We start from the raw sequence: 448,947 nt of genomic DNA, 5'->3' as shown, positions 1-448,947 counted from the left end.
TGAATCGGCCCGGGCCGCGGCTGGTGGACACGCTCGAGGCGCTGGCCCCGATCGTCCAGCCCGACCTGTTCGACGAGGAAACGCCGCCCGTCGCGCTCGAGGAGATCGCGGTGCCGTTCGAGCGGTTGACCGAGCGAGCGGGGCTCGAGGCGGACGCCTGACTCGATCGATGACGTCCGAACGCAGTTCCGACGCCGAACTCGTCGTTCCAAGCGAGATTCGGAATCGAATCCTCGAGCGCGCCCGCGACGGCGTTCCCGAGGAGATCTGCGGAGTTTTCGGCGGTGACTTCGAGCGCGAAGGTCGGAGTCGCGTCCGCTCGCAGTATCCTGCGACCAACGTCGCCGAGACGCCCCGCACGCGCTACCGGATCGATCCCGAGGAACAACTCGCGATCTTCGAGCGCCTCGAGGCTCGCGGCGAGGAGATCGTCGGCTTCTACCACTCCCATCCCCGCGGGCCGGCGCAGCCGAGCGCGACCGACGAAGCGCAGGCGACGTGGCCCGATCGGTCGTCTCTGATCGTCTCGCTCGAGCCGCTCGAGGTCAGCTCGTGGCGGTGGCGGGAGGACGGTGATGACGAGCGATTCGAGCGCGAGCGGATCGTACTCGAGTGAACGCCGACGGCCCTGACGGGTTTCCTGCTACCGTGGCCACAGGGAGCGCCACACCCTCCCCAGCCGACTCACTCGCTCCGCTCGTTCGTCCCTCGCACGATTTCGTGCCGTGGTTCGTTCGTCACTCACCACGGCACAGCGCGCGCCACCGCACGTATCTCGGCTGGATCGGTTACGACGCGTCCTCGAGCACGTCCGGAACCCACCCCTGATTCGGATCGTCCGTCTCGCGCATCCACCCGATCAGCCGCTCTCGCAGTTCCTCGCGTACGTCGGCGTAGTCGGGGTGGTGGATCAGGTTCTGCAACTCGGCGGGGTCCGCCTCGAGGTCGTACAGTTCGTCGATATCGGGGCCGTTGTAAACGTACTTGTACCGGTCGGTGCGGACCATCCGCTGGGTGTAGAGGCCGAACTCGTCGCCGTGGTACTGGGCGAAGGTGGAGTCGGGCCACCCCTCGGGTACTGCGTCTGCGTCCCCGCCGGCCTCGAGAAGCGGCACGAGACTCCGAGCGTCGAAGCTCTCGGGGACGTCGACGCCGCCGATTTCGAGGAACGTCGCGGCCAGATCGTGGAGGTGGACGGGCGCCTCGCAGGTGGATCCGGGGTCGACGACCTCAGGCCAGCGCACCTGCAGCGGGATCCGGTAGGTGTCGTCGTACATCAGCGGTCCCTTGTTGAACTGCCGGTGGTTCCCGACGAAGTCGCCGTGATCCGAGGCGTGGACGACGGCCGTCTCGTCGGCGACGTTGTGATTCTCGAGCGCCTCGAGGATCCGCTCGAGCTGGTCGTCGATCAGCGAGACGAACCCCCAGTACTTCGCGGTGGCCTCGGCCCAGTGCTCCCAGTCGAAGCCGTCGGCGCCGCGGTAGCGGTAGTAGTTCTCGTGGACCTGCGGCTTCCCCTCGTAGGTCTCGGCGTAGCTTTCGGGCGGCTCGATTTCGTCGGGGTCGTACATCGAGGCGTACGGCTCGGGGACGACGTAGGGGTGGTGGGGGCCGTAGAAGTCCGCGCGGTGGAAGAACGGCGCGTCGCCGTCAGCCCCCTCGCTCGCGCCGCTCTCGTCACCGGCGTGGGCCTCGATCGCGTCGATCGTCCGCTCGGCGAGGAACCACGCGCGGGTCTCCTCGACGTCGACCGGCGTTTTGGCGGCGACGAACGTCCCCGAACTCGTATCGCGCGGATCGTCCCCGGTGTAGAGTTCCTCCTCGAGGTCGACTTCGCCGAGCGGTACCCCGCGCTCCGCGCGGTACTCGCGGAACGCCTCGTCGATGTCGTCGTGGTGTTTGTCGCTGCCGCCGAGATAGGCAAAGCCGAAGTCCTCGGGCGTCTGGTCGCGGCCGACGTGCCACTTGCCCGTGTAGCTGCACTCGTAGCCGCTCTCGGCCAGCGCCTCGGAGAACGTCGGCAGCTCCGGCGGCAAATTCGGCCGGATCGCGTCGGCCTCGTGGCTGTTGTTGAGCATCCCGTGGCCGTGGGGAAACCGGCCGGTCATGAGCGAGGCTCGAGCGCTCGTACAGATGCTGATCGGCGTGAACGCCCGTGAAAAGCGCATCCCGTCGCTCGAGAGCCGATCCATCGCCGGCGTCTCGACCGGCGGCCCGTCGGGGGCGCTGCAGTCGTAGCGCTCCTGGTCGGTCAGGACGAACAGAACGTTCGGGCGGCTGTCGGCCATCGGGCGTCGTACGCTGGCGTCGCCATTAATGGTGGGGCCTGCGTCGGGGACGCGATTCCCTCAGGGGACGAAGATGGAGAACGATCCCGTCGCGCGAGCGACCGACGCGCCCTCCTGCTGGACCTCGGACTCGAGGAAAGCGACGGAACCGCCCCGTCGAACGACGGTGGACTCGCAGGTCACCGTCCCCTCGGTCACCGGTTCCAGGTAGCTGATCTTGATCTCGATCGTCGCACAGCGCTCGTCGGCCGTCATCTCGGACTGCAGGGCGGCCGCCATCCCGGAGTCGGCCATCGTGTACGCGACCCCGCCGTGCAACACGTCGTTCGGATTGGTCAACCGGTCGGAGACGGTCAGCGTGCCGCGGCTGTAGCCGTCGCCCGCGTCGGTGAACTCGAGTCCGATGAGCTCCGAAAATCCCGCGTCGTCCTCTGTCATCGTCTCGGTATCGCCCGCACACGCTCTTCAACATTCTCCTCGCCAGGACCGACTGCGTTCTCCCCGCGAGGACCGACTCCGCGATGCGCTCCTCGTCTACCCACCCACTCGATTCGTCTTCCCGCTCACTCGAAGTCGTCGTACGTGGGCCGCTCGAGGTCGCCGGGGAACTCGTCGACGGGCACCTGCGTCTGGTCGCCCGATTCCATGTCCTTGATCGTCACCTCGTCGTTCGCGAGGTCCTGCTCACCGGCGACGACGACCGTCTCGGCGTTGACCGAGTCGGCGTAGTTCAACTGCGCGCCGAAGGAGCGCCCGGCGACGTCGGTCTCGACGACGTGGCCGCGCTCGCGGAGGTCGCGGGCGATCCGGGCCGCCTCGGGCCGCGTATCGCCGATCTGGAGCACGTAGTAGTCCGTGGTCACCGCCTCCTCGGGCCAGACGCCCGCGCGCTGACAGAGCAGCGACAGCGTGGCGTGGCCGGGTGCGACGCCGACCGCGGGCGTCGGCTGGCCGCCGAAGCCCTCGATCAGGTCGTCGTACCGACCGCCGCCGAAGATCGACCGCGAGACCTCGCCGGCCGAGTCGAAACACTCGAAGACGACGCCGGTGTAGTAGTCGAGTCCGCGGGCCGTCTCGAGCGAGATCGTGCAGTACTCGCGGGCGCCGAAGTCCGCGGCGGCCTCGAGCACGTTCTGGAGGTTCTCGACCGCCGCGGTGACGCGATCGGTGTCGGCAACGGACTCGACCGCCTCGAGGTCGCCGCTCGAGACGAGGTCGTCGAACTCGGCGGCCTGGTCGGCAGAGAGGCCGGCGCCGATTAGCAGGTCGTGATACTCGGCCTGCGAGATCTTCTCGGACTTGTCGACCGCGCGGATGGCCGCCTCGGTGTCGACGTCGGCGTCGTAGCTCTCGAGGACGCCGCCGAGGATGTCGCGGTGGGAGACGCGGAACTCGAAGTGCTCGCCGGTCAGCCCGAGGTTCGTCAGGGCGTCGGCGGCCCACGCGAGGATCTCGGCGTCGGCTTCTGGCTCCGAAGAGCCGAAGATGTCGACGTTGGTCTGGTAGAACTCCCGCTGACGGCCCTGCTGGACCTGCTCGTAGCGCCAGAAGGGGCGCGTCGAGAACCACTTGATCGGCTTCGAGAGCTCCTGTTGCTTGGCGACGACCATCCGCGCAACGGTCGGCGTCAGTTCGGGCGTCAGCGTCACGTGGCGTCCGCCCTGATCCTCGAAGGAGTAGAGTTCGTCGACGATCTCGTCGCCGCTCTTGTCGGTCCACATCTCGGCGCGCTCGACGGCCGGCGTGCCGATCTCGCGGAAGCCGTAGCGGCGAGCGGTGTCCTCTATCGCGTCGATGGTCTCCCGCCGCGCGGCCATCTCGCCGGGATAGAAGTCGCGAAAGCCCTTGATCCGGTCGTACATGGAGAGTCGTTCGAGAACGGCGAACTTCTATCCTTCCGTTCGGAGACGGGGTCCACAGCACCGGTCGAATAGTTTGGTTCGGCGGACAGTTCAGTTATTTTGACTCAAACGGGGCTGAGCTTCTCCCGTAACTTGATACCCTCTTGCGTCGAGCGTATCCGTGTGCAACGCGTCGCCGACGACGATTGGGTCGCCACCATCAGCGATCAGCTACCGGTATCGCCGCTGTCGATTCTGGGGCTCGTCCTCGCCGCGACCATCGGCATCCGCATCGCGGGCGAGACCCTCTCGACGAAGACCCTCCTCGAGAGCATCTTCCCCCTCGCGACCGCGACGGCGGTCGTCCTCGTCGACCGCTTCCTCGTCGCCCAGGACGTGGCGGCGCGGGACCGCCTTACCGTCTTCGCGTACGGGCTGGGGGGCTTCCTCGCGGCGTTCGTCGTCGCGGCGCTCCACCTCTACATCGCCTACCTCGACGGGCTCGGCGCCCGCTCGCCGCTGTACCTGCTGTTGATGAGCGGGACGATGGGCGTCGGCGCCGGCACCGTCGCCGGCGTCTACGATATCAAACAGCGGGCCGCGACCCGCGAGGCCCGCCGCCAGAGCGAACGCCTCGAGGAGTTCGCGAGCGTCGTCAGCCACGACCTGCGGAACCCGCTGGGCGTCGCGCGCGGGCGCCTCGACGCCGCGTTTCAGACCGGCGACGCCGACCACTTGATGGAGGTCGACGCCGCTCTCGAGCGGATGGACGAACTGATCGAGGAGTCGTTGTCGGTCGCCCGCAGCGGGACGCAGGTCGAGGAGACCTACGAGGTCCCCCTAGCCGAACTCGCCGGTGACGCCTGGTCGTCGACGGCGACCGGCGACGCGAGTTACGAGGTGGTCGACCACCGGACGCTACAGGTCGACCCCCTCCGCGCGAAACAGCTCTTCGAGAACCTCTTTCGCAACGCGATCGAACACGGCCGCGAGGACGTCCACGTCCGCGTCGGTCCCCGTCCCGGCGGCTTCTTCGTCGCGGACGACGGTCCGGGCATTCCCGAGGACGAACGGGACAAGATCCTGGAACAGGGGTACTCGACGTCCGAGGAGGGGTCGGGACTGGGGCTCGCTATCGTCCGCGCCATCGCGGACGCCCACGGCTGGTCCGTGACGGTTACTGAAAGCGAGGACGGCGGCGCTCGATTCGAGTTCACTCGGTAATCGACTCGGTCACACAGTAACCGACTCGGTTTCGGCTTCGCCCGTCGGGAGAACGTCTCCGAGTCGAGTCACTCCTTTTCTCGGCGGACGCCGGTCACGTACGTCTGCGTGTGATCCGGGAAGAGTTCGTCGACGACTCCGGGCCCGTACTCGTCGGCGATGATCGCCCGGAGTTCCGCCTCGTAGTCGGCCCGATCGATCTCCTCGCTTGGGCCGACGGTCACCTCGAGTCGGGCGTCGACGAGTCGGTCGACGGCGGTGCGACCGAACCCCGACAGGGGCGCGATGTAGTCGACCTCGTGGCGGTCCTCTAAGCTCTGGGCCTGGGCGCGGGAGACCGTGGGGACGCGGTCGTCCCGGCGGGTGCCGTCGGCGATGGCGTCGTACTCCCGTTCGGCGAGTCGCTCGAGTGCGTGCCGGTGGACCTGCTGGATGCCGTTTCGCGGGAAGCCGTCCTCGCGGATCCGGGCGGCGGCCTCGCGGGCGACGTCGGGGTCGAGTTCGAGGCGATCGAACGCGAAGCCCATTGCCGCGGCGGTCTCGCGGGCGTGTTTCCAGTCGTCGCTGATCCCGAAGTGGCCGGTGACCAGCGTGACGTCGTAGAACTCCTCGAGGAGAAGGGCCGCGAGGGTCGAATCTTTGCCGCCGCTGTAGAGCACGCCGAGCTCCATCAGCGGCGCTTGATGTCGAAGCTCTGGGAGTCGGGCTTCAGCTCCTGGAGGAGCTGTTTCATCTTCTCGTCGTCGATCTTCCCCTGGATGCGACCGCTCCGAGCGAGGGTGACGACCTGCCGTTCGACCTGCTCGCCGAACTGGGGTTTGCTCATCTTGACCGTGTTGAGCCGCTTGCGCGCCTCGTCGGTCAGGTGCTGGCGCAGGACCGCCTTCTTCTGGGCCTCGGCCTGTTGCTGGGCCGCCTCCTGTCCGGCGTCGCCCTGCTGGCCCTGGGCTTGCTCCTGTAGCTGTTCCATCTTCTGCTGTCGCAGCTCCTCGAGTTTCTCCTCGTCGGGTGAGCCACTCATAGCTATCGACGTGTTCGGTTGCGGAGCGGAAAATGATTTCGGACGGTCGTCGAGACTGCCGTCGCTGGAGGGGGTGTTTCGGGAAAACTGGAATCGATCCCGCGTTACGCGTAGCGCTCGAGTTCCGGACGGTCGAGGTCTTCGAGGACGGCGCCGGCGGTGTCGTCGAGGAGGCTCTGTCCCTCGGGGGTGATGCGTCGCCCCTCGCCCTCAGCGGTCTCGACGAGGTCTTCCTCCTCGAGTTGCTGGAGGATCGTTCGAATGAGGTTCTTCGAGCCGTCGGCGCGCTTGGCGGGGGCGACCTGGTAGCGGTTGGAACCGCCCTTCGAGCCGCCGTACTCCGTCGACAGTCGCTCGACGCCGATCGGTCCGCGGTCGGAGACCTTCCGCAGGAGGCTCGCGGCGCGTCGCGCCCAGAACTTCTCCTGTTCGGGCGGCAGTTCGCGGCTGACGCCGCTCTTTGCGAACTTGCCCCAGTCGGGTTCGTCGAGCCGTTCCTCGAGATCGTCGGCGACCGCCTCGATGAGGTCGTCCGCCGGAACGTCGTACATCGTAGCCATTGGCGTGTGGTTTCCGTCCGCGGCATTTAAGGCCATCGTTGTCCCGCGCAGCGGGGGCGTGCCGATCGTTCGCAGGGGTTTCAGCGACGGGCGAGCACAGCGCCGTCTCGAGACGCGGAGGCGCCTCGGTCCGGTCCGTTTTTCGTCTTGGGCCCGAAACGGAGAGGCATGGACGAGCGCGCCGCCCTGACGCTGCTCGAGGGCGAACTCGAGGCCGCCGGCGACGACGCCGCCGTCGTCGACGGGCTCGTGCTCACGACGGACATGCTCCACGAGCGGACGGACTTCCCGCCGGGAACGACCCGCTACACGGCGGGCTGGCGGGCCGTCGGCGCGTCGCTGTCGGACGTGGCGGCGATGGGCGCCGAGGCGACGGCCGCCGTGGCGGCCTACGCGGCCCCCGAGTTCGATCCCGACGAACTGCTCGCCTTCGTCGGCGGCGCCCGAGACGTCTGCGAGCGCGTCGACGCCGAGTACGTCGGCGGCGATCTCGACAACCACGACGAGTTCACCGTGTCGACGACTGCCGTCGGCCGCGCCGACGACCCCGTTCGCCGGAGCGGCGCCCGGCCCGGCGACCGCGTCGTCGTCACCGGCACGCTGGGCCGGAGCGCGGCCGCACTCGAGTTGTTCGAGCGCGGCGCTCGAGCGGACGGAAGCGAAGCCGACGATATCGACGAGGAGACCCTCGAGCGCGCGAACGAACTGTTCCGGTTCGAACCCCGCGTCGCCGCAGGCCGAGTACTCGAACCCCACGCGACGGCGATGATGGACTCGAGCGACGGCCTCGCCCGGTCGTTACACCAGTTAGCGGAGGCCAGCGACTGCGGGTTCGCCGTCGAGGCGGAGCGGATCCCGGTCGCCGACGCGCTGCTCGACGTCGCCGACGGCGAGGACGTCCTCGAGCGGGCGCTCACCTTCGGCGAGGACTTCGAACTCGTCGCGACGGTACCCGACGCGGCGCTCGAGGCGACTCGAGACGCGACCGACGTCGAACTCTCGGTGATCGGTTCGGTGACCGAACCCGCGGCGGGGATCACGGTGGACGGCGACCGACTCGCGGACCGCGGCTACACGCACTGAGCCCGGTTCCGCAGTGAACGACGACGAACGCGACGACGGGGCCGGACCGACGGGTTACTGGACGATCGAGATCGGAACCGGCATGAAACAGAGCAGCCCGAGGCCGAACGTGACGACGCCGACGGCGAACCGCCAGGTGCCGAGCCGATCGTCGGTGATCGGATGGGCCGCGCCCGCCGACGCGAGGATGACGGCCAGAACGCCCCAGAAGACCCAGATGAACACCGTCTGGACGCCGTAGCCGCCGACGTAGTAGAGGTAGCCGGCGAGGGCGAACAGCGCGCCCGGAACGAGGGCGCTGATCGTCTCGTGGAGGTCGCCGGCCATCGCCCGGAGGATGTGACCGCCGTCGAGTTGGCCGACCGGGATCAGGTTGAGGAAGGTGACGAACATGCCGACCCAGGCGCCGATGACGACGGGATTGACGTTCCGCGTCGGGTCGTCGCCGTACAGCGGCCGATCGAGCGCCACCGCGAGGAACTCGAGCAGCGGCGGGATCCCCAGCTGAAACGCGGTCTCGTCGCCGTCCGGGACGAGCGGCTCGGGAACGATCACGGGCGGCATGTGGAGGCCCACGATGGCGACGGCGACCGTCGCGGCCAACCCGGCCAGCGGCCCGGCGACGCCGATGTCGAACAGCGCCCGTCGATCCGGCATGCGCCCCTTCAGTTTGATCACCGCGCCCATCGTCCCGATGATCGTCGGGACCGGAATGAAGTACGGCAGCGAGGCGTCGACCTGGTGGTAGCGGCTCATCACGTAGTGTCCCAGTTCGTGGACGCCGAGCACCGTCAGCACCGCGGCGGAGAAGGGCCACGCGCGAACGATGTCGGCCGGATTGCCGATCGGATCGATCGCCGGATACCACCAGAACGCGCCGACGAACAGCGTCGAACAGATCGTCGCGAGCAGCAGCAGGATGTTCGTCCACGGAATGCCGTCGATCCCGACGCTGATCGGCTCGGCGACGATGACGTACTCGCCGTGCCGGGTGGTCAACTCGGGCTCGTATCCTGCCTTCCTGAAGGCGGGCCACAGCTCCCGGATCGCCCGCTCCGGATGGATCCGGGGATCGCCGTAGTACACCAGCTGATCGTCCTCGGTTCGCGTCTCGTAGACCCGAAACACCGACTCGATACGCTCGAGTGACGGGCCGTCCCGCGGGGCCGACTCGTCGGTCCGCGAGGGTCCGAACCGGGGCGATTCGGCGTCGTCCATCACCGGTGATTCAGGGCCGCGTCGTATAAATCGACTGCTGTCGGCGGGCGTGACTATCTCCGATACAGAACGGTAGCGGTCCCGATGGGACCGGCAGCAAAAACGGGGAGGAAGCGGGGATACCGCCGCGTGTGGCCGGGTAGCGTCGGTGACGCGCCGGCACGCAGGGCGGACGGTCGGGAGGCGCCGCCGAGTCGGAGGTCAGGAGGACCGGCGGCTGCGACCGCAGGGTGTCCGCGGTGTCGCGTTCAGGCCGGAGCGACGCGCCACGTGGTCGCGCTCGTGTACGACCACTTCTCGATCTCGAGGTCGGTGACCGAGTCCGAGAGTTTGACCATCAACGCGCCGATCTCTTTGGGGGACATCCCGACGTCGTCCGCGATGAACTTGCCTTTGAAGTACAGCTCTCCGTCTTCGGCACGTTCGCGAAGGTAGCGCTTCAGGCGGCGTTCTTTGCTTTCCGTGGAGGGTTGGGCTGTCGTGCTCATCGACATCCATCCGTTGTTGGGTATAGATGTTATAAAGGGCGGATGGTTAGCGGCATTTCGTTTGTGTTCAACGATCTGGGGGGTAATCGACGTTTTATTCTCGAATCATTGAATATTTATTGAACGCTGAGAGTGACCTAGACGTTTTATAACCGTCTCTAACCTATTATCGTGCCCCGAATAATCCAGATTCATAGAACGTCGCGTTCCGAGACGGTTGACCTATTTTGAACGAAATATTCACGAAATCAAGTATTACGATCGCTCGTGGACCCAGAACTCGTCCTCGACCGTCACCTCCTTCTTGAACAGCGGAACCTCGTCTTTCAACCGGTTGATCCCGTCCTCGACGGTCCGAAACGCCTCCTCGCGGTGCCCCGCGAGCACGACGACGAAGACGATGTCCTCGCCGTCCTCGACGATGCCCGTGCGGTGGTAGAGTTCGACCTCGAGAACGCCGTCGCGGGCTTCGAGATCCGTCTCGAGGGCCGCCATGCGCTCGTCGGCGACGCCCTCGTACTTCTCGAACTCGAGGTACTGGGTGCGCGCGTCGTCCGCGTCGTCTTTCGCGCGGACGCGGCCGGTGAACGTGGCGATCGCACCCGCGCGGTCGGCCGCCGGCGACCGCTTGACGCGCTCGACCAGCGACTCGAGGGTCTCGTAGGGCTCTCGCGCCGCGAGTTCGGCCGCGACGGCGTCCGGGTCGAGGTCGCCGGGCGCCTCGGCGGCCGCGAGGACGTCCTCGCCGTCGGCGTCGGCCGCGCCCACGACGACCGTCGGATGTCTGAGATCGTCGATGCCGACCACGACGGCGTACTCGCAGTCGGTCGCCAATTGATCGAGGGCGTCGCCGACCGTCATTCCCGTCCCGGAGGCGGTCCAGTCGCCGTCGGCGCCGAGATCGTAGCTGACGTCGCCGCCGACCGTCGTCGAGTCGTGGACGGCCGTCCCGTCCGCGATCGTCGCGTCGTACTTGACGACGCCCACCCGTCCCTCCCGCTCGAGTCGATCGACGAGGCGGTCGAGGACCCGCTCGAGGGCATCGCCGCCGGCCCCGCGATCGAGAACGCCGAGTACGTGCATGCACGACTCATGGGGGCGTCGGACTTTGTAGCTGTCGACGAAAGCCCCGACTCGCTGCGCGCTCGCGCGCAGCGAGTCGCCCCTTTCAGTCCCGCCCGGGAGCCGCGGCCAGTCAGCTATGCACGGAGCCGCACCCGGTCAGCTATGCACGGAGCCGGAATCGGGCGGCGCTCGTGGTGTCGCTCGAGTCGTCGGGCCGCCCTCGCGCGCAGTGACAACCAGTTCTCTCGACGGTAGCTGTTGCGCTCAGTGACCACCACCGTGCTCGAGGAGCCGTCGCGCACGGTGTCGCTTCGATTCCGACGGCCTCGAGACCGCCCCGCGTGTTGGAGGGGGACACGCGCGCCGGTCCGGAGTTGGCAACCCTTAAGATAGCAACCCGGTTACACCGGGGTAGTATGAAAGTGGTCGTCTCTATCGGCGGGAGCGTGCTCGTGCCCGAACCGGGCGCGGATCGGGTAGCCGAACACGCGGCCGTCGTCGAAGACCTCGTCGCGGACGGCTGTCGCGTCGGCGCCGTCGTCGGGGGCGGCGGCGTCGCCCGGGAGTACATCTCGGCCGCTCGCGATCTGGGGGCCAACGAGATCGAACTCGATCAACTGGGTATCGACGTCACCCGACTCAACGCGCGCCTGCTGATCGCCGCGCTCGGCGAGGAGTCCGTCACCGCGCCGGCCCTCGATTACGAGGAGGCCAGCGAGGCGCTCCGTCGGGACGACGTCTGCGTCATGGGCGGCGTCGCGCCGGCCCAGACGACCGACGCCGTCGGCGCCGCGCTCGCGGAGTACATCGACGCCGACCTCCTCGTCTACGCGACGAGCGTCCCCGGCGTCTACAGCGACGATCCGAACGAGAACCCCGAGGCGACCAAGTACGACTCCCTCTCCGCGACGGAACTGGTCGACGTGATCGCCGGCCTCGAGATGAACGCCGGCGCCTCGGCGCCCGTCGACCTGCTGGCGGCGAAGATCATCGAGCGCTCGGGAATGCGCACGATCGTCTTAGACGGCACCGATCCCGACCGGATCGCCCGCGCCGTCCGGTACGGCGACCACGACGGGACCGACATCATCCCCGAGGGCGCCGGCGAGGAACCGACCTACTGGGCCAGCGACGAACGATGAGCACCGAACACGATGACGCGACGGAGCCCGATGCCGGCGCGGACGCGGAGAGTCCCTATACCCTCCAGCACGAGGATGGCGACGACGCACGACACGCCTTCTGGGCCGATACGGTCGCGGACCGCGTCGAAGCGCGAGAGCCTGACGAACCGATCGTCGTCAAGGGCGGCATCTCGCCTTCCGGCGTTCCCCACCTCGGGAACGTCAACGAGATCATGCGCGGCTACTACGTCGCGGAAGTCCTGCGCGAGCGCGGTCACGAGGTCCGCCAGGTCTTCACCGCCGACGACCGGGACCCGCTGCGCAAGCTGCCCCGCACCCTCTGTGACCTCGAGGGCACCCTCGTCGATCTCGGCGAGGTCGACGCGGGTGCGCTCGGGCGCAACCTCGGCGCTCCCTACACCGACATCCCGGATCCGTTCGGCTGCTGTGACTCCTACGGCGACCACTTCTCGACCATCATCCAGGACAGCGCCGACGCCGTCGACGTGCCGATCGACCTCGTCTCGAACACGGAGATGTACGAATCCGGCGAGTTCGAGGCCGTCACGCGCTTCGTCCTCGAGCACCGCGAGCGCGCACGCGAGGTCCTCTCGCAGTACCAGGACAAGGTCGACGCGGACGGCGACTACGTTCCCTTCAATCCGATCTGCGAGGACTGTGGCAAGATCACCGAGACGGTGACGAGCGTCGACCTCGACGCCGGCGAGGCCGGTACCGTCGACTACCGCTGTACCGATATGGACGCCGGCGACCGGACCATCGACGGCTGCGGCCACGAGGGCACCGCCACGCTGCGGGAGGGGAAACTTCCCTGGCGCTTCGAGTGGCCCGCCCAGTGGCAGGTGCTGGGCGTCGACTTCGAGCCCTTCGGCAAGGACCACGCCGAGGGCTCCTGGCCCAGCGGCCAGGACGTCGCCCGCAACGTTCTCGAGATCGAACCACCCGTTCCGATGGTCTACGAGTGGTTCACCCTCGAGGGCGAGCCGTTCTCCTCTTCGGAAGGGAACGTGATTCTGGTCTCGGACGTCCTCGAACTGCTCGAGCCCGAAGTGCTGCGGTACTTCTTCGCGAAGGACCCCGCGAAGGCGCGGGACTTCAGCATCGAGCGCCTCGATCAGCTGGTCGACGAGTTCGACCGCCTCGAGGCGATCTACTTCGACGAGATCGAGGCCAGCGAGGACGAGACGGCCTTCGCGAAGCGGGTGTATCCACTCGTAGTCGAGGAACCGAGAGAAGAACGCATCCGTCTCCCCTACACCTTCGCCGCCGTCCTCGGGATGTTCGACGATCCCGACCTTCGCGAGGAAGTCGCCCGCAAGGAGGGTCACATCTCCGACGACGCGCCCGAATGGGCGGTCGACCAGGCCCTCGAGCGCGTCGAGCAGGCCCGCAACTGGGCGCGCCGAACCGGAAACGAGTTCGACTACGAACTCAAGCGCACGGAGATTCCGGATCACGAGTTCGACGCGGCCACCGAGGCGGCCCTCGATGACCTCGCCGACTTCGTCGAGTCGGCCGTCCCCGTCGACCCCGACGAACTCCAGGGCGAGATCTACGAGACGGCCAAGCGCCACGACGTCGACGTCGGCGACTTCTTCGGCGCGGGCTACCGCCTGTTTTTCGACGAGGAACAGGGGCCGAAGCTCGGCCCGTTCCTCGCGAAGGTCGACCGCGAGTTCGTCGTCGCCCGCCTGCGCCGCGAACGCTGAGGCGACGCGGACCGCCTCGAGGCGACCGCGCGACCCGATACGCGGGCGACGGCACAGTCAAAAGCCCTTTGAGAACGCCTCCCGGAGATACGAGCGATGGATCACGGTTTCCTCGCTGTCGTTTCGGTTCCCGAACTCGCCGGTTCGGAGACGCTGACGTGGGTCGCCGTCGGCCTGCTCGTCTACTGGTTCGCCATCGTCGCGCTCCAGCGCGCGGATCTCCTCCCGGAGTACGTCGGCACGCAGGGGCCGATTCTGACCTTTCACACCAAGCGCGGGCGGGCGTTTCTCGACCGTCTCGCGGGACCGACGCGGTTCTGGCGCGCGTGGGCGAACGTCGGCGTCGGCATCGCCATCGTCGTCATGGTGGCGATGTTCGTCATGTTCCTCTTCGCGGGGATCTCGGCGATCCTCTCGCCGCAGCCGCCAAGCGACGTCCAGCAACCGCGCAATATCGTCCCCTTCCCCGGCGTCAACGACTTCCTGCCGCTGTCCGCGACGCCCGGAATCGTCTTCGGGCTGCTGGTCGGGCTGGTCGTCCACGAGGGGGGTCACGGCCTGCTCTGTCGCGTCGAGGACATCGAGATCGAGTCGATGGGCGTCGCGATGCTCGCGATCATCCCGATGGGCGCGTTCGTCGAACCCGATCAGGAGGAGAGCAAGAACGCCTCCCGAGGGGGCCAGACGCGGATGTTCGCGGCCGGCGTCACCAACAACTTCGCGGTGACGATCATCGCTTTCGCCCTGCTATTCGGCCCGATCGCCGGCTCGATCGGGGTCGCATCCGGCGCCGCCGTCGGCGGCGTCGCACCCGGCTCCCCCGCCGAGACAGCCGGCATCGAACCGAACGATCGAATCACCGCCGTCGGCGGAACGCCCGTCGAAACGAACGACGACCTCGAGGAGGCCGTCGGGACCGCCAACGGCGAGCAACTCGAGGTCGAGATCAACGGCGAGCGAACCGCCACCGTCGAGCGAACGCTGCTCGTCACCACGGCGATGGAGGACGGACCCGGCGGACTGGCCGCCGGCGACAAAATCGTCGCGGTGAACGGCGAGCGTGTCGGCACCGAAGCCGCCTTCTTCGAGGCCGTCGGCGACGACGCCACCGTCTCGCTGACGATCGAGCGCGACGGCGACGAACTCGAGCGCGAGGTGCCGATCGGCGCCGCCGTCGACGTCGCCGAGGACGGTCCGCTCGAGGAAGCGACCGGTCCGACCGACGACACGCTCGTCGTCACGCGCTTCGACGGCGAGCGCGTCTACTCCAACGACGACCTCGACGCGCTGCTCACGGAGAGCGAACCGGGCGCGGAGGTTTCCGTCGCGGGAGTCATGAACGGCGAACGCGTCGAGTACGCGGTGACCCTCGGTGAGCACCCGAATCAGGACAGCGGCTTCCTCGGCGTCTTTCAGAACCCCGGCACGTCCGGCTTCGAACTCGACCCGATCGGCGTGCAGTTGTATCCCGCCGGGACGTACCTGTCGGTCCTCGGCGGCGACGGAGGATCGTCCACCGCCTTGACCGACTCCTTCCTCGGAAAGATCGGCGTGGCGGTCATGCTCCCGGTGAGCGGCGTCGCCGGCTTCCTGCCGTTCAACTTCGCCGGCTTCACCGGCGGCGTGGAGAACTTCTACGAGGTCGGTGGGGCGCTCGCTCCACTGGGCGATAGCACGGTCTTCTTCCTCGCGAACCTGCTGTTCTGGACCGGCTGGATCAACGTGCAACTCGGCTTCTTCAACTGCATTCCGGCGTTCCCGCTCGACGGGGGTCACATCCTCCGAACGAGTACCGAAGCGATCGTCTCGCGGCTCCCCTTCGAGACCACCCGCGGCCACGTCCGCTCGGTGACGACGACCATCGGGCTGACGATGCTCGTCAGTTTCCTCGCCGTGCTGTTCCTGCCGTTCCTCCGCTAGCTCCGATCCCGGCAAGCGGGGGACCGCATCGCCGGGACCGTCCGCGAACCGACCCGCGTCGAGGCCGCGTCGCTGCCATCCTCGTCCCACGCTGGTCGACGACCCCGACGCCGGGGCCGCGACCTCGGCCGTCGCGGTCACCAACCGCTCGTCCTCCCGCCGTTCGCGCTCTCGATGACGTTCCTCCCGCTGGCCGGCGTCGTCGTCCTGGCGGCGATCGCGCTCGCAATCGCGGGCGGGCTGGTCGCCGAACTCGCCGTCTTCTTCGCCGCGTTCCTCGCGATACAGACTCTCGCTGCCGCCGTCGCGCTTTCCGTCGGCGGGAACGACCGGCGACTCCTCCTGCACGCGCCGCTGCTGGTGGTCGGGTTCAAACAGCTCCTCGACGCCATCGCCGTCAAGGCGCTGATCGACGTCGCCCGCGGCGTGTCGGTCCGCTGGACGAGCGCCGAACGGGCGGACCATCGCTCGAGCGCCGGCGATCAGGAGTCGCCGTCGACCGCCGCCTCCGCGTCGTCGTCCTCTCGGTCCGCGTCGACCCCGTGGCGCTCGTAGAACTCGTCCGGCGTCGCCTCGACGCGCTCGAACTCGCTGTCGAAGTAGTGTTCGTGGTGGCGGACCATCTGTTCGACGATCCACGCGCTGAACGTCTCGTCGAAGCGCCACTCGCCGTCGTGGTCGGGAATCTCGAACCGCTCGTCCGTCGAGAACGCCGCGTAGACGTGGAAGAAGCCGAGGATGACGTCGGCGAAGTCCCGGGCCTTCTCGGTACAGTTCTCCCGGCGGTCCGCGAGTTCCGCGTGACCGTCGTCGGTGAGTTCGAAGTACTTCCGATCGGGTTCGTCCTCGCGTTCGATCCGTTCGGTCCACCCCTTCTCCTCGAACTTGTAGAGGATGGGGTAGACCGAGCCGTAGGAGGGCTCCCAGTGACCGCCGCTGATCTCTCGGATCTCTTTCAGGATCTCGTAGCCGTACCGGGGCTTCTCCTCGAGTAACTCGAGGACGAGATAGGCGATGAGTCCTTTCGGCGGCCCACTTTTCCGCATGTGGACGCCGTTTGACCGGGCGTACGTAAATGGTTTCGGTCGCCGGAATTCGCCGCCGGCGCCGTCGTGCGGGTCGTCGCGAGAACCGGCGGCCGGGGTGCGATCGGTGCTGGCGCGAAACCCGGTCCTTCTTGGCGTCTCCACCCCAACCCGCGAGTATGGAACGACGACAGCCGCCACAGACCGAAGAGGGCTGGTACGTCCTGCACGATTTCCGGTCGATCGACTGGGACGCCTGGCGCGACGCGCCGGAGCGTCGTCGGTCGCAGGCGATCGAGGAGGGCGTCGACTTCCTGACCGGCGCCGAGTCCGTCACCGACGCCGACGAGGGGGACTCGGCGACGTTCTCGGTGCTGGGCCACAAGGCCGACCTGCTCGTCTTGCACCTGCGGCCGACGCTCGGCGACCTCGACGCGCTCGAGCGCCGGTTCGAGCAAACTGCGCTGGCCGAGTTCACCGAACGGGCCGACTCCTACCTCTCCGTCACGGAGGTCTCGGGCTACATGTCCCAGGAGTTCTTCGAGGACGACTCGGAGGTCGAAGACGCCAGCATGGCCCGCTACATCGAGTCGCGACTCACCCCGTCGATTCCGGACGCCGAGTTCTGCAGTTTCTACCCGATGAACAAGCGCCGCGACCCCGAGGACAACTGGTACGACCTGTCCTTCGATGAGCGCGCCGAACACCTCTCGAGCCACGGCGACATCGGCCGGGACTACGCCGGGAAAGTTACCCAGATCATCTCCGGCAGCATCGGCCTCGACGACTTCGAGTGGGGCGTCACGCTCTTCGGCGACGATCCGACCGACGTGAAGGACCTGCTCTACGAGATGCGCTTCGACCCCTCGAGTTCGCGCTACGCCGAGTTCGGCCGGTTCCTCTCGGCCCGCCGGTTCCCGCCGGCGGACCTCCGCGCGTTCCTCGCCGGCGACCCCGTCCCGCACGAGGGCGAGGACGCCCACGGCGGGCACCCCCACGCGGGCAGCGAGCACGGCGGTCACCACCACGGCTCCGACGACCACGCGCACGGTGACTCGAGCGGACACGCCCACGGCGGGTCGGGCGACGGCCACCACGGCGCCGACTCCGGTAATGAAAGCGGCGACGACGGAGACGTCCGCAGCGAACTCGAGGAACTGGGCGTCTACGCGGGCCAGCCCCACGGCGAGGACGTCCACGCGGTCGTGCTCTACTCCGCTGCCGACCCCGACGAACTGTCCGAGGAGGTCGACGGCCTCCGGGGGAACTTCGACCACTACGACACGCACGAGAAGACGGCCGTCTACGAGGCGAGCGAGGCGGCGGAGCCGCCTCGGAATGGCGAGCGGGGAACCCGCGAGCGCGACGACGACGCGGAGACGGCGATCGTCAGCCTCTGGGAGACCGAGCGCGCCGCGAACACGGCCGCCGGCTTCCTCGCCGAACTGCCCGATATCGTTCGTCAGGCGGGCGATGACGAGGGCGACTCCTGGGGGACGATGGGCATGTTCTACACGGTCAAGCCCGAGCACCGCGGGGACTTCGTCGGCGCCTTCGAGGACGCCGCCGACCTCCTCGCGGGGATGGACGGTCACCGAAAGACCGACCTCCTCGTGAACCGCGAGGACGAGAACGACATGTTCATCGCCAGCCGCTGGGACGCCCGCGAGGACGCGATGCAGTTCTTCCGCAGCGACGCCTTCTCGGAGGCCGTCGAGTTCGGCCGCGACGTCCTCGCCGACCGGCCGAGACACGTCTTCCTCGCCTGAGCGGATGCAACGCGTTTTCCTCGTCGCTCCCTCCCGTTCGGTTCCGTGACCCGAACCTACGGTTCGTCGTAGAAGAAGTACGCAGCGACGCCCGCGATTCCCAGCGCGAGCGTGACGTACGGCCAGTTCCCGGCGTCCCGATCGGTCACCACGGCGTGGCCGGTGACGAATATCGCGAAGCAGACGTGGGCGACCAGCGTCGCGGCGAGGAACGCGGTCAGTTCCATCGTCCATGGACTCTCGCGGCCCGGTGAAAGCCGTTTCGGACTCATTCGTCGGTCGATTCTTGCTGGGGAAAAGTACACCACTACCGTCATCGAAGGACTCCAGTAGTGAACCGACGTGGGTTTCTCGCTACCGTGCCGTCGCTCCTGCTCGCGGGCTGTGCGGCCCGACTCGGTATCGCCGACCGCGTCGAGGTCGCGGAGAAGGCGATCCGGCTCTATCCGCGTGGCGACGACGAACCGGCAGACGTGGCAGTTCGCCGGTACGATCCCGCCGACGGCCCGTTCTACCTCGAACTCCACGACGACCTCGAGATCGATCCCGACGAGCCCCTCGTCATCTCCGACTCGCTCGCCGAGAAACTCGAGGCCCACTTCGAGGGCGTCGAGTATCGGATCAGCGTCTGCGAACCCGGGAGCGACGACTGCCGACTGACGACGGTCGCCCGGTTGGACTTCAACGAGGTCGAAGTCGGCGATATCATCGATCTCGTCTCCCGGAGTTCCGGCGCGCGGCTGGTCGAGGTCCACGAACGCCGCGCCGATCGCGACTAGTCGTCGCTGTCCCGGCAGTGCCGTCGATCCGCACACCGATCGATACGCCGTCGGTAGCGTCCGGCGTACCGTCACCGAATCGCGGCGATTCCGCTACGTGCTGACGCGGCGATTCCGCTCCGCGCTGGCGGAGCCTGACCGAGTACAAACGGGGTCGTCAGAAGTCGTGGTCGGGGTCGTCCTCGACGGCGCGTTTCATCGACTCGCGACGGGACTTGGCGTCACGGCCGGTCGCCTCGAGCAGGAAGTCGTTCTTGGCGTCGACGGCCTCGCCGGCGGCCTCGAGTTCGTCCGGACCGAGTTCGGTCGGGTCGCGTTCGTAGAACTCGACGGCGAGTTTGTCCTTCTTGCCGGAGTACTCGACCGTCCCGACGACGACCTTCTCGAAGACGGGGTTGTCGGGTTCGCCGATCACGAAGAGGTCGCTCCCCTTGAACTCCTCCGTATCGGTGATGGGGCCGAAGTAATCCTGGACAGTGGCCTCCATATCGGGGATTCGCTCCTCGAGGTACTCACCGCGACGCATCTTGTACTCCTTCATGGATTGGTGATGCACGGCGGCCGGTTTACCTCTTTTCATAGCTAACGTTCCGGAGATTCGACAGTCGGCGCTCGAATCGAGAGCGTCGACTCGAGGAGACGGTCGATTCGCGGCCGGCCGAAGCGAATTTTCACGGCACCGAATCGGAGCCGGTGACGGTCGCGAGACGGCGTCAGCGCCGTTCGCGCTCGCCGAGGTAGCCCTTCCGGCACTCGGGACAGATGTCGCCGGCGCGCAGCGAACCGCGGTCGCCGGCCGCGACGTACTCACACCGCGGGCAGTAGAACTCGGTGGGCACGTCGTCGCGCGGGCCGTCGCCCTGGCCGGGCGGCGTCGCCGACGTCGCACGCTCGATTCCGCTTCCGGCACCCGTGCCGTCGGTCGACCCGGTCCGTGCTGGCTCGCTTCCGCTCGCTGCGGGTTCGGTCGTGGTCGACGGATCCGCGGTCACCGATCTGGCGTCGGCCGCCGCGGGGGACTCGCCCGAGTTCCCGATCGGATTCGAGTCGTCCTCGAGGACCACCGCGTCGTCAGTGGCCGGGTCCGGGTCGTCGTCGACCGGGTCGTCGGTGGGGGCGTCGGCCGGGGCGTCGTCGTCGGGCCAGTCGGTCGGTTCGTTCTCGCTGCCGACCGGCGGACCGACGTCGTCGGAGTCGGGCCACTCGCCGTGGTCGCGGTCGCGGTCCGGCTTCGGATCCTCGTCGTCGTCTTCGAGGATCTCGCCGTCGTCGGTCACCGGGTCGCCGTTCTCGTCGGTCGGGACGTCGAACTCCTCGTCGTCCGTATCGGCCGCGGCGGCGGTCGCCGGAGCCGCCTCGTCGGCGTCGATGAATTCGGCATCCTCGTCGGTGTCGGCGTCGGGTTCGCCGTCCGCGGCGTCGGCGGCTGATTCGACGGCGTCCGCATCGCCGTCGGTCGTGGACTCGAGTTCGGGTTCGTCGGGGCGCAAATCGGCGTCCGTTCCGGCAGAGAGGCTCGTTACTTCGGTGTTCTCGCTGATGACGTTGCGGTCACCACAGCGGTCACACTCCTCGTACTCCTGGACGGTTACGACGACTTCGCTGCCCCGTTCCTCGCGCTCGCGGTCGACTTCGGTCTCCCCGTAGTCGTGTCCGAGCAGCGAACATCGAAGGGCCATAGTCACACCGTACCCAGTCACACCATAAAAAACGTACTGCCTCTCGAGACGTCCGGTCGCGTCGACCAGTCGCCGCGACGCCGACGGTTCGACCGACCCCGGCGACCGATCGAACGACAAACGTCAAATCCCCGGTCGTCGAATGGGGAGACGGATGAGAGCAAAGCGGGAGTACCGGGACCGGGCCGAGACGGAGGTGGCGGTACTCGACGCGCTCGTCGACCGGACCGAGGAAGGAATGAGCGTCTTCGAACTCCGCGCGGCCGTCGAGGTCGACATCGACGAACTCGAGGACGCCCTGTCGACGCTGAAGGACGACGGCCTGATCGTCGTCGAGTCCGGGGGGAGCGACACGGTGATCAAACCCGACGACAGGGTCATTCCCGAGGCACCGACCGACGAGCCCGACGACCAGTCGATCGTCGACTGGCTCCGCGAGCGGCTTCCCTTTTGAATCGAAACGCCTGATACGCTCAGGGCACACTGCATACGCATGACCGTCATCGAGTCCATTCACGCGGATCACGGGGCCACGTTCGGCGAGCGGGACGGGCGCAGGATCGTCGAACACTTCGGACGGCCCGAACGCACCCACCGCGCGGTCCGTAACGGCGTAGGCCTGATCGAGATGGCCTACGGCGTGATCGTCGTCGAGGGCGAGGACCGACTGGAGTACGTCGACAACGTCGTCTCGAATCGCGTGCCCGACGAGGACGGGCGAGGCTGTTACGCGCTCGTCCTCGACCCGCAGGGCGGTATCGAGGTCGAACTCTACATTTACAACGCGGGCGAGCGCCTCCTCCTCTTCACGCCGCCCTCGAAGGCCGACCCGCTGGCCGAGGACTGGTCCGAGAAGGTGTTCATTCAGGACGTCGAGATCCGCGTCGCGACCGACGACTACGCCATCTTCGGCGTCCACGGGCCGACGGCCACCGAGAAGGTCGCCAGCGTGCTCAACGGCGCCGCATCGCCCGACGAGCGCTACACCTTCGTCCGGGGGACGATGGGCGACGAGGGCGTGACCGTCGTCCGCACCGACGCGCTGACCGGCGAGGAGAGCTACGAGGTGATCTGCGCGGCCGACGACGCCGAAGCCGTCCACGACACCCTCGAGACGCAGGGGCTCAACGCCGCCCCCTTCGGCTACCGGACCTTCGAGAGCCTCGCGCTCGAGGCCGGGTCGCCCCTCTTCGAGACCGAACTCGAGGGGACGCTCCCCAACGTGCTCGGCCTGCGCAACGCGCTCGACTGGGAGAAGGGCTGTTACGTCGGGCAGGAGGTCGTCTCCCGCGTCGAGAACCGCGGCCAACCCAGCCGGAAACTGGTGGGGTTGACCCTCGAGACCGGTGCGGGCGGCGAGACCGAATCGTCAGCGGTCCCCGACGCCGGCGCGGCCGTTTTCGACGGCGACGCGTCTGTCGGCGACGTGACCCGCGCCGGCGAGAGCCCGCTGCTCGAGGACGTCATCGCGCTCGCGCTCGTCGACTACGGCCTCGAGAGCGAGGCGCTGACGGTCCGCGTCGGCGGCGAGGAGGTCCCCGCGACGGTAACCGAACTGCCGTTCATCGAGGGATCGGATCGGTCGGATCGACTGCCGCAGTACCAGTAGCGGATCAGCAGCGGGCCAGTAGCGCGCTGCGTTCGAACTCGAGCGCAGAGTCGACGGTCGTCCCCTCGCGTGATCGAGTTTCGAGTCGAAACGCTTTCGCCGCGGTGTGGGGTACGCCCCGTCGTGACGACCGATTCCCCGGAGCGGCCCGATAGCCGACGGAGTTGGCTCGTGGCGCTCGTCGGTGCGCTCGGCATGGTGTTCACGTTCGGGACGCCGCTCTCCTACGGCATTTTCCGGGAGCCGTTCAGCGAGGCGTTCGGCATCGCGCCGGTCACCCTCTCGAGCGTGTTCTCCGTCATGCTGTTCACCTTCTTCATCGGTTCCGGGGCGGTTGGCGTCTTCGCCGCGCGGATCCCGGCGCGGGCGGTGATCGTCACCTGTGCCGCGACCGCGGGGCTGATCGCCCCGTCGCTGTACGTCGCGGAGTCGTACCTCGGGCTGACCGTCGTGTTCGCGCTGCTCGGCCTCGCGCTCGGGACGGTGTACGTGTTGCTCGCGTCGATCGTGCCGCGATGGTTCGACGAGCGCCGCGGCGCCGCGACGGGACTGATCTTCGTGGGTAACGGGCTCGGCCTCTTTCTCCTGCCGCCGATCTGGCAGTCCGTCATCGCGCGCTTCGGCGTCCGCCGGGGGTTTCTCCTCGTCATGTCGGTGACCGCAGTCGCCTTCCTCCTCGCGGGACTCGCGTGCCGGCGCCCGCGGTGGGCGGACGGCTCGACCGCGACGACCGGCGAACTGCTCGAGTGGGTCGGTGAACTGGCCGGAACGCGAACGTTCAAACTGCTGTTCGTCGGCATCGCGCTCGCGTTCTCGTGGTACCAGCTGCTCGCCGCGTTCGCGATCGACCTCTTCGCCGCCCGCGGGCTGTCCGCGTCGGCCGCCTCGACCGCGTTCGGCCTCGTCGGCGGCGTGAGCATCATCTCGCGGATCGGCGGCGGCTACATCGCCGACGAGGTCGGCGCCAGACGGGCGTTCCTCGCCTCGCTCGGCTGTTCGGTCGCCGGCGTGGTACTTCTGTTCGCCTCGCAGCTGTCGGTGCTCGCCGTCGGCGTCTTCCTGCTCGGCCTCGGGCTGGGCGGCACCGCGACGCTGTACATCCCGCTCCTGATGGGGATCTACGGCACCGACAAGGACACCGCGATCGTCGGCCTCTTCAACGTCGCGGCGGGAATCAGCGCGCTGGCCATGCCGCCCCTCGGGACCGCGAGCGTCGCGTACACCGACGGCTACGCCGTCGCCGTGGCGCTCACGTTCGCCGTCACCGTCGCCTCGTTCTGCTTGATCACCGTCGGCACCCGGCCCGGCTGACGCGCCCCGCTGTTCGGGGCGGCCGCCGGGACTCGAGCGCCACCGGAACTGGCCAGCCACATCCTCAAGGCCGGCGCTACTGGATCTCCGATATGGGCTCGCGTAGCGACACCCCGATAGATTCGACCACCGACTTCGAGGAACTGGCCGCCCGCCTCCGCACGCAGTCGGACAACGCCCCCGGTTCGGACACCGAACGCGTGACGATCCGGTCGCTCGAGGCGGTCGACGCCGACGCGCTGTCGGAGTTGCTCGAGGCGGAGGAGAGCGAGGGTACCGCGCCCGGTGAGCTCGTCTTCGTCCTCTCGCGGGCCAACGCCGAACTGCTCGTCGAGCGGGAGTTCGACGTCGACGACGTCGACGAACTCGAGGACGTGCTGGGGCGGGCAGTCCAGGTCGAAGACGAGATGCCCGACGACACGATCCTGCTGCTGGACCCGGACGCGGTCGACGGCGAGGCGATCGACGACCCCGACGCCATCGCCTGCGGGATCGTCGGCACCGACCACTGACGGATTCCCGTCGCGAGCTGCCGTCGATCCCACGCCCGTCCCCCGCATCACCCCGTCCACTGCCACCCCCGGTACTATCCGCGGATCGATTGTCACCACAGTATGCGCTATCTGGAGGTCACGGTGCCCGAGGGGAAGCGACGGGCCGTGCTCGACATCCTCGAGGAGGAGGGAATCAACTACGTCGTCAGCGACGAGACCAGCGGGCGAGGGTACGCCGCCGTCGTTCGGTTTCCCGTTCCGACGCGGGCGGTCGAGCCGCTCCTCGATCGGCTGAAGCGGGCCGGCATCGGCGACGAGGCGAGCGTCGTCGTGATCAACGCGGAGACCGTCCTCTCCGAGCAGTTCTCGTCGCTCCGGGATCGGTACAGTCGGGGCGGTCAGCTCGGCGCTCGCACCTCGAGGCAGGTGTTGCGCACGAAGGCCGACGAACTCACGCCGCCGTTTACGATCTACGCGGTCATGCTGCTGATCAGCGCCGTCGTCGCCACGGCCGGGTTGCTGGCCGACTCGCCTGCGGTCGTGATCGGCGCCATGGTCATCGCGCCCCTGCTGGGGCCCGCGCTCGCCGCCAACGTCGGCATCGTCACCGGCGACGACCGGCTCAAGTCGACGGGTTTCCGCTACCAACTGATCGGCGTGGCGATAGTCGTCCTCGCCTCGATCGGGCTCGCGACGCTCGCCCGGTTCGCCGGCCTCGAGCCCGGCGGAGTCGACATCGTCGTCGCGACGGAACTCGAGGAGCGGGTCGCGCCCAACCTGTTCTCGCTGGCCGTCGCGCTGGGCGCCGGGATCGCCGGTATCCTGAGTCTCACACGAGGGTTCTCCGAGGCCATCGTCGGCGTCATGATCGCCGCGGCGCTCATTCCGCCGTCGGCGGCGGTCGGGATCACGGTCGCCTGGGGGATGTCCGGCGCGGCGATCGGCGCCGCGGTCCTCGTGATCGTCAACCTCCTGTCGATCAACCTCGCCGCGCTGGCGACGCTGTGGGTCGCCGGCTACCGTCCGCAGGGGCTGTTCGAGGTGTCGCCGACCCGGACGCCGACCTACACCTACGCGGCGATCTTCGGGGTCGGCCTGCTGGTGCTGGCCGCGCCGCTGGCGGGCGTCACCCTGCTCGAGTTCCACACGACCGAACTCGAGTCGTCGGCCGAAGCGGAGGTCGAAGCGGTGCTCGCGGAACCCGAGTACGACGACCGCGAAGTCGACGACGTCGCGGTGGAACTCGACGGCAACTATCCGATCCAATCGGTCGAACGGGTCGTCGTCACGGTCTCCGGGCAGGACCCGAGCCCGGAGTCGGGGCTGGCCGATCGGCTCTACGAGGCGATCCAGCCGCACAGCGACGAATCGCTGATCGTCGAGGTCCAGTACGTCGTTGCCGAAGAGCGTGGCGACGGCGACGAGACGGATGCACAGCGCGTGACGATTCGGACCGCCGACGGGACGTAATTACTCGCGCTCGCTCCATCCCACCCCGATCGTGACGCCGATGGCGACGCCGATCGGCAGCCAGAGCGCCAGGTTGTCGGTCGTGGTACCGATGACGACCCCGAGGATATGCCGACCGCGATTCCCACTCCGAGTTTCTCGCCGTCAGTATCGTCGTCCCGATCACCCGCCCGTCCCGTGTCGTGGTCCGCCATACACCGGTAGTGGGCGGGATACTAGCTTTCACCGGTATCGGAGTGGAGCGGCTGGCGCTGGAGAACGGCGCTGCGAGGAGGCGAGTGCCGTTCACGGGCTCGCGCCTCGAGATTTGCCCCTCCCGAATTGATGGACTGACAACTATCATGGTGTTGGGGATACAACACCTTCACATGCCCTGTTCCACCGTACGGAATCGATACGTTTCCCGGTCGACGTGGACGACGTTGAGCTGTCGGGCGTTGGCGCTGCTGACGTCCGTCGCGATTCTCGCGGCCGCGGCGTCGGTACTGGTCGCGTCGATGGGAATGCCCGAGGACGTGGCCGCGATCGGACTCGTCACCGTCGGCACCATCGCGCTAGGTCTCGCGCTCGTTCGGCTCTTCGTCCACTTCGAACGAAACGGACTGCCGTCGCTCGAGTAGTACGACGGAGCGCCGCCGCTCGAGCCCCGATCCTTCTGCGACCGCGCGTTATTCGGCGTCCGAATCGGGCCGATACCGCCGACTCACGACCTTCCAGCGCCCGCGGTGGAACAACCAGTAGTTGATCCCGCCCGGCACCGCGGTCTCGAGCACCAGCGCGAGGTAGAGTCCGCCGATGCCGAGCGGCGTGAACAGCCCCAGCGCCGCGGCCGGAAGCGCGAACCCGTACCGGCCGACCAGCGAGGCGACGAAGGGCAGACGGGTGTCGCCGGCGCCCAGCAGCGCCCCCGCCGCGGTGCCGTCGATGCCGTATCCGATCGAACTGACCGCGCCGACGGCCACGAACGTCGCCGCCTGCGCGACCGCCGCCGGCCCGCCGCCGAAGAGTCCGGCGATCGGTTCGGCGAAGGCGATCACCAGCACCGCCAGCCCGGTGTAGAGCACCGTCGAGAGCCGGATGATCGCCGCGCCGTAGGCGCCCGCTTCCGCCTCGTCGCCCGCTCCGAGCTGTTGCCCGACGAGCGAACTCGCGGCCAGCGACAGCCCCCAGTTGACGCTGTTGATGAGGCTGCGCACCCGGCGGCCGACCTCGAGGGCGGTGACGACCACCGGGCCGAAGGTGCCGGCGACCCACAGCAGGGGGAAGACGACGAGTCCCTGAGCCAGCCGGCGGCCGATCTCGGGCGTCGAGATCTCGATCACCTGTCGGAGCAGCGTCGGCTCGAGCCACGGTCCCGACCGGGTCAGCGGGACGGGACTGGGTTCCATACCGAGGACGCCGTAGGACTTCCCGACCATCCCCCACGCGAGGACGCCCGTCACGAACCCCGTCGAGAGGGTCGTCCCGATCGCCGCGCCGGCGACGCCCATCCCGAACCCGAAGATGAGGACGCCGCTGAGCAGGATGTTGAGCGCCGCGCCGCCCGCGCGGGCGACCATCTCCGTGAACGTGTCGCCGACGCCCGTGTAGGTTCGGCTGGCGATCAGGCTCAGCAGTTCGAAGAGCACCGCCGGCGCGACGAACGCGAGATAGGTGCTGCCGTGGGCGAGCGGCGCCGGACCGGCGTCGAACAGACCGATCAACGAGTCGGCGAAGGCGAAGAAGGCGAGCAGGATCGGGACCGCGAGGGCGACGGCCAGCAGCACGCTCTGTTTGACCACCTGCGAGGCGCGCCCGGTCTCCTCGCCGCCGTAGTTCTGCGAGACGAGACTGACGGTCCCGCCCGCCAGTCCCAGCCCCAGCATCGTCACCATCTGCCAGAACGCGAGGGCGTAGGCCAGCCCCGCGGTACCTGCCGTCCCGACGGCGATGCCGACCATCGCGAGGTCGGCCGTCTGCTTCGACATAATTGCGAAGCCCGTCACGACCCGGGGCCACGCGAGATCGACCGTCGGGTGGAACCGCTCGGTCTCGATGATCCCGAGTCGCTCGAGCGTCCGAGCGACGAACTCGACGATCCTCGTCTGCCGTCCGGCCATCTACGTGGCGTTTCGTGAGGGTCGCCTTCGGTCTGTCGGCTCCGGCACTCACTCCGGTAGGTGGTTCCGCTCTCAGAAATTCCGTTTAGACGATCGGACTCGCTCAGTGACGCGGTTACAATTCTCGGAACGACCACCCGGCGCGCGGTGGCGCGCGCTGGACCGCGGTGAGCGATGAGCGAACCGCGGTCTGAAGTCGTGCGAGGGATGAGCGAGTGACTGGTGGGAACGAGCGAATCGGTTGGGGAGGACGTGGCGATCCCCCGTTGCCAGGATTAGCAGAGGACTCCTCGAGTCTAATCGATAAGCACAGCAGCTGAGTACCGTAGTTGAAGGAGTGTAACTAAAGGCGAGCGTTCTGCTACCGTGGCAACGGGGATTTCCACACCCTCCCCAACCGATTTCTGCTCACGGGCGCTGCGCGCCCGTTCGCATGGTTCGCCGCGGAACCTTCGGTTCAGCGCTAACGCTCCCTTCGGTCGCTCATCCACTGTCAGAGCAAGCTCTGACAAGCCTTCGCTCGTATAACTCGCGAAGACCTCGCACAGTATCGTCGACGCGCCTCGCATTCGCTCGGACCGTCGACAGCGCGCGCCACCGCATGCGGTTGCATCGTCTCGAGCAATTCGAGAAAACTGAAAACCGCGACGTGAACGGATGAACGACGCCCGCGACTCACCGAAGCCCCGAGAGCACCGCCCGCAGATGTGACGGCGAGACGAGCGACGTCGGCCGATCCATGTGGACGCCGATCTCGCCCGAGAGCGCGCCGAGGCCAAGGCGCTGGACGGGTTCCGGCAGGGAGTACGCTCGGCGGAGCCAGTGGCCGAGCGCCTGTTCGCGCTCGAGGTCCGTCCGCCAGGCGCGTTCGTAGGCCGCCAGCGTCGTCGGCCGGTCGGGATCGATCTCGCGGACTGCGTGGTCGGCGCAGGTCATGCTGTAGAGGATGCCGCCGCCGGTGAAGGGCTTGGTCTGGGCGGCCGCGTCGCCGAGTAAGAATGCGCGGCGCGAGGTCACGCGATCCGGCGGCCCGATCGGAATAGCGCCCGAGCACCGGTGGGAGACGTCGATCTCGTAGCCGTCGATCAACTCCGCGAAGTGTCTGGTGACCTGGACGCCCGGCGGCGCGGCCAGTCCGTACTCGACGCCGGCGTCGCCGCGGGGAATGCGCCACGCGAAGAACGTCGGCGCGGTCAGGTGGACGTCGACGAAGTCCTGGTGGTCGGTCTCGTCGGAGAACGCCAGCACCCCGTGGAGCAGTTCGTCGGGTTCGGGCAACTCGAGTTCGTCTCGAACCCGCGAGCGCGGGCCGTCGCAGCCGGCGAGCATCTTCGCCTCGAATTCGACGGTTCCGTCGGGGCCGCTGGCGACGACCGCGACGCGGTCGCGGTGCTCGGTGACCTCCGTGACCGTGTGCTCCTCGCGGACGTCCGCGCCCGCCTCGCGTGCGAGGTCGGCGAGGTGGCGATCCAGCCCGACGCGGTCGATGACGTTCGACGCGACCTCGCGCTTGTAGAACGGGTAGGCGTCGCTGCCCGGCCCGCCGACGTGGAAGCGCGCCCCGTAGATCTCGTTCTGGAACAGTTCCTCGCGGGCGCCCTCCCCCGTGAACTCCCAGATGTCGGTGCTCACGTGCCCCGAGCAGGCCAGCGGTTCGCCGACCGTCCCCTTCTCGAGGGCGAGCACGTCGTACCCCGCCTCGGCGGCCCGGCGAGCGAAGCGGGCTCCCGGCGGACCGACGCCGACGACGACGAAATCGTACATGTCCGCCACGTTCACGGCGGGCGGTAAATAGTTTCTCGAGATTCGCTGGCCGTCGTCGTGGCCCACTCTGTCGTCTCGGCCCGCTCCGTCGCCTCGGTTCGGTTCGTTCCGGTGGGCGTTCCAGCGCGAGCCGACAGCGAATATAGTGGTCGTCCGAACAGTCATTATTTTGTGTATTCACTGAACTCAGTTCAGTGTGCACGCACTCCTCACAGCGATCGTCTCGACGCCGGACCACCCAGCCGCCCCGAACCCCCGGTGATTCGGTGGTGATCGCACGATGATCGCCGGAACGCTGTCGACGGGCGCGCTGGTCGTCTTCGCCCTCATCGCCGTCGCGCTCGTCCTGTTCGTCACCGAAGCGATCCCGACCGACGTGACCGCGATCGGGATCATCGTCTCGCTGGCGGCCCTCGAGCCGGTGACCGGCGTCGGTCCGCGCGGTGCGATTTCCGGCTTCGCCAACACCGCGACGATCACGATCGTCGCCATGTACATGCTCAGCGCGGCCATTCAGGGGACGGGCCTGGTGCAGCGGCTGGGGGTCTCCCTCGCCTCGATCACGAACGGCAGCGAGAAGCGAGCGCTGCTGGCGACGATCTGTACGACGGGGCCGCTCGCCGGCTTCATCAACAACACGCCGATCGTGGCGATCTTCGTGCCGATGATTTCGGACCTCGCGGAGAAGACCGGCGTCTCGCCGTCCAAACTGCTCTTGCCGCTGTCGTACGCCGCGATCCTCGGGGGGACGCTGACGCTCATCGGGACGTCGACGAACTTACTCGCCAGCGAGTTCGCCGTCGAACTGCTCGGTCGCCAGCCGATCGGGATGTTCGAGTTCTCGGCGCTCGGCGTGGTCGTTCTCCTCGTCGGCCTCGCGTACCTCGCCACCGTCGGACGGTGGCTGACGCCCGCGCGGATCCCCGTCGACGCCGACCTCGTCGAGGAGTTCGAACTCGAGAACCACCTCGTGACGGTCCGCGTCCGGGCGGACTCCGCGCCGGTCGGCCGCACGATCGATGACCTCGAGGCCCGCACGGACGCGAACGTTCGCGTGTTGCAACTCCGTCGCGAGGCCGACGCCGAGACGACGGGTCGGACCCTCACGTACGACGGCGACGACGAGGCGGCACTCGAGGCGGCTCCCGACGGACAGCGACCTCGTGACGGCCGAACGAACCTCGAGACGAGCGAGGCGGGGACCCACGCCGAGGGGGAGTCCCTCGTCGCGGTCGCCGCCGACCGGCCGATCCGCGAGGGCGATCTGCTCACGGTCCACGGCTCCCTGCAGGCGGTCAATCGCTTCGTCGAGCAGCAGGGAGTACACCAGGTCGTCCGGGAACAGGTGACCGAGGAGACGTTCGACGAGTCAGCCAGCGAGAACGGCCTCGCCAAAGCCGTCGTCCCCGAGCGGTCGGCCTTCGTCGGCGAGCGGCTCGGCGAGACTCCCCTTCGGGAGTTCTTCGATACGACCGTCCTGGCGATCCGCCGCGAGGGCGACCTGCTCCGGACCGGCCTCGCAGACGTGCGCCTCGCCGCAGGCGATCTCCTCCTGATCCAGACGGACGACGACGCCATCGACCACTTCACCGCGTCGAACGACTTGGTCGTCGTCGACGACGACGCCTTCGACCGACTGGCCGACGCCGATCCCGAGGAACTGGCGCCGCTCTCGCCGAAGACGCCGATCGCAATCGGGATCATGGCCGGCGTCGTCGGCGCGGCCGCGCTGGATATCGTCTCGATCGTGATCGCGGCGTTCGCCGGCGTCTTCCTGATGGTCGTCAGCGGCTGTCTCTCGATCGACGACGCCTACGACGCCGTCTCGTGGAACGTCGTCTTCCTGCTGGCGGGCGTCATTCCGCTCGGGATCGCCCTCGAGGCCACCGGCGGTTCGGCGGTTATCGCCGCGGCGCTGGTGTCGACGGCGGAGTACCTGCCGCTCGTGGCGGTCCTGTTGCTGTTTACCGTCGTGACGGGGCTGCTGGCGAACGTCATCACGCCGGTCGCGACGGTCGTGTTGATGATCCCCGTCGCGATCGACGCCGCGACGAGCCTCGGCGCCGCGCCGTTCTCGTTCCTCCTCGCGGTGATGTTCGCCTCCGCGACCTCGTTCATGACGCCGGTCGGCTACCAGACGAACCTGATGGTCTACGGCCCCGGCGGCTACGAGTTCACCGACTTTCTGAAAGTCGGCGGCCCCCTCCAGTTGCTGCTCGCGGTCGTCACGACGGTCGGTATCGTCCTCATCTGGGGGCTCTGAGGCGACCGCTCGCTGCCGCGATCCGAACGCGGGACCGCCGCGTCGCTGGCCACCGCTTCGATCACATTCAAATGTTCGCCCCTGATCGTGGCTACCATGAGTGACTTGTTGACATCCGACGATACCGCGCTGATCGACCTGAGCATCGGCCTCGAGGACGGGGCTCCGAGCGAGCCGACCCCGCCGAAAATCGACGCCTTCGACCACGAGGCCGGTGCGGAACGCCTCGCGAAGAACCTCCGCCAACTCGGCCACGACGTCGAGGCCGACGACTTCCCCGACGGGATGGGGCTGGCCTGGGAGGACCTCGAGGTCATCCCCCACGCGGGGACCCACCTCGACGCGCCGTGGCACTACGGCCCCGAGGTCGACGGCGAACCGGCGAAGACGATCGAGGAAATACCCCTCGAGTGGTGTCGTGGGAACGCCGTCGTCCTCGATTTCCGCGAGATGGTGCCCGGTGAGGAGATTTCGGCGAGCGATCTCGAGGCCGCCCTCGCGGACCTGAACCACGAGCTCTCCCCCGGCGAGATCGTCCTGATCCAGACCGGGGCCGACGAGCTGTGGGGAACGCCGGAGTATCTCACCCAGTTCCCGGGGATGAGCGCCGAGGGGACGAAATTCCTCGTCGAGAAGGGAATCAAGGTGATCGGAACGGACGCCTACGGCTTCGACAAGCCCTTCGCCGCGATGGGCGAGCGCTACGTCGAGACCGGCGACGAGTCCGAGTTGTGGCCGGCCCACTTCGCCGGCCGGGAGGTCGAGTACTGCCAGATCGAGAAGATGGCGAACCTCGATGCCCTGCCCCGCAAGACGGATATCCCGGTTGTCGCCTTCCCCATCACAATCGAGGACGGGAGCGCGGGCTGGGTTCGCCCTGTCGCTTTCGTCGAGGAGCGGGAAATGGAGGGAGAGGCATGAAATTCGCCACCTTCGAAGTCGAAACCCCCGTCGGTCCCGTCGAGCGCATCGGTGCCGTCTCCGAAGCGACCGGGGCGGACGGAACGGAGGAAGCCGCCGCGGGCGAGGCCACGCTCGTCGACCTCACCGCCGCCTACGGCGCCGCCCTCGAGGCCGAGGGCGAACCCGCCCCGGCCGACCTCGCGCGAGCCCACGTCCCGCCGGAGATGATCGCCTTCCTCGAGCGCGGCGATCGGGCGATCGACGACGCCCGCGAGGCGCTGGAGTACGCGGCCGAGACCGACGCCGAGCGCGGTCCCGGCGGCGCGAAACTGCGGTACGAATCCGGGGAGTACGACCTGCTCGCACCGCTTCCTCGCCCCAACTCGCTGCGGGACTTCATGGCCATCGAGGAGCACGTACAGAACAGCATGGACGGAGACATCGCCGACGTCTGGTACGAACTCCCGGTCTACTACAAGGGCAACGCCGACAGCGTCGTCGCGCCCGGCGAGACGATCCGGTGGCCCGACTACTCGCAGATCATGGACTACGAACTCGAGATCGCGGCCGTGATCGGGAAGCGGGGCCGCGATATCCCGGCCGCGGACGCCGAGGAGTACATCGCGGGCTACACCGTGTTCAACGATTTCAGCGCCCGCGACATTCAGGGCCGGGAGATGGAGGGCCGACTCGGGCCGGCGAAGGGGAAGGACTTCGCGAACGGCCTCGGTCCGTACTTCGTGCCCGCCGACGACATCGACGTCCTCGAGGCCCCCATGACCGCCCGGGTCGACGGCGAGGTCTGGTCCGAGGGCACCGTTGACGAGATGTACCACTCCTTCGCCGACATCGTCGAACACGTCTCCCAGTCCGAGACGCTCCATCCGGGCGACGTCGTCGGCAGCGGCACCGTCGGTGGGGGCTGTGGCCTCGAGTTGGGCCAGTTCCTCGAGGACGGATCGACGGTCGAACTCGAGATCGAGGGGATCGGCACGCTCGAGCACACGGTCGTGGAGTGACGGCGCGTCGACCGAACGGCCGTCGGCCCCGTCTCAGTCGCGGTCGGCGTCCGCGCTCGCTGCGCTCGAGGCGAGCAGGAAGCCGATGACGCCGAGGTAGGCGACGAGGAACTCGAGGCTGACGTCGGCCGCGGTGTACTGCCGGCCGAAGGCGACGGGACCGATACTGACGCCGAACAGGCCGATCGCGTAGCCGAGTCGGTCCGTCGACCGATCGAACGCGGGGAACTCCCGCAGGAGGAGTCGGTGATATCGGGCGGCGAAGTACCCCCAGCCTGCGTACACTGCGATCACGGCGACGACCAGAAACCAGTTCGAACCGAACGCGACGCGCAGCGCACCGCCGGCGATCAATCCGGCTCCGCCTCCCGCGACGATGGGCCAATTCATATCTGAACCAACAACTTCTACTGATAATATTTCCGTGACACGTTGACGATGACGGTCGCTGTCCCCATTGTTCCTGCCGTCATCGCTGTCCTCGCGGTTCCACGCGGACGTGCGGTGAGTGACTGTGACCGACCCACCGACCGTCGAGTGACGCTCCCGGCTGATCGATTCGAGTCCGAGTTACTCGAGCGGGGAGCGATCACCGTACAGGGGCCGTCAGCGAGGGGGAAGATTTGGGCCGCGAAGAGTTGCTTCTGGCGACGTCGGAGCAGTCGCTCGTCGGGACGATCAGGACGGACTGATATAAACAGCCAGTGATAACGTCGTCAATATCTATTAGTGCGTGTGACATTGGGTCGCGTGATACCGTACCTGACAATGATCGATCGATCTTCGCTGGCGACCGCGACCCTCGTCGTCGTCCTCGTCGCGAGCCTCCCGGCCGGCGTCGCCGTAACCGCGGCGGCACAGGAGGTCACGGGAACCGAGACGGGGAACGTGACGGAAAACGTGACCGGAACCGCGACGGAAAACGTGACTGGGACCGTAACGGGAAACCTGACGGGATCCGAGACGGACTCAAATGAGACGCCGCAACTGGAGGACGCGAGTCTCCTCGATTCCCTGGGCTGTCTTCCGGCGCCGTCGCTCAGGGACATCTCGATGAACGCCTACCAGCAGGAGTCGACGAACCTCGAGACGCAGTCGTCGACCGTGACGTCGCGCGAGCACCGACGGACCGAGGTGGAAGCAACGTTCCGAATCGAATCCGGATACATCGCCGCCGATACGCTCTGTATCGACGGGGCGGCGGAAGAGAGCGGCGGGGTTCGCCTCCGGATGAACGGCGTCGAGTTCGAGGAGACGACGCTCCTCGGCCCGCGAACCGACGTCGCGTTCGCCCAGGGCGAGGCGGACACGCTGACGGTCGTGCTCCCGCCGGAGGAGGTGCTGACCCTCCTGGCGCAGGTCCCCGACTCGATCGATATGATCGACACGATCAGGGACGCGTTCGGGATCGAGGACGAGGGCGAGACCGAGGCGGAGCGAAACGAATCCGACGATAATACGACCGATATCGTCGACGATCCACTCGAGAACACGACGGACGCGGTCAACGACACCATCGATAACACGACCGATGTGGTCGAGGGCACCCTCGGCAATTCGACGGATGCCGTCGACGACACGGTCGACAATACGACCGACGTGGTCGACGATACCGTTGATAACACGACGGACGCTGTCGACGATACGACGGACGCCGTCGACGACACGATCGATAACACGACGGATACGGTCGACGAGACGACTGATGCGGTGGACAATACGACGGATACGGTCGACGACACGGCCGACAACACGACCGATGTGGTCGACGATACGGTCGACAACACGACGGACGCCGTCGAAGAAACGGTCGATAATACGACGGACGCCGTCGAGGACACCCTAGATACGACGACCGATCTCCTGCGAATCGGGTAGCGGACCGGTCGTGACGGCGCGGACGAGGGGGTCGATCTCGCTTCGGTCTCACTCGTTTCGATCTCGCTTCGCTCGAGCCCCGTTTTCTGGTGCGTTGCTCGAGAGCAGTGACGGAGCCGCGGGGTTCGGAACCGTCCCTATTCGGCGCGGTCGGCGATCGTCGTCGCGCTATTTCTCTGCATTATCGATCGACCCGACGGACTCGTCCACCCGTCTCGTTCACCGCGATCGAGCGACTGTCGCGACCAGTTCGATACCTGTAGCTACCGCTCGCGGATAAATACTCCCCGTGATGACCGTCCCAATCTATAACTATGCCTTTGTTGGACTACCGGACACTCGTGCCAATCGATCGCAAACGGTTCGTCGTCGGGTTTCTCGTCTCGAACGTCGTTCTGGCCGGCGTCCTCGTCGGGATGGTTTCGGCCGGCGTTGCGACAGCCGTCCCGCTCAGCGGCGTCGGGACGTTCGCGATCGCGTTCGACGAATTAGAGGGGAACGGGTTCGAGCAGCGCTCGACGCTCGACAGTTCCGCGGGCTGTGGGGAGTACCCGGCCAGCGTCGCGCGGATCGACAGCGGAACGATTCAGGGACTGCACCTGTTCAAGGACGTCGAGATGCCGGCGACCGGAAACACGGTCAGAGTGTCGATCGAGGCTGACGACGCAACCTTCCGACAACTCGACCAGCAGTTCACGCACCTCGAGGGCGACATCGCGTTCGACGGGGAGCAGACCACCGAGTACGACACCAGCGGCGAGGTGGATACGATGCGAATTTCGTCCTCGAGCGTCACGATCCGGAACGGCGAGATCACGACCGACAGCCAGTTCATCTCCCAGCTGTCGCTCGACGAGCTCGACGTCGAACTGATCCAGAACCCCGAGGACGGGGGACTCGACGCGCCGAAACCGACGTGTACGTCTGGAACTAGCTCGACGGCGTAGCCGATTCAGTCGAACGACGATCGACCCGGTGTCGACACGGCTGATACTTTTACTGATCGACTGACCGTCTCGAGAACACTGCGCTTTACTGTCGCGCTTCTCGTCGCCGAACCGACCGCCGCCGGCGACGTTCGGGGCCGTCACTGATCGACTGCCGTTCGGAGCACTTACTCGCCGGGTTCGGACTCGAGCAACCGCCAGAACCGCTCGGTGTCGCCCTCGAAGCGGTCGAGCAGGTCGCGCATCGCCGCGCGGTGGTCGTCGGTCACTTTCACGTGGACCATCCCCTCGTCGGGCTGGCCGTAGACGACGCTCGCGCCCTCGGGCGCGGCGACGATCGCCGGCAGCGCGACGAGGTCCTCCTCACCCTCGACCAGAATCGTGGTCGGCTCGTCGCGGGCCAACCCCTCGAGGAGCGCCTCCACGACGGCCTGGGAAATCTCCGCGGGCGGGTTCACGGCCTCGAGGTGCGTCGCTTCGGTGACGGCCGCGCGGATCTCCTCGTCGACGGCCGACCGCTTCGTCCGCTCGTCGACGAGGGCGACGTCCGGCGGGCGGCCCGCCGTCAGGAAGTGGTAGGTGACGACGTCGCCGACGGCGATCAGCGGCCCGTCGACGTCCGCGAGGAGCCGGTCGGCGTCGGTCTCGATGGGTCCCATCGGCTCCTTGAGTTCGTGGCGGAGGTCGTCTGGCAGGACCAGCAGCTGCTCGTCGACGTCGGTGACGTCCGCTTCGGCCTTCGCATCCGCGGCCGACTCCGTCTCCGGGTCGGCGACGTCGTCCGCGTTCGGCTCCGGAGGAGAATTATCGCCAGTCACGGCTCCCTCAGCGGACCTTCAGCGCGTACGCGCCGGGTTCGGTGACCTGCATCTCGGTGGCGATGTCGCTGTCCTCCGGGTGAGCGATGACGACGTAGCCGGCCCAGTCTTCGGTCAGCGACGAGGAGTTACAGCTCTCGCAGGTGTCGTTGTCCGGTTCGTTGACCCGGTGACACTCGCGACAGACGAGGCGATCCGATGCCACGGTTACTCACCCTCGGCCGTCGTCGCTTCGCGTTTCTCGTGCTCTTCCTCGAGCCAACCGTGCTTGCCCAGGCCGGGCTGTTTCGCGGTGAGCCCGATCTTCGAGTCCCGGGGGTTGCGCTCGTCGATGCTCTTGGTGACGATGCGGGCGCGGACGGCGTCGTCGACGCCGAGCGCGCGGTCGGATTCGTTCGAGGAGAGCCGCTGGTTCTCGCCGTCGAACGCGAGGTACTCGTCGCTGATCTGCGAGACGTGCAGCAGGCCGTCGACGGGGCCGATGCCGACGAAGGCGCCGAACTCGACGACCTCGACGACGGTGCCGTCGACGACTTCCTGCATCTGCGGATCGAAGGTGACGGCGTCGAAATCGGCCTCGTAGTAGACGCCCGGGTGGTTGGGCAACACCGTCCCCTCACCGATGTCGTGGACCTCGGTGACCGAGACGACGCTGCCGACCTCCTCGTCCATGCGCCCCTCGAGTTTGTCCTGCAGCAGTCGCTTCACGAGGTCCGGCGAGACGTCGCCGAGCTCCTCCGGCGGTACTTCTACCGTGTCTTTCAGTCTGACCCGTTTGTACATCTATGGTTGAGTGATCGCTAACTTGTTTCTCCCGCGTAATGCAATTACCGGTACACTCGCCTCGAGCACCCGGTCGCGCAGCGGGCGATCGTTCGTGACGACGTAGTCGACGCCGCCCCCGCGAGCGAGTTCGACCAGCGCGTCGTCGGCGTACGACGCCTCCGTGTCGACGACGAGACAGCGTTCGGTCGCCAGATCGTGGCCGACGTTCGCGGCCGTCCCCTCCTGACCGCCTTTCTCCGAGAGGCGGCGCAGTTCTTCGAGGACGGCCTGCGGGGCCGTCGGCTCGAAGTCGTCGAGGAGTCGCTCGAGTTCGTCGAACAGGCGAACGTCGAGTTCGACGGGCATCATGAGCGCGCTCGTATCGAGGGCCGCTCGCGTCGACGTGGTCATTCGTCTCTCGTCGTCCTCGTCGCTACTCCTTGAGCGTTCCGAGCCCGATCAGCCGCCAGCGCGCGCCGATGCGGCGGTTGATGGCGATCTTCGCGCCCGGTTCGGCGGCGACGGGCCGCTTCAAGTTGACCTCGCACTCGCCCTCGCGGGCGCTGGTGACGGCGCCCACGGTGGTCGCGGTGCCGACGGTCATCATCAGCGGTTCGCCGGTGCTGATCTCGTCGACCGTCTCGCCGCTCTCGGCGCCGACGACGCGGTCGAGCAGGTCGACGTCCATCGTGAAGCCGTCCCACGTCGGCGGGAGCGAGCCCGGCGGCCCGGCCAGCCGGCCGGCCAGCGCGTCGCCCTTCGTCAGCGAGGGGTCGAGGCCGGTCCCGACGCCGAGCAGGCCGCCCGGCGTGACCGTATCGACCGACTCGCCGCCGGCCTGCAGGGAGCGGACCGTCGTCTCGATCGGGACGTACTCGGTCTGGCCGCCCTCCTCGATCTCGCGGCCGGGTCGGATCTCGATCTCGTCGTCGACCTCGAGTTCGCCCTGCACGAGGCTGCCGCCGAGGACGCCGCCGGCGAGCTCCGAAGCCCTGGTCCCCGGCTTGTTGATGTCGAAACTGCGGGCGACGTGCATCCGCGGATCGGCGTCGGGATCCCGCTCGGGCGTGGGGATCTCCTCCTCGATCGCCTGGATCAGCAGGTCCATGTTGACCTCCTGGCCCGCCGAGACCGGGACGACGGGGGCCCCCTCCGCGACGGTCCCCTCGACGAACTCCTGGATCTCCTCGTAGTTCTGGCGCGCCTGATCGCCGCTGACGAGGTCGACCTTGTTCTGGGCGATGACGATGTTGTCGATGCCGATGATGTCCAGCGCCATCAGGTGCTCCTCGGTCTGGGGCTGGGGGACGGGTTCGTTGGCGCTGACGACCAGCACCGCGCCGTCCATCAGCGAGGCGCCCGACAGCATCGTCGCCATCAGGGTCTCGTGGCCCGGGGCGTCGACGAACGACACGGTTCGTAGCGGCTCGCTCTCGGAGCCGTCCGGACACTCCTCCTCGACGGTGTAACACTCGGGTTCCTCGAGGCCCTCGCAGTAACGGAACGTCGCGTCCGCGTAGCCCAGCCGGATGGAGATCCCGCGTTTCATCTCCTCGCTGTGCTGGTCCGTCCACGAGCCGCTGAGGGCTTGCACCAGCGTCGTCTTGCCGTGGTCGACGTGACCGACGAGCCCGATGTTCACCTCCGGTTGTTGAGTTCCTGCCATAAGACGATGAGTAATCTTAGGTAGGCCTATCCCCGTGCGATTGATAAAGGTACTGTTCTGGGCCGGCTCGGGGCTGGCGATTCCCCGCCGACGGTGGACGTCAGCGACACTGACAGGTGACGGGTGCGGCGACGGTCCCGCGGCGGGCGCCGCCAGCGATCACCGAACCTCGTCGAGATCGACGGTCGCCGACACGTCCACCGACAGCCAGTGGGTCAGCTGATCTCCCTCCGAGCACTCCCGGGGCGTGATCGTACAGCGGTCCGGCCGATCCCGATACTGGACGACGATACACTCGAGATCGGTCGGCCGGTCGCCGTCCGTCTCGTCCGCCGCGTCCGCTAGTCGCCGCCCGACGGTCCGGTCGTCGTATCCGCCTGAAGATTCGCTCATATGGGTCTCGAACGACTCCGTATCTACGGGGAATCCGGAGCCGTACAAAGCCGCTTCTAGTTGTCGTATGGAGCGCTCACTACCGGTCCCCGTCGGTCCGTACCGACCGGTACCGGTCGTCGGCCCGGACTCCGGTATCGAACGGAGCGATATATAGTGCTCAGTGTGGCTCATAGCGGACGGATCGCCCAAAGACCCCTACTAGCAACCGTTATGGGACGTCCGCGGCGACCAACCCACGCTGTCAGATCCGCGCCATCGATTCCGCCTCGAGCCGCCGATCCCGGGCTCGAGGGACGGCTGCCGCCGGCCGGACGCCGACCGACGGGCCGTCGAGCGGGTTCGCGAGCGCGTGCGCCGACTCGAAGCCGCACCCCCAGCCAGTTACCCTCGTCATCCTCGAGGAATCGCACGTGCGATCGATCCCCGTCGCCGTCCGACCGAGTGCGTGCCATCATCACACCGACCTGGCGGCGACTCCCGACGCGGCGCGCGGCGCGGACCCGGCAGCGCTCTTTCGTACAGGTCGTTTCGGCCGCCGTCGGGCTCGGGTCGCGTTCGGTCGAGCCCGGGTCGCTTCGGGGAGGAGTGAAAACGGGACGCCGCTCGCCGCGTTTATCGTTGCGGCGCGTGCGCGGGCCGGACCTCGAGTAACGTCTCGGTGATCGCGCGCTTCCGGTGACTGGTCAGCAGGTGCGTGTAAACGTCCGTCTCGGCGTCGCTACTGAACTCGCAGATCGGGCAGGTCTGGGGATCGTTGGCCATCACCGGAACCGACGACGGATCGACACAAGACGATTGCTAGGAGGGGTACGGACCGGTCCCGTGACGACTGTAGGAGTACTGTGTGAGCGGGTCGGAGTCGTAGTCGACGGCGTCCCGAACTCCGCGCGCCGTCGCTAAACCGGCGGCGTGTGACTCGCTCGAGCGGGGTCATCCCGCGGGTTCGAGACGGAACGATTCCGAGCCCGTCCGTCAAGAATGAGAAGCGGAAACGGTCAGTCGCTTCGTTGATACTTGTTGCGAAGGAGGATCGCGGTGCCGTTCATCATCAGGAGGACGACGAGCAGCACGAGGACGCCAGCTGCCAGGACGCCGTGATAGAAGTCGGGCTTCGCTAACTGCGCCCACGAGTAGAGCTGTCGCGGCATCGCGTTGAACAGCCCGTAGAACGAATCCGGCGAGATCCGGACGACCGCCGCGACGCCGACCATCAGCAGCGGCGCCGTCTCGCCGATCGCGCGGCCGAGCGCGAGGATCGTTCCGGTCATGATGCCGGGCATCGCCCGCGGCAGGACGACGCTCCGGACCGTCTGCCACCTCGTCGCGCCCATGCCGTAGGCCGCCTCTCGCTGGGAGTCGGGGACCGCTCGGATCGCCTCCTGGGCGGAGACGATGACGATCGGTAGAATGAGCAGCGCGACCGTCAGGCCGCCCACGATAACGATGCCGGGTTGCAACCCGCCCGATTTGACGAACAGAGCCAGCCCGAGCAGTCCGTAGACCACCGACGGCACCCCGGCGAGGTTCGCGATATTGACCTCGATGAGTTCGACGAACGATCCGAGTAGTCCCTCGTTCGGCGCGTACTCCTCGAGGTAGATCGCGGCGCCGACGCCCACGGGGAACGCCGCGACGGCCACGACGATGATCATCATCACCGATCCGACGAGCGCGGGATAGATCCCGGCTTCACGCGGTGTCCGGTTGTGAGCGGTAGTCAGGAACTCCCAATCGAGCCAGACGTCGGGCCCGGTGAACCCGGCCGTTTCGACGACGACGGCGCAGACGACCGCGCCGGCCGCGAGTACGACGGGTAACGCGAGTCCGGAGATGCCCTCGCCGCGTCTGAGAACGCCCTCAACGTACAGACCGACGGGAACGCCAATGACCGTCGTCAGGATGATCCACGTCGTCCAGGAGACGCCCGCGATCGGTTCGGCGGCGACGCCCAGAGCGGCCGCGGCGAACGTCGCGCCGCCGGCGATCAGGCCCGCGCGCTCGCTCTCGCGGACGCGACGGACGTACCAGCCGGCAGCCAGCGCGATCGGTGCGACGAACGTACCCAGCAGCGATAGCGATGCCGTCGGAAGGACCGGGAGCGACAGTATCATCCCTCGAAGGCTCGGGACGAGTCCCGGGAGTCCGACGATCGTGAGCGCGAGCACGACAACGGCAACTGCGGCCCGCTCGAACGCGCCGGCCCTCCGAACTCGTTCGTGGGCCTCGAGCGCGCCGTACGCGACGAGCGCCGCGACGACGAGCGCGAGCCACTCGTACGGGCTGACGATGTGTCTGAAAACGATGCCGACGCCGCCGGCGAGCAGCGTCGCGGCGACGGGCAGTCCGAGCGCCGTGTACGCGACTTCACCCGCCCGTGGATCGAAGCGGTAGTAGTAGATCGCGAGGGTGGCCCCCGGAACAGCGACGGTCGCGACGACCGTCGCCCACCAGGCCGGGTCGGCCGTTCCCGGTTCGATCGCGTCGACCGCCACGTAGACGAGGAAGACGAACACGAGGAACAGCGCGAGCAGCGTCGCGCCGAGGCAGCCGGCTTTGAACAGCACACCGCGGAGCTGGCTCACCTGCCCGTCCGCGCCGAACCAGGAGTCCGTCGGCTCGTCGGTCGTCGCCATCAGCGATCCACCTCCGTTGTGAACGTGACGTTCGCGGTGGTCGCTCGGTTCATTGGTACTCCTCCCGGTAGCGTGCGGCGATACGGTTGCTGAGCAGGTTCATACTGAAGGTGATGGCGAACAGCGTCAATCCGATCGCGAACATCGAGTAGTAGCCGTCGGTTCCGCCGGCCAGATCCGTCGTCACCGCCTGCACCATGGCGGCGGTCATCGTCTGTCCGGAGTTGAGGAGATTCGCGAACGGCTCGGACGGGTTGAACATTCGGGCCCGGCTGCCGCCGGCCACCACGACGATCATCGTCTCGCCGATCGCTCGCGAGAGCGCCAGAATGTACGAGGAGAAGATCCCCGAGATCGACGCGGGGATGACGATCTTCGTCGAGACCTCGAACTTCGTGGCACCGAGGCCGTACCCCGCCTGTCGCAGCGAGTCCGGAACGGCGCTCATCGCGTCCTCGCTGATCGAGGAGACCATCGGGATGATCATGATCCCGACCATGATCGACGCGGAGAGCAGGTTGAACAGGCTCACCTCGAGTCCCAGTCCCTGAAGCCACGGCGTCAGGTACACGAGCGCGAAGAATCCGTACACGACGGTCGGAATCCCCGCGAGGATCTCGAGCGCCGGCTTCAGCACCGACCGCATCCGATCGCTCGCGTATTCGCTCAGATAGACCGCGGCCGCCGTGCCGATCGGGATCGCGACGAGCGCCGAGACGATCGTCACGACGAGCGTGGCGGACAGTAGCGGCAGGATACCGAGAATCGGGTTATCGCCCCGCAGGACCCACTCCGTTCCGGTGAAGAACGCGTACGGGTCGACGCGCCCGAAGAATTCGAGGGCGTCGATCGCCAGCGTGGCGACGATGCTGACCGTCACGAAGACCGTCAGCGCCGCACAGCAGAACAACAGCCCGTGGTACAGCCGTTCCTTTGCGATTCGTCCGTTCGCCGATCGCGTGAGATCGGCTTCTAGTGATGTATCACTCATTTTCTATCCGGTTTTCCTCCCGAAAAATCGAATCTGTGGTCCGCCTTACTCGCCCGCCGCGTCCTCGAGTTTGCTCCTGTTTTCGTCGACCATATCCTGGTTCGCGGGGACGTAGCCGACCTCGTCCGCGATCCAGTCGGCGTTGGAGTTCTCGAGGTAGAACTCCATGAAATCGTAGACCTCCTCGCGCTGGAGCGCCTCCTCGGAGGGGTAGACGAACAGCGGTCGGGCCAGCGGATACGTTCCCTCGCTGGCCGCCTGCAGGCTCGGGGCGGACGGCTCGTCGCCGTCGCTCTCTGCGATCTCGAGCGCCTTGACGCGGTCCTCGTTTTCGGCGTAGTACGCGTAGCCGAAGTACCCCATCGCGTACTGGCTGTTCTCGAGGCCCTGAATGATGGTGTTGTCGTCCTCGGTGCCCTCGTACTCGGTCCGGTGGCTGCCGCCGTTGACGTTCTCGGTGAACCAGTCGTAGGTCCCTGAGGTCGTGGCGGGGCCGTAGAGCTCGATTTCCTCGTCGGGCCAGTCTGAGTTGACGTCGGCCCACGTGGTGACGCTGTCGTCGGCCCAGATCTGCGACAGTTCGTCGAAGGTCATGCTATCGACCCAGTCGTTATCGGGGCTGACGGCCACCGTGAGCGCGTCGCCCGCGATGTGCATCTCGATCGGCGTGACGTCGTTCTCCGCACAGTGGTCCTCCTCTTCCGACTTGATCTGCCGCGATGAGCCGTTGATGTCGGCGTTGCCCGGACAGAAGTGGTTCTCGAAGCCGCCACCGCTCCCGGTCGAGTCGACCGTGACGTTGACGCTCCCGTTCTCGTCCATGAACCGCTGGGCCATCTCGTCCGAGATCGGGAAGACGGTGCTCGACCCCTTCACGATGACTTCTCCGCCGCCGTCCTCGCCGGTCATTTCACTGCAACCCGCGATAGCGGCCGTACCCATAGCACCTGTCGCGGCGATGAACTTCCGTCGCGATACCGCGTCGCGTCCGAACTGGTTGTCTGCCATCACCAGAAGGGAGCCACAGTTGATAGAAAAGCGATGCTATGAGCGGTATATATTCGTACGTTCCAGTACATCTAGATACTGGCCTCTATTGGAGGTCGGAACGATCCGTAAGTATAGGGCCTATATACGCTGATAACTGCACAATAGCGTTCGAATGGATTTCTGAACCGACTGCGATTCCGTCGCTGGCACCGGGCGACACTCGACTTCTATATAGCGTACTCGAGCGCGTCTCGGGAACTCTTCGGACGCAGATCAGCCGGTCGCCTCGAGTTCGTCGAACAGCGCCACGACCCGCCGTTCGACCTCGTCGCGGATCTCGCGGACCCGCTCGGGATCGGCTTCGCCGGGGTCCTCGAGCGCCCAGTCGCGGACGTCGACGTCGTCGCCGACGGTGCCGACGTCGAGCGTCGAACAGCCCATCGTCGCGACGTAGTCACAGGAGCGCAGTTCCTCGACCGTGATCTCGCGGGGCGTCCGGTCCGAGAGGTCGAAGCCGGCGCCGGCCATCGCCTCGAGCACGCCGTCGTGAACCGCATCGGCGGGGTCGGTACCGCCGGTCAGGATCTCGACGCTGTCCTCGAGGCCGCGCTCCTCACGTTCGCGCTCGGCGAAGGCGGTGGCCATCTGGGAGCGCCCGGCGTTGCGGACGCACATGAATGCGATACGGGTCGTGTCGGTGGAATCGGTGGTTGGTGGCATCGGTGGTCGTGGGTATGTGGGTGTGTGAGGTCGGTTAATCGTCGGTCGGTGTCTCTCGCGTCGATGCGCCCAGCGCGTCGGCGTCGCGCCCGCCCCAGTCCAGTTTCCGCTGGAAGTACAGCGCGACGTTGACAAGCGCGAGCAGGACGGGCACCTCGATGAGCGGGCCGACGACGGTCGCGAAGGCGACGCTGGAGCCGACGCCGAAGACGGCGACCGCGACGGCGATTGCGAGTTCGAAGTTGTTCGAGGCCGCGGTGAAGCCGATGGCCGTCGTCGTCGAGTAGTCGGCGCCGACGCCCCGGCCCATGCCGAAGCTCACGAGGAACATGACGACGAAGTAGATCGTGAGCGGGACGGCGATCAGCAGGACGTCCGCCGGCGCGGCGACGATGTTCTCGCCCTGGGTGGCGAACATGACCACGACGGTGAACAGCAGCGCGACCAGCGTCACGGGATCGATCTTCGGAACGAACTCGTCCTCGTACCACTCCTCACCCTTGGTCCGGGTGCCGACGTAGCGGGTGAGGATGCCGCCCGCGAAGGGGATGCCGAGGAAGACCGCGATGGCGTAGAACACCTGTTCCGGCGAGATATTGAACGTCGTAATCTCGGCAGCGAGCGCTTCCATACCGAGTAGCGGCGGCAGAAACAGCGCGAAGAACCAGACGTACACCCCGTAGGTGACGATCTGGAACAGGCTGTTAAAGGCCACGAGTCCGGTCACGTACTCGGTCGACCCCTCGGCGAGCTCGTTCCAGACGAGCACCATCGCGATACAGCGGGCCATCCCGATGAACACGAGTCCGAGGAAGTACTCGGGACGCGCCGGGAGGCCGGGGACGAGCCCGCTGAAGAAGAACACCGCGAGCCCGAACATCAGCGTCGGGCCGATGAGCCAGTTCTGGACGAGGCTCAGTCCGAGCACGCGCCAGTTGCGAAACACCGTCGGCAGCCGCCCGTAGTCGGCCTTCGCCAGCGGCGGGTACATCATCAGGATCAGGCCGATCTCCACGAGGTGGAGCTCCCCGATCGGTTCGGTCACCGACGGGGCGACGTGGCCGAGGCCGACGCCGACGGCCATCGCGGCGAAGATCCAGACGGTCAGGTACCTGTCGAGGAAGTCCATCGACCGCGGGTCGCCGCAGGCCTCGCAGCCGCAGTCCGGGCCGTGTTCGTGGGTCGCGTTACTCATCGCTCACGCTCCGTACGGCCTCGTCGCTCACGCTCCCCTCGAGAACCGTCACGAGCGCGACGGCGCGGTTGGTCGCGCGGTACTTCTTCCAGCGGCCGTCCTTTCGGCCGTCGACGAGGCCCGCGTCGACCAGCGCCGAGAGGGCGTGGCTGAGCCCGCTCTCGCTGACGTCGACGACGGCGTTCAACTCGCAGACGCACAGTTCCGCCCCGGCCGCCACGAGGACCCGGACGAGGGTATAGCGGGTCTCGTTGGCCAGCGCCGAGAGCACGTCCAGTTCCGTTTCGACTCGAGTCGTCCCGATCGTCTCCTCGAGCGCGTCGAGTTCTCCGAGACGACACTCGAGGTCTTCGTCTCGACACTCGCCGAGCTCGTCCTCGAGATAGCGCTGTAGTCGGTCCGTCGCTTGTGCCATCGGAGTTGAGTTGAGCAGCAATTCAATTAACTATTCCGATTCGGTTCCCTTCTCACCCTTCAGTTCAATCTTCAGGCTAAGTACCCAGATAGTTGGTGTCGGAGAAAGGACTTTACTTGATTAATCTCTAAATCGTACTATGGAAGCAGACCAAACCGAGGAACCGCGTTCCGTTCGAACGACTCCCGCGCGTACGAGCGAGAGCGGCCGACGGCAACGAGAAGGAACGGCGTTTACCGGTGCGTTCGGCAAGAAGACTGGGAGTTCCGATCTCCTCTTCGTCGAGGGGCAACTCCCGGAGTCCGACGGCCGACTCCGAACCGACGAATCGCCGTCCCGGCAGCTCGAGCGCTGTCTGACGAACCTCGAGTCGGAACTGGAGCGACGCGGACGCACGACGGACGACGTGCTCAAGCTCACGCTCTACTTCGCGGAGATGGACGCCTACGAGGCTGTCGACGAGATCTACCGGGCGTACTTCGACGAGACCCGTCCGGCACGGACCACCGTCGGCGTCTGCGACCTCCTCGGCGGTGCGGCCGTGACCGTCGATGCGGTTGTCGCGATCGAGTAACCGACGCTCCGCTACACGGCTCAGTAGATCAGTTCGTCGTCGCTCTCGACCATGTACAGCGTCCGGGCAGCGATGTTGACCGCGTGGTCGCCGACCCGCTCGAGATCCCGGATCGTCAACAACATCCGCGAGACCTCGTCGAAGAGCGCGTCGGGCGTGAGCCCGATCTCGGCCTCGAGTTCGGTCTCGAGGAGGTCCCGAACGACGAACTCGCTGGCGTTCTCACAGAGGCGGTCGATCTCGTCGTCCTCGGCCGCGATGTCGCGGGTGCGCTCCGCGTCGTCGGCGGCGTACGCCGCCATCGCCGTCTCGACCAGCTCGACGATGCGCTCGCCGATGTAGCCGATGTCGATGTCCGCGTAGCGGCGTCTCGAGGCCCGCTTGGCGTACTCCGCGAGGTTGACGGCGAGATCGGCGATCCGTTCGAGGTCGGTGATGATCTTGAACGAGGCGGCGACGAACCGGAGGTCGCTCGCGACGGGTTGCTGGAGTGCGAGCAACTTGATGCATCGCTGCTCGATCTCGAGGTAGCGCTCGTTGATCCCGTGGTCGCCCGTGATCACGGCCGCGGCGAGGGTCTCGTCCTGCGTCTCGAGGGCCGTCAGCGCGCGCTCGAGTCGCTCGCAGACGCGGTCGCTCATCTCGAGGACGTCCGCGCGCAGTCGTTCGAGCTGTCGCTGGTACGCGTCTCGAGGCATCGGCAGATCAGCCGAACTTGCCGGAGATGTAGTCCTCGACGCGGTCGTGTTCGGGGTTCTCGAAGATTTTGTCGGTGTCGTCGAACTCGACGAGTTCGCCGCCGGTGAGGAAGACGGCGGTCTTGTCGGAGATGCGCGCGGCCTGTTGCATGTTGTGGGTGACGATGACGACCGTGTACTCCTCGGCCAACTCTTCGATCAGGTCCTCGATCTTCGAGGTGGCGATCGGGTCGAGCGCCGAGGCCGGCTCGTCCATCAGGAGCACCTCGGGGTCGGGCGCGATCGCGCGGGCGATGCAGAGGCGCTGTTGCTGCCCCCCCGAGAGGTCCAGCCCGCTCGAGTCCAGTTGGTCCTGAACCTCGTCCCAGAGCGCGGCCCGCTTCAGCGCGCGCTCGACCTGTTCGTCGACGTCCTCGTCCTTGTCCTGGACCCGGAGTCCGAAGGCGACGTTGTCGCGGATACTCTTGGGGAAGGGGTTCGGGGTCTGAAACACCATCCCGATCCGTCGGCGCAGCGCGATCGGGTCGACGTCGTCGTCGTAGACGTTCTTCCCGTTGAAGTACAGTTCCCCGTCGATGCGAGCGACGTCGATGAGGTCGTTCATCCGGTTGATCGACCGCAGGAACGTCGACTTGCCACAGCCCGAGGGGCCGATGAGCGCCGTCACCTCCCCTTCGGGAATCTTCATGTCAATACTCCGCAGCGCCTGATCCTCCCCGTAGTAGACGTCGAAATCGCGCGATTCGAGCGCGATCGACTCCGAGACCGATCGCGTGCTTGAACCGTCCATCGTCTCCACGCCCCGCTGGCCGCCGGATTCGCTCCGGTCGGTCCGTGCGTCGACTCCCATTGGATTCTCACACGAACGGATCGGCTAAATAATACGCTATGTTAACTATATAGGTATACGTTTGGGTACTGTTATGGGTATACGTGTACGTTCCGGTCTACGGGACTAATCGCGCTCTATACCGCTACTGACGGCAAATACGCGACTGTAGAATTCACTCTATAGATTCGGGTAGATTTATGTTCCCTCCATAGAAAACGCGTCGTATGGAGACACGCAAGGTCCAGGTGACCGGTGGATCGACGTACACGGTGTCGCTTCCGAAGGGATGGGCGACCGAGAACGGCGTCAGTAGCGGGTCGACCGTGGAAATCTACTCGGAGGACGACACCCTGCTGGTCACGCCCCAGAGCGAGACCGACCGCCAGGAAGGCTCGCTCGACGTCTCCTCGCTCGCGGACGAGCAACTCGTCCGCGCCGTCCTGACGATGTACGTCAGCGGATTCGACGTCATTCGCCTCGAGGCCAGCCGGATCACGACCGACCAGCGGCGGGCGATCCGCAGCGCGGTGCAGGGGCTGGTCGGCGTCGAAGTCGTCGAGGAGGGGGCCGAGAGCGTCGTCATTCAGGACTTGCTCGACTCCTCGGAGCTGTCGATCGTCAACGCGGTCACCCGTATGCGCCTGATCGCGACGTCGATGCTCGAAGACGCGGTCACGGCCCTGGTCGAGAACGACGACGACATCGCCCAGGACGTCATCGAGCGCGACGACGACGTCGACCGGCTCTTCCTCGTCGTCTCGCGGATCTTCCGGGCGACGCTTCGCTCGCCGCGGGCCGCCGAGGGACTGGGCGTCTCCCGCGAGGACTGCTTCGACTTCCACTCGAGCGCCCGCCAGCTCGAGCGCGTCGCCGACCACGCCGTCAAGATCAGCCAGCTCGCTGGCAAACTCGAGGCGATCCCCGACGACGTCGCGGGAGCGTTACTCGAGGTCCACGCCGACGTCGCGACGATCCTCGAGCAGTCGATGGACGCGCTGTTCGCCGAGGATCCCGACGAGGCGACCGATCTCGGTCACGCAGCCCTCGAGGCAGTCCTCGAGATCGACGAACACACCCGGACGATCGACGACATGCTCCGCGACCTCGAACCCGTGCAGGCCCAGTCGCTCGGCTTGATCGTCGACTCGCTCTCTCGAAGCGCCGACTACGGCGGGAACATCGCCGAGACGGCGCTGCAGAAGGCGGCACCCCGTCCCTGATAGCTCGCGGCCGCTCGTCGCCCCATGGATGTCAGACTGATTACCAAAACGCCGTTCAGGGAACTATTTTGACACTCGACCGTCTCTCTGCAGGTATGAGCAAGACGGACGCCTCGAGCGAGCGCGAGAGCCCGCTCGAGTGTACGGACTGTCTGGACCCCGCCGACGCGTTCGCGCTGGTCGGCAACGAGACGCGGCTGTCGATCCTCGAGGCGCTGTGGGCCGCCGACGAGGAGGTCGTGGCGTTCTCCGAACTGCGCCGCGAGGTCGGGATGCGCGATTCGGCCCAGTTCAACTACCACCTCCAGCAGCTGACCGATCACTTCGTCACGCGGGTCGAGGGGTCCGCCGCGGACGAGGAGAGCGGTGGCTCGTCTGACGGTCGGTCCGACGGCGGCTACGCGTTCAGACACGCCGGCGAGAAGATCGTCCGCTCGGTGATCGCGGGCTCGATCACCGAGGACCCGTCGATCGAGCCGTTCCCCGTCGAAGGGAGCTGCTACGCCTGCGGCGGCTCCCTCGCGGCCAGCTACGAGGACGAACAGCTGGCCATCGACTGCACCGACTGCGGCCACGGCCACGGCGAGTACGCGTTCCCGCCGGGCGGGCTGAACGACCGGACCCGGGAGGAGGTCGCGGCGGCGTTCGACCAGCGGGTCCGCCACCTCCACTGTCTGGCCGCCGACGGCGTCTGTCCGGAGTGCAACGGCCGGATGGAGACGACCGTCGTCGAAGATGGCCACTGCTGTCTCGGCGTGGGAATCCGCGTCGATCACGAGTGCGCCCAGTGTGAGCACACGCTCTGCTCTGCGGTCGGCCTGCGGCTGCTCGACCACGCCGAGGTCGTCAGCTTCCACCGCGAGCGCGGCGTCTCGCTCGACGAGCGCCCCTACTGGACCCTCCCGTGGTGCGTCTCCGACGAGTACACGCGGATCACCGCGCGCGACCCGCTCCGGCTCGAGGTGCGGATCCCCCTCGCCGGCGACGAACTCCGCGCGACGCTCGACGAGGAGTTGACCGTCCTCGAGACGCGCGTCGACGACGTCTGATTCCGGACCGTCGCTCGAGTCCACCGCAGCCGTCTCGTCTTTCCCGTGTTCTGGCGGCGAAGTACGTCCCAATTCGTTCGCTGACCGTCAGTCCCGCCTCCGTCTTGGAGCCGTCGGCCGGTCACCTCGCGCTTCGTCCCGACAGTCGCCGGTGTCGGCACTGAAACGAATTTCAGTATCGTCGGTTACAGAAATGATTTTCAGATTATACTTATTCGCCGCTGGGCCGTCGATCCACCTACGATGAACGACCCAAGATCCCCTCGACGAATCCCGGCGATCGACGACCGCAGCGTCCTCGAGACCGCACTCCTCGCGATCGGCGTCACGTTTCTGTTCGTCGCGTCGACGCTCCTCGCCCTCCTCGCGGCGTCGACCGTCCGCGACGATCCGTCGGCGACCGCCGTCGTTGTACTGCTCGTCGGAACCGCGACCGTCACCGTTGGCGCCGTCGGCGCGCGACGGTTCGTTCGGTGGTTAGCTCCCGATCGCACCTGTTCGCACGCCGGCGCGTGGATGGAGTAGCGAATCGGACGCGACCGCCCCGGACGAACGCGGCGAACCGGAGTCACCCGACGCCCTTTTCTCGAGCGCACCCCTCTCGACGGCCGTGTCTGAGTTCGCGTTCGAACTCGAACTGTGCGCCCGCCTCGAGGAGCGCCAGGAGGGCGTCGTCGCCCGTCAACTCGGCGCGAGCGTCGCCGATCCGGGCGGTCGGATTCTCGACGTCGTCTGCGTCGAGCCCGGTCCCGAGTTCGACGACCGCGTCGCGATCACGGGCGAATCGATCCCCGACGCGGCGATCGACGCCGACGTGGGAACCGGCCGCGCCCGCTACTGGAAGGACGCCTTCGACTGCCACCCCGATCACGCTCGGCGGGTCACCGAACGGGCCTGCGAGATCGGCTTCTTCGAGCGCGAACGCCACAAGAGCCGGGAGTACGTCCGGCAGGTCGCCCGCTACCCCGACTGGTACGGCCGTATCGTCGGCATCGAGAACAAACCCGACCTCGGCCGGCCGGGGGACCTCGAGGCGCAGTTACGGACCGACGCCAGCCTCGCGCTGGTCGACGAGGTCGTGCTGGCGACCGAGAGCTACGTCACGCGCGCGCACCTGAATCGAATCCCCGATGCGGTCGGCGTCTGGCGCGTCCACCGTCCGACCGATCCGACGGACGCGGACGCGGCGCCGGAGATCGAAGTCGTCCGCGAACCGACGCAACTGTCCGTCGACGACCCCGGAATCGAACCCCGTGAATTTCACCCCGGTCGGACCGACGTCGCCGTCGTCGACCGCGACGCGAAGGCCCGGGCGCGGCGACGCCTCGCCGAACGCGCCTACGGCAAGGGGTGGCGAACCTACGCGTTCCCCGACTGCGAGGCCTGCCGGCCGGCCGACGGGACCGGCGCCACGCTGCCCTACTGCGAGTGGAAGGAGCGCGTCGTCGACGCCGGTTCGGAGTGCGGGCCGTCCTGTCCGGGCTACGATCCCGACTCGGAAGCGGACGTCGACCTCGAGGCCGAGCGCGCCCGCCGGACGGCCTGGGTGGCCGATCCGGCCGGCACGCGACGCCGGCAATCCGGACTCGATCAATTCCGCTAACCGGGGTCTCGACGCGCACCTGATGCAGCCATGAGCGCCGCGGTCAGCCCTCCGCCCCGCGTTCAGCCCGCACCTCGTCACGGACGGTCGGTCGCGCCTACGCGCTCTCGTTTCCACCCTCCGTGCTCTCGTTTCCACCGTCCCCTTCCCCGTCGGTCTCGACGACGCGGAACGCGCCGGTGAACTCCTCGCCGTCGTCGTTGCGGCTGGCGTAGAGATACGCACCCGGCGCCCAGAAGAGGCGATCGAACTGGTCGCCGGCCGCCCACTCGTCGTCCTCGTTGTCCTCCTCGTCCCACATGCACTCCGGCGGGAGGTCGAGCGGGTAGAGGCCGACGCTCGAGCCCTCCCAGACCCAGTTGACGACGGTCCGCCTGTCGATCTCGAACGCCTCGGGGACGAAGCTGTTGCCGTCCGGGTCGACCGTGATCTCGATCTCCTCCTCGCCCACGAAGTCCGTTACGTCGGCGTCCTCGAGGGCCGCTTCGGCGTCGTGGCCGCCCGACCCGTCGTCGGAGTCGCCACCGTCGCCGTCGCCGCCGTTCCCGCTCGAGCCGTCGTTGCCGAGACAGCCCGCGAGGCCGGCCGTCGCCAGCGCCGCGCCGGCGAGCCGTCGTCTGGTCCAGTTCATGGAGACAATCGGGGCTCGAAGCTCTTGAGTGGCGGTGTCCTGCGGACGGGGTTCGACTCGAGTCGCGCGCCGAACCGGACGAGACGGCCGACTGCAGTACCTCGAAGAGCCGCTCCCGGTCATCGGGATCGATGGCCGATGCCGTCGCCCCCCGATCCGGACTGTCGCGCCTACAGGACGTACGTCTCGCCGTCGACTGCCAGCGGCTCCTCGAACGCCTCGTCGGCCGGATAGTAGTGCGCGAGGTGGACCAGTCGCGTCCGGTCGGCGCGCAACTCGTCGGCCAACTCGAGCGCCCCCTCTCGAGTCATGTGTTTGGTCCCGAACGTCCGCGGAACGCCGTCGTCGGTCTCGTGGCGGCCGCCGATGGGGTGGTACTCACAGAGGTGGGCGGGCACGATGGCGTCGGCCAGCAGCAGGTCGGGATCGGCCAGCACCTCGCGGGACGCCTCGGGTACGTTGTAGCTCGTATCGCCGGTGAGCGACAGTTTCGCGCCCGTCACGGGGTCCTCGACCGCGAGGCCGTAACAGACCAGCGGCGGGTGTTCGACAGGGACCAGCGTCACCTCCAGCCCGCAGACCGAAATCGTCTCGCGGGGCGTCGTCGGGTGGACCTCGAGGGGCTCGAGGTAGTGGTAGTCGTCGCGGACCGTCTCGGCGACGCTCTTGCCCGTTTCGGGGTCGGTCTCGTCGGCCGCGTACACGTCCAGCGAGTCGAGGATGCGGAAGACGTTGCCCAGTCCGTCGAGGTGGTCGAAGTGGATGTGCGTGATGACGGCGGCGTCCGGCAGCGGAACCTCCTCGCGGAGGAACTGGTAGCGGAAGTCGGGGCTGAAGTCGATCAGCAGCGACTCGTCGAGCCGCTCGTTCTCGACGTGGACGGAAAAGCGGGTGCGCTCGACGCCGCGCTCGCGGGCGGCCTCGCAGGTGTCGCAGTCGCAGCCGACGGTCGGCGTGCCGGTGGTGTCGCCGGTGCCGAGGAGGGTTACGCGCACGGTTCGCCGTCACCTCGCTGTTCGACGATCGTTTTCATCGAATCGACGAAAGCCTCGGTGCGCGTATACAGGGCGTCAGTATCCGCAGTGATGTCGTCGTATCCGTAATCCGCCTGTTCTCGATAGTCCTTCATTCGATTCAGAAATCGTCCGTCATCTCTGGTCGCGGGACCGTCCACGACGAGCTGGGATCCGAACAACGCGATCGTCCCGCGATGAGAGTTCGGATCCTCGCCGAACGCGTACAATGCCCCCGTTGCCGCGTGAAAGCACGCACAGTACAATCGATTGACGACCGCAGTATCGGTGCCATTTCCTTTCATCAGGACCTGCGCATCGGAAAGCGCTACAGTCGCTTTTTCGATTTCCTCGGCCGCGTATTCACGCATACGCTCGTCCTTCTTCGAGTACCGTTCGGATGAACGGGTGATCGTTGCGCGATTCGAACTGCTCGACGGAGAGCGCGTGAACCGAGAAAACGACGTCGTACTCGAGACCGATATCGTACGCGAGGTTCCTGAGTTGCGCTTCACACTCCTCGTTTTCGAGGACCAGGAACACGTCGACGTCAGAGTCGCCGTGCGTATCGCCGCGAGCGGTACTGCCGAAAACCACGAGTCGTCGAATCGTATCCCCGTGGCGCTCCTGTGCCCGCGTCGCGAACACGTCCGACGCGCGTTCGTGCGGAGTGGCCTCACTCATTACTGGGTAGTTGGGAGTCGTCACATATGGATGTTCCCCGACGAGCCCACTCACTCGAGTCCCGGCGGCGTCACCGGTTCGAGGCCCCGCTTCGCGAGGTACTCCTCGAGGAATTCCACGCGATCACCGATCTCGCTCGGCCGGTGGGAGTCCGAGCCGACGGTGACGGGGACGTCGTACTCCCGCAGCGTCTCGAGGAAGGATTCGACGGGGTGGACGATCGCCGTGTCGGCGATCGCTCGGCCGGCGTTGATCTCGGGAATCGTCCGCGAGTCGGCCAGCGCTCTGGCCACGCGTTCGTAGTGGTCCGTCGTCGCCCGGCCGCGGAGCGGCGGCGTCCGCTCGATCAGATCGAGGTGGGCCGCGACGTCGAACAGGTCCGACTCGACGAGCGAGACGAGATTTTCGAAGTAGCCGTCGACGATCGCGTCCAGTTCCGCGTCGGTCATGTCCGCGAAATTGCTCGGCACCTGCACGTTCAGTCCGTCGACGGCGTGGACGCTGCCGATCGCGTAGTCGAAGTTCGCTTCCTCGAGGAACTCCCGAATCTCGGCCTCGTCGCGGGGGTCGTAGTCCATCTCGACGCCGTCGTAGATCTCGACCGAGACGTCCTCGCGCTCGCGCTGGGTCTCGATCGCCCGCCGCCGGCGCTCGTAGGTCAGATCCAGATTGAAGCCGTAGACGCTCCGGACGGTCGCGGGTTGCTCGCGAGCGGAGATCGTACAGTGATCGGTGAAGCCGATCCCCTCGAGGCCCGCCTCCCCGGCCGCGTCGGCCATCCCCTTCAGAAACCCCCCGTCGGAGTAGTTCGTGTGCGTGTGGAAATCCCTCATACGCCGACGACACCGGGCCGACGGATGACAGTTTCGCTCGGACGCCCGCGGTTCGACCCGCGTCAGTGATCGTGGTCGTGGTCGTGGTCGTGGCCGCTCGGCTCTCCCCCGTCACTGGCCTTCCCGAGATCACCGCCCGCGACCAGCGCGTCGTGGTCGCCGCCCATCATGTCCATGTTCTTCAGCGTGTCCCGCTCCTCGAACTCCTCGACGGCGTTGAGGAGATCCTGCTGGGTCAGCGTCGTCCGGTCCTCGGTCAGCGCCTCGAGGACGGCCTCCCGGAGCACCATCCGGAGGTCGCTGCCGGTCAGCCCCTCGGTGACCTCGGCGACGAGCTGTGGATCGAACTCGTCGATCTCCATGCGCCGGGTGATGACGTCGAGGATGTCAGCCCGCATGCCGTGGTCGGGTTTGGGGAAGTTGATGATCTCGTCGAAGCGCCGCCAGGCGGCGTCGTCCAGTTGATCGGGGTGGTTCGTCGCGCCGATCAGCAGGACGTCGTCCTCGATGAGCGAGATGTTGTCGATGCTCTTGAGCAGGGTGTTGACCGCCCGCTTCAAGGCGGCGTGTTCGTCGCTGCTGCGGGTCTTGGCGACGAAGTCGAACTCGTCGATAAAGAGAATGCACGGCGAGAGCCGCTTGGCGACCTCGAAGGTCTTGTCGACGTTTTTGGCCGTCTCGCCTAAGTACTGGCTCGTGATCATCGAGAGTTTGACCTCGACGAAGGGCAGATCCATGTCCTGGGCCAGCGCCTGCGCGGTCGAGGTCTTCCCGGTGCCCGGCGGCCCGACGAACAGCAGTTTGCCGATCTCGCGCAGGCCGATGTTCGAGAGGTAGTCGCGGTGTTCGATCGCCTTCGCGATCTTGTCGAGTTCGTTCTCCTGATCCTCGGTGAGCACGAGGTCGTCGAGGGACATCTCGACCTCCTCGGGCGCGCGGACCTCGACGAGGTCGAGCATCTCCTCGTCGTCCTCCTCGTCGAAGTACTCCTCGAGCAGGCCGTCGATCCAGACCCGGTCGGCCTGAATCGGTCGGTTCGCCTCCCGCGCTTCCTCGTGGGTGACGTCGAACTGCTCGCCGAACTCCTCGTGGTTCGTGAAGTGTTTCGCCAGCGTCGGGTTCTCGCGCAGTCGCTCGTCGTCGACGCGCTCGGCGAACCACTGCTCGGCCATCTCCTGCTGGGCGAGGGTGATCGTCCCCGAGAACTCGTCGCGCTCGGTGAACATCAGATCCGAGACGGCCTCCCAGGGGCGGTCGACTTCGGTCGCCTCGCGGGCCGTCCCGGTCGTCACCGAGAGCGGGCGACTGATGCCGGCCGGTTTTCGCTCCGAGCCGCCGTCGCCGTCGTCCTCGACGCCGCCGGTCCAGAACACGCGGCGGTACGACGGCGGCAGATCGTTCTCGTCCAGCGTCCTGTCGTCCGAATATATGCTCGTCGTGAGCAGGAACTCCACGACATCGAGCGCCGCATCACTCATTCGGTCAACGTACTCACCACACGTTCTTAACGTCGTCGTCCTGCGCAACGTCTGCGTGGGACTCGCCCCCACGACTCGACGGCGAGTACCCGTTCGGGACCGGTCAACGGCACAATCGTTTTCGTCTATCGGTACACATGCATGCGTATGAACGTGTTAGTGGGTCTCGTCGGGAGCGACGAATCGCTCAAAACGCTCCGGCAGACGATCGATCGCACGCGCGAAGTCGGCGACGACCTCACCGTCGCCATCGTCGAGAAACCCGAATCCAAACGCTCGCAGGAGGAAATGCGGACGAAAGCGGCCGAACTGCTCTCGGAGGGCGACGTCGAGGCGGAGACCGTCACGCTCGAGGGCGACCCCGGGAGCGCGCTGGTCGACTACGCCGAACAAGGCGAGTTCGATCAACTGGTCATCGGGGGCGGAACCCTGAGCCCGATGGGAAAGATTCAGCTGGGGCCGATCACCGAGTTCGTCCTGCTGAACGCCCCGACGACCGTCAAACTGGTGCGATAACCATGGTCGGAACGCGACAGTATCCGGACGAGCCGTCCGGACCGTTCCCCTCGCCGCCGACGACCCGGGAGGACCGGGAGGGGCGCTCGATCGAGATCCGGGCCCTCGAGGCGTTCGACGACGCCCTCGAGGACGTCGTCGAGATGTACGTCCAGTTCAGTCCCGAGGACCGGGCCCAGGGGATCCCCCCGACCGGCGAAGACCGCATCCGCAACTGGCTCGAGACGATCGGCGGCGACAGCGTCAACGTCGTCGCTTATCACGACGAGTCCGCCGTCGGTCACGCGATGCTCGTCCCCGACACCGAGGACCCGTCGGCGATCGAGGACAACGCCGACATCGAGTGGGAACTCGCGATCTTCGTCCTGCAGGACTACCAGCGGGCCGGGATCGGGACGCAACTGCTCGAGCACCTGCTGGGCCACGCGGCCGACGTCGGGATCGAACGCGTCTGGCTGACCGTCGAGCGCTGGAACAACCCGGCGATCGCCCTCTACGAGCGGGTCGGCTTCGAGTCGACCGGCACCGAGAGCTTCGAACAGGAGATGGCGATTCGGCTGTCGGACTCGAACTGATCGACCGGAGTGGCTCCCTTCTCCGTCACCGAATCCTTGGAACCGGCATCGCGGTGGCGCGCGCTGTCGGCCGGCCGAGTGAAAACGAGGTCGGCCGATGACAGCGCGCGAGGGATGAGCGACCGAGCGTAGCGAGAGAGCGAATCGGCTGGGGAGGGCGTGGCATTCCCTAGTGTCCACGATAGCAGGAACTGTCTTCGCTTCTGCCTTCCTCGAGTCTCTGGATCCGTTTACAGCGCGGAATCAGACCGAAAGTACGGGTTGGCTCGCGTAGGAAAGCACGTACTCGGCGACCTTCTCGAGCACCTCGGCCGAGGCGGTCTCGGTGACGGGTTCTCTGGGCAGCACGATGAAGTCGGCGTCGATGGCGTCGGCGGTGTCGAGGACGACGTTCCCGGGGTGGCGCGTCTTGCGCGTCTGGGAGAAGCCGTCGTCGACGGAGGTCACGAGCGACACGCCCGCCTCGTCCGCGATCGTGCCGACGTCCGCGAAGAAGCCCTGCGTGTCCTCCGCGACGGTATCTTCCTCGAGCGTCCCGGCGTTCATCCCCTGCACGACGCCCCGCCCGAGCACGTACAGGGCGTGGACCGAGGCGTCGTACCGGTCGGCGACGGCGACGGCGTACTCGACGGCGGTGGCGGACTCCTCGCTCCCGTCGACCGGCGCGAGGACCGTGTCGACGGTAACCGGCTCACTGGCGACCATACGCGGTGGTGTGTCGCCCGTCGCAAAAAAGCCATCCCACGGCCGTCCGCCAGGGATCTGAGAAAGCCCGAATCCGACGCCCCTTCGCGCAGAGGCTGAGCCGCCGGTGTTTAAGCCGTCTCGGCGTGAACCGTCGCGCATGTTCGATACGGTCGTGGTCGCCACCGACGGCTCGGAGAGCGTCAAGCGGGCCGTCGACGTCGCGCTCGACCTCGCGGACCGGTTCGACGCCGAGGTGCACGCCCTCTCGGTCGTCGACGCCAGCGAGGTCGACGCCTCTCCCCAGCAGCTCCGGGACGAACTCCGTACCGCGCTCGAGACCACCGCCGACGCCGCGCTCGCGACCGTCGAGGAGCGGGCCGACGAGGGCCTCGAGATCGACACCGCCGTCCGGGAGGGCCGACCGGCGGGCGAGATCTGCGAGTACGCCCGCGAGATCGACGCCGACCTGATCGCGACCGGCACCCGCGGCCGCCACGGCGAGAACCGCCTCCTGCTGGGCAGCGTCGCCGAACGCATCGTGCGGACCTCGCCCGTCCCCGTGCTGACGGTGCGACAACTCGAGACCACCGACGACGCTGCCCCGGCGGACGACGCTGCCGCCGACGCGACCAGTTCCGTCTGAGGGCGGCCACTCCCGTCCGAGTCCGACCACTCCCGTCCGTGCCCGACCACTCCTATCCGAGTACGCCCACCCCGTCCGAGCCCGCCCACTCCCGTCCGCGTCGCGACGGGGAGGAGCCGACTCGAGGGCCGAGACCGGCGACTACTTCCGGATCGGTCACGCAGTCGCCCCCATGGACGAGGAACTCATCGATAGCGGCGATCTGTCGATCGCCCGCAAGTCCGTGCTGCCGGGAACCGGCTTCTTCCTGCCCGACACGCTCGAGGAAGACGTCGAGGACGAGCAGGCCGCGGCCGCCCTCGAGGGGGCCGAGGTCGCCGTCGTCGCCGATCCCGACGCGGACGGACTGGCCTGCGTGGCCCTGCTCCGGGAGGCCTACGACGACGTGCGGAACGTCCCGGAGCCGGACGCTGCGGACGAGGACGACGAGAGCGACGGAGACGAGGCCGATACGCCGATCGAAGCCACCGACGCGGCCGATGCAGTCGACGACGCCGACGCCGATGCGGTCGCCGCGGGGCTCGCGGCGGAGGCCGTCGACCCGCTCGAGGAGCCCGAACCCACGCCCCACGAGGTGGCGCTGCTCCCCGCCAGCCCCCACGACGTCGAGGACGCGCTGGCCCGCGTCGCCGAGTTCGGTGACGAGGGAATCGACCTCTACGTTTGTGACCTCGCGCCCGACAAGTACGAATACGTCGAGGAGGAGCTCGAGGCGGCGCTCGAGACCGCCGACCGCGTCTCGTGGTACGACCACCACCAGTGGAACGACGAGGTCGCCCAGTCCGTTCGGGACGCCGGCGTCGACCTCGTCGTCGGCGACTCCGACGAGGAGTGTTCCGCCGACGTAGTCTACCGCTCGCTCGAGTACGACTTCTCGCCGATGTACGAGGAACTGGCCGCCGTCACTCGCGATCACGACCTCTGGCTGCGCGAGGACCCGCGCAGCGACGATCTGGCGGATTACGCCTACTGGACAGACCCCGCGGAGTACGTCGAAGTGGTCCGCGAGTACGGCGTCGACCTGCCCGAATGGGTTCGGGAGTTCCTCGCCGAGCGCCGCGAGGAGAAGCAGGCGCTGATCGATCAGGCGCTGGGTCGCGCGGAGTTCCGCGAGATCGGCGGCTACACGGTCGGCGTCACCTACGGCCGTTGTTCGCAGAACGAGGTCGCCGAGGGGATGCGCGAACGGGGCGCCGACGCCTCGGTGGTCGTCAAACCCGCCGGCTCCGCCTCGATCCGCGGAACGGACGAATTCGATCGGTGCCACGAGGTCGCGGGCAAGGTCAACGGCGGCGGACACCCCAAAGCCGCCGGCTGCAAGCCCGACATCTACGACGACATGCTCGACTTCGCGACCCACTGGACCTCGCGGGGCGCCGTGACGAAGCAGGTCATCCTCGACGCGTTCCGCGAGGTCGTCGCGGACGGGAGCGAGGACGGCGACGACTGACTCGAAGCGATAGCGGCGGCGGCCGTTTGCTCGAACCCGTGACGGGCGGACGACCAGCGGTATCTACGGGCTGTGATTGGCAGCGATCCTGACTGGATACTTAAATAGGTTGTATACTAAAAAGGTAACCTGAACGGCGAAGCCGTCAAAATGACCGGTAATGGTTGGGGAGTCCATCGAATCCGGGTTTGACGCGATTCTCGAGTCGTCGCTGGGAGAGACGCATAACTGGCTCCGAGGGCTCTCCGCGCTGGGCGCGCTTTTGGTGCTCGTCGCAGTCGGTAACTCGATCGTCACGATGGCCGGGAGCGGGATCCTGCTGGAAGCGATTCTCGATCTACTGCTGATCGGTTCCTTCGGAATCGTGCTGCTGTATATCGGGCTCTGGCTGCCGAAGACGTCCATCGACGCCGCGTACTATCCGCGGATCCTGCTGTGGGTCGTCGTCGGCGTCACCGTCATGGGAATCGCCGTCGGTCTTCGCGTCCTCCATCCCGGCGTCGAGGTCCAGTTCACGTTCGGGACCCAGGCCGTTTTCTTAGCGATCGGTTCCGTCGCGGGACTGGCGATCGGCGTCCACGAGGCGCAGGCGCTCATCCAGGCCGCCGCGCTCGAAGAGCAAAACGAGACGCTGAAGCGAACCGAACGGCGCCTCGAGGCGACGGTCGCGGAACTCGAGGCGTCGAACGAACAGCTCGAGCAGTTCGCCTACGCCGCCTCCCACGACCTGCGGGAACCCCTGCGGATGGTGACGAGCTATCTCGACCTCATCGACCAGCGGTACGCCGACGAGTTCGACGACGACGGCGCGGAGTTTCTCGCGTTCGCCCGCGACGGCGCCGAGCGAATGGACGCGACGATCGACGCGCTCCTCGAGTACTCGCGAGTCGAAACGCAGGGCGGTGCGTTCGACGCCGTCGACCTCGACGCCGTTCTCGACGACGTGCTCGCCGACCTGCAGTTCAAACTCGAGGAGTCCGACGCCGAACTCACGCGGGAGCCGTTGCCCACCGTCCGCGGCGACGAGAGCCAGCTCCGACAGGTGTTCCAGAACCTCCTCTCGAACGCGACCGAGTACAGCGGCGACGAGCCGCCGCGAATACGCGTCGCGGCAACAGCCGAGGAAGCCGAGTGGCGGATCTCGGTCCGCGACGAGGGGTCCGGGATCGCAGCCGACGACACCGAACGGGTCTTCGAAATCTTCGAGCGACTGCACTCGAGCGAGGAACAGCCGGGATCGGGGATCGGATTAGCGCTCTGCCATCGGATCGTCGAGCGGCACGAGGGGGAGATCCGGGTCGACTCCGAACCCGGCGAGGGATCGACGTTCTCGTTCACGCTCCCGCCTGCCGAGGCGACGGCGGACGCTTCCGCTTCCGATGCGGTCGCGTCTCCAGCGAAAACGGATTCGCAATCGATCGATTAGAACCGTCTGCTTCTCAGCTCCGCGAACCCATATATCGCATCACGAGCTGCAGCACGTGGACGAAGACGCCGGCGACGGCGATGTAGACGCCGATCGTCTGAAGCGCGACGGACGCGTTGCGGTGATCCCGCACCTGCCAGATCTCGTAGCCGAGTCGGAGCAGGAAACCGAGGAAGATCAGGACGAAGCCCGCCAGCAGGACGGGCTGGACGAACGACCCGATCAGGATCGCGGCGAGGCCGCCCAGGAACGCGTAGGTCGCGTACTGACCCCAGCTCTCGAACGTCTTCGAGCGCGCGTAGACGTAGCCTGAGATGCCGGCGGTCATCAGGGCGACGACGACGGCGGTCGTCCCGAGGATCGTCAGGTGGCTCTCGCGGGGCGCGAAGCGGAGCACGCCCGCGCCGAAGATCCCGAACGCGAGTTGCAGGAGCACCATCCCGACGAACGCGATTCCCATATCGCCCCCCTTGACGCCCCGCTCGGCGACGTACTGGCCGGCCATGATCGCGGCGCCGTAGACGACCGCACCGATGATCGGCGTCACGAACAGGTACTCGTTGACCTGCGCCAGCGGCGTCGACACGATACCGTACATCAACAGGACGTTGATCGCCATCAGGACGCTCGCGCCGCCGATCACCCGCGCCTCGCGACTCGAGAGGCCGAAGCTACGGCCGGTTTCGTGCGGTGTCTCGACGGAACTCATCGACCGAATATAGCCGATTCAGTCGCAAAAGCGTGCGCCTTTAATTACTCGTCCAGTCCGACGCTCTCTCATGCGACTGCGATTTCATCGCACTCTGCGTCCTGCTGACGGTTTCGACTCGTACACGTCCGCTGACTGTTCACTCGGACCGTCTGCTAACCGGTGGGTTCAAGCGTCTGCGTAAGGAAATCTTACGCACAATGAGCACCGATCCCGAAGTGACGACGGTTACTTCGAAGGGGCAGATCACGATCCCGAGCCGACTGCGCGAGGAGTTCGGCCTCGAGAAGGGGACGAAACTGATGGTCGTGCCGACCGAGTACGGCCTCGTTCTGAAGAAGATCGATCTCCCCTCGGTCGAGGAGTTTCAGAGTCGAGTCGAGAGACGCGCTGAAACCGTCGACCTCTCGAGTGAGGACGTCGATCGGCTGGTCCACGACGCGCGGGGCGCTGATGAATGAGGGCGGTCCTCGACACGAACGTCCTCATCTCGTCGGTAATCGCAACTGGCACGCCCCACGAGGTCGTCGTCGCAGGACTCGACGGGGAGTATCAGATCGTCGTCTCCGTGGCCACGCTCACGGAATTTCGAGACACCCTGCTCAAGTACCCTGATCGGTTCCAGATGGACGCGGAAGCCGTTCAGGAGGAAGTCGAAACGATCCGGTATTTCGCCGAGTTCGTCGAACCGGACGAAGACATTACGGCAGTGGACGCTGACCCCGACGACGACAAATTCCTCGAGGCTGCCGTCGCGGGCGACGTGGAGTACCTCGTCTCTGGCGACCAACACCTGCTCGATCTCGATTCGTTTCGCGGGATCGATATCGTTACTCCACGCTCGTTCTACGAACGTCTGACTGACCAGTAACACAGTTACCTCTCTTATCCCCGCGATAAACACCAAAACGAGTCTATTCGGCGGTTATCGGGACGAAACGCGATCTCCAACAGTCGAACGAACCGAATCGAGGAGTATCGAACTCAGACCTCGGGAACGTTCCACTTGTCCGAATAGGCCGTCCCACACGTACACTTCGCGTACGCGTGGACGACGTCGCCGTCGGCGTAGATCCCGCCGACGTCCTCGTTCTGTTCCTCGGCGAAGGCGAAGACGAACTGGACCGCGTGGTCCTCGTCGGTCGGCGCCTCGGGACACTGGCCGCCCGCGAGGTCGTCGTCGACGATCCCCTCGAGTTCCATCGCGGACTTCGCGAACTGCATCGCCTGGGTCCCCGTCGCCGCCTGGAAGGCGTTGCGGCCGGTCTCGCCGTCGACGACGATCAACACGCCGTCCTCGACGCGCTCGCCGAACTCCTCGAGGCGGTCGTCGGAGACGTACGAGTCCGCCAGAAACAACGCTACGTCGTCGGGCCGCTCGCCGGCCAGAAACTCCTCGCGTCGGTCGGTCATGGCTCGAGATTCTCGCTCGAGGTGGAAAAAGGACCCGTCATCGGGGAGCGAACGGATCTGGACCGCCCATCCCTCGCCGACGGTATCGGTAGCTTAGCTCTCGTCGGGTTCGGTACCGTTGTCCCCGCCGTCTTCGGATTCGGTGCCGTCGTCACCGCCGTCCTCGAGTTCAGTGCCATCGTCACGGCCGTTCTCGAGTCCAGTGTCGCTCCCGCCGTCGCCGCCGTCCCCGTAGACCTTCGAATTCATGATGTTGCTCCAGAGCATCACTTCGGCCATGTCGACCTCGTCGCCGGTCGTGTCGTTCGCATTGGCGTCGGAGTCCATCGATTCGTTCTCGGCGTCGACGTCGTCTGGGTCCTCAGCGGACGTTCCATCCTCCTGCATCTCGCCGTCGAGTTCGTGGATCCACGTGGAGTTGATCCCCCAGCCGTGGGCCTGACCGTCGAACGGGTTCGCGATTTCGGTGTAGAGGAACTCGATCGACGAGCCGCGGTGAATCAACGCCTGTCGATACACCTGGAAGACGATCATGATTTCCTCGTCCGACTCCTCGACGGTTTCGGCCTCGGAGCGGTAGGTCAGGTAGAGTTTGTCGTCCTCCTCGAGGAGTTCCGTGACCTCGATGCCGTTCTCCTCGAGGAAGTAGTAGAACTCGCCGGGTGACCCCTTCCGGGGTTCGGAGGGCTCTTCGGGTTCGATACGGTTCGTCGACGACGCGCCGACCAGCGATCCGAGGCAGCCGGCGGTCGCGACCGTCGCGACGGTTCCGGCGGCCGCGCCGAGGAACTGTCGTCGGGACGGGGAGGACTCGCGTTGCATACCGTTCCGTCGCGGCGGTACCCGCAAAAAGACCCGGACGATATCGAACGCTGAGTCGTGACGTCACTCGAGACGAAACCCGTTCAGATCGAATTCGTCTCGAGAGATCGAGCTACGGTGCGTCTCGCAGTTCCGTCGTCCTCACCGCGAGCGAATCGGCTCGCGAGATGGACGACAGTGCGAACGCTCGTCGTTCGATGTTCTCGAAAAATGAAACACGCCGGTCCCTGTATTTCGGTGTGCTGCGAGTCGACGGGACGTCAGACCTCGAGATCGGACGCGGCCAGCATCACCTGCAGCGCTTCGCTGGGCGACATGTCGTCGTCGAGTTGGCCGGCGTACCAGGTCAGGAGGTCCACGAACACCTCGCGGACGTCGTGTGACGTCGCGCGGTGGTGTGCGATTTCGCCGTCGGTCTTCAGCGCGATATCGACCCCGTGGGGCTCCGACGCGTCGGCGAGCCACTGCTGTGTCTCGCGTGCGTGGTCGGACGGCTCGGACTCGAGTCGCGTGAGGTGACTCGAGTCCTCGCTTCCGGTGATCGTCGCGTCGGCAGTTCCTGTGGCTGCGTCGGCAGCGGTCGGTCCGTCCGAGCGAACGAGATAGCGGTTCTCACCGAGGTCGGCGACGTTGTCGTCGTCTAACTCCAACTCGTCGGGGGTGAGTACGCCGTCGTCCTGCGTCGGGTCGGGGGTCATGATACGTTAGTGAGTGGTGTGGTGGTTAGACCTCGACGACGTCCTTGTTACCGAACGTCGATGGCACACTCACACCGTACGTGAACTGTGCACCGGACTGGTCGACGAGTTTGACTGTTGCGCTCGAGCCACCCTTAAGTCCGTTGTCACCATTACTTTCGAGAGTCGCAACATCGAGCGTTACTTTCACTCGATCATCCGTGTTGATGAGCGAGGTTGGGCTGGCGGTCGATCCAGCGACACTTTCAGTCGTGAAGTTCTGACCATCGGCCGCATCGGGGTTGTAGGTCAGTGTCTGATCAGTCGTGTCACTTGTATACTGGATCGTCATCGCTGACAGATCTATCGCATTCGATCCAGCGGACTTCATGATCGTCAGGTTGATTGTATCGACAACGTCTGGGTCCTCCGTAGTGTTGACGGTACCACTCGCGTGAATGACTTCGATCTGGTTCGCGACGGCTTCCTGCGTCTCGGAGCCAGTGTTGGATGCCTGGCTCTGAAGCGTCCCGGCCGTGTTGATTAGTACTCCTGCTGCAATCGCCGCAACCAGGACCATCGCGATGAACACGATGAGGGTACCGATACCCACCTGACCGCGGTCGTCCGCGCTAGTTAAGTCTTCGAACATGTTAGACCTCGACGACCTTCTTGTTACCGAACGTCGACGGCACGCTCACACCGTACGTGAACTGTGCACCGGACTGGTCGACGAGTTTGACTGTTGCGCTCGAGCCACCCTTGAGTCCGTTGAAACCATTACTTTCGAGGGCCGTAACATTGAGCGTTACTTTCACGCGATCATCCGTGTTGATGAGCGAGGTTGAGCTGTCGGTCGATCCAGCGACACTTTTAGTCGTGAAGTTTTGGCTATCGGGCGCAGTGTCGTTGTAGGTCAGTGTCTGATCGGTCGTGTCACTTGTATACTGGATCGTCATCGCTGACAGATCAATCGAGTTCGATCCAGCGGACTTCATGATCGTCAGGTTGACTGTATCGACAACGTCTATAGTTTCATTATCTACGTCAACAGTGCTGACTGTACCACTCGCGTGAATGACTTCGATCTGGTTCGCGACGGCTTCCTGCGTCTCGGAGCCAGTGTTGGATGCCTGGCTCTGAAGCGTCCCGGCCGTGTTGATTAGTACTCCTGCTGCAATCGCCGCAACCAGGACCATCGCGATGAACACGATGAGGGTACCGATACCGACCTGGCCACGTTTGTCGTTGTCTGTTATAGTTTCGAACATAATGCGTACACCCTGCGTGCCGTGCTCGCCCACGACGCGTCACACCGCGTGTGACGCGCCCGGTCGTCCACGTCGTCGCGGACGCCGACCGCCGACCTGACGGGCCGAGCCCGTCGCTCCCTCCGCGGGCGTGGCGACGGGACAACGGTCGTGTCCCGTCGAGGATCGACGTGTGGCGAATTCGATGGCATCACAGTATTGGGGATGCACCCCGTCGATGACAACGGATAGTCGGACTATCAAGCTCTGTATCACTTCAGTCGGCGTATCGAGACTCGACTCACGACTCGAAACGCGGGGCGAACTCGAGGGTACACCTTTAGGACCCTGCCCACTACTGAGGAGTAGTATGAGTCTGCGACGTGTGACCGGGGAAACGCCGCTCGTCGGCGTCCTCGAGCCGATACCCGCGCTCGAGTCGACCGTAGTGATCACCCGGCCGCGTCAGGATCTCGTGTAGGAGCATATGAATTTCGGACTCGCAACATTCCGCGAACTCATCGAAGACTTCCTCAGCAGTAGCGGCGGTCGTCGCGGCCGCCAGCGCGAGGAGCGTCGGCAAAGCAACGACGGGTTCGCCGGCGAATCCGGTGGCGGATCGGCCGCCGATCCGGATTCGGGAGCCGACTCGACCGAGTCGGACGACGGTGACGACGAGTCCGACGGCGAGAGCGACGGCGGCAGCGCCGGTGGCGGCCTGTTCGGCCGCGGCTCCTCGAAGGGCGACGAGGACGACCTCGACGACCTCTTCTATCGGATCGAGGAACTCGAGGAGCAACTCGAGGACAAGGAGAACGAGCTGGGCACCGTACAGGACTCCCAGCAACAGGTCGCGGAACAGATGGAGGAGATGAACGAACGGGTCCGCCAGCTCCTGGGCGTCTACGATCGGGTGACGGACGACGTGAACCCGTTCACCGGCGAAGGCGAGGCGGAGAACGGCTTCGGCGTCTTCGGCGAGGACGAGGCGGGGGCCCGGGAGACCGCGACGGACGGGTTCGGACTCCAGGCCGGGGGCGGAGCCGAATCGACGGCCGACGACGAGACGGTGTCGTTCGACGATCTCAAAGGCGTGATCGAAGACGCTGCCGCGGCGCAGTCGTCGGGCGGCGAGACGATCACGTTCGACGAGGACGCGGCCGACGGGACCGCGACCGACGACGAAGACGACACGCGCGTCGAAGTGCAGGCAACTAGCAGCGTCGAAGGACCGGACGAGGCGTCGGCGAGCGCCGATGGCGCGGCTGCCGGCCGTTCCGACGAGTCGACCGACGACGATTCGGACGACGTCACGCTGGCGACGCTCGCGGACACGTACGCGACGGATATCCTCGTCTTCGAGTGGCTCACCCAGCTCGTCCGGACGGGCGGGTCGGCCGCGACGTTGCGGGCGATCTCCTACTACGCCGAGATCGGATGGATCAGCAAGGACGTCAAGCACCACCTCGAGAGCGTCCTCAGCGGTCCGGACCTCGATATTCACGTCGATCCGGGATCGCCGCCGGAGGAACTGACCGCCGAGGATCACGCCGACAGTTACACGTACATCATGAAACTGCAGGAGATCCACGAGACGAAACGCGAAGTCGAACCCGAACGATCGACGCCGCAACGAGGGCCGTGACCGGCCCACCGAGGTGATCACGCGTGGGATTCAGTACCAGTGGTGCGACGGCGATCATCTTCGTCGGGATGCTCGTCGCCGTCGGGATCGCCTATCCAGTACTCCAGACGGCCCACGAGGACCGAACGACGGCGATCGACGACCGCGACGATCGAACGCTCGATCTCCGCAACACCGCGATCGAACTCAACGAAACGAGCTACGACGGTACTACCGACAACCTCACCGTGAACGTGACGAACACCGGCTCGACGACGCTCTCCGTTTCCGAGACGGATCTGCTGATAGACGGCGTCTACGAGCCCAACGGCGACTGGCTCGAGACCCGCGTCAACGGGACCACCGGTCGGGACCTGTGGCAACCCGGCGAGACGCTCTCGATCGTCGCCTCGAGCGCCGACCGCCCGAACAGGGTCAAACTCGTGACCGAACACGGCGTCGCCGTCACGGAGACGGAGGTGTGACCGATGGCCAGTGATTCCGTCTCCTCGCTGATCCTGTTCATCGCGGCGATGCTCGTCGCGGCCGGCGTCGCCGGGACGCTGGTGACCAACGTCAACGAGATCAGCGGGTCGATCGATACCTACAGCGGCGACGTCAGGGACCAGATCGATACCGACGTCGAGATCATCAGCGATCCGGGCAGCGACGCGGTCTACAACGAGACCGATGGAAACGGAACCGTCTCGGTTCTCATCAAGAACACCGGCCAGAAGACCCTTAGTAGCGACGCCTCTGCACTCGACGTACTGATCGACGGCGAGTACGTCTCGAACGGCTCGGCCACGCTCACCGTCCACGAGGGTAGTTCGAGCGCGTGGCGCCGCGGTGAAGTCGCCGAACTCGAGATTCCACAGACGCTGGAGACGGGCGCCGAGCACCGGGTCGTCGTCATCGTCAACGGCGACGAGGAAACGCTCGAATTCTACGTACCATGACCGACTATCACTCAATCGGACTGACGGGACGGGATCGCGTGAACACCGCCATCGGCGGCGGCTTCCCCGAGGGGAGCGTCGTCCTCATCGAGGGCGAGGACGGCGCCGGCAAGAGCGCGCTCTCCCAGCGCTTTTCGTACGGGATGGCCTCCGAAGGCGCCTACGTCACCTACATTTCGACGGAACTCGAGTCGTGGGAGTTCGTCCAGCAGATGGCGTCGCTGTCCTACGACGTCGTCGACCTCCTGTTGGACGAGCAGTTGCTTTTCCTCCACGCCAACGTCGACACTCACGACGAGGGGAAGAAACGACAACTGCTCTCCCGGTTCGCAAGCGCCGAGACCCTGTGGAAGGCCGACGTGGTCTTCGTCGACACGCTGTCGGGGCTGTTGCGGAACGATCCCAACTACGAGGCGGTCATCGCCGACGGCAACGAGGACCACGTCATCCAGCGGCTCGTTACCTTCCTCCGGCACGTGACCATGCAGGACAAGACGGTCGTGATGACCGTCGATCCGACGAGCGTCGCCGACGACGCGTTGCGGCCGCTGCGCAACGTGGCCGACGTCTACTTTCAGATCGAGACGAACACGGTCGGACAGGAGATTCGACGGAAGATCCTCGTCCGCCGGTTCCAGAACATGAAAACGCCGGTCGACGACTCCATCGGCTTCAGCGTCCAGCAGGGCCGTGGCATCTCGATCGTCAGCAGGACGGTGGCATAAGATGGCTGATTTCGGTACCGCGCGACTCGAGAACAAACTGGACGCACTGGCCGACGAGTACCCCCACCTCCGGGAACACCTCGACTGGTTCTACGAGGAGTACAACGAGTATCCGAAGCTCATCGACGAGCCGTCGGGCGAGTGGGAGTCCCGCCGGCCGAACGTCATCTACGAGGCCGAGGCGCCGATCTTCTGTCACGTCTACGGCGATCGCGGGATCAGCACGATGTACTACTGCGTCGAACCGGTCCTCGAGGAGAAGGATCAGGAACTGTACGATCGGATCCGTCGCCGGATCCTCGACAAGAGCGTCACGCGGCCGGCCCCCGGAAACAACGAGGAGTTCGAGGAGCACTTGGACGAACTGCTCGACGACGTCATCGAGGTCACGTCGGGGATCACCGGCCAGTCGATCGGTCGGCTCAAGTCCCTCGGCACCAGCAAGATCTCGCTCTCGCAGGATCAGTTCGACCGACTTCGGTATCAACTCCAGCGGGACATCGTCGGCCTCGGGCCGCTGGAACCGGTGATGACCGACCCGGCCAACGAGGACATTCACGTCATCGGTCCCAAGCAGTGTTACCTCGATCACGGCACCTACGGTATGATCAAGGCGACGGTCGACTTCGGCACCCCCGAGGAGTTCGAGCAGTGGCTGCGCAACATGGGCGAGCGGATGAATCATCCGGTCAGTGACTCCGATCCGATCATCGACGCGACGCTGCCCGGCGGCTCGCGTATCAACATCATCTACTCCGACGACGTCTCCGTGCAGGGCCCCTCGATGACGATCCGTCAGGGCGAGGAGATCCCGCTGTCGATCCTCCAGATCACGAAGTGGGGGACGCTCTCTCCGGAACTGGCGGCCTACCTCTGGCTCTGTCTCGAGAACGAGCAGACGGTGTTCGTCGTCGGCGAGACGGCGTCGGGGAAGACGACGACGCTGAACGCGATCCTCTCGTTTATCCCGCAGGACTCGAAGATCTACACCGCAGAGGACACGGCCGAAGTGATGCCGCCCCACGACACGTGGCAGCAACTCCTCACGCGCGAGGGGTCGGGCGACGAGTCGGCTGACGTCGACATGTTCGACCTGGTCGCGGCCGCGCTGCGTTCGCGTCCCGACTACATCATCGTGGGTGAGGTCCGCGGAGCGGAGGGACAGATGGCGTTCCAGGCGGCCCAGACGGGTCATCCCGTCATGCTCACGTTCCACGCCAGCGACATCGTCTCGATGATCCAGCGCTTTACTGGAGCGCCGATCAACGTCCCGGAGACGTTCATGGACAACTGCGACGTCGCGCTGTTCCAGAACCGGGTCAAACAGGGTGACGACGTCCTCAGACGGGTGACCTCGGTCCAGGAGATCGAGGGCTACTCCGACTACGAGGGCGGCGTCGTCACCCGTCAGGCCTTCAAGTGGGATCCCCGCGACGACGAGGTCGCCTTCACGGGCCGGAACAACTCATTCGTCCTCGAGGAACAGATCGCGACGCTGCTGGGCTACGAGGACACTCGCGAAATCTACGACGAACTCGATCGGCGGGCCGAGATCATCCGCCAGCTGATCGACGCAGACGTGTTGGGCTACCACGAGGTCAACAAGGCCATCGCCGACTTCCAGCGCGACGGCCTCGAGGGGCTCCCGATCCAGATACGGGGCCTCAACCAGTTCGCCTGAGACGCGACCGAATCGAACGCTACACCGCCAATGTCGACAGATACCCAATCCGCGCCGGACACCAGCGCTCGATCGTTCCTCAAGTCGCTCAACGGCGCGTACGCGAGCATGGAGATGGCCACCACGCGGTATCTCCTGCTCGCGGTCGCGCCCGCGTTCGGCCTGTTTGTCGGCGGGGCTGTGCTGACGGTCGTACTCGGACTGCCGCTGTTCGTCGGCCTGCCGGTCGTCCTGCTGGGGCTGCTGGCGATGACCGTCGCGATCATCTATCCGAAACTCTCCCAGGATCGCAAGCGAAAGCAGGTCCGCCAGCGCTTTCACCTCTTCCTGACGCACATCACCGTTCTCTCGATGACGAACATCAACCGCGTCGAGATCTTTCGGACGCTCGCGGAGGAAGACGAGTACGACGCGCTGGCCGAGGAGATGGGGTATCTCGTCGCGCTGGTCGACACCTGGAACCAGAGCCTCGACGACGCCTGTCGGATCCGCGCCAAACAGACCGCGAGTCCGCTCCTGACCGACTTTCTCGAGCGACTCGCCTACACGGTCGGTGGCGGCCAGCAGATCAGCGAGTTCCTGATCGACGAACAGGACACGATCATCCAGCAGTTCGTCACCCGCTACGAGTCGGACCTGGCGAAACTCGACGTGATGAAGGAGCTGTACATGTCGATGATGCTGTCGGTGGCGTTCGTCCTCGTGTTCGCGATCGTCCTGCCGATCCTGATCGGTACCAGTCCGACGCTGCTCATCGCCGGCACGGTCGCCATGTTCGGGATCGTGCAGGTAGGGTTCGTCTACGCGATCCACGTCGTGTCGCCGTACGATCCGACGTGGTACATCGAAGAGACGGCCGGCGAGGGGCCGATGACTCGGATTCCGCGCGCGCTCGCCATCGGAATCGGCTGCAGCCTCCTCCTCGCCCTCGGCGTTCTGGCCGCCCTGCTCGGCTATCTGCCGTTCGTCACCGAGCGGGTCCCGGTGCCGATCCTGACGGCGATTCCGGTGACGCCGCTGCTCCTGCCCGGCTGGCGCATGCGCCAGGAGGAGAGCAAGGTCAAAGACCGCGACAGCGAGTTTCCCAGCTTCATCCGGGCGCTCGGGACCGTCGAGAGCGTCAAACAGACCTCGACGGGGAGCGTCCTCGAGAGCCTGCGCAAGAAGGACTTCGGGGCGCTGACCGCGAACGTCGACGCCCTCTACAAGCGGCTCAACATGCGGATCGACAACATCCGCTCGTGGCGGCTGTTCGCCGCGGAGACCGGCTCCTACCTCATCCAGAAGTTCGGCGACATGTACGTCGTCGGCCGACAGATGGGGGGCGACCCGCAGGTGCTGGGCAACGTGATCAGCAAGAACCAGAACGAGGTGCTCAAGGTCCGCGAAAAGCGCCAGCAGGCGACGACGACGCTGATCGGCGTCCTCTACGGTATCACCGCGGCGAGCGTCTTCTCGTTTTTCATCGGCCTCGAGGTCGTCGAGATCATGATGGACATCACCGGCGAGATGGACCTCGGCGAGCAGAGCCAGGTCGCGGGGAACCTCATGCACACCGAGCAGTACAACCTCGTCGTCATCGAGTACCTGCTGATCGCGACGGTCCTCGTCAACGCCGCGCTGTCGGCGGTCATGATCCGGATCACCGACCGCGGTCACCTGCTCAGCGGGCTGGTCCACTTCGTCTTCCTGACCTGGCTCGGCGCGCTCGTCGCGGCCAGCACGCAGTACGTGGTCAACTTCGTGATGTGAACTCGCGCCCGTCGCGAACGCGGGTGTCGCCGGCTGCATCGCCCCTAACGGGGCGACTCACCGCTCGTAATCGAACGAACCTTCTTGATACTCCCACGACTGTTGACGGTATAGACCGGAGACGCCGGCCATTCACCATGTCAGGATCACAACCGTACCTCGAGACGCTCGAACGCTCGGCCGGGCGAACCGACGCGACCATTCAGTGGGCCCGGTTTCTCGGCGAAACCTTCGGGACGACGGGCGCGCTCAACTGCCTGCGGTACTACGAAGACCTGGGCTGGATCAGTCCGCTCGTGCGCGAACAGATGACCTCGTACCTGCGGGGACTTTCGCTCGGCGAGATCCACAACAAGCGCTACGACGAACCGACGACCCTCGAGTACCCCCTCGAGGCGCTCAGCGGGACGCTCTTCGCCGCCCACGCCCAGAGTTTGGAGTACATCGCGACGATCAGGGGCGACGACCTCGAGGAACACGTAATGATCGCGCGGATGGCCGAACGGCGAGTCGAACGACAGATCGACGAGGAGGACGACGCCGACGATTCGGACGAGATGGTCAGCATCATTCGCGACGGGCCGTCGACGTATTGACCGTTCAGTCGGGAGTGGGCCACAACTCTTATAGGATGGCCTAGATAGGCGGAACAAAGGATACGAATTACCACTTATAAATGCGATCACTTCACAACCGTGGCCATATATCTACAGTCTCCCCCGAAGCACCCACAAACCCTCCCACAACCGTTATTTTATAAATCATACTATCTTATAATTATTTTATTCGTGTATGTCCTCTCCCCTGTCGTTTAATACCTCCCAGTCCCAGTTCCAGAGTAGTCGTGTGTGGACCGTCTCCCTTCGTCGGCAGTGCGTGGCCGACGGATTCCTGTGGCGGATCCACTCGCGAACCCCCCAACTGGTGATCGTCAATGCGTGAGGAAACCCCCAACACAGAGTCCGTGTTCGACGAACTGTCGAAGGCGGCGACTGCAGATTCGCAGTCGGAATCGTACGATATCTCCCTCGGAACGACCGCGGAGTCAGCGAAGGACGTCGAGCGCGAGCTCGACGAACTGATGGAGCAGGTCAACGCGGCGCTGCCGACCGACGACGTGCAGTTCGACGAGGCAATCATCAAGGAGAACCTGGACGAAATTCTCCTGATGCTCATCGCTCTTCACGAGGAGACCCACGGCAAGGAACTGCTCTCCGATCTGACCCACCTCTTCGGTGCGCAACTCAGCCCGGGGACCGTCTACCCGAGCCTGCACTCCCTCGAGGAAGCGGACGTGCTCTCGATGCACGCGAAGGTCCGGACGAAGGAGTACTCCATCGCGGACGAGGAGTACGTCCGGGCGACCGTCGAACGAACGATGGTCCAGCACCTGGCCTTCGGGCTGTTACTGTACGCGTTCCTGCCCCGTCTCTGAGGCCGGTCGCGGTTCGTCACGATCGATTTTTCGCGCCATCGAGATGCTCTTCGTGAGCGACCGGTGTCTCCGCCGATGTGGACTCACAGCCCCGCGAGGAGAATTCCAGTGCGCTACGCGTCGGGAGCGCCACTCCCAGCCCGCCGTCAGCTATCCTCGAGATCCTTCGCGATGTCGCTCAGGCTGGAGCTCGGCGGTTCGTGGGCGTCGTAGTAGACCGTCTCCCCGGGCGACCGGACGCCGTAGAGGAACTCGGGTTCGATGACGTCGATCAGGACCGATCCGCCGGCCGAGACGTCGCGGTCGTCGACCCACTCGAGCAATCGGTCGGTCGCGCCACTGGGGTCTCGGGCCGCGTCCGGCGTCGGGTAGATTCCCGGGATCGACAGGTCGTCGCCGGTCAGGGCTCGCTCGACCCGGCCGAACAGTTCCTCGTCCGCGAGGACGATCCGGACGACCTCGTCGGTCGGGAACGCGTCGCGCTCGTCGGCCGGCACCTCGAGTCGGACGCCGGTCGCCGTCTCCGCACACGTCGCTCGGACCGTTCGCACTGACGGGTGGTCGCTCGCGATTCGATCTCCCATTGGAAAACTCGGTGGTCGATTACTCGCCGTCCTCGGCGTCGCCCTCGCCGAGCAGTTCGTCGACGTCGGTGCTGCCGCGGTCGACGATCGAGGCGTTGATCTGGGCGACGGCGTCGGAGACCTCGCGGCCCCGAACCGTGATGCGGCGCCGTTCGCCGTCGCGGGACGGGTGGTAGCCCGTCTGGCGTTCCTTCATCAGGACTTCCTGCAGGTTCGAGCCGGAGACCTTCGGGTTGAGCGGTCGCCCGGCGTCGTCGGAGCCGCCGGTGATCTCGAGCGTGTAGCCGTCGAGCCCGACCGAGCCGCCGTCGACTTCGTCGCCGATCGACTTGCCGATAAAGCGGTTCGCGTCCTGTTCCTCCGCCTCGAGCTGATAGGACGACCCGGAGTCGGGGTCGCCGACGACGACAGTGAAACTTGCCATATCCGACCGATAACGGCCGCCGCTCAAAAGATCATCGATCACAACCGACCTTTTGCGCTGCGGTCTGCAGCGCTGGCGGCAGCGTTGCTGCCGCACAGCGCTACGTCCCTCGGCAAAAGGTCGATCAAAAGCACTCCTCCCTCCGTTTCGGCCCCTCCGGGGCCCGGCTCACGGCTCGCGCCGTTCGCCATACGCGGCGCTACGCGCCGCGCTCTCCACATCGGTCGTCGGCCCGCTCGCTCACTGACTCGCGGCTTGCGCCGCTCGTCTTTCCGCGGCGCGTTGCGCCGCGCACCGTTCGCTCGCGGTCGTCATCGGTGAACCGCCTGCCCTCCCCCGGGTCGGACGGCTCTCGCGGTGCTCGAGCCGTCCTCCCGGCCACCGCGCTCCGTGATCGCAGTCACTTCGGTCTGGTACCCGCGTAGCCTCGGCTACTCGAACAATCAAGTAGATCGGCTTCCTACGACTAGCCGTGTTCATCGATCCCGGACGGCTCGAGATTCGCCTGCGCGAGGAGTTCGGCGGCACGATGGGCCAGTCCCGCGTGGTCGTCCGGCAGGCCGTCGATCTCGCCGATTCCGGCCGGTACGAGGCCGACGCCGGGACGACGCTGACGAACGACGTCGTCCTCGAACACCTCGCGGACGCCCCCGACGGGAGTCCGCCGGAGCGGTGGAACTGGTGGATCGGGTCCCTCGAACTCGCCTACGGCGGCTACGGCCAGTTCGGTATTCGGCGGTATCAGAAGTAGCGCCGTCGGACGACGTCAGCGGTGCGTCTGACGTAACACGCATTGTCCTGCGGGCCGTAGGGCAGATCCATGAGCGAACGCAGACGACCGATCTGGCCGGCGTACCCCCTCTCGGCGCTCGCCGCCGGACTGGGCCACTGCTATCTCGGCGAGTGGAAACGCGGCGCGAGCTGGTTCGGGCTCTACGTCCTCGCGCTCGCGTTCCTCTCCGCACGGACGCTGTCGGGCGCCTTCGAGTTGAGCGAGCCGTTTTTGGTGACCGCGCTACAGTTTACCGCCGTCAGCTTCACCGATATCGCCGTCCCGCTGGCGGTCTTGCTCGTCTCGCTCCTCGACGTCTATCTCATCGGGCTCACGTGGCGGACCCGCTCGCCCGCAGCGGCGCCGAACGAGGCCCGTTCCAACGGCTCTTAATCGTCGACCCATCAACTGTCCGACTGGACGCTGTCCTTTTGTGGGTGTACGTGCAACGACTCGTATGGCTCGACTCGGAACCGTCCTCCTCAAGGGGGCTGGCGTCGCCCTGCTGGCGCTGCTCGTGCTCGGCGCCGTCGCGACGGTCGTCAGCATCGTGCTCTCGATCGTGGCGACCGTCGTCGCCGCGGTCGTGACGATGGCGATCCTCGCCGTCTGCGTGCTGGCCGTCGTCGGACTCGTCTCACTGCTCCGGGGCGACGAGGCCGCAGACGCTGATACTATCGGTGACCCCACGACCCGCTCCGCCGAGACCGCCGCACCCACCGATCGCCTTCGCTCCCGGTACGTCGACGGCGAACTCAGCGAGGCGGAGTTCGAACGGGAACTCGATCGACTCCTCGAGGCCGACGGCGGCGCGGACCGACTCGAGCGCGATCGAACCCGCGAGTCGACGAGCGATCGCAGCCGCCTCCGGGACCGGTAAGCGAGGGACCCCGAATCTCGGTTTGGAGGCGCTCGAGCGGCCGCGGTGGTGTTCCAGTCCGACCGAGCGACCACGGGTAGAATCGTTCCGAACCGACCGAGCGGTGGCGGACGGAATCGATGGGAGAAAACGGCTCGAGTCCCGACTCCCGGTAATGAAGCTCCGATTTCTCGGCGGCGCTCGCGAGGTGGGGCGCAGCGCGATCCTCGTGAACGACGCGCTGTTGCTCGATTTCGGGATGTTGACGGCCAACCCGCCGCAGTTTCCCGTCGAGACGCCCGACCCCGAGGCGGTCGTCGTTTCCCACGGCCACCTCGACCACGTCGGCGCCGTGCCGTCGCTGCTCTCCGGCGACGCCCGCCCGCCGATCCACTGGACGCCGCCGACGTACGAACTGGCGCTGACGCTCGCTCGAGACACCCTGAACCTCCACGGCGGAACGATGCAGTGCCCGTTTACCGAGACCGACGTGCAGCGGGTCACGCAGGTCTCGGAGACCCACGGCTACCGCGAGCCGTTCGAAGCGGCCGGTCACGAGGTCACGTTCTACAACGCCGGCCACATCCCGGGCAGCGCGCACGTGCTCGTCGACGACGGCGACACCCGACTGCTCTACACGGGTGACTTCCACGTCGACGACCGCCGAGGCAGCGACACGACGTCGAGTCCCGAAAACGGACGGGCCCCAGCCGTCGACGGACAGCGCGTTCACGGGCAACGGCTGGTCCCGGGGACCACCGCGCGTCCCGAGGCCGATGTCCTTCTCTGTGAGAGCACCTACTCCGACGTCGAACACGAGGACCGGTCGGCCGTCGAGGACCGGTTCGTCGAGAGCGTCGAGACGACGCTTTGGGAGGGCGGCTCCATCGTCGTCCCCGCGTTCGCCATCGGCCGCACGCAGGAGTTGATGCTCGTCTGTGCGGCCCACGACATCCCCTGCTACGTCGACGGGATGGGGAAGCAGGTGACCGAGATGCTCCGACAGTACCCCGGGTTCGTCCGCGACGCCGACGCGTTCCGGCGGGCCATCTCTCACGCGCGATTCGTCACCGGCCGCGACGGCCAGCGCAAACGCATCACCGATCAGAAGGCGGCGATCATCACGACCAGCGGGATGCTCTCTGGTGGCCCCGCCATGACCTATATTCCCGAAATCCGGGCGAATCCGATGAACAAGATCACCATGACCGGCTACCAGGTCGAGGGGACGCCCGGTCGCGACCTCCTCGAGACCGGCAGCGCCGAGATCGACGGTCGGATCATGCCCGTCAGCGCGCAGGTCGAGCAGTACGATTTCTCCGCCCACGCGGATCGGCAGGGGATCCTCGCATTCCTCGAGTCCTACCGGGAGAGCGACGTGCTGGTCAACCACGGCGACCGCTGCGAGGCGTTCGCCGAGGAACTGCGCGCCGACGGCTTCGACGCGGCGGCGCCCGAACTCGGCGACGTCGTGTCGATCTGATCTGGGCCAGTATACTGCCCCACAGATTAATTATTTTGGATACCGTCGGTCCGAACACCATGGCGGGCGACACGGACGTCAACGACGTCGCAAGAGACGAGTGGAAAGCCGAGACGACGACGTTTCGGCGCGTCCGGTCGGTGATCAAAACGACCTACGATGGCGCAACCGCCGGCGAGGTCGCCGAGCGAGCGCTCGTTTCCGAGACCACTGCTCGGACGCATCTCGAGGACCTCGCCGAGACGGGGTTCGTCGAGACGGTCTCGGACCGAGGAGCAACGCGATACCGACGCTCGACCGAGTCGCTCGTTCTCGAGCAGGCACAGGATATGCTCGAGAACGCCGACGCTGCGACGTTGCTCACGAAGGTCGCCGAAATGCAGAACGAAATCGACTCCTATCGCGAGGAGACCGGCGTCGATGAACCCGAGGACATCTCCTGGAAGGAGGCCGATATCGACGCCGAACGGGTCAGACAGTGGCAGACGACGCGACGAAACCTGGGATTCGCAAAGGTCGCCCTCGCGCTGGATCAGGCAGCCGACGCCGTTCAGGGCCCGAACGCGGTGTGATCAATGGCGGGCCGGGAACGCGAAGAGACCCATTCGCTTCGGGGGCCGACCGATCGCACCGCGTTGCTCGAGTTCAGGGACGTCTTCGAGTCCGAGGAGCCGCTGGCGGCGGCGGAACTCGACGACTTCTTCGATCCCGACGAACTCCGAATCACCCTCGAGGACGGTATCGGTGAGGCGACCGGGGGTCGGTTCGACGTCGTCTGGTCGACGCGGGACGACTACAACATTCACTATACGGACGATCTCGGCCGTAATCTCCGCTGGGACGTTCATCCCCACGACTACCCGATGCCCGACGACGACGCACACTTCCATCCGCCACCGAACGCCGCGAGCGATCCGGCCGCAGTTGAATCGTCCTGCATCGAAGTCGCCGAGATCCGACTCGTCGCTCGAGCGACGATCGCACTGTGGCGAGCAGCGTACGATACGGGCTCGATCGACGATCCGAACGGATTCGTCGACCCACCGTAACGATCCGCGTTTCGCTCGTCACCCGGTCCCGACCGTCACGAGCCGAACCCGGACCGATCCGCCGCGAGGCCAAACTACTCGAGGCTGCCACCACTCAGACCAGCCGAATGGGTCGCTCGAGCGCCGATTATCGCCGTGAGTACGCACTCGTCGCCCTCGGAGCGCTGAGCTACACCTGCCTGATGTTCGTCTGGTTCTCGCTGCCGGCGTACCTCCCGGTGATCATCGACGAGGTGGGGCTCTCGGGCACGCAGGCCGGCGTGCTCGCGGGGGCGGTGCCGCTGACCTACATCCCGCTGGCGCTGTTCTCCGGCATCGCCGTCGACCGGATCGGTCCCGGACGGAGCCTCGCGGCCGGCGTCCTGATCTACGGGGTCGCACAGATCGCCCGCAGCGCCGCCCCCGGCTTCCCGTCGCTGCTCGCGACGACGCTCCTGCTCGGCGTCGGCGCGACCGCGATCACCTTCGGCCTCCCGAAACTGGTCGGCGTGTTGTTCCCGCCCGAGAAGACGGGTCGCCCGTCGTCGATCTACCTCGTCGGCGCCTCGGCGGGGTCGGCGCTCGTCTTCGGCGTGGGCCGCCCCGTCATCGGCCCGTGGCTGGGCGGCTGGCGGCCGCTGTTCTTCTGGAGCGGCGTCGTCGCCGTCGCCTACGGCCTCGCGTGGCTGGTCGTCGCCCAGCGGGCCCGAATCGACGACCGAATGGCCGACGACGACGGCTTCTCGCTCGAGTCTGTCGTCGCCGACCTCCGGCTGGTGCTCTCCCACCGCGAACTCCAACTGGTCGTCGTCATCGGGACGATGTACCTGCTGCTCAACCACGGCCTGCAGGGGTGGCTCCCGACGCTGCTCGAGTCGCGCGGCCTGCCGACCGGAACGGCCGGCCGGGCGACGAGCCTGCTGATCGCGGCCTACGTCGGCGGCGTGCTCGCCGTCCCGGAACTGGCCGACCGGTTCGGGGCGCGGCGGTCGGCGCTGATGGGCTGTGGAACCGTCGCCTTCGTGGGGATCCTCGGCGTGATCGCGGGCGACACCGGTCCGCTGCTCGTCGCCGGCATCGTCGTCACCGGCCTCGGCGTCGGCGGCGTTTCGCCGCTCGTCCGGGCGATCCCGCCGGATCTCGAGGGGATCGGCGCCCGGCTAACGGGCACCGCGGTCGGCTTCATTTTCGCCGTCGGCGAGATCGGCGGCTTTGTCGGCCCGGTGCTCGTCGGGGCGTTGCGCGACGCTACCGGCTCGTTCGTCCCCGGACTGGCCGTACTCGCTGGCGGCGCGCTCGTCGTGGTCGCCGCGGGGGCCGCGTTGCACTCGCTGGCCGAATAACGGTCAGATTCGCCCCGGAATATTTTGATACCGCGAAGCGTATTATCGATGGCTGAGCGAGCCTACGCTTACCGATGCCCGTGGCCTGCTCGTTCCGGACGATCTACCGGAGTCGAAACGCGAAGAGATCGGTGCGGAACTCGCAACGCGACTTCGTGATCGCCGCGATCGAAACGCCGAGGAACTACCGGAACTGTAGTGTTACAGACGACCGCGGTACGTATCGGTCGAGAACAGCACACACCAGATGGACGGTCCAGCAGGGTGGTGGCGCGCGCTATTGGCTGTCCGAGCGACAGTGAGGGCAGCCAATGATCTCGTGCGAGGGATGAGCGAACGAGCGAAGCGAGAGAGCGAATCGGCTGGGGAGGGCGTGGTGATTCACCGTTGCCACGATAGCAGGACACATCACTTCACTTTCCGCGCGAATCGAAGCGTCGTTTCATTCGCACCTCGAGTGAGCAGATCGGCGAACGAAGACAGTACGTTCCGCGAAACCGTCACTCGTCCTCGAGCGTCATCGTCGCCCCACAGTCGGGGCACTCGAAGTCGATGTCGTCGCCCCTCGAGATGCGCATATGGTCGCAGTTGCAGTCGGGACACGCGACGTTCCGGTCGTCGAGCACCGGAATCCGGGAGATCCGAACGTCCTCGCTTTCTCGCGGCGCGCCGAGCGCCAAGGCAACCACCTGATCCTCGCTGGCGTTGCGTCCGGACTGGAACTCGCCCGGAGCGAACCGGATCGCTTCGTCTTCGGCGACCGTCACGTCGTCGGTTCTCACGCCCCGTTCGTCGTCACCGTCCGCCCGCACCTCGAACGTCGCCTCGCCCTCGAGCACGACGAACACCTCCTCCTGATCCACGTGCGCGTGAACCGACCCGCTGAACCGCTCCGCTGAACCGCTCGCCGGGCTCGAGGACGTAGCGCGTGATCGCGACGTGCTCGGTCCCCAGCGCCGCCGCGAGGTCCCGACGGTCGGCGTGCAGGTCCTCGTCGGGTTCGGAATCCACGTCTTCGATGGCGACGTGATTCATGTGGCCGCGTTCGCGGTCCCGGTCAAAAGCTGTTGCCACGAAAACACGATTGTGAGCCGCGCCACGAAGGTTTATCCTCGTCGTGCTGGTCCGTGGCCCATGGCGACGTCGCCACGAACCAACCTCCTGCGGCGAACGCTCGAGGACGACGACGTCGCGCTCGGCGTCCTCGAGAACGCGTACAGTCCGACGCTGGTCGAGTTCTACGGCGAACTCGGCCTCGACTTCGTCTGGATCGATCTCGAACACGCCGGGCCGAGCCCGTTCGACGGCGATCGACTCGAGGACCTGACGCGCGCGGCGAACGTAACCGGGACGGAGCTCCTCATCCGGTTACCCGAACCCGACCCCGGCATGGTCCGGAAGACGCTGGACGCGGGGGTTCGGTCGCTGTTCGTCTCGCGGATCGAGTCGGCCGACGAGGTGCGGCGGGCGCTCGAGGCCTCGCAGTTCGAGTACGACGGCGACCCCGGCAAACGCGGCTTCGCGAGTCCCCGCGCGAGTCGGTGGGGGACGACCGACGACTACGCCGGCACCGAGGACGAGGAGATCGTCGTCGGCGTGACGATCGAGAACCCGACGGCGGTCGAAAACATCGACGAGATCCTCGACGTTCCGGGGCTGGGGTTCGTCTTCGCCGGCCCGCTGGACCTCGCGGTGTCGCTGGGCCATCCCGGGGAGCCGACGCACGACGAAGTCGAGGAACGCGTCGAGGCGGTCCGGGAGGCGGCGCTCGAGGCCGGCGTCCCCCTCGGCGGCCTCGGCTTCGGGATGGACGACGTCAACGAGAAGGCCGACTCAGGGTATCAGATTCTCAATCTGGGGAGCACCACCGGAGCGCTGGGGGCCGCGGTGCGCTCGTGGCTGAACGAGTACGAGGGGCCGTAGCGGTCCGGCCCGTCGCTGCTCGGCTCGGTCCGGCCTTCACTCTCAGCCCCGGTATCTAAGGCCGGATTCCGCGTTCTCGTGCGTACGAGGACCGGTATTCGTATGATCATACGGAACCCCGACCCGACCGACGCCGACGACGGAACCGCTCGCGAAACCACGCCGCGACCCCGATCTGATCACTATCATGGGTGAGCAGGCATCGGCTGCGGCGATCGACGACTCGTCGGACGGCGTCAGCACCGGACTGCGCTCGAGGGTGAGGATCGACGGCGCCCAGTTGAAACGAGCGGGCACGCTCGCCCTCGGCGGCGCGCTCGTCGCGTTCGGTCTCAGACGGCGCTCGATCGGCGGGACGGTGGTCGCGCTCGCCGGCGGGTTCCTGTCCTACCGGACGCTCAGCGGCTCCCTGTCCGAGTCTGGCGGCGCGCACCCGGTCGAGCGCTCGGTCACGATCGGGAAACCCGCGGACGAACTGACCGAACTCGTGCGCGATCCCGAGAATCTCGAGCGCATCGTCGGGGAGTTCGCCGAGGTCACCGAGACCGGCGACGACCGCTACGAGTGGCGCGCGACCGGCCCGCTCGACCGGGAGCTGTCGTGGGAGATGGAGAGTACGGCGGACGAACCCGGCGAGCGACTGCGCTGGGAGACGGTCGACGGCGTCTCGAGCGGTCTCGGCGGTAGCGGCGCGCTGTTCGACGCCTGGTCGCTCTCGTTCGACGAGGCACCGGGCGACCGCGGGACGGAGGTGACTCTCGAGGTTCGCTTCGATCCGCCGGGCGGATCGGTCGGCAGCGCGGCCGTGGAGCGCCTCGAGGTCGTCCCCGAGTCGCTGGTCGGGACGGCGCTCGACCGCTTCAAGAGTCTCGCGGAGACCGGCGAAGTTCCGACGACCGCGAACAGACCGTCCGCTCGCGGACGGGGTGATCTGCTATGACCGACGACACGATGCAGGCGCTCACGTGGCACGGCGAGAAGGATATTCGAGTCAGCGAGGTTCCGAAGCCCGAGATCGTCGAGCCGACAGACGTGATCGTCGAGATCACGGCCACCGCGATCTGCGGCTCCGACCTCCACCTCTACAACGACAAGATGCCCGGGATGCGCGAGGGCGACGTGCTCGGCCACGAACCCATGGGCGAGGTGGTCGAGGTCGGCGACGAGGTCGAGAGCCTCGAGGTCGGCGACCGGGTCGTCGTCCCCTTCACGATCAGCTGTGGCTCCTGCTGGTTCTGCGAGGAGGAGCTGTACTCGCTCTGTGACAACTCGAACCCCAACGCGGAGATGGCCCGCAAGATGATGGGCCAGTCGCCGGCCGGGTTATTCGGCTTCTCCCACCTGCTGGGCGGCTACGCCGGCGGACAGGCGGAGTACCTGCGGGTCCCCTACGCCGACGTCGGCCCGATCGAGATCGAGTCGGATATCCCCGACGAGCAGGTGCTGTTCCTCTCGGACGTCTTCCCGACGGGGTACATGGCCGCCGAGAACGCCGACATCGAGGACGAGGACACCGTCGCCGTCTGGGGCTGCGGCCCGGTCGGGCAGTTCGCCATCCAGAGCGCGCAGATGATGGGCGCGAACCAGGTGGTCGCCATCGACCGCGTCCCCGAACGACTCGAGATGGCCAGCGAACACGGCGACGCGGAGACGATCAACTACGAGCACGCGGACGTCTACGACCAGTTGATGTCGATGACCGGCGGTCGCGGTCCGGACCGCTGTATCGACGCGGTCGGAACCGAGGCCCACGGGACGGGTCTCGACGGCGTCTCCGACCGGGTGAAGGAGGGCGCGAAACTGCAGGACGACCGCCCGTACGTGCTTCGCGAGGCGATCAAGTGCTGCCGGAAGGGCGGCACGCTCTCCGTGCCCGGCGTCTACCTCGGCCGCGCGAACGTCCCCTTCGGCCCGCTGATGAACAAGGCCCTGACGGTCAAGACGGGACAGACCCACATGCAGCGCTACCTCGATCCGCTGCTGGGAACGATCGAGGAGGGCGAGATAGACCCCTCCTTCATCATCTCCCACCGGGTCGGCCTCGAGGACGGCCCCGAGATGTACCGGACGTTCAACGACAAGGCGGACGACTGCATCAAGGTCGTGATGGAACCGTAAGCGATCGTCGAGTTCCGTCCGGCCACTCCCGGTGTGTATGCACCGGAGTGAACTGTGGCCGACGGCCGCCATCGGCTGTACGTCACTCCTTTGGCGCTTCGCGAACTGAGAGCCGACTATGTTCCACGGCGAGGAGTTCTGGCTCGTTCGCTTCCTCTTCCAGCGGGGGCTCGCGCTGCTGTTCCTGCTGGCCTTCCTCGTCGCGGCTTTTCAGTTCCGGCCGCTAGCCGGCGAAGACGGCCTGTTGCCCCTCGAGTGGTACGCCGAGGGTGCCGAGTTCCGCGAGCGGCCGAGTCTCTTTTACTTCTATCCGAGCGACCGCGTCATCGGTATCACGGCGTGGACCGGCGTCGCGCTCTCGGCGCTGGCGCTGGTGGCCCTACCGTACTGGCTGCCGGAGCCGTACCCGACGCCCGTCTCGATGGCGCTGTGGTCGGCGATGTGGCTGTGCTACCAGTCGTTCGTCAACGCCGGACAAACCTTCTACGGCTACGGCTGGGAGTCGATGCTGCTCGAGACCGGCTTCCTCGCGATCTTCCTCGGTGCCGGCGAGGTCGCCCCGCCGTTCGTGATCCTCCTGCTCCTGCAGTGGGTCCTCTTCCGCAACATGTTCGGCGCGGGGCTGATCAAACTCCGCGGGGACGACTGCTGGCGCGACCTCACGTGTATGGACTACCACTACGAGACGCAGCCCATTCCGAACCCGGTTAGCTGGTACGTCCACCACCGATCGGATCGCTTCCACCGCCTCGAGACGTTCGGCAATCACGTCGTCGAACTCGCGGTTCCGTTTCTCTACTTCGCTTCCCAGCCCGTCTCGTCGCTGGCCGGCGCCGTCACGATCGGTTTCATGGGCTGGCTCATGCTCACCGGCAACTTCGCGTGGCTGAACGCCCTGACGATCGTCCTCGCGATCGCGACGTTCAGCGACGGCGTGCTCGAGGCCGCGTTCCCCGTCTCCGCTCTCGAGGCCGCGCTGCCCGTCGCGGCGCCCGAACCCGTCGCGACGCCGCCGTACCTCGAGGGCGCGGCGATCCTGGTCGCGATCGTCGCGGTCGCGATGAGCATCCGCCCGATCGAGAACATGCTCTCGGAGAGCCAGACGATGAACACCGCCTACGATCCGCTCCACCTCGTGAACACCTACGGCGCGTTCGGCTCGATCACGCGGGATCGCTACGAGATCGTGATCGAGGGGACGACGGACGAGACGATTACCGATGACACGAAGTGGCAGACGTACCGATTCACGGGGAAGCCGACCGACCTCGAGCGCCGACCGCCCCAGATCGCGCCCTACCACCTCCGGCTGGACTGGCAGCTCTGGTTCGCCGCCATGGCGCCGTCGCCGCGTCGCAGCCCGTGGTTCACCCGGCTGTTAGCGAAACTGCTCGAGGAGGACGAGCAAACGCGGACGCTGCTGGCCGAGGATCCGTTCGAAGGGCGCGAGGCGTCCCCGACGCACGTCCGCGCGATTCGGTACCGCTACCGGTACACGACGCCCGAGGAGCGCGCCGAGACCGGCCGGTGGTGGGAGCGCGAGCGCGTCGGAACCTACGTCGCGCCGACGTCGCTCGAGGACCTCCGGCTCCGCGGGCCGGGGCTGTGATCGGTGGCGCTGCGATCGGTGGCGCTGCGATCGGTGGCGCTGTGATCGATAGCGCTGCGATCGGTGGCACTGTGATCGGTGGGACGGTGCGGGCTGGGCCTGCGACGGCCCGCTCGAGCGCTCGGCACCCTCACCGCTCGTCGTCCGTTTCCGACTCCTGTCGCACCGGCGGCGTCTTCGACAGCAGCTTGCCCCACGTATCCCGATTGTCGGCCACCTGGCGGTAGCCCCACTCGCGGATCCGCGCGTAGTCCTCGAAGTTCCGGAGGAACCCGACGGTCTCGCTGAGCGGGCCGCCGCGGTCGTAGCGGCGCAGCGCCTCCTCGAGCGACGCGCCACAGGAGTAGACGCGCTCCTCGGTCACGAGGTGCGAACACTCCTCGTAGTACTCGGGGAGGCGCTTCCGGATCTCGGGGTACTCCGGCAGGTCGCTGAAGCCCACGATGCGGAGGTCCGTCCGCTCGTCGACGTAGTCGGCCCACCACGTACAGAAGCCGCAGTCGTCGTCGTAGACCAGGGTCGGCTCGAGCATACGTCGTGATACGGGCTCGAGACACAAACGCCTGACTCGTGATCGCCTCGAGCGCGGAACTCGAGGGGGGATCGCGGACGTGGAACCCGACGAGGACCGTCGAACGACTGGATACTTGGTTCGGGGTCGTGAATCCGGACGCATGGAGCGGTTCGTCCGACTGATCGTCGCCGGCGGCGTCGTCCTCGTCGGCGCGTTCTGGCTCGTCGCCCTCTTCGAGTGGGGATCGACGCCGTGGGTCGTCGGGATCGCGCTCGCGGCGCTGGGTTTCCTCGGCGTGATGGTCGGGATTTGCAGCGAACTCGAGTCCGATGCGTTCGGTGTCGAGTGAAGCGCGGAGATCTAGTCGACGGCTACAGCCTGAAAGCCCCGAGCGCTCTCGAGTCGGAGGGCTCGATGCGGTCCTCGCTACGCTGCGGTCCTTTCGTCGCCCGCCTTCCTCGAGAGCGCTCGCCCCTTTCAGTCCCACCCAGCGGTGGATCGCCGAACCGGCAGTAGCAGAGCGGCTGTCGAACCGCCGATTCGTCGCAACATTATTGGGATCGGTGACCAATCGGGACCCATGAGTAGCGCGGCCGGATCGCTCTCGGAACCGCAGGTGCTGGCCCACACCAAGCGGCGGCTCTTTCCGACGGCAGGTGGCGACGACGAGCGATCCTACGTCGTCGCCGACACGCAATTCTCGCAGGACGAGTGGCGCCCCGGCCGGCCGATCGAGCCGACGGTCCGGGACCGGCTGGCGCCGTTCAACCACGTACGCATCGGCGGCGGCTATCCGGATCTCGTGGGCGTGCGGAGCCTCGAGTCGGAACTGCTGGCGGTCGATCGACTGGGCGACGAACCGCCGCTGATCGCCGTCGAGGCGAAGGGGTACGCCAGCGGCGGCGTGGACGCGCGACTGGGAATCGTGCAGGCCTACGACCGCCTCCACGAGGCGAACGCGGCGTACCTCGCGGCGCCGACGGCCGCGATTTCGGCGACCGATCGCACACTGGCCCGAGAGCTGAACGTCGGCGTGCTGGGCGTGGATTCGGCGGGCGACGTCGAGGCGCTCGAGGTCCCCCGAATCGTCGGGAACCGGACCTCGAGCGAGGCGACGGCGCTGCGGTTCCAGGCCGGCGCGCAGGGCGTCGCGAACGCCTCCTTCGGGCTGAACCACCCGAAGAACTACCTCGGCTACCCGCTGGCCCACTACGCGGACGGCGACACCGCGGCCCTGCTATCCGAGTACGATGTCGTCGGCGCCGTCGACAGCGCGAGGCAGGGGGCCGCGTTCCTGGGACTGATCGAGGACGGCCCGCGAGGCGTCGAACTCACCTCGCTCGGGCAGGAGGTGGTCCGGTTCGGCGTGGGTCGCCACGGCGCGGTCGAGGCGGCCCTCGAGGAGTTCGCGGACTGGTACCGATCGCAGAAACGGTTCGTCGACCTCGCGCCAGCGTGGGGGCAGTTAGCCCGCCGGGTGGTATTCGAGTACCCTGCGACGGAGTTGCTCGTGACGGAACTCCAGACCATGCACGACGACTGGCAACCGGAGCCGTCGCTCGTGGACCTCGTCACGCATCTCCACGAAGTTCATCCGACGTTCACGGTGGAGCTGTTCCTCCGCGGGGACGACGACGTCCGGCGCCGGGTGCTGACCGAGGACGGCGACCTTCGACGCGAGGCGCTCGCGGACGGCGCCGTCTACCACTCGCCGACGGTGTTTCAGCTGAAGGCGATGCTCTATCACACCGGGATCCTGACCGAGCGGGGGGCCGAGCCGCACCGCCTCGAGCCCCTCGAGGACGTCTGGGCGCTTCGCGAGCCGGTGTGAGACCCCAGCGGGCCGATGGCCGTCTGGCCGCTTCCCCGCCCTTTTTCACGCTGTTCGGCCAGTATCCACCATGACTCGCGGGCTGGAGCCGACGGAGGAGTACGACGGCTCGATCAGGGTGCGGCTCCTGGACGACGAAACGGGCACGACGGAGATCGCCTGTTCGTCCTACGAGCACGCCATCGAACACGTCAAGGACAATCAGTCGTCGGTCACGGCGGCCAAGATCGTCGATTCGGACGGGACCGTCGTGTTCACCTCCGCCGACATGGACATCGACGACTGGGAAAGCATCTGGCGTCGGGAGAAACGCCGGCAGTCGGTTCACGTCGAGGCGTACGACTGTCCGTACGACAACGTCTCCTGTTTCGCCGACGATCTCTGCGTGCAGTGTCAGATCGACAAAGTGCGAGACGGGTACTGAGCTTCGTTCGTCCCCTCTCACCTGTTCTCGAGGCCGAGCGGCCCGTCCCCCGTGTGTCAGGGCGCTGCGGTCGCGGTTCCGCTGCTCTGGGGGTCGAACGGGAGGGTAATGACGATCTCGTCGAACCAGACGACGGGGCGCTTTCGCTGTCCGTCTTCCTCGAAGTAGACGATGCCCAGCTGTGCGAGCCGACTGAGTTCCTCGTGGACGTTCTTGACGTCGCGATCGACCACTCGCGCCGCCTCGTTGATACTGCCCGGTTCGTGCCGTCGAACGGCCTCGATCAGGTCGATCACGCGTGGCGTAAGCGTGTCCATGAGGTCGTCGTAACTCCCGAACGAGAGCGTCGGTACCGGGTCGGATGACTTTCCGTGATCGAGCGTTTCGATCGCTGCGACGACGTCGTCGTGGAACTCCTGGGACGATCGTACCGTAACGACCAGTTTCGATTCGCGTTGGAGCTGTTCGCGTTCCATCGGGTGCAGCGGTGGGGTATCGTCGGTCATTGGGTGTTCACCTCGTGAGCTGGCGCATCATCTGTCGTCGAACTCGTCTTTCGGAATCTCGCTCCAGAATCGGTTCCAGAGTTCGATCATGCCGGGAAACTCGATGGTTTCTGGCTCGGGATCGGGCGCGACGTGGAGTTCGTGCCCCTTCGTATCCTCGTGTGAGTTATCGTATCGCCGAATCGTCCCATCGTCGAGTGTTTCCGGTGGGTTCGGTTCCGTCGTACCGTAGTGGAGTTTGTAGGCCCATCCCGACGGATACGCATCGCGAGTCGTTCGCATGACGAATACACGAACGACAGTTCCGTCCCGGTATTTCTCCGTCGTAGTGATCCCATCTAGGTCGTCGTCCGTCGGCGAGGCCATCCTCGCTTATTGGTACGGCAACCAGCGCAATAATGGTATTGGTCACCAGACCAATGGAGCATCGTCCTCTCGCGACGAGGGAACGATAGTCTCTACGGCGATTCGAACCCGTGCATCTCCCGGTGAGCGGCCAGAAACGTCGCATGCGGTCGCTTTTCCTCGTCCGCCGGCACCGTCAACTCCTCGCCCTCGAGTCGGACGAACTCCTCGTACCCCTCGAGGTCGGGCCGGTCGGCGACCAGTACGCGGTAGTCGTCGGTCACCGCGAGCCAGCCGGCGTCGAAGGCCCAGTGGTGGAGCCGACAGAGGGCGAGTCCGTTGCGGACGTGATCGCGGCCGTTCTCCCGTTTCGGGTAGACGTGGGCGGCCTCGATATCCACCGTGCCGGCGGGCGACTCGCGGGACGTCCCGCAGATCGCACAGCGTTTGTCGTAGGCGGCTTTGACCCGCTTCGCGAAGGCGCTCGAGCGAACGCGGCGCTGTGTCACGGTGAATTCCTCCTCGTCGGCGGTGAGATCCGGTTCGTCGTCCTCGCCGGCGTCCGAACTGCTATCGTCGGAAACTGAGTCCGCGAGCGCCTCGAACTCGGCGGGGTCCTCGACCTCGAGGTGCGCCACCGTGAACCGGTAGACCATCCGCTCGCCGTCAGGATCGGCGACGTACTCGGCGTCGACGACGTCGACCAGCCCGTCGTACCGGAGTCGATCCTCGTCCGCCGGCTGGTAGAAGAAGTACACCGGCGCGACTGCACCCTCGGCGTGGTCGACCAGCGCTGCGTTCGCCGGCGTCAACTGCTGGTCGCCCTTCGCGGGGACGCCCTCGCCGATGTACGTGAACTCATCGCCCGCGAGATCGTCGCCGTAGGGGCCGTCCTCGCGGGCCTTCACGATGACGTACGCGAGGTCGCCGTCGTCGTCCGTTCGGGGATTGATCCCCTTGATGTACGAGCCGAAACTCGTGTCGAACGCCGCCTCGAGTTCCGACTGCGTGTAGTAGTCGCCGCGCTCGAGCGCGGGCAGCCCCGACGCGACGCGACGAGCCAGCCGTCGCCCGCTGTCGGTGAGCGCGTTCGTGCCGTCCGTTCGCTCGACGTAGCCGAGACTCTGTACCCAGCCGCGATGCTGTGCGGGTCCGGCGGAATCGGACCAGTCGAATTCCGAATGGTCGGCTGCGATCGCCGCTCCCAGTTCGGCGTCCGTCTTCGGCCCTTCGAGCAGCGACTCGAGGATCGTCTCGAAGCCGGAGACGTTCTCGGTGAGTGCGTCGAACAGGATCTCCGGGTCGGTCTCCGAAAGCCACTGAATGCCGCGTTCGGTCAGTCGGACTCGGTCCGCGTCGATTTCGAGCAGTCCGATCGCTCCGAGAAACCGCAGCCGATTTCCGATCCCGTCGTCGCTCGTCGCCCGCGTGTTCGCTTTGATCCACTCGAAGAGGGCTTCCTCGCTCGGGCCCTCGGTGAGGACGTAGCCGCACATGTCCTCGAGGACGTCCGTATAGTTCCCCGCCCCGCCGAAGAAGCGGACCGCGATGTTGCGTTTGTGCTCACCCATCCGTACTCGCGATACTGCGTCCCTTCGAACACGTGATACATAAACCGGACGGCTGTACCGCGTCGGTGCACGTCCCGCCGACCGTGGAGTCGGTTCTGATCAGTCCAGCATCGGTTCTAATCACTCCAGCGTCGGTTCCGATCACTCTGCCGTCGGAATCGGCAGTTCGGAGACCAGCCGCTATCGGAACGGTGGAACGGTACTCGGGGACGAAACGACACCCTACCGCGCTCGCGAGAAACCGATCTCAGAGGGACGGGTCGTTGTCCGTGACGCCCAGCGACTGATCCGCGCCGATCGTCACGGGTTCGAGCGAAATCTCGATTTCCTGGCCGGAGCGTTCGACGACGATCGTGTGGCCGGCGTACTCGAACTCGAGCGACGAAAATCCGGGACTCGAGGTACAGAGCGAATCGATCACTTCGGGATCGATCGCGTTGTAGAGGGGGTCGAGTTCGAGGGGATCGATGCCGGTGGCGTCCGCGACGAGGTCGATTACCGCCATCGCTGGTTCCTCGTCGGCAGCCGCCACGGTCGTCGAATGCTGAGAGTTCATAATCGGTGATGTCGAGAGCGGGAGTTAAGAATATGACTCAATTTTTCGGGTCGGCTACGACAGGCAAAATCACAGTTTTACTCGAGTGACAGTGCGAATCCGTGGATGCTGATCGCGCCAGTCGCGCGCTCGAGTCGACGTCAGTCCCGCCGCGGGACCTCGTGCCGACCGAACCCGTACCGAAGTCGGTTGGCCAGTCGTCGCGAGAACCGACCGTCGTCGGCCCGCGACCCGAATCGTTCGGCCAGCGCGGTGTAGATGAGCGGCAGCGGCACCTCCTGCTCGAGGGCCTCCTGAACGGTCCACGTGCCGGTCGAGCCGCCCTCGACGCGGTCCGCGACGGTCCCCAGGTCCGGCCCCTCCTCGCGGAACGCCTCCTCGCAGAGTTCGAGGAGCCACGACCGGATGACGGCGCCGTTGTTCCAGACGGACGCGACCGACTCGAGGTCCAGATCGTACCGGCCCTCGTGGAGCAACTCGAAGCCCTCGCCGTAGGCCTGCATCAGCGCGTACTCGACGCCGTTGTGGATCATCTTCACGTAGTGGCCCGCGCCGGCGGGCCCCATCCGTTCGTGGCCGTCGGGACCGGTCGCGACGGCGTCGAAGACGGGCGTCAGTTCCTCGTAGGCCCACGCGGGCCCGCCGACCATCAGCGAGAACCCGAGCTCGGCGCCCGCGGGGCCGCCGGAGGTCCCACAGTCCAGATACGCCGCGGGGCATGCCTCCGCCCGGCGAACGGAGTCCTCGAAGTAGGAGTTGCCGCCGTCGACGACGACGTCGTCCGAATCGAGGTGGCTCTCGAGTTCCTCGAGCGTCGCGTCGACCGCCTCGCCGGCGGGGACCATCAGCCAGATGCGCTTCTCGTCGCCGAGCCGGTCCGCGAGGTCGGCGACCGAGTCGGCCGGTTCGGCGCCGCCGTCGGCGGCCGTCGCGACGGCTTCCGCGTCGAGGTCGAAGGCGACGACGTCGTGGCCCGCCTCGAGCGCCCGGTCGACGACGATCTGTCCCATGCGTCCGAGTCCGATTACGCCCAGTTGCATGGCTGCCACTCCGCGGGGCTGTGAGGTAGTGGTTGTGATTTGGAGAGCGAGCGGACGGGAGCGATGACGCCGATACCGTCGACGGCCAACGGGCTCGGAATACGCGAACGACGACGAACTGAGTCGAGACGGGGCGGACGCTGGACGGGTCGAAACGGAACACTACGAGCGCGAAAACGGGTCGGCGATCGACGTCCGCCGCCGCGACGACGCCGGTCGGTACTCGACCGTGCGAGCGCCGCGTGGGGGCGGTCCTACTGCAGCGGTTCCTCGAGGTGCGCCCAGCCGATCGCGTCGAGAACGACGATGTGGTCCCCGTAGTGGACGTAGACGCCGTTGTACGCGCCGTCGGCGTCGGCGTAGTACGGCAGCGAGCCGCGGACGGTGTCGACGACGGACCAGGCGCCGTCGCGATCGAGGGTCACGTGTTCCCACTCGTCGCGCGCGTCGTTGCGAACGGCGCGGTCGATCGCTCGCCGCGCGCCGGGAATGTCGCTCAGTCGCTGCGAGGAAACGTCGACGACGGTCGCGTCTTCGGGGACCGCATCTCGAGCGACGATTCGAGCCCCGAGGTTCGCTTTCGACCGCGACGGGCGTTTCGTCCGCTGTTCCGAGTGTAGTACGTATCCGGCGACTGCGGCGGTACCGACCGCGAGTAACGACAGCGCCATATCTTTGCCCCTGATCATCATGGGAGTACGTTACAGTAACTGACTAAGTATCTTTCGCAAGAATGTCCGGATCTCGTTGTCGACGAGGCGACTGATTCGGGGGAAATCGGGTGGGGTCGCGGGGAGCGACGGGCCCCCGTTTCAGAGGAGCGCGGCCGCGTTCGACGTGAGCGCGCCGCCGACGACGAGCAAGGCGACGGCGACGACCGCCGCCGCCCGATACAGTGGCAGGGCGTCGCCAGCCGGTTCGCGCAGTTTCTTCCCGTTGAGTCCCGCCTCGAGTCGCTTCGCGCCGATTTCGACGAGAGCGGCCAGGATCGCCCAGAGGGCGACCATCCCGAGCACCAGGTGGCCGTCGGTCGTCCCGAAGAGCCCGTCGGCGGTGTATCGCGATCCGGCGAGGTGGCCGCCCGAGAGCAACAAGAGGAGCGCACTCACCCGCGAGATGGTCGTCAGTTTTCCGGAGATAGCCTCGAGCGGTTTCGTCGTGTTGAACGCCCCGTCTCGAGCGAGCGGTAACACGACGAACGCGACGTAGAAGACGCTGCCGGCCCAGATTCCGGCGAAGATCAGGTGAACTGTCTGGGCGAGGAACACATCAACCATACGGACCCACTCGGAGGGTGGCAGTATCAGCGTTCCGACTCGCGGCCGGAATCGTCGTCGGACCGCCGACGGTCCCGTCACTCGAGCCAGTCGGGGAGCCACGCGACCAGCCGTCGCCGGAGGAGCGCGTAGCCCAGCGAGAGGGCGACGCCGGCGAGGACGAGGGCGACAACCGGGCCGTCGAAGGCCACCAGCGCGGGCACCGCGAGCGCGGTCGCGAGGGCGGCGTCCTCCGGCGCGCCGTCGTACCGGATCCAGCGGCGCGGCCGGATCCAGCGGCCCCGAACGTGGTCGTAGACGGCTCGTTCGCTCCGGTCGTTCCACGGGTCCATCTCGGGTCCGCCGCCGATCGAATCGCTGGCGGCGTGGAGCCACCCGGCGACGGCGAGGGCTACGAGCGCCGTCGTAACCGGAGTAGGGACGGCGACGGCGAGACCGACTGCGGGGACGGCGACTGCGGCGCCGGCGACCGGAAAGTGAAACGTGCGCCGATGGGCGAGGACGAGGTCGAAATCCGGCGCGAGCCCGCCCGCGATCGCGCCGACGGCGAGCGGCGTCGCGAACTCGGGGATCGCGGAGGCGACCGGCGCGACGACGGCGAGGCCGGCGAAGACGTGGGTGGTCGCCATCATCGGTACCGGCTCCTCCGACGGGCGTCGGCAAAAGGGTACGCGAACCGGACGCCGGCCCCGGGCGGCCGCGACCGTCGGCGCGTCACTCTATAGTAACAACTGAAACGATTCACACACCGATCGCACGACAGCTGTGCGATCGGGTGTGCATTGACTTTCAGTGGCTACTAGAGGTTCTCGCGCTGGTAGCTCCCGTCGTAGACGTCCTCGTGGTCGGCTTCCGCGAGGACCAACTGGGCGATCCGCGCGCCGCGTTCGATCTCGATGTCGTGGTGGACCTGCAACAGCCCCTCGCCGCGCCCCTCGTAGCCGGCGTCCCAGACCGCGGTGTTCAGCATACAGGAGTTGCGCATCAGCGACGAACGGGGATAGACGAAACCGATGTGGCCCTCCGGAATGCGAATGCGCTCGTCGTACCGGGCCACGTAGGCCCCCTCGGGCAGGTAGTAGGTGTCGGGATCCTTCTGCTCGAGTTCCTCGAGCGGGCGGGCGACGCGGTCGCCGACCTGTTTGCCGTCCCGGCCGATGCGGCCCGGCTCGAGTTGTTCGAAGACGAGGTCCAGGGTGAGGTCGACGCCGTTGGGCTGGATCTGGTCGTCCGTCGTCGGCGAGACGTGCTCGGCGACGAACGTGCCGGAGCGGAACATGTCCGGAGAAGGTCAGGGAACGGAGAAAAGCGTATCCGTTCTCGAGTCGTTGGTGACGGGAACGCGTGGCAGACCCGGCCGTCGGTGAGGCCGAACCGTCCGTTGGCGGGGTCGAATCGAACCGATCGAACGTACCGGGTTTCCGCCCGTCCATTCGAGCGGCAAGAATTACCAGAAAATCTTCCGAATTCGAGGCGTTGGGGCCGTCTCCTCTCGTAGAAACACGCTGGATTTATCACGCCGGAAAGCCGAGTTTTGAGTGCTATGGGACAAACTCTCACCGAGAAGATTCTCGACGACCACCTCGTCGAGGGCGAACTCGAGACCGGCGAGGAGATCGGGATCGAGATCGACCAGGTACTCACGCAGGACACGACCGGGACCATGGTCTGGCTCCAGTTCGAAGCGATGGGACTGGACGAGGTCCAGACCGAGATCGCGGCCCAGTACTGCGACCACCAGACCTACCAGTTCGACTTTAAGAACACCGACGACCACCGTTTCCTCCGCTCTGCGGCCGGTAAATACGGCGCTCACTTTTCCCGACCCGGTAACGGTATCTGCCACAACGTCCACCGCGAGAACTTCGCAGCGCCCGGAAAGACGCTGCTCGGTTCCGACAGCCACACCCCGACGCCCGGTGGCATCGGCGAACTCGCCATCGGCTCCGGCGGGATCGACGTCACCGTCGCCATGGGCGGCGCACCGTACTACATCGAGATGCCCGAGATCGTCAACGTCCGCCTCGAGGGCGAACTCCCCGAGTGGGCCACCGCGAAAGACGTCATCTTGGAGCTGCTCCGTCGCCTGACCGTCAAGGGCGGCGTCGGCAAGATCCTCGAGTACACCGGCCCCGGCGTCGAGTCGCTGACCGCGCCCGAACGGATGACCATCACCAACATGGGCACGGAACTGGGCGCAACCTCGTCGATCTTCCCGACCGACCACCAGACCAAGGACTACCTCGAGCGTCTCAACCGCGGCGAGGAGTACGAGGAACTCCAGCCCGACGACGACGCCGAGTACGACGACGAGATCGTCGTCGACCTCTCCGACCTCGAGCCGCTGATCGCACAGCCCTCGATGCCGGACAAGGTCGTTCCCGTCAGCGAGGTCGAAGGCGAATCCGTCGAGCAGGTCATCGTCGGCTCCTGTACGAACGGCGGCTACGAGGACATCCTCCCCGTCGCCAAGATGCTCGAGGGACGCGAGACCTCGATGGAGACCGAGACGATCGTCGCGCCCGGCTCCAAGCAGGCCTCCGAGATGCTCGCCCGCGAGGGCTGGGTCGCGGAGATGATGGCCGCCGGCGTGAACTTCTCCGAGGCGACGTGCGGTGCCTGTATCGGCATCGGCCACGTTCCCTCCTCGGACTCCGTCTCGCTGCGAACCTTCAACCGCAACTTCGAGGGTCGCTCCGGGATCGAAGACGACAACGTCTACCTCTGTTCGCCGGAGGTCGCCGCCGCCGCGTCGCTCAAAGGCGAAATCGTCGACCCACGGAATCTGGCGGACGAACTCGGCGACCTCGAGGCCCCCGGCGTCGAGCTCCCCGACGAGTACGACGGCTCCAAGACGGACCTCATCGCTCCCGACGAGGCCGTCGACGACGAACTCATCAAGGGCCCGAACATCGGCGACGTCCCGCTGAAGGACCAGCTCGGCTCCGAAATCAAGGGCGAGGCGCTCCTGAAGATGGAGGACAACATCACGACCGACCACATCATTCCCGCGACGCAGGACATCCTGATGTACCGGTCGAACGTCCCCAAGCTCTCCGAGTTCACCCTCTCGCGCGTCGACGACACCTTCGCCGACCGCGCGCTCGAGGCCGACGGCGGCTTCCTCGTCGCCGGCGAGAACTACGGACAGGGCTCCTCGCGTGAGCACGCCGCGCTGTGTCCGATGTACCTCGGTATCGAGGGCGTCCTCGCACAGAGCTTCGCACGCATCCACCGCGCGAACCTCTTCAACTTCGGGATCATCCCGCTGACGATCGACGAGGACACCTACGAGAACATCGATCAGGGCGACCAGATCGAGATCGTCGACGACGTCTACGAGGCCGTCACCAGCGGACAGGAAGAATTCACGGTCCGCGTCGGCGACGAGGAGTACACCGCAACGCTCGACGCCTCCGAACGCGAGCGCGCGATCCTCGCTGCCGGTGGCAAACTCGCCTGGACGAAAGACCAAGCCGAAGGCGGCAGCGGTGCCGCGCCCGCCGACGACTGATCGCCTCGCGTCGGCGATCGAATTCCCGGTGCGATTTTTTCGCCGTCGCTCGGTTCGCCTCTAGCCGATAGTATTTATCCGTTCCTCCGTCAGTTCGGATATGGACGATTCGCCGCGCGAGTTGCTCGTCGAACTGCTCGAGACGCCCTCGCCGTCGGGCTACGAGACCCGCGGCCAGCGCGTCTGGCTCGACTACGTCGAACAGTTCGCGGACGACGTTCGGACGGACGCCTACGGGAACGCTATCGCCGTCCACGAGGGCGACCCCGACGCGCCCGAGGTGGCCCTCACCGGCCACGCCGACGAGATCGGGTTCATCGTCAGATCGATCGACGAGAACGGATTCGTCAGACCGGGACGAATCGGCGGCAGCGACCCGTCGGTCTCGCAGGGCCAGCACGTGACGATCCACGCCGCCGACGGCCCCGTCGAGGGCGTCGTCGGACAGACGGCGATTCACCTCCGCGAGGAGAGCGACGACGGCGATCCCGACATCTCGGATCTCTGGATCGATATCGGTGCCGAGAGCGAGGCGGAGGCGAGCGAGCGCCTCGAGATCGGGGACCCGATCACGTTCTCGTCGACGGTCTCCTGGCTCTCGGAGACGCGCCTCGCCGCCCGCGGGATCGACAACCGCGTCGGGACGTGGGCCGCCGCGGAGGGCTTTCGACGAGCCGTCGAAGCGGGCACCGAGGCGACCGTCTACGCCGTCTCGACCGTTCAGGAGGAAGTCGGCGTCAAGGGCGCGCAGATGGTCGGCTTCGACTTAGAGCCCGACGCCGTCGTCGTGGTCGACGTCGGTCACGCGGTCGACTACCCCTCGGCGCCGAGCGAGAAGACGAGTCAAATGGAACTCGGAGAGGGGCCGGCCCTGGGTCGGGGAAGTACGAACCACCCCACGCTCTTCGACGCGCTGCGGTCGGTCGCCGACGACCGCGCAGTCGACGTACAGGTCGAAGCGCTCGGGCTCGGCACGGGCACGGACGCCGACGGTTTCTTCACCGCAGCCGGCGGGATCCCCTCGCAGGTCGTCAGCGTTCCGAACCGGTACATGCACACGCCCGTCGAACTGATCGATACGGACGATCTCGAGTCCGTGGCGGCGCTGCTCGGCGCCTTCGCGAGTCGTGCGGAGGAGTTCGCCCCGTTCGCCGTCGATATCTGATCGGACGCGACGCGAGCGGCGACGCCGGCGGTCGCGGATCGGCACCGTCATCCGGCCGGAGCCGATAGCTCGAGCGAATGCCGACTCGTGGACACGAAAACGCGGGCTACCGACGACTGTTCGACCGCGACGGGCTGACCTTCGGCGCCGGCTTTCCGCTCACGGGAGCGAACCGTTCGACGCCCGACCTCGAGGCCGAAATCGAACTCGCGAACCACGCCGAGTCGGTCGGCTTCGACGGCCTCTGGGCCCGGGACGTGCCCACCTACTGGCCGAGGTTCGGCGACGCGGGCCAGACGTTCGACACCTGGCCCTGGCTCTCCCACGTCGCGGCTCACACGGACGAGATCGCGCTCGGGACCTCGAGCGTCGTCCTCACGCTTCGCCACCCGATCCACGTCGCGAAGTCCGCCGCGACCGTCGACCGCCTCTCCGAGGGTCGCCTCGTCCTCGGCGTCGCCTCCGGCGACCGCGATCCCGAGTACCCCGCCTTCGGGATCGACCGCGAGGAGCGGGGTCGAGCGTTCCGCGAGCGGTTCGAGGCCATCCGAACCCTCTGGCGGGAGGAGTTCCCGGAACTCGAGGGCGAGTGGGGCCGTCTCGAGGGTGACCTCGACGTGACCCCGAAACCGACGACCGAGACGATTCCGATGCTTCCGACCGGCAACTCGCGACAGTCCGACGCGTGGATCGCCGAACACGGCGACGGCTGGCTCTTCTACCACCTGCCCGAGCGCACCCTCGAGGACTACCTCGCGGACTGGCGCGAGGCGGCGGGCGAGAAACCCTTTGCCATCGCCGTCCGGGTCGAGTTCGCCGACGACCCCACGGCCGACGCCGAACCGCTCCATCTGGGTTTTCGGGCCGGCGTCGAGTGGTTTCGGGACTACTTTCGACGGCTCGAGGAGTACGGCCTCGATCACGCGATTATCGGCCTGCAAAACGACGACCGCGAGGCGGCGCTGTCGACGTTCGCGGACGAAATCATCGATCAAGTGTAGCGGTATCGGCCTCGAGTCCCGCTCGCCGACTCAGTCGTCCCTCTCCGCGCGGTCGCGCAGGCGGCGCTTCTGCCGGCGCTCGGTCACGTGGTCGACGCAGTCGGTAACAGTGATTTCAGGGGCGGCAACCGATTCCGGTCTCGACTGAATCGCACCAGATGGGGCGGCAGACCGACTCGAGCGGTCGGCTACTTGCCGGTCGGCGTCACGTTGTTGCTGACCGCCTGCTTGACCTGCAGGGCGGCGCTGGCGGCCAGGCCGCGAGCGACCTCGTCGCGCTCGTCGTCCGTAATGACCGCGTCGCCGGCCGCGATATCCTCGAGATCGGGGGTGAAGCCGGCACTGACGGCGTGGCCGACCGGGGGGCGAACGGCGACGGTGACCTGCGGGCCGGTAAGGCTCGTCGAGACGTCGGCGTCGACGACGTACTCGTCGGGGAGGAACTCGCGGGTCCGGGCGGCGATCCGCGATACGTCCCGGTGGAGGCTGCGCTTTTGCGTTCGCGAGAGGTTCGGAACGTCCGCCGCGGCACGCTGACCAGCACCCGTCTCCCCCGGCAACCCTGCGTACGGCGTATTTCCGTTCATGAGAAGTCTGTACGCGTATCAACGAACCGGCGGGTCAAAAGGATTCGCCTTCGGACAGAACAGACAACGAGTCAACATATCGGCTCGCCCTCGCCGTAGACCGCGAGGACGAGCGCGGTCGTGTGCGTACCCGACTCGGCCCGCTGACTCTCGACGGCGACCGACGGTTCGTCGAAGGTCCACTTCCGCAGTTCCTGTCCCGCGCGCAGCCCCTCGCGAACGCGGCGTTCCACGTCCGCCTGATCCGTCTCGCCGGCCGTCTCGTAGAACAGTCCCGGCCCCTCGACCGACTGGGACCACGACAGCGCCGCGCTGACCTGCCCCGGCCCGGCGGTGGTGGCTCGAGCCTCGACGACGGTCAGTCGGTCGCCGGCGGGGCCGAGATCCGGCGCCGTGCCGACGGCTTCGACGTCGGCGTCGGCGGGGATCACCGAGGAGACCGAGACGAGGTTGTAGTTCTCGACGCCGGCCTCGGCGAGCGCGGCGTCGTAGGAGGCCATCTCGGTGGGTGCCGACGCGGCCCCCCAGACGACTCGAATCGTGCTCATACCCGCCCTCGGGGACGAGCGGCGTAAGGGCTTATGATTCGACGGTGGGCTCGAGCCGATACGAATCGACGGCAAGAATTAGAGACGGTGGCCACGAGCGGCGCCCGAATAATTGAGGGCGCCGCGAGTCGGGGGAGGGCAGGCAATCGAACAACAGTTACCGCGAGCGAGGCCGACGACCGATGTGAACGAACGACTGAAAGGAGGGAGGAGCGTCTTCGTGAGCAGCGCGGGACCTTTGGTCCCGCGGGCCGTTCGCGCGGCAACGCCGCGCGAAGACGTAGCGAACGAAGGCTCGGAAGTCGCAGCCCGCGAACGAAGTGAGCAGGACCGTCTTCCGTTGCTTTTCATCGAAGCTGAGCGGGATCGAAGATCCCGCGAGGTCGTCGGCGCTTCGCGCCGACTGCCCGAGCTACCTCCGGTCCCTCGCTGTCCAAAAGAGCGCGAAGCGCTCTTTTGAAGATTTTGCCGAGTGCGGTCGCTTCGCGACCGCACGAAGAGCAAAACTCCGTTATTTATTGATAGAAGTAGCCCGCCGAGGAGATCACGTCGCTCGAGTCGTCCTTCTCGATCTTCTCGAGGGCGTCGACGAAGTCCTGATGGGTGACCTCGTTGCGGTCGTTGCGGATGGCGAACATGCCGGCCTCGGTGGCGAGGCTCTCGATTTCGGCGCCGGAGTAGTCCTCGGTGTCGTCCGCGAGGTCGGCGAAGTCGACCTCGTCGGCGACGTTCATGCCGCGGGTGTGGATCTCGAGGATCTGTTCGCGGCCGTCGCGGTCGGGGTTGGGCACCTCGATGAGACGGTCGAACCGGCCCGGGCGCAGAATGGCGCGATCGAGCATGTCGAAGCGGTTCGTGGCGGCGATGATCCGGACCTCGCCGCGGGCCTCGAAGCCGTCCATCTCCGAGAGGAGTTGCATCATCGTGCGCTGGACCTCGGCGTCGCCGGAGGTCTTGGACTCCGTGCGACGAGTCGCGATGGCGTCGATCTCGTCGATGAAGATGATGGCGGGCTGGCGCTCGCGGGCCATCTCGAAGAGGTCCCGGACGAGCCGGGAGCCCTCGCCGATGAACTTGCGGACGAGTTCCGAGCCGGCCATCTTGATGAAGGTGGCGTCGGTCTCGTTGGCGACGGCCTTGGCGAGCATCGTCTTGCCCGTCCCCGGCGGGCCGTAGAGGAGGACCCCGCTCGGGGGTTCGATGCCGACCTCGTCGAACAGTTCGGGTTCGGCCAGCGGCTGCTCGACGGCCTCGCGGACCTCGCGGACCTGCTCGTCGATGCCGCCGATGTCGGCGTAGGTGACCGTCGGTTTCTCGGTGATCTCCATCGACTGGGCCCGCGCGTCGGTCTCGGTGCTGAGCACCGTCTGGATCGCGAAGGAGTCGTTGACGGCGACCCGGTCGCCGGGCTCGACCTCCTCGACGATCCGCGGCGAGACGTCGGTGAGCACTTCCTGGTTGTTCCCGTGCTGTTTGACGATCACTTCCTCGTCTTCGAGGACGTCCTCGACGGTGGCGATGTACAGCGAGGAGCTCTTGAGCGTCTCGTTTTCGCGTTCGACGCGGTCGACCCGGTCGCGGAGTCGCTCGCGTCGCTCGTCGGCTTCCTCGAGCTGTTCTGAGAGTTGTTCGTTGACGTCCACGAGATCCTGCAAGTGACCGCGGAGCGCCTCGAGCCGCTCGTCGTCGGGGAGATCCGGATCGATATCGCGGTGAGGTCGGTCGGGGATAGACGGGCTTCGAGACATCCTGACGTACGCTGGTAAGTCCCCGACGATAAATGTGCCTTTGGGTCCCGGACGGTTTTCGAATCCCGCCGAGGGCGGTACGACACCCGCGATATGCGGGGGTACTGAGATGGGCATAGCGGCGACGACGGGGGCGGTATCGGGCGACTCGAGCCACCCGTCGGCCCTTCACTCCATGAGCGCTTCCATCTCCTCGAGTCGCCGGCCGTACGTCTCCAGCGCCCGATCGATCGGCCCGGACGTACTCATGTCGACGCCGGCGATCCGCAGCAGGTCCAGCGGGTACTCGCGGGAGCCCCGGCGGAGGAACTCGAGGTAGTCCTCGGCGGCCTCGCGGTCGGGGTCGCCGCCGGCGCCGTCGGGCAGGACCGCGTCGACGATGGCCAGCGCGGCCGAGATACCGGTCGCGTACTGGTAGACGTAGAAGGCCCGGTAGAAGTGGGGGATGCGCATCCACTCGCGGGCGATGCGGTCGTCGACGACCGCCGGTTCGTAGTAGTCTTCCTTCAGCCCGCGGTAGCAGTCGTCCAGTCGGTCCGCGGTGAGGGGTTCGCCCTCCTCCTCGAGGCGGTGGGTCTCGTGTTCGAACTCGGCGAACAGCGTCTGTCGGTACAGCGTCGAGCGCACGCGCTCTAAGAACTCGTTGAGGACGTGCTTGCGGAACTCGGGGTCGTCGACGGTCTCGAGGAGGTGACTCGTCAGCAGGGCCTCGTTGACCGTGCTGGCGACCTCGGCCACGAAGATCTCGTAGTTCGAGTAGATGTAGGGTTGCTCCTCTTTGGTGAGTTCGGAGTGCATCGAGTGGCCGAGTTCGTGGGCCAGCGTGTACATCGAGGAGATGTCGTCCTGATAGTTCAGCAGGATGAACGGCTGGGTGTCGTAGGTGCCTCCGGAGTAGGCCCCCGACTGTTTCCCCTCGTTCTCGTAGACGTCGACCCACTGGGACTCGAGGCCCTCGGCGACGCGGGACTGGTAGGCCTCGCCCAGCGGCGCCAGCGACTCGACGACGTACTCGGTGGCCCGCTCGTACTCGACGTCCGGTCCCTCGTCGCCCGTCAGCGGCATGTAGACGTCCCACATCTGCAGATCGTCGATCTCGAGCGCCTGTCGCTTGAGTTCGGCGTGGCGGTGAAGCTTCTCGATGTTGTCGTGGACGGTGTCGACGAGGGTATCGTAGACTTCGACGGGAACGTTGGGGCCGTCGAGGGCGGCCTCGCGGGCGGTGTCGTAGTGGCGTGCCCGCGCGGTCTTCACGTCGGCCTTGACGCTGTTCTTGTAGGACGAAGCCACGGTGTTTCGAACGGTAGACCACTCGTCGTAGTACTCCTCGTGAACCGTCCGTCGGAACTCGCGGTCGGGCCGTTTGAGCAGGTTGACGAAGTTGCTCTGGGTGATCTCGACGGCCTCGCCCTGTGAATCCTCGACGGTGGGGAACGCCATGTCCGCGTTCGAGAGCATGTTGTAGACCTCGCCCGTGGCGCCCGTGACCTCCCCCAGCTCGGCGAGCAGTTCCTCGACCTCCGCCGAACGCGTGTGGGGTTTCATCCGGAGGACGTCGTCGACGTAGTGGTCGTAGGTCTCGAGGCCCGGGTCCTCGTCGATCATCGCCTCGAACTCCTCGCGGGTCAGCGTCTGGATCTCGGGGTCGATGAACGACGCTGCGGACTGGGCGTCGGCCGCCAGCGATTGGGCGCGGGCGGTCAGCCCCTGATACTGCTGGTTCGTGGTGTCCTCGTCGCGGCGCATCCGGGCGTAGGCGGCGACCGTCGACACCTCGCGCATGATCTCGTCGCGCAACTCGAGGACCTCGCGGAGGGTCGCGGCGTCGTCGGTGACCTGCCCCTCGTAGGCGGCAAGTTCCTCGACGCGCTCGGCGACCGCCTCGTAGGCGGCCTCCCAGTCGTCGTCGGTCGCGTAGATGCTCTCGAGGTCCCAGGTATATTCCTCGTCGACCTCGGAGCGGTCGGGAACGGAACTCATAGCACGCGTTTCGGAACGAAGGTGGTAAAGCGTGTCGGACGCCGACTCACCGGCGGCCACCGGACCCCGGCGTCGGCTCTGTCGCCGGTCGCGGCGTCGCGTGGCGGCGCCGCTCCCGGGCGGTGCCGCCCGGACAAATATCCCGCTCGAGTGCGAATTCGCGTCCATGGACGAGGGGATCGCCATCGACGAGCGACTCGAGCGCGCCCTCGGTCGCGCCTGGACCGACGACCGGGCCTGGACGCTGTTGACTCGACTGACCGAACTTCCCCACCGGATGGGCGGCTCGCCGACCGAGCGCCGAGCGGCCGAAATCGTCCGCGAGACGCTCTCGGACGCGGGCCTCGAGGACGTGGGGTTCCAGGAGTTCCCGATGCAGTACTGGGAGCGCGGCACCACCGAGTTCGCCGTGGTCGGCGACGAGACGACGGGATCGACCGACGAACCGAATTCGCGCGAGATTCCCGCCCGTTCCTTCGAGGCCATCGCCTTGCCGTACTCGCCCGCCGGCGACGTCGAGGGGCCGCTGGTCGACGTCGGCTACGGGACGCCCGCGGAACTCGATGACGTCGACCTGCAGGGGGCAATCGCCGTCGCCAGCACCACGACGCCGTCTGGCCAGCGGTTCGTCCACCGAATGGAGAAGTTCGGCCACGCGGTGGCGGCGGGCGCGGCGGCGTTCGTTTTCGCCAACCACATCCCGGGCCAACTGCCGCCGACGGGGGCGCTGGAGTTCGACGCCGAGGCCGCCGTCCCCGGCGTCGGCGTCAGCGCCGAGACCCACGACTGGCTGACGGAGTACGCGGATCGGGGGGCGCGTGCGCGACTCCGCGTCGACGCCTCGACCGTCGACGGCTCGAGTCAGAACGTCCACGGGGTACTCGGGCCGGACACCGAGGACGAAGTCCTCGTGGTCGCCCATTACGACGCCCACGATATCACGGAGGGCGCGCTCGACAACGGCTGCGGCATCGCGACTGTCGCCGGTGCGACGTCGATCCTCGCGGCGATCGAAGACGACCTCGCGTGTCGCGTGCGGATCGCCGGCGTCGGCTGCGAGGAGATCGGCCTGCTGGGCGCCGAAGCGATGGCCGCGGCCCTCGACCTCGAGTCGGTCCGCGCGGTGGTCAACGTCGACGGCGCCGGCCGGTTCCGGAACCTGCGGGCGCTCACCCACGGCTCCGCGGCGCTCGAGGAACTGGCGGAGGCGGTGACGACGGCGGTAGGCCAGCCGGTCGTCCACGAGCCCGATCCCCACCCGTTCAGCGATCACTGGCCGTTCCTGCGGGCGGGGGTGCCGGCGCTGCAACTCCACAGCGAACCGCCGGAGGGCGGCGAGCGCGGTCGCGGCTGGGGCCACACAGCGGCGGACACGCGCGACAAGGTCGACCGGCGAAACCTGCGGGAACACGCCATACTGACGGCGCTGCTGGTCCGGGAACTCACACGAACCGAGATCCCCCGGATCGACGACGCCGACCTGCGGGAACGGCTGCGAGAACAGGAGTACGAGCCGGGAATGCGCGCCGCCGAGATCTGGCCCGATTCGTGGGACTGACGGGAATTAGAACGGGACGTCGTCGGAGATGTCCCGCGAAGTGCCCTCCGAGAGTCCGTCGAAGCCGGTCGTCACCGAGACGTACTCGATCTCGTCGACCTCGCCGGGGAGGCGCCGCTGGATCGCCTGCGTCGTCATCGGACTGACGCCACAGCCGCTGCAGGCGCCGGTCAGGTTGATCTCGACGTGGCCCTCCTCGAGGTCGACGGCGGTGATCGAGGAGTCGCCGCCGTGGGCCTGGATCTGCGGGAAGTTGCGCTGGAGGAACAGCGACACGGCTTCGCGGACGGCGTCTTCCGGGGACTGCGAGGCGGAGTCACTCATACCTGTTCCCAGGGACCGAACGGATATATCTCTGTTCACGGGCCGGTTCGGTCGCGAGTGGTTACGGAGCGGTTCGGCTGCGAGGTAGCTCGAGGCGAAAGCAGGGGACGCGCCTCGAGGCCACCCCGGATTTTCACCCGCGCATCTCGGCGTCGACGGCGGTCCGAACGACCCGAGCGACGCCGAGCATCGCGACGTACGTCCCCGCGAGGATCAGGAGGATCAGGAGAACGACGCCGAGCCCGATCGCACCGACGGTCGGCCCGGAGAGCAGCGGCGAGGCGAGCCGGGAGCCGAGGGTAACGATGATCACACCCGCTGCGACGCGGATCGACGCCCGCCAGTAGGCACCGTACTCCTCGGGTGAGAGTTCCATGTGCCGACCAGTCGGTCGCGAACGTAAAAAGCGCCGGTACGCGAGTCGACGGTACGCGAGTCGCCCCTCACCGAATGCCGTCGGCCAAGTCGCCCGCGACTCGAGCCCCCGTTCGGCGATCGATTCGCCGCGCACGGAAGGCCTCGCGAGCGCTCGCGGCTGCGTCGGCGTCGGTCTCGAACGCGAGGTCGGGGTACGCGACGGCGGTCAGCACCAGCGGTTCCGGCGGCGCGGGAGCGATCCCCTCGTGGCCGGGCAACGGCTCTGGGCCGAGCGCGCGATCGATTCGCTCGAGGTCGGCGTCGCCGGTCCCGACCTCGCGGGCGAGCGAGACGAGCCGACGCACCAGTTCGCGGGCGAATCCGCCGGCGGTGACGGTCACGACGAGGAAGTCTCCCTCGCGGGTCGCCTCGAGAGTCGGCGAGCGCTCCGTGTTGTGGTCGTCCGGCGTGAGGTTGTGGAAGTCGTGGCTACCGGAGAGGGCCTCGCAGGCCGCGTGGAAGCGGTCGTCCGCGACGGCGTTCTCGGTCGCGGTTTCGCGGGTGGTTGAAGCGCGGCTTTTCGAGTCGCGGCTACTCGAGTCGACCGTCGGCGCGTACAGGTGATACGTGTACTCCCGTCGCTCGGCGTCGTGGGTCGCGTGGAAGTCCGCGGGCGCGTCGGCGGCGGCCCACGCCCGAATGTCCGCGGGGAGTTCGGCGTTGAACGCCCGCGGGGTCAGCCAGTCGGGGGCCTCGAGGGCGACGGTCTGGGCGAGCGCGGAGACGCCGGCGTCGGTCCGTCCCGCGGCGGCGTACCCGTCCGGTTTGTCGGCCTCCGCGGCGAACACCCCGAGGTCGCGCAGGGCGTCGAAGAGGGCGTCCTCGACGGTCGGGACGTCGGGCTGGCGCTGGAAGCCGTGGTAGCCGGTGCCGTCGTAGGCGATCCGGAACGCGCGGGTCGGCATCTCTCTCGAGGGAGGGCGGCCAGCGTGTTAGGGGCGTCGACCCGTCCCCGCTCACGGGGTGACGGACCGCAGCGGCGACGCCCGCTCCCAATTGGCGACCACGATCCGGCCGCTTATCCGCCGGAAGCCCCGACTATATCCGCATGAGCCGTCCCGTGCTGATCGATACGGATCCGGGTTGCGACGACGCCGTGGCGCTGCTGCTGGCGCTCGAGCACGCCGCTTGCGAGGTGGTGGGGCTGACGACCGTCCACGGGAACGCCCCGGTCGACGACACGACGCGAAACGCCCGAGCGATTCTCGAGGCGGTCGACCGGACGGACGTTCCCGTCTCGCGGGGCGCGGACCGACCGCTGCTGGTCGACCTCGAGACGTCCGAGCACGTCCACGGCGAGGGCGGCATCCGCGGCGAGCTGCCGGGCCCGAGTTCGGCCACCGAACCCGTCGACGTCAACGCGGCGCAGTTCATCGTCGAGCAGGCCCGCGCGCACGACGGCGACTTGACGCTCGCGCCGATCGGGCCGTTGACGAACGTCGCGCTCGCCCACGCGATGGAGCCCGACCTGCCCGACCTGCTCGACGAACTCGTCGTCATGGGCGGGGCCGCCTTCGCCTCGGGCAACGTCACGCCGCTGGCCGAGGCGAACTTCCACACCGATCCGCACGCGGCCCGGCGAGTCGTTCGGGACTGCCGGCCGACGGTCGTCGGCCTCGACGTGACGACGCGGGCCGCCGTTCCGCCCGAACGGGTCGAGGGCCTCTCCCGGGACACCGCGCTGGGTCGGTCGCTCCACGAGTGGCTCACCTACTACGACGGCGAGCGCCTCGAGCGCTACGGCATCGACGCGGCCGCGATCCACGACGCGGTCGTGGTGGCGTGGCTGGTCGACGAGGGCGTGCTCGAGACGCGGTCGTATCCGATGGACGTCGGCGCAGACGGGGACCTCGCGCGCGGCGCGCTGGTCGTCGACGAGAACGGGGTGACCGGGGAGGAGGCGAACGGCACGGTCGCCGTCGACGCCGACTACGAGCGGTACCGGGAGCTGGTTGCTGGTTCGCTCGAGGGCGTCCTCGAGCGGACCGAACCGGACGCGAGCGACTGATTCTCGACGGAGCGCGTCTCTCGAGGTACTCGGTGTTCGGAGTGACTGTCCTCCGTCGCCGCTGCTCGAGGGACCGGCGTGCAGTGGCGTGCGCTGTCGAGCAGCCGAGCAATAGCGAGGCTGCTCGGAAAAACCGCGCGAGGGATGAGCGAACGAAGTGTGTGAATCGGTTGGGGAGGACGTGGCGATTCCTCGTTGCCAGAATGAGCATGACGCTTCTTTTCATCTGTGTACGTCTCGAGCACCTGTTCACTTCGTTTGTAGCTCAACCGACGTGCTCGAGAAAATCCGTGATGAAAAGCCGCCTTCTGCTATCGTGGCAACAGGGGTTTCCACACCCTCCCCAGCCGATTCGCTCGTTCCCATTGGTCACTCGCTCATCCCTCGCACGATTTCGACGCCCAGTCTCGCTATCACTCGACTGGACGCCAGCGCGCGCCACCGAATGCCAATCGCCTCTCGAGCGATGCGGGCGCCGTGCTGCTGACCGGCGAAGATATCGACAGCACGCCGTCGCGGGTTGGCGATCGAGGTCGACGGGACGTTGCGAGAACTACTCATCAGTCTCGCAGTCACCGGGTTCGAAATCGAGCGAACGCGCCCGTTCGACCGCCTCGCGATCGGGTATCGCCCCCTGAACGCCTTCGGTCTCAGTTGTAAGCGATCCGGCCACGGTCGCGACCTCGACGGCCCGCTCGAGCCCCTCACCATCGCCGAGCAGCGTCGCGAGGTAGCCACAGAAGGCGTCGCCCGCGCCGGTCGCGTCGACCGCGTCGACGGTCGGCGGCGTGACCCGACCTGTGACTCCGCCTGCGTTCTCGACGAGCACGTCGTCGGGACCGCGCGTTCGGACGACCGTCGCCTCGATGTCGGCGAGGCAACTCTCGAGCGCCGCGTACTCGGCCTCGTTGACCACCACGACGTCGACGGCCGACCGAGCGAGCAGCGGTGCCGCACCGTCGGCCGGAGCCGGATTGATGACCACCGTCGGGCGCTCGGCCCCGCTCCCGCGGGCCTCGAGGCGCTCGAGCACGGCGTCCGTCGTCGCGACCGGAATCTCGTTCTGGAGGAGGAGCGCGTCGGCGGCCCGAATCCGCTCGAGGACCCGATCGACGTACCCCTCGTCGACCGCGTCGTTGGCGCCGCCGACGATCGCGATCCACGACTCCCCGCCGTCGTCGACGAAGACGTAGGCCTTCCCCGTCTCGCGGTCGACGGTCGCCGCGTCGTCGACGGCGACCCCGCGCTCGGCGAGCGTCTCGCGGACGCCGTACTCGGCCTCGTCGCGCCCGACGCAGCCGAGAAACGCGGCGTCGGCTCCCGCTCGAGCCGCAGCCACCGCCTGATTCGACCCCTTGCCGCCGACGGCGGTTCGGTAGCGGGCGTCCTCGAGGACGCCGGCGGGGAGGTCGGGGCTCCCCTCGACGCGGACGGTCTCTCCGGCCGCCGGAAACCAGTAGGAGCGCGCCTCGAGGTCGCGGATCCGCTCGGCGGGGAGGTACCACGTTCGGTCGACGTTGACGCTGCCGAGACTCACGACGTCGGGCATTCGGTGACGGATTCGTCCGCGAGGGAGAAATATCGGTCGGGATCAGTGCCGGATGTCGTCGCGGTCGTCCTCCAGCCGCGGGTGGACCGTCTCCCAGTTGTTCGGCAGGACCGGCCCCTCGAGCAGCGGGTCGGCGGTCGCGTCCATCCACTCGAGCAGCTCCCTTCGAAGCTCGTCGCGAACGGTCTCGGTGGCCGGATCGTCCGGGTCGGCCCCCGCCGCGAGGTTCGCCCGCTCGAGCGGGTCGGCCTCGAGGTCGTACAGTTCCTCGTAGGGCCGCTGTACGCCGTAGTAGTCCTCGTGGACTTCGCGACCCGCCGCGCTGCAGAAGACGTCCGTCGTCATGTAGACCGCGGGCAGGTGCCAGAAGTTCCGAACGTACTTCCAACGGCCGGTTCGGATCGACCGGATCGGGTTGTATCGATCGTGCCAGGTCATCCCCGAGAAGACCCGGTCGCGCGGCTCGTAGGCGTCCGTGCCGGCGGCCCCGTTCGCGCCGCCGCCCTTCCTGTCGTCGAACAACAGCGGCGCGAGGCTCTGTCCCGCGATATCGCCCCCGTCGGTGTCGACGCCGGGAACCGACGCGTCCGCGATATCGAGCAGCGTCGCGAAGACGTCGACGTTGCTCACGAGGTCGTCGACGACTCGGCCCGATGCGAGGGTGCCCGGCTGGGCCATCAGCAGCGCCGCCTCGAGCCCGGCGTCGAAGCAGGTCCCCTTCGCGCGGGGCATCGCCAGCCCGTGTTCGGTCGTGAAAACGAGGAGGGTGTCCTCGGCGAGGCCCGCGTTCTCGAGGGCGTCGACGATCGTCCCGACGCCGTCGTCGATCGCGCGAACCATCCCGTTCATGCCGGCGATGTCCGACCGGGTGCCGGGCCGATCGGGGAGGAACTCGAGGGGCTCGACCGTATCGGGATCGGGGGCGTCGTAGCGCTCGCCCTCGAAGCTGAACCCGCCGTCCACCGCGATGCGATGGAGTTCGAAGAAGCCGATCGACGCGAAGAACGGGTCGTCGTGGTCGCCCGCCTCGAGCCACCCCGCGACGTCGTCGGCGACGGTGCGTGCGCGGGCGCCCTCGTGGACCGACGTCGGGGTCTCGCTCGTCAGGGACTCCTCGTTGTGCGTCCGATCGTAGCCGAGTCGCTCGGGGTACTCGGTGACGTGCTGGAGCCCGAAGCGGTGGGTCTCGTAGCCGGCCTCGCCGAGCAACTCGGGCAGGAACCGCTCGTGGGGGCCGACCTCCCAGTTGCCGTGGGCGAGTCCGAGCATTCCGTTCTGGTGGGGGTGACGCCCGGTCACGAGACTCGAGCGACTCGGCGAACACTGCGGGGCCGTCACGAAGTGGCGATCGAACCGGACGCCCGCTCCCGCGAGGGCGTCGATCCGGGGCGTCTCGACGCCGGCGCCGTAACACCCCACGTACGTCCCCAGATCGTGGCAGTGGACCAGGACGATGTGTGGCGGCATGAACGCCGTCTACGTCGACGAGCGGAGTAAGGATTCGGACCCGACCATCGGAAAGAGCCTCTCTCAGCGGTGAGTATCGACGTTTCGGGCACGTTTCGATATCGTGAACCACCTGCATACTCCGGGCGGGTGACCTTCCCTCCGAGGGGCGGAGTACGCGTCACCATGGCCGAGTCAGTCGATTCATCCGATTCATCAGACGTCGACGCAGTGTCGGCTAACGGACGTGATCCGGAGTCACACTCCACCGTGCGGAACGTCGTGCTCGTCGTCCTCGATACCGCGCGGGCGACGAGCACGGGGCCGGCGACGACGCCGAATCTACACCGCCTCGCGGCCGACGGAACCCGCTTCGACAACGCGTTCGCGACCGCTCCCTGGACGCTTCCTTCTCACGCCTCGATGTTCACCGGGACCTACCCCTCCGAGCACGGGACCCACGGCGGACACACCTACCTCGACGACGGGTTGCGGACCCTCACGGAGTCGTTCGCCGACTCCGGCTACGAGACGATCGGCGTCTCGAACAACACGTGGATCACCGAGGAGTTCGGCTTCGATCGGGGCTTCGACGACCTGCGGAAGGGGTGGCAGTACATCCAGTCCGATGCGGACATGGGCGCCGTCGTTCGCGGGGAGGACTTCCGGGAGAAACTCCAGGCTACCCGCAACCGAATTTTCGACGGGAATCCGGCGGTCAACGCGGCGAACATCCTCTACAGCGAGGTGTTCCAGCCCGCGGGCGACGACGGCGCCGACCGCTCGACGACCTGGATCCGAAACTGGCTCGCCGACCGCGACGGCGACGATCCGTTCTTCCTGTTCTGTAACTTCATCGAACCCCACGTCGAGTACGACCCGCCGAAGGCCTACGCCGAGGAGTTCCTGCCCGAGGGGGCGAGCTACGAGGAGGCGACCGCCGTGCGACAGGATCCCCGCGCCTACGACTGCGAGGACTACCGACTCACCGATCGGGAGTTCGCCATGCTTCGCGGGCTCTATCGGGCCGAACTCGCCTACGTGGACGACCAACTCGCCCGGCTTCGGTCGGCCCTGGAGGACGCCGGCGAGTGGGAGGACACCCTGTTCGTCGTCTGTGGCGACCACGGCGAGCACATCGGCGAACACGGCTTCTTCGGCCACCAGTACAACCTCTACGACACCCTGATCGACGTCCCCCTCGTCTGCCACGGCGGCCCCTTCACCGACGGCGGCCGGCGGACCGACTTCGTCCAGTTGCTCGACCTCCCCGCCACGCTGCTCGAGACCGCCGGCGTCGACGACCCCGAACTGCGCGACCAGTGGTCCAGTCGCTCGTTTCACCCCGACTCGATCGACGATGCCCGGGACGCGGTCTTCGCCGAGTACGTCGCGCCACAGCCCTCCATCGAGCGCCTCGAGGACCGCTTCGGCGAGATTCCCGACCGCGTCCGCGAGTACGACCGACGGCTTCGGGCCGTCCGGACGACCGAATACAAGTACGTCCGCGCCGACGACGGCACCGAACGGCTCCACCGCGTCGACACCGACCCGCTCGAGCGCGACGATCTCTCCGAACAGGAACCAGATCAGGTGCGGGCGATGCGGCGGCGCCTCGAGGCGCAGTTCGACCCGCTCGAGGACGCCGGCGCCAGCGGCGAGGTCGAGATGCGCGAGGGGACGAAGGAGCGGCTGGCCGATCTGGGGTATCTCTGAGGTCTCGCCGTCGACTCGAGGGTGTCTCGTTCTCGGGAGTGAAGACCAACAGTACGGAGAACGAACTTTTTCCGCCTCGGGTTCGCCACGGCGAACCACTCTCTGTTCGCGGACGGAGTCCGCTCACACGGCTCGAGGGACGCGGAGCGTCCCTCACTGGGCGCAAAAACGTCCTCAGAAATCGAAGATTTCTGATGGGCCCGCGAGAGCGACGCTCTCGCGGACTTCGATGAAAAAGGCCGACGGCTCGGCCTTCGGCCTCGCCGTCGGTGAACCGCTCACGTCGCTCGCGGATGCTGGAAGCGTTCCATGTGCAGTCGAAGTGAACGACGACTGACTGTGCGGTCCGTCGAACGTGTCCCTCAGAGTCGCGTCCATCGCGGTGCGGACTCGAGGCGCGGCAGCGCCGACTCCAGATCGAGTTCCGCGGCGCCGTAGAACCGCTCCCGGCCGACGGGAGTGCGGACGCGCACGACGACGGTGTTGCTCGTGACTCGGAAGATCGAAAGCCGCCACGACCCGCCCGCGCGCTCCCACTCGCTGTGCAGGGAGGCGTCGTCGCAGTCGACCACGTTTGACCCGAGTTCCCAACTCAGTCGCGTCAGATGCGGCAGTTCGGCCGGAACGGCGTCGGGGAGCGAGACGCCCGCGCCGGATCCGCCCTGAGAGATATGGGTGGCCATACCACACGAGTTCGACACTCGAGCCGAAAAAGCCAGTCATTCGAGCTCTCTTATAAGTGAACGGTCACGACGGCGATATCCCGGGTAGCGATCGCGTCCGCGAGCGGTCTGCCCCGAGCGGCGAGCGGTCAGTCTCCGAACGGTGAGCGGTCAGCCCCGGGCAACGAACGGTCAGTCCCCGGGCGAGGACTCCGGTCGGTACGTCCGGCTGATCGCCTTCCAGGAACCGGTCTCGAACCGGTGGTAGGTGACGACGGCGGGGACGAGCGTCTCGAGGACGAGCGCCGCGTAGAGCGCGCCGATTCCAAGGGGAGTCACGGCCTCGAGACCCGGCACCGGAACCGAGACGGCCCCGAGGAAGGCGACGGGGATGGCGAAGACGTAGAGCCCCAGCACCTGCCCGTAGAACGGCCAGCGGGTGTCGCCGCTGGCCCGCAGCGGCCCGGTCGCGCCGCCGCTGATCCCTCTGAAGATCACGCTGATGCAGGCGACGGCGATGAACGTCGTCACCAGCGGCAGGATCGACGGATCGTCGACGAAGACGCGCCCGACCTGCTCGGCGAAGAGGAGGACGACACCCGCGCTCACGAGGTAGACCGCGGTCCCGAACCAGAGCACCTCGCGGCCGTAGGTGTCGGCGGCCCCCTCGTCGCCGGTACCCAGTTCCTGCCCGACCAGGCTGCTCGAGGCCAGCGAGAACCCCCAGCCGGGGGTGTCCATCAGGTCCCGGACGCGCCGGGCGACGACGTAGGCCGCGAGGACGTTCGGGCCGAACAGGGCGACGATGGCGAGCATCGGGAACTGGGCGGCCCGGCGGGCGCCGTTGGTGAACACCAGCGGCGTGCCGATGGCCAGGACGTCGCGGACGTCCGCGCGCGTCACCGGGGGCCACCCGAGGTCGAACGTGACGGGAAAGGAGCCGATGATCGGCAGCCCACCGCGAGTGAAGCCGACCGCGAAGGCGACCAGCACGAGGACGTTCGCGACGACCGTCCCGATCGCGGCGCCGACGACGCCCATCCCGAGGACGAAGATCAGGACCGCGTTGAGCGCGACGTTGACGACCGCGCCGCCGGCCCGCAGCGTCATCGGCGTCCAGGCGTCGTCGGCGCCGACGAGGGTGCGACTCCCGATGAGGTTGAGCGCCGCGAAGGGGACGCCGAGGGCGACGACCCGGAGGTAGTCCGCGCCGTAGGCGATCGACGCCGCGTCGTTCCCGACGAGTCCGATCAGTCGCTCGGGAACCGCGCCGTAGAGGACGGCCAGCGGCACCACGATCGCCGCGACGACGAGCGCGCTGGTCGTTACCGCCAGCGAGAGGTCGCGGGCGGTCCCGCCGGTGTAGCGCTGGGAGACCAGCCCGATCGTCGCGCCGGCGATGCCGCCGCCGATCCCGAACGCGAGTCCCCAGTAGGGGGTCGCGAGGCCGACGCCGGCGATGGCCGCCGGCCCGAGGGCGATGCCGACCATCGCGACGTCCGCCGCGGACTTGGACATCCGGGCGAGCCCCGTCACGATCCGGGGCCACGCGAGATCGGTCGTCCGCTCCGCTCGTCGGCGGTCGATCACCCCGAGACGGGCGAGCAGCGCCCCGACCGAGAGCAGCAGCCACCGGAGCGGGTTCGGGAGGGAACGCAATCGAAAAGACACGAACGTACGTCGCGGTTCTGGCAATAAAGGACTTGATATCCGCGAACACGCCGGGAGAAGTTCGCACGTTCCCGACGATTTACAGCATGATCGTTCGTTTGGGTCGCGGAGTGTCCGTTCGCGACGCGCCGCCGGTTCTGGCCGTTGATCTCGAGTCCTCGCCAGCCGTCGCAGTCGACCGACGTTTTTACCCTCGGCCCGCCAACTGCGGGTATGGAACGCAAGGAGTTTCGCGATCTCGCCTCGCCGGACGACGCGCGCGAGGCGATCGCCTCGCTCTCGCTCGAGGGCGGGATCGACCGCGTGCCGCTCGAGGATGCCCGGGGCCGGGTGCTCGTCGCCCGATTGGACGCCGAACTCGACGTGCCGGGGTTCGACCGGGCGAGTCTGGACGGCTACGCGCTGCGGGCGCGGGACACGTTCGGCGCCGACGAGGCCGATCCCGCCCGCCTCGCGGTGGTCGGCGAGGTACACGCCGGCGAGGAGCCCGCAGTAGAACTCGAGGAGGGACAGGCCGTCGAGATCTCGACCGGCGCGGTGATGCCGTCAGGGGCGGACGCGATGGTTCCCGTCGAGCGAACCGACCGCGTCGAGCCACGCTCGACGGAGAGAGCGAGCGGTGAAACCGCGAGCGCCGCCAGCGATACCGACGGCGACGTCCTCGTCCGCACGTCGGTCGCCCCCGGCGACAACGTCATGTTCGCCGGCGCGGACGTCGCGGCGGGCGAACGCGCGCTCGGGCCCGGTACGAAGATTACGACCCGCGACATCGGCCTGCTCTCGGCGCTGGGGATCGACGAGGTGCTCGTCCGCGCGAAGCCGACGGTCGGCATCGTTTCGACCGGCGACGAACTCGTGCGGCCGGGCGACGACCTCGAGAGCGCGCGCGGCGAGATCTACGACGTAAACAGCTACACGATCGCCGCGGGCGTCGAGGACGCCGGCGGTGAGGCGGTGCTCTACCCCCACGCGGGCGACGAACAGGACGAGATGGAACGGATTCTGCGGGAGGCCGCTGCGGAGTGCGACCTCGTGCTCTCCTCGGGGTCGACCAGCGCCAGCGCGGTCGACGTCATCTACCGGGTCATCGAGGAGCAGGGCGACCTCCTGTTACACGGCGTGAGCGTCAAACCCGGGAAGCCGATGCTCGTGGGTCGGCTAGCCGATTCCGCGTACGTCGGGCTCCCCGGCTACCCCGTCTCCGCGATGATGGTCTTCCGAACCTTCGTCGCACCGGCGATCCGCGAGGCCGCGGGGGTGCCGGAGCCGACGGCCGCGACCGTCGAGGGACGGATGGCCAGACAGGAGCGGTACGGGGAGGGGCGAGTGCGGCTCATGCCGGTCGGCCTGGTCGAAGACGGCGACGGCGAGCCGCTCGTCTACCCCGTCGACAAGGGCAGCGGCGCGACCACCAGTCTCGCGGAGGCCGACGGCGTCGTCGAGGTGGGTCCGGAGACCGACTACCTCGAGGACGGCGAACCCGTCACCGTCCAGCTCTTCTCGCCGGACGTCCGGCCCCCGACGCTGCTGGGCGTCGGCGAGGACGACCCGACGCTGAATCGGCTGCTCGACGGCCTCGAGAACCCCCGCTACCTCTCGGTGGGAACCCGGCCCGGACTGCGACGGCTCCGCGAGGGCGTCCCCGACGTGGCGGTGGCAGCGGGCCCGCTCGAGCGGGAGGTCGAGGCGGCGGAACTCGGCCGCTGGAGCCGCGAGTGGGGGGTGATCGTGCAGGCCGGCAACCCCCACGAGGTGGAGACCCTCGCCGATCTGGTCGACCGCGACCTGCGCTTCGTCAACCGGACGAGCGACTCGGGACTGCGCGCGAGTCTCGAAGCCGCCCTCGAAGATCTCGCGGCCGACAGCGACGCGAGCGCCCGCGACCTGCGCGAGTCGATCGACGGCTTCGACCTCGGCCTGCGCGCCCACGAGAGCCCCGCGCGGAAGGTGATCGCCGGCGACGCCGACGTCGGCCTCGGACTGGCCGAGACGGCCGATCGGCTCGACCTCGGCTTCGTCTCCCTCGGCGAACAGCCGGTTCGGGTCCTCGCGAACCCCGACCGCACGGAGAAGGCCGGCGTCCGCGAACTCGCGGCCGCCCTCGCGGAGCGGGACTGAGTCGCGGGCGGCGTGGCGGACGGCTGGCTATTCGAAACGGCGTCTCCCCACTCGAGAGGGTATCAGTAAAGACGACTCTCCGTTTCGACTGGATAGCGGTTTTTACGCCAGTACGGTGTACGAGTGGTAATGTCCACGATCGCCGAGTTTCGGCTTCCGGCTGCGGAGACGACGCTGGGGACCGCCCTCGAGCGGGCGCCCGACGCCACGTTCGAACTCGAGTCCTCGGTGTCGAAGACGCGTCCGTCCCTCTGGGTGTCCGACGTCGACCGCGGGACGGCCGAAGCGGCCTTCGAGGCGGATCCGTCGGTCGAGGGCTACGAATTGCTCGTCGAAACCGGGTCGCGACTGCTGTACGACGTCGAGTTCGAGGACGGCACGGTGCGGCTCAGCGACGAACTGCTCGCCGACGGCGGCTCCCTGCTCGAGATGTGGGGCACGAACGGCTGGTGGCAGGTCAGGGTCCGGTTTCGCGACCGCGACGCGCTCTGTGACGCCTACGACCGCCTCGAGGCGTCCGGCATCGCCGTCGATCTACGCCGGGTCAGCGACGTCACCGGCGTCGTCGAGGGCGAGACGCGACTGACGCCCGAACAGCACGAGGCCCTCGAGGCCGCCCTCGAGCACGGTTACTTCGAGATTCCCCGCGGCATCTCGATGGAGGAGTTGGCCGACGAACTGGGGATCTCCCACCAGGCGCTCTCCGAACGGTTCCGGCGGGCCTACGAGACGCTCGTCGACGACGAACTCCAGCCGGCGAGCGAAGGATCGCGGTTCGACTGATACTTCGCGAGAATCGAACCGTAAACGAGCCGTTCGTATCGAAGAGAGGTCGTACTGTCCGACCAAGCGCTCACTGCTCAGCGCGCTGAGTCACTAGTTCTGGGCAGCACGTCCCGTAGCATTCACGAGAGGTGTTCGAAACGGCCGCTGGCGATATCGAACTCCGACGGTATTCCGATATAGGCTCATTAGATAGCATTTTGAAATATAGTGTGCGCATATATGGAATTATTGTCTTACTATAAACGCATATAGGAAATACATACACTAGGTTAAGTTCATAAATTTTCAATCTAATTTATTGATAATGTCTGACGGAAATACAGACGGTATCACGGATAGACGAGCAGTTCTACGAACCATGGGGGCAACCGGCCTCTCGATTGCTGGCCTCTCCGGTTCGGTAACGGCGACCGGACCGGAACGGACGGTAGAAGAACTAAAACGCGGCGAGCAGAGAAAAATCATTTCGTCGATCGTGTCCTCTGAGGAGGTGAAGACGCTCCGAAAATCGCTGGATCGAACCGTTCACCCGCAGCCGCAAACGGGCCGTGCGTTCCACGTCATCGACGGCGGTGAAGAGTACCGCTTCGCGACGGTCCAGTTCGCCACACCGGGCCAGAACGGTTCGTCGGTTTTTCTCACGTGGAACGATAAAGACGACGAGGCGATTCCGAATTTCGTCGTCACCGAGTACGATTCGGAGGACCGACTCGAGAAACGCACCTCCATCAAGGACGGCGAAGTCGTCGAATACGAATCCAGTGCTGAGAATATTCCGTCGCCCGAAGCCGAAACCGACCGAGACATCGGCATCCTGTATACGGCAGATCCGGACGAATGCGTGAGTTACATCACGGAGGAATGTACCGACGTCAACTGGAGTTGTCTCGCCCAGATCGGCGTCGTATACGGGTCCTGCGCGACGGCCGTTCTACTGGGTAGCATCTCCGGCGTTATCTGGTGTCTCGCCAGTGGCGGTGTGAGCCTCTGGCAGGTGGCCGACGACGAAAACTGCAGTCTCTGTGACTCCTCGTCTCTACGAGAGGTCGAGATCTGCGGTGCTCCCTCGTCCCCGTAGATACGATATCACGGAGGCGATCGGAACGATAACGGAAAATCCGATTACCCAGGCCACGCCCGACTCACTGTTACTGCCTCCGGCCAGTTCGATAATTCCAACCGCTACGAGTAACAGACCGAAGAGAACGACTGCCGTGAGCAACTGCGATTCTCGAAACGACGTTTCGACGGTATTCCCGGCCGTCGTCATCTCGACGAGATAGAATACCAGTATTCCGGTGATGACCCCCACTAAGACGGCCGCTACGTTGTTCAGGATGAACGGTAGATATTCTGTCGTGTCACCGACCGCAAACACCGTAAATGAGACGCCCAGTACTCCGAGGAAGACGTTTTCCACCAGCTTTCGCTTGGAGATAGATCGACCTCTCTCGGGAGAACCGGTCGACATGCTACCCGCACTTATTCCACCAGCGTATTTATTCTTTTTACTGCGTCTCCATCGAACTCTCCTGCGTGAGCGCTACTGTCGACAGATATCGGTCCTCAGATAAACGCGACTCTGTAGCGTCTCGAGGTCCCGCTTCGGGTAGCGTTCAGAACGCTGAACCGGGCGTCGGATCAATCGCTCGAGGGGAGCAGATCGCCGACGAAGACCGCGTCGGGGAGGTCCGGAATACGGGGTGGGACGACGCCCTCGCTCGAGTCGATCGTGTGACCGGTCTCGACGTGGTGTGCGATCGCCGCCCGGGAGCGGACGCTGGCGGACGGTTCGTCGGTCGCGCTCGTACTCCAGTCGCAGTTCAGACAGTACTTCATCGCGTCTCTACCGGTAGCAGCAACTGAACTCGTGAAGTCCTTTCGGTGTCTCAGAGGTCCCATCGAGTCCCGTTCGCCTCGACTCGAGTCCACATTGCTGCGCGTCGATCAGAACAAGTCGTCGAACGACTCGACGCGGTAGTCGCCGCGGACGCAGCGTCCGCGCCGGTCGTGACCCACGCGTTCGACGTGGATGGCGTCGAGGCCGGCGTTCCAGGCCGCGCCGACGTCACCGGCACCGTCGCCCGCGAGGACCCCTTCGTGGCCGTTCTTCCCGACGCCGAGGTCGTCCATCACGCGGTAGACCGGGTTCGGGTCGGGCTTCCAGCCCGTTTCGGGGGTACAACAGAGGCGCGCGTCGAACCAGTCGCGGATGTCGAGCGCGTCCAGGACCGGTTCACAGAGGAACTCTTGACAGTGGGTGACGAGGCCGACGGGTACCTCGAGGTCGGCGACGAACGCGGCGTCCTCGTGGAGGTAGGTCTGCTCGGCCCGTACCATCGGGTCCTCCTCGTCGTGGAAGGCCGTCCAGAACTCGTCGGGCTCGATCCCCCACTCGCGGAGCTGTCGGTCCCGGGAGCCCGTCAGGCCGCTCCAGAGGATCTCGGCCTCACGGTCGGTGAACTCCCGGCCGAGTCGGTCGCCGACCCGATCGAAGACGTCCCGCGTGTAGGACCACTCGACGTCGACGAGCGTGCCGTCGAGGTCGAGCAGCCAGAAGTCGTACTCACCGTCCATCGGACACAGTGATACGGCATTCTCGAGTAAAGGTGTGTCGCTTATCGAACTGTGCCGACCGGCCGACAGTACAGTTCGCGCCGATCGGTCGACGGCAGTCAGTTTGCGCCGATCGGCCGATGGCGGTCAGTCCGCATCGGTCACCCGAATACTCGAGCCCAGATACTTCGAGAGGACTTCGTCGACGTTCTCGGCGTTGAACGCCGCGAGGTCGTCGTCGATCGCTTCTTTCAGGGCCGCGAAGTAGGCCTCGTCGACCTGGAGTTCGCGGAAGGAGACCGACTCGACGGGCTCGCCGAGCCACTCCTCGGCCAGTTGGCGGCCGTACGCGGCGTCGCTGACCTCGCCGCGCCACAGCGTATCGCGGAAGAACAGCCACCCTTCCGTGCCCGGTTCCGGAGCCTCGCGAAAACAGGTGACGGTCGTCTCGGTCGTCGACGGCTCGAGGCTGACTTCGGACTCGTCGGCCTCGAGGCGGAGCCGGACGCGAAAGACGTACCGGGCGTCCATCCCGTCAGGCGTCGCGTTCGGACTCGATCAGTTCGGCCATCTCGACGTCCTGATCGGTGATGCCGCCCTCCTCGTGGGAGGTCAGCCGGATCTCGACTTCCTCGTACCGGATCCGGATCTCGGGGTGGTGGAACTGCGCCTCGGCGATCTCGCCGACCATCTGGGCGAAGTTGACGCCGCGGAGGTAGTCGTCGAACTCGTAGGTCCGGACGATCTCGTCGCCCTCACGCGTCCACTCGTCGGGAAGCTGCGTCTCGATCTCGTCGTCGGAAAGCAGGTCGGCCATAGTCGGCCGAACGGAGCGCAATCAAATAATGATTGTGCCCTGCGCGCCCGTTTCGGCCCGTAGCGGCGTTTCCCGCCGTGAGCACCGCGGGCGGCCGTCGGCCGAGATGGGGACCCCCCACCGACAAGGACTTATCGCAGAGTGGACTATCCTCTGGCACTGTAATGTGTGATCGGACAGGCGAGTGCGCGAACGACGGAACGTGCCAACTCGTCCTCAAAAATGAACACACCGGGCTCGAGATGACGGAATACTACTGCAAAGCCCATCTCGTGCTCCGGGTCTGGGAAGTCGAAGCCGACGCCGACCTCGACGTCGTCGACGCGACGAAGCTCTGGTACTGATCGGCGGTCAGTCGTCGTCGGTCGCCTCGAGTCGGCGCTCGGCCATCGACGCCTCGGCCTCCACGGGCGGCGCGATGGGGGCGTCACCGCCGCTCAAGTCGGGATCGAACAGCTGGAGCGCGGTGTTGATCGTGCTCCAGTCGTCTTCGGCCGCCGCTTCGCGCAGGCTCTTGGTCGGCGGCGCGAGCAACTGACTGACCAGCGCGTCGGCCATCGCCTCGACGACCTCGCGCTGTTCTGCGGTGAACTCCTCGCCGTCGAGTCGCGAGAGCGCCGTCTCGAGTTCGCGGTCCTTCAGGCGCTCGGCGGACTCGTACATCGCGGCGATCACCTCGTCGGCGCGGGCGCGCTTGTACTGCTCGCAGAGCAGGTCGAACTCCCGGTCGACCATCGCCTCGACCTCGCTGGCCGCGTCGTTGCGTTGCTCGTAGGTCTCGGCGGTGACCGACTCGAGGTCGTCTAAGTCGTGGACGGTCACGGCCGACAGCGAGTCGGCGGCCGGATTGACGTCCCGGGGCTGGCCCAGATCGACGACGACGCGTTCGGGTCGGTCGCCGCCGCTCCCGTCGGCCGCGAGGTGTCGCGGCTCGAGGACCGGATCGTCGCTGCCGGTCGCGGTAACGACGACGTCGGCGTCGGTCGCGACGGTCGACAGCGCCTCCAGCGGAACGGCATCGGCGTCGACGTCGAGTTCGGTCGCGAGGTGTTCGGCGCGTGAAACCGTCCGGTTCGCGACGACGAGTGCGTCCACGCCGGCGTCGGCGAGGCTGCGCGCCGCGAGTCGGCCCATCTCGCCGGCGCCGACGACGAGCGCGGTCGCCCCCTCGAGTTCGCGGTCGCGGGCGGCGAGTTTCGTCGCCGCCGACCCCAGCGAGACGACGCCCTCGTTGATCTCCGTCTCGGTGCGGGCGCGTTCGCCGACGTGGATGGCCTTGGTCACGCCGGTCTCGAGCATCTCGCCGATGCCGCCGGCGTTGCGGGCGTCCTCGTAGGCGGTTCGGACCTGTCCGATGATCTGGTCTTCGCCCAGCACGACCGACTCGAGGCCCGCCGCGACCGACAGCAGGTGGCGCAGGCTCTCGTCGTGGTCGCTGACGACGACCGCGTCGTCGTCGACGGCCGCGAAGAATTCCTCGAGGGCGGCCCGGCCGACGCTGGCGTCGGTCCCGACCACGTAGACCTCGACGCGGTTGCACGTCGAGAGGACGTACGCTTCCTCGATCTCCGGCACCGACAGCAGGTCGGTGACGGCGTCTCGCTGGCTGTCGGGACTGGCAGCGGCGAGATCGTCGACGCTACCGCTCTCGTGGGTCACCCGCGCGGCGGTTACGACCCCGGCCGAAATCACGGCCGATCACCCCCGGCGGATAGTTCCTCGGCCAGCACGTGCTCGATCACTTGCTCACAGTTAGAAGTACCCGTACGTAAAGCTGTCCAAAGAGCCGGAGAGTTGACGACACCGGTGACGATCTCGCGGCGTCGATCAGGGGTGACGTCCCGCGATTTGAGTTCGCCGCGTAGGTCGGCGCAGACCCGCGCCATCTCTCCCGCGCCGGCGAGGGGCTCCTCGAGTTCCTCCCGGAGATACTTGCTCAGCGCGGGCGCGGTGGCGCCGGTCGAGACGGCGACGACGACCGGCTCCTCGCGGACCGTCGCGGGGACGACGACGCTACCGGGGTCGCGCTCGCCCGAGCGATCGGCGCGGTTGACCAGAATCCCGCGCTCGCGGGCCGCGTTCGCGACGGCCCCGTTGACGGCCTCGTCGTCCGTCGCGGCGACGACCAGCGCGGGCTCGGTTCGCTCGAGCCAGTCGTCGACGTCGGACGGCTCGAGGGCCGCTCGGATCAACTCGGCGCCGCCGAAGTCGCGGTCGGCGAACGCCGGGCTGACGACGACGACGACGTCGGCCTCGCGGGCGAACCGGCGGGCCTTCCGCGCGCCGACTCGGCCGCCGCCGACGACGAGCACGGTCGCGCCGGTAAAATCGTGCAAAAGTGGTATCATTCCGGTGTTGTTCGGTCGAGCGTCATCAGTTACTCCGCCTCAGTGTTTGCATCGGCACGCGCTTTCATACGAATACCAGTCTTCTTCAATATTTGCGTCGAGTGCAAGGTGTCCCAGTCGTCGGACGTTACGTTCCAGTGCTCGTTCATCCGTTCCCGAACGTGTTCGACGCGACGCCGGCTCTCCGCCTCGCTGCGGCCGTGGGTCATCGCGAAGAAATTGTACGGCCAGACGCCCTCGTGGCGCGGGCGCTCGTAGCAGTGGGTGACGAACGGCAGCGCGGCGATCTCGGGGCCGACCTCGCCGACGCGGTCGTCCGGGACGTTCCAGACCGTCATCCCGTTCTCCGTGTACCCCAGCGCGTAGTGGTTCGGGACGACGCCGATGCGGCGGATCTTCCCCTCTCGTTCGAAGCGCGCGAGCGTCTCGAGCACCCACTCGAGATCCTGTCCGATAGCTTTCGCGACGTCCGCGTACGGCGTTTCTGTCAGGGGGAGGCCGTCCTGCACCTCGAGGACGAGGTCGCGCTCGGCCGGCGAGAGCGTCTCCCTGTCGGTCGGGGTGACGTCCGGCCCCAGATCCGTACAGTCGACGCCGGCGCGCTCGATATCGCCGTCGCCGTCCAGCGGGCCGTCGACGTAGAACTTCGCCTCGACGCGGAACTCTCGCTGTTTCGGCAAGTTGTACGTCTCCTGGCCGGTCTCGTCCTCGATCTCGGCCAGTACCTCCTCGATGCGGCTGCTCGCGGGTCCCCCGTTCGCTCGTTCCGAGGCGTCCTCAGAAGTGCAACGCACTTCTGATGGGCTGCGAGAATCGCTTCGCGATTCTCGAACGCTGTGCGCCTCGCGCTCCGCGACGCTCACGACGAACCAGACGTTCAGGTGCGGGTGTTCGCGCTCGTAGTTGTGGGCCACCTCGCGGTGGGCGTTGACCTGTTCGACGATATCGTCGAACCGGTCCTCGGGGGCGTGCATGGCGACCAGCGTCGCCGCGCCGCCGATCTCCTGGGCGTCGACGAGCGGCCCGAACCGCGAGAGCACGCCCCGGTCGTCCAGATCGCGGATCGTCTCGAGCAACGCGCTCGCCGAGATGTCGACCCCGCGGTCGCCCATCGCGGCGGCGGCCGGTTCGAACGGCCGTTCGACGACCGGAAAGCCGCCCTGAAAGGCGTTGACGCCCGCCCGCTCGCGGGCCGTGAGGTCGACGTCCGTACTCATACGTGACGGTCGGGACGCCCCCGATATAAGCGGACCGGACGGTACCGGTGGGTCACTCGCACGCCTCGAAAAATGGAACGTGAATCAGTCAGCTAGCCCGCTCAGAACGGGTACTCCCGGTCTTCGTGTTGCAGCGAGATCCACTTCTTCTCGGTGACCTCCTCGAGGAAGTCGGTGGTGTTGTAGCCGCCGACGCCGGAGGCGCCGGTGCCGCTGAACGGGACGTGGGCCTCGTCGTTGATCGGCTGATCGTTGACGTGGACCATTCCCGTCTCGAGGCGGTCGGCGATTTGGCGGCCGGTGCCGACGTCGCCGGCGTGCACGGAGCCGGAGAGGCCGTACTCGACGGCGTTGTGGAGTTCGACGGCCTCGTCGATATTCGAGAACGGAATTACGGGTGCGATAGGGCCGAAGTGCTCGTTGCACGCCGCAGCCATGTCGTTTGTCGCGTCCGAGAGCACTGTCGGAGCGACTACCAGCGAGTCGTCGACCCCCTCGAGGTCGACCGTCTCACCGCCGGTCTCCAGCGTCGCGCCCTGATCGATCGTCTCTTCGACGTACTCGAGCATCTCGTCGCGCTGGGACTCGTCGATGATCGGACCGACGACCGTGTCGGGGTCGTGGGCGCTCCCGACGGGCAAGGATTCGGCGCGCTCGGTCAGCTTCTCCACGTACTCGTCGTAGACGTCCTCGTGGACGAGGTGACGATTGATCGAGATGCAGACCTGTCCCTGGTGGACGAAGCTCCCGAAGACCGCAGCATCGACCGCCTGATCGATGTCCGCCTCGGCGGTGACGATGTGGCCGTTGTTGCCGCCCAGTTCCATCGCCGCTTCGGCGAGGTTCTCGCCGGCGGTGGCGGCGACCTGGCGGCCGACCGGCGTCGACCCGGTGAAGGCGACGACGTCGCTCTCGGGGTGACCGGCGACGCGGTCGCCGATCTCCGAGCCCCGCCCGGTGACGACGTTGAGGACGCCCGCGGGGAGGCCGGCTTCCTCGAACAGTTTCGCGATGAGGAGCCCGCCCGTGATCGGCGTGTTCGTCGCGGGCTTGAGGACGACCGAGTTCCCGGCCGCGATCGCGGGCGCGACCGCGCGCATCGAGAGGTTCAGCGGGAAGTTCCACGGCGAGATGACCGTGACGACGCCTTTCGCCTCGCGCTCGACGATGTTCTCCTTGCCCGGGATGTTCGAGCGGGCGTGCTCGCCTTTCATCCGCCGGGGCAGCGTCGCCGCCTCCGCGGCCTGGTCGGTCGCGAGGTGGACCGACGTCCCGCCCATGACTCGGCTCCCGCCGGCCTCCTGGACGAGCAGTTCGACGATCTCTTCCTCCCACTCCTCGAGGTTCTGGACGACGCCCTGTAGGATCTCCTCGCGCGCCGCGGGCGGCTGTTCGCCCCACTCCGTCTGGGCGTCGGCGGCGGCCTCGTAGGCCGCGTCGACGTCGGACTCGACGCCTGCGGGTACCTCCGCGATGACCTCCCGCGTCGAGGGATCCTCGACCTCGAGCGTCGCCCCGCTCTCGGAGGGGACCCACTCCCCGTTGAGGTACAGTTCCTCCCACTCCGCCGTATTGGCTATGTCCGATGACATTCACCTGTAATACGTCCCTTGGTAGTAAAACTCTCACGGAACCCGAATTTTGTAATCTATATTTCGAGTTTATTAATCCGTTGTAATTAGAATGTAGCGAGGTCACAGATACCAGTCCTCGGCCGCACTGATCGCTCCGAGGGAGCCTCGATCCCACCAGTACGAGGGCGTCCATCACGCTCCGGACGGGTTCTCGACCGCAGTAGCAGTGGGTACCGCCCGCGAACGATGAACCGATGGTCACGGTCGCTCGCCGGCGGTTTCGAGGTCGACGAACGGTGTCGACGAACTGTAGCGACGGATTCCGCGCCTAGTCGCCCCGGACGCCGGTGACGTCGAAGCCGAGGTCGCGAACGTCCTCGAGAATGGCCTCGTGGTCCGCGGTCGCCCGGTAGTAGATGACGATGTCGAAGCTCCCCTCGCGCAGCAGTTGCTGGCACTCCCAGACGAACTCCTCGTCCTCGAGGGTGAGCCCCTGGTGCTGGTTCGAGGAGAAGTCGGGGTCGTCGTTGCCCGAGTAGACGAAGCAGTCCTCGGGGTCGTGGCCGGTGTGTTCGGCGATGATATCGCCGACGTCGAGCGTCGCCTGCATCATCTGGACGTCCTCTTGTCCGTCGTAGTCGGTGTGGACGATCGCCCCGTTGAGTTCGATCTCGCCCGGCTCGAGCAGCGCCTTCGTCCGCTGGTAGAGGTCCTCGTCGACCGCGTGCGAATCTGCCATTGTCGGAAGCGAGAGTCCCCGGACTGATAGCCGTCACGGTTCCGATAGGGCGATTTCGGGCCATTTGGCGGGGGTTGATCCGTCCCCAATTGTCGGACCGGTGGGGCGAATCTGCACCCAGTCGGCGAATGAATCCACACCCGTTCGTCGGATAGGTGTGGTGATCAGTCTCTCAGGTGGAGTATAACACACAAGAGACATAGGGAGCGATGACTTCTAGACGGGTGATGAAGCGGTGGCTCCGGCAGCGCGTCGACGCGGCCTACGAGCAGTTGCTCTCGAGAGAGATCTCCGGTGCGCCGACCCACGTCGCGGTGATCCAGGACGGGAACCGGCGGTACGCCCGGCGCAAGGGCAACGACGCCCCACAGGGCCACCGCGCGGGAGCCAAGACGACCGAGCGCGTCCTCGAGTGGTGTCAGGACGTCGGCGTCGAGGAGCTGACGCTGTACGCCTTCTCCACCGAGAACTTCGACCGACCAGACGAGGAGAACGAGGCCCTGTTCGACCTCCTCTGTGAGAAACTCCGCGAGTTCGCCGACGCCGACCGCGTCCACGACAACGAGGTGCGGATCCGGGCGATCGGCGACGTCGACCGACTCCCCGAGCGGGTCCGCGAGGCCGTCGACTACGCCGAGCGCCGTACGCGCGGCTACGACCGGTTCGTCCTCAACATCGCGCTGGCCTACGGCGGTCGCTCGCAGCTGCTCGAGGCGGTTCGCGGCGTGGCCGCCGACGTCGAAGCGGGCGAGGTCTCGCCCGACGACATCGAGGTCGAGACGATCGAGGACCGACTTTACGAACAACCCGTTCGTGACGTCGACCTGATCATCCGAACGGGCGGCGACGAGCGCACGTCGAACTTCCTGCCGTGGCACGCCAACGGGAACGAAGCCGCCGTCTTCTTCTGTACCCCCTACTGGCCGGAGTTCTCGAAGACGGACTTCCTGCGTGGGATCCGAACCTACGAGCACCGCGCGGAGTCGTGGCGGCGGACCCGCGCTCGACGCGCGCTGGCCCTGCTCGGTGCCATCAGCGACGCCGAACTCGCCGAGGCCCAGTCGATCGTCGAGCGGTTCCGCGACTCGCTGCCGACGGCCGAACGACCCGATCCGGAGGAACTCGAGGCCGGCGAGAACGAGCAGGTCGACGGCATCGACTCGAGCGGCCGGGCCGCCGACTGAGCGCGTTCCCTCACCGTATCGAGGTACTCCACCCCCGTCAGCGACGGCGATCCTATCCGGCGCAACTGGTAAACCGATCATAAATACTTTATTTCCAATACAAATACAAGAATACGTAATGGCCGCCCTCGATAACGCCGTCGACGTCGAGCGGTTCGCCCGCCTGACGGACCTCCCCGTACCGACGGCTGCGTCCCTGCTCGAAACCGTCCGTACGCGAATCGCGATCCACGCACTGTCGCGCTCCGATCGGGAACTCCCGCTCGAGGAGTTGGCGGCGGCCGTCGCCGCGGTCGACGCCGAGCGAACCCGGTCGGAGATCAGCGTCTCCCTCGTTCACGCGACGCTCCCGAAACTCGAGGACTACGGCGTCCTCCGGTACGAACTGCGGTTCGACACCCTCCGGCTCTCCGGGCCGATCGTCGGACTCGAGGACCCGCTCGGCGAGCGACGGGCCGGCACCGCGTCGCCCGAGTCGATCGGAGTACTCGAGTCGGGTCGTTAACGACCGTATCGACGCGACCGGTTGCAGTACTCCCGGACCGCCCGGAGGAAGTCCCGCTTGCGGAAGTCCCGCCAGTTGACGTCGGTGAAGTAGAGTTCGGAGTAGACCGACTGCCAGATCATGAAATCCGAGAGCCGTTCGGCGCCGGTCTTGATCACGAGGTCGGGTTCCGAGGGGAAGACCAGGTGCTCCTCGACCCGCTCGTCGTCGATCGCTTCGGGATCGAGTTCGCCCGCCTCGACGCGTTCGGCGAGCGTCCGCACGGCGCTGGTGAACTCGTGTTTGCCACCGAGACCGATCCCGATGCGGATCGGCGCGTCCGCCTGCGTCCGGTCGTCCGGACCGCGGACGGCGACCTCGCGGGGCGCGTCGATCGTCTCGAGTTCCCGCCGCAGAGCGGGGACTGCGGCGCCATCGAGGACGCTCACGTAGACGGTCACCCGCGTCGCGTACTCGAACGCCCACGCGAAGAAGTCCGTCAGCGTCTCGTATGCGCCCCGCTCGAGGAGGTCGCGCTCGGTAATCACGAGCGCGACGTGATCGGGAAGGTCGCCGTCGTGTCGGCGAATCCGCAGGGCGAGATACCGTTCGTAGAGGCCCACGCGAGGAGATTTCCGGTCCGATGGGATACGGGTTTCGGCTTTTCCCTGTCAGCGGCCCCGTCACCGATGGATCGCGCGGAGCCCCCCGGCGACGACCCGAATCGACAGCCGCCTGATGGGAATTGACGGCGGCCAACGGCACCGTTGAGGGGGTGAGAACGGCCGCAGCGTGGTTCACGAACCTTCAAGTGAACGCCACAGAAAGGATTCGATATCGTGACAGCACCCGTTCGGCGAGCAGGCGTGTTTGCGCTCCTCTCGACGCTCGCTCTCGTCGTTCCCCTCGGCGGCCCCTGGGTCGGGGCCGCGATCGGTGCCGTCGTCGTTCTCGGCGCGATGGCCGTGACCGACGGGCCGATATTCGAACTCCTGGCCTACCCCAGCGACTACGAGGCTGGCCGCCTCTACGGACTCGTCGCGCTCGCTCTCGCCGCCGTCGCCCTCGGACTGATCGCGATCGCGACGTCGATGTCGCTCGCGGTCTTCGTCGGCACCGTCCTCCTGGTCGGCTACGGCAATCTCGCCGAGCAGTTCGCCCGCCGGTGGACCGACCGCGACGTCGTCCTCGCGGCCGCCTTCTGTGCCGTCGCCGCCGTCGCCGCCGTCACCGGACAGGTCGGCACCCACTGGCTCACCGACAGCGGCGTCCTCGAGTCGGCGGCCACCGCCCTCCCCCGGATGGTCTTTCTCGGTGCGAGCGGCGCCCTGCTCGCCGCCTTGCTTCGGGACGTCCTGTTCTCCCACGACGATCCCGTCGTCATGCTCTCGGTCGGCCTGCTGTGCTGGCTGCTCGCGGAACTCGAGCCCACCCTCGCCGGCCCCGAGATCGCCGCCGCCCTCGCGATCACGATCGGCCTCGGCTACGCCTCCTACGCGCTCGAGACGGCCTCGATCGCGGGGATGCTCACCGGGATCCTGCTGGGGCTGTTGACCATCGTTCTCGGCGGCTACGGGTGGTTCGTCGTCCTCATCTCCTTTTTCGCCCTCGGGGGCCTTTCCTCGAAGTTCCGATACGAACGGAAGGCCGAACTGGGCGTCGCCGAGGACAACAACGGCGCCCGCGGCAGCGGGAACGTGCTGGGCAACGCCGCCGTCGCCATCGTCGCCGTGCTGGGCTACGCGGCGAGTTCGGAAACCCTGCTGCCCGGCGTCCCTGACTCGAGTCTGTTCCTGTTCGCCTTCGCCGGCTCCGTCGCCACGGCGATGAGCGACACCCTCTCGAGCGAGATCGGCAGCGTCTTCGATCGGCCCCGGCTGATCACCACCCTGGAACCGGTCGAACCCGGCACCGACGGCGGGGTCACCTGGCAGGGCGAGGTGGCCGGCGTCGCCGGCGCCGTCGTCGTCGCGGGGATCTCCTACGCCCTCTTCTCGGCGGTTACGACCGTCGGCGCGGCGATCATCGTCGCCGCCGGGGTCGTCGGCATGACCGTCGACAGCCTGCTGGGCGCGACGCTCGAGGGGCGAGTCCTGGGAAATCAGGGCGTGAACTTCCTCGCGACGCTTTCGGGCGCGCTGGTCTGCGCGCTGCTGGTGCTGTCGTTCGCCGTGCTCGGATGATCGAAAAACCGGCGTCGGGACGGAGAGCGTCGCGGTCGGCCGTCAGTCGTCCGCCGGGGCGAACGAGCCGCCGGCGTCGTCGGTCGATTCCTCGAGCGCGTCGATGCGTTCGTCCGGGACGACGGGATCCAGTGTGTCGTCGGCTCGCGCCTGCGCGCGTCCGGCAGACGCCGTCGCCCAGAACATGAGGAGTAGCTGGACGCCCAGCAGGGCGAGCGCGGCCTCCGGTGGCGGTGACATTATCGTCCGCTGGGCACTGGTCGCATATCAATTACTCGTCCGGGTCCCATTCGGCGGGAGTGAGCGAACCGACGCGTTACGCTGGGCGGCGACCTGCGGCTCAACAGCCACCACCGCAGCCACAGCCAGCGGTCGTCCGCTTGATCCACAGATACAGTCCGGTCCCGACGGCGATCGCGGCGCTTCCGGCCAGCAGTCCGGGAACGGCGCCGACGGTGGGAACCGTTACGGGTTCCGGGGCGACGAGCGTGCCGATACCGAGTCCGACGATAACGGCTGCGACGAACTTTCCCAGCCGGGGGACGCCGATCAACTCTAGCGTTTTCGCTGACATTTCCGTGGCAAATCACTTCGCCAGAAACGACTTAGTTCTTCGGTAGGGTCCGCCCAACCCGGTTAGCTGAACCTGACCCCGTCCCGAGGCGCGTACGAGCGGAACGCGGTCGTGACGGATCGGATCGTGGAGCCTCAACACCCCGACGACTCCTCGAGGTAGTCGGCCCCCCAGGCGTCCATCGCGTCGATCACCGACTCGAGCGACTCGCCCCGTTCCGTCAGCGAGTACGCCACCCGAAACGGTTTCTCGCTGACGATCTCGCGGTCGACGAGTCCCGTCTCCTCTAAGTCCTCGAGGCTGTCGGAGAGCACCGTACTGGAGACCGCATCGATATCGTCCTTGAGCGCGTTGAATCCGAGCGGTCCGCGCTCGAGCAGTCGGTGGACGATGACCGGATGCCACTTCTTACCGATCAGGTGGGCCGTACACGTGACCGCACACCAGTCGTCGTCGGCACACCACGACGCGACGCACTCCTCCGGCGTAGATTGACTCATACGGCGTTCGTCCGAGAGGATACGCCGAACGTGTACTAAAATATACGTGTCATCCTGAACGGTCGGACGGCCCGATCGACTGCCGTCACTCCGTCGTCGGGGGCTCCTCGGCCACGTCGTCGACCGCGTGAATCCGGACGGCCGTCGGCCGCTTGGTGAACTGCCCCAGCGAGCGCGCGACGATCCGCTCGACGCCGCGGTCGGCCGCCAGATCGAGCAATCGCTGGCCGAGGATCTCGTCGAGGATCACCGTCGTCGGCGCCGCCTCGAGGGAGTCGAGGGCGTCGTAGGCGTCGCTCGCGTCGGACTCGCCGACGACGTCGCCGTCGGCGTCGAGAAACCGGATGCGGCCGGTGTTCTCCCGGATCACCGCCGTCGCGTGGCCGTAGACGGTCTCGGGGCCGGTCGACGCCGGGGTCGATTCGGCGTCGTCCTCGACCGCGGCACCCTCGTTCTCGGAGCGCTGCTCGGTATCGGTCTCCGCAGCGTCCGATCCCCCGGGAACGGCGTCGGCATCCCCCTCGGTGGCGTCGGTGTCGCCGGCGCGACTCGCGTCGGGCTCCGGCGTCGACGGACTCGCCGTCTCGGGCGGCGACTCCGCGGGGCCGTCGACGGAGGGGGACCGGACGGCGACGTCGCTGTCCGTCGTCGGCTTCGTCTCGGTCGGCGCCGGCGCCGGCGTCGAACTGCCGTCGGTCGCGGCGACCGCCTCCCGGGGTTCGTTCATCCCCGAGACGGTGTCGTAGGGGACCTTGTTTCGCAACGCCGTGAACAGCTGGTGGTGGTCCAGGTCCTCCACGGACTCGCCCGCCGGCGCGAACGCGACGTAGTCGATGTCGCCGACCTGCGAGAGTTCCTCGAGGATGAGGTCGCCGCCCCGGTCGCCGTCGAGGAACGCGGTGACGGTGCGGTGGTGGGTGAGTTCGGCCACCGCGTCGGGGACGTTCGTTCCCTCGACCGCGATGGCGTTCTTGACGCCGTACTTGAGGAGGGTGAGCACGTCGGCCCGGCCCTCGACGACGATGATCGCGTCGCTATCGGTCACCCGCGGCCCCGCGGGGAGCCCCTCGTACTCGGTGATGTCCTCGACGCGGACGTGCTGGCGCACCTCCGCGAGGATCTCGTCGGAGGTCATCACGCTGTCGTCGAACCCCGTCTGGAGCAGTTCCTTCGCGCGGGCGACGACCGCCTTGCGCTTGGCCGCGCGGACGTCCTCGAGTTCGGTCACCTCGAGGTTCGCTCGGCAGGGGCCGACCCGGTCGATCGTCTCGAGGGCGGCGGCGAGCGTGGCGGTCTCGACCTTGTCGAGGCTGGTCGCGATGGTGAGGTGGCCGTGGGACTGGCCGCCGGTGCTGGCTATTTCGACGTCGATGCGTCCGACCTTCTGTGACTGGCGGAGGTCGCGGAGATCGAGTTCGTCGCCGAGGAGTCCTTCGGTCTGCCCGAAGATCGCGCCGACGACGTCGCTGCGCTCGACGACCCCGTCAGCCGTGACGTCGGCGTGGATGAGATATTTCGACGTGTCTTCCATGGGAGATCTGGCCTCGTGACGCGATCCCGCGAGCCGGAACCGCGATCGGTTTATGTAGGTTTTGGATCGTGACGGGGAAATAGCTGTTGACCTGACCAGAACGCCACGGGTCAGAACGACGACAGAACCGCTCGAAACGTCGACCGTCAGTACGACGGCCGGTACCAGTACCAGTAGACCGTCACGGCCAGCAGGACGAGCACGCCGCCGAGGAAGAAGAGCAGCCCCGGCGGTGCGACGTCGAGAATCGCCTCGGCCACGTCGGCGCCGCCGTCGGCCGCGTTCTCGACGGTCTCGTTGCTATCGCCGTCCGTCGTTTCGACGTCGACGGAATCGTTTCCGGCGGTCGCCCCGTCGTCTCCGGTTTCCTGCGCGGAGAAGCCGTTCCCGCCGTCGCCGTCGGTACTTTCGGTCGACCCGCCGCCCTCGTTCCCGCCGGCGCCCGTCGGCGTCGTCTCTGCAGGCGCGGTCCCCGTTACCGACCGGGCCCACTGCGTGAGTGCGTACTGGACTACGAAGCTCCCGGCGGCGAGCACGACGACGCCGCCGACGAACCGCGAGAGCGCCTCTCGCAGTCGACTGGCCGTCGACTCGTCACCCGTGACGATCAGCGGCCCGTCGGTCGTCGCGTAGACGCTCATCTCGTTGCCCCGCGAGGAGTACCACGTGTCGACGACCTCGACGAGGCCCGCGTCCTCCAAGTTCTCGAGGTGGTAGCGAACGTTCTGGATCGAGGAGTCGATCGCCTCGGCGACGTCGCTGGGCGTGCCGGGTTCCTCGTCGAGGCGCGCGTAGATCCGGCGGGCCGTCGTCGACGAGAGCGCGCCGAACACCGCGTCGGCGTCCTCGCCCTCGAGGCCGACGACCCGCGGCTGACCCTCGTTCTCGGCGGGCTCGGAGCGAAACGGGAACAGCCGGGCCATGTCAGTTCGATAGATAGTCTCGGGGCGACTCCTATACGTTTTGTCCTGTCTGAAAGAGCGATTTTAGCCTGGAGACGGCGCGATCCGCGATCGGTGAAAGCGCGATTTGAGCCTGCGAACGGACGGCGTCCCGCTCGAGAATCGGCCGTAGCGACCGCGTCGCGCTCTCGATGAGGAAAGCTCTTCAATCGTCCGGGTTGAAGGGGAACAATTACCAACGTCCGGCCGAACACCCGGATATGCGCCGACTGGAACTGGCGGGGTGGAGCACGGTCGGGGTCGTCTGCTGTGCGCTGGCGATCCCGTGGTTCCTCTGGGGGGACTCGACGGTCGTCGCCGGCCTGCCGCTGTGGCTCTGGTGGCACGTCGGCTGGATGGGGCTCGCCTCGGTCGTCTTCTGGACGTTCGCCCAGCGGGCGTGGGGACTCGGCATCGAAACGGGAAGCGACGCCGGCGACTCGAGCGACGCCGGCGGCGAGCGGGGACCCGGATCGACGCGGTCGCCGGCGGGGGGTGACCGCCCGTGAGCGTCGCCCTGCAGGTGGGAATCATCGTCGGCTACCTGCTGGTGGCGCTGGCGGTCGGACTGGTCGCCTACCGGCTGACCGACCGGACGGCCGAGGACTTCTACCTGGCGAGTCGGACGCTCGGGACGGTGGTGTTGCTGTTCACGACTTTCGCGACGCTGCTGTCGGCCTTCACCTTCTTCGCGGGGCCGAACGTCGCCTACGCGGAGGGCCCCGAGTGGGTGCTCGTCATGGGGCTGATGGACGGAATCATCTTCGCCGTTCTCTGGTACGTCATCGGCTACAAGCAGTGGCTGCTCGGCCAGCAGTACGGCTACGTCACGCTCGGGGAGATGCTGGGCGACCGGTTCGCCTCGAGGCGGCTCCGCGGACTCGTCGCCGGCGTCAGCCTGCTCTGGCTCTTTCCGTACGTCATGCTCCAGCAGGTCGGGGCCGGCAGGGCGCTGCAGTCGCTGACCGACGGCGCCGTCCCCTACGCCGCCGGCGCGGGGCTGATCACCGCGTTCATGATCCTCTACGTCGTCGTCGCCGGGATGCGGGGCATCGCCTGGACCGACACCCTGCAGGGCGCGTTCATGCTCGTGACCACCTGGGTCGCACTGCTGTGGGTGCTCGCGGCGGTCGGCGGCCCCGGCGCGGCGACCGAGGCGATCGCCTCGAATCCGGAGACCGCCGACTTCCTCTCGCTGGGCAGCGACTACTACACGCCCCAGTGGATGCTCTCGACGGCGATCACGATCGGCTTCGGCGTCGCGATGTTCCCGCAGGTCAACCAGCGCTTCTTCGCCGCCGGCTCGAAGAGGGTTCTCAAGCGGTCGTTCGCGCTGTGGCCGATCCTCTGCGTCCTGCTGTTCGTCCCCTCGTTCATGCTCGGCGCGTGGGCCGCCGGCCTCGGCGTCGACGTGGCCCTCGCCGACGGCGAGAACGTTCTGCCGACGGTACTCGCCGAGTACACGCCCGTCTGGTTCGCCGCGCTGGTCATCGCCGGCGCGATGGCCGCGATGATGTCCTCCTCGGACTCGATGCTGCTCTCGGGGTCGTCGTACTTCACGCGAGACCTCTACCGGCCGTTCGTCGACCGATCGATCTCGGAGCGCCGCGAGGACTTCCTGGCCCGCACCGGCGTCGTCGTCTTCGCGTCGGCCGCCTTCGTCGCCAGTCTGCTCACCCCCGCGCCGCTGTTCGACATCGGTGAAGCGGCCTTCGGCGGGTTCGCCCAGATCGCCCTGCCGGTCATCGTCGCCCTCTACTGGCGCCGGACGACGCGAACCGGGATCACGGCCGGCATCGCCGTCAGTCAGGCGTTCTACCTCTCGAGTCTCTTCCTCCCGTTCGTCCCCGGCAGCTACGCCGGGTGGACGGCCGGCATCGTCGGGATGGGACTCAGCCTCGTCGTCACGGTCGCCGTCTCGCTGGTCACGACGCCGGCGGCCGACGAGCGCCGAGCGATCTACTTCGAGCGGTTGGGCGCGGACTGATTGGATTTCGGTCCAGGCCGATTCCGCACCGCAAACCGATTCTCGAGTCCCTTGCCTCTGGCCCCGATTCTTTGTAGCTCGTCGCCGTGGCAACGCGCATGGATCTCGAACTCGACGGCAACAGCGCACTGGTGACGGCTTCCTCGAGCGGCCTCGGCTTCGCGAGCGCCGAAGCGCTCGCCGCGGAAGGCGCGAACGTGATGCTCTGTGGCCGCGACGAAAAACGGCTCGAGTCCGCCCGCGAGGAACTCGCCGACGTCGGCGACGGGGAAGTCCGGGCCACGCAGACCGACATCACGGACCCCGACGCGGTCTCCCACCTCGTGAGCGAGACGGTCGACGCGTTCGGCGGGCTGGACCACCTCGTCACCTCCGCCGGGGGACCGCCGAGTACCACCTTCCTCGAGACCGACGAACAGGACTGGTACCAGGCCTACGACCTCCTCGTGATGAGCGTCGTCTGGACGATCGAGAACGCCCACGAGCACCTCCTCGAGTCCGAGTACGGGACGATCACCTGCATCACGTCCCGGACGGTCCGCGAGGTGGCCGACGGCCTCCTGCTGTCGAACTCGGTGCGCCGGGGCGTAATCGGCCTCGTGAAGACCGTCTCGCGGGAGTTCGCCCCCGAAATCCGGGCCAACGCGGTCCTGCCGGGAACGATCGAGACGAGCCGGATCGAGGAGCTTGTCGAAGCGAACGTCGAGCGCGGTATCTACGAGGACTACGAGGACGGGCTGACGGAACTCGCCGACGAGATTCCGATGGGGCGCATCGGCGAGCCTCGAGAACTGGGTGACGTCGTGGCGATGCTCTCGAGTCCCCGCGCCAGTTTCGTCAACGGCGTCTCGGTACCGATCGACGGCGGGCTGTTGCGGAGTTAGGGCGATTCGAGTCGGCGCAGCCCGTCACCGAACGCGCTTCGAGCGGTGGACCACCGGTACGGTGGCGTGCGCTGTGACGGGGTGAGCGGATAGCGAACCCCGTCACGAATGTGTGCGAGGGATGAGCGAGCGAGCGCAGCGAGTGAGCGAATCGGCTGGGGAGGACGTGGAAATCACAGTTGCCACGATAGGCAGGACACTTCTCTTCGCATTCAGTCCTATTCGAGTTACTCTAGAAAACAGCTTCTACTACCGTGGCGGCAGGGAATTGCCACACCCTCCCCAGCCGATTCGCTCACTCACTCTGTTCGTTCGCTCATCCCTCGCACGTATTTGAGCCACGCCTCGCTTTCGCTCGCCGCGGCCCAGCGCGCGCCACCGCAGCGGTGCGTTTCGGATCGAAATGAGGACAGAGCACGTCCGTATTGGCGGAGTCTACCGGCTAATCCGCCGAGATCTCGCAGCTACCCTCGTAACTGACGTCCTCGACGGACTCGATTTCGGGCTGGTCGCCACAGACTGGACAGGACGGGTTCGACCGCACCGGGACCTCCTCGAAGGTCATGTCCATCGCGTCGTACATGAGCAGGCGCCCCTCGAGCAACTCGCCTTTTCTTAAGATGTACTTGACGACCTCTGTGGCCTGAATGCAGCCGACGGTGCCCGGGAGGACGCCGAGGACGCCGGTCGTCGCGCAGTCGGGGACGGTGCCGGGTTCGGGCGCTTCGGGGAAGATACAGCGGTAGCAGGGCGGTGATTCGTCCGTTTCATCTCTGCGCTCGTTCGTGAACGTCGTGATCTGCCCCTCGAAGCGGTAGATCGCGCCGTGGGACAGCGGCGTGCCGGTGAGCACGCAGTGGTCGTTGAGCAGGTACCGGGTCCCGAAGTTGTCGCTGGCGTCGAGGACGACGTCGTACTCGTCGACGAGGTCGCCGACGTTCGCGGACGTGATGCGGGTCTCGTGGGTGTCGACGTCGATGTCGGGGTTCAGCGCCGCGACGTAGTCGGCGGCGCTCTCGACTTTCGGGCGGCCCACGTCGCCGTCGCCGTGGACGATCTGGCGCTGCAGGTTCGAGCGCTCGACGACGTCGTCGTCGACGATTCCCAGCCGTCCGACGCCCGCGGCCGCGAGGTACTGGATCGCCGGCGAGCCCAACCCGCCGGCGCCGACGACGAGGACGCTGGCCTCGAGCAGCCGCTGCTGGCCCTCGGGACCGATCTCGTCCATGATCACGTGTCTCGAGTAGCGATCGAGTTGGGTCGCGTCGAGGCGGAGATCGCTCATGCGCGATAGTTGGGCGGAGACCGAGAAAAGTCCGCGGGTCGATGCGGGCGGAGCCGCCACCGCGATCGACCGAGCGACACTGCCGATCGAACCGTTTTCGGCGACGAATCGAACGTACGTAGTTCCTTCGGCGAATCCGTTCCGTCGTTGAGGCAGATGTCGGGGTCAACCCAATTGTTTAATACTGTGGGAGGCATTGACACGCCCATGGCAACCTCACCCAGTGACGCCGGTGACGACGTCATCGACCAATTCCTCACGGACCGCGGTCACACGGTAGAACGAGTCGGGTGGGAGCAGGAGTACAACAAGAAGCAGTGCCCCGAGTGTGGCGGCCTCCACGACACGTCCGCCACGACCTGTACCGTGTGTGGGTGGGAACCGGCGGCCTGAGCCGCCGCGTCGACGCTCGTTTTTCGAGTCGGAGCCACTGACGGAGCCGCCGCGTCAGTCTACGGTCGCGGTCGGCCGAGACGACGACGCCGAGTTCCTCGGATAGCGGTAATTTCAACCGCAGTTATGCGACACAATTATAGTGTATCGTTATCCTACCATTCGTTGAGAAGCACTATGCCGGAATGCCAGAACTGCGGCGCGTTCGTCACGGATGCGTACGCACGCGTATTCACCCCCCGCGACGTAGACGACCCCCGGGTCTGTCCCGACTGTCAGGACAAGATCCGCGACGGTGCCGACGTTCGAACCGCCCGCTCCCCGCGAAATCCCTGATCGATCGGCTATCGGCCGATATCGACACCGTTCGGCAAATACGTGGCGGTTTCTGTCGACGAAAACCCACGTCACTTATGGGTATTGCGACCCTGAACTGCTACAATGGCTACTACGGAGACGAAGGTGACCCGGTTGTTCGGTGGTCCGGGCAGCGGGAAGACGACCGCCCTGCTCGACCACGTCGAAGAGATCCTCGAGGAGGACGGCGTGACCTTCCGGGATATCCTCGTCGTCTCGTACACGCGAGCGGCTGCACAGGAGGTTCGCGAACGGCTGGCCGAGCGACTCGACGAGAGCCCGCGTGCACTGCAGGGCAACGTCTGTACGATGCACGCGAAGGCCTACGAACTGCTCGACCTCTCGCGAAGCGACGTCATCGGCGAGTCCGACAAGGAGGAGTTCTGCGAGGAGTACGGCCTCGAGTTCGAGGACGAGTACTCCGGCGCGGGCCGCCGTACCGCCCGGTCGACGACTATCGGGAACAAGATCATCGCCACCAGCCAGTGGCTCCAGCGGACCCGGCGCGACGTCACTGACTGGTACGACGTCCCCTTCCAGTGGAACGAAGAGGAAGTGCGACTGCCGCCGGAAATCGATCCGAACGCCCAGGAGGGTAACAAGTACACGCCGACCTGGCCCAGCGACGACGACCGGATCGACGTCCCCGAGGCGATTCGCGGCTGGCGCACCTACAAGGGCGAGTCGGGGAAGATCGGCTTCGCGGACATGCTCGAGCGCGTCAGACAGCGTTCGCTGCTGCCCAGCGTCGACTACCTGGTGATCGACGAGTTCCAGGACATCACGACGCTGCAGTACGACGTCTACGAGGAGTGGAAACCCCACATGGAGCAGGTGCTGATCGCCGGCGACGACGACCAGGTCGTCTACTCCTGGCAGGGCGCCGATCCCGCGCTCCTGCTCGACGAGGAGGTCGACGAGGACGTCATTCTGCCGAACTCCTACCGGCTCCCCTCGAACGTCCTCAACGCGGTCAACAGGGAGATCCGCCACATCGAGACGCGCCAGGACAAGGACCTCAAGCCGCGCAAAGAAGGCGGCGCCGTCGAGGCCCGCGCGAACGCCTCGATGCTCGACGTCGTCCGGAACGTTCGGCGGACGCTCGTCGAGGGCGACGGCACCATCATGGTGCTGTTCCGGGCGCGCTACCAGATGTTCCAGTTCATCGACGAGTTCATCACCGAGGGCGTCCCCTTCACCTCGCTGACCGACCAGCGGATGTGGACCGACCGCCTCACGCAGTACGTCCGCGCCATCGAGGCGATCGACGCGGGCGAGGACGTCACCGGCCTGCAGGCCCGGCGACTCGCCGACATGCTGCAGGAATCCGCGTTCGGCACCAACGAGCGCGACGAACTCTTCGACGAGATCGACGAGCGCCAGGAGGACGCCGGCATCGACGACCTCGAGCAGCTGATGATCCCCGCGGAAGTCGTCCAGGATCACGTCCCGTTCATGCCCGGCCCCGGCTCCGCCTCGGACATGCTCCGGAAGGTCACGAACTTCCAGAAGAAGAGCGTCAAGTCGTACTTCGCGATCGGCGAGTACCAGGGGATGGCGACCGACCGCGTCCGCGTCGGTACGATCCACTCCGCGAAGGGTCGCGAGGCCGACCACGTCATCGTCGGCACCGACCTCACCGAGAAGGTCGTCGAGCAGATGGTCGCGACCGTCGACGACCCCACCGACATCCCGGGCTGCGAGGAGTTTACAAAGACCACCTCGCCGGTCCCCGTCCTGACCGACAACGAGCGCCGCGTCTTCTACGTCGGCATGTCCCGGGCCCGCGAACGGCTCGTCCTGCTCGAGAACCTCGTCGACGGCGCGCCGACGCTGCCGATCGACGTCCTGCTCAACAACCGGCTGACCGACACGCCGCTGGAGGAACTGGTCGAGCAGGCCCAGCTGCCCGAAGACGCCGACGCGGACGGCGACGAGGTCGAAGCCGAAGCGCCGTGAGCGACGCCGATTCGAGCGCCGGAACCGGCGCCGACACCGGCCTCGAGAGCGTCGGCCCGCACCTCGAGTCCGTCGTCGCCGGGGCGCTCGCGGACCGCGACGTCGCGGCGTTCGTCCACGTGGGCACCGCTCGCGATCCGGGGGTTCGGTACTGTCAGTCGATCCTCGAGCGACGCCTGAGACCCGGCGAGGATCGGGACGTCGTCGCGGTCGCGTTCGACGGCGACGAGTGGCTCACCGAGACGACGGACGGAACGGTGAGCCACCCCGCCGAGACGCTCGCCGACCGATTGGCCAACCGGGGCGAGACCGAACCCGACGCGGAGCCGAGAACGATTCTGACGCCGGCGGCGATCCCCCACGACGCCGCGCTCTACCTCGAGCGCGCCGGCTTCGACCTCGCGTCGACGGCCGTCCTCGAGCGCGCTCGAGCGACGAAGACGGCCGACGAGCGCGAGCGGATCGCCGCGGCGCAGGCCGCCGCGGGCGTCGGTATCCGCCGAGCGGCCGCGCTGCTCGCGGACGCGACGATCGCCGACGGGCGACTCGTGGCCGACGGCGAGGCGGTGACGCCGACGCGCCTCCGGACGGCCGTCGACGCGGCCATCGTCGAGGCGGGCGCGTTTCCGGCGGGGAACACCGTCGTCAACCCGGATTCGGGACACGTGCCCTCGAGCCTCGACGGAGCCAGCGCCGGCGACGGCACTAGCACCGGTGGCACCACCGAAGACCAGCCGCTGGCACCCGGCGAACCGATCGTCCTCGAGACGGCCCCTCGCGGCCCCGCGGGCTACCACGGCGGCCTCGTCCGCACGCTCGTCGTCGACAGCGACGGCGGCAAGGAACGCCGGGCGCACGTCGCCGTGACGCAGGCGTTTCGCTCCGCGGCGGCGATGCTGACCGCCGGCGCCGAGTCCGTCACGAGCGTCGAGGCCGACCTCGAGGCGGAGATCAGGGCGTTCGGCGAGGACGGCGCGGTCGAGACGCGGGTCTCGGGCGTCGGCCTCGAGTCCCGGGAACGCCCGCTCGCGGGCGGCGAGGACGTCGAACCCGATCACGTGGTCCGACTCGAGGCGGCGGTCCGCGTCGACGAGGGGCAGTGGCTCCGGATCGCCGACCTGCTCGCGAAAGGCGAGGCCGGCGAGCGCGCGGCGTACCTCCCGGCGCCCTCGCAGTCGCTGGATCCGACGGCGCTGCTCGAGGAGTGACGAGGGACGTCTCAGAAATCGTCGTCGAACGAGACGGTGGAGAGGGGGTCAGGGACCGCCGTCGGATACGTCGTCGGAAGAGCGCTCTTCCGCGTCGTCGTCCGAACCCCTCAGCCGCTCGTAGCCGCTCAGGACGGTTTCGACCGCGAAACCACCGAGTTCGAGGATCGCGAGGACGAGGTCGGGCATCGGTATCGAACCTGTTACTCGAGTATCGCTTTCGTCTAGCACCGTAAGTGGTGGCGTCGGCGCTACGACCGGTCGTCCTCGCTGGGCACGTCCACGACGTCGCGGTCCTCGTCCGCTTCGGCGTCCGATTCGGTCGTGACCGTGCCGACGACCCGTTTGGCGACGATTCCCGGAATATCCGACGGGGTCGTCAACCGGTGCTGGACGAGGACGAGCGCGACCGCGAGAAACAGGAGGAGCGCACCGGTCGTCGTCTCGCCCCGAACGAGCAGGAACTCGAGTCCGGCGAGCGCGGCGGGGATCGCCAGCACGAGCGTCCCCGCGAGCGTGATCGTGTCGATGATGCTGTTCATCGCTCGCGGCTACGCGCGGTCCCGGCAAAAGGACGACGACTCCGCGGCCGCGCGACTCGGCACCGACATCCGTAACGTATCTGGAACGCATTCCTGATCCGGAACGTCTTTATCCGTCGACTGGTACCTCCGAGTATGTTCACCGGAATCGTCGAGGAGACCGGCGAGATCGTCGCCCGCGAGCGGACCGACGACGGCCTCCGTCTGCGCATCGGGGCCGACGAGGTCGCGACGGGACTCGAGCACGGGCAGAGCATCAGCGTCAGCGGCGTCTGCCTCACCGTCGAACGCTTCGAGTCGGGCGCGTGGTTCGAGGTCTTCCTCGCGACCGAGACGGTCGAGCGGACCTACCTGGGAGACCTCGCCGAGGGCGACGCGGTCAACCTCGAGCGGGCGATGCCGGCCGAGGGCCGGTTCGACGGCCACGTCGTGCAGGGACACGTCGACGCGGTCGCGACGGTCTCGACTATCGAAGCCGTCGACGAGGACTGGTTCTTCGAGTTCGAACTCCCCGAAGGATACGGCCGCTACGTCGTCGAGAAGGGGTCGATCACGCTCGACGGGATCAGCCTCACCGTGGCCGACCTCCAGAAAACAAAAGGCCGGGTCACCGTCGCGATCATCCCTGCGACCTACGAACTGACGACCCTCTCCGAGAAGGAACCCGGCGATCCCGTCCACCTCGAGGTCGACGTCCTCGCGAAGTACGTCGAACGGCTGCTCGAGGAGCGCTTCGCGTAGCTCACTCGTCGGCTTCGCCGAAGTCACCCAGTCGCTGCTGGCACGCCTCGAGCAGCGCGACCTGTCGCTCGAGCATCGCCGCGGCCATCTCCTCGCCCTCGTCGTCCGCGTCGAGCCGAGCGCGCATCGCGCGAAGGCGCTCGAGGTGCTCCGAGACCTGCCGGTCGAACTCGTCGTCGGCCAGTTCCGCGGCGTCCTCGAGCTTCGCGAGCAGTTCGTCGGGCGACTGGGGGATCTCGCCGCTCGAATCGGCGTCGGCGTTCGACGTCCCCGTCAGCGCCGCGAGCGCGTCGAAGTAGCTCCGGGTGGCCGACTGCGCGAGCTCCACGCCCTGCCGCTGGGCGACCAGCGGGGCCTCGACGGCAGTGCGGGCGGTCCGTTGCTGGACGGTCAGCCCCTGCTTGAGCAGTTCCTGACCGCTCGTCATCGCGGCCCGCTGGGTGGCGAACGCGACCCCGAGCGGCGAACTCGAGCGCTCGCCGCCGGTTCGATCCGCGTCCTCGCTGTCGACCGTGGCCGCATCGGTCTCGGTGTCGGCCGTCGCCGCGTCCGCCTCACCCTCGAGTCGCTCGCGAGCGACCCCGTCATCCGTCGATTCGGGCTCCGCCTCCGACCCGGCGATCGTATCGGGGTCGATCTCCGGATCGGGTTCCGAATCCGGTTCGACGGCCGACTCGATATCGACGCCCGGAACCACCTCGCTGCCCGACTGACTCCCTTCCGCAGTCGTCGACTCGTCGTCCGCGGTCTCGAGGGTCGTCTCCGGTCGCGGATCGGTCTCGGGACCCGAGCGGGTCTCGACGTCCGGATCCAGTTCGGTCTCCGGGCGAGCGTCCGTTCTCGAATCCGTCTCCGCGTCCGTGACCGACTCGAGGTCGACGCCGGTGTCCAGTTCGTCCGCGAGATCCGCGTCGTCGGTTTCGCGCCGGTCACTGGTTTCGTCGTCGTCGTCCGTCGCTGCCGACTCGAGGTCGACGCCGGTGTCGACCTCGTCGGCGATATCCTCCGACTCGGTCGCCTCGTCTGTGACGGCGTCGTCGGATTCGGTGGACTCCGCGGCCGACTCGAGATCGAGGCTCGTATCCAGTTCCTCGGTGATGTCGGTTCCCTCGATCGACGTCGATCCCGCGGTCGTCCCCCCGTCTGACTCGCTTTCGGCCGATTCGCTCTCGGCCGATTCGTCGTGGTCCGTCTCCGCGGTCGGTCCGATGCCGGCGCCGGTGTCCGGCCCGTCGGGCTCCGCTTCGTCGATCGGCGCGTCGGCGACGCCGGCCCGATCCATCGCTTCGGCCGACTCCGTCGATCGGTCTCCGCTCATCGCGTCGGGGGACGCCTGCGTTTCGTCCTCGAGATCGGGGGCGGACGCACTGTCCGCCTCGTCAGCGGTGTCGGGTTCCTCGGCCTCCTCGATGTCCGATGCGTCGGGTTCCTCGGCCTCCTCGATGTCCGATGCGTCGGGTTCCTCGGCCTCGTCGATCACCGCCGTCGTGTGCTCGAGACCGGGTTCGCTCGGCGCGTCGGGCCGGTGAACGTCGTTCAGCTCGTCCGGCGCGTGGGGTTCGTCCGATCCGTCGGACGCGCGCGTTTCGACCGGTTCGTCGACCGCCTGATCCTCGTCGGGTGCGTCCATCGGCTCGTCGGGACCCGTCTCCACGTCGAGACTCGTTTCCGTCGGTTCGTCGGCGCTCGAGTCCGCTGTCTCGTCCGGTTCCGCGATACGTGTACTCGTCTCTACTTCGGCCTCCGCGTCGGATTCCTCGAGTTCGTCGGTTCCCGCGTCTCGCTCGGCCTCGTTCCGCGCGGTCGCGTCGTCCATCGCGTCGACACTCCCGCTCGAGTCCCACTCGTCGACGTCGGTTTCGGGGTTTCGCTCCGCGGCGTTGGTGGTCGTGACCCCGGTCTCCGTCGGCACGCCGGCGGGGTCGTCGACGGACTCGGTTCGGAGCCGGATCACGTCGCTCGAGATCTCGTCGACGGTGTTCTCGTGGACTGCGACGGTGTCGTCGTGGGCCTCTCTCCAGCCGAGGGCGGCCCTGATCGAGTCCACGACGCCGGCGCGGGGCTCGACGCGGGCGGTGTCGTCCTCGATCGATCTGACCGTCCCGATCACCTCGCCGTTGGCGTTCTCGACTCGCTTCTCGAGGTCGTCGTCCGTAAACGTCGCACTCATAGGGGGACTGCCGAGACTGTGCCCAAAGCCAGTGGTGCCTGCACCAGCGGGGCCGAGCGGCGCTCGGCCGTCTCGGGCGGCCGTCAGCGCTGTGGCGGGTCGAACTCGGTCAGTTCCGATCGGGGATCCGAACCGGTGTCGTCCCTGACGGCGCGGTAGACCCGCCGGTAGCGGGCGATCTTGCGGTAGAGGAAGGCGAAGATCACGGCGTCGAACAGAACCACGTAGCCGATGAACGCCGCCCCGAAGGGGATGGGGGTGAGTTCAGTCACGACGGAGGGAACGATTCCGACGGTGACGTTGTACGTCCCGTGGATGAACGCGGCGATCAACAGCCCCTTCACGACGATCGGGCCGCCGCGGCCGGGGTTGAACTTCGCGAGACCGAGGTAGTAGCCCGCGATCGCGGAGTAGATGACGTGGCCGGGACCGACGAGCGCGCGAACGGTCGTGATGCCGGTCGCAGCCGTGAGCGTGCCGACGTCGGCCTGCGCGATCGTCGACCCGATGTAGATGGTGTTCTCGATCGCGGCGAACCCGAGTCCAGCCACGGCGCCGTAGACCGCGCCGTCGATGACGGCGTCGAACGCGTCGCTCCGGTAGGCGAAGAAGCGAACCGCGAGCAGTTTCACGCCCTCCTCGACGGGTCCGACGATCAGGTAGAAAAAGAGGATCGATCCGACGACCGGAACCGCCCGGATGCTCGGCCCGACCAGCGAGTTCACGACGGCCGCGAACGTCGCGAATAGAATGGCCAGAACGAACGTCGCGACGAGCAATCCGAGCGGTTCCTGCGTCGTGACGTCCGAGTACCAGATGAGCGCCGCGAGCAACGCCGCCGGAACGACCGAGAGGCCGAAGAAGACGGCGACCGCGACCGAGCCTTCCTCGAGGACGAGCACCGCCGGCTGGACCAGCAGTGCGATCGTAATCGCGACCGCGACGAGGAGCACGATTCCCTGCAGTCCGTACCGGATCACGTTGTATACCGAGTTCGAGACCCGATCGAGGCGCGACCGGGGTTCCCACGTCGAGACGTCGTAGAGATCGGTCGACTCGTCGCTGGCCGCTTCGACCGGGTCGCGCTTTCGCGACATGGACGCCAGTACGACGGCCGGTCCGGTAAGCGTTCGGCGCGCACGTCCTAGTATGATATTGACCTTCAAGATCTGTATAAGGACCGTACTTATGCGTATTCGGCGACCAGAACCGACAATCATGTACAGTGGCAGTCGCGGGATCCTCTACACGGCACCGCCAGCATCGGACGAATCGAACGACGACGCGACGGAGGCGACAGCGAGCACGGCGGACGGCGACGCGGCGACGACCGCAGCGGAGGCCGACGACGGTCTCACCGCCGACGACTGACGTCGAGCATCGACCGGCTCGAGCGCGGTGTTTGCTCGCGACCGCTTCGCATCCCGGAGCGACGCCACCGCGGTCCGGACTCGGAATCCACAAAGGCCTCGCCCGCGAACCGTCGCTCATGCACTTCGATCAGCGAACGCAGCAGGCGCTTCGCGACGTCGGGCTCTCGACCGACGACCTCCGGGCGGCCTCGGAAGCCGTCGTCGAGGCCGTCGACGCCGACGCCGCGGCGCTCGAGGCGTTTTTCGAGGACCACGACACCGTTTATTCGGACATGGATATGGCCCACTCCTCGTCGGAGTATCCCGAACACGCGGTCGACTACCTCGACCTGACGACCCACGCCGACGAGATGCGCGGTTGGCTCCGGTTCGACACGTGGGGCGTCTCCGTCGAGGACGGCCGCGTATTACCGGATGAGTCCATCGAACTGACGCTCGGGCCGACGATCCACGACCGCGTGCGGTTCGCGCCCGACCGAGAGACGCTGCGGTGATTCGCGTGCGTCCGAAGATGGAGGGTCGACGACGAGTGGAGGGGGCGGCAATGACAATGGAAGATCGACGATGACGGATGGAGGATCGACGATGACGACGGCGCGCGTCCGCGGCATCTACACGACCGCGATCACCCGACTGCTCGGCGACCGGGGCCACGAGATCGTCCAGGCCTCCGACCCCATCCGGGAGCGATTCGACGAGGCCTTCGAGACCGCGCCGGCCGACGTCTCGATCGAGACGACCCGCGACCGGCAGGGCGTGGGACTCTCCGGCGACCCCGAGGCGGTCGACGCCGTCGCGGGCGAACTCGAGTCCCTCGCGATCGATACCTTCCGCTGGGACGCCGGCGCCCCCCGCGGCGCGGTCTTCGACTGCGAGGTGCTCGAGGCCGGCGGCGGTGGCGGTGCGGTGGTCGACCTCGGGGACGGCCGCCGGGGCTACCTGCCCTACGACGACGTCGACGGCTACGTCGACGAGGGGAACCGGTACCGGGTGCAGGTGACCGATCCCGCGCCGCCGTGGGACGACGACCGACCGCGGGTCGCGCCCACGCTCGAGGTTCAGGGCGGACTCTGCACGCTCTCGCGGGACCGAACGGGCGTGTCGGCGGCGCTGCGGGGCGAGGCGGCCGACGAACTCGTCGGCATGACCGACCTGCTGTCGGTCGACGTCCCCGACGGCTGGGGCGTTCGCTGGCAGCACGCGGCCGCCGACGCCGACCTCGAGGCGATGAGCGCCGCGCTCGAACGCGGGGTCGAACGCGTGCGATCGCTCGAGGCCGCGCTCGAGGACGTACCCGAGGATCCGGGCGAACCGCGGAAACTCGCCGCGCCGCGGTCGACGGCGTGGTTCTGGTTCGGCCGCGAGTCGCGCTTCGCGCTGGACGAGCAGCGGCGGGCCGTGGCGCCGACGATGGCGGGCCACCACCGGACGAAGGCCGCCGACCGGGCCGCGAGCGCGGCGGTGGACTTCGCGGAAGCGGTCTGCGAGTCGCCGAGTGGGACGGACGGCGACGGAACCGACGTCGACTTCCCGTTCACCGCCGTCACCCGCCAGTTCGGCCCGACGAGGGGCGACCGCATCGAGATCGGCCACGGCAAGCCCGACGGCCGCCTCATCTCGCTCGGTCGCGGTGAGGTGACCGACTGGGGGGCCGACGGAACGATCACCCTCGAGCGCTCGATGCGCGGGGGCGGCAGCTACGACGCGCTGGACGTTCCCAAGGAGGACGGCGACGTCGCCGTCACGAAGTTCCGCGAGGGTCGCTGGTGGTATCCGACAACCTACCGGGACGAGAACGGGACGGCCAAGGGGACGTACGTCAACGTCTGTACCCCCGTCGAACTGTTCCCCGGCGCGGCGCGGTACGTCGACCTCTACGTGGACGTGATTCGAGTCGACGGAACGGTCGAGATCGTCGATCGCGAGGAACTCGAGGCCGCGGTCGACGCCGGCCACGTCTCCGAAGAACTGGCCGAGAAGGCGACGAGCGTCGCCGCGGCCGTCGAACGGGCGCTATCGAAGTAGATGGAGACGGCGCGGGCGACGCTCAGTCCGAGGCGCTCGCGGCGTTGCCGGGCGCGGCAACGTTCGGCAGCAGGTGGACGTAGTCGTCCAGGTCGAGGGCGAACTCGCTGTTCGTCGGCGGCTGGACCCAGCGGAAGTCGAACTCGGCGCCGTGTTCCCCGCCGCCGTCGGTGACGGTGTGGGTCCACCGGTCGCGCAGTTCGTGGACCCGCGCGTGGAAGAAGTGCCGGACGTAGCGCTTCGGCGGCGACTCGCGGCGCGTCCAGACGTCCGTCGTCAGGTGATTCGTCGCGCTCAGCGTCGCTAAACCGCTCTCCTCTCGGACCTCTCTGTGGAGCGCCTCTCGCGGGGACTCACCGGGTTCGAGGGTCCCCTTCGGAATCTGCAATCCGTCGTGGCCCGGCCCCTCGAAGACCAGCAGTTCGCCGGTCCCTCGAGTGATGTAGGCGCAGGCTTTTCGAACGTACGTGACGTCGGTCATGAAACGACAAACCACCTCCTCGCACAAAAATGTACCACCTGAGATGTTAGACGCGAACGAGAATAATTGCACACACGAAGTGTGTATCGGGTTCTCAGTAGACAAGCGAGGAGATGTGGTAGCTAGTCCGAAACGATTGCTGGTTCTTCGTCCTCGACCGGTCGGTCGCCGTCGAGGTGGGTAAACAGCGTCGCGAGCGCCGGTCCGGAGACGTTGTGCCAGACGCTGAACAGCGCCGGGATCAGCGCGGTGCCGGCGCCGAAGTGGGCCGCGGCCAGCGCCACCGCGAGGCCACAGTTCCGTAGGCCGACTTCGAACGCGCAGGCCCGTGTCCGTTCGTGCCGTCAGGTCCGTGACGGCCATCGACCGGAGATCCCCCGACTGCGAGCACGCACGGTACTATAACTCGAGCGATCGTCGACGCCCACCGACGCTGTCGCCCGCGAAGTGGTCGGCGGAGACCGATCGGCCACAGACCGGACAGCCGTTCGCCATCGTCGCCTCGCGCATCGGATCGGTCACCGGAATCGCTCGTCGACAGTCCGGACAGGTAAACTCGTATGTAGTCATGAGCCGTGTTCCTCCTGACAGTAGTACGTCCGAGTCCGGGATATGGCATTTACCCGGATATAGAGGGAGATATATACCGTCCGATCAGCAACCGCACAACGGACCGTACTCGAGGCGGGGCCAGTCGGGGGCTGTCGAAGCGGAACGACACCGTTCGATCGCCGACGGCACCTCGCAGACATGTCACCGATACTGATTCAATCCGTCGGAGCCAACAGTGAGGTATGCGAACACTGGTAACGGGTGCGACCGGCACGCTCGGGCGGGCGGTGCGGCCACGGCTCCTGAGCGGGGGCCACGCGGTTCGCGCGGCGAGTCGCTCGCCGCCGGCCGCGACCGACGACGACGCGGAGTGGGTCGCGCTGGATCTGGTCGACGGCACCGGCATCGACGAGGCCCTCGAGGACGTCGACGCGGTCGTCCACGCGGCTACGGCGCCGCAGGGCGACACCGAGGCCGTCGACGTCCGGGGCACCGAACGACTGCTCGAGGCGGCCGCCGAGGCCGGCGTCTCGAATTTCGTCTACGTCTCGATCGTCGGCGTCGACGAGATTCCCCTCTCCTACTACGAGCACAAACTGGCGGCCGAGCGGGCCGTCGACGCGAGTCCGGTCCCCTCGACGATCGTTCGCGCGACCCAGTTTCACTCGTTCGTCGCCGACCTGCTCGGGACCGTCGCTCGAGTGCCGATCTGGCCCCTACCGACCGAGATTCGACTCCAGCCGATCGACGTCGGCGAGGCCGCGGACGCGATCGTCGAGCGCGCGACGACGGAGGCGGCCGGCCGCGTCCCCGAAGTCGGCGGGCCCGAAGTGCTGACTGTCCGCGAACTCGCCGAGGCGTATCGCGACGCGCGAGGACTGCGCCGACCGATCGTCCGCCTCCCGCTGCCGGGATCGGTCGCCGCCGGATTCCGCTCCGGGGCGGCCTGCTGTCCCGATCGGACCGTCGGAACGGTGACGTGGGACGCGTGGCTGGGCAGGCAGTTCGGGTGACTCGAGACGGCCCTCGCTCTCGTCGCGGACTCGGCGCCGTGGTCCGTCGTCGCGCTCGAGGGGAGACCGTCGAACATTCAAGGTGAATCGTTAACGTTCCCCACGAACTACTCCCGTCGATGTCGACTTTGAACGACGAAATGGCCGACGTTCGGGCGGACGTCGAGGACGTTCGGGCGCACCTGCGCGAGGAAGTCCCGAAGTGTTTCGAGTTCGACGTCACGGTTGGTAACGTGACGTACAACGCGAACAGCGACAGCGTCTCGGTCACCGTCGAACCCAGTTCGCAGGCTCGAGAACAGCTCTCGGACCGCCTCGGCGGCGTGAACGTGAAAACGGACGGGCAACTCGAGTTCGAGTTTCGGTTCTCGCGGTCGGAACGCGAGGAGTAGGCTGACTCCCGGATCAGCGCCCGGCCGCCGTCCGGTGGCCGAAATCGCTGTGCCCGCCTCAGTCGGCCGCGAGCTCGTCCAGGCCAGCGGACTCGATGTCGGCGCCGTCGACCGACGAGCGCAGGGAGTCCATCCCGTCGTCGCGGTCGATGTCGAAGTCGTTCGCGTAGAGGTCCGCGACGCGGGCCAGCTCCTCGTCGGTGAGCTTCGGCACGTCGCTGGCGGCGGCCCACTCGTCGATGTCGCCTTTCGTCCGAAACGTCGGCGTCACGGTCGCGACGGGATCGTGCGAGAGCAGCCACGCGATCGAGGCCTGCCCCATCGTTCGTTCTCCCTCCCGCTCTCGCGGGCTCTGCCCGATCGAGCCGTCCGCGGAGTCACGCTCCGCGCGCTCGAGAAATCGAAGTTTCTCGAGTTTCTCCCAGCCGGTCTCGTACCACTCGTCGGGGCGGAAGCCGCGGTGGTCGCCCTCGCCGAGTTCGGTCTCGGGCGTCACCTGTTCGTTGAGAATCCCCGAGGAGTGAGGCACGCGGGGGATCAGGCTCGTCGACGAGCCGGTCCGATCGATCGTCTCGAGGAAGTGGGTACCGACCTCCTGCTCGAGCAGGTTCCACACCAGTTGGACGGAATCGAACTCTTCCTCGATGGCCATGTCACCCTCCGCGAGCCAACCGATCGAGGGGCCCAGCGCGAGGCCGGTCGCGTCGATCACGCCCTCCTCCTCGAGTTCGTCGAGGAGTTCGAGCACGTCAGGGGTCATCTCGTTGACGTCGGCGTTGTGTAACTGGAGGACGTCGACGTGGTCGACGCCGAGGCGCTCGAGGCTCTTCTCGACGGCCTCGCGCAGGTAGTCCGGGTCTATCTTCTTGGGCAGTTCGCCGTGGCCGGCCTGCGGGTTATCGTAGAAGTCGTAGCCGACTTTGGTGGCGATGATCACCTCGTCTCGGACCCCCGAGAGGGCCCGCCCCAGTAACTCCTCGCTGCGGCCGTGGCCGTAGACGTCGCCGGTGTCGAAGTAGGTGATCCCCTGCTCGACGGCGTAGCGGACCATTTCGAGAGCGTCGTCCTCGGAGCGGTCGCCCCACCAGTCGGTACCGACGACCCACGCGCCGAACCCGACTTCGCTGACCTCGACGCCGGAGTCGCCGAGTTCCCGGTAGTGCATGTGCACGCGTTCGGATCGAGGGAACTTATCGTGTGGGGAATGCCGCATTTCGGATCCCGAAATCGATGGGGAGTCGTCGTCGCTCGAGACCGATTCCATCGACGCGGGATCGCTACCGGACCCGCCGACGCACCCGATCCGGACGCACCCGATTCGGACGCACCTGATCCGAACCGTTATGCCCGCGTACTGACAAGCGCGGGTATGGCCGATTCCGGGACCCGACTCATCGAGCTCGCCGTCCTCCTGTTCACGCTCGTCGCGATCGGGGCCGCGGCGGTCGTCGTCCTCGAGACCGTCACCGCCCCATCGCTCGACGTGGGCCACATTCCTCGCTGGACGGCGATCGCCGGCCTCCTGCTCGCGGTCGTCGCGATCGCCCTTCCCGCATCCATTCTCTTCGGCTGGCAGTCGGCTCGGGAGGCGGCCCGTGAGGAGGGCGCCCGGGAGCGCCGCCGCTCGTAGTCGAACCGTAAGCGCGCTCGACCACGTTCGAGGAGGGTACGCTACCGGAAAAAGACGGATCGACGTCTCGCGCGACTCGACGTTACTCCTCCTCGTCCTCGGACTCGTCTTCGTCGGTGCTGTCGGCCTCCTCGCCCGGTTCGACTTTCATGTCCGAGGCGTCCGCGTCGGGGGTCTCCTCGGGTTCGATCGCGTCGGTCTGGGCGGGCTGGGCCTGTTCCGGATCGGGGCCCGTCGCCTCGCTGGTCTCCTCGGCCATGGCCGTATCGGAGACGTCGACCTCGACCGGCTCGTCGCCGTCTTCGTCCGTGTCCCGGCGGGGATCCTCTTCGTCGCCGACGGAATCCGGTTTCGTTCGCGTCTCTTCCATATCCGTGTCGTCGGTGAACTCGACGCGCGAGCCCGTCTCGCCCTCGTCGCCGAGCTGTGCCGACTCGTGGACGTCGCCCTCGGCGTCGATCTGGGATTCCTGCCCGGAGTCGGGGCGATCGGCCGCCGCGTGGGCCGCATCGGAGACGTCCTTCTCGTCGCTTCCGCCCTCGATCTCGTCAAACGTCGGCTCGAACGTCTCGGGCTCGCTCGAGCCGCGGTTCCGGAGCCCGTAGCGGAGCAGGCCGGCCGCGGCGCCAGCCTTCAGAACGCCGCGCAACCGTCCCTTCCGGAGCGATTTGAGCGCCGACAGGAGCAACACGCCGCCGCCGAGCAGCGCCAGCACGGTCTTCCTGTCGCCGCCGACGGCCGACGTGACCGCCTCCACCGGCTCTTTCGCGTCGTATTCGTCGAGTTTCTCCACCGCGTCCGTCGGGAGTTCCGTCGCCAGATCGTGATCGGGTTCCTCAGACATTGGATGATCCTCCGCGCTCGCTGCGCTCGATGGCAGTACTCGCTCCGGACGGTTGAACCTTGGACCGGCAACTGAAACTGACTGTCGGCGGGACGACGGTCGGTCGCCGCCGTGAGCCGACCGAACGCCGATCGATCACCGCGATCAGGGCCGCCAGTCGAACCGCTCCGGATCCCGCGCCGCCAGGGCCGTCCGGACCGCGGCGACGTTCTCGGGAACGTCGTGAATCCGGACGACGTCGGCGCCGCGGTCGGCCGCGATCGCACTCGCCGCGACGGTCGCCGCCCCGCGCTCGCCGGCCTCGCGGTCGACGTGGGCGAACATCGACTTGTGGGAGTGGCCGATCAGGACCGGACAGCCCAGCGCGTGGAACTCGTCGGTCCGGCCGAGCATCTCGAAGGCCTCGCGGGCGGACTTGCCGAAGCCGATCCCGGGGTCGACGACGATGTCCTCGCGGTCGACTCCGGCCTTTTCGGCGAGCAGAACCCGCTCGGAGAGCTGGTCGATGACGTCCTCGACGACGTCATCGTACTCGACGTCCCGGCCCGGCACGACCGGCGCGTCGATGCTGTGCATCACGACCAGCGCCGCGTCGTGGTCGGCGACGACGAACCGCATCTCGGGGTCCTCGAGCCCCGAGACGTCGTTGATAATATCGGCGCCGGCCTCGAGGGCGGCCTCGGCGACGGCGGCTTTCCGGGTATCGATCGAGACCAGCGCGTCGAGACCGGCGATCCGCTCGACGACGGGGACGACGCGGTCGATCTCCTCCTCGGTGGGGACGGGATCGGCGCCGGGCCGGGTCGACTCGCCGCCGACGTCGATCACGTCGACGCCCGCCTCGATCATGGCTTCGGCGCGGGCCGCGGCGTCCTCGAGGCCGGCGTACTCGCCGCCGTCGTGGAAGCTGTCGGGCGTGACGTTGAGGATGCCCATCACCGCGGTGCGGTCGTGCCACGGGTAGCGCGAACTCGCGTCGCTCGAATCCACTGTACTGGCCGAACTCGCCGTGCTCGCGTCCGCGTCAGCGGCCACGACCGTATCCGCGTTCGACGCCGCGCTCGCGTCTTCCGGGTCGAATCCGAGCGTCTCCCGGAGGTCCGCCGCGAGGGCCGCCGTGTCGGCCGACCGGTCGTCGGCCCCCGACTCGAGCGTCTCGAGGAGGCGCTCGAACTGCGATCGGGTCCCCATCAGCACGGCGTCGACGCGCTCCTCCTCGCGCTGGCGCCCCGAGAGGGCGCACTCGCCGCCGAGGCGCAGCAGTTCCTGTTTGACCGCCGTCGCCTGCCGGGCGCCCATCGAGCGTTTGACCACGCGGTGGACGGCGTCGTCCTGCAGGCGGGAGCCGTCCGCGTCCGGAACGTCCGCCTTCGCGAGCGCGTCGCGGGCGTCCTCGCGGTCCCGAATCCGTTTGGGCACGCCGGCGCTCGTCCAGCGCGAGCGGGCCTCCGCGACCGCGAACAGCGATCCGGTGACGAGCACGCAGTCGTCCGCGTCGGCGTCGGCCAGCGCGGTCTCGAGGCCCCCCCGAACGGTCGGGGTCGTCCGCACGTCGTCGACCCCGGCGTCCCGGAAGACCGCCGCGAGCACGTCCCGATCCTCGGCGCGGTCGAGCGACGGTTCGCTCGCGAATACGGAGTCGGGCGTCGGCAGCGCCGCGGCCATCTCGCGGTGGTCCTTGTCGTGCATCGCGCCGAAGACCAGCGAGAGGCGGTCGTAGTCGTAGGTCGCGAGCGTCGCCGCGAGCGGTTCGCAGGCGCCGGGGTTGTGCGCGCCGTCCAGAATCACCAGCGGATCGGTCTCGATCACTTCGAACCGGCCCGGCCAGTGGGCGTTTCGCAGTCCGCGAGCCAGGTCTTCGTCCGAGATGTCGGCGACCTGCCGGGCCAGCACGGCCGCGATCCCCGCGTTCTCGGCCTGGTGGGCGCCCGGCAGCGGGATCCGGGTCTCGAGGCGCCAGTCGTCGGATTCGACGGTGACGGCGGCCTCGGTGTGGTTGGCGCGGCCGCCGTAGGTGACCCGGACGTCCGGCTCGGCGTTCCCGTCCTCGCTCCCGTCCGCGTCCGAGACGCCGACCGTCACCACGTCGCCGGCGACGTCGCGGACCGCCTCGAGGGCGCCGCCCGTGACGCCGGTCACCAGCGGCGCGTCGGCCGGGGCGACGTGAGCCTTGTCGCGGGCGATCTCTTCCTCGGTATCGCCCAGGATGCCCGTGTGCTCGAGCGTGACGCTGGTCACCGCGCTCGCGACCGGATCGACGACGCTCGTGGCGTCGTACTTGCCGCCGATGCCGACCTCGAGGACGGCCACGTCGACGTCCTCGCGGCCGAACTGCCAGAGGGCCATCGCGGTCATCGTCTCGAAGAAGGTGGGCGACTCGCCGTCGGCGGCGCGGTCGGTGACGTAGTCGCGAGCGGCCTCGACGTACGCACAGACCGCAGAGCGGGGGATCTTGCGCCCGTCGACGCGGACCCGTTCGCGGAGGTCCTCGAGGTGCGGCGAGGTGTAGAGGCCGACGGAGAGGCCGGCCTCTCGGAGGCTGCGTTCGACCATCCGCGCCGTGCTCCCCTTTCCGTTGGAGCCGGCGATCTGGACGAAATCGACCGTCTCGTGGGGGTCGCCGAGGTGGGCCAGCAGCCGCGCCGTCGATTCCGTCCCGGGTTTCGGACGGAACCGCCGCAGATCGAATAAAAAGTCCGCCGCCTCGTGATACTCCATACCCGAACCACAGAGTCCGCGCGCTTAGGAATGTCGGACTCGAGTCCCCGGCCCCCTCGAGTCCGGCGCAGGGAACACGTTCGGGGGAACACCGATCCGTGGAGACGCGTATCCATCTACCACGGGTTTAGGTCCACCTAAACCGAGGAGGAAAAACGATGCCAGCCACCGATTTCGACGCCGAACGAACGTACGACGACGATCGATTCACCGCACGAACCGTCTTCGAGAGCGACCGACAGAAGGTCGTGCTCGGCTACTTCGAGCCGGGGCAGTTCATTCCGGTTCACGCCCCGGGCAGCGACGTCGCGATTCACGTCCGGTCCGGGCGGGGACTCGTCCGCGAGGGCGACGCCGAGCACGCGGTCGAACCCGGGGACGTGATCGCGGTTCCGGCCGACGTCGACCGCGGCGTGCGGGCCGCAGCCGACGAGCGACTCGAGGCGTTGCTCGTCACGAGTCCGCCGCCGACCGACGCCGAACACGACCCCGTTCGAGAGGGGCTTCGACGCGGGGTCTTCGATCCGGCTTGAAGACTGCCGGCGTCACTCGGCCGACGGTTCCGACGGCTGGCGTCACTCCGCCGGCGCCCCGGCCGACGGTTCTGACGGCTGCTCGGGGGTCTCCTGGGTGATCTCGAGGAACGCGTCCTCCAGACTGCGAGCCTCGCCGGTCTCGGCGCGCGATTTCAGCGTCTCGGGGTCGCCCTGCGCGACCAGTTCGCCGTCGTGGAGGACCCCGATTTCGTCGGCCAGTTCGTCGACGACGGGGAGGATGTGCGTCGAGAGGAAGATGGTCATCCGCTGATCCGCGAGGTCGGCGATCGTGTCCCGCATCGTCCGGGCGGCGCGGGGATCGAGTCCGCTCGTCGGTTCGTCGAGGAAGGCCACGGCGGGTTCGTGCAACACGGCCTGGATGACGCCGACCTTCTGGCGCATCCCCTTCGAGTAGCCCTCGATGCGGCGGTCGGCGTCCTCGAGCAGGTCGAACCGCTCGAGCATCGATTCGATCCGCTCGGACGACTCCGCCTCCGGCAGATCGCGCAGGCCGGCGGCGTACTCGAGCTGTTCGCGGCCGGTGAGTTCGTCGTAGATCGGCGGCTCCTCCGGGAGGTAGCCGATGTGGGGCGTGACGGACTCGCGGTCCGTGATCGGATTACCGACGACCCGTGCCGTGCCCGCGGTCGGTCGCACCAGCGTCGTCAGCATCCGCATCGTCGTCGTCTTCCCCGCGCCGTTGGGTCCCAGAAAGCCGTAGACGGTCCCGCGGTCGACGGTCATCGTCAGGTCCGAGACGGCGGTCGTCTCGCCGTAGCGTTTCGTCAGCCCGTCGGTCTCGATGGCGGGGGCGTCGGCAGGGCTCATACGATTTCCTTCGCCCGAATATAATTAAAGGTATGTCATTTCTCGCGACTACGGCCCACCGTCGGGTCCCTCCAGGTCGCAAGCGTCGCCAGAGGTTCGAGCGTCGCGGTCGCCGTCGGGCTGCGAGCGTCGCGGGAATCCGGTCCGCTCGACCGGACCCGTAGCATGACAAAATCCAAATTATTTTCCGGATGCACGACGCGCTCCCGACCATGGTCCCTGACACGCCACCTCGGTCGCGAGTCGGAGGTGATCGCTGATGGTCCGGACGTCGCTTCTCGTCGCTCGAACGGAGTTCCGGCGGACGACTCGAGCGGTCTCGAACGACCGGACGAAGCTGGTCACGATGGCGCTGCTCGCGCTGTTCCTGATCGGCATCGTCTCGGCCGCCGCCGGCTATCTGCTTCCCGAACTCGGCGAACGGTTCGCCGAGGGGATCTCCGCGGCGGACGCCTCGCTGGCGACGGATCTCGTCTCGGGAGGCATCGCGGTCGGCTGGATCTTTCTGGTCTTCCTGACGGCCATTCGGGCGTTTACGACGGCTGCCGATCCGGATAAGCCGGCGTTCCTGCTCACGTCGACGTCGCTCCGGAACGTCACGGTCGGCCTCATCGGCGCCGAGATCCTCATGTTCGCGGTCTGGTTCGTCCCGGGTGCGATACTGCTCGGGGGCGCGTTCGCCTACGGTGCAGGGACGATCCTCCCTGCCCTCCTCGCCCCGCTGCTGGTCTGCCTGTTGCTCGTGACGGCCGTTCCGATCGGGTTCCTGATCGGGATCTGTATCAAACATCTGGTCACCGTCTACGAACCGATCGCCCGCTATCGGGTGCTCGTGTTCGTCGGCTTCTGGGTGCTCTACTTCGGTGCGATCATCACGGGCGGCTTCGATCTCGTCGTCTCGCGGCTGTTCACGGCCCTGCAGGACAGCCCGCTGGGCTGGCCCGGCCACATCCTGCTGGCCGGCGTCCCGAACGTCCCCGCCTCGAGTCTCGCGATCGCCGGCACGGTCGCCGGGACGGCGGTCCTCAGCACGGCCGCGTTCGGTCTCGCCGTCGTCGCCGCGGGACGACACTGGTTCGCCGATCCCGCCCGCTTCGAGGACAGCGAGGAATCGACGGAGAGCGGGGACGAGACCGCGTCGAGTCGATTCGATCTCGATGGGGTCCTCTCACGGGGCCTTCCACGACCGATTCGATCGGTGACGGTCACGGCGATTCGCCGGACCAAGCGAGCACCGATCCGGTTGGCCTACGCCGCCTATCCGCTGTTCGGGATGATCGCGTTCATCCAGGAGATCGTCCAGACCGGGACGGTCCCCACCCACGTGGCGGTCATCCTCTCGCTGTACGTCGTCTGGGCCGCCGGCGCCCTGTTCACGCTCAACCCGCTGGGCGATCTCGGCCGGGGACTGCCGGCCGTGATGACCTCGACCATCTCCGGTCGGCAAGCGATCACGGGGCTGGTGGTCGCCGGGGCGCTCGTCGCCGCGCCAATCGCTTTCCTCGTCTCGCTGGCCCTCGGGGTCGTCAGTCCGCTCTCGTTCGAGCGGACGGCCGCGCTGGTCGCGGCCACCACCGTCGGTGCCGTCGTGACCCCGGCGCTCGCGTCGGGGATCGGAACCGTCGTCCCCCGCTTCGGCAGCGTCAAGGTCACGAACAACCGCGAGGCGGTGATGCCGAGCAAAACTGCCTTCATCATCTACTCGCTCGCGATCATGCTCCCGGCGGTCGCCGCGCTCGTGCTCTACGTCGACTCGCCCGAACTGATCGCCGGCACGCTCGAGGCGGTCTCGACCTGGGCGCCCACGCCGACGGTGTCGGTCTCCGCCCGCGGGATCACGCTCACCGCGTGGGCGGTCCTCATTGGCGGCCTGCTCGCACCGGTCGTCTCGTACCTCTACGCGGTCGAGCGCTTCGACTGGTACACGCTCGAGTAGCCCGGAGGAACCGCTCCGAACCCTGCGGTCACGCCGCGCTGCTGTCGTCGACCCGATACCTTATCCCGACCGCCGAGAAATCCACTCCCGATGCCACCGCTGTGGGGACTGACGCGAAACCGGTACGGTCGCGCCGTCTACGACGCCCTCGCACGGGTCGGACTCACCGCGACGGTGATGATCGAGTACGTCGCCGCGCTCGAGGACGCGACGGAAGAGCACACGTCCGTCGACGGCGGAGCGACCGAGTACGCAGTCGAGAGCTGCGATCCCTCGCGGGTGGCGCCGCTGGACGCGCCCGTCGACGAACTCGCGCCCGGCGAACTGGTCGTCGCCGCGCTCGAGGACGGGCGACCCCGCGGATACCTGTTTTGCTCGATCGACCCGACCCACGAGATTCACCCGCTCGAGCGGACGCTGGCGTTCGAGGGGGCGTACATCCGGCGCGTCTTCGTCGCGCCGGACCACCGGAACCGCGGCATCGCGACGGCGATGGTCGAGGCGGCCTGCCGGATGGCCAGCGAACGCGGCGCCGAGCGCGCCACCGCGCTGGTCGCGCTCGACAACAGCCCCTCCCGGGCCCTGTTCGAGCGCCGCGGCTTCGAACCGCGTCGCCGTCGGCGCTACGTCAGGATCGGGCCGTTCACCCACCGGTCGGTTCGACCGGCCTGACCGGGGGACGACGGCCCGCCCTCGTCTCGGAAAATCGATCGCCAGCGGATCACCGATCCCTCGAGAGCGGAACGTAGCCGACAGCATCTATATAGATCCGAACTAAGTAAATAGTTCTCGGAGCAGCTTTATTCCGGTCGACGTCGTGGCATCACTCGAGTGAATGACTAACGAACTGCGAGAGGCGATACGGGGCGTCAGGGACCGGCTGGATCTCGCCGATCGACGGGTCGGGGCGACGACGGAGCGAACGAACGTGCTCGAACAGTTGACGGGCGCCGACTACATCAGTCTCGGCGCGCTGTTCGTCGGGTGGGCGAGCGCCCTGCTGTTCGTCCGCGGCGAGCCGAACTGGGCGCTGCTGGCGATGTTCGGCGCCTTCCTGCTGGACAAGGCCGACGGCTGGTACGCTCGACGCACGGGCACGTCGTCGCCGTTCGGCCGGCAGGTCGACTCGTTCATCGACATCTTCGCCTATCTGGTGCCGGCGGCCCTCCTCTATCACTTCGTCCTCGCACCGCACGTGCTCGCCAGCCTCGTCGTCGGCTTTCTCGTCCTCGCCTTCGGCGGCCTGCGACTGGTCCGCCACAACGAGGAGGGATTCGGCTCCGACGGCGGTGCCAGCTACTACCACGGAACCACCGTCGTCCACACGAACCTCCTGGTCGTCGCGAACTACTTCGTCGCCGTGCTCGTCGGCTGGTGGAACGGCTGGCTGATCGGCCTCGTCGTCGCCGCGGCCTGCCCGCTGATGGTCTCGGACTACAAGGCCTACAAGACCGATAGCACTCACGTCCTGGCCGGCCTCGCCGCGGTCGCGGCCGTCGGACTGGCGCTCGGCCTCGAGTTCGGGTACCTATGACGAGTCGGGCCGAATACGCCGCGGTGGATCGGGGACCGCGTACGCTCCGAATCGATCCCCACGTGCACACGGCGGCGTCCTTCGACGGGACGACGACGCCCGCGGAACTGGTCGACGCGGCTCGCCGCGCCGGCCTCGACGGGATCGCCGTCACCGATCACGACACGATCGACGGCGCCCGCGAGGTCGCGCGACTGGCGCCCGACGACCTCCTCGTCGTCGTGGGCTGCGAGGTCTCGACCGCCGACGGCCACCTGCTCGCGCTCGGCGTCGACGCCGCCCCCGACCCCGGACGGCCGCTCGCCGAGACGGCGCGAGCGGTGCGGGACGCCGGCGGGGTCGCGGTCGTCGCCCACCCGTTCCAGCGTTCCCGCCACGGGGCCCGCGCGGCCGCGATCGAGGACGTCGACGGCGTCGAGGTCTACAACGCCCACGCGGTCACGAACGTCCGCAACCGGCAGGCCGCCCGGTTCGCGACGCGCCACGGCTACACGCGGTTCGGCGGCAGCGACGCCCATCGATCCTCGAACGTCGGCCGCGCTGCCACCGACGTTCGGCTCCCCGCCGACGCCGTCCCGTCTTCGACCGCCGCGCCCGCGGTCGAGACGGTCCTCGAGGCGATGCGCGCCGGTCGCACCGAGGCCGTCGGCCACCGGACGCCGACCTGGCAGTACCTGACGAAGGTCGTCGGCAACGCCCGTCGGAATACGCCCTCGCTCTCGCCGTTCTGAGCCCCTTCTCGCGTTCCCTTGGTCCGCACTGCTCGAGCGGACGGAGGTGAACCGGTGCGCGAAAGAAGGCACTTCTTTATCAACAGTGAGAACTACGTACCGTACAGTACCGCTATGATGGCGCTCACGCACGGGTTCATGGCGCTCGCCGCTGCCGTCCTCCTCCTGCCGGCCCTCGGCGAGTCTGCCGGGCCGGTACTGCTAGCGGCCGCATTTCTCGGTGGCCTCGCACCCGACGCCGATCTGGTGGCGAGCCACCGAAAGACGCTGCACTTTCCGGTCTGGCTCTCGGTCGCGGCGCTCGCGCTCTCGAGTCTCGTCGTCGTGACGGGGTCGCCCGCGGTGTTCGTCCTCACCGTCGCCGTCGGGGCCGCGGCGCTCCACTCGGTCTCGGACGTCCTCGGCGGCAGCGCCGAGCGCGAACCGTGGAACCCCGTGACCGAAAACGGCGTCTACAACCACGTCCTCGGGCGCTGGCACCGCCCGCGCCGGTACGTCCGGTACTCGGGCGCGCCGGAGGACTTCCTCGTCTGTCTGGCGTTCGCGGTAGTCGCGATCGATTCCGGGCTGACCGCGCCGGCCGCCGACCGCGCACTGCTCGCGCTCGTCGCGTTCGCCGGCGTCTACGCGCTGTGTCGGAAGCGACTTGCGGCTATCGGGTCGGCCGTCAGCAGTCTCGTGCCGACGCGACTGAGGGCGGTCCTCCCCACGGTGCGCGTCGAGGAGTCGGAGACCGACGGGACGACGGTGGACGTTCGGTTCGGGCGCTAAAATCGCTCCACCGATCCCCATAGCACTTTTCTCGACCATCCGACTGCGGTGGCGCGCGCTGTGCCGTGGTGAGCGAAAGCGAGGTGCGAACGGAGTGAGCGCCTCGGAAAGCGAATGGGGAGCGAAGCGACCCATGAGCACAGCGAACCACGGCTCGAAGCCGTGCGAGGGATGAGCGAGTGAGTGGCGCGGGACCGAAGGTCCCGCGAACCATGCGAACGGGCGCACCGCGCCCGTGAGCAGACAACGCGAACGAGCGAATCGGCTGGGGAGGGAGTGGAATTCCTCGTTGCCACGGTAGTAGAACTTGCTGCCAGTCGTCGTTCTCCTCGAGACCACCGGTACATTCACACAGCTAGCGACTGGCTCGCGGACTACTTCGGTCCTCCAAATCGATACTAAGGTTGACCCGATGGATCACCAACAAGACGGAAAAACCGAACGTCTTCGAATCGACTCGAGTCGGACCGAACCTGAATCAGTTCGTCAGTCCGAACGACCCCACTCGGCGGTGCGCTTCGGACGGTCGGTGATCGCCTGCACGTCGATCGGCTCGTCCTTGGCCTCGAGGGCCTCCAGCGCGGCCGACGCGCTGGCGGGCGTCGAGAAGTAGGTGATCTCCTCCTCGACCGCGACCTCGAGCAGGTCTCGGTCGCGGGAGACGATGAGATCGACCTTGCCCTCGCGAACGGCCTGTGGCAGATCGACTTCCTCGCAGAGGTCGAAGTACTGGGTGAAACCGTCGACCAGCGCCTCGCCCTCGTCGGTCTCCGGGTCGGGGAACTTGTCCGCCGAGAGGTCGATGATGGCGGTGCCCGACTCGGGGATCGGCTTGTTCGTCGCGTCCTGGGCCTTGTCGTAGGCCTTGCCGAACGTGTCGGCGCTACCCATGACCTCGCCGGTGGACTTCATCTCCGGGCCGAGACGCGGGTCCGAGCCCGGCAGTCGGTCGAACGGCAGGACGACCTCCTTGATCGAGGTCTGCTCGGGGATCTGCTCCTCGATCGCGAGGTCGGCGAGCGTCTCGCCGGCCATGACCTTCGCGGCGATCTTGGCGATCGGGACGCCCGTGGCCTTCGAGATGAAGGGGACGGTACGCGAGGAGCGCGGGTTCGCCTCGAGGACGTAGACCTCGCCGTCTCTGACGGCGAGCTGGACGTTCAGCAGCCCGACCGTATCGAGCGCCGTCGCGATGTCCTCGGTGACCTCGCGGACGCGCTCGAGCGTGTCGTCGTCGAGCGAGCGCGGCGGGATCATACAGGCCGAGTCGCCGGAGTGGACCCCGGCGGCCTCGACGTGTTCCATGATGCCGCCGATGAGGACGTCCTCGCCGTCCGCCACGGCGTCGACGTCCAGTTCGACCGCGTCGGCGAGGAAGTCGTCGATGAGAATCGGCTTGTCCGGACTGACGCGGACGGCTTCCTCGATGTAGGTCTCGAGTTCCGCGTCGTCGTAGACGACGTCCATCGCGCGACCGCCCAGCACGTAGGAGGGACGGACGAGGACGGGGTAACCGATGTCGTGAGCGAGGGTCAACGCCTCCTCCTCGGAGAAGGCGGTGCCACCCTCGGGCTGAGCGATGCCCAGTTCGTCCATGAGGGCGTTGAAGCGGTCGCGGTCCTCCGCGAGGTCCATCGCCTCGACGGACGTGCCCATGACCGTACAGTCGAGGCCGCGGCGGGCGAGTTCCTCCTCGAGCGGTTCGCCGATGTTGACGGAGGTCTGGCCGCCGAACTGGACCATCACGCCGTCGGCGCCGGTCGCCTCGGCGACGTCGGCGACCTCTTCGGCGGTGATGGGCTCGAAGAACAGCCCGTCGGAGGTGTCGTAGTCCGTCGAGACCGTCTCGGGGTTGTTGTTGACGACGTGGGCCTCGATGCCCATGTCGCGCAGCGCCTGGACCGCGTGGACCGAACAGTAGTCGAACTCGACGCCCTGCCCGATGCGGATCGGACCGCCGCCGACGACGATCACGCTCTCGAGATCGCGGTCGACCTCGAGTTCGCCGGACGCGGCGTCGCCCAGCAGCGGCCCCTTCTCGAACTCGTTCTTGCGCGCGGAGTAGTAGTAGGGCGTCTCGGCCTCGAACTCGCCGGCGCAGGTGTCGACCTGCTTGTAGGTGCGGCCGGGAACCTCCTGTTCGACGGCGCCGACCTCTGCGCCCGCAGCGGCGGCGATCGTCGCGTTCGTGTGGCCGGCGATCGCGGCCTCGGTGAAGTCGCCCTCCTGGGCGGCGACGGTGGCGTCGGCGATGCGCTTGAAGCGCTCGGTGTACCACTCGTAGATGTCCGTCAGTTCGCAGACTTCGTCGACGGTGTAGCCGCGTTCGAACGCCTCGAACATGGCGTAGGGGCGATCCGGCGATGGACGGGCGAGATACTGCTCCTCGAGTTCCTCGTCGCCGACCTCGTTCCAGTCGACGTCGGGGTCGTACTCGCTCGAGCGCAGCGCTTTGAGCAGCGACTCCTCGAAGGAACGGCCGATGGCCATCGCCTCGCCGGTCGACTTCATCGCCGTCGTCAGCTCGAAGTCGACGTCGTCGAACTTGTCTTTGGGCCACCGGGGCACCTTGGTGACGACGTAGTCGATCGCGGGCTCGAAGGCGGCGGTGGTCTCGCCGGTGATCTCGTTGTCGATCTCGTGGAGGCGCTTGCCCAGCGCGACCTTGGCGGTGACGCGGGCGATCGGGTACCCGGTCGCCTTCGAGGCCAGCGCGGAGGAGCGGGAGACGCGCGGATTGACCTCGACGACCCTGTACTCGCCGCCGGGGGTGCCGTCGTCGCGCCACGCGAACTGGATGTTACAGCCGCCCTGAATGCCGAGTTCGCGGATGACGTCGAGCGCGGCGGTGCGCATCTCCTGGTGGCCCTCGTCGGGGACGACCTGCGAGGGCGTGACGACCGTCGACTCCCCGGTGTGGATGCCCATCGGGTCGATGTTCTCCATGTTACAGATGATGATACAGGAGTCGTCGGCGTCGCGCATGACCTCGTACTCGTACTCGACCCAGCCCGCGATGGACTCCGTGATGAGCACCTCGCTGTTGCGCGAGAGGCGCAGGCCCTTGCGGACGCGGCGCAGCAGTTCGTCCATCTCGCCGACGACGCCCGACCCCGACCCGCCCAGCGTGTAGGTCGTGCGGGCGATGACCGGGAGGCCGCCGACCTCGTCGACGGCGGCCTGGACGCGCTCTCGCAGGTCCTCTTCGGTCATCTCCGAGACCTCCTCGCCCTCGTCGAGCGAGATGGTCGTCGAGGCGGGAACCGGCTGGCCGATCTTCTCCATGCGCTGGCGGAAGAGGTCGCGGTCCTCCGTCGCGTAGATGGTGTCCAGCGGCGTTCCCATGATCTCGACGTCGTACTCCTCTAGGACGCCCTCCTCGGCGAGTTCGGCGGTGACGTTCAGCCCCGTCTGCCCCCCGAGGCCGGCGATGACGCCGTCCGGCTGTTCCTTGCGGATGATCTCCGCGATGGCCTCGGTCGTGATCGGTTCGATGTAGACCCGGTCGGCCATCTCCGGATCCGTCATGATCGTCGCGGGGTTGGAGTTGACGAGGACGACGCAAGCGCCCTCCTCCTGGAGCGCCCGACAGGCCTGTGCGCCCGAGTAGTCGAACTCGGCAGCCTGTCCGATCTGGATCGGGCCGCTCCCGATCAGCAGGATCGTACGTCCGTCCGCTGTCTCGCCCTCGCGCTGCTGATCCGTGCTCATGTTACTTGTTCGTTCGAAGTTCGCACATCGTAATAAGCCCCACGATACAGTACGAATCTCGAAACGGCTTTTCGAAATTCGAATTCGTCGCCGTTCGACCGTCGGATTCCCCGGTACCGGCGTCCGTGCCGGCGTCGGGAACCCAGACAGGCCGTTTCTTACCGTCTGCCGGTCCCCGTACCGTCGACTCGAGGGGCGATCGAACCCCGTTCCCGGCCGAACGTCTTATTGCTGATCACTTCCTCCTCGAAAGCAACGCGATGGTCGACGACGGACGTTCTAGTTCGCCCCTCCCGCGGTCCATCCTGTACGTCGATCCGGACACAGCGGATCGACGCCGGATCGTCCGCGCACTCGAGTCGGGGGGCGACGCCGCGACGGTCGAGGGGGCGGCGAGCGCGGCCGACCTCCGGGACGCGCTCGCCGCCGAGTCGAGCGAGTACGCCTGCGTCGTGACCGAGTATCGGCTCGGCGAGACGGACGCGGTCGCGCTGTACGACTCCCTCCGGGCCGACGGCCGCGAGACCGTCCCCGTCGTGCTCTACACCGCCGACGGCGACGAGGCGCTCGCGAGCGACGCGATCGCCGCCGGCTTCTCGGGGTACGCGCCGAAGGGAGGTGACGATTCGGTCGACCGCCTGCGAGCGCAGTTGCGGACCGTGAGCGGGGGCGACGACGCCAGCGATGGCCGTCACCGATCCCGCGATCGCGACCTCGAGCGGTATCGGACGCTCGTCGAGACGGTCGGCGACTCGATGTACGTCGTCGACGCGGACGGTACCATCGAGATGGCGAACGAGGCGATGGCCGAAGCCCTCGACGAGCCCCGCGAGGCGCTTCTGGGCACGCACGTCACCGAGTTTCTCTCCGTCGACGACGCCAGACGGGTACAGGAGACGCTCGAGGAGATCCACTCGAGCGACGATCGAGCGTGGGGAACCGTCGAGATCACGGTCGAACTCGCCGACGGCGAGCGCTGCGACGCCGAGGTCAACGTCGCGTCGCTGACCGACGCCGACGGAAGGATCACGGGCAGCGTCGGGGCGATACGCGATATTTCGGCCCGGGCGGAGCGCGAACGCCGGTTCCGACGGCTCCACGACGGGACCCGGCGGCTGATGGCCGCCACGGAGGCCGAGGAGATCGCCCGCACCGTCTCCGAAATCGCCTGCGACGCGCTCGATCTCCGGCTCAACTCCGTCTACCTCTACGAATCGGACGTCGTGGTGCGATCGGCGGCCGACGCCTCGAGCGGCGGCGGGACGGACGGACCGGCTCCCGAAGATGAAACTGACGGGGCTGCGTCTGGAGACGAACCGAACGGATCGGCGGACGCCGACGACCCGTCGGCGACGGCTGAGGAGGACGGCGGCGGACTCGTCGCCGCCGCGATGAGCGACCGCGCCGCCGAACTGTTCGGCGACGTGGGCTTCATCGAGCCAGATGGCGGCATCGTCTGGGACGCCTTCGAGGCCGGCGAGGCGATCGTTCACGGCGACGTTCGGCGGGCGCCGAACGTCCGCAACCCCGAAACGGCCGTCCGGAGCGAGGCGCACATCCCGCTGGGCGACCACGGCATCCTCATCGTTAGTTCGCTCGAGCCCAACGCCTTCGACCCGTCGGCGCTGACGCTGGCCCGGATCCTCGCGGCCAACGCCGAAGCCGCGCTCGACCGGGCCGAGCGCGAGCGGGAACTCGCCGACCGCAGCCGCGAATTCGAGCGCCAGAACGAGCGCCTCGAGGCGTTCGCCAGCACGGTCTCCCACGACCTCCGGAATCCGCTCACGCTCGCGATGGGGCACCTCGAGGCCCTCGCGGAACTGCTCGACGGCGACGCGGACGCCGATGGCCACGCAAACGCGGACGACCACCCGGACGCGGACGCGGACGACTACGCGGATGTGGACGACCACCTCGAGGAGATCGACTGGGTGCTCGAGCGGATGGACGAACTCGTCGAGAACGTGCTCACGCTCGCCCGGAGCGGGCAGCAACTGACCGAAACGGAACCGGTCGACCTCGCGGAGGTCGCCGAGTGCGCCCACCGCATGGTCGATCCGGCCCTCGACGTGCGCTGGGACGACTCATTGCCGACGGTCGACGGCGACGACGCCCGCCTGCGCGTGCTCTTCGAGAACGCCTTCCGGAACGCCGACGAGCACGCCGGCGCGGACGCGACGGTAACGGTCGAACCGACGCCCGAGGGGTTCGCGATCGACGACGACGGCCCCGGAATCGCGCCCGACGAGCGCGAGCACGTCCTCGAGTGGGGGTACAGTACGGCGACCGACGGCACCGGCTTCGGGCTGGCGATCGTCGCCGAAGTCGTCGAGGCCCACGGCTGGAGGATCGAGGTCGCGGAGAGCGAGGCGGGCGGCCTCCGGTTGGCCGTTGCCGTCGGGGACTCGCGGTCCCGTCTCGAGTGAGTTCGAGCGGCGGTCGATCCAGTAGGGGCCAGTCGTCGTCCAGCCAGTGACAGTCGTCGAACCCGGCCCCAACCTATATCTCCGTACTCGAAAGAGGGGGGCGCATGGAATCCACGGGCGAGTCCGCACGCGAAGGCGCCCGCGCGGAACGCATCCACGTTCTGTACGTCGCCGCCGAATCGACCGCCGGCGACGCCCTCGAGCGCGAAGACCGGCGGTTCGAGACGACCGCGGTGACGAGCGCGCGTGCGGGGCTCGAGCGCCTCGAGACGACGCCGGTCGACTGTATCGTCTCGGAGTGTGACCTGTCGGGGATGGACGCACTGTCGTTCCTGCGGGCGGTCCGCGAGCGGGACGAGACGCTGCCGTTTCTCCTGTTTCCGGCGGCGGGGTCCGAGGAACTCGCCAGCAGGGCGATCTCGGCCGGCGTGACGGACTACGTCCAGCAGGGCGACGGACCCAGCCGGTATCCGGTCCTGGCGACCAGGATCGCCGACGCCCACGGCTGGTCCGTGACCGTCACGGAAGGCGAGGACGGCGGCGCGCGATTCGAGTTCCGCGGCGTCGAGACCTGCCGGTGACGACGGTCGGCTGCGGAAAACCGGTACCGCGAGGCCGACACCGCTCTCACAGCGCGCGGTCGTGCTCGCTCTCGAACTCGCGCTGGCGGCGGTACTGGTCGACGAACTCCTCGACGTCGAACTCGAGCATCTGGGATTCGAACTCGGAGACCGCGGTGTCGTCCTCGGCGTGACTGACGGCGTGTTCCATGAGTTCGACGACGAGTTCCACGACGATCTCGTGGAGCCGTCGGGCGTCGAAGTCGGTCACCCACACCATCGCGTAGCCGACGCTCCCGTCGTCGCTGCCGTCGTAGGTGTGGACCTTCTCGGGGAACTCCTCCATGACGACGCCCAGCAGGTGGGGCGTGCCGAACTCCTCGAACTCGTCGGCGGGCTCGATCGTCTCCCGGAGGACGGCGACGAGCGACTCCGGAAAGAACCGCGACGGCGGGTGGGCGTCGGTGACGACGGCGTGGGTCTCCCCGCAGGAACAGGCGTACTCGCGCATCCCCAGGTCGACGTCGTGGGGATCGAGGGCGGTGCCACAGGACAGCTCGAGGGGCCGGTCGCCGCCGGATCCCGGGACGCGGGGTTCTGCCATTGGAAGAACGTAGTAGGGGACGAGCCAAAAGGGCGACGACTCGAGAGAGACCACCGCTCGTCGTCGGTCGACCGGTTGGGATCGGCTATCGACGGCGGCCGGTCAGGTCGGGAACTGATCGCGTGTCGATCAGGGCCAGTCGTCGCGGACCGGTTCGGCGTCGTCGTCCTCGGTCTCCGTCTCCGACGCGATGATCCAGTCGGCGGCCTCCGCGGCGTCCTCGACGTGGAGGAACTCCCAGTCGACCGACTCGGCCAGTTCTTCGTCCTCGTCGGTCGAGCCGACGAAGACGTACCGATCGGTGTCGAACTGGTCTTTGACGCCGATGAGGCTCTCTTCCTTGCCGCGCGGGCCGGAGAAGAAGTCCTGCCGGATGCGGTTCTTCCGCGTGAAGTTCGTCACGACGTAGGTGGGTTTCTCCGAGACCACGCCGATGTACTCGGTCCAGCCTCTGGCGTCCTCGAAGACGCTCTCGGGCGAGGCGAGTTCTTTCAGCGCCTCGAGTTCGAACGCGAGGGTCATGTCGCTGCCGCCGTTCATACGAGACGGAAGGCGCGCACCCGGGAAAACGGCTTCGATACGTCCCACCTCGCGGGAGCCGCGAACGTCCGCGATCGCCGTCAGCCGGACGGAGCGCGGCGAACTCGCCGTGGTCGGGAGACGCTCCGAACGCTCACGGGCGACGGGAGAGAGCGATGGACGACCGGTCGGCTGGGGATCGGTCGCCGAGCGGAGAAACCGAAAACCGCGAGCGGACCGATCGATCGCCGGTCCGGTTACCGCTCGAAGTACCGCTCGACTGCCGGACGAAGGGGACTCGTGTCGGTGACGGTCCGAACGGTGACTACTCGAGTCGACGATATCCGAACGGAACCCACCACGAAAACGGAACGAACGTCGCCGAGCCACGGGATTCGCCGTGGCGCCACGTCGTTCGACGGGCGACGCCGACTTACTGAGACTGCTCCTGCGTCGGTGCGAGGTCGTCCAGATCGACCCGCTTCTCGAGGAGAACCTCGGCCTGATCGGAGACGACGCGCTGTTCGCGCATCAGCTGTTTGAACTTGCTCTGGGGCGAGAGATCGCCGATGAGGACGCCGCCGACGATCCTGCCGTCCTTGAAGGCGATGCGGCGCCACTCGGTGTCGCTGTACTTGCGCTCGGCGTGTTCGTCGCCCAGCGTCGGGTGGCCGAAGGAGAGGAACGGGAAGTCGAAGTGCGTAATCGAGTACGAGGAGACCCACTGGAACTCCTCTTCCTCGGCGTCTGCGGCCATGTTGACCGCGGCGACCCGACCCTGTTCCTTGGCCGACCCCCACGAGCCGTTCTGGGCCTGGTCGTCTAACAGGACGTCGTAGAAGCGCGTGAGGTCGCCGGCCGCGTAGACGTCGTCGACGTTGGTCTGCATGTACTCGTCGACGACGATGCCGTTGTCCCGCTCGAGGCCGGCCCCGCGGAGGAACTCGGTGTTGAACGTCAGGCCGATGGCGACGCCGGCGAAGTCGCAGTCGTAGCGGTCGCCGTTGGGATCGACGGCGGCGACGACGTGGCCGTCGTCGTCGACCTCGAAGTGGTCGACGCCGCTGTCGAAGACGGGATCGACGCCGACGCTTCGCATTCCCTCGTGCATGATCTCGGCGCCGTCGGCCGACAGCGCGTAGCGCCACCAGCGGTCGCCCCGCATCAGGTAGTCGGCGTCGATGCCCTGTGCGCCACAGACGGCCGCGAAGTCGATGCCGAGCAGTCCGGCGCCGACGATGACCCCACGGTCGGCTCGCTCCGCGTGCTCGCGGATCCCGCGGGCGTCCTGGAACGTCCAGAAGTGGTGGATGCCGTCGGCGTCACTGTTTTCGACCGGCAGCTGGGTCGGCGTCCCGCCGGTCGCGACCAGCAGCTTGTCGTACTCGATGTCCCCGCTATCGTGGGTGTAGATGACCCGCGCGTCGGTGTCGACGCTCGTGACGTGCGTGTTCAGCGAGAGATCGATGTCGCGTTCCTCGTACCAGTCCTCGTCGTGAATCGAGATCGGGGCTTCGGGGAGCTTTCCTTTCGCGTGTTCCTTGATGAGAATCCGGTTGTACAGTGGCTCCCCCTCATCGGTGATGACGGTAATTGTCGCCTCCGGATCTTCCTCCCGGAGCGTCTCGGCAGCCGAACTGCCGGAGATGCCGTCACCGATGATCACGTAGTGGGTCATATCCCGAACGTTCGTAATGCGGGTTAAAGTGGGTTGCTATCTCGTCTATTTTGCTCCGCCGACTCTCCCCTCGCAACGATTGTACAGAAATCGTTGTCGAGAAGAAATATCGGTAGCTCGATCGGGGTATTTCCGTTCCACGACTCGAGATTGCAAGGATTGCTGTTAGCTCCGACGATCCGACGACGGCGAGCAGACAGCGGTTTCGTCGGGCGGTTGGGTCACCCGCGTCCGAACTGTTCTTCAGTCAGCGTTCCCTAGCCGACAGCATGAAACTCCGCCAGAACGCGCGGCACTTCGCCTCCCGAAAGGCCCTCGAGACGCCGGGCATCCGCTCGGTCGCCAAATCCGGGCTCGTTCGGATGCACACGAAGGTCTTCGTGGGGAAAGCGGATCCGGACCACGCCGACGACCGCGAGGACCACCTCGACGCCCTCTTCGACGCGACCGTCGACACCTACCTGCGGGCGCTCCAGGAGGGGTACTCCGAGGCCGAGGCCCGCGAGATCACCCACGTGCAGGCCAACTTCGACTTCTACAACCACGGTTGGACCGAGATGATGGAGTTCCCCGAGGACGAACTCGAGTCCCACTACGACCGCTACGGCGACTTCTTCGAGCGGTGGGACGTTACGATCGACGAGCCGCTCGGTCAGTTCGCCCCGCCGGACGGGATGCCCGAGGCGCCGTCGACGCCCGAGCGACTCGAGAACCCCGACCACCCCCACGCCGAGGGCGGGTTCGCGGACGACGTCTACGTCGAGACCGAGGACGGCGACCTCGTCGTGGGCGGGCAGGCCGAGCCAGAAGACGCCGACGTGTCCGAGGCGGTCGGAATCGACGACCGCGAGAACTGACCGACGAGGCCGCGGCGCCGCGGTATGGACCGCCTTCGGTCCCCGTTCCGCGTTTCCCGATCCGTCTCGCTCGGATCGTTCTCCCAATCGAATCGGTAACGAGCGAGTAACAATAATTTCTATTGAACTGTTCACTTCCGTGAACAGGCGAACGTACCTCGTCACAGCGACGGCCGCATCGCTCTCGCTGGCCGGCTGTACCGGCTCGAGGGACTCGAAACCAAGAAACGGGGACGATCCGGAGTCACCGAGCGACGGGCCCTCGAACGACCGGCCGGACGGGACGGAGTACCCCGGCGCTGCCGGCACGGCGGACGACTTCGAAGCCCTCGAGCGGTGGACGGTCACCGGCGGGCGTCTCACGGCGGATCCGAACCGCTCCGTCGTCGGTTCGCAGAGCGGTCGGATCGAGGTGCCCGAGGCGAACCAGACCGCCACGCTCGCGAAGACGTTCCCCGAACCGCGCGATCTCTCCGCCGTCTCGCCCGGAATCGCGGCGGCGACGAACGAGATGGTCGTCCCGTGGCTGCATCTGATCGACGACGACGGTAACCGGATCACCCACCGCCACGCGGTCAGCGGGAACCTGCCCCTGATGCGGTACGACTTCGGCGTCGACGCGGTGGATTCGGGATTCGACGCGACGCGCGTCCGCGAGGTCCGACTGCAGGTCTGGACGCCCGACGGGGAGTCCCGGACCGTCTGGTTCGACGACCTCCACTTCGCTCCCATGCCGGAGACGGGACGGGTGATGATCCAGTTCGACGACTGCCACGTCACCGACTACACCGAGGCGCTGCCCATCCTCGAGGAGTACGGCTACCCCGCGGTGACGTTCGTCAACTCCGACTACGTCGACGGCGGCGAGGTCGGCGGCGACACGCGGCTCACCACCGACCACCTCCGCGAACTCCGCGACGCCGGCTGGTGCGTCGCGAACCACACCGAGACCCACCCGCGCCTGCCCGACCTCTCCCGGGCCGAACAGGAGGCCGAGATCCGCGACAGCAAGGCGTGGCTCGAGGACCGGGGCTTCGAGGACGGCGCCCAGTACTTCGCCTACCCGTTCGGCCGGTTCGACGCGACGACGATCGAACTCGTCGACGAGTACCACGCCATCGGCTTCGCCGGCGGCCTACCTGCTCACGGCCACGTCGCGAACACGCAACTGGCACCCCGCATCGGCGACCCCGACGCCGACCGCGTCCGCACGGCGCTCGAGCGAACCGTCGAGTTGCGCGGGATCACGTCGATCTTCTTCCACCGACTCGAGGGCGACGACCTCGCGGCCTTCGAGACGATGGTCGAAACGATCCACGAGTACGAATCCCGGGGCGACCTCGAGGTGATCCTCCCGGCGGACCTCGAGCGGGAGTTCCTGTACTGAGCCCGTCATCCGGGAGCGTCGAACGCGGTTCGTGCCGTTGCGGTCTCCTCGTCGACTCGCTCGGTACAGAGAACGAACTTTTTCCGCCTCGGGTTCGCCACGGCGAACCACTCGGCGCAAAAACTTCGATCAGGAAGACCGCGGTCTGCCAGCCCTCCTTCATGAACTCGACCCGAGAAGCGGTCGTTCGCCAGTAGCGTCACCGGGCTCGGCACGAGGAGTGAGGAGATCGTCGAGGGCGGATTCGACAGCTGGCGCTGGCAACGGAAATGTGATGACAACCGAAGGTTCCTCACGACTCTTTTCCTCGACGAGGGTGAAGTCGAGACCTTCATCCTGGAGCGTCTCTTCGACAGTTTCACGTTTTTGTTTCGGGATAAGGATCTCCACAAGTCGCACGGTCACACGTCTACAATGCCGTGGAAAACGTTCGTCTAGGTTCTGGATTACAGCGGAGAGCACTTGTAGAGTGACGCGGTTATGACCTTGACCTCTTGAGTGAAGCTGTGTTCCCTGTATCGAATTGTAGTTAGTCGCCTTGCTCAATCTGGTTCTCGTTCGTGACGGGCTTGTGATAGAGAGAACAAATAGAGACAGAGAAGAGCTAGTGCTGTCCCGAGAACGAGCCGACTGACTTCAAGTGACGCAGTGACTGGCCTTCTCAACCCCCAGAAGACGGTAAGTGTCCCGACAATGAGAGCAGCGATGAGATACAATATGGAACTCCAATATCGCGTAAAATAGAGTATGACTCCTCCGAGGAAAACGAATCCGATAGTGAAGTTTTGTAAGGAGGTGGTATCTGTGACTGACTCTGCCGTCAGTCCGCGGTACACACTGAGACCAACGAACAAAAGAACGACCAGTAGCGTAAGTCCACCAACGACGGTTCGGTGGCGACCAGATTGGTGCTGTTCTGGGTTTGATTCGGCCATATCCTGTCTATGGGAATACGCCTGAAAAGGATATTCCGTACAATAGAACACATTCGGAAGATCATATGGGTGTCCGCTGGCTCCGATTTACGAGACCAGCAAACCCACTATGGAGAATGAAGGAGGTCACCAGAATAGCTGACAAACAGGTGCTCGGCTTCCAGGGGTCACTCCTTCCATTCAGTTTCTCCAGCGTTTTCCGATGGGCGGAGAATGGATGGTCCGATCGAGAGCGTTCGCTTAGCGAGCGTCGTGAGCCGAAAGATGTAGGCGGCGAGCAGCAACAGCGGCAGTGCCGTGATCGTGAACGCGCCACTCACGACCCATGTTACGTTGTCGATCCCGAGCGTCGTTCCAGGAAACATCCCGGGATCGGCGAAGAATCCCATTCCAGCCGCGATAGCCAGCGCGGGGAGTCCGATAACGAGGATCTGCCTCGAGAGGTTTACGAGGTCCGCTTCGAAGTACAGCGACTTGATATGCTCACGAAGGGGAGCGAAGAGCCGAAGTACCGCATGCAATTCGTCGATCGCCTTCCGTTGCTCATCAGTGAGGGTGTCTGCGTGTTCCTTCCGGATTCGACGGAGTTCGTACATATGCCACGAATAGTTGTAATCCAGTGATGCTTGCATGATGGCGAAGCTCCCGAACTGTACATCGCGTAACTGCTCGTTCACGAGCTCCGCGTTTGCCACCAGATTCTCACTGAACTGCTTCACATCCTCTTGAAGTTCATCGTCGCTGCTCGCAACCACATCGCCGAGCCGCTCCGCCTTGTCGCTGCTCAACTTGATGAGTATACGTAAGAATGCGTTCGGCTCTGGGGGACTGGCTGTGTCGAGAAACTCCTCAACGGCTTCGCGGAACGATAGTTCGCCATCCATCCGTTCGCGCTGATCGCCAAGCGGACCGAGTTCCTGCGAAAGGACCAGTTGACCGATCGTGACGACGAGCGTTACCGAGGTCGTGATTGAGAGTAGCATCGTCTGAAAGGTCGGTCGGACCAATCCGGTGGAACCCATCATTTCGCGCAATGACAGTTCGCCAAGGGTACTCATCCCGATGAGAGCGCTGAACAACCCGAGCGCCAAACCAGCGGTCAGCACATAGCGGTTCAGGTTGAGCAAGAATTTGAGACGGAGACTCTCATACCGACTGTCGATCCGCTCATACAGTCTCTCGTCTGGCGCTGAGTCTCCCACCGTAGCCACTGCTATCTACACCTTGTAAGAAGTCTTGCTATCATGCGCAACGAGCCCAGTCGTAACAGGTCAGACAGATTGATTACTGGGAGTCAACCATCGGTGTTGATGGCTCACATTGATTATTCCTATTCTTGTTCTGATTTCACGTCTTCGAGAGTGTCAGCGTCAACGCGATCTATTTGCTGCTGGTTGATGTGTATACTCCCAGAGTAAGCTACTGGGTGTTCGGACTGAAGATGATGCCGTACTGCATCACGGACCAATTCGCTCTTGCTCGTATACTGACTGGACTCATCGAGATACGCTTCGATATCTTCCTCCATACCATCGGGCAACTCAAGTTCAAAAGTCCCCATCTCTGGGGCAATCTACGGTACCGCTACTAAAAGAACTGGGGACGAAGAGTACACTGGCGGTTCGTTCGATACGCATACAAACGGACCGGTCGCACCTTGTCCGTCGGTTACTGGAACACTGACCGTAGCCCACGGGACCTCGAGCGGTCGCACACGGCGCACCGCATTCCAAGCCGCTAAGTGTGCAGCCCATCCAGATTCGAACACCGACCCGATCGAATGGCACTGAACAGCAACGACCGCTCGATCGCCGCGTTCGCGATGGCCGGTCACGCGCTCGTCCACTGGTTCGAGACGTCGATCCCGATCTTTCTGGTGGTCTGGCTCGCCGAGTTCGACGTCTCGGTGGCCGTCTTCGGCCTCGTCGTCGCGCTGGGCTACGCCCCCTTCGGGATCGGCGCGCTCCCGGGCGGGATCCTCGCCGACCGCTACGGCACGAAGCGGCTCATCCTCCTGTGTCTGGCCGGCATGAGCGCGGCCTTCCTCGTGCTCTCACTCGCGAATTCGATCTACGCTATCGCCGTCGGCCTCGTGCTGTGGGGGGTCGCCGCCAGCGTGTACCACCCCGCCGGCCTCGCACTGATCAGCACCGGCGTCGAGGAGCGCGGGACGGTCTTCGCCTGGCACGGGATCGCCGGCAACGCCGGCATCGCGCTCGGGCCGTTCGTCGCCGCGACGTTGCTGATCGGTCTCGACTGGCACCTCGTCGCCGCGCTGCTGGCCGTTCCCGGCATCCTCGCGGCGCTGTACGGGCTCGGCGCGTCGTTCGATCCCACCGCGGCCGTCGCGGACGACGTCGACGCCGGCCCCGACGAGGCGCTGTCGGCGTCGACCCTCCTCGCGAACTCGCGGGCGCTGTTCGCCAGCGCCTTCGCGATCGTCTTCGTCATCGTCGTCTTCGAGGGACTGTACTACCGCGGGATGCTCACCTACCTCCCCGAGATCCTCCACGGCCTCGAGGCGATGGCCGGACTGGCCGTCCCCGCGGGACTCGAGGGGATTCAACCGTCCGACTACATCTACGTCGGCCTGCTGGTCGTCGGGATGGGCGGCCAGTACGTCGGCGGGAAACTGACGGAGCGAATCGCTCCCGCACGGGGACTGGTCGGCATCTTCGCCGTGCTCGCGGTGCTGGCCGTCGCCTTCGTTCCCGTCACCGGGATGGGGCTGGCGGCCATCGCGGGCCTCTGTGGCGCGTTCGGCTTCTTCCTCTTCGCGATCCAGCCGTTCTACCAGAACGCGGTCGCGGTCTACACGCCCGCGGACAGTCGCGGCCTCTCCTACGGCTACACCTACCTCGGGGAGTTCGGCTTCGGGTCGGCGAGCATCGCTATCGGCGGCTTCGTCCTCGGCGAGCTCTCCCTGACGGCGTTTTTCGCGGTGATCGCCGGATTCGCGGTCGGCGGCGGACTGTTCGCGGGCGCACTGCTGGTCGAGAGCGGTCGGTTCGTGGGGACGGAGGAGGCTCTCGAGACCGAAGCGAACGATTGACCTCGCACCGGCGGCGGGGAAAACGAGTCGGGGCGGCCGGTGACGGCGCGGGCGGCCGTCTCAGAGCCAAGTCGGTGAGACGTACTCCGACGTCGCCTGCGACTCGGGCCAGATGATCTCCTGAACCCCGTCGCCGTCCTCGTTTTCCTGCCACTGGAAGTAGATGGCGTCGGGATCGTCGGGATTGTACTTGAGATCGTGCGGGAACTCGTGGCTCCGATCGTAGAACTCGACCGTCCCGGTACTGCCAGTAAACGAGGCGTCTTCGATGGTCGAAACGAGTTCGTCGGCGTCGAGGGTTCCGGTCTCTTCGACGGCGTGGGCGAACAGGGCGACTCCGTCGTACGTGTGGTAGCCCGTGTAGACGGGCTTGGCACCGTTGTAGGTCTCCTGATACGCCTGAACGAACGGCTGCGTCTTCTCGGTCCGCGTGCTCTGTGCCGTCGCGCTGCTCTGGCCCACGCCGAAGCGGCAGGCACCGCCGACCATTTCGTAGTACGACGGGAGTTGCATCGGGACGTGAATGCCGCCGAACGCGAACGGTTGCGGCTGCGGCGGCCGTTCTGGACGATTCGGATACGACCAGTCCAACAGCGCGGCGGTCCCGGTGTGAGCCGTCGTGATGAAGGCGACGTCCGCCTCCGCCTCCGCGACCTCGCTGTAGATCTCCGAGAAGTCGCCCGTCGACGGTGGGTATCGCCGTTCCATCGCGATCTCGACGCCCGTATCCGCGAGCCGCTCCTGGTACACCTCCCACGGTCCCGTGGTCCACTCGTAGTCCTCCGCGAGGACGGCGACGGACTCCCACCTCATCTCGTCGGCCATGTCGTCCACGAAGTCGACCTGCATCCGACCGAGGTCGCGGTCGTTGTTCGGTCCCACCCGGAAGTGGTACTTATAGTCCTCGTACTGCTCCTTGACCAGCCGGCTCGCCGCCGTCGTCGCCGCGCCGGACGTGAGGTGAATCGTCTCCTGCTCGGCGATGTCGTCCATGACGTTCATCAGCGCCTCGCTGGCGAAGACGCCGACCGTCACGTCGGCCCCCTCCTCGAGGACGAGCCGCTGGTACTGGCGACGGGCCTCGAGCGGACTCCCGTTCGTGTCGCCGGTCACGAGTTCGACCTCGCGATCGAGAATGCCCCCGTTTTCGTTGAGTTCGTCGACGGCGACCTGCGCCCCGCGCACCATCGATCGCCCGATGAAGTCGCTGTCCGGATCGGGTGCCAGCGCCCCGATCGTGATCGGTTCCGCTTCCGTGCTGCTGCCGACGATCGTCTCGTAGGAATCGAGACACCCGGCGAGCGAAGCGGTCCCGGCGACGCCGGTCGTCGCCGCGAGGAATCGTCGCCGGTCGGTCACTCGAGTCTCGCGGTCGCCCGTACTCCGTACCGTGTCACCGTTGCCCGTAGTCCCAGTCATCTCGCAGTCGTTTCGTTCACCATCTCTTAAGAATTGTGGATATTAATTGCAGAGTATACGTGATCGGGAACGGGAGGAACGGAGTCGATATCCTCGACGCGAGGGACGCAGCGGCTGCTGAGACGACGCGACCTATATCCACGGCGGCCGGACGTAGTCGCTCGTCTTGTGTTCGTCGGGCCAGATGACTTCCCGAACGCCCTCGCCGTCGTCGTTCTCCTGCCACTGGAAGTAAATCCCGGTCGGATCGTCTTCGTCCCAGAACCGATCGTGGGCGTGAACGTGATCGGGGTCGTAGAAATCGGTGGTGCCGCTGACACCGGTGTAGGAGACGTCTTCCAGAGACGGGATCAGTTCGTCCGTATCGAGCGTTCCGGTCGATTCCACGGTCTCGGCGAACAGGTAGATCGCGTCGTACGTGTAGTATCCCATATCCTGGGGATACGTGCCGAACGTCTCCGCGTAGTTCTGGACGAAACCCTGCGTCTTGTCGGTGATCTCGCTCTGCTCAGTGGCCACCGAGAAGCCGACGGCGTACCGACTCAGCCCGCCGCTCTGTTCGTAGTACGACGGGACTTGCATCGGAACGTGGATGCCCCCGAACGCGAACGGGAACTGGCCGCGTTTCCAGTAGGCGAGCGCCTCGTTGCCGGTGTGAGCGGTCGAGATGAACGCCGCGTCGGCGCCGGCCCGCGCGGCCTGCGTGTAGATCTCCGTGAAATCCTTCGTCGACGGCGGATACCGGTTCTCGTACACCACGTCGACGGGCGTGTCCGGTAGGTGGTTCTGATAGATCTCCCACGGTTTGTCGGCCCACGGGTAGTCCTCGGCCAGCACGGCGATCGAGTTCCAGCCGATCTCGGTCGCGTACACGTTCATGAAGTTGATCTGGGCGCGACCGAGGTCGGCGTCGTTCGTCGGTCCGACGCGGAAGTGGTACTTGTACCGGTCGTACTCCTCGTTGACCTTTTGACTCGCGAACCGGGACGCGGCCCCGGCAGTGAGGTGGAGCGTCTGCTGTTCCGCGATCTCGTCCATGAGGTTCACGAGCGTCGGACTGTCGAAGACGCCGACCGTCACGTCGGCGCCGTGCTCGAGGATGAGTCGCTGGTACGCTCGACGCCCCTCGAGCGGACTGCTCTTCGTGTTTCCGACGACCAGTTCGACCTCCTGACCGTCGATACCGCCGTTCTCGTTGAGTTCGTCCACGGCGAGTTGGGCGGACTGCGCCATCGACTGGCCGATAACGTTGCTCTTCGGGTTCGGCGCTAACATCCCGACCGTGATCGGTTCCGCTTCCGTGCTGCTGCCGACGATCGTCTCGTAGGTACCGAGACAGCCAGCGAGCGAGACGGTGGCGCCGCTACCGGCCGCCGTTTTGAGTACCGTTCGCCGATCGATCCGACCCGGACCCGCGTCGGTACCGGACGTTCCGTCCGTCCGTCCACCGCGACGCTCACTTTTAAGCATACTTGACTCACATCTATTCCTATATGTATTAATACTTGTGGGGAGATACCATGATTCACGCCAGCACGACTTGTTTGTGGGGCCGTGACACTGCTCGAGACGATTTGTACCTAGAGAAAACGAGCACCAACCGGAAGTCCCGTGGGCGCCGAGGAACTCGAGCGGTCGAGGTCGTCGAGACGAACGGAGAGACGTGGTTGTCCGGAACCGAGGAGAGCGAAACGGAGCGGTGACAATCAGGAATCGAGACGATCGGATCGCGGTCGCCCGGCTAGAGCCAACTCGGCGGTTCGTAGTCGGCCGTCTTGTGTTTCTCGGGCCAGATGATTTCCTGGGTCCCGTTTCCGTCGTTCCCCCCGTGCCACTGGAAGCAGAGCGTCTCGTCCTCGACGTACTTGAGGTCGTGGGGGTAGTCGGCGTCGGCGCCGTAGAATTCGATCGTTCCGGACGTTCCCGGATGCGAGATGCCCTCGAGGACCGGAACCAGTTCCTCGCTGTCGGTCGTTCCCGCGTCCTCGACGGCGCGGGCGAAGGCGTGGACCGCGTCGTAGGTGTGATACCCCGTGTAGACGGGCCGCGAATCGTAGGTGCGCTGGTAGTCCTCGACGAACGCTCCGGTCCCGTCGAACTCGGACTGTGCGGTCGCGCTGGTCAGTCCGAAGCCGTACTGGCAGGCGCCGCCAGTTTGTCGGAAGTACGAGGGGAGCTGCATCGGGAGGTGGATCCCGCCGAACGCGAACGGCAGCTGGCCCTTCGCCCACTGGAACATCGGGGTGGTGCCCGTGTGAGCGGTCCCGAAAATGGCTGCGTCGGCGCCTTCCCGGGCGATTTCGCCGTAGAGGTCCGAGAAGTCGTTGGTCGACGGCGCGTATCGCTCGTCCATCACGATGTCGAGGCCCGTCTCGTCGAGTCGGTCCTGATAGACCTTCCAGGGCTGGTCCGCCCAGGGATAGTCCTCGACCAGCACGGCGACCGACTCCCAGCCGATCTGGCTCCCCACGTCGCCGAGGAAATCGATCTGTGCGAGTCCGAGGTGGTGGTTGTTGGTCGGGCCGGCACGGAAGTGGTACTTGTATCGTTCGTAATCGTCCCTGACGGCCTCGCTGGCCGCCGTCGTCGCCGCTCCCGTGGTGATGTGGACCGTCTGCTGTTCGGCCATCTCCTCCATGATGTTCTCGAGGGCCGAACTGTTGAAGACGCCGACCGTCACGTCGGCCCCTTCCTCGAGGATGAGTCGCTGATACTCGCGTCGGGCCTCGAGCGGGCTCTCGTGCGTGTCGCCGGTCACGAGTTCGACCGTCGTCCCGTCGATCCCGCCGTCATCGTTGAGTTTCTCGACCGCCAACTCGGCGGATCGCTGCATCGACCGCCCGATGTAGTTGCTCTTCGGCTTGGGCGCCAGTAGCCCGATCGTGATCGTCTCTTGGGCAGCACTGGTGCCGCCGATCGAATCGAAGGTACCGAGACAGCCAGCGAGCGAGACGCCGGCGATACCGCTGGCGGTCGATCCGAGGAGTCGCCGTCGGTTCAACCCGCGGTGAGAACTGCCGGACGAAACCGAATCGTCCAGCGACGATGGAGTGTTAGTCATCGGAACAGTCGTGGAACCAGTATTGTTTAACGTTTGTGGATGGCGCGAGGTTCAGTCGAATCCAGTTGTAATTATCGGCCAGAGGGGGACAAATATGCCATTTTGAGGGATATATGGTACCGTTTGTCAAGACAGAATTTCGGACATGTTCGGCCCCCGGTGAGCGTCTCGAATCGCGGGGCAGTGGCAACCGCCTGCCGGCGCTACCGGTTCGAGTCAGTCTCTGGCAAATATTAGATTACACCATCTATCAGTAATTTATCTCTATTCAAAACTAGCTTCCCACTCGTTTTTACATAAATATCAGGCTTCCAACTATAATCCAGAGATATAGATTATGGATTATGTGAGCTGTTATATATTTGTATGTTTTGATGATTACTAGAACGACTGTAGACGAAATCTGATTATCAGCTCCGATAATAGTGGATCATCATTTATGTGTGGACAGTTAGACCGGCAGTATATCTATGGACGCTCTTCGACGATTGGTGCCATCAGCTATTCGCCGCAGATACGCGGTCAAGTTCGGGATCGTATTGTTGATACTCGGTCTGGGTGTGGGATTGGTCGGCTTCGTCGCAACCGGAGCCATAACTGATCAGGTCGAAGACCGTGTTCAGACGGATCACACGTCGATCGCCGGTCAGGAAGCGCAGAACCTGCAGATGTGGAACGAGCAAAACGAGCATACGATCGGGGTGATCGCCTGGTCCGACGTCGTCGAGAACGGCGATCGGGAGCAGATCGAGAGCCGATTCCTCGACTGGGAGGAACACCTCGACGCCGACGTACACGGGATCAGTTACGTCGACACCGAGAACGGAACGGTGCTCGCGAGCACGGACTACGACACCACCGAACCGCCGTCGACCGACGTGATCGAGGGCGTCGACGCCGAGGCCTACGAGCAGGCCCACGCGATCGACGGCGTCCCGTGGGTTTCGGACCCGTACACGGTCGACCGCGAGCTGGGTGACGAACAGGTCGCCGTCATTACCTACGTGCTGTCCGTCCCCGGCGAGGACGACAGGGCGATCGTCTACACCGCCGAACTCGAGGCCTACGCGAATCGGCTGGACAACAGCGACGGAACCACGACGATGATCCTCGACGGCGAGAACGACGTGTTGCTCGACAACGTCGGCTACGGCGAGGGCCACGAGACGCTGGGACTCTCGTACGCCCAGGAGGGTGACGAACTGAACGACATCGTCCAGTCGGCCCGCACCGAGGGTGCCGGCACCCACCAGGTCGCCGGCTCCGCACTGAACTTCGGAACCGACGCCTACCAGTTCACCGACGAGAACTACGTCGTCAGTTCCGCTCGCGTCTTCGGAACCGACTGGGTCGTCGTGACCCACGAACCGGAGAGTCAGGCGTACGGGTTCGTCAACACCGTCAACAACTGGGGCTGGATCGCGACGATCGCCGGCGTGCTCATGATCGGGATGATCGGCGCCGCGCTCGGTCGGAACACGGCCGTCTCGATCGATCGCCTCACCGACAAGGCCAGCAAGATGGAACAGGGTGATCTCGACGTCGACCTCGAGACCAAGCGCGTCGACAACATCGGTCGGCTCTACGCCGGCTTCGACTCGATGCGCGTCGCCCTGCGCGAACAGATCGAGGAGGCCGAAGCCGCCCGCGAGGAGGCCGAACGCGAACGCGAACGCATCGCGGAGATCAACGGCCACCTCGAGGAGAAGGCCGACGAGTACAGCGACGTGATGGAGGCGGCCGCCGACGGCGACCTGACCGCCCGGATGGACGCCGACGGCGACAACGAGGCGATGCGGGAGATCGCCGAGGAGTTCAACCTCATGCTCGAGGAGATCGAGCAGACGGTCTCCGAACTCAATCGGTTCGCGACCGACGTCGCGACCGCCTCCGAGCAGGTGACCGCCTCCAGCGAGGAGGTCCGCTCCGCCTCTCAGCAGGTCACCGAGTCGATTCAGGAGATTTCCGACGGCGCGGAGAACCAGAACCAGTCGCTGCAGTCGGTCAACCAGGAGATGAGCGGGCTCTCGACGACCACCGAGGAGATCGCCGCCTCCTCGAACGAGGTCGCGGACATCGCCGAACGGACGGTCGACACCGGCCGAGACGGACAGGAGGCCGCCCAGGAGGCGATCGCCGCCATGGACCAGATCGAGACCGAAGCGGAGGACGCCGTCAGCGAGATCCGCCGCCTCGAGGAGGAGGTCCAGCAGATCGACGAACTGATCAACACGATCTCCGAGATCGCTCGCCAGACCAACATGCTGGCGCTGAACGCCAACATCGAAGCCTCCCGCTCCGCGGGCGGCAAGGACGACGAAGGGTTCTCCGTCGTCGCGAAGGAGGTCAAGGCCCTCTCCGAGGACGTCGCCGAGGCGGCCGACGAGGCCGAGGACCGACTCGAGGCGATCCGCGAACGCACCGAGCAGTCCGCCGACGAGGTCGAGGGGACCAGTTCCCAGATCGAGGACGCCGGCGAGCAGGTCGCCGAGGCCGTCGAAGCGCTCGAGGAGATCGCCGAACTCGCCCAGGAGACCAACGTGGGCGTCCAGGAGATCTCCGCCGCGACCGAAGAACAGGCCGCCTCGACGCAGGAAGTCGTCGCGATGGTCGACGACGCCGCGACGATCTCCGAGGAGACGACCGCCGAGGCCCAGAACGTCGCCGCCGCCGCCGAGGAGCAGACCACGGCCCTGACCGAAGTGACCCAGTCCGCCTCGGACCTCTCCGGGCAGGCCGCCGAACTCTCCGAGGCGCTCGACCGGTTCGACACCGACGTCGACCGCTCGGAACTCGACAACGGAGACGACGACGATGACGGGCCCGACGCGGCGCCGGCCGCACCGGAGTTCGACCTCGCGGACGAACCGGGCGCGGACGACGGCCAATCGGAGGGTGGCATCACCCTCGAGACCGATCGGACGGAGGCGGTCGAACCGACGGACGACGAACCGGAGCGATCGAGCGAGACCGGACCGGAAGCCGACGCAGCCGAGACGTTCGCGACCGAACCGGTCGACGACGACCTCGAGTCCGAGGCCGCCGTCACTGACGCGGAGCCCGCGCCCGCGCCGGAGACAGAGGCTGTCCCTGCGACGGAGGCAGAGCCTGCGCCTGCGCCGGACGCCGAACCCGCTGCGGCACCCGACGCCGAACCTGCGCCCGCGCCTGACGCTGAGTCCGAGCCGTCGACCGACGACGGCGACGCGCCCGAAAGCACCGAACTCGGCGCCGACGAGATCCTCGGCATCGAGGACGAGAGCGCCGCCGACTCGGAGCCCGTGGCTGCCGAACCAGCGGACGGGCAGGCCGACGAGGCGAGCGGTCAGGAGTCGGACGACTCCCTCGAGGACGACGCGACCGATCCGCTCGTCGACGACGGCGCGGAGCCGCTCGAGCCGGTTGACAACGACGAGTCGATCCGGAACGGCGACCAGAGTGATGACATGAACGCCCCGGCGGCCGATCAGGCCACTGAGGCTGACGCCGACGAGGACGCCGACGACTCTGACGACGACGCCGACAACGACGACGTGTTCACGTTCGGGAATACGGACGAGTAACGGGTCGCTCGCGAATCGACGCGGATTGCCGCTCCGGGAGGCGGCGACGATAGCCGCCACACGCTGTTTTTCTCGCGGTTTTGATCAGTGACTGGCCGACTGCCGTTTCGAGACACCGCTCAGCTCGTCGGCGACCCGCATCCCGCAGGTCAGCCCGGTCTCGAGCGCGGCGCCGACGCTCCGTTCGGGGAACTGGCGCTGGCACGCGGGTCCGGCGCCGTAGACGCCGTCGGCGAGGACCGTCGTGCGGCCGCCAGTGGAAGCCGCGACGGGAGTCGTGACGCCCACCGCGGTCCCGCGTTCGGGGACGGGCTGGCGGATTCGCGTCGTCTCGATGCCGGCGAGGTCGTTGCGATCGAACCGAGCAAAGCGAGTCGCCAGCGCCTCGAGCCAGCGCCGTTCGACCGTTGCGCTCGAGCGGTCGGCGGCCGCCCCGCCGTCGAGCAGGCAGTATCGGTGGCCGTCATCTCGCTCGGACGAGCCGAGCACCGTCGGCGTGACGAGTTCGCCGAACGGGGCGTCGTCGACCATCGTAACCCGATAGGCGTCGGTCAGCGGCGTCTCGGCGGTCGTCGAGACGCGAACGCAGGTGCGCGTCCGCACCGGAACCGGCGGTTCGAAGCGGGTCAGCCCCGGGTGGCGGTCGGTCGCGCTCGCCAGCACGACTGCGTCGACGGGGTATGTCTCGCGCACGCCGTCGCGTTCGACCGTGAGCGACTCGAGTCGGTCGCTCCCGTCACCGGCGGTCGCATCTCGGTCTCCGGTCGCGCCCTCGAGCGCCGTGACGCGCGCGTTCGTCACGATTCGCTCGCGGCCGATGGCGTCGGCCAGCGCGTCGACGAGGACGGCCGAACTGTCCGCGAACTGACCGCGGTACTCCCGGCCGAACCGAGTTCGCTCGCGCTCGCCGCGACAGTGCTCGAGCACCCACGCCGCGCTCACCGTCGACGCGCGGTCGCCGAACCGGGCCGCGAGCAGCGGGCCGTAAAATCGCTCGTAGACGGCGTCGCCCGCGTGCTCGCGGACGAACGCCTCGGCGGGGACGTCCGCGTACGCCGCGGGGTCGTACGCGTCGAATCGCGGCCGTCGTCGGGTGAAGCCGCGGCGGTCGATCCCGCTCTGGAGCGTCGCGAGACGCGCCGTGTCCGATAGCGAGAGGGGCGGATAGGCCAGGAACTCCCAGGGGGCGTCGACGGGGTGGACGGTGCCGTCGACGTACATGGCCGTCCGGGTCGGCCGCCACTCGAGGCGATCCGCCAAGCCGAGGTCGGCGAGCAGGTCGATCGCTGCCTCGTCTCGCGGCCGGACGAACGAGACGGGAACGCGCTCGAGGGGGTCGCCGCCGGTGCCGTCGGCCGCAGTCGTCGCGGCGATACCGCCGAGTCGGTCGCTCGGTTCGAAGACGCGGACGTCGTGGCCGCGCTCTGTGAGTCCGTAGGCGGCCGCGAGTCCCGCCGCGGTTCCGCCGACGACGCCGATCATATCGGTGGACGGGGGCAGCGACTCTTTGCAGTTGCGGTCGGCCGGGTCCGGAGTCGTCGACGGGGGACTCGCGACCCGCGTCCGCGCCCCGTCGCGGTCCGCTACCTTTTTTGCTGCAGTCTCGGAAGGCATCCGCATGCTCACCGTGCGGGCACCCGCGACGAGTGCGAACCTCGGGAGTGGCTTCGACGTCTTCGGCGTCGCTCTCGGGACGCCCGCCGACGTGGTCCGGGTCGAGCGCGCGCCGGAAACGCGGATTTCCGTCATCGGCGCCGGCAGCCAGTACATCCCGGAGGATCCGAACCAGAACACCGTCGGGGCGGTCGCCGACGCCCTCGACGCGCCGGCCCACATCAAGATCGACAAGGGGGTGCGGCCCTCGTCCGGACTCGGCTCCTCAGCCGCGAGCGCGGCCGCCGCGGCCGTCGCGCTGAACGCCCTCTACGACCGCGGCCTCTCGCGGGAGGAACTCGTTCCCGTCGCCGCCGAGGGCGAGGCGCTCGTCTCCGGCGAGGCCCACGCCGACAACGTCGCGCCCTCACTGCTGGGCGGGTTCACCATCGTCACCGACGACGGCGTCACGCAGGTCGACGCCTCGATCCCCGTCGTCGCCTGTCTCCCCGAAATGTCCGTCTCCACGCGCGACGCGCGCGGGGTCGTCCCCGACTCGGCGACCCTCGAGGACGTCGTCGACACCGTCGGCAACGCCGCCACGCTGGCCGTCGGGATGACCCGGGACGATCCCGCCCTCGTCGGCCGCGGGATGGAAGACGCCATCGTCACCCCCGAACGCACCGCGCTGATCGACGGCTACGCGCAGGTTCGGGACGCCGCCCTCGAGGCGGGGGCGACCGGCGTCACGGTCAGCGGGGCCGGCCCGGGAATCCTCGCGGTCTGTCACCGGCGCGATCAGGCCGCGATCGCGTCGACCATGATCGACACCTTCGACGCCGTCGGCATCGAGAGTCGCGCCTACCAGACCCGCATCGGCGAGGGCGCGACGCTGTACCGGGACTGATCGCCGATCCGCGACTCGAGTCGGGTGAACGACGCCAGACTGACCACTCGAACCGATGGGAACCCGAACCGACGCCGCGCTCGCGATACTCGTTCTCGTCGCCGTCGGACTCGCGTTCGTGGCCGTCGACGCGTCGGTGTGGTGGCCGGCCCTCGTGCTCGGTGGCCTCGGAACGATCGGCTTCGAACTCGCGGCCGCTCGAGCGTACGAGACCGTCCGCGACTACTGGGAACGGCCCGCCGTCCAGGGCCTCTGTGTGGGGCTCGCACTCCTCGGCGTCGTGATCGGAGCGTGGGTCGCGGCCTCGAGCGTCCTCTCGTTCGCGCTCGGTTCGCTTTTGACGTACCTCGCCTATCTGGTCGTCGTACCGTTCGTTCGGTGACTGCGCTGGTATCGGACGACTGCAGATCTGGATCAGCTGACTGTCGTCGACCGATACAGCGACGTGGCGGATCGCTTCGAGCGGTCACTCGTGCGGTGGCGCGCGCCGAACTGTGTCGAACGAAAAGTGAGGCGCAGTTCGAAGCCGTGCGAGGGATGAGCGAACGGAGTGAGCGAATCGGTTGGGGAGGACGTGGCTCTCCTCGTTGCCAGTGTCAGCAGAACGCTCGCCTTTGAGGATTGTCGCACAAGTACACTACTTGCGCTGGCAACGGGGATTTCCACGTCCTCCCCAACCGATTCGCTCGTTCCTTTCAATCACTCGCTCATCCCTCGCACGGTGTTATCGACCGACCTCACTGTCGCTCGGGCGGCCGACAGCGCGCGCCACCGCACGCCGGTTCAACGGTCCGGTTGAGAGACGGTGGTCGAGTTACGATGGCAGTGGGCTACCGAAACGGCCGTAGATAGCAGAGAAACAACGACGCGCGATGCATTCGGCTGCCGAGTCGGATCCAGCGGTCCGATCGACGTCCCGACCGGGCGTCGCGCAGTCGAAAACGAAACTCCGCGCTCCTCGGCTAGACGCCTCGACCCTGCAGTTGCTCCTCCTCGGGCAGATCGGCGTTCGCGTCGCCTTTCATCCCCTTGCCGAGGTTCTTCGAAATCTCCGCGAGCGTCTCGGCGTCGTCCCAGTCGTTCGTCGCCTCGACGATCGCCTCGGCCATCTCGGGCGGGTTCTCGGCGCCGAAGATGCCGCTGCCGACGAAGATACCGTCGCACTCGTGGTGCATCATCAGCGCGGCGTCCGCGGGGGTGGCGATACCGCCCGCGGCGAAGTTCACCACCGGAAGACGGCCCATCTCGGCGGTCTCGTGGACCAGTTCCGCGGGTGCTTCGATCTCGCGGGCGTAGGCCTCTCGCTCCTCGTGAGTCATTCCCTCGAGTTCGCGGATCGCGCCCTTGATCGTCCGCTGGTGGTGGACGGCCTGATTGACGTCGCCGGTGCCGGCCTCGCCCTTCGTTCGGATCATCGCGGCGCCCTCGTCGATCCGGCGCAGCGCCTCGCCGAGGTCGCGGGCGCCACAGACGAACGGCGCGGTGAAGTCGCGCTTGTCGATGTGGTAGGCGTCGTCGGCGGGGGTCAGCACCTCGCTTTCGTCGATCATGTCGACGCCGACGGCCTCGAGGATCTGGGCCTCCTTCGTGTGGCCGATGCGGGCCTTGCCCATCACCGGGATCGAGACCTCCTCGACGATCGCCTCGACGTCGGCGGGGTCGGCCATCCGGGCGACGCCGCCGCGCTTGCGGATGTCCGCGGGGACGGCCTCGAGGGCCATCACGGCGACCGCGCCGGCGTCCTCGGCGATGCGCGCCTGTTCCTTGTTGACAACGTCCATGATGACGCCGCCCTTCTGCATCCGGGCGAAGCCGCGCTTGACGAGGTCGGTCCCGCGTCTGAGTTCCTCGAGATCGGTGTCGGTTTCGTCAGTCATAGTACGCGGTTGTGAGCGACCGCACTTACGCGTGTCCGTTCGAGCGCGAAGTGAGGGCGACTCCTCGAATCGCCTCAGGCGTCGCCGACTCGCTCGCCCTTGTGGAGTCGCGCCCGCACTCGAGCGCCGTACAGCCGCACGAGCGGGCGCGACCAGCAGCCCAGTTCCGCCTCGAGAGCGGGATCGACCTCGAGCGTCGCGCCGAGGGGCGATCCGAGCGCGACGTCGCCCCAGACCTCGGCTTTCGTCCGCAGCAGGTCGCCGCCCTTCGTCGTGTAACTCCACAGCGTCCAGTCGCGCCTGCCGTCGGCGACTCGCGTCCGAGGGCGGGGCACCTCGAAGCGCACTCGTTCTCGATTTCCGCTGCGTTTCCGACCCCCGTGACCCCCACTCCCATCCTCACCTCGCCGATCGTCACCCGCGTCGGCGACGACACAGCGCAGGCCCCGCGGCCCGTCGGTCACCGTGATGTCGGCCCGCTCCTTGGGGTAGCCCCAGATCTCGCGTCCGAGCGCGACCGAGGCGTCGGTCGTGACGGGTAGCCAGTGGACGTAGCCACCGATTTCGCCGCCGTAGATTTGTGCGAACGGTGCGTCGGTCTGCCCGCCGCGAACCGCGGGAACGATCACCGCGAACTCGTTGTAGGGCTCGAGACCGGTATCGACTCTCCGCTCGTCAGCCGACTCGTCGTTCCTCCAGTTCGGTTTGTCGTCTCTCTCGTTCGGCCCGTCGTTCCGGTCGCCCGTCCCGCGGTTCCGCTCGTTCGACTCCCCGCCGACGCGGTGATACTGAATTCCCACGAACGTGACGCAACCGATCCCCGGCGCGACGGCCAGCGCGGAGAGGTCGCTCGGGAGGAGTGCCGCGAGTCGTTCGCGCCGAGCCGGGACCGTCACGCCGCCGACGGCGAAGGAGAGCTCGAGCGGCAGTTCGATCTCGTGGCCGGTCGAGAGCGTCACTCGCGAGCCGTCGGCGATGGCGGGTTCCATACGGCCCACGACGTGACGGAAGCAAATAGTGGTCCGGGTCGGATTCGGGGCGAGGGACGCGATACCCGTTCGAATCGATTCGGTGGCAGCCCATCGACGGTAACCGCTACTGTTTTGCGAGCGCCGTTCGTCACGATTGACGAAACGATGTTCGCGTCGACCGCGTCGCCCGACCGAGAGCCGTTGCCGACCGCCCTCGCACCCGTTCCGAAGACGCTCGAGGACCTCGGACTGCGGTTCGCGTGGCTCGTCGTGGCGATCAACCTCGCGGGAACGGTCTTCGGCTTCTGGTACTACGGCCCCCAGCTCGGCGAAACGGCGGCGGTGATGTGGCCGTGGGTGCCCGACAGCCCGATGGCGACGCTGCTGATCGCGCTGGCGGTCGCCTGCTGGAAGCTGGGGTACGAACAGCCGTGGCTGACGTCGCTGGCCTTCTTTGGCAACGTGATATTGGGGCTGTGGACCCCCTACACCCTGCTGGCCTTCGCGGACGCCTACGCCGGCCTGAATCCGCTGATGTACCAGTTCCTCTTCTGGAGCCACCTCGCGATGGTCGTGCAGGCGTTCGTCCTCCACCGGATCACCGACTTCCCGGTGTGGGCCGTCGCCGTCGCCGCCGTCTGGTACTGGAGCAACCTGGTCGTCGACTACTTCGTGCCGATCGTCGGCGAGCCCCATCACACCCTCCTGCCGGTCACCCGCGACACGTCCGTGTTCCTCGGCGCGGACGCGCTCGGCGTCGCCGCCGCGGGCGAGGTGACGTTCGCGATGCTGGCGCTCTTTCTCGCGCTCGCGATCCGCGTCGAGAAGTGCGACCGCGGCTCGTAGCCCGTCACCGATTGTCCGTCAGCCGCCGCGACCGTTCCGACGCCTGCTACGTGATACTCACCCAAACGCCAAGCGTTTATGGAGCTATCTCTAGGTGGATTCCATGGGAGTTCCCGGCCCGACCCCGGACGTGACGCTCGCGGACGTTCGGTCTGCGGTAACGCAGTCGGCACAGCCCGCCGCACCGATGACGGCCGGGGAGGTCGCCGAGACGCTCGAGTGTTGCGACCGGGCCGCCCGCCACCTGTTGAACGAGCTCGCCGATCGAGGCGTGCTCGGAACGAAACTGATCGACGAGACGCGCGTCTGGTGGCGCGCCGAGGCACGAGCGACGAACCGGACCGACGGGAGCGACGCGACCGGCGAGACGGAGGAAACCAAGGACACTGACGAAACCGACGCCGCGCTCGAGACCGACCGCGAGGAGTACGAACGACGACTGCGTCGGGAACGGGGGCTCACCGAACACCTCCTCGAGACGGCGCCGGTCGGACTCGGCGTCATCGCGCCCGACGGGACGGTCGTTCGGGGGAACCGACGGCTGTTCGATCGGCTTCCGATCGCGGACCCCGACGCGGACCGCACCGTCGACGCGGAGACGCTCTACGACGCCGACGGCGAGCCGGTTCCGCGCGACGACTGGCCGTGGGAACGGGTCCGCGCCACCGGCGAGCCCGTCACCGACTACGAGTGTCAGCTCGAACTGCCGGACGACGGCCGTTGCTGGCGCTCGATCACCGCCGCGCCGCTCGCGGACGGGGCGTCGGCGGACGACCTCGTCGTCGTCGCCGTCGACGATATCACCGACCGAAAGGAACGCGAACGACAGCTTCGCCGCGAGTACGACCAGACCGAAAAACTGCTGGAAACGGCGCCGGTCGCGATCGCCGTCCAGACCGCCGATCGCGAGACGATCCGGGCGAACCGGCGCGCACAGGAGGCCTTCGGCCTCTCGGAGCAGGAGTTCCGCGAAAACCCCGTCGACACCGGCGAGTGGAAGATCTACGACGAGGACGGGGAGTTGCTCGACTCGAGCGAGACGACGTCCGCGCGCGTCCTGGAGACTGGCGAGCCGGTCTTCGACGAGGAACTGACGTTCGAACCGCCCAGCGGCGAGCGAATGCACTTCCGGGTGAACACGGCACCGGTCTACGGTCCCGACGGCGAACTCGAACGCATCGTCACCGCGGCGAAGGACGTGATCGAACTCAAGGCCCGGGAACGGCAACTCGAGCAGCGAAAGGCGGAGCTCGAGACGGAGTTGAGCGAGATCCTCGCATCTCGGACGCGTTCTACGCGCTCGACGAGGAGTGGCGGTACACCCACCTCAACGACCAGGCGGCCGCGATCTTGGACCGGTCGCGGGAGGAACTGCTCGGCCGGCCCGTCTGGGAGACGGTTCCCGACCCGGCGGAGTCGTTGTTCCGGGAGAAGTACCGGGAAGCGATGGAGACGCAGGACCCCGTCAGCTTCGAGGTCGAGGCCGTGACGTTCGACGCCTGGCTGGAGTTTACCGTCTACCCCTCCGAGTCGGGGCTGTCGGTCTACTTCCGCGATATCACCGAGCGCAAGCAGTACGAGCAGCAACTCGAGGAGTCGAACGAACGACTCGAGCAGTTCGCCTACGCGGCCTCCCACGACCTGCAGGAGCCCCTGCGGATGGTCACGAGCTACCTGCAACTGCTCGAGGGCCGCTACGCCGACGAGCTCGACGACGACGCCGAGGAGTTCATCGACTACGCCGTCGACGGCGCCGACCGCATGCGCGAGATGATCGAGGGGCTGCTCGAGTACTCGCGCGTCGAAACGCAGGGCGAACCCTTCGAGCCGGTCGACCTGAACGGGGTTCTCGCGGACGTTCGCGAGGATCTCGGGGTGCGGATCGAGGAGAGCGACGCCGACGTCGCGGTCGAGGAACTGCCCCGCGTCGACGGCGACGCCGCCCAGTTACGGCAAGTCTTCCAGAATCTCCTCAGCAACGCGATCCAGTACAGCGGCGACGAGCCGCCACAGGTGCGGGTCAGCGCGGAGCGAACGGGAGACGTGTGGCAGGTGTCGGTCAGCGACGACGGGATCGGCATCGACCCCGACGATCAGGATCGCATCTTCGAGGTCTTCCAGCGGCTCCACAGTCACGAAGAACATTCCGGGACCGGCATCGGCCTGGCGCTGTGCCGACGCATCGTCGAGCGCCACGGCGGCGAGATGCGCGTCGACTCCGATCCCGGAGACGGCACGACGTTCTCGTTTACGTTGCCTGCAGCGGGGACGACTGACGATACTGAGGCATAACGAGCGACGAACGACGCCGGGGCATACAAGCGACAAACAACGCCGACGCAGAACAGGTGGTGAACGACGAATCGCGATCGCAGTTCCCGCGTCAGTCCTCGAGAACGACGACCGCCGACTCGGTCTCGATCATCTCGCCGGCGCCGGAGTAGGTGCGCTCGCGTTCGACCTCGAAGAGGTCGTCCTCGAGTTCTTCGCCGGCGACTCGCAAGACGCTATCGTCTTCATCGATCTCGTAGTCGCCGCTCTCGATCCCCGAATCGATCTCGCCGACCTTCGAGCCGAACTTCGGCCCGAGCGTCGAGTAGTCGAGGTCGATCGACGCGATTTCGGTCGTCACTTCGGGTTCCTCCTCGAGCACCGTGAGATCCTGCACGTGCATCACGTGCTGGATCGCGTCCTCGAAGCCCTCGATCGGCCCGTAGACCGACACCGACCCGAGGTCGGCGTTCAGCGGTAACTGGTTCTCGCTCTTGTACCGCCGGAGCGCGGAGATGACCTCCATCGCGGTCTCGCCGGCCTCGAGGTCCGCGTCGTACCCCTGCGGGCTGGGCCAGTCGCGGGTGTGGATACTGGTCTCCTCGAGGTTCTCGGGATCGTCGCTGTAGACGGCCTGCCAGATCTCCTCCGTCGCGTGGGGCAGGAACGGCGCCCACAGCTCGAGGAACGTCCGGTGGGCGGTCCGCAGCGCGTACTGCGTCGACGGGTTCTCCTCGCGCGTCTTGGCGATCTCGAGGTAGTCGTCGCAGAACGTGTTCCAGAAGAACGTGCGCAGGCGGTCGCGGGCCTTCGCGAACTCGTAGGCCTCGAGGTGGTCGGTGAGGTCCGCGACGGCGTCGTCGAGTTCGGCGAGCAGCCAGCGGTCGATCGCCTCGAGGTCGGCGGGTTCCTCGGGATCGCGCGGCGCGAGCGTGTCGACGAGCTTCGAGGCGTTCCAGAGCTTCCGCAGCAGCTTCTCGCCCGCCGTCAGGTCCTTCTCCTGGTACGGGAAGTCGTCGCCGACCGCCGCGCTGGCGGCCCAGAATCGGACGGCGTCCACCGGATAGTCGGCGAGGACCTCGTCGGGAGCGACGATGTTGCCACGCGACTTGGACATCTTCTCGCGGTTCTCGTCGAGCACGTGGCCGTTGATCATCGTCGCGTCGAAGGGCACCTCGCCGGTGTGCTCGTAGCACTTGACGATGGTGTGGAACAGCCAGAACGAGATGATGTCGTGGCCCTGCGGGCGCAGGTCGAAGGGGTACAGTTCCGGCTTTGCCATGGTGAACTCCTCGCTCCCTTCGTCCCAGTCCCAGCCCGCGTTGATCAGCGGGGTGAGGGAGGAGGTCGCCCACGTGTCGAAGACGTCCTCCTCCGCGACGAAGTCGTCGCCCCCGCACTCGGGGCAGCTATCCACGGGCGGCTCGTCGCTCAGCGGGTCGACCGGTAGCGCCGCCCGCTCGGCCATGATCTCGTGGTCGCAGTCCGCGCAGTACCAGACCGGGAACGGAATGCCCGAGTCGCGCTGGCGGGAGATCAGCCAGTCCCACTCGAGGCCCTCGATCCAGTGCTTGTAGCGGCTGAACATCTTCTCGGGGTACCAGTCCATCTCCCGGCCGGCCTCGAGGTACTCCTCCTTGTGGTCCAGGATCTCGACGTACCACTGCTTGGAGACGCGGTACTCGACGGGCGTGTCGCAGCGCTCGTGGACCTGCACCGCGTGGGTGATCTCCCGGCGGTCCCGGAGGGCGCCCTCGTCGTCCAAGTCCTCGACGATGGCCTCGCGGGCCTCCTCGGTGGACATGCCCTCGTAGTCCCCGGCGAGGTCGGTCATCGTCGCGGACTCGTCGATGGCGACGCGAAGCGGCAGGTCGTGGGCCTGGTACCACTCGATGTCGTTCTGGTCGCCGAAGGTACAGCACATCACGACGCCGCTGCCCTTCTCCATGTCGACGCGCTCGTCCTCGATGATCGGCACCTCGTGGCCGAAGATCGGAATCCGGGCCTCCTCGCCGACGAGATCCTGATTTTCCTCGTCATCGGGGTGGACGAAGACGGAGACGCAGGCCGGGATCAGTTCGGGACGCGTGGTGGAGATGACGAACTCGTCGCGGTCGGTACCGTCGGAGGCCAGCTCGAACGCGATGTCGTTGAAGTGCGAGCCCCGCTCGTCGTCCTCCATCTCGACCTGCGAGATGGCCGTCTCGCAGTCCGGACACCAGATCGCGGGCGCCTTCTTGCGGTACTCCCGTCCCTTCTCGTAGAGGTCGAGGAAGGACAGTTGCGAAATGCGCTGGACGCGGGGTTCGATCGTCTTGTACGTGTTGTTCCAGTCGATCGAACACCCCAGCCCCTGCATCTTCTCCGTGAACTCGGCCTCGTACTCCCGGCAGACCTCGCGGCAGAGTTCCTGAAACTCGCGGCGCTCGTAGTCCTGGTGGCGGATGTCCAGTTCGGATTCGGTCAGGCGCTCGCTGGCGATCCCGTTGTCGTCGTAGCCGAACGGAAACAGGACCGCGCCGTCGTGCATCCGCTGGAACCGCGCCGCGAAGTCCTGGAGGGTGTGGCCGTAGAGGTGGCCCATGTGGAGGCTCCCCGAGACCGTCGGCGGCGGCGTGTCGATGGCGTAAGTCGTGTTGGGATCGCGCTCTGGGTCGCTCTCGTAGGCGTAGACCGTTTCGTCGACCCAGCGCTGTTGCCACCGTTCCTCGACCGTTTCGGGGTCGTAGCCGCCCTCGAGGGTCGGCTCTCCCTCGGCGGCGTCCTCGCTCGTCCGTTCGGGCGCGTCCATACTCATGCTCTCACCGCCCGCGGAGGGCGTCGGCCGTGCGTCGTCGTCGGATCGTCGGTGCGCGTACTCATTGCTGATACCGGTCGTTGCTCGGTGAATGCTGGTCGCCGACAATACATCCGTCGAATCGGGGTTGCAAATGTGGGGCTACGGGGCCCCTACGAAAACCGCGTCGCGCGGGCCGGCGAATGCGTCGACTGCGGCCGCGACGATGACGGGCATACCTACGTCTTGCCTCGGGAACCGTGTTAGGTGTTTCGTCGTCGCCTCGTCGATCACGTCTCGTACGGGTTCGCGTCGGTGTCCTCGAGCGAACGCTGCTCGGAACTTCCGTTCGCGCTCCCGTCCGACTCCCGCCAGCCGGCAGTCCGCTCGCCCGCCTCGACGTCGATCACCGTCCGCGAGTCGGTCACGCGCCGCAGGTCGCCGCCGAGGTACGCCGTCAGCCGCTCGAGGAAGCCGTCCGTGAGGTCGTCCCTGTCGGCGCTGGCGAGCGCGATCCGGTCGTGGACCGTCGGGTCGTGGTCGCCCTGCATGACGACGGTGAAGAGCTCCCGCGGGGTGACCGGCTCGCCGGCCTCGAGCCGCGAGACGACGCCCGACAGCGAGCGTTCGACGGTCGTCTCCACCGCGAAGGCGACCATCGCCCGGAGCCCCTCGAGGATCGTGACGCGACCGCCGATCGTTCCGACCGCTACCGCGAGTCGTCGTCGGAGTGGGCCCGCACCCAGAGTTCGCCGATCCGGGAGAGCCGCGTCCGGTAGGACTTGCCGTGCTCCTCGCGCTCGATGTACCCCTTGCCGCCGGGTCCGAGACGGTCGACGTTGTAGATGACCTTCGAGCGGAAGCTGTCGGTATACTCCTCGTTCAACTCGCGGGCCAGCGACTCGGCCAGTTCCGAGACCGAATCGAACTCGCCGTCCTCGCCGAGTTTGAACAGGATGAGTTCCTCGAAGGGTTTGACGTTCGAGAAGGAGGCGACGGGCAACTCGACGATGTGCCTGCCGTCGATCTCCTTGGCGCCGATCGTCGTCCCGCGCTCGTCGAACTCCGAGAGGAGGTTCCGGGCGGTCTCGAGGCGCTCGTCGATCCGGTCGCCGTCGAGGCCCTCGCCGTCGAGACCGTCGCCATCCTCGACCGGTGCGTCCGAACGGTCGTCCAGCTCCTCCAGGAGGGCGATCTGTTCGCGGAGTTCCTCGGCCAGTTCCGTCTCGAGATACTTCTCGGGGGCGGTGTAGTAGGTGTGGATCCCCTCGCGGTCCTCCTGGCGCTCGACCATCAGCGAGTGGGCGGCGTTGGCGAAGGCGAAACTCACGGTGCGGGGCATCGCGGCGACGTTGACCCAGACCTCGTTGCCGTCGTCGAGTTCCGCGGTGATGAGGTCGTAGGCCTGCTCGAAGGCCGCGTCGTAGTCGTAAACGTCCTCGAGGACGAACCGCTCGGTGCTCGCGCCAAGCAGATTCGTGAAGTCCGTCTCGAGTTTCTCCGAGAGGTGGCGGGAGTACTCGACGTTGGCCTCGCTCCCGACGGCGCCCTCGAGGAGGATGACGCTGTCGACGTCGATCTGATCGCGCACCAGCGGCGCGATCAGCCGGTCGTAGTCGAAGCCGACCGGGACGATGTGGGTTTGCATACGGGATACGTGGGATGCGGTTTATAAAAATCACCAGTCTCCGTCCCGTGGAACCGCACGTTGGCAAGGCGCGGCGGCACGCCTCCGATCGTCGCCCCGCCTCGAGCAGTTCAGGACTGGTATCCCAGCGCCCGGAGGTGTTCCTCGACGACCTCGTCGTCGACGTCGCCGCGATTTACCGGATCCTCCGCGACGATTTCGCGTCGCTGTTCGGCCGGAACGACGAGCCACGGCACGAGTCTGAGCTCCGGGGTCCAGACGTATCCCGGGTGCTCGTACCGGTCACCCGTGACTCTGGAGTACAGGTTCGTCGACTCGCCGAGGAGTTCCCCGTGGTCGGCGGTGATGACGGTCTTCCCGTCGAGTCCCTCGAGGAGTGCCTCGACGTGCTCGAGGACCAGGGTCAGGTTTTCGACGTACACCTCCTGCAGTTCGCTGGGGGAGACGTAGCCGGCTTCCGCAGCGTCCATCAGGTAGACCATGCCGTCGGACCGACTGGTGACGGTCGTGTCGTCGCTCCACGCGGAGAACCGGAGCCCGTGATTCGTTCGGAGTCGTTCCCGCAGCGCCTCGGCTTTCGGGCCGAAGTACGGCCCGTGTGGCTGCATGAAGTGGACGAGGAGTCGTTTGTCCGGATGGCGTTCGTGCGCCTCGAGGGCGTTCTCCCGGACGATTTCGGGCCGGTAGTTCCGGTACAGTTCGCTGTCGAGGGTGTCCCGCTGGGACTCGGGGTACGTCGACACGAACTCGTGGAAGGTGCCGTCCTCGAGGTGGTGTGAAAACCCGTTCGCCGAGACGTACACCGTGTCGTGGAACGTCTTGCCGGCGAACGTCTTCTCCACGAACTCGTTGCTCGTCGAAGCGACGGACACCGCCGAATCCAACTCTCCCGCGATCGAATTGTGCTTAGCGAGGTAGTCGAACCGGCAGGCGTCCAGGATCAGTAAGTTGTCCCAGTCCGCCTCCATGATATCGGTCGGACGGCCGTATTTCCGGTAGAACGCGTGTTTCTGCACGTCCCCGTACCGCTTCTTGAGTTCGTGCCGGAACTTCTCGGGGTTCCTGCAGGCGTCGACAAAATTGGAGAGCGTGTACTTCTCCGGGGGCAGCGCCATCGGTTCGACGCTCCACGGATCGCTCAATCAATGTTCGCATCGGTAAGCTGGCGTGTGAGTCATCGGATCGAAACGGTTCGACGGGTTCGGGGAACCCCGAGAAACAGCCGTGAAACGCCGCGTTGCGGTGCCGAGGGGAATTACTCCTCTCCCTCGGCGTCCTCGGCCTCGAAGTCGATCGTCCGGATCAGTTCCGCGATCGTCTCGCGGTCGCGCTCCGGATCGACGTCCAACCCGTCCTCCGGCGTCGTCTCCGAGTCGGCCGCCCCGGTGTCGACGCCGTCCTCGAGCGGCAGCACCCCGCCGGCCATCCCGAACGTCGTCTCGGTCGGCCAGACGGCGGCGTGGGCCTCGGCGTCGATTCGTTCCGTCCCGTCGGTCACCTCGGGGTCGACGGGGTACGCCACGTCGAAGACGTACCACGAACCCGTCTCCCCGTTCGACGCCTCGAACTCGAGCGTCTCCCGGGTGCCCTCGACGGTCAGGCCCTCCGACTCGAGGGTGTCGACGAACTGCGACTTCGCCTTGGGCGCCGCCTTCTCGAAGACCGATTCGGGTGCCATCCCGAGACTCGAGAGCGACGGCGAGACGGTCACGTCGACGGCGAACAGCGAGCGGGCCGGAATCTCGCTCGCGCCGACGGCGGCCAGTTCGTCGGCCCCCTCGATGGGTTCGTACACGGTCGTCTCGGCGGTGATCGAGGCGAGCACCACGCTCGTCTCGCCGGTGCGGGTTCCCAGCGCTCGCCACGAGTCGGCTACCGATGCCGGCAGATCGAACGTCATCGCCCGGTCGTACACCGTCGTCGCCTTTCGGTCTTCGGGCTGCCGTGGCGCTCGGATCGCGCGCTGACGGCCGACGGTCGCGCGGACCGGCGGCGATCACGTCTCGGGCTCGCGATTCTGGTGGCGCACCCGGACCATCCCCTCCGAGGTGACGCCGACGATCAGCGGCGTCGACACCTGGCGGCCGGACACCGCCGATCCCGCGGCGTCGCTGACGACCTTCATCAGGTCCGGCGCGGTGTGATCGACCTTGACGCCCTGCTCGTCGCAGGCGTCGTAGACCAGTTGCGGCACGTCGTAGAGGTCGGTCCCCGCCGGCACCCGGACGCGAACCGGCGCCCGCAGCGCCTCCGCGAAGGCGACCGTCTCCCGGGCCTTCTCGAGATTCTCGCGCGCGCTCGACTCGATCGAGGAGACGTTCGCCCGCGAGGTACCAAGCGCGTCGGCGATGTCCGCCTGCGAGACGCCGCGCTCCCGAAGGGCGAGGACCTGCGCCTGTCGGTGGGTCAGCACGCTCGCCTCCGCGTCGAACCCGATCTCATCGAGCAACGCCTCGACGTCATCGATCACGGCGATCGCCTCCCCTCGCGCTCGAGTCCGTCTCGCGTCCGCTCATATCCACGTCTAAGGCGGCCGTAGGCTCAAAGCTTCCCCGATCCGTCGATGAATACGCGCGTTCGGTCGCCGGTTCTTTCGGCACTCTCGAGTCTCCGTCCGCTGTCTCTACTGCAACCACCACGAAAGCCCCTGACGCTATCGAGTCGGGCGACTCGCTGCGCGCTTCCTTCACTTCGTTCAGTCCAGTGCTTGCGTCGTCGGCCTTCCTCGATAGCGTCAGCCCCTTTCAGTCCCACCCGTGCCGGCTGGTCGGTCATGCTACCGCGGGTGGGACTGAAAGGGGCTGAGGCGCTCGGTCCCTCCCGGACGCCGCAAGCACCGAACGAAGTGAGGCGCGCAGCAAGGCCCGGAGGGTCGAGGGCCTCAGGGGCTTTCGTGGTGTTCCTAGGCGAATTTACCAGCGGTAGAGATCAAAACGCCACTGAAGACGACTAGCGGCCAAACGGTATATATCGGTCGCGCGACTGCCATCGGCCATGAACGTCACCGACGCCGCCGACGCCTGCGAGGACGTCCTCGCCGAGATCGGCGGCGCAGTCATCGGGGAACGGGAGCTGTTCGAGACCATCCTGACCGCCGTCGTCGGGCAGGGCCACGTCCTCCTCGAGGACGTCCCCGGAACCGGGAAGACGCTGACCGCGCGGACGCTCGCGACCGCGCTCGATCTGGAGTTCACGCGCATCCAGTTCACGCCGGACCTGCTGCCGGCCGACATCACCGGTACGCACGTCTACGACGAGCACGCCGGCGAGTTCTCCTTCGAGGCCGGCCCCATCTTCGCGAACGTCGTGCTGGCCGACGAGATCAACCGCGCGCCGCCGAAGACGCAGGCCGCGCTGCTCGAGGCGATGGGCGAGCGACAGGTCTCGATCGGCGGCGAGACTCGCGAACTTCCGAAGCCCTTCTTCGTCATCGCGACGCAGAACCCCGTCGAGCAGGAGGGAACCTTCCCGCTGCCGGAGGCCCAGGTCGACCGCTTCATGGTCAAGACGGAGATGGGGTATCCCGACCGGGCGGGCGACCTCGAGTTACTGAACCGGCGCGCGAGCCGGGAGTCGCGAACGCCGACCGTCGGCAGCGTCGTCGACCGCGAGACGGTGCTGGACCTGCAGGCGGTGCCGGAGACGATCGGCGTCGATCCGGCGATCCGCGAGTACCTCGTGGACGTCTGTCGGGCGACCCGCGAGGACGAGCGCGTCGACGTGGGCATCTCCCCGCGGGGGCTCCAGCGCCTGTTCGAGGCCTGTCGCGCCCGCGCGGTGGTTTCGGGACGGGAGTACGTCGCCCCCGAGGACGTCCACGCGGTCGTTCACGCCGTGCTCGACCACCGAATCGTCCTGACCACCGAGGCCGACGTCCGCGGCGTCGACCCGCGAGCGGTCGTCGAGAGCGCGGTCAACAGCGTGCCGGTACCGTCGATGGACCAGTGAGGACGCCATCGTCGGACGCTCGATCGCTCGCTAACCAGTAGAAATATCAGTCGGTATATCCCATTGTTCGGTGCGCAGGTTCTGCGCCACGGTGGGGAGCGTGCCTTTGACATCACCACTCGCCGTGCCTCACGCGGTTCCCGCGAGGGGAGAGAGTCACCCTGGGGGGTGCTCTTTCGTCGTACCAGTACAGAACGAGTCGACCAGCGGCGGCGACGGCGTCAGTACTCGAGGTGCCACCGCTCGTCTTCTTTCGAGGCGATCACTTCGGCGACGCCGTCGGCCAGTCGGTACTCGTCGTCCTCCCGGACGACGGTCCCGGCCCGCTCGAGGTGTTCCAGGTGCGCGTACGACTCGCCGGGGCCGTGGAGGATGTGGATGCTCTCGAGGTCGCCGAAGAGGTCAGCGCTCACCGTCCAGGTGTCGCAGGGGCCCTTCCGGTCGAGCGCGTCGAGGACGCGCCAGGCGCGTTCCTCGTGGTGGTCGATGATGTGCTGGGCGCGGCCGGCCGGGTCGTCGATCGGGTCCCGGTGGCCCGGCCACGCCCGGTCGTAGTCGGCGTCGACGATCCGCTGGAGCGCGCGGAGGTACTTCTCGAGGGGCTTTTCGACGCGCACGTCCGCGCCGCCGACGTTCGGCGTGTAGACGGGCAACAGCGCGTCGCCGGAGAAGACCTCGCGCCGACCGTCGAGGGTCGTCTCGAACATGGAGAGCCCCGCGGCGTGGCCGGAGGTGTGGACGACCTCGAGGTCGCCCCCGTCGAACGAGAAGGTGTCACCGTCCTCGAAGGGCGTCACGGTCGGCGTCTCGGTCGCCGTATCGGCGCTCGCCATCCGATCGCGGAGGACGGCCTGCTTCTCCTCGGGCATCCCCCACTCCTCGAAGTACGCCTGCTGGCGGTCGAACATCGCTTCCCAGGCGTCCTCGTCGCCGGCCACGAGCGGGGCGTCGGCCTCGTGGACGTGAACCTCGGCGCCGCTCTCGGCCTGAATCGCTCCCGCCAGGCCGGTGTGGTCGCCGTGCCAGTGCGTGAGGAAGATTCGATCGACGTCGGCGAAGGTCAGCCCTCGATCCGCGAACGCGGCCTCGAGTTGCTCCCGGGTCGAAGCCATTCCGTCCCCGGTGTCGATCATCACCGTTTCCCGACCGTCCGCGAAGAGGTACGCGTTGTTGTCCCCTTCGAACGCGGAGTTCGACAGCGCGATCCGATCCATGCCAGCGTATGGCACGAGCGGCGAGAAAACCCTTGTGTCCGCGGCGAAGCCGACGGGGGAGATGACTGCACTCGAACTCCCCCGCGGACCCGAACTCAGCCGCGAAGCGCCCACGCGACGAGGACGACCGCGAGCAGCCCCGCTCCGACGGCGCCCGCCGCGTGTGCGGGATCGGTGACGGAGACGTCCGTCGCGGCCCACCGGTAGCAGGTGACGGTACCGCCGGCGACGACGGCCCCCGTCAACAGCGACCCGCCGACGTGGACGAGTTCCGCGCGCATCGTCGCCGCCCCGCGGCCCAGTTCCGTCCGAATGCAGTCGGCGTACTCGCCGATATCCCAGAGGACGAACGCGCCCGTCGCCGTCGCGATGGCCGGTTCGACCCGGCCGACCACCGTCAGTCCGACCGCCAGCACGAACACCGCGCCGGCCGCGAGCGCGGGACCGATCGCCCGCGCGGGGAGGATCCGGACCACGCGCAGCATCGTCACGGTCCACAGCAGCGAGGAGAGCGACCCCAGCGTGAACACGAGCAGGACCGCCGCCAGCGCGAACGCCGGGAACGCGCCCAGCAACTCGACGACCGACGCCGGCGCGGCACCCTCGAGCAGTCCCTGCAGATCGGCCTCGACGGCCGTCTCGGAGAGCGCCCGGGCGAGGACGAGCGCGACGACCCCGCCGCCGACGACCGGCGCGAGCAGGCGCGCGAGGAGGCGAGCGACGTTCCCGCCGAGGGCGCGACGAGACCACTCGAGCAGCGCCAGCGTCACGACGAACGCGAGCAGCCCGAGCAGCGCGATCCGCAGTCCCGAGGCCGTCACCAGCCCCGCGAGCGCGTCGCCGGCGGGTGCGGGGAGTTCCGTCCGCAGTTCCCCCGGCGTAACCGGCATCGACGAGAACCGCTGGCTCGCGGCGGGCGCGACGATCGCCACGATCCCCAGCGCGAGCGCTCCGCGAGTCGCCCACGAGCAGGCCCGGTGGCAGCGCGCGAGGCCCGCCGCGAGCGCCCCGCGCCGGTCAGGCGGCACGAGTCGCTCGACGGGCAGGTACGTCAGGGTCTGGCTCGAGGCGCGCGCCGCGACCAGCAGCAGCGCGGCGAAGGTGACGACCGCCCATCGTCCGTCGGCGGCGACGAGGACGTCTCCCGCGACCCCTAGCAAGTCCGTCGCGGCCTCGCCGGCCCGCTCGCGGACGGCCGACTCGGGGACGACCCGGAGGACGAGAACGACGATCACGCCGACGGTGGCGAGGCCCGTCCCCGTCGCCCCGCGGCGGACGCCGCCGTCGCCGAGCCGATCCCAGGAAACCAGTCCGGCCGCGAGCGCGGCGACGACCAGCGCCCAGACGGCGAGTCCGGCGAAGGGACCGACGCCCGACGACCGAAGCGTCAGTGCGGTGGCCAGCAGTGCGGGCGACGACACCAGCACCGAGACGGGGACCGCGAGGGCGCCGCCGAACCCGCGCACGGCGGGGCTGTCGCTGCCGAGCAGCATCGTTACCACCGCGGCACCGAGTCCGGCAGCCATCGCGAGGCCCGCGAGTTCGGGGCCGGCCAGCCGGGAGCCGACGACCAGTCCGATCGCGAGCGTCGCGAGGATCATCGCCACGTCGCTGGCGGTCGGCCGCGCGAGGGCCCGCCAGAGGCCGCGTTTGAGCGCCTCGAACGTCTCCCGGCCCGTCTCGAGGGCGACGCCGCGCCTCGAGCGGGGGCGATCGGACCCGAACGGCGGCCCGTCGCGGACACCGTTCCCACCGGGTCCGCTGTGGCCGCCGCCACCCGAGGCGTCGGCCGTCACACCGACCCACCCCCGAGTCCGGCGCTGCGGGCGCGGAACGCCCGCGAGAGGGCGACCGACACCGGCTCCGCGAGGTCCCAGTCGACGACGGTCGCACCGAGTCCCCGAAGGGCGTCGATCCGGTTCGCCCGCTCCAGTCCGGCGACTCGAGCGCCGGGCGTGGGCGCTGACCGTTCGGTGCCGGCGGTCACGTTCGGGGAGACGACCGTGACCGCCCGCCCGCGGGTCCGCAGCGTCTCCACGAGGTCGACGGCCGCGTCGTCCAACAGCGGCGCACAGAACGCGACCTGCGCCCGGTTCGGCAGGCGGCGCTCGAGGTCGGCCGCGAGGGAACTCCCCCCGAGTCCCGGTCCGCTCGCCGCACCGCCGTCGGTCACCGCCGAGGTGGGGTCCGCGACTCGGTCGTCGGGAGCGGCGTTCGTGTCCCGGTCACCGGTAGCGGCGTTCGTGCCACGGTCCTCACCAGCGGCATTCGTCGCACCCCCTCCGGCGGAGACGTCCTCGAGAGCGTCCTCGACTCGCCGCCGGACGCCGTCTCCGGCGCCGGGATCGACCCAGTCGGTCCCCGAGAGCGTCGCCAGCCCGGTTCGATTGCCGTCCTCGAGCGACGCCACGACGCCGCGGGACGCGGCGTAGAGCGTGAGGTCGAACGAGTCGGGGCCGCCGTCGGGCCGCTCGCGGTGGGCGTCGCGGCGGTCGTCGATCACGAACACGATCGTGACGGACCGTTCCTCGCGGTACTCGACGGTCGTGAGGTCCCGCGTCCGGGCGTACCGGTGCCAGTCGATCCGGTTGATCGGATCGCCGCGGCGGTACTCCCGCGTCGAGAAGAACTCGATGCCGCTGCCGCCGTCGTCGGTCGGCGCCTGTCCGACGAACTGGATGGTCCGATCCTGAAACGGAAAGGCGTCGAGCAGGGTCTCGCAGGCGAACGCGGTGTCGCCGTCGGGTTCGCGTTCGGCGGTCGCGACCGCGGTCGCCGACAGCGACCGGGCCCGAACCGTCAGCGGGCCGAAGGCGTACTCGCCTCGCGGCGGCGTCAGTTCGTACTCGCGGGTGACGGTCTCGCCCGGCTGAAGGGCGGTCGCGAACGCGGGCGCGCCGTCGGTCACCGGCACGTTGGCCGGCGGCTCGTCGACGATCCGGACGTCCGGGAGGACGCGGTCGGTCTCGTTGGTCACCGCGATCGTCACCGTCACCGGCGCGCCCGGGCGCACGCGGGTCTCCGCGAGGCTTCGCTCGAGGCGGAGCGTGCCGTCGGTCTCGAGCGCGGCGTCATCCGATTCGCCATCGCGATCTCCCGACTCACCGTCGTCCGCCGACTCACCGTCCTCCGCTCCGTCGCCGTCCGCGACCTCGCTATCGGACGCTGCGACCTCGGTCGCCGCCATCGCGTCGTCTGACTCGTCTTCGATCTCGACGTCGTCGGGACCGAGATCGGGAGACGCGCTCGCGGCGCCGGCGAGGACGAACCCCAGCGCGGCGATCGCGAGGAAGAACAGCGCCGGGAGCCCGAGCGCGACCGCCAGCAGGCAAGTCACTAGCGCAACCACGAGTGCGACCTGCCAGCGGGCCTGTCGGCGGTGCTCGGTCACGGCGCCACCTCCGGGGAGTCGATCACGACGCCACCCCCGCGGTCGCCTCGCTCGGGTCGCTCGAGTCTTCCGCCGGCTCGATCCGGCTGCTCGAGTCTCCCGCCAACTCACTCCGCGGCGCGGCGACGGTCGCCGACGACTGGAGGCGTTCGATCTCGTCGATCGTCGTCTCGAGGTGGGCGACGAACGGGTCGGCCGTCCGCAGGAGGTCGAGCAGCCACAGCCACAGCGGCGTCGACGGCCCCTCCGAACCGGCGAGGAAGGCGGCCGCCCGGGGCTCGTCGGTCCAGGTCCCGGCCTCGATCGCGGCCGTCGCTTCCTCGTCGGCGACCCCGGCGCGGTTCGCGTAGGCGGTCGCCGCGATCGGACGCAGCGACTCGAGGAGGCGCTCGCGGGCGGCCTCCCGGACGTCGCGCGGTTCGTCGTCGTAGGCCGTCGCGAGGGCGATCCGGTCGTCGATCGTTCCCCCGACTGCGGCGCGCCGATCGCGCCGGCCGCCGGAGGAGTCGTCGAAACCGACGTCGGACGCGTCGTCGACGAGCGGCGCCAGTCCGGAGCGGCGAAGGCGGCCGGCGAGTCCGAGCGTCGGTGCGAACAGCACCAGCAGAATCACCAGCGCGAACACGACGGTCCCGGGATCGACGCTCGCGAGCAGCGTCTCGAGTTCGGGCACCCGCTCGAGCAACAGCGCCGGCCGAACGGCGAGGACGCCGCCCACGGCGACCAGCACCGCGGCCGGAAGCGTCAGGAGCGCCAGCCCGGTCGTCGACGGCGTCCTACTCATTCGCGTCGGCCTCCGCCGGGTTCGTCGTGGCTTCGCCGCCTTCGACCGCCGGTTCTGCGCCGGTCTCCGTCTCCGTCTTCCCTTCCGATTGCGTGGTCTCGAGCGCGGACCGCAATTGATCGTGTGCGCTCGTCGTTCGGTCGAGGTACGACGCCGGGTCGCGGTCGCCGTACTCGACGTCCCGGAAGGAGTCGGTGATCGTCTCGACGGGGTCCGCGGGCGCGCCGGCGTCGCTGGCCCGTCGCGCGACCTCGGCCGGGGTCGCCGTCGCGACGCTGGCCCGGTACATCGGTGCGGCGTCGATCACGCTCGCGAACGCCTGCCGGATGCGCTCGCGGGCAGTGACTTGCGTCTCCGCGATCGCCGCGGAATCGGTGGCCTCCGCGTCAGCAAACGGCGAGAGCGACGCGCCGACGGCGCGAACGCGCGTCGTCGTCGATCGAATCGCGTCCCTGAGCGTCTCCAGTACGAGTCCCGGGAGGTCTGCGATCGACCGGAGTTCCCGGAGCCGCGCGACGGCCCGCTCGAGCCCCTGCGAACAGGCGACGACGGCCGACAGCGCGAGCGAGACGAGCCGACTCGGAATCGAGCGCAGCGTCCCGATCGGATTGTCGCGCGTATAGAAGACGTAGCCGACGGCCGCGACGGCGAGGACAGCGAGGACGGCCGTCAGGGTGCCGTCGGAGAGCCCCGGGACGGAGTCCTCGAGTCCGGCGTCCTCGTCGCCTGCATCGGTGCTGGTCTCGTCGGTTCCGTCGTCACTGCCGTCGGTATTCGGCTCGGTAGCTCCCTCGGAACCGTCAGTCGTGGATCCGGCGCCGTCCGTCGCCCCGTCGGCGTTCGGGTCGGTCTCCGAACCGGTGTCGCCGTCGCTCGACTGGCCGTCGGTTTCGTTCCCCTCACCGCCGATCTCGTCGCCGGATTCGTCGGTTTCCGTCTCGCTGCCGTCGGTCGAGCCCCCGTCGCCGGTCTCGCCGTCGCCACCGTCCGCCTCGGTCCCCGTCTCCGTTCCGTCGCCCGGTTCGGGCGCGTCGCTCCCGTCCTCGAGTTCGCTCGCGCCGGTATCGCCCTGTAGCGTCCCGTCGCCGTCGATCTCCGGGTATGCCGCTGAGCCGGCCGGCGAATCGAGCTGCGCTCCGAACTCACCGTCGACGCCGGCGGCGGCCGGATCGCCCCCTGCGTCGACCGCTCCGGCCGGGCCGCCGAACAGGGAGGCCAGCGACGCGAGTCCGTATAGCGCCTTCTGGACGAGCGGATTGTCTGAGGCGGCGGCGCGCTGGATCAGTTCGCGGCCCGGCATCCCATCCGAGCGTTCACTGGTGGCCCCACCGTCGATACTACCCCCGCCGCCCATACTACCGTCCCCGCTCTGGGCGGCAGCGGCTTGCTCTTCCGTCAGCGCGGCCCCGGACGCCGACTCGTCGTCGGAGCCGCCGAGCAGATCGCTCGCCGGCGATTCCGACGCCACCATCGGCATCGCGCTCGCGGCGACGAGGAGTCCGAAGACGGCACAGCAGACGGCGCCGATGGTGAGCAGGCGCCGTCCGGTCCCCGATCCGAAAGTCATCGATTGCGTACCTGTTGCTGTGACGGGTACTTACGTCTTATTGCAGCCAAACGCGGGACGGCTCCGAGAAAACCGGCGATCGTTCGACGACTGTCCACTCGAGCGGGGCGCGAGTTACGAGCCCCAGAAGTTCTCGCGACTGCCGAGCCGTTCGCGCTGGTATCGCTTCCCCGACTGCTCGTCCGCTGCCTCTTCGTCATCCTCGCCGTCCGTCTCGTCCGCGCTGTCCGTCCCATCCGCGCTGTCCGCGTCCTCGCCGGCGTCCGAATCGGCGTCGTCCTCCGCCTCGTCCGGATCCATCGGGAGGAGCTCGAGCTCCTCCGCTCGGGCGTGGTTGCTGTGGACGCGCGTGATCTCGACGCGTGCGCGGGCCTCCGGCAGAACGCCGTCGACCATGACGATAAAGCCGTCCTCGGTCCGGCCGACACCGGCGCCGCTCTCGTGCATGTCGACGACGTCGACGACGACTTCCTCGCCGGCCTTGACCGGCTGGGTCTTCAGGTCCTCGATGGGCTGGTTGTACTGTTGACACCACTCCTTGCCGCCGCGGTCTCCGTAGTGTTGGCACCCCATTCCCGAGATCCGTTCGGAAAAGCTCGGGCAGTCGTCGGCGAGCGGACAGTCAGCCATAGTACGTACTACCAGTGGCGTCGTTAAACCGTTTCCGTCTCGCGGATCGAAACCCGAGCCGGACGAAACGCTGGTAGCAGCTACTGGTCATCGGACAGGAGTCGTAACACACAGTCGTCCCGATCGGAACGTCTGTTAAATGAACGAGAGGCATCTGAAAGCGCGTTTCGAAAAGGTTTACGGTACGGACGTTGCAGTGATTATTGATGAAAATCCTCGTTACGGTCAAAGAAGTCGCGACCGTCGAAGACGAGTTCGAAATCCAGGGTACTGAGATCGCCGACCAGTACCTGGGTGCCGACCTCAACGAGTGGGACGACTACGCCATCGAAGAGGCCGTCCAGCTCCAGGAAGAGGGAATCGCCGACGAAGTCGTCACGGTCACGATCGGTCCGGAGGACTGCGAGCAAACCATCCGTCAGGCGCTCGCGAAGGGCGCCGACCGCGCCGTCCGCGTCTGGGACGACGCCCTCGAGGGCGTCGACCTGCTCGACGTCAACGCGAAGACGGAAATCCTGTCCGCCGTCGTCGAGGAAGAGGACCCCGACCTCGTGCTGACGGGCGTCCAGGCCGGCGACGACAGCTTCGCCGCGACCGGCGTCTCCGTCGCCGAGAACCTCGGCTTCCAGTGGGGTGCCGTCGTCAACCACCTCGAGCACGGCTTCGACGACGACGTCGCCGCCGTGCGACGCGAACTCGAGGGCGGCGTCGAGGAGCTGACCGACATCGAGCTCCCCGCCGTACTGACGATCCAGACGGGGATCAACGAGCCCCGCTACGCCAGCCTGCGCGGCATCCGCCAGGCCCAGCAGAAACCGATGAACGTCCAGAGTCTCGGCGACATCGGCGTCGACGAGAGCGCCGTCGACTCCGAACTCGAGCTGACGGACATGTACGAGCCCGAGAGCGAGAGCGACGTCACGGTCTGGGAGGGCAGCGCCGAGGAGACCGCTTCGGAGTTGGGTGACCTGCTCCGCGACAAGGGGGTGGCACCATGACGGACGTCCTCGCAATCACCGACCACCGCCGCGGCGACCTGCGCGACGTCAGCTACGAGATCGTCACCGCGGGCCGCCAGCTGGCCGACGAGACCGGCGGCGACCTGCACCTCGCGGTCATCAGCGGCACCGTCGACGACTTCGCCGAGAAGGTAAACCGCGAAGGCGTCGACGCCATCCACACCGTCGATTACGGCGAGGAGTTCAACCACGACGTCTACACGCAGGCGATCACCCAGCTCTACGACGACCTCGCCCCGCAGTACGTTCTCGCCCCCAACAGCGTCAACGGCCTCGACTACGCGCCGGCCGTCGCCAACCAACTCGACCTGCCGATCGTCACCGACACGATCGACCTCGAGACCGACGGCGAGACGCTGATCGCCACCCGCGAGATGTACGGCGGTAAAGTCGAGACCACCAACGAACTCGAGGGCCCCGCCGTCGCGACGATCCGAAGCACCGAGTGGCCCAAGGCAGAAGGCACCGGCGACGCCTCGATCGAGGCCTTCGACGCCGACATCGACGAGGGCGCGATCGGCTCGACCGTCAACGGCTTCGAGGAAGTCGCCGGCGGCGACGTCGACATCAGCGAGGCGGACGTACTCGTGAGCGTCGGCCGCGGGATCGAGGAGGAGGACAACCTCCCGATCATCGAGGAACTCGCCGACGCGCTCGACGCGACGGTCTCCTCGTCGCGGCCGATCGTCGACAACGGCTGGCTGCCCAAGAACCGACAGGTCGGCCAGTCCGGGAAGGTCGTCACGCCCGACGTCTACATCGCGATCGGTATCTCCGGCGCCGTCCAGCACGTCGCCGGCATGAAGGGCTCCGATACGATCGTCGCGATCAACACGGACCCCAACGCGCCGATCATGGACATCGCCGACTTCGCGATCGTCGACGACCTCTTCGACGTCGTGCCGGCGCTGACCGAAGAGTTCCAGTAGGCGAGATCCGCACAGCGTTCGGGTCTCGTAGGCGAGCGCCGCGGAGCACACGCGATATTTTTCGGGCGCCCCGTCTCGAGGAGCACCTATCGACGGTCCAACAACTGCAACTCGAGCGACGGTGACGGGCCTGCTATGAGATCCGTCACCTACTTTTTGTCCCCGTCCGAAGCGGGGCCAATGGAACGTCTGGAGCGTCGTCGGGCGCTGATCGAGGAGCGCCTCGTCGAGGTGGTCGACGGCGTCGAGCCGGACGCGCTCAGGGACGAGGTCCGCCACGCGGCGCTGGCGGGCGGGAAGCGCGTGCGGCCGTTGGTGTCGGTACTGGCCTGCGAGACCGTCGGCGGCACGGAGGCGGACGCGGTCGATTTCGGCGTCGGGATCGAGCTCGTCCACACCGCCTCGCTGGTCGTCGACGACATCATCGACCGATCGGAGCTTCGCCGGGGAACGACCAGCTCCTGGGCCGAGTTCGGCTACGGGCCGGCGATCATCACCAGCGACGGACTGCTCGGCGAGGCCTTCGCCCTCTTCTCGTCGGATCCCGACGCCACGCAGGTCGTCGCCGAGGCGCTGGTCGAACTCGGCGTCGGCGAGGCGACGGAGCTATCCGCCGAACCCGAGACCGAGGAGGAGTACATGACCCTCGCCCGGCGCAAGACCGGCGCGCTCTTCCGGGCCGCCGCGGAACTCGGGGCGATCGCCGCCGACTCGGACCCGGTCACCGTCGAGGCGCTCGGCGAGTACGCCGAGCGGGTCGGCGTCGCCTTCCAGATCCGGGACGACGTCCTCGACGCCGTCGCCGACGCCGACGACTTGGGGAAGCCGACCGGCCACGACGCCGCCCTCGAGCGGCCCTCGGTCGTGCAGGTGACCGATCTAACCCCCGAGGAGGCCAACGCGCGCGCTCGAGCCGAGTCCGCCCGGGCGATCGAGGCCTTAGAGCGGGTGGAGGTCGCCGATCCGGCAGCTCGGGACTACCTCGTCGAACTGGCGGAGTTCGTCGTCGAACGGGAACGGTAGCGTCGCGCCGGCTCGACGCGGGCGGAAACCGAGAACGGGACGCGGGCTGAAACTGGAATCGGAACGCGGGCGGTCACCGGCCGCTCACGGTTCGCCGACGCGGAGGATCGGTTTGATCGTCTTGCCGTTCTCGGAGTCCGCGACGGCCTGCTCGATCTCGTCGAACTCGTAGTAGGTGACGAGTTCGTCGAACGGGAACTTCCCCTGCCGGTAGAGTTCGACGAGGTCCGGGATGAACTCCTGTGGCGCCGAATCGCCCTCGACGATCCCGGTGATCGACCGGCCGTTGAGGATGAGGTCGTTGATGTCGTAGCTCGCTTCGGCGCCGAGGGGCGGCGCACCGACGATTCCCAGCGTGCCCCGCTGGGTGAGCGTCTCGACCGCCTGTTCGGCCACCGCGGGGACCCCGGTCGACTCGACGGCGTAGTCGACGCCGCCGTCGGTACGGTCCCGTACGGCTTCGACGACGTCGTCGACGGATTCGGGATCGATCGGCTCGCTCGCGCCGAGAGCGGCCGCCTTCTCGAGGCGGGATTCCTCCAAGTCGATCGAGACGATCTCGGTACACCCCGAGAGATCCGCAGCCATGACCGCCGAGAGACCGACCGAGCCGGCGCCGAAGACCGCGATCGACGATCCGGCACTCGGCTCGAGCGAGTTGAGGACGGCCCCGGCGCCGGTCTGGATCCCACAGCCCAGCGGACCGAGCAGTTCGAGCGGCACGTCGTCGCCGACGGGGACCACGTTCCGTTCCGTCGCGATGGCGTGGGTCGCGAACGACGACTGTCCGAAGAAGCGGCCGCTGAGCCGCTCTCCGTCGCGCGAAATCGGTGACGTGCCGTCTTCCGGGCGTCGGCCGCCGAAGTTGTGCTCGAAGAACGCCTCGCAGTACGCGGGGTGGCCGTCGTGGCAACTGTGACAGTCGTCGTCGTAGTCGAAACTCAACACGACCCGGTCGCCGGGTTCGACCCGCGTCACGTTCGAGCCGACCGACTCGACGATCCCGGACCCCTCGTGGCCGAGGACCGCCGGCAGCGGCGTCGGGTACAGCTGGTCGCGGACGACCATGTCGGTGTGACAGACGCCCGCCCCGACGACGCGGACCAGCACCTCGTTCGCCCGCGGCTCCTCGAGTTCGACGGTCTCGATGTCGAACGCTCCGCCCTCCTCCTCGACGACTGCGGCTTCGATCTCCATGTGGGGCACGATACCGGACGGAGAAATGAATCTTCGGGACGATCGGGCTCAGGCGCTGTCGGCCGTCCGCGTTTCGCCGGCCTCCTCGCCGTCGTCGGTGGAGAACCGGGACTCGAGGACGGCGAAGGCGAGCGTGCTCACGATCCCCAGGAGCGTGCCGACCGTCAGGGCCGCCGCGAGGTAGCTGATGTCGACTCTGTCGAGGAAGAAGGCGCTGACCGCGTGGAGGACGATCGCGATCGAGAGGACGTAGAAGGGCGCGTTGAGGTAGCGCCACTCGAGGGTGCCGGCGATGTACTCGTCGGTGATCTGGCCGAGGCTGGTGGTCACGCCCGCGGCGGCCAGCCACTGAATCGAGCCGTAGACGAGCGCCGCGACCATGAGGGGCGCGCCGACCTCGCCGGCGGTGGCGTCGCGAACGACCTCGAGTTCGTCCACGCCGCTCATCCCGCCGAGGACGAACAGGGCGGCGGCGACGACGTAGGCCAGCAGGGTGGTTCGACCGGCGTACAGCGACCGGCGGGCCCGCTCGACGGCCTCGTCGATCCGGTCGCCCAGCCCGAGGCCCCGCGAAATGAGATAGAGGCCGAGCAGCGCGGAGGTCGTTCCCAGGACGAACCCGGGCATGTCGAGGACGGTCCCGGCCAGCGCGAGCGGGTAGATCAACAGGAGGATCCCGAGCGGAATCAGCACCGTCCCCCGGGTCTCGGGGTCGTTCAGCACCTGTTTGATCGTGTAGTACATCGACTCCAAGTTCTGGGCCTGCCGGACGACGACGCGGCGGACGCCGTCGATGGGGACCCGCGAGCGGATGATCGGGATGACGGACTCGTCCTGCGCGCCGTCGGTGACCACGAGCGCGGTGACGTCCTCGCCGGTCGAGAGGCTCGCGAGGACGGTGTCGACCTCGTCGCCGACCTCCCGGTTGGCCTTGACGTCGCCCTCGTCGTTGCCGGTGACGACGGCGACCTCGACGCTCTCGTCGCGGTCGGCGAGGTCGTCGTAGATGTGCAACCCCTGAAAGATCACGTTGACGTCGGAGTCCTCCGGGTCTTCGGTCGCCAGCGCGACGGCGGCCTCCTCGACGGGGTCGCGACCGATGACCGGCGTGGAAAAGCCGGTCTTGCGACCGAGGTCGTCGTCGAGGTCGACACAGAGGACCAGCAGCATCTGCTCGAACGTTCGAGCGCGGGGTATTTCCATCTTCTGGGGACGACAGAATTCCGCGGCCGGCGGCTGCCTCGAGACGGCGGGGCCACGCTCAGTTCGGTCGAGCGCTCGAGGCTCGCCCCGGCACAGAGAACGCGGCTGCTGTCAGACATCCGTATACGGAACGGTAGTAACCGCAATTAAGTCTAGAGGCCGCTAGCCGTCCCCCGAAAACGCGATCGACTGCGAGTTCTCCGCCGACCGCGAGGCGACGGCGGCGGCGTCCGCTCGGTTCGTGCGCGGGCGTCCGTCTCGAATCAGTTCACAGCACAAGTGACGGCCTAGTCGCGTGCCGGTTCGTCGTCGAAGATCGTCACACCCTCGAATTCGAACCGTGCACCGCCGTCCCGACCCTCACTGGCGGTGACGGTCCAGCCGTGGGCCTCGACGATCTGTTGCACGATCGCGAGTCCGAACCCGGTCCCGTCCTCAGCGCTCGTGTGACCAAATTCGAATAGCTCCCGAGGGGCGGTCTCGAGTCCCGAGCCGTCGTCCGCGACGTAAAATACCGGCGAGCTGACGTCGGTATCAGTATCGTCCTCGAGCCACTCGACGGTGACGGTAACGTCGGATCCCCCGTGTTCGATCGCGTTCCGAAAGAGGTTCTCGAACAGCGCTCGCAGGCGACCCCCGTCAGCGACGATCGTTCGATCGACGCGACAGTCGAGGACGGCGTCCGCCGTCTCGACCGCGTTCCACGCCTCGCGGACGAGTCGCTCGAGGTCGACCGGCTCGGGGTCGCCGACGGTCCGACCGTGGCGGGCCAGCGACAGGAGGTTCTCGATCAGTTCGTCCATTCGGCCGAGCGACGAGCGGACCTGCTCGATCGAGTCGTCGTCCGCGGCCGGACAGTCCTCGGCGTGGAGTTCGAGGCTCCCCTGGGCCACGTTCAACGGGTTCCGGAGGTCGTGGCTGACGACGCTGGCGAACCCCTCGAGTCGCTCGTTCTGGCGCTCGAGTTCGTTCTGGTAGCGGCGTCGCCGGGTGATATCGCGGATCGCGTGAATCGTGCCGGCGAACTCCCCGTCCTCGAGCGGGAGGAGTCGGGTGTGAACGTCGTGGATCAGTTCCTCGCCGTCCGGCGACCGGAACCGGACCCGGTACTTCGCTCGCTCGAGGTCGGTCGACGAGGAGAGCAACCGCCTGACCTCTTCGGCGTACTTTTCCATTACCCGGTCGGCGTAGTAGCCCCGCTCGACGAGCGCCGGGAACGCCGTCCCCTGTAGTTCCGCGACATCCTCCGCGAACGCGTCGGCGAACTCGTCGTTACACCAGGTGATCGTCCCCTCGGCGTCGAGGACGAACAGCGCGGTCGGGACGAGTTCGATGATGCGCTCGTACTCCGCGAGTTCGCGTTCGCGCCGTTTCCGTTCGGTGATGTCGCGAATGACGGCGGTCGAACCGGCGAACTCGCCGTCGTCGTCGGTGAGGACGGTCACGTTCGCCTCGCCGATCCACCGGTCGCCGCCGTCGGTCTCGACGGTGACCTCGAACCGATCCGATTCCTCGTCGTTCACGTACAGGTTCCGCACCGTTTTGATGCCGCGCTCGAACGACGATCGACTGATGAACTCGGTGATGTGTTCGCCGACGACCGCCTCGCGGTCGACGTCGAGCAGCGTACAGAACGCGTCGTTCGCGACGGTACACCGCCCGAGGTGGTCGAGGACGTACATCGGATCGTCGACCGACTCGACGAGCGTGCGGTAGCGCTCGAGTTCGCGTTCGCTCTCCCGGCGTGCGCGATCGGCGCGTCGCTTCGCGACGGCGTTCTCGATCCGATTCGCGAGCACCGTGTACTGGTCGCCGCCGGTCCCCTTCTGGAGGTAGTCGGTGACGCCGGCCGAGATCGCCTCGCTGGCGATCGATTCGGACCCCCTCCCGGTGAACAGGATGAACGGCAACTCGGGGTCGCGTTCCCGGACCGCCTCGAGGAGTTCGAGCCCGTCCAGTCCCGGCATCTCGTAATCGCTGACGATACAGTCGATCGGCTCCTCGTCCCGAAGTCGCGACAACGCGTCGCGGCCAGTGGCTGCCGTCGCGACCGAGAGTTCGTCGCTCGCTCGCTCGAGCGAGGCGGTCGTCACCGAGCGAATGTCCGGGTCGTCGTCGACACAGAGGACGTGGATCCCGGATGACATCTGATATCTCCCATTGGGACCCGACCTATAATAGTATACTGGGCGCTCGAGACCCGATGACGACGGCACGGTCTCTCGCTCGCGACGACGGGATAGTGGTACAATCGGTGGCGATGGGAGAATCTCGCACGGTCAGCGCCGCGTTTCGGACGGCTTTTGTGAATCGGGCCGGTAGCTAGCGTCGAATGATCTCGAAGGGCTGTGAGCAGTGCGCGAACGGTGGGAAGATGGTGCTATTCGTCTACGGCTACTGTGACGAACGCGACTGCTTCTACTGCCCGCTCGGCGAGAACCGCAAGAACGTCACCGACGTCTACGCCAACGAGCGACTCGTCGAGAGCGACGAAGACGTCATCACGGAGGCCAAGCGGATGGACGCGCTGGGTACCTCGATCACCGGCGGCGAACCCCAGGAGGCCCTCGAGCGAACGTGCCACTACCTCGAACTCCTGAAAGGGAAGTTCGGCGAGGACCACCACACCCACCTCTACACCGGCATCACCGGCGGCCGCGAGAACATGCGCCGCCTCTCAGAGGCCGGCCTCGACGAAATTCGATTCCACCCGCCGTACGAGCAGTGGGGCGACCTCCACGGCACCGAGTGGGAGGAGATCCTCTATATCGCCCGCGAAGAGGGACTCACGCCCGCCTTCGAGATCCCCGGCATCCGCGCCGAGGAGGAGTTCCTCGACTTTTTGGACGAAGGCGCGGCCGATTTCTGCAACGTCAACGAGTTCGAGATGAGCGACGGGAACTACCGCCGGATGCAGGAACAGGGGTTCGAACTCAAAGAGGACCACATGAGCGCCGTCGACGGCTCTCGAGAGGAGATCCTCGAGGTCATGGGCGACCACGAGAAGGTTTACTTCTGTACCTCCGTCTTCAAGGACGCGGCCCAGCACCGCCGGCGGCTCAAACGGATGGCCCGCAACATCCGCCGGGAGTTCGACGATATCACCGACGACGGCACGCTCGTCTACGGCAAGACCACCGCCGATCCCGCCCGCTTCGAGGCGCTCGGCGTCCCCGAGGAGTTCTACACCGTCAAGACGAACCACGTCGAGGTCGCCTGGTGGCTCTTAGAGGAGATGATCGAGGAGGGTGACCTCGAGGAGGGCGAAATCGTCGAACAGTATCCGACGTACGACGGGCAGGTCGTCGAGCGGACGCCGTTAGCGTAAGTACCGCGAGTGAGCGAAGCGAACGAGCGGGTTTTTGGTGTCTTCGCGAGTGAAACGAGCGAAGGGGCAGCGAGAGCGAAGCTCTCGCAGGGCAGATTTTTCGAGTTGAGTGGGACCGAAGGTCCCACTAACCGTGCGAACGGACCCGAAGCGTCCGTGAGCAGAGAGCGGTGAGTGAGCGTCGCGAGCGAACCCGACGAGAAAAAGGTGCACGTGGCAGGTCGTCGAGCGGACGCCGTTAGCGTAAGTACCGGGAGCGACCACCGGGAGCGAATCCGACGAGAAAACGGGACACGCGACAGGCCGGCGGGCGGATACTGCTGGCGGAAATCGAGCGTGGTTTGGCCCGCGCGACGCTAATAACGAGCGCTGCCAGTAGCACGAGCACGGCGGTCGCGGTGCCGAACACGGGAACGCCGTCCTCGGGGGCTGACAGCTCCACGGTGACGGACGCCGTCGCCTCGCTCGAGATCACCGTCGGTACCGTCTCAGTGTTGTATCCCGATGCGGCGATGGTGACAGTGTATTCTTCGCCGGTTCCAGGAACGGTCGTTTCGAGTTCACCGTCCGCGTTCGTCACTCCGGAAACCTCGAACGACGTTCCGTCCGGCCGTTCGATCGTAGCGGTCGCGTTGCTGATCGGGTCGCCGTCCTCGTCGACGACGGCCACTGACAGCGTCGCATCTCCCTCGAGGACGACTCGGTGGCTCCCGGTTCCAGTTATCTCGCCCACCGGCACCGTCTCGTCGACGTAGCCTTCGGCGGTCACGTTGATCGTGTACTCGGAGCCGCCAGGGAGGGCATCGATACTGTACTCCCCGTCACCCCGGTGCGTGCCCGGATACGTTCCCCGTTCGCCGGTCGCCTCGACGGTCGCGTCGGCGACGCCGGCTTCGAACTGTGCATCTTGGAGGGCCACCTCTAGTCCGCTATCCCCCTCGAGCGAGACGTCGAGCGTCGCCGTTTCATCGGCCGGAACGAACGACGACTCGTTCGTCGTCTCGTAACCGGGAGCAGTCGCGGTCAGCGTATACTTCCGTTCAGCCGGAACCCGCTCGAGTTCGTACTTGCCCTCGGCGTTCGGAGTTACCTCGTACTCGATATCGTCGCCGCTCTCGAGGACGAGGGTCGCGTTCTCGATGGGGGCTCCCGTTACCGTATCGGATACCGTTCCCTCGACGGTTGCGAACGAACCGGCTTCCTCGAGGGCTGCGACCGCGTCGACGATTCCGTGACCGTAACGAATGTCCTGTTCGTCAGGGTTACCCGCCGGCTTGGTTGCCGTTTTCGTCACTGCCTCCCTGCTCTCGTCGGGCTCGAGCGATCGGTCGGTCGCTCCCTGGAGCAGCGCGATCACGCCCGCGACGTGCGGTGTCGCCATACTGGTACCGCGCTTTCGCTCGTAGCCACCGCCGGCAGTGGCACTGAGGATCCGATCACCGGGAGCCACGACTGTCGGCACGATATAGCTACCCGGCCACTCGGGCGGGGCGTTCGAGCCCCACGCAGCAGCGGTATCGACCTCCTCCCCGCTCGAGAAGTCGCTGACGCGTTCGTACTCGTCGGTAGCACCGACGCTGATCGCGTCGTAGACGTTTGCCGGCGACGCGGAGACGCCGCTGCCGCCGTTTCCGGCGCCGGCGACGACGACGGTCCCGCTGGCCTCCGCGTTCCGGATGGCGCTGATATAACTCGCCGTGTACCGTTCAGAACCGAGACTCAGGCTGATGACGTCGGCCCCCTTTTTGACGGCCCACTCGATGCCGGCGATCACGTCCGACGTGCGGCCGACACAGGTGTCGCCGCTACAGTCGGTCAGAACGGCGCCGACGAGCAGCTCCGCCTCGGGCGCGACGCCGATCTGCGTTCCGCTCGCGTCGCCGCCGGCGATCGTTCCGGCCACGTGGGTGCCGTGCCCGTTGTAGTCCATCGGCGTCGACGAGCCCCCGGAGAAGTCCCGCCACGCGTCGACCCGTACGTCGGGGTGAGAGTCGTCGGCACCGGTATCGAGGACGGCGACCGTCGCCCCATCGCCGCGAGCGTCGTACGTCTCGTGAACGTCGGGGACTGACAGCTGCTCGAGGCCGTAGGTATACGGGTCGCCGAATCTCGTCGTGGTGGCACCCGGCGACGCGACCGCTGACGACCCGTCCGCGATCGATCCGACCGGCGCCGACGTAGTTGCAGTCGACTCGAGTCGTGGCCCCGCCGTTCCGTTCGTCGGACCGGCAGTCGTCGCAGCCGTCTCGAGCTCGACGACGACGTCGGCGTGGATCTCGACGACGCCGTCGATCGCGGCGACCGTGTCGAGATCGACACGATCCGTATCCACTCGTGCCAGCGCGGCGTTCGCGAGCCAGAACTGACGCTCGACCTCGAGTCCGGCGGTCGTCTCAGCCGCGCGCTCGAACGGGGTCTGCGAGCGATTCGCAGTCGTCTGTAGCGACCTCGTGTCGGTATCGTCGGTCGATGCCGTCCCGGTCGCGTCGTTCTCGAAGCGAACGATCACTTCGGCGACACCTTCGAGGTCCTCGAGGGCTGGATCGATCTGCGCTCGTTCCGATCGCTCGACGGCGATCGAGTCGGCAGTCGTACTCCCGGCTGCGACGTCTCGATTCGTCTCATCGGACGCGGTCGGGGACGCGAGCGTGCTGTGTTCGACCGCGACAGCGGCCGGGAATAACAGCGAGGTACAGAGAAGTACCACCAGAGAGAATGCGAGAAGTTGGCGGCAGTCGACCGACGACACAGACATTGGTCCTTACGAGAAAGTCACGGTCCATAAACTATCTGGCAGTGCGCTCGGTAGACGCTGCTAGCGAGAGACAGAATGCCGACACCGACAGTGGCGACGAACTAGCCTCAGTCGAGTTCGGTCGGATCGACTTCGGGGAGGGTAATGAGATTCTCGCGACCGATGCGAAGTTTCTCGATGTCCTCGTCCTCGTCCATCTGCGAGAGCAGTTGGGACACCTTTGCGTTTGACCAGCCGGTTTCGCTGACGATCGAGGCCTGTTTCATCCGGCCGCCGTTCTGTTTGATCATGCGGAGGACTCGTTCCTCGTCGCTCAACAGGTCGGGGTCGATATCGTCGTCGATATCCTCCTCGTACTCGAGTTGGGTTCCGGTGTCGGCGGCCGACTGGTCGGCTCCCTCGAAGTCGATCGCCGGATCGGTAGCCGATTGCACCGAGCCACCGTCTGGGTTCGGCTTCGTCGAAGCGCGTTGATCTTGCGATGTCACCGACCGTAACCGATCGGCGACGCTACCAGCGAGGTATGCCCCGTGATCGAAGAGTTGGTCGATCGACGTGGGGTGATCGGGGTTCGGGCTCCGACGAGCGAGCAGATAGCTCACGGCGCCGACCACCAGAAGGAGTGCGAACCCGCCGACCAACCAGCCAACCGGTGGAAGTCCGGAACCGCTGGTGCGGACGAAGACGATCTCGAGTTCCCCGTCGCTGAACTCGTAGGGGCCGTCCCAGACGAGTTCGGTGGGTGTGTCGAGGGCGTAGTTCGACGGTGAATGAACGGCCAATCGCTGGCCGTCGGTTAATGACGGAAGTCCGACCAGAGCATCACCGAAGTAGATTCGGTCGTCTTCGACGACCGCGAAGTTCGTCCACGTAAAGGAGTAAGAGATGATTCCGACGCGGACCTCAGTATCTTCGCTGGTTTCGGGGATATCAGCGTCCTCAATACCAGCCTCATCAGGTGAGACGATGCGCGGTTCGTTCCACCCGGCGTTCTCGAGGCTCATTTCGCGACCGGTTGCCTCCTGGGCGTCCCGACGAAACGATTCGAACTGCTGTAGGTCGTACGACACGTCGCGTTGCCCGCTCGTGACCGAAGCGGCGTACTCGTCGAACTCGGCTTCCTCGGTCTCGTTGGTCAAGAGGAACCGGCTCTCGATCGTCCATTTGGCGTCGCCATCGTCCGAGACGTCGATCCGGATCACCTGCTTCGGATCGAGGGGAGTAGGAGCATCCTGCGCGGTAGCCAGACTCGAATGGGCCGATGATTGGGGTGGCGAACCCGTGGAGAAAACCGGCTCTCCCGTGCTATGGTCGGCGGCGATGGCAGGCTGTGCGTCCGTTGGAGTAGATACGGACGCTACCGGTACCGCGGCGGCTGTCATCCCGAACAGAGACAGTGTGAGGAGGGCTGAAAGGGCGAGTGTGACGGCAGTGGAAACCCGCATGCGTACCAACCGGTGGATTCCCCGGGGAAAAAACCCTTTCCATCGAAAAATAACGTGTTATTACTGGCTGTGAAGAGATTTCCGGTCGCTACTGACGCTCCTGAAGCGACGTAAAACGAACCAAAATACTCGGTAAATCGTGCGCTAACTGGTAGAAGAAGTGATATTTTCTGGTGCGACTGGTTTTTGTATCAGGGGTTCGTACGGTGGAGCGATGAACAGCGCGACCCCTGCCCTCCTCGCGTTGCTGCTCGTCTTCTCGCTCGTCGCGATTCCCGTCGCAGCGGGGCCCGAAGACGAAGCGCGCGACTCCGAACAGCCGACGCTTCGAGAGCACACGCTCGAGCAAGCGACGCTACAAGAGCGAACGATGACGAACGACGCGGCTGCCAACGAAACGACCAATCGACTGTCGCTCGAGGGATCGACGAGAACAGAATACGCCGAGTACGGAGCAGACCTGGGAACGCTGCTCGCGAGCACCGACGACACGCTGCGGGTCGACTACGACCAGTACCGGATCCTCGATCGCGAGTTCGAGACGGCGAGCGCCGACGAACGAGAGACGATGGTTCGGGAAGCCTACGAACGAATCGAAGAACGGACGGGCGAACTCGAGGAACGCGAACGGACCGCCGTGAGCGCCCACGCTGAGGGGGAGTTGTCGACGGCCGAGTTACTGCAGGAGGTGCTTCGCAATCACCACGAGGCGGGAGTTCTGTCGGCGGCTCTCGGCCATATCGAAGACCGTGCTGATCGGATCTCCGGCTACGATATCGACGTTCAGGATGACCAGAACGAACTCGAGATGCACCGGACGCCGGTCCGGACGCATCTCGAGCAGGCGGCCCGCAGCGAGACGAGCGAGAGCATCGTCGCTGTCGAAACCACCGAAACCGGATACGCGATTTCCTATATCGATGGCGGCGATTACGTCCGTGAAGCGACCAGATTCGACAACCGCGATACCGATCGTGAGACGCAGTTCGACGATATCACCGACGCGTACGATCACGCCGGCGAGCTCTATCCGTGGGTGTTCGAGAACGGCCGGTCGCCAACGGCCAACGAGCACACGACGGTGCAACTCTACCAGATTCAGGCCACACACGACCAGGGACGACTCGAGGCGTACCTCGACGGCGGCACGGGCGAAGTCCATCGGGAGGTGCAGGTGTTGAGTCGGGCCAACCTGCCGACGGCATCGGAGACGGTCTGGACCGCAGACGGACAGAGACTGTCGCTCAACGAAACCCCGAAGAACGGACCAGTCGAGGTCACGCTGACCGACTCCGAGACCGGCGAGCCTGTATCGGGGAGGGTAACGGTCGACGGATTCGAACTCGGAGCGACCGACGAAGACGGATCGATCTGGTTCGTTCCGCCTGCGAAACCGTACGAACTGACGGTAACGACGGATGCAACGACCATCGAGGCGACAGTTACGAACCGGTAACAGTAGCTCCCTCCGGAGCGTGCTCGAGTCGAGAGTGTAAGTCAAGTGACTGCGATCGGACGAACGTTTTTACGGTAACGGGCGGTCAGCACGGTCGTGAATGGAATGTCGAGACCGTTGATTGTCCGCGAGTCTGATCAGAGAGGGATCAGTCCGGTCGTTGGTCTGATCGCTCTGGTCGCGCTCACCGTCTGTTTGGCAGCCGCCGTGGCAGTCGGGGTCGGCACGGTGTCCCTCGAGGCCAGCGGACCGACCGCGGCGTTCGACCTAACGGCCAACGGTACCGAGTCGTCGATCGTCGTCGAGCATCGCAGCGGCGATCCGATCGACGTCTCCGCGTTGTCGGTGACGATCGCAGTAAACGGTGAGCGACTGGACGAGCAACCGCCCGTTCCGTTCGTCGGCGCGCGCGGATTCGACGGAACGCCGGACGGCCCGTTCAACGCGCGGGCCGACTCCGAGTGGCGGGCTGGAGAGCGGGCGGGAATCGTCGTCGCTGGAACGAACGATCCCGAGATCGATTCGGGGGATACGATTACCGTCACGCTCGCCGTCGACGGATACCGCGTCGCAGCGCTCGAGACGACGGCGCGGTAACGACGAGCAAATTAGACGCGGCGGTGGCGCGGCGCTCGTTGCTCGCTCCGAAACGGGACAGTCCGACGGGACGTTGCGTTACCGCCGAATTACTCGGGCGCGCGCGCAATTGTCGTGATCGCGACCTCGGGGTTGTACGACGGCCCCATGAAGGCGTGTTTGACGTCCTCGAAGCCGGCCCGCTTGAACATGCGGTCGGCCTCGTACTCGTCGTAGAAGAGCATGATCGAGTCGGCCAGCTTCTGGGCGAGGAAATTGTCGGGGTAGTTCGGCCCGACGACGAGCACCTGTCCGCCGGGTTTCAGCACGCGGCGAAACTCCCGGAGCGCGAGGATCGGGGTCGGCCAGTACTCGATCGAGCCCGAGGACCAGACGACGTCGAACGTGTCCGTCGCGAAGGGCAGCCGTTCGGCGTCGCCGCGGTGGAAGTGGACCGGCGGGGCGCGCTTGCCGAACTTTGCGTAGGCCTGCTCGAGCTGGTGTTCGCTCTGGTCGAGGGCGTACACCTCGTCGACGTGCTCGAGCAGCCCGGCAGTCGCGAAGCCGGTGCCACAGCCGACGTCCAGCACCGTCATCTCGGACTCGAGGTCGAGCAACTCGAGGGCCGCGGTGCGCATCTCCTCGTTCCAGACGAAGGGATTGATTCGGTCGTATACCGTCGAGAGGTACTTGTAGAACAGTCGGGCCCGGGCTTTGTTCTCGAGGACTCCCATTACGGAGGGATTTCAGACGGATCGGGATATGTCTACTGTTCGGTCGGTCACGGCGGACGGATACTCGAGCGCTGTCGATCGGGCGCCCCCCGACGAGTGGTCGCTCACTTTCGCAACTACCATATACGCGCTCTCGTAAATTTCACCCGATAGGAGTATGCCGAGGCCAGAGGTTCTCGAACGAATTAAGTCGGCGGAGGACGAGGCCGACGAGATCGTCGCATTGGCACAGAACGACCGCGACGAGCGGATCGCCGAGGCCCGGGAACGAGCCGAGGAGATCCGCACGGAAGCGGAACAGGAGGCGCGCGAACTCAGGGAGCGTCGCCTCGAGGAGGCGCGCGAAGAGATCGACGCGGAGTGCGAACGCGTCCTCGAGGAGGGCGAGCAGGAGCGAGAGACGCTCGCAGCGCAAGCCCGAGATCGGGTCGACGAAGTGACCGACCACGTCGTCGAACTGTTCCAGGAGGACGTGCATGCTCAGACCTGAGCAGATGAGCAAGGTCTCGGTGACCGGATCCAAGGGCGTCATGCCCGCGGTCATCGAGACGGTCCACGAGTTGAACCTGGTTCACCTCTCGGACTACGACGGCTCCTGGCAGGGGTTCGACAACGGCGAGCCCATCGAGGGCGCCGACCGGGGCTCCGAGAAGCTGGTGACCGTCCGGGCCCTCGAGAGCACCCTGGAGCTGTCCGACACAGGGGCCGAACAGGGAACACTCGAAGACGGCTGGGAGGATCGACTCGAGGAGATCCGGACCCGCGTCAACGAACTCGACGACCGCCGCAGCGAGGTCAACGACGAGCTCCGGCGGGTCGAGGAGAAGATCGACCGCGTGGCCCCCTTCGCGGAGTTGGGGATCGACCTCGACCTGCTGTCGGGGTACGAGACGGTCGACGTCACCGTCGTCGAGGGACCGGTCGACCAGATCGAAGCCGCGATCGCCGCGTCCGACGAGATCCGAGCCTTCGAGACGTTTACCGGCGGCGACGTCGTGGCCGTCGTGGCCGCGCCCACGGACGACGCCGGCGAGGCGCCGCTCGACGACGCCCTGGTCGGCGTCGACGTCACCCGTCACGAGGTGCCCGACACCGAACAGAGTCCGAGCGCGTACGTCGCCGATCTCGAGGAGCGCAAGGAGGAACTCGAGTACCAGCTCGAGGACATCGACGCTGAACTCGAGGAGATCGCGCGCGAGCACGGCGGCTTCCTCCGCAAGGTCGAACGGGAGCTGACCATCGAGGTCCAGCAGGCGGAGGCGCCCCTGCAGTTCGCGACGAGCGAGCACGCGTTCGTCGCGGAGGGGTGGATCCCGGCCAGCGAGTACGATCGACTCGTCGCCGGGCTGAACGACGCCGTCGGCGACAGCGTCGAGATCGAGGAACTCGAGGTCGCCGACTACGACGAACACGAACACGGCGCGGAAGCCCACACCGGCTCCGGCGGGGACGGCCACGACGGTGACGGTGGCGAGGACGAACCCGCCGACGCCGAGCCGGCACAGGCCGAGCAGCAGCGGGCCGCCACGGACGGCGGGACGACGACCGGTCAGGGCGGCGCCGTCACGATGGACGACCAACCGCCGGTCATCCTCAAGAACATCACGCCGGCGAAGCCGTTCGAACTGCTGGTGAAGATGGTCGGCCAGCCCAAGTACAGCGAGCTCGATCCGACGGTGCTCGTCTTCCTCACGTACCCGTTCGCGTTCGGGTACATGATCGGCGACATCGGCTACGGGCTGTTGTACATGCTGATGGGGTACGGCGCCTGGAAGGCGTTCGACTCCGACGCCGGCAAAGCGGTCGGGACGATCGGCATCTGGGCCGGCGCGTTCACGGTGATCTTCGGCTGGCTGTACGACGAGATGTTCGGCGTTCACATCGAGTACTGGATGCCCGAGGGGCTCCACAGCACGCTGTCGACGTATCTATTCATGGATACGCTCGATAAGGGGCTGCAGTCGACCGAGTGGGCGATCCTCTGGATCGTCTTCAGCCTCGTCTTCGGGCTGATCCACCTGAATCTGGGGCTGATCCTCGGATTCATCAACGAACTCAGCCACGGGCTCAAGGCCGCCGTCTACGAGAGACTCTCGTGGATCCTCGCGATGAACGGCCTGTTCATCTGGATCTTCAGCGGCCACGCCGTCGGCCAGAAGCCGGATTTCGTCGCTGACTACGCCGTCATCCCGGAAATCGTCGGCCTCGTCGCGTTAGCGGCTTTCGCCGTTGGGGTCGTACTCGTCGGCATCGGTGAAGGTATCGCGGGCGTCTTCGAGGTGCCCGCGTGGGCGTTCGGTCACGTCCTCTCGTACCTGCGGATGGTCGCCGTCCTGCTCGCAAAAGCCGGGATGGCGTTCGCGGTGAACCTGCTGGTGTTCGGCGGCTACTCGGACCACGGCTACACCGCGTTCAACCTTCCGACGTACGACGTCTCCGGCTACGAACAGGAGTTCGTCGGACTGCTCTGGATGGATCCGGCCTGGATCGGGATTCCGCTCGCGATCCTCGTGTTCGTCTTCGGGCACGTGCTGGTGCTCCTGCTGGGGATCACCGCCGCGGGGATTCAGATGCTCCGCCTCGAGTACGTGGAGTTCTTCCAGAAGTTCTACGAAGGCGGCGGCGAGGAATACGAGCCGTTCGGTCACGAAGGCTCTCAGCCCGCCGACTGATCGCCCGGTCCGTCGCGCGCGACTCGTAGACGGTCTCGTCTCTTTTGGGACCTACTCCCTCGGTAGCTGCGTCTCATCGGTGACGGCACAGTAGATTATCGTCTGTGGCCTCGTACCCATACAGGAAGACGTATTTCTGCTTTCGCGAACCGTTATTCAGGAGTCCGTGACATATAAGGACATTTTATTGGCTAGGCGATCCAAAATCCGCGGCGCTGGCTACTATCGTTTATCCATATCGGATTTTTTCGAGAGTTTTATGGGGTGCGCAGAGACAGATACGGCTGTTCGGAGCAATCGAACTCAGAATCATATTCACCATGATCGAAACCCTAGCGGATACGGCCGGTATTGCACTGCAGCAGACCGTCGAAGAATCGCCCTTCCTCACTAACACGGGTGCTGCCGCGCTCGCAGTCGGTCTTTCTGCACTCGCTGCAGGATACGCAGAGCGAGGGATCGGCGCTGCGGCCGTCGGCGCAATCGCCGAAGACGACGACATGTTCGTTCCGGGTATTGTCATGACTGTCCTCCCGGAAACGCTCGTCATCTTCGCTATCGTTGCCATTTTCCTGGTCTAACCGACCACCCCCTTCTCTCACAATGAGTTTGGACACAGTCGTAGAAGACATTCGAGAAGAGGCCCACGCGCGTGCGGAGGACATCCGCGCCGAGGGCGAAGCGCGCGCCGACGAGATCGAATCGGCCGCCGAGGCGGACGCCGACGAGATCCGCGAGGACGCCGAGCGGGACGTCGAGCGCGAGATCGAGCAGCTTCGCGAACAGCGCCTCTCCAGTGCGAAACTGGAGGCGAAACAGAAGCGCCTGGAGGCCCGCCGCGACGTGCTCGGTGAGGTCCGCGAGCAGGTCGAGGACGAGCTCGCCGCCCTCGAGGGCGACACCCGCGAGGAACTCACCCGCGACCTCCTCGAGGCCGCGAGCGGCGAGTTCGACGAGGGAGCCGACGTCAACGTCTACGGTCGCGCGGACGACGAGGAACTGATCGAATCGATCCTCGAGGACTACGACGGCTACGAGTACGCCGGCGAGCGCGACTGTCTCGGCGGCGTCGTCGTCGAGAGCGACCAGTCGCGGGTCCGGGTCAACAACACGTTCGACTCGGTCCTCGAGGACGTCTGGGAAGACAACCTCCGGGAGATCAGCAACCGACTCTTCGAGCAATGAGCGCAGGTGCCTCGAATCCGGAATACGTGAACGCTCGCGTGCGGTCGCGCCGAGCATCGCTGTTCTCGGACGAAGACTATCGCAAGCTGATCCGGATGGGGCCGAGCGAGATCGCACGGTTCATGGAGGAGACGGAGTACGAGCGCGAGATCAACGCGCTCGGCGCGCGGTTCTCGGGCGTCGACCTGATCGAGTACGCCCTGAACCGCAACCTCGCGAAGCACTTCCAGGACCTGCTGGACTGGTCGCAGGGACACCTCTACGACCTCATCGCCCGGTACCTCCGGAAGTTCGACGTCTGGAACCTGAAGACGATCTTCCGCGGAATCTACACCGACTCCACTCCCGAGGAGATCCGGACGGACCTGATCCGGGCCGGCGAACTCGACGAGCGGACGATCGACCGACTGCTCGAGGTCGACACGATCGGGGACGGGATCGAACTCCTCGATCGGACGATCTACGCCGAGTCCCTCGAGGCGGCCCACGAGGAGTACGAGGAGAGCGGTGCGCTCGTCCCCCTCGAGAACGCCCTGGACCGGGCGTTCTACGAGCACCTGCTCGAGGGCGTCTCCCGCGGCCCGGCGGCCGAGCCCCGGGAGGGACCGGAGGCGAAGTACGTCGAGTTCCTGCAGGCGGAGATCGACTTCCGGAACGCCCGGAACGCGCTGCGACTCGCTCGCAGCGGGGCGGACCTCGATCCCGCCAGCTACTACATCGAGGGCGGGGTCCTGTTCGACCGCTCGGAGCTGAGTCGTCTCGTCACCGACTACGACGCGCTCGTCGATCACATCGGCGACAACAAGCGCTACGGCGACCGGCTCTCGGGAGCGATGGACCGGCTGCGCGATGCTGACAGCCTTATCCAGTTCGAGCACGCACTAGACGCTGCGTTGCTCGAGTACGCGGATACGCTCTCGAGCATCTACCCGACCTCCGTCTCGGCCGTGCTCTCGTACATCCTCGCGAAGGAGCGCGAGGTCGAGAACATCCGTGCCATCGCGCGCGGTCGGGAGGTCGGCCTCGACGAAAACGAGATCGAAGAGGAGCTGGTGATCCTATGAGCCAGGAAATCGCAGTCGTCGGCAGTCCGGAGTTCACCACCGGCTTCCGCCTCGCGGGCGTCCGTCGGTTCGAGAACGTCCCGGACGACGAGAAAGACGAGCGGTTAGACGACGCGGCGACGGCGGCCCTCGAGGACGAGGGCGTCGGGATCGTCGTCATGCACGACGACGACCTCGAGCACCTGTCGCGAAACGTCCGGCAGGAGGTCGAGACGAGCGTCGAACCGGTCGTCGTCACGATCGGGAGCGGAACCGGTGGCGGCGGACTGCGCGAGCAGATCAAACGCGCGATCGGGATCGACCTGATGGACGAGGACGAAGACAGCTAAACTATGAGCCAGGCAGAAGACATCGAAACCGTCGACGAAGACGGTGAAATCGAAAGCGTGAGCGGTCCGGTCGTGACCGCCACGGACCTCGACGCCCGGATGAACGACGTCGTCTACGTCGGCGACGAAGGGCTGATGGGCGAGGTCATCGAGATCGAAGGGAACCTGACCACGATTCAGGTCTACGAGGAAACCTCCGGCGTCAGTCCGGGCGAACCCGTCCAGAACACGGGCGAGCCCCTGAGCGTCGACCTCGGACCGGGCATGATGGACTCCATCTACGACGGCGTCCAGCGCCCGCTCGACGTCCTCGAGGACAAGATGGGGACCGCGTTCCTCGACCGCGGGGTCGACGCCCCCGGGATCGACCTCGAGAAGGAGTGGGAGTTCACCCCCGAGGTCAAGCCCGGTGACGAGGTCGAGCCCGGCGACGTCGTCGGCGTCGTCGAGGAGACCGTCACCATCGACCACAAGGTCATGGTGCCCCCGGACTACGAGGGCGGCGAAGTCACCACCGTCGGTGACGGCGAGTACACGGTCGAGGAGACCGTCGTCGAACTCGACAACGGCGAAGAGATCACGATGCACCAGGAGTGGCCGGTCCGCGAGGCCCGGCCCGCCGGTGACAAGGAGACGCCGACCGAGCCGCTGGTGACCGGTCAGCGCGTTCAGGACGGCCTGTTCCCGCTCGCGAAGGGCGGGACGGCCGCGATTCCCGGCCCGTTCGGCTCCGGGAAGACCGTTACGCAGCAACAGCTCGCCAAGTGGTCCGACGCGGACATCGTCGTCTACATCGGCTGTGGCGAGCGCGGCAACGAGATGACCGAGGTCATCGAGGACTTCCCGGAACTGCCCGACCCGCAGACCGGGAACCCGCTGATGGCCCGGACGTGCCTCATCGCCAACACGTCGAACATGCCCGTCGCGGCCCGCGAGTCCTGTATCTACACGGGAATCACGATCGCGGAGTACTACCGCGACATGGGGTACGACGTCGCGCTGATGGCCGACTCCACCTCCCGGTGGGCGGAGGCCATGCGGGAGATTTCCTCCCGACTCGAGGAGATGCCCGGCGAGGAGGGGTACCCCGCGTACCTCGCCGCAGCGCTCTCGGAGTTCTACGAGCGCGCCGGCAAGTTCCAGCTGATCAACGGCGGCGAAGGGTCGATTTCGGTCGTCGGCGCGGTGTCGCCGCCGGGCGGCGACTTCTCAGAGCCGGTCACCCAGAACACCCTGCGTATCGTCAAGACGTTCTGGGCGCTGGACGCCGACCTCGCGGAGCGTCGGCACTTCCCGTCGATCAACTGGGACGAGTCCTACTCGCTGTACACGGATCAGCTCGATCCGTGGTGGGAGTCGAACGTCGCCAGCGACTGGGCGACCATCCGCCAGTGGGCGGTCGACGTGCTCGACGAGGAGGGCGAACTCCAAGAGATCGTCCAGCTCGTCGGGAAGGACGCGCTACCGGAGGACCAGCAGCTGACGCTCGAGGTGGCGCGCTTCCTGCGCGAGGCCTGGCTCCAGCAGAACGCGCTCCACGACGTCGACACCTACTGCGAACCCGAGAAGACCTACCGGATGCTGGTGGCGATCAAGACGTTCAACGACGAGGCCTTCGACGCGCTCGAGGCCGGCGTGCCACCCGAGGAGATCACGGACATCGACGCCGCCCCGCGGCTCAACCGGATGGGTACCGCCGAGGAGTGGAACGAGTTCATCGACGAACTCGAGAACGACCTCCAAGAACAACTGCGAGCACTGTACTAACGATGAAAGAGTATCAGACTATCACGGAAATCAGCGGTCCGCTGGTGTTCGCCGAGGTCGACGAGCCCGTCGGCTACGACGAGATCGTCGAGATCGAAACCGAAGACGGGCGAACGCTGCGCGGCCAGGTGCTGGAATCGAGCGACGGAATCGTCTCGATCCAGGTGTTCGAGGGGACCGGCGGGATCGACCGCAACGCCTCCGTTCGCTTCCTGGGCGAGACGATGAAGATGCCCGTCACCGAGGACCTCCTCGGACGGGTGCTGGACGGCTCCGGGAACCCGATCGACGGCGGCCCGGAGATCGTTCCCGAGTCCCGCGAGGACATCGTCGGGAAGGCGATCAACCCCTACTCCCGGGAGTACCCCGAGGAGTTCATCCAGACCGGCGTCTCCGCCATCGACGGCATGAACACGCTGGTCCGCGGCCAGAAGCTCCCGATCTTCTCCGGATCGGGGCTGCCCCACAACGAACTCGCGCTGCAGATCGCCCGACAGGCGACCGTTCCCGAAGAGGACGAGGGCGGCGACGACGACGAGGGCTCCGAGTTCGCCGTCATCTTCGGTGCGATGGGGATCACCGCGGAAGAGGCCAATGAGTTCATGGACGACTTCGAGCGCACCGGCGCGCTCGAGCGCTCGGTCGTCTTCATGAACCTCGCGGACGACCCCGCGGTCGAGCGGCAGGTCACCCCGCGACTCGCGCTGACCACGGCCGAGTATCTGGCCTTCGAGAAGGGGTACCACGTGCTGGTCATCCTGACGGACATGACCAACTACTGCGAGGCGCTGCGCGAGATCGGCGCCGCGCGTGAGGAGGTTCCGGGCCGCCGTGGCTACCCCGGCTACATGTACACCGACCTGGCGCAACTCTACGAGCGCGCCGGTCGAATCGAGGGCAAGGAGGGATCGGTCACGCAGATTCCGATCCTCACCATGCCCGGCGACGACGACACCCACCCGATTCCGGACCTGACCGGGTACATCACCGAGGGCCAGATCGTGATGGACCGGGACCTCAACAGTCAGGGGATCGAGCCGCCGGTCAACGTCCTGCCCAGCCTCTCGCGGCTGATGGACGACGGGATCGGCGAGGGCCTGACCCGCGCGGACCACGGCGACGTCTCCGACCAGATATACGCCGCCTACGCGGAGGGTGAAGACCTGCGCGACCTCGTGAACATCGTCGGTCGCGAAGCGCTCAGCGAGCGGGACAACAAGTTCCTCGACTTCGCCGACCGCTTCGAGACGGAGTTCGTCCAGCAGGGGTACGACACCAACCGCTCGATCGACGACACGCTCGAGCTCGGCTGGGACCTCCTCTCGATGCTGCCCAAGGAGGCACTCAACCGCATCGACGAAGACCTCATCGAGGAGCACTACCGCGAAGAGGAGCCCGAGGCCGTCGAAGCGTCGGCCGACTGATCGCGCTCCGAACCCGATTCGACTCCGCTTTCGGTTCTTTTTCGCCGGTGATCAGTGACGAACCGACTCGAGAGACGGAACGCTGCCGTTCCCCTCCATTCACGTTTCGAGTTGGAGCCGTCCGTTTCGGCTCGAGCGACCGCCGCGATCGCCGTCACCGCCAACGATATACGAACGTACCGGTCGTGACCGCCGGCCGGGAGGAATCGAAACCACCTTCATAATCGTTGTTGACGCACGACACGTATGCACAAACCACTGCTCGTGACGGACTTTCTCGACCGGGCACGGGACCACTACGGGGACGAGGAGGCCGTCGTCGCCACGACGGGGGAGCGCTACACCTACGACGAACTCGGGGAGCGCGCCGACCGGTTCTCGGCGGCGCTGCAGGAGCGGGGCATCGAGAAGGGCGACCGCGTCGCGGTGCTCGACCCGAACACCCACTACCACCTCGAGGCGGCCTACGGGAGCATGCAACTCGGCGCGGTGCACACGCCGCTGAACTACCGGCTGACGCCCGAGGACTTCTCGTACATGCTCGAGGACGCCGAGGTCGACGCCATCTACGCCGACTACGACTTCGCGGACAAGATCGAACCGATCCGCGACGAGGTGCCGACGGAGACGTTCATCACGAACGACGCCGACGCCGTCGAGGGGAAATGGGAGGAGTTCGACGCGGTGCTCGAGGAGGCGGGCACCGAGTACGACCGCCCCGAGATGGACGAGGACGAGATCATCACGATGAACTACACCTCGGGGACGACGGGCGACCCGAAGGGGGTCTGTCGGACCCACCGCTCGGAGACGCTCCACGCCTACCTGGTCACGGCCCACCAGGAGCTCCGGGACGACGATAGCTACCTCTGGACGCTGCCGATGTTCCACGTCAACGGCTGGGGGCACATCTACGCCGTGACGGGGATCGGCGCGAAACACGTCTGTACGCGCGGGGTCGACGCCGGTGACATCTTCGAGGCGGTCCAGACCGAGGACGTCTCCTACATGTGCGGCGCGCCGACGGTGCTGAACATGCTGATCGACTACTACGAGGAGCACGATCCGGAGACTACGGGAGCCAACGACGTCCGGATCGCGACCGCGGGGTCGGCCCCGCCGGAGGCCACCATCCGCACCGTCGAGGACGAGTTCGGCTGGTACCTGAAACACGTCTACGGCGCGACCGAGACCGGGCCGCTGATCACGACCTCCGACGCCCGCCGCACGTTCGACGACGACGATTCGGACCGGTTCACAATCAAGAAACGACAGGGGCTGGGCTATCTGGGCACCGAGATCCGCGTCGTCGACGAGGACGGCAACGACGTCGACCGCGACGACGCCTCGATCGGCGAGATCGTCGTTCGGGGCAACCAGGTCATGGAGAAGTACTGGAACAAGCCCGAGGAGACCGAGGAGGCGTTCAACGACCGCGTCGAGGGCTACTACCACACCGGCGACCTCGCTACCATCGACGAGCACGGGATGATCTCGATCCAGGATCGCAAGAAGGACATCATCATCTCCGGCGGGGAGAACATCTCGAGCATCGAACTCGAGGACACGCTGTTCGACCACCCCGAGGTCTCGGACGTTGCGGTGATTCCGGCACCCAGCGACGAGTGGGGCGAGACGCCGAAGGCGTTCGTCGTGCCGGGCAACGGCGATCCGGACGATCCGAGCGTGACGCGGGACGAACTCGTCGAGTTCACCCGCGACAACCTCGCGGGCTACAAGGTCGTCCGGGAGGTCGAGTTCGTCGAGGAACTGCCGACCACGGCCACCGGCAAGATCCAGAAGTACGAACTCCGCCAGGAGGAGTGGGAGGACGAGGATCGAATGGTCGGGCAGGGGTAGCTACCGCCACCGATCGTCGCGATCCGAGTCCTCCGACCGCGTTCCCCATCCGGGTTCCTCGTCGAAGTTATCCGTATGATTTCGGACCCCACCCGCGCGCTCGCTCGAGTCCGACCCTGACCGCTTCCGCCCGCCCTGTTCCTGTGCGATCCGCTCCGCCTCCGTGCGATCGACGACGGTCGGATTCGACGTCTCACCCTCGATCGCGACCCAGAGAGCCAGCGGAATCGCGATCGCGAAGAGGAGGAAGACGATGATGATCGCGCCGGTCATCAGTAGTCGATTCCTCGAGACCCGAGCACAAAATATTTGTCGTCCAACACGAATTCGAGGATATGAAGGACGACGATCGCGGCTGTCCGAAGTGCGACCACACGGAGACGGAGATCGACGAGATCGCGACGAGCGGGACGGGACTGTCGAAGTTCTTCGACATACAGAACCGGCAGTTCATAGTCGTGAGCTGTACGAGCTGCGGTTACTCCGAACTCTACCGCGGCCAGTCGTCGGGGAACATGGTCGATCTCTTCCTCGGGTAGGCCCGCCGAGTGGACACGAGTCGTCCCGTCGCTCAACTGGAAAGGAGCCCCGACGCACACTGAGGAGCCGTCCCGTTGGCCGATACCCGCCAAAACTGTAAACAGTTATCCGACTGGGGGCGCAACCCTCCCACAAGATGGCCAAGGACGTCAAGCCCACCCGCAAGAACCTGATGGAGATCGAGGATCGGATCGAACTCTCCGAGCGGGGGCACGGGACCTTAGAGAAGAAACGGGACGGGCTGATCATGGAGTTCATGGACATCCTGGACAAGGCCCAGGACGTCCGCGGAGACCTCGCAGACGACTACGACGCGGCCCAGAAGAAGATCAACATGGCTCGAGCCATGGAAGGCGACGTCGCGGTCCGGGGCGCCGCCGCTGCGCTGCAGGAACACCCCGAGATCACCACCGAGTCGAAGAACATCATGGGCGTCGTCGTCCCGCAGATCGAGTCCTCCAAGGTCACCAAGAGCCTCGACCAGCGGGGCTACGGGATCATGGGGACCTCCGCACGCATCGACGAGGCCGCCGAAGCCTACGAGGACCTGCTGGAGAGCATCATCCTCGCCGCCGAGGTCGAGACGGCGATGAAGAAGATGCTCCGCGAGATCGAGACCACCAAGCGCCGCGTCAACGCCCTCGAGTTCAAACTCCTGCCCGACCTCTACGACGGCCAGGAGTACATCGAGCAGAAACTCGAGGAGCAGGAGCGCGAGGAGACGTTCCGCCTGAAGAAGATCAAGGATAAGAAGGAGCAGGCCGAGAAGGAAGAACGCCAGGCCGAAGCCGCGGCGGCGGACGAAGTGGCGCCGGACGAGGACGAGGGGAGCACGGCCGAACCCGACATGGAACAGTCGACCGCGGGTGGCGTTCCGGGCGGCGACTGAGCGAGCACGACCGACGCGACACATCTGACCAACCATGGCCTGTACCGCGTGCAGCGCATCGACGGTCGTTTTTTCCGTTCCCGAGGAGTACCGCGAGTACGCGCCAGCGGAGTCGCCGGCCGCGACGTGCTGTACGCGCTGTCTGAACGTCGGCCCCGAAGCCGACGCCGCCCTCGAGGAGCCCGACTTTTCCAGAATCAGCGACGCCTGTCCGACCGATCCCGACGCGGCGGTCCCCCTCGCGCTCGCCATCGGGCGCTGTTCCTCGCTCGCGACCAACCGGGCCGCGATCGAAGCCCTGCTCGAGGCCGTCGAACGCGCCGGGACGGATCCGCTCTTGACTCTCGATCGACTCGTCGAGGACCCCGACGTCGAGCCGGCGATCGACCTCGAGCGCCGACGCCACCAGCTCGAGCAGCTATTGTACTGATAATACGGTTACAGCTGTTGTACTGACGGGACGGTTGTCGCGGGGTTCGAGTCGCACTCGCGAATCTGGCGTCGACACACGCCGCGAAGAAGCGACGGCAACTGATTCCCCAGCCGCCGGCTACGCCTCGAGCAGCGACCGCGAGGCGTTCCCGGCGATCAGCAGCGTCGTGACGACCAGCGCGGTGGTCGTAATTACCGGACTCAGCAGGCCGGCCAGCGCGACGGGGACGGCGATCGCGTTGTACCCGAACGCGAGGGCGAGGTTCTGAACGATCCGTTCGCGGGCGGCGCGCGCGAGCGCGAACGCCCGTTCGACCGCCGCGAGGTCGTCCTCGACGATCGCGAGGTCGGCCGCGTCGGCGGCCAGCGCCGTCCCGCCGCCCAGCGAGATGCCGAGGTCGGCCGCCGCCAGCGCCGGCGCGTCGTTGGTCCCGTCGCCGACCATCGCCACGCGCCCGTCGGCGCACAGCCGCCGGATCGCCGCGGTCTTCCCCGCGGGCGGGACGTTCGCGAAGACCCGCGACACGCCCGGATGCTCCCGGAAGCGGGCCGCCGCCGAGTCGTCGTCCCCGGTGAGTACCACGACGTCGACGCCGTTCGCGTCCAGTTGCGCGACCGTGTCCGCCCACTCGGATCGGGACTCGTCGCCGACCACGACGATCCCCTCCGCGCGACCGTCCCGGCCGACGACCACGGGGAGGTGTCCGGCCTCGCGCGCGTCGTCGACTCGCGTCTCGAGTCCGTCCTCGAGCGACCACCCCCGTTCGGCGAAGAGGTCGGGGTGACCGACGAGGATCCGCCGGCCGCCGACGACCTCGTCAGAACGCCCGCGTTCTGACGGCCCATCAGACGGAGTCTGATAAAGGCCTTCGACGCCGGTGGCGTGTCGCTCGAACTCCCGGACGCGGCCGGATTCCGCGTCGTCGCCCCCCGCCGAGGGTTCGTCGGTGACGCCGCCGTCGGGCCGATTCGCGTCGGCGGTCTCGGTCGATTCCGAGTCGCCGAAGGCCTCGGCGATCGCGGCGGCCGCCGGGTGCGCCCCGCGGCGCTCGACCGCGGCGGCCGCTCGCAGCAGGTCCTCGGGGGCGTCGGCCTCGAGGACGGTCATCGCGCCGGTCGTGAGCGTCCCCGTCTTGTCGAAGACGACGACGTCGATCTCGCGCAGGCGCTCGAAGACGCTCTCGTCGAAGACGACGATGCCGCGTTCGAGGCCCTCGCGGATGCTCGAGGCGATCGACATCGGCGTGGCGAACGCGAGCGCCCACGGACTCGCGGCGACGAGGGCCAGGAGGACAGCTCTCGCGGTATCCGCCGGACCCGCACCCAGCAGGGCGGCGGCAATCCCGGCGATGACGGCGGCCGCGACGACGACCGGAAGGAGGGTTCCGGCGAGCGCGTCGGCCCGGCGGTGGACGCCGTGGTCGGCGCTCTGGAGGTTCCAGACGGACCGAGTCAGCCGATCGATGCTGCTGGTCGTCTCGTCGTCGGCCGCGACGACCGCGGCGCCGTCGGTGACGACCGAGCCGCCGATCAGGGGGTCGCCGGCGGTCTTCGAGACCGGCAGCGACTCGCCGGTGAGAACCGCCTCGTCGACCGTACACGCCCCCTCCGCGAGGCGGCCGTCGACCGGAACGCGCTCGCCCGCGCGGACGAGCAGACGGTCGTCGGCCGCGACCTCGGCGACCGGCACCTCCAGCGTCTCGCCGTCGGCCTCGAGCACTCGGGCCGTCCCGACCTGCGAGATCGTGAGGTCGGTCAGCCGGTTCAGGGCGTCGCGTTTGACCGACTCCTCGTAGAAGATCGCCGTCATCACGACCGCGGCGACGAGGATCGTCAGGTCGTAGTAGATGTCGACGCTTCCGCTGACGAACGCGATCGTTCCGTAACAGTAGGCGGCCACGATCGTCAGCGTCGCGAGCAGGTGGGTGCTCGGCTCCCGGAGCTTCAGGCTTACGTACGCGCCGCGCAGGAGCGGGCGCCCGGTCAGGTAGAGGATGGCGCCGGTCAGCCCGAAGTACAGCGGCAGGACGAGGCCGACGTCGAACCCGCCGAACTGCTGGGCGTACTGCTCGAAGAGCCAGTAGTCGGTGTAGTCGGCGACCTGCATCGGGTAGAACGTCGTGACGTACGGCAACAGCAGGAACGAACCGAAGACGATTCCGACGATGTAGCGCACCTCGAGGACGTTCTCCGCGCGGCGCTTTCGCACGCCCTTCATCTCCCGCGACCGGCGCGTCGTGCTCTCCTCGGTCGCGTCGCTCTCCCCGGCGGCCGCCTCGCGGCGGTAGGCCGTGTACCCGGTCGTCGACAGGGCGTTCTCGAGTTCGTCGGCCGAGATCCGATCCGGGTCGTGATCGACCCGGACCGTCTCGGTGACGTAACTCGCGGCCGCGTCCGCGACGCCGTCGCGGCCCTCGGCGACCGACTCGAGGTACGACTCGCAGAGCGCCGAGTGCATGCCGTCGATCCGGAAGAACGTCCGTTCGTAGCCCTCGGGCCGCTCCACCGCCGGCCGGTCGTCTACGCCTGGCGCTCTGGCGTCCGCGTCGCCATCGTCCGCGCCGTCGCCCACGTCTGCGTCGTCGCCCGAGTCCGTTCCATCGCCGAATTCTGCGCCGACGCCGAGTTCCGCGGCGATCTCCCGGCACCCGCTCGAGCAGAACGGACCGTCTCCCGAGTCCGCCACCGTCTCGCCGGCTGACTCGCCGACGGCCGTCCCGCACAGGCGACAGTGCTCGCGCTCGGTTCGCTGTTCGCTCACTGTCCGAAGGGTCGGCCTCGAGCGCTATAACGGTATCAACTTCGAACGACGACGGTGCCGTCCTCGCCGACCGCGGCGATCCCACCGATTCCCAGCGAGACGGCCAGCAGTCCGGCTGACGCGCCCGTATCGGTTCGCTCCCAGTCGGCGGCCGCTCCCTCGCGCACGTGAACCGCACCGTCGGACGCGCACGCGACCGTCCGGCCCTCGTGGCGATCGATGCCGGGCAGGGCTTCGTCGGCGACCCGCTCGGGCGTCCACGTCGAACCGCCGTCGTAGCGGTGGACGACGCCGTCGTCCGCGCTCACCAGACAGTCGTCCCGTCCGCCCGTCGCGACGTCGGTGAGCGTCCCGTCGGCACCCTCGAGTCCCACGCGTTCGAACGACTCCCCGCCGTCGTTCGTCTCGAAGACGCCGTCGTTGGTGTCACAGCAGTACCCCACCGCGTCGTCCGCGAGCGCGACGCCGGAGAGACTCGAGCCGCTGCCGGGTTTCTCGGGCCCGGTCCACTCGAGGCCGGGGCCGTCGGTCCCGTCGGCGCGATACTCGCCGCGGAGCACGGCGCCGGAGCCGTCGATCAGGAGCACCGTCTCCGCGCCGCTCGCGCCGCCGACGGCGACGCCGAGCCAGTTATCGGTGATGTCCTCCGGCGCGGTGTAGTCGGTGTGCCGGCCCGTCTCGGCGTCGATCCGGCCCAGCGCGCCGCTGTCGCCCGCGACCCAGACCGCCTCGCCGTCCGCCGTCGCGTCGACGCCGTGGAGGTCGTTACGTCCCGCTGCGGGCCCGTCCTCGAGGACGACCGTCCACTCGTCGCCGTCGCCGGCGAGGACGACCCCGCCGTCACCGACGGCGTAGCCGGCGCTCGAGCCGTCGGTGTCGTTCGGTTCGGTGAGGACGACGTCGCGCAGCGTCGCCGCTGTGGGCGCGTCGACGGCGTGCCACGCGGGAGGCTCCGGTTCGGATTGCGGCTCCGCGGTTGGCTCCGGGTCGGACTCCCGCTCCGCGGTGGGCCCCTCCGGCGCGTTCGGCTCTGTCCCGACCTCGGCCGCTGGTTCCGGCTCTGTCTTCGCCTCTGGATCCCCACGGGATGGCCGTTCCGCCCGCGGAGACGCGCGCTCGCCGGCGACCGCTTTGGCGGTCTCGTCGCTCGAGTCGGCCGTCTCGAGTTCGTCCGTCTCGTGGGATGTGGCCCGTTCCGCGTCCGGTTTCGATTCGGCGCGTCGGGGCTCCGGCTCCGGTTCCGATGCGGTCCGTTCCGGTATCGACGTGTCGCGTCCGGGTTCGACTGCCGGGTCCGCGTCGCGGCGTTCGGGTTCGGGTGCGTCGCGATCCGGGACCGATCGACCGTCGGTTCGCCCGTGGCGCAGGTAGAGCACGACTGGCGGGACGACGTACGACGCCAGCGCCAGCGCGGCGAACCAGCGGTGGACGATGGTTAGCGTCCCGAACGCCGTCAGTCCGGCCGTCGCGACGGCGTGGATCCACGTCTTCGTGTAGGAGCGATAGAAGGGGACGAAGCCGCCGGACTCGAGACGAGCGTCCTGTGATGACATTGGGCCGTGTCGGTGAGTCGTTCGCGTGTCGATCGGCGTTCGTTCCGTCGGCTCGAGTCGAACCTATCGGACTGGTGGCCAAAAGGGTAGTGCAGGCACGCGCACGACGAATCCGAGCGACGGGACCGACGTCGACCGATCAGAACCCGTGATCGCCCTCGAGCAACACGAGTTTCGTCCGGTCGTCGGCCTGCGTCCAGTCGGCGACTCGTTCAAACGAGAACCTCGAGATACCGGTGACAGAGGCGGAGCGACCGCTTAGCGCCGGCGGCGGCGCGTCGTCTCGAGCGAGACCGTCAGGACGCCGTTGTTGTAGACGGCGCTGCGGTCGTCGCCGAACCCCCGCCGCGGGGGGAGCGACGGCAGCGGCGAGAAGACGCGCGCGTAGCGCTCGCCGTCGCGATCGATCTCGATCCGGACTCGAGTCGTCCCCGCTTCGACGGTGAGATCGTCGACTGCGGCGGGCGAGACGTCGACGACGACTCGGACGCAGTCGTCGACACGGTCGGACAGCACTCGAGTCGGGAAGGGGAACGTGGTCGTTTCGGCGCCACCGAACGCGGACATAGGACGACGGTTCGACTCCAGACCCAAACGTTGCCGCGTGTACTGCTGGCCCTTTGATAAGGTGTGCCTCAGGCGTGGCGTCGGCGCTTGAGGGGCGGCCGCGCGTTCAGTCCATAGTACGAATGGAACGGCGCTTCGATTGGAGCGACGGATGAAGCGAAGCGTCCTGCTATCGTGGCAACGGTGATTCGCCACGCCCTCCCCAGCCGACTCGCTCGCTGCGCTCGCTCATCCCTCGCGCAATTCCGCCGGAGCCCCTCGCTGTCGCTCGGTCCTCCGACAGCGCGCGCCACCGCATGCGGGTTCGTCAGCCGAGCGTGGTATGTTCTCAGTCTGTACTGAACGGCAACTGCGTGTGCGAACTAAACGAGTCAGCGGGTCGCGTCGCGCAGCACGAGCGTCTCGTCGGCGAGGTATCGATCGAGGACGTGCGCGTCCTCCTCGAGTGTCTTCAGATGGCGGCGCAGGAGTTCGTTCGTCGCCCTATCGCCGACCCGGTCCGCCAGTTCGATATGCTCACGCCACTGCACCGCGAGCGTCGCGTACCCGTCGAGGTCACGCTCGAGCGACGAGCGGATATCGTAGTGGTGGGCGTCTTCGATGACTATCGGCGCGTGCTGGCGGATACCCATCGGCCCACAGGCCGGAACGCCGCCGAGCGCGGTGATCCGAATGGCGATGTCGTCGGTCATCTCCGTGAGCCGGTCGGCAGCATCTTCGAGGAACTCTCTGAGTGGCTCCAATTCGGCCCCTTCGGCGAGCCAGTAATGCTTGCGCACCTGATTGAAGAGGATATACAGCCCGGATATTTCGCTGTTCAGGGCTGTGACCAGCCGTTCAGCCACGTCCCGTTCGAGACGGAGCGCATTGTCGGCTACCGTCCCCCACTCTTGCCGGACGTGAGACGGGTCGGGGCGTCGAAGGTGTGGTGTACTCGTCATCGGTCCCGCAGCACCTCCGCTCGAACGAGCGTCTCATCCTCGAGTAGTTGCTCGATGACGTGGGCGTCTTCTTCGAGGGCTTCGAGGTGGTTTCGGAGCAGTTCGGCCGTGCCCGGATCGCCCCGTTCTTCCGCGAGCGCGATGTGGTCGCGCAGACTGACGATCAGGGTCGCGTACCCCTCGAGGTCACCGTCCAGGGAGGTCCGCAGGTCGTAGAGATCCTCGGCCTCGAGGTGGACGTCGGCCCGTTCCTGCAGCGTCGACGGCGTATTTGGCGGAATCCCCCCGAGCTCGACGATCCGAATCGCGAGGTCGTCGTTGATCTCGCGCACGCGCTTGTAGGCGTCCTCGAGGAAGTCAGCGACCGACTCGTGTTCGGCCCCCGCAGCGGTCCAGTAATGCTTGCGAAGCAGGTAGAACAGGTTGAACGATCCGGCGTGGTCGACGCTCAGGGCGTCGACGATCGCCTCGGCGTCGGCGCGGTCGATCCGGAGTTCGTTCGCCGCGATGGTGCCCCACTCTTGCCGTCGCTCGCCCGTCTCGGGCTCCCGAACGAGGCGCCCTTGTTTCTGTGCCATTCAGGTCACCCGTTCAGTGAGTGGCCTCTTCGAGGACGAGCGTGTCGTCTTCGAGGTAGTGTTCGAAGTGGTGGCCGTCTTCCTCGAGCGTGACGAGGATCTCGCGCAGCAGTTCGCCGGTCGCGTGATCGCCGAGGTTCTCGGCGAGTTCGATGCTGCCGCGCATCGACTCGACGATGTCGCCGTACATCTCGAGGTCGTTCTCGAACATCGTGCGGACGTCGTAGACGTCTTCGCCCTCGAATTCGACGGTGGCGCGCTCCTCGAGGTTGGTCGGTCCGGAGACGGGGACGCCCCCCAGCGCCTGGGCGCGCTCGGCGATCTCGTCGGCGCCCTTTTCGACGTGTTCGTAGGCTTCCTCGAGGAACTCGTGGAGGGGCAAGAACTCTGCACCTTCGACCACCCAGTGGTGTTTCTTGAGCTGGTGGTAGAGGACGTACGAGTTCGCGAGTTCGGAGTTCAGCGCCTCGACGATCTGCTCGGCTTTGTCCTGCTCGAGCCGGAGCGCGTTTTCGTCGACGGTGCCGGCCTGTTGACGGACGGTCGTCTCTTGGGTACTCATCGCAGTGGGATAGTCGCTCGACACCTTTATACCTTTCAGGTGGGACACATTTTCGGCGGACCTAAACTTCATTCCGTCGATTCAGTCCCATCAGTATCCATACGCATAGAACGCTTCTAGCATCCGCGAACGAAGCGAGCGGTTCACCGACGCCGAGGCCGAGCAGTCGGCCTTTTTCATCGAAGTCCGCGAGAGCGTCGCTCTCGCGGACCCGTCAGAAATCTTCGATTTCTGAGGGCGTTTTTGCGCCCAGCGAGGGACGCTCCGCGTCCCTCGAGTCGTGTGAGCGGACTCCGTCCGCGAACAGAGAGTGGTTCGCCGTGGCGAACCCGAGGCGGAAAAAGTTCGTGGCGGAACGATTACAAGCCTCCCCGGGGATTCGTGTGGTATGACACGACTTGCCGATTCGGATCGGGAGCGCATCGCTGATCTCTTCGACCGTCACCTCGAGGTCGGCCTCCACCACGGGGCGCAGTTAGCGGTCTACGTCGACGGCGAGCGGGCGCTCGACCTCGCCGGCGGCGTCGAGGCGCCCGAGGGTCCACAGGAGACGCCGGAGACGCGTCACCTGCTGTTCTCGAGCACGAAGCCGTACGCGGCCGTCACGCTGCACACGCTGGTCGATGAAGGGAAACTCGAGTACGGCGACCGGGTCGTCGATCACTGGCCGGAGTTCGCAGACGAGGGCACGGAGAAAGCCGAAATCACCGTCCGGCAGGTGCTCAGCCACACGGCCGGACTCAACCGCGGCGAGATCGACGACCGGCCCGACCTCTGGGGCGACTGGGACGCCGTCGTCGAGCACCTCGAGTCGATGGAGCCGAACTTCGCGCCGGGCGAGACGCCCGCGTACCACGCGCTCACGTTCGGCTGGCTGGTCGGCGAACTCGTCCGCCGCGCGTCGGGGACGCCGATCGAGGAGGCCGTCGCGGAGCGCGTCTTCGACCCGCTCGGGATGGACGACACCGGGATCGGCCTCCGGGACGACGAGGACGACGACGTGGCGACGCTGGTCGCCTTCGAGGAGTTCGACCGCTGTCGCGACCCCGGCGAGGGTCTCGGCGATCACACCGAGGTCGCCGCGCCGTTCAACAGCGAGGAGATCCACCGGGCGGTCATCCCCGCCGCCAACGGCATCGGGACCGCCGGCGACATGGCCCGCTTCTACGCCTGTCTGGCCAACGGCGGCGAACTCGAGGGCACTCGCGTCCTCTCGGAAGAGACCGTCGACCGGATGACGAGGGTCCAGGCCGAGACGGACGCCGACGGAACGATCGGCCGCGAAGGCCGGTTCGCGCTGGGCTTCTGGAAGGGCGGGACGACGGTCGCACCCTACGGGACGCTCTCGCCCGAACGGGTGTTCGGCCACGCCGGGCTCGGCAGCAGCGTCGGCTGGGCCGATCCCGCCGAGAACGTCGGCTTCTCGTACGTCACGAACGGGGTCCGCGACGGCTCCTACGAGCACGTCGCCCGCGTGAACGCGCTCGCCGACGCCGTTCGACTCGCGCTACGATCGGACTGAGCCGGCGACGCCGGCTAGTTGACCAGGTTGTAGAAAGCGTCGCTGAACGCGATCAGGACGAGCGCGGACACGACGATGAGTATCAGGAAGGCGAAGAACACGATCGCGGCCTGCCGGCCGGTCAGTGTTTCCCCCTCGAGGAATTCGTTCAGTTCCATGACTGTGTGTACACTCGTCATGGTAAAAAACAGTATCGAGACGGAACGGGTGGCTTACGCGTTCGGTTCCCAGTTCTCGACCGCGACTGTCTCGCCGGCGGGGATCCCCTCGCGGTCGTCGTCGACGACCACCCAGCCGTCGGCCAGCGCGACGCTCGAGAGCACCCCCGAACCGCTCGCGCGGGTCGGCGTCGCCGCGTAGCGAGGCTCGCCGGGTGCAAACGCCTCGCCGTCGTCGGGATCGCGGTCCTCGAGTCGCACGCGCGCGAACGTTCGCGTCCCGGGCTCGCTGGGGATCTTGCGCTCGAGACGCGCGTGCGTGGTCGGGTGGGGGTCGGGCTCGGTCCCCTCGAGCCAGCGCAGGACCGGCCGCAGGAACTGGACGGCGTTGACGATACAGGCGACGGGGTAGCCGGGCAGGGCGAGGACGGGCGTCTCCTCGACGAGTCCGAGACAGACCGGGTGGCCGGGTTTGAGTCCGACGCCGTGGACGATCACGTCGCCCAGGTCGTCGATCACCTCCGGCAGCAGGTCCCGCTCGCCGACGCTCGAGCCGCCGGTGGTGACGACGACGTCCTTCGCCAGGTCGCGCTGGATCGCCACGCGCAGCGATTCGGGGTCGTCGGTGACGACGTCCCGGTAGGTCGCGCGTCCGCCCCAGCGCTCGACGAGTCGGGAGACGGTCAGGCCGTTGGTCTCGATCACCTCGCCCGGCCCCGGATCACCCGCGACGAGTTCCTCGCCGGTCGGGATCACGCCCACCGTGGGACGCTGGGCGACCGCGACGCGGGCGTAGCCCGCCGACCGCAGGAGGCCCAGATCCGACGGCCGCAGCCGGTGGCCCGCGTCGTAGAGGTGCTGACCCTCCTCGACGTCCTCGCCGACCGGCGCGACGTTTTCCCCCTCCGCGACCGCGTCCGCGACCTCGAGTTCGCCGACGGACTCGAGTTCCTCGACGCGTTCGATCATCACGACCGCGTCGGCGCCCTCGGGGAGGGCGCTGCCGGTGTGGACGCGTGCGGTCGTCTCCGGACCGATATCGGCGTCGTCACCGATCCCCTCGGCGATCCGGAGCACTTCGGGGGAGCGCTCGCTCGCGCCGAACGTGTCCGCGGCGCGGACGGCGTAGCCGTCCATCGCCGCCCGCTCGTAGTGGGGGACGCTCCGGGCGGCGGTCACGGGCGCGGCCAGCACCCGGCCGTCAGCCCGCTCGACGTCGATGGTCTCGGTTCCCGTCGCGGCCGAACCGTCGCTCCCGTCGTCGGGACGTCGGTCCGCGTCGTCGCGCCCCTCGAGGGCCTCCCTGAGTTCCCGGCGCGCCTCGTCGACCGGGGTCCGGACCTTGAACCCGGCCTCCCTGCGCTCGCTGTCGGCTCCGTCCATACCTCAACCCGGGTCGTCGGGGGCCAAAAGCGTGGGGGACCTCGCGGCTTCCGCGGTTCGCCGGTTCGCTGTCCGTACCGCCGCCGATTCGGCCTTCGTATCGCCGCCGATCCGGCCTCCGTGTCCCACCGATTCGCTGCCAGTGCCGCCGCCGATTCCGCGTCCGTGCCGGTACGTATATCGGGCGCGGCTACGAACGGCTCGGGAGATGACACCGGCCCAACTCGAACCCGTCTCGATCGCCGTCCTCGCGCTGGGTGCGATCGTCGCCGTTCCGTTTTGCTGGTACGGCCTCACCGAACTCCGGGTCGCGAACCGCGTCCTCCGGGTCGAACCGGACTCGGTCTTCGACGCCACCGACGGCGGCCGGGTCGAACTCCGCGGGACCGCCCAGCCGGTCGAGGAGGGTCGGCTCGTTCGAGCGCCGTTCACCGGAACCCCGTGTCTCGCCTACGAGTACGAGGTCGAGCAGTACGACTCGAGCGGGAAGGGCTCGAGCTGGCGGACGATCGACTCCGGCGAGGGGTACGTCCCGTTTCTGCTCGACGACGGCGCGAACAGTATGCTGATCGAGCCACCGGGGGCCGACTTTCGCCTCGAGGCGGACGAACGGATCGACGTCGACGGCGGGACGGCGCCCCCCGAGCGGATCGCGCGGTTCATCGAGGCCACCGACGCCGTCGACTGCCAGAACACCACGGTCGACCTCCGCGTGTTCGAGCTCACGACGGGAGCGGACCGCCGATTTCGGGAGCGCCGCCTCGAGCCCGGCGAGACGGTTCACGTCCTCGGGACGGCCCGCTACGATACGACGGTCTCGCGGGCGGCGGGGCAGATCAACGCCGCCGTCGGCGTCGACGACGCGGCGCTCGCCGAGAGCCGCTGGATTCGGCTTCGCCACTCGCTGTTCGGCGATCCGTTCGTCGTTTCCGACAGCAGCGAGCGGCGACTCGGACTTCGGTCCGGCGGGAGCGGGCTCCTGTCGCTCGCGGTCGGCGTTCTCGCCGCGTGGCTCGCCGTTTCGTGGGCGCTTTGAACGGCGTCGGAACCGATGCACCGCGACCGCGACGACTGCCCCTCGAATCGACCGCTACCGCGGCCTTTTTCGTATCGGCGTTCGAACCTGTAGCTATGCCAGCGCTCCGTGACGCACTACGGGACCTCTCGGCGGACGTCTTCTTCGATCTGCTCGAAAGCGACGACGCCTACCTGCTCGTCCTCGACGTCCCCGGCGTTACCGCCGAGTCGATCGAACTCTCCGTCGAGAACGATCGGATCTCCATCGACGCCCACCGCGAGAAGGATCCCGCCGGCGACTACCACTACCTCGAGGAGAACCGCACGCTGTTTCTGAACGTCGACCTCCCCGTGCCCGCGGACGCGATGGGCTCCGAGGCGGACGCGACGGTCGAACGCGGCGTCCTCGAGTTGACGCTGCCCAAGACCACGGAGACGGAGACGACGATCGACGTCGTCGACGAGGACGGCGACTAACACGAGGTGACACAGGCTGGTCTCCCTCCGCGCGTACAAGCGGTTCGTCCTCGTCGCGTGGCAGTTCCTCCCGCTGTTGCTCGCCTTCGCCCGCGACCGACACCGCTTTCTGCTGTTCGGCTCCCCTCGACGGGTCGACGCCGAGACCCACCGTCACCGCGCCGAGGTCCTCCTCGAGTCGCTGTTGACGCTGGGGCCGACGTTCATCAAACTCGGGCAGTTGCTCTCGACCCGGCCGGACGTGTTACCCCCGGCGTACATCGACGTCCTCTCAGCGCTGCAAGACGAGGTGCCGCCGGCCGACTGGGCCGACGCGCGGGCGGTGCTCGAGGACGAGATCGGCCCCCTCGACGACAGCTTCGCCGAGTTCGACACCGAGGCGATCAGCGGCGCGAGCCTCGGACAGGTGTACCGGGCGCGCGTCGATCCGGCGACCGCCGAGTCCCAGTGGGGGCGCGCGGACGCCGGGAGCCGCGAGGTCGCGGTGAAGATCCGCCGACCGAACATCGAGGAACTGGTCGCCGCCGACCTGCGGGTGATCAAGTGGTCGCTGCCGATCCTGCTGTACTTCGTCGACGACTCCCGAGCGTTCTCGCTCGAGAACCTGGCCGACGAGTTCGCGAAGACCATCCGCGAGGAGATGGACTACGAGCGCGAGGCCGAGATGCTCCGGGAGATCCGGGGCAACTTCGCCGACGACGACCGCTTCGTCATCCCCGACGTCGTCGAGAGCCACTCCGGACGCCGCGTGCTCACCATGGAGTACGTCGAAGGGACGAAGATCAACGACCTCGAGGAACTCGAGCGCAAGGGGATCGATCGGACGCGAATCGCGGAGAACCTCGAGCGGGCGTACCTCCAGATGATCATGGACGACGGGGTCTTCCACGCCGATCCCCACCCGGGCAATCTCGCGGTGACCGACGACGGACGGATCGTCTTCTACGACTTCGGGATGTCGGGTCGGGTCGAGCCGTTCGTCCAGGAGAAGATCATCGAGTTCTACGTCGCCGTCGCCAACCAGGACATCGACGGCATCCTCGACGCCCTGGTCGAGATCGGCACGCTCTCCCCGGACGCCGATCGGGGCGTGATGGCCGAGGTGATGGAGATCGCCATCCAGGACGCTCGCGGGGAGTCCGTCGAGCAGTACCGGATCAACCAGATCGTCGGCCAGATCGAGGATTCCATCTACGTCTTCCCGTTCCGACTCCCCAAGAACCTCGCGCTGGTCCTTCGGGTCGCGACCGTCGTGGAAGGGGTCTGCGTCACCCTCGAGCCCGACTTCGACTTCATCTCGACCGCGACCGACTACCTCACCGAGGAGGGGTACCGCGAGGAGTCGATCCGGCAGTACGCCCGGGAGACGGGCAGACAGATCCGGCGATCCGGGGAGTCGCTGACCCGGCTGGCGCCCAAGACCGAGCGTGCCCTCGACCGACTCGACCGCGACGACCTCTTCGTCCGCATCGGCGTCGAGGACGAGGAGGACGTCTTCGCCAAACTCGCCAAACGACTGGTCTACGGCATGCTCCTCACCATGTCGCTGTTCTCGATGGGCGTCCTCTACGCGCTCGAGGCGCCCGAGGGGTCGATCGTCGCGGCCGTCTTCTCGCTCGTCATGATGATCCAGCTCTACCGATCGTTCCGCGAGCGCAAGGGGATCGGGACCCAGCCGCAGTTCACGCGACAGAACATGCGCCAGCGCCGCGGCGAGGAGTAGGGGGACGGTGGTTTTCTCGCTGGCCGGCTGTCGACCGAACGGTTGTTTGCTCTCCCCAGATGTTAGGGTTTACCCTAACACTTATTCTGTTAGGGTCCATCCTAACGATCGGGGATGAGCGATGACGTCAGCGTCGTCCGCGACGAGATCGAAGCCTATGCGGACGGCACCGTTGCCCGCGTTCGCGTTCTCGCGGTGCCCGAGTCGGAAACGTTTCCAAACGGAATCAAGTACGCGTTTCACTACGGAGAGGCCGGGGCCGAAGATCCGATCATCAGATTTGATAATCACCACGGTATTCACGAATTCCATCTCGGCTCGAAAACGCTCGAAACCGACTATCCCGGGTTACAGGTGTTGTATCGAACGTGGCGTGCAGCACTTCCGTTCGATAAACGCGCTGACTGGTAACGTCCACCCCCGAATGACAGCAATCATGACTCGAACACTCCACGTCATAATCGATTCCGAATCTGACCGCAGCGACCTCGAGGACACGCTCGTCGCGCTCGACGCCGGCGAGGACGTCGACCCGGAGCCGTCGACGCTCTCGGTCGAGGATCTCGAGACGTTCGGTCGGCTCTTCCGGCCGACGAATCTCGAACTGCTCGAGGCCATCGCCACCCACGACCCGAGCAGCATCCGCGAACTCGCGCGGGTCGTCGGCCGTCACCCGCCAGAGGTCACCCAGAACGTGACCGAACTGGCCGACTACGGTCTCGTGGAACTCGAGCAGGATGGCCGCGCGAAGCGCCCGGTCGTCTGGTACGACGAGATCGACGTCGACATTCCGATCGGCCGTCATTCGCCGGACACCGCACGAGCGTGATCGCTCGAAATATACTCCAGTTGAGGGAAGTCAAACGTTCTTTTCGCTGGCCCTCGAGGAAGCAGTATGGAGTACGAACGGATCGCCGACCTGCCGGTGACGATCGACGAGGTCTCGACCGACCGCCTCGAGCGCGAGACCTCGAGCGAGTTCACGCGCGTCACGACGGAGTTCGCGCTCTCGGGTCCCGGTCCGGACGGCGGACGGATCGGCGACGAGCGCGCCGTCGGCCGCGGCGAGGACGTCACCTACGAGACCGCCGAGCACGACGCGCTGGCCGAGACCGGGTTGCCGGACCTGACCGGCGAGTACACGATCGACTCCTTCTCCGCGCACCTCGAGTCGGTCGACCTGTTCCCGGCGGGCGCGCCCGACCGCGGGGAGTTTCGCAACTACCGGCGCTGGGGCCTCGAGAGCGCGGCGCTGGACCTCGCGCTCCGGCAGGCCGACACGGACCTCGCGAGCGCGGTCGACCGTTCGCTCGATCCGGTTCGGTTCGTCGCCAGCACCCGCCTCGGCGAACCGCCGACGACCGACCGCCTCGAGGCCCTGCGAGAGCGGGTTCCCGACCTCGAGTTCAAACTGGACCCGATCCCCGCGTGGGACGACGACCTCGTGGCGGCCATCGACGACGCGGTCGGTGCCGATGCGATCCGAATCCTCGACCTGAAGGGCCGCTACGAGGGGACCGACGTCGACGTTCCGGCCGACCCCGACCTCTACCGACGGGTGCTCGAGGGCTTCCCCAACGGCGTGATCGAGGACCCCGCGCTGACCGACGAGACGCGACCGCTGTTCGAGGACGCCGACGTGCGAAGCCGGGTGTCGTGGGATGCCCCCATCCACGGCCTCGAGGACGTCGAGTCGCTCCCCTGGGAGCCCGACTGGCTCAATATCAAACCGTCCCGGTTCGGCTCGCTCGAGTCGCTGCTCGAGACGCTCGCCGACTGCGAGGAGCGCGGAATCAGTTGCTACGGCGGCGGCCAGTTCGAACTCGGCGTCGGCCGCGGGCAGATCCAGACGCTCGCGGCCCTGTTCTACCGCGACTCGCCCAACGACGTCGCGCCGGGCGCGTACAACGATCCCGAGGTCGCCGATGGATTGCCGGCGAGCCCGTTCGAGCCGCCGGCCGAGCCCGACGGATTCCGGTGGTCGTAGGCGAGCATCGCGCGCCGGACGGTTGTTCGACCGGCGCGCGGCGGGAATATTGATGGTGGCGCGACCGAAACAGGCCCGACATCGATGAGCGAAGTCCGAGCGCTCGTGACGATTCTGGTGGTGTTTCACGTCGTCGTCTTCGCCGTGGCGCCGCTGTACAGCGAGCACCGCCGGCGAAACGCCCGCCGGCGGTTCCGCGTGCCGCTGCGGCCGGCCGTTACGGCGTGGACGATGGCCCTCGTGGGCTGCGTTCTGTTGGCCGCTGTCGGCGACCCGCCGTACGACCCCCCGGGGGGCCGCGGGGAGTTCCGCGCCGTCTGGGGGTGGGGACTGCTGCTCGTCGCCGGGACCACGGTCGGCGCCGTCGGAATCGTCGGCGGTATTCACGTCGGCCGGCGCGCGCTCCGCGTTCGAACCGGCTGGACCGACCCGCCGGGCGAAACGGTCGCGACCGGACGAGCGGTGCCGCTTGCGGAGACCGAACCGGAACCGAGTCCGGTGTTCGAGCGGACGGCCGTCTGCTGGGCGTGGACGATAGAGGGGTACGAACGGTACGGGAGTGCCGGGTGGACGACAGCGCGATCGGGGTCGGGCGGCGTTCCGATCCGCATCGAACCCGCCACCGACGATGCTGCGGACGACGATACCGCGACCTCCGACGACGCCCGAGCGGTGACGATCGATCCCGATATCGCTCACGTCGACGTTCCGCTCTCGGAGTCCCGGACCCAACCGTCGGATGCGCCGGCTCCCGGCCGACTCGCGTCCGCGGCGGACACCGACGTCGGCGGCTCGAAACACCGGTTCAACGAGGGCGTTATCGCACCCGGCGACGCCGTCACCGTCGTCGGCGACGCCGACGCGGACGGGCGGATCCGAGACGACGGCGCGCTCGAGCCGCAACTCACGTCCGGCGATCGATCGGCCGTGCGCCGGCGCCTCGAGCGCTGCGCCGTCGGCTACCTGCTCGGCGGCGTCGCCTGTCTGCTGGTGTTTCTCCCCGCCTACCTGTCGTGGATCGGCCTTCGCTAGACCTCGCTCTCGGTCTCGCACCGATTCCACGGCGCGGCCGGCGACTCGGATCGTCCGCCGCACGACCGACGTCCCGGCGACGGTCGACCGCGACCCGTCGAGCGGTCGGCGGCTTCTCGAGGTGGGTTCCGCGACCCGCCGGAAGCGCGTCGGCGAGTCGCTCCTCGAGCGCTCGTGCGAGTTCGGGTCGCTCCGCGGATCGCGGTCGCCTCCGTGCGGCGAACAGGGCGATCGCGGCGGCGAAAACGACGACGGGGGCACCGAGGAGGAGGACGCCGGTAGCGACGGAACTGGCGCTCCTCGGGCGTCCGTTTTTCGTCCGGGCAGGTGACGATTTCGCCCGACCGGCCGCGCGCTCGTCTCCGGTCTGCCCTCGATCGGACGGACATCGATAGCCAACAGTTCGACCGTTCGAACCCTGTTAGCACCCTGAACGTGCGCCGGAGTGCGTTCCAAACGGTTTATGGCCGTCGGTTGATTACGCCGGGACATGGCGAAACAGCAGACCGAAGTTCGCGACCTCCAGGAAGGGAGCTACGTGATGATCGACGACACGCCGTGTAAGATCAACGCTTACTCGACGGCGAAACCCGGCAAGCACGGGAGCGCGAAGGCACGCGTCGAGGCCGAGGGCGTCTTCGACGGGAAGAAGCGCTCGCTCTCCCAGCCGGTCGACGCGAAGATCTGGGTCCCGATCATCGAGCGCAAACAGGGACAGGTCGTCTCCGTCGACGGCGACGACATGCAGGTCATGGACTTAGAGACCTACGAGACGATTACGATGCGCATCCCCGGCGACGCGGACGTCTCCCCCGACGAGAACATCGAGTACCTCGAGATGGAAGACCAGCGGAAGATCGTCTGATGTTTCCCGGGGCGACCGACGGACGCGAGGGGAGCGCCACGGCGGCCGAATCCGACCGTGGCGGCGCGAACTTCGTGGTCGTCGGTGCGCCCCTGGACGTGTCGACGACCTTTCAGCCGGGGACCCGATTCGGTCCCCGACGGATCCGCTCTTTTGCCGAACCGTTCGACGACTACGACCACCGGACGGACCAGTTCTTCTCGGACCTCGCGGTCGAGGACCACGGCGACGTGCGCGCGTGGGACGACGCCAAGGAGTACCTCGAGTACCTCGAGGGCACCCTCCGCGGTGTCGTCTGGGACGACGCCGTCCCGCTGACGCTGGGCGGCGAACACACCGTCTCGCTCGCGGGCGTGCGCGCGGTCGAACCCGAGGTCGTCGTCGTGCTGGACGCCCACCTCGATCTGTACGAGGCCTACGACGGGAACAGACTCTCGCACGCCTCCGTCACCCGGCGGATCCTCGAGGAAGCCGGCGTCGAGGAGGTCGTCGTGCTCAGCGCCCGGACCGGGAGCGAGGTGGAGTGGGACCGAGCGCAACGGCGCGACGTGACGGTCGTCCCGCCCGAAGCGGTCGGGAACCGGTCGCTCGTCGACGTGATCGCGGGGCGGAAGACCTACCTGAGCGTCGATATCGACGCCGCCGATCCCGCCTACGCGCCCGGAACGGGCACCATGGAGCCGTTCGGCCTCGAGCCCCGCGAACTCCGAACCGTCGTCCGCGAGGTCGCCCCCTACGCGGGCGGCTTCGACGTGGTCGAGGTCAACGACCGCGACGACGGCCAGAGCGCCGCGCTGGCGGCCAAGCTGGTTCGCGAGTTCGTCTTCTCGCACGCCGACGACCGCTACGGTCGGTAGCGGCGGTCAGTAGCGGCGACGGCCAGTGGCGGCGGCCGATCGGGGCTGTTCTCCCGACTCTGGCCTCAAAACGGATCGGAGAGGTACTCCTTCGGCACCGCGTTTCGCACCGTTACCAGCGGATCGACCACCTGACTGATCTCCAGTCCTCCGACGAGACTCGAGAGCAGGTAGGCGTCCGTGCGGTCGACGCCGTGTTCGGCCGCCAGCAACTCGATCGCGTCCTCGTTCGCGAGTTCGCAGGCCGCCTCGAGCGTCTCGGCGCTGGCGATCGGCTTCCAGGCGTCGGGGGTCTCGACCAGCGGTCGCTCGAGGTCCACGTCAGGGTCTTCGATCACCTCGACGGTCGCGTCGATCTCGGTGGCGATCTCCGACCCGGTCCCGCACATCTCGCCGTCGGCCATCGCGGCCTTGCAGTCGCCCATCGCGAGTAAGGCGCCCTCCTGCAAGACGGGGAAGTAGATCGCGTTCCCCGCCGTCACGTCCGTCGTATCGAGGTTGCCGCCGTGGTCGTGGGGAACCAGCGTCGTGTACGAGTCGCCGGCCGGCGCGACCCCGATCGTTCCGATGACGGGGTCGACGGGCACCTCGAGGTCGCCGAACTCGAGGACGTGCTGGCTCCCGCTCCCGCCGTCTTCGACGGGCGTGATCCGCGTTCGGGGCGCCTCGATCCCCTCGTGACCGTCGAGCAAGCCGAATCCCTCGATAGTGATTACCCGGCCCCGGTCCTCGGCGAGGCGGATCGCCTCGATTTCGACGCGGAGGACGTCGCCTGGGGACGCGTCCTCGACCGCGATCGGTCCCGTCGCGGCGTTGACCTCCTCGGGCACCGACTCGAGCAGGTCCGATTCCGCCTGCACCGCGCCGTCGAGACTGTCCCGCGTCTCGATCGTCAATTGCGCGCCCGATTCGACCGTGGTGACTCCCTCGAGATCCGGCGCGAACTCGTATATCGCACCGTCCTCGTGAGAGACGATCTCTCGTCCCATGGTTCGTCGTTCGGTGACGACACCGGTAAGCACGGCGATCGCGGCGCCGACTCGAGGCCTCGGCGACCGATCGCGATTCGTGTACCGGTTCGGTCGAACGGTATCGTCACGCTCGGCCCGCCGAAACCTTGCAACTGCACCGGACAGCTTGATACAGCGTACTGTCCGAGAGTTATCGCTAATGGTTCCCACACGTGGTGGCAGAGCGACGTCTCGCCGGGGGGAATCGGGACCACGAGTACTGCGACGAACCGGCGCCAGCACCGGACAGCGGGGGAATCCCGATGAGTGACCTACCGCCGCGGACGACAGTCAAACGGTGGCTGGTCACGACCAACCACAAGGACGTCGGCATCCTCTATCTGGTGACGTCGCTGTTCTTCCTGCTGCTCGGTGGCGTCCTCGCGTTGTTGTTCCGCGCTCACCTGTGGCAGGCCGGGGGGACGGGACTGCTCTCGGCCACCGATTTCAACCAGTCGGTGACCAACCACGGGCTGTTGATGGTCTTCTGGTTCCTCTCGCCGATCGCGACCGGCTTCGCCAACTATCTCGTCCCGCTGCAGATCGGGGCGAAGGATCTGGCCTTCCCGCGACTGAACGCCATGAGCTACTGGTTCTACCTGTTCTCGGGTATCCTGGTCGCCATCTCGTTCTTCCAGGGCCACGCGTTCGCGGGCGGCTGGTACATGTACGCCCCGCTGAACGTGCCGATGTACCATCCGGCGATGGAGGCGACGACCGGCGGGAACGCGACGATCCTCGCGCTGCTCCTGTTCGTCTTCTCGATCACGATCGGGACGGTGAACTTCCTCACGACGATTCATCGCTCTCGCGCCGAGGGACTGGGGCTGTGGAACATGCCGCTGTTCACCTGGGGGTGGCTGCTGACCATCTGGATGATGCTGTTCGCGTTCGCGGCGTTGCTCGCCGCTCTCCTGCTTCTCGCGAGCGATCGGCTCCTCCTCACGCAGTACTTCGCGACCGATCAGGGCTCGAGTCTGCTGTGGGCGCACCTGTTCTGGTTCTTCGGGCATCCGGAGGTGTACATCGTCTTCTTCCCCGCGCTCGGAATCCTGTTCGAGACGTTCCAGACGTTCACGGGACGGCGACTGGTCGGCCGCAAGTGGGTCATCATCGCGATGGTCCTCGTCGCGGTCCAGTCGTTCCTGGTCTGGATGCACCACATGTTTCTGACGACGATCAACCTCGAGATCAAGACGTTGTTCATGGCGACGACCATCGGGATCTCGCTGCCGTTCGACCTGATGATATTCTCGCTGATCTATACGATGGTCAAGGGGCGCGTGCGGTTCACCACGCCGTTCCTGTTTTCGATGGGGGCACTGGTACTGTTCATCCTCGGGGGCATCACCGGAGTCTTCCTCGGCGCCGTCGTGCTGGACTACGAGTTCCGGGGCACCTACTGGGTCGTCGCGCACTTCCACTACGTGATGGTCTCGGGGGTCACCGCGCTGGTCGGCGGCCTCTACTACTGGTGGCCCAAGATCACCGGGAAGATGTACTCGGAGACGCTGGGGAAACTCAACTTCGCCGTCTTTTTCGTCGGATTCAACCTGCTGTACTTCCCGATGTTCCTCGCCTGGGAGACGCCCCGCCGCGTCTTCACCTACCCCGAGAGCACCCAGCTTTACCACCAGCTGTCGACCGTCGGGGCCTTCGTCTTCGGCGCCTCCTTCCTGATCACGTTCTACGCGCTCGGCAAGAGCCTGCTCTCGGGGCCCGACGCCCCCGACAACCCCTGGACGTACTCCCGCACCGCCGAGTGGGCGACCGGCTCGCCGCCGCCCCTGGAGAACTGGCCGGACCGCCCGAGCTACGCCAGCGGTCGCCTCGAGTTCGTGGACGACGCGGCGACCGACGGCGGCGTGACGACCGAAACGGTGAGTCACGAGGAACACGCCGATCACGCCAGTATCTGGCCGCTGGGGATCGGGTTCGGAATCTTCGTGTTCTTCCTCGGGCTGACCGGACTGACGCCCTACGTGGTCGAGTTCGCGCGGGGAACCGGCGCGGCCGCCGAGGGCCTCGTCGGAACCAGCGCCGAGCGGACGATCCTCTATCCGATCCTGACGGTGCTCGGTGTCGCGATTCTGGGCTACACGCTCTTCGAGTACGGCCGCGAACGGTTCCACGCCCCCGACATGCCCATCGCCAGCCGCTGGCCCTTCGAGGGGGTCGGAACCACGAAGCTCGGCGTCTGGTTCTTCCTGGCGTCGGACGTCGTCGTCTTCGGCGGTGCGATCGGGGCGTACGTCTTCGCGCGGCTCCACGCCGGCTGGGACGCCTGGGAGGCGGTGCCGCCGTCGTCGTTGGTCGGCCTCTTCAACACCTACGTCCTGTTGACCTCGAGTTTCACGGTCATCCTCGCGCTCGTCTTCGCCGAGCGTAACAACAAACGGGGACTGCTCGCGTCGATGGGCGCGACGCTGCTGCTCGGGCTGACGTTCCTGGCGGTCAAGGGATGGGAGTGGGCCTACGAGTTCGGCCACGGCATCTACTGGTTCTCCGAACTGCAGTACTCGACGTACTTCGTGACGACCGGACTCCACGCGCTCCACGTCATCCTCGGGATGTTGATCGCCGGATTCATGTTCTACCGGATCGCCACGGTCGACGCCTACCTCGAGGACAACCGGCCGGTGGAGTTCTTCGGCCTCTACTGGCACTTCGTCGACATCGTCTGGGTGATCCTCTTCCCGCTGTTCTACCTGATGTAGGGCCCCACTACGGGGCTTCGTTCTCCCCGTTCCGCCGCACTCGCTGCCGACAGCGATCGGCACCGGGAACCAGCCGGATACAAGGATACCCTCGCCGAACGGCCAGCCATGGAACTCTCGACGGTCGTCGACCGACTCGACGACGAGCTTCGAACCGCCGACTACGCCGACCTCGACGCCAGCGCGAACGGCCTGCAGGTCGGCCCGGACGAGGCCGAGATCGAGCGCGTCGCGTTCGCCGTCGACGGCGTCCGGGAGACGTTCGAGGCGGCGATCGAGGCCGACGCGGATCTGCTGGTCACCCACCACGGGATCTCGTGGGGCGGCTTCGACCGCGTAACCGGTCGCACCTACGACCGGCTCGCGCCGCTGATCGAGCACGACCTCGCGCTGTACGTCTCCCATCTCCCGCTGGACGGCCACCAAGAACTGGGCAACGCCGCCGGCGTCGCCGACGTGCTCGGACTCGAGGATCGGAGCCCGTTCGGCGAACTCGGGCCCGAATACGTCGGCCAGCGCGGGACGGCCGGCGAAGCCTACACGCCCGACGAACTCCGCGAGCGACTCGCAGGGGAACTCGAGACCGGCGGCCAGCCCGTTCAGGTGCTCGACTTCGGCCCCGAGGAGATCGAGGACGTGGCGATCGTCACCGGCAGCGGCACCGACTGGCTCGACGAGGCCGTCGCGGCCGGCGCGGACGCGCTGGTGACCGGCGAGGGGAAACAGCAGGCCTACCACGAGGCCCGGGAGGCGGGCATCCACGTCGTCCTGGCGGGCCACTACGCGACCGAGACGTTCGGCGTCCGGGCGCTGCAGGACCTGGCCGGGGAGTGGGGCCTCGAGACGAGTTACCTCGAGGTGCCGACCGGGCTCTGATCGCCGGCGATCGATCGCCGCCCAGGTTGGTCTCCTGTGACGGTTTGCCCGGGGCCGAACGCACCGGTTACGGTCAGTATTACCGGCGTACCGTCGGCGATCCGGTCGCGCTTCCGAACGGCCGCCGCGATAGCGACTGTCGACCGGGTCCGCAAACGCCGTGACAGAAACGGTATCGACGTTTTCGACCGGTGTGCGGATCGGCGCTCACGACCGACTTCGTGAGTACGGAGCCTCTCGCGACTCGTCCACGCGTTCTGCGGTCGCCTCGGGTTGCGACCGACGATCGCCGACGGAGACGCGGCTGATTCGGTGTCGGATCGTGTGTTTCTCCCAACAGTAGCTGGCGGGTTACGGCTTATTTTGCTTTCACTCCGCGAGCGAATACTGCGTTCGGTTTAACGGATACTATTCATATTCGCTCTCGAAACGATCCAGAGCGTATGGATTTCGTGACGTAGACATAGTCGTCTAATAACAATAGTCGTATTCCACGGAGTATCCTCCCGAACCGACGGTCACGGACGATGGATCGTCGGTTGGAACAACCATGGATAAGTTCAATTCATTATCACGACGGGAGAGTTTACTCGGAATCGGCGCTGCGGGAACCCTGCTCGGCGGCGGTGCGCTCGGCGTCTCGAGCGCCGTGGCCGGCGAGGACTCGAAGAACAAGACCGACGACGCGACCGACGGCGAGACGGTCACCAGCAAGAAGGGCCGCTTCGAACTGGGGCTCGTCTGCTACGAGAAGGGCACGGCCGAGTTCCGCGTCAGCAACGAGACGGGCGCGGCCGCGAAGGTCAACTGGACGGTCGATCTCGGCCGTTCCGTCGTCGACGGGACCGATACCGACGCGGACGACGGCGACGTCGACGAGGACTTCGATCCGGACGGCGAGACCATCGAGGACGGCCAGGAGGTCGACGACGACGGCGACGATGACGATGATGACGACGACAACGGCGACTACTCGAACGGCACTGACGAGGGCGACTACACGCTGGAAGGCAAACTGACGGTTCCGAAGGGAGCGTCGGAGACCTTCCGCGCCGACGTCCTCTCGAAGGACGCGACCGTCACGCTCTACCACGACGGGAAGAAGGTCGCCGCCGTCGACGTCGAGAAACTCGACTGCGAGGAGTACTCCCCCGCGGACGAGATCGACCTCGAGGCGGTCTGTTACCGCATGCGCAAGCGAGAGACCGAGAACGATACCGATGAGAACGGCGGCGACGGGGACACGGTCTCGCCGTCCGAACCCGGTGCGACCGCGACGTACACGACGACTCTGACGGTCGGAAGCGACAACGCCGGCGACTCCTTGAACGATATCGTCGCCGACTTCCAGGGAACCGGCGCCGACGTCTCGAACGTCGGGGACGGGGACGTGGCTGTCCGACGGAACGGCGAAGACGTGACGGACGACCTCGACGAAGTCAGCGCCTCGAACGACGGAGCGACGCTCACGCTCGGCTTCGGCGGCAGTTACTCCCTCGAGGAAGGTGACGAAATCGAGGTCGTCCTCGAGGACGTCCAGAACCCCGAGGACGCGGGTGACTACGAGGCCACCTACACGCTGAACAGCCAGAGCGCCGGCGAAACCACCACCGTCGACTTCACGATCGACGACGGTGACGGGGACGACGAGGACGGCGCGGACGATGAGACGGGCGTCACGAAGGCCACGGAAGTGAAGTTCCGCGTCACCAACGACAGCAAGCAGAAGGTGAAGACCAACTGGACCGTTCAGGGCGACGGTCAGGGCGGCAAGTGCTACGTCGACGGGAAGGACTCCGAGACGTTCTGGGTCACCGCTCTCGAGGATCAGAAGACCTACGTCTCGCTCACCTACGACGGCGAGGAGGTCGCGACGGTGAAGGCCGACGCGGACACGGAGTGCGACGGGGACTGCTGAGCGCGAGTCGCCTTCGACCCGGTTCGGACGCGCTTCTTTTTCGACTCGAGTGCCGGTAGGGACCGACTGATCGACCCCGTAGGCGGTCAGTAACTCCGACTCACGGAATCGACGTCGGTATCTCGGCGCGCCGTCGACAGGGCGGCCCTGCTCCGCGAGTGCCGGGTCGGAATCGCTCCCTAGTTCGTCTTGAACGGTTACAGGTCGGAGATAACAATAGTCATCGTCGGCCGACCGTTCGGATACCCGAAGCCGCCTTCGGGCGCAGTGACCATGAAACGAAATCCCCACTCTAGACGCGACTATCTGACAGCCCTCGGAACGACTGGCGCGGCGATCGGCGGCGGTTCGTTGGCGCTCTCGAGCGCGAGCGCCCAGGAGGACCAAACGACCGGGACCGACTCCGACGCGGGCGACGGTGGCGACGCCGCGGACGTTCGACTCGTGCCGAAGTGCGTCGACGAGCGCCGCGACGCCGCCGTCTTCCACGCCGTCAACGACGGGTCTGAGCCGGTGACCCTCGAATGGCGTCGCGTCTCCTCGCGGGAGACGATCGAGTTCGTCGACTGCCGAACCGTCCGCGTCGTCGGCGACTTCGACGACGTGCTCGTCGACGCGCGCTTCGTCGCCGACGACGGCGGCATCGGGAACGTCATCGAACCCATCGGCTCGGTCGACGGGGAACGGACGTTCTCGGTCGACGAGATCGATCACGTGCCCGACGACGCCGTGATCGCGACGGCGGAGGCGTTCGTGGACGGCCCCCGCGTTCTCGGGACGGGCGACGTCGCGGCGTCCAATCCGGAGTACGAGACCTGCCGGACGGAGTTCCTCGAGGAAACCGACGGCGGAACGGAGTCCGGCGCGACCGACGACGGATCGGAGCCCGGTGATACCGATAGCGGTACGGAATCCGGCGACACCGATACTGAAACGTCGTCCGGCGATACCGACGACGGATCGGAGTCCGGCGATATCGACAGCGGAGCGGAATCTGGTGATACCGACGACGGAACGGCCCTCGAAGAGTCGATCGAGTTCCTCGATTGCCAGCGAGTGCGCGTGGTCGGCGACTTTGCCGACGTCGGCATCGACGCGACGTTCGTCGCGGCGGACGGCGGCATCGGGAACGTCATCGAGTTCTTCGGCCCCGTGGACGGCGAGCGCGTTATTGACATCGAGGAGAGCGACGCCGTCCCGGACGATGCGATCGCCGTCCACGCGGACGCGTTCGCGGAGGGGGCGGCGCGCCTGCCGTACGACGGCGACGTCTCCGCCTCCAACCCGGACTACGATGCGTGTCAGCGGGAGGTCTTCGGCGAAATCGTCGACGGCCCGTCGCACTCGAGTACGGACGGGAATGCGACCGCGGACGGGAACGCGACTGCGGACGGGAACGCGAGCGCGGAACCGCGGACGTCGTCGTCCGTCCAGGTCGACGAGTCGGACGCGGACGACGGGGGCGAACTAACCGTTCCGGCCCGGAGCGAAACGTCCTTCGCCGTCACCGCTCCGGACGGGCAGGTCACCGTCGAACTCCGGGCCGACGGCGAGCGGATCGACGTGGCGGACAGCGCGACCGGCTCTCCCTGCTTCCTGCCGATCGTTCCCTGGGTGTTCAACACGGTGGCGCTCGGCTGGCGGTCGTAAGCCTCCGTTGACGGCGGGACTGGGGGTTGGCCCGCGACCGTTTCGACGGATCACGACAATTTCGACGGATCGCGACGTTCAAACCGCTGGCGCCCGCACTCGAGGCCATGAGCGAGGAGCACGATCAGGGCAGCGACGCGGCCGACGGCGACGGGAACGGACACCACGAGCCGGAGCGGGGGACGTTCTCCCACGACCCGGTGGGCCACGCCGAGGTCCGCGCGGGGATGACCGTCGGCGAACTGGCCGACGCCTACGGCGACGCCGGCGTCGGCGCGGCGGACCTCCACGAGGCCGTCGACGTCACCGAGGCGATGTTCGACGACGACGTGACCGTCTTCTTCGGCCTCGCGGGCGCGATGGTCCCCACGGGGATGCGGCGCATCGTCGCCGATCTGATCCGCGAGGGCCACATCGACGTCCTCGTGACGACCGGCGCGAACCTCACCCACGACTCCATCGAGGCCATCGGCGGCAAACACCACCACGGCCAGGTCCACGCCGAGGGGAAGACCGAGCGCGAACACGACGAGACGCTGCGCGACGAGGGCGTCGACCGGATCTACAACGTCTACCTTCCGCAGGAACACTTCGCGGATTTCGAGAGCCACCTGCGCGAGGAGGTCTTTCCGGTGCTCGAGGCCGAGTGCGAAGACGAGGGGACGGTCTCGATTCAGCGACTCACGGAGGAGTTGGGGCGCGCCAACGCCGAGGTCAATGACCGCGACGACGTCGACGAGGGGCCCGGCATCGCCGCCGCGGCCTACGAGAACGGCGTGCCGATCTACTGTCCCGCCGTGCAGGACTCCGTGCTCGGCTTGCAGGCCTGGATGTACTCCCAGACCGGCCCGTTCACGCTGGACGCGCTGGCAGATATGACGCCGCTGACCGACATCGCTTTCCACGCCGACGAGGCCGGCGCCTTCGTCGTCGGCGGCGGCGTCCCCAAGAACTTCACCCTCCAGACGATGCTCGTCTCGCCCGACGCCTACGATTACGCCGTCCAGCTGACGATGGATCCCAAGCAGACCGGCGGCCTCTCCGGCGCGACGCTGGACGAAGCCCGCTCGTGGGGCAAACTCGAGAAGGACGCCGAGAACGTCTCGGTCTACGCCGACGCGACGATCACGTTCCCGCTGGTGGTCGCCGCGGCGCTCGAGCGACTCGAGAACTAATCGGACGACGCTCGTGTGATGTCGGAACCGATCGTTCTACGTGCGGTGGCGCGCGCTGAACCACAGTGAGCGGGCAGCGAACTGTGGTTCGAAACTGCGCGAGGGATGAGCGACCGAAGGGAGCGAATCGGCTGGGGAGGGTGTGGCGATTCCCTGCCGCCAGCACGAGTCGGACGCTCTTCGTCGGCCCTGCTATCAAATGCGTCGGTGGTATTGGGATCAACTGAGCGGAGCGTAGTGCCTCTGCTATCGTGGCAACCGGGGATTGCCACTCCCTCCCCAGCCGATTCGCTCAGTCACGTTGTTCCTTCGCTCATCCCTCGCACGCAGTCGTCGGTCGACCTCGCTTCGCTCGGCCGACCGACGGTGCGCGCCACCGCACATCGGGTATACGAGCCAGCGTGAGACTGTGAGTCGCGACACTCCCCGCCCCGTTCACCGAACGCCTAGCTGCGACGGTTCGACGACGATTCGAACTCGAACGTCTCGCCGTGCTCGAGGTACTCTACCTTGTCCTCGAGCCCCGCCTTCCGGATCGCCTGCTTGAAGTTCGACAGCGGCGACCGGAACACCTCGTAGTCGTTGTAGTGGATCGGAATCGCGGTGTCGGCGTCGATCAGATCCACCGCCTCGACGCCCTGCGCGGCGTCCATCGTCAGGAGGACGCCCAGAACCCGCGTCCCGCCCAGATGGAGCAGGGCGAGGTCGATTTCGGGGTAGCGCTCGGGGATCTCCTCGAGGGCGTCGTAGACGAGCGTGTCGCCCGAGATATACAGCCGGAGCAGCGGCGGATCATCGGGGTGCGCCTCCTCGTCGGCGGGTCGGAACTCGAGCATGCTGCCCATCACCGGCGGCAGCCCCTTCGAGAGGACTGGCGGGCCGTGACGGCCGGGCATCGCGGTGATCGTCAGTTCGGCCTCGCCCTTCCGGATCCGACATTCGTCCCACGTCTCGAGCGGACGGGTCTCGCGAAAGCCCTTGTCGGCCAGTTCGCTCGCCGCGTGCGGGGTCGTGACGATCGGCAGATCTTTGTCGAGTTTCGCCTCCGCCACCCGATCGAAGTGGTCGCCGTGGTAGTGCGAGAGGAGGACGAAGTCGATCGGCGGCAGATCCTCGATCTCGAGGGCGGGATCGGTCCGCCGGCGGGATTTGATCCCGTAGCCCAGGTGGACGTGATCGGCGCTGTGGAGGAAGTTCGGATCCGTGAGGATCGTGAAGCCGGCGTACTCGAGGATCACCGTGGCCGTTCCGACGAAGAAGATCGAGCCGTGCTCGAGGTCGGCGGGTTCGGCCGCCTCCGCGGTCGGCAACTCGAGGTCGACGGCGTGGTCCAGACTCATACTCGTCGCTCCACCGCGGACCCGTTTCAACCCCTTTCGACCTGCGCAAGACTCTCGCTGTCGCTGGTAGGACTGACGCGTGCGGAATCGCCGCGACCGCATATTCACGGCCCAGCCTCAACCCGCTGGATACCCTCCGACGCGTATGACGGATCACCTCGAGTACGAGGTCGTCGTGATCGGCGGCGGTCCCGCCGGTTTGACGACCGCGCTCTACGCGACCCGACTGGGCCACCGCACGGCCGTCTTCGAGAAGGAGGGCGGCCGCCACGCGAGGGTCAGTCACGTCCACAACCTGCTGGGCGTCTCGGAGAACGTCTCCGGCGAGCAGTTAGCGATCCACGCGGTCGACCAACTCGAGCACTACGGCGGGGACTTCTTCCCCGATGCCGTCGAGTCGGTGTCGCGGCTGGAGACCGACCCGGACGACGGTAGCGACACCGATGGCCCGCGGTTTCGCCTCGAGTCCACCCACGCAACCGTCGACGCCCGGCGGGTCGTCTTCGCGACTGGCTTTCGCGACCGCAGCCCGGACGTGCCGGAACTCGAGCGGTTTACGGGCCGGGGACTGCACTACTGTCTCCACTGCGACGCGTACACGCTGGGCGACGGGTCGGTGTTCGTGCTGGGTCACACCGAAAGCGCGGCCCACGTCGCGATGTCGATGCTCAACTTCACCGCCGACGTCGACCTCCTGCTGGACGACCGCGAGCCCGAGTGGGACGAGGAGACCCAGCGGCAACTCGAGGCCCACCCGGTCGACGTGATCGATACGGCCGTCGTCTCGGCCTACGCGGACGAGCACGTCGCCGACGACGAGCGGCCGTGGATCGGCGGCCTCGAGCTGGCCGACGGCACCCAACGAGAGTATCTGGGCGGCTTCGCGATGTACGGCTCCGCGTACAACGCCGATCTGGCCACGGAACTGGGCTGCGAGCTGCGCGAGGACGGTGCCATCGCCGTCGACGAGGCCCGCGAAACCAGCGTCGACGGCGTCTACGCGGTCGGCGACGTCACTCACGGGCAGAACCAGACCACCATCGCCATCGGCGACGGTGCCTACGCGGGGCTGGCGCTCCACAAGGACCTCCGACCGTTTCCGAAGTCGACGGCGGAACTCGAGGCGAGTGAAGCTGATAGTAGCGGAGACGGTGACGACCTCGAGGTTCCGGGCAGCGCGGCGGATCTGCGCGCCCAGATGCGACGCGTACGAGAACTCGAGACGCATCCGGGACTGCGCGGACCGTCGCCGGGTCGCGAGTGAGCGGTGATGCCGAACCTCGCGTCCGAATCCGCGGTCTACCTCGCTTCCGAATCCTTGGTCGGCACGTCACGGCCCTGTTGTAGGCATACTCATCGGGGCGTTTTTCCTCTAGAGATCGACGTTGTTCTGCTGTTCTTCCTCGAGTCGTTGACAGCCGACGACCAATGAATCGGGAATAGCGGTTGCTTCTGAATGGAGCGCTTCGAACACCACTGCTACTTCATCGAACCGGGGGCCACGAGCAGCGACCAACGGGTCCGTGTCCCACGTAACGAATCCCCTATTCGTTAACAGCGGCAGATGAGTGTGGTGTAATTCCATCCGAAGGGTTTCCGGATCTGGCGGAACGTTCGGCATTATCGCGCTTTCTGGCAATGGAACCGATTCGTCCGGGGACGCATTTAACAGGGAAACGATAAGTTGACGACGCGGCTCAGCCGAGAGCGCTTTGAAAACGGCGTTCCAATTCTCGATAACCTGCTCACCGTTTTCGTGATGGGCAGTCCTCATAGTGGGTAGTAACGGGTTCGAGTCGAAGACGTATGTATTCCAGTAATGTGAGGAACTGAGTTACAAGATACGTGGAGAAATCGCGCTGGTATGACACTAGCTGTACATGACTGACCTTCGGACCGATTCGAGACGACTGTCAATACGTCCGATAACTTGCCGACCCGACCGCGACCTGGACGAGCGTGTTCTCGGCGTAGGCCGCCGGCTCCGCGTCGTACTTCTCGTTGATTCGGCGCCGCGCCGCAGCCGTCTCGTCGGGGTCGTCGACGACGGTCGCGGTGCCCAGCAGCGACACCATCCAGCGGGTCTTGCCTGCCTCGTCTTTCTGAATCGAGAGCGAGACGCGGGGGTTCTGCCGGATGTTCGCCAGCTTTCGGCCCGTCGTGACGATCTCGACGACCTCCTCCTCGGGGACGTACCGGTACCAGACCGGGGCGACGTGGGGCCGCCCCTCGACGCAGGTGCCCAGATGGGCCATCACCGGCTCGCTCTCGAGCAAGCGTTCGGCTTCCTCGGGGACGGTCGACACGGTCGTATCGGCGACGGGAACGGCAAAAAACGGACGCCATGCCCGTGCCGGCGCGAACCCACGCGATCGGAGCGAACGACGCGATCGACGTGAACGACGTGAACGACGTGACCGACGGCGGGCCTGCAGCGCCTCTCGCCGTCAGTAGTTCGCGCGGAGTCGCCCGACGTCCAGTCGGAGGTAGTGCCACAGCGTTCCCGTCAGCCCGTGGTCGGCGATCCGCCGGCCCGAACTCTCGACCAGGACGGTCGGACAGTAGCCCGTCGGATACCGGCGGCCGATGCGGCGGCTGAACGCCGTGTCCTCGTTCGGCACCTCGGGAAACCCGCCGATATCCTCGAACGCCCGCCGGTGGACGACGCAGTTGAACCCCGGTAGAACGGGTCGCTCGAGCCGCGAGAAGACGTGGTTGATCGTCGCCTCCATCAGCTTCGCCCGGCGCGGCCCCGTGATCCGACAGTAGGAACTCGCCGCGGCCAGCCCGTTCGCCTCGAGGTAGCCCACGAGTTCGGTGAGGTAGTTCGCCCGCAGTTCCGTGTCGGCGTCGACGAACGCCAGCCACTCGCCGGCGGCGCGGGCCGCGCCGAGGTTTCGGGCCGCCGCGATGCTCGCGCCGCCCTCCTCGAGGACGGTCGCGCCGTACTCGCGGGCGATCGCCCGCGTCCCGTCGCTCGAGTTGCCGTCGACGACGAGTACCTCGATCTCGTACGCCGTGTCCAGCCCCGCGATGCTCGCCAGCGCGCTGCGGAGGTAGTCGGCCTCGTTTTTCGCCGGGATCACGAAGCTCACGTCTGGTGCCGGGGGTGCGCCGGTGCTGTCGTCCCGCTCGTCGCTCGCCGTCCGCTCGTCGTTCCCGTCGCCCATCGCGAATCTTACTCGAGGGGTCGCGTTCGGCGGTCTTAACTTGCCGCCGTTCGGCTTCGTGGGCGGTGGTGGGCGGGCGAGTCTCGAGTCACCGTCGTGACCGTTCGGGGCCGTGTGCGTTGATCACACTGACTCTGGGACGTGTGTTCTAGACACTTGTTTTCACACATCCGAGGGCAGCATCATTGTCTATCATGAACTTTTATAACCAAGGGGCCTATAGGGGGTAGTACAGATGTCGGTCGTACACGTAGTAGCGTAAAATCACCCCCTCTACCGCCGACGAACCCCCGTATCGCCTCCCACCAACCCACTCCGAACACGACCGACATGAGCACCCAAAACCTACAGACCCGACGCGAACCCGAACCGCAGCCTAATCGAACCACGACACGACCGTCGCCGACCGAGCGGACCGACCCGCGAACGGCCGTCGAAACGTCGCCGCAGACGTTCTCCCGCCGGAAAACCTCCCAACTGCAGAATCTGATCGACGAGTTCAACACCGCCTTCGCGCAGTCGGCGTCCGGTTTGTAACTCTCGAGCGGCATTTTCGATACTGATCCAAACCGTCTTGGGAGCGGCAGGGCTAGTCTCGCATGGCCGATGACGATTCACTCGCTCCGAGCCGGACTCGGCACCCGGTAGTGACGAGCCCTATGAGTGCCGAGGCCACATAACTGATATCAGCTATACGCGGTTTCCCTTAGTTCATTTCGCCGGTCTTAAACCCCGACAGACAACTGTCTAACCGGCTCACGCTGTATGCCGACAGTCCGAACGTTCGGACCACCAGAGGCGTCCGTTTCTCCCGGTAGAACGCACTGCAAAGGGTGACACCCTGCAGCGATAACTCCTATTTCAACCGCGTTCACTCTTCATCTGTTGTGAGGACATCTTGCCAATCAACATCGATATCTTGATCTACGTCATCAATCCAGTGTGACGGATCAGTCAAATCACTCGAAAATTTCTCCACAAAATTCCGGAAGAATATAAGCTTCTTCGCGGAGTTAACTTCTGTATTGTAATCAGTGGTGTTTCCATGAAGAACAGGGTTCCGTTCTTCAAACAATTCGTTGACGAAATACTCGACAACATCGCTATACAGATGCTGATTCAATGCCGTCTGTGAGACTAATTGCTTTATGCTGTTGATAACCATCTCGTTCCCATTCTCATTTCGCACTGTGATATCGTCATAGTCACGCGGATTGAAGTTCCAAAACCCATCCTCTGAGACATCTATGTCGATGAAAATATCTTTAATGCCCTTTTCATCCAAGAACGCAGCATAAACCCAGGTGAACGCTTCGATCTGGGGGAAAAGAACACAGATTGAAGATGCATATCGGCCCGCGGCATGATTATCAACGGCTTCTTCGATGAAATCAGAACGCTCCTGGAAGAACGGCAACTTCAGGGCTTTTTCAACAACAGCATCGAGATATTCCTCCGTGACCGGATCCGTCAATACAGTGTCGTCTAACGCGTCATCTTTGAACTGTCTGTAGTAAGCCCGGTGTTCGTACGTTGTGAGATGTGCCATCCACCGAAGCGGATACTCCTGGTATTTCGGTTCAAACGTGAAGATCCGCGTATGATACTCAGGGTCACATATCATCACTGCATAGTGCTTCTGGTAGAAATGCTCGTCCCCACTCACTGCCCCAAAATCCTCGTTTATCTCCCGAATATCCCCTACACTACACGGAAACTCTGCTATCCGATCTTTCCACCCCTCTAAGCGGTTGATCTCCTCAAACAGCTCCTCGTTTTCTTCATTTTCTCGGAAAGACTCCTTAATCGACTCGATGATATCTTCTTTGTCCTCCCTGTCTGAGTCTTGGATCTCGCGTATGTCCTCGAATTTATTGCCGTATATCTCCCGTTTGCGCATCTCAATGAGCTCATCGATTTTCTCATGTACAGGCTCAACTGCAGCAGCATGATGAGCAACTAACTTGTCAGATACGCGTTCCTCTTCAAAATCTTCGAGAACCTTCTGATATACGTCCGATACGCCCTCATTGTGCTCGATGAAATAATTAATCTCGCTGAGTGAGACAACAGAAATCAGGTATAATGACCGCATGAGGGGTTCGACAACCTCTGGGTCGGATTCGACGAGATCCTGTGCTGCAGCATGTTTGATTGCCGACTGTAGCGACTCCTTGAGAATCGGCTGCTCCTCTGCAAGCTCCAAAAAGGTCTGCCATTGTTCCTCGGGATCCATCCCTTCAAACGCCTCTGATAGATCGTCATCCGCCATAAGCCACCTAAGTGGCAATAATACAAGAAATACGGGGGAAGAAACTACGACTCCGATCCTCGCAAGTTCAGTGACTGCTCCGTTGAAGCCTCTCCCTGATCCGCGGCGAAGCCATTCTCGAAGGGGATATCGCGATATCACAGTAACAACTCCCTCGATCCTTCTTAATCCATCAGAAAAACCGTCAGCTGTTCGGCTCGTACTTCGGGTAGAAATACGCGGCCTCTGCGATCTCCCGCGGCCGCTTCACCGCCATCGTTTCCGGGTCCACCACCGAACCGGTCTTCGCACATGGAACGAGGCGCCGGGGGGCACCTACGTGTAGAGGTTCTCCCGGCGCCCAACGGAACGTATCCGGATCACACCAGCACGATCATCAATATCAGCGAACACCCGGAGCCCGCTCCCGACCTTGAATCGGCCGTCAGCACAGCCGTCCATCTCCTGGTAATCCCAGTCCCGGGGATTCCGGTACTCGCAGTACGCGATCTGGACGAGCTTCTTGCGTACCTGGCGCTGCTCCGTGTGCTCAAGCGTGTTGAACGCCTCGCTACCGTCCGCCGTAAAGACGATCTCGTAGGGCATACGCGTGGATGAACTCGTGTCCGACTGCGGTTGGAACGTCCAGTACATCGTCTACGCCACCGGCCGCAGCTGCCGCGTTGCGAGGTCTTTCAGCTCCGCCCAGTGACGGCCGACAGTCCACTTCTGCCGGAGCGCAGCGTCAGCCGGGTTCCAGTGGTAGAGACGAATACACGGGCTCTTGTACGGCCGGTCAACGCGGACGACCGCAACCCAGCGCGTGTCGTCCTTGCGGATGCACGTGTACTCCAGCGGCGTCAGCCGGTTATCGATCGGGAGCCGTGCCGGCGGCGACCGGCCACCCCGCCGTTCGAACGTTGCGACAGCGTCGCGTTCCGCCTCCCAGAAGTCCGGCCGCACACGCCACGTGTGCGGATTACTGCAGCTGTTACCGTTGTCGACCCAGCGCTCCAGCCGTAGCCGTCTCTCGCCCGTGTCGTGGTCGCGGTCGTGGACGAGACCGGTCCACCAGTCGTTCGAGTCGTCGACGGTCCAGGTATCGAGTACGGTGCGATCGAGATCAGCCGCGTACGGTAGGCACGTCATGACTCCGATATACACTTACCGTGGAAAGGGGTTAAAACCGCGTAAACCCTGTATAGAGGTCCTAGAGCGAAAGATCGCGATTATACTATGGTATCTTATATTAGTGATTTGGCTGAACCGGGGGGTCGACGTGCGCGCGTTTCACGCGCGAGCGCGCGCGCTCGCCCGAACTTGCGCGCGCATTCCGACCCCCCTTCGATGGAATCTATCAGTATTGGGAGTTATCGGCGAAAACCGCCTGTATATCCTACTTAAACCCTGGTGAGCGATCGCTGTTAGAGGCCGTGATCGCCCCACCCCTTGTCACCTCCCGTGCGTCTCCCCAACGGGCAAAGAACGACTGGCCGCTCCGCACGCCGTCAAGCGTCTCAGTCATGACCTCTGACTTGTTTGTGTCCGCCTCCTCAAGTCGCGAACAGCATCGAGCGCCGATCGCGTTTTCTCGAAACAATCGATCTCTTGAGCCGTTCCTATTCGAGTATCAAGTCTATTGAGTTACTGTCACTTCCCCAAGAAAAACCTCGAATTCGAACTCGAGTTCGAAAACTACGGCCGATCGGGAAACAGCGCGAGGTGGCTGATGATGAGCCGGCTCTCGAGCCCGCCCGCCAACGCGCCCGAGAGGACCCCGATGGTGCTGATGAACGCGCCGGTCCGGACGAGATCGACGAAGCCCACGGACGGCTCCTCGAGGCTCGGCCAGTTGGACATCAGATTCGGCGGGAAGACGACCAGTTCGATGACGAGGATGATCGCCCACACGAGCGCGAAAAGGCCGACCATCGCCAGCAGGAGGACGAAAAAGACCGTGACGTTGACCAGGGCCGTGTGTTCGGTGACGATCCGATGTCGCTTCCGCGGGAATGAGAGGTTCTGGACGAACAGGAGGTAGAGCGTCGCAGTGAGGATACTGACGGCCGCGAACAGCGCCGCCGTCACGTTGGTCATGTGGAAGCCGACGTCCCAGGATTCGGCGCTGAAGACGATGACGAGCGTCGGTGCCAGCGCGGCCGTCGATAGCTTCGGTAACGAGAGCGGCAACAACGGCGCCCGGCTGTTCCCGAGCGCCTGCAGGATCCGTCCGGGGTTTCGGACGGCGCTGGCCGCGTGGAAGGCGAGCCGCTCTCCCGGGCCGCGCGGGCGGGCCTCGGCCGCCGAGAGCTCCCCGGCGATCCGATGGAGATCCCGCTCGACGTCCGCGTCGACCGGCGGCACGGCCCGTCGGTCCGGATCGAACTCGAACGGCTCCATGACGCCCCCGTCGGCGTCGCGATGGCGAGCGCCCAGCATGTGCCCGACGAGGTGGACCACGAGCGTCGCCGCGTTCCAGCGGACGGCGGCGTCCTCGAGCGAGCGCCGCGGTTCGTTCCGGGGCGCACTGCGGAGGTGGTCCGTCGAGACGATCGCGACGCGAGAGAGCGGCGACGCCAGTCCGGGGACGAACCGCTCCGTGCTCGAGACGAGCGACACGTCCGTCACGACGAGGACGAAGTCGTACGGCCCCTCGACCATCTGGTGCGTGGCGCGGTCGAGGAACTCCGAGGGCCGCCGGCTGTCGTTGTCCGCGAGCGTGACCGCGTCTCCGAGGTAGAACCGCCAGGTGACGTCCGTGACCGACGCGAGTTCGTCGACCGTATCCTCGGCCGCTTGCGCCGCAAACGACTGGAGCCGGTCCGGGTCGGTTCTCGGCGCGTGCGCGACCAGCACCCCCACGTCGATCTGCAGCCCGGTCGACCCCTCGCGCTCGGCCGCCACGAGCGTCGGATCGTCGCGGTCGCCCGATCGAGAACGAGACATCGTCCGACGGTTCACCGTGGACGTTCTTAACGGCTGGTGGCGGCGTCTCCGTGTGAGTATCGTGCGACGGACCGACCCGACCCTGCCGAATTCGAAGCGTACTGAGAGCGCGGTGTCATCCAATTCGATTTAGCGAACGGTTTCCCATCGACCGACGTGAACGCCTCGAGACCCACCACCGAAATCAGGACGATCGCAACCCCGACGCCTCCGTCTCTACTCACCGACTGCCGGTGAACCGACGCCAGCCGACGACGGCCCCCTCCACACAGAGCCACAGGACCCCGAGGGCGATGCCGACGACGTGGAGAATCTGCGGGAGGTGCATCCACGTCGGGAAGACGTACTGGGCCAGGGCCTCCCACTCGCGAATCGTCGCCGTGACGGCGCCGGGTTCGTCCTCGACCGCGGTCAGTTCGCTCCCCGGCGGGACGTCCGACTGTTCGCCGGCGCCGATGCGATCGGCTTCGTACGCTAACGGAATGACCGTCCCGTCGGGATCGCCGAACTGCCAGACGATCTCGCCGTCGGGATCGACCTCGAGCACGCGGTTGTTCCGGGAGTCGGTGATGAGCGTGTTGCCGTTGGGGAGCCGGTCCGCGTCTCGAGGCCACTGGAGGGAGTCGCTCGCGGGGCCGGTGTAGCGCCAGATGCGCTCTTCGGACTCGACGTCGAGTTCGATGACGCGGCCGTTCTCGCTGTCGGCGACGACCATCGTCCCCTGATCTTCGATGCGGTGGGGGTTGTGCTGTTTGTCCAGTACGTCGTGGTTTCCGGGCTCGCCGATGACGTCGACCACCTCGTCGGTCTCCGGATCGACCTCGATGATCACGTCGAAGTTGCGGATGCTCAGCTGGAAGTTACCGTTCTCGAGGCGGTCGATGTCGTTCATGTGGGTCCAGTCGTCGTGTTCCCCCTCCTTTTCGGGGCCGCCGTACTCGTCGTAGAACGGCGTGCCGGGCGTCAGGTGGTCTTCGGCGTGCCACTCCCAGGTGATCTCGCCGTCGCGGTCGACGGTGAACGCGCGATCGTTCCCCATGTCCACGATCGCCGTCTCGCCGTTCTCGAGTCGCTCGACGTCGTGGACCTCGTGCCAGGCGATGAACTCGTCGCCCCAGTCGTACTCCCAGACGACCTCGCCCGACTCCTTGTCGATCTCGACGACGCGGTTGTGGACGCAGTGGCCGTCCTTCTCCTCGTACTCGAGGTACTCCTCGTCGCAGTTTTCGGCGAGTCGCTTGACGGCGACGGCCGCCAGCACCGTCTCCTCGTCGAGCTGTTCGACCCCGAACACCCGCGATTCGGGAACCGACCACTCCCAGGCGACCTCGCCGTCGGGAGTCAGCTCGACGATCCGCCCGGTCTCGTCGTACGAATGGACGCCGACGAGCGTGTTCCCGGGATACCGCTCGTCCTCGTTGACGATCCTGTGCTCGCGTTCGATAACGGCCGCCTGGACCCCGAGCGAGGCGATCAGGACGACGATGACTGCTGTGGCGACGGTGACGCGGGTTCGCTGATTCATACGGTTCGATCCACGGGAGTGGGTCGTGGGAACTGTACACGGATAGAGACTTAGCGCTAATCGACGGCTCCGTGGGAAGTCAGGCGTTCCACTCTTTCATCGAACCGAGGATATTCGACGCGCTATCGGGTGCGTTACCTACCGGACTCCGCCGAATCGGACGACAATCGAGAGAGATCGAACGCCTCCGTAAGGGGAGTCGCTTCGGAGCGATACGTCGTATAGACGTCCTCGGCCCACTCGCGCGCGGCAGGTGACTCGGTATCGACGTACGTGCGCAACAGCCCCGTCTCGTCGTCGTAGACGCCGACGCCGATCCGGTCGTCACAGAGCGTCAGTCCGAACGGGAGGTCGTCGTGGATCCAGACCGTCAGATTGCCGCTCTCGATGACCGTCAGCGACCGATCCGGGTTCGCCGTCAGGAGCTCCTCGACCACTGTCGACGGATAGACGGCCTCCGTCTCCATCCCGGTGCTGATGCGCTCGTACAGCTCGTCCACGTGCAGCGGATTGATGGCGGCCGGATCGAGACCACGTAACGTCTCGGTCCGTTCGACCAGCGACATGAACCGGTTCACCGGACGATAGGGGTTCCCGGGCGCGGCGGCCGTCACGGTCGCACCCGCGAACGCCTCGATATCGACGTCGACGTCGTGGCTGGCGGTGGCGCGGAGGATCGGGGCGAGTTCCCACGCCGTCTCCATCGTCGACTGGAACTCGGCGACCTCTCGAGCGGCCACCTCGCCCAGCGGCGTGAGGACGAACTCGTTGCCGGCGCGTTCGATCACGCCGCTGTCCCTGAGTGATCGCGTGAAGCGGTGGACGGTCGACCGGGAGACGTTCAGGTGTCGTTCCAGCGCTCGCCGATCCCGTCCACCCCCCCTCGCGTAACGCGTCGAGCACCGGCTTCTGCCTGACGAGTTCGATGAGGTCCTCGTTATCCATTCGCACACTAAAAGTAACGCATGGTGATATTAAGTCCACTGGTCAGTCGCCGCTCCTGAGTCGGTACGCCGATATCTCGCTACTCCCGCTAGATCGGGGACGAGATGCGCTCATCGCCGACTATCGTCTCACGAGTTGAGACGAGTTCACGGGTTGAAACGATCCCACTCGGTTAATATAATTGACTGTCGCTCTTTCTGACTGGTATGGAGGGGGACGCTACCGGGTGCGGGTCCTCTCGTTGAGATCACCAATGGCAAGCAATACACAAGACATCGATATCGAAGCCGAACGCACGGCGGAACCGGCGGAAACCGAATCGGGACTCGACGCGAACGTCGCGGGGGCGCTCTCGTACCTGTTCGGGTTCGTCTCGGGACTGATTCTCTTCCTGATCGAAGGAGACGATCGGTTCGTGCGGTTTCACGCCGTCCAGAGCATGGTCGTTTCCGGGCTGGTCCTGCTGGCGTATCTCGCCGTGAGTATCGTCGGGACGATCCTCACGACGGTCATGTTCGCCAGTACGAGCACGTTCGTCGTCGGGAGCATCATCTCGTTGCTCCTCGGGGTGGTCTGGCTGGGACTCGTGCTCGGCGGGTTCGCGATCTGGGTCTACCTCGTGGTCACGGCGTACCGGGGGAAAACGACTCGACTGCCAGTGGCCGCCGGGATCGCCGACAAACTGGTCTGAAACGAGGGGATCCCTCGAGCCGACGGGTAACGGCGAAGACGGCTGGCCGTGCGAGCACGACGGGTCGGGTGCTCGAGTGCGCCTCTTGCGACGTTCTCGGGATGGACTGGAGCGACGGCGATCTCGACGAAGGCGCCACGCGAACCGTCGAATCAGTCGCCGTCGAAACGAACTGCGAACGGACGGACGACGTAACACATGGACAACGCAAACGGAGAATCCGGACCGAATCGATTCCTGAACACGAGACTGACTGCACGCACCCTGCTGACGCTGGCGGTCGTCCTCTCGGTCGCCCTCGCGGGCTGTACCGGGATGGGCGGACTCGGTGACGGGGGCGACGAGACCAGTGCGACCGGCGGAAACGGGGATGACGGCAGTGGTGCAGACGACGTCGGCCCCGGCTCGATGTTCGGCGACGGGGCCGACGCGGACGACGCCTGGTTCGACCTGAGCCAACCGGGCTACTACGCCTTCGACCTCGCGGGGATGGACGAGGAAACCGGCGAACAGGTCACCGGACGGTTGGTGTACGACGTCGAGGCCGCCGGCGAGGAGATGACCGCGAGCGTCAACTACGAGTTCGGCGACGAGCAGTACCAGTCGACGGTAACCGGTCCCGCCGACGAGATATCTGGCCAGTTGTTCCTCACGCCGGCGCACGCGCCGGTGCTGGCGCTCCAGAGCGTCTCCCTGCTCTACTACTTCGAGATGGGCTTTACGGACCCCACGGTCGGCAATCGGAAACAGACCACCACCGACGAGGGGACCCAGGTCACCGAGGTCACGGAGAAACGCTCCTACGCGGGGCTCGAGTGCGCCTTCGTCGAGACGACGGTCGACGGCGAACTCACCCAACAGGGCTGTCTCCGGATCTCGGCGGGCGGAATCGCCCCCTACGCGGCTACCTACACCGCTGACGGCGACCTCGAACTCGAGGTCGAACTCGTCGAGTACGAGTCGAACTGAGTCGACCGATCAGTTCGAACGCCGGTCGACGGCATCGGCGTGTCGATTGTCACCAATACGCAACTGTTTAGTACGCTCCTGCTACTGGGACGGTAGGGCCGATTGGGCTCGGATTCCATGAACGTCGACGAATTCATCACCGCGAACGAACCCAGAGAGGGTGGCGAGGCACTCCAACTCGAGAACGACAAGTTGCTGGACGTAACGGTAGACGGCACGGTGATCGCGAAGGCGGGGTCGATGATCGCCTACAGCGGCGACATCTCGTTCGCGGGGAAGTCGTCCGCCGAGGGAACGTCGGTGATGGAAGCGACCGGCAGCGGTCACCTCTACCTCGCCGACGCGGAGAAGAAGATCCAGCTCCTCGAACTCGAGGCGGGCGAAGATGTTTCGGTCAACGGGAACGACGTCCTCGCGTTCGAATCGAGCGTGAACTACGAGATCCGGACGATCAAGAGCGTCGCGGGGTTCTCGGCGGGCGGCCTGACCAACGTCTTCCTCGTGGGACCGGGCTGCGTCGCGATCACGACCCACGGCGAGCCGCTGGTGTTGCGACCGCCGGTCCGGACCGACCCCAGCGCGACCGTCGCCTGGAGCGGCACCACGTCCGGCAGCCACGTCGACAGGACGCTCTCGAACGTGATCGGCCAGTCCTCGGACGAGACGTACCAACTCGAGTTCTCCGGGACCGAGGGGTTCGTCGTCGTCCAGCCCTACGAGGAACGCCAACCCCAGGAGTAACGGCCGTTGCGGCTCCCGTCGTGTTCTCGGGATCGCTCGTGATCCGATGCTCGTCGAAAGAGAGGGGCGACGCGGGCCGCCGCGGCGGACTCGGGGAGTTCGGATCCCGTCCGACACTGTCACTGCTCTAACCCCGTTAGATACTGTCACAGCTGTACCCCCGTTCGTCACTGTCACTACTATAACACTATCTGCCCTCGAGCGCCCCATATGCTCACTGTTATGACCTGTAGTCGGCAGTTAGTAAATTGCGTGTCCGCTGACCGGTCGGTATGCGACTCATTCAGGTCTTCGTTCCCAGCGACGACCACGACGCGGTTCGGGAGACGCTCGCCGAGATGGAGGTGGAGTTCGTCTTCAGCGACGCGGACGATCATCGGGACGGGAGCCTGGCTAACATCCCGGTCCCGGCGGGCGCCGTGGATACGGTCCTCGGGCGACTGTACGACGCCGGCCTCGCGGACGACACGTACACCGTCGTCACGGAGGTCGACCGGGCGACCGTGCCGAACGCCGACGAGTTGACCGACCGGTACGTCGAGGGATCGAAGGGCGAGCGCGGCGCCTCGCACGTCGAGATCCGCGAGCGCGCGGAGGACCTGACGCCGGAGACGGCGACGTACCTCGCGTTCGCGATCGCGAGCGCGATCGTCGCGGTGGCCGGCCTCCTGCTGGACTCCGCCATCGTCATCGTGGGCGCGATGGTGATCGCGCCGTTCGCGGGGTCGACGCTCTCCGCGAGCGCCGGCGCCGTCATCAGCGACCGCGAGATGGTCGTCGACAGCGCCACGTCGCAGGTGACGGGACTCGTCGTCGCGTACCTCGGCGCGGTCGTGATGAGCGTGTTCTTGCAACAGACCGGATTCATCCAGGCGACGCTGGACGTCGGTCGCGTCGGGCAGGTGAGCGGGTTCGCCACGCCGAACCTCCTGACGCTCATCATCGCCATCGCGGCCGGATTCGCCGGGGCGCTCGCGCTCGCGACCGACCTTCCCGTCTCGTTGGCCGGCGTCGCCGTCGCGGCGGCCATCGTTCCCGCGGCCGCCGCGGCCGGCATCGGCACGGCCTGGGGCGAACCGCTCATCGTCGCCGGCGGTATCGTCCTGCTCCTGATGAACATCGTGTTGATCAACCTCACCGCGTACCTCACGCTCATCGCGCTCGGCTACCGCTCGTCGGTCATCAGCAACGTCCGCGAGAACGCCACCGTCTCGCTGCGCACGGGCGCGTACGCCGTCATCGTCCTGCTGTTTCTGGTCGTCGTGGCGGTGACCGCCTTCGGGACGTACCAGCACCTCGTCTTCGAACAGCAGGTGAACAACGAGGTTCAGGACGTCCTCGAGGAGCCCGAGTACAGTTCGCTGGAACTCGCCGGCGTCCAGACCGAGTACAACGACGGGAGCGCGTTCAGCGATGAGGTCTCCGTGACGGTGACCGTGGGGCGCACGAGCGGCCTCGAGCACGAGGGACTGGCGGAGGACCTCCAGACCGAGATCGATTCCCAGACGAGCCGATCCGTCCACGTCGACGTCCGGTTCGTCGACTACCAGCGCGCGGCGTCGGTCGGAGCCACCGACAGTGGTCGGAGCGCGTGGTGGCCGCTCGACGCGTGGCTGCCGGGGTCGGCGAGGTCCTCATTCGCGCAGTCGGTGCCATAAACTGTGGCACTTCCGCCGGAGCTTGTTGAGGAACGAGCCGACCCGGCGCGACCCGGTGAGGAGCCGGAGCGCGCGGATCGACCGCCCGATGCGGAACAGCCGGAGCGGTCGGAACCACGGGACGACGGTGAGGATGAGGAACCAGTTCGAGCGGACGAACGCCCGCGGCCCCTGCTCGGACCACCGATAGAGGAGCGCGACGTCGAGGAGGAAGACGACGAGGAGCCACTGGAGGACGCCCCGGATCGCCGTCGCGAGCGACTCGGAGACGGCGAGCAGATCGAAGCCGACCGCGACGTCGACGACGAACAGCACGATCCACACGAGCGCGACGACCTCGACGAACGGCGGCCACCAGCGTTCGGCGTCCATCGACTGACCCGTTGGACGGCGCGATTCAAAACGTTGGGTTCGCTCGAGACACTCCTCGACCGCCTCATTCCTCGACCGACTCACTCCTCGCTCGAGCGAAACGCGCGGACGGTATCCCGCGTCCCGGACTCGGCGTCGACTTCGAGGAGGCCCAGGTCGGTGAACACGCGCTTCCAGTTGCGGTGATAGAGCGGGAAGTCGCCGTTGACGTAGCTCACTTCCAGATCGTCCGACTGGGGGTTCTCGCCCTCGTTCTCGACCGTGACGAGGAGGTCGTCGGTGATCCGGGCGAGGTCTTCGAGGACCCACTCGACGTCCGGGTGGAGGTGCTGGAGGGTCTCCACCGAGTAGACGACGTCGAACCGACCGTCGTCGAAGTCGCCGACGACGTTCTCGATCGTGTCGTGGTAGAACGTGCCGGCGTCGGCGAGGTCGGGGTAGTGCTCCCGCATGACGTCGAACGCGTCGTCGTTGACGTCGATGCCCGCCAGTTCCTCGAAGCCGTGCTCGTAGAGATGCGAGAGGTGACGGCCGGAACTGCAGCCCAGTTCCAGAATCGACGCGTCCCGGTCGACGTATCGCTCGAGAAGGGTGCGGACCGACTCGCTGCGCTCGTCAGGGCCGTAGTAGGCGTAGTACTCGGGCGAATACGCGCCGGATCGCGTTTCCCACTGCCGCCGAACCTCGTTAGAATTCACGTGTACCGTCCACGGCGAGGACCTAAAGGCCCGTCGGACGCGACATCACCGGCGACCCAACCGCGGAGCCGCGCGCTAACCGCCCCGACCGCGGTCGGCGGAGCGAGACCGGTCCGCGCGAGTCTCTCCGACGAATCCCTCGCCGACGGCTCACTCGAGCGCGGCGCGCCCCGCCTCGAGCGCGTCCAGAATCGTTCCGACGTGCGTCTCGCGCGAGGGCGAGTCGAACAGCTGGTGGCCCCCCTCGTAGGCGACGCGGTTCGATTCGGGCGCGCGCTCGAGGATGGCGTCGACGCCGACGACGGCGTCGTCGGGCGTGTAGAAGACGACGCCGGACTCGGGAAACTGGAACGGGGGCAAGCGTCGCTGGGCGCGCTTGGCCTCCCGCAGGAACGTCGGCGCGACGCGGCCCGGCGTGTCCGCGAGCTGCCGATCGGTCGCGAGTTCGCCGAGCATCTCGCGATCGGTCCCGCCGGTCGGCAGGATCGACCGCGAGACGGGCAGTTTCAGCAGCAGCGAGACGACGGGGGTGCGCAGGTCGTCGTGGAACCCCCACCACGGGCTCAGGTAGACGCGCGTCTCGGCGCCCTCGAGGAACTCGGCGATGAGGCCGCCGGTGCTGTGGGTCAGGAGGCGGTACCCCTCGAGGTCGTCGACGTACTCCGCGACCGGCGCCACCCATTCCGCGTCGAAGTCGGTTATCACCGTCGGAATCTGGAAGACGGTAACCCGGTAGTCGGCGTCGACGAGTCGGTCGACGACCCACTGGACGTTCTCGTGGTCGATGCGGTTCCCCCAGCCGAGAACGAACACGAGGTTCCGCTCCCCCGCGTCGTTGAACACCTCGCGTCGCATACCGGTCGAACTCGCAACGAACCGGGAAATGCGTACCGGTGGGATGTCGAGCGACGGCGGACGCGATGCAGACGCGTCTCGCTCGAGGCGACCAGAGCTGTCGTCGGGTTCGTTGCGTTTCTCTGGCCGATCGAAATGGTCCGGTTCGTCCTCGGGCCCTGACTAGCGATTCCCCGCGGCGGGCCCCCGGAGACCGCCGTAGAACCCGCCTGCGATCGCCGCGACGAACCGCCCCGTGACGATACCGAGGACGACCCCGACGGCCACCAGCGCGACGAGGCCGCCCGCGGAGAACGCCGTCCCGAACAGCCCGGCGTGGACGTCGACGAACGCGCGCAGCCACACGAAGATCCAGAACAGGTAGCACGCCACGGTCGACCAGCAGTGCGCGATTCGGTAGGTCGCGCGGACCGGCCGGGGGAGGTCGCGGGTCGAGACGGACCCCGGTCGCGGCAGCCGTCCGAGGTGCGCCCGTAGCCGGGATCCCAGTCGCTCGGCGTTCACGACGAGCAGTCCCGTCCCCATCAGCGGGTAATCCCGCCACTTCGGTTCGCCGCGCGCCCACCGGTCCGCGAACGCGAACACCGCCTCGTGGCGCGGGCGGACGATCCAGCCGTCGGGTCCCGGCGGTTCGAGCACCGGTGACTCGCCCGTCAGTGCGCGTCGACAGTCCTCGCAGTAGCTCGCCGGCGCCGCGTCGAGCTGGTCGAGCGCGTCGTTCGCCGACCCTGCACACGGCTGCTCGGCGCGGACGTCGGTCCCGTGCAGGGACGTTCGCAGACCGAGCATGGCCCCGGCGACCGCGAGCGTCTCCGTCGCCAGCCGCTCGCGCTCGAGCGCCGACGGCTCGTCGCCGTCGGACCCGTACTCATCGGACCCGTTGTCATCGGACTCGTCTCCGGAGAACAACCCCGCCGTCGAGACGACGCCGACGGGGCCGAACTCGAGGCCGAGGCCGAACAGCGCGCGGTCGCTGGGATGGGTACGGAGCGGCGTCTCCGTGACGCCGACGGCGAGGTCGATCCCGTCGGTCTCGTCCCCGAGGGACTCGAGGAACGGCTCGGCGTTGCCCCGTGGCGAGTCGGCCGCCGACTTGTCGGCCGGCGCATCGATTCCCTGCCGGATCGGGACCGAGAGGTCGAACGTCTCGCTGAGCGTCGCTGCGACTGTCTCGCAAGCCGTCGTCGGCGGATCGCCGATCGGGACCACCGCGACGCGCGGAGCGGAGCCGTGTGGAAAGACGGCCATCAGTTGTGGCAACCCGTTCGGGAGCGGGAATATGTCTTGTGGCGGTGAGTCGTCGAATCGCGACTCTCCCGCCGGTATCTCCGTTCCCGCTTCCCGACTGCGTCCGCCGGATCGACCGCGTGATCGACCCGCCTCGTTTCGGAACTTGTCCGACGACGGCGGTCGGAATCGCGGCAGAATGGGCGCGACCGCGCGGGTTTCGGGCTCTCTCACCGCTTTCGAGGGATGACAGCGGGGACTAGAGCTATACCGATCCAGTCGCATGATATGGGACACAATGGCAAGCAGGGGGAGATCCTACGACTACGTGATCGTCGGCGCGGGGCCGGCGGGGTGCGTGCTGGCGAACCGGCTCTCGGCGGACGGCGATAGCGACGTCCTGTTGCTCGAGGCCGGCGACCCCGACGAGAAGCGAGAGATCGGCGTCCCGGCGGCGTTCTCGGACCTGTTCCGAACGGACGTCGACTGGGCCTATTACACCGAGCCCCAGTCGGAGCTGCACGACCGGGAACTGTACTGGCCCCGCGGGAAGACGCTCGGGGGCTCGAGTTCGATCAACGCGATGATCTACGTGCGCGGCCAGCCCGAGGACTACGATCACTGGGCGGACCTGGGAAACGAGGGCTGGGGGTACGAGGACGTCCTCCCGTACTTCAAGCGGGCCGAACACAACGAGCGCGGCCCCTCGCGGTTCCACGGGGTTGGCGGCCCGCGAAACGTGGCCGACCTCCGGTCGCCGAACGAACTCGCCGAGGCGTTCCTCGAGGCCGGGCAGACGGTCGGAATCCCGCAGAACGAGGACTTCAACGCCGGCGATCAGACGGGCGTCGGCTACTATCAGGTCACCCAGAAAGACGGTCGGCGCCACAGCGCCGCCGAGGCGTACCTGAAGCCGGTGCTCGACCGGCCCAACCTGACGGCGGTGACCGGCGCGCGAGTGACCAGCGTACGGTTCGACGGGCGGGAGGCCGTCGGCGTCGAGTACGCCCGGGACGACGCCGACGGCAGCCCCGCGACGGTCGACGCGAGCGAGGAGGTGATCCTGTCGGCCGGCGCGATCAATTCGCCGCACCTCCTGTTACTGTCCGGTGTCGGCCCGGCCGACCACCTCGCGGACCACGATATCCCCGTCGTCGAGGATCTGCCCGGGGTCGGCCGGAACCTGCAGGACCACCTCCAGGTCGGCGTCAACTACGAGTGCGAGACGCCGATCTCGCTCGCCGATGCGGACTCGCTGGTGAACCTGCTGAAATACTTCCTGTTGAAGCGGGGGCCGCTGACCTCGAACGTCGCGGAGGCCGGCGGCTTCGCCAACGTCACCGACGACGCGGATCGACCCGAGATCCAGTTTCACTTCGCCCCCTCGTACTTCGTCGACCACGGGTTCGACAATCCCGAGGGCCACGGTTTCTCGCTGGGCGCGCTCCGGCTCCGTCCCGACAGTCGCGGCCGGATCGCGCTGCGATCCGCAGAGCCGTTCGACGAACCCGAGATCGATCCCCAGTATCTGTCCGAGGGCGACGACCTCGAGGTCGCGCTCGAGGGACTCAAACTGGTCCGCGAGATTCTGCGGGCCGAGCCGTTCGACGAGTACCGCGGCGAGGAGGTGTTGCCGGGTCCGGACGTGCAGAGCGACGAAGAACTGATCGAACATATCCGCGAGACGGCCGAGACGCTATACCATCCCGTCGGCACCTGCAAGATGGGCGACGACGAGGACGCCGTCGTCGACGACCGACTCCGCGTCCGCGGCCTCGAGGGCCTGCGGGTCGTCGACGCCTCGATCATGCCGACGATCACGAGCGGGAACACCGACGCGCCGACGACGATGATCGCCGAGAAGGCGGCCGACTTCATTCGGGACGAATCGTAGACTCGCATCGCGCCCGTCGAGCATCCATTGAACGTTCGTCGAGCGTCCGCCGAGCGTCCGTCGGGCTCCCTTCCCCCTCACTCGAGGGCCACCGACGACTCCGCCAGCGGTTCGGCGTCCGCCCAGTAGTCGTCGATCGTTTCGGCCGCCCACGCGCGCACCGCCTCGTCGTCGGTGTCGATCGAGGCGCGCAGAACCCCCTGTTCGTCGCGCAGGAGCAGGTAGACCACGTCGTCCAGCAGCATGACCGCCAGCGGGACCGACTCCTCGCGAACCCGGATCGACGCCGCGTCGGACGCCACCAGCGACTCGAGGGAGTCTCGTAGCTCCGCGTCGTCGGCCAGCGCGTCGATCGCGCTGCGAGAGAAGACGCCCTCGAACGTCGCCTCGCCCGTCGTCGTCCGCTCCCGAACGACCGTCAGGGTCTGCTCGTTGAACGCGTGCGAGACCGTCCGCACCGAGGCGGTGTCCTCGAGTAACTCGAGCAGGCGCGACAGCGGCGCGTTCGGCCGGGTCTGGCTCGGCGTGGTGATCCGCGCGTCGGCCAGTCGCCGGAGGTCGAACCCCATCGAGTCGGCGGGGAGGTAGTCGACGACGCCGCGAAGTCGCCGTTCGGTCTCCACGATCTCCCGCAAGTCGGTTACGCCGGCCGCGACGAGTTCGCCGGTCGCTGTCGCCAGGTACTCGCTGCCCGCCCGGCGGATCCACGAGCGGTCCCTGAAGTCGCTCAGGATCCGTCCCAGCGTCGCCTGCGAGGCGCCGGTCGCCGCGGCCAGTTCGTTTCGGCTGTGCGGGCGCTCCGAGAGCAGTCTGAGCACCTCGACCCGATTCTCAGAGAGCGCGAGGAACTCGATCTCCTCGAGTGCCGATTCCATACGGGCACTCCGTCCCGCGATCGGAAAGCGTTTTCTCACCGTGAAACAGTTTCACGGTGCGAAGTCGCCGCGCGGTCCGCAGCGCTTGCCCGGGCAGTCGACCCTTTCCCGCGCCGGCCGATTTTCTTCCCGTGAAATAGTTTCTGAACGAAACTATGCCCCTCGAGTACCTACGATAATGTACGATGATTTCCGAACTCTCTTCGTCGGTCGGCTCTCGACCGGCGATCTCGCCGACCGATCCCCGAACGGAGGTGGCGTACTGATGGACCGACGAACGATCGCCTTCTTCGTCCTCTCGAGTCTCTTCTTCGGGGGGACGTTCGTCGCCGCGAAGGCGGGGCTCGCCTACTTCCCCCCGCTCACGTTCGTCGCGCTGCGGTTCGACGTCGCCGCGCTGGTCATGCTGGCCTACGTCGCCGTCACCGCTTCGCGCGAGGAGCTTCGGCCCCGGACGCGGGGCGACGTCGTCGGCATCCTCGCGACCGGCGGCCTCGTGATCGGCCTGTCGAACGCCCTGCTATTCGTCGGCCAGCAGTACGCCACCAGCGCCGTCGGCGCGATCGTCTTCAGCCTCAACCCGATCCTGACGCCCGTCTTCGCGGCCGTCCTCCTCTCCGACGAGCGCCTCTCCCGTCGCGGCACCGCCGGGATGGTGCTCGGACTGCTGGGGGTGGCGCTCGTGGTCAGCCCTGACCCCGCGAACCTGCTCGGCGGCGACGCCGTCGGCCGCGCGATCCTGTTCGCTGGCGCGGTCAGCGCCGCGCTGGGGGCCGTCCTCATTCGTCGGGCCGGGTCGACGGCAACCCTCTCGAGCACGGTCCGGATCGCGTGGGGCCTGCCTATCGCCGCGGTCCTCTGTCACGCCTTCGCCTGGGGGGCCGGCGAGTCGGTCGGCGACGTCACCTGGAGCGCCGACGCCGTCCTCGCGCTGGGTTACGTCAGCCTCGTCGCCGGCGTCCTCGCGTACATCGCCTACTTCGGGCTGCTCGAGGCGACGAGCGCCATCGAGGCTAATCTAATCTTCTACGTCGTCCCGGTCGTCTCGACGCTCGGCGGCGCGGCCCTGCTCGGCGAGTCGATCGCACCGGCCGCCGTCCTCGGCTTCCTGACGATCTTCGCCGGCTTCGCCGTGCTGGGCAGCGAATCGATCGACCTCCGCGCGCGACTCCCCGACGGGCTGCTGGGCGGGTCCGGCGACGAAGAGCCGATCGCCGAGGAACCGCGCGGTTTCCGGTCCGACTGATCGGGACCGTACTCGCGCGGCACGATTCGTCCGTTTTCGCGAACTCGCGATCCGACGGTGCTTGAGTGCGCCGGCCAGCCGCTCAACCGAGGGGCTCGAATAACAGAAGCTAGCCGCCGACCCTCCGACGGCCTCCTCGCCGGTGGTTCGGCCACCCAGTTCACCATGTCTCTCGCAGAGTACGAACTCCACGAGCGCCTGGATCGCCTCTCGTCCGCCTCGGCCGACCGCGACATTCTCGTCACCCTCGCCGTCCCGCCCCAGGAGTCGATCGGCGAGGCCCGCCAGCCCGTCGAGACGGACTACGCGGAGGCGAGTCAACTCGACGATCAGTCGTTTCCGGAGCCGCTCACCGACGCCCTCGAGACCGTTCGAAGCGAACTGAACGAGTACGACACGATCCCCGAGGACGGGCTTGCGATCTACGCGGGCGCGCCGGACGGCGACCTGATTACGGCCGTCTTCGACGATCCTCCCGTCCCCGTCGAGGAGTCCATCTACGACCACGCGAACGAATTCGACCTTGCTCCCCTCGAGGGAGTCACCGAACCCGAGTCGACCCACGGACTGCTTGTCGTCGAACGCGGCGGCGCTGCCCTCGGGGTGCTCGATGACGACGGCGTCGAGCCGATCGAGCGCTTCGACAGCACGGTCCCCGGCAAGTCGAGCGCGGGCGGGCAGTCCGCCGCGCGGTTCGAACGCGACCGCGACCGCCAGAAGCGGGAGTTCTTCGACGAGGTCGCCGACCGCGCCGAACGCGCGTTTCTGGGGGACGACCCGGTCGACGGCCTCCTGCTCGGCGGGACGACGGGCACGGTCGAGACGTTTCAGGAGGACGCGGAACTCGACCACCGACTCGAAGATCGCGTCGTCGGCGAGTTCGCCGTCGAGTACGCCACCCAGCAGGGGTTGCGCCAGCTCGCCGAGAAGGGACAGGACGCGATCGACGAGCGCGACCGCGACGCCGTCCGCGGGGCGCTCGAGCGGTTCTTCGAGGGCGTTCGCGACGACGAGCCACCCGTCGCCTACGGCCGCGAGGCGGTCGACGACGCCCTCGAGTACGACGCGGTCGAGACGCTGTTGCTCTCGACGGCCCTCGAGGGCGAGGCCCTGCAGGAGTTCGGCGATCGCACCGAGTCCCAGGGGGGCGACACCGTCGTCGTGCCCGACGACTTCCCCGACGGGAACCGGTTCGCCGACGCGTTCGACGGCGTCGGCGCACTGTTGCGGTTCCCGATCGATTGACGGTCGGTCGAGGACGTGCTCGAGATGGTCGCGTCCCGATTACGTCTCAGACTTCCCTCCCGAGAAAATATCAAGTTATATATGGTGAAAATACCGATCTCTGTAAGATACTTCTGCAATATCTGAATTCGTAACTCTCAGCGGTTGGTGACATAGATTCGAGAGAGACAGAATTCTTAAACGTCGGAGGGGCGATTTCGGTAGTGATGGATGTCCCAAACCGCTTTGGAGAAATACTTTTAGTGGAAGACAATCCGGGAGACGTCCGACTGACGAAGGAGATGCTGAAGGAAGGCGGCCTCGATCCCACCGTCCACGTCGTCTCCGACGGCGCCGAGGCACTGGATTTTCTCCACCAGCGCGGCGAGTACGCCGACGTCCCACGGCCGGACGCGATTCTCCTCGATTTGCATCTCCCGCGAGTGGATGGCGCGGAGGTGCTCGAGGAACTGGGCGACGACGTCGGAGACATCCCGCTGATCGTCCTCTCGGGGTCGCGCCAGAACCCGGATCTCGAGTCGGACGCCATCGAAGAGCGGGTGGACGGGCGCATGGTGAAGCCGATCGATCCCGACGAGTTCAAAGCGACCGTGCAATCGCTGTCGGAATAGCCGATCGAGCGATCCGTTCTGGGACCCCGAGTACCTTCCTTTCGCGAGTGGCATCCAGCAGCCTAAAAACTCGTGGCGATTGCAGGCAGTACGCGCTTCCTCTGTGCTGGGGAGCGTCCACTATGTGCGCGACCTTCGCCGACGACGACGTCGAGAAACCCGTCGAGCGGGCCGACGGACGGGTGATCGGGACCGTCGCGGCGATCGAGGAGGGGCGGGCCCGGGTCGACCCCGCACCCGACGCGATCGACTCGATCAAGGCCCGCCTCGGGTGGGCCGAGGTCGGCGATCCCTTCACCCTCGAGGCGGACGCCGTCGACGCGATCACCGATACCCGCGTCCACCTCGAGGACGGCTTTTCCACGGAATCGACGGCCGCGGAGTCCCCGGCCGATACGCCTGAAACCCCACCGGACAACACGCGGAACCCGACGGACCGCTGAGCCGGTCGCCGACCGGCCGCCGCCCTGACGATTGCAGGCACCACTTGCTTCCCGCGAGTGCTGGTAGGCTCGCGTATGTGTGCAACGTTTTCGAACGACGACGTCGGCAAGGCCGTCGTGACCGCTACCGACGAGCCGGTCGGGGTCGTCGCGTCGGTCGAAGGGGACGTCGCTCACGTCAGACCCGAAACGGCGGCGGTCGACTCGGTCAAATCCTCGATCGGCTGGGAGGGCGTCGCCGGCGACACCCAGCCGCTGGCTTCCGACGCCGTCCGCGAGATCTCCGACGACGCGATCCGTCTCGCGGGCGAGATGCCGTCCGTGGACGAGCGCGATCTCGAGTCCGCCGTCGACGCGAACACCGGCGGCGACGCGACCGACCAGCGGACCGACCCGGCCGGCGGATCGGTCGGCACCGAGGAGACCGAAATCGCCGAGGACCTCCGGGACGAGACCGGGGAGGAGACCCTCGAGGAGACGGACGCCATCGACGAGAGCCGGACGAGCGAAGACGACGATCAGCGCAGTAACTGACTCGTCGGCTCGGCGGTTCGGCGATCGGACCGAACGACTGACGGTTTTCTCATCCCGCGTCAGCAGTGCGTGCGCCCGTAATACCCCGTTCGGAATCACGTGTGCCGATGCCGTTGCCTCCGCGCTACCCACGCCGTGTCTCGCCGGCCCGACCACTATGGGCCCGCCGCGCGATAGGTAACTTATGTTCGGTCGAGACAGCAACGGCGGTCCCGACGGTATCGACGTGATGGGCGCGGACAACGACCGGTCGATCGTGTTCGTCCACGGCGCGATGTTCACCCGAAAGATGTGGCTCCCCCAGCAGCGGGCGCTTTCCGACGAGTTTCGAACGGTCTCGTTCGACCTGCCGGGCCACGGCGTCCGGGGGGAGGAGCCGTTCCGGATGGAGCCGGCGATCGACATTCTCGAGCAGGTGATCGCCGATCACACCGACGGGAGCGCGGTGCTCGTCGGTCTCTCGCTGGGCGGCTACGTCGCGACGGAGTACGCCTATCGCCGGCCCAGCGACGTCGACGGACTGGTGCTCTCGGGCTCGAGCGTGAATCCGGTCGGCGGGATGGAGACGCTCACGCGCGCGAGCGGCGCCATCTCGCGGCTGGCGACGAAGCCCGACGTCAGCTGTCGGGTAGTCGAGAAACTCGGCTATCGGTGGGTTCGGAACCGTGACCTGTCCCCGGACGTCGAACGGGAAATCATCGAGTCCGGCATCTACCCCCGCGAGTTCGGGAACGCGGGACCGTTCATCGCGGGCGAGGACTTCCGGTCGAAACTGTCGACGTTCTCCGGGCCGACGCTCGTCCTCAACGGCGAGCACGACAAGCTCATGCGCCGCGGCGAGCGCGAACACGCCGCGGCGGCCCAGGACGGCAGCGTCGAGGTGCTCGCCGGCGTCGGCCACATCTGCAACCTCCACCGGCCGGAGACGTACACCGACCGCGTCCAGCACTTCCTGCGCCAGCGCGTCACTGCGTCGCGGTAACTCACCGTCGTCACCACGCCTCGGCGACTCACCGGATACCGACTGCTGCAGGAGGCGGACGGCCGGTCGAAAGAGCGCCGCGAGGGCGGGTGCGGTTCAGGAGCGTCGGTCGCCGATGGCGTCTCGAATGCGGCCCGGAAGCCCGAGCACGGTGAGTCCGAAGCCGAACAGCACCATCAGCGCGTAGAGGCCCAGCGTCGACGTCCAGACGACGAACATCGCGAGGATCGCCCAGCCGCCCGACAGGAAGTAAAACGCCCCGATCGACATCGCCGTCCCGTAGAGCATGATGAGGTACGGCCCCCAGCCGTGGGCGTGGCCGCGGCGCTGCTTGCGGCGAACGTAGCGCTTGAGCTCGCTCTCGAGGGACTCCTTCCTGACGGTGCGGCGCTCGACGTCGTCCTCGAAGGACTCGACCCGGTCGCGAAGGCGTTCGATCTCCTCCCGGAGCGCTTCGGGATCGTCCGCCCGGTCACGCGTCCGGGCGCTCTGGCGGGCGCTCGCCGCCTCCGTCGACCCTGTCTCCGTCCCTGCGCGGTCGTCCGGCGCCCCCTCGTCGGCACCCGTGGCGTCGTCGGTCATCGCTTCTGTCGCAAACTGTTGATGGCCGGGACTTTGTAGCTGCCGATCCACTTCACGGTCGGCGAGGACCGCGTTGAGGACGGCGCCGAAGACGAGGATGATCGCGCCGACGTACAGCCAGATCAATACGAGAAAGACGGCGCCGAGTGCGCCGTAGACGGCGTACTCGCCGGCGAAGCCGGCGTACAGGGAGAACGTTCGGCTCAGCGCGTACCAGCCGAACGCGGCGACGAGCGTTCCGGGGAGCGCCTCCCGGAGGTCGACGTCCGCGTCGGGAAAGACGACGTACAGCGGCAGGAAGGTCACGATCAGTCCGAACACGACGAGGATCGGGCCGACGACGGTCGCCCCCAGAAACGGGACGTACCGGATCAGTAACTCGAGGGCGGCGACCAGCGCCAGGCCGCCCGCGATCGCGAGGAAGACGATCATCGCGTCCCAGGCGGTATCGAGCACCGACTTCGAGCCCGCGGTGCCGTACACCTGCGAGAAGGCGCGATCGAGACCGCGGAGGACCCGGCTCGAGGCCCACAACAGGCCGAACGCGCCGACGACGGTCGCGCTCTGCCGGCCGGTCTCGTCGAGGACCGTCTCGGCGAGCAGTTCTCGAGCCGACTGCGTGAGCACGTCGGTGGCCGCGGCCGTCAGCTGTTCGGCCAGCGCCTCTCCGCCGACCGAGGCCGCGATGCCCAGCGCGAGCAACATCAACGGAACCAGCGAGATGAACCCGTAGAAGGCGACGCCGGCCGCCAGTAACGTCAACTGTTCGCTGCGGGCGAGGCTGACCGCGTCGCCCGCGACCGCGAGTCGCCTGCTGAAGTCGGTCACGGTTCGTCCTCGTCGACGGCGAGTGCCATATGCGGTCGTGTGGCACAGGCTTGCCGCGCGAGGCGGAAGTGTCGCGTGTCGAGTGAGTCCATGGGAACGTCGATGGTCGACCATCCCTATCAGTAGTCGACCGCTACGTGCTGGAGTCCGCTGACGTCTCCGATGTCGGTCGCCGTTTCGTCAGTTAACGTCGAACTCGCGGACCGAAGTTACCTTTTACTGTCACGAGGACGGGCCGGTATGGAGCAACGGCGGTGTCCTCGGGAGCGCAAGCGACCGAGGGCTCGAAAGACGCACAGCGTCTTTCGGCGTCCGGACTGCGGGGTCACGATGGAAGCGACGACCGTTCGAACGCAGGAGGGGTTCTCACTTACCGTCACCACTGGGAAGCGAGACGGTCTCCTCGGCAAACTCGGCATCGGGAACACCGCGGGGATCGACGCCGTGTGTTGTCCCGAGTGCGGACTGCTTCGGCTCTACGCCGATCTCGAGTAGCGCGCAGGGACCAACCTCGAGTAGCGCACAGGAACGTGAGAACGAGTGCGAACGGACCGAGTGAGACGGTCACTCCGCTCAGTTCGTGAGGGAACCTTCCGTCGCGGCGCGGATCTCGCCGACGCTCGCATCCGTCTTGAACGTCGTCCCGCCGTAGTGGGATCGAGAGGCCGCGTAGCCCGCGTCGCGCAGGTCCGCCAGAAAGTCGTCCATCGCGTTGGCCGGCACGCCCCAGTTCCGACAGAGTTTGTGCTGGTCGTAGTGCGTCGGCGCGTCGAGTTCCGCCGCGAGCGTCTCGCAGAGGTCCCGGGCCCGCTCGGCGGTGCCGAACTCGTCCGGGATCTCTTCGCGGACCGCGTCGACGAACGCGGGGTCCTGGACGGAGCCGAGCCAGACGGGGCCGGCGACGAGCACCCGATTCCCGCCGCAGTGGGGACAGGTCTCGAGCGGGTCGGCGATCAGTCCCGGATCGGACTCGCGGTAGAGGCAGTCCTCGCAGTGATAGAGGGACCCCAGTTCGTCGACGGCGGCGTCGGCCGCGGTCGCCCTGTGCTCGAGTTCGAGATACGTCCGAACGTAGTGGCTGGTCGCGTGGGTGAGGATCGGTTCGACGCCGACGTCGAAGCGGGCGGCGCTGCGCGCGAGCGCCGAGAGCAGAATTCGAACGCCCATCTCGGCGTGGTAGTCGGTGTTGCGCGGGACGGCGGAGTACGAGCGGACGCCGCTGTTGAAGTGCGCGCCGCACATCGGCGCGGTGTCGGTCGCGGTGACGCAGACGAGGTCCCGACAGTTCGCGAACGCCGCGTCGGCGTAGGGCATCGGCGTTCCGTAGGGATCCAGATCGATCACGTCGAAGGGCTCGTCGTGCATGAGGGCGTTGACGTTGCGATGTTCGACTCGCACGTCCGCCTCGAGGTCGTTTCGCGCGACGTTTTCCTGAGCCAGGTCGACCGCGTCCGCCTCGAGGTCACAGCAGGTGACGTCCCAGCCGTCGGCGGCCGCCCGAACCCCCCGGACGCCGCTGGCGGTCATCGCGTCGAGGTACGTCTCGGCCCGGTCTTCGCGCTCGCGGTAGGCTCGCAGCGTCGCGATCGTCAGATCCCGGTTCAGCTCCTGTCTGGGGTTGTAGAACACCGGCTCCTCGACGCCCTCGGTCTGTTCGCCGGGGACCTCGAGGTCGACCCCGCCCTCGGTGACGCGCATACCCCCTCTCGTCGGTAGCGGGCGAAAAACGGTGTGGTCTCGGATTCGGTTCGGCCCCTGTCGGTGGGTGGCCGCACGACTCGCGTGGACCGAGTTTTTCGCCGGCTACGCCCCCGACGAAGCGTCTCGCGGTGAATACTCCCCTTTTCCGACCGTCGAGAGACCGCCGCTGGTACCGGCGCCGGCGCTCGCGTCGTCACCGACGCTGACGCTGGTATCGCCACCGACGCCGACGTCGCGACCGCGGACGGAGCGACGGAATCGTCGGTCGACTCGAGTCCGTCCTCCTGACGCGCCTCGAAATCCCGGCTCGTCGGAGCGCTCGTCCTGATTCGAGACCGTCCACACAACCAAACCGATTTTACAGTTGGGTGCACAGTTGCGGTCGTGCCGGAGGCCAACCCAGTCGAGCGATGGCAGGCGGACCTCGAGGAAGCCGGCGAACTCACGCCCGAGATCGTCGAGCAGATCTCCCGGGTCCACGGCGACCGCGGGGTCCGCGCGATCGAGGCCGTCGGCGAGAACCGGGTCAAGGCCTACCGCGATTTCACCATCGTCGTCGGCTACGACGACGAGTACATCGTCGAGGACGGCGGCTGTACCTGCAAGGACAGCGAGTACAACTTAGACGCCGACGACCCGACCGAGCAGTGCTGGCACGCCCTCTCCGTCGCCATCGCCCGCCGGGTCGGCCACGTCGACTACCACGATATGTGGTACTCCGAGGTTCGCGAACTGCTCTGAGATCGGAACGTAGTCCGTTCGAAATTTTCGCGCAAATCCACTGCTGATGCGTTGCGTCGACTGCCGCCGGTATGCGGTGGCGCGTGCCGAACTGCGCCGAACGGAGGAGAGGCGCAGTTCAAAGTCGCGCGAGGGATGAGCGAGTGAACGAAGTGAACGAGCGAATCGGCTGGGGAGGACGTGACCACTCCCTGTTGCCACGGTAGCAAGACGCTTTTTGATTCCGTCTCTCTTCGTCTCTCGGGTCCTCTTCGACCGTTCTCGTTCGCTCCCAGCATCGCCTACGCTGCGACGAGTAACACGGTGAAAGCCCCTTTCGCGCTCGACCCATACAGCGGCAACGCGGGGTGTGTCTCTCCGTTCGTCATCCGGCGTCTCCGCGTTCGTCACTGAATTGATGACGAGCGTTCGCCCGAGAAACGACCGGCACTACTGAGGAACGATGGCCGCGTCGGGACTACCGAAACAGCAGTATCGGGGCTACCGAAATAGTACCGTCGAGAAACGAACACCGACCGGAACTCCCGCACTCACACCGCGACTACGCTTCGGCGCAGATCTCGACGAAGTTCCGCAGGATCTGCAGGCCCGTCTCGCCGCTCTTCTCCGGGTGGAACTGCGTGCCGAAGACGGTCCCCGCCTCGTCGGCGACGATCGAGGGGAACTCCCGCTCGTAGTCGGTCGTCGCGACCGTCGCACCATCGTCGTCGGGCATCGCGTAGTAGGAGTGGACGAAGTAGGCGTAGTTCCCATCCACACCCTCCACGAGCGGGTGGTCGCGCTGCACGTTCAACTCGTTCCAGCCCATGTGGGGGACCTTCTGTCCCTCGGCGAAGCGGACGTTTGTACCCGGAATCAGATCCAGTCCCTGAACGGCCGACTCGCCGTCGTTTGCGCCCTCCTCGCTGGTCGTCAGCAGCATCTGCATCCCGAGACAGATGCCGAACAGCGGGGTCCCGGAGTCGGCGACCTCGAGGAGGTCCTCGCGGAGCGGGTTGGCGTTCTCGACGCCCTCGCGAAACGCGCCGACGCCCGGGAGGACGACGCCGTCCGCGTCGGCGAACGCGGCCGGATCGTCGGTGATCTCGACGTCGGCGCCCGCGCGCTCTAAACCGCGGGTGACGCTACGGAGATTCCCCAGTCCGTAGTCGACGACGACGACGGTGGCGAGGGACTGCTCCTGTGGAGACGAGACGGTGCTCATACCGGTACTCGGCGGCCCGCGTTGAAGTGTATTTCGCGTTTCTTTGCACTCAAAAGCCGTCCAGTCGCGACTGCCCGCTGTCGCCGTCGCCGACGTCCGCGAGGTCGGCCGCTCGCTCGAGCGCGTCTGCGAACGTCTCCTCCTGACTGCGGTCGTACAGCGTCGCCGCCGGGTGGACGCAGAGGAGCACCCGCCGCGGCGTCCCGTTAATGCGGACCTCCTCGAGCGAGCCGGCCTCCTTCGTCACCGCCACCGAGCGCCCGAGCAGGTGCTCGCTGGGGACCTTTCCCAGCGTGACGATCACGTCCGGATCCAGCCGGTCGATCTCGGTCTCGAGGTAGCCCCGACAGTTCTCGAGTTCTTCCGTGGTGGGGTCGCGGTTCTCCGGCGGCCGACAGCGCACGCAGTTGGTGATGCGGATGTCCGCCCGATTCAGGCCGACGTCCCGGAGGCCGTCGTCGAGAACGGTGCCGCTGCGTCCGACGAACGGCTCGCCCCGTTCGTCCTCCTTCGCGCCCGGCCCCTCGCCGACGAACAGCAGGTCGGCGTCCTCGGGACCGGCCCCGTTGACGATTCGGCTGCGGGAGTCCACGAGCTTCGGACAGCGCGTGCAGTCGGTGACGCAGAGGCCGTCCATCGCTTCCGACTCGTCCATACGGTGTGAGACAGTGGGTCGACTCCTACGTCTTTCGGGTCTCACTCGCCAGTGTTCTATTCGTTCGGTGGCGATTCGGCAATCGAGAACACAGTGAAAGCCCCTTCTTCCCTCGACTCCCAGGACTCGTTGCGCTCCTCGGTTGCTCGCTTCGCTCGCGCCCTGCGGTGCTTACGTCGTCCGGGTTCGTCGAGGGAAGAAGCCCCTTTCAGTCCCACCCAGCGGTGGTTGGGTAGGGCTGCTATCGCACATCCCATTCCAGCGATGCTACGTATGGTCGTCTTCCTCGCCCTCGAGCGCGCCGGCGTACGAATCGCCCGCTCGAGCGGCCATCCTCGCGACGCGGATCGGTTCCGGTCGTCCTCCGTGCGGAGTGAACGCCCGCACGGCTTCGGCGGCCTCGCCGGCGTCACAGCCCAGCTGGCGCACGTAGACGGTCTCGTCGTTGACCGACAGTTCGCGGCGCTCGGGAAGCGAGCGGTAGGTCTCGAGGCGTCGCTCGAGGGCCTCGCCGGAGAACGCGTCCCGGAGGCCGTCCTCGAGGCCGTCGCTGGCCTCGAAGGTGACGGTGATCACGGGCCGGCCGGCGGCGTCGTGGATGCGAGCGGGCTCGAGGAGGTTGTACCACGCCGGTGCGATTGCGCCGCACAGGACGTACTGGACGTCGGGCCGACCGAGGTCGTCGACCAGCGCGCACGCGACGTCTGTCGCGTCGTCGCCGCCGACGGTACACGGTCGGTAGGCGAGTCCGTCCAGGGTTCGGTCGGCGCGGACGACGGCACCGGCGAGCGTGCTCCGAGTTGCGTCGCGGCGGAACGATTCGGCGATCCCCAGCCCCCGCACCCCGGCTTTCATCAGCCGTCGTCTTCGTCCTTGATCTCCTGAAGGCGATCGAGTAGCTCGTCGCTGGACGCGCCGTTTTCGAACTCGATCGTTCCTTCGTGGCTGTTCTCGTCGGATTTCACCGCATCGTCGTCGTCAAAATCAGCGTCGACTTCTTGCTGTTCGGATTCGTCGTAGCTCCCGAATCCCATACAGTATTACCTTTGGGCTTACGATTGAAAAATCTCGCGGTTACCCGTTTATCTCCGTTTACTGAATCGTTGGAGGATGCTGTGCCCGTCTGAACGAACAGTGGCGACATCGGAACCCGCAGCGGCGACGGTGGGACGCACAGCGGCGACGGCGGGACGCACAGGCGACGTCGGGACGGCACCGTTTTGGGTCAGGCCCTCGAGCAATCGGGTATGGAGGTCCATCACGTCACCGAGGACGCGGAGACGTTCACTTGTAACGCCTTCCTCGCGATCGGCGAGGACGGAACGACGACGCTGGTCGACGCCGGCACCTGGGACGGCGTCGTCGACGAGGTCCGGCGCCACGCGGACGACGTCGACAGCGTCGTGATGACCCACCAGCACGGCGATCACGTCTCGCAACTCGAGGCCGTCGTCGACGCCTTCGATCCCGAGGTGTACGCCTCCGACGACCACCCGACGCGGACCCACGAGATCGAGGACGGTGACACGGTGACGATCGGCGACGAGACGTTCGACGTGGTTTACACGCCCGGCCACGCCGACGATCACGTCTCGTTCGTCTCCGAGTCGTCGCTGTTCTCGGGCGACGTCGTCGTCCACGACGACGGCGCGTTCGACTACGGGAGCTTCGGCCGGACCGACATGGCCGGCCAGTCCCGCGAGCGACTCATCGAGAGCATCGAGGACCTCCTCGAGCGCATGCCCGACGGGGTCGAGCATATGTACGCGGGTCACGGCGGCGTCTTCCACGGGGACGTGCGCGACGTCGTGGAGACGGCGCTCGAGCGGGCGGAGAAGCGCGAGCCGAAGTACCCCGACGAGTAGTACCGCGAACGAACGAGAACGCGGCGCAACGCGCCGCGAAAGACGAACGGGCAGCGCCCGTGAGTCAGTGAGTGAGCGGCTTTTTTGGTCCAGATTTTTTCGAGTGGTTCGACCGAACGAAGTGAGGGAGGACCCGAAGAAAAAAGGTGGGTGCGAGACGGCGCTCGAGCGGGCGGAGAAGCGCGAACCGAAGTATCCCGACGAGTAGCCCGGCCGCGTCCGTCGCATCGGTCGCTGAGACCGCTCGCAGTCGGTGCGCCGAGTTGACTCTTCGATGCTGCGATACCCGAAACATCAACGCGAATCGGTCGAGAATAATAAAATAGAGCGGTGGATCTGCCGTCATTCGTTCCGTATCGCGGGAGAAAACTTCTCGTTGCCCGTAAGTAATAACCGGGTCGAGCGACTCGAATAGATAGATGTCTGACGAGGGGATCAATGCGGGTGGGTCGGACCTGCCAGGGGACGGTGGTGAGGGGCCGGAGGTGTTGAGTCGGTTGCTCGACGCCCTTTCCAGTCGCCGCCGTCGGCATGCGCTCTATTACCTGCGGGAGCACGAACTCGTCGACGTCGACGAATTGGCCCGCCATCTCGCCACGGAACGGCCCGACTCACCCGCCACAACGACCGCTGGCGACCGGATCGCCGAAATGGAGACGACGGTGATCCACTCCGATCTTCCGAAGTTACGGGACGCGGGGATCCTCGAGTACGACCCTCGAACCGGCACGATTCGGTATCGCCAGTCCTCGAGGATACTGCGACTCCTGCTTCGGGTGTGCTCGGAGTTCGACGAGCCGTCCGTACAGTCCGAGTAACCATCAGCCACCACAGGCCGAGTACGCACCAGCCAACACAGAGCGATGAAATACGTAACCGACCGCATCACCGACGAACCGAGCACGAACGAACGCAGCGGAAGCGCGGTGATTCTGGAGACGTTACTACAGCGCCTCCCGGTCGGCGTCATCGTCGAAGGGACCGATCGAGAGATCATCGCCGTGAACCCGGCGCTGTGCGATATTCTCGGGGTGAACGCCGAGCCGTCGGCGTTCGTCGGCCGGGACTGTGCGCGAGTGGCCGAGCGACAGCAAGACCTGTTCGCCGATTCGGACGGGTTCGTCGCCAGAATCGAAACGATACTCGAGCGGCGCGAACCCGTCTACGACGAGGAACTTCGCCTCGCGGACGGCCGCACGCTCGAGCGCTCGTACGTGCCGTACGCGTTGCCCGAGGGCGACGCGAACCTGTGGCTCTATCGGGACGTCTCCGATCGAAAAGAACGGCAGCGACGACTCGAGCGGCAGAACGAGCGACTGGCGGAATTCGTCTCGGTGGTCACTCACGATATCCGTAACCCGTTGAACGTCGCGTCGGCGAACCTCGAACTGGCCGCCGAGGAGCACGACAGCGACGAACTCGACGCGGCCGCGTCCGCGCTCGAGCGGATGGAACTGCTGATCGAGGACCTGCTCGTTCTCGCACGCGAGGGCGAGGTGATCGGCGACACCGAACCGGTGGCCCTCGCCGACCTGGCCCGCGAGTGCTGGGCCGCCGTCGAGACGGGAGACGCGACGCTCGAGGTCGACGTCGACCGCACCGTCAGCGGGGACCGGAGCCGACTCGCACAGGTGTTCGAGAACCTGTTTCGGAACAGCGTCGAGCACGGCTCGACGAGCCATTCAGAACCTGACGGTTCTGAAGACGCTGTGGAACACGGCTCCACAAGCCCTCCTTCGGAGGCTCAGGAGGACGGCGTGGAACACGGTTCCACGGGCAGTCGGCTACGGGCCGACAGCCTCGAGCACGACAGTCCCGGCGTGACCGTCACCGTCGGAACGATCGCGGACGGCTTCTACGTCGAGGACGACGGCCGCGGCGTTCCGGAGGACGACCGACAGCGAATCTTCGATCGGGAGTATTCGACGGCCGAAGACGGGACGGGGCAGGGACTCCGGATCGTCGAGCGGATCGTCGACGCTCACGGCTGGGAGATCGACCTCGGTGAATCGAACCGCGGCGGTGCGCGGTTCGAAATCACCGGCGTGCAGTTCGTGGACTGAATCCTCTCGATAGCGGACCACACACGCTCTGGCGAGCACTGGTGCCGGAGCCGTCGCTGGGTACCGTAAAACGCTCGAGAAAACGCGTCGTCGATTACGCCGCGCGGGGTTCCGTCGCCTTGGGACGGAGGTTCTTGTAACCGCACTTTCGGCAGCGGTCGGCTTTCTGTGGGTTGCGGGCGTTACAGCGCATGCAGATCATCTTCTTGAGCGTCCGTTCCTCGGCGGCGTCGAAACTTGGCATGTCGCCTCGTTCGCCCGTGGGGCATATAACCGCTGTGATTGTGGGGAATTGCTGTGATCGTGCCGACTCCGAGGCGCGCTCGGGGGGCTCCGAGGCGTGACCGCAGAGTCGGGCATCCGCCGATCACTCCTCGTCGGCCAGGTAGTCGTCCTGTACCGCGACGACCTCGCTCGAGTCGGTACACTCGCTGTAACGGCGCAGGGGCTCCTCGTTGAGCGTCAGGAAGGTCTCGCCCCAGCGGAACGGCTCGAGGAGGGCCTCGGCCCGCTCGCGCTCGCCGAAGATACAGCAGGCGGCGGCCAGCGCCTCGACGGTCGTCAGCCGGAACGGCCGGCCGTAGTTGACCGGGTTCGCGGCGACGAGGAAGGGAAGCGCGCGGTGAACGCCGCGCATCTGAAACGAGGCCGCCTCGGCGGACTCCCACGAGCAGTCGAGGGCGACGAGCGTCCCCAGACCGTCCTCGAGGTCCGCCGGCGACAGGGCCTGCTCGGCGTGGGGGTTGAGGACGACGCCGTACGGCACCTGTCCCATCGAGCGGTAGAGGGTCGCCTCGTCGAACTTTTCGAGGCGCTTCGCGGTGCACTTGGCTGGATCGTCGTCACCCTCGTAGTAGACGTGACACTCCACGCGAGCGGGTAGGGAGTGCCGGGAGAAAAGGCCCGCGAAACGGGCGCGGGACGGGCGTTCGGGACCCGCGCCGTGGACCAGGACTCAGTCCTCGTGGATCGCCTCACCGCGGTTGAGTCGCGTCGCGATGGAGAACGTCTGTTCGGCTTCGCGCCGGGTCGGGAAGTGCGCCGCCATGTAGCGCGCGGTCGCGATCATCGGAACGCGGCGCCGGCGCTCGAGTTCAGCCGGCGCGATGTCGACCGCGTCGCCGCGCTCGTCAGTTCGCGCGTCGGCCAGATCGAACTGCCGGAACGCGGCCTCGAGGTTCTGCAGCGTGTGGAAGTCGGCGTCCTCGCGCAACAGTCCGTGACCCAGCGTGCGCTTCAGCGCCGTCGGATCGCCCCCGCAGTCGAAGAACTCGGCGACGAGGCGGCCGGCCGCGTTCACCTTCCCCTCGGCATCGAAGGTCTCGAGCAGTTCCTCGAGGACGGCGTCGGGCTCGCGCCCCGACGCCTCGTCGCCGGGTTCTGGGACTGGCGCGGACGGCGTGTTGAGGAACCGATCGAGGTAGACTTTGCAGGCCGCGTCGAAGACGCCTCGGTAGAGTTCGACCGCGTCGGTCCGCCGCGTCGACTGGTGGACCGCGTTGGCGTAGGTGAACGCGTGGTGGACGGTGTCCCAGTCGCCGAACTCGTTGGCGGTACCGAATCGGGCGACACGAGTCGCGGCGGCGTGTACGACTTCGGCGGCGAGTTCCTCGGTCGTCGCGCCCGAGCGGACGGCGTCGGCGAGCGCGTCCACGATAGCCTCCGGATCGTCCCCGAGCAGCGTCTCCTGGAGCCCGTCCGGCGGCGCCCACGCGGTCTCCGCCCCCTCGCTTGCCAGTTCCTCGAGCCCGCTCGTCGCGGAGATATCGCCGCCGTAGACCTCCTCGAGCAGGGCAACCAGATCGACCGGCCGGCGCCACGCCGAGCGCTCGTCGCTGCGGCTGGCGGTGACGAGCGGTTCCACGAGGCCCGTGAGGATCTCGCCAGCCTGCGCCCAGCCGACGTGCTCGAGGCTCTCGAAGGCCGTGTTGGCGAAGTCGAGCACGTGACCCGTCGAGAGGTAGGGATGGTCGGTCGCCGCGGCGAAGACGATCTCGGCCACCTCGCCCTCCGAGCGGCCCGACGCGACGGCGGTGCGCAGGCAGCGCTCGGCGCCGTCGCGGTCGCGGACCTCGACGCAGTCGCGGAACCACGACTTCAGTCGGTCGAAGGCGACCTCGTCGGTCGAGAACGACGGCTGTTCGAAGCGCGGCGGTTCGCCCGCGCAGTCGCTCGCGACGTGGCGAACGCCCGTGTAGAGCGCTCGCTTGCGATCTCGCGGTTCGAGATCGTCCATCACGTTCGCCATACACCCCAGAATCGTCAGTCCACGGCCCCACCCCGACTCCCGGTAGCGAGTGCCGAACTCCAGCGCCGTCGCCGTCGGCACTCGGTAGTCGACGCCGGCGTCGAGCAGTCCGATCGTCGACTTCGCGACGACGAGTCGGAGGTTCTCCTCGAGGCCGGTCTCGAGGCGCCCGGCCCAGTGTTCGTCCGGGGGTACCTCCCGCGACGGGTTCGGGTTCACGTAGACGGTCCCGTCGCGGACCTCGGTGGGATACGTCCGCACGTCGTCGGCCCACGGATCGAACGTGTCCCCACAGGACAGTTCGAACCGAGCGTGGTGCCAGTGACAGGTGAGGATCCCGTCGTCGACGGTGCCCTCGACCAGCGGAAACCCCATGTGCGGACAGCGGTCGTCCACGGCGCGGATCTCGCCTTCGTGGTGGAATACGGCCAGCGGCGTGCCGTCGACGCTCGCAAGCGTGCGTCCCTCCGCCTCGAGTTCGTCCAGCGGTACGATCTCCCGGAAGTCGTCCGTCGTCGCCATACGTGCGACGTCGTCGCACACCGGTGTAAGGGTTCGCTGAAGCCAGTTCCTGTAGAAATTTAGGTACATCGGTCGCGACTGACGACCGGCACTTTTGGGGGTCGCGCCGAAACGTCGTCACATGGACTCGGCCGCCCTCGTCCGGCAGTACTACGATGCGCTCGACAGTCACGCGTACGAGACGCTCGAGGAGGACGTCCTCGTCCCCGATTTCGTCCAGCGACGGCCGGATCGAACCTTCGAGGGTCGCGAGGCGTTCGTTCGGTTCATGCGCGAGGACCGGCCGAACACCGACACCAGCCACGACCTCGCGTCGGTGGTCGTCGACAGCGAGGGCGACCGCGTCGCAGTCCGGGGACGCGTCCTCGACGACGACGGGCCGCTGTTCGAGTTCGCCGACTTCTTCGAACTCGCGAACGGCCGGATCGTCGGACTCGAGACGTATTCGCGGTAGGTCGGACTCGAGACGTATTCGCGGTAGGTCGGACTCGAGACGTATTCGCGGTCGGTGCGTGGTCGACGGTCCGACGCCACTGCGCGTCTCGATTACGTTCCGAAAAGCGGGATCAGCGGACCTGTATCCAGTACGCGTGGCCGTTCGAACACGTCACTCTCCGCCGCTCATCGAACGCTGCGTCCGAGCGTCCGGGTTTCAGTTCGACGTCGTCGCTGGGGATCGAGATACTTCTCCGGGCTCCGCACTGCGGACATTCGACTTGACGGACGGCGGTCACTTGCATCGCGCTTCACTGTGGTATCGTATGCCACGAGACTATATAAACCGATCCTCGGGCGACCCGGACTGTCCGTCCGCTGACGACCGTCCTGACGGGCCGTCGATCGACAGTGGCAGTGCCGGTCGATTCGACGACCGAACGTTCAACTGATATAACAGTGGCCGACCAACGATCCGGCATGTCCCTTTCCGACGCCGTCAGCGCTACCGTCGCCGCTTTCCGTCGCCGTCCCGGTGATCTGCTGCCCTGGTACCTGCTCGGCGCCGCGATTCCCGCCGTCGTTCGCGTCGTCCCGTTTCTCGCGGCCGTCGTCGGCTACGGCTATCTCCGGGCGACCGGTCGCTGGGCGGCCATCACGCAGCAGATCGGCGAACTCGAGGCCGACCCGCCGGATCCGCAGGCCGATCCCGAGGCGTTCGAGGCGTGGGCGCAGGGGTTCGAGCCGATACTCGAGCAGTTCCTCACGCCCGTAACGCTGGCCCTCGTCGCCGCGACGATCCTCGGAAGCCTCCTCGTCGGAATCGCGCTGGCGGCGGCGGTTCCCGCCGGCCAGCTCACGGCCTGCTCGGCGCGACTGCGGAATAATCGCGGCGTCGCGGCCGGCTTCGCCGGCGCCCGTCGCTACTGGCTGTCGTTTCTCGGCCTGTACGTCCTCGAGTTGCTGGCGTGGATCGCCGTCGCGCTGGCGGTCGGCATCGCGGCGGCGCTCGTCGGCGGCCTCCTCGCGGTGACGACCGGGTCGACGCTGCCCGCGCTCGTCGTCGGCGTCGCGGCGGCGGTCGTCGCGATCGCCCTGTTCGCGGCGGTTCGAGCCGTGTTCGCGTTCGCGCCGGTCGCCGTCGTCGTCGACGATACGACCGCCCTCGAGTCGGTATCGAACGCCGTCGCGTTCGTCCGGTCGCGGCCGGTCGCGGCGGGCTTTTACTATGCTCTCGCGATCGGGACGACGGTCGCGATTTCGATCGCGTCGGGGGCGCTCGTGTACGTCAACGTCATTTCGGTCGTGTCGCTGGTCTCCGTCCTGCTCGCTCTCCCGGCGCTCGATCTCTTGAAGACGGCGCTGTACAACGACTACCGGGGCCGACTGGCGCCGCCGGCTCCGGTGGAACGGTCGGTTCGCACCCAGTTCCGGGACGGGATTCGCCACGGCTGGGCGGAGATGACGACGTTCGTCCGCCGGACCCCCGGAACGCACGCGCTCGTCGTCGCCCTCGCGCTCGCGAGTTTCTGGGCCGGCTGGGCGGTCGCCGAACCGCTCGCCGGCAGCGTCGAGACGTCGATCGCGGCCCGCCTCGAGGGGCACGTCCCGCCCGCGGCGGCCCTGGAGTTCTTCGGGAACAACTGGACGGTGGCGATGACGACGGCCGTCTCCGGCGTCGTCCTGCTCCTGCCGGCGCTCGCCTCGCTGCTGTTCAACGGCGTGTTCATGGGATTCTTCGCCCGCACCGAAGTCGATCCCGTCGAACTGCTCGCGTTCGTCGCGCCCCACGGGGTCCTCGAGATTCCGGCGATCCTCGTCGCGTCGGCGCTGGGAATCCGCCTCAGCGTTCTCGGTTGGCGGACCTACCGCGGGCGCGAGAGCCGAACGGCGCTGGGGGACGCGCTCGAGCGGGCGTTCTGGGTGCTCGTCGGCGTCGGAATCCTGCTCGCGGTCGCGGCGTTCATCGAGGGGTTCGTGAGTCCGTACTACTACGAGTTGTTCCTGTAGTCGCCGCCGGAACCGCCGCTCTCGCTCCAGAGCGTCTCGAACCGTTCGGCGACGTAGGCGGTGACGACAGCGAGCAGGTCGCGGTAATCGGTCGGAAACGCCGTCGCGACCGCGTCGCCCGCGTCCGGTGGCGGATGGAAGTGTTCCCGTCCGACCGGCTTCGGATGCCGGTCCCACCGACACTCCCATCGCTCTCCGTTCGACCGTTCTTCGACGTAGTGGACGGAAAAGTCGCCCCCGACGTACCATCGGATATCGAGTCGCGCGCGTCGGACGGATTCCGGGGTGAGCGACCGATCGTACCGCCCGACGACAGTTCGGATTCGGCTCGAGTCGGGTTCGAGTGCGACGCGTTCGAAGCGATCGTCACTCGTCAGTCGCGTTCGGATCGATCGAAGCACGTCCTCGTCGATCGGACCGGTATCCGTTTCGTCCATCCTCACCCGACGATGCCGGCGCCGCCGAAGGCGTCGCGATCCTTGCGGGCGCGTTCGAGGATCCGAATCTCCCGACGGATCGTCTTCCACTCGCCGACGTCCTCCCAGACGGTCTCGATCGAATCGTAGTCCCCCGCTTCGAGGGCATCGACCTGCTGAGGACTATCGACGCCGTACCGATCCAGGTACGCTCGCTCGTCCTCGACGAGATCCTCCAGTCGCGTTTCTAATTCGCTCGGGGTGCACTCTCGTCGCAGTTCGTTCGCGCGGATCCACTCGAAGTAGGCGTCGTTACGCTGGTACCGTTTCGGTCGCCCGTCGATAGGTTCGACGATCCCGCGATCGCTGAACCACTCGAGGTGCTCTCGAGCCGCCCCCTCCGAGCACCGCGCCCGGTCGGCGACCGTCTCGGCAGTCGCCGGTTCGTACAACTGGATGGCCGTTTCGTAAACGCGGTCTCTGGTAGAGGTTTCGCGGACCCACCGCTCTCGCTCCTCCGCGACGGCATCGCTATCGTTCGGGTAGCCGGCACCGGGCATACCGGGATTTTCGCGCTTGGAGAACATATATCTGTTCCATAGCACAATTGTTTGCTCGAGCGTGTCAGATGACGGACGGGACGCTCGAACCGTCCGAATCAGGCGTACGCCTCGAACTCTTCGCCGAACAGCACGAAGTAGGCGGTCCCGACGAGGCCGACGACGGTCGCGACGGCGAACGCGAGCGTCGGCGAGCCGCCGAACGTCGTCCCGGTCAGCGGATTCGGGAACCCGCCCCAGAGCAGGCCGCCGAGCGCGGCGCTGGGGATGACGATCAGGTTCCGCAGGAGGTAGTAGGTGCCAGTGACGCGACCGCCGGCGCCCCGCTCGGCCGGGCCGACGATCAGCGCCTTGTGGGCGGGGAGCCCGGCGAATCGCAGGCCCGAAAAGGCGAAGAGGACCGCGAGTGCGGCCGCGCTGCCGGGCCCGTCGCCCGCGGGAGCGCTGATCAGCAGGATCGGGAAAACGGCGTAGACGAAGAAGCCGAGCGCGACGACCGGCTTCAGTCCGACGCGCTCGGCGGCCTTTGCGACGGGGATCATCGTCAGCAGAGCCACGAGCATCTCGATACCGAGCAGGACGCCGAAGTACGACTGGGGCGAGAGCTCGAGCGTGCCGACCGCCGGCAGGGAGAGGGTGAGGCCGACCTCGAGGAAGCGCGTGACGACGATGACGAAGAAGACGTAGACCATCCCGTTGGCGAAGCGGACGAGGGTGTCGCCGACCAGCAGCGGGCGGAGTTCGTCGGGCATCGCCCGCAGATCGCCGACGACCTGCGAGACGCCCTCGAACTCCGTGCCGACGCTGTCCGCCTCGGCCTCGTACAGGACGTGCTGGACGAGCGTGCCGACGACGCCGAAGACGACCGCGACGAGCAGGATCAGCTGGAAGGCGAACTGCACGTCGGCGTCGCTCGAGCCGAACGGATAGAAGAGGGCGGCGGCGAGCAGCGGACCGACGAGGAACGCGGTCCGGCGGAACGTCTCGGTGCTGGCGAAGCCGGCGGCCAGCTGCGAGGGCGGGACCGCCTGTTTGACGATCGCGAACGTCGCGCCCAGCCCGAACGACTTCCACGCCTGCGAGAAGAACAGGCCGACGAAGATCGCGACGACGGCGAGCGACGCGGGGCCGACGGCGACGTCCGCGAACAGGGGTGCGGCGAGCCAGATCCCGAAGCCCAGCGTCGAACACAGTCCGAACGCGGTCAGCGCGTACCGCGACCCGATCCGATCTGAGATCGCCCCGCCGGGATAGGGGTAGACCGCGCTGATGACGTTGCCGACCGTCCCGAACAGGCCGACGACGAACGCCGACGCGCCCAGCGCGTACATGTACTCGCCCATGTACCGACTGGTCATCTGGAACCCGAGGCTGAACGCGAACATCGCCGCCGAGAGGACGAGCACGTCGCGCTCGAGCGCGAGGAACTGCCGGAAGGGGTCCAGCGGATCGGCCCGGTCTGATCCGGACGACTCCTGCTCGAGAGTCATGGGTGCTAGCGCGCGCCCGAATCGCTTTGAATTTTCCATTCGGTGACAGTAGTCCCATCGCCGATTTGACAGCGCTCGAACCCCCTGCCGGCTGCCGGACACCGAACCAATAAAGACGAACGGGTCCGTCTGCAGGCACATGACGACGACGCTCGGAACGGCGAGCGCGGCCCCCGGCGAGCGCGATACGGGGCGTCTCGAGGTCGGCGAAACCCGTGACGGGAGTTCCTTCGGGTTGCCAGTCGCCGTGATCAACGGCGAGCGGTCGGGACGAACGCTGTACGTGCAGGCGGCGAGCGACGGCGACGAACTCAACGGAGTCGGCGTCATCCAGCGCGTCGTCCCGCGACTCGACCCCGCCGACATCGCCGGAACGATCCTGATCGTCGGGATCGTCAACTACCACGCGTTTCAGGTGGCGGAACACCGCAATCCGATCGACGACACCAAGATGAACCGGGCCTATCCCGGCAACGAGACCGGCACCTCGAGCGAGCGGATCGCGGCCGCGACGTTCGACGTGGCGACCCGGGCGGACATGATCCTCGATCTCCACCAGGGCTCGACCAGTCGGATGATCGACGAGGTTCGCGTCCGCTGTGGAAAGCGCCATCGCCTCCACGACGACTGTCTGGAACTCGCCAAGGTCTTCGGCTGCGGCTACATTCTGGACCAGAAGGGCCCCGACGGCCAACTCGCGCGCGCCGCCCCCGACGAGGGCGTCCCGACCGTCGACCCAGAACTCGGCGGCGCCGTCGGTTGGGACGAGGAGAGCATCCGGAAGGGCGTCGAGGGCGTGTTCAACGTCCTCACCTACTACGACTTCCTCGAGGGCGACGCGACGTTCGAGTCCCAGACGCGCGCCCGCGGGTTCGAACAGTACGGTGCCCCGAACGGCGGACTCGTGCGATTCCAGTCGGATCTGGGCACTCGCGTCGACGCCGGGGACACGCTGTTCGAGGTGACGACACCGTTCGGCGAGCGGAAAGCCGAAGTGACGGCCGATAGCGCGGGCATTCTCTGGCGAACGCGCCGACTCCCGCAGGTTGCCACCGGCGAGTACGTCTGCTCCGTTGCGACCGACATCGACTCCTACTGATCATGCCATCCGATCTCATCTGTCCGAACTGCGAGACGATCTACGAGGCGGGTCCGAACGAACCGTGGCGCTGTTCCTGCGGCCACGCCCTCGAGTTCATCGAGCGGCCCCACCCGAAGGGTGATCCGCTGCCCCTGCACAGCCTCGACACCACCGACGGGCTCTGGACCTTCTTCGAGTTCCTCCCCATCGAGAAACGCGTGACCTTCCACGAGGGCTTTACGCCCCTCGTCGACGCGCCCGAGTGGGGCGCGCAGTTCAAACTCGAGTACGTGTTCCCGACCGGATCCTTCAAGGACCGCGGCGCGACGACGACGCTCTCCCGCGCGGTCGAACTCGGCGTCGACAAGGTCGTCGAGGACTCCTCGGGCAACGCCGGCGCCGCCATCGCGACCTACGCGGCCCGCGCGGGCCTCGAGGCGGACATCTACGTCCCGGCGGACGTCAAGCAGTCGAAGCTGATGGCCATCCAGCGGGCCGACGCCCGCCCGGTTCGGGTCGAGGGCGACCGCGAGGACGTGACCGCGGCCTGTATCGACGCCGCCGAGTCGGGCGAGGGCTGGTACGCCAGCCACGCCTGGAACCCGGCGTTTTACGCGGGCACGATGACCGTCGCGTTCGAGATCGCCGCCCAGCAGGGCTGGTCGGTTCCGGACGCCGTCGTGCTTCCGATCGGCCACGGGACGCTGTTCCTCGGAGCCTATCGGGGATTCACGCTGCTCAACGAGGCCGGCATCGTCGACGGGATGCCGCGCCTGCTCGGCGCGCAGGCGGCGGGCTACGCCCCGATCGTCGACGAACTCGGCGGCGAAACGACCGACGAGGACGGCGAGGGGACCGACATCGCTGACGGGATCAAGATCGCCGAACCCGCGCGAAAGGACGAGATCCTCCGGGCCATCGACGAGACCGGCGGCGACGCCATCGCGCTCGGCTCCGATCCCATCGAGACCGCGCTCGACCGACTCCACCGGGGCGGGTTCTACGTCGAACCCACCTGCGCGGTCGCCCCCGCGGCGCTCGAGGAGTTTCGGGAACTGGACGTTATCGACGCCGACGACGACGTCGTCGTCCCATTGACCGGAAGTGGACTGAAAACGCTTTGAGGACGCGGTTCCGAAACGCGAACAGATGGTCAGCCGACCGCCGACGTTCTGTCCCGACTGTGGAACCCGTCTCGAGACGACCACCGTCGACGACCGCGACCGAAAGCGCTGTCCGGCCTGCGAGACCGTCGTCTGGCACAATCCGGTCCCCTGCGCCAGCGTCGCGGTCGTCGACCGCTCGCGGCCCGACCCCGCGGTGCTCTGCGTCGAACGCGGCGTGCCGCCCGGCGTCGGCGAGTGGACCCTCCCCGGCGGCCACATGGAAATCGGCGAGGAGCCGCCCGAGACCGCCGTCCGCGAACTCGAGGAGGAGACCGGCGTCGCCGTCGATCCCGAGGCGCTCGAGATCCTGAGCGCGTCCGCGATGGCGCCGCGGGACGGCAAACACGTCGTCACGGTCCACTACGTCGCCGACCGCGCGGAGGCCACAGGCGAGCCGGTGGCCGGCAGCGACGCGACGACCGCGCGGTTCCGGACGCCGGCGGAGTTCGACGCCTCCGACGAGCGGTTCCGACCCGTCCACGAGGAGCGGTTCCGGGAGGCCGCCGCGGTCTTCGAGTGACCGTCGCCTCGCCCCGGTCCTCGAATCCGGCGCGGAGCGGGTCGTCGACGGCCGCGACCGGAACCGACGCGAGACGGGATCAGGGGATTCAATAGCGATCCGACCCTCCATCGGACGATGAGCATTCCGTCGTTCGCTATCGGGATCGCCGGCGGGACGGGAGCCGGAAAGACGACCGTCGCGCGGACCGTCGCCGAGACGGTCGGCGAAGCGGTCACCCGTATTCCGATCGACAACTACTACAAAGATCTCTCGCACCTCACGTACGAAGAGCGAGCGGACGTCAACTACGATCACCCGTCGGCCTTCGAGTGGGACCTCCTCCGGGAGCAACTGGACGCCCTGCTCATGGGTCAGCCGGTCGAGATGCCCCAGTACGACTTCGAAGTCCACAACCGCAAGGACGAGCGCGTCACGGTCGAGCCGACGGACGTGATCGTCCTGGAGGGTATCCTCTCGCTGTACGACGAGGATATCCTCGAGATGCTGGATCTCCGCGTTTACGTGATGACCGACGCGGACGTCCGGATCCTGCGACGGATCGACCGCGACGTCCTCGAGCGCGGCCGCGATCTGGAGGGGGTGATCGAGCAGTACCTCGAAACGGTCAAACCGATGCACGAGCAGTTCGTCGAACCGACGAAGAAGAACGCGGACGTGATCATTCCCGAAGGGGCGAACCGAATGGCGGTCGACCTGTTGACCGAGAAGATTCAGGCCGAACTCGTCAGCGACGGCCGCGAGCCGGGAGATGAACCCGACTCCGAACTGTCATTCGAGGGTCCGACGACGGAGTAACGGCGAAGGCGAGCGAACCCGACATCCTGTACTTCGGCCCTGAATACGGGCTCCTTGCCTTGCACGGAGGGGCCGAGGACGTCCTCGAGCGGGCGCGCTCCGCACTCGACTTCCCGACCGACGACCTCGGGATCGAAGAACCGCCGGAAGACGTCGACAGCGTCCTCGCCTCGAGCGAGACGTTCCGACCGGTCCACGAGGAGCGGTTCCGCGAGGCCGGGGCGCAGTTCGACTAAGCAGGCGTTGGAGTCGAACTACGACTCGTCGCGTTCTGCATCCGACGCATCGACGTCGACGGCCTCGAGGCGTCTCGAGAGCATGTATCCGACGCCGCCGAGGGTCCCGAGCGCGCCGAGAACGCCCGCTCCGGGGCTACTGTCGCCGTTACTCTCGTCGCCGCCGTTCTCATCGGACTCGGAACTTTCGAGGGTATCGTTCGCCCCTTCGCCGTCGCTTCCTTCGCTCGAGCCTCCCTTCCCTTTCTTCTTCTTCTTTTTCGTCCCATCCGTGCCATCGGCGCCGTCGCTCCCCTCCGAATCGTCGCCTCCGCCGGATCCGCCAGAATCATCGTCGTCATCTGTTCCGTCCGATCCGTCGTCACCGTCCGATCCATCATCGTCGTCGCTCCCGTCTGATCCGTCGTCATCCGAACCGTCGTCACCGTTACCTCCATCGTCGTTCGATCCGTCATCGTCCGAGCCGTCGTCGTCCTCGCCGCTATCGTTCTCGTCGTCTTCACAGTCGCAGTCCTCGGGCGGTTCGCCCGCGACGGGGAGGTCGACGTCGATGTCCTCGAGCGTCACCACGCCGGGGACGCGCGACCCGTGGAGGATCGACATATCCGAGACGGCCGACAGCGTGAGGAACAGTTTCTCACCCTCGGCGACGTCGACCGCGACGCCGGGGAGTTCGATCTCCCGCTCGGCGCCGTCGACGGGTTCCGACTCGCGCAGCGGCATCATGTTGTTCTGGACCACCGTGGCGTCGGCGGGCGACGTCCCGACCGAGAGGGCGGCGAAGAGCCGCTGCTCGCCGGTGGCGGTGGTCACCGTCGCTCGCATGAACGGGATCCCCGCGACCGTCAGCGGCCCCTCCCCGATCTCGAGGTGTTTGGGAACGCCGACGCCGGTCGTGAGCGTCGTCCCGTCGGTCTCGAGGAGGTCGCCGACGGCCGCCTCGAGCGGCGGTTCGTCGCCGAGGAGGCTCTCGTCGTCGAGGAGTCCGTCGGGGAACCCGTCGCCGTCGAAGACGCCGTCGTCGTCCCCGTCGAGTCGGGTCTCGAGTTCGCTCCCTTTCGCGTCGACGATCGCCTCGGCGTCCGCGTCGTGGGTGATGTCGGCGACCGCGTTGAAGCCCGCGTTCGCGAGGGCGTCGACCTCGACGACGTCGCACTCAGCGTCGCCGACGGCCACGGTCTCGTGCTCGTCGAGGACAGCCCGTTCGATACACCGGCTGCCGTCCATGGTCGTCAGTTGGTAGCGCGCGTCGACGACGTCGCGGGCGTCGCCGCCGTCGCGGACCGCCTCGAAGAACCGGAGCCGGCGCTCCTCGAAGCCGCCGTCCGAGCAGGCGTTGCCCGAGGCGCTGGATCCCGGTGGGAGGACGTTCGGAAGGGCGTGGCCGCCGTTGTAGCCAACCAGCGCGCTTCCCTTTCGGGCGTCGTCGGTCAGCGCGCGCTCGAGGTTCTTCCAGCCCTGATTGAGGTTGAACAGGTTGTCGTCGATGCCCTGCCCGAACAGGACGGGGATATCGAGGCGAATGCCGTCGTCGACGAACCCGCTGGGGCCGTTGCGGTGAAACTCCGAGTCGAGATCCGGGATGCCCGGCGTCTCCCCCTGTGGCCACTGCCCCGTCGCGAGTCCCCAGAGGAAGCCGCGGTGGATGTGCTCGGGCTGCATGGTGAAGCCGGCCAGGTAGAGGAGCAGCATCCAGGTGCTGCGGGTGACCCCCTGCGGGGCCAGCGACTCCGAGAGGTCGAACCAGGTGATCTGGGGCGCCAGCGCGTCGAACCGCGTCGACCCCCGCTCGCGGCGTTCGGTAAAGGCGCCCACGAGCTGGTAGGCGCCGCCGTAGCTGCCGCCGACGGCGAAGACCATCGGATCGTCCGCGATCGGCTCGCCGCTCCCGTCGACGCTGCGCCGGACCCACTCGAGGCCTGCGACGTAGTCGAGGACGACCATCACGTCCCGGCCCTCGAGGTCGGGGTTCTGGACGTGAGCCTTGCCGCCGGAGTCGCCGTGGCCGCGCTGGTCGAGGCTCAGGACGCCGAAGCCGCGATCGAGTTCCGTCTCGAAGGCTACCGCCCGCCTGGTTCGCGACCCGGACCAGCCGTGCGAGTGGAGAATCATCGGCACCGGCTCGTCGGCGCTCGCGCCCGCGGGCCGGAACACCGTCGCCGCGAGTTCGGTCCCGTCGTGGCTCTCGAGGACGATATCCCGCGCCGCGTGGTCGGCGTCCGTGCCGGTCGTCGATCGCTCGTCCGACTCGAGCATCACGCCCGACTCGGCCCTCGCGCTCGAACTGGCGGCGGCCGCGCTCGAGCTGAACAACGCCCCGACGGCGGCTGTCGCGGCGGCGTTCGACAGCAGGTGCCGCCGCGAGAGTCCCATCGACGGTTGCGGCTCTCGGCTCATCGGCGCCCTCCGCTCTCGATCGGCCGGTTCGCTCCCCGTTCCGCGATCGCTGATCGTTCCCGTTGCGTTCGAACGTGTCCCATCACACAGTCGGGGCCAACGTTGTGCTGGATCAGTCTAGTTCCGCGTATGAAATGGTATTTTTATTCTCACCGCTACGTACCAATCCCAGAGGTGACTGGTCACTGGTCGTGGCGCTATCCAGTCCCGTCACCCGCTCCCGCATTCCTGCGCTGACCGGCCCCCAATCGATCGGTCCGCGCTCGACTGGTCCCCGCTCGACCGCGGAGCGGAACCCGACATTCCTTTACTGCCGCCCTGAATACGGGCGGGTATGTTCCTTGCCTTGCGCGCGGAGGTCGAGGACGCCCTCGAGCGGGCGCTCTCCGCACTCGACTTCCCGACCGACGACCTCGGGATCGAAGAACCGCCGGAAGACGTCGACAGCGTCCTCGCCTCGAGCGCGGCCTTCCGACTCGCCAGTGAAGCCGGCGCTCCCCCGCCGCAGATCGCCGGTCAGATCGCGGACGAACTCGACGCCGACAACCTGACCTACGTTGCCGAGATTCGGACGCAGGGACCGTACCTCAACTTCCTGCCGAGTCAGGCCTACTTCGAGGAGACCCTCGCGACCGCGACCGACGCGGACTACGGGGCGCTCGAGGACCGCGACACGTCGGTCGTCGTCGAGCACACGAGCGCGAACCCGACGGGGCCGGTCCACGTCGGCCGCGCCCGGAATCCGATCATCGGCGACGCCGTCGCGAACCTCCTCGAGTACGCCGGCTACGACGTCGACCGCCACTATTACGTCAACGACGCCGGCCGGCAGATGGCCGTCTTCACGTGGGCCTACGAGACCTTCGACGAGGACGACCTCGAGACGGAGCCGGAACGCGACCGCATCGAGTACGACCTCGTGCGCTACTACCGCAGGGGCAACGCCTTCCTCGAGGACGGCCCCGACGAGGAGGTCGAAGAAGCAGAGGCGGAGATCGAATCGATCATGCAGGGTCTCGAGGCGGGCGACGACGAGACCTACGAGCGGGTCAGCGAGGTCGTCGATCAGGTGCTCTCGGGAATGAACGCCTGCCTCGGGCGCCTGCCCGCCGAGTTCGACGAGTTCGTCAAGGAGACCCGGTTCATGCGCAACGGCGACACCGACGACCTCGTCTCGCGACTGAAGGAACTCGACGAAGCCGTCTACGAGGAGGACGCCTGGCAACTCGAACTCGACGAGCACGGCATCGACAAGAATCTCGTCTTCCTGCGCTCGGACGATACTTCCCTCTACGCGACCCGGGACCTGGCCCATCACGAGTGGAAGTTCGACGAGTACGACCGCGCGGTGACGGTACTCGGCGAGGACCACAAACTGCAGGCTAAGCAGGTGCGCACCACGCTCGAGTTGATCGGCAACGACACCGACGGACTGCAGCAGGTGCTGTACTCCTACGTCAACCTGCCCGAGGGGAAGATGTCGACGCGTCGCGGCACGGGCGTCGACCTGGACGACCTGCTCGACGAGGCGATCGACCGCGCCCGACAGGAGGTCGAGGACCGACTGGACGACCGCATCCGCGACGACGACTTGGACGAGGACGACATCGAGCGCATCGCCCACCAGGTCGGGATCGGCGCGGTCCGCTACGACATCGTCTCCAAGCAACCGACGAAGGCGATCACCTTCGAGTGGGAGCAGGCGCTGGACTTCGAGGCCCAGTCGGCGCCGTACGTCCAGTACGTCCACGCGCGGTGCTGTGGCATCCTGGAGGAGAGCGTGGCGCGAAGCGCCACGGAAGATGCGAGCGGGCAGCGCCCGCGAGCAGCCGGACTCGACCCCGAAACCGACCTCGCGGCCCAGGACGTCGAACTCGAGGCCCTCGAGGCCGACCTGCTCGAGACCGACGCCGAACGCGACCTGCTCGAGACGATCGGCCGGTTCCCGGCGGTCGTCGACGAGGCGGCCGACGACCTCGAACCCCACCGGGTCGCGACCTACACCCGCGAGTTCGCCGACCGGTTCAACGCCTTCTACCGGGAGTGTCCGGTGCTGGCCGACGACGTCGACCCCGCGGTCCGCGAGGCGCGACTGGCGCTCGTGGCCGCCTCGAAGCACACGATCGCCAACGCCCTGTCGATCCTCGGCGTCGAGGCTCCGCGGTCGATGTAGCAGCGCCGGAAAACATCCTTTCTCTGCAGTCTGCACCCTCTCTGTAGTCTGCAGGCTGACGTCCGGAGTGCGACTCCGTGCGAAAAAGATCGGAATTCCGGTTCGCGGTCGATCGATCGGATCGACGGTATCGACGGCCCGATCGCGTTACTCGGCGGTGTCCTTGACGTACTCGAGGAACTCCTCCTTCGAGAGGTCGCCCTCGCGGTAGTCGACGAGCCACGAGACGTGGACCGAGAACGAGGCCACCTGCGAGCCGTCGTGTTCGAGCGTCCACTCGACTACGTGGATCGCGTCCGCGAAGGCCTCGAGGTCGACGGCCGCCTCGTCGTGATCGTCGGCGAACGACTCGAGTTCCGCGTACAGTTTCTCGCGGTCGGTGACCTCGGACGTCGCCACGACGTCGACCGCGTCGCCCTTGCGTTCGATCTTCGTGATCTCCACCGCGTCGGTCTCGAGATCGAGTTTCGTCCCGTCGAAGCCGGGCACGTCGTCGACGTTGCGTTCGTCGGTCTCGTTCGTGTCGTCTTCGGGGTCGGTTCCGTTCCCGTTTCCGTTACCGTTGCCGTTTTTCGTTTCGTTGGACCCGTTTCCGCCGTCGGTATCCGGGGTGTCGTCGCTGGTCTCGCTGTCCGAACAGCCAGCGAGTGCGGTCGCGAGCGCTGCGCCACTGCCGAGGAGGATCTTTCGTCGCTCCATGGGCGACCCATCGGTACAGGAGTTGATTAGTAATCAGCTCGTTACCGTCCGCTCGCCGTGACCGTCGGTTTCGGGCCGATCGTCTCGATCGAACTGACGAAAATCCCCGCTAACGACCCCTCTCGTGGACGATCGGCACTTCAGCTGGCGAACGATATGGGACCCGTGACTGATCGTATACGCTGATTATCACGAGAGAGAAAGTCTCACGAGACGCGACAGCGAACCGCACCCACGCCGCGGAACCGATCGATACAGGAACCGCCTACCGAACCGCGAACGGGACGGCGTGCGTCTCGAGAACGGACTCAGGGATCGGTTTCGGCTTCCGTAATCGCGCTCGAGACGTCGTCGTGCGCCGCTTCTCGCCCGTCCGCTTCGTCCGCTTCGTCCGCGTCCGCCGGGGCGCCGTCGTCGCCGTCGTCGATGTCGTCACCGTCCGCCGAGTCGCTCTCCGCGCCCGGGGCGGGGACGTCGATACCCGTGAGGTCGGCGGCGAGCCGTCGGTAGGCGACGGCCGCCGGGCCGTCGGGTTCGTAGACGACCAGCGGGGTTCCGGCGTAGACGCTCTCGCGGGCCGCGGGATCCTCGGGGACCGTTCCCAGCAGCGGCGTCTCGAGGCGCGTCGCGATCTCCTCGTAGGAGACGTCGCTCTCCGGCCGAGTCCGGGTGACGACGAGTCCGGCGACCTCGCCGCCGGCGCGTTCGGTCAACTCGAGGGTCTTCTTCGAGTCGTGGACGGCCGCGGGTTCGGGCGTCGAGACGAGGACGACGGCGTCGGCCAGCCCCAGCGGGAGCACTGTCTCGTGGCTGACGCCGGCGCCGACGTCGAGAAAGACGTAGTCGAACTCCTCCCGGAGTTCGGCGACGACGTCGCGCAGGCCTTCCGGGGAGGTGTCGGCGTACTCGTCGAGGCTGGTTCCGCTCGGGACGGCGACGATGTTGTCGGTGATGCGGTAGGTCGCGTCGTCGACCGATGCGTCGCCGGCGAGGACGTCGTGGAGCGTCGTCGAGTCTGGAGAGAGGCTGACGAACCCGGCGAGGTTTGCCATGCCGAGGTCGGCGTCGACGATGGCGACGCGCTCGCCGGCCCCGGCCAGCGCCGTGCCGAGGTTGACCGTCGTCGTCGTCTTCCCGACGCCGCCCTTTCCGCTCGCGATAGCATAGACCGTCTCGTGAGACATACTGGATACTGTCCGGACAGTGGAACGGGAGGACCTTAAAACGTCACCTCGACTCGCGACCCGCGGCGCGCTCGAGTCCTGTGCGTGCCATTCACACCCGTTTCGATGGAGACGGCCCACCGCGAGCCGCGATACCGCGGTCGTCTCAAAGAATACTTACCCACAGGCCCGTTTTCTAGGGACAATGAGCCAGGAGGGCGAGCAGGAGCAATCCGACCGGAAGAAGTACGAGTTCCGGAAGGTTCTCGAGGATCTCAAGGACTTCGACGGCTCCGGGACGCAGCTCGTAACGATCTACGTACCTGAGGATAGACAGATCAGTGACGTCGTCCAGCACGTCACACAGGAACACAGCGAGGCGGCCAACATCAAGTCCAAACAGACGCGGACGGCCGTCCAGGACGCGCTGACGAGCATCAAGGACCGACTCAAGTACTACAAGAACCCGCCCGAGAACGGGATGGTGCTGTTCTCCGGCGCGGTCGACTCCGGCGGCGGTCGCACCGAGATGGTCACGAAGGTCCTCGAGAGCCCGCCCCAGCCGGTCGAGTCGTTCCGCTACCACTGCGACTCCGAGTTCCTCACCGAGCCCCTAGAGGAGATGATGGCGGACAAGGGCCTCTACGGCCTGATCGTCCTCGACCGACGCGAGGCCAACGTCGGCTGGCTGAAGGGCAAACGCATCGAACCCGTCAAGTCCGCCTCTTCGCTCGTCCCCGGCAAGCAGCGCAAAGGTGGCCAGTCCGCCCAGCGATTCGCCCGCCTGCGACTCGAGGCCATCGACAACTTCTACCAGGAGGTCGCGGGGATGGCCAACGACCTGTTCGTCCCCAAGCGCCACGAGATCGACGGCATCCTCGTGGGCGGTCCCTCGCCGACCAAAGACGAGTTCCTCGACGGCGACTACCTCCACCACGAACTGCAGGACGAGGTGCTCGGCAAGTTCGACGTCGCCTACACCGACGAATCCGGCCTGAAGGACCTGGTAGACAACGCCGAGGACGCCCTGGCCGACGCCGAGGTGATGAAGGACAAGAAGGTGATGGAGACCTTCTTCGAAGAACTCAACGCGGGCGATCAGGCGACTTACGGCTTCGAGCAGACCCGCCAGAATCTGATGATGGGCGCGGTCGACCGCCTCCTCATCAGCGAGGACCTGCGAAAGGACGTCGTCACCTACGACTGTACGGAGTGTGGCGCCACCGAGCGCGAGGTGATCGACCGCCGGAAGTCGACGCCGACCCACACCTGTACCGACTGCGGCACCGACCTCGAGGCGACCGACGAGGACCGCGAGGACGCCATCGACCACCTCATCGAGATCGCCGAACAGCGGGGCACCGAGACCAAGTTCATCTCGACGGACTTCGAGAAGGGCGAACAGCTCTACAACGCCTTCGGCGGCTTCGCCGGTTTACTCCGTTATAGCACTGGCGTCTAATCCGTCTGCCGAGATGACCTTCGTCTCGGTCACCGCTGTCGCCGGGGTCGCCATAACCATGAGCGACTACACACGAGTCAGGCCGTCGAATCGCACATCACCGACCGACGTGTTGACGACCATGATGAACGACGGCACATGCATGAGCGACGTTCCGTCTCGCCATACCAAAAAACGGCGGTAGGTCTGCCCCTATCCGCCGTCGAAGTCGTTGATCGCGTTATAGTAATTCGCGCACATCCCATTAGGTTCATCGCAATACCCCTTTCGGGGAAATGGCCGCACGCGGCTGTGACACCGCTGCGCGGCTATCGTCACGTTCAATCGGCCGTTTGATTCTGACTCTGATTCACCGGGGGTTGTTTCTCTTCCCACTCGTCACCAAACGCTTGCGCGCCTTCGTCCGCGCCCAGGTTGATACCGTCCTCACGAGCATCTTCCGGACTCTCCCACTCCTCGAGTGGCCACGGCTCTTGTTCGTACGGATCACCCGTCAGTGATTCGTTCGGGTGAATCATCGCGGCTTCGTTCTCTACCTCCGAGTCATAGGCGTGGTTGATTCCTTCGTGATAGCCTTCGAAGTATGCCCGGATCATCGCAGCCGCCTCTGCACGTTCTTCATCGGTCCACTCGTCGTCACTCGAGTTTCCGTCGTCGGCGATGGACACCGCCACCTGTGCAGTGTCGATGTCAACCCGTGGGTCGATCCCAACTCTCACGTTGAACGTATCACCGTCTTCGTATCCCTCAGCCACATATTCGAACGTCAGTGTCGCGGTTTCATCACCGTCGATACTGAACGTAGCAGCGTCGATCTCGTCTCGCGGCTCACCGGCAAAGAACCGAACAACGCCGTCACGTTGGTCTTCTTCGGTGGTCACTTCCGCCGTCACTGTGACCGTCTCTCCGGGGGCTATCGTCTCGTCATAGTCAACGATATCAATTGCGGCGTGTCCAAACTGGTTCCCGCTATCGTTCGGGGCCCTGCGTGTCTCGTTCGCGTCTTCACCGCTCGAGTTGCCGTCACCGTCGCCTACGTCTATCGGGTACTGCCGGTCAGTGCTGTTGTTTTCCTCCGCGTCACTATCCGAATCGTCACCGGCTGGGTCTGTAACGCCGTCAGTTGCGTTCTCATCGTCTCCGTCATCCGAACTACTCGAGTCACCGTCACCGCTGTCAGACCCATCATCAGGGCCATCAGAATCGTTCGTCGCTGCATTACTCGAGTCGTCGTCTAGATCGTCCGATTCGTTCTCGTCATCTGTGCCCGGTAGCATATCGGGTCGGTCGCTGCCGTCCTGTATCGCTGGTAACTCCGCGCTGTCGAGTGTACCGGTTCCATAGAGAACCGCCCCGATCATCAACGTCATCGCACTAAGCGCGAGAATAGCCGCCAGTGCGTACTGACCAGCAGTCATGCCTCCGTTGTCGTCCGTATCCGGTTCGGTTGTGTGCATCATTACTCCCTCCTTTCGGGAATCGCTTGAGAAATTGTGACATAGACTCAAGCGGATGAAGGGCAAATTTGTCAGCGGTTAGTTATTATCTCAGTACAATAAACCGCGGGCATATGCCGAATATGGGCCGCTGTACACCAGTTAGAGATACAAACCGTCCGTGAATACAGCGAAAGCGGTGATTAGCGCCGGGAGCGGCTACGCTCGCGCGCGAGGAAACTCGGGTTCCCGGATTCGAAAGGTCATCGCGTTCCCGGATTCAAAACGTCAGCGAACCAGCGCTCCGTCTCAGAGCGTTCCGCGGAGACGGACCGCGTCCGCGGTGATCTCTTCGATGCTGCCCTCATCGAGCGGATGGGCTTCCTCGCTTCTGGTCCCCCAGCCGAGTTTCGCGGAGATCGTCTCTGTCAGACTCGGATCGCGTTCGATGTACCCGCGGCCGTCGTGGACGTCTACGAGCCGACCGACTTCGGTCCCGTCGGTGTTCAGGACCCGCTTTCCCTCGTCTGCTTCGGTGAGCGTCTGCTCGGTCATGTTCGGGACGGTCGTTCGTGCCTCGTTGTGGTCAGTCCGCGTCCCCCCTCGACGCGCTGCCGAACGGACCGCTCGTTCGTGACGCGGAGCGCGCGAGCAATAAATCGCCCAAACCGTTCCGGGGGTCACGGTGATCGTTATCGGCCGCGCGACCGACACCGCTCGAGTACGGCATCCTTACATCGTCGGGCCGGGGCTGGGGCTCGCTCGCGGTCGCCTCCAACAGAAGGGTTATGGCGGTAGTCGCGTATTACCAGTCAATCCATGGACGAATCCTCTCCCTTTGCCGCCTCGTTCGACGACCCCCGGATCACTCCCCAGTTCTGCCGTCGGGTCTCCGGAACGTCGGGCGACTGTATTCTTCTCGGCGTCGTCCACGACCACCCCGCAAGCATCGCGCGCGTCGAACGCGTCCTCGAATCGGTCGTCCCCGACACGCTCGCCCTCGAGTTGCCGACGGCCGCCCTCCCGCTGTATCGAGCGTACGCTCGCGACGACGGCGAGGCGCCGCCGCGCTTCGGCGGCGAGATGAGCGCCGCCATCCGCGCGGCGCCCGAGGCGACCGTCGCCGGCATCGACGCGCCGAACTGGTCGTTCGTCCGCCGGCTCGTGACGCGGCTGATCGCCGACCGCGTCTCGCCGGCGACGGCGCGTCGCGTCCTCTCCGGACTCGGCGGTGCGACCCGGGAGGCGCTGACCTGCCGCGTCGCCGCGACGCTGACCCACGCGACGTCGATGACCGTCACTTGCGACGACCCGATCGAGTACGACTGCGACCACGAGGACCCCCCGGAGCGACAGGCGGCCCACGAACGTTCGCACGTCGCCAGCGTACAGGCGCTGCTCGGCAGCGTTCAGACCGACAACAGCGCGCTCACCTACCGCGACGAGACGCGCGAACAGTGTATGATCGACCGCCTCGAGACGCTCCGCGACCGCGAGGGCGACGTCGTCGCGGTCGTCGGCGTCGACCACCTGGAACCGCTCGCGGACGCGCTGTCGGCCTGACGTCGGTCCTGTCTGGTACTGACGTCCGTCCCGCCTGATGCCGTCGTTTCGCTACTCTCCGCTCGAGTCTCCGGTGATCGCAGCGCCGCTCCGGGCGGCGACACTCGCGAAGAAATGGTGGATTACCGCCTGACGGGCGGTTCGATCAGGATTTCGCCGTCGCTCCCGACCGTCACGTAGTGATCGCGAACCGTAAACGCGAGCGTGCCGCCGCTCCGGCGGCGGCCGTCGTGACGCGGGCGAAAGAGTCCGTCCAGCGCGTCGGGGTCGACGGCGTCGTACAGCGTGACGCGACCCTCGGTCACGTCCACGTCTAGACAGTCGGCCAGCGCGTGAACGACGGTCGTACTGAGCGTCGCCGGGCCGTCCGGATCGTGTACTGCGCGGTATACCGATGGAGAGCGGGACTGCGAGGCGGGGTGTGAGGGGCGTCGTTCGTGCATAACTGTTCGGCGTCTCCTCACCCTGTGTGCTTGACGAACAAAAGCGTAATCGTTCATTACCGGTCGGAATACGGGACGGATCGCGACCGTCCCACGGAATACCGACCGTCGGTATTGCTGGCATGCCGGAACGAGACCCGGCGGGGACTGACGACAGAACACGTCCCTCGAGTCCCGTCACTGTCGAAGCGACGAGACGCAGTTCCAGCAGTAGGTGAACGTCTGGTCGGCCTCGTTGCGGACGCCGCAGTGGGGACAGCGAATCGTTTCCCCCTCGAACTCGAGTTCGTGGTCCTCCTCCGGGTCGTCGGAGTCGTCGACGTCGTCGACGGCGGCCGGATAGCGGTCGGGGCCGGGCGAGGTGGGTGGACTCACGCGGTCGGGGTCGGCGAACGAGGCCGACCCCGCGCCGTCGCTGTCGCCGCGTCTGACGTACATGTAGTACAGTAACAGGTGGAGGAGGGCGAACAGCGCCACGTAGCCGACGAGCCAACCCCAGAGCTCCATCACCGTGCTATTTGTTCTCAAGACACTTGGATATTCCCCGCGTCAGCGCGCGTAGAGAGTCGTCAAACGACGAATAAGTCGAGCGACAGATCAGATCGATTCGACGGTCGAACTCCCTAGAGGTCGCGACCGAACTCGTCGAAGGCCTCGAGGTCGTCGGGCAGATCGTACTCGATGCGACGCTGTTCCTGTCGGTTGACGCCGGCCTCGTCGACGGGCGTCGCGACGTCCTCCCAGCCCGGTTTGATCTTGACGCTCTTGGCGGGCATGCCGATGGCGATGTGGTGGGCGGGGATGTCGTGCTGGACGATGCCGCGGGCGCCGACGATGGCGTTCTCGCCGACCTCGCATCCTGCTCGAACCATCGCGTCGTAGGTGAGGCGGACGTCGTCCTCGACGATCGTGTGGTAGTTGCGGACCGCGGTCTGGTCGACGACGTCGTGGTCGTGACTGTAGACGTGGACGCCGTCGGAGACGGAGACGCGGTCCCCGATGGTCAGTTTCCCGCGGTCGTCGAGGTGGACGCCGTCGTGGACGACCGTGTTGTCGCCGATCGTGATGTTGTGGCCGTAGGTGAACGTGATCCCCTTGAAGAACCGGCAGTCGTCGCCGCACTCGGCGAAGAGGTGGTCCGCGAGCATCCGGCGGAATCGCAGGGCGAACTCGACGTTGTCCGCGATCGGCAGGCTGTCGAACTGTCGCCAGAGCCACTGGAGGTGCTTCGAGCGGCGGAACCGCTCCTCGTCCTTCTCGGCGTAGTACTCGCTCTCGAGGGTGGTGTTACAGGGGTCGTAGCTCTGCAGGCGGACGCGCTCGGCCGCCGAGACCGATGCGCCGTTCCGCCAGCGCTCGTAGGCCTCGCGATCGCCCGAGAGGTCGATCAGGACGTCCTCGACGACCGAGCAGGTGTCCTCGTCGCTCGAGAGCCGTCGATCGACCTCGTCGATGAATTCGCGCATCCCGGACTCCGCCTCGTCGGGGAGCGAGACGTACCGCTTTGTCATACCCCGAGGTATCGCCCGCCGACTTCATAGGGGTTCGGTTGTGCGGGCGCTTTGCCGGCCCTCGCCGGGAGTCACACCGGGCCGCCGGGGTGCTCGGCTCGGAAACGGGCCGCGACTGCTGGCGGATCGTCCCAGAACGTCGGAGCGCCGTCGCGTCGCACCTCTCGGAATCGCACCCCGCTCGGGCGATCGTTTCCTTGGCGCAGCGAAGACAGTCTCCCCGATCCGGGAAAACCCTCAATTCCGTCTCGGGTGTACGTCGGGCACGCGCGCCCGCCGCTCGTCGGCGCACGGGAACCATGAGTGACCAACGCCAGCGAGAGCCGGAGGGTATCGACCCGGAGTACGACCACGTCCGCGAGAGCGGCGTCGACGAGGAGCGCCTCGAGTCGCTGCTCTCAGAGTACACGCTGCGCCGGGACGATCACGAGAACGCGCCCGCGTTCGTGATTCGTCCGGACGACGTGCAGGCGGTACTGACGCTGCTTCGCGACGAGGCCGGGTTCGATCACCTCTCGTGTCTCACGCCACAGGAGTACGAGGACCGCTACGAGTCGATCCTCCACCTGACGAAGTACGAGAATCGCACCCACGAGGTCACGCTGGTCGTCCAGTTACCCCGGGATGATCCGGTCTGCCAGACCGCCGAACCGGTCTTCCGCACCGCAGACTGGCACGAGCGCGAGGCGTACGACCTCGTCGGCATCGAGTACGAGGGCCACCCGAATCCGCGGCGCATTCTCCTGCCCGAAACCTGGCAGGGCCACCCGCTCTCGCTCGAGTACGACCAGGAGAAGCCACAGCTCGTCAGCTACACCGAACACGCCAACCCGGTCCAGCCGGACCACCACGACGACGAGTCGGACACGATGTTCCTCAACATCGGTCCGCACCATCCGGCGACCCACGGCGTGCTCCACCTCGAGACCGTCCTCGACGGCGAGACGGTCGTCGACGTGAACCCCGACGTCGGCTACCTCCACCGCTGCGAGGAACAGATGTGCCAGAACGGAACCTATCGCCACCAGATCATCCCCTACGCGGACCGCTGGGACTACACGGCGAACCTCCCCAACGAGTGGGCGGTCGCCCGCGCCATCGAGGACATCGCCGACATCGAGGTCCCCGAGTACGCCCAGATCCTGCGGACGATGTCCGTCGAGTTCGGCCGGATGCTCGGCCACTTCCTCGCGGTCTCCACGTTCGCGCTGGACGTCTACGGCGACTTCACCGCCATCTTCCAGTACGGCATGCGGGACCGCGAGGTCGTCCAGGACATCCTCGAGGACCTGACCGGTCAGCGGATGATGTTCTACTACTTCCGGCTGGGCGGGGTCGCCTGGGACCTCCCCGAGCCTCGCGAGGAGTGGATCGAGAAGTGTCGGGACTTCCTCGACGAACTCCCCGCGAAGGTCGACGAGTACCACGCCCTGCTGACTGGCAACGAGATCTTCCAGCGGCGGACGCTGGGTACCGGAGTCCTCGAGCCCGAGGTCGCCAAGTCTTACGGCTGTACGGGCCCAGTCGCCCGCGGCTCGGGCATCGACTACGACCTCCGGCGGGACGACCCCTACGGCTACTACGAGCACCTGGACTGGGACGTCGTCACCGAGGACGGCTGCGACAACCACGCGCGCGTCCTCGTGCGGATGCAGGAAGTCGAGGAGTCGGCCAAGATCATCGAGCAGTGTCTCGAGCTCATCGAGGACTGGCCCGAGGACGAGCGAACCGTCCAGAGCAACGTTCCCAGGACGCTCAAACCGGACGCGGGCACCGAGACCTACCGCGCCGTCGAGATCGCGAAGGGCGAACTCGGGGTCTACATCCGCGCCGACGGCTCGAACTCGCCGGCCCGGTTCAAGATCCGCAGCCCGTGTTTCCACAACCTCTCGGCGCTGCCGGAGATGTCCGAGGGCGAGTACGTCGCGGACCTGATCGCCACGCTCGGCAGTCTCGATATCGTGCTCGGCAGCGTCGATCGGTAATCCAGAACTTAATCATTCAGGACAACTGTCCGGTTGCTCACAATAGGTCTGCCCGTTACCGCCTTCCATAATAGACGCTTGGCAGTAATCGCGTGCGGTGTGAACACGATCGGCCTTCTTGCTTGATACCCTGACCGACATCCATACAATTTGTCCATCTTTGGTCTACTCTTCGCATTTCACATGACTCAGGTATGACTTATACTCAATAACTAAGTTAATTTAATTATTTAAGCTTTGAAATAAAATATAGAATTGTTATGGATTTCAACAATAAATGTAATTATTTGTGGGTCTTACTCACTGAGTAAAATCGATAGAGCGGTATCTTCGTGCAACTAATTCTATTATCTCTATATCGAGGACAGCAATTTCAACTAGAAAAAGTGAGGAAAAGTATTAAGTAAATCGAAATGAACATTCTATTTGCGATGATGGGAGACAAAACCAATCGGAGAAAAGTGTTAGTATCTACGGCCACTTCAGTGGGCGCAATAACAGGTATTACTGGAACTGCCAGTGCTAGCCATTGTGAACCTAGTTGGTCGAATAATGGTGACCCTAGCAATTATAATGAGGTAAGCGTTGAAGATGATATTACATCAAAAGATTCCGAAAACCGAACTGAAATAGTTAGTAACCTGACTCTGATTGAAAGTCTGATGGACTCTCAAGATAGGTATTTGTACCACTTGGCCGTCTCTGCATACGCTCAGAGGGGTGCTTCAGAATATTGTTGGGGTATGATCAATGGCCATGGGGTCGAAATTGACGTAATATTGGGTTCCTTGTATCCAGCGACAGACTCTGACGAAATATTTGTGGCCCCAGAACCGAGCAGCAACGCACCCCACCATGATGTATCTGGAGATGTAGCATGGAGTGTCATAGCAGGTAGCCTGGGGGCTATTAATCCATATGCTTCAGCCGGTGTTGTTGCTGCTGATATCGTAAAAACAGCAGTATTTGACGATACATCCGAGGTGAATAATAATATGGCGGAATACTGGTGGGGCTATGATAGACAACAAGTGGCAGTAAGTCATTGGGTTGACTTCTATGTGAGAGCAGATCGTGCCGCCGACATTTCTGTTCTGGATAGTGTAACTGAATACGGTGCTGCTAATTGCGATTCTCCTGGCGATTCTGCTTGTGATGATGAATATACTGCAGAAACAAATGAGACAGTAACAGTCTACCCAACATATATGCGTCGGTGGGGGACATCAGGCCCAGGGGCTTATTCTACTGCATCAATTGGGGGTATTAATTGGTCTGAGTTTAAGAAAGGAAAAGAGTTATCGGCGGATGAAAAAAGAGAAAAAAGAATTCCAAACGAACTCCAAAACGATGAGGATATTTACGAAATCGAAAATATATAATGAAATGGTTAATATACGTGATTAAATAACTCTAGGTTATATTTTCCGATAGAAAGAAACAAGCTTCTAGAGTAAGAAAATATAGCTGATCGTGGGTCACCGAAAATTATAGCCCTACTTAAGTCTAGATCCCTTAGGTGAAACCAATGAACTTCACTCGCCGTAAAGCACTCCACATATGTGGATCTGCGTTACTGATTCCCTCAACTGGATGCCTATTCAGAAATGATTCCTCGGAAACGAGGTTAGGTGAAGTATCTGTTTTAAATAGGGGAGAAAGAACATACATAATTAATGTACTACTCATTGATGATAATGGCCCTGTATACTGGGATTCGGTAAATGTTGAACCTTCTGGGGAAGGAGGTAGTTCAAGTGGAGAATTATCATCAGGCATACCAGAATCAAAATCTAGTTATACTTTATATGCATGGAGTGGAAATCAAAATCGGTCAGAATGGGAAGAGCAAGATCTTGGTGAAATCGACTCTGCTTGTGTGAATGTGTTAATTATAGTTGGCAATGGAACAGATGAATCCCAAGGGGACATCGATATCAGGGTATCTGGTGATTGTTCAGGAAATAATGAATGATTCTAGGCCGATCTTCGGTCTCGGTTTGTGCTGCGTCAGGTGAACTTGATTGAGTACACGTCCGCAATCTCGGCGGTGATCTCGTCGAACCGATCGATCGGTACCGGCAGCAGGTGGGGGTTGCGGGCTCCGATCTCGTCGGATAGGTCGTGATGGGAGCGGACGCGGGTCTCGATGTCGGGGGGAACTCGTCGGCGTTGAGGCCGACGAACCCACGGCGACCGCGCGGGCCCAAGTACCTCTGGCCAGCGCCCGGCAGATGCCATTCTGGCCGGCCCAACGAACTACGAGCGGAGCGCGGAACGTATTTGCCGCCGGCGTCCCAGTCACGAAACATGACCGACGAAACATTCGAAGGCTACGGCGGACGATACGTTCCCGACTCGTTGCAGGAACCGCTCGAGCAACTCGCGAACGCGTACGACGAGGTCGCCGACACCGAGGAGTTTCGGTCGGAACTGCGCGGCCTGCTCGAGGAGTTCGCCGGTCGGCCGACGCCGATCTACCACGCGAGCAATCTGAGCGACCGGTACGGCGCGGAGATCTACCTCAAGCGCGAGGACCTGCTTCACGGCGGCGCCCACAAGATCAACAACTGTCTCGGCCAGGCCCTGCTGGCCAAGCGGGCCGGACGCGATCGACTCATCGCCGAGACGGGCGCCGGCCAGCACGGGACCGCGACCGCCATGGTCGGCGCGCTGCTGGGCCTCGAGACGGAGATCTACATGGGGAAGAAGGACGCCGAGCGCCAGGAGATGAACGTCTTCCGGATGCGACTGATGGGCGCCGAGGTCAACGAGGTGACCCGCGGCGACGAGGGACTGGCAGACGCCGTCGACGCCGCGCTCGAGGACTTCGCCGAGAACGTCGAGAACACGCACTACCTGGTGGGCAGCGTCGTCGGTCCCGACCCCTTCCCGCGGATGGTCCGGGACTTCCAGAGCGTCATCGGCCGCGAGGCTCGCGAGCAATTTCAGGAGCGCACCGGTGGGCTGCCCGACGCCGCGGTCGCCTGCGTCGGCGGCGGTTCGAACGCCATCGGGCTCTTCCACGCGTTCCGCGACGATCCGGTCGACTTCTACGGCGCCGAGGGCGGCGGCGAGGGGAGCGACTCGAGCAGACACGCCGCGCCGCTGTCCAGCGGGACGGACGACGTCCTCCACGGGATGAAAACGCGCGTCCTCGACGACGACGTCGAGGTCCACTCCGTCTCCGCGGGACTGGACTACCCCGGCGTCGGCCCCGAACACGCCATGTTCCGCGCGGTCGGGCGCTGCGAGTACACCGGGATCACCGACGAGGAAGCGCTCGCTGCCTTCCGCGAGTTGAGCGAGACCGAGGGGATCATCCCGGCGCTCGAGTCCAGCCACGCGATCGCGCGGGCGATCCAACTGGCCGAGGAGGGCGACCACGAGACGATCCTCGTCAACCTCTCGGGACGGGGCGACAAGGACATGGAGACCGCGGCGTCGAAGTTCGACCTCTCGCAGTAGTCCGTACTGCTGTTATTCATTCAGAGTAGGCGAGCGAGACCAGCGGCCTGACTTCGGTAAGCACGTGTTCGAATTGACCGACGCTTCGTGCGGATCGAACGATCCACGGCGGTGTCCTGCTATCGTGGCAACTGGGGATCGCCACGTCCTCCCCAGCCGATTCGCTCGCGTTGCTCGCTCATCCCTCGCACGGAGACGCCGATCGCCCTCGCATTCGCTCGGTCGACCGCCAGCGCGCGCCTCTGCACCTCAATTCCCCGTTCCGAAGTGGAAAAATCGCGCTAGGCGCTACCGGGAACGCGATGGTCGACCACGCGAACGCTCCTCTTACAGTTTTTTTCGGACGCGATCCGTCAACGCCGCCGCCTCGTCGTGGTCGAGTCGGTCCCGCGTCAGCGACAGCGAGACGCCGTCGTCCGTCGTCCGCGGGAGGAGGTGGACGTGGGCGTGGTCGACGGTGCCGACCAGCGGGCCGCTGGTGTGGAAGACGCTGAAGCCGTCCGGCTCGAGGGTCGCCTCGAGCGCGTTCGCGACATTCCGGATCGTCTCGAAGACGGCCGCCGACGTGGCGTCGTCGACCGTCAGCAACTCCTCGCAGTGGACTCGCGGAACGACGAGCGCGTGGCCCGTCACGGCCGGATTCTCGTCGAGAAACGCGACGGTTCGGTCGTCCGCGGCGAGCACGTGCGCCGACCGGTCGCCGTCGACGATCCGACAGAACTCGCAGTCGTCGGTCATAGGTCGACACTCGTGCGGGTCGACATATATTATTTCCTATAGGAGCCGGGGCCCGCGGCGGAGTCGGCTTCGAGAGCCCGGCCGCGCTCGGTCTCGGTTACCGGCGCGCGCGGCTGGCGGGACGACGCGAACGACTCCTTACAGCAGGCCGTACTCCTCCTGCAGCGTCCGGTACTGCTCGAGGTACCGCTCGGCGACGGCCGACCGATCGTAGTCGGCGAAGCGGTCGTCGACGTCCCGATACTCGAGGTCGCCGGCCTCGAGGATGGCGTCGGCGAGTTCCTCCTCGCTGGTCGTTCGAAAGCCCCGCTCCCGGCCCTCGACGAGTTCGTGGGCGCTCGAGTCGGCGTGGTACTCGACGATGCCGACACAGCCCGCGGCCAGCCCCCAGCACATCTCGGTCGGGAACACGCAGCGTTCGGCCGTCTGAGCGAAGACGTGGGCACCCCGGTAGGCCGCGATGCGCTCCTCGAGGGACCGCTCTCCGACGAAGGTGATCCGATCCTCGATCCGGAGGTCGCTCGCGAGACGCTCGTAGGCCGCTCGCTCGGGGCCATCGCCGACGACGGTCGTCCGCCAGTCGCGGTCGCGAAGTTCGGCCAGCGCCAGCAGCAGGCTCTCGAGGTTTGCGCCCTCGTCGAGTCGGCGAGAGTAGACCACGTCGACGCGGTCGCCCGGCGTCACGCTCCGAATGCGGTCGAAATCGATCGGATTCGGAATCGTCGTGACGAGGTCGCCGTCGGCCCCGCGTTCGCGGACCCGCGTGGCGACGAGTTCCGAGGGCGTGACGATTCGGTCGCCCCGTCCCGTCGCTAGACGGGTCCACCGGTCGTCGCCGATATCCTCGTCGCCGTACCACTCGGCGACCAGCGGGGCCCGCGCGAACCGCACACCCCACCCGGCCGCCAGCAGCACTGTCGGCTGCCGCGCGCTCGCGTGGACGATATCGGGGCCCGCCGCCGCCATATCGAACGGAACCCGCAGACAAAACGACCGACGGGCCGCCGGATCGTCGGTGACGGCGTGATAGGTGACGTCGTCGCGCTCGAGGACCGGCGAGTCGTCCTCCCAGAACCGGGCGCAAAAGAGGTGGACGTCGTGCCCGTGATCGCGGAGCACCTCGAGAATCGTCTGGAGTCGCCGGTTCGTCTCGGTATCGCGGTGGTGGACCGTTTCGCTCGAGACGAACGCGACGCGCATACTCGGTCGGCACGTACCCCCGGGCTATAAAGTCACTTTTTTCTGTCCGTTGCGGGTATCGAGTTCGAACACTTCGACAGATCCCGTTCGAAAGCGTCGTTTGGATCCAAAACGGCCCAGTTACTGTGATAGGGGTCTGGAGTCGACGAACTATCTTCCGCCACATCGCGTTCGTGAATCGTCGGTGATTCGTCCGCATTCTCGCTATTGACGGTGGTCACCTCGTTCTCCGTCGGTTCGTCCGGTTCACCGCCGTACCCTCCGATACCGTATTCCCCGTTACCGTAGTTGATGCCGCTCGAATCGTCACCATTCGACAGTTGGCGTGCAGCGACCGGGACGGCGGCGACGCCGAGGAATTTGAGTGACGTTCGGCGACTGATCACCGAACGCTGACCGTCCTCGTCCGGATCCTGAGTCGAATTGGAGTTCGTACTGATATAGAAACGTGTTATTCTGCCCTTCTTACTGGTCACGAACCAGACACGCGATCACAGCGGCATAAAGACCGAGCTTTACCAGTTCTTCCGTTAAGTGTAGACGGGGAGATTCGCTCACTATTCGAAATGGGGCCGCTCGAGGAGACGAATCGGTGTGAGAAGCGGGTGTAGGACCGACTCGAAGTCTCGTCCGGTCGAGAGTAGCTAGAGTCGGGGGTCAGTTCCGCGGATTCGAACCGACTACTAGTCGGTGGTCTTTGTAATAGACACACGAGTTTCGCGACGGTGATTCCGGACCGCCCCAGTGAGCGACGGGGCCGGCACGATGGTGACCCTGGTCGGGGGTCGTCGTCCATCTGAAGTCGCCTCGATCGTAGACGTTCGCGCCGTCGACCCAGACGCGAACGACGCCGTCCGCGTTCGCCCGAGTTCCGTCGACGGTGTTCATTCGCACGTACGTTTCGATATCGTGCCATTCGCCGGGAGAAAACAGGTCCTCTTCGAGTACCTCTTCCTCTCCGGGTCCGCTTTGCTGATCCATGTGGTACGTGTAGACGTTGAGCCCGAACGATCCAGTTCGCGATCCGTTGTCGATGACGTACAATCGGGACGACCAGCCGTCGGCTCCGGTGGGTGGACCGTCGGTTCCGGATCCCGACGTTCCCCACTTCGAGTTGAGTCCAGCGTTGAAGACTCGACAGTTATCACCCGGCTCCCGAAACGAGAATTCTTCGTCGAGCCGCATTCGAATCGACTGATAGAGTTCGGTCGGTTCCCCCAATCCGTTGGCTGGCAGATCGAAGGTGGTGTTCGTTCCCCAGCTCTCGTTTTGTGGAACGGTTAGCTCTAGCGTCGTTTCCGAAGCGGTCGTTCCCTGCTCGACGAGTTGTGCGCGCTCGGGCCGTTCGACCGAATAGATGTCGGTTATAGCGTCGCACGCATCGTAATTGAGGTCGACGGTGCGGCCCTCGCTGCTCGCCGTCGCTCCGCCGACGCCGGCGAACAGTCCGCCGAGTGTCGCCAGCGCCGTCCCGGACGCCTTCAGATACGATCGCCGGCCCAGTCGACCGGTTCCCGTCGCCTCTCTGACTTCGTTCGATCGCGAGTAATCGCGTTCCATCCTGGACCGGTAATTCGGTATTACCGCCATCAACTTTCTCTTCTAATCGCATTCAACTAATCCAGTGTATAATTATATCCTATTTTTATAACCGTATTTTTCTTCGGTTGTCGCCGTTGACGCGACGAGACCGGCCATCCGACGAGTGCGGTATCCGAAGCGGCGAGGGGGTCGTAAAACGATTTTACTGCGGGATATCGCGTATGACTAGCGTGATCGAAGCCGTCGAACACTGGCTCGAAAGCCCCGGACGTCTCGATGGACGCAGCGATCCGTTTGGTCGACGCCGACTCGAGGCCGTTCGATCGTCGAGAAGCAACGGGCCGCCGGCGAGTCCCATCGAATAGGGGACGGGCCTCTTCGGTGACGACGGGTGTGGCGTCCCGCGTTCCGATGAAACGGACCGATCCACCAAACGGGCTCGAATCCGGATGCTACGACGTCTCGATCCGGGTTTCTGACGCTGAAGCCGAGGTCGCCGTCGTTGTTTTGCTCGCCGGAATCACCGCCTACGGACGCGGTCGACCGAGAGCGCTCGAGGAAGCCTCCGTAAGCGGATACGACAGTGGAAGAACCGAAACTGTCGGAAAGAGCGCTACGCCCGGGTGGCCCGATTACTCGAATTCGGTCGACAGTCGGACTCACGGTGACTACGGAGCGAAATACCGGACAGACGAGTACGTCAGAATCGAAGCGAAATCGATTGCGTTGTATCACGCTGAGTCCGAACCAGCGACGAGATGATCGGACCGCATCGCTCGCTCTCGAGGTCAGTTTCGCATTTCATATCAGAATAGTAACGTACATTCTGCATAACTAAGAACCGATGACAACTACTCGGCGAGAAATATGGGCGGGGCCACTACGTCGGAAGTGACGACGAAAGACACGGGAACGACGGGATCTGTCGTATTCGGAATCGAACACCCGGCTTCCGTTCACCTCTTTCGAAATGCGATCGAAGAACTCCGTGAACGGGGCTGGGACGTTCACGTATTCGTTCTCGAGAAAGACATTGCGGTCGACCTGCTCGAACGCTACGACGTTCCACACACGGTGCTCGCGCGCTACGACGGGTCGAAGGGAGGGCTGGTCACCTCGCAACTCGCGTACGAGTATCGACTCCTGAAAGCGGCCCGTCGAATAGATCCCGACGTCATGGTCGCACAGGAAGGCGTCGCGGTATCTCACGTGGCCCCGTTAGCCGGATCGAAGAGTCTGGTATTTCTCGATACGGAGCACGCGAAGCTTCAGTTACGCCTCCTGCTTCCATTCGCCGATCGGATCTGCACGGCGACGTCGTTTATCGGCGACATCAGTCGAAGGCAGGTCCGGTACCCCTACTATCACGAACTGGCGTATCTCCATCCGAACCGGTTCACGCCGGATCCCGCGGTGTTCGAGGACCTTCATATCGACGCGGACGATCGGTTCGTCGTCCTCCGGACCGTCGCTTGGGATGCTGCCCACGATATCGGCGAGCAAGGCATCGACGATCCGGTGGCACTGGTCGAGGGTCTCGAGTCGATGGGTGCCGAGGTACTCATCACTGCAGAGGGGGAACTACCCGCTCGACTCGAACCCTATCGAACCGACGTGTCGCCCGATGCGATGCACGATCTCCTCTACTACGCCGAGCTGTTCGTCGGAGAGAGTCCGACGATGGCCGCGGAGAGCGCCGTTCTCGGCACCCCCGCGATATACGTGGGATCGCTCGATCTCGGATACACGAACGAACTCGACGAGCGGTACGATCTGGTGTACAATCTCGGTAGCGAAGACGGTGCCGCAAGAAGCCTCGAGCTTGCGCGGGGAATTTTCGACGAACCGGATTCGACGTGGGAGACGCGTCGCGCTCGACTTCTCGAGGACAAAGTCGACGCTACGAGCGTCATTCTGGCAGAGATCGAGCAAATGGTCGACTCATGAGGTCCGGGTATCGGATACCGTGGCGAGTACAGTACCAGTCGCTATCGCGGACGATAGCGTACCTGTTTCCGCTCGCCGCCGTCATCGCAACGGCGGTGTCGTTTTTCCTCGGCTACCGAAGTCTCGGGATCGTTTCGGTATACGCGACGGTACCGATCGTTCTCGTTGCGTTCGCGTACGCGATGTCCGACGGAGTCAGTACGGCGTTCGAACCGGAGCGACCGCGGGTAACGGCGAGACACGAGTTTGCCCTCTTGATAGCGCTCTTTCTGGTCCTCCAGGGCGTCTCCGTCCTCCTCCTCGCGAGGACGGCGGTCCGTCCCATCACGTATTATGCCGTCGCGGCCGCGATGGTGGCTGTCATCGTCATTCAGGTTTTGCGGCTGGATCTCACTCGATCGCGAGTCAGCGCTATCCTGCTCGAGATAGCGGCGCTGATGGCGAACCTGATCTGGTCCGTGACGTTGAACTACCACTACTACTTCGGCCGGACGGACGTGTTCGGTCACGAGAGTTCCATCCAGAGCCTTCTGGACGTCCATCACGTCACGGGTGCGTTCGGCGAATACGAAGCGTTCCCCCTCTGGCACGTCCTCATCGCGTCCGAGGCGATGCTGTTCGACGGTGGGGCGGATACGCTTTTCCTGGCGTTTCTCACGTCCGGTATCGCGTTCATGGTCTTGATCGCGACGGTCTACCTGCTCGCGAGACGCTTCGGGTTTACCAAGGATGTATCGTTGCTAGCGGCACTCCTCATGTGTCTCCAGCCGTTCGTGATCTTCAGCGGCATGTATGCGATTCCGCGAAGCATCGCGTCCGTCCTGTTCGTCGTATCGCTGCTCGCGCTGGTTCGAACCGGGTGGCGATACGCGGTTCTGTTTCTCGGCTTCGCCGTCGCCATCGCCGTCTATCACACGGTCACGATCCCGTTTATTATCGCTACGTTGAGCGTCTACTACGTGATCGAGCGATATCTGCCGTCGATGACGAACGACCAGGAATACGTCGTGAGACCGGCACATCTCTTCGCACTGGCCGGAATACAGCTCGGATACTGGCTGATCGCAGCACCGAATATACTCGCTCGAGTGGTGACGGTCCTCCAGGAGTCACTGATCGCCGGAATCGGAGGGGGAGGCCAGACGGAAACGGAAGCGGCGAGCGAATTCATCTCGATGCCGTTCCACGAACTGGCGAACTACGTGCCGTTCAGTTTCCTCCTGCTGTTCATCCTCTACGGCGTGATACGCGGACCCGCGGTTTCGAGGATATCGTTCCGCGGAAAGGTGGTCCTCTTGACCAGTCTCGCGTTGAGCGCCGTTTCGTTCCCCGGGCCGCTACTACTGGTCGGCGAGCAGTTGAACATTCTACGCTTCAGTCTCTACACTGCCCCGTTCATCGCGATCGGTGCGGCAGTCGGCGTCGTCGCTGCCCTCCGAACTGAGTTCCGATACGGGACGAGCGACCTCAAAGTCGGACTCGTCGTCGTTCTCCTTCTCACGTCGGGGTTCGTCGCCGTCTCGAACGACTTCGTCGCGTCCGATAATCCGCTGGTCGAGCGGGAGTTCTACACGCACTACTTCACTGAAGCCGAAGTGGAGAGTTTCGACGCCGTCGGCGAAGCGGCCGGGGACGACGTGATGTCCGACTACGTAACGTGTCGATATTACTCGTCGTCGCCGACCGGCGAGTGTAACATCATCCAGGCCGATCCGGAAACGGGAGACGTCCATTTCGAGGGACAGGATCTGCTGTTGGTGAGAGAAGGAGAACTTGCAGATCGCCCGTTACAGTTCTACGCCACCGACGAGTACGTCGAGGATCCGGCGTACTACGAGTCCCTCGAGTACGCCGATCAGGATTCGCCGGTATGGGACGGTCGTTCGTCGAGTGATAGGGTCTACGATTCAGAGGGCGTGAGCGTGTACGCCGATGACTAACAGTGGTTCGAACGCCGACGGGAGCGGCAACCGGAGGCCGCGAGCGCCGGTCACGGCGTATCTCTCTTTGCTGCGTACACTGCGCGCTACCACGCAGTATCACCCGTTAGCATTATATACCGGTGCATCACGAGTAATCGGCTAGTTTACCAATGACTCGCACGCAGTCCGATCTCAAAGAGCAAAAAGAGTACTTCAGTTCGGAGGAATTGCTCGAACACTACACATCGGACGCGACGGGCGGATTGAGCCCGGAGGAACGAGAAGCGATCACGCGGTATTTGCCGGCCGACGGAACCCGCATCCTCGATCTCGGTTGTGGAACCGGTCGAACGACGACGGCCCTCGAACGGATGGGGTTCGACGTAGTCGGTGTGGATTTCACGGAATCGTATATCGAACGCGCCCGATCACTGTTTCCGAAACCGCAATTTCTCGTCGGCGACGCCACGACGTTACCGTTCGACGACGAAGCCTTCGACGGCGTGGTGTTTCTGGGTCTGGGATTTAGCACCGTTTTGCCCGAAGAAACGCGTTACACGGTCCTCCGAGAGATTCGACGCGTGTTGCGCCCGGACAAACCAGTTATCTTCAACACGCACAATCGCTTGAGCACGTACGTCATTCGAGAGTTCAGCCTCGAGGGCGTTTACGAGTTTCTCGAGTTCTGGGCGCACAATATCTGGAAGAAGCGGCTCTTCTCGCGGTACAAATCGGACACGACGGTCGAAGACGGTCCGACGGACGTTTACTATATTCGCCCCGAATATCAGAAGCAGCAGTTGCGAAACTGCGGCTTCGAGAGCGTCGAAACGGTGCGACCGGACGGCGTTCTCCGGAGTCGATTCCATCATCCCCACTATATCGCGAGAAAACCGTGACGAGTTCGAATTCCGTCGTTTCGTCGCCGAGCGATCTCCTGGCTACTATTGCTATTTTAAATCACCATTTATTTCAATTTTCCAGTACTAGGCCAGATATAACTATGGTCGCTAACCCATAGCGTATTAAAGTGAGCTATCAGTGAATTCGGTCCTCATACCGACGGGGTATGATCCTGCGAGCTATTCGTGCGTCCGATCGCTCTCTCGACGCGGAATTCACACGATCGTGGCCTCGGAACACGAGAACGCGCTCGCGACTGCATCCACGTTCTGTGACGAGGTTATCAGTATCCCTTCTCCAGAATCGGATTTTTTACGCTACAAGGCAGCGCTTCTCCGGATCGCCGCTCGAGACGACGTTCGAACGATCGTGCCGGTCCGTGCACCCGATCCGTATCTGTTGAGTAAATATTTCGACGAGTTCAGCGACGAAGTCACGGTCGTCACGCCGGGGTTCGAAACCATCGAAAGCGTCCACGATCGAATTCGTCTGATTGAGGCCGCACAAAACGCCGGTGTGCCCGTTCCGGAAACGAACACCATCGACGAAGTCACCGACTGGGAGAGCGAGCAAATCATCAAATCACGGTATAATGTCCTCACGGAGGAGTACTGCGACTCCTACTCCGAACGCGATTTCGCGACAGCGAAACGTGTGAAACACCTCGATGCGGGTGAACGGCCGGATCCAGAGACGATCCGCGAGGAAATGCATCACGACCCTCTCGTTCAGGAGTACGTCTGCTCGTCGGACGAGTACGTCTTCGGTGCGCTGTACGATCACGGCGAACCGGTGACGACGTTCCAACATCGACAGATCCGCGGCGAGTCTTACACGGGCGGTGGCGGGGTCTACCGTCGGTCGATCGACATTCCCGAACTCGAGGCGGTCGGCCGCACGCTTTTGGATCACCTCGAGTGGCACGGACCCGCGTGTATCGAGTATATGCGGGACGCGGAAACCGACGAATTCAAACTCACCGAAATCAATCCCCGTCTCTGGCAATCACTTCCGTGTGCCGTCCGTGCGGGTGCCGATTTCCCCCTCGACTACTGGCGACTGGCGACGGGACGACCGGACTCGGTCGATCCCGAATACGAGACCGGTGTCGGAAGTCATCTGCTGTACGGCGAACTCGGCTATCTCTCGAGCGTCGTAAACGAAGAGTCCGCACTCGTGGATCGACCGTCTCTCTTCGGGGCCGGACTGGAAATTCTCGTATCGTGCTGTATGGATCCGCACTTCGATCTCCTCCGATACGACGATCCGCGTGTGTTCCTCTCCGGCTTGCGCTACGTTCTAACGGAGACCAGTAGGGCAGTCCACTCACGGTAGTGCGTCAAGTAGTCGATGGGGTGAAACGGTAGTCACGCTGATTACGATCGGAATCGGGCCAACGTTTCAGGGCGCTTTTCAGACACACCGTTATATCGTTGTCGTACCGCCGTTTTGATGTCCGAAAGATCGGTCCCTTGCAAGTGACGCTGAGCGGAATACGCTTTCTTTGCCAGACGCATCAGATTCGATTTGACTTCGTAGTGAGATCGGAGTTGAGCGTCGAATTTGCTCTTGTAATCGCTGATTCGTTCGACACCTGCATTTCCGAGGTCGTAGCGTTCGACCGACTTCAATTCCGGATCGTCGAGGATATCCTCGATAATCCGCCAATGGAGGAGACTGTTTACACTCACGTTCTGGTAGTTCGCTTTCGCTCCGCCCTGCCAGAATATCGCCTCGTCGTTCGAATACAGGATGGTTATGCCACTGAGATAGCTCCCGTCGGGAGCGCGTGCAACGTACACTCGAGATCGATCGTCGGGGGAGTCCACGAGGTCTTCAGAAAACGACGGCGGGGTGGGATAGGAGAGTCCCTGTTCGGCGTGACGCTCTTTCATATCGGCACACACCTGTCGAGCCGCATTCCCTCCCTCTACGGTGATGTCGATATCGAGTTCGTTACGCTTTCGGATCTCACTGCGGAGATCGCTCGTAAACGCGTTTAACACGTCTTCTACCCCTCGTTCTGCGAGATCGATGGCGTACGTAAACCGAGCATCGACGTACAGACCGTTCCAGCTATACGGACGAGGATCGGTGTATTCGGGAGTAGAAACCATTCCGAACGCCGTCAGCGGATCTGCGGCGTCGATTCGTTCGAGAACGGCTTCGGTGAACCGCTGATTAGCCTTTTCCCGTTTGCGCTGTTTCGGACTCGTTGGCATCAAAACCGGACCCAGCCGTGGAACGGCGAGTCCGGGTGGTGGAGACATGACGAACGTCAGTGGCCCTTCATCGCGGACGAAGAGGGGAAACAGACCGACGGGCTGTTCGCCGCGTTTACCGACGAACAACCGAACGTTGCCGTCAGCGTACCGATCGATCACCTCGAGTGCCTCCCCCGTGTGGAAGGGATCGAACCCCGTCTCGGGGAGATGATCGGTCCACTCGTCGGACGTGATTTCCGTTACGTCCATCGCTCCTCAGCGTCGGAGATGTTCGATGGGTGAACGTCTCTGTTGAAACCGTTTCGGCTCCTCCCCCCATCAAACGATACGGACAGAAACCGGCGGTAACACCGTCTGTATGGGGCGAAATTTTCCGATTGGAGAACGGAACGGGAATCGCCTTCAGGAGTTTCGATAGTCGGTACGTACGGTAGTGTTTTGAATCCCCAGCCCATGCTATCGTAGCACAGATATGTGGACTTCGTTATGATCGTGGTATCGAGGAAAGGGAGGGCCGACAGGAGCGAAAATGGGCCGATACTCTGTCCCTTTTGGTGGAATCTTCCTTTAATACTCTCTCTTCGGAACAGATTCGGAAAGATTCGTGCACCGTGATATAGCGCTTCCGGCACTGTCTAGTTGAGTCAATTTGAGAAGTGAGCAGGTCGTTGAGTGAATTGGTTAGATGCTCGCAGACCTGCTCAGCGAGAACTATGAGGCGGATTTAGAAGAATCTTGGGAGAACGAGCGGACGGCGACGCCCGTCAGGGCGTTCGCCGTCCGCCTCCATCAGACCGGTTGTTCGCTTCGGGAGACAACAACGATTCTCGCTGAATTAGGCGTTGAACGCTCTCATGGTGCGGTTTGGAACTGGGTTCATCGGCTGGCTGACAGCGGACGCGACCCGCCGACGGCATCGCCGTCGCGGGTCGCTGTCGACGAAACCGCTGTCAAGATCAACGGCGAATGGTCTTGGTTGTACGCTGCAATAGACATCGAGACAAAGTTGATTCTCGATGTTGCGTTATTTGGGCGGCATGGCACCGATCCGGCGGCTGCGTTTCTCCATCGACTCGCGGAGAAACACGATCTCTCGGATGTTGAGTTTCTCGTTGATCAATTCGGCTACCGGACTGCCCTTGCTCGATTAGGTTTGAGCGGTCAGGTCAACTATACCGACCGAAACCTCATCGAAAAGTGGTTTCACACCCTCAAAATGCGTATCGACCGCTTCCATAATTCGTGGGTGGGCAGTCGGTCGAGCGTCCGCGAGTGGCTTGAACAGTTTATGCATTACTACAACCATCAGAGACCGCATCAAGCTCTCGATGGAAAGACCCCGATTGAGGAGGTACAGAACTAGACAGTGCCGCGCTTCCGATACCCTCATCGAAAAACAATATCTGCTGCCTATATTATAGATTTCATTACTTTTTTCTAGATAAAAGATATACAGATACTCGAACAACATATTATAGCAGAAAGTTCATAACATATGGCGATCGACCGACGCTGAGAACCGATGACAGACAACCACGACTACGATGCGCCCGAAAAAGGTGCGACCGACTGGCATCTTCCTCTGAACAGCAATTTCGAACAGCTCGATACCGACGTCGAAATTCGCGATTCCGAGGGCGAACTGAACAGTTATCAGCCGAAAGCGGGGGCGAAGTTCTTCGCGACGGATACCGGAAACGTCTATCTGGGCGACGGATCCAAGTGGACCCGCGCGCCGACCGGAACCCGCCTGGACGGCGACGTCGTGAATCGGACGGAGCCGATCGATTCGCTCCCGGGGAACATCTACGTCACGAACGATTCGACGGCCGACCCGACCGAGAACGACGGTGACATCGTGTTCTACGTGAATAATGAGTAAGATACGATTCGACGGATCGCTCACCGATATCGAGCAAATCCGCGCTCGCTACGGTGGTGCACTCGAGAACGTCTCCGAAGTCCGCGTGCGATCGGGCGACGCGTTACGCGTCGTCTGGACGGACGACGAAACCAGCGACTATGCGCTTATCGACGACTTCGAGGACGGCGTCGCCGCGAACTGGACCGGTTCGAGCGGTCACGCGACCGCCACGGATACCGCGTTCCGCGGTAGCGCGTCCGCCTACCGGGAAGCGGGGTCTGCCCTTCGAGCGGGCGCGGACGATTTCCCCGGCGCGATTCGGCGGGGCGGCGAGTTCGTTAGCGGTGCCGTCTACTCCGGGACGGGCGCATCGTACGTGTCGCTCGAATTCGGCCGCGACGATCCGACCGTCTTCCAAAACTACGGCGTGTTCGTCGACTGGGACCAAAACCAGTTCCGTATTGCAGATCGGTCCGACGGATCGACGTGGCGGACGCTCACGTCGACGAACGTACCGTTGGAGGCCGACCGTTGGTACGACGTCGTCCTCTACTGGGGCGCCGACGACGGTCTCAAGGCCTGGCTCTACGACGACGGAGACGAACTCGGAACGATCGAAACGCTCGGAACCGGTCGCGACGGCGACTACTGGGCCGTCTGGATGCAGGAGACGGGTAGCCAGAACCTCCGACTGGACTTCGTCCGTCAATCCGAGACGCATCCGTACACGGGCCAGCATTACGAGGACGTCGTAGTCGAAGCGGACGAACCCGAACTCGGTGAGTTCGACATCACCGTCGATCCGGATCAGCTGAATTCGGTCGGAGACGAGTATCATGTATTCGGCTCCGGGCAACACAACTGGGATCTCTCGGCAGACGCCTCGAACAGCGGCGAACAGTCGGTTTGCGGGTACGTTCCCGCCGGGAGAAACTGGGGAGACAACTGCAACGTCCGGTTGCCGGATCGCGGCTACGGTCAACCCGACGAACTCTATCAGCGGGCGATGTTCTATCTCGATCCCTCGTGGCAGATGCGGGACGCCGAGAACTGCCGGATCTGGAACGCCGGGTTGAACACCGAGGCCGGAAGCGGCGGATCGGGCGGCGGCGATCCGTCCGGAGACAACGGCTGGTCGACGCGCCTGTACGCGCGCGGCGATAGTTCCCTTCCCAGCGGTCACTACGACATGCTGACGTACACCTATCACCTCGACATGCCGGGCTCGTACGGAGAATCCGAGTACTGGGGCGTCAGCGTCCCTCGCGGCCAATGGCACGAACTCGAGACGTACGTCAAACTGAACTCCGTGTCGAACGGACGGGCGAACTACGACGGAGTCGTTCGATGTTGGCTCAACGGCGAACTCACCTACGAGCGAACGAACTTCCGCTGGCGAACCACCGAAAGTATGGCCCACGAGTACGCCGGACCCGTCCTCCACTACGGCGGCGGCTACACCTCACCGAGCGAGCTGAACCTGTTCGTCGACGACCACCAGCTCAAGATCGGTAATCGACCGTAGATCGGCCGCCGATCTCCACCGCGGTTTCGAAACCGATCTCACTCGAATTCGATTTTCGACTCCAGAGACCGTGATTCGAACCACTCGGAGAGGATCGCGGACAGTACCGACAGGAGTCCGACCGTCGCGAATACGACCGCCGATCTCATCGCGGACGAGACCGACCGATCGTCCGACAGAATGCGGGTCTGTATCGCTCGTAACGCGCCGAACGCGATGGACGCGGCGCCAACGACGTACAGTACCGAAGTCGGGTAGAACCCTCGGTCGACCTGCTTCGTTTTCAGCCGCCACAGGAAATTCTCGAGCAGCATCAGCGACACCTTCCTGACGTACGTCGCGTATTCGATGTTGCTATCCTCGTCGCCGTACAGGGCCGGAATATCGACGTCGGCGATCGGCAGATCGCTGGCGTTCAGCCTGACGAGAACGCTGTTGCAGTAGCCGTAGTACTCGAACAGGTCGCCGACGTCGATCTCTCGAAGCGCCCGGTTGGAGATCGCCGTGTACCCGTTCTGCGGATCGGTCATTCGCCAGTACCCGCTCGCGACCTTCGTCAGTAGCGTCAACAGGACGTTACCGAACGCCCGAAACGGCGGCATTTCCTCCCTGTAGGAGGTGTTCATGAACCGCGATCCTTTCGTATACTCCGCCGGTCCATCGACGATCGGATCGAGAAATCGGTCCAGATACGTCGGATCCATCTGTCCGTCTCCGTCGATCGTCGCGACGACGTCGATGTCGTCGACGAGTGCGGCGAGATAGCCGGTCTTGATCGCACCACCGGCTCCGCGGTTCTCGGCGTGACGGATCGAAACGACGCGACCGATCTGCTCGACGGTCTCGACGCGGTTTTCGAACTGGGCGTCGAACCGCGTTTGGCCGGCCCCGCTTCGGGAGAGCGTTGCGGAGCCGTCGAGTCGGTACCGGGAACTACCTCCCCCGAAACCGTCCTCGGTGCTCCAGTTCGTCGCGTCCCGTTCGGCTGCGTCCGTAATCTCCGCCCGCGTGCCGTCCGTCGAACGATCGTCGATAGCGTAAATGCGATCGACGTACGTCGGGACGTCGCGAACGACGTCTCCCACGAGCCCTTCCTCGTTGTACGCCGGAATCACGACGCCGATCGTGTGTTCGTCGTACATCGTTTCAGACGCGGTAGGTCGGTGCTACGTACTCGTCTCGCGCGGTTTCGCTCGAGAAATTGCCGGTCAGGTCGACGAGAACCGGTGAATCGGCGTCCGACTCCCGGGACGGGGGCTGGAGATCGTGGAACTCGTCGTGTAACGTCGTCACGACCAGCGCGTCGTACGCCGAGAAGTCCGGGTCCTCGATGGCAGCGATATCGAACCGGTCTTCGATTACCTCGTTCGGAACGTTCGGGTCGAAGCCGAACAGTTCGGCGTTGTACTGTTCTAACTCGTCGAGCATTTGTTCCAGTGCCGGGTTCCGGACGTCGTTCGTGTTCGCTTTGTACGCGATACCCATAACGAGCACTCGCGGACGGGTGGACGCCGCGGAACGGTTACGGTCCGCCGTCGGTCGTTCGGGCCCCGTCGATTCGCTTCGATCGGTCCCGGCGATTTCCTTCATAACCCGTTCTGCGACGAACCGCGGGTATTCGTCGTTCACGTTCCGTGCGCGTCGCATGATCTCGGGGGCGAATCCGTTTCGTTCGAATCGGGAGATCATGAAGTACGGGTCGACGGGGATGCAGTGACCGCCGACCAGTCCCGGTTCGTACGGATGGAAGTTCCACTTGGTCTGTGCCGCTTCGAGTACGTCGCGGGGATCGAGTTCGATGTCGAGTTCGCCACATCCCATCGCGAACTCGTTTACGAGCGCGATATTGACGTCTCGTTGAACGTTTTCGAGACACTTCGCCGCTTCCGCCGTCGCCATCGTCGGCGCGAGGTGGATCTCTTCCTCGAGAACGCTCCTGTAAAGGGATGCGATATCGTCGCGGGTGGCTTCGTCCTGACCGCTGACGATCTTCGCAGTGTGTTTGAACCCGCTCACGTTCGGACTGATGCGTTCCGGAGAATAGCCGACCGAAAACTCCGATCCGGCGTCGAACCCTGACCCCCGTTCGATAGCGGGTATCAGGACCTCGCGAGTCGCACCGGGATACACCGTCGACTCGAGGACGACCGTCGTGCCCCTCTCGAGGTGTTCGCCAACGGTTTCTCCTGCGTCGGAAACGATACTCAGATCGGGTCGGTTCCAGGCATCGATCGGCGTCGAGACGGTGATGATCACGTAATCGACGCCCTGGATCACGCTCGGATCGGCGGTGAACGTGACGTCACTCCGTTCGACCTGCTCGGAATCTAACTCCTCGTTGGGATCTTGTCCCTGTTTCAATGTCTCGATCTTCTGTTCGTCGATGTCGTAGCCGATCACGTCGTGGCCCTCCGAATCGAATGCGATCGTTTGCGGAACGCCGACGACCCCCAGTCCCAAGATACAGACAGTACTCATGCTCTCCTCCTGTCCCTAGGCGCTGCCTCTGTTTGTTATGGAGGGTGGAAAAAATTCCATTCACAAATTATAGTACTAAAGTCAGCTGAACCGGATGGTCACCTCGTGTGAGAGAAATACTGCTAATCATTCCCACTGTTGGAGAACGTATCGAGGACGGTTCGAACGTCGATGAGACCGCTGCCGATCGTCAGCGCGGCCCACAAGACCGCTCCGCACGCTATGATTACACTGAGTGAGACGGCACCTGTAATATATCGAGATAGCCCGGCAACAATACCCGCCATGACTGCCGTAATCGCGCCGATGTGCCCGAGTTTTCCGAGTAGATACCGCTGGCGCAGAGCGATTTCCGATTCGACGAGATACAGGCAGAGGCCAGTATAAAAGAACTGCATCAGGACGGTTGCGAACGCCGCTCCGACAGCGCCGAGAAGCTGGAGGAACAGGACGGTAAACACGATATTACCGATCGATGTTGCGGCTTTCATCTTCGCCCGAGCAGTAGCCTTCCCGAGATAGTCGAGAATATCTTCGGTCATCTCCGTTACTGCGAGGAGACCGATGCCGACGGCAAACACCTGCAGTATCGGAACGGCGCCTCGGTAATCGGGTCCGAAAAGGGTGGTCACGATCGGGTCGGTGAGAATGATGAGTCCCGCAATAGCAGGAAGATAGAAGAGGAGGCCCGAGACCAACATGGTTTCGTATACTCGAGCGGCACCGCTCTCGTCGTCTGCAACCGTACTCTCGCTGTACTGGGGACCAACGGCGAAGCCGATCGACGACGCGGGTCCGGTACAGAATCTCACGACCTGTTTGCCGATGGTGTAGAAGCCGACCGTAGCGGGGTTCAGGAAGAAACCGACGATGACGATATCGATGTCCTGCTCGAGAACCCAGGCGCCGCGGGTCACGGTCAGCGGGACGCTGTACGAGATGATATCGCGAGGAAGACCGCTTTCCATCACGTCTGCGGAGGGGTATCGGCTGGTCCGCAAGAACAACAGCGTTAACCCGATGCCGGCGGACAAAGCGAATCCCATGATGTATCCGACGAGCGCGCCGAGCGTTCCGTAGCCGACGGCCACGAGAGCGACGACGAAGAGCAATCGACCGACGCCCTCGCTCGCGTACACCGTCGAGCTCTGCGCGATATTCTCGAACCCCTGTAACACTACTCGAGAGTAGTTATAGAGCGTCGCACAGACGATGTACAGGATTCCGACGAGGAGAAGCGGTTCCAGCGTCGGATCGTCCAAGAGATGGGCTATCGTTCCCGCGGAAACGAACAGCGCCGTCACGACGATACTGATCGTGATGAGATTATACTGGAACGATTTGCGAACGATATGAGGGATCTGTGACGGATCAGTGTCGAGGTAGTTCGAGACGTACGTGGCCGTCGACTTCGCGAGTCCGACGCTGCTGAACAAGCGTCCGATCGAGAGGACCGAGATGACGAGGAACAATCGACCGTATTCGTCGGGAGCTAGCTGTCTCGTCAGAAAGACGATGACGATGCCGGTCGTCAGATAATAGAAGAACTTGGCGGAAAGTTCGGCCTTGAATCCGCGGAGGATGGTAGAGACATCGATCATACCTAGTTCGGGCTGTGAGTGTCGATTACGCAGTCATCTGATTTCGTCTCGGTACTGAATCTCGAGCGGGTCAGCGACGCACCGTCACTCGACCGGCGTCTCGCGGCGAGTCTGACGAGGCGAACGGTCTCACGACTCCGTTTCCGTGAGCGTCGTTCCGTCGGGTCGGTACCACGATTCATCGGCTCCGCTCCAGACGACCATCTGTGGAAACCCCTCGCCGGTGTGTAACGCGACGTCCCCTGCGTATCGCCCCGCAACGCCGTTCGACTCGAGATCTTGCGGCGAGATCGTCCCGCTCTGCCTGAGCCTGTAACCGTTGTTGAAATCGATAAACGCGGTCGGATCCCGGTTCTCGAGCGTGTCCGCGTGGGTCGCGGGACAGAAATCGATATCGGTTACGTTCGAGTCGGACCCCGTCGACCCGCCGCGGACGCCGACGAACGCGCTGTCGTACAGTTTGTACGTGCACGAACGAAGATACCCGTTGCTCGCGTTTCGCAACTCGATTGCTCTCGCAGCTTTCTCCCGCTCCGATCCCGGGTCCAGTCCCTCGTACGAACCGTTGAAACGGCACGCGTCTATCGCGAGCCCGGTAACTCCGGAACCGATGTTCGGCGTCTCTCCGTCCGCTTCGCCGAAGTACACGTCGACGGCGTCTTCGGGAATGTCGAGCCCGTTCGACTCGATATACGCGTTCCCGAGATAGAAGGCTTCGGCGTCTCTCACGTCGAGTCCGTGTCCGCGGTTTTCCTGTATCACGCCGCCGATCCAACTATTACAGGCGTGGTGGATCCGCACTCCGGCTTGCGAATCGTCGTTTTGACCGCAACGCATCGCGAGGCAATCGATGAACGTCGTCGCGTTCGCGTAGGCGTCCTGTTCGAGTCGAAACCCGTTTCCGCCACACTCCCAGGCTTCGACGCGATCGAACGAGACGCCGAAGGTTCCGAAGTCCGAAGGGGCGAGCCGAACGCCGTGGTTGCCGCACTGAAACAGGGTCAGATTCTCCAGGCGACTGTACGGACACTGGTAGAGCGTGATACCGGTATTTCCGCCCTCGATCGAAAAGTTCCGGAGGATGATTTCTCGTTGATATTCGAAGCCCGGACCGACGATTTCGAGGACGTTCTCGTCCGTTTCACTCGCGTCGATCGTCGCCCCTCCCGTCCCCTCGAGAATGATCGATATCCCGTAGCCATTTGGATCGCGCGTATCCATCTGAATCGGGAACGTTTCGTCCGCAGCCTCGTAAGACGGCGTGAATCTAATAATGCCGCCGCCCTCCTGAAGGTCGTTGTACGCCGACTGGATCGTCTGGTACTCTTGATCGGGACCGACCGTGAGCAAGTCGCGTTCTCCGACCTGGGTAGTCACGTTCGGTTGGGGAGAGTTGCCTGGAAGCTGACACCCGGAAAGGGCCATCATCGCCGCCATCCCACCCGCTCTCAGTAATGATCGGCGTCTGGTGGCGAACGGTGACCTCTCGCCGCCAGCGCGCTGCCGTTCCATGGGTCGCAGTTCGTTACTTCCGTCGTTAGTATTGGCACCTTTCAATGGGGATTTCAGACCAACGTGACTTTTACTCGCGAACTCACCGTTGGCGACCGTCGATCTCGAGCGAGGTCGATCGAACTGACAACGGTCGCTAAGAGACTAACTCAGAATTATAAACGTACCGTTCTCCCGAAGACGCCTTATAATGTGAATTACTCCCGGATGTAACCATCTGACGAAAGTATCGGTAAAATATCGTCTTACTGGTACTAGAGCGGGAAACTGCTGTAGAAATGACGGCTGAATCGCGGAAACTGTAATAACCGTCTATACGTACGGGCGTTTTGGACGGTCTATGAACGTCCTTGCAATCGGTGCACATCCTGACGATATCGAGATCGGAGCAGGAGGAGCCATCGCACTTCATCGTATGCGCGGGGACGCAGTGACGTTCCTTCTGTTGACGAGCGGCAGTGAAATCGCTGATTCGGAACGACGGAAGCAAGAGGCGACCGCGGCGGCGGACGTTCTCGGCGTAGAAGACGTCAGATTTCTCGGGTTCCAGGATACACAGGTTCCGTACGGATCGGAAGCTGTCAAGCGGATCGAAAGTCACGTGCAAGAAACCGAACCGGATCGAATTTATATCCACACGGAAGAAGATACGCATCAGGACCATCGGAAGTCCTCGCTGGGAGCGATCGCTGCGACACGAAATTCGAACGAAGTCCTCGCCTACGAATCCCCGTCCACGAGATCCTCGTTCGCCCCGCAATACTTCGTACCGTTCACGGAGTCCGTTCTGGAAAAGAAAATAGAGGCGATCGAGACCCACGAGAGTCAGTCGACGAAGCAGTATCTGGAAGCGGACGCGATGCGGGGACTGGCTCGATTCCGCGGCCAGCAGGCCAGTTCGAAGTACGCCGAATCCTTTCAAGTGATCCGGATCGTCGATAAACTCGATGAATCCGTCGAACTCCCCCAATTTCAGGAGTCAAGAGTCGAGCGTCACTAGCTCCTGCTACCGCGGCCGACATTCACAGGGTTACGGTCGGCCACTCGAATCAGACGGGTAGTGTCGCGTGAGACTCCGTCTCAATAATGACTCGTGGATTCTCGACACAGCATATTAACCTCCGAAAGCGTCTCTACCCTTCTTGTACCGAATTGTTCCCCGTGTAGGTATGCCTGAATCAGTCGCTATCTATCAACCGCGATACTACCCTCGCCTTCACTATCTGGCCCGAGCGAGTCAATCGGACGTCTTCGTCCTCTTAGACGACGTCGAGTTCTCCCGCCGATCTCGCCAGCATCGCGCAGAACTCTCTCTCGGATCTCAACAGTGGCTGACCATCCCCGTCAAACACGAGAACGACGACGTTCTACTCACCGAAGCCGAAATAGACACCTCGAGCCGATTCGCGGAGAAACATTACGGGACGCTCCAGCACAAGTACGGGTCGGACGCCGAGATACTGAAACCGTTCTACGAAGGCGTCGACGATCGGCAGGTGCTCCGACTCGTCGAGATCACCGTCCCGACGCTACTCGAGATGTTCGATCGATTCGACGTCGACACCGAGGTCGTCCGTTCGAGCGAACTCGACGTGGACCGCCCGAGAGATGCGTCCGAATACCTCGCTCGGTTAGTCGATGCGGTGGGTGGATCGACCTATATTTCCGGCGAAACGGGGTACGAGAACTATCTCGAGGAAGAACCGTTCGAACGACGCGACCTCGATGTAGCGGTCCAGCAATGGACCCCGGAGTGGGAAGACGGGAACGTGTGCTGTCTGGAGGTCTTGTTCGAGAGTTCGTCACCGAGGGAGCACGTGGAAGCGAATCCGAATCCAAGTATACGACACGGATGAGGACGGCAGGATCCGACGATCAGTCACGCAGCGACGCACGGCGCCCGATTCCCGTAGATCTGGCCGGCGTAGTCGTACTGACGATCGCCGTCAACGTGGCTGTGTTCGCACCGATTCTCCGAGAGACGCCGCTTCGAATTCCGCTCGGATTGGTCCTTCTCCTGTTTTTGCCGGGATACGCGGCGATCGCAGCGGTGTTTCCCGAGCGGGTGGACACGACCGACGAATCGACGAGCGATACCCTCTCGGTCGTGACGCTGCCCGCGTCGATCACCCCGCTCGAACGCATCGTTTTTTCCTTCGGGGCCAGTATCGCGCTCGTTCCACTGATCGGGCTACTGCTGGATGCGACACCGTGGGGGATCCGTCTCGTTCCGATGCTACTCGCCGTAAGCGTTAGTACGTTGGCTGTGACAGGGTTGGCGATCGGTAGACGATGGAGCGTTCCCGAAGCGAATCGGTTTCGAATTCCGTACGGATCGTGGATGGCGGCGATGCGTGCCGAGCTCCGTGCGTTCGATCGAGCGAGAGACGGGCTCGTTCTCTTCGTTCTCGTCGGTGCGGTCATTTTCGCTTCCGGAAGTGTCGCCTATGCCGTCGCTGGCCCCTCACAGTCCGGGCAGTATTCGTCAGTAACTCTCGCTACGGAGACCGGCGACGGGGAACTCGTTACCGAGGAATACCCGACCGATCTGGAGCGGGGTGAGAGCGGTGAGGTCGTTCTTTCTATCGATAACGACGAACAGGAGACGGTTACGTACACCGTCGTTGCAGTGGAACAACGGGTAACGTCTAACGGCGACGAGATCACCGTTCAGGAACAACGCGAACTCGAACGCTTCGAAGAACGAGTCGAACACGGGCAAACGTGGACGCGCACCCACGAATTCGAACCCACGATGGCGGGACAAGATACTCGAATCGTCTGGTTAGTCTACTTGGATGGTTCCATTCCGAACGAACCGTCGACAGCGAATGCGGCCTATCACGTACAACTTACGGTCGATGTTACCGAGTGACGTGATCGATTAGCTTCGAGGGGGTCAGCCATTACCGCTTGAAAATTCTTCACATATAGGTGTCACTTATCGTGTCGATAGCTGCCGCAATAGCGACGCTCGAATGCTAAATCCCTGATTCGTTGGAGGTGTTGATGAACGGATTCTCGCACCTCGAGCGCCGCGGCTACGATTCCGCCGGTATCGCGATCGCGAATTCGCCGGTGACCGTGTACGAGCGGGAGGGGAGAACTGTCCGACCGACACCGTACCGCGAAACGACTTGCTCGGCTTTCGCACTGATTCGATGATCAGTTTCCGGCCGAACCGATAACCACGGCCGTCGAAAGCGGTCGATCCCCGAACCAGTTTCGATCCTCTTGTTTCTATGATATTTTGGCGGAGTTCGCTATCTCCAGTGAACGCCGGGTCACAACTCGTCTCGCTCTGGAACGCGAACAGCCGGATTTGTCGATCCGGAACGAGCTAACCATACATCTCACGTTTAAGTAATGAATATGTGTATACCATGAATTATAGAAAGACAATATAAGATGAATGTATATCTCAAAATATGGTCTCCGAAGGCAATCATTCGACGAGTAGTGGTGATGAAATCGATGACGAACACGCGGTTACGGCGTCGAACAGCGACGCAGCACACGGTCGATCCGGACTCGAATCGCGATTCGAGCGGCGCTCCGTCCTCAAGTTGCTCGGTGTGAGCGCAATCCCGTTCATCGCAGGAACCGCCTCGGCATCGGAGACGAACGGGTACGGGACAGGGAGCTACGGAATCGGTGCGTACGGGGGCGAAACCGGCAGCGAAACCGATACTGGAACTGACAGCGAAACCGACGGTACCGATACGTCCGAGCCGTCGCTCGAGAACACGATTCGGTTCGACGGGATCGGGACGTCGGACGTGAGCGAGTACGAGTTCACCGTCACCGGCACCGTGGAGAAATCGCGCGATGGAGGCGCATCGATCAACGAAGAGGATACGATCGACGGCAATCGCGTTACCGGATCCCTCACCGGATGGCGGGACGCGTTCCGGTTCAGTGGCGACTTGGACACGCTCACTGTCACCGGACAAGCACGCGTATACGTCAACGGCAATCGAGTCGATCCCGCCGATTACGGTGGCGAGCAGTCGCAAGTGGTGACGATCGTCGGCAACGGAACCTATTCGGAATACCAACTCACGTCGGACGGGTCGGTCGAAGTAATCGAAGGCGACGATGTGACGGTCGCCTCCGAAGGCCGTGCCGAAGGCTCGATCGAACGTGGCGTTCACCGACTCCGATTGACAGGAGAGTTGGTCGATTTCACGTTCCTCGAGGGCGGCACGCAGGTCTATCTCGAGAATCAACGGATCGATCCTGCCGATTACAGCGGTGACGTGACGCTTCCGCACGTGATCGTGTTCGATGGAACCGACGCGTCGGGGCCCACTAATTACTCGTTCACGGTCGACGGCCGCGTGAGTCAGTCCGAGTATCTCGGCGCGACGATCGACGAATCGGATTCGCTCGACGGCGCAACCGTCACCGGTGTCGTCGGCGTCGGGGAGCGAGACGCGTACCGATTCGACGGATCGATCGTCGATTTCTCGTCGGCCGGTGAGGCGAACGTCAACGTCGAATACGATGCATCGCTCTGAGTCGACGACCCTATCGACCCGAACTATCGGATGAACTGAGAGCCGAGTAAACCGAATCGGAAACGGATCGGCGGTGAGTGTCTGCGGGCTCTATTTATCGTCGCTCTCTATCTGTACTGCTAAGCGGGGTCGACGGGTTACTGTCATCCGATTTCGACCGCTATCGAACGCGAACGACGGTGCTGTGCTCGAACTGGCGTCCCGACGATGCCGCCGAGAGGAACGATGGCATCGATACAGTTACGAATCGATCGTCAGTTGTCGTCACCGAAGGGAAGCACGTCGTCGAAGAGCCCGGTGAGTCGCTCGAGGATTCCCTCGCCGGGACTGTCGTTCTCTTCGCCGGGATCCGAGGGGGTGTCGTTGTCGCCCCCGTCGGACTCGGTACCGTCGTCTTCGTCGTTGCTCTCCGGAGACTCGTCGTCTCCATCGCTCCCGTTACTCTCGTTTGCTTCGTCGTCCCCGTTACTCTCGTTGCCCTCGTTCGCTTCGTCTTCCGACTCGGTTTCGTTCTCGTCATCCGCCCCGTCCTCGAGTTCCTCCTCGGTTCCGTTGAGATCGTCTTCCGAGTCGTCGCTCGAGTTCTCGCCGTCGTCGGATTCGTTCGTCTCACCGTCGGATTCGTTCGCCTCGCCTTCGGATTCGTTCGCCTCGCCTTCGGATTCGTTCGTCCCGTCTTCACTTGCTTCGTCCGAGTGTGCCTCGCTGTTCGTCTCCTCGATGTCGACCGATTCCGCCTCCTCGTCGTCGTCCGCCGAGTCACCGATCGAGAGGCCCGGACCGGCGGCCACGACCGTCAGTCCGAACGCGACGAGGACGACCGCCACGGTCACGAAGACTGCCGCGGTCGAAACGCCCCCCTGCTGGTCGCCGCGCTGACCACTATCTGCCATTGTACGTGGCCGTTCCGTTTCGAGGAGTTTTGTTACGCACACCAATTTTCACCATGGGTCGCGGTAGCACAGTATCGCGATTCGACGCCTTCGTCCGCGTCGTCACGACCGGCGGAAACCGCCCGAAAGCTTCCGATTCTGGGGGCCTGTACGATCGGGTTAACCGTGTCGCGCGAACCGACGGCGTTTCACGCTGCCGCAGGCTCCCGGAACGGCGCTCGCGGGCCCCGTTGCCGCCGCCGAAACCCGAAACGACTACCGCCTCGAGCCGTCATTCCCGTCCATGGGCAGCTACGAGATCGAACGCTACCTCAACATCCGAAGCGCCTACGGGACGTCGTTCGGTCCCGACGGAGACCGCCTCTCGTTCCTGATGAACACGACCGGGACGCCGCAGGTCTGGACGCTCGAGGACCCCCGCGGGTGGCCAGAGCAGCGGACCTTCTACGACGAACGGGTGAGCTTCGCCTCGTGGTCGCCCGAACGGTCGGAACTGATCTTCGGGATGGACGAGGGCGGCAACGAACGCGCCCAGCTATTCAAACTCGAGGCCGAGACCGGCGAGATCGAGAACCTGACCGCGATGCCCGACGTCAAACACCGCTGGGGCGGCTGGAGCCACGACGGCGAGCGGTTCGCGTTCGCCTCGAATCGCCGCGACGAGTCGGTTTTCGACATCTACGTGCAGGATCGGGACGTACGCGGGGACGACGCGGAACTCGTCTACGAGGGCGACGGCTGGCTCTCGCTGTCGGGCTGGTGCCCCGACGACTCCCGACTGCTGGTCTCGCAGGCCTACTCCAACTTCGATCAGGACCTCTACGTGCTGGATCTCGAGGCCGACGAGCCCGAACTCGAGCACCTCACGCCCCACGAGGGCGACGTCCGGTATCAGAGTGCGAGCTGGGCGCCCGATGGCGAAGGCGTATATCTCGTGACGGACGAGGGCGACGCGGACACGCTCTATCTCGCGTATCTCGACCTGGAAACCCGAGAACTCGAGACCGTCGCCGACGGGGACGAGTGGAACGTCGGCGGCATCGCGCTGGACGACGAGACCGGTCGCTTCGTCTACTCCCGGAACACGGAGGGCTACACCGACCTGACGGTCGGCGAGTTCGACCCCAAGAATCCCACCGAGTTCGAGACGTTCCCCGAACCCGACCTCCCCGGCGGCATCTCCGGGGGCGTGAGCTTCGACCCCGACGCCGAGCGCTTCGCGCTGTCGACGACCGGGGACACGGTCAACACGAACGTCTTCGTGGTCGATATCGAGACCGGCGAGGCCGAGCAGTGGACGAGCGCGCCCACGGCGGGAATTCCCTCGGCATCGTTCGGCGACTCGGATCTCGTTCACGTCGAGAGTTTCGACGGGCTCGAGGTTCCCGGATTCTTCACGCTTCCCGACGCCGCCGACGAATACGGCGAGGACGGAACGACCGGGATCGAGAGCGGAGACGGCGTCCCCGTCATCGTCGACATCCACGGCGGTCCGGAGAGCCAGCGGCGGCCGTCGTTCTCGAGCGTCAAGCAGTACTTCCTCGACCGGGGGTACGCCTACTTCGAGCCCAACGTCCGGGGCTCGGCGGGGTACGGCGCCGACTACGCCGCCCTCGACGACGTCGAGAAGCGGATGGACTCGGTCGCGGACATCGAGGCCTGCGTGGAGTGGCTGCGAGACCATCCCGCGGTCGACCCCGACCGGATCGCCGCCAAGGGCGGCTCCTACGGCGGCTTCATGGTGCTGGCCGCGCTGACCGAGTACCCCGACCTCTGGGCGGCCGGGATCGACGTCGTCGGTATCGCCAACTTCGTCACCTTCCTCGAAAACACGGGCGACTGGCGCCGCGAACTCCGCGAGGCCGAGTACGGCAGTCTGGCGGAGGACCGCGAGTTCCTCGAGGAGATCTCGCCGACGAACAACATCGAGAACATCGAGGCGCCGCTGTTCGTCCTCCACGGCGCGAACGACCCGCGCGTCCCCGTCGGCGAGGCCGAGCAGATCGCCGAGAAGGCCGAGGCGCAGGGCGTCCCCGTCCGCAAACTGATCTTCGAGGACGAAGGGCACGGCTTCTCGAAACTCGAGAACCGCATCGAAGCCTACTCCGCGATCGCCGACTTCCTCGACGAGCACGTCTGAGCGGCCACCGGTCTCGATCTCAGACTGGAACGAATCTCAAAGAGTATACATAATCGGGTAGTGATGTCCCGGGTATGACCGCCATCCAGACGACCGGTCTCACCAAGCGATACGGTGAGACGGTGCTCGCCGTCGACGACCTCGATTTCACCGTCGAGGACGGGGAAGTGTTCGGCTTCCTCGGCCCGAACGGGGCCGGGAAGTCGACGACGATCAACCTGCTCCTCGATTTCGTTCGGCCGACCGCGGGGAGCGCGACGGTGCTCGGCCTCGACGCGCAGGCGGACGGCGACGAGATCCGCCACCGGATCGGCGTCCTCCCCGAGGGGGCGAGCGTTTACGACCGACTCACCGCGCGCGAACATCTCCAGTGGGTCATCGACACGAAGGGCGCCGATGACGACCCGGATTCCGTCCTCGAGCGGGTCGGGCTCGCCGGCGACGGCGACCGACCGGCCGGCGACTACTCGAAGGGGATGACGCAACGACTGGGCTTCGGCATGGCCTTGGTCGGTGATCCCGATATCCTGATCCTCGACGAGCCGTCCTCCGGGCTGGACCCCGCAGGGATGCAGGAAATGCGCGATATCATCCGGCAAGAGGCCGAACGGGGTACCACGGTCTTCTTCTCGAGTCACATCCTCGGCGAGGTGGAGGCTGTCTGTGACCGCATCGGCATCATGTCCGAGGGGCGGCTGGTCGCGACCGGCACCATCGACGACCTCCAGGGCGAACTGGACCTCGGCGCGCCGATCACGCTCGAGGTCGAGACCGTCCCCGATGACCTCGGCCTCGAGCGCCTCGAGGGCGTCCGCTCGGTTAGCGTCGACGGCAGGGCGATCACGGCGATGTGCGCCGAGCCGGCGGTCAAGGTCGACGTGGTACAACGCGTCGCGTCGGTGACGACCGTCCGCGACATCGTTTCCGAGGACGTCTCGCTCGAACAACTGTTCAACACCTACACGAAGGGGAAGCGGGACGAGGACGTCACCGCGGAGGTGTCGGCATGAGTACGCTGGACGTCGCGAAGAAGGACTTCCTCGACGTTCGCCGGGCCAAGATCGTCTGGTTCGTCGGCGCGCTGTACGTCCTCTTCATGGCGATGCTCGTGTACTTCGGTCAGAACGGCAGTCAGGAGCCGAACATCCTGAACGCGCTCTGGAACCTGACCGCCGTCGGCGCTATGTTCATCCCCCTGATCGCGCTCGTGACGGCGTATCTCGCCATCGCGGGCGAGCGCGAGTCCGGCTCGATCAAGTACATGCTGTCGATACCGAACACGCGGCGTGACGTCGTTCTCGGCAAGTTCCTGACCCGGACGTCCGTCGTCGCCGTCTCGATCGTCGTCGCGTTCCTGCTCGGCGGGGGGCTCACCCTCGCGTGGTATCCCGACCCCGAGATGGACGCGTTCGCGATCATGACGGCGCTGACGGTCGTGTACGCGCTGACCTACGTCGCCGTCGCGATCGGCATCTCCGCCGCGACCGACTCCCGGTCGCGCGCGATGGGCGGATCGATCGCCTTCTTCTTCGTCACGAGCGTGTTGAACGTGTTCGGCCCGCTCCAGTTCGCCATCGACTACGTGGCCAACGATCTCGCGGGACTCGAGATCTCGATGTACCAGATCGCCTTCGTCCAGTCGCTGGTCAGCCCGACGGCGGCGTACGTCAACTCGACCGCACTCGCGTTCCCCGAGGGGTTCAACACCATCCCGCCGGACCTCCCCTGGTTCCTGCAGGGCGAGACGATGCTCGTCGTGCTGGTCGGCTGGCTCGTCGTGCCCCTCGCGCTGGGCATCTGGCAGTTCGAGCGGGCGGATCTGAGCTGACGCGACGGTGAGCCTCGGAGGCGTCTCGGTTCGTTCCCGCCTCGCGCTCACGCCACGCCGTCGGTCAGGAGATGACGCGCGTTTTCGTCGCGACCTCGCGCGCGGCCCGCTCGTTCATCCCGTCGCCCAGAATGGTGTAGCGATCGCGGATCGCGTGACAGGTCGTCAGCGCCTCGAGAACCGTCTCGTCGTCGATGCCGAGTTCGTCGGCGGTCGTCGGCGCGTCGATGCTGTTCAGCGCGTCTCGAATGTCGCGCCAGATGCCGTCCTCGCCGCCGTGGAGGTAGGCGGTCATGATCGAGCCGACGCCGACCTGATGGCCGTGCAGCGCCGCGCCGGGCGCCAGCCGATCCAGTTGATGCGAGAAGAGGTGCTCGGCGCCGCTGGCGGGCCGCGAGGAGTCCGCGATGCTCATCGCGACGCCCGAGGACATCAGCGCCTTGCTGACGACCCAGGCCGACTCCTCGAGTCCCGGTCGAATGAGGTCGGCGTTGTCGACGAGAATCTCGGCGGTCATCTCCGAGAGCGAGGCGGCGTACTCGGAGTACTCGACGTCTTTGAGCCGCTTTGCGAGTCGCCAGTCCATCACCGCGGTGTAGTTGGAGATGATGTCGGCACAGCCGGCGGTCGTCAACTCCCAGGGCGCCTGGGCCAGCACTTCGGTGTCGGCGACGACCGCGAGCGGCGGCTTGGCCGCGACGCTGTGGCGGGTGTCGCCGTCCGGGACGGAGCCGCGATTACTGATGACGCCGTCGTGGCTCGCCGCCGTCGGAACGGAGAGAAAACCCATCTCGAGGTGGTGACTGGCCATCTTGGCGATATCGATGGCCTTGCCGCCGCCGATGCCGACCAGATAGGAGACCTCCTCGGCCTCGGCGGTCTCGATCACCTCCTCGACGGCCTCGAACGTCGCTTCCTCGACCGTGACGACGGCGGGGTCGACGCCGGCGGCCTCGAAATCGGCGGCGATCGGGTCGGCGGCGACTTCCTTCGGCGTCGGACTGGTCACGAACAGCGGTCGTCCCTGCAGGTGCAGATCGTCGACGACGTCGACGACCCGGTCGATGACGCCGTGACCGACGACGACGTTTCGCGGCAGACGAATCCACGTCGACTTTTCGAACATACGCACCCTGACTCACCCGCGGGCTATGTGTTTTTCCTGTCGTATCGAGCCGAACGGCATCGCGAGCCACACGGCTCGGCCAGTCAGAACGTGTCCAGAATCCCTAGCACGCGCTCCTCGGCCTCCCGATCGGGGCCGCGCTCGCTCCCGTCGCGGTCGCTCTCGAGGTGAGCGGCGACCGAGCGGGCCATCGCCTCCTCGAGCGGCGTCGACTCCCAGCCCAGCGCGGCGAGTTTCGCCGTCGAGAGGACGTGCGGGTATCCCCGGTAGAGCGGGAAGTCGTCGAGTTCGATGCCGCCGGCCTCGAGTTCGCGCGTGCCGGCGTGGACGATCTCGATGTCGGTCTCGAATTCGTCTGCAATCAGTTCCACCATCTCTCCGAGCGTCACCAGTCGTCGATCCCCCACGTTGTACGCCTCGCCGGCCTCGCCGCGTTCGGCGACGATCCGCAGGGCGCTGGCCACGTCCTCGACGTACGCGCGGTGCCAGACGTTCGTCCCGTCGCCGGGGACGACGACGCGGTCGAACCGGTTCACGCGGTCGATCCACCAGTCGAGGCGCTCGGTGTAGTCGTGGGGACCGTAGACGACGCAGGGGCGAACGCTCGTCGCGTTGACTCCCTGCTCGGCCGCGGCGAAGACCGCGCGGTCGCCCTCCGCCTTGCGGTTCCCGTAGGTCTCCATCGAGTCGTCGGTCGCCTGCTCGGCCGTACAGGGCTCGAGGGGCGTCTCGCCCTCTCGTTTGGGAATCTCCTCGCGCCCGTAGGCCGCGCCGCTGGAGACGTAGACGTAGGCTTCGCAGTCCGCGAAGATTCCGGTGGCCGCGCGGACGTCCTTCGGGTGGTAGGCCACGCAGTCGAAGACGGCGTCGGGGTCGACCGTGGCCGCGGCCGCCTCGAGGGCCGAGTCGTTCGTCCGGTCGCCCTCCACGCGGTCGACGCGGTCGTCGTCCGCGAAGGGGTTCTCGCGGGTCCCGCGATTCAGTATCGTCACGTCGTACGAGTGCTCCAGCAACTCCTCGACGAGGTGGCGACCGATGAAGCGCGTCCCGCCGATCACGAGTGCGCTGTCCATACCCGTTCGTCGTCGCTCCCGGGGAAAACCCTGGCGAAGCGGGCGGTGACGGGCGTCCCCGAACGCCCCCGGTTCCAATCTTGGCGGGTACACGTTCGATTAGCTGACGTACTCTCCGTATGAAAACTCACTCGGAGGGCAAACTGGTTCTTTTGGCCCCTCTCTCGTATCCCCCTTCGAGTATGTCTTCGCAACAGCGGGCCGAGCGATCGGCCGACTATCCGCTCGAGTGCGATCACTGCCACTATCCGATTCCCGGCGACCCCCAGGAGACCGACGACGGCCAGTTCTGTTCGACCGCCTGTCTCGAAGCCGACGGCGACGATGACGCCGTGCCTGATCCGAACGCCTACAAGCGCATCGTCACCGGCATCGAACCGATCGACTCGCTGATCCCTAACGGCGTGCCCGCCGACTCGTTCGTCGCCGTCTCGGGCGAGGCGGGAACCCGCCGGAGCGAACTGCTGACCGAACTCGTCTGGCGGGGGATCGAACGCGGCGAGCCGGCCGTGCTCGTCACCGCCACCACGCCGCCGACGGCGGTCCTCGAGCGCTTCTTCGAGAACGGCTGGAACGTCCTCCCGGCGCTCGAGGACGATCGGCTCCGCCTCGTCGACTGTTTCACCCACCGGCTCGCCGACCGCGACGCCTTCCGCGAGCGTCGCGGCGAGTGGATCGAGTTCGTCGGCGAGGCCGCGGCCGACGCCATCGTTCCGATCGAGGACCCGGCCGATATCGAACCGATTCTGCGGGAATGCAACGCGGCGCTCGACGACCTCGAGATGACCGAGACCGGGCTGGTGGCGATCGATTCGCTGGGCGAACTCGCTCGGGGCCTCGAGACGGATCACATCCACGAGTTCGTCGCGGAGACCCGGGCGACGGTCTGCAAGGCACGGTACGTCCCCATCGTGGCGGGGTGGCCGGCCGGCGACGAGGGCGCGACGATGGACGAGTCCGTCTTCGACGGCATCGTCGATCTGCGGCTGGCCGACCACCTCGAGCCCGAGACCCGGCTTCGACAGCTCGGCGTCCGGAAGCTGACCGGCGCTCGCTACCTCCCACAGTGGATTACCTACGAGTACGAACCCGCCCGCGGGCTCTTCGCGTCCGTCGTGGACAGCGCAACCGGTCGAGCAAGCAACGGCTCGCCGACGCCGCGCGGCGCCCAGCAGCGGCGCTAACGTACCGCCACCGCGCACTCCTCGCGGCGCCTGCACGCGAACTCACGCTCTCCTTTTATCCGCTCGGGCAGTCGAACTCCCGGTGCCGAAGCCGCCGGATCCGCGCGATACTGACCGGCGGCGTACGGTACGGACGGCCCGCACCGGGGCGAGTGACCACCGAACGACCGAGTTTCCAACAGCCATGAACGACCGACACGACCGCGACCGACCGCGAGATCGGCGTACCGACCGCTCGAGTGACGCCGAGCGAGGCGATCAGCACCGGGAGACGGCGGGACGAGGCGACCGCGAGGACGACCGCGGCTGGCTCCACGGCCTGTACAGCCGCGGCGGAAGCGGCGAAGGGACGGCGAACAGCCGGTCTCGAGGCGGATCCGAGGAGTGGCACAGCGCTGAAGCGGAGATCCGCGGCACCGCCGGCGAACCCGACTGGGGTCGCAGTTCCGCGGGTGGTGACGGCCAGCAGGATCGACGCGAGGCGACCGGACGCGGCGGAACCGATCGCGGTCGACCTGACCGCCAGCAGACGGGTGGCCAGCAAAACCACCAACAGATGGGCGGGCAACAAAACCGCCAACAGATGGGCGGACAGCGCGGTCGTCACGAGACGGGCGGTCAGGGTCGACAGGACCGTCAGCAACTGAGTGGCCAGCAGGGCGGCAGGCAACCGACGAATCGCGGCGGTCAACAGGGACAGCGCGGCGGGCGCCAGCAGCGCGATCGACAGAGCGACTTCGAAACCGACGCGATTCGAGAATCCAACCTCCAGTTCGGCGGCGAAGCCAGACACGAGCGCGAACAGTACCAGCCACAGGGCGGCTACCAGGAACAGCAGGATCAGCGTAGTCAGCGCCAGCAGGTGGGCGAGCAGCACGGTCGTCACGAGATGGGCGGTCAGCAGGACCGCCAGCAGATGGGGAGTCAGCGGGGTAATCAGCAGCGTCGGCAGCAGGGCCGCCAGCAGATGGGCGGGCAACAAAATCGCCAACAGATGGGCGGTCGACAGTCCACCCCGCAACGCACGAACCGCGACGGGCAGCAGCGTCGACGCGGCGGCGGCCAGCAGTCCGGCCAGCAAAGCGGCTTCGAGACCGACGCGATTCGGGAATCGAATCTCGAGTACGGTGGTGAAGCCCGCCACGAGCGACAGCAGGGCGGTCAGCGGGGTCGCCAGCAGATGAGCGGTCGACAGAATCAGCAGCAGATGGGCGGTCAGCAGGGCTATCGCGGCGGTCCCCAACAAGGTGGTCAGCAGGGCCGCCAGCAGATGGGCGGGCAACAGGATCGCCGGCAAACGGGCGGCCAGCAGCGCGGTCAGCGGGGCCAGCAGCCGCCACAGCGAGACCCGCAGGAGTACGACCAGCGCGGCCAGCAGGGCCAGGGCCGCGAACGAGCGGGGGAGTACCAACGCCACGGCGGTAAGGAGCAGTCCCGTCGCGAACGACAGCAGAGCCCCGCCAGCCAGTTCGAACCCGACGTGACCGACCAGGCGAACCTCGAGTACGGCGGCGAGTCCCGTCACGCTCGAGGCGCCGAGGGAACACAGTTCCGCGACGATCAGCGCGGTTGGCGCGGCGGCGAGCAGCAGGGTCACGAGCAGTACCAGCAACGCGGCCAGCAGGGACAGCGGGGGCAGCAGCGCCAACGACGACAACAGGGAGATCGATCGCAACCCCAGCAGAACCAACAGCGAGGCCAGCAGGGACAGCAACGCGGCCAACGGACCGGGTCCGACCGCCGGATCAACGACCGAACGCCCCGCCGCACGACGGAGATGCAGGACCAACAGGGCCAGCAGGATCGACGGAGCCGCGGCTACAGCGACCAGCAGCGGGACTTGCCCCGTCATGGCGGTCAGGGTCAGGACTACTCCCCGCAGGGCGGCAGCCAGCGGGGCTTCCAGCGCGGCCAGGAACGTCGCCAAGAGTCCCGCGAGAGCGGGGCGGAATTCGGCCAGCAGAGTCAGGGCCAGCGGGGCCAGCAGTACGAGGACCAGCAGGGGCGCCCTCAGGCCGGCGAGCGCGCACAGCAGAGCGGTGGCAGTGGCCAGGGCGGGGGAGGTGGCCAGGGCGAAACCGGCTCCACGCCCGATCAGCACCGATCAGAGAACCGGTCCGGCGGCGACCTCGAGCACCAGCAGCACGGGCAGCGCGCCGAGAGCGGCCACTGGACCGAGGACCCGGATTTCGGCCGCGAGTACGAGAGCCCCAACGATCGCGAGTCCCGGCGCGCGGACTCCCGCGGCTCGCCGGGCCGGACCCGCGACCGGAACCGCCAGCGCGACCAGCCCACCACGACGGACCGCGTTGGCCCGTCCAGTCAGGGGCTCCCCGGCGGCGGCGAGGAGCGCCAGCAGACCCAGCAGGACGACGGTGACATGAGTAACCGCCGGCACGTCCACGAGAACGATCCGACAGCCGACGACGAGGAGCGCGGCGGCGGCCGTCCCCGGGACCGCTGACGGCCCGGTTCCGTCTCCCTCCGTCTCGAGTCGACGCGATCGACGAAACTCACCCGGTTTTTGGCGTGAGACCCCCGACGTCCGGATATGAGTCAGAGCGGTACCTACGTCCTCGTCGTCGACCTCCGGCGAGCGACGACGCTCGAGGTCGGTGCGCTGGGCGAGCGCGAGTTCGACGCGGGAACCTACGCCTACGTCGGGAGCGCCTTCGGTCCCGGCGGTTTCTCCCGCGTCGACCGGCACCGCGAGCTCGCCCGCGGCGAGCGCGACACCCGCCACTGGCATATCGACTACGTGCTCGGACACCCTGAGACGACTCTCGAGGCCGCGATCACGTTCCCCGACGCCGATCGGGAGTGCGAACTGGCGGCGTCGCTGCCCGGCGACCCGGTGGACGGCTTCGGGGCCTCGGACTGTGATTGCTCGGGGCACCTGCTCGCCGCGCCGGACCGGTCGGCGGTTCGCGACGCGGCCGTTGCCGAAGGCGGTCGGCTCGATTCGGAGTGAGTGGCCGATCGCCGACCGCGACGGCGAACCGTCACCACGATTATGTCCGTCCCTGTTGAGTGGTACCTATGAGCAACGACGCGACCGACGGCGGAACCGAACCGGTACTGCACGACGACGCGATGGGACGATTTCCGGTTCCCGACCTCGAGGACCTCCCCGAGGATCTCAGCGAGCGCATCGCAGAAGAGACCGAGCGGGCGGGATTCACGCCGAACGTCTTCGCGGCGATGGCGTACAAGCCCTCGCACTTCCGCGCGTTCTTCGACTATCACGACGCGCTCGTCGAGGATACGGCCCTCGAACGCGAGGAGATTGAGATGATCGTCGTCGCCGTCTCCGGCGTCAACCACTGCTACTACTGCAACGTCGCCCACGGCGCGCTCGTGCGGATCTACGCCGAGGATCCGCAACTGGCCGACCAACTGATCGCGAACTACCGAACCGCCGATATCAACGACGCCCACCGCACGATGCTCGACGTCGCCGTGACGCTGACCGAGCGACCGACCGAGGTCGAGCGAGACGACCTCGAGGCGCTGCGCGAGGCCGGGTTCAGCGAGGAAGCGCTCTGGGACATCGCATCCGTGACCGCGTTCTACAACCTGAGCAATCGGCTGGCGATGTTCGCCGAGATGCGGCCGAACGACGAGTTTCACACGCTGGGTCGTTCGTAAGGTGAAAAAAGAACCCGGAAATCAGCTGTAAACGGGACTCAGTCGTCGCTCGCGGCGAAGCTGGTCGATTCGGCCTCGGCGGCCACGTCGGGCGCGCCCGGCAGTTCCTCGCGGACGTCGTCGCTGCCTTGCTCGGTGATCGCCTCGTAGTAGGCCTCGGGCATGACCTTCACGAAGGCCTCGAGCGCGCGCTCCCAGTTCTCGAGCAGGAGTTCGCCCCGCTCGGAGCCGGTGTAGGCGACGTGGTTCTCGACGAGGCGGCGCAGCATCCGCTCGTCTTTCTCCTCGAGGTCGTCGTGCAGCGAGACCATGCCGGTGTTGGCCTTGGCCTCGAACTCGTCGTCGGGGTCGTAGACGTAGGCGACGCCGCCGGACATCCCCGCGGCGAAGTTCTTGCCCGTCTCGCCGAGCACGGCGACGACGCCGCCGGTCATGTACTCGCAGCCGTGGTCGCCGACGCCCTCGACGACCGCCTTGGCGCCGGAGTTGCGGACCGCGAAGCGCTCGCCGGCGACGCCGTTGACGTACAGTTGGCCGTCGGTGGCGCCGTAGAGCGCGACGTTACCGATGGAGATGTTCTCGGTCGGATCGTAGCTGGCGGTCTCCGGCGTGCGGATGGTGATCTTGCCGCCCGAGAGCCCCTTGCCGACGTAGTCGTTGGCGCTGCCGTCGAGGTGCATCGACACGCCGCTGGCGAGGAACGCGCCGAAGCTCTGGCCGGCGGTCCCCTCGAGGTCCACGGTAACGGTGTCCTCGGGGAGGCCGGGCTCTCCGTAACGGCTGGTGATCCGGTTCGAGAGCATCGCGCCGACGGTGCGGTCGACGTTGGTGACGTCGGCGTCGATCGAGACCGGCTCCTGGTCCTCGATGGCGTCGGCCGCAGCGTCGATGAGGTCCCGGTCGAGTTGGTCCTCGAGTTCGTGGTCCTGCTCGCGGATCTTCCGGCGGACGTCGCTGCCGGGGTCCGCGAGGACCGCCGAGAGGTCGACCTTGCGGGCCTTCGGGTGGTCGACGTCGGTGCGCTGCTCGAGGACGTCGACCTGGCCGATCATCTCGTCGATCGTTTCGAAGCCGAGCTCGGCCATGAGCTCGCGCAGCTCCTGGGCGATGAACGTCATGTAGTTGATGACGTGTTCGGGCTCGCCGGGGAACCGCTTGCGGAGCTTTTCTTGCTGGGTCGCGACGCCGACCGGACAGTTGTTCGTATGACAGATGCGGGCCATGACACAGCCCGAGGTCACCAGCGAGGCGGTCCCGAAGACGTACTCCTCGGCGCCCAGCAGGGCGGCGACGGCGACGTCGCGCCCGGTCTTCATCCCGCCGTCGGCGGAGACGCGAATTCGGTCGCGGAGGCCGGTCGCACAGAGCATCTGGTTGGCCTCGGCGAGACCGAGCTCCCACGGGAGACCGGCGCTCTTGATCGAGGTGCGCGGCGAGGCGCCCGTGCCGCCGTCGTGGCCCGAGATGTGGACCACGTCGGCGTTGGCCTTCGCGACGCCGGCGGCGACCGTGCCGATGCCGGCCTCGCTGACGAGCTTGACGTTGATGTCGGCCTCCTCGTTGGCCGCCTTGAGGTCGAAGATCAGCTGCTTCAAGTCCTCGATCGAGTAGATATCGTGCAGCGGCGGCGGGGAGATGAGACCGACGCCGGGCGTGGACTTGCGGACGTGGGCGATCATCTCGTTGACCTTCGAACCGGGGAGGTGGCCGCCTTCGCCGGGCTTGGAGCCCTGGGCCATCTTGATCTGGAGTTCGTCGGCGTTCGAGAGATACGTCGACGTGACGCCGAAGCGGCCACTGGCGACCTGCTTGACGTTACACTCGCGTTCGGTGTTGAACCGTTCCGGCGGCTCGCCACCCTCTCCGGAGTTGCTCTTGCCGCCCAGTCGGTTCATCGCGATCGAGTTGTTTTCGTGGGCTTCCGGGGAGATCGATCCGAGGCTCATGGCGGCCGTCGAGAATCGCTCGACGATGTCGGCGATCGGCTCGACGTCCTCGACCGGAATCGGGTCGCGGTCGGACTCGAACTCGAGGAGTCCACGAAGGGTCTGGAGGTTCTGTTGTTGCTCGTTGATCTCGCTCGCGAATTCCCGGTAGCGCTCGTAGTCGTTCGAGCGGACGGACTGCTGGAGCTTGCCGACGGTATCGGGGTTCCACTGGTGATGGATCCCGTTCGATCGGTGTTCGAACTCGCCGTGACGGTCGAGATCTGCGTCCTCGTCCCCAAAGGCCGCCGCGTGGCGTTCGCGGACGTCCTCTTCGATCTCGGGAAGTCCGATTCCCTGGGTGCGGTTCTCGGTCCCTTCGAAGTACTCGTCGACGAGTTCGGAGTGGAGGCCGACGGCCTCGAAGATCTGGGCGCCCTGGTAGCTCTCGACGGTCGAGATCCCCATCTTGGCCATGATCTTCAACAGCCCGTCCTCGACGGCGCCGACGTAGGCGTCGATGGCGACCTCGGTGTCCGCACCGTCCTCGCCGGCGGTGAGATCCTCGATCGTCTGGTAGGCCAGGTACGGGTTGACCGCGCCCGCGCCGTAGCCGACCAGCGTCGCAAAGTGGTGGACGGTGCGCGGATCGGCGGACTCGACGACGAGCCCGATGTGGTTGCGCAGGCCGTTGCGAACGAGGTGGTGGTGGACGCCGCCGGTCGCGAGCAGGCTCGGGATCGCGACCCGGTCCTCGTCGACGCCGCGGTCGGAGAGGACGATGACGTCGTGATCGCCGTCCTCGATCGCTTCGACGACGTCCTCGCGGACGCGCTCGATGGCGTCACGGAGGTCGTCGCCCGGCTCCTCGCTCTCGGGTTCGTAGGTGATGTCGATCGTCGCGGCCGTGATGCCGTTGGCCGAACAGTCGCGGATCGACTCGAGTTCGGCGTCGGTCAGGATCGGCGAGTCGAGCACGAGCTGGCGGGCGTGTTCGGGCGACTCGTCGAGCAGGTTGCGCTGGAAGCCGAGTCGGGACTCCATGGAGGTGACGAGTTCCTCGCGGATGTAGTCCAGCGGCGGGTTGGTGACCTGCGCGAACAGCTGTTTGAAGTAGGAGAACAGCGGCCGATTGAAGTCCGTGAGGACGGATAGCGGCGTGTCGTCGCCCATCGAGCCGACCGGGTCCTTCCCCTTCTGGGTCATCGGCTCGATCAGGTTCTCGAGTTCGTCGTGCGTGTAGCCGAAGGCGGCCTGGTGGTCTCGCAGGGCCGACACCGCCTGTCGGGGCAAGCTATCGTCGGTCGTCCGGACGTCGTCGAGGTGGACCTGTTCCTGTTCGACCCACTCGCCGTAGCGGTCGTCGGTGAGGTCCTCGAAGACCTCCTCGTCCGGAATGACCCGGCCCTCGTTGGGGTCGGCGAGGAAGAGCTGGCCGGGCTGGAGACGGCCCCGTTCCTCGATGTCTTCGGGCTCGGTCTCGAGCGCGCCGGCCTCGCTGGCCATGATCAGGCGGTTGTCGGTCGTCACGTCGTACCGGCACGGACGGAGCCCGTTGCGGTCGAGGACGGCGCCGACGCGTTCGCCGTCGGTCGCCGCGACCAGCGCGGGGCCGTCCCACGGCTCGACGAGCGAGGCGTGGAAGTCGTACCAGTCCTTGCGGTCCGCGTCCATCGAATCGTCGCCGCGCCAGGCCTCGGGCACGAGCATCCGCAGGGCGTGAGCGAGGTCCCGGCCGTCCTGCATCAGCAGTTCGAGCGCGTTGTCGACGCTCGCCGTGTCGGACTGGTCGGGGTCGTCGATGATCGGCTTGACCGCCTCGAGGTCCTCGAGCACGTCGCTCTCGATGTCGGTCTCGCGGGCGCGCATCCAGTTGATGTTGCCCTGAATGGTGTTGAACTCGCCGTTGTGGATGATGTTCCGGTAGGGGTGGGCGAGGTGCCAGGCGCCGAGCGTGTTCGTGGAGAACCGCTCGTGGACCATGACAAACGTCGATTCCATCCGCTCGTCGGTCAGATCCGGATAGTAGGCAGGTACCTGCACCCCCTTGAGCAGGCCCTTGTAGACGACGGTCTTCGAGTCCAGCGAGCAGACGTAGAACCGCTCCGTGTTCTCGACGTCGGCGTCCTCGACGGCGTTTTCGAGGGCGCGCCGACCGACGTAGAGGCGTCGGTCGAACGTCTCGCGGTCGATGTCGTCCTCGGGGGCGACGACGACCTGCCAGACGTCGGGTTCGGAGTCGACGGCCGTCTCGCCGAGATCCGCGTTGTTCGTCGGGACGTCGCGCCACTCGAGTACCTCGAGGTCGTACGTCGCCAGCGACTGTTCGACGAGTGAGACGAGTTCGGTCCGCGCGGCCTCGTCCTGGGGGAAGAAGATCGATCCGACCGCGTAGGTGTCCGGGAGATCGGTCTCGAGAACGTCCGCGAAGAAGGCGTCGGGAGTCTGGAGCATGATGCCCGCGCCGTCGCCGGTGTTCTTCTCGGCGCCGGTGGTCCCGCGATGTTCGAGATTCTCGAGTAGTTCGAGTCCGTCGGCGACGACGTCGTGTCCCCCATCCCCATCGAGGTCCATGACCACGCCGACGCCGCAGTTCGACCGCTCGTCCGCGGGGTCCGCGAGGCCCCGCGAACGCTCGGTGGATGACGCTATCTGTGGCTGTGACATACGAACCCATTCCCAGAACAGCTATAAGAGACTGTTCCATTATGGCTAAGTGTATTATAGACACATATAATCGGATATAAGGTCTATTGTTCCGGTTCCGTATCGGGGAGACGGCGATTCGAATCCGGGCATTCGAACCGTCTGCACCGCCGGTCGGCCGTCTCTCGGGTGTCGAATTTTCTCCGAGCGACGGATATCGGAAAACTGCAGCGGGCAGGGTTAGCCGCCCGAGCAGGGCAGTTATGTCAGAGGCACGTAGTGCTCACCCACCAGAGTGAACACCACGTCTATCCTTTCTCCCGCATCCGATAAGCAATATTGGGTTAAAGAGTTAGGTTCGAATGGGATCGTGTCGCACAATTCGTCTGGTCGAACGGAAGCAACGAGTCGATCGTCGACGTCCGCGACGACAGCGGTCGGCCGCGACCGGTCCGTGTAATTTCGTGAGGGGACGAGCCGACCTAATACGATTTCGCGAAGTACGCGATCTCGTCGGCGGGATCGCCGCAGACGCCACACTCGTCGCGCTCGGGTTCGGGGACCTCGCCGGCCGTCGATCCGCCCTCGTCCTCGAGGGGTTGCATGACGATCTCGGCGGCGATCTTCTCCTTGATGGCCTCCTCGCAGGCTTCGTCGCCACACCACGGCGTCTTCACGTAGCCGCCGTGTTTGCCGATCGTCCCGAGAATGTCCTCGGGGCTGTGGGCCTCGCGGACGTTCTCCTCGAGGGTCTCCTCGGCCGCGTCGTACAGTTTGTCGTAGATCTCCTCGAGGTGGTCGTCGACGCTGTCGGCGATGTCCTCCCGGTCCTCGACGGACTCCTCATTGTCCGGCCGGTGGACCATCGTGACCTCCTCGTCTTCGACCTCGTAGGGGCCGATCTCCAGTCGGAGGGGAATGCCGTTGAGTTCGTGCTCGTTGAACTTGAAGCCGGGATTGCGCTCGTCGCGGTCGTCGAGTTCGACGCGGAAGCCGGCGTCCTCGAGTTCGTCGGCGATGTTCTCGGAGTACTCGAGAACGTCATCCTTGGTGTCCTCCTGCCAGATGGGGACGATGACGACCTGCGTGGGGGCGATGGTCGGCGGGAGCACGAGCCCCTGGTCGTCGGAGTGGGTCATGATGAGCGCGCCGAGCGCGCGCCACGAGAGGCCCCACGAGGTCGTGTAGGCGGTTCGTTCCTCCTCGTCCTCGTCGACGAAGGTGATGTCGAACGCCTCCGCGAAGCTCTGCCCGAGGTTGTGGCTGGTCGCACCCTGCACCGACTTCCCGTCGGGCATCAGCGCCTCGACGGTCGTCGTGGTGTCCGCGCCGGGGAACTTGTCGTGTTCGGGCTTCTTGCCGCGCAGCACCGGAATCGCCAACACGTCCTCGTAAACGCGTTCGTACTGGCCCAACCGGGTCCAGACTTCCTCCCACGCGCCCTCGTTGCTCGCGTGGGCGGTGTGGCCCTCCTGCCACATGAACTCCTTCGTCCGGAAGAAGGGCTTGGTCTCCGTGGCCTCCCAGCGCACGACGGAACACCACTGATTCAATCGGAGGGGCAGATCGCGGTGGCTGCGCGTCCAGTCGGCCATGAACGGCGCGATGATCGACTCGCTCGTCGGACGCACCGCGAGGCGCTCCTCGAGTTCCTCGTGGCCGCCCTGGGTCACCCAGGCGACCTCGGGGTCGAACCCCTCGACGATGTCCTTCTCGCGCTCGAGGAAGCTCTCGGGGATGAACAGCGGGAAGTAGACGTTGTCGACGCCGGTCTCCTTGAACCAGCCGTCGAGCGCGTCCTGAATGCCCTCCCACAGTGCGTACCCTCGCGGCTTCGTGACGATGAACCCGCCCATCGGGGCGTAGTCCGCGAGGTTGGCCTTCTGGACGACCTCGGCGTACCACTCGCCGGGCTTGTGCGATTTCGACTCGGTGATCCCGAGTTCCTGGCTCTCGTCGCTCATTGGTACGTCATCCAGCCAGCGCGGTCTTAAACCATGCGAAGGGCGGACGCTCGCTCGCGAGCACCTACGTCGTGTTCGTCGTCGCCCCCCGGCGGACGGCGTTCACCGCCGCGCCCAGCAGTATCACGATGCTGCCGAAGTACAGCCACGTGACGAACAGCAGCACGGCGCCGATCACGCCGTAGGCCGCGTACCGGCCGGCGTTGGCCGCGTAGATTCGGAACCCGACCTGGAGCAGCACCCAGCCGATAGCGGCGACGATCGTCCCCGGAATCACTTCGCCGATCGATACGCTCACCGGCGGCAGCACGTAGTATATCGGCAGGAACGCGATCGCCAGGACGACGATCAGCACGAGCGACCCGAGCACGTTAGCGAACGGGATCTGCAGGTTCAGTATCGAGAGCGCGGCGCCGACGGCGACGACGAGCACGACGGCGAGCGCGATGCCGATAACGACGACGATGGCGTCCCGGATCTGGCCCAGCAGCGAGGCGTCGATCTCGTCCGCGTAGAGCTCGTCGAACGCCTGATCGAGGCCGCGAAAGAGTTTCAGCGCGCTCCACACGACACCGAGGAACCCGACCACGGACGCGGCCGCCCGACCGGACGGGTTGGTGAGCGCCTGTGACACCATCTGCTGCCCCGAGGACGAAAGCTGCTGACTGAGCATGCTGGCCACGCGATCGGCCAGCGCCTGCCCCCCGACGAACGACGCGATCGTCACGGCGAGCAGTAGCAGCGGGATCGTCGAGACGAACGCGTAGTAGGCGATTCCCGCCGCCAGAAACGTGAGATTCCGATCCCTCGCGAGCGCGACGACGGATCCAACGGTCGACATAGGCGTCGTACCACAACTGCCCTGTTGAACCCATTGGTGGCATAAGCAACCGTCTCGGGTGCACCCCCTGCCGAGGGACCGATCAACGCCGCCTCGGTTTCATCCGGTTCTGACACCGTTATGTGTGCGACACCGTTACGCGTATCCGACATGAAAGCGATCGAAGTGATCGAGTACGGTGACAGCGACGCGCTCGAGGTCGTCGACGCCGACCTGCCGGACCCGAACGCGGGCGAGGTCCGCATCGAGGTCGAAGCGGCGGGCATCAACTTCGCGGACATCATGCAGCGCCGCGGGGTCTACCCCGGCGGTCCCGACGCACCCTACGTCCCCGGGATGGAGGCCGCTGGGACGATCGACGCGGTCGGCGAGGGCGTCGACGACGTCTCGGAAGGCGACCGCGTCGTCGCGATGCTGGACACCGGCGGCTACGCGGAGTACGTCACCGCCAACGCCGCGATGCTCTTCCCGATTCCGGAGGGGACGAGTTTCGACGGGGCCGCCGGCTTCCCCGTCCAGTTCCTCACCGCCCACTCCTGTCTGTTCGAGTGGGGCGGCCTCGAGGCGGGCGAGACGGTGCTGATCCAGGCCGCCGCGGGCGGCGTCGGCACGGCTGCCGTCCAATTGGCCTCGAACGCCGGCGCGGAGGTGTTCGGCACCGCCAGCACCCACGAGAAACTCGACCTCGCGGCCGACCTCGGCTGCGATCACCCGATCAACTACACCGAGACGGACTTCCGCGAGGTCGTGGACGAGGAGACCGACGGCGAGGGCATCGACCTCGTCCTCGAGAGCGTCGGCGACGACGTCTTCGAGCGCAGCCTCGACGCGATGAGCCACTTCGGCCGGATGGTCACCTACGGCGTCGCCAGCGGCGTCCCCGGCGAGGTCGAGAACCGGCGCCTCCTCTTCGAGAACAAGACCATCAAGGGGTACCACCTCGGACAGGCGTTCGCGCACGATCCGGACCGCGTGCTGAAGGCCGTCCCGGAGCTCACCGAGGGGCTGACGAGCGGCGACTTCGAGGTGATCCTCGGCGAGTCGTTCGCGCTCGAGGACGCCGCGGCGGCCCACCAGTACATCGAGGATCGCAAGAGTTCGGGGAAGGTCGTGCTGAAACCCTGACCGTCGACCGCCGCGATTCGAACCGCTGACCGATCGTCGGGGTGTTCCTCGCTATCGTTTAGCCGTCGGTGCTATTGGTGGTATCGTTCGTCCCGTCGTCGGTGCTCCCGTCGTCGGTGCTTCCGTCGTCGGTGCTTCCGTCGTCAGTACTCCCGTCGTCGGTGCTCCCGTCGTCAGTACTTCCGTCGTCAGTACTCCCGTCGTCGGTGCTTCCGTCGTCGGTGCTTCCGTCGTCAGTGCTTCCGTCGTCAGTGCTTCCGTCGTCAGTGCTTCCGTCGTCGGTGCTTCCATCGTCACTACTGTTGGAGTCGTCCGTTCCGTCGTCTCCGTCGCTGTCATCGCTGCCGTCGTCGGTTTCGCCCTCGCCGCTCTCTGTCTCGTCGCCGCCGTCGCTTCCCTCGTCCTCGTCGTTTCCCCCTTCGCCGCCGTCGCTTCCCTCGTCTTCGCCGTTTCCCCCTTCGCCGCCGTCGCTTCCCTCGTCTTCGCCGTTTCCCCCTTCGCCGTCACCGGTTTCCTCGTCCGTGTTGTCGGACTCGTCCGCGTCGGCACCGTCGTCGGTCTCGCCGCCGCCGTCGGTAGCTTCCTCGCTCGAGTCAACGCCGGCGTCTCCGCCGCCGGCTTCCGTCTCCTCGTTTCCGAAGATACCGCTCTCGGTAGTGGTCTCGTCACTGTCGTCGTTGGTCTCGCCCAGACAGCCCGCGAGACCACCGACAGTTGCGGCCACCGCTGCGACGAACGTCCGCCGACGAGTCGTATCGGTCATGCTCTCGGCCCGAGCTATGACGAAAGCATAAAAGAGTATTCGCGCGTTACTCGGGTGATACTCTTTCACACAAGCGGCCGGTAGAAGCCTTCGCGCCGGTGATACGCCATTTCTATTGCGAGACTGACATCAGCGCTCCTCGAGGACGTCTCGCTTCCCGGCTACCCGGTCACTCGCCGTCACCGCCGAAGAAAAACCACCACGGATCGTCCTCGTCTTCCTCACCGTCGCCGCTCTCTTCGCCTCCGTCGACCTCGGTTTCGTTGCCGTACTGCACCGACGATCCGGAGACGGTCCCACCGACCTCGGTGCCGTCGCCGAGGACGACCTCGCCGCCGGCGTCGATCGATCCGTCGATCGAAACGTCGTCGCGGGTCGTCACCGAGCCGCTGGCGACCACGTCGCCGCTGACCTCGCTGTCGTCGTGGAGGGTGACGAAACTGGCGCCGTCGTCCTCGAACTGGCGGGAGCTCGCCCCTCCCGCAACGATCGATCCGTCGACCGCCGCGTCGCTTCCGACGCGAACGTCCCCGCCGGCGACGACGGAGCCGTCGACCTCGACGTCCTCGAGGATCGTGACCGTGCCGGCGACCGACACGTCCCCGTCGACGTCGTCGTCGACGGTAACGTCCCCATTCCGCTCGCCGTCGCCGTTCTCGTCACCGCCGTCGCCGTCCTCTCGGCTCTCGTTTCCGCCGTCGTCGGACCCCCCGCCGTCGCCGAAGATGTTTTCGGTCGTATCGCTTTCCGAGTCGGTATCGTCGGACGTTTGCCCCAGACAGCCCGCGAGCGCGCCGGCCGTTCCGACGACCGCAGCGACGAGCGTTCCGCGACGAGTCGTATCGGTCATGCTCTCGCCGGGGACTATTTCGTCGGGACAAAAGAGTAATCGGCCCCTGTATGTCCGCGCAATCTGGTGGCCTGTATGTCCGCGCAATCTGGTGGTTTCGGCGGTCGCCGTGCCTCGAGCGCCGGCTTACGGGCTCCCGTCGCGACCCGATTCGAGGGAGACGTCCCACTCGAGGTCGTGGTCGACGAACGCGGCTTCGTCCAGCGGTTCTCCGCCCGCGAAGCGGAACTCGCCGCGGACCGTCCGGCCCTCGAGGACGCCCGGCAGCCAGCGGGAGTCGTCGTCCCACATCTGATCGTAGGGAACCTCGTCGACGGAGACCCACTCCGGCCGGGCTTCGTCCGAGGCGGTCGGTTCGCCCGTAAACGACCGCGTTCGGTACACGTGACAGTTGGTGTGTCCCTCGCCGTCGAGCAGGAAGGTGAGTTCGCCCGCCTTCTCGAGGGCCGCTGGCTCGACCTCGAGGCCCACCTCCTCGCGAGTCTCGCGGGCGGCACACTCTCGGAACGTCTCGCCGGTCTCGCGTTTGCCGCCGGGGCCGTTGTACCAGCCCTCGCCGAGGCCGCGACGCTTCTCGATCAGGAGCACCTCGTCCGTCCCGTCGTCGCTGCGATTCCGCAGAGGAAAACACAGCGTGGCCTCGATCATACGCCGTCGTCGGCCCGCCGCGAAATAAAGCGCCCGGAGTCCGGTTCGGCGCCGTACTCCGGGCATCCTCGCCGCCTCCGACAACTGTTAGGCGGTTACAATCCCAGCATCGGCGTATGGAGTATCTGCTCTGGGTTCTCCTCGCGCTCCTCGCCTACTCGGTCGTCGCACCGCTGACGAGTTTCATCATGCGGGACGTCCCGGCGGCGCCGGGGCTGTTCCTCGCGACGGTCGTCTTCCTCGCCATCGCGTCCGTCGTGCTGGTCCTGACCGAGACCGCCGATCCGTCGTTCGCGACGACGGCCGAAGCCGGCTACGTCTACGTCGCCGGCGGCTTCCTGACGGTCGGGATTCTCGCGTACACCGCCGCCCTCGAGAGCGGTCCGGTGAGCGTCGTCGTCCCCATCTTCGGCATGTTCATCGTCGGCAGTTCGGTCCTGGGGATCGTCTTCCTCGACGAGTCGCTGACCCTGACCCGGGCGGCCGGAATCGGCTGTGCGGTGCTCGCGATCGTCTGTAGCGCGGGTGGTGAGCCGTGAGTCGCCGCTATCTGCTGCTCTCGGTGGTCGCGTTCGCCGCCTACAGCCTGGTCGCGCCGCTGCTAAAAGTCGCGATGGAGACGATTCCGAGCACGACCGCGGTCTTCATGTCGAACGCCGTCATGCTCGCACTGATCGGCGCCCTGATGGCCGTCCGGGGGACGTCGCCCCGGCCGTACCTCTCGCATCCGAAGACGTCGTACATCGTCGCCTGGGGGACACTGCTCGCCGTCGGCTTGCTGGCCTACTACCGGGCGCTGGCGCTCGGCCCGGTGAGCGTCGTCGTCCCGGTGTACGGCCTGTTCATCGCGCTCAGTTCGATCATCGGCATCGTCGCGCTCGAGGAGACCCTGACCGTTAGGAAGGGGCTGGGAATCGCGTTCGCCGTGCTCGCGGTCGTTCTCATGTCGCTCTGACCGCACACGGTCGCCGACGCTCTGACCGCGCACGGTCCCCGCGGCAGCCGATTCAGTCATCGCTTGAAACCTCGATATCGGCCGCCTCGACGACCCCGTCGGGCCCACACCCCAGCGACCGGTGCGGGCAGTACCGACAGTGGTCGCCCGGCGTCGTCTCGCCGAACGACGGCGCGTCGACCGCCTCGAGCGTCTCCCGAACCGCCGACCACGGCGGCAGGTCGTCGGGATCGATGAGGTCGACGCGCGGCCCCTCGACGTCGCCGACGTAGACGTAGCCGACCGCCGCGATGGGGTCGTCGAACCGCCGCTGGCAGGCCCGGGCGTACAGCGCGAGTTGCGTCGCGTCGGCGGGGGCGATCCGCTCGGCCGTCGCCTTGTAGTCGAGCACCGCGAGGCCGCCGTCGGGGGTCCGCCGGATCGAGTCCACGTAGCCCACGACGTCGCCGCGCACGTCGGCGACGTCCGCGAGCGCGAAGGGGAGTTCCGCGGCCAGCGGCTCCCAGTCGGCGACCGGCGCGTCGAACGCCGGCGCGTCGGCCTCGAAGAAGCGATCGATACAGGCGAGGACGGCCTCGCGGTGCTCGAGCAGATCCCGCGCGGTGAGCTGTCGGACGGCGGCCTCGCGCCACGCCTCCCGGGTCCGGTACTCGCGGTAGAAGGCCTCCTCGGCGACGTCGTGGAAGACGGTACCGACGAGCCGCGAGCCGGGTTCGGACGGTGTCTCCGCTCGAGTTCCCTGCGAACCGACTCCCGTGCCCATTCCCGCTCCCGTTCCCGCCGCGGGGTCGTCGAACGCCCGCACGACGTGATCGAGGTAGTGTTTTCGCGGGCACGTGTCGTGGGTCTCCATCGCCGAGTAGCTGTGGCGCAACGCGGCCGGCAACTCGGCGGCGTTCGCGAGCGTCTCGACGGGGAACCGGACGGTGTCGGGCGTCAGCGCCGAGAGCTGGCGACCGGTCGGTACCCGACGCCTCGAGCGACTGGCCGCGGTCCCGCCCCCGCCCCCGTTCCTGCCCCCGCCCTCGTCCCTGCTCCCGTCCCTGCCTCCGCGCCCGCTTTCGCCTCTGTCCCCGGCTTCGTTGCCGCCGTGACTCGCCGCGTCGGCCGCGGGGAGCAGCGTCCCGTCGCGCAGCAGCCGCCCGAGTCGGTGGACCGTCTCGATGGCCTCCCGCGTCTCGAGGGGTTCGACCGGTCGGTCGCCGTAGTCGGCGTAGTAGGTGATCGTCCCCGGGCTGACGCCGGCCGAGAGCTCGATCTCCTCGGTCCGGTCGGCGACGGTCCCGGGGTAGGTCTCGCGCACCCGCTCGAAACTCTCCCGGAGCGACGACCAGAGGTTCATTCGCCGGCCGGCGACCGACCACTCGATCTCGTCGGCGAGGCAGGCGTCGGCGGTCGAGGCCGCCAGATCGCCCTCCTCGCCGTCGTAGTCGTACTCGGAGCCGAAGACGAACAGGTGGTTCTCGGCGCGGGTGAGCGCGACGTGAAGCACCCGCCACTCCTCGCCGACGGTCTCGGCCGCCAGATCCGCCAGCAGCGGCGAGTCGACGTCGTCGTCCAGCATCGCCGCGAGCAGTCTGTACCTGGCCCGCCGGGCGTAATCGCGCTCGACGCACCACTCCTCGTCGGAGAGGTAGGGGACGAGCACCGTGTCGAACTCCAGCCCCTTGGCCTGGTGGACCGTCATGACGTCGATCGAGTCCGTCGACTGGGTGCCGCGGGTGCGTTCGCTCTCGCCGCCCCGCAGCGTCCGCTCGAGCGCGTCGACGAACGACGGCGTCAGCGTCTGTATCACCGAGTCACCGGTGTAGGCCTCGACGAACCGCTCGATCCGCTCGAGTTCCTCGCGCTCCTCGCTCGTCAGGAACCACTCGAGGCGGGTCACCTCGCGGAACCGACGGACGAACCCCGACAGCGGGTAGACGTCTCGCAGGTGCTCGAGCGCCGCGAGGTGGCCCCGGGCCCGTTCGACGCGCTCGGGGTGCTCGAGGCTCGCGTCGGATTCGCCCTCCGACCCGTCGTCTATCACCGCGTCGTACAGCGATCCGTCCCGTCGCTGGAGCGTCGCGAGGTCGCTCTCCGGGAGCCGATACCGGTAGAGCAACACGCGCCGGAGGTGGGCATCCGCGGTCGGATCGACGAGCACGCGGAAGTACGAGAGCAGCGTCCGGACGCCGGGCGAAATCTCGCCGCGGGGGGAGCCCGAAATCTCGTAGGGGATCTGGAGGTCCCGCAGTTCCTCGGCGACCGACTGCGCGTGGCGGTTGGTCCGAACGATGACCGCGATGTCCTCGAGCGAGCGCTGGGGGACGTTCTCGGCCTCGCCGTTCAGTAGCCGCGAGACGGTGGTCGCGACCTGTTCGGCCGTCGACGGGCCCACGCGGGCGCTCTCGATCTTGACGACGCGATCCGGTGGATTGGCGGGATCGCCGTTCGTCACCGCTCTGTCGGCGTCGTCGGTCGCCGCCTCGTCGTCAGCACTTCCCTCGAGCGCGGCGTCCTCCGATTCTCCCGCCGAATTCCCGTCGGCCCGGTACTCACCGGGCGTCCGGCCGACCTCGCGGAGCGTCTTCGAGGACTGCGGGCCGTAATCGCAGTGGTTCGTGAGGTCGAGGATCTCCTGGCGCGAGCGGAAGTTGAGTTCGAGTTCGATCGCCTCGTGGTCGTCGTAGGCGTCCGCGAGTCGATCCAGCCCTTCGCGGTCGGTGCCCCGCCAGCCGTAGATGGCCTGATCCTTGTCGCCGATGGCGAGCAGGTCGGGCCGATCGGGGCCGTCCGTGAGTTCGGTGATCAGCGCGAACTGCGTCTCGTCGGTGTCCTGGAACTCGTCGCAGTAGACCTGCTCCCACTGGCCCGTGATCTCGCCGGCGATCGCCGGATCGTCCAACAGCCCCGTCGCCGTCCGCACCAGTTCGTCGAAGTCCAGCGCGCGCTCGGCCTCGAGGGCGTCGTGGTAATCGGCGTAGACGTCGGCGTAGTGGCGCGCGAGGCGCATGAACTCGACGTAGTGTTTCAGGCGGCCGAACGGGCTCTGCTCGATCCGGTTCGTGGCCTCCCGCCAGATCTCGTTGCCGAACAGGGCGCGCGGAAGCTGTTTCGTCGTGGGATCCTCGAGCGACAGGACGTCGATCGCGTTCGTCACGCACTCCTGGAGCACCCGGAGGTAGCGGTCGACGTCGCGGACCACGTCGTCCTCGCGGAACTCGGCGGGGGCCTCCGCGATCTTCTCGCGGCAGTACTCGAGGAGTTTGCCGTAGTCGACCAGCGACTCCCGGCCGGCCTCGAGGTGGTCGTCGGCGTTGAAGTAGCGCAGTGCCGCGTTGTCGAAGGAAAGCTCCTCGCTCGCCGTGCGCTCCAGCCAGAGGACGAACTCGTTGCAGAGTTCGAGGGTGCGCACCGCGGGCAATCGCTCCTGTAACTCGTCGGGCGTGACGTCCTCCTGACTCATCGCCCGGATGAAGCCGTCGACGGCGGCGGTGAGGTCCTCGGGCGAGCCGTCGCTTCGCCCGGCCGCGGTCGCGAAGCCGTAGTCGTTCTCGGCGAGCAGTCGGCCGACCATCCGTCGGCGCGTGCGCTCGGTGACGACGTCGAACTCCGGCGAGTAGCCCAGGTAGTAGGCGTACTCCCGGACCAGCCGGTAACAGAAGGAGTGGTAGGTGTAGACGTCGATCGCCGCGGCGGCCGCGGGATCGAGGCGCTCGGCGACGGCCTCGCGGATGCTCCCGGCGGCCTCGTTGGCGAAGGTCAACACCAGCACGTCCTCCGGGTCGACGTCGCCGCGCTCGATCGCGCGTTCGATCCGCATGAGCATCGTCGTCGTCTTCCCCGTCCCCGCGCCGGCGTCGACGGAGGTGCAGGCCGCGCGGCTCTCGATGACGGCCCGCTGGTTGCCCTTCGGCTCGAGGTCGCCATCGCTGCCCTCGTCGCCCACTCGTGAGCCGCCGTGGTCCGGTCGCCGCTCCCGCCGCTCTTCAGCCATCGAAGCGCACCTCCGCGGCGATGTAGTCCTGACAGCACACCGCGTACTCGCAGTCGGGACAGACCTCGCTCGAGATCTGCGTCCACCGATTGGTCGGATCGTACTCGGCCGCGAGGAGGTCGCCGACGACGGCCGCGAGTCGGTCGTCGACGGTCCGGTTCCGGTGTTCGTGGGTCATGCCGTAGGTGTGGTGGTCGATGTAGGTCTCGGTCAGATCGACCGTCTCGAGGCTCGCCTCGACCGTCTCCCGGACCCAGTTGACCGCGGTGCTCGAGCGGTCGGCCAGCGGGATTTGCACGTACCGACAGGTCCGGTCCTCGAGTCCCAGTCGCTCACAGCGCGCGCGGAGGCCGTCGATCACGACGGCCGTCTCGAAGAGCGCGCCGACGAGCGTCGGATCGAAGCCGTCCGTTGCTGTATCGAAATGATCCGTGAAGGCCTCGGCGACGGCCCCCTCCCAGTCGGAGCGGTAGCGAAGCAGCCCCAGCGGCGCGAGCGTGGGAACGAACCGAACGCCGACGACCGACTGACCGTCCGCGTAGACGTAGTCGACGGCGGCGTCGATTTCGACAGTCTCGTCCCGGTCGGGGAGCGAGACCGTACTCGAGACCGGTAACTCCGGCCCGATCAGTTCCCCGCCGGCGGCGTCGTCCGCCAGCCGTTCGATCCCGGCGGCGTGTTCGACGCCGACCCGGTCGACGTAGGCCTCGAGCGTCGCCTCGAGCACGCGCAGTTCGTGGCGTCGCTGGGTCCGCGAGTGGAACCGCTCGTCGTGGTCGGCCCAGAGCGCCTCGAGTCGGCCTCGAGCGGCCTCGACGAGCGCCTCGCGGTCGGTCTCGCCCCGCCGGAGCGCGTCGCAGATGGCCGTTCGCAGGAGCGCGACGCGATCCGCGGTCGGCCCGTCGTCACCGTCGCCCTCGAGGCCGTCGACGTGGGCGAACTCGAACCGGCGGGGGCAGTGGAGCGCGGTCGCGAGGCCGTCTACCGAGAGGGCGTCGATTCGTGACCGCTCCTGTCCGCCCTCGACGCTCCCGTCAGTCATCGCGGATCACCTCTCCCGCGGCGAACTCGAACTGCGAGCGCACCGCTTCCGCGAGTTCGGGGTCCACGTCGCCCTCCTCGAGCACGACCGCGATCTCCTCGAACAGTTCCTCGGTCGCGCCCAGATCGGCCTCGCCGCCGGTGCTCGCCTCCCGCAGGATCCGCTCGAGTTCGCCGCGGGGCTGGTCGAGCAGCGCCTCGAGAGCGTTCCGCTCGCCGTGGATCGCCGCCCCCGTCTCGGTCGAGACGTCCTCGAGGTCGAGGCCCGGCGCCGCGTCGATCAGTTGCAGGTAGCGCGACTCGTCGAACGTCCGGCGCAGGCCGCCGGCGCCGCGCTCGTAGGAACAGCAGTACAGGTGACTGCGCGCGGCGCGGGCGCCGAGCGCGAGGCGCCGGCGTGCGCGCTGTGCGTGGTAGGTCTCGAAGGGATCGCCGACGGCCTCCCTGTCGACGGTCGCGAACGTCTCCGCGATGTCGCTGGGGTCGGGATCAGTGACCGCCGGATAGGTTTCCATCTCGCGCAGCCACGCCGTCGGGAACAGTTGCGTCAGGAACTGCTCGCCGGGGTAGGTGTCGTCGGTCAGGTCCAGCAGGAAGACGGCCTCCCGCGAGTCGTACTTCAGGTCGGCGGCGGCACAGACCGTGACGCCGCCGGTCGGCGGCTGCGTCTCGACGGCGTGGACGTAGGGCGCGTCGTACTGGATCGTCCGCCGGAGCATCCGGCGTAACCCCTGCCAGTCCGGCCCGACGAGGTCCGTCTCCTCGACGAAGCGGGCGATCTCGAGCACCCGGCTGACTCCGGCGAACGCCTCGCGGGCGTCGATCCACTCCTCCTCGCGGGCGATTCGCCCCTTCAGATCCGTTCGGCGGATCCACCGCTCGAGCGACCGGGAGACGCTCGATCCGGCGGTTTCCTCGAGCAGGTTCGGCGAGAAGTCGTCGACGCGAGCGCGCAGGCGCTCGAGCGAGACCTCGCGCGGGTCGCCCGCGTCGCGGCCGCGGTCGGCGTGGAGGTCTCCGGTCGCGGCCCCTATTCCGTCTCCGTCGCGCTCGCGCTCGCACTGGAGCGTGACGAACGCGTAGAGTTCGTTGACCGCCGGGTCTTCCGCGAGCGCGGGGGTCCCGATCGTCGCCGTCGGAACCCCGGCCTCGCGGAGCCGCGTTCGCGTCTCGGGGACGCGCTCGATTCGCGGCACCGCAACGGCGAACTCGTCGAAACTCCAGCCGTGCCGGTCGCGTAGCGCCTGAATCTCGGTGGCGACCGTCCGGACCTGTTCGCGAGCGGTCCGGGTCCGGATGCGTCGCGCTCGCCCCGTGATGTTCGGTTCGTCTCCGCCGTCTCCGTTTTCTCTGTCAGGCCCCTCGTTTTCGTTGTCGCCCTCGCCGCCGTGTCGCTGTTCTTGTGGTCCCTTGCCGGTCGCCAGAAACCGGGTAATCGCCCGATGTGACGGCTTCCGGCGTCCGATACCGCGGTCGTCGCTCTCGTCTTCGCCGAGCGGGTCCTCGAGCACCTCGACCGCGAGGTCGTCACCGACGAGATCCTCGATCCGACCGGGTTCGACACGGGTACGCTCGACGCTGGCGTGACGTTCGCCCAGGCAGACGAGGTCGGCGTCCCGGGTCAGCGCCGCGAGGTAGCGCCGGTCGAGGCGTCGGTACTCCTCGAACTCGACGGCGAGGACGGCGTCGATCGACTCCGTCACGCGGTCCCGGAGGCCGTCCGCGTTCGACTCGAGGAGGTCGACGGTCCGCGGGACGACGTCGGCCCGTTCGACGTAGCCCCGGTCCTCGAGTTCCGCGTGGAAGCGGTCGTTCATCGCGTACAGGAAGGCCAGACACTCGTGGGGATCGTCGGCCTCGACGTCGGCGAGTCGCAACCGCTGGCGCGTCGCCTCGAGCAGCAGTTGCCCGACGTCGCGGGCGAAACTCTCGTGCTCGGCGGCGCGTTCCAGATACGCCGGTACCGAGCGGCTGGCGCCGTCGATCACCAGCGAGACGAGTTCGATACGCTCCTCGTACTCGAGGCGGTCGAGCGTCGGGTCGTACTCCTCGAGGGCCTTCGAGGCGTGTTCGGGCAGGGACTCGACGCGGGGTGAACGCGGCCCTGCCGCGGCGTCGACGCCGGAACACGTCTCGACGAGTCGCTCGAGGCCGGCGGGGTGGCGTTTCAGGACCAGCACGTTCCGCGGTCCGTACTCGTCGGCGAGGGCGGCGTACTCCGCGGCGACCCACGCGAAGAGCGCGTCGCTGGGCGCGGGTTCGGCGCGCAGTTTGCAGGTACCTTCGAGGGTCGACGACGGGGACGCCATCACGTGATACGTCCCGCAGTAAAGCCGGTTTCCTACTTAAATGTGCGCCGCGAAGCGGACGTGGTTTTCCGCCCCTCCGCGTGCGGGAGGGCTAGGGAGAGGGCGAGCGGTCCTACTCGGCCATCCAGTCGCCGGCCTGCGGTTCGTCCGGATCCGTCGGCACCTCGAGCAACGTCGGTTCGTCGGCGTCGATGGCGGACTCGAGGGCCGATCGAACTTCGGACGGCGTTTCCGCGCGCTCGGCTCGCATTCCGACACTCTCGGCCAGCGCGGTGAAGTCGATGGGGGCGTCCGCCCAGTCGTAGGCGCCGGCCCCGAGGTCGTAGCTTCGCTCGGCCTCGTCGCTGATGATCGCGTAGTCCGCGTTGGCGAAGACGACGACGGTCAACGGGAGCCCCTCGGCGACGGCCGTGTGGAGTTCGTGGACGCACATCATGAGCCCGCCGTCGCCGGTGAGGACCACCACGTTCTCGTCGGGGTTGGCGAGCTGGGCGCCGATCCCCGAGGGTAGCCCGGTCCCCATCGACGCCCACGAGCCCGGATTGACGTACGAGCGCGGCCCCGCGGCCTCGAAGGCGTTCAGCGCCCAGACCCGAAAGCCGCCGGCGTCGGCCGCGACGATCGCCTCCCGCGGAACCGCCTCGCGGACGGCCTCGAGCGCGGCCACCGAGGTGAGCGGCGGCGACGAAGTGCGCAGGTCCTCGAGTCGGTCGCTCGCGGCCGCCCGAACTGCCGCGGCGCGTTCGACGGCGTCGCCAGCCGAGAGTTCGCGGTCGGCGAGGGCGTCCTCGAGGGCCGCCAGCGCCTCGCCGGCGTCGGCGACGATTCCGACGGTCGGCTCGTAGCCGGTCGCGAGGTCGTCGGCCGCGAGCGTGACGTGGACCAGCGTCCCGGGTACATCGACGTCCCACGCGCGGGTCGCGACGGCGTCGAAGTCCGTTCCCACGCCGAGCGCCGCGTCGGCGTCCGCGAGCAGGTCGAGCAGTTCCGGCGACGCACTCCCCGAGAGCGTGCCGGCGACGCAGCCGCCGTCGCCGTCGGGGAGGACGCCCTTCCCCTTGTAGGTCGCCACGACGGGCGCGCCGAGGCGATCCGCGACGCGCCGGAGGTGGTCGCTCGCCCCCGCAGCGCGGACGCCGCCGCCGGCGACGATGATCGGCTCGTTCGCGTCGGCGAGCAGGTCGGCGGCCGTTTCGATCTCGCGCTCCGGGACGCCCGAGACGAACGCCCGACTGTACTCCCCGGCCGTCGCGACGGGGACGTCCATCGAGAGGAAGGACTTCGGAATCCCGACGCGGACGGGCCCCTTCGGGGGCGTCTGCGCGACCGCGATGGCCTCCTCGAGGACGACGGCCGTTCGCTCGGGCGCCTCGACGAGTCGGTTCGCCTTGACGACGGTGTCGTAGGTTTCCGGCGGCGTCTCGTGGATGCCGTCGCCGCCGCGGAGTTCCGGGTCGGTCTCGACGGCGAGGTGAACCAGCGGCGTGCAGTCGTTGTACGCGTTCTTCAGCCCGTTCATCGCGTTCATATCGCCCGGGCCGGGAACGACGACCGTCGCCGCCGGCCGGCCGCTGGTCTCCGCGTAGCCCCACGCCTGGTGGCTGACCGCGGTCTCGTGGCGAGCCATCACGTACCGCACGTCGTCCCGTCGACCGATCGCCTCGTTCAGCGGCAGCGTCTGCTTCCCGGGGATGCCGAAGACCGTGTCGATCCCGTCGGCCGCCAGTCGCTCGACGACCGCCTGGCTGACGTCCATACGTCGATTCTCGGAGACCAGCTACTTGGACTCTCCCCCTCCGTTGGCGTCGCGGCATTCCGCGTCGATCGCTCACCGTCTCGGACGGGCGGGGATGCCTCCAACTCGGCCGCCCCCGGGGGGCCGCCTCCGCAAGCACCGGCCGAACTGACTGACTTCGATAATTCTTATAGTGTATAAAGAGTACAGATGTGTATGGAGGATATTTTCGTCGGACGCATCATGTCCGCGTCGCTGCACACGGTGACGTCGGACACGCTCGTCGAGGAGACCGCCCAACTGATGCTCGACAACGGGATCGGGTCGGCGGTCGTCGTCGACGACGACAATCGACTCGAGGGAATCCTGACGAACACCGACTTCGTCCGGATCGTCGCCGAGCGCAAACCGAAGGACCAGACGCCGGTCTCGGAGTACATGACCGAGGACGTCGTCACGGTCACGGCCCAGGATAGCATCCGCGACGCCGCGGACGCGATGGTCGAACACGGTTTTCACCACCTCCCCGTCGTCGACGAGGAAGAGGGGGTCATCGGCATGGTCACGACGACCGATCTGGCGGCGTACCTCTCCCGCGAGGAGACGCCGAGTCCTGAATAGCCCGTTTTCGTCCCCACGTTCGACTCGAGCGCCTCTCACGTCGATAGCTCGAGGCCGATAGCCGGTCTCGAGACGGGCACTGGCGCCTCGCAGCGCGTCAGTCGGTTCGGTCGGCGGTCTCGCCGTCGCCGCCCTCGTGCTGGTGCAACACCGACATCTCCTTCCGGAGGTCGGTCCCCGCCTGCGTCGAGGATCGGACGCGGTAGACGTAGCCGATCGACGAGACGAGCGCGAAGACGGCCACGAACGCCAGCGCCGTCGGCGCGCTCGCCGCGACGAGCAGCATGAACACGAACGAGACGAGGACGTTCCCGACCGCGACCAGCTTGAGCACCGGCAGTGGCAGTTTGTAGACCGAGTACTCGTAGCGCTGCGGGAACGTCTTCGGGAGGTTCCACAGCGCGATGCCGCCGATCATGAAGGAGAGGAAGGTCCCGGTGACGACGACGACCAGCCAGTCGAGGAACGCGGGGCCGGTGAGCTCGTCGAGGTAGCCCACGAACGGCGCGACGGCGAGCGGCGGAACGCCCATGAAGATGACCGCCCGGTGGGGCGTATCGAACCGATCGTGGATCCCGGCGAAGAAGCCGGGCAAGAGGTTGTCGCGCGAGGCGCGCATGACCGTCCGCGAGTAGGACGTGTACAGCGTGTTCACGGTCGTCGCCGCGGCGACCAGCGCCGCGACGGCGATGAGTACCAGTCCCGCGGTCGGGACGGTTCCGAACGCGTCCGCGACGGCCGCGAGCGCACCGTCGACGGGTTCACCGTCCGGGCCGACGGCCGCCTCCCACGACGCGCCGCCGATCAGCGCGAGGACGATGGCGATCGAGAGCACGGCGACGAACGTCATCCCGACGGCGAGGACTCGCGGGATGTTCTTCGTCGGATTCTCGAGTCCCTCGCCGATCTCGATGATCATCGCGAACCCCTGGAAGGGGATGTACAGTAAGACGATCGCGAGGAAGAACGGCGCCAGCCCCTCCTCGAAGGGCTGGCCCTCGCCGTCGGGGAACATCGGCTCGAAGTTCCCGATATCGAACGAGGCGAAGCCGCCGACGATGAACGTCAGCATGCCGGCGATCAGGACGGCGACGAGCGCGATCTGGGCCCGTGCAGCCATCTGAATGCCGACGTAGTTGACCAGCAGGAAGAAGGCGAGGATCGCCATCACCGCGGCGACTTCCGGGATCTGGATCCCCGTTTCCAGTAACTCGAGGAGGTACGGCAGGTACTGGGCGAAGCCGAGCGCGGCGAACAGCAGGTACGCCCAGACGGCCACGACCGGCAGCATGATGTTGAGAAAGCCCCAGTACGGACCGACGAGGCGAGAGCCGTAGACGTACGCCCCGCCGGCGACGGGGATCGCCCCGCCGAGTTGTAACAGTTGCAAGACGCCCAGCGACATCGGAATTATCGCGACCAGAATGGCGATCACGATGCTCGGCCCGGCCTCGGCGGCCATCTGCGTCGGCACGAGGAAGATACTCATCCCCAGCGCGGTCCCGATCAGCAGTGCGATCGCCGCCCCTACTCCCACCGACTCGTTGATTAATTTGAAGTCATCTGCAGGCGCGTTTTACCACGTTCTGCCATGTTCACTACCACCTAATGAACGTGTTTGTTCAAAACACCGTCAGAAATCGCTAGGGAAGTAATCTCAATCCCGTTATATCGAAACCGTCGTATATGTATCCCGCAGTATCGATTAACGATTGTAAATAGGGTGGTCGCCTTCGTACCTGCGATGAAGAATCGCCGGCGATCCGTCAGCATCGACGCTCGAGTCGGGAGGGAACTCGGGAGCGGACTGCGGTCACGTCTCGGCTCCCGGTTCGTCGTCTTCGGTCATCCAGCGGACGGTCTCGTCGAGTCGGTCCCGCAGCGCCCGGGCCTCCGCCGGCGTCAGTTCGATATCCGCGTGACCCGTGCCGTGGTCGCCCGCCATCGCGTCGATGCTCAACACGAGCCGATGGCCGTCCGCCGACTCGGGCCGAACCGAGACGTCGGCCCGGTCCGGATAGTCCCGCGGCGGTCCGAGTTCCAGATCGGTCTCGCCGCGAGTGACGCCCACCCGCACGCGCTCGGTGTGCTCGAGGTCGACCGCGTCCGTCGGGTTCTCCTCGATCGGCGTCGATTCGGACTCCTCGACCCCGTCGTGGCTGGTATCTTCTCCCATGGCTGGTGGTTAGATCCCGTCCCCCTTGGGTGTACGCCCGGACGGGGTCGGGTGACGCGGTGGCCGGCCGCTCACAGCTGCGGTACTCGGACGCTGGCGAGAACGGAGCGCAGTCGGAATCGGAACCGGAGTGCAGTTGGAATCGGCACAGAAGTCCAGTCGGAGTCGACTCGAGCGCGCGATCAGTCGATGTCGATGCGGTGACCGGTGTCCCCGACGATCGTCAGCTCCTCTCGTCGACGCGTCTACAGCGCCGTATCGCGGGAATCGGGGCCGACGCACTGCTGGCGATCCTCGAGTTCGGCGCAGGCCTCCCGAAAGAGGCCGTCGAGGATCTCGGGCGTGGTGGGGTGGTAGGCCCGGTTCGGTACCTCGCGGACGTCGAGTCCCATCTCGACGACGATCTGCATCGTCTTCGCCATCACGTCGGCGTGGAGGTGGACGCCCTGGTAGCCGAGGACGGACCCGCTGTTCGCGTCGACGACCAGCGTCGCCCGGCCCTCGGGGTGATCCTTGGTCTTGAACACCCCGTCGGACGACGCCTCTCGGGTCACGACGAAGGCGTCCATCCCCGAATCGGCGGCCGTCGCTGGCGTGTGGCCCACTCTGGCAACCGGATAGACACCCAGCCCCGAGAAGATCACGTGGTGGGGGACGTTGGCGTAGGGCTCGAGGTTCTCCTCGCGCGCGTGGTGGACGACGTTCGCCGCGGCCGCAAAGCCCTGCTCCTTGGCGACGTGGAGGATCGGCTCGCGGCCGTTCGCGTCGCCGACGACGAAGACACGATCGTCGTCGAGCGCCTGCATGGTCGACCCCACCCACCCCGACCCCGGCTCGATCCCCGTCTTTTCGAGGTCCAACCCCTCGAGGTTCGGTTTGCGACCGGTGAAGCAGTAGAGTTCGTCGGCTTCGACGGTCAGTTCCGTGGCGTCACCGCCCGTCCCGTCCTCCGCCATCCGCTCGGCGACCAGTCGGACGCCGCCGTCGTCGGTCCGCTCGAGGCGCTTCTCGTCGGTGGTCGTCAGCACCTCGATCCCGAACTGCTCCCGGTAGAGCTCGAGGATCGCGTCGCCGTAGGCGTCCGGAAACGCGTCGAGCGGTCGTTCGTCGTGCTCGATCACGGTGAGGTCGACGTCGCCGACCTCGCTGAGGTAGGGGCCGAGTTCGAGGCTGATGTAGCCGTTGCCGAGCACGAGTCCCGACTCCGGAAACGCGGTCGCGTCGAGGACGTCCGCGCTCGTCCGGATCGGCACGTCGTCGATTCCCGGCAGGTCCGGAATGTTGGGCACGGAGCCGGTCGCGATCACGACGTAGTCCGGTTCGAGGCGGCGGCCCCTGACTGCGAGAACGCGGTCGTCGACGAACCGCGCCGATTCGCGAAGGAATTCGACGCCCTCGCGCTCGGCCAGGTCGTGGACGTGCCCCCGGCGGTGTTCGGCGAAGCTCGAGACGTGCTCGTCCTTCCGGGCGACCACCGCCTCGGGATCGACCTCGGGGACGCCCTCGAGTCGGTCGTCGTGACGGGCCTGATACCGGTGCTGGCCGGCCGAGAGCACGTCCTTGCTCGGCATGCAGCCCCGCAGAATGCAGAGTCCGCCGCCCGGATCCCCGTCGTCGATCAGCGTCAGTTCGAGGTCGTCGAGTTCCCCGCGGCGCTCGAGGAGTTCGTCGGCGGCGGCGACGCCTGCACTGCCGTACGCGCCGACGATCGCGACGTGTACCATATCCGGGGTACGGCGTCGTGACAAAAAGGCGTTCCTCCGACGGTGCGTGAGTGAAACCGTTCGACACGTCCAAAACGACGGCGAAAAAGCGGGTCAGCAGGGCGGCTTACTGTCGAATCCGAGCGCCGATACCGAGCAGCGCGGCGACCAGCGCCGCGGTGGCGCCGAAGCCGGGTACGCTGTCGTCCTCGCCGTCGCCGTCCTCGACGTCGTCGGCGCTCTGAACCGCCACGTTTCGCTCCGAGAAGTGGTCGACCGCGACGAGCACGTCGGCGGCCGCCGACGCCTCGCTCGAGGAGGTCACCATGTAGCGGGGCTCCTCGCCGATGCCGCCCTCGAGTTCGCCGTACGAGGAGGCTTCGGCGGCGGCCTCGCCGTCGACGGTCACCGCGAGGTCCTCGGCGCTCCCGACGGCCTCGAGCGCGGCCTCGGAGACGGAGACGATGACGACCTTCCCCTCGCTCTCGGCGCGTTCGACGGTCATCTCGAGGCGTTCTTCGGCCTCGGCGCTGGCCTCGACGGTGGTGTCGTGGCCGTAGGTCGCGACGTCGGCGACGCGCTCGCCGTCGACCTCGTCGGCGTAGACCTCGGCGGTCGCCGTTCCCTCGGCGATCAGCCGTTCCTGCTCGACGGCGTCGTCGTCGCGTTCGCCGTCCGCGTACGAGCGGAAGACCAGCGTCGAGTCGCCGGCGAGATCGGCCGTCACGTCGCCGTTCTCGTTGACCGCGACGTCGCCGTCGCCGGCGACGACCAGCACGCCGGTGCGGTTCTCGGTTTCGACGAGGACGCGGTCGTCCTCCTCGCTTGCCGAGGCGTTGCTCTCTCCGGAGAGGTTCAGTTCGACGTACTGCTCTTCGCCGCCGGCGTCGACGGTCAGGATGCCGCGCTCGGTGTCGTGAGCGGACAGCGACGCGGACCCGTCGGTCGCGACGTCGGCTCGCGTCTGGCTCCGGGCGTCGATCTCGAGCCCGAGCCCGGCGAGGTTCGCCACGGCCGAGAGCTCGGCGTCGGCACCGAGGCCGGTTCGGCTCTGGTGGTCGCTCTGGCTGGCGACGGTCACGTTCTCGAAGACCTCCTCGCCGCCGACGCGGTAGTCGACGAGGGAGTTGCTCGAGGTCTCGAACGCGACGTGGGTGCCGACGTAGCCGTCGGCCGTCGCGTTCTGCGCGGTCATCGCGTTCGATTCGGAGGGCTGTGTCGCGCCCGCAGCGCCGCCGACGACGGCGACCGACAGGGTCGCCATCGTGACCAGCGCCGCGAGTGCAACGGCTGCGATTCGGTTCATTGCACTCGATCCGATCTCACCGGGGTTTCAAAGTCCTTCTGACAATGCCGTCCACATGTGTGAGTGGATCGCTCACATCTGTTCGGTCACTGAATCGATTCCTATTCGGCCGTGAAATCTGGTGAGCGGAGCGAACTGCGGAACGGAACGAACTGTGAAAACGGATCGAACGCGTCAACGGGGAAGTGCGTCAGCGGAGCGAACCGCGTGAAAAGCGCGAAACCGGATACAGCGGCGAGCCTGACCGACTCGCGAGCGAGTCGCAGTTACTCCTGCACTCGAGCGAGCAGGCCGGCGACGCCGATCGCGACGACGGCGACCGCGACGCCGAAGCCGGGCATGCTGTCGCCGCCCGTGTCGTCGGCGCCGTCATCGTCGGCACTCCCGTCGTCTCCGTTGCCGCCGTCGTTCGCCTCGCTCTCGTCGGTCTCGGTCGTGTCGTTCGTCCCGTCCGAACCGTCGCCGTCTCCGCCGTCGATCGTCGCCGTGCGCTCGGAGAAGTGGTTCACCGCGATGTAGACCGTCGCTTCGCCGGAGGCCTCGCTCCGCTGGACGACCATGTATCGCGATTCGTCGCCGTTGATCGCCCCCTCGAGTTCGCTCTTGGAGCTGACCTCGACGGCGGCCTCGCCGTCGATGCGGACCTCGAGGTCCTCGAGGGTACCGACGGCCTCTTCGGAGACGGTGGTCATCACGACCGTCCCCTCGTGGGTCGCGCGGTCGATGGTCACGTCGACCCGATTGCGGGTCTCGGTGGCGACCTCGGCGCTGGTCTCCTGCCCGTAGGTGACGGCCTCGCCGACCGCCTCGCCGTCGCGCTCCTCGACGTGGACCTCGACGGCTGACTCGCCGTTGGCGATCAGCGACTCCTCGTACTCGGCCTGTTCGTCGCGCTCGCCGTCCTCGTAGGAGCGGAACGCCAGCGTCGAATCGCCCTCGAGCTTGGCGGTGACGTCGCCCTCCTCGTTGACGGTGACCTCGCCGTCGCCGACGACGAGGAAGACGCCCTCGTGGGAGTCGCTCTCGACGCGGACGCGCTCGCCTTCCTCTTCCGCCGTCGCACTGGCGGCGAGGTCGGCCTTCACGACCTGGTTCTCGCCGCCGCTCTCGACGACGAGGGTTCCGCGTTCGGTGTCGTGGGCCGACAGCGTCGCGCCGCTCTCGGCTTGCACCTGTGCGCTGGTCTCCGACTGGGCGCCCATCGAGAGGCCCGCGCCCTCGAGGGACGTCAGCACCTCGAGGTCGATTTCGGCGCCCACGTCGGCGCCGGTAGCGGCCTCGCTCTCGGACTGGACGGCAACCGAGGAGAACGTCTCCTCGCCGCCGACCCGATAGTCGACGATCGAGTCGCCCTCGACCGAGAACGAGACGTGGCTCCCGGCGTATGCCTCGGATCCGGTCCCGGTACTGGTCGCGTTCGATTCTGCAGCGCCCGTCGACGACGCACCGGCGGTGGCTCCGAACGCCACGCCGACGGCGCTCGTCACCACGAGCAGTGCGAGTACGGCTGCACCAATCCGATTCATGACGGCCTTACTTTCACAGTATATTATAAAAGGAGTTTTGGCAAGACCGTCAAAATGAGGGGCCCCGAGCCCCGGGTCGACCCGTCGTGACGGGATCCGTGCGACGACCGTCGGTTCCCGCGGGTTATCGGGAGATCGATTGGCCGCCGTCTTTCACGACGGCGTCGACCTCCTCCTTGGAGACGAGCGCGACGTCGCCGGGAATCGTCCGCTTGATCGCCGCGGTCGCCGTGCCGTACTCGAGGGCGGTGGGGACGTCGTCGCCGTGGAGCCGGCGAGCGATGAAGGCGCCGGTGAAGGCGTCGCCGGTGCCGATCGGCGAGACGGTGTCGGTCTCGTAGGCGTTCTGCTCGTGGACGACGCTGTCGTGCCAGCCGACGACTCCGTCGGCGCCGCGGGTGACGACGACCGTCGTGAAGTCGTACTGGGAGCCCAGTCGGTGGGCCAGCTGGCGCGGGTCGCCCTCGAAGCCGAGGACGGTCCGGGCGTCGCGGGCGGCGATGACCAGGACGTCGATCCCGGGGAACAGCTTCGTCAGCGTCTCGTGGGCCTCGTCGGGCGACCAGAGCTTGCGTCGGTAGTTGAAGTCGAAGGCGGTCGTCGTTCCCCCCTGTCTGGCCGCCTTGAGCATCTTCATCGTCGTCTCCCGGAGCGTCGAGGACAGCGCGGGCGTGATCCCGCTCGTGAAGAAGACGCGGGCGTCCTGAATCCGTTCGATGTCGAACTCGCGGGCCTCGGCCGTCGAGACGGCGGTGTTCTCCCGATCGTAGATCACGTTCGTCCCGCGGGGTTCGCCCCCTTTCTCGAGGTAGTAGGTCCCCTGCCGGCCCCGGTGGCTCCAGACCACGTCGGCCTCGATCCCGTGACTGCGGATTTCGCCGACGACGCGCCGGCCCAGCGGCGTCTCGGGCACCTTCGACAGCCAGGTCGCCGTCGCCCCCAGCCGGCTCGCGGCGATCGCGACGTTGCTCTCCGCGCCCGCCGCCATGACCTCGAAGTCGCTCGCGTTCTCGAGTCGCTCGTTACCCGGCGGCGACAGCCGGAGCATCGTCTCGCCGAACGTGACGATATCACTCACGGGTCGGCCCCCCGGACCGCCCCATTGCTCGTGTGTGCGTCGTCCATACTCCGTGCAACGGACGGCTCCGGTATAAGTTATGGCGACGAGTTAACCATCGCGTAAGAACCCCGGGACGGGCCCGGATCTCGCGTCGAGGCGGCCCAGGTCAGCTCCCGATCGGCGAGTCGACCGTCACGATCACCGTCGAATCGGCGTCGGAACCGTCGTCGCCGTCGGAACTTGCGGCGACGTCGCGGTCGCAGTCGCGTTCGAGGTCGATGTCCGCGCCGAACGCCTCGAGCAACGCTCGATTCGCGGCCACGTGGTCGGTTACGGCCGGAATTCGGAGGCGACCGCCCGCGAGCGCAAGGAAGACGAGCAGCTGGTCGGCCACGTGTCGGTCGACGGGCGGCGCCGGCGCCGACGCGTCCGCTCCCTCCCGGTCGAGAAACCGGTTCGCGGCGTCGGCGGCGTCCTCACCGACTCGCTCGGCCGGCTTGCCGCGCTCACCCAGCGCCGTGAAGCCGGCGATCCCCGTTCCGTGATCGATCCGGAGCACGATCGCCGACCCCGGCGAGGGGCTCGCGACCGCTCGCTCGCGCCGCTCGAGGACTTCGAGATCGGAATCCAGCCGCTCGAGCGCGCCCTCGGCCTGCCGGTGGGCGACGTCGCGGTCGGCCAGCGACTCCGACTCGGTCGAGTAGAGACGGACCCCCTCGAGCGATCCCCGCTCCACGAGTTCGATCGGCTCGATCTGCGAGGGATCGAGGTCCATCCGCACCCGGCCGCCGCCGTCGGGGTAGAATCCCCGGCGGTCGGCCTCGCAGGTCGCCTCGAGACCGAACTGGCGGAGCAGCGGCAGTTTCACGCGCCGAACGTAGTCCAGCGGCGGCGACCACGCCACGTCGGTACCACCGGTGGCGGTCACCGTCAGCCGATCCTCGAGGACGGTCGCCAGCGGCAGGAGGGCGTCGAACAGCAGCGTCGCGCTCCCCGCGGTGCCGATATCGACGGCGTACTCCCCGCCCGGGAGCGATCCCCGCCCCCGCCCGCTCCAGCCCGTCGCGTCCGGCGTCGACTCGAGGCCCGGATCGAATTCGATCGTCTCCGTGCCCAGTTCCGCCCCCGAGACGTCGGCGTCGCAGAGTTCGGCCAGCGTCTCGAGGACGGCCAGATGCTGGTGGCGCAGTCCCGGCGTGGACCGGTTCCCGCGGACGTTCTCGATGCGGACGGGCTCGTTCTCGAGGATCGAGAGCGTGAGCGCGGTGCGGACGAACTGTCCGCCCGCGTTCGCGCCGTCGAGTTCGCGCACGGTAGTCACGGCCGGCGAAACGGACTCGAGCACCGTACCGGTGCCGATGTTAGCCGGTATCGTTGCCGGTGACGGCCGGTGGCCACGCGCCACCGAGCTACGAGGTCCTGTCACGGGGCTCGACTATCAGTCCGAGTAGCCGTAAAACCGCAGGAGGACGACGATGGCGGCCGTTGCAGGCCGGGCGGTTACGACTTCCGAACGACAATCGCCGCGTATGTCGGAACTCAGCGATCGGTTGCTCCTTCTCGTCATCGCGGGGACGGGGTTGATCGTCTTCACGGTCGGCTGGGCGGGCGGACTGGTCGAGTCGAAGGCGCTCGGCGAGTGGCAAACCGTCCTGATCGTCGCCCTCGCACTCGTGGCGATCCTTCTTCTGGTCGGACTCTGGAAGGAGTTCGACCTCATCGACACCAGGGACCAGTAACACCGACGCGGGCCGCTCGAGGGCCGAGCGATCGACGACCGTCACCCCTGATGACCCGGATAATCGCGCTCGAACCGATCCTCGAGTTCTCGCTCGTCGAACCGAACGATCACCGGCCGGCCGTGCGGACAGGCGTACGGGTTCCCGCAGTCGTCTAACGCCTCGAGGAGGTCGACGACCGATCCCTCCGTCAGCGACGTGTTCCCCGTGATCGACGGGTAGCAGGCCAGATCGCCGAGGAACTCGTCGGCCAGCGCGTCGACCGTCTCCGCGCCGGCCTCGCGGTCGCCCTCGACGAACGACGTGAGGACGTCCCGCAGGCGCTCGGGCGCGATGGTCTCCTCGAGCACCGCGGGCACCGTCGTCACGGCGACGGTCCGGTCGTCGACCCGGTCGGCGTAGAACCCCAGCCGCGAGAGCGCCTCGCGGTAGTGTTCGAAGGCCTCGGCCTCGGCGGCGGTCAACTCGAGTTCGACCGGCTCCGCGAGCGCCTGCGCGGCGGGGTCGTCGGCGAACGCCCGCTGCAGGCGCTCGTAGTTGACCCGCTCGTCGGCGGCGTGCTGGTCGATCAGGACGAGGCCGTCGTCGGTCTCGCAGACGAGGTAGGTGTCGTGAAGCTGTCCGAGCACCCGCAGCGCGGGCAGCGACTCGAACTCGGTCCCGTCCCCGGTCGCCGGTTCGCCCGACAGCGTCCGCTGTTCGGTGGCCGCGTCGAACTTGCGCCGATCGCCCGTTTGTTCTCGGTTGGACCGTCCACGGTCGGCGCTCCCGTGATCCGCGCTCGAGTCCGCTCGAGACGTCGTCGATCCGGTCGTCGGAGCGGTACTCGCGGGAGTTCCGGATGACCCGCTCGAGTCGTCGCTGGCCGGCTCGCTCGAGGTACTTTCCGCTGACGTACTCGAGGGACTGCCGGACGTACCACTCGATGAACTACCGGACGGACCGCTCGAAGCGGTTCCCGACGGACCGCTCGAGGCGCTCCCGGCTGACGGCGTCTCGTCCGAATCCGTCGTCGAACCGGCGTCGGCGGACTCTGCATCGACTGCCGACGCCGACCGCGACGAGGCCGCTGCGGTGTCGTCGGCCGTCGATTTCGACGGCGACCCGGCTCCCGACGTCGATTCGCTGTCGGCCTCGAGCGCCGCCGGAAGGTCGTCGGCCGTCGGTTCGTCCTCGGACTCGCGAGCGTCGCCGGGATCGACGCGGGCCTCGCCGGGTGCCGACCGACCGCGGGGCGCCCGCGAGCGCAGGAGGCCGTGCTCGAGCAGCGCCGACTCGACGGCGGCGTCGACCTGCCGGCGGACCGAATCGTCGTCGTCGAACCGCACCTCGCGTTTGCGCGGGTGGACGTTGACGTCCACGGAGTCGCCCGGAACGTCGAGAAAGAGCGTCACGAACGGGTAGCGGTCGCCGCCCAGTTGCGCGCCGTAGGCGCCCATGATCCCCTCGCGGATGGCGTCGGCGGTCACCGCCCGCCCGTTGACGTACGTCGCGAGGTACTCGCGGCTCGAGCGGTTGGTTTCGGGGTGGGAGACCAGCCCCGAGACCGAGTCGAGCGGCCCCGGGGGTAAATCGTCGCCGTCGGCCTCGACGGGGATCATCGCGGAGGCGACCTCCCGTCCGTAGACCGCCATCACTGCGGCCTGCAGATCGCCCTGTCCGGTCGTCGCGAACACCTCGCGCCCGTCGTGGGTCAGCGAGACCGCCACGTCGGGGTTCGCGAGCGCGTACCGGGTGACGATCCGGTTGACGTGGGCGAACTCCGTGGCCGTCGTCTTGAGGAACTTGCGGCGGGCGGGCGTGTTGTAGAAGAGGTCCTCGATCTCGACGATCGTGCCCGCGGGACAGCCCGTCGGTTCGACGCTCGTCACCTCGCCGCCCTCGTAGACGAGTTCCGTCCCCGCCTCGTCCGCGGCGCCGTCACGCGGGTGCGAACGGATGGTCATTCTGGAGACGGAGCCGATGGTGTGCAGCGCCTCGCCCCGAAAGCCCAGCGTGGCGACGCCGGACTCCAAGTCCTCGAGCCCGTCGATCTTGCTCGTCGTGTGTTCGCGGACGGCCGCGCGGAGGTCGGTCTCGCTCATCCCGCGGCCGTCGTCGGCCACTCGGATCAGGTCGGTCCCGCCCGCCTCGACGGTGACGTCGACGCTCGAGGCGTCGGCGTCGAGGCTGTTCTCGAGGAGTTCTTTCACGGCGCTCGCGGGTCGCTCGACGACCTCGCCGGCGGCGATGCGGGCGACAGTGTCCTCGTCTAGCTGACGGATCTCGGTGTCCTGTGGTGGCTGATCGGTCATGGCTCGATAGGCGGCTGGGATCGAACGGCGGACTCGCGGTCCGGTCCGGGACCGCGAGACGGCGATCGACCGCGTTCGATTCCGCGCGTTCGGTTCATTGCGGTCGCTCTCGCTCGAGCGAGGTTAAACTGTGGGTTACTGCCCGGTCGGATCGACGGCCGCACTCGCGGTTGCCGCGATGGCGACTATTCGCCGCCCTCGAGCAGTCCGTCCACTGCGTTCCCGATCGCGTTGCGACCGTCCGCGGGCACCTCGACCAGCGGCGGTCGGACGGCATCCGAGGGAAGCAGGCCGCGGTGCTCGAGCGCGGTCTTCGTCGCCGGCGCGAACCCGTGGGCGGCGCAGGCGTCGAACAGCGGCGCGATCGCGTCCTGCAGTTCCGCGCCGCGGTCGTCGTCTGCGGTCTCGTACAGTTCGCCGTACTGCGCCGGCGCGACGTTCGAGAGCGCGTTCAGGCCGCCGTCGGCGCCCATCCGCAGCGCGGGGACGAGCAGCGCGTCGTACCCCTGTAGCACGACGAACTCGTCGGGCGTTCGCCGCACGACCGAGAGGAAATACTCGAGGTCGCCGCTCGAGTCCTTGATGCCGACGACGTTCTCGTGGTCGGCCAGCGCCGAAATCGTCTCGACGGCGATCGAGCCGCCGGTACACGGCGGGATGTTGTAGAGCAGGATCGGCAGCGGGGAGCGGTCGGCGACGGCCTCGAAGAACCGCCGGTTTCCGGCGGGGTCGTTGGGCCCGTGGAAGTACGGCTCCGTGACGACCGCGGCGTCGGCGCCGATCTCGGCGGCGTGCTCGGCGTAGGCGACGGCCTCGTCGACCGTCGTGGCCGCAGCGCCCGCGAGCACCGGAACCTCGCCGCCGGCCGCGTCAACCGCGATCTCGTGGACGCGCCGGCGTTCCGCGGGCGCGAGGCTGGCGAACTCGCCCGTCGTGCCGCAGGGAAAGAGGCCGTCGATGTCGTTCTCGAGGAGGTGCTCGATCAGGTCGCGGAACGCGGGTTCGTCGACGTCGCTCGAGTCGGGTTCGAAGGGGGTGACGAGGGGCGTGGTGATTCCCTCGAGCGCCTGCTGGAGATTCATACGTTGGTGTTTTCGGGTGGCTGCAAAAACGTACGTGCTCTCGATTTCGATTCGGGAGCGCTCGAGGTGGTCGCGGTGACTCGCTCGAGCAGAGTACAGTGCAACCGGCGTTCGTCCCGAAGTGGTCTCGAACGTGATGATCAACAGGTCTTCCGCTCGCGTGGCAACGGGGATTTCCACACCCTCCCCAGCCGATTCGTTCGGTCGTGGTTCGAGAGACCAAAGGTCTCTCGTCATCACGAAAGACGCTTCGCGTCTTTCGAACGACTGCGCTCCCTCACTCATCCCTCGCACGGGATCAGACCGCGGTTCGCTATTGGCTCACCGCGGTCCTGCGCGCGCCGCGTGGAAAATAGACGAAATCGCGCTACTCGAGCCCCAGATCCTGTGACATCGAATTCCCGGCCCGCGGAACGCCCTTCACCGTCACGGTCTCGCCGTTCATGAACGAGGCGGCGGGACTGACGAGGAACTGGACCACGTCGGCGATCTCTTCGGGATGGCCGATGCGGCGCTCGGCCTGTTCTCGAGGCGGCATGTCCTCGCTGTCGATGCCCAGCGTCTCGGCGACGCCGGGGGTCTGGATCAGGCCCGGCGCGACGCAGTTGACGCGGATGTCGTGTTCGGCCCACTCGACGGCGAGCGTCTCGGTCAGGCGGATGATCGCCGCCTTCGACGCGCCGTAGTGGCTCTCGCCGGGCGCGGCGTGCTGGCCGTTGACCGACGAGAGGTTGATGATGGTCCCGCCGTCGCCCTCGCGCATGACCTCGCCCGCGAGTTGGGTGCAGTGGACCGTGCTGTTGAGGTTGAGGTCGACGATGGTCTGCCAGCCGTTCGCCGAAATCTCCTCGAACGGGGCGACGAACTCGCCACCGGCGTTGTTGACCAGCACGTCGATATCGCCGAACTCGTCGACGGTTTCGTCGACGAGATTCTGGACCTGGTCGCGCTCGCGGACGTTACACTCGACGGCCAGCGCGTCGCCGGTGCTCGCGGCGTCGTTGATTTCCTCGGCGACGGGACCGACCCGATCCATCGATCGCGAACAGATCGCGACGTCTGCCCCGCCGGCCGCGAGGGTCTTCGCGATCGATTCCCCGATACCCTGACTCGCGCCGGTGACGATAGCCGTCTTCCCGGATACGTCGAATTCCGCTTCGTGCATCGTGCTAACTCGTGTCCCATCGGACCATAGGTGTACCGATCTGACGCGGTCGCCGTCGGGCGATCGAGCGAACAACGCTCCCGCCGGCGCCGGCGGCGGGCACACTCGCGTGGGACATGGTGGCGATTGACAGCAGCGGTCTTTTCGGCCTCGCACGCCTCGAGTCGGTATGGATGCGCGACGGATCTACGCCGTCGCTCGAGACGTCGTCGCCGTCGTCGACGAGCACAACGTGACGTTCATGGCGGGCAGCATCGCCCACGCCGCCTTTCTCTCGCTGTTGCCGTTGCTCCTCCTGCTGTTTATCGTCGCGGGTGCGGTCGGCAACGAGTACCTGACCGAGCAGATCGTCGTGATGGCGCGGGATCACCTCAGTCCCGCCGGACAGGGGCTGGTCTACGAGGCGCTGACCCACGCCTCCGAGCGCGGCGGCGCGTCGCTGATCGGCCTCGTCTCGCTGCTGTGGGGGATGCTGCGCATCTTTCGGGGGGTCACGACCGCCTTCGACGAACTCTACGCGGACGGCGAGAACTCGTTCCCCGAGAAGGTCGTCAACGGCGCCGTCGTCTTCGCGGTCATCCTGATCGCCACCGTCGGTGCCGGCTTCGGGACGACGACGCTGGCCTCGGTCGATAACCCCGTCGTTCAGGCGGCGACGCCGATCGCCCTGTTCGTCGCCCTCTCGGTCGGATTCTTCCCGATGTACTACATCTTCCCGGACCCCGACGTGTCGGTTCGCGAGGCCCTCCCGGGAACCCTCATCGCCGCCGGAGGGTGGGTCGTCCTCGAGACCGTCTTCGGGGTCTACGTGGGGCTGGTCAACACCGTCGGCACGTTCGAGACGTTCGGCGCGATCATCCTGTTGCTCATCTGGCTCTACGGGAACGCGTTAGTCCTGCTGGTCGGCGCGGCGGTCAACGTCGTGATCGGGGGCCACCACGCGACCGACCGCGAGGACGGCTCCGGCGCCGACGACGGTGCGGCGCAGGACACGCTCGGCGCGTGAACCGTACTTATCCGCGCGAGAGTTCGATCCGAATCGTCGTTCCATCCGGGCCCGTCTCCTCGACGGCGATCGTCCCGCGGGAGAGGGAGACGATCCAGTGAACGAGCCAGAGTCCCATCCCGAGGCCGTGGTAGAGCGGTTCGACCGTCCCGTCGCCGGCGATGATCCGCCGCTCCGCCTCGGGGAGGCCGGGACCGTCGTCGCCGATCCGCAACAGGACGGTGTCGGGCCGGCGCTCGACGCGGAATTCGACGGGCGTCGACTCCCGGTCGCCGTGGACGACGCCGTTCGCGAGGAGTTCGCGAATCGCCGTCTCGAGCGCCGGGATCGCGACGACGGTCGCGTCGAAATCTCCCGCGAGCGCGACGTCGGCGTCGGGGTAGTCCGCGCGGACGCTCCGACACGATCGGCGACACAGCGGCTCGAGTGCGATCGGTTCCGGCGTCGGTCGCTCGCTCAACAGCCGGACGATCGATCGGTGCTTGTCGGTCAGGCCGAGCAGCCGGTCGACCTCCTCGACGATCGTCTCGGCGGCGCCTTCGGTCTCGCCGGACGACTCCTCGCCGAGCTGTTCGGCGGTCCCCCGAATGATGCTCATCTGGTTGGCGAGGTTGTGTCGCAGGACGCGGTGGAGCACGCGGAGCTGTCGCGTCGCCTCCTTGCGCTCGGTGACGTCCTGCTGGAACCCGACGTAGTTCGTCACGTCCCCGTTCTCGTCGGCCACCGGGGCGACGGTGACCCGGTTCCAGAACTCGCTGCCGTCCTTCCGATAGTTGCGGAGTTCGACCGTGTTCGATCGTTCCCCGTCGATCGCCGCGCGCAGGTCGGCGACCGGCTCGGGCTCGGTTCGGTCGCCCTGGAGGAACCGACAGTTCCGCCCGAGAATCTCCGCGCGGGAGTACCCGGTGAGCCGTTCGAACTGGTCGTTCGCGTAGACGAGGGGGTTGTCCGGCTGCTCCGGATCGCTGAGCGTGATCCCGATCGGCGCCTCGTCTATCGCCCGGTTCTTCAACTCGAGTTCGTCCTGTCGCTTCGTTCGCTCGGTGATGTCCCGAACGAGCCAGAGGCGGCCGTACTGCGTTCCCGCGTCGCTGCGAACCGGCGTCGAGTAGAGCTCGAACACCCGGCCGTCCTCGAGCGCGAGCTCGTCGTGACTCGTTTCCGCGGGGTTCTCGGTGAGCTGTTCGACCCGGCGGACGAACGCCGCCGGATCCGCGACCCGGTCGCGAATGCGTTCGAGGACGGCGTCGCCGCGGGGCGACTCGAGTCCGTCCGCCGAGAGGTCCCACAGGTCGCGAAACCGGGTGTTCCAGGAGCGAAGTTCGCCGCCGTCGCCGACGACGAGGACCCCGTCGGGCATCGCCTCCTGCTGGGCCTCGAGGAGCGACCGGCGGAACTCGAGTTCCCGTCGCTGCTCGGCGCTGCGGTGGTTGCGCAGGGCTCGATGGACGACGTCCGCGACGTCGCCGGCGAACTGGATCTCGGCGTCGGTCCACTCGCGGGTCCGGCCGACCTGTTCGTGACAGACGACGCCGATCACGTCCCCTTCCGACCGGAGCGTCGCGTCGAGCAGCGAGTCGATCGCCTGCGGCTCGAGGTAGTCCGCCGTCAGTTCCCGCGTTCGCGGATCCGAGCGGGCGTCGACGGCGCTGATCGATCGGTTCGTCCGCAACGCCTCGAAGTACGCGGGATAGTCGGCCGAGACCAGTTCCGCGCCGCCGGAGTGGTCGTCCGTGCGGTCGTCGTAGCGGTCGACACAGCGGAGGCGGTCGCCGCCGTCGTCGAACAGCCAGACGCTGACGCGAGTCGCGCCGACGATTTCGGTGGCCGTCTCCGTGATCGAACGGACGGCGGCCTCGAAGGCGCCCTCGACGACGTCGTCGTCGGTCACGAGGTCGAGGACCGCCTCGTGGTAGCGCTGCCGCCGTCGTCGCTCGTCGGACTCGTCGTCGGCGGTCATCGGAATACGCCCTATTTCGTCACGGGTCGAATGAAGGTTTGGGCCCGTCCGATTCGTTCCCGGACCACGAGGGAATCAGCGATCCGTCTCCTCGAGTCGCTCCTGGAGCTCCTGGACCGTCGAGACGAGTTCGATCGGCGGCGTCGTGTTGACGTCGATCGACTCGAGTTCCTCGAGGACGGCCTCGGCGGCGGGATCGAGCGCCTGTCCCTCGGGGCTGGGCTCCGCCGGGCCACCGTCGGTCGACGCCGCCTGCGTCCGGGACCGTCCCTGATCTCCGTCGCCCGCCTGCGGTTGCGTCTGCATCGTCCCGCTCCCCAGATCGAACACCGCCTGCACGGGTTCGCTCGAGGTCCCGCCCTTCGCTTCGATCGCTTTCTCCTCGCGGAGGCGCTCGAGAACCTCCCTCGAGCGATCGACGACGGGGTCCGGCACCCCCGCGAGGTCGGCGACGTGGATCCCGTAGGAGCGGTCCGTCGGGCCGTCCCGAACCGTCCGGAGGAAGGTGACGTCACCGTCGCGCTCGTCGGCCGCGATGTGGACGTTCGCGACTCGCGGGAGGTTCTCGGCGAGCCCGGTCAGTTCGTGGTAGTGGGTGGCGAACAACGTCTTCGCCCGTACTTCGTTGTGTAGATACTCCGTGGCGGCCCACGCGATCGAGATGCCGTCGTAGGTCGCCGTCCCGCGGCCGACTTCGTCCAGAATGACGAGGGAGTCCTCGGTCGCGGTGTGGAGGATGTTCGAGAGTTCGCTCATCTCGACCATGAACGTCGACCGCCCCTGCGCGAGTTCGTCGAGCGCGCCGACGCGGGTGAAGATGCCGTCGACCAGCCCGATCTCGGCCGACTCGGCGGGGACGAAGCCGCCGATCTGAGCCAGCAGGACGATGCAGGCCACCTGTCGCATGTAGGTGGACTTCCCGGACATGTTGGGGCCGGTGACGACGAGGAAGCCGCGATCCTCGTCCAGTCGGACGTCGTTCGGGACGAACTCCGTCGTCTGCTCGACCACGGGGTGGCGGCCCTGCTCGATCTCGAGGCGATCGCCCCGATGCAGTTCCGGCTGAACCCACCGATTCTCCGCGGCGTGGGTCGCCAGACTCGCCAGCGCGTCGACGGTCGCCAGCGCCCGGCCGACGTCCTGCAGCAGTTCGGCCCGCGCTGCGACCTCCTCGCGGAGTTCTTCGAACAGTTCGTACTCGAGGTCGCCCCGTTGCTCCTCGAGGCGCAGGATTTCGCGCTCCTTCGCCTCGAGTTCGTCGGTGGTGAACCGCTTCGAGTTCTTGAGCGTCTTGATCTCCTCGTAGTGGTCCGGAACGCCGTCGGCCGCGGACTTGCCGACCTGGATGTAGTAGCCGTCGGTCTTGTTCCGGTCGACGGTCACGTGGCTCAGGCCGTACTGCTCCTTCTCGCGGTCGGCGAGGGTGTCGAGCCAGCGCTTGACCTCCTCGTGGCGCTCGATCACCTCGTCGAGGTCGTCGTCGTACCCCCGCTGGAGGAGGCCGCCCTGCGTGACGGTCGACGGCGGCTCGTCGGCGATGGCCTCCTCGAGGGCCTCCCGCAGTTCGCTGGCGGCCTCCCGGTCGGGCCGGTCGACGATTGCCGACAGCGGCGACGCCGCGAGGTCGGGGTTCGACTCGATGGTTTCGGCGAGCGCGGGCAGAACCGCGAGCGTCCCCCGCACGGAGAGCAGGTCCCGCGCGTCGGCGCTGCCGTGGCTGGCCTTCGAGGCCAGCCGCGCCAGATCGTAGGCGTCGCCGAGTCGGTCCTGCAACTCGTCGCGGGCCAGCGCCGCCGACGACAGCGCCGCGACGCTCTCCTGGCGGCGCTCGAGGGTCTCGAGCGACCGTCTCGGCCGCTGGAGCCACTCCTTGAGCAACCGCCCGCCGGCGCTGGTCTCGGTGTGGTCGATCGTCGCGAACAGCGAGCCCTCGCGCTCGCCCTGCATGGTCTCGGTCAACTCGAGGTTGCGCTGGGTGGTCGCGTCCAGCGTGACGTGGTCGTCGCCGTGGTGGGCCTGGATGCGGGTCATCGAGGCGAGCACGCCGGTACCGGTCTCCTCGACGTAGTCCAGGATCGCCCCGGCGGCCGCGAGCGTCGAGTCGCCGACGGCGAGGCGGTCGACCGTCTCCTCGCCGAACTGCTCGCGGACGGTGTGGGCCGCTCGCTTGGGCGCGAACGCCTCGGTCTCGTGGAGCGTGAGCGCGGCGTCGATGCGCTCGCGGACCAGCCCCAGCAGGTCGTCGTTCGTTCGCACGTTCGGGCCCGGCAGCACCTCGACGGGATCGAACCGGTACAGTTCCGTCAGCGCGTCGTCGGCGTCGTCGGCGTCGGCCACGAGGAACCGCCCCGTGGTCACGTCCGCGAAGGCGAGGCCGTAGCCGTCGCCGGTCCCGCTCGAGCCCCTACCGCCTCCGTTGCTCCCGCCGGTCCCGTCGACGACCGCCGCGAGATACTGCGCGTCGGCGTCGCTCGTCTCGAGTAGCGTCCCCGGCGTGACGACGCGGACGACCTCGCGCGCGTGCCCGGAGTCGGTCTCGTACTGGTCGGCGACGGCGACGCGGTAGCCGCGCTCGACCAGCGCCTTCAGGTACGGCGTCAGATCGTCGACCGGCACCCCGGCCATCGGATACGACGAGCCGTGGGAGGACTTCTGGGAGACCTTGAGATCGAGTTCGTCGCTGACGGTCTCGGCGTCCTCGCCGAAGAACTCGTAGAAGTCACCGCACTGCATCGTCAGCAGATCGGCGTCGGTGTCCTCCTTCAGTGAGAGGAACTCCCCGACGATACCCGTCGCCTCTGTCATAGGCGGAGACTGTCCCTCCACCGCAAAAACCCTGCGGGATCCGCGGTGGCAGTGATGGGGCGGAAGCCGTTCGACGGACTCCTCGCCGTCGGCGAGGGTGCGACGGTCGATCGCCGCGTGCGCCGCCGACCCGCTGGCGGGGGTATATGGCGCCCACCGTGGTAGGACGGCCCAGTCCAGTCATGTCTTCACCCCGCGATCACCGCGTGCTCGTCCCGGTCGACGTCCTCGAGGGAGAGGCCGTCCCGGCGACGGTCGTCGACGCGTTCGCGTCGATTCCGGTCGTCCTGCTGGGCTACCGCGAACTGCCCGATCAGACCCCGCCAGAACAGGCGCGCGACCAGTTCGGCGACCGCGCACGGACCGAACTCGAGGAACTCCGAACCGTGTTCGAGGACGCCGGCTGCGACGTCGCGTCCCGGCTCGCCTTTACCCACGATCGGCTACAGACGTTCGAACGCGTCGCCGTGGACGAATCCTGCGACGCCGTCCTGTTGCTCAACCCGGCGCCGGTCCTCGAAACCGTCCTCGTGGCGATCCGGAGCGACGTCAACGTCGACCACATCGCGCGACTGCTGCGGACGGTGCTCGACGGCACCGACCTCGAGGTGACGCTGTTCCACGTCGCCGGCGACGAGTCGCGTCGGGAGGCGGGCGCGGAACTGCTCGAGACGGCCCGCGCCGCGCTGGTCGACGAGGGCGTCGATCGCGACCGAATCGAGCGGACGGTCATCGTCGACGGCTCGCCGACGGCTGCCATCCTCGAGGCCGCGGCCGATCACGACCTGCTGGTCGTCGGCGAGAGCCGGCCGTCGATCCGCCGCTACGTCTTCCGGGACCGCGCCGAGCGGCTGGCCCGGGAGACGGTCGACCCGGTACTCGTCATTCGGGGCGAGTACCTCGAGGCGGAGAGCGAAGGAGGCGCCGACGAGAACGCGACCGACGAGGAAAGCGGCGGCGGTGACGCGCCCGACGAGGGGAGCGCTGGCGATGAGTCGGCCGACGAGAGGCCCGCTGACGTGGTGTACACGCTCGAGGGAACGAACGAGAGCGAGGACGATTCCCCGTAACTGTCGGCGCTGCCGGCCCGGTGCGGATCGGTGGGACGATCAGTTTCGCTCCGTTCGCCGTCCCCGTCAGGGGTCGTTCGCAGTCCCCTGTCAGGGGCCGTCCGGAGTCGCTGGTCAAGAATCGTCCGCAGGCCGATCCCCGTCGACGTTCCGAACGACGAGGACCGGCGCGATCGACTCGGCGGCGATCCGCTCGGCCTCCCCGCCGAGGACGAGCGATCGGAGCGAGGGCGCCCGTTCTCCCACGACGATGGCGTCGTGGTCGACCGCGGTATCGAGCAGGGTCTCGAGGGCGGGCGCGTCGACGGCCAGTTCGGTTTCGACGTCGATTCCGCGCTCGGAGAGCCGTTCGGCGGCCGCATCGAGCAGTTCCGCGCTCGCCTCCCGACTCGCGTCGTCGGTCGCCAGAAAGAGCGTGACGCCGATCTCGCGGTCGCCGACCAGCGAGGTGACGAACGAGACGTTCCGATCGACGGCCACGTCGCCCGTCAGCGACACGAGGATCCGATCGATCTGCCCGCTCGCGCCGGTGATGGCGTAGGCGTCCGCCGACGTCTCCGCGGCGACTCGTTCGATCGTCTGGTCCCGGTCGTGGGTGAACACGAGCCGGTGATCGGCGCTCCCGCCGGTCGCCTCGAACGTCGCGACGAGATCCTCGAGGGCGGCGGTCGCCCGCTCCTCGTACTGCAGTCGCGCCTGGTCGGGGGGCGTCTGCTCGGGCAGGACGTGGTAGCCGAGGACGGTAACGTCGACCGACTGGAGTAGCGTCGTCAGCCCGGGGGAGAGCGATTCGCCCTCGAGGATCGCCAGCGGAACGAGGACCCGCGTCATCGAGACTCACCCCGGATCATCAGAGTTCACCCCGCAGGCGCACGTCCCGCGCGTAGTAGGCGTACCAGCCGGCGGTCACGAGCATGATCCCGACGCCGACGATCTGCGAGGCGGGCTGCATGAACCCGATCATGGCGAAGCTGGTGATCGCCCCGAGAACGGGGACGACGGGGTAGCCCGGCACTCGGAAGTCGGGATCGTACCACGCCGGTTCGTTCCGACGGAGCGCGATCAGTGCGACGCAGATCAGCCCGTACATGACCAGATGCAGGAAGGAAGCGACCTCGGCGAGCAGTTCGACCTGGCCGGTCGCGGTCAGGACGAGAATCGGCCCCCCGGCCATTCCCAGTGCGACGTGTGGCGTGCCGTAGCGGAGGTTGATGTGGCTCGCTCGTCGCGGCAACAGGGCGTCCCGCGAGACGGCGTAGATGGCCCGCGAGGTGCTGAGCACCGACGCGTTGGCGCTGGACATCGTCGCGAGCAGGCCGCCGAAGACGATCGCGACGGCGCCGGCGGCACCCAGATAGTGGCGCCCGACCTCGACCATCGCCGTCTCGCCGAAGCCCGCGAGCGTTTCGCTCCCGAACGCGCTCGTCGCGACGAAGATCGTCACCACGTAGAGCAGGCCGACGACCACCACGGAGCCGACCATCGCCAGCGGCAGGTTCCGGCCGGGGTCTCGCATCTCGCCGGCGACGGTCGCAACTTGCGCGAAGCCCAGATAGGAGGTGAAGACGAGCGCCGCCGTCGTCAACACCGGCATCGCGCCGAAGGGGGCGAACCGCTCGGGCGGCGCCGGTTCGCCCACCAGTCCGACCGCGTCGAGGCCGCCGTACGTGAGAAACACCGCCAGAATCGACAGCAACAGCGCGACGATCCCGTTCTGGAGTTTCGCCGCGTTTTCCGTTCCCGTCACGTTCAGGACGGTAAAGCCCGCGCCGAACAACAGTGCGACCGGAATGACCGGTCCCTCGCCGACCGTCACGCCGAGTTCGGCGAGCGTGTCGACGGCGTAGTAGCCGAACCCGACGAGGTAGAAGGCCGTCGCGAACACCAGCCCGAACCACAGCGACAGGCCGACGACGGCGCCCGCGAGCGCGCCGAGGGCGCGCGAGATGAAGTAGTATCCACCGCCGCTCTTTGGCATCGCCGTCGCGAGTTCGGAGGCCGGGAGCGCGACCAGCAGTGCGACGACCGCTCCGATGGCGAACGACCCCGCCGCGGCCGGCCCGGCCTGACCGGCCGCCAGCCCCGGGAAGACGAAGATGCCCGCGCCGATCATCGTTCCGATACCGATCGCGAGACCGCCGGTGAGCCCGAGCGTTCGCTCGAGTTCGGCGTCGTCCGTGATCGTCGCCTCGTCGGTTTCGATCGTGGGGTCGCCTCGAGGCGACTCGCCATCGATGTTCGTCCCCTCGGTCGACGGCGACGGACCGCCCATACCGCCCGGAATCACGGCCGAACGTATATGTCTACTGTCAAATTCGGCGACTGTCGGCGATTCGCCACCGTTCCGATTCAGAACAGGAGGCCGCCCAGCGGCACGTCCTCGTCCGGTTCGACGAGCACGGGGAACTCCTCCTCGTCCGGGACCCCGACGGTCAGCGCCTCGGATTTGAAGCCGGCGATCCGGACGGAACCGAGATTCGTCGCGCAGAGTACCTGCCGCCCCTCGAGATCGTCGGGCTCGTAGTGGTGGTCCAGCTGTGCGGCGGACTGGATCTCGCCGTGCTCGTCGCCCAGATCGATCCGGAGCTTGGTCATCTTCGGCTTGTTCGCCTCGGGGAACGACTCGGCGTCCAGCACCTCGCCGACGCGAATCTCGACGTCGAACGGATTCTCGACCATGCGGCAGGATAGCGACGGCCTCGGGAATGAGCGTTCCGTTTTCGGAACCGCTACTCGAGGAGCGCGTCGGCCAGCAGCGACAGGCTCTCGTCCCCGTCGTCGGCCGCGTGCGGAACCACGAGCATGACCTCCTCGATGCCGACGTCGGCGTACTCGGCGAGTCGATCGCGCACCTCCGCGGGCGTCCCCGTGGGTGCGGTCTCGACGTAGCCGGAGAGGAAGAACTCCCGCGGTTCCGCGGGTTCGTCGGGCAGGAACTCGCTCCGGAACCGCTCGCGGTTCTCCTCGGCCTCGGCGGTCGTCTCGCCGACGAAGACGAACAGTTCGGCCGACTTGCGGATTTCGTCGTATCGCGCCGCGCTCTCGCAGTGATCGCGCAGGATCTCGAGTTTGTCGGCGAACCCCTCGGGCTCGAGGGTGCCGAAGTTCCAGCCGTCGGCGAGCTCGGCGGTGTACCGAAGTGTGAACGCCTCCCCTCCGCCGCCGATCCAGATCGGCGGGTGGGGGTCCTGCACCGGTTGGGGCTCGCAGAAGGCGTCCTCGAGGTCGATCTCGAGGTGGTCGCCCGCGTGGCTGTACGTTTCGTTCGTCCATAGCCCCTGCAGGATTTCGACGGTCTCGGCGAGCCGGCGGAGTCGTTCGGCGGGCGGCTCGCGGAACTCGTAGCCGAACCGCTCGTACTCGTCGGCGTACCAGCCCCCGCCGAGGCCGAGCTCGAGGCGGCCGTCGCTGAGCCGGTCGACCTGCGCCGCCATCTTCGCCAGCAGGGCGGGGTGGCGGTAGTCCTGGCTCGTGACGAGCGTTCCCAGCCGAATCTCGTCGGTGGCCTCGGCGAGCGCGCCGAGCGTCGTCCAGGGCTCGTGGGCCCCGCGGCGAGGGTCGCCGATCCACGACTGGAAGTGGTCCTCGAGCCAGACCGCGCCGTAGCCCAGCCGTTCGGCCTCGAGGGCGGTCTCGCGGACGGTCTCGATCTCGGTGCCGTACTGGGGGAGGATGATCCCGACCTCGAGATCAGTTGCGTCCCCGGACTTGGCCCCGGAACCGGCGTCACCAGCGCTCATTGCGCCACCTCGCCGTCGAGCGCCAGCAGCCGCTCGGCGAGCGTCTCCGGATCGCTCGCGACGAGTTTCACCATCGCCTCCTTCCCGACATCGCCGCGATCGACCACGGCTTCGGGCGGCTCCTCGCGGTCCGCGAACGCCTGGCGGGCGGCCCAGCCCATCGTGGCGCCCTCGGCCTCCCTGCGCTCGGTAGGCTCTTCGCTCCGGTCGTACTCCGCGACGGACCACTCGAGGCCCTCGAGGGCGTCCTCGACGTCCTCGTCGAACCGGCAGTCGACCGCGAATCGCAGGTCGGGAGCGAACTCGCGGGCCGCCAGCAGGAACCGGGCCACGTGACTCGAGGCGCCGAAGCGGACGCCCCGATTCGGCTGGACGCCCGAGAGGGTGCGCGTGATCCGGCCCTCGACGGCCGCCGTCTCCGCGACCGACTCGGCGTAGGGAGTGGCGCCGACGACGTTCATCCCGACTTCGGGGACGAGGCGGGAGACGTCCGCGTCGACGAGTCGATCGACGACCGCGTGGACCGCCTCGGCGGTCGGCTCGCGGCTGGCCTCGTTTCGTAGGTCGACCATGTGGTTAACCGCGCCGTGGCCCTCGCCGACGTCGTAGTAGTATCGCACCGCGCGGGCGAGGAACTCCGTGGCGCCCTCGACGGCCGACTCGAGCGGTTCGCCTTTCGCCAGCCGGGCCGTGATCGCCGACCCCAGCGTACAGCCCGAGCCGTGGGTGGCCTCGGTGCCGATCCGCGGGTGCTCGAAGGTCCGCACCCCGTCACCGGTGACGAGGGTGTCCCGGACCGTCTCGCCCGGAACGTGGCCGCCCTTGACGAGGACGGCGTCGACGCCGGTCTCGAGGATGGCCTCCCCGGCGTCCACCGCGCTCTCGTGGTCGGTTACGGTGATGTCGGTCAGCACCTCGGCCTCGTCGGCGTTGGGGGTCGCCAGCGTCGCTTCGCCCAGTAGCTCCTCGTAGGCGCGTTCGGCCTCGGCCTCGAGCAACCGGTCGCCCGCGGTCGCGACCATCACGGGGTCGACGACCAGCGGGGACTCGAACTCCCGGGCGTGCTCGGTGACGGTCTCGATGACCGGCGTCGTCGCGAGCATCCCCGTCTTCGCCGCGCCGACCGCGAAGTCACCGGTGACGGCCTCGATCTGGGCCCGAATTTCCTCGAGGGGTAACACGTGCGAGGACTCGACGCCGCGGGTGTGCTGGGCCGTGACGGCGGTGATCGCCGACGTGCCGAAGACGCCGTGGGCGGCCATCGTCGCGAGGTCGGCCTGGATCCCGGCGCCCCCGCCGGAGTCGCTGCCCGCGATCGTGAGCGCTACCGGGCGCGTATCGGGTGCTGGCGTTCTCATATGTGGCCGTATTTTCCGGTTGTACAAAGCGGTCATGGTCGACGATCCTGAGAATCGCCTTTTCCGCCATACCCGGCCGTCCGGGCAGCCGACGGCGGTGGCGCGTGCTGTGCCGAGGTGAGCGCAGAGCGAACCTCGGCACGAACCCACGCGAGGGATGAGCGAACGACCGCAGGGAGTGAGCGAATCGGCTGGGGAGGGAGTGGCCATCCCTAGTTGCCATGATAGCAGAACACTCAGACTCGAGTTCCTTCGGAACCTGTCCGCTGCTCACACTGGCAACTAGGGATTCCACATTCCTCCCCAGCCGATTCGCTCGTTCACGGTGTTCACTCGCTCATCCCTCGCGTGGTTAGAGCCGCGATTCGTCAGTGGCTCACGGTTCCCTGCGGTCACCGTTCGCCGTTCCGAGGTCTTCACTCCGTTCAGACCTCGTTCCCCTCACCGCGACTCCGCACGCGCCACTGCAGTGGTTCGGCGGCCCGGAACGATCTCGAGTGTGAGGGACGCCACGAAGCGTATTCGAGGAACGTTATTCGTCCGCTGCGTCGGCCAGTTCGGCGTACGCGCGCCACGAGGGATCGACGTTCGGGTGGGGGAGTCGGTCGCCGTCAACGAGGACGTCGCCGCCGTCGGTTCCGGGTTCGACGGAGCCGATTTCGGCGACGACGGTGTCCCGATCCTCGAGCGCCGCCACCACGTCGTCCACACCCTCCGAATCGACCGCGAGCAGCAGCGAGCCGCTACTGGTGGCCGCCCATGGGTCCATCTCGAGGAAATCACACACCTCCCGCACGCCGGGCCGCATCGGCACGGAATCCCGATCGACGGAAAACCGTGCCCCAGCCCCAGCAGCCATCTCGTTTAGCGCGCCCGCGAGGCCGCCCTCGGTCACGTCGTGCATCGCCGTCACCGGGCCCGCGGCGGCCGCCGCGAGGGCGTCCCGGACGCAGTAGACCTCCGCGAGTCTATCCTGCGCGCTCGAGAGGACGTCGTCGGAGAGGTCGCCTGCGAGTTGGTCGGCGAACAACGTACTCAAAAGTCCCACCGACTCCACCGCGGGCCCGGTCGTCAGCAGCAGCCGATCGCCCGGGCGGGCACCGTCGGGACGGACGATCTCGTCGGGATCGCCGACGGCCATCGCCGTCGCCGCGCCGACCCACGGGTACGAGGGGTCCGAGTAGCGGGCGGTATGTCCCGTCACGACCGCCACCCCGAGGTCGACGCACTCCTCGTGGATCGTCTTCCAGACGGTCGCGAACTGGTCGTCGGTCATCGTCTCGGGGAGGGTGAAACAGATCGAGAGGTGCGACGGCGGAATCCCGCTGACGGCCACGTCCGCGAGTACGAGGTCCAGCGCGAACCGGGCCGCTCGCTCGAGTCCCAGTTGGGGCATGATCGAGACGGGATCGGTCGCGGTCACCAGCGCCCGCCCGCCGATCTCGAGGACGCCGAAGTCGACGCCGTGTTGCGGGCCGACGGCGACGTCGTCGCGCTCCGCGCCGAGGTTCGGCGCGACCTGCCGCTCGAAGAACTCCCGATCGATCTTGCCGAGGTCGCTCACGGTCGATCCGTCCCAGCGAGTCGTCTTAGCGGTGGTGATCCTCGTTCGATCGTCAGACGGCGCGGTCCCCGTTCGGGAGTTCGAGCCGTACCCTCTCGCCCGAGCGGTTTCGAACCGAACCCTCCATGGCCGGTCCCGTCGAACGACGATCCATGCACGGAACTGGCGTCCCCATCGCCACGCCGTTCGACGACGGCGGACGAATCGATCACGACCGACTCGCCTCGATCGCCGACTGGCTCGAGTCCGAGGGCGTCGACTTCCTGGTCCCCTGTGGCTCGACCGGCGAAGCACCCTTGCTGGCGCCCGACGAGCGCGTCGCGGCCGTCGAGACCGTCGCCGAAACGACCGAATTGCCCGTGGTCGCGGGGACTGGGTTCGAGGGGTTCGAGCCGACCCTCGAGACCACCGAACGCGCCGCCGCGGCGGGCGCAGACGCCGCGCTGGTGGTCACGCCCTCCTACTACGGCTCGGACGACGCGGCCCTCGAGTCGTACTACCGCGACCTCGCCGACGAGTCGCCGATTCCGGTGATTCTATATAGCGTTCCGAAGTTTACGGGCCGCGCGCTGGCCCCCGAGACCGCCGCAGCGCTGGCCGCCCACGAGAACGTCGCGGGCATCAAGGACTCGAGCGGCAGCCTCGAGTCGATTCAGCGCCTCGTCTCGCTGACGAGCGACGATGAGTTTTCGGTGCTGGTCGGCAGCGGGAGCGCCTACGCGGCGGGACTCGCCGCCGGCGCCGACGGCGGCGTGCTCGCGCTGGCCAACGTCGCGCCCGCGCGTGCGAGCGAGATCTACAGACTCGAGCGGGACGGGAAGACCGACGCGGCTCGCGAACTGAACGCCGCGCTCGTCGAACTCAACCGGCTGGTCACTGCGGAGTACGGCGTCGCGGGCGTGAAGGCCGCCCTCGAGGTCCGGGGTCGGCCGGCCGGGGACCCGCGCCGGCCGCTCCAGCCCCTCGCGGACGACGACCGATCGACGCTCGAGGCGGTCCTCGAGGAGGTTCTCGAGACTACGGCGGCGCCGTAACCGACCCGCATCGATCCGACCAGCACCGGGTGCTGGAACGCTTCGTAACCGAATCAGCCAACGAATACGCAATTTCGAAACTACATACGGTTTCAGCCAAGGCTAAAGTCGTTCGCGACGGTATCGTGGATAGATGGCGTACTCGTTGCAGTCTACGGCTGATTCATCCCTCGAGTTCTCGACGTCGGAACTGACGGGTGCGCTAGGTGATTCGGTTACGGTGCTCCCGCTGCTGGTCGCCCTCGCGGCGACGACGAGCGTCTCCCTGCCCCACGTGCTGGTGGGCTTCGGCGTCTTCCAGATCGTCTGGGGCCTCGCCTACGGGATGCCGCTGTCGGTCGAGCCGATGAAGGCGCTGATCGGGCTGGCGATCGTCGGGACGCTGACCTACGCCGAACTCGCCGCCGCGGGGCTGGTCGCAGGAGGCGTCCTCCTGACGGTGGGAAAACTGGGTCTGATCGGGCGACTCGAGCGGGTCGTCGGCGAACCCGTGATCCGCGGCGTCCAGTTCGCCGTCGCGTTGCTCCTTCTCGAGGCGGCCGTCGACCTCTCGGTCGGGAACCCCCTGATCGCGATAGCTGGACTGGCCATCGTCGGCCTGCTCGCGCTGGGGGGCTACCGGGGCGCCAGCGTCCTGCTCGTCCTCGGGGGCGGCGCCGTCGCGGCCGTCGCGACCACGGGAGTTCCGGCGCCGCAGGTGCCCGCCCTCTCGCTCTTTCCGGCGGGACCGCCGACGTTGTCGGCCGCCGCGCTCGAGGGAACCGTCGCGCAACTGGGGATGACGGTCGGGAACGCGGCGATCGCGACCGCGCTGCTCTGTGGCGACCTCTACGATCGGGATATCTCTCCCGACCGACTCTCGACGAGTATGGGCGTGACCTGCCTCGCGGCGATTCCGCTGGGGGGCGTGCCGATGTGTCACGGCAGCGGCGGCCTCGCGGGGAAGTACGCCTTCGGCGCTCGAACCGGGGGTGCCAACGTCCTCCTCGGGGTCGGCTACCTCGCGCTGGCGCTCGTGGCCACCGGCGCCCTGCTGGCGGCGTTCCCGCTGGCCGTGCTGGGCGTATTGCTCGCCGTCGTCTCGCTCGAGCTGGCTCGAGCGGCGTTCGAACCGATCTCGAGCCGCCGGTCGCTCGCGTTCGTGCTCGGCGTCGGGGTCGTCGGCCTGGTCGGCAACGTCGGCGTCGCGTTCGTCGCCGGTGCCGTCCTGTACTGGGCGCTGTATCGGATGACGTAAGCCGGCTACCCGATTGCCGAGGCGATCGGTTCCGTATTTTGACTAAGCGACCCGTTTCGACGCTCGAGCGGCGCGAACCCGTCCGATACGACGTTTCAGCAGTACGCCGATCGTCACCGCGATAAACTAATAACGACGATATCGAATATCACGAATCCGCGAGTCACGGCGCTTTTCTCTCCCGACCGCGAAGGACTGGCGATGACAGCGAGCTGGGCCGATCTCTTCGCCCGCGGCGCCGACTACGACGTGGACCTCGAGGCCGTCCGGACGGCAGCCGACGAACTGGCGACCGAGGCCGAGACGAACTCGGGGACGGAGGGCGACGATGCCTGAGCGACCCAACCCCGCCCGCGTCGTCGCCGATCCGGCGGTCCTCGCGGCCGACCTGCTCGTCGGCGGCGACGCGCGCGAGGCGCTCGATCACGTGCGCCGGCACTCCTGGGTCGAACTCGTCGCGAGCGACCCGCTGCTCGAGCGGACCGAAGCCCTCGTCGCGACCCTCGCGGATCCGGACCTCGCGGCCGATCATCGGGCGCGACTCGAGGTCGAGCGCGTCGCGGTCGACCATCCCGCGGACGACCATCCCGCCCTCGCCTCGGCCTACCGCGGACGGGCTGCACACCTGCTCTCCGACGACGAAGGGCTCGGATCGGCGCAAGCGGGCCTCTCGCTGCAGCCCCGCGTCTCCGTCAGCATCCGTCCGCCGGACGCGTTCGCGCGGTTGTTCGACCCCGAGAGCCTCTACGAGGCCGTCGAGGGCGGCGACTACCCCGGCCCGGATCGCGATCCGCGGGCGTAGCCCGTGGACTCGAGAGAAGCGGCCCGGATGCGAGACACTTATCTGACCGCAGTTCCGAGTGATGAGGGGTCAATGAACGATCTCCGCACCGGGTTGAGTTACGGGGACGTGCTGCTCGTTCCGAACCGCTCGCCAGTCGATAGCCGCAGCGACGTGGACCTCTCCACGAATCTGACGCCGTCGATCGAACTCGAGACGCCGCTGGTCTCGGCCGCGATGGACACCGTCACCGAGGCCGAACTGGCGATCGCACTCTCGCGGGCCGGCGGCATCGGCGTCCTCCACCGGTTCCTCACGCCCGAGGAGCAGGCCGAACAGGTCGCGCAGGTGAACGACGCCGGCAAACGGGTGGCCGCCGCCGTCGGGATCGACGAGGACTACGTCGACCGCAGCGCCGGGCTGGTCGACGCCGGCGTGGACGCGCTCGTCGTCGACGTCGCTCACGGCCACATGGAGCGGACGCTCGAGGCCGTCGAGATCCTCGGCGAGGAGTTCCCGGAGACCGATCTGGTCGCCGGCAACGTCGCCACGCCCGCGGGCGTCGAGGATCTGGCGGCTGCGGGCGCCGACTGCGTGAAGGTCGGCATCGGTCCGGGTTCGCACTGCACCACCCGAAAGGTCGCCGGCGCGGGGGTCCCGCAGCTAACGGCCGTCGACGACTGCGCGGACGCGGCCGAGGACCTCGACGTAACCATCTGCGCCGACGGTGGCATCCGGACCTCCGGCGACGCGGTGAAGGCGCTGATGGCGGGCGCCGACACCGTGATGATGGGCAGCCTCTTCGCCGGCACCGAGGAGGCACCCGGCGCAGTCGTCGAGGTCGACGGGACCCGGTACAAGCGCTCGCGGGGGATGGCGACGACGACCGCCGCCGAGAAACGGGACGACAAGGAAGAGAACGTCCGCGCCGACGAGGGCGTCGAGGCGCTGACCCCCTACAAGGGGCCGATCGCCGACGTCGTCGCGGAGTTCTGCGCGGGCATCCAGTCGGGGCTCTCCTACTGCGGCGGCCACACGATCCCCGAGGCGCGCGAGAAGGCGGAGTTCATTCGCGTCGAAGCCAGCGCAAAGGAGCGCGAGGGCTACCACGCGGACCACGACTGGGAGGGCGTCAGCGTCGACAGTAAAGGGGCGGCCGCCGACGAATCGGAGTCGGACGGCGCCGCGAACGCCACCGCCGAAGGCGACGACTGAAACCCCTCGTCGCCGTCCGCTTACTCGTCGCGGCCGGCGTACCACTCCGCGAACTCGGCGAGTGCGCGGCCGCGATGGGAGATCGCGTTCTTCTCCTCGGTGCTCATCTCGGCCATCGTCTGCCCGTTGTACTCGAAGATCGGGTCGTAGCCGAAGCCGCCCTCGCCGCGCGGGGCGACGAGCGTGCCGGCGACCGAGCCCGCGAACGTCTCGGTTCCAGTTTCATCTGCGTAGGCGAGCACGGTCCGAAAGCGTGCCCGCCGGTTCTCTTCCTCGCTCGCGAGCCGCCAGAGTCGCTCGACGCCGACGGTGTCCTCGACGTAGGCCGAGTACGGCCCCGGGAACCCCTCGAGCGCGTCGACGAACAGCCCCGCGTCGTCGACGAGCACCGGGTCGTCGCTTCCCAGTTCTTCGAACGCCTCGCGGGCGCCGTGAGCCGCGATCTCGGTCAGCGAGTCGCTCTGGACCTCGGTGTAGTCGTACTCGACCTGTTCGACGGGCTCGAGGTCGGCGAGGTAGTCTCGGGCCTCGCGGACCTTCCCCTCGTTGCCGGTGACGAATCGAATGGCCATGTGCGAGCGACGTGGCGGCGACGGCAAAGCGTCGTCGGTTGCGTCGCGCCGACGCCGGCCGCGGTCCGCGACGACCGCGGCACTCACCTACAACTCGAGCGCGTCGATCACGCTGGCTTCGGCCTTCCGCAGGTGTTCCGCCGCGGTTCCGGGCGCGCAGTTCAGCGCCGCGGCGACGTCGTCGACGCTCGCGGTCCGCGGAACGTCGAAGTACCCTAACTCTCGCGCCGTCCGCAGCGCCTCGCGCTGGCGGTCGGTCAGGGAGCCGACCGCGGCGTCGCCGCCGTCGTACTCGCCGACGCGGCCGACGGTCGCCTCGATCCCGTCGGGGATCCCCTCGAGGGCGCGCCGGAGGTCGTCGGACTCGCCGACGACCGAGAAGCGGACCGTCCAGTCGGAGCGGTACTCGATCGGCGGCAGGACGACGAGGCTCCCTCGCGTGAAGGAGTCGAGCAGGCGCTCGTCGACGTCCTCGGGGACGTCGCGGACGTAGACGGTGAACGTCCGCTCGCCGGTCCTGTTGAGGTCGTAGTCGCCGACCTGTTCGGTCCGCTCCATCGCGGCCGCGTAGGCGTCCGGATCGCCGACGACGTGGAAAATGAAGGCGTGGTCGTCGTCTCCGGCGAGGTTGCCGTGGACCATCCGATAGGCGTCGAAGTCGTCGCTGTCGGCGACGAACCGGTGCATCGGATGGATCGTCTCGGCGTCGTACCGGAGCGTGAGCCGAACGGTCTTCACGAGCGGAAGGCCGGGCTCGAGTACATAAATAGCCTAGCCAGTGGCGCAGAACCGACTCTCGCCGACCGTCCGTACCGTCGCCCATGTCATCGGAGTCGACGCTCGAGTCTCGGTCGGCCGAGTCCGGGCCGACACCGGACCTCGAGGCGCTGCTCGGCGAGTCGGTCCTCGCTCGAGACGACCACCTGAACGCGCCGGGGGTCGTGATCCGGCCGGACGAGGTACAGGACGTCCTCGCGACCTTGCGCGACGAGGCGGGGTTCGACCACTGTGCCTGCGTCACCGCCCAGCAGTACGCGGACCGATTCGAGACGATCTACCACCTGCGGTCGTACGACGATCCGACGCGAGAGGCGTCGGTCGTCGTCCCGACGCCGGTCGACGACCCGGTCAGCGAATCGGCCGAACCCGTCTTTCGAACCGCCGACTGGCACGAGCGCGAGGCCTACGACCTCGTCGGGATCGAGTACGAGGGCCACCCCGATCCCCGCCGGATTCTACTCCCGGAAACCTGGCAGGGCCATCCGCTCTCGCGGTCCTACGATCAGGAGAAATCGCAGGTCGTGACCCTCTCCGAGCACGCGAATCCGATCGCGGACGACGAGCACGACGCCGTCTCGGACACGATGTTTCTCAACGTCGGCCCGCACCACCCCTCGACCCACGGCGTCATGCACGTGAAAGCGGTGTTAGACGGCGAGACGGTCGTCGACGTCGACCCCGACATCGGCTACATCCACCGCTGCGAGGAGCAGTTGTGCCAGCAAGGGACCTACCGCCATCAGATCATGCCCTACCCCGATCGCTGGGACTGGATGTCCGGGTTGTGCAACGAGTGGGCCTACGCCCGCGCCGCCGAGGACCTGGCGGACCTCGAGGTTCCGGAGTACGCGCAGGTGCTCCGGACGATGGGTGCCGAACTCTCGCGACTCGCCTCCCACTTCATCTCGCTCGGCACCTACGCGCTGGACGTCTTCGGCGAGTTCACCGCCGCCTTCCAGTACGCCATCCGCGACCGCGAACTCGTTCTCGACCGCCTCGAGGACCTGACCGGCCAGCGGATGATGTACAACTACTTCCGGCTGGGCGGGGTCGCCTGGGACCTCCCCGAGCCCCGCGAGGAATTCATCGACGAAACGCGCGACTTTCTCGACGGGCTCCCTGCCAAGATCGACGAGTACCACGATCTGCTGGTCACCAACGAAATCTTCCAGCACCGCTGTCTCGATACCGGCGTCCTCGAGTCCGAGGTCGCCAAACGGTACGGCTGTACCGGCCCGGTCGCCCGCGCCTCCGGGATCGAGTACGACCTCCGCCGGGACGACCCCTACGGCTACTACGACGAACTCGAGTGGGACGTCGTCACGGAACCCGACGGCGACAACTACAGTCGCGTCCTCGTTCGACTGCGCGAGGTCGAGGAGTCGGCCAAGATCGTCGCGCAGTGTCTCGACTTGCTCGAGGAGTGGCCCGAGGACGAACGGACCGTCCAGAGCAACGTTCCGCGGACGCTCAAGCCGGCGCCCGACACCGAGACGTACCGCGCCGTCGAGGGCGCGAAGGGTGAACTCGGGATCTACGTCCGCGCGGACGGCTCCGCCACGCCGGCGCGGTTCAAGATCCGGAGCCCGTGTTTCTCGAACCTCTCCGTGCTCCCCGAGATCGCCGAGGGGGAGTACATACCGGACCTCGTCGCCGCGATCGGCAGTCTGGACTGCATCATGGGCGAAGTCGATCGCTGACCGGGGTACCGAAGCCGCGAGAAATCGGATCGAGCGCCGGTCAGTCGTCCGTTTCGCTGTCGTCGACGATGACCTCGACGGGTTCGTCCTGCCGGTCCGCGCCGCCCTCCGAGGCGCCCTGCTCCTGGTGCCAGAGGAGGCCGCCGGCGACGAGGACGACGATCCACGACCGCCAGTTGGCGAGGTTCAGCGTGTAGCCGACGCCGAACGGCTTCTCGACGAGCATCCCCTCGCCGGGCTGCCAGTACGAGGAGATCATCCGTCCGATGCTGGGTCGATCGAAGTTGTACGGTACGCCGAGAATCTCTCCGGACGTCGGTTTGTCTGCCATGCGCAAACGTACGTCCTCACCTGATAAGAGTATTGGGTCATCATCTCTCCCAACGGGGTCGAGCGCTTGCGCCGGCCTCGAGGGGATCGACCCCTCGTTGCTCACTGCTCCAGCAGGGCGCCGATCAGCTTCGACTCGGCCTTCTGCAGGTGTTCCGCCGCTGTCGCGGTCGCACAGTCGAGTTCGCGGGCGACATCGGCCGTCGTCGCCCGACGGGGAACCTCGTAGTAGCCGATCTCGAGGGCGACTTCGGCGGCCTCGCGCTGTCGTCGGGACAGTCGGCCGACGGCGCTCGTCGGTGCCACGGTCTCCCCGCCGACCGCCTCGATGGTGACGCCGACGCCGTCGGGGACGCCCTCGACCGCGTTCTGGATGTCGGCGTCCGTGCCGACGATGGAGAACGTGTTCGTCCCGTCGTCGTGGCACTCGATCGGCGGGACGGTGATCAGGCTCCCCTGCGTGAAGTTCTCGAACAGGAGCCGGGCTGCGTCGGCGACCTCCCCCTCGAGGAAGCAGTGACACTCCCGGTCGGTGAGCGGGAGGAGCTCGTACTCGTCGGCGTTCTCGCTGGCCGCCAGTTCGGCTTCGAACCGCCGGTAGTCGCCGCGGAGCCACAGCAGGAACGCCGTCGGCGGCGCCGCGACGTTCCAGTTGACGATCCGAACCCGGTCCAAATACGACGCCTCGCCCGCGAGTCGTCGATACAGCGGCGGCGCGTAGTCGCCTGCGGGGTCCAGCGTGATGCGAACGCGTTTCATCGGTCGAAATCCTGTTGGCCGTTCGACAGCCACCGTCATAAACGAGGCCGAAATATTCGGCCACGCGGTTTCCACTCGCCACCCCGTACGACCGCGTATGCAGCGAAACGTCGGCGGAACCGATCGTATCGTTCGCGGCGTGCTCGGCATCTGGCTGGTCGTGATGTCCGCGGCGGCCTATCAGGACGGAAAGCGAGAGCGCGCGGCCATCGCGGGCATCGCCGGAATCGGGCTCCTCCAGAACGCGTGGATGCGTTTCTGTGGCGGCAACTTCCTGCTCGGGGTCGACACGACCGGGGACTCCCGATCCGCGGAGTGAGGTCGTCGATCGATCGGAGCGTCACACGTCGTCGCTGACGTACCGGCCCCGCCCCTCCACGTCTCGCAGGCGCTCGAGCACGCGCTCCTCGCCGACCTCGCGGTAGCCCTCGCGGAGCGCCTCGCGCAGCGGCTCGGGGTCGTCCGCGGTGCCGACGAGGCTCTGGTCGAAAACGTGGACGTCCATCGCGTAGTCCTCGACGTGGTCGGTGTGGTAGCCGAGGCCGAAGTCGATGAGGTACGACCGCTCGGCGTCCTGCTCACGGTCACCCTCCGTTCGCTCGTTCGGCGGCGCGTCGCGCTGCTCGCGGCCGTCAGCCGTTCGCTCGTCCCGGGACGCGTCGCGTCCCGCACGCCCGACACGCACATTTCGCGTCGTCGGATCGCCGTGGACGAACCCGGCCAGATGTAGTCGCGCGAGGTGCCGGCCGACCTCGCGAACGCGCTCGGCGGCCAGGTCGTCGCGGAGGTCCGCCTCGCCGACGTACTCGAGTTCGAGGCGCGCCTCCCGCAAATCGACGTCCGAGAGCACCGGCGTGGGGACGCCCTCGCGGCGCGCGAGGCTGGTCAGGCGGACCTCGAGGGTCGTCCGCTCGCGCCGGAGTCGGTCGTCGAGTTCGGGATGGCGGTAGCTCTTGGACTCCCGGCGTTTCGTGACCCGGCCCGCCGCCGGCTCGAGGTCGACGGTCGCTTCGGCGCCGCGAACCTGCCGGCGGTCCTCGCCGGCGTTGCGGCCGGCCGCCAGTTCGGGCTCGTCCGTTCTCCAGGTCACGGGGACCTGATCGGGCCGATAGTTCGGGTCGACTCGGGAGTCCTCGAGCGCGACGGTGTCGCCGGCGTCGTACATCTTCGCGCCCAGCACGGCGATCATGCCGGCGTTGTCGCGCAGGAATCGGGGCTCGGGCGCGTGAAAGTCGGCGCCGCGCTGATCGCACATTTCCGCGAGCATCTCGCGCAAGCGGGCGTTCTGTCCGACGCCGCCGCCCAGCACGAGTTCGTCGCTGCCGGTCAGCGAGAGCGCGCGTTCGGCCACTTCGGTCAGCATCCCGAAGACGTTCTCCTGCAGCGAGAAGCAGATGTCCTCGATCGGAACCTCGTCGTCGTATCGCTGCTTGGCGGCGCTCATGATGCCCGAAAACGAGAAGTCCATTCCCTTGACCACGTAGGGGAGGTCGACGTACTCGCCGTCCTCGGCGGCCGCCTCGACTTTCGGCCCGCCGGGATGGGACCAGCCGACGTGGCGCGTGAACTTGTCGATGGCGTTGCCGACGCCGGTGTCCATCGTCTCGCCGAGCACGCGGTAGCGGCCGTTGCGGTAGGCCAGCAGGTGGGCGTTCGCGCCGCTGGCGTTCAGACAGACCGGCGAGTCGAAGTCGGCGGTGTGGCGACCGATCTCGAGGTGGGCGACCATGTGGTTGACGCCGACGAGGGGGACCTCGAGCGCCTGGGAGAGCGCGCGGGCGGCCGTCCCGACGATGCGCAGGCAGGGGCCGAGACCCGGCCCTTTCGAAAAGGCAACCGCGTCCACCGGGGCCTCGTCTTCGGGGCCGTCGTGGGTGTCGCGGGCGTGCTCGAGTGCGGTCTCGACGACGCGGGGGATCGCGTCGTGCATGTGCTCGGCGGCCTCGCGGGGGTGGATACCGCCGCTCTCGGGCTGGTAGGCGTCGCTCTCGATGAACACGTCGTCGGTCGCCGCATCGTAGACGGCCGCGCTGGCAGCCCAGGCGGTGCCTTCGATGCCGAGAATTCGGGTGTGAGTACTCACGTCTGGTTGTTATCGTAGAAGCACGGATGCGCCGCGAGGGCCGGAGAACGGCGTTACTCGTTCACGGGCGCTTCGCGCCCGTTCGCTCGTTCCGATGCTCCTCGCTGCGCTCGGCGCATCGCTACTCCCACTCGGTGTAACCGCACTTCCCGCAGTGCTGGCGGTCGCCGTGGTCGGCGAGGAAGGCGTCCCCGCAGCGGGGGCACTGTTCGCGTTCCGTGCTGCCGTCGTCTTCGTAGAGTTCGTGGCGAGCCATTTACGCTTCCTCCGCTTCGGCTTCGGCATCGGTCTCGGCCTCGTCGGCGGCACCGATCTTGTTTCGCTCGAGCATGTGGTCCTGTTCGACGTCGCGGGCGTCGTCGGCCGTCTCGTAGACCTTGGCCTCGCCGACGGTCTTTCGCATCCCGAACTTGGTGTCGAGTTTACGGACGACGACCTCGTCGGCGTCCTTGTTCAGTTTGGCCGCGAGACTGTCCCGAACCTGCAGGCGCTCGGGCGTCGCGTCCTCGTGGGACAGTTCGAAGGTCACGTCGGTTCGATGCAACATGGGGTTCTCCGTTTCGGAGATGATGTCGACGTCCATGATATCACTCAGTTACCCTACTATCCCCGTGTAGCGCCTAAAAGGATTTCGAACCCGTCACCGGCGTCTCGAGTCCGGTTCCGAATTTCGACGGGCGCCGGCGTGAGCGTCCCCGCGGTTCTCGAGAGGGGCTGCCGTCTCACACACCGTCGTCGGTCGAGGTCCGAAAGACGCGTCTCGGACTCGATTTCGCGCCAGTATCGAGTTAAATCAAAACATTAATAATTATATGAACTACTTCTCTGTATGGACGTATCAGACGTTTCCACCACGCAACGGCTCGCGATCGGAATCACACTCGTCGTCGTCGGGTCCGCGATCGCCCAACCGAACCTCGGACTGCTGACGCGCCTCTCGGCGTTCGCGACCCTCTTCGGCGTCGGATTTCTCGGTGCGGCGTTCGAACCGCCGCTCACGAACGCGTTCGGCGCGGGGGAGTGGGCGGAACTGTCCGGCGTGAAGCAGACCGCAATCCTGTTCGTCCTCGCCGTGGTCGCGATCGTGCTCTGGGTCGCCATCACGCTCGGGCAAGGCGCTCTCGCGGCGCTGCTCTGAGTCACCGACGTCGACGACTCGAGTCACCGGAACGGCGAGTGGTTCGAGCGCAGACGCGACAGGGGGCGTTCTGGCGGTCGACGGCGCCGACCGGTCAGTCCGGCAAGGCGATCAGTCCGCGCGGTGCCTGCGCCTCGAGTCCCTCGTCCCAGTCGATCGGGACGGGCTCCCAGCGGCCGCCGAAATCCTCCGTGACGAACAGCCCCCGGTTGTTCGCTCCGTAGACGACGCCCCGTTCGCCCGTGGTATCGAAGACGGCACGGACGACGCCCTCGCCGGTCGGGAGTCCGCAGTCCTCGAGGCGCTCCCACGGTTCGTCGCCGGTCCGTCGGTAGACGTACGACTCGGCCCGCTCGGCCGTGTGGGCCGTCCGGGCGCCGCTTGCGCTCGAGACGATGACCGAGTCGGGGTCGGCCGGATCGGCGACGACGCTCCAGCAGTAGGTGTGCTCGAGACCCGCCTGCGGGCGGCGCCACGAGTCGCCGCCGTCGTCGCTTTCGGCGTAGCCGTCGCCGGCGGCGGTGTAGACGCGGCCCTCGCGGTCGGCGTGGGTGGCGAGCGCGTGATTGTCCCGGCGGGAGCCCTCGGGTCGCTCCCGCCACGTCTCGCCGCCGTCGGGGCTCAGGACGAACGCGCCGGCTTCGATCCCGACGTAGAGGCGGTCGGGATCGAACGGGTCCACCTCGAGCCAGCGGACGTGGTGGGTGTGCGGTCGCGGCGGGAAGGACCACTCCTCGGCGGAGGGGAGGGCGGTCAGCCCCGAGAGCCGCGTCCAGGAGCCGCCGCCGTCGCTCGAGCGGTAGACGCGACTCGGTTCGGTGCCGGCGTAGACCACGTCCGGGTCGTGGGGGCTGACCGCCAGCGACGTGACCGCCTCGCTGACGAACTCGGTCTCCAGGCGCTCGAACGCCCACTCGTCGGTCTCCCCTGCCTCGTCCGCGGTGCCACGGAAGAGGCCGTCCTCGAACGTGCCGACGAACACCCGTGCCGATCGTTCAGGGGTAGCGGTGACGCACTCGAGAGAGTGGCCCTCGAGGCTGGTCGCGGTCGTCCAGGTCGCGTCTGCACCGTCGGCGCCCTCGTTCGCGCACACGAGCAGTCGGTCCCGCTGGGCCAGGGTGACTGTTACCATGTCAGTATCGACGGCGCCCAGTACCAAACGGTTCGGGGTCGGCACCGGCGCCGTTGTCGACGGGTTTGCGAACGTCTGACGAGGTGTCGAGAAAATTGCCAATTGATTTATAATCGTCGTCTTCCCATCACGTACTGTTCCGCCGATGGTCTCCAGTGCTCGCCGCGCGTCGACGTACGTTCGGGAGTACTCGGTTTCGATCGTCGGCCTCGGATTGCTCGCCGTCGTCGGTGCGTACGTGCTGACGTTCGGCGGCGCCCCGACGTTGCTGGTCCTCGAGATGGGCGTTCCGACGCTCATCGGGGTCGCACTGGTCTGGTACGGCGTTCGAACGCACGCCGACGAGTCGGAGCCGACTCGAGCCGATATCGTCACCGCGTGTTCGCTCGCCGCCGGTGCGATGATGGCGCTGTTTTGCGCCTGGAGCATCTACCTCCTCTCGGTCCGGATCGGGTTCACCGGCGGGCTCTCACAGCCGGTACTCAGCGCGCTGAGCGCCGGTATCGCCCTCGGGGCGCTGCTCGGACACGTTTACATCGAATTCTCTTACCACTACCGCGAGAACGAGCGCCTCTCCCACGCCGTCGAGGCCTCGATGGACGGGATCGCCGTCGTCGTGGACGATCGGCACGTCTACGTCAACGACGCCTACGCCTCGCTCTACGGGGTCAGAAACGCCGACACCCTCGAGGGGACGCGTTGGACGACGCTCTTTACGAACGCCGCACAGGCCTCGATCGAGGGCGAGGTCGAGTCGGCGGTCGCCGAGCGCAACTACTGGCGGGGGACGCTGACCGGCGAGCGAACCGACGGCACGACGTTTCCCCTGGACGTGACCGTCAGCGCGCTCCAGCACGGCTCCGTCGTCATCGCCCGCGACGTCACGGACCAGCGCGACCGGGAGCAACGCATTCAGGTGCTCAACCGCGTCCTCCGGCACAACCTCCGAAACGCCGTGACCGTCATCCAGGGCCACGCCAACCTCATCGCCGATCGAAACGAGCGCCTCGAGCGGCGCCACGTGCGACCGATCCTCGCGGAGATCGACGACCTGATCGCGACGGCCGACAAGGCCCGCGGCGTCGAACGGACCCTCGAACGGAACGGCACCACCGACCGCATCGAGGCCACGGAGGCGATCCGGTCGGTCGCCGACCGCGCGCGAGCGGCCTATCCCGACGCCCGGATCGTCACCCAGACCGAAGCGCCGGGAGCGGGCACGAACCCACCGATGATCGACGCCAGCGTCGTCGACGCGCTCAACGAACTCGTCGATAACGCGGTCAGGCACAACCCGGCGAGCGGGGACGACGCCCCGGACGTGCCGTCCGTCGAAATCGTCGTCCAGACCGTCGACTACGACGCCGATCCCCGCCTCGAGTTCACGGTCGCCGACGACGGCGAGGGGATTCCCGAAACCGAGCGACGGGCGGTGCTCGACGGTCAAGAGACCCAGCTCGATCACGGCTCCGGACTGGGGCTGTGGCTGGTCAACTGGATCGTCCAGAACGCCGGCGGCGATCTGCGCTTCGCGGACCGCTCGGGCGGTGGAACGGTCGTGACGCTCTCGTTTCCCGCCGAGCGCGCCGTCGAGGTAGAGCCCCCACTCTCCCCGTCGCTGTGACGCGCTCGTCGCGGCCTACCTCGAGGGCGGTGTCGTCTCCGCGTCGGTATCGTCGCTCGGTCCCGACGCTCGGTTGGCCCTCGAGCCCCCGGTGATAACCGTCGACATGAGCCGCGATTCGATGCGGCGGAGATGCTGGCCGACGGTCCCCGCCGAACAGTCGAGGCGATCCGCGATGTCCTGATAGGTCACCGCCCGGGGCTCCTGGTAGTAGCCCTCCTCGATCGCGACGGACAGGACCTCCCGCTGGCGGTCGGTCAGTTCGATGAGGTGCTCGCCGTCCGAGGGATCGTAGGTCCCGAGGCGTTCGATTTCGACGTCGACGATCGCCCGCGTCTCGGCGATCAGCGACTGGAGCTCCGCCTCGCTTCCGATCTGGGAGATGCGAAGCGTGCTGTTCTTCGCCCCGGTGTACTCCATCGGGTAGTCCGGCAACACCGCGTGCCGCTGGTGGATCTCGAGGATCCGCCGGGTCAACTCGCCGGGTTCGTACTGCATCTGCAGGACCGTACTCCCCTCGACGTCGAACAGCGAGTACTCGAGGATGTTCGCGGCGGGATCCTCGAGCGCACCGACGATGTCCTCGCGGTCCCCCTGAATCTCGCGACGAGTGACGATCGTCTCGTCGGCGAGGTAGTCGATCGCCTGAATCGTTTGCAACGCCACCCCGTGCTCACGCAACAGCTCCTCCGCCGGATCGAAGTTCCCCTGCTGTGGCGTGATAGTATATGTCACATACCGCATGCAACTCACATACATCGTTCCGATAAATAATAATTATGGTTATTCAGTAAGTGAATAAAGTATCTAACATAAAACTATGGTGAATCGGTTCGGAAGGAACAGCTATTAGTAGTGGAAGCACCTGCGCACGCCGGGCGATTTTTCGGTCACGGCGAGGGTGTAAGTGTACTCCAGGTCCTGGCAGACTGCCTCGCTCACGCGTGTCCGATCGGCCGTCACGAGAGTCGTCAGCTCCCCGATAGTCACGACACCGTGACCACCACTGCAATTAATAATACTCGAGTCCCAACCGATCGGCCGACGATGTCTAACCACCCCCCATCCCCCCCGACCCCCGCGACCGGCGGCCCGGCGACCGCCGGCGACGACCGCGTCGTCGCGACGACAACCCAACTCTCCGCACAGGTCGAGGACTCGCTCGGCCTCGAACTGAACGCGGATGCCCTCGAGTCGCTCCTGCTCGAATTGGACCGCGGCGACTACGTCGAGTGGGTGACCGTCACCCGCGACGGCGAGTACGTCTGGGACCTGACCGACTCGCCCGATCGGATCGCCGACGCCGTGGCCGCGGCTGTGATGTGTAAGATTGATAACTGGCTCGAGGCTCGGGCTGGCGAGTAACTGATCAGTCATAATTCGTCCTGTTTACTGACTTCTCGTATTCGGTGGTTATATCCGTAGCAGAGGTTCCGAATATAAAGACCGTCCATATCTTAAAGAGGGGACAATGCACCAGATTTCGAGATCAGCGGAAATGTCTAATCCACTATAGTCAATCCTCAAACTCGGTCTCTTGAAACATTTGATCAATAACGTAACTAGAGAACTCGCCGAAAACATTATTAGATTGATCTATTGGAAGCCCAAACGCTTGGAAGAGATTCATTGTACCGACTGTTATGCTTCCGAATTTATTCGACTCATCAATATCTAGCTCATAGTTCATCGATTCTAAGCGGGGGAGATCTAAAATCTCATCATAACAAACCGGTGCACCATATCTTTCTATCAAATCAATATACCAATCTGTTTCAAATACTAATAATGTCCGATATGTGTTCCTGAATCTAGCTCTTAAGTTGATCGTGCCGGATTCGGTCGGCCACTCGTACTCAGAGAGAAGATTCAAGTAAGAATTTAACAAAGTATGTATGTATCCCAATAGGCGTAACCCATCTAAAAACTCAATGTGATCAAACTGAGAGTGAATTGCTTGATCTATACTCCTCCATACAAGGGTCGGATTCTCTGGAGGGGATAGTGTGGGAATTGGAAGGAAAATCTTCAAACCTCCATCTACAAGGAAAGTAAATGTCAGCGGTGTGTGAGCGGTGTCAATATTGCCCTGATGATCCTCTGCCGTCCATAGTTGAGCAACAACACCTTCGCTGGTAGCACGGTAAGAATCGGCTGTGAAACCAAATCTGACCCTCCCTCCTTCCTGAACTATCTCAGAATCATCCGGTAAGAGATGTATTTCTGATGATTCGAATATTTCTTGGAAACGGTCTAATTCACTTATTACATTAGCACATACTGGATCATCTAGAGTTGACGGAATAGCATAAAGTTCTAAAAACGGCCATCCTTGATTTTGGCCTTCACCCGATTGCCCCACAGTTAGACCCACATCTAAATTACAGAAATCATCAATTCGAGTTTGCCATTCATCTCTTCGTCTGTAAAGATCGTCTAGAACTTCTGGACTAGAAGTAACCTTATAGGGGTCACTACCCTCACCAGTTCTCCGATAGACACGGCCATCATTGTTTATGTGGGGTGTTTGTGTGCTTTCAGGCACATCTACCAATATCACGTACCCTTCATCTCCACTACTGTTCGTTCCTTTGAATGAATGTGTCTCATACATAGGGGACGGGCTTATATTCTCTTTCACAGAGCTCCGGATTTTCTCATTGTAACTTTGAGGATCCCCGCTTGTGAGTGTAAACCAATCACCTGGTTTATTAGTTTCCTCATTTTCCTCAATACCGATGAAAAATAACCCGCCATATGTGTTAGCAAATGAGGATATTGCTTTTGCTACTGCCTTTTGATCTATAAAATCACGCTTATATTCAAAGTAATAACCCTCGGGTATTTTCATAGAATAGAGATCTTCTGGACCCACTTCTGAAAGTGGTTTTCCGAATGGATTGTAGTCGGGCATTGTCGGTAACTAAAGTGTGCATTCTAATTAAACCCTTTTCAGTACACAATAGAAACTGATGTATTTTTCTCAGTCATTTCCCATATTCTCCACGGAAATCAGGTACCGAAGTCCAATCACCGATGTGTTCGCGATTGTCTAAATTGTCTTGTGGATATGAAAGGAAAACATTCCAGTCTATTCTGGGGTGGTTTCTACTCACGAATTGCTACTGCATAATCTGGAGTTAGTCGCTAAGCCAGCGACTATCGGGATAATTGGAACGTTACAAAATTCTAATTGACTCGTTGGGATTTGAACCCATTGTGAGACGGTCCTGCTCGTTCGCGCCGCTCACTCGCGGGCTGCGACTCACAGGGCTTCAAATCCCTCCTCGGCGATAATTTGCGCCGCTCGCGAATTTGCTCGCGGCGCAGAATTATGGACTCGTCGGGATTTGAACCCGAGGCCTCTTCCTTGCGAAGGAAGCGATCTACCACTGATCTACGAGCCCTCGCACGTTCCTAACCGTGGTTTCTATTTGTAGCTTGTGTTTCGGGGACAGCGCGGCAGTGACCACCACGCGGCACTCGAGCCTGCCAGTAGTAAAATCGTAATTAGTAAAATCTCGATTTAGATAATCGTCACTATTATCCTGGCGCGCCTCGAGACGCAGGTATGGCTCACCCACGGTTCATCGACCGCGAGGACGAACTCGAGCTCCTGCGATCGCGGTTCGAGCGCGACGCGGCCGAACTGCTGGTCGTCTACGGGCGGCGGCGACTCGGCAAGAGCGCCCTCGTCCGCGAGGCGATCCGGGACCGCGAGGACGCCGTCTACTGGCAGGCCACCGAGGAAACGCCGGCCGCCCAACTCGAGAACTTCGTCGAAACCGCCAGCGAGACGTTCCCGATGCTCGAGGACATCAAGCGCGACTGGGAGGCGCTGCTCCGGGCGCTCGGGCGGCAGGACGCCATCGTCGTGCTCGACGAGTTCCCGTACCTCGTCGAATCGGACGACGCGCTCCCCTCGAAGTTTCAGCGCGTCTGGGATATGCACCTCGAGGAGACGGCCGCGACGCTCGTCCTCGTCGGGTCGTCGATCAGCGTCATGGAGGAGAAGGTCCTCAGCGGCGGCAGTCCGCTGTACGGTCGGCGGACGGGGACGATCGACCTCCCGCCGCTCGAACTGGGGGACGCCCGACAATTCTACCCGGCCGACGACCCGGACGCCATCATCCGGACGTGGGGCGTCTTCGGCGGGACGCCGTACTACCTCCGGGCGCTCACCCCCGCTGCGACGCTCGCGGAGAACGTTCAGTCGCACGTCCTCTCGGAGCACGGCGTCCTCCACAACGAACCCGAGTTCTTGCTGCGGACAGAGTTCGGCATTCGGGAACCCCAGACCTACTTCACGATCCTCCGGGCGATCGCGATGGGGAGGCGCGAGGCCAACGAGATCGCCGGCTTCGCCGGCGTCGACTCGAACGCGCTCGGCTCGTACCTCTCGAAACTGCGCCGGCTTCGGCTGGTCGAGCGGGACATTCCGGTGACGGCCGATCCGAACTCGACCCGAAAGAGTCGCTACCGACTGACGGAGCCGCTGTTCCGGTTCTGGTTCCAGTACGTCTACGGGCAGCAGGGAAAACTCGCCCAGCTCGGCGACGACGCCTACGAACAGCTGGTCGAACCGACCGTTTCGGAGTACATGGGGACGATGTTCGAACGCGTTTGCCAGAACGCGCTCCCGTCGCTCGTACCCAAGACGTACCACGGGATCGGCTACTGGTGGCACGACCGTCACGAACTCGACGTCGTGGGACTCGCGAGCGACGGCACGCTCGTCACCGGGGAGTGCAAGTACACCACCCGAGCGATGGACGAGGCCGACCTCGCCGACCTCGAGCGAAGCGCCGATCAGGTCCGGTGGACGCCACCGGGCGGCGGCGACGTGACACACCACTACTGCTGTTTCTGCCGGTCCGGATTCTCGGACGGCCTGGAAGCGGTCGCGGAAGAACGGGACGACGTCTCGCTGTTCGCGCCCGCGGATATCGTCGACGGCTGGTGAACTCGGTCGGCGGATACTCGATTCTCGAGCGATTCACCAACTCTCCTTCGAGCGACCACCGACTGACCCTCGAGTCACTGACCAACGGACCTCCGTGCCCCTCATCAACTGATCCTCGAGCCACCCACCAATTCACACGGTCGACCGTCGCCGACTCGAGCGCGACCCCGCGTTCAACACGCGAGCGCGCCCGGCCACTAGTCCGACCAGGAAGCCGGCGAAGTGCGCGATCAGCGCGACGCCCGGCGCGGCGGTGGCCATCGTGACCGCGATCGCGAGCCCGAGGAAGACCAGCGCCGCCAGCCAGCCGGGGACGTCGACGAACGAGGCCAGGCCGGCCGACAGCCGATTCGAGGCGATCAGGTACCCAAGCAGGGCGAAGACCGCGCCGCTGGCCCCGAGCACGCCGCCGGTCCCGGGCACCGGGAGCACTAACGCGGCGGCGTTGGTGAGCACGATCTGGGACACCCCCGCGATGGCGCCCGTCACCAGGAAGAACAGGTGAAACCGCAGTCGGGTCGTCGCCCGCGCGACGGGCCAGCCGAAGACGATCAGCGCGAGGCTGTTCGATACGAGGTGACCGACCCCGCCGTGGGCGTAGACGCTCGTCACGATCGTCCACGGGTTGCTCGTCAGCGGCGGCGCGAGCACGAACAGGCCGGCCATCAGCCCGATGCTGAGCAGCGCCGCGACCTGCTGGACTGCGAAGACGAGGACGAACAGAACCAGCAGTTCGAAGATGGGGCTACTCGAGTCGTCGGTCCCCGACCCGGTCCCCCGCCTGCCGACGCTCGAGCGTAACCGCGAACCATCCGCCATGGGGGTAGTCAGACGGCATGCCCCAAAAGTCCCCGCGTCGCCACTGATGGCTAGGTGGGAGCTACTGGGATATCCGCGTGGTCACTACAAACTACTGGGATGACCACGTGATCACTGCAAATACCACGAAAGCCCCTGCCAGTTCCGGTTGAGGGGCTCGCTGTGCTCCTCGACCTTCGGCCTGCGGTGCTTGTACCGGAAGACTCGCTTCGCTCGTTTTCCGACGTTCGCCTCCCTTCGTTCGGCTCACCGTCGCCCGTCTTCCCGGAACTGGCAGCCCCTTTCATTCCCACCCGTTCCGGCTGACCGATCGGGCCACCGTGGGTGGGAATGAAAGGGGCTTCCGCGCTCGGCGAACCCGGACGACGTAAGCACCGATGCGACCGAAGGGAGCGAGGCGCGCAGCGAGTCCTGGGAGTCGAGCGCGGAAGGGGCTTTCGTGGTGTTCTCGAGCGGGTCCCAAGTTGTACAGTCTCAGTCACCCATCCTAGCGAATAGTCCTACAGCTACGCACGGCCACTAAAATGGTGAAAAACGCACCGCAACCGCGATCGCCTCAGTCCTCGAGGACGATCTCGATCGAGACGTCGTTCGGCACCTGAATGCGCATGAGCTGGCGGAGTGCGCGTTCGTCGGCGTCCAGATCGATCAGGCGCTTGTGGACGCGCATCTCCCAGTGCTCCCACGTGGCAGTGCCCTCGCCGTCAGGCGACTTCCGGGTCGGGACCTCGAGGGTCTTCGTCGGCAGCGGGATCGGACCGCTCAGGTTGACGCCGGTGTTGTTCGCGATCTCGCGGACGTCGTCGCAGATGTCGTCGAGGTCGTCTGGACTCGTGCCCGCGAGTCGAACGCGTGCCTGCTGCATTTATTTCTCGTTGACGCTCAGGACCTTGCCGGCGGCGATGGTCTGACCCATGTCGCGGATGGCGAAGCTCCCGAGTTCGGGAATCTCGCTGGACGGCTCGATGCTGAGGGGCTTCTGCGGTCGGATGGTGACCACAGCGGCGTCGCCCGACTGGATGAAGTCGGGGTTCTCCTCGGCGACCTCGCCGCTCGCGGGGTCCATCTTCTTGTCGATGGATTCGATCGTACACGCGACCTGTGCGGTGTGTGCGTGGAAGACCGGGGTGTAGCCGGCCGTGATCACGGACGGGTGCTGCATGACGACGACCTGAGCCTGGAACGTCTCGGCGACGCTCGGCGGGTCGTCGGCTGGGCCACAGACGTCACCGCGGCGGATGTCGTCCTTGCCGATGCCGCGGACGTTGAATCCGACGTTGTCACCGGGCTCGGCCTTGGGCACCTCTTCGTGGTGCATCTCGATCGTCTTCACTTCGCCGCCCACGTCGCTGGGCTGGAAGGAGACGTCGTCGCCGGTGTTCATGACGCCGGTCTCGATACGTCCGACGGGGACGGTACCGATACCGGAGATGGTGTAGACGTCCTGGATCGGGAGTCGGAGCGGCGCGTCCGTCGGCGGCTCCGGCTCCGGCAGGTTGTTCAGGGCCTCGAGCAGGGTGACGCCGTCGTACCACGGCGTGTTGTCGGAGGCCTCGGCGATGTTGTCGCCCTCGAAGGCCGAGATCGGGATGAACGAGGCGTCGTCGGTCTGGAACTGGACCTGGTTGAGGAGCTGGTTGACCTCCTCGACGACCTCGTCGAACGTCGACTCCTCGTAGTCGACGATGTCCATCTTGTTGACGCCGATGATGAGCTCGTCGATACCCAGCGTGCGGGCCAGGAAGACGTGCTCCTGTGTCTGGGGCGCGACACCGTCGTCGGCGGCGACGACGAGGACGGCGTTGTCGGCCTGCGAGGCACCCGTGATCATGTTCTTCACGAAGTCACGGTGGCCGGGACAGTCGACGATGGTGAAGTCGTAGGTGTCCGTCGAGAACTCCTGGTGGGCGATGTCGATGGTGACACCGCGCTCTCGCTCTTCGGCGAGGTTGTCCATGACGTAGGCGAACTCGAAGCCGCCCTTGCCCTTCTCCTCGGCCTCTTCTCGGTGCTGTTCGATGACGTGCTCGGGTACGCTCCCCGTCTCGTAGAGGAGTCGTCCCACGAGCGTACTCTTCCCGTGGTCGACGTGGCCGATGATGGCCAGGTTCTGGTGTTGTTCGCTCATTGTTGTAGCTCACGCGCAGAGGCGCTTATATCGGTCTCTTTGGCTCGTTGCGGTTAAAACCATTTCGAAAGCGTATTCAGTCGATCCCGTCGCCGTCTTGCGGTTTGCTGAGCATTCACACGACTCGGGAGGTTCGATCGGCGACCGCGACGCCGACCGCCACGCCGACTCGAGCGACCCGAAATCACTGGCGGGTGTATCCCCTCGTCTCCGCATTACGCGCGCGTCGTTCGAACCCGATCGAATTCCCAACGTGATCGACGTGACGCGTTTGACGCGTGTGCATCGGCACTCTCGAACCGTTTCAGCGTCACACCGCGAGGACGCCGGTAGCGTCTCCTCGAGTAGCCCGGTGTACGCGACGGCCACGAGAAGGAGCGGATCGACGGCACGAGCGCGAGCGCCACCGGCCCTCAGCAGCGGGTGGCGACGGCCAGAAGCGATGTCGCGGACCCCGTCGCGCTCGAAAAGAGGGGCTGACGTGGTGCCGATTACGTGCCAGACGGGTTCCGGCCGGAACGGTCGGAACGGCCGCCTACAGGGGCGGAAGGCGGCCGACGTCGGAGAGGACCGCCGTCGCCGTTTCGGGGCCGCCCGCACCCCGCCCGCTCGAGTGCAGGGAGCCGGCGTGGCGCGTCTCGATCTGGACGATGTTTCGCGTGCCGGTCACCGCGAGCGCGCCGTTTTCGGGGACGAGTCGCGGGCCGACGCGGACGTCCTCGCGGGTCGCCTCGCCGATGAGCCGGATCGTCCGGCCGTCCTCGGACGCCAGATCCAGGGCGCTGCCGGGGATCGACTGGATGCCCTCGACGGTGGCGTCCTCGAGCGCGAAGCCGCCGCCGGCGAGCACGTTCGCGAGGATGACGAACTTCAGGGCGGCGTCGGTGCCGTCGACGTCGAAGGTCGGATCCGCCTCGGCCACGCCCAGATCCTGGGCCTCCGCGAGGACGTGCTCGTAGTCCAGGCCCTCCGCGGCCATCCGGGTGAGGATGAAGTTCGCGGTGCCGTTGAGCACGCCCCGGACCGCCGTGACGGCCTGTGGCGTCTCGTCCTCGATGGTCGAGAGGACGGGAATCGCCCCGCCGACCGTCGCTTCGAACCGGATCGAGCCCGCGCTGTCGGCCTCGAGGGCCTGCAGTTCCTCGTACCGTTCGGCCACGGGGCCCTTGTTGGCCAGCACGACGTGGCGGTCGGCCTCGAGCGCGCGTTCGACGTGCGAGAAGCCGGGTTCGGCGTCGCCCAGCGTCGTCGGCGTCGCCTCGACGAGGACGTCGTACGCCGTCTCGAAGACGTCCTCGGGGTCGCTCGAGCCCAGCGCGTCGCCGCCGACCTTCCGCTCGAGCGCGCCGTCGACGTCGATCCCGTCGGGGTCGATCCCGGCGGACGTCGAGTCGGCGAGCGCGACGACCTCGTGGCCGTACTCGTCGGCGAGGTCGGCGACCGAGCGACCGACGTCGCCGGCGCCGAGGATGGCGAGTCGCATCAGGCCTCACCTCCGAGCAGGGGTTCGACGACGGTGAGCTCCTTGTCCGAGCCGATCGAGCGGATCGCCGCCAGCACCGCCTCGGTCCGCCCGGAGTCGATCGCGAGGCGCGCGCGGGCGCTCGAGACGGCCGCGGTGCCGTCGGGCGCGGCCAGCGAGAGGTCGCGGACGACGGCGTCGGCCTCGTCCTCGATCCGCGAGAGCGTGTTCGAGAGGTCGGTGTCGACGAGGTCGCCGACCAGCACGACGTTGATCTCCTCGCCGTACTGCTCCGCGCCGGCCTGAATGACGTTGACGCCGGCGTCCCGGAGCGCGTCGACGATGCCGTCGAACCGGTCGGGCGGACACTCGAGGTCGACCTCGACGGGGATGTGCCCGCGAGGCGTGATGTTGCCGCGTTCGTGGTGGATGCTCAGGAGATTACCGCCGCTGTTGGCGATCGGCTCGAGCGCGCGCAGGAGCTCTCCGGGTTCGTCCACGAGTTCGAGGCGAACCGTGTAGGCGCGGACGCCGCCGTCGGTCTCGGCGTCCTCGCCGGCGGACTCGTCACTCACTGCCGTCACCTCCCGCTTGCGGGCGTCTCCACGTCGTCATGGTGTACGAATCCGTAATGGGCGCGTAAAAGGATATAGGACTTCCCAAAACTCTCCGGTCCTGCGAGCACACCCCACACCGGGCGGTCGCCGGCATCGTTCGTGAGCGGATCACGATACTCGAGTCGGTTACGGTTCTTCCTGGAGAACGCGCCTAGAGGTGGTCTTTCCCCGGATTCGAGGAGCCCCAGTCGCCGCGGCCGCCCTCGGTCCGGTCGATACCCATGATCGACTCGGCCTGGTCGGGACCGCCGAGTTGCTCGCGGGCGTCCGGGACGCGGACGGTGACGTCGTCGATCTCGGGCCATTTGAGCAGTTCGGCCTGGATGTTGCCCGTCGTGACGTCGCTGACCGAACACCCCTTGCAGCCGCCGCCGAGTTCGATGATCACCTCGCCGGTCTCGGAGTTGACCTCGCGAACGGCGCTGGTCCCCCCGTGCATCTGGATGATCGGCATCTCCCGGCTGAGCCAGTTCTCGACGCGCTCGCGAAGCGAGGGCTCCCCGTCGGCGTCGGTATCGGCGTCGGATACCGCGTCGGAATCGGTCATGGCTCGAGCTACGGCTCGAGCGCTGAATAAGGTTTTGACACCCGCTACCATCCATCAGGATCGTTCCTGACGGTTGCGGGCTACGCGTCGCGAGCGCGGCGGCGCAGCCACTCGAGGGCGACGGCGCCGCCCGCGAGACCGGCCGCACCGGTGAAGCCGGGGATCGAGTCGCGGCGGCCGGCGTCGCCGTCGCCGTCCGCGTCCCTGTCCGCGTCGGCGAACCCGATCGGGAAGGTGTACAGTCCGCCGTCGGTCTCGAGGTTGGCGGTCTGTCCCGTCGAACTCGCGACGAGCGTCTCGCCGGGGACGGCGACTCGCGCCGTCCAGAAGGCCGCCGTGTCGGTCTCGCGCCAGCGGGCCAGTTCCACCGGTTCGGCGGGCTCGGTGACGTCGTGAACCGCGAGGCCGCCCTGGTACCACGAGGAGTAGAGGCGTCCGTCGCGCAACTCGAAGTTGTGGGAGGTCGTCCAGGTCCCCGTCATGGACGCGTCGTCGGTCTCGGGAGCCTCGATCGAGGCCAGTTCCGCGGGGTTCTCGGGGTCGCTGATGTCGTAGAGGTCGATCCCGCCCGGCCCGTCGGGCTCGGGGTCGTCGGGCGCCCACGACTCGCCGTCGATCGACCAGGCCTCCCGGCCGACCGCGAGGAGGTCGCCGGTGTCGTCGACCGCCGCGTAGTGATCGTTACCGGGCAGTCCGTACGCTCCCGCCCGCCCGCCGCGGTCCCGCGTCTCCTCGAGGTCGGCGCTGCGGACGTGCGAGACGTACGTCGGCGCCGCCGGGTCGCTGACGTCGAGCAGGTAGGTGCCGGCGTCCCAGTGGGCCAGGGACGCGATCCCGTCGCGGACGGTGACGTCGTGGGGCGTGCGAGCGAGCGGATCGACCGCCTCCCAGTCGGGGTCGTGCTCGAGCAGCGACCAGCGGCCGATCTCCGAGACGCCGTCGCCGACGTCGTAGACGACGAGGGAGTCCCCGTCGAACTCGTAGTGGGTGACGTAGAGGATCCCGTTCTCGAAAGCGCAGTTATGGATGCTAAACCCCGTCTCGTAGGGGTGGCCGACGAGGACGGGATCGGCCGGGTCGCTGACGTCGTAGATCGCGAACCCGTGGAAGACCTCCGCGGACGTCGGATTCGCCGGGCCGACGACCGCCAGTCGGTCGCCGTCGACTTTCACGTCGTAGATGTCGGAGAACGAGACGCCGTCGACCGAGAGCGGATACCGGTGCTCGAGGAGTTCCGGCGCGGACGGATCGCGGATGTCGACGGTCGCGAAGCCGGCGGTGGTGGCGAGATACGCCGTCTCACCGTCGTCGCCGACGACGGCTTCGGCGGCGCCGGTGACCTCGACGGAGCCGAGCGGTTCGAACGCCTCGGGGTCGGCGTCGACTGCTGTCGCCGCGGTCGTCTGGGGAAGGGTCAGAGTGACGCCGGCGGCTCCGCCCGCGCGAAGGAACGCTCTCCGGTGCATACCGGGTCTCCGGTTCATACCGACACCAGCGCCCGCGGCGTGAAATAATTCGCGGAGTTTCACCGCCGGCGGTAGTTCAGTATCGGTGATATTCGGTTCGACGGGCAGTTACGGCCGCTATCGACCGTCAGCGGTCCGGCGGGGCGCTCAGAGTCGCTGCCGGTCGCCCGTCCCGCCGGTCAGGGCGCTGGCGAGCGCGCCCTCGACGACGACGTCGTCGCCGAACTCGGTGACGCGGATCTCGGGGACGTTGGACATCACCATCTCGGCGACGCGCTCGCGGACGGGGTCGACGACCAACTCCTCGTTGTGGAGGGCGACGGCGCCGCCGATGGAGACGACGATCGGTGCGAACGAGTGGACCACGTTCGCCACGCCGATGGCGTTCCAGTGGGCGAGTTGGTCGATCACGTAGTCGGCCAGTTCGTCCTCGCCGGCCAGTTCGAAGACGTCTGGCGCCGTGAACTCGGGTCCCTCGAGGGGCAGGTCGGTCGAAATCGTCGGATCGTCCTCGGCGAGCAGGCGGGCGAAGTCGGGGATCGCGTTGCCCGAGCAGTAGGCCTCCCAGTGGCCGTCGTGGCCGCAGCCACAGGTCAGCCGCCCCTGCGGGTCGACGACGCAGTGGCCGACCTCGCCGGCGTTGCCGTCCCAGCCGTCCATGATCTCGCCGTCGCAGCAGACCCCGGCGCCGATCCCCGAGGAGATGGTGATGTAGACCATGTCGTCGGGGTTGCGGTCGGCGTGGAACCGTTCGCCGATCACCCCGGCGTTGGTGTCGTTGTGGAGGTAGACGTCGTCGCTGTCGATCAGTACCTCGATCGGTCCCGTCAGGGGGATCCGATCGATCGAGTCCGGCAGGTTCGCCGGGTCGATCACGGCCCCCTCCGCGAGGTCGAACGGGCCGATGGAACCGATCCCGGCCGCGACGATCTCCTCGGGAGCGATGCCGGCGTCGCCACACGCCTCGCGAAGCGTCCGCAACACGCCTTCCGTGACGTCGATCCCCGTCGGGCCACGCGGCGTGGATCGACGGCTCGCACCGATCGTCGTCCCGTCGTCCTCGGCGACGACGGCACGGACGTT

At 66.3% G+C, this 448,947-nt stretch carries 430 protein-coding genes, 1 tRNA gene and 3 pseudogenes (2 of these 434 cut by a window edge); 200 read left to right on the top strand and 234 right to left on the bottom strand.

Features of this window, described 5'->3' with window-relative positions; translation table 11 throughout:
* Both J0X25_RS24020 and J0X25_RS24015 read left to right on the top strand, forming a co-directional pair.
* Positions 1–161, top strand: the 3' end of a protein-coding gene (locus tag J0X25_RS24020; protein WP_207290081.1) for an ABC transporter substrate-binding protein. The gene continues 847 nt to the left of window position 1, outside the view; 161 of the gene's 1,008 nt are visible here — the last part of the coding sequence; its start codon lies off the left edge, out of view; its stop codon occupies positions 159–161.
* An 8-nt stretch (positions 162–169) separates the two neighbouring features.
* Positions 170–616, top strand: coding sequence for a desampylase (locus J0X25_RS24015; protein WP_207290080.1), 447 nt, complete (start codon positions 170–172; stop codon positions 614–616).
* 172 nt (positions 617–788) lie between these two features.
* Here the strand turns inward: J0X25_RS24015 and J0X25_RS24010 are convergent, their stop codons facing one another.
* The 3 genes from J0X25_RS24010 to hisS all read right to left on the bottom strand — a co-directional run bounded on the left by J0X25_RS24010 (position 789) and on the right by hisS (position 4,150).
* Positions 789–2,288, bottom strand: a complete 1,500-nt coding sequence (locus J0X25_RS24010; RefSeq protein WP_207290079.1) for a sulfatase family protein — start codon at positions 2,286–2,288, stop codon at positions 789–791.
* A gap of 60 nt (positions 2,289–2,348) precedes the next feature.
* Positions 2,349–2,726 carry a PaaI family thioesterase gene (locus J0X25_RS24005; RefSeq protein WP_207290078.1) on the bottom strand — a complete coding sequence of 126 codons (378 nt, stop codon included), beginning with the start codon at positions 2,724–2,726 and terminating at the stop codon, positions 2,349–2,351.
* Positions 2,727–2,851: 125 nt separating this feature from the next.
* Positions 2,852–4,150 carry a histidine--tRNA ligase gene (gene hisS / locus J0X25_RS24000; protein WP_207290077.1) on the bottom strand — a complete coding sequence of 433 codons (1,299 nt, stop codon included), beginning with the start codon at positions 4,148–4,150 and terminating at the stop codon, positions 2,852–2,854.
* 162 nt (positions 4,151–4,312) lie between these two features.
* On the opposite strand from hisS, the gene J0X25_RS23995 reads away from it, so the two are divergent.
* Complete coding sequence (locus J0X25_RS23995; protein WP_207290076.1) at positions 4,313–5,353, top strand: sensor histidine kinase; 1,041 nt, start codon at positions 4,313–4,315, stop codon at positions 5,351–5,353.
* A gap of 68 nt (positions 5,354–5,421) precedes the next feature.
* Here J0X25_RS23995 and J0X25_RS23990 read toward each other — a convergent pair whose 3' ends face one another.
* The 3 genes from J0X25_RS23990 to J0X25_RS23980 all read right to left on the bottom strand — a co-directional run bounded on the left by J0X25_RS23990 (position 5,422) and on the right by J0X25_RS23980 (position 6,934).
* Entirely contained in the window at positions 5,422–6,024 is a 603-nt protein-coding gene (locus J0X25_RS23990; RefSeq protein WP_207290075.1) for a DUF7411 family protein, read from the bottom strand.
* Entirely contained in the window at positions 6,024–6,374 is a 351-nt protein-coding gene (locus J0X25_RS23985; RefSeq protein ID WP_207290074.1) for a DNA-binding protein, read from the bottom strand. The genes J0X25_RS23990 and J0X25_RS23985 overlap by 1 nt, the downstream gene beginning before the upstream one ends.
* 104 nt (positions 6,375–6,478) lie before the next feature.
* On the bottom strand, positions 6,479–6,934 hold the full coding sequence (locus tag J0X25_RS23980; RefSeq protein ID WP_207290073.1) for a 30S ribosomal protein S19e: 456 nt from the start codon (positions 6,932–6,934) through the stop codon (positions 6,479–6,481).
* A gap of 168 nt (positions 6,935–7,102) precedes the next feature.
* On the opposite strand from J0X25_RS23980, the gene thiL reads away from it, so the two are divergent.
* On the top strand, positions 7,103–8,017 hold the full coding sequence (thiL, locus tag J0X25_RS23975) for a thiamine-phosphate kinase (protein ID WP_207290072.1): 915 nt from the start codon (positions 7,103–7,105) through the stop codon (positions 8,015–8,017).
* 54 nt (positions 8,018–8,071) lie between these two features.
* Here thiL and J0X25_RS23970 read toward each other — a convergent pair whose 3' ends face one another.
* The 3 genes from J0X25_RS23970 to J0X25_RS23960 all read right to left on the bottom strand — a co-directional run bounded on the left by J0X25_RS23970 (position 8,072) and on the right by J0X25_RS23960 (position 10,806).
* Positions 8,072–9,235 (bottom strand): site-2 protease family protein, encoded by a 1,164-nt coding sequence (locus tag J0X25_RS23970; RefSeq protein ID WP_207290071.1) that lies wholly within the window; start codon positions 9,233–9,235, stop codon positions 8,072–8,074.
* 248 nt (positions 9,236–9,483) lie between these two features.
* Positions 9,484–9,729, bottom strand: coding sequence for a DUF7123 family protein (locus J0X25_RS23965; protein WP_207290070.1), 246 nt, complete (start codon positions 9,727–9,729; stop codon positions 9,484–9,486).
* Between the two features lie 249 nt (positions 9,730–9,978).
* The gene (locus tag J0X25_RS23960) at positions 9,979–10,806 is read right to left on the bottom strand and encodes a molybdopterin synthase (RefSeq protein WP_207290069.1); all 828 of its coding nucleotides are present in this window, start codon (positions 10,804–10,806) and stop codon (positions 9,979–9,981) included.
* A gap of 398 nt (positions 10,807–11,204) precedes the next feature.
* Between J0X25_RS23960 and pyrH the strand changes: the two genes are divergently transcribed.
* The 4 genes from pyrH to J0X25_RS23940 all read left to right on the top strand — a co-directional run bounded on the left by pyrH (position 11,205) and on the right by J0X25_RS23940 (position 16,117).
* Entirely contained in the window at positions 11,205–11,930 is a 726-nt protein-coding gene (pyrH, locus tag J0X25_RS23955) for a UMP kinase (protein WP_207290068.1), read from the top strand.
* Positions 11,927–13,642: a lysine--tRNA ligase gene (gene lysS, locus J0X25_RS23950; protein WP_207290067.1), complete on the top strand. Its 1,716-nt coding sequence runs from the start codon at positions 11,927–11,929 to the stop codon at positions 13,640–13,642. Before pyrH ends, lysS begins: the two co-directional genes overlap by 4 nt.
* 96 nt (positions 13,643–13,738) lie before the next feature.
* Positions 13,739–15,562 carry a site-2 protease family protein gene (locus J0X25_RS23945; protein WP_207290066.1) on the top strand — a complete coding sequence of 608 codons (1,824 nt, stop codon included), beginning with the start codon at positions 13,739–13,741 and terminating at the stop codon, positions 15,560–15,562.
* A 174-nt stretch (positions 15,563–15,736) separates the two neighbouring features.
* Positions 15,737–16,117 carry a hypothetical protein gene (locus J0X25_RS23940; protein ID WP_207290065.1) on the top strand — a complete coding sequence of 127 codons (381 nt, stop codon included), beginning with the start codon at positions 15,737–15,739 and terminating at the stop codon, positions 16,115–16,117.
* Here J0X25_RS23940 and J0X25_RS23935 read toward each other — a convergent pair.
* Positions 16,045–16,608, bottom strand: coding sequence for a PadR family transcriptional regulator (locus J0X25_RS23935; protein WP_207290064.1), 564 nt, complete (start codon positions 16,606–16,608; stop codon positions 16,045–16,047). The genes J0X25_RS23940 and J0X25_RS23935 overlap by 73 nt on opposite strands.
* 158 nt (positions 16,609–16,766) lie before the next feature.
* On the opposite strand from J0X25_RS23935, the gene J0X25_RS23930 reads away from it, so the two are divergent.
* On the top strand, positions 16,767–18,356 hold the full coding sequence (locus J0X25_RS23930) for a heme-binding protein (RefSeq protein WP_207290063.1): 1,590 nt from the start codon (positions 16,767–16,769) through the stop codon (positions 18,354–18,356).
* 56 nt (positions 18,357–18,412) lie between these two features.
* Here J0X25_RS23930 and J0X25_RS23925 read toward each other — a convergent pair whose 3' ends face one another.
* Positions 18,413–18,583 carry a hypothetical protein gene (locus tag J0X25_RS23925; RefSeq protein ID WP_207290062.1) on the bottom strand — a complete coding sequence of 57 codons (171 nt, stop codon included), beginning with the start codon at positions 18,581–18,583 and terminating at the stop codon, positions 18,413–18,415.
* Between the two features lie 105 nt (positions 18,584–18,688).
* Here J0X25_RS23925 and J0X25_RS23920 point away from each other — a divergent pair, with 105 nt between their 5' ends.
* Complete coding sequence (locus J0X25_RS23920) at positions 18,689–19,135, top strand: hypothetical protein (protein WP_207290061.1); 447 nt, start codon at positions 18,689–18,691, stop codon at positions 19,133–19,135.
* Positions 19,136–19,292: 157 nt separating this feature from the next.
* On the opposite strand, the gene J0X25_RS23915 is transcribed toward J0X25_RS23920, so the two are convergent.
* Together J0X25_RS23915 and J0X25_RS23910 are read right to left on the bottom strand one after the other, a co-directional pair.
* Positions 19,293–19,676 (bottom strand): DUF5611 family protein, encoded by a 384-nt coding sequence (locus J0X25_RS23915; RefSeq protein ID WP_207290060.1) that lies wholly within the window; start codon positions 19,674–19,676, stop codon positions 19,293–19,295.
* A gap of 172 nt (positions 19,677–19,848) precedes the next feature.
* Complete coding sequence (locus J0X25_RS23910; protein ID WP_207290059.1) at positions 19,849–20,814, bottom strand: DUF7093 family protein; 966 nt, start codon at positions 20,812–20,814, stop codon at positions 19,849–19,851.
* 154 nt (positions 20,815–20,968) lie between these two features.
* Between J0X25_RS23910 and J0X25_RS23905 the strand changes: the two genes are divergently transcribed.
* From J0X25_RS23905 to J0X25_RS23885, 5 genes are all read left to right on the top strand, one after another.
* On the top strand, positions 20,969–21,268 hold the full coding sequence (locus J0X25_RS23905; protein ID WP_207290058.1) for a DUF6432 family protein: 300 nt from the start codon (positions 20,969–20,971) through the stop codon (positions 21,266–21,268).
* Between the two features lie 39 nt (positions 21,269–21,307).
* Complete coding sequence (gene ygfZ, locus J0X25_RS23900; protein ID WP_207290057.1) at positions 21,308–22,423, top strand: CAF17-like 4Fe-4S cluster assembly/insertion protein YgfZ; 1,116 nt, start codon at positions 21,308–21,310, stop codon at positions 22,421–22,423.
* 123 nt (positions 22,424–22,546) lie between these two features.
* The gene (locus J0X25_RS23895; protein WP_225896729.1) at positions 22,547–23,734 is read left to right on the top strand and encodes an MFS transporter; all 1,188 of its coding nucleotides are present in this window, start codon (positions 22,547–22,549) and stop codon (positions 23,732–23,734) included.
* 92 nt (positions 23,735–23,826) lie between these two features.
* A complete protein-coding gene (locus tag J0X25_RS23890) occupies positions 23,827–24,246 on the top strand; it encodes a hypothetical protein (RefSeq protein ID WP_207290056.1) in 420 nt (139 codons plus the stop codon).
* A 102-nt stretch (positions 24,247–24,348) separates the two neighbouring features.
* A complete protein-coding gene (locus J0X25_RS23885; protein ID WP_207290055.1) occupies positions 24,349–25,698 on the top strand; it encodes a TIGR00341 family protein in 1,350 nt (449 codons plus the stop codon).
* Here J0X25_RS23885 and J0X25_RS40040 read toward each other — a convergent pair whose 3' ends face one another.
* Entirely contained in the window at positions 25,699–25,758 is a 60-nt protein-coding gene (locus J0X25_RS40040) for a hypothetical protein (protein ID WP_486606263.1), read from the bottom strand.
* Positions 25,759–26,066: 308 nt separating this feature from the next.
* On the opposite strand from J0X25_RS40040, the gene J0X25_RS23875 reads away from it, so the two are divergent.
* The gene (locus J0X25_RS23875; RefSeq protein ID WP_207290054.1) at positions 26,067–26,318 is read left to right on the top strand and encodes a hypothetical protein; all 252 of its coding nucleotides are present in this window, start codon (positions 26,067–26,069) and stop codon (positions 26,316–26,318) included.
* 48 nt (positions 26,319–26,366) lie between these two features.
* Here J0X25_RS23875 and J0X25_RS23870 read toward each other — a convergent pair whose 3' ends face one another.
* Complete coding sequence (locus tag J0X25_RS23870; RefSeq protein ID WP_207290053.1) at positions 26,367–27,797, bottom strand: MATE family efflux transporter; 1,431 nt, start codon at positions 27,795–27,797, stop codon at positions 26,367–26,369.
* 675 nt (positions 27,798–28,472) lie between these two features.
* Positions 28,473–29,561, bottom strand: coding sequence for a geranylgeranyl reductase family protein (locus J0X25_RS23865; RefSeq protein WP_207290052.1), 1,089 nt, complete (start codon positions 29,559–29,561; stop codon positions 28,473–28,475).
* A 280-nt stretch (positions 29,562–29,841) separates the two neighbouring features.
* On the opposite strand from J0X25_RS23865, the gene J0X25_RS23860 reads away from it, so the two are divergent.
* The 3 genes from J0X25_RS23860 (at position 29,842) to J0X25_RS23850 (ending at position 33,746) form a co-directional block, all read left to right on the top strand.
* Positions 29,842–31,824, top strand: coding sequence for an SLC13 family permease (locus tag J0X25_RS23860; RefSeq protein WP_207290051.1), 1,983 nt, complete (start codon positions 29,842–29,844; stop codon positions 31,822–31,824).
* A 96-nt stretch (positions 31,825–31,920) separates the two neighbouring features.
* Positions 31,921–32,745 (top strand): cyclase family protein, encoded by an 825-nt coding sequence (locus tag J0X25_RS23855; protein ID WP_207290050.1) that lies wholly within the window; start codon positions 31,921–31,923, stop codon positions 32,743–32,745.
* Complete coding sequence (locus J0X25_RS23850) at positions 32,742–33,746, top strand: fumarylacetoacetate hydrolase family protein (RefSeq protein ID WP_207290049.1); 1,005 nt, start codon at positions 32,742–32,744, stop codon at positions 33,744–33,746. The genes J0X25_RS23855 and J0X25_RS23850 overlap by 4 nt, the downstream gene beginning before the upstream one ends.
* A gap of 33 nt (positions 33,747–33,779) precedes the next feature.
* On the opposite strand, the gene J0X25_RS23845 is transcribed toward J0X25_RS23850, so the two are convergent.
* The gene (locus tag J0X25_RS23845) at positions 33,780–34,136 is read right to left on the bottom strand and encodes a hypothetical protein (protein WP_207290048.1); all 357 of its coding nucleotides are present in this window, start codon (positions 34,134–34,136) and stop codon (positions 33,780–33,782) included.
* 378 nt (positions 34,137–34,514) lie between these two features.
* On the opposite strand from J0X25_RS23845, the gene J0X25_RS23840 reads away from it, so the two are divergent.
* Together J0X25_RS23840 and J0X25_RS23835 are read left to right on the top strand one after the other, a co-directional pair.
* A complete protein-coding gene (locus J0X25_RS23840; protein ID WP_207290047.1) occupies positions 34,515–35,624 on the top strand; it encodes a hypothetical protein in 1,110 nt (369 codons plus the stop codon).
* Positions 35,625–35,965: 341 nt separating this feature from the next.
* Entirely contained in the window at positions 35,966–36,571 is a 606-nt protein-coding gene (locus J0X25_RS23835; RefSeq protein ID WP_207290046.1) for a hypothetical protein, read from the top strand.
* 167 nt (positions 36,572–36,738) lie between these two features.
* Here the strand turns inward: J0X25_RS23835 and J0X25_RS23830 are convergent, their stop codons facing one another.
* From J0X25_RS23830 to J0X25_RS23765, 14 genes are all read right to left on the bottom strand, one after another.
* Positions 36,739–37,389, bottom strand: a complete 651-nt coding sequence (locus J0X25_RS23830; protein WP_207290045.1) for a GTP-dependent dephospho-CoA kinase family protein — start codon at positions 37,387–37,389, stop codon at positions 36,739–36,741.
* Between the two features lie 7 nt (positions 37,390–37,396).
* Positions 37,397–37,594, bottom strand: coding sequence for a transcription elongation factor subunit Spt4 (spt4, locus tag J0X25_RS23825; RefSeq protein WP_207290044.1), 198 nt, complete (start codon positions 37,592–37,594; stop codon positions 37,397–37,399).
* Positions 37,595–37,596: 2 nt separating this feature from the next.
* Entirely contained in the window at positions 37,597–38,172 is a 576-nt protein-coding gene (locus J0X25_RS23820; RefSeq protein WP_207290043.1) for a DNA-directed RNA polymerase, read from the bottom strand.
* Positions 38,173–38,565, bottom strand: a complete 393-nt coding sequence (locus J0X25_RS23815; protein WP_207290042.1) for a type II toxin-antitoxin system VapC family toxin — start codon at positions 38,563–38,565, stop codon at positions 38,173–38,175.
* A 22-nt stretch (positions 38,566–38,587) separates the two neighbouring features.
* A complete protein-coding gene (locus tag J0X25_RS23810) occupies positions 38,588–39,820 on the bottom strand; it encodes a translation initiation factor IF-2 subunit gamma (protein ID WP_207290041.1) in 1,233 nt (410 codons plus the stop codon).
* A 159-nt stretch (positions 39,821–39,979) separates the two neighbouring features.
* A complete protein-coding gene (locus J0X25_RS23805; RefSeq protein WP_207290040.1) occupies positions 39,980–40,213 on the bottom strand; it encodes a DUF7511 domain-containing protein in 234 nt (77 codons plus the stop codon).
* Between the two features lie 244 nt (positions 40,214–40,457).
* The gene (locus J0X25_RS23800) at positions 40,458–40,610 is read right to left on the bottom strand and encodes a hypothetical protein (protein ID WP_207290039.1); all 153 of its coding nucleotides are present in this window, start codon (positions 40,608–40,610) and stop codon (positions 40,458–40,460) included.
* A 218-nt stretch (positions 40,611–40,828) separates the two neighbouring features.
* Entirely contained in the window at positions 40,829–40,978 is a 150-nt protein-coding gene (locus J0X25_RS23795) for a hypothetical protein (RefSeq protein ID WP_207290038.1), read from the bottom strand.
* Positions 40,979–41,211: 233 nt separating this feature from the next.
* Entirely contained in the window at positions 41,212–42,849 is a 1,638-nt protein-coding gene (pstA, locus tag J0X25_RS23790; RefSeq protein WP_207290037.1) for a phosphate ABC transporter permease PstA, read from the bottom strand.
* A gap of 49 nt (positions 42,850–42,898) precedes the next feature.
* On the bottom strand, positions 42,899–43,840 hold the full coding sequence (gene pstC / locus J0X25_RS23785; RefSeq protein ID WP_207290036.1) for a phosphate ABC transporter permease subunit PstC: 942 nt from the start codon (positions 43,838–43,840) through the stop codon (positions 42,899–42,901).
* A gap of 45 nt (positions 43,841–43,885) precedes the next feature.
* The gene (locus J0X25_RS23780; protein ID WP_207290035.1) at positions 43,886–44,848 is read right to left on the bottom strand and encodes a PstS family phosphate ABC transporter substrate-binding protein; all 963 of its coding nucleotides are present in this window, start codon (positions 44,846–44,848) and stop codon (positions 43,886–43,888) included.
* 255 nt (positions 44,849–45,103) lie between these two features.
* A complete protein-coding gene (locus tag J0X25_RS23775) occupies positions 45,104–45,550 on the bottom strand; it encodes an arsenate-mycothiol transferase ArsC (RefSeq protein WP_207290034.1) in 447 nt (148 codons plus the stop codon).
* A gap of 34 nt (positions 45,551–45,584) precedes the next feature.
* On the bottom strand, positions 45,585–46,745 hold the full coding sequence (arsB, locus tag J0X25_RS23770; RefSeq protein ID WP_207290033.1) for an ACR3 family arsenite efflux transporter: 1,161 nt from the start codon (positions 46,743–46,745) through the stop codon (positions 45,585–45,587).
* Positions 46,738–47,160 carry an ArsR/SmtB family transcription factor gene (locus J0X25_RS23765; protein ID WP_207290032.1) on the bottom strand — a complete coding sequence of 141 codons (423 nt, stop codon included), beginning with the start codon at positions 47,158–47,160 and terminating at the stop codon, positions 46,738–46,740. The genes arsB and J0X25_RS23765 overlap by 8 nt, the downstream gene beginning before the upstream one ends.
* A gap of 139 nt (positions 47,161–47,299) precedes the next feature.
* Here J0X25_RS23765 and J0X25_RS23760 point away from each other — a divergent pair, with 139 nt between their 5' ends.
* A complete protein-coding gene (locus J0X25_RS23760; protein ID WP_207290031.1) occupies positions 47,300–47,734 on the top strand; it encodes a RidA family protein in 435 nt (144 codons plus the stop codon).
* Between the two features lie 20 nt (positions 47,735–47,754).
* Here the strand turns inward: J0X25_RS23760 and phoU are convergent, their stop codons facing one another.
* Together phoU and pstB are read right to left on the bottom strand one after the other, a co-directional pair.
* Entirely contained in the window at positions 47,755–48,432 is a 678-nt protein-coding gene (phoU, locus tag J0X25_RS23755) for a phosphate signaling complex protein PhoU (RefSeq protein ID WP_207290030.1), read from the bottom strand.
* Between the two features lie 7 nt (positions 48,433–48,439).
* Positions 48,440–49,222 (bottom strand): phosphate ABC transporter ATP-binding protein PstB, encoded by a 783-nt coding sequence (gene pstB / locus J0X25_RS23750; RefSeq protein WP_225896756.1) that lies wholly within the window; start codon positions 49,220–49,222, stop codon positions 48,440–48,442.
* A gap of 266 nt (positions 49,223–49,488) precedes the next feature.
* On the opposite strand from pstB, the gene J0X25_RS23745 reads away from it, so the two are divergent.
* The 4 genes from J0X25_RS23745 to J0X25_RS23730 all read left to right on the top strand — a co-directional run bounded on the left by J0X25_RS23745 (position 49,489) and on the right by J0X25_RS23730 (position 53,136).
* Positions 49,489–50,484, top strand: a complete 996-nt coding sequence (locus tag J0X25_RS23745; protein ID WP_207290028.1) for a phosphate uptake regulator PhoU — start codon at positions 49,489–49,491, stop codon at positions 50,482–50,484.
* 95 nt (positions 50,485–50,579) lie between these two features.
* Positions 50,580–51,533 carry a winged helix-turn-helix domain-containing protein gene (locus J0X25_RS23740; protein WP_207290027.1) on the top strand — a complete coding sequence of 318 codons (954 nt, stop codon included), beginning with the start codon at positions 50,580–50,582 and terminating at the stop codon, positions 51,531–51,533.
* A 243-nt stretch (positions 51,534–51,776) separates the two neighbouring features.
* A complete protein-coding gene (locus J0X25_RS23735) occupies positions 51,777–52,058 on the top strand; it encodes a hypothetical protein (protein WP_207290026.1) in 282 nt (93 codons plus the stop codon).
* A gap of 85 nt (positions 52,059–52,143) precedes the next feature.
* Positions 52,144–53,136 carry a DUF5787 family protein gene (locus tag J0X25_RS23730; protein WP_207290025.1) on the top strand — a complete coding sequence of 331 codons (993 nt, stop codon included), beginning with the start codon at positions 52,144–52,146 and terminating at the stop codon, positions 53,134–53,136.
* 97 nt (positions 53,137–53,233) lie between these two features.
* Here the strand turns inward: J0X25_RS23730 and J0X25_RS23725 are convergent, their stop codons facing one another.
* From J0X25_RS23725 to J0X25_RS23700, 6 genes are all read right to left on the bottom strand, one after another.
* The gene (locus J0X25_RS23725) at positions 53,234–53,767 is read right to left on the bottom strand and encodes a hypothetical protein (RefSeq protein WP_207290024.1); all 534 of its coding nucleotides are present in this window, start codon (positions 53,765–53,767) and stop codon (positions 53,234–53,236) included.
* 170 nt (positions 53,768–53,937) lie between these two features.
* Positions 53,938–54,762, bottom strand: coding sequence for an MBL fold metallo-hydrolase (locus J0X25_RS23720; protein WP_207290023.1), 825 nt, complete (start codon positions 54,760–54,762; stop codon positions 53,938–53,940).
* Positions 54,753–55,151: a HEPN domain-containing protein gene (locus tag J0X25_RS23715; protein WP_207290022.1), complete on the bottom strand. Its 399-nt coding sequence runs from the start codon at positions 55,149–55,151 to the stop codon at positions 54,753–54,755. Before J0X25_RS23715 ends, J0X25_RS23720 begins: the two co-directional genes overlap by 10 nt.
* On the bottom strand, positions 55,144–55,464 hold the full coding sequence (locus J0X25_RS23710; RefSeq protein WP_207290021.1) for a nucleotidyltransferase domain-containing protein: 321 nt from the start codon (positions 55,462–55,464) through the stop codon (positions 55,144–55,146). The genes J0X25_RS23715 and J0X25_RS23710 overlap by 8 nt, the downstream gene beginning before the upstream one ends.
* Before the next feature lie 50 nt (positions 55,465–55,514).
* Complete coding sequence (locus J0X25_RS23705) at positions 55,515–56,297, bottom strand: PHP domain-containing protein (protein WP_207290020.1); 783 nt, start codon at positions 56,295–56,297, stop codon at positions 55,515–55,517.
* Between the two features lie 62 nt (positions 56,298–56,359).
* Positions 56,360–57,775: an ATP-binding protein gene (locus J0X25_RS23700; protein ID WP_207290019.1), complete on the bottom strand. Its 1,416-nt coding sequence runs from the start codon at positions 57,773–57,775 to the stop codon at positions 56,360–56,362.
* A gap of 147 nt (positions 57,776–57,922) precedes the next feature.
* On the opposite strand from J0X25_RS23700, the gene J0X25_RS23695 reads away from it, so the two are divergent.
* Positions 57,923–58,291 carry a universal stress protein gene (locus J0X25_RS23695; RefSeq protein ID WP_207290018.1) on the top strand — a complete coding sequence of 123 codons (369 nt, stop codon included), beginning with the start codon at positions 57,923–57,925 and terminating at the stop codon, positions 58,289–58,291.
* Between the two features lie 2 nt (positions 58,292–58,293).
* Positions 58,294–58,866 (top strand): GNAT family N-acetyltransferase, encoded by a 573-nt coding sequence (locus tag J0X25_RS23690; RefSeq protein WP_207290017.1) that lies wholly within the window; start codon positions 58,294–58,296, stop codon positions 58,864–58,866.
* Positions 58,867–59,109: 243 nt separating this feature from the next.
* Here the strand turns inward: J0X25_RS23690 and J0X25_RS23685 are convergent, their stop codons facing one another.
* The gene (locus J0X25_RS23685) at positions 59,110–59,571 is read right to left on the bottom strand and encodes a universal stress protein (protein WP_207290016.1); all 462 of its coding nucleotides are present in this window, start codon (positions 59,569–59,571) and stop codon (positions 59,110–59,112) included.
* Positions 59,572–59,710: 139 nt separating this feature from the next.
* Between J0X25_RS23685 and J0X25_RS23680 the strand changes: the two genes are divergently transcribed.
* The 3 genes from J0X25_RS23680 (at position 59,711) to J0X25_RS23670 (ending at position 63,072) form a co-directional block, all read left to right on the top strand.
* Entirely contained in the window at positions 59,711–60,196 is a 486-nt protein-coding gene (locus J0X25_RS23680; RefSeq protein ID WP_207290015.1) for a universal stress protein, read from the top strand.
* A 172-nt stretch (positions 60,197–60,368) separates the two neighbouring features.
* Complete coding sequence (locus J0X25_RS23675) at positions 60,369–61,646, top strand: DHH family phosphoesterase (RefSeq protein WP_207290014.1); 1,278 nt, start codon at positions 60,369–60,371, stop codon at positions 61,644–61,646.
* Between the two features lie 160 nt (positions 61,647–61,806).
* Positions 61,807–63,072 (top strand): sensor histidine kinase, encoded by a 1,266-nt coding sequence (locus tag J0X25_RS23670; protein WP_207290013.1) that lies wholly within the window; start codon positions 61,807–61,809, stop codon positions 63,070–63,072.
* Between the two features lie 13 nt (positions 63,073–63,085).
* Here J0X25_RS23670 and J0X25_RS23665 read toward each other — a convergent pair whose 3' ends face one another.
* Entirely contained in the window at positions 63,086–63,781 is a 696-nt protein-coding gene (locus J0X25_RS23665) for a hypothetical protein (protein WP_207290012.1), read from the bottom strand.
* Between the two features lie 200 nt (positions 63,782–63,981).
* On the opposite strand from J0X25_RS23665, the gene J0X25_RS23660 reads away from it, so the two are divergent.
* Positions 63,982–64,242, top strand: coding sequence for an AbrB/MazE/SpoVT family DNA-binding domain-containing protein (locus J0X25_RS23660; protein WP_207290011.1), 261 nt, complete (start codon positions 63,982–63,984; stop codon positions 64,240–64,242).
* Entirely contained in the window at positions 64,239–64,652 is a 414-nt protein-coding gene (locus tag J0X25_RS23655; RefSeq protein WP_207290010.1) for a putative toxin-antitoxin system toxin component, PIN family, read from the top strand. The genes J0X25_RS23660 and J0X25_RS23655 overlap by 4 nt, the downstream gene beginning before the upstream one ends.
* 113 nt (positions 64,653–64,765) lie before the next feature.
* Here the strand turns inward: J0X25_RS23655 and J0X25_RS23650 are convergent, their stop codons facing one another.
* The 5 genes from J0X25_RS23650 to J0X25_RS23630 form a co-directional block, all read right to left on the bottom strand.
* On the bottom strand, positions 64,766–65,194 hold the full coding sequence (locus tag J0X25_RS23650) for a DUF5807 family protein (protein WP_207290009.1): 429 nt from the start codon (positions 65,192–65,194) through the stop codon (positions 64,766–64,768).
* Between the two features lie 93 nt (positions 65,195–65,287).
* Positions 65,288–66,016 carry a DUF8159 domain-containing protein gene (locus tag J0X25_RS23645; protein ID WP_207290008.1) on the bottom strand — a complete coding sequence of 243 codons (729 nt, stop codon included), beginning with the start codon at positions 66,014–66,016 and terminating at the stop codon, positions 65,288–65,290.
* Positions 66,017–66,276: 260 nt separating this feature from the next.
* Positions 66,277–66,714: a DUF7500 family protein gene (locus J0X25_RS23640; RefSeq protein ID WP_207290007.1), complete on the bottom strand. Its 438-nt coding sequence runs from the start codon at positions 66,712–66,714 to the stop codon at positions 66,277–66,279.
* Between the two features lie 25 nt (positions 66,715–66,739).
* A complete protein-coding gene (locus J0X25_RS23635; RefSeq protein WP_207290006.1) occupies positions 66,740–67,345 on the bottom strand; it encodes an archaellin/type IV pilin N-terminal domain-containing protein in 606 nt (201 codons plus the stop codon).
* Between the two features lies 1 nt (position 67,346).
* Complete coding sequence (locus tag J0X25_RS23630; RefSeq protein WP_207290855.1) at positions 67,347–67,964, bottom strand: archaellin/type IV pilin N-terminal domain-containing protein; 618 nt, start codon at positions 67,962–67,964, stop codon at positions 67,347–67,349.
* 466 nt (positions 67,965–68,430) lie between these two features.
* On the opposite strand from J0X25_RS23630, the gene J0X25_RS23625 reads away from it, so the two are divergent.
* From J0X25_RS23625 to J0X25_RS23590, 8 genes are all read left to right on the top strand, one after another.
* Positions 68,431–69,588, top strand: coding sequence for a FlaD/FlaE family flagellar protein (locus tag J0X25_RS23625; protein ID WP_207290005.1), 1,158 nt, complete (start codon positions 68,431–68,433; stop codon positions 69,586–69,588).
* 23 nt (positions 69,589–69,611) lie between these two features.
* Entirely contained in the window at positions 69,612–70,052 is a 441-nt protein-coding gene (arlF, locus tag J0X25_RS23620) for an archaellum stator protein ArlF (RefSeq protein WP_207290004.1), read from the top strand.
* A 3-nt stretch (positions 70,053–70,055) separates the two neighbouring features.
* Positions 70,056–70,526 carry an archaellum stator protein ArlG gene (gene arlG / locus J0X25_RS23615; RefSeq protein ID WP_207290003.1) on the top strand — a complete coding sequence of 157 codons (471 nt, stop codon included), beginning with the start codon at positions 70,056–70,058 and terminating at the stop codon, positions 70,524–70,526.
* Entirely contained in the window at positions 70,523–71,251 is a 729-nt protein-coding gene (gene arlH / locus J0X25_RS23610) for an archaellum protein ArlH (RefSeq protein ID WP_207290002.1), read from the top strand. Before arlG ends, arlH begins: the two co-directional genes overlap by 4 nt.
* A 1-nt stretch (position 71,252) precedes the next feature.
* A complete protein-coding gene (locus J0X25_RS23605) occupies positions 71,253–72,932 on the top strand; it encodes a type II/IV secretion system ATPase subunit (RefSeq protein WP_207290001.1) in 1,680 nt (559 codons plus the stop codon).
* A 30-nt stretch (positions 72,933–72,962) separates the two neighbouring features.
* The gene (flaJ, locus tag J0X25_RS23600) at positions 72,963–74,684 is read left to right on the top strand and encodes an archaellar assembly protein FlaJ (RefSeq protein ID WP_207290000.1); all 1,722 of its coding nucleotides are present in this window, start codon (positions 72,963–72,965) and stop codon (positions 74,682–74,684) included.
* A gap of 137 nt (positions 74,685–74,821) precedes the next feature.
* Positions 74,822–75,280: a FlaD/FlaE family flagellar protein gene (locus tag J0X25_RS23595; RefSeq protein WP_207289999.1), complete on the top strand. Its 459-nt coding sequence runs from the start codon at positions 74,822–74,824 to the stop codon at positions 75,278–75,280.
* Positions 75,281–75,618: 338 nt separating this feature from the next.
* A complete protein-coding gene (locus J0X25_RS23590; protein ID WP_207289998.1) occupies positions 75,619–76,119 on the top strand; it encodes a helix-turn-helix transcriptional regulator in 501 nt (166 codons plus the stop codon).
* A 146-nt stretch (positions 76,120–76,265) separates the two neighbouring features.
* On the opposite strand, the gene J0X25_RS23585 is transcribed toward J0X25_RS23590, so the two are convergent.
* Positions 76,266–76,703: a DUF7112 family protein gene (locus J0X25_RS23585; protein ID WP_207289997.1), complete on the bottom strand. Its 438-nt coding sequence runs from the start codon at positions 76,701–76,703 to the stop codon at positions 76,266–76,268.
* Positions 76,704–76,722: 19 nt separating this feature from the next.
* On the bottom strand, positions 76,723–77,127 hold the full coding sequence (locus J0X25_RS23580) for a 30S ribosomal protein S6e (protein ID WP_207289996.1): 405 nt from the start codon (positions 77,125–77,127) through the stop codon (positions 76,723–76,725).
* Between the two features lie 472 nt (positions 77,128–77,599).
* Here J0X25_RS23580 and J0X25_RS23575 point away from each other — a divergent pair, with 472 nt between their 5' ends.
* The 7 genes from J0X25_RS23575 (at position 77,600) to J0X25_RS23545 (ending at position 82,612) form a co-directional block, all read left to right on the top strand.
* Positions 77,600–77,878 (top strand): WNWW family protein, encoded by a 279-nt coding sequence (locus J0X25_RS23575; RefSeq protein WP_207289995.1) that lies wholly within the window; start codon positions 77,600–77,602, stop codon positions 77,876–77,878.
* 69 nt (positions 77,879–77,947) lie between these two features.
* Entirely contained in the window at positions 77,948–78,292 is a 345-nt protein-coding gene (locus J0X25_RS23570; RefSeq protein ID WP_207289994.1) for a hypothetical protein, read from the top strand.
* A 64-nt stretch (positions 78,293–78,356) separates the two neighbouring features.
* On the top strand, positions 78,357–78,779 hold the full coding sequence (locus J0X25_RS23565) for an SHOCT domain-containing protein (RefSeq protein ID WP_207289993.1): 423 nt from the start codon (positions 78,357–78,359) through the stop codon (positions 78,777–78,779).
* A 154-nt stretch (positions 78,780–78,933) separates the two neighbouring features.
* On the top strand, positions 78,934–80,241 hold the full coding sequence (locus tag J0X25_RS23560) for an MBL fold metallo-hydrolase (RefSeq protein ID WP_207289992.1): 1,308 nt from the start codon (positions 78,934–78,936) through the stop codon (positions 80,239–80,241).
* Between the two features lie 59 nt (positions 80,242–80,300).
* On the top strand, positions 80,301–80,813 hold the full coding sequence (locus J0X25_RS23555) for a winged helix-turn-helix domain-containing protein (RefSeq protein WP_207289991.1): 513 nt from the start codon (positions 80,301–80,303) through the stop codon (positions 80,811–80,813).
* A 3-nt stretch (positions 80,814–80,816) separates the two neighbouring features.
* Complete coding sequence (locus J0X25_RS23550) at positions 80,817–81,290, top strand: toxin-antitoxin system TumE family protein (RefSeq protein ID WP_207289990.1); 474 nt, start codon at positions 80,817–80,819, stop codon at positions 81,288–81,290.
* Positions 81,291–81,397: 107 nt separating this feature from the next.
* Complete coding sequence (locus J0X25_RS23545) at positions 81,398–82,612, top strand: MFS transporter (RefSeq protein WP_207289989.1); 1,215 nt, start codon at positions 81,398–81,400, stop codon at positions 82,610–82,612.
* A gap of 500 nt (positions 82,613–83,112) precedes the next feature.
* On the opposite strand, the pseudogene J0X25_RS23540 reads toward J0X25_RS23545, so the two are convergent.
* Positions 83,113–83,647 (bottom strand): annotated as a pseudogene (locus J0X25_RS23540) (cupin domain-containing protein).
* A 99-nt stretch (positions 83,648–83,746) separates the two neighbouring features.
* On the opposite strand from J0X25_RS23540, the gene J0X25_RS23535 reads away from it, so the two are divergent.
* From J0X25_RS23535 to J0X25_RS23520, 4 genes are all read left to right on the top strand, one after another.
* Complete coding sequence (locus J0X25_RS23535; RefSeq protein WP_207289988.1) at positions 83,747–84,535, top strand: HpcH/HpaI aldolase family protein; 789 nt, start codon at positions 83,747–83,749, stop codon at positions 84,533–84,535.
* A gap of 187 nt (positions 84,536–84,722) precedes the next feature.
* Positions 84,723–85,475, top strand: a complete 753-nt coding sequence (locus J0X25_RS23530) for an SRPBCC family protein (RefSeq protein WP_207289987.1) — start codon at positions 84,723–84,725, stop codon at positions 85,473–85,475.
* A gap of 11 nt (positions 85,476–85,486) precedes the next feature.
* Positions 85,487–86,653: a zinc-dependent alcohol dehydrogenase gene (locus J0X25_RS23525; protein ID WP_207290854.1), complete on the top strand. Its 1,167-nt coding sequence runs from the start codon at positions 85,487–85,489 to the stop codon at positions 86,651–86,653.
* A 118-nt stretch (positions 86,654–86,771) separates the two neighbouring features.
* Positions 86,772–88,262 carry a lipase maturation factor family protein gene (locus tag J0X25_RS23520; protein ID WP_207289986.1) on the top strand — a complete coding sequence of 497 codons (1,491 nt, stop codon included), beginning with the start codon at positions 86,772–86,774 and terminating at the stop codon, positions 88,260–88,262.
* A 130-nt stretch (positions 88,263–88,392) separates the two neighbouring features.
* On the opposite strand, the gene J0X25_RS23515 is transcribed toward J0X25_RS23520, so the two are convergent.
* Positions 88,393–88,794 carry a DCC1-like thiol-disulfide oxidoreductase family protein gene (locus J0X25_RS23515; RefSeq protein WP_207289985.1) on the bottom strand — a complete coding sequence of 134 codons (402 nt, stop codon included), beginning with the start codon at positions 88,792–88,794 and terminating at the stop codon, positions 88,393–88,395.
* Positions 88,795–88,936: 142 nt separating this feature from the next.
* On the opposite strand from J0X25_RS23515, the gene J0X25_RS23510 reads away from it, so the two are divergent.
* The 3 genes from J0X25_RS23510 to J0X25_RS23500 all read left to right on the top strand — a co-directional run bounded on the left by J0X25_RS23510 (position 88,937) and on the right by J0X25_RS23500 (position 91,031).
* Positions 88,937–89,125 (top strand): hypothetical protein, encoded by a 189-nt coding sequence (locus J0X25_RS23510; protein WP_207289984.1) that lies wholly within the window; start codon positions 88,937–88,939, stop codon positions 89,123–89,125.
* A gap of 231 nt (positions 89,126–89,356) precedes the next feature.
* Positions 89,357–90,607, top strand: coding sequence for a type 2 periplasmic-binding domain-containing protein (locus J0X25_RS23505; protein ID WP_207289983.1), 1,251 nt, complete (start codon positions 89,357–89,359; stop codon positions 90,605–90,607).
* A gap of 70 nt (positions 90,608–90,677) precedes the next feature.
* The gene (locus J0X25_RS23500; protein ID WP_207289982.1) at positions 90,678–91,031 is read left to right on the top strand and encodes an uL18 family ribosomal protein; all 354 of its coding nucleotides are present in this window, start codon (positions 90,678–90,680) and stop codon (positions 91,029–91,031) included.
* A gap of 56 nt (positions 91,032–91,087) precedes the next feature.
* Here J0X25_RS23500 and J0X25_RS23495 read toward each other — a convergent pair whose 3' ends face one another.
* The 9 genes from J0X25_RS23495 to J0X25_RS23455 form a co-directional block, all read right to left on the bottom strand.
* On the bottom strand, positions 91,088–91,537 hold the full coding sequence (locus J0X25_RS23495; RefSeq protein WP_225896727.1) for an HVO_A0114 family putative DNA-binding protein: 450 nt from the start codon (positions 91,535–91,537) through the stop codon (positions 91,088–91,090).
* Positions 91,538–91,564: 27 nt separating this feature from the next.
* On the bottom strand, positions 91,565–91,903 hold the full coding sequence (locus tag J0X25_RS23490) for a toxin-antitoxin system TumE family protein (RefSeq protein WP_207289981.1): 339 nt from the start codon (positions 91,901–91,903) through the stop codon (positions 91,565–91,567).
* A 92-nt stretch (positions 91,904–91,995) separates the two neighbouring features.
* On the bottom strand, positions 91,996–93,453 hold the full coding sequence (locus tag J0X25_RS23485; protein WP_207289980.1) for an HNH endonuclease: 1,458 nt from the start codon (positions 93,451–93,453) through the stop codon (positions 91,996–91,998).
* Positions 93,454–93,700: 247 nt separating this feature from the next.
* Entirely contained in the window at positions 93,701–94,009 is a 309-nt protein-coding gene (locus J0X25_RS23480) for a HalOD1 output domain-containing protein (RefSeq protein ID WP_225896726.1), read from the bottom strand.
* A gap of 140 nt (positions 94,010–94,149) precedes the next feature.
* Positions 94,150–95,049, bottom strand: coding sequence for a phosphogluconate dehydrogenase (NAD(+)-dependent, decarboxylating) (gene gnd, locus J0X25_RS23475; protein WP_207289979.1), 900 nt, complete (start codon positions 95,047–95,049; stop codon positions 94,150–94,152).
* 254 nt (positions 95,050–95,303) lie between these two features.
* Positions 95,304–95,741: a hypothetical protein gene (locus J0X25_RS23470; RefSeq protein ID WP_207289978.1), complete on the bottom strand. Its 438-nt coding sequence runs from the start codon at positions 95,739–95,741 to the stop codon at positions 95,304–95,306.
* Positions 95,742–95,861: 120 nt separating this feature from the next.
* Positions 95,862–96,326 (bottom strand): copper resistance protein CopD, encoded by a 465-nt coding sequence (locus tag J0X25_RS23465; protein ID WP_207289977.1) that lies wholly within the window; start codon positions 96,324–96,326, stop codon positions 95,862–95,864.
* 77 nt (positions 96,327–96,403) lie between these two features.
* A complete protein-coding gene (locus J0X25_RS23460; RefSeq protein ID WP_207289976.1) occupies positions 96,404–96,958 on the bottom strand; it encodes a metal-dependent hydrolase in 555 nt (184 codons plus the stop codon).
* A gap of 167 nt (positions 96,959–97,125) precedes the next feature.
* On the bottom strand, positions 97,126–97,605 hold the full coding sequence (locus J0X25_RS23455; protein ID WP_207289975.1) for a deoxyuridine 5'-triphosphate nucleotidohydrolase: 480 nt from the start codon (positions 97,603–97,605) through the stop codon (positions 97,126–97,128).
* A 264-nt stretch (positions 97,606–97,869) separates the two neighbouring features.
* Between J0X25_RS23455 and J0X25_RS23450 the strand changes: the two genes are divergently transcribed.
* From J0X25_RS23450 to J0X25_RS23440, 3 genes are all read left to right on the top strand, one after another.
* The gene (locus tag J0X25_RS23450; protein WP_207289974.1) at positions 97,870–99,840 is read left to right on the top strand and encodes an aconitate hydratase; all 1,971 of its coding nucleotides are present in this window, start codon (positions 97,870–97,872) and stop codon (positions 99,838–99,840) included.
* A 100-nt stretch (positions 99,841–99,940) separates the two neighbouring features.
* Entirely contained in the window at positions 99,941–101,005 is a 1,065-nt protein-coding gene (locus J0X25_RS23445; RefSeq protein WP_207289973.1) for a zinc-binding metallopeptidase family protein, read from the top strand.
* Between the two features lie 77 nt (positions 101,006–101,082).
* On the top strand, positions 101,083–102,006 hold the full coding sequence (locus tag J0X25_RS23440; RefSeq protein WP_207289972.1) for an LLM class oxidoreductase: 924 nt from the start codon (positions 101,083–101,085) through the stop codon (positions 102,004–102,006).
* A gap of 188 nt (positions 102,007–102,194) precedes the next feature.
* Here the strand turns inward: J0X25_RS23440 and J0X25_RS23435 are convergent, their stop codons facing one another.
* From J0X25_RS23435 to pepF, 4 genes are all read right to left on the bottom strand, one after another.
* Entirely contained in the window at positions 102,195–102,593 is a 399-nt protein-coding gene (locus J0X25_RS23435; RefSeq protein WP_207289971.1) for a DUF5811 family protein, read from the bottom strand.
* Between the two features lie 71 nt (positions 102,594–102,664).
* Positions 102,665–103,141 carry a pyruvoyl-dependent arginine decarboxylase gene (locus tag J0X25_RS23430; protein ID WP_207289970.1) on the bottom strand — a complete coding sequence of 159 codons (477 nt, stop codon included), beginning with the start codon at positions 103,139–103,141 and terminating at the stop codon, positions 102,665–102,667.
* Between the two features lie 515 nt (positions 103,142–103,656).
* The gene (gene pan2, locus J0X25_RS23425; RefSeq protein WP_207289969.1) at positions 103,657–104,889 is read right to left on the bottom strand and encodes a proteasome-activating nucleotidase Pan2; all 1,233 of its coding nucleotides are present in this window, start codon (positions 104,887–104,889) and stop codon (positions 103,657–103,659) included.
* 168 nt (positions 104,890–105,057) lie between these two features.
* A complete protein-coding gene (gene pepF, locus J0X25_RS23420) occupies positions 105,058–106,869 on the bottom strand; it encodes an oligoendopeptidase F (RefSeq protein WP_207289968.1) in 1,812 nt (603 codons plus the stop codon).
* A gap of 166 nt (positions 106,870–107,035) precedes the next feature.
* Here pepF and J0X25_RS23415 point away from each other — a divergent pair, with 166 nt between their 5' ends.
* Positions 107,036–108,427, top strand: coding sequence for a M28 family metallopeptidase (locus tag J0X25_RS23415; RefSeq protein ID WP_207289967.1), 1,392 nt, complete (start codon positions 107,036–107,038; stop codon positions 108,425–108,427).
* A gap of 6 nt (positions 108,428–108,433) precedes the next feature.
* Here the strand turns inward: J0X25_RS23415 and J0X25_RS23410 are convergent, their stop codons facing one another.
* The 3 genes from J0X25_RS23410 to truA all read right to left on the bottom strand — a co-directional run bounded on the left by J0X25_RS23410 (position 108,434) and on the right by truA (position 110,073).
* Positions 108,434–108,751, bottom strand: coding sequence for a NifU family protein (locus J0X25_RS23410; protein ID WP_207289966.1), 318 nt, complete (start codon positions 108,749–108,751; stop codon positions 108,434–108,436).
* Between the two features lie 133 nt (positions 108,752–108,884).
* On the bottom strand, positions 108,885–109,127 hold the full coding sequence (locus tag J0X25_RS23405; protein ID WP_207289965.1) for a hypothetical protein: 243 nt from the start codon (positions 109,125–109,127) through the stop codon (positions 108,885–108,887).
* Positions 109,128–109,194: 67 nt separating this feature from the next.
* Positions 109,195–110,073, bottom strand: a complete 879-nt coding sequence (gene truA / locus J0X25_RS23400; RefSeq protein WP_207289964.1) for a tRNA pseudouridine(38-40) synthase TruA — start codon at positions 110,071–110,073, stop codon at positions 109,195–109,197.
* Positions 110,074–110,216: 143 nt separating this feature from the next.
* On the opposite strand from truA, the gene J0X25_RS23395 reads away from it, so the two are divergent.
* On the top strand, positions 110,217–111,176 hold the full coding sequence (locus J0X25_RS23395; protein WP_207289963.1) for a nucleoside hydrolase: 960 nt from the start codon (positions 110,217–110,219) through the stop codon (positions 111,174–111,176).
* 553 nt (positions 111,177–111,729) lie between these two features.
* Here J0X25_RS23395 and J0X25_RS23390 read toward each other — a convergent pair.
* Together J0X25_RS23390 and J0X25_RS23385 are read right to left on the bottom strand one after the other, a co-directional pair.
* On the bottom strand, positions 111,730–112,725 hold the full coding sequence (locus J0X25_RS23390; RefSeq protein WP_207289962.1) for a PfkB family carbohydrate kinase: 996 nt from the start codon (positions 112,723–112,725) through the stop codon (positions 111,730–111,732).
* A gap of 42 nt (positions 112,726–112,767) precedes the next feature.
* Positions 112,768–114,192: a sulfatase family protein gene (locus J0X25_RS23385; RefSeq protein WP_207289961.1), complete on the bottom strand. Its 1,425-nt coding sequence runs from the start codon at positions 114,190–114,192 to the stop codon at positions 112,768–112,770.
* 165 nt (positions 114,193–114,357) lie between these two features.
* Here J0X25_RS23385 and J0X25_RS23380 point away from each other — a divergent pair, with 165 nt between their 5' ends.
* Positions 114,358–115,887: a sulfatase gene (locus J0X25_RS23380; RefSeq protein ID WP_207289960.1), complete on the top strand. Its 1,530-nt coding sequence runs from the start codon at positions 114,358–114,360 to the stop codon at positions 115,885–115,887.
* A gap of 362 nt (positions 115,888–116,249) precedes the next feature.
* Here the strand turns inward: J0X25_RS23380 and J0X25_RS23375 are convergent, their stop codons facing one another.
* Together J0X25_RS23375 and J0X25_RS23370 are read right to left on the bottom strand one after the other, a co-directional pair.
* Positions 116,250–116,570, bottom strand: coding sequence for a hypothetical protein (locus tag J0X25_RS23375; protein ID WP_207289959.1), 321 nt, complete (start codon positions 116,568–116,570; stop codon positions 116,250–116,252).
* A gap of 171 nt (positions 116,571–116,741) precedes the next feature.
* Positions 116,742–118,220, bottom strand: a complete 1,479-nt coding sequence (locus J0X25_RS23370; protein WP_207289958.1) for an MATE family efflux transporter — start codon at positions 118,218–118,220, stop codon at positions 116,742–116,744.
* A 213-nt stretch (positions 118,221–118,433) separates the two neighbouring features.
* Between J0X25_RS23370 and J0X25_RS23365 the strand changes: the two genes are divergently transcribed.
* The 3 genes from J0X25_RS23365 (at position 118,434) to J0X25_RS23355 (ending at position 122,202) form a co-directional block, all read left to right on the top strand.
* Positions 118,434–120,338: a molybdopterin biosynthesis protein gene (locus J0X25_RS23365; protein ID WP_207289957.1), complete on the top strand. Its 1,905-nt coding sequence runs from the start codon at positions 118,434–118,436 to the stop codon at positions 120,336–120,338.
* Between the two features lie 129 nt (positions 120,339–120,467).
* Positions 120,468–121,121 (top strand): helix-turn-helix domain-containing protein, encoded by a 654-nt coding sequence (locus J0X25_RS23360; RefSeq protein ID WP_207289956.1) that lies wholly within the window; start codon positions 120,468–120,470, stop codon positions 121,119–121,121.
* Between the two features lie 493 nt (positions 121,122–121,614).
* Complete coding sequence (locus J0X25_RS23355) at positions 121,615–122,202, top strand: hypothetical protein (protein WP_207289955.1); 588 nt, start codon at positions 121,615–121,617, stop codon at positions 122,200–122,202.
* Here J0X25_RS23355 and J0X25_RS23350 read toward each other — a convergent pair.
* The 5 genes from J0X25_RS23350 to J0X25_RS23330 form a co-directional block, all read right to left on the bottom strand.
* Positions 122,161–122,595 (bottom strand): hypothetical protein, encoded by a 435-nt coding sequence (locus J0X25_RS23350; protein WP_207289954.1) that lies wholly within the window; start codon positions 122,593–122,595, stop codon positions 122,161–122,163. The genes J0X25_RS23355 and J0X25_RS23350 overlap by 42 nt on opposite strands.
* A gap of 170 nt (positions 122,596–122,765) precedes the next feature.
* Positions 122,766–122,963, bottom strand: coding sequence for a hypothetical protein (locus J0X25_RS23345; protein ID WP_207289953.1), 198 nt, complete (start codon positions 122,961–122,963; stop codon positions 122,766–122,768).
* A 108-nt stretch (positions 122,964–123,071) separates the two neighbouring features.
* Positions 123,072–123,701: an HAD family hydrolase gene (locus tag J0X25_RS23340; RefSeq protein WP_207289952.1), complete on the bottom strand. Its 630-nt coding sequence runs from the start codon at positions 123,699–123,701 to the stop codon at positions 123,072–123,074.
* A 126-nt stretch (positions 123,702–123,827) separates the two neighbouring features.
* Positions 123,828–124,211, bottom strand: a complete 384-nt coding sequence (lwrS, locus tag J0X25_RS23335) for an LWR-salt protein (protein ID WP_207289951.1) — start codon at positions 124,209–124,211, stop codon at positions 123,828–123,830.
* 4 nt (positions 124,212–124,215) lie between these two features.
* The gene (locus tag J0X25_RS23330; protein WP_207289950.1) at positions 124,216–124,497 is read right to left on the bottom strand and encodes a 4a-hydroxytetrahydrobiopterin dehydratase; all 282 of its coding nucleotides are present in this window, start codon (positions 124,495–124,497) and stop codon (positions 124,216–124,218) included.
* Positions 124,498–124,661: 164 nt separating this feature from the next.
* Here J0X25_RS23330 and J0X25_RS23325 point away from each other — a divergent pair, with 164 nt between their 5' ends.
* Positions 124,662–124,841 carry a hypothetical protein gene (locus J0X25_RS23325; protein WP_207289949.1) on the top strand — a complete coding sequence of 60 codons (180 nt, stop codon included), beginning with the start codon at positions 124,662–124,664 and terminating at the stop codon, positions 124,839–124,841.
* 7 nt (positions 124,842–124,848) lie between these two features.
* On the opposite strand, the gene hemA is transcribed toward J0X25_RS23325, so the two are convergent.
* The 5 genes from hemA to J0X25_RS23300 all read right to left on the bottom strand — a co-directional run bounded on the left by hemA (position 124,849) and on the right by J0X25_RS23300 (position 130,375).
* Entirely contained in the window at positions 124,849–126,189 is a 1,341-nt protein-coding gene (hemA, locus tag J0X25_RS23320; protein WP_207289948.1) for a glutamyl-tRNA reductase, read from the bottom strand.
* A complete protein-coding gene (locus tag J0X25_RS23315; RefSeq protein ID WP_207289947.1) occupies positions 126,186–126,845 on the bottom strand; it encodes a precorrin-2 dehydrogenase/sirohydrochlorin ferrochelatase family protein in 660 nt (219 codons plus the stop codon). Before J0X25_RS23315 ends, hemA begins: the two co-directional genes overlap by 4 nt.
* A gap of 29 nt (positions 126,846–126,874) precedes the next feature.
* Positions 126,875–128,062, bottom strand: coding sequence for a siroheme decarboxylase subunit beta (gene ahbB / locus J0X25_RS23310; protein WP_207289946.1), 1,188 nt, complete (start codon positions 128,060–128,062; stop codon positions 126,875–126,877).
* 101 nt (positions 128,063–128,163) lie between these two features.
* A complete protein-coding gene (locus J0X25_RS23305) occupies positions 128,164–129,654 on the bottom strand; it encodes an aldehyde dehydrogenase family protein (protein WP_207289945.1) in 1,491 nt (496 codons plus the stop codon).
* A gap of 310 nt (positions 129,655–129,964) precedes the next feature.
* Positions 129,965–130,375: a DUF5778 family protein gene (locus J0X25_RS23300; RefSeq protein ID WP_207289944.1), complete on the bottom strand. Its 411-nt coding sequence runs from the start codon at positions 130,373–130,375 to the stop codon at positions 129,965–129,967.
* Positions 130,376–130,602: 227 nt separating this feature from the next.
* Here J0X25_RS23300 and uppS point away from each other — a divergent pair, with 227 nt between their 5' ends.
* Together uppS and J0X25_RS23290 are read left to right on the top strand one after the other, a co-directional pair.
* Positions 130,603–131,559 (top strand): polyprenyl diphosphate synthase, encoded by a 957-nt coding sequence (gene uppS / locus J0X25_RS23295; protein WP_207290851.1) that lies wholly within the window; start codon positions 130,603–130,605, stop codon positions 131,557–131,559.
* A 118-nt stretch (positions 131,560–131,677) separates the two neighbouring features.
* Positions 131,678–132,064 carry a DUF7344 domain-containing protein gene (locus tag J0X25_RS23290; RefSeq protein WP_207289943.1) on the top strand — a complete coding sequence of 129 codons (387 nt, stop codon included), beginning with the start codon at positions 131,678–131,680 and terminating at the stop codon, positions 132,062–132,064.
* Here J0X25_RS23290 and J0X25_RS23285 read toward each other — a convergent pair.
* Entirely contained in the window at positions 132,061–132,666 is a 606-nt protein-coding gene (locus tag J0X25_RS23285; RefSeq protein ID WP_207289942.1) for an undecaprenyl diphosphate synthase family protein, read from the bottom strand. The genes J0X25_RS23290 and J0X25_RS23285 overlap by 4 nt on opposite strands.
* Positions 132,667–132,882: 216 nt before the next feature.
* Between J0X25_RS23285 and J0X25_RS23280 the strand changes: the two genes are divergently transcribed.
* Positions 132,883–134,226, top strand: coding sequence for a DUF92 domain-containing protein (locus tag J0X25_RS23280; RefSeq protein ID WP_207289941.1), 1,344 nt, complete (start codon positions 132,883–132,885; stop codon positions 134,224–134,226).
* A 42-nt stretch (positions 134,227–134,268) separates the two neighbouring features.
* Here the strand turns inward: J0X25_RS23280 and J0X25_RS23275 are convergent, their stop codons facing one another.
* The 5 genes from J0X25_RS23275 to J0X25_RS23255 all read right to left on the bottom strand — a co-directional run bounded on the left by J0X25_RS23275 (position 134,269) and on the right by J0X25_RS23255 (position 137,754).
* Positions 134,269–134,466 carry a hypothetical protein gene (locus J0X25_RS23275; protein ID WP_207289940.1) on the bottom strand — a complete coding sequence of 66 codons (198 nt, stop codon included), beginning with the start codon at positions 134,464–134,466 and terminating at the stop codon, positions 134,269–134,271.
* A gap of 100 nt (positions 134,467–134,566) precedes the next feature.
* The gene (locus tag J0X25_RS23270; RefSeq protein WP_207289939.1) at positions 134,567–134,800 is read right to left on the bottom strand and encodes a hypothetical protein; all 234 of its coding nucleotides are present in this window, start codon (positions 134,798–134,800) and stop codon (positions 134,567–134,569) included.
* 134 nt (positions 134,801–134,934) lie between these two features.
* Positions 134,935–135,300 carry a winged helix-turn-helix transcriptional regulator gene (locus tag J0X25_RS23265; RefSeq protein WP_207289938.1) on the bottom strand — a complete coding sequence of 122 codons (366 nt, stop codon included), beginning with the start codon at positions 135,298–135,300 and terminating at the stop codon, positions 134,935–134,937.
* A gap of 85 nt (positions 135,301–135,385) precedes the next feature.
* Complete coding sequence (gene dnaG / locus J0X25_RS23260) at positions 135,386–136,831, bottom strand: DNA primase DnaG (RefSeq protein ID WP_207289937.1); 1,446 nt, start codon at positions 136,829–136,831, stop codon at positions 135,386–135,388.
* A 146-nt stretch (positions 136,832–136,977) separates the two neighbouring features.
* Positions 136,978–137,754: an ArsR/SmtB family transcription factor gene (locus J0X25_RS23255; protein WP_207289936.1), complete on the bottom strand. Its 777-nt coding sequence runs from the start codon at positions 137,752–137,754 to the stop codon at positions 136,978–136,980.
* Between the two features lie 239 nt (positions 137,755–137,993).
* On the opposite strand from J0X25_RS23255, the gene J0X25_RS23250 reads away from it, so the two are divergent.
* From J0X25_RS23250 to J0X25_RS23240, 3 genes are all read left to right on the top strand, one after another.
* The gene (locus J0X25_RS23250) at positions 137,994–138,281 is read left to right on the top strand and encodes a DUF3311 domain-containing protein (protein WP_207289935.1); all 288 of its coding nucleotides are present in this window, start codon (positions 137,994–137,996) and stop codon (positions 138,279–138,281) included.
* Entirely contained in the window at positions 138,278–139,759 is a 1,482-nt protein-coding gene (locus tag J0X25_RS23245; RefSeq protein WP_207289934.1) for a sodium:solute symporter family protein, read from the top strand. Before J0X25_RS23250 ends, J0X25_RS23245 begins: the two co-directional genes overlap by 4 nt.
* A gap of 98 nt (positions 139,760–139,857) precedes the next feature.
* The gene (locus tag J0X25_RS23240; RefSeq protein WP_207289933.1) at positions 139,858–140,643 is read left to right on the top strand and encodes an SDR family oxidoreductase; all 786 of its coding nucleotides are present in this window, start codon (positions 139,858–139,860) and stop codon (positions 140,641–140,643) included.
* A gap of 442 nt (positions 140,644–141,085) precedes the next feature.
* Here J0X25_RS23240 and ubaA read toward each other — a convergent pair whose 3' ends face one another.
* Entirely contained in the window at positions 141,086–141,928 is an 843-nt protein-coding gene (gene ubaA / locus J0X25_RS23235) for an SAMP-activating enzyme E1 (protein WP_207289932.1), read from the bottom strand.
* Positions 141,929–142,135: 207 nt separating this feature from the next.
* Here ubaA and J0X25_RS23230 point away from each other — a divergent pair, with 207 nt between their 5' ends.
* From J0X25_RS23230 to J0X25_RS23220, 4 genes are all read left to right on the top strand, one after another.
* Complete coding sequence (locus J0X25_RS23230) at positions 142,136–142,321, top strand: HVO_0416 family zinc finger protein (RefSeq protein ID WP_207289931.1); 186 nt, start codon at positions 142,136–142,138, stop codon at positions 142,319–142,321.
* 177 nt (positions 142,322–142,498) lie between these two features.
* The gene (locus J0X25_RS39970; RefSeq protein WP_007260282.1) at positions 142,499–142,657 is read left to right on the top strand and encodes a DUF7563 family protein; all 159 of its coding nucleotides are present in this window, start codon (positions 142,499–142,501) and stop codon (positions 142,655–142,657) included.
* 105 nt (positions 142,658–142,762) lie between these two features.
* The gene (locus J0X25_RS23225; RefSeq protein WP_207289930.1) at positions 142,763–144,637 is read left to right on the top strand and encodes a UvrD-helicase domain-containing protein; all 1,875 of its coding nucleotides are present in this window, start codon (positions 142,763–142,765) and stop codon (positions 144,635–144,637) included.
* The gene (locus tag J0X25_RS23220; protein WP_207289929.1) at positions 144,634–145,845 is read left to right on the top strand and encodes a M24 family metallopeptidase; all 1,212 of its coding nucleotides are present in this window, start codon (positions 144,634–144,636) and stop codon (positions 145,843–145,845) included. The genes J0X25_RS23225 and J0X25_RS23220 overlap by 4 nt, the downstream gene beginning before the upstream one ends.
* 48 nt (positions 145,846–145,893) lie before the next feature.
* Here J0X25_RS23220 and J0X25_RS23215 read toward each other — a convergent pair whose 3' ends face one another.
* Positions 145,894–146,034, bottom strand: a complete 141-nt coding sequence (locus J0X25_RS23215; protein WP_207289928.1) for a hypothetical protein — start codon at positions 146,032–146,034, stop codon at positions 145,894–145,896.
* Between the two features lie 62 nt (positions 146,035–146,096).
* Positions 146,097–146,387, bottom strand: coding sequence for a DUF7533 family protein (locus J0X25_RS23210; RefSeq protein ID WP_207289927.1), 291 nt, complete (start codon positions 146,385–146,387; stop codon positions 146,097–146,099).
* 135 nt (positions 146,388–146,522) lie between these two features.
* On the opposite strand from J0X25_RS23210, the gene J0X25_RS23205 reads away from it, so the two are divergent.
* Entirely contained in the window at positions 146,523–147,128 is a 606-nt protein-coding gene (locus J0X25_RS23205) for a riboflavin synthase (RefSeq protein ID WP_207289926.1), read from the top strand.
* Position 147,129: 1 nt separating this feature from the next.
* On the opposite strand, the gene J0X25_RS23200 is transcribed toward J0X25_RS23205, so the two are convergent.
* Positions 147,130–149,298 carry a midas domain-containing protein gene (locus J0X25_RS23200; RefSeq protein ID WP_207289925.1) on the bottom strand — a complete coding sequence of 723 codons (2,169 nt, stop codon included), beginning with the start codon at positions 149,296–149,298 and terminating at the stop codon, positions 147,130–147,132.
* An 83-nt stretch (positions 149,299–149,381) separates the two neighbouring features.
* Positions 149,382–150,395 carry a PrsW family intramembrane metalloprotease gene (locus tag J0X25_RS23195; protein WP_207289924.1) on the bottom strand — a complete coding sequence of 338 codons (1,014 nt, stop codon included), beginning with the start codon at positions 150,393–150,395 and terminating at the stop codon, positions 149,382–149,384.
* A gap of 121 nt (positions 150,396–150,516) precedes the next feature.
* Between J0X25_RS23195 and J0X25_RS23190 the strand changes: the two genes are divergently transcribed.
* From J0X25_RS23190 to J0X25_RS23180, 3 genes are all read left to right on the top strand, one after another.
* A complete protein-coding gene (locus tag J0X25_RS23190) occupies positions 150,517–150,669 on the top strand; it encodes a hypothetical protein (protein ID WP_207289923.1) in 153 nt (50 codons plus the stop codon).
* 118 nt (positions 150,670–150,787) lie between these two features.
* Positions 150,788–151,165: a DUF7532 family protein gene (locus J0X25_RS23185; protein WP_207289922.1), complete on the top strand. Its 378-nt coding sequence runs from the start codon at positions 150,788–150,790 to the stop codon at positions 151,163–151,165.
* 91 nt (positions 151,166–151,256) lie between these two features.
* On the top strand, positions 151,257–152,696 hold the full coding sequence (locus J0X25_RS23180) for a ribonuclease FAU-1 family protein (protein ID WP_207289921.1): 1,440 nt from the start codon (positions 151,257–151,259) through the stop codon (positions 152,694–152,696).
* A gap of 22 nt (positions 152,697–152,718) precedes the next feature.
* On the opposite strand, the gene J0X25_RS23175 is transcribed toward J0X25_RS23180, so the two are convergent.
* The 3 genes and pseudogenes from J0X25_RS23175 to J0X25_RS23165 form a co-directional block, all read right to left on the bottom strand.
* Complete coding sequence (locus J0X25_RS23175) at positions 152,719–153,177, bottom strand: NUDIX hydrolase (protein ID WP_207289920.1); 459 nt, start codon at positions 153,175–153,177, stop codon at positions 152,719–152,721.
* A 122-nt stretch (positions 153,178–153,299) separates the two neighbouring features.
* A pseudogene (locus tag J0X25_RS23170) lies at positions 153,300–153,515 on the bottom strand (bile acid:sodium symporter family protein); the annotation flags it as partial.
* A gap of 61 nt (positions 153,516–153,576) precedes the next feature.
* Positions 153,577–153,747 carry a DUF7560 family zinc ribbon protein gene (locus J0X25_RS23165; RefSeq protein WP_207289919.1) on the bottom strand — a complete coding sequence of 57 codons (171 nt, stop codon included), beginning with the start codon at positions 153,745–153,747 and terminating at the stop codon, positions 153,577–153,579.
* 224 nt (positions 153,748–153,971) lie between these two features.
* Between J0X25_RS23165 and J0X25_RS23160 the strand changes: the two genes are divergently transcribed.
* Both J0X25_RS23160 and J0X25_RS23155 read left to right on the top strand, forming a co-directional pair.
* Positions 153,972–154,742, top strand: coding sequence for an SDR family oxidoreductase (locus J0X25_RS23160; RefSeq protein ID WP_207289918.1), 771 nt, complete (start codon positions 153,972–153,974; stop codon positions 154,740–154,742).
* Positions 154,743–154,861: 119 nt separating this feature from the next.
* Entirely contained in the window at positions 154,862–155,134 is a 273-nt protein-coding gene (locus tag J0X25_RS23155) for a hypothetical protein (RefSeq protein ID WP_207289917.1), read from the top strand.
* 58 nt (positions 155,135–155,192) lie between these two features.
* Here the strand turns inward: J0X25_RS23155 and J0X25_RS23150 are convergent, their stop codons facing one another.
* A complete protein-coding gene (locus tag J0X25_RS23150) occupies positions 155,193–156,299 on the bottom strand; it encodes an aldo/keto reductase (protein ID WP_207289916.1) in 1,107 nt (368 codons plus the stop codon).
* Between the two features lie 204 nt (positions 156,300–156,503).
* On the opposite strand from J0X25_RS23150, the gene J0X25_RS23145 reads away from it, so the two are divergent.
* On the top strand, positions 156,504–156,764 hold the full coding sequence (locus J0X25_RS23145) for a hypothetical protein (protein ID WP_207289915.1): 261 nt from the start codon (positions 156,504–156,506) through the stop codon (positions 156,762–156,764).
* Positions 156,765–156,846: 82 nt separating this feature from the next.
* Here the strand turns inward: J0X25_RS23145 and J0X25_RS23140 are convergent, their stop codons facing one another.
* Together J0X25_RS23140 and folP are read right to left on the bottom strand one after the other, a co-directional pair.
* Positions 156,847–157,608 carry a prolipoprotein diacylglyceryl transferase gene (locus J0X25_RS23140; protein WP_207289914.1) on the bottom strand — a complete coding sequence of 254 codons (762 nt, stop codon included), beginning with the start codon at positions 157,606–157,608 and terminating at the stop codon, positions 156,847–156,849.
* 144 nt (positions 157,609–157,752) lie between these two features.
* Positions 157,753–160,326: a dihydropteroate synthase gene (gene folP, locus J0X25_RS23135; RefSeq protein WP_207289913.1), complete on the bottom strand. Its 2,574-nt coding sequence runs from the start codon at positions 160,324–160,326 to the stop codon at positions 157,753–157,755.
* Between the two features lie 158 nt (positions 160,327–160,484).
* On the opposite strand from folP, the gene J0X25_RS23130 reads away from it, so the two are divergent.
* A complete protein-coding gene (locus J0X25_RS23130) occupies positions 160,485–160,859 on the top strand; it encodes a cupin domain-containing protein (protein WP_207289912.1) in 375 nt (124 codons plus the stop codon).
* A 42-nt stretch (positions 160,860–160,901) separates the two neighbouring features.
* On the opposite strand, the gene J0X25_RS23125 is transcribed toward J0X25_RS23130, so the two are convergent.
* Positions 160,902–161,690: an ABC transporter ATP-binding protein gene (locus J0X25_RS23125; protein WP_207289911.1), complete on the bottom strand. Its 789-nt coding sequence runs from the start codon at positions 161,688–161,690 to the stop codon at positions 160,902–160,904.
* A 259-nt stretch (positions 161,691–161,949) separates the two neighbouring features.
* Between J0X25_RS23125 and J0X25_RS23120 the strand changes: the two genes are divergently transcribed.
* The 5 genes from J0X25_RS23120 to J0X25_RS23100 all read left to right on the top strand — a co-directional run bounded on the left by J0X25_RS23120 (position 161,950) and on the right by J0X25_RS23100 (position 166,662).
* Entirely contained in the window at positions 161,950–163,626 is a 1,677-nt protein-coding gene (locus J0X25_RS23120) for a hypothetical protein (protein WP_207289910.1), read from the top strand.
* A 90-nt stretch (positions 163,627–163,716) separates the two neighbouring features.
* On the top strand, positions 163,717–164,298 hold the full coding sequence (locus J0X25_RS23115) for a GNAT family N-acetyltransferase (protein WP_207289909.1): 582 nt from the start codon (positions 163,717–163,719) through the stop codon (positions 164,296–164,298).
* Positions 164,299–164,461: 163 nt separating this feature from the next.
* The gene (locus J0X25_RS23110) at positions 164,462–165,160 is read left to right on the top strand and encodes a CDP-alcohol phosphatidyltransferase family protein (protein ID WP_207289908.1); all 699 of its coding nucleotides are present in this window, start codon (positions 164,462–164,464) and stop codon (positions 165,158–165,160) included.
* On the top strand, positions 165,157–165,891 hold the full coding sequence (locus tag J0X25_RS23105; protein WP_207289907.1) for a CehA/McbA family metallohydrolase: 735 nt from the start codon (positions 165,157–165,159) through the stop codon (positions 165,889–165,891). Before J0X25_RS23110 ends, J0X25_RS23105 begins: the two co-directional genes overlap by 4 nt.
* 114 nt (positions 165,892–166,005) lie before the next feature.
* Positions 166,006–166,662, top strand: a complete 657-nt coding sequence (locus J0X25_RS23100; RefSeq protein ID WP_207289906.1) for a metal-dependent hydrolase — start codon at positions 166,006–166,008, stop codon at positions 166,660–166,662.
* A 486-nt stretch (positions 166,663–167,148) separates the two neighbouring features.
* Here the strand turns inward: J0X25_RS23100 and carB are convergent, their stop codons facing one another.
* Entirely contained in the window at positions 167,149–170,373 is a 3,225-nt protein-coding gene (gene carB / locus J0X25_RS23095; protein WP_207289905.1) for a carbamoyl-phosphate synthase large subunit, read from the bottom strand.
* Positions 170,374–170,633: 260 nt separating this feature from the next.
* Here carB and J0X25_RS23090 point away from each other — a divergent pair, with 260 nt between their 5' ends.
* Positions 170,634–172,799: a hybrid sensor histidine kinase/response regulator gene (locus tag J0X25_RS23090; protein WP_207289904.1), complete on the top strand. Its 2,166-nt coding sequence runs from the start codon at positions 170,634–170,636 to the stop codon at positions 172,797–172,799.
* A gap of 104 nt (positions 172,800–172,903) precedes the next feature.
* Entirely contained in the window at positions 172,904–173,380 is a 477-nt protein-coding gene (locus J0X25_RS23085) for a response regulator (RefSeq protein ID WP_207289903.1), read from the top strand.
* A 46-nt stretch (positions 173,381–173,426) separates the two neighbouring features.
* Here the strand turns inward: J0X25_RS23085 and J0X25_RS23080 are convergent, their stop codons facing one another.
* The 3 genes from J0X25_RS23080 to J0X25_RS23070 all read right to left on the bottom strand — a co-directional run bounded on the left by J0X25_RS23080 (position 173,427) and on the right by J0X25_RS23070 (position 176,160).
* The gene (locus J0X25_RS23080; RefSeq protein ID WP_207289902.1) at positions 173,427–173,963 is read right to left on the bottom strand and encodes a DUF5815 family protein; all 537 of its coding nucleotides are present in this window, start codon (positions 173,961–173,963) and stop codon (positions 173,427–173,429) included.
* 129 nt (positions 173,964–174,092) lie between these two features.
* Positions 174,093–174,503, bottom strand: coding sequence for a DUF7124 domain-containing protein (locus tag J0X25_RS23075; protein WP_207289901.1), 411 nt, complete (start codon positions 174,501–174,503; stop codon positions 174,093–174,095).
* Between the two features lie 412 nt (positions 174,504–174,915).
* Complete coding sequence (locus tag J0X25_RS23070) at positions 174,916–176,160, bottom strand: NAD(P)/FAD-dependent oxidoreductase (RefSeq protein WP_207289900.1); 1,245 nt, start codon at positions 176,158–176,160, stop codon at positions 174,916–174,918.
* A gap of 269 nt (positions 176,161–176,429) precedes the next feature.
* Between J0X25_RS23070 and J0X25_RS23065 the strand changes: the two genes are divergently transcribed.
* Positions 176,430–177,017 (top strand): DUF6149 family protein, encoded by a 588-nt coding sequence (locus J0X25_RS23065; RefSeq protein ID WP_207289899.1) that lies wholly within the window; start codon positions 176,430–176,432, stop codon positions 177,015–177,017.
* Between the two features lie 139 nt (positions 177,018–177,156).
* Complete coding sequence (locus tag J0X25_RS23060; protein ID WP_207289898.1) at positions 177,157–178,404, top strand: polysaccharide deacetylase family protein; 1,248 nt, start codon at positions 177,157–177,159, stop codon at positions 178,402–178,404.
* 159 nt (positions 178,405–178,563) lie between these two features.
* Here the strand turns inward: J0X25_RS23060 and J0X25_RS23055 are convergent, their stop codons facing one another.
* Both J0X25_RS23055 and J0X25_RS23050 read right to left on the bottom strand, forming a co-directional pair.
* Positions 178,564–178,794 (bottom strand): hypothetical protein, encoded by a 231-nt coding sequence (locus tag J0X25_RS23055; RefSeq protein WP_226776991.1) that lies wholly within the window; start codon positions 178,792–178,794, stop codon positions 178,564–178,566.
* Between the two features lie 712 nt (positions 178,795–179,506).
* Positions 179,507–180,541, bottom strand: a complete 1,035-nt coding sequence (locus tag J0X25_RS23050) for a DUF7972 family membrane protein (RefSeq protein ID WP_225896724.1) — start codon at positions 180,539–180,541, stop codon at positions 179,507–179,509.
* Between the two features lie 578 nt (positions 180,542–181,119).
* On the opposite strand from J0X25_RS23050, the gene J0X25_RS23045 reads away from it, so the two are divergent.
* Complete coding sequence (locus J0X25_RS23045; protein ID WP_207289897.1) at positions 181,120–182,391, top strand: MFS transporter; 1,272 nt, start codon at positions 181,120–181,122, stop codon at positions 182,389–182,391.
* A 60-nt stretch (positions 182,392–182,451) separates the two neighbouring features.
* Here J0X25_RS23045 and J0X25_RS23040 read toward each other — a convergent pair whose 3' ends face one another.
* From J0X25_RS23040 to J0X25_RS23030, 3 genes are all read right to left on the bottom strand, one after another.
* On the bottom strand, positions 182,452–183,810 hold the full coding sequence (locus J0X25_RS23040; protein WP_207289896.1) for an ABC transporter substrate-binding protein: 1,359 nt from the start codon (positions 183,808–183,810) through the stop codon (positions 182,452–182,454).
* Positions 183,811–183,942: 132 nt separating this feature from the next.
* On the bottom strand, positions 183,943–185,280 hold the full coding sequence (locus J0X25_RS23035; protein ID WP_207289895.1) for an ABC transporter substrate-binding protein: 1,338 nt from the start codon (positions 185,278–185,280) through the stop codon (positions 183,943–183,945).
* 271 nt (positions 185,281–185,551) lie between these two features.
* A complete protein-coding gene (locus J0X25_RS23030; protein WP_207289894.1) occupies positions 185,552–186,871 on the bottom strand; it encodes an ABC transporter substrate-binding protein in 1,320 nt (439 codons plus the stop codon).
* Between the two features lie 470 nt (positions 186,872–187,341).
* Between J0X25_RS23030 and J0X25_RS23025 the strand changes: the two genes are divergently transcribed.
* Positions 187,342–190,434 (top strand): methyl-accepting chemotaxis protein, encoded by a 3,093-nt coding sequence (locus tag J0X25_RS23025; protein WP_207289893.1) that lies wholly within the window; start codon positions 187,342–187,344, stop codon positions 190,432–190,434.
* 84 nt (positions 190,435–190,518) lie between these two features.
* Here J0X25_RS23025 and J0X25_RS23020 read toward each other — a convergent pair whose 3' ends face one another.
* Positions 190,519–191,916 (bottom strand): FAD-dependent oxidoreductase, encoded by a 1,398-nt coding sequence (locus tag J0X25_RS23020; RefSeq protein WP_207289892.1) that lies wholly within the window; start codon positions 191,914–191,916, stop codon positions 190,519–190,521.
* 136 nt (positions 191,917–192,052) lie between these two features.
* Here J0X25_RS23020 and J0X25_RS23015 point away from each other — a divergent pair, with 136 nt between their 5' ends.
* Together J0X25_RS23015 and J0X25_RS23010 are read left to right on the top strand one after the other, a co-directional pair.
* On the top strand, positions 192,053–192,934 hold the full coding sequence (locus J0X25_RS23015) for a homoserine kinase (protein ID WP_207289891.1): 882 nt from the start codon (positions 192,053–192,055) through the stop codon (positions 192,932–192,934).
* Between the two features lie 55 nt (positions 192,935–192,989).
* Positions 192,990–193,316: a hypothetical protein gene (locus J0X25_RS23010; protein ID WP_207289890.1), complete on the top strand. Its 327-nt coding sequence runs from the start codon at positions 192,990–192,992 to the stop codon at positions 193,314–193,316.
* A 580-nt stretch (positions 193,317–193,896) separates the two neighbouring features.
* Here the strand turns inward: J0X25_RS23010 and pdxS are convergent.
* Both pdxS and J0X25_RS23000 read right to left on the bottom strand, forming a co-directional pair.
* Positions 193,897–194,811, bottom strand: a complete 915-nt coding sequence (pdxS, locus tag J0X25_RS23005) for a pyridoxal 5'-phosphate synthase lyase subunit PdxS (RefSeq protein ID WP_207289889.1) — start codon at positions 194,809–194,811, stop codon at positions 193,897–193,899.
* 74 nt (positions 194,812–194,885) lie between these two features.
* A complete protein-coding gene (locus J0X25_RS23000) occupies positions 194,886–195,800 on the bottom strand; it encodes an acetoacetate decarboxylase family protein (RefSeq protein ID WP_207289888.1) in 915 nt (304 codons plus the stop codon).
* A gap of 147 nt (positions 195,801–195,947) precedes the next feature.
* Here J0X25_RS23000 and J0X25_RS22995 point away from each other — a divergent pair, with 147 nt between their 5' ends.
* Positions 195,948–196,628, top strand: coding sequence for a DUF1405 domain-containing protein (locus J0X25_RS22995; protein WP_207289887.1), 681 nt, complete (start codon positions 195,948–195,950; stop codon positions 196,626–196,628).
* Positions 196,629–196,731: 103 nt separating this feature from the next.
* A pseudogene (locus J0X25_RS22990) lies at positions 196,732–198,920 on the top strand (PAS domain-containing sensor histidine kinase).
* Between the two features lie 91 nt (positions 198,921–199,011).
* Here J0X25_RS22990 and J0X25_RS22985 read toward each other — a convergent pair.
* The 6 genes from J0X25_RS22985 to J0X25_RS22960 all read right to left on the bottom strand — a co-directional run bounded on the left by J0X25_RS22985 (position 199,012) and on the right by J0X25_RS22960 (position 205,793).
* Positions 199,012–201,804, bottom strand: a complete 2,793-nt coding sequence (locus J0X25_RS22985) for a valine--tRNA ligase (RefSeq protein WP_207289886.1) — start codon at positions 201,802–201,804, stop codon at positions 199,012–199,014.
* A gap of 161 nt (positions 201,805–201,965) precedes the next feature.
* Complete coding sequence (locus J0X25_RS22980) at positions 201,966–202,334, bottom strand: DUF8102 family protein (RefSeq protein ID WP_345778473.1); 369 nt, start codon at positions 202,332–202,334, stop codon at positions 201,966–201,968.
* Positions 202,335–202,384: 50 nt separating this feature from the next.
* Positions 202,385–203,323, bottom strand: a complete 939-nt coding sequence (locus J0X25_RS22975; RefSeq protein ID WP_207289885.1) for an HFX_2341 family transcriptional regulator — start codon at positions 203,321–203,323, stop codon at positions 202,385–202,387.
* 110 nt (positions 203,324–203,433) lie between these two features.
* Positions 203,434–204,438: an alkaline phosphatase family protein gene (locus J0X25_RS22970; protein WP_207289884.1), complete on the bottom strand. Its 1,005-nt coding sequence runs from the start codon at positions 204,436–204,438 to the stop codon at positions 203,434–203,436.
* A 140-nt stretch (positions 204,439–204,578) separates the two neighbouring features.
* Positions 204,579–205,223: a DUF6517 family protein gene (locus J0X25_RS22965; protein WP_207289883.1), complete on the bottom strand. Its 645-nt coding sequence runs from the start codon at positions 205,221–205,223 to the stop codon at positions 204,579–204,581.
* Positions 205,224–205,319: 96 nt separating this feature from the next.
* Entirely contained in the window at positions 205,320–205,793 is a 474-nt protein-coding gene (locus tag J0X25_RS22960; RefSeq protein ID WP_207289882.1) for a Tfx family DNA-binding protein, read from the bottom strand.
* 524 nt (positions 205,794–206,317) lie between these two features.
* Here J0X25_RS22960 and J0X25_RS22955 point away from each other — a divergent pair.
* Positions 206,318–207,271, top strand: coding sequence for an AAA family ATPase (locus J0X25_RS22955; protein WP_207289881.1), 954 nt, complete (start codon positions 206,318–206,320; stop codon positions 207,269–207,271).
* A 221-nt stretch (positions 207,272–207,492) separates the two neighbouring features.
* Here the strand turns inward: J0X25_RS22955 and J0X25_RS22950 are convergent, their stop codons facing one another.
* The 6 genes from J0X25_RS22950 to J0X25_RS22925 all read right to left on the bottom strand — a co-directional run bounded on the left by J0X25_RS22950 (position 207,493) and on the right by J0X25_RS22925 (position 214,857).
* Positions 207,493–208,485: an MBL fold metallo-hydrolase gene (locus tag J0X25_RS22950; protein WP_207289880.1), complete on the bottom strand. Its 993-nt coding sequence runs from the start codon at positions 208,483–208,485 to the stop codon at positions 207,493–207,495.
* A gap of 95 nt (positions 208,486–208,580) precedes the next feature.
* Positions 208,581–210,281 (bottom strand): DUF7519 family protein, encoded by a 1,701-nt coding sequence (locus tag J0X25_RS22945; RefSeq protein ID WP_225896723.1) that lies wholly within the window; start codon positions 210,279–210,281, stop codon positions 208,581–208,583.
* Positions 210,278–211,876: a DUF58 domain-containing protein gene (locus J0X25_RS22940; RefSeq protein ID WP_207289879.1), complete on the bottom strand. Its 1,599-nt coding sequence runs from the start codon at positions 211,874–211,876 to the stop codon at positions 210,278–210,280. The genes J0X25_RS22945 and J0X25_RS22940 overlap by 4 nt, the downstream gene beginning before the upstream one ends.
* Positions 211,877–211,898: 22 nt before the next feature.
* Positions 211,899–212,660 (bottom strand): DUF7269 family protein, encoded by a 762-nt coding sequence (locus tag J0X25_RS22935; protein WP_207289878.1) that lies wholly within the window; start codon positions 212,658–212,660, stop codon positions 211,899–211,901.
* A complete protein-coding gene (locus J0X25_RS22930; RefSeq protein ID WP_207289877.1) occupies positions 212,653–214,227 on the bottom strand; it encodes a DUF4129 domain-containing protein in 1,575 nt (524 codons plus the stop codon). The genes J0X25_RS22935 and J0X25_RS22930 overlap by 8 nt, the downstream gene beginning before the upstream one ends.
* Positions 214,228–214,341: 114 nt before the next feature.
* Positions 214,342–214,857 (bottom strand): TRAM domain-containing protein, encoded by a 516-nt coding sequence (locus tag J0X25_RS22925; RefSeq protein ID WP_207289876.1) that lies wholly within the window; start codon positions 214,855–214,857, stop codon positions 214,342–214,344.
* A 206-nt stretch (positions 214,858–215,063) separates the two neighbouring features.
* Between J0X25_RS22925 and J0X25_RS22920 the strand changes: the two genes are divergently transcribed.
* From J0X25_RS22920 to J0X25_RS22910, 3 genes are all read left to right on the top strand, one after another.
* The gene (locus J0X25_RS22920; RefSeq protein WP_207289875.1) at positions 215,064–215,855 is read left to right on the top strand and encodes an electron transfer flavoprotein subunit beta/FixA family protein; all 792 of its coding nucleotides are present in this window, start codon (positions 215,064–215,066) and stop codon (positions 215,853–215,855) included.
* Positions 215,852–216,805 carry an electron transfer flavoprotein subunit alpha/FixB family protein gene (locus J0X25_RS22915; RefSeq protein ID WP_207289874.1) on the top strand — a complete coding sequence of 318 codons (954 nt, stop codon included), beginning with the start codon at positions 215,852–215,854 and terminating at the stop codon, positions 216,803–216,805. The genes J0X25_RS22920 and J0X25_RS22915 overlap by 4 nt, the downstream gene beginning before the upstream one ends.
* A gap of 180 nt (positions 216,806–216,985) precedes the next feature.
* On the top strand, positions 216,986–217,828 hold the full coding sequence (locus J0X25_RS22910) for a polyprenyl synthetase family protein (protein ID WP_207289873.1): 843 nt from the start codon (positions 216,986–216,988) through the stop codon (positions 217,826–217,828).
* Between the two features lie 84 nt (positions 217,829–217,912).
* Here the strand turns inward: J0X25_RS22910 and J0X25_RS22905 are convergent, their stop codons facing one another.
* From J0X25_RS22905 to J0X25_RS22895, 3 genes are all read right to left on the bottom strand, one after another.
* Positions 217,913–219,025: an NAD(P)-dependent alcohol dehydrogenase gene (locus J0X25_RS22905; RefSeq protein ID WP_207289872.1), complete on the bottom strand. Its 1,113-nt coding sequence runs from the start codon at positions 219,023–219,025 to the stop codon at positions 217,913–217,915.
* Between the two features lie 48 nt (positions 219,026–219,073).
* Positions 219,074–220,195 (bottom strand): DUF373 family protein, encoded by a 1,122-nt coding sequence (locus J0X25_RS22900; RefSeq protein ID WP_207290849.1) that lies wholly within the window; start codon positions 220,193–220,195, stop codon positions 219,074–219,076.
* Positions 220,196–220,515: 320 nt separating this feature from the next.
* The gene (locus J0X25_RS22895; protein WP_207289871.1) at positions 220,516–222,375 is read right to left on the bottom strand and encodes a PAS domain S-box protein; all 1,860 of its coding nucleotides are present in this window, start codon (positions 222,373–222,375) and stop codon (positions 220,516–220,518) included.
* 185 nt (positions 222,376–222,560) lie between these two features.
* Here J0X25_RS22895 and J0X25_RS22890 point away from each other — a divergent pair, with 185 nt between their 5' ends.
* The gene (locus J0X25_RS22890) at positions 222,561–223,556 is read left to right on the top strand and encodes a radical SAM protein (protein ID WP_207289870.1); all 996 of its coding nucleotides are present in this window, start codon (positions 222,561–222,563) and stop codon (positions 223,554–223,556) included.
* Positions 223,557–223,794: 238 nt separating this feature from the next.
* On the opposite strand, the gene J0X25_RS22885 is transcribed toward J0X25_RS22890, so the two are convergent.
* Both J0X25_RS22885 and J0X25_RS22880 read right to left on the bottom strand, forming a co-directional pair.
* Positions 223,795–226,263: a S8 family serine peptidase gene (locus J0X25_RS22885; protein ID WP_226776990.1), complete on the bottom strand. Its 2,469-nt coding sequence runs from the start codon at positions 226,261–226,263 to the stop codon at positions 223,795–223,797.
* A gap of 155 nt (positions 226,264–226,418) precedes the next feature.
* Positions 226,419–227,513, bottom strand: a complete 1,095-nt coding sequence (locus J0X25_RS22880) for a helix-turn-helix transcriptional regulator (RefSeq protein WP_345778472.1) — start codon at positions 227,511–227,513, stop codon at positions 226,419–226,421.
* 457 nt (positions 227,514–227,970) lie between these two features.
* On the opposite strand from J0X25_RS22880, the gene J0X25_RS22875 reads away from it, so the two are divergent.
* The gene (locus J0X25_RS22875; RefSeq protein ID WP_207289867.1) at positions 227,971–229,212 is read left to right on the top strand and encodes a DUF7096 domain-containing protein; all 1,242 of its coding nucleotides are present in this window, start codon (positions 227,971–227,973) and stop codon (positions 229,210–229,212) included.
* A 105-nt stretch (positions 229,213–229,317) separates the two neighbouring features.
* The gene (locus J0X25_RS22870; RefSeq protein ID WP_207290848.1) at positions 229,318–229,809 is read left to right on the top strand and encodes a type IV pilin domain-containing protein; all 492 of its coding nucleotides are present in this window, start codon (positions 229,318–229,320) and stop codon (positions 229,807–229,809) included.
* Between the two features lie 89 nt (positions 229,810–229,898).
* Here J0X25_RS22870 and J0X25_RS22865 read toward each other — a convergent pair whose 3' ends face one another.
* The gene (locus tag J0X25_RS22865) at positions 229,899–230,522 is read right to left on the bottom strand and encodes a methyltransferase domain-containing protein (RefSeq protein WP_207289866.1); all 624 of its coding nucleotides are present in this window, start codon (positions 230,520–230,522) and stop codon (positions 229,899–229,901) included.
* Between the two features lie 157 nt (positions 230,523–230,679).
* Between J0X25_RS22865 and ahaH the strand changes: the two genes are divergently transcribed.
* From ahaH to J0X25_RS22820, 9 genes are all read left to right on the top strand, one after another.
* Positions 230,680–231,012, top strand: a complete 333-nt coding sequence (gene ahaH, locus J0X25_RS22860) for an ATP synthase archaeal subunit H (RefSeq protein ID WP_207289865.1) — start codon at positions 230,680–230,682, stop codon at positions 231,010–231,012.
* A 4-nt stretch (positions 231,013–231,016) separates the two neighbouring features.
* Positions 231,017–233,194, top strand: coding sequence for a V-type ATP synthase subunit I (locus J0X25_RS22855; RefSeq protein ID WP_207290847.1), 2,178 nt, complete (start codon positions 231,017–231,019; stop codon positions 233,192–233,194).
* 320 nt (positions 233,195–233,514) lie between these two features.
* Positions 233,515–233,775 carry a hypothetical protein gene (locus J0X25_RS22850; RefSeq protein WP_207289864.1) on the top strand — a complete coding sequence of 87 codons (261 nt, stop codon included), beginning with the start codon at positions 233,515–233,517 and terminating at the stop codon, positions 233,773–233,775.
* A gap of 22 nt (positions 233,776–233,797) precedes the next feature.
* Positions 233,798–234,379 (top strand): V-type ATP synthase subunit E, encoded by a 582-nt coding sequence (locus tag J0X25_RS22845; protein ID WP_207289863.1) that lies wholly within the window; start codon positions 233,798–233,800, stop codon positions 234,377–234,379.
* Positions 234,376–235,443, top strand: coding sequence for a V-type ATP synthase subunit C (locus tag J0X25_RS22840; protein ID WP_207289862.1), 1,068 nt, complete (start codon positions 234,376–234,378; stop codon positions 235,441–235,443). Before J0X25_RS22845 ends, J0X25_RS22840 begins: the two co-directional genes overlap by 4 nt.
* Positions 235,440–235,772 (top strand): V-type ATP synthase subunit F, encoded by a 333-nt coding sequence (locus J0X25_RS22835; protein WP_207289861.1) that lies wholly within the window; start codon positions 235,440–235,442, stop codon positions 235,770–235,772. Before J0X25_RS22840 ends, J0X25_RS22835 begins: the two co-directional genes overlap by 4 nt.
* Before the next feature lie 3 nt (positions 235,773–235,775).
* A complete protein-coding gene (locus tag J0X25_RS22830; RefSeq protein ID WP_207289860.1) occupies positions 235,776–237,539 on the top strand; it encodes an ATP synthase subunit A in 1,764 nt (587 codons plus the stop codon).
* Between the two features lie 2 nt (positions 237,540–237,541).
* Positions 237,542–238,963 (top strand): ATP synthase subunit B, encoded by a 1,422-nt coding sequence (locus tag J0X25_RS22825; protein ID WP_207289859.1) that lies wholly within the window; start codon positions 237,542–237,544, stop codon positions 238,961–238,963.
* A gap of 246 nt (positions 238,964–239,209) precedes the next feature.
* Positions 239,210–240,823, top strand: a complete 1,614-nt coding sequence (locus J0X25_RS22820) for a long-chain-fatty-acid--CoA ligase (protein WP_207289858.1) — start codon at positions 239,210–239,212, stop codon at positions 240,821–240,823.
* Here J0X25_RS22820 and J0X25_RS22815 read toward each other — a convergent pair whose 3' ends face one another.
* On the bottom strand, positions 240,824–241,096 hold the full coding sequence (locus tag J0X25_RS22815) for a DUF8143 family protein (protein ID WP_207289857.1): 273 nt from the start codon (positions 241,094–241,096) through the stop codon (positions 240,824–240,826).
* Positions 241,097–241,158: 62 nt separating this feature from the next.
* Here J0X25_RS22815 and J0X25_RS22810 point away from each other — a divergent pair, with 62 nt between their 5' ends.
* The 3 genes from J0X25_RS22810 to J0X25_RS22800 all read left to right on the top strand — a co-directional run bounded on the left by J0X25_RS22810 (position 241,159) and on the right by J0X25_RS22800 (position 242,682).
* Entirely contained in the window at positions 241,159–241,362 is a 204-nt protein-coding gene (locus J0X25_RS22810; RefSeq protein WP_207289856.1) for a zinc ribbon domain-containing protein, read from the top strand.
* 137 nt (positions 241,363–241,499) lie between these two features.
* Positions 241,500–242,252 carry a V-type ATP synthase subunit D gene (locus J0X25_RS22805; protein ID WP_207289855.1) on the top strand — a complete coding sequence of 251 codons (753 nt, stop codon included), beginning with the start codon at positions 241,500–241,502 and terminating at the stop codon, positions 242,250–242,252.
* A gap of 34 nt (positions 242,253–242,286) precedes the next feature.
* A complete protein-coding gene (locus J0X25_RS22800; RefSeq protein WP_207289854.1) occupies positions 242,287–242,682 on the top strand; it encodes a DUF6276 family protein in 396 nt (131 codons plus the stop codon).
* A 120-nt stretch (positions 242,683–242,802) separates the two neighbouring features.
* Here the strand turns inward: J0X25_RS22800 and J0X25_RS22795 are convergent, their stop codons facing one another.
* The 6 genes from J0X25_RS22795 to dpsA (J0X25_RS22770) all read right to left on the bottom strand — a co-directional run bounded on the left by J0X25_RS22795 (position 242,803) and on the right by dpsA (J0X25_RS22770) (position 249,646).
* Positions 242,803–245,445, bottom strand: coding sequence for a heavy metal translocating P-type ATPase (locus J0X25_RS22795; protein WP_207289853.1), 2,643 nt, complete (start codon positions 245,443–245,445; stop codon positions 242,803–242,805).
* A gap of 35 nt (positions 245,446–245,480) precedes the next feature.
* Positions 245,481–246,998 carry a hypothetical protein gene (locus tag J0X25_RS22790; protein WP_207289852.1) on the bottom strand — a complete coding sequence of 506 codons (1,518 nt, stop codon included), beginning with the start codon at positions 246,996–246,998 and terminating at the stop codon, positions 245,481–245,483.
* Positions 246,999–247,256: 258 nt separating this feature from the next.
* A complete protein-coding gene (locus tag J0X25_RS22785) occupies positions 247,257–247,565 on the bottom strand; it encodes an Hsp20/alpha crystallin family protein (RefSeq protein ID WP_207289851.1) in 309 nt (102 codons plus the stop codon).
* A gap of 371 nt (positions 247,566–247,936) precedes the next feature.
* Entirely contained in the window at positions 247,937–248,506 is a 570-nt protein-coding gene (dpsA, locus tag J0X25_RS22780) for a DNA starvation/stationary phase protection protein DpsA (RefSeq protein WP_207289850.1), read from the bottom strand.
* Positions 248,503–249,084: a DNA starvation/stationary phase protection protein DpsA gene (gene dpsA, locus J0X25_RS22775; RefSeq protein ID WP_207289849.1), complete on the bottom strand. Its 582-nt coding sequence runs from the start codon at positions 249,082–249,084 to the stop codon at positions 248,503–248,505. Before dpsA (J0X25_RS22775) ends, dpsA (J0X25_RS22780) begins: the two co-directional genes overlap by 4 nt.
* A 13-nt stretch (positions 249,085–249,097) precedes the next feature.
* Complete coding sequence (gene dpsA, locus J0X25_RS22770; protein WP_207289848.1) at positions 249,098–249,646, bottom strand: DNA starvation/stationary phase protection protein DpsA; 549 nt, start codon at positions 249,644–249,646, stop codon at positions 249,098–249,100.
* Positions 249,647–250,034: 388 nt separating this feature from the next.
* On the opposite strand from dpsA (J0X25_RS22770), the gene J0X25_RS22765 reads away from it, so the two are divergent.
* Positions 250,035–251,168, top strand: coding sequence for a serine hydrolase domain-containing protein (locus J0X25_RS22765; RefSeq protein WP_207289847.1), 1,134 nt, complete (start codon positions 250,035–250,037; stop codon positions 251,166–251,168).
* A 14-nt stretch (positions 251,169–251,182) separates the two neighbouring features.
* Here J0X25_RS22765 and J0X25_RS22760 read toward each other — a convergent pair whose 3' ends face one another.
* Together J0X25_RS22760 and J0X25_RS22755 are read right to left on the bottom strand one after the other, a co-directional pair.
* Positions 251,183–251,326, bottom strand: coding sequence for a hypothetical protein (locus J0X25_RS22760; protein ID WP_207289846.1), 144 nt, complete (start codon positions 251,324–251,326; stop codon positions 251,183–251,185).
* Between the two features lie 54 nt (positions 251,327–251,380).
* Positions 251,381–252,709 carry a molybdopterin molybdotransferase MoeA gene (locus J0X25_RS22755; protein ID WP_207289845.1) on the bottom strand — a complete coding sequence of 443 codons (1,329 nt, stop codon included), beginning with the start codon at positions 252,707–252,709 and terminating at the stop codon, positions 251,381–251,383.
* 208 nt (positions 252,710–252,917) lie between these two features.
* On the opposite strand from J0X25_RS22755, the gene J0X25_RS22750 reads away from it, so the two are divergent.
* From J0X25_RS22750 to speB, 9 genes are all read left to right on the top strand, one after another.
* Entirely contained in the window at positions 252,918–253,745 is an 828-nt protein-coding gene (locus J0X25_RS22750; RefSeq protein ID WP_207289844.1) for an E3 ubiquitin--protein ligase, read from the top strand.
* 95 nt (positions 253,746–253,840) lie between these two features.
* Positions 253,841–254,203 carry an Hsp20/alpha crystallin family protein gene (locus tag J0X25_RS22745; RefSeq protein ID WP_207289843.1) on the top strand — a complete coding sequence of 121 codons (363 nt, stop codon included), beginning with the start codon at positions 253,841–253,843 and terminating at the stop codon, positions 254,201–254,203.
* A 76-nt stretch (positions 254,204–254,279) separates the two neighbouring features.
* Positions 254,280–255,926, top strand: coding sequence for an ABC1 kinase family protein (locus J0X25_RS22740; RefSeq protein WP_207289842.1), 1,647 nt, complete (start codon positions 254,280–254,282; stop codon positions 255,924–255,926).
* Between the two features lie 114 nt (positions 255,927–256,040).
* Positions 256,041–256,337 (top strand): toxin-antitoxin system TumE family protein, encoded by a 297-nt coding sequence (locus J0X25_RS22735; RefSeq protein WP_207289841.1) that lies wholly within the window; start codon positions 256,041–256,043, stop codon positions 256,335–256,337.
* Between the two features lie 25 nt (positions 256,338–256,362).
* The gene (locus J0X25_RS22730; protein WP_207289840.1) at positions 256,363–256,755 is read left to right on the top strand and encodes an HVO_A0114 family putative DNA-binding protein; all 393 of its coding nucleotides are present in this window, start codon (positions 256,363–256,365) and stop codon (positions 256,753–256,755) included.
* Positions 256,756–256,821: 66 nt separating this feature from the next.
* Positions 256,822–257,913 carry an enolase-like domain-containing protein gene (locus J0X25_RS22725; RefSeq protein WP_207289839.1) on the top strand — a complete coding sequence of 364 codons (1,092 nt, stop codon included), beginning with the start codon at positions 256,822–256,824 and terminating at the stop codon, positions 257,911–257,913.
* Positions 257,914–257,997: 84 nt separating this feature from the next.
* Positions 257,998–258,945, top strand: coding sequence for a hypothetical protein (locus tag J0X25_RS22720; protein WP_207289838.1), 948 nt, complete (start codon positions 257,998–258,000; stop codon positions 258,943–258,945).
* A 490-nt stretch (positions 258,946–259,435) separates the two neighbouring features.
* Positions 259,436–259,810 (top strand): translation initiation factor IF-5A, encoded by a 375-nt coding sequence (locus tag J0X25_RS22715; RefSeq protein ID WP_207289837.1) that lies wholly within the window; start codon positions 259,436–259,438, stop codon positions 259,808–259,810.
* The gene (gene speB, locus J0X25_RS22710; protein WP_207289836.1) at positions 259,810–260,667 is read left to right on the top strand and encodes an agmatinase; all 858 of its coding nucleotides are present in this window, start codon (positions 259,810–259,812) and stop codon (positions 260,665–260,667) included. Before J0X25_RS22715 ends, speB begins: the two co-directional genes overlap by 1 nt.
* Before the next feature lie 65 nt (positions 260,668–260,732).
* Here speB and J0X25_RS22705 read toward each other — a convergent pair whose 3' ends face one another.
* Positions 260,733–261,656 (bottom strand): acetamidase/formamidase family protein, encoded by a 924-nt coding sequence (locus J0X25_RS22705; protein ID WP_207289835.1) that lies wholly within the window; start codon positions 261,654–261,656, stop codon positions 260,733–260,735.
* Between the two features lie 284 nt (positions 261,657–261,940).
* On the opposite strand from J0X25_RS22705, the gene J0X25_RS22700 reads away from it, so the two are divergent.
* The 5 genes from J0X25_RS22700 to J0X25_RS22680 all read left to right on the top strand — a co-directional run bounded on the left by J0X25_RS22700 (position 261,941) and on the right by J0X25_RS22680 (position 270,013).
* Positions 261,941–264,394 carry a cbb3-type cytochrome c oxidase subunit I gene (locus J0X25_RS22700; RefSeq protein ID WP_207289834.1) on the top strand — a complete coding sequence of 818 codons (2,454 nt, stop codon included), beginning with the start codon at positions 261,941–261,943 and terminating at the stop codon, positions 264,392–264,394.
* Between the two features lie 108 nt (positions 264,395–264,502).
* Complete coding sequence (locus tag J0X25_RS22695) at positions 264,503–265,270, top strand: Nif3-like dinuclear metal center hexameric protein (protein ID WP_207289833.1); 768 nt, start codon at positions 264,503–264,505, stop codon at positions 265,268–265,270.
* A 550-nt stretch (positions 265,271–265,820) separates the two neighbouring features.
* The gene (locus J0X25_RS22690; RefSeq protein WP_207289828.1) at positions 265,821–267,188 is read left to right on the top strand and encodes a hypothetical protein; all 1,368 of its coding nucleotides are present in this window, start codon (positions 265,821–265,823) and stop codon (positions 267,186–267,188) included.
* A gap of 273 nt (positions 267,189–267,461) precedes the next feature.
* Positions 267,462–268,838, top strand: a complete 1,377-nt coding sequence (locus J0X25_RS22685; RefSeq protein WP_207289827.1) for a hypothetical protein — start codon at positions 267,462–267,464, stop codon at positions 268,836–268,838.
* Between the two features lie 107 nt (positions 268,839–268,945).
* Complete coding sequence (locus J0X25_RS22680; RefSeq protein ID WP_207289825.1) at positions 268,946–270,013, top strand: deoxyhypusine synthase; 1,068 nt, start codon at positions 268,946–268,948, stop codon at positions 270,011–270,013.
* 446 nt (positions 270,014–270,459) lie between these two features.
* Here J0X25_RS22680 and J0X25_RS22675 read toward each other — a convergent pair whose 3' ends face one another.
* Entirely contained in the window at positions 270,460–271,353 is an 894-nt protein-coding gene (locus J0X25_RS22675; protein ID WP_207289823.1) for an MBL fold metallo-hydrolase, read from the bottom strand.
* A 145-nt stretch (positions 271,354–271,498) separates the two neighbouring features.
* On the opposite strand from J0X25_RS22675, the gene J0X25_RS22670 reads away from it, so the two are divergent.
* Complete coding sequence (locus tag J0X25_RS22670) at positions 271,499–272,617, top strand: NAD(P)/FAD-dependent oxidoreductase (RefSeq protein ID WP_207289822.1); 1,119 nt, start codon at positions 271,499–271,501, stop codon at positions 272,615–272,617.
* A 108-nt stretch (positions 272,618–272,725) separates the two neighbouring features.
* Here J0X25_RS22670 and J0X25_RS22665 read toward each other — a convergent pair whose 3' ends face one another.
* The 9 genes from J0X25_RS22665 to J0X25_RS22620 all read right to left on the bottom strand — a co-directional run bounded on the left by J0X25_RS22665 (position 272,726) and on the right by J0X25_RS22620 (position 282,198).
* Positions 272,726–273,127 (bottom strand): hypothetical protein, encoded by a 402-nt coding sequence (locus J0X25_RS22665; protein ID WP_207289820.1) that lies wholly within the window; start codon positions 273,125–273,127, stop codon positions 272,726–272,728.
* Positions 273,128–273,266: 139 nt separating this feature from the next.
* Positions 273,267–273,659, bottom strand: coding sequence for a pyridoxamine 5'-phosphate oxidase family protein (locus J0X25_RS22660; RefSeq protein ID WP_207289818.1), 393 nt, complete (start codon positions 273,657–273,659; stop codon positions 273,267–273,269).
* A 141-nt stretch (positions 273,660–273,800) separates the two neighbouring features.
* A complete protein-coding gene (locus J0X25_RS22655) occupies positions 273,801–274,523 on the bottom strand; it encodes a glycosyltransferase (RefSeq protein ID WP_207289817.1) in 723 nt (240 codons plus the stop codon).
* Positions 274,524–275,394: 871 nt separating this feature from the next.
* Complete coding sequence (locus J0X25_RS22645; protein WP_207289815.1) at positions 275,395–276,795, bottom strand: hypothetical protein; 1,401 nt, start codon at positions 276,793–276,795, stop codon at positions 275,395–275,397.
* Positions 276,796–277,110: 315 nt separating this feature from the next.
* Positions 277,111–277,380 (bottom strand): type II toxin-antitoxin system RelE family toxin, encoded by a 270-nt coding sequence (locus J0X25_RS22640; protein ID WP_207289814.1) that lies wholly within the window; start codon positions 277,378–277,380, stop codon positions 277,111–277,113.
* Positions 277,381–277,431: 51 nt separating this feature from the next.
* Entirely contained in the window at positions 277,432–277,923 is a 492-nt protein-coding gene (locus tag J0X25_RS22635; RefSeq protein WP_226776989.1) for a hypothetical protein, read from the bottom strand.
* 546 nt (positions 277,924–278,469) lie between these two features.
* On the bottom strand, positions 278,470–279,720 hold the full coding sequence (locus J0X25_RS22630) for a zinc metalloprotease (RefSeq protein ID WP_207289810.1): 1,251 nt from the start codon (positions 279,718–279,720) through the stop codon (positions 278,470–278,472).
* A gap of 220 nt (positions 279,721–279,940) precedes the next feature.
* Complete coding sequence (locus J0X25_RS22625; RefSeq protein WP_207289809.1) at positions 279,941–281,245, bottom strand: aryl-sulfate sulfotransferase; 1,305 nt, start codon at positions 281,243–281,245, stop codon at positions 279,941–279,943.
* Between the two features lie 134 nt (positions 281,246–281,379).
* On the bottom strand, positions 281,380–282,198 hold the full coding sequence (locus J0X25_RS22620) for a helix-turn-helix transcriptional regulator (RefSeq protein WP_486606261.1): 819 nt from the start codon (positions 282,196–282,198) through the stop codon (positions 281,380–281,382).
* Between the two features lie 245 nt (positions 282,199–282,443).
* Between J0X25_RS22620 and J0X25_RS22615 the strand changes: the two genes are divergently transcribed.
* From J0X25_RS22615 to J0X25_RS22600, 4 genes are all read left to right on the top strand, one after another.
* Positions 282,444–282,881 carry a DUF4870 domain-containing protein gene (locus J0X25_RS22615; protein WP_207289805.1) on the top strand — a complete coding sequence of 146 codons (438 nt, stop codon included), beginning with the start codon at positions 282,444–282,446 and terminating at the stop codon, positions 282,879–282,881.
* Between the two features lie 198 nt (positions 282,882–283,079).
* Entirely contained in the window at positions 283,080–283,850 is a 771-nt protein-coding gene (locus J0X25_RS22610) for a hypothetical protein (protein WP_207289804.1), read from the top strand.
* Positions 283,851–283,967: 117 nt separating this feature from the next.
* Entirely contained in the window at positions 283,968–284,591 is a 624-nt protein-coding gene (locus J0X25_RS22605; RefSeq protein WP_207289802.1) for an AIM24 family protein, read from the top strand.
* Positions 284,592–284,863: 272 nt separating this feature from the next.
* Positions 284,864–286,249: a DUF389 domain-containing protein gene (locus tag J0X25_RS22600; protein ID WP_207289800.1), complete on the top strand. Its 1,386-nt coding sequence runs from the start codon at positions 284,864–284,866 to the stop codon at positions 286,247–286,249.
* Here J0X25_RS22600 and J0X25_RS22595 read toward each other — a convergent pair.
* The 4 genes from J0X25_RS22595 to J0X25_RS22580 form a co-directional block, all read right to left on the bottom strand.
* On the bottom strand, positions 286,226–286,621 hold the full coding sequence (locus J0X25_RS22595) for a hypothetical protein (RefSeq protein WP_207289798.1): 396 nt from the start codon (positions 286,619–286,621) through the stop codon (positions 286,226–286,228). The two genes, J0X25_RS22600 and J0X25_RS22595, sit on opposite strands and share 24 nt — an antisense overlap.
* Before the next feature lie 80 nt (positions 286,622–286,701).
* Positions 286,702–287,319: a class I SAM-dependent methyltransferase gene (locus J0X25_RS22590; RefSeq protein ID WP_207289797.1), complete on the bottom strand. Its 618-nt coding sequence runs from the start codon at positions 287,317–287,319 to the stop codon at positions 286,702–286,704.
* A 150-nt stretch (positions 287,320–287,469) separates the two neighbouring features.
* A complete protein-coding gene (locus J0X25_RS22585) occupies positions 287,470–288,174 on the bottom strand; it encodes an alpha/beta fold hydrolase domain-containing protein (RefSeq protein ID WP_207289795.1) in 705 nt (234 codons plus the stop codon).
* A 162-nt stretch (positions 288,175–288,336) separates the two neighbouring features.
* Positions 288,337–289,422, bottom strand: coding sequence for a zinc metalloprotease (locus J0X25_RS22580; protein ID WP_207289793.1), 1,086 nt, complete (start codon positions 289,420–289,422; stop codon positions 288,337–288,339).
* A 277-nt stretch (positions 289,423–289,699) separates the two neighbouring features.
* Between J0X25_RS22580 and J0X25_RS22575 the strand changes: the two genes are divergently transcribed.
* Entirely contained in the window at positions 289,700–291,295 is a 1,596-nt protein-coding gene (locus J0X25_RS22575) for a GMC family oxidoreductase (protein WP_207289792.1), read from the top strand.
* A 77-nt stretch (positions 291,296–291,372) separates the two neighbouring features.
* Here J0X25_RS22575 and J0X25_RS22570 read toward each other — a convergent pair whose 3' ends face one another.
* Entirely contained in the window at positions 291,373–292,170 is a 798-nt protein-coding gene (locus tag J0X25_RS22570; RefSeq protein ID WP_207289790.1) for a helix-turn-helix transcriptional regulator, read from the bottom strand.
* Between the two features lie 262 nt (positions 292,171–292,432).
* On the opposite strand from J0X25_RS22570, the gene J0X25_RS22565 reads away from it, so the two are divergent.
* The 6 genes from J0X25_RS22565 (at position 292,433) to J0X25_RS22540 (ending at position 297,231) form a co-directional block, all read left to right on the top strand.
* Positions 292,433–293,416 carry a DMT family transporter gene (locus J0X25_RS22565; protein WP_207290846.1) on the top strand — a complete coding sequence of 328 codons (984 nt, stop codon included), beginning with the start codon at positions 292,433–292,435 and terminating at the stop codon, positions 293,414–293,416.
* Positions 293,417–293,581: 165 nt separating this feature from the next.
* Positions 293,582–294,661 carry a Vms1/Ankzf1 family peptidyl-tRNA hydrolase gene (locus J0X25_RS22560; protein WP_207289788.1) on the top strand — a complete coding sequence of 360 codons (1,080 nt, stop codon included), beginning with the start codon at positions 293,582–293,584 and terminating at the stop codon, positions 294,659–294,661.
* A gap of 206 nt (positions 294,662–294,867) precedes the next feature.
* Entirely contained in the window at positions 294,868–295,272 is a 405-nt protein-coding gene (locus tag J0X25_RS22555; RefSeq protein ID WP_207289786.1) for a response regulator, read from the top strand.
* 122 nt (positions 295,273–295,394) lie between these two features.
* Positions 295,395–295,715: a hypothetical protein gene (locus J0X25_RS22550; RefSeq protein ID WP_225896720.1), complete on the top strand. Its 321-nt coding sequence runs from the start codon at positions 295,395–295,397 to the stop codon at positions 295,713–295,715.
* Between the two features lie 75 nt (positions 295,716–295,790).
* The gene (locus J0X25_RS22545; protein WP_225896719.1) at positions 295,791–296,249 is read left to right on the top strand and encodes a hypothetical protein; all 459 of its coding nucleotides are present in this window, start codon (positions 295,791–295,793) and stop codon (positions 296,247–296,249) included.
* Positions 296,250–296,433: 184 nt separating this feature from the next.
* The gene (locus J0X25_RS22540) at positions 296,434–297,231 is read left to right on the top strand and encodes an alpha/beta fold hydrolase (protein ID WP_207289785.1); all 798 of its coding nucleotides are present in this window, start codon (positions 296,434–296,436) and stop codon (positions 297,229–297,231) included.
* Positions 297,232–297,327: 96 nt separating this feature from the next.
* On the opposite strand, the gene J0X25_RS22535 is transcribed toward J0X25_RS22540, so the two are convergent.
* A complete protein-coding gene (locus J0X25_RS22535) occupies positions 297,328–298,641 on the bottom strand; it encodes a YihY/virulence factor BrkB family protein (RefSeq protein WP_225896718.1) in 1,314 nt (437 codons plus the stop codon).
* 330 nt (positions 298,642–298,971) lie between these two features.
* On the opposite strand from J0X25_RS22535, the gene J0X25_RS22530 reads away from it, so the two are divergent.
* Complete coding sequence (locus J0X25_RS22530) at positions 298,972–299,136, top strand: hypothetical protein (RefSeq protein ID WP_207289783.1); 165 nt, start codon at positions 298,972–298,974, stop codon at positions 299,134–299,136.
* Between the two features lie 78 nt (positions 299,137–299,214).
* Here the strand turns inward: J0X25_RS22530 and J0X25_RS22525 are convergent, their stop codons facing one another.
* On the bottom strand, positions 299,215–300,339 hold the full coding sequence (locus J0X25_RS22525) for a tRNA (guanine(26)-N(2))-dimethyltransferase (RefSeq protein WP_207289782.1): 1,125 nt from the start codon (positions 300,337–300,339) through the stop codon (positions 299,215–299,217).
* A 387-nt stretch (positions 300,340–300,726) separates the two neighbouring features.
* On the opposite strand from J0X25_RS22525, the gene J0X25_RS22520 reads away from it, so the two are divergent.
* Complete coding sequence (locus J0X25_RS22520) at positions 300,727–301,083, top strand: hypothetical protein (RefSeq protein ID WP_207289781.1); 357 nt, start codon at positions 300,727–300,729, stop codon at positions 301,081–301,083.
* Between the two features lie 541 nt (positions 301,084–301,624).
* On the opposite strand, the gene hisH is transcribed toward J0X25_RS22520, so the two are convergent.
* From hisH to J0X25_RS22500, 4 genes are all read right to left on the bottom strand, one after another.
* Complete coding sequence (hisH, locus tag J0X25_RS22515) at positions 301,625–302,287, bottom strand: imidazole glycerol phosphate synthase subunit HisH (RefSeq protein ID WP_207289780.1); 663 nt, start codon at positions 302,285–302,287, stop codon at positions 301,625–301,627.
* A gap of 49 nt (positions 302,288–302,336) precedes the next feature.
* Positions 302,337–302,942: a uracil-DNA glycosylase gene (locus J0X25_RS22510; RefSeq protein ID WP_207289779.1), complete on the bottom strand. Its 606-nt coding sequence runs from the start codon at positions 302,940–302,942 to the stop codon at positions 302,337–302,339.
* A gap of 267 nt (positions 302,943–303,209) precedes the next feature.
* Positions 303,210–303,797 (bottom strand): endonuclease dU, encoded by a 588-nt coding sequence (locus J0X25_RS22505; protein WP_207289778.1) that lies wholly within the window; start codon positions 303,795–303,797, stop codon positions 303,210–303,212.
* Complete coding sequence (locus J0X25_RS22500) at positions 303,797–303,976, bottom strand: DUF5786 family protein (RefSeq protein WP_207289777.1); 180 nt, start codon at positions 303,974–303,976, stop codon at positions 303,797–303,799. Before J0X25_RS22500 ends, J0X25_RS22505 begins: the two co-directional genes overlap by 1 nt.
* Positions 303,977–304,189: 213 nt before the next feature.
* Here J0X25_RS22500 and J0X25_RS22495 point away from each other — a divergent pair, with 213 nt between their 5' ends.
* From J0X25_RS22495 to J0X25_RS22485, 3 genes are all read left to right on the top strand, one after another.
* Positions 304,190–304,807, top strand: a complete 618-nt coding sequence (locus tag J0X25_RS22495) for an MBL fold metallo-hydrolase (RefSeq protein ID WP_207289775.1) — start codon at positions 304,190–304,192, stop codon at positions 304,805–304,807.
* A 419-nt stretch (positions 304,808–305,226) separates the two neighbouring features.
* On the top strand, positions 305,227–305,625 hold the full coding sequence (locus J0X25_RS22490; protein ID WP_207289774.1) for a DUF7344 domain-containing protein: 399 nt from the start codon (positions 305,227–305,229) through the stop codon (positions 305,623–305,625).
* A gap of 45 nt (positions 305,626–305,670) precedes the next feature.
* Positions 305,671–306,870, top strand: coding sequence for a PAS domain-containing sensor histidine kinase (locus J0X25_RS22485; protein WP_207289772.1), 1,200 nt, complete (start codon positions 305,671–305,673; stop codon positions 306,868–306,870).
* Between the two features lie 94 nt (positions 306,871–306,964).
* Here J0X25_RS22485 and J0X25_RS22480 read toward each other — a convergent pair whose 3' ends face one another.
* The 3 genes from J0X25_RS22480 to J0X25_RS22470 all read right to left on the bottom strand — a co-directional run bounded on the left by J0X25_RS22480 (position 306,965) and on the right by J0X25_RS22470 (position 309,640).
* Positions 306,965–307,114 carry a 50S ribosomal protein L40e gene (locus tag J0X25_RS22480; protein WP_207289771.1) on the bottom strand — a complete coding sequence of 50 codons (150 nt, stop codon included), beginning with the start codon at positions 307,112–307,114 and terminating at the stop codon, positions 306,965–306,967.
* 123 nt (positions 307,115–307,237) lie between these two features.
* Positions 307,238–307,741 carry a DUF367 family protein gene (locus tag J0X25_RS22475; protein ID WP_207289769.1) on the bottom strand — a complete coding sequence of 168 codons (504 nt, stop codon included), beginning with the start codon at positions 307,739–307,741 and terminating at the stop codon, positions 307,238–307,240.
* 84 nt (positions 307,742–307,825) lie between these two features.
* Positions 307,826–309,640 carry a Rieske (2Fe-2S) protein gene (locus tag J0X25_RS22470; RefSeq protein WP_207289767.1) on the bottom strand — a complete coding sequence of 605 codons (1,815 nt, stop codon included), beginning with the start codon at positions 309,638–309,640 and terminating at the stop codon, positions 307,826–307,828.
* A gap of 121 nt (positions 309,641–309,761) precedes the next feature.
* Here J0X25_RS22470 and J0X25_RS22465 point away from each other — a divergent pair, with 121 nt between their 5' ends.
* Complete coding sequence (locus J0X25_RS22465) at positions 309,762–310,094, top strand: nuclear transport factor 2 family protein (protein WP_207289765.1); 333 nt, start codon at positions 309,762–309,764, stop codon at positions 310,092–310,094.
* 112 nt (positions 310,095–310,206) lie between these two features.
* Here J0X25_RS22465 and J0X25_RS39965 read toward each other — a convergent pair whose 3' ends face one another.
* Positions 310,207–310,380, bottom strand: coding sequence for a hypothetical protein (locus tag J0X25_RS39965; RefSeq protein WP_425600926.1), 174 nt, complete (start codon positions 310,378–310,380; stop codon positions 310,207–310,209).
* Positions 310,381–310,555: 175 nt separating this feature from the next.
* On the opposite strand from J0X25_RS39965, the gene J0X25_RS22460 reads away from it, so the two are divergent.
* On the top strand, positions 310,556–312,085 hold the full coding sequence (locus tag J0X25_RS22460) for a stage II sporulation protein M (protein WP_207289764.1): 1,530 nt from the start codon (positions 310,556–310,558) through the stop codon (positions 312,083–312,085).
* Here the strand turns inward: J0X25_RS22460 and J0X25_RS22455 are convergent.
* From J0X25_RS22455 to J0X25_RS22445, 3 genes are all read right to left on the bottom strand, one after another.
* Positions 312,067–312,522 carry a toxin-antitoxin system TumE family protein gene (locus J0X25_RS22455; protein WP_207289762.1) on the bottom strand — a complete coding sequence of 152 codons (456 nt, stop codon included), beginning with the start codon at positions 312,520–312,522 and terminating at the stop codon, positions 312,067–312,069. The genes J0X25_RS22460 and J0X25_RS22455 overlap by 19 nt on opposite strands.
* Positions 312,523–312,524: 2 nt before the next feature.
* Complete coding sequence (locus J0X25_RS22450; RefSeq protein ID WP_207289760.1) at positions 312,525–313,061, bottom strand: DUF7342 family protein; 537 nt, start codon at positions 313,059–313,061, stop codon at positions 312,525–312,527.
* A gap of 98 nt (positions 313,062–313,159) precedes the next feature.
* Positions 313,160–314,551 (bottom strand): MFS transporter, encoded by a 1,392-nt coding sequence (locus tag J0X25_RS22445; protein ID WP_207289759.1) that lies wholly within the window; start codon positions 314,549–314,551, stop codon positions 313,160–313,162.
* Between the two features lie 139 nt (positions 314,552–314,690).
* On the opposite strand from J0X25_RS22445, the gene J0X25_RS22440 reads away from it, so the two are divergent.
* From J0X25_RS22440 to J0X25_RS22420, 5 genes are all read left to right on the top strand, one after another.
* Positions 314,691–315,650, top strand: coding sequence for a succinylglutamate desuccinylase/aspartoacylase family protein (locus J0X25_RS22440; protein ID WP_207289757.1), 960 nt, complete (start codon positions 314,691–314,693; stop codon positions 315,648–315,650).
* 2 nt (positions 315,651–315,652) lie between these two features.
* On the top strand, positions 315,653–316,756 hold the full coding sequence (locus J0X25_RS22435; RefSeq protein ID WP_207289755.1) for a pyridoxal-phosphate dependent enzyme: 1,104 nt from the start codon (positions 315,653–315,655) through the stop codon (positions 316,754–316,756).
* A gap of 25 nt (positions 316,757–316,781) precedes the next feature.
* A complete protein-coding gene (locus J0X25_RS22430; protein WP_207289753.1) occupies positions 316,782–317,318 on the top strand; it encodes an NUDIX hydrolase in 537 nt (178 codons plus the stop codon).
* A gap of 117 nt (positions 317,319–317,435) precedes the next feature.
* Complete coding sequence (gene udk / locus J0X25_RS22425; RefSeq protein WP_207289751.1) at positions 317,436–318,116, top strand: uridine kinase; 681 nt, start codon at positions 317,436–317,438, stop codon at positions 318,114–318,116.
* Positions 318,117–318,175: 59 nt separating this feature from the next.
* Positions 318,176–318,352 carry a hypothetical protein gene (locus J0X25_RS22420; RefSeq protein ID WP_207289749.1) on the top strand — a complete coding sequence of 59 codons (177 nt, stop codon included), beginning with the start codon at positions 318,176–318,178 and terminating at the stop codon, positions 318,350–318,352.
* Between the two features lie 18 nt (positions 318,353–318,370).
* Here the strand turns inward: J0X25_RS22420 and J0X25_RS22415 are convergent, their stop codons facing one another.
* Complete coding sequence (locus J0X25_RS22415) at positions 318,371–320,749, bottom strand: alpha/beta hydrolase (RefSeq protein WP_207289747.1); 2,379 nt, start codon at positions 320,747–320,749, stop codon at positions 318,371–318,373.
* 334 nt (positions 320,750–321,083) lie between these two features.
* On the opposite strand from J0X25_RS22415, the gene argS reads away from it, so the two are divergent.
* Positions 321,084–322,922 carry an arginine--tRNA ligase gene (gene argS, locus J0X25_RS22410; protein WP_207289745.1) on the top strand — a complete coding sequence of 613 codons (1,839 nt, stop codon included), beginning with the start codon at positions 321,084–321,086 and terminating at the stop codon, positions 322,920–322,922.
* Positions 322,923–323,069: 147 nt separating this feature from the next.
* Here the strand turns inward: argS and J0X25_RS22405 are convergent, their stop codons facing one another.
* Positions 323,070–323,621 (bottom strand): hypothetical protein, encoded by a 552-nt coding sequence (locus J0X25_RS22405; protein ID WP_207289743.1) that lies wholly within the window; start codon positions 323,619–323,621, stop codon positions 323,070–323,072.
* Between the two features lie 308 nt (positions 323,622–323,929).
* On the bottom strand, positions 323,930–324,805 hold the full coding sequence (gene minD / locus J0X25_RS22400) for a cell division ATPase MinD (RefSeq protein ID WP_207289742.1): 876 nt from the start codon (positions 324,803–324,805) through the stop codon (positions 323,930–323,932).
* A 184-nt stretch (positions 324,806–324,989) separates the two neighbouring features.
* On the opposite strand from minD, the gene prf1 reads away from it, so the two are divergent.
* On the top strand, positions 324,990–326,246 hold the full coding sequence (gene prf1, locus J0X25_RS22395) for a peptide chain release factor aRF-1 (protein ID WP_207289741.1): 1,257 nt from the start codon (positions 324,990–324,992) through the stop codon (positions 326,244–326,246).
* A 320-nt stretch (positions 326,247–326,566) separates the two neighbouring features.
* Here the strand turns inward: prf1 and J0X25_RS22390 are convergent, their stop codons facing one another.
* Positions 326,567–327,706, bottom strand: coding sequence for a hypothetical protein (locus J0X25_RS22390; protein WP_207289740.1), 1,140 nt, complete (start codon positions 327,704–327,706; stop codon positions 326,567–326,569).
* A gap of 285 nt (positions 327,707–327,991) precedes the next feature.
* The gene (locus tag J0X25_RS22385; RefSeq protein ID WP_207289739.1) at positions 327,992–328,237 is read right to left on the bottom strand and encodes a PRC-barrel domain containing protein; all 246 of its coding nucleotides are present in this window, start codon (positions 328,235–328,237) and stop codon (positions 327,992–327,994) included.
* Positions 328,238–328,501: 264 nt separating this feature from the next.
* Between J0X25_RS22385 and J0X25_RS22380 the strand changes: the two genes are divergently transcribed.
* Complete coding sequence (locus J0X25_RS22380) at positions 328,502–329,245, top strand: TraB/GumN family protein (protein ID WP_207289738.1); 744 nt, start codon at positions 328,502–328,504, stop codon at positions 329,243–329,245.
* Positions 329,246–329,367: 122 nt separating this feature from the next.
* On the opposite strand, the gene J0X25_RS22375 is transcribed toward J0X25_RS22380, so the two are convergent.
* The 3 genes from J0X25_RS22375 to J0X25_RS22365 form a co-directional block, all read right to left on the bottom strand.
* Complete coding sequence (locus tag J0X25_RS22375) at positions 329,368–329,688, bottom strand: HalOD1 output domain-containing protein (RefSeq protein WP_207289737.1); 321 nt, start codon at positions 329,686–329,688, stop codon at positions 329,368–329,370.
* 177 nt (positions 329,689–329,865) lie between these two features.
* Positions 329,866–330,195 carry a DUF7577 domain-containing protein gene (locus J0X25_RS22370; protein ID WP_207289736.1) on the bottom strand — a complete coding sequence of 110 codons (330 nt, stop codon included), beginning with the start codon at positions 330,193–330,195 and terminating at the stop codon, positions 329,866–329,868.
* A gap of 116 nt (positions 330,196–330,311) precedes the next feature.
* The gene (locus J0X25_RS22365) at positions 330,312–331,199 is read right to left on the bottom strand and encodes an acyltransferase (protein ID WP_207289734.1); all 888 of its coding nucleotides are present in this window, start codon (positions 331,197–331,199) and stop codon (positions 330,312–330,314) included.
* Between the two features lie 299 nt (positions 331,200–331,498).
* On the opposite strand from J0X25_RS22365, the gene J0X25_RS22360 reads away from it, so the two are divergent.
* From J0X25_RS22360 to trpB, 4 genes are all read left to right on the top strand, one after another.
* Positions 331,499–333,184 carry an NADH-quinone oxidoreductase subunit D gene (locus J0X25_RS22360; protein ID WP_207289732.1) on the top strand — a complete coding sequence of 562 codons (1,686 nt, stop codon included), beginning with the start codon at positions 331,499–331,501 and terminating at the stop codon, positions 333,182–333,184.
* 434 nt (positions 333,185–333,618) lie between these two features.
* Positions 333,619–334,566 (top strand): hypothetical protein, encoded by a 948-nt coding sequence (locus tag J0X25_RS22355; protein ID WP_207289730.1) that lies wholly within the window; start codon positions 333,619–333,621, stop codon positions 334,564–334,566.
* Between the two features lie 146 nt (positions 334,567–334,712).
* Positions 334,713–335,159: a hypothetical protein gene (locus J0X25_RS22350; protein WP_207289728.1), complete on the top strand. Its 447-nt coding sequence runs from the start codon at positions 334,713–334,715 to the stop codon at positions 335,157–335,159.
* 335 nt (positions 335,160–335,494) lie between these two features.
* The gene (gene trpB / locus J0X25_RS22345; RefSeq protein ID WP_207289726.1) at positions 335,495–336,652 is read left to right on the top strand and encodes a tryptophan synthase subunit beta; all 1,158 of its coding nucleotides are present in this window, start codon (positions 335,495–335,497) and stop codon (positions 336,650–336,652) included.
* 327 nt (positions 336,653–336,979) lie between these two features.
* Here trpB and J0X25_RS22340 read toward each other — a convergent pair whose 3' ends face one another.
* From J0X25_RS22340 to J0X25_RS22325, 4 genes are all read right to left on the bottom strand, one after another.
* Positions 336,980–337,390, bottom strand: a complete 411-nt coding sequence (locus tag J0X25_RS22340) for an HIT family protein (RefSeq protein ID WP_207289724.1) — start codon at positions 337,388–337,390, stop codon at positions 336,980–336,982.
* 138 nt (positions 337,391–337,528) lie between these two features.
* On the bottom strand, positions 337,529–338,590 hold the full coding sequence (locus tag J0X25_RS22335) for a glycosyltransferase family 4 protein (RefSeq protein ID WP_207289723.1): 1,062 nt from the start codon (positions 338,588–338,590) through the stop codon (positions 337,529–337,531).
* 32 nt (positions 338,591–338,622) lie between these two features.
* Positions 338,623–339,066 (bottom strand): hypothetical protein, encoded by a 444-nt coding sequence (locus J0X25_RS22330; protein WP_207289721.1) that lies wholly within the window; start codon positions 339,064–339,066, stop codon positions 338,623–338,625.
* 181 nt (positions 339,067–339,247) lie between these two features.
* Complete coding sequence (locus J0X25_RS22325) at positions 339,248–340,150, bottom strand: polysaccharide lyase family protein (protein ID WP_207289719.1); 903 nt, start codon at positions 340,148–340,150, stop codon at positions 339,248–339,250.
* A 393-nt stretch (positions 340,151–340,543) separates the two neighbouring features.
* Between J0X25_RS22325 and J0X25_RS22320 the strand changes: the two genes are divergently transcribed.
* The 5 genes from J0X25_RS22320 to J0X25_RS22300 all read left to right on the top strand — a co-directional run bounded on the left by J0X25_RS22320 (position 340,544) and on the right by J0X25_RS22300 (position 346,239).
* Complete coding sequence (locus J0X25_RS22320; RefSeq protein WP_207289718.1) at positions 340,544–340,894, top strand: hypothetical protein; 351 nt, start codon at positions 340,544–340,546, stop codon at positions 340,892–340,894.
* Positions 340,895–340,999: 105 nt separating this feature from the next.
* Positions 341,000–342,079 carry a DUF354 domain-containing protein gene (locus tag J0X25_RS22315; RefSeq protein WP_207289715.1) on the top strand — a complete coding sequence of 360 codons (1,080 nt, stop codon included), beginning with the start codon at positions 341,000–341,002 and terminating at the stop codon, positions 342,077–342,079.
* A gap of 182 nt (positions 342,080–342,261) precedes the next feature.
* The gene (locus J0X25_RS22310; protein ID WP_207289714.1) at positions 342,262–344,019 is read left to right on the top strand and encodes a hypothetical protein; all 1,758 of its coding nucleotides are present in this window, start codon (positions 342,262–342,264) and stop codon (positions 344,017–344,019) included.
* A gap of 152 nt (positions 344,020–344,171) precedes the next feature.
* On the top strand, positions 344,172–344,900 hold the full coding sequence (locus J0X25_RS22305) for a class I SAM-dependent methyltransferase (RefSeq protein ID WP_207289712.1): 729 nt from the start codon (positions 344,172–344,174) through the stop codon (positions 344,898–344,900).
* A gap of 403 nt (positions 344,901–345,303) precedes the next feature.
* The gene (locus J0X25_RS22300; protein ID WP_225896717.1) at positions 345,304–346,239 is read left to right on the top strand and encodes a carboxylate--amine ligase; all 936 of its coding nucleotides are present in this window, start codon (positions 345,304–345,306) and stop codon (positions 346,237–346,239) included.
* A gap of 41 nt (positions 346,240–346,280) precedes the next feature.
* On the opposite strand, the gene J0X25_RS22295 is transcribed toward J0X25_RS22300, so the two are convergent.
* On the bottom strand, positions 346,281–347,378 hold the full coding sequence (locus tag J0X25_RS22295; protein WP_207289710.1) for a GNAT family N-acetyltransferase: 1,098 nt from the start codon (positions 347,376–347,378) through the stop codon (positions 346,281–346,283).
* Positions 347,379–347,814: 436 nt separating this feature from the next.
* Between J0X25_RS22295 and J0X25_RS22290 the strand changes: the two genes are divergently transcribed.
* From J0X25_RS22290 to J0X25_RS22280, 3 genes are all read left to right on the top strand, one after another.
* A complete protein-coding gene (locus tag J0X25_RS22290) occupies positions 347,815–348,492 on the top strand; it encodes an IS6 family transposase (RefSeq protein ID WP_207289708.1) in 678 nt (225 codons plus the stop codon).
* Positions 348,493–348,651: 159 nt separating this feature from the next.
* On the top strand, positions 348,652–349,011 hold the full coding sequence (locus tag J0X25_RS22285) for a hypothetical protein (RefSeq protein ID WP_207289706.1): 360 nt from the start codon (positions 348,652–348,654) through the stop codon (positions 349,009–349,011).
* Positions 349,004–350,518, top strand: coding sequence for a hypothetical protein (locus tag J0X25_RS22280; protein WP_207289704.1), 1,515 nt, complete (start codon positions 349,004–349,006; stop codon positions 350,516–350,518). Before J0X25_RS22285 ends, J0X25_RS22280 begins: the two co-directional genes overlap by 8 nt.
* 38 nt (positions 350,519–350,556) lie before the next feature.
* On the opposite strand, the gene J0X25_RS22275 is transcribed toward J0X25_RS22280, so the two are convergent.
* From J0X25_RS22275 to J0X25_RS22260, 4 genes are all read right to left on the bottom strand, one after another.
* Positions 350,557–351,660, bottom strand: a complete 1,104-nt coding sequence (locus J0X25_RS22275; RefSeq protein WP_207289702.1) for a glycosyltransferase family 2 protein — start codon at positions 351,658–351,660, stop codon at positions 350,557–350,559.
* A 4-nt stretch (positions 351,661–351,664) separates the two neighbouring features.
* Positions 351,665–352,996, bottom strand: a complete 1,332-nt coding sequence (locus J0X25_RS22270) for a nucleotide sugar dehydrogenase (protein ID WP_207289699.1) — start codon at positions 352,994–352,996, stop codon at positions 351,665–351,667.
* Positions 352,997–353,118: 122 nt separating this feature from the next.
* A complete protein-coding gene (locus J0X25_RS22265; RefSeq protein ID WP_207289691.1) occupies positions 353,119–354,597 on the bottom strand; it encodes a flippase in 1,479 nt (492 codons plus the stop codon).
* 129 nt (positions 354,598–354,726) lie between these two features.
* Positions 354,727–355,974, bottom strand: coding sequence for a right-handed parallel beta-helix repeat-containing protein (locus J0X25_RS22260; RefSeq protein ID WP_207289688.1), 1,248 nt, complete (start codon positions 355,972–355,974; stop codon positions 354,727–354,729).
* Between the two features lie 475 nt (positions 355,975–356,449).
* Here J0X25_RS22260 and J0X25_RS22255 point away from each other — a divergent pair, with 475 nt between their 5' ends.
* The 4 genes from J0X25_RS22255 (at position 356,450) to J0X25_RS22240 (ending at position 360,629) form a co-directional block, all read left to right on the top strand.
* Entirely contained in the window at positions 356,450–357,109 is a 660-nt protein-coding gene (locus J0X25_RS22255; protein ID WP_207289686.1) for a PIG-L deacetylase family protein, read from the top strand.
* 169 nt (positions 357,110–357,278) lie between these two features.
* Positions 357,279–357,965 carry a WbqC family protein gene (locus J0X25_RS22250; RefSeq protein ID WP_207289684.1) on the top strand — a complete coding sequence of 229 codons (687 nt, stop codon included), beginning with the start codon at positions 357,279–357,281 and terminating at the stop codon, positions 357,963–357,965.
* The gene (locus J0X25_RS22245) at positions 357,962–358,984 is read left to right on the top strand and encodes a DUF1616 domain-containing protein (protein WP_207289682.1); all 1,023 of its coding nucleotides are present in this window, start codon (positions 357,962–357,964) and stop codon (positions 358,982–358,984) included. The genes J0X25_RS22250 and J0X25_RS22245 overlap by 4 nt, the downstream gene beginning before the upstream one ends.
* Before the next feature lie 700 nt (positions 358,985–359,684).
* Positions 359,685–360,629 carry a hypothetical protein gene (locus J0X25_RS22240; protein ID WP_207289680.1) on the top strand — a complete coding sequence of 315 codons (945 nt, stop codon included), beginning with the start codon at positions 359,685–359,687 and terminating at the stop codon, positions 360,627–360,629.
* A gap of 254 nt (positions 360,630–360,883) precedes the next feature.
* On the opposite strand, the gene J0X25_RS22235 is transcribed toward J0X25_RS22240, so the two are convergent.
* Complete coding sequence (locus tag J0X25_RS22235; RefSeq protein WP_207289679.1) at positions 360,884–361,522, bottom strand: hypothetical protein; 639 nt, start codon at positions 361,520–361,522, stop codon at positions 360,884–360,886.
* A gap of 283 nt (positions 361,523–361,805) precedes the next feature.
* Here J0X25_RS22235 and J0X25_RS22230 point away from each other — a divergent pair, with 283 nt between their 5' ends.
* The 3 genes from J0X25_RS22230 (at position 361,806) to J0X25_RS22220 (ending at position 365,490) form a co-directional block, all read left to right on the top strand.
* Positions 361,806–363,662 carry a S9 family peptidase gene (locus J0X25_RS22230; protein ID WP_207289677.1) on the top strand — a complete coding sequence of 619 codons (1,857 nt, stop codon included), beginning with the start codon at positions 361,806–361,808 and terminating at the stop codon, positions 363,660–363,662.
* A 74-nt stretch (positions 363,663–363,736) separates the two neighbouring features.
* Complete coding sequence (locus J0X25_RS22225) at positions 363,737–364,672, top strand: ABC transporter ATP-binding protein (protein ID WP_207289675.1); 936 nt, start codon at positions 363,737–363,739, stop codon at positions 364,670–364,672.
* Complete coding sequence (locus J0X25_RS22220) at positions 364,669–365,490, top strand: ABC transporter permease (RefSeq protein WP_207289673.1); 822 nt, start codon at positions 364,669–364,671, stop codon at positions 365,488–365,490. Before J0X25_RS22225 ends, J0X25_RS22220 begins: the two co-directional genes overlap by 4 nt.
* A gap of 64 nt (positions 365,491–365,554) precedes the next feature.
* Here the strand turns inward: J0X25_RS22220 and J0X25_RS22215 are convergent, their stop codons facing one another.
* Together J0X25_RS22215 and J0X25_RS22210 are read right to left on the bottom strand one after the other, a co-directional pair.
* Complete coding sequence (locus tag J0X25_RS22215; protein ID WP_207289671.1) at positions 365,555–366,616, bottom strand: NAD(P)-dependent glycerol-1-phosphate dehydrogenase; 1,062 nt, start codon at positions 366,614–366,616, stop codon at positions 365,555–365,557.
* 83 nt (positions 366,617–366,699) lie between these two features.
* Positions 366,700–367,689 carry an NAD-dependent epimerase/dehydratase family protein gene (locus J0X25_RS22210; protein WP_207289669.1) on the bottom strand — a complete coding sequence of 330 codons (990 nt, stop codon included), beginning with the start codon at positions 367,687–367,689 and terminating at the stop codon, positions 366,700–366,702.
* Between the two features lie 182 nt (positions 367,690–367,871).
* Between J0X25_RS22210 and J0X25_RS22205 the strand changes: the two genes are divergently transcribed.
* Entirely contained in the window at positions 367,872–368,873 is a 1,002-nt protein-coding gene (locus tag J0X25_RS22205) for an RAD55 family ATPase (protein WP_207289667.1), read from the top strand.
* A gap of 55 nt (positions 368,874–368,928) precedes the next feature.
* On the opposite strand, the gene J0X25_RS22200 is transcribed toward J0X25_RS22205, so the two are convergent.
* Positions 368,929–370,662: a hypothetical protein gene (locus J0X25_RS22200; protein ID WP_226776988.1), complete on the bottom strand. Its 1,734-nt coding sequence runs from the start codon at positions 370,660–370,662 to the stop codon at positions 368,929–368,931.
* Between J0X25_RS22200 and J0X25_RS22195 the strand changes: the two genes are divergently transcribed.
* The 3 genes from J0X25_RS22195 (at position 370,651) to J0X25_RS22185 (ending at position 372,521) form a co-directional block, all read left to right on the top strand.
* Entirely contained in the window at positions 370,651–371,337 is a 687-nt protein-coding gene (locus J0X25_RS22195) for a hypothetical protein (protein WP_207289664.1), read from the top strand. The genes J0X25_RS22200 and J0X25_RS22195 overlap by 12 nt on opposite strands.
* An 87-nt stretch (positions 371,338–371,424) precedes the next feature.
* Positions 371,425–371,844 carry a GIY-YIG nuclease family protein gene (locus tag J0X25_RS22190; RefSeq protein ID WP_207289662.1) on the top strand — a complete coding sequence of 140 codons (420 nt, stop codon included), beginning with the start codon at positions 371,425–371,427 and terminating at the stop codon, positions 371,842–371,844.
* A 68-nt stretch (positions 371,845–371,912) separates the two neighbouring features.
* Positions 371,913–372,521 carry a peroxidase-related enzyme gene (locus tag J0X25_RS22185; RefSeq protein WP_207289660.1) on the top strand — a complete coding sequence of 203 codons (609 nt, stop codon included), beginning with the start codon at positions 371,913–371,915 and terminating at the stop codon, positions 372,519–372,521.
* Between the two features lie 38 nt (positions 372,522–372,559).
* Here the strand turns inward: J0X25_RS22185 and gltB are convergent, their stop codons facing one another.
* From gltB to J0X25_RS22170, 3 genes are all read right to left on the bottom strand, one after another.
* Positions 372,560–377,113 carry a glutamate synthase large subunit gene (gltB, locus tag J0X25_RS22180; protein WP_207289658.1) on the bottom strand — a complete coding sequence of 1,518 codons (4,554 nt, stop codon included), beginning with the start codon at positions 377,111–377,113 and terminating at the stop codon, positions 372,560–372,562.
* Between the two features lie 461 nt (positions 377,114–377,574).
* On the bottom strand, positions 377,575–379,056 hold the full coding sequence (gene proS, locus J0X25_RS22175) for a proline--tRNA ligase (protein ID WP_207289656.1): 1,482 nt from the start codon (positions 379,054–379,056) through the stop codon (positions 377,575–377,577).
* A gap of 64 nt (positions 379,057–379,120) precedes the next feature.
* Positions 379,121–379,897 (bottom strand): YihY/virulence factor BrkB family protein, encoded by a 777-nt coding sequence (locus tag J0X25_RS22170; RefSeq protein ID WP_207289654.1) that lies wholly within the window; start codon positions 379,895–379,897, stop codon positions 379,121–379,123.
* 150 nt (positions 379,898–380,047) lie between these two features.
* Here J0X25_RS22170 and J0X25_RS22165 point away from each other — a divergent pair, with 150 nt between their 5' ends.
* On the top strand, positions 380,048–381,022 hold the full coding sequence (locus tag J0X25_RS22165; protein ID WP_207289652.1) for a quinone oxidoreductase family protein: 975 nt from the start codon (positions 380,048–380,050) through the stop codon (positions 381,020–381,022).
* A 58-nt stretch (positions 381,023–381,080) separates the two neighbouring features.
* Here J0X25_RS22165 and J0X25_RS22160 read toward each other — a convergent pair whose 3' ends face one another.
* The 3 genes from J0X25_RS22160 to J0X25_RS22150 form a co-directional block, all read right to left on the bottom strand.
* On the bottom strand, positions 381,081–381,785 hold the full coding sequence (locus J0X25_RS22160; RefSeq protein WP_207289650.1) for a hypothetical protein: 705 nt from the start codon (positions 381,783–381,785) through the stop codon (positions 381,081–381,083).
* 169 nt (positions 381,786–381,954) lie between these two features.
* Positions 381,955–382,635, bottom strand: coding sequence for a hypothetical protein (locus J0X25_RS22155; protein WP_207289648.1), 681 nt, complete (start codon positions 382,633–382,635; stop codon positions 381,955–381,957).
* A gap of 126 nt (positions 382,636–382,761) precedes the next feature.
* Complete coding sequence (locus J0X25_RS22150) at positions 382,762–383,283, bottom strand: 8-oxo-dGTP diphosphatase (RefSeq protein ID WP_207289647.1); 522 nt, start codon at positions 383,281–383,283, stop codon at positions 382,762–382,764.
* Between the two features lie 116 nt (positions 383,284–383,399).
* Between J0X25_RS22150 and J0X25_RS22145 the strand changes: the two genes are divergently transcribed.
* Together J0X25_RS22145 and J0X25_RS22140 are read left to right on the top strand one after the other, a co-directional pair.
* Positions 383,400–383,822, top strand: a complete 423-nt coding sequence (locus J0X25_RS22145) for an EamA family transporter (protein WP_207289645.1) — start codon at positions 383,400–383,402, stop codon at positions 383,820–383,822.
* Entirely contained in the window at positions 383,819–384,238 is a 420-nt protein-coding gene (locus tag J0X25_RS22140; protein ID WP_207289643.1) for an EamA family transporter, read from the top strand. The genes J0X25_RS22145 and J0X25_RS22140 overlap by 4 nt, the downstream gene beginning before the upstream one ends.
* A 52-nt stretch (positions 384,239–384,290) precedes the next feature.
* Here J0X25_RS22140 and J0X25_RS22135 read toward each other — a convergent pair whose 3' ends face one another.
* The 4 genes from J0X25_RS22135 to J0X25_RS22120 form a co-directional block, all read right to left on the bottom strand.
* Positions 384,291–388,217 (bottom strand): UvrD-helicase domain-containing protein, encoded by a 3,927-nt coding sequence (locus J0X25_RS22135; protein ID WP_207289641.1) that lies wholly within the window; start codon positions 388,215–388,217, stop codon positions 384,291–384,293.
* Positions 388,210–389,259, bottom strand: coding sequence for a PD-(D/E)XK nuclease family protein (locus J0X25_RS22130; RefSeq protein ID WP_207289639.1), 1,050 nt, complete (start codon positions 389,257–389,259; stop codon positions 388,210–388,212). The genes J0X25_RS22135 and J0X25_RS22130 overlap by 8 nt, the downstream gene beginning before the upstream one ends.
* Positions 389,252–391,567: a hypothetical protein gene (locus tag J0X25_RS22125; RefSeq protein ID WP_207289637.1), complete on the bottom strand. Its 2,316-nt coding sequence runs from the start codon at positions 391,565–391,567 to the stop codon at positions 389,252–389,254. The genes J0X25_RS22130 and J0X25_RS22125 overlap by 8 nt, the downstream gene beginning before the upstream one ends.
* Before the next feature lie 112 nt (positions 391,568–391,679).
* The gene (locus J0X25_RS22120; protein ID WP_207289635.1) at positions 391,680–393,323 is read right to left on the bottom strand and encodes a thiamine pyrophosphate-binding protein; all 1,644 of its coding nucleotides are present in this window, start codon (positions 393,321–393,323) and stop codon (positions 391,680–391,682) included.
* Positions 393,324–393,518: 195 nt separating this feature from the next.
* Here J0X25_RS22120 and J0X25_RS22115 point away from each other — a divergent pair, with 195 nt between their 5' ends.
* On the top strand, positions 393,519–393,923 hold the full coding sequence (locus J0X25_RS22115) for a CBS domain-containing protein (protein ID WP_207289633.1): 405 nt from the start codon (positions 393,519–393,521) through the stop codon (positions 393,921–393,923).
* Between the two features lie 97 nt (positions 393,924–394,020).
* Here J0X25_RS22115 and J0X25_RS22110 read toward each other — a convergent pair whose 3' ends face one another.
* From J0X25_RS22110 to rtcA, 7 genes are all read right to left on the bottom strand, one after another.
* On the bottom strand, positions 394,021–395,460 hold the full coding sequence (locus tag J0X25_RS22110) for an APC family permease (RefSeq protein ID WP_225896716.1): 1,440 nt from the start codon (positions 395,458–395,460) through the stop codon (positions 394,021–394,023).
* A gap of 276 nt (positions 395,461–395,736) precedes the next feature.
* Positions 395,737–396,099, bottom strand: a complete 363-nt coding sequence (locus tag J0X25_RS22105) for a hypothetical protein (protein ID WP_207289631.1) — start codon at positions 396,097–396,099, stop codon at positions 395,737–395,739.
* 245 nt (positions 396,100–396,344) lie between these two features.
* Positions 396,345–397,823, bottom strand: coding sequence for a dihydrolipoyl dehydrogenase family protein (locus tag J0X25_RS22100; RefSeq protein ID WP_207289629.1), 1,479 nt, complete (start codon positions 397,821–397,823; stop codon positions 396,345–396,347).
* Between the two features lie 106 nt (positions 397,824–397,929).
* Positions 397,930–399,108: a hypothetical protein gene (locus J0X25_RS22095; protein WP_207289628.1), complete on the bottom strand. Its 1,179-nt coding sequence runs from the start codon at positions 399,106–399,108 to the stop codon at positions 397,930–397,932.
* A gap of 266 nt (positions 399,109–399,374) precedes the next feature.
* Entirely contained in the window at positions 399,375–400,634 is a 1,260-nt protein-coding gene (locus tag J0X25_RS22090) for a PGF-CTERM sorting domain-containing protein (RefSeq protein ID WP_207289626.1), read from the bottom strand.
* A gap of 124 nt (positions 400,635–400,758) precedes the next feature.
* Positions 400,759–401,712: a bifunctional 2-dehydro-3-deoxygluconokinase/2-dehydro-3-deoxygalactonokinase gene (gene kdgK1 / locus J0X25_RS22085; RefSeq protein ID WP_207289618.1), complete on the bottom strand. Its 954-nt coding sequence runs from the start codon at positions 401,710–401,712 to the stop codon at positions 400,759–400,761.
* Between the two features lie 148 nt (positions 401,713–401,860).
* Entirely contained in the window at positions 401,861–403,015 is a 1,155-nt protein-coding gene (gene rtcA / locus J0X25_RS22080) for an RNA 3'-terminal phosphate cyclase (protein WP_207289616.1), read from the bottom strand.
* 208 nt (positions 403,016–403,223) lie between these two features.
* On the opposite strand from rtcA, the gene J0X25_RS22075 reads away from it, so the two are divergent.
* Positions 403,224–403,433 carry a hypothetical protein gene (locus J0X25_RS22075; protein ID WP_207289614.1) on the top strand — a complete coding sequence of 70 codons (210 nt, stop codon included), beginning with the start codon at positions 403,224–403,226 and terminating at the stop codon, positions 403,431–403,433.
* Positions 403,434–403,474: 41 nt separating this feature from the next.
* On the opposite strand, the gene mutL is transcribed toward J0X25_RS22075, so the two are convergent.
* The 3 genes from mutL to J0X25_RS22060 all read right to left on the bottom strand — a co-directional run bounded on the left by mutL (position 403,475) and on the right by J0X25_RS22060 (position 407,974).
* Entirely contained in the window at positions 403,475–405,727 is a 2,253-nt protein-coding gene (mutL, locus tag J0X25_RS22070) for a DNA mismatch repair endonuclease MutL (protein ID WP_207289613.1), read from the bottom strand.
* 185 nt (positions 405,728–405,912) lie between these two features.
* Positions 405,913–406,809 (bottom strand): dihydrodipicolinate synthase family protein, encoded by an 897-nt coding sequence (locus J0X25_RS22065; RefSeq protein WP_207289611.1) that lies wholly within the window; start codon positions 406,807–406,809, stop codon positions 405,913–405,915.
* Between the two features lie 367 nt (positions 406,810–407,176).
* Positions 407,177–407,974, bottom strand: a complete 798-nt coding sequence (locus J0X25_RS22060; protein ID WP_207289609.1) for an SDR family NAD(P)-dependent oxidoreductase — start codon at positions 407,972–407,974, stop codon at positions 407,177–407,179.
* A gap of 169 nt (positions 407,975–408,143) precedes the next feature.
* Between J0X25_RS22060 and J0X25_RS22055 the strand changes: the two genes are divergently transcribed.
* Positions 408,144–408,980 (top strand): YihY/virulence factor BrkB family protein, encoded by an 837-nt coding sequence (locus J0X25_RS22055; RefSeq protein WP_207289607.1) that lies wholly within the window; start codon positions 408,144–408,146, stop codon positions 408,978–408,980.
* Between the two features lie 7 nt (positions 408,981–408,987).
* Here J0X25_RS22055 and J0X25_RS22050 read toward each other — a convergent pair whose 3' ends face one another.
* Together J0X25_RS22050 and mutS are read right to left on the bottom strand one after the other, a co-directional pair.
* Positions 408,988–410,940 (bottom strand): PAS domain-containing protein, encoded by a 1,953-nt coding sequence (locus J0X25_RS22050; protein ID WP_207289605.1) that lies wholly within the window; start codon positions 410,938–410,940, stop codon positions 408,988–408,990.
* Between the two features lie 75 nt (positions 410,941–411,015).
* A complete protein-coding gene (gene mutS / locus J0X25_RS22045; RefSeq protein ID WP_207289603.1) occupies positions 411,016–413,745 on the bottom strand; it encodes a DNA mismatch repair protein MutS in 2,730 nt (909 codons plus the stop codon).
* Positions 413,746–413,927: 182 nt separating this feature from the next.
* Between mutS and J0X25_RS22040 the strand changes: the two genes are divergently transcribed.
* Positions 413,928–414,815 carry a universal stress protein gene (locus J0X25_RS22040; protein ID WP_207289601.1) on the top strand — a complete coding sequence of 296 codons (888 nt, stop codon included), beginning with the start codon at positions 413,928–413,930 and terminating at the stop codon, positions 414,813–414,815.
* 114 nt (positions 414,816–414,929) lie between these two features.
* Here J0X25_RS22040 and J0X25_RS22035 read toward each other — a convergent pair whose 3' ends face one another.
* From J0X25_RS22035 to J0X25_RS22010, 6 genes are all read right to left on the bottom strand, one after another.
* Positions 414,930–415,646 (bottom strand): universal stress protein, encoded by a 717-nt coding sequence (locus J0X25_RS22035; protein ID WP_207289599.1) that lies wholly within the window; start codon positions 415,644–415,646, stop codon positions 414,930–414,932.
* A 19-nt stretch (positions 415,647–415,665) separates the two neighbouring features.
* The gene (locus J0X25_RS22030; RefSeq protein WP_207289597.1) at positions 415,666–417,087 is read right to left on the bottom strand and encodes an APC family permease; all 1,422 of its coding nucleotides are present in this window, start codon (positions 417,085–417,087) and stop codon (positions 415,666–415,668) included.
* Between the two features lie 77 nt (positions 417,088–417,164).
* Positions 417,165–417,494: a tRNA-binding protein gene (locus tag J0X25_RS22025; protein WP_207289595.1), complete on the bottom strand. Its 330-nt coding sequence runs from the start codon at positions 417,492–417,494 to the stop codon at positions 417,165–417,167.
* Between the two features lie 50 nt (positions 417,495–417,544).
* Complete coding sequence (locus J0X25_RS22020; protein WP_207289593.1) at positions 417,545–418,555, bottom strand: LLM class flavin-dependent oxidoreductase; 1,011 nt, start codon at positions 418,553–418,555, stop codon at positions 417,545–417,547.
* Positions 418,552–419,913, bottom strand: a complete 1,362-nt coding sequence (thiD, locus tag J0X25_RS22015) for a bifunctional hydroxymethylpyrimidine kinase/phosphomethylpyrimidine kinase (RefSeq protein ID WP_207289591.1) — start codon at positions 419,911–419,913, stop codon at positions 418,552–418,554. Before thiD ends, J0X25_RS22020 begins: the two co-directional genes overlap by 4 nt.
* Positions 419,914–420,445: 532 nt before the next feature.
* Positions 420,446–421,477, bottom strand: coding sequence for an AIR synthase family protein (locus J0X25_RS22010; protein ID WP_207289590.1), 1,032 nt, complete (start codon positions 421,475–421,477; stop codon positions 420,446–420,448).
* A 152-nt stretch (positions 421,478–421,629) separates the two neighbouring features.
* Here J0X25_RS22010 and J0X25_RS22005 point away from each other — a divergent pair, with 152 nt between their 5' ends.
* The 5 genes from J0X25_RS22005 (at position 421,630) to J0X25_RS21990 (ending at position 425,744) form a co-directional block, all read left to right on the top strand.
* Positions 421,630–422,511, top strand: a complete 882-nt coding sequence (locus J0X25_RS22005; protein ID WP_207289589.1) for a dihydrodipicolinate synthase family protein — start codon at positions 421,630–421,632, stop codon at positions 422,509–422,511.
* Between the two features lie 133 nt (positions 422,512–422,644).
* A complete protein-coding gene (locus J0X25_RS22000; RefSeq protein WP_207289588.1) occupies positions 422,645–423,748 on the top strand; it encodes a putative sulfate/molybdate transporter in 1,104 nt (367 codons plus the stop codon).
* 201 nt (positions 423,749–423,949) lie between these two features.
* On the top strand, positions 423,950–424,084 hold the full coding sequence (locus J0X25_RS39785; RefSeq protein ID WP_284145175.1) for a hypothetical protein: 135 nt from the start codon (positions 423,950–423,952) through the stop codon (positions 424,082–424,084).
* On the top strand, positions 424,077–424,550 hold the full coding sequence (locus J0X25_RS21995; protein WP_207289587.1) for a DUF7384 family protein: 474 nt from the start codon (positions 424,077–424,079) through the stop codon (positions 424,548–424,550). The genes J0X25_RS39785 and J0X25_RS21995 overlap by 8 nt, the downstream gene beginning before the upstream one ends.
* Positions 424,551–424,622: 72 nt before the next feature.
* A complete protein-coding gene (locus J0X25_RS21990; protein ID WP_207289586.1) occupies positions 424,623–425,744 on the top strand; it encodes a guanosine monophosphate reductase in 1,122 nt (373 codons plus the stop codon).
* 20 nt (positions 425,745–425,764) lie between these two features.
* Here the strand turns inward: J0X25_RS21990 and J0X25_RS21985 are convergent, their stop codons facing one another.
* Together J0X25_RS21985 and J0X25_RS21980 are read right to left on the bottom strand one after the other, a co-directional pair.
* Entirely contained in the window at positions 425,765–426,316 is a 552-nt protein-coding gene (locus tag J0X25_RS21985; RefSeq protein ID WP_207289585.1) for an XTP/dITP diphosphatase, read from the bottom strand.
* An 87-nt stretch (positions 426,317–426,403) separates the two neighbouring features.
* The gene (locus J0X25_RS21980) at positions 426,404–427,054 is read right to left on the bottom strand and encodes a helix-turn-helix domain-containing protein (RefSeq protein WP_207289584.1); all 651 of its coding nucleotides are present in this window, start codon (positions 427,052–427,054) and stop codon (positions 426,404–426,406) included.
* Between the two features lie 83 nt (positions 427,055–427,137).
* Between J0X25_RS21980 and J0X25_RS21975 the strand changes: the two genes are divergently transcribed.
* Complete coding sequence (locus J0X25_RS21975) at positions 427,138–428,796, top strand: NADH-quinone oxidoreductase subunit D (protein WP_207289583.1); 1,659 nt, start codon at positions 427,138–427,140, stop codon at positions 428,794–428,796.
* A gap of 40 nt (positions 428,797–428,836) precedes the next feature.
* Here J0X25_RS21975 and J0X25_RS21970 read toward each other — a convergent pair whose 3' ends face one another.
* Both J0X25_RS21970 and J0X25_RS21965 read right to left on the bottom strand, forming a co-directional pair.
* Entirely contained in the window at positions 428,837–429,127 is a 291-nt protein-coding gene (locus J0X25_RS21970) for a DUF5808 domain-containing protein (RefSeq protein WP_207289582.1), read from the bottom strand.
* 101 nt (positions 429,128–429,228) lie between these two features.
* Entirely contained in the window at positions 429,229–429,885 is a 657-nt protein-coding gene (locus tag J0X25_RS21965) for a helix-turn-helix domain-containing protein (protein WP_207289581.1), read from the bottom strand.
* 97 nt (positions 429,886–429,982) lie between these two features.
* Between J0X25_RS21965 and J0X25_RS21960 the strand changes: the two genes are divergently transcribed.
* A complete protein-coding gene (locus J0X25_RS21960; RefSeq protein ID WP_207289580.1) occupies positions 429,983–430,204 on the top strand; it encodes a YgaP family membrane protein in 222 nt (73 codons plus the stop codon).
* A 21-nt stretch (positions 430,205–430,225) separates the two neighbouring features.
* Here J0X25_RS21960 and J0X25_RS21955 read toward each other — a convergent pair whose 3' ends face one another.
* The 3 genes from J0X25_RS21955 to J0X25_RS21945 all read right to left on the bottom strand — a co-directional run bounded on the left by J0X25_RS21955 (position 430,226) and on the right by J0X25_RS21945 (position 432,551).
* A complete protein-coding gene (locus tag J0X25_RS21955; RefSeq protein ID WP_207289579.1) occupies positions 430,226–431,968 on the bottom strand; it encodes a bifunctional N(6)-L-threonylcarbamoyladenine synthase/serine/threonine protein kinase in 1,743 nt (580 codons plus the stop codon).
* A 121-nt stretch (positions 431,969–432,089) separates the two neighbouring features.
* A complete protein-coding gene (locus J0X25_RS21950) occupies positions 432,090–432,224 on the bottom strand; it encodes a 30S ribosomal protein S27ae (RefSeq protein WP_207289577.1) in 135 nt (44 codons plus the stop codon).
* Complete coding sequence (locus J0X25_RS21945) at positions 432,225–432,551, bottom strand: 30S ribosomal protein S24e (RefSeq protein WP_207289575.1); 327 nt, start codon at positions 432,549–432,551, stop codon at positions 432,225–432,227. It lies immediately after the preceding gene.
* A 246-nt stretch (positions 432,552–432,797) separates the two neighbouring features.
* On the opposite strand from J0X25_RS21945, the gene J0X25_RS21940 reads away from it, so the two are divergent.
* Positions 432,798–433,106: a hypothetical protein gene (locus J0X25_RS21940; protein WP_207289573.1), complete on the top strand. Its 309-nt coding sequence runs from the start codon at positions 432,798–432,800 to the stop codon at positions 433,104–433,106.
* A gap of 94 nt (positions 433,107–433,200) precedes the next feature.
* Here J0X25_RS21940 and J0X25_RS21935 read toward each other — a convergent pair whose 3' ends face one another.
* The gene (locus J0X25_RS21935; protein ID WP_207289571.1) at positions 433,201–434,238 is read right to left on the bottom strand and encodes a beta propeller repeat protein; all 1,038 of its coding nucleotides are present in this window, start codon (positions 434,236–434,238) and stop codon (positions 433,201–433,203) included.
* 145 nt (positions 434,239–434,383) lie between these two features.
* On the opposite strand from J0X25_RS21935, the gene J0X25_RS21930 reads away from it, so the two are divergent.
* Entirely contained in the window at positions 434,384–435,862 is a 1,479-nt protein-coding gene (locus J0X25_RS21930) for a PAS domain-containing sensor histidine kinase (RefSeq protein ID WP_207289570.1), read from the top strand.
* A 15-nt stretch (positions 435,863–435,877) separates the two neighbouring features.
* On the opposite strand, the gene J0X25_RS21925 is transcribed toward J0X25_RS21930, so the two are convergent.
* Positions 435,878–436,606, bottom strand: a complete 729-nt coding sequence (locus J0X25_RS21925; protein WP_207289568.1) for a helix-turn-helix domain-containing protein — start codon at positions 436,604–436,606, stop codon at positions 435,878–435,880.
* 303 nt (positions 436,607–436,909) lie between these two features.
* On the opposite strand from J0X25_RS21925, the gene J0X25_RS21920 reads away from it, so the two are divergent.
* Positions 436,910–437,227, top strand: coding sequence for a hypothetical protein (locus J0X25_RS21920; RefSeq protein ID WP_207289567.1), 318 nt, complete (start codon positions 436,910–436,912; stop codon positions 437,225–437,227).
* Positions 437,228–437,378: 151 nt separating this feature from the next.
* Here J0X25_RS21920 and J0X25_RS21915 read toward each other — a convergent pair whose 3' ends face one another.
* Positions 437,379–438,776 carry an AlbA family DNA-binding domain-containing protein gene (locus J0X25_RS21915; RefSeq protein ID WP_207289566.1) on the bottom strand — a complete coding sequence of 466 codons (1,398 nt, stop codon included), beginning with the start codon at positions 438,774–438,776 and terminating at the stop codon, positions 437,379–437,381.
* A 421-nt stretch (positions 438,777–439,197) separates the two neighbouring features.
* Positions 439,198–439,269: transfer RNA gene (locus J0X25_RS21910), tRNA-Ala, on the bottom strand.
* A gap of 164 nt (positions 439,270–439,433) precedes the next feature.
* Here J0X25_RS21910 and J0X25_RS21905 point away from each other — a divergent pair.
* Entirely contained in the window at positions 439,434–440,825 is a 1,392-nt protein-coding gene (locus J0X25_RS21905) for an ATP-binding protein (protein WP_207289565.1), read from the top strand.
* A 132-nt stretch (positions 440,826–440,957) separates the two neighbouring features.
* On the opposite strand, the gene J0X25_RS21900 is transcribed toward J0X25_RS21905, so the two are convergent.
* From J0X25_RS21900 to J0X25_RS21865, 8 genes are all read right to left on the bottom strand, one after another.
* The gene (locus J0X25_RS21900; RefSeq protein WP_207289564.1) at positions 440,958–441,644 is read right to left on the bottom strand and encodes a rhomboid family intramembrane serine protease; all 687 of its coding nucleotides are present in this window, start codon (positions 441,642–441,644) and stop codon (positions 440,958–440,960) included.
* Between the two features lie 556 nt (positions 441,645–442,200).
* On the bottom strand, positions 442,201–442,509 hold the full coding sequence (gene rpsJ, locus J0X25_RS21895; protein WP_004215311.1) for a 30S ribosomal protein S10: 309 nt from the start codon (positions 442,507–442,509) through the stop codon (positions 442,201–442,203).
* Positions 442,510–443,772: a translation elongation factor EF-1 subunit alpha gene (gene tuf, locus J0X25_RS21890; RefSeq protein WP_207289563.1), complete on the bottom strand. Its 1,263-nt coding sequence runs from the start codon at positions 443,770–443,772 to the stop codon at positions 442,510–442,512.
* A 535-nt stretch (positions 443,773–444,307) separates the two neighbouring features.
* A complete protein-coding gene (locus J0X25_RS21885; protein ID WP_207289562.1) occupies positions 444,308–445,255 on the bottom strand; it encodes a homoserine dehydrogenase in 948 nt (315 codons plus the stop codon).
* Complete coding sequence (locus J0X25_RS21880; RefSeq protein WP_207289561.1) at positions 445,255–445,818, bottom strand: amino acid-binding protein; 564 nt, start codon at positions 445,816–445,818, stop codon at positions 445,255–445,257. The genes J0X25_RS21885 and J0X25_RS21880 overlap by 1 nt, the downstream gene beginning before the upstream one ends.
* Before the next feature lie 184 nt (positions 445,819–446,002).
* Positions 446,003–446,398 (bottom strand): NifU family protein, encoded by a 396-nt coding sequence (locus tag J0X25_RS21875; protein ID WP_207289560.1) that lies wholly within the window; start codon positions 446,396–446,398, stop codon positions 446,003–446,005.
* An 80-nt stretch (positions 446,399–446,478) separates the two neighbouring features.
* On the bottom strand, positions 446,479–447,864 hold the full coding sequence (locus J0X25_RS21870; RefSeq protein ID WP_207289559.1) for an LVIVD repeat-containing protein: 1,386 nt from the start codon (positions 447,862–447,864) through the stop codon (positions 446,479–446,481).
* 147 nt (positions 447,865–448,011) lie between these two features.
* Positions 448,012–448,947 carry the 3' portion of an ROK family protein gene (locus J0X25_RS21865; protein WP_207289558.1) on the bottom strand. Its footprint extends 36 nt past the window's final position, so only the last 936 of its 972 coding nucleotides appear in the window; its start codon lies beyond the right edge, outside the window; it ends in the stop codon at positions 448,012–448,014.

It is taken from the genome of Haloterrigena alkaliphila (assembly GCF_017352155.2).
Lineage (GTDB): Archaea > Halobacteriota > Halobacteria > Halobacteriales > Natrialbaceae > Haloterrigena > Haloterrigena alkaliphila.
This window is presented reverse-complemented; position numbering and strand designations above follow the sequence as displayed.

Bases quoted from the DNA above. Each gene is read 5' to 3' on its own strand.
- J0X25_RS24015 (WP_207290080.1), top strand. From the start codon at position 170: ATGACGTCCGAACGCAGTTCCGACGCCGAACTCGTCGTTCCAAGCGAG.
- J0X25_RS24010 (WP_207290079.1), bottom strand. From the start codon at position 2,288: ATGGCCGACAGCCGCCCGAACGTTCTGTTCGTCCTGACCGACCAGGAG.
- J0X25_RS24005 (WP_207290078.1), bottom strand. From the start codon at position 2,726: ATGACAGAGGACGACGCGGGATTTTCGGAGCTCATCGGACTCGAGTTC.
- hisS (WP_207290077.1), bottom strand. From the start codon at position 4,150: ATGTACGACCGGATCAAGGGCTTTCGCGACTTCTATCCCGGCGAGATG.
- J0X25_RS23990 (WP_207290075.1), bottom strand. From the start codon at position 6,024: ATGGAGCTCGGCGTGCTCTACAGCGGCGGCAAAGATTCGACCCTCGCG.
- J0X25_RS23985 (WP_207290074.1), bottom strand. From the start codon at position 6,374: ATGAGTGGCTCACCCGACGAGGAGAAACTCGAGGAGCTGCGACAGCAG.
- J0X25_RS23980 (WP_207290073.1), bottom strand. From the start codon at position 6,934: ATGGCTACGATGTACGACGTTCCGGCGGACGACCTCATCGAGGCGGTC.
- thiL (WP_207290072.1), top strand. From the start codon at position 7,103: ATGGACGAGCGCGCCGCCCTGACGCTGCTCGAGGGCGAACTCGAGGCC.
- J0X25_RS23970 (WP_207290071.1), bottom strand. From the start codon at position 9,235: ATGGACGACGCCGAATCGCCCCGGTTCGGACCCTCGCGGACCGACGAG.
- J0X25_RS23965 (WP_207290070.1), bottom strand. From the start codon at position 9,729: ATGTCGATGAGCACGACAGCCCAACCCTCCACGGAAAGCAAAGAACGC.
- J0X25_RS23960 (WP_207290069.1), bottom strand. From the start codon at position 10,806: ATGCACGTACTCGGCGTTCTCGATCGCGGGGCCGGCGGCGATGCCCTC.
- pyrH (WP_207290068.1), top strand. From the start codon at position 11,205: ATGAAAGTGGTCGTCTCTATCGGCGGGAGCGTGCTCGTGCCCGAACCG.
- lysS (WP_207290067.1), top strand. From the start codon at position 11,927: ATGAGCACCGAACACGATGACGCGACGGAGCCCGATGCCGGCGCGGAC.
- J0X25_RS23945 (WP_207290066.1), top strand. From the start codon at position 13,739: ATGGATCACGGTTTCCTCGCTGTCGTTTCGGTTCCCGAACTCGCCGGT.
- J0X25_RS23940 (WP_207290065.1), top strand. From the start codon at position 15,737: ATGACGTTCCTCCCGCTGGCCGGCGTCGTCGTCCTGGCGGCGATCGCG.
- J0X25_RS23935 (WP_207290064.1), bottom strand. From the start codon at position 16,608: ATGCGGAAAAGTGGGCCGCCGAAAGGACTCATCGCCTATCTCGTCCTC.
- J0X25_RS23930 (WP_207290063.1), top strand. From the start codon at position 16,767: ATGGAACGACGACAGCCGCCACAGACCGAAGAGGGCTGGTACGTCCTG.
- J0X25_RS23925 (WP_207290062.1), bottom strand. From the start codon at position 18,583: ATGGAACTGACCGCGTTCCTCGCCGCGACGCTGGTCGCCCACGTCTGC.
- J0X25_RS23915 (WP_207290060.1), bottom strand. From the start codon at position 19,676: ATGAAGGAGTACAAGATGCGTCGCGGTGAGTACCTCGAGGAGCGAATC.
- J0X25_RS23910 (WP_207290059.1), bottom strand. From the start codon at position 20,814: ATGGCCCTTCGATGTTCGCTGCTCGGACACGACTACGGGGAGACCGAA.
- J0X25_RS23905 (WP_207290058.1), top strand. From the start codon at position 20,969: ATGAGAGCAAAGCGGGAGTACCGGGACCGGGCCGAGACGGAGGTGGCG.
- ygfZ (WP_207290057.1), top strand. From the start codon at position 21,308: ATGACCGTCATCGAGTCCATTCACGCGGATCACGGGGCCACGTTCGGC.
- J0X25_RS23890 (WP_207290056.1), top strand. From the start codon at position 23,827: ATGGGCTCGCGTAGCGACACCCCGATAGATTCGACCACCGACTTCGAG.
- J0X25_RS23885 (WP_207290055.1), top strand. From the start codon at position 24,349: ATGCGCTATCTGGAGGTCACGGTGCCCGAGGGGAAGCGACGGGCCGTG.
- J0X25_RS23875 (WP_207290054.1), top strand. From the start codon at position 26,067: ATGCCCTGTTCCACCGTACGGAATCGATACGTTTCCCGGTCGACGTGG.
- J0X25_RS23870 (WP_207290053.1), bottom strand. From the start codon at position 27,797: ATGGCCGGACGGCAGACGAGGATCGTCGAGTTCGTCGCTCGGACGCTC.
- J0X25_RS23865 (WP_207290052.1), bottom strand. From the start codon at position 29,561: ATGTACGATTTCGTCGTCGTCGGCGTCGGTCCGCCGGGAGCCCGCTTC.
- J0X25_RS23860 (WP_207290051.1), top strand. From the start codon at position 29,842: ATGATCGCCGGAACGCTGTCGACGGGCGCGCTGGTCGTCTTCGCCCTC.
- J0X25_RS23855 (WP_207290050.1), top strand. From the start codon at position 31,921: ATGAGTGACTTGTTGACATCCGACGATACCGCGCTGATCGACCTGAGC.
- J0X25_RS23850 (WP_207290049.1), top strand. From the start codon at position 32,742: ATGAAATTCGCCACCTTCGAAGTCGAAACCCCCGTCGGTCCCGTCGAG.
- J0X25_RS23845 (WP_207290048.1), bottom strand. From the start codon at position 34,136: ATGAATTGGCCCATCGTCGCGGGAGGCGGAGCCGGATTGATCGCCGGC.
- J0X25_RS23840 (WP_207290047.1), top strand. From the start codon at position 34,515: ATGATCGATCGATCTTCGCTGGCGACCGCGACCCTCGTCGTCGTCCTC.
- J0X25_RS23820 (WP_207290043.1), bottom strand. From the start codon at position 38,172: ATGTACAAACGGGTCAGACTGAAAGACACGGTAGAAGTACCGCCGGAG.
- J0X25_RS23815 (WP_207290042.1), bottom strand. From the start codon at position 38,565: ATGACCACGTCGACGCGAGCGGCCCTCGATACGAGCGCGCTCATGATG.
- J0X25_RS23810 (WP_207290041.1), bottom strand. From the start codon at position 39,820: ATGGCAGGAACTCAACAACCGGAGGTGAACATCGGGCTCGTCGGTCAC.
- J0X25_RS23805 (WP_207290040.1), bottom strand. From the start codon at position 40,213: ATGAGCGAATCTTCAGGCGGATACGACGACCGGACCGTCGGGCGGCGA.
- J0X25_RS23800 (WP_207290039.1), bottom strand. From the start codon at position 40,610: ATGACGAGGGTAACTGGCTGGGGGTGCGGCTTCGAGTCGGCGCACGCG.
- J0X25_RS23795 (WP_207290038.1), bottom strand. From the start codon at position 40,978: ATGGCCAACGATCCCCAGACCTGCCCGATCTGCGAGTTCAGTAGCGAC.
- pstA (WP_207290037.1), bottom strand. From the start codon at position 42,849: ATGGCGACGACCGACGAGCCGACGGACTCCTGGTTCGGCGCGGACGGG.
- pstC (WP_207290036.1), bottom strand. From the start codon at position 43,840: ATGAGTGATACATCACTAGAAGCCGATCTCACGCGATCGGCGAACGGA.
- J0X25_RS23780 (WP_207290035.1), bottom strand. From the start codon at position 44,848: ATGGCAGACAACCAGTTCGGACGCGACGCGGTATCGCGACGGAAGTTC.
- J0X25_RS23775 (WP_207290034.1), bottom strand. From the start codon at position 45,550: ATGCCACCAACCACCGATTCCACCGACACGACCCGTATCGCATTCATG.
- arsB (WP_207290033.1), bottom strand. From the start codon at position 46,745: ATGAGTAACGCGACCCACGAACACGGCCCGGACTGCGGCTGCGAGGCC.
- J0X25_RS23765 (WP_207290032.1), bottom strand. From the start codon at position 47,160: ATGGCACAAGCGACGGACCGACTACAGCGCTATCTCGAGGACGAGCTC.
- J0X25_RS23760 (WP_207290031.1), top strand. From the start codon at position 47,300: ATGGAAGCAGACCAAACCGAGGAACCGCGTTCCGTTCGAACGACTCCC.
- phoU (WP_207290030.1), bottom strand. From the start codon at position 48,432: ATGCCTCGAGACGCGTACCAGCGACAGCTCGAACGACTGCGCGCGGAC.
- pstB (WP_225896756.1), bottom strand. From the start codon at position 49,222: ATGGACGGTTCAAGCACGCGATCGGTCTCGGAGTCGATCGCGCTCGAA.
- J0X25_RS23745 (WP_207290028.1), top strand. From the start codon at position 49,489: ATGGAGACACGCAAGGTCCAGGTGACCGGTGGATCGACGTACACGGTG.
- J0X25_RS23740 (WP_207290027.1), top strand. From the start codon at position 50,580: ATGAGCAAGACGGACGCCTCGAGCGAGCGCGAGAGCCCGCTCGAGTGT.
- J0X25_RS23735 (WP_207290026.1), top strand. From the start codon at position 51,777: ATGAACGACCCAAGATCCCCTCGACGAATCCCGGCGATCGACGACCGC.
- J0X25_RS23725 (WP_207290024.1), bottom strand. From the start codon at position 53,767: ATGAACTGGACCAGACGACGGCTCGCCGGCGCGGCGCTGGCGACGGCC.
- J0X25_RS23715 (WP_207290022.1), bottom strand. From the start codon at position 55,151: ATGCGTGAATACGCGGCCGAGGAAATCGAAAAAGCGACTGTAGCGCTT.
- J0X25_RS23710 (WP_207290021.1), bottom strand. From the start codon at position 55,464: ATGAGTGAGGCCACTCCGCACGAACGCGCGTCGGACGTGTTCGCGACG.
- J0X25_RS23705 (WP_207290020.1), bottom strand. From the start codon at position 56,297: ATGAGGGATTTCCACACGCACACGAACTACTCCGACGGGGGGTTTCTG.
- J0X25_RS23700 (WP_207290019.1), bottom strand. From the start codon at position 57,775: ATGAGTGATGCGGCGCTCGATGTCGTGGAGTTCCTGCTCACGACGAGC.
- J0X25_RS23695 (WP_207290018.1), top strand. From the start codon at position 57,923: ATGAACGTGTTAGTGGGTCTCGTCGGGAGCGACGAATCGCTCAAAACG.
- J0X25_RS23690 (WP_207290017.1), top strand. From the start codon at position 58,294: ATGGTCGGAACGCGACAGTATCCGGACGAGCCGTCCGGACCGTTCCCC.
- J0X25_RS23685 (WP_207290016.1), bottom strand. From the start codon at position 59,571: ATGGTCGCCAGTGAGCCGGTTACCGTCGACACGGTCCTCGCGCCGGTC.
- J0X25_RS23680 (WP_207290015.1), top strand. From the start codon at position 59,711: ATGTTCGATACGGTCGTGGTCGCCACCGACGGCTCGGAGAGCGTCAAG.
- J0X25_RS23675 (WP_207290014.1), top strand. From the start codon at position 60,369: ATGGACGAGGAACTCATCGATAGCGGCGATCTGTCGATCGCCCGCAAG.
- J0X25_RS23670 (WP_207290013.1), top strand. From the start codon at position 61,807: ATGGTTGGGGAGTCCATCGAATCCGGGTTTGACGCGATTCTCGAGTCG.
- J0X25_RS23665 (WP_207290012.1), bottom strand. From the start codon at position 63,781: ATGAGTTCCGTCGAGACACCGCACGAAACCGGCCGTAGCTTCGGCCTC.
- J0X25_RS23660 (WP_207290011.1), top strand. From the start codon at position 63,982: ATGAGCACCGATCCCGAAGTGACGACGGTTACTTCGAAGGGGCAGATC.
- J0X25_RS23655 (WP_207290010.1), top strand. From the start codon at position 64,239: ATGAGGGCGGTCCTCGACACGAACGTCCTCATCTCGTCGGTAATCGCA.
- J0X25_RS23650 (WP_207290009.1), bottom strand. From the start codon at position 65,194: ATGACCGACCGACGCGAGGAGTTTCTGGCCGGCGAGCGGCCCGACGAC.
- J0X25_RS23645 (WP_207290008.1), bottom strand. From the start codon at position 66,016: ATGCAACGCGAGTCCTCCCCGTCCCGACGACAGTTCCTCGGCGCGGCC.
- J0X25_RS23640 (WP_207290007.1), bottom strand. From the start codon at position 66,714: ATGACCCCCGACCCGACGCAGGACGACGGCGTACTCACCCCCGACGAG.
- J0X25_RS23635 (WP_207290006.1), bottom strand. From the start codon at position 67,345: ATGTTCGAAGACTTAACTAGCGCGGACGACCGCGGTCAGGTGGGTATC.
- J0X25_RS23630 (WP_207290855.1), bottom strand. From the start codon at position 67,964: ATGTTCGAAACTATAACAGACAACGACAAACGTGGCCAGGTCGGTATC.
- J0X25_RS23625 (WP_207290005.1), top strand. From the start codon at position 68,431: ATGAATTTCGGACTCGCAACATTCCGCGAACTCATCGAAGACTTCCTC.
- arlG (WP_207290003.1), top strand. From the start codon at position 70,056: ATGGCCAGTGATTCCGTCTCCTCGCTGATCCTGTTCATCGCGGCGATG.
- arlH (WP_207290002.1), top strand. From the start codon at position 70,523: ATGACCGACTATCACTCAATCGGACTGACGGGACGGGATCGCGTGAAC.
- J0X25_RS23605 (WP_207290001.1), top strand. From the start codon at position 71,253: ATGGCTGATTTCGGTACCGCGCGACTCGAGAACAAACTGGACGCACTG.
- flaJ (WP_207290000.1), top strand. From the start codon at position 72,963: ATGTCGACAGATACCCAATCCGCGCCGGACACCAGCGCTCGATCGTTC.
- J0X25_RS23595 (WP_207289999.1), top strand. From the start codon at position 74,822: ATGTCAGGATCACAACCGTACCTCGAGACGCTCGAACGCTCGGCCGGG.
- J0X25_RS23590 (WP_207289998.1), top strand. From the start codon at position 75,619: ATGCGTGAGGAAACCCCCAACACAGAGTCCGTGTTCGACGAACTGTCG.
- J0X25_RS23585 (WP_207289997.1), bottom strand. From the start codon at position 76,703: ATGGGAGATCGAATCGCGAGCGACCACCCGTCAGTGCGAACGGTCCGA.
- J0X25_RS23580 (WP_207289996.1), bottom strand. From the start codon at position 77,127: ATGGCAAGTTTCACTGTCGTCGTCGGCGACCCCGACTCCGGGTCGTCC.
- J0X25_RS23570 (WP_207289994.1), top strand. From the start codon at position 77,948: ATGAGCGAACGCAGACGACCGATCTGGCCGGCGTACCCCCTCTCGGCG.
- J0X25_RS23565 (WP_207289993.1), top strand. From the start codon at position 78,357: ATGGCTCGACTCGGAACCGTCCTCCTCAAGGGGGCTGGCGTCGCCCTG.
- J0X25_RS23560 (WP_207289992.1), top strand. From the start codon at position 78,934: ATGAAGCTCCGATTTCTCGGCGGCGCTCGCGAGGTGGGGCGCAGCGCG.
- J0X25_RS23555 (WP_207289991.1), top strand. From the start codon at position 80,301: ATGGCGGGCGACACGGACGTCAACGACGTCGCAAGAGACGAGTGGAAA.
- J0X25_RS23550 (WP_207289990.1), top strand. From the start codon at position 80,817: ATGGCGGGCCGGGAACGCGAAGAGACCCATTCGCTTCGGGGGCCGACC.
- J0X25_RS23545 (WP_207289989.1), top strand. From the start codon at position 81,398: ATGGGTCGCTCGAGCGCCGATTATCGCCGTGAGTACGCACTCGTCGCC.
- J0X25_RS23535 (WP_207289988.1), top strand. From the start codon at position 83,747: ATGGCGACGTCGCCACGAACCAACCTCCTGCGGCGAACGCTCGAGGAC.
- J0X25_RS23530 (WP_207289987.1), top strand. From the start codon at position 84,723: ATGGGTGAGCAGGCATCGGCTGCGGCGATCGACGACTCGTCGGACGGC.
- J0X25_RS23525 (WP_207290854.1), top strand. From the start codon at position 85,487: ATGCAGGCGCTCACGTGGCACGGCGAGAAGGATATTCGAGTCAGCGAG.
- J0X25_RS23520 (WP_207289986.1), top strand. From the start codon at position 86,772: ATGTTCCACGGCGAGGAGTTCTGGCTCGTTCGCTTCCTCTTCCAGCGG.
- J0X25_RS23515 (WP_207289985.1), bottom strand. From the start codon at position 88,794: ATGCTCGAGCCGACCCTGGTCTACGACGACGACTGCGGCTTCTGTACG.
- J0X25_RS23510 (WP_207289984.1), top strand. From the start codon at position 88,937: ATGGAGCGGTTCGTCCGACTGATCGTCGCCGGCGGCGTCGTCCTCGTC.
- J0X25_RS23505 (WP_207289983.1), top strand. From the start codon at position 89,357: ATGAGTAGCGCGGCCGGATCGCTCTCGGAACCGCAGGTGCTGGCCCAC.
- J0X25_RS23500 (WP_207289982.1), top strand. From the start codon at position 90,678: ATGACTCGCGGGCTGGAGCCGACGGAGGAGTACGACGGCTCGATCAGG.
- J0X25_RS23495 (WP_225896727.1), bottom strand. From the start codon at position 91,537: ATGACCGACGATACCCCACCGCTGCACCCGATGGAACGCGAACAGCTC.
- J0X25_RS23490 (WP_207289981.1), bottom strand. From the start codon at position 91,903: ATGGCCTCGCCGACGGACGACGACCTAGATGGGATCACTACGACGGAG.
- J0X25_RS23485 (WP_207289980.1), bottom strand. From the start codon at position 93,453: ATGGGTGAGCACAAACGCAACATCGCGGTCCGCTTCTTCGGCGGGGCG.
- J0X25_RS23480 (WP_225896726.1), bottom strand. From the start codon at position 94,009: ATGAACTCTCAGCATTCGACGACCGTGGCGGCTGCCGACGAGGAACCA.
- gnd (WP_207289979.1), bottom strand. From the start codon at position 95,049: ATGCAACTGGGCGTAATCGGACTCGGACGCATGGGACAGATCGTCGTC.
- J0X25_RS23470 (WP_207289978.1), bottom strand. From the start codon at position 95,741: ATGATGATCAGGGGCAAAGATATGGCGCTGTCGTTACTCGCGGTCGGT.
- J0X25_RS23465 (WP_207289977.1), bottom strand. From the start codon at position 96,326: ATGGTTGATGTGTTCCTCGCCCAGACAGTTCACCTGATCTTCGCCGGA.
- J0X25_RS23460 (WP_207289976.1), bottom strand. From the start codon at position 96,958: ATGATGGCGACCACCCACGTCTTCGCCGGCCTCGCCGTCGTCGCGCCG.
- J0X25_RS23455 (WP_207289975.1), bottom strand. From the start codon at position 97,605: ATGTTCCGCTCCGGCACGTTCGTCGCCGAGCACGTCTCGCCGACGACG.
- J0X25_RS23450 (WP_207289974.1), top strand. From the start codon at position 97,870: ATGGGACAAACTCTCACCGAGAAGATTCTCGACGACCACCTCGTCGAG.
- J0X25_RS23445 (WP_207289973.1), top strand. From the start codon at position 99,941: ATGGACGATTCGCCGCGCGAGTTGCTCGTCGAACTGCTCGAGACGCCC.
- J0X25_RS23440 (WP_207289972.1), top strand. From the start codon at position 101,083: ATGCCGACTCGTGGACACGAAAACGCGGGCTACCGACGACTGTTCGAC.
- J0X25_RS23435 (WP_207289971.1), bottom strand. From the start codon at position 102,593: ATGAACGGAAATACGCCGTACGCAGGGTTGCCGGGGGAGACGGGTGCT.
- J0X25_RS23430 (WP_207289970.1), bottom strand. From the start codon at position 103,141: ATGAGCACGATTCGAGTCGTCTGGGGGGCCGCGTCGGCACCCACCGAG.
- pan2 (WP_207289969.1), bottom strand. From the start codon at position 104,889: ATGTCTCGAAGCCCGTCTATCCCCGACCGACCTCACCGCGATATCGAT.
- pepF (WP_207289968.1), bottom strand. From the start codon at position 106,869: ATGAGTTCCGTTCCCGACCGCTCCGAGGTCGACGAGGAATATACCTGG.
- J0X25_RS23415 (WP_207289967.1), top strand. From the start codon at position 107,036: ATGGACGAGGGGATCGCCATCGACGAGCGACTCGAGCGCGCCCTCGGT.
- J0X25_RS23410 (WP_207289966.1), bottom strand. From the start codon at position 108,751: ATGAGTGACTCCGCCTCGCAGTCCCCGGAAGACGCCGTCCGCGAAGCC.
- J0X25_RS23405 (WP_207289965.1), bottom strand. From the start codon at position 109,127: ATGGAACTCTCACCCGAGGAGTACGGTGCCTACTGGCGGGCGTCGATC.
- truA (WP_207289964.1), bottom strand. From the start codon at position 110,073: ATGCCGACCCGCGCGTTCCGGATCGCCTACGACGGCACCGGCTACCAC.
- J0X25_RS23395 (WP_207289963.1), top strand. From the start codon at position 110,217: ATGAGCCGTCCCGTGCTGATCGATACGGATCCGGGTTGCGACGACGCC.
- J0X25_RS23390 (WP_207289962.1), bottom strand. From the start codon at position 112,725: ATGCCCGACGTCGTGAGTCTCGGCAGCGTCAACGTCGACCGAACGTGG.
- J0X25_RS23385 (WP_207289961.1), bottom strand. From the start codon at position 114,192: ATGCCGCCACACATCGTCCTGGTCCACTGCCACGATCTGGGGACGTAC.
- J0X25_RS23380 (WP_207289960.1), top strand. From the start codon at position 114,358: ATGGCCGAGTCAGTCGATTCATCCGATTCATCAGACGTCGACGCAGTG.
- J0X25_RS23375 (WP_207289959.1), bottom strand. From the start codon at position 116,570: ATGGCCACCCATATCTCTCAGGGCGGATCCGGCGCGGGCGTCTCGCTC.
- J0X25_RS23365 (WP_207289957.1), top strand. From the start codon at position 118,434: ATGGAACGCAAGGAGTTTCGCGATCTCGCCTCGCCGGACGACGCGCGC.
- J0X25_RS23360 (WP_207289956.1), top strand. From the start codon at position 120,468: ATGTCCACGATCGCCGAGTTTCGGCTTCCGGCTGCGGAGACGACGCTG.
- J0X25_RS23350 (WP_207289954.1), bottom strand. From the start codon at position 122,595: ATGTCGACCGGTTCTCCCGAGAGAGGTCGATCTATCTCCAAGCGAAAG.
- J0X25_RS23345 (WP_207289953.1), bottom strand. From the start codon at position 122,963: ATGAAGTACTGTCTGAACTGCGACTGGAGTACGAGCGCGACCGACGAA.
- J0X25_RS23340 (WP_207289952.1), bottom strand. From the start codon at position 123,701: ATGGACGGTGAGTACGACTTCTGGCTGCTCGACCTCGACGGCACGCTC.
- lwrS (WP_207289951.1), bottom strand. From the start codon at position 124,211: ATGGACGCCCGGTACGTCTTTCGCGTCCGGCTCCGCCTCGAGGCCGAC.
- J0X25_RS23330 (WP_207289950.1), bottom strand. From the start codon at position 124,497: ATGGCCGACCTGCTTTCCGACGACGAGATCGAGACGCAGCTTCCCGAC.
- J0X25_RS23325 (WP_207289949.1), top strand. From the start codon at position 124,662: ATGTGTGATCGGACAGGCGAGTGCGCGAACGACGGAACGTGCCAACTC.
- J0X25_RS23315 (WP_207289947.1), bottom strand. From the start codon at position 126,845: ATGATACCACTTTTGCACGATTTTACCGGCGCGACCGTGCTCGTCGTC.
- ahbB (WP_207289946.1), bottom strand. From the start codon at position 128,062: ATGAGTACGGACGTCGACCTCACGGCCCGCGAGCGGGCGGGCGTCAAC.
- J0X25_RS23305 (WP_207289945.1), bottom strand. From the start codon at position 129,654: ATGTCATCGGACATAGCCAATACGGCGGAGTGGGAGGAACTGTACCTC.
- J0X25_RS23300 (WP_207289944.1), bottom strand. From the start codon at position 130,375: ATGGCAGATTCGCACGCGGTCGACGAGGACCTCTACCAGCGGACGAAG.
- uppS (WP_207290851.1), top strand. From the start codon at position 130,603: ATGAAGCGGTGGCTCCGGCAGCGCGTCGACGCGGCCTACGAGCAGTTG.
- J0X25_RS23290 (WP_207289943.1), top strand. From the start codon at position 131,678: ATGGCCGCCCTCGATAACGCCGTCGACGTCGAGCGGTTCGCCCGCCTG.
- J0X25_RS23275 (WP_207289940.1), bottom strand. From the start codon at position 134,466: ATGTCACCGCCACCGGAGGCCGCGCTCGCCCTGCTGGGCGTCCAGCTA.
- J0X25_RS23270 (WP_207289939.1), bottom strand. From the start codon at position 134,800: ATGTCAGCGAAAACGCTAGAGTTGATCGGCGTCCCCCGGCTGGGAAAG.
- J0X25_RS23265 (WP_207289938.1), bottom strand. From the start codon at position 135,300: ATGAGTCAATCTACGCCGGAGGAGTGCGTCGCGTCGTGGTGTGCCGAC.
- dnaG (WP_207289937.1), bottom strand. From the start codon at position 136,831: ATGGAAGACACGTCGAAATATCTCATCCACGCCGACGTCACGGCTGAC.
- J0X25_RS23255 (WP_207289936.1), bottom strand. From the start codon at position 137,754: ATGGCCCGGCTGTTCCCGTTTCGCTCCGAGCCCGCCGAGAACGAGGGT.
- J0X25_RS23250 (WP_207289935.1), top strand. From the start codon at position 137,994: ATGCGCCGACTGGAACTGGCGGGGTGGAGCACGGTCGGGGTCGTCTGC.
- J0X25_RS23240 (WP_207289933.1), top strand. From the start codon at position 139,858: ATGGATCTCGAACTCGACGGCAACAGCGCACTGGTGACGGCTTCCTCG.
- ubaA (WP_207289932.1), bottom strand. From the start codon at position 141,928: ATGAGCGATCTCCGCCTCGACGCGACCCAACTCGATCGCTACTCGAGA.
- J0X25_RS23230 (WP_207289931.1), top strand. From the start codon at position 142,136: ATGGCAACCTCACCCAGTGACGCCGGTGACGACGTCATCGACCAATTC.
- J0X25_RS39970 (WP_007260282.1), top strand. From the start codon at position 142,499: ATGCCGGAATGCCAGAACTGCGGCGCGTTCGTCACGGATGCGTACGCA.
- J0X25_RS23225 (WP_207289930.1), top strand. From the start codon at position 142,763: ATGGCTACTACGGAGACGAAGGTGACCCGGTTGTTCGGTGGTCCGGGC.
- J0X25_RS23215 (WP_207289928.1), bottom strand. From the start codon at position 146,034: ATGCCCGACCTCGTCCTCGCGATCCTCGAACTCGGTGGTTTCGCGGTC.
- J0X25_RS23210 (WP_207289927.1), bottom strand. From the start codon at position 146,387: ATGAACAGCATCATCGACACGATCACGCTCGCGGGGACGCTCGTGCTG.
- J0X25_RS23205 (WP_207289926.1), top strand. From the start codon at position 146,523: ATGTTCACCGGAATCGTCGAGGAGACCGGCGAGATCGTCGCCCGCGAG.
- J0X25_RS23200 (WP_207289925.1), bottom strand. From the start codon at position 149,298: ATGAGTGCGACGTTTACGGACGACGACCTCGAGAAGCGAGTCGAGAAC.
- J0X25_RS23195 (WP_207289924.1), bottom strand. From the start codon at position 150,395: ATGTCGCGAAAGCGCGACCCGGTCGAAGCGGCCAGCGACGAGTCGACC.
- J0X25_RS23190 (WP_207289923.1), top strand. From the start codon at position 150,517: ATGTACAGTGGCAGTCGCGGGATCCTCTACACGGCACCGCCAGCATCG.
- J0X25_RS23185 (WP_207289922.1), top strand. From the start codon at position 150,788: ATGCACTTCGATCAGCGAACGCAGCAGGCGCTTCGCGACGTCGGGCTC.
- J0X25_RS23180 (WP_207289921.1), top strand. From the start codon at position 151,257: ATGACGACGGCGCGCGTCCGCGGCATCTACACGACCGCGATCACCCGA.
- J0X25_RS23175 (WP_207289920.1), bottom strand. From the start codon at position 153,177: ATGACCGACGTCACGTACGTTCGAAAAGCCTGCGCCTACATCACTCGA.
- J0X25_RS23165 (WP_207289919.1), bottom strand. From the start codon at position 153,747: ATGACTACATACGAGTTTACCTGTCCGGACTGTCGACGAGCGATTCCG.
- J0X25_RS23160 (WP_207289918.1), top strand. From the start codon at position 153,972: ATGCGAACACTGGTAACGGGTGCGACCGGCACGCTCGGGCGGGCGGTG.
- J0X25_RS23155 (WP_207289917.1), top strand. From the start codon at position 154,862: ATGTCGACTTTGAACGACGAAATGGCCGACGTTCGGGCGGACGTCGAG.
- J0X25_RS23150 (WP_207289916.1), bottom strand. From the start codon at position 156,299: ATGCACTACCGGGAACTCGGCGACTCCGGCGTCGAGGTCAGCGAAGTC.
- J0X25_RS23145 (WP_207289915.1), top strand. From the start codon at position 156,504: ATGGCCGATTCCGGGACCCGACTCATCGAGCTCGCCGTCCTCCTGTTC.
- J0X25_RS23140 (WP_207289914.1), bottom strand. From the start codon at position 157,608: ATGTCTGAGGAACCCGATCACGATCTGGCGACGGAACTCCCGACGGAC.
- folP (WP_207289913.1), bottom strand. From the start codon at position 160,326: ATGGAGTATCACGAGGCGGCGGACTTTTTATTCGATCTGCGGCGGTTC.
- J0X25_RS23130 (WP_207289912.1), top strand. From the start codon at position 160,485: ATGCCAGCCACCGATTTCGACGCCGAACGAACGTACGACGACGATCGA.
- J0X25_RS23125 (WP_207289911.1), bottom strand. From the start codon at position 161,690: ATGAGCCCTGCCGACGCCCCCGCCATCGAGACCGACGGGCTGACGAAA.
- J0X25_RS23120 (WP_207289910.1), top strand. From the start codon at position 161,950: ATGGTCCGGACGTCGCTTCTCGTCGCTCGAACGGAGTTCCGGCGGACG.
- J0X25_RS23115 (WP_207289909.1), top strand. From the start codon at position 163,717: ATGCCACCGCTGTGGGGACTGACGCGAAACCGGTACGGTCGCGCCGTC.
- J0X25_RS23110 (WP_207289908.1), top strand. From the start codon at position 164,462: ATGACTAACGAACTGCGAGAGGCGATACGGGGCGTCAGGGACCGGCTG.
- J0X25_RS23105 (WP_207289907.1), top strand. From the start codon at position 165,157: ATGACGAGTCGGGCCGAATACGCCGCGGTGGATCGGGGACCGCGTACG.
- J0X25_RS23100 (WP_207289906.1), top strand. From the start codon at position 166,006: ATGATGGCGCTCACGCACGGGTTCATGGCGCTCGCCGCTGCCGTCCTC.
- carB (WP_207289905.1), bottom strand. From the start codon at position 170,373: ATGAGCACGGATCAGCAGCGCGAGGGCGAGACAGCGGACGGACGTACG.
- J0X25_RS23090 (WP_207289904.1), top strand. From the start codon at position 170,634: ATGGTCGACGACGGACGTTCTAGTTCGCCCCTCCCGCGGTCCATCCTG.
- J0X25_RS23085 (WP_207289903.1), top strand. From the start codon at position 172,904: ATGGAATCCACGGGCGAGTCCGCACGCGAAGGCGCCCGCGCGGAACGC.
- J0X25_RS23080 (WP_207289902.1), bottom strand. From the start codon at position 173,963: ATGGCAGAACCCCGCGTCCCGGGATCCGGCGGCGACCGGCCCCTCGAG.
- J0X25_RS23075 (WP_207289901.1), bottom strand. From the start codon at position 174,503: ATGAACGGCGGCAGCGACATGACCCTCGCGTTCGAACTCGAGGCGCTG.
- J0X25_RS23070 (WP_207289900.1), bottom strand. From the start codon at position 176,160: ATGACCCACTACGTGATCATCGGTGACGGCATCTCCGGCAGTTCGGCT.
- J0X25_RS23065 (WP_207289899.1), top strand. From the start codon at position 176,430: ATGAAACTCCGCCAGAACGCGCGGCACTTCGCCTCCCGAAAGGCCCTC.
- J0X25_RS23045 (WP_207289897.1), top strand. From the start codon at position 181,120: ATGGCACTGAACAGCAACGACCGCTCGATCGCCGCGTTCGCGATGGCC.
- J0X25_RS23040 (WP_207289896.1), bottom strand. From the start codon at position 183,810: ATGACTGGGACTACGGGCAACGGTGACACGGTACGGAGTACGGGCGAC.
- J0X25_RS23035 (WP_207289895.1), bottom strand. From the start codon at position 185,280: ATGCTTAAAAGTGAGCGTCGCGGTGGACGGACGGACGGAACGTCCGGT.
- J0X25_RS23030 (WP_207289894.1), bottom strand. From the start codon at position 186,871: ATGACTAACACTCCATCGTCGCTGGACGATTCGGTTTCGTCCGGCAGT.
- J0X25_RS23025 (WP_207289893.1), top strand. From the start codon at position 187,342: ATGGACGCTCTTCGACGATTGGTGCCATCAGCTATTCGCCGCAGATAC.
- J0X25_RS23020 (WP_207289892.1), bottom strand. From the start codon at position 191,916: ATGATCGGCGTCGTCGGCGGAACCGCGGCGGGACTCGCGGCCGCCTAC.
- J0X25_RS23015 (WP_207289891.1), top strand. From the start codon at position 192,053: ATGCTCACCGTGCGGGCACCCGCGACGAGTGCGAACCTCGGGAGTGGC.
- J0X25_RS23010 (WP_207289890.1), top strand. From the start codon at position 192,990: ATGGGAACCCGAACCGACGCCGCGCTCGCGATACTCGTTCTCGTCGCC.
- pdxS (WP_207289889.1), bottom strand. From the start codon at position 194,811: ATGACTGACGAAACCGACACCGATCTCGAGGAACTCAGACGCGGGACC.
- J0X25_RS23000 (WP_207289888.1), bottom strand. From the start codon at position 195,800: ATGGAACCCGCCATCGCCGACGGCTCGCGAGTGACGCTCTCGACCGGC.
- J0X25_RS22995 (WP_207289887.1), top strand. From the start codon at position 195,948: ATGTTCGCGTCGACCGCGTCGCCCGACCGAGAGCCGTTGCCGACCGCC.
- J0X25_RS22980 (WP_345778473.1), bottom strand. From the start codon at position 202,334: ATGGTCGCCTTCGCGGTGGAGACGACCGTCGAACGCTCGCTGTCGGGC.
- J0X25_RS22975 (WP_207289885.1), bottom strand. From the start codon at position 203,323: ATGCAAACCCACATCGTCCCGGTCGGCTTCGACTACGACCGGCTGATC.
- J0X25_RS22970 (WP_207289884.1), bottom strand. From the start codon at position 204,438: ATGGCGCTGCCCCCGGAGAAGTACACGCTCTCCAATTTTGTCGACGCC.
- J0X25_RS22965 (WP_207289883.1), bottom strand. From the start codon at position 205,223: ATGACGTTCGATCTGCCGGCATCGGTAGCCGACTCGTGGCGAGCGCTG.
- J0X25_RS22955 (WP_207289881.1), top strand. From the start codon at position 206,318: ATGAACGTCACCGACGCCGCCGACGCCTGCGAGGACGTCCTCGCCGAG.
- J0X25_RS22950 (WP_207289880.1), bottom strand. From the start codon at position 208,485: ATGGATCGGATCGCGCTGTCGAACTCCGCGTTCGAAGGGGACAACAAC.
- J0X25_RS22935 (WP_207289878.1), bottom strand. From the start codon at position 212,660: ATGAGTAGGACGCCGTCGACGACCGGGCTGGCGCTCCTGACGCTTCCG.
- J0X25_RS22930 (WP_207289877.1), bottom strand. From the start codon at position 214,227: ATGACTTTCGGATCGGGGACCGGACGGCGCCTGCTCACCATCGGCGCC.
- J0X25_RS22925 (WP_207289876.1), bottom strand. From the start codon at position 214,857: ATGGCTGACTGTCCGCTCGCCGACGACTGCCCGAGCTTTTCCGAACGG.
- J0X25_RS22920 (WP_207289875.1), top strand. From the start codon at position 215,064: ATGAAAATCCTCGTTACGGTCAAAGAAGTCGCGACCGTCGAAGACGAG.
- J0X25_RS22915 (WP_207289874.1), top strand. From the start codon at position 215,852: ATGACGGACGTCCTCGCAATCACCGACCACCGCCGCGGCGACCTGCGC.
- J0X25_RS22910 (WP_207289873.1), top strand. From the start codon at position 216,986: ATGGAACGTCTGGAGCGTCGTCGGGCGCTGATCGAGGAGCGCCTCGTC.
- J0X25_RS22905 (WP_207289872.1), bottom strand. From the start codon at position 219,025: ATGGAGATCGAAGCCGCAGTCGTCGAGGAGGAGGGCGGAGCGTTCGAC.
- J0X25_RS22900 (WP_207290849.1), bottom strand. From the start codon at position 220,195: ATGCTGCTGGTCCTCTGTGTCGACCTCGACGACGACCTCGGTCGCAAG.
- J0X25_RS22895 (WP_207289871.1), bottom strand. From the start codon at position 222,375: ATGTCATCCGGGATCCACGTCCTCTGTGTCGACGACGACCCGGACATT.
- J0X25_RS22890 (WP_207289870.1), top strand. From the start codon at position 222,561: ATGATCTCGAAGGGCTGTGAGCAGTGCGCGAACGGTGGGAAGATGGTG.
- J0X25_RS22875 (WP_207289867.1), top strand. From the start codon at position 227,971: ATGAACAGCGCGACCCCTGCCCTCCTCGCGTTGCTGCTCGTCTTCTCG.
- J0X25_RS22870 (WP_207290848.1), top strand. From the start codon at position 229,318: ATGTCGAGACCGTTGATTGTCCGCGAGTCTGATCAGAGAGGGATCAGT.
- J0X25_RS22865 (WP_207289866.1), bottom strand. From the start codon at position 230,522: ATGGGAGTCCTCGAGAACAAAGCCCGGGCCCGACTGTTCTACAAGTAC.
- ahaH (WP_207289865.1), top strand. From the start codon at position 230,680: ATGCCGAGGCCAGAGGTTCTCGAACGAATTAAGTCGGCGGAGGACGAG.
- J0X25_RS22855 (WP_207290847.1), top strand. From the start codon at position 231,017: ATGAGCAAGGTCTCGGTGACCGGATCCAAGGGCGTCATGCCCGCGGTC.
- J0X25_RS22850 (WP_207289864.1), top strand. From the start codon at position 233,515: ATGATCGAAACCCTAGCGGATACGGCCGGTATTGCACTGCAGCAGACC.
- J0X25_RS22845 (WP_207289863.1), top strand. From the start codon at position 233,798: ATGAGTTTGGACACAGTCGTAGAAGACATTCGAGAAGAGGCCCACGCG.
- J0X25_RS22840 (WP_207289862.1), top strand. From the start codon at position 234,376: ATGAGCGCAGGTGCCTCGAATCCGGAATACGTGAACGCTCGCGTGCGG.
- J0X25_RS22835 (WP_207289861.1), top strand. From the start codon at position 235,440: ATGAGCCAGGAAATCGCAGTCGTCGGCAGTCCGGAGTTCACCACCGGC.
- J0X25_RS22830 (WP_207289860.1), top strand. From the start codon at position 235,776: ATGAGCCAGGCAGAAGACATCGAAACCGTCGACGAAGACGGTGAAATC.
- J0X25_RS22825 (WP_207289859.1), top strand. From the start codon at position 237,542: ATGAAAGAGTATCAGACTATCACGGAAATCAGCGGTCCGCTGGTGTTC.
- J0X25_RS22820 (WP_207289858.1), top strand. From the start codon at position 239,210: ATGCACAAACCACTGCTCGTGACGGACTTTCTCGACCGGGCACGGGAC.
- J0X25_RS22815 (WP_207289857.1), bottom strand. From the start codon at position 241,096: ATGACCGGCGCGATCATCATCGTCTTCCTCCTCTTCGCGATCGCGATT.
- J0X25_RS22810 (WP_207289856.1), top strand. From the start codon at position 241,159: ATGAAGGACGACGATCGCGGCTGTCCGAAGTGCGACCACACGGAGACG.
- J0X25_RS22805 (WP_207289855.1), top strand. From the start codon at position 241,500: ATGGCCAAGGACGTCAAGCCCACCCGCAAGAACCTGATGGAGATCGAG.
- J0X25_RS22800 (WP_207289854.1), top strand. From the start codon at position 242,287: ATGGCCTGTACCGCGTGCAGCGCATCGACGGTCGTTTTTTCCGTTCCC.
- J0X25_RS22790 (WP_207289852.1), bottom strand. From the start codon at position 246,998: ATGTCATCACAGGACGCTCGTCTCGAGTCCGGCGGCTTCGTCCCCTTC.
- J0X25_RS22785 (WP_207289851.1), bottom strand. From the start codon at position 247,565: ATGTCCGCGTTCGGTGGCGCCGAAACGACCACGTTCCCCTTCCCGACT.
- dpsA (WP_207289850.1), bottom strand. From the start codon at position 248,506: ATGACGAGTACACCACACCTTCGACGCCCCGACCCGTCTCACGTCCGG.
- dpsA (WP_207289849.1), bottom strand. From the start codon at position 249,084: ATGGCACAGAAACAAGGGCGCCTCGTTCGGGAGCCCGAGACGGGCGAG.
- dpsA (WP_207289848.1), bottom strand. From the start codon at position 249,646: ATGAGTACCCAAGAGACGACCGTCCGTCAACAGGCCGGCACCGTCGAC.
- J0X25_RS22765 (WP_207289847.1), top strand. From the start codon at position 250,035: ATGACACGACTTGCCGATTCGGATCGGGAGCGCATCGCTGATCTCTTC.
- J0X25_RS22760 (WP_207289846.1), bottom strand. From the start codon at position 251,326: ATGGAACTGAACGAATTCCTCGAGGGGGAAACACTGACCGGCCGGCAG.
- J0X25_RS22755 (WP_207289845.1), bottom strand. From the start codon at position 252,709: ATGGACGGAGCCGACAGCGAGCGCAGGGAGGCCGGGTTCAAGGTCCGG.
- J0X25_RS22750 (WP_207289844.1), top strand. From the start codon at position 252,918: ATGACACCGGCCCAACTCGAACCCGTCTCGATCGCCGTCCTCGCGCTG.
- J0X25_RS22745 (WP_207289843.1), top strand. From the start codon at position 253,841: ATGCCAGCGCTCCGTGACGCACTACGGGACCTCTCGGCGGACGTCTTC.
- J0X25_RS22735 (WP_207289841.1), top strand. From the start codon at position 256,041: ATGAGCGATGACGTCAGCGTCGTCCGCGACGAGATCGAAGCCTATGCG.
- J0X25_RS22730 (WP_207289840.1), top strand. From the start codon at position 256,363: ATGACTCGAACACTCCACGTCATAATCGATTCCGAATCTGACCGCAGC.
- J0X25_RS22725 (WP_207289839.1), top strand. From the start codon at position 256,822: ATGGAGTACGAACGGATCGCCGACCTGCCGGTGACGATCGACGAGGTC.
- J0X25_RS22720 (WP_207289838.1), top strand. From the start codon at position 257,998: ATGAGCGAAGTCCGAGCGCTCGTGACGATTCTGGTGGTGTTTCACGTC.
- J0X25_RS22715 (WP_207289837.1), top strand. From the start codon at position 259,436: ATGGCGAAACAGCAGACCGAAGTTCGCGACCTCCAGGAAGGGAGCTAC.
- speB (WP_207289836.1), top strand. From the start codon at position 259,810: ATGTTTCCCGGGGCGACCGACGGACGCGAGGGGAGCGCCACGGCGGCC.
- J0X25_RS22705 (WP_207289835.1), bottom strand. From the start codon at position 261,656: ATGGGACGAGAGATCGTCTCTCACGAGGACGGTGCGATATACGAGTTC.
- J0X25_RS22700 (WP_207289834.1), top strand. From the start codon at position 261,941: ATGAGTGACCTACCGCCGCGGACGACAGTCAAACGGTGGCTGGTCACG.
- J0X25_RS22695 (WP_207289833.1), top strand. From the start codon at position 264,503: ATGGAACTCTCGACGGTCGTCGACCGACTCGACGACGAGCTTCGAACC.
- J0X25_RS22690 (WP_207289828.1), top strand. From the start codon at position 265,821: ATGGATAAGTTCAATTCATTATCACGACGGGAGAGTTTACTCGGAATC.
- J0X25_RS22685 (WP_207289827.1), top strand. From the start codon at position 267,462: ATGAAACGAAATCCCCACTCTAGACGCGACTATCTGACAGCCCTCGGA.
- J0X25_RS22680 (WP_207289825.1), top strand. From the start codon at position 268,946: ATGAGCGAGGAGCACGATCAGGGCAGCGACGCGGCCGACGGCGACGGG.
- J0X25_RS22675 (WP_207289823.1), bottom strand. From the start codon at position 271,353: ATGAGTCTGGACCACGCCGTCGACCTCGAGTTGCCGACCGCGGAGGCG.
- J0X25_RS22670 (WP_207289822.1), top strand. From the start codon at position 271,499: ATGACGGATCACCTCGAGTACGAGGTCGTCGTGATCGGCGGCGGTCCC.
- J0X25_RS22665 (WP_207289820.1), bottom strand. From the start codon at position 273,127: ATGAGGACTGCCCATCACGAAAACGGTGAGCAGGTTATCGAGAATTGG.
- J0X25_RS22655 (WP_207289817.1), bottom strand. From the start codon at position 274,523: ATGGGCGACGGGAACGACGAGCGGACGGCGAGCGACGAGCGGGACGAC.
- J0X25_RS22645 (WP_207289815.1), bottom strand. From the start codon at position 276,795: ATGGCGGATGACGATCTATCAGAGGCGTTTGAAGGGATGGATCCCGAG.
- J0X25_RS22640 (WP_207289814.1), bottom strand. From the start codon at position 277,380: ATGCCCTACGAGATCGTCTTTACGGCGGACGGTAGCGAGGCGTTCAAC.
- J0X25_RS22635 (WP_226776989.1), bottom strand. From the start codon at position 277,923: ATGACGTGCCTACCGTACGCGGCTGATCTCGATCGCACCGTACTCGAT.
- J0X25_RS22630 (WP_207289810.1), bottom strand. From the start codon at position 279,720: ATGTCTCGTTCTCGATCGGGCGACCGCGACGATCCGACGCTCGTGGCG.
- J0X25_RS22625 (WP_207289809.1), bottom strand. From the start codon at position 281,245: ATGAATCAGCGAACCCGCGTCACCGTCGCCACAGCAGTCATCGTCGTC.
- J0X25_RS22615 (WP_207289805.1), top strand. From the start codon at position 282,444: ATGGCAAGCAATACACAAGACATCGATATCGAAGCCGAACGCACGGCG.
- J0X25_RS22610 (WP_207289804.1), top strand. From the start codon at position 283,080: ATGGACAACGCAAACGGAGAATCCGGACCGAATCGATTCCTGAACACG.
- J0X25_RS22605 (WP_207289802.1), top strand. From the start codon at position 283,968: ATGAACGTCGACGAATTCATCACCGCGAACGAACCCAGAGAGGGTGGC.
- J0X25_RS22600 (WP_207289800.1), top strand. From the start codon at position 284,864: ATGCGACTCATTCAGGTCTTCGTTCCCAGCGACGACCACGACGCGGTT.
- J0X25_RS22595 (WP_207289798.1), bottom strand. From the start codon at position 286,621: ATGGACGCCGAACGCTGGTGGCCGCCGTTCGTCGAGGTCGTCGCGCTC.
- J0X25_RS22585 (WP_207289795.1), bottom strand. From the start codon at position 288,174: ATGCGACGCGAGGTGTTCAACGACGCGGGGGAGCGGAACCTCGTGTTC.
- J0X25_RS22580 (WP_207289793.1), bottom strand. From the start codon at position 289,422: ATGGCCGTCTTTCCACACGGCTCCGCTCCGCGCGTCGCGGTGGTCCCG.
- J0X25_RS22575 (WP_207289792.1), top strand. From the start codon at position 289,700: ATGGCAAGCAGGGGGAGATCCTACGACTACGTGATCGTCGGCGCGGGG.
- J0X25_RS22570 (WP_207289790.1), bottom strand. From the start codon at position 292,170: ATGGAATCGGCACTCGAGGAGATCGAGTTCCTCGCGCTCTCTGAGAAT.
- J0X25_RS22560 (WP_207289788.1), top strand. From the start codon at position 293,582: ATGTCTCTCGCAGAGTACGAACTCCACGAGCGCCTGGATCGCCTCTCG.
- J0X25_RS22555 (WP_207289786.1), top strand. From the start codon at position 294,868: ATGGATGTCCCAAACCGCTTTGGAGAAATACTTTTAGTGGAAGACAAT.
- J0X25_RS22550 (WP_225896720.1), top strand. From the start codon at position 295,395: ATGTGCGCGACCTTCGCCGACGACGACGTCGAGAAACCCGTCGAGCGG.
- J0X25_RS22545 (WP_225896719.1), top strand. From the start codon at position 295,791: ATGTGTGCAACGTTTTCGAACGACGACGTCGGCAAGGCCGTCGTGACC.
- J0X25_RS22540 (WP_207289785.1), top strand. From the start codon at position 296,434: ATGTTCGGTCGAGACAGCAACGGCGGTCCCGACGGTATCGACGTGATG.
- J0X25_RS22530 (WP_207289783.1), top strand. From the start codon at position 298,972: ATGGAAGCGACGACCGTTCGAACGCAGGAGGGGTTCTCACTTACCGTC.
- J0X25_RS22525 (WP_207289782.1), bottom strand. From the start codon at position 300,339: ATGCGCGTCACCGAGGGCGGGGTCGACCTCGAGGTCCCCGGCGAACAG.
- hisH (WP_207289780.1), bottom strand. From the start codon at position 302,287: ATGAGCACCGTCTCGTCTCCACAGGAGCAGTCCCTCGCCACCGTCGTC.
- J0X25_RS22510 (WP_207289779.1), bottom strand. From the start codon at position 302,942: ATGGACGAGTCGGAAGCGATGGACGGCCTCTGCGTCACCGACTGCACG.
- J0X25_RS22505 (WP_207289778.1), bottom strand. From the start codon at position 303,797: ATGAAAGCCGGGGTGCGGGGGCTGGGGATCGCCGAATCGTTCCGCCGC.
- J0X25_RS22500 (WP_207289777.1), bottom strand. From the start codon at position 303,976: ATGGGATTCGGGAGCTACGACGAATCCGAACAGCAAGAAGTCGACGCT.
- J0X25_RS22495 (WP_207289775.1), top strand. From the start codon at position 304,190: ATGGAGGTCCATCACGTCACCGAGGACGCGGAGACGTTCACTTGTAAC.
- J0X25_RS22490 (WP_207289774.1), top strand. From the start codon at position 305,227: ATGTCTGACGAGGGGATCAATGCGGGTGGGTCGGACCTGCCAGGGGAC.
- J0X25_RS22485 (WP_207289772.1), top strand. From the start codon at position 305,671: ATGAAATACGTAACCGACCGCATCACCGACGAACCGAGCACGAACGAA.
- J0X25_RS22480 (WP_207289771.1), bottom strand. From the start codon at position 307,114: ATGCCAAGTTTCGACGCCGCCGAGGAACGGACGCTCAAGAAGATGATC.
- J0X25_RS22470 (WP_207289767.1), bottom strand. From the start codon at position 309,640: ATGGCGACGACGGACGACTTCCGGGAGATCGTACCGCTGGACGAACTC.
- J0X25_RS22465 (WP_207289765.1), top strand. From the start codon at position 309,762: ATGGACTCGGCCGCCCTCGTCCGGCAGTACTACGATGCGCTCGACAGT.
- J0X25_RS39965 (WP_425600926.1), bottom strand. From the start codon at position 310,380: ATGCAAGTGACCGCCGTCCGTCAAGTCGAATGTCCGCAGTGCGGAGCC.
- J0X25_RS22460 (WP_207289764.1), top strand. From the start codon at position 310,556: ATGTCCCTTTCCGACGCCGTCAGCGCTACCGTCGCCGCTTTCCGTCGC.
- J0X25_RS22455 (WP_207289762.1), bottom strand. From the start codon at position 312,522: ATGGACGAAACGGATACCGGTCCGATCGACGAGGACGTGCTTCGATCG.
- J0X25_RS22450 (WP_207289760.1), bottom strand. From the start codon at position 313,061: ATGCCCGGTGCCGGCTACCCGAACGATAGCGATGCCGTCGCGGAGGAG.
- J0X25_RS22445 (WP_207289759.1), bottom strand. From the start codon at position 314,551: ATGACTCTCGAGCAGGAGTCGTCCGGATCAGACCGGGCCGATCCGCTG.
- J0X25_RS22440 (WP_207289757.1), top strand. From the start codon at position 314,691: ATGACGACGACGCTCGGAACGGCGAGCGCGGCCCCCGGCGAGCGCGAT.
- J0X25_RS22435 (WP_207289755.1), top strand. From the start codon at position 315,653: ATGCCATCCGATCTCATCTGTCCGAACTGCGAGACGATCTACGAGGCG.
- J0X25_RS22430 (WP_207289753.1), top strand. From the start codon at position 316,782: ATGGTCAGCCGACCGCCGACGTTCTGTCCCGACTGTGGAACCCGTCTC.
- udk (WP_207289751.1), top strand. From the start codon at position 317,436: ATGAGCATTCCGTCGTTCGCTATCGGGATCGCCGGCGGGACGGGAGCC.
- J0X25_RS22415 (WP_207289747.1), bottom strand. From the start codon at position 320,749: ATGAGCCGAGAGCCGCAACCGTCGATGGGACTCTCGCGGCGGCACCTG.
- argS (WP_207289745.1), top strand. From the start codon at position 321,084: ATGTTCCTTGCCTTGCGCGCGGAGGTCGAGGACGCCCTCGAGCGGGCG.
- J0X25_RS22405 (WP_207289743.1), bottom strand. From the start codon at position 323,621: ATGGAGCGACGAAAGATCCTCCTCGGCAGTGGCGCAGCGCTCGCGACC.
- minD (WP_207289742.1), bottom strand. From the start codon at position 324,805: ATGTCTCACGAGACGGTCTATGCTATCGCGAGCGGAAAGGGCGGCGTC.
- prf1 (WP_207289741.1), top strand. From the start codon at position 324,990: ATGAGCCAGGAGGGCGAGCAGGAGCAATCCGACCGGAAGAAGTACGAG.
- J0X25_RS22390 (WP_207289740.1), bottom strand. From the start codon at position 327,706: ATGATGCACACAACCGAACCGGATACGGACGACAACGGAGGCATGACT.
- J0X25_RS22385 (WP_207289739.1), bottom strand. From the start codon at position 328,237: ATGACCGAGCAGACGCTCACCGAAGCAGACGAGGGAAAGCGGGTCCTG.
- J0X25_RS22380 (WP_207289738.1), top strand. From the start codon at position 328,502: ATGGACGAATCCTCTCCCTTTGCCGCCTCGTTCGACGACCCCCGGATC.
- J0X25_RS22375 (WP_207289737.1), bottom strand. From the start codon at position 329,688: ATGCACGAACGACGCCCCTCACACCCCGCCTCGCAGTCCCGCTCTCCA.
- J0X25_RS22370 (WP_207289736.1), bottom strand. From the start codon at position 330,195: ATGGAGCTCTGGGGTTGGCTCGTCGGCTACGTGGCGCTGTTCGCCCTC.
- J0X25_RS22365 (WP_207289734.1), bottom strand. From the start codon at position 331,199: ATGACAAAGCGGTACGTCTCGCTCCCCGACGAGGCGGAGTCCGGGATG.
- J0X25_RS22360 (WP_207289732.1), top strand. From the start codon at position 331,499: ATGAGTGACCAACGCCAGCGAGAGCCGGAGGGTATCGACCCGGAGTAC.
- J0X25_RS22355 (WP_207289730.1), top strand. From the start codon at position 333,619: ATGGGAGACAAAACCAATCGGAGAAAAGTGTTAGTATCTACGGCCACT.
- J0X25_RS22350 (WP_207289728.1), top strand. From the start codon at position 334,713: ATGAACTTCACTCGCCGTAAAGCACTCCACATATGTGGATCTGCGTTA.
- trpB (WP_207289726.1), top strand. From the start codon at position 335,495: ATGACCGACGAAACATTCGAAGGCTACGGCGGACGATACGTTCCCGAC.
- J0X25_RS22340 (WP_207289724.1), bottom strand. From the start codon at position 337,390: ATGACCGACGACTGCGAGTTCTGTCGGATCGTCGACGGCGACCGGTCG.
- J0X25_RS22335 (WP_207289723.1), bottom strand. From the start codon at position 338,590: ATGCGCGTCGCGTTCGTCTCGAGCGAAACGGTCCACCACCGCGATACC.
- J0X25_RS22325 (WP_207289719.1), bottom strand. From the start codon at position 340,150: ATGGAACGCGATTACTCGCGATCGAACGAAGTCAGAGAGGCGACGGGA.
- J0X25_RS22320 (WP_207289718.1), top strand. From the start codon at position 340,544: ATGAAACGGACCGATCCACCAAACGGGCTCGAATCCGGATGCTACGAC.
- J0X25_RS22315 (WP_207289715.1), top strand. From the start codon at position 341,000: ATGGGCGGGGCCACTACGTCGGAAGTGACGACGAAAGACACGGGAACG.
- J0X25_RS22310 (WP_207289714.1), top strand. From the start codon at position 342,262: ATGTCCGACGGAGTCAGTACGGCGTTCGAACCGGAGCGACCGCGGGTA.
- J0X25_RS22305 (WP_207289712.1), top strand. From the start codon at position 344,172: ATGACTCGCACGCAGTCCGATCTCAAAGAGCAAAAAGAGTACTTCAGT.
- J0X25_RS22295 (WP_207289710.1), bottom strand. From the start codon at position 347,378: ATGGACGTAACGGAAATCACGTCCGACGAGTGGACCGATCATCTCCCC.
- J0X25_RS22290 (WP_207289708.1), top strand. From the start codon at position 347,815: ATGCTCGCAGACCTGCTCAGCGAGAACTATGAGGCGGATTTAGAAGAA.
- J0X25_RS22285 (WP_207289706.1), top strand. From the start codon at position 348,652: ATGACAGACAACCACGACTACGATGCGCCCGAAAAAGGTGCGACCGAC.
- J0X25_RS22280 (WP_207289704.1), top strand. From the start codon at position 349,004: ATGAGTAAGATACGATTCGACGGATCGCTCACCGATATCGAGCAAATC.
- J0X25_RS22275 (WP_207289702.1), bottom strand. From the start codon at position 351,660: ATGTACGACGAACACACGATCGGCGTCGTGATTCCGGCGTACAACGAG.
- J0X25_RS22270 (WP_207289699.1), bottom strand. From the start codon at position 352,996: ATGAGTACTGTCTGTATCTTGGGACTGGGGGTCGTCGGCGTTCCGCAA.
- J0X25_RS22265 (WP_207289691.1), bottom strand. From the start codon at position 354,597: ATGATCGATGTCTCTACCATCCTCCGCGGATTCAAGGCCGAACTTTCC.
- J0X25_RS22255 (WP_207289686.1), top strand. From the start codon at position 356,450: ATGAACGTCCTTGCAATCGGTGCACATCCTGACGATATCGAGATCGGA.
- J0X25_RS22250 (WP_207289684.1), top strand. From the start codon at position 357,279: ATGCCTGAATCAGTCGCTATCTATCAACCGCGATACTACCCTCGCCTT.
- J0X25_RS22245 (WP_207289682.1), top strand. From the start codon at position 357,962: ATGAGGACGGCAGGATCCGACGATCAGTCACGCAGCGACGCACGGCGC.
- J0X25_RS22235 (WP_207289679.1), bottom strand. From the start codon at position 361,522: ATGGCAGATAGTGGTCAGCGCGGCGACCAGCAGGGGGGCGTTTCGACC.
- J0X25_RS22230 (WP_207289677.1), top strand. From the start codon at position 361,806: ATGGGCAGCTACGAGATCGAACGCTACCTCAACATCCGAAGCGCCTAC.
- J0X25_RS22225 (WP_207289675.1), top strand. From the start codon at position 363,737: ATGACCGCCATCCAGACGACCGGTCTCACCAAGCGATACGGTGAGACG.
- J0X25_RS22220 (WP_207289673.1), top strand. From the start codon at position 364,669: ATGAGTACGCTGGACGTCGCGAAGAAGGACTTCCTCGACGTTCGCCGG.
- J0X25_RS22215 (WP_207289671.1), bottom strand. From the start codon at position 366,616: ATGTTCGAAAAGTCGACGTGGATTCGTCTGCCGCGAAACGTCGTCGTC.
- J0X25_RS22210 (WP_207289669.1), bottom strand. From the start codon at position 367,689: ATGGACAGCGCACTCGTGATCGGCGGGACGCGCTTCATCGGTCGCCAC.
- J0X25_RS22205 (WP_207289667.1), top strand. From the start codon at position 367,872: ATGTCTTCGCAACAGCGGGCCGAGCGATCGGCCGACTATCCGCTCGAG.
- J0X25_RS22195 (WP_207289664.1), top strand. From the start codon at position 370,651: ATGCAGGACCAACAGGGCCAGCAGGATCGACGGAGCCGCGGCTACAGC.
- J0X25_RS22190 (WP_207289662.1), top strand. From the start codon at position 371,425: ATGAGTCAGAGCGGTACCTACGTCCTCGTCGTCGACCTCCGGCGAGCG.
- J0X25_RS22185 (WP_207289660.1), top strand. From the start codon at position 371,913: ATGAGCAACGACGCGACCGACGGCGGAACCGAACCGGTACTGCACGAC.
- gltB (WP_207289658.1), bottom strand. From the start codon at position 377,113: ATGTCACAGCCACAGATAGCGTCATCCACCGAGCGTTCGCGGGGCCTC.
- proS (WP_207289656.1), bottom strand. From the start codon at position 379,056: ATGAGCGACGAGAGCCAGGAACTCGGGATCACCGAGTCGAAATCGCAC.
- J0X25_RS22170 (WP_207289654.1), bottom strand. From the start codon at position 379,897: ATGTCGACCGTTGGATCCGTCGTCGCGCTCGCGAGGGATCGGAATCTC.
- J0X25_RS22165 (WP_207289652.1), top strand. From the start codon at position 380,048: ATGAAAGCGATCGAAGTGATCGAGTACGGTGACAGCGACGCGCTCGAG.
- J0X25_RS22160 (WP_207289650.1), bottom strand. From the start codon at position 381,785: ATGACCGATACGACTCGTCGGCGGACGTTCGTCGCAGCGGTGGCCGCA.
- J0X25_RS22155 (WP_207289648.1), bottom strand. From the start codon at position 382,635: ATGACCGATACGACTCGTCGCGGAACGCTCGTCGCTGCGGTCGTCGGA.
- J0X25_RS22150 (WP_207289647.1), bottom strand. From the start codon at position 383,283: ATGATCGAGGCCACGCTGTGTTTTCCTCTGCGGAATCGCAGCGACGAC.
- J0X25_RS22145 (WP_207289645.1), top strand. From the start codon at position 383,400: ATGGAGTATCTGCTCTGGGTTCTCCTCGCGCTCCTCGCCTACTCGGTC.
- J0X25_RS22135 (WP_207289641.1), bottom strand. From the start codon at position 388,217: ATGGCTGAAGAGCGGCGGGAGCGGCGACCGGACCACGGCGGCTCACGA.
- J0X25_RS22130 (WP_207289639.1), bottom strand. From the start codon at position 389,259: ATGACTGACGGGAGCGTCGAGGGCGGACAGGAGCGGTCACGAATCGAC.
- J0X25_RS22125 (WP_207289637.1), bottom strand. From the start codon at position 391,567: ATGGCGTCCCCGTCGTCGACCCTCGAAGGTACCTGCAAACTGCGCGCC.
- J0X25_RS22120 (WP_207289635.1), bottom strand. From the start codon at position 393,323: ATGGACGTCAGCCAGGCGGTCGTCGAGCGACTGGCGGCCGACGGGATC.
- J0X25_RS22115 (WP_207289633.1), top strand. From the start codon at position 393,519: ATGGAGGATATTTTCGTCGGACGCATCATGTCCGCGTCGCTGCACACG.
- J0X25_RS22105 (WP_207289631.1), bottom strand. From the start codon at position 396,099: ATGGGAGAAGATACCAGCCACGACGGGGTCGAGGAGTCCGAATCGACG.
- J0X25_RS22100 (WP_207289629.1), bottom strand. From the start codon at position 397,823: ATGGTACACGTCGCGATCGTCGGCGCGTACGGCAGTGCAGGCGTCGCC.
- J0X25_RS22095 (WP_207289628.1), bottom strand. From the start codon at position 399,108: ATGAACCGAATCGCAGCCGTTGCACTCGCGGCGCTGGTCACGATGGCG.
- J0X25_RS22090 (WP_207289626.1), bottom strand. From the start codon at position 400,634: ATGAATCGGATTGGTGCAGCCGTACTCGCACTGCTCGTGGTGACGAGC.
- J0X25_RS22075 (WP_207289614.1), top strand. From the start codon at position 403,224: ATGTCGGAACTCAGCGATCGGTTGCTCCTTCTCGTCATCGCGGGGACG.
- mutL (WP_207289613.1), bottom strand. From the start codon at position 405,727: ATGACCGATCAGCCACCACAGGACACCGAGATCCGTCAGCTAGACGAG.
- J0X25_RS22065 (WP_207289611.1), bottom strand. From the start codon at position 406,809: ATGAATCTCCAGCAGGCGCTCGAGGGAATCACCACGCCCCTCGTCACC.
- J0X25_RS22060 (WP_207289609.1), bottom strand. From the start codon at position 407,974: ATGCACGAAGCGGAATTCGACGTATCCGGGAAGACGGCTATCGTCACC.
- J0X25_RS22055 (WP_207289607.1), top strand. From the start codon at position 408,144: ATGGATGCGCGACGGATCTACGCCGTCGCTCGAGACGTCGTCGCCGTC.
- J0X25_RS22050 (WP_207289605.1), bottom strand. From the start codon at position 410,940: ATGACCGCCGACGACGAGTCCGACGAGCGACGACGGCGGCAGCGCTAC.
- mutS (WP_207289603.1), bottom strand. From the start codon at position 413,745: ATGACAGAGGCGACGGGTATCGTCGGGGAGTTCCTCTCACTGAAGGAG.
- J0X25_RS22040 (WP_207289601.1), top strand. From the start codon at position 413,928: ATGTCTTCACCCCGCGATCACCGCGTGCTCGTCCCGGTCGACGTCCTC.
- J0X25_RS22035 (WP_207289599.1), bottom strand. From the start codon at position 415,646: ATGACGCGGGTCCTCGTTCCGCTGGCGATCCTCGAGGGCGAATCGCTC.
- J0X25_RS22030 (WP_207289597.1), bottom strand. From the start codon at position 417,087: ATGGGCGGTCCGTCGCCGTCGACCGAGGGGACGAACATCGATGGCGAG.
- J0X25_RS22025 (WP_207289595.1), bottom strand. From the start codon at position 417,494: ATGGTCGAGAATCCGTTCGACGTCGAGATTCGCGTCGGCGAGGTGCTG.
- J0X25_RS22020 (WP_207289593.1), bottom strand. From the start codon at position 418,555: ATGAGCGCTGGTGACGCCGGTTCCGGGGCCAAGTCCGGGGACGCAACT.
- thiD (WP_207289591.1), bottom strand. From the start codon at position 419,913: ATGAGAACGCCAGCACCCGATACGCGCCCGGTAGCGCTCACGATCGCG.
- J0X25_RS22005 (WP_207289589.1), top strand. From the start codon at position 421,630: ATGCACGGAACTGGCGTCCCCATCGCCACGCCGTTCGACGACGGCGGA.
- J0X25_RS22000 (WP_207289588.1), top strand. From the start codon at position 422,645: ATGGCGTACTCGTTGCAGTCTACGGCTGATTCATCCCTCGAGTTCTCG.
- J0X25_RS39785 (WP_284145175.1), top strand. From the start codon at position 423,950: ATGACAGCGAGCTGGGCCGATCTCTTCGCCCGCGGCGCCGACTACGAC.
- J0X25_RS21995 (WP_207289587.1), top strand. From the start codon at position 424,077: ATGCCTGAGCGACCCAACCCCGCCCGCGTCGTCGCCGATCCGGCGGTC.
- J0X25_RS21990 (WP_207289586.1), top strand. From the start codon at position 424,623: ATGAACGATCTCCGCACCGGGTTGAGTTACGGGGACGTGCTGCTCGTT.
- J0X25_RS21985 (WP_207289585.1), bottom strand. From the start codon at position 426,316: ATGGCCATTCGATTCGTCACCGGCAACGAGGGGAAGGTCCGCGAGGCC.
- J0X25_RS21975 (WP_207289583.1), top strand. From the start codon at position 427,138: ATGTCATCGGAGTCGACGCTCGAGTCTCGGTCGGCCGAGTCCGGGCCG.
- J0X25_RS21970 (WP_207289582.1), bottom strand. From the start codon at position 429,127: ATGGCAGACAAACCGACGTCCGGAGAGATTCTCGGCGTACCGTACAAC.
- J0X25_RS21965 (WP_207289581.1), bottom strand. From the start codon at position 429,885: ATGAAACGCGTTCGCATCACGCTGGACCCCGCAGGCGACTACGCGCCG.
- J0X25_RS21960 (WP_207289580.1), top strand. From the start codon at position 429,983: ATGCAGCGAAACGTCGGCGGAACCGATCGTATCGTTCGCGGCGTGCTC.
- J0X25_RS21950 (WP_207289577.1), bottom strand. From the start codon at position 432,224: ATGGCTCGCCACGAACTCTACGAAGACGACGGCAGCACGGAACGCGAA.
- J0X25_RS21945 (WP_207289575.1), bottom strand. From the start codon at position 432,551: ATGGACGTCGACATCATCTCCGAAACGGAGAACCCCATGTTGCATCGA.
- J0X25_RS21940 (WP_207289573.1), top strand. From the start codon at position 432,798: ATGGACGTATCAGACGTTTCCACCACGCAACGGCTCGCGATCGGAATC.
- J0X25_RS21935 (WP_207289571.1), bottom strand. From the start codon at position 434,238: ATGGTAACAGTCACCCTGGCCCAGCGGGACCGACTGCTCGTGTGCGCG.
- J0X25_RS21930 (WP_207289570.1), top strand. From the start codon at position 434,384: ATGGTCTCCAGTGCTCGCCGCGCGTCGACGTACGTTCGGGAGTACTCG.
- J0X25_RS21925 (WP_207289568.1), bottom strand. From the start codon at position 436,606: ATGCGGTATGTGACATATACTATCACGCCACAGCAGGGGAACTTCGAT.
- J0X25_RS21920 (WP_207289567.1), top strand. From the start codon at position 436,910: ATGTCTAACCACCCCCCATCCCCCCCGACCCCCGCGACCGGCGGCCCG.
- J0X25_RS21915 (WP_207289566.1), bottom strand. From the start codon at position 438,776: ATGCCCGACTACAATCCATTCGGAAAACCACTTTCAGAAGTGGGTCCA.
- J0X25_RS21905 (WP_207289565.1), top strand. From the start codon at position 439,434: ATGGCTCACCCACGGTTCATCGACCGCGAGGACGAACTCGAGCTCCTG.
- J0X25_RS21900 (WP_207289564.1), bottom strand. From the start codon at position 441,644: ATGGCGGATGGTTCGCGGTTACGCTCGAGCGTCGGCAGGCGGGGGACC.
- rpsJ (WP_004215311.1), bottom strand. From the start codon at position 442,509: ATGCAGCAGGCACGCGTTCGACTCGCGGGCACGAGTCCAGACGACCTC.
- tuf (WP_207289563.1), bottom strand. From the start codon at position 443,772: ATGAGCGAACAACACCAGAACCTGGCCATCATCGGCCACGTCGACCAC.
- J0X25_RS21885 (WP_207289562.1), bottom strand. From the start codon at position 445,255: ATGCGACTCGCCATCCTCGGCGCCGGCGACGTCGGTCGCTCGGTCGCC.
- J0X25_RS21875 (WP_207289560.1), bottom strand. From the start codon at position 446,398: ATGACCGATTCCGACGCGGTATCCGACGCCGATACCGACGCCGACGGG.
- J0X25_RS21870 (WP_207289559.1), bottom strand. From the start codon at position 447,864: ATGCACCGGAGAGCGTTCCTTCGCGCGGGCGGAGCCGCCGGCGTCACT.